We start from the raw sequence: 458,039 nt of genomic DNA, 5'->3' as shown, positions 1-458,039 counted from the left end.
GGTCCAGGGCATGGTGTCCCGGGTGCAGCCGGGGTCCTTTCACCAGGGCCACCGCAGCCCTGTGCTGATCATTCCCGGCGTGTACGAAAACTGGCAGTTCATGATGCCGCTCATCCGGGCCATCCATGACGAAGGCCATCCCGTCCATGTGGTCACGGTGCTGCAGCGGAACAAACTGGACGTTCCCGTGGCGGCGCGGATGGTGGCGCAGCACCTTGAAGAGGCGGGACTGCAGGACGCAGCGATAGTGGCGCACAGCAAGGGCGGGCTGATCGGCAAGTACACCATGCTGAACCTGGACCCCGAGCGCCGTATTTCCCGGATGGTCACGGTATGCACGCCGTTCTCCGGGTCGCGCTACGCAAAGTACATGCTGCTGCCCACCCTGCGGATATTTTCCCCCAGCAACGCCCTGACGCTTGAGCTGGCCCGCGAGGAAACCATCAACAGCCGCATTACTTCCATCTACGGACCGTTTGATCCCCATATCCCGGAAGGCAGCATTCTTCCCGGCGCCACCAACATCGAGCTGCCCACTGCAGGTCACTTCAGGATTTTGGGTGATTCTGAGACGGCGCGAATCATCGTTGAGCAGCTGAACCCTGGGCAGCCGTGACTCCTGGTTTGGGCGACTCGAACGTGGGGGACTACAGCGCGGGGGGCTCGCAGGCTGTTCCGGACGAGCCTGACCATTCCCGCTTGAGCAGTGTGCAGGAGCGCCGGCAAAGCAGGTGGGCCACCGTTCTGGCGGTGCTGCAGCGGCTGCTGTACCTGGTGGTCACCGTCGCCGTGGGGTGGGCGGTGTGGTTCTTCCTGCTGTCCCGGCTCACCCGCGGTCCGGAGCAGGCGTGGGTGTTCCTGCCGGTGTGGCTGATCCTGGCCTACGCCCTGCTGCCGCGCATCCACAAGATTTTGAGCGGCCTCTACATTCCCGACTACTTCATTGGCAGGGCAAGGACGGGCGACGGCGTACTCGGCGACCCAGTAAACCTGGCCGTGGTGGGAACGAAGGAGGAGCTGCGGCGGGCAATGCGCACCGCAGGCTGGGTGGAGGCCGACCCCATCACCCCCGCCACCGCCTGGCACACTCTGACCTCAACTGTCCTGGGCCGGAGCTATCCCGCGGCCCCGGTCAGCTGGCTTTACGTCTTCGGCAACCGGCAGGACCTGGCCTTCCAGCGCGAAATCGACGGCAACCCGCGCAAACGCCACCACGTCCGGTTCTGGAAATGTCCGGCCGGGTGGATGCTGCCCGGCGGTCTGTCCGTGGATTGGGTCGGCGCCGGAACGTACGACCGCAGTGTGGGCCTGTCACTTTTCACGTTCCAGATCACGCACAAGATCGCCGACCGGACCGACGAGGAGCGCGACTTCATCATCGCCACGCTGCAGGCGGCCGACGCCGTGGAATCGGTCCACGTCATCCTGAACTACTCCAGCGGCTACCATCACCGCAACGGGGGAGGGGACGCCATCCGCACCGACGGGCACCTGCCCATCATCGATTTGTACGAGCCGGGACGGCCCGGGGGATTCGGGTCTGCGGCGTCCCCATAGGGTCTCCAAGCCCAGGTGTTTGGGGCTGCGGCGGCAGGCGGGACGGCAGTTTTTTCAGCCGCTTTGGGATAGCGCTTACCAGCCTCTGACCTGCTGTTTTATTCTTGCGGGAACCTTGATCAAATCCCATATCCGCTCCTGAGATTGGCCTTGCAGAGTAGTCCCCAGTTAGAGAAACACACAAAAGTCTGAGGGGACACACCATGAAGAACAGCACCCTGATCAAAGGCACCGCCGCCATCGCCGTAGGCGCAGCACTCCTGCTCGGCGGAGGCGGGACACTGGCGGCATGGAACGATTCGGTGTCGGCAGCTCCGGGGACCATCACGGCCGGAAACCTCGATATGGCGAAGACCGCGGCAGGAGTCTGGAAGGACCGCGCCAACAACACCATCGATGACATCAGCGCTTATCGGGTGGTCCCGGGCGACAAGCTCACCTTCACCCAGGACGTCGACGTTACGCTGACGGGCGACAAGATGGCGGCCAGCATCACGGCCCTCGGTACCGGCGAGCAGAACGGCTTCATTTCAAGCAACGTCGTCGTCACCGGTCCGAGCCTCACAGCCGGCGGCGCCCCAATTGCCAACCACCTGACGCAGTCGGCAGATGTCCAGAAGGTTACCGCCACGATTACTTTCGAGTTCCTCGCGAGCACCTCGGGACAGGTGGACGTCAACAAAACCTACAACTTTGGCAATGTTGGCTTCACGCTCCAGCAGGTAGTAGCTGGAGCCGGTCTCGTCCCCAAGCAGTCCTAGCAGAACGGGCGGGCGGCCTGGCTGCCACCTGCCATAAGTAGCAACTAACCAGGTCCAGGAGGACTCCATGCGCATCAAGCGCACACTGCAGGCGGCGGGCCTCATTGCCGCAGCAGTGATTTTGGGCCTCCTGACAGTCCAGGGCACCTACGCCCTCTGGGGTGCCACTGCAGTAGCATCCCCGGGAGCTGTTTCCTCCGCTTCCTTTACCGTCAATCTCACGGCTGCTCCGTCCGGGCAGGTCACCACCATGACCCTCCCGGACGGCCGGCCGGCGAATGTGGCCCTCACGCCGGGTTCGGCGCTGCTGCCCGGAACCTCGGTCCATGGCGGCGTGGTTGTCACCAACAGCACCGACGCCGGCGGAACCTTCAACACTGTGGCCACCGTTGGGCAGCCCACGGTCGCGAACGCCTCGGGGGGATCCCTGGCCCAATACCTGAGCGTCAACGCTAAAACCGCAGCCTCAACTGGCGACTGCAGCACAAGCAGCGGGTACGCACCCTTGCAGGCCGCGGGGTTTTCATCACCACCTGTTCCCAAAGCGGGCTCCACCGTCCTGTGTTTCCAGGTAGCCCTCAGCCCGTCCGCGCCGTCCACCGTGAAAGGACAAGCAGTGAACATCACCCTTCCGCTCACCGTTCGTCAGTGCGGGGTGCCAGATGGCTGCTGACCTTACCGAACGCCCGCTGACTCAAGGCGCCGCTTCCGTTCCGGACGCACCGAAGGCTGCATCGCCGTCGTACTCGAAGGAGAAAAGCACCGGTGCGCACGCACTGGCACTCCTGGGACGCATGGCCAGCCTGGCCGCAATGCTCGTTGCGCTGTTCGCTGCATCGGTCCTGATTGTGGTGCCCGTGGTGACGGCGTCGCACACGTACACCGTGCTGACCAACTCCATGGCACCCAAATTTCCGCCCGGCACCTTCCTGGTGATGAAGCCGGCGCCGTTCAGCGAACTCAAGTACGGCGATGTGATCACGTTCCAGCTTTACTCGGGACGGCCAGAGGTTGAGACCCACCGCGTCGTAGGCTTCGGCGCCACCCAAACAGGTGAAAAGACACTGATCACCAAGGGTGACAACAACGGCGCCACCGATACTGAGCCCGTCCGTGAAATCCAGGTCAAAGGCAAGCTGTTCTATGCCGTTCCCTACGTTGGCTTCCTGGCCAATGCCCTGGGCAATGCCGACCGCGGGCTATGGACCACCGTCGCGGCCATTTGCCTCATGGGTTACGGTGCGCTTCTGGTCTTGAAGTCGGTGCGGACGTCGCGGCGGCAGGACCCCGTGGCAGGGGCCGGATGATGCGGCGGTTCCAGGGGCTTCCAGGTGCTTCCGCCGCAATAGGTGCTTTTGTCCTGACTGTGCTGCTCGGCTTTGGCGGAGCATCCGCGTCCGCGTTGTGGCAGCAAAGCGCGACGGCGACAATGACGGTCACCGCTGCAGCAAACTGGCCCGGCCCGGCGGTGTCCCCAGTGACCTGCCTCAACGACAGCCCGCAGAAGACCGCGACCCTTAGCGTCTCCGCTCCGAGAAGCATCGCTGCGCTCACGTATGGTGCAGTCCAAGCGAACGGCGGCATCGCAACCGCTTACTCAGGATCAGAAGTCAGTGTGGCGGGATCCACTGGGTCAATCACGCTCACGGGGGCGTCCCAGATCATAAGGGACAGCTTCTACCAAGGGCGGCTGACCGTCCGGGTCACGGCAACATACTCAGACCAGACGCAGGCATCGTCGGACATAGTGCTGTGGCATGACACCAGCAACGGCAAAATTTACTGCCCATAGCGGCATTTCCCCACCCATAGCCAATACACCCCCGGGGTTGTACCTTGCGAGGGTACGCAGGACTGGGCGACTGAGGAGGCATCATGGGTTACACGCACACTGTTACCGTGCCGCTTGCGTGGGACGACGCCATGCAGCAGGCGCGGGAGGCCCTGGCCAGTCAGGGCTTCGGGATCCTTTCGGAGATCGATGTCCGTGCAACCTTTGAAGCCAAGCTCGGTGCGGAAGCTGCGGCCTCCGTTGGCGACTACGTGATCTTGGGCGCCTGCAATCCCGCGCTCGCCAGCCGTGCCCTTGCCGCCGAACCGGCCCTGGGTGCCCTCTTGCCGTGCAACGTCGTGGTCCGCAGCGGGGCTGGCGCCTCCGAAACCACCGTCCAGGCCATCGATCCCCAGACCATGGTGCAGCTGAGCGACAATCCAGCCGTCCGCGAGGTGGCGGACGACGCCGACACCCGTCTTCGCGCGGCCCTCGCCAGCCTTGGTGGCAGCGTCAGCCAGGAAAACTGAGAAGGAAAGTATGACAGGCGGCGGCAGCACGGGCCCCAATCCCGCCCGGGAACGCGGGCCGGCGGAACTGCAGCATCCCCGCTTCGCCCGCGCCTATGCCCGGGCAGTCGACAGCGTGAACCGCCGCGGCGGAACCGAACACCGGCGGGAGCTTCTGGCCGGACTGCGCGGGTTCGTCGTCGAAATCGGCGCGGGCGACGGATCCGGGTTTTCCTTGTATCCGGGGTCCATGACGCAGGTGCTGGCCCTTGAGCCGGACGACTATCTCCGGGACATCGCCACCACCAAAGCCAAGTCTGCACCGGTGCCAGTGAGCGTTCGTGCTGGGGTGGCCCAGCACATTCCGGCAGAGGATGGCAGTGTGGACGTCGTAGTGGCCAGCCTCGTCCTGTGCAGTGTCAGCGAGCAGGCTCCGGTATTGGCCGAGATCCGCCGGGTCCTGCGTCCTGGCGGAATCCTTGCGTTCTACGAGCACGTCCGCTCTGGCAACAGTCTGATCGGCAGGGTGGAAGACGTCCTGACTCCCGCCTGGCAACGGCTAGCGGGGGGTTGCCATCCCAACCGCGACACTGTTGCGGCCATCGAGGAGGCGGGTTTCAGGCCGGTGTCCAGCCGGCGTTTCACCTTCGCCGTCAGCCCGCTCTCCCCGAAAGTCGCCCACGTGGTGGGGTCCGCCGTCAGCCCTGGTCCCGCGCAGGATAAGCCGTAGCGCGGAGGCGGAACCATCCGGCGCGGCCGGCGTACCAGGAGTCGGTGGAAGTCCCGGCGCCGCTATGGGGGGATAACGACGCCGGGACGCTTGGGGGGCGTGCGCCCTGGCCCGAGGGGACAAACGTCCTCGCCGTCTGGACCTGAGCCAGGAGGCGGGCAGGTGGTGGGTGATACCTGGCGGAGCCCACTTCAAAACTCCGCCAGGAGAATGATGGGCTGCAAACGATCCTGCGGGGATGCGTTCTGCTGCCTGCCTGCTGCCACTGCCCGTCTCCTGACACCCCTTACTATCCATCGGGATCATCAAATTACCCACCAGTAATGCCTCAAGGTTTTGTCAAGGTTTTGCGGGCTGAGGCGGCAGTTCCCAGCTCCGGAAGTGACCAACAAGATACCTGCTTTTGACCTGCACGAAACATTCCAGCCAGCCCCCTCTCATATCCTTAAACGAGGGAAATCAGCTGGAGGAACCACCTTGGAAACAACCGACGCCGCAGTAAAGCCCATCATCGGGCTCACCACCTATCTGGAGCAGGCGGGCACCGACGGATGCGGCACTGTCAGTGCTGCATTCCTGCCCGAAACCTACCTCGCCCCGATCATCGCTGCAGGCGGCGTACCCACCCTTCTTCCGCCCCAGCCGGCAGTCCCCGGAGTCATCGAAGTGCTGGTCAGCCGGCTGGACGGACTGGTCATTCCCGGCGGCTGGGACGTTGATCCGGCCCTCTACGGGCAGGAAGCCCACGCCCAGACTGACAAGCCCCGGCCCGAACGGGATGCGTGGGAGCAGGCCCTGATCCGTGAAGCAATCCGGCAGGACATTCCGCTCCTGTGCATCTGCCGGGGCGAACAGCTTTTGAACGTGACCCTCGGCGGCACCCTGCACCAGCACCTGCCGGACGTCATCGGTGCCGGCCACTACCAGCTGGGCGGATATGAGTTCAACAGGATCCAGGTGGAAATCCGCCAGGGTTCCCGGCTGGAGCAGCTGATTGGCGCCACCCCGGGCCCGGTGCCCGTGTCCCACCACCAGGCCGTGGACAAGCTGGGAGAAGGCCTGATTGCGGCTGCCTGGACGGAGGACCAGGTGGTGGAGGCCATCGAATACCCTGCTAACACCTTCGCCATGGGCATCCAGTGGCACCCCGAAGAACTCCCTGAAGACTTCGGACTGTTCCGCGGATTCGTCGAAGCAGCCCGCGGGAAGCTGCTGTCCCGCCTGTGGCAGGCCACGCCGCCGTCGCCCGCTGTTTCCCAGGTGAACGGGGCGCAGGGGAGCGGAGCACAGCTGTCCTCCGCCCACATCGCTGCTTCCGCCCTCGCTGCCTCAGCAGTGCCGACGGCGGATATTGAGGTTCCGCCCAGCGCCTTCTGATGGTGCCGCACCCCAGGACGGTGGCCTCCGTGCATGCCGTCCGCGGCATTTTGGCTTGCGACCAGGAAATAAGCATGCTTACTATGCTGTAGTAGCGGAGGTTAAGCATAAGCCCCCCGGTTTCTTACCGAGGAGCGATGTGGCTGGATTACATAACAGCAGTTTCCCGCATGCGTCAGGCTGGGTCCGATGCGCGGAATCGCCGGAACGTGCGAGCTTACGATGATGCGTCGGGTAGGTATAGAAGAAGAGTTCCTGATCGTCGATAACGTCGACGGACATGCAGTGCCGCTGGGTGAAGTGCTGGACAGCCTGAGCGACGACGATGGCCTCAGCAGCGAAATGAAGCAGGAACAGATCGAGACCTGCACACTTCCGCGGACAAACCTCGAGGAGTTGGCGCAGGACATCACCAGGCGCCGCCTGAGTGCCGATGCCACAGCCCGTTTCGTCGGAGCCCGTTCAGTGGCGCTGGCAACCTCGCCGCTGCCTGTGCGGTCCACGGCCACCCCGGGGCAGCGCTACGAGCGGATGATCGAACGGTTTGGCCTGACCGCCGTGGAACAGCTGACCTGCGGCTGCCACGTGCATGTGGAGGTTGAGTCGGACGAGGAAGGCGTTGCCATCCTGGACCGGATCCGGATCTGGCTCCCGGTTCTGATGGCACTGACCTCCAATTCCCCGTTCAGCAACGGCGTGGACACCGGCTATGCGAGCTACCGCTCCCAGGCCTGGAACAGGTGGCCAACAGCCGGTCCCTGCGAGATTTTCGGTTCCGCGCAGGCGTACCACGCGCAGGTGGAGGAGATCCTCGGTTCCGGAGTGCTGCTGGACAAGGGACAGATTTATTTTGATGCCCGGCTCAGCCACCGGCATCCGACCGTGGAAATCCGGGTAGGGGACGTATGCCTCCACGCGGATGACGCCGTCCTCCTTGCCGCCCTGGTACGGGGTCTGGCGGAGACGGCGTCCCGGGATTGGCGCCGGGGCAAAGAACCCGCGCCGGTCTCGGCCTTGCAGCTGAGGCTCGCTTCCTGGCAGGCGGGCAGGTTTGGGCTTGGCGCCGAGCTGATAGACCCGCAGACCAATCAGCCCCGGCCTGCTTTCGAGGTGGTCATGGCGTTGCTGGAGCACATCCAGCCGGTGCTCGGGGAGCAGGGCGAGCTCAGCGCTGTTGAATTCCTGCTGTTCCAGCTTCTTGCCCGCGGGACCGGGGCAGACCGCCAGCGCACAGCCTTCGCCAATACCGGAAGCCTTTGCGGGGTGATCGCCGACGCCGTCAAGGTCAGCAGCCTCCCGGCCACCCTGCTGCGGGACGTGGCCGACCCGTCACTGCTGACCAGCAAACAGAACTCGTAAACATCGGAATCAGGAGGCCGCATGGACCAGAATGAAGCGCCGGTGCTTGATGCCCTGGCTGAACACCAGAAACTGGAGCGCTACGGCTTCACGCCGCCCGCCCACCGCCAGGGCCGCGGCGTTGACCCCCGGGTGCTGGAGGTGCTGGGGGAGCAAGCCTTCAAGTCCGACGTCGTTGCCTCCTCAGGGCTGGACGACCGGCAGTCCTCCAACGGCTACCTTTCCAAAGCCGAGGAGCTGATGGCCGACGCCGTGGGTGCGGACATGGCCTTCTTCACCACCTGCGGCAGCTCCCTGTCCATCAAGGCCGCCATCCTGGCCGTGACCCGCGGCGAGGGCGAACTCCTGATCAGCAGGGACGCCCACAAGTCCGTGGTTTCCGGGCTGGTGCTTTCCGGCTTGCAGCCGCGATGGATCAAACCTAAGTGGGACAACGAACTGAAGCTTTCGCATCCGCCGTCACCGGAAGTTGTGGAGGAGATGTGGCAGCGGTACCCGGACGCCTCGGCTGCCCTCATCGTGAGCCCCACCCCCTACGGCACGTGCGCCGACATCGAGGCCATCGCCGAAATTTGCCATAAACGTGGCAAGCCGCTGATTGTGGATGAAGCCTGGGGCGCGCAGCTGCCCTTCCATCAGGACACCCCCACCTGGGCCATGTCTGCCGGGGCCGACATCTGCGTGGTCAGCGTGCACAAGATGGGGCTGGGCTTTGAGCAGGGCTCCGTCTTCCACCTTCAGGGCAACCTGGTGGACCCGGTCCGCCTGAACCAGTGCGCCGACGTCCTCTCCACCACCAGCGCCAACACGCTCCTGTATGCGGCAATGGACGGCTGGCGCCGGCAAATGGTGCAGGACGGCAAAGCCATGATCGAGTACGCGCTGGAGCTGACGCGAGGGCTCCGCCGGGACATCGACGCCCTCCCCGGCCTCCACGTCCTCGAGGAGGAGCTTGTGCACGCCGAGGCCTCCCACGACCTGGACATCCAGCACATCATGATTGACGTCTCGAACCTTGGCATCAGCGGGTTCCAGGCCACGGACTGGCTGCGGGAAAACTGCCGCATCGACATGGGCACCACAGACCACCGCCGCACGGAAGCCGTTATTTCGGTATCGGATGACCAGGAAACCGCGGACCGCCTCCTCGCGGGACTCCGCGCACTTACCGAAGCTGCACCTGACCTTCCCCGACCACCCGCCGTCGTCATTCCGGATGAGGAAGAGCTCTACCTGGAGACGGTCATGCTGCCCCGGGACGCCTTCTTCGGGCCGGTGGAAGTCATCCCGTGTGAAGAGGCCCCCGGCCGCATCGCCGCCGAGATGGCCACGCCTTACCCGCCGGGAATCCCGCTCCTGCTGCCCGGCGAGCGGATCAATAAAGCCGCCATCGATTACCTCCGGAGCGGGGTGGAAGCGGGCATGGTCCTGCCGGATCCCGCTGACCCAACGCTCAAAACCATCAGGGTGGTTCGGGAAGAACCGCACCGATCGCAGTAAATCGCAAGGAACGAGGACAGCACCATGTGCGGAATAGCCGGCGAGATCGCCTTCAACGGGAGAACGGCCTCCCAGGAGGCGGTTCTGGACATGATGGGGGCCATGACATCGCGGGGACCCGACGGAAGGGGAACCTGGCATGCCGGCTGGGTTGCGCTGGGGCATCAGCGGCTCAGCATCATCGACCTCTCATCCGGCGGGACCCAGCCCATGCTCGACGACGGCGGCCTGGCTGTCACCTTCAACGGGTGCATCTACAACTACAAGGAACTGCGCCGCGAGCTGGAACCCGAGTTCACGTTCCATTCCACCAGCGACACGGAAGTGATCCTCAAGGCCTACCGGAAATGGGGCGAAGACTTTGTCCACCACCTGGTGGGGATGTTCGCCATCGCGCTGTTCGATTCCCGCCGCTGCGAGGTCCTCCTGGTCCGTGACCGGCTGGGCATCAAACCGCTCTATGTGGCGGAGCTGCAAGGACGGCTGCGCTTCGCCTCAACCCTGCCGGCGCTCGTTGCCTCGGGCGGGATCGACACGTCCGTTGATGAGGTGGCCCTGCACCACTACCTGAGCTGGCACTCGATCGTCCCGGCACCGCGGACCATCCTCAGCGGGATCCGCAAGCTGCCGGCCGCCACCATCCGGACCGTCCGCGCGGACGGCACCTGGCACGACCGCGAATACTGGAAGCCCTCCTACACCCGCCGCGACGAGCACGCCGGCTGGTCAGCAGGCGACTGGCAGGACGCCGTCCGGGATGCCCTGCGGACGGCGGTACGACGGCGGATGGTTGCGGATGTGCCGGTGGGCGTCCTTTTGTCCGGAGGACTGGATTCGAGCCTGCTGGTGGCCCTGCTTGCGGAGGAGGGGCAGCACGGGCTGTCCACGTTCAGCATCGGCTTTGACGGCGCCGGTGGGGACTCGGGAAACGAGTTCGAGTACTCGGACCTGATTGCCCGCGAATTCGGCACCCGGCATGAGCGCCTGCACGTGAGCACCTCGGAGTTCGCACCGTCCATCGGTGACGCCGTGGAGGCCATGTCCGAGCCCATGTCCAGCCACGATGTCACGGCATTCCACCTGCTCTCAAAGACCGTCACCGAGCACCTGAAAGTGGTGCAGTGCGGCCAGGGCGCGGACGAAGTCTTTGGCGGCTACGGCTACCACCAGCCGCTGGCAGGCGTTGGCCGGTCCGAAGCCCAGTCAGCCTTCACTGCTTCGTTCGTTGACCACAGCCACGAGAAGCTCCTCCGGATCCTGGAGCCGGAATGGTTCACCGGGCCCGACGTGAGCAGCCAGGTCCTGGCGTCCCATCTGGCTGAGGCCGGCGCCGACACTGCCCTGGACGCCGTGCTCCGGCTGGACACCCACCTGCTCATGGTGGACGATCCGGTCAAGCGGCTGGACAACATGTCCATGGCGTGGGGGCTCGAGGCCCGCGTGCCGTTCCTGGACCATGAACTGGTGGAACTCGCCGCGGCCTGCCCGCCGGAGCTCAAGGCATCCCAGGGCGGCAAGGGCATCCTGAAGGACCTGGGCCGGCAGATGCTTCCCGCTGCCGTGGTGGACCGACGCAAGGGATACTTCCCCGTACCAGCCCTGCGGCACCTTGAGGAACCGTTCATTTCGATGGTCCGCGACGCCCTGCACGCACCCGAAGCCAAGCAGCGGGGCATCTTCCGGCCGGACTACATCGACTCGCTGCTGGCTGACCCCAACACCCAGCGCACAGCGGTGAACAGCAATGTCCTGTGGCAGTTCGCCCTCCTGGAAATGTGGCTCCAGCGCCACGGAGTGGGGTAGCAGGATGGCGGCGAAGGACCCGCGCCTTCTGTCCGAACTGCGCCGTTCCGTGCAGGCGGACTTCGCTTCCGCTGTCGGGGAACTCACCGGGCTGGTCCGGATTCCGGCGATGGCCTGGGAAGCCTTTGACCCCTCCCAGCTGGACAAAGCAGCCGGGCAGGTAGCCGGCCTGGTCCGTGAAGCGGGGATTGCCGACGTCGACATCCTCCAGGCTCCCCGCCCGGATGGTTCCCCGGGCGCGCCGGCCGTGGTGGGCCGTTGGCCGGCAAAGCCTGGCCGGCCGACCGTCCTGCTGTATGCGCACTACGACGTTCAGCCGGCCGGTGACCTCCAACTCTGGGACAGTCCGCCGTTTGAGGCTGTCGCCAGGGGCGGCAGGCTGTGGGGGAGGGGAGTGGCGGACAACAAAGCGGGCGTGCTGCTGCACCTGGCCGCATTCCGGAATGTGCTGCGGGTATTGGGGGATGAACTGGGCGTGGGCGTGACCCTGTTCATCGACGGCGAGGAAGAAGCCGGCTCACCGAGCCTTCCGTCGCTGCTGCAGCAGCACGCTGGCCTGCTCAGCGCCGATGTCCTGGTAGTCGCCGACTCGGGGAACTGGAAGGTAGGCGTCCCGGCACTGACCACCAGCCTCCGCGGGCTGGTCCTTGGGACCATCGAGGTCCGCGTCCTGGACCACGCCCTCCATTCGGGAACGTATGGCGGTCCGCTGGTGGACGCCGTCGCCGCGCTGTCCAGGCTGCTCGCCACGCTTCACCACGACGACGGCAGCGTTGCCGTGGAGGGCCTGGCCGCATCTGATGATCCGGGGCCGCCGCTGTCCGAGGCTGAGTTCCGGGCCGACTCGGGGGTCCGGCCGGGGGTAAGGCTGGCCGGCTCGGGAACTCTGACGTCGCGGCTGTGGACCAAGCCTGCGCTGGCCATCATCGGAGTGGACGCCCCAAGCGTGGCGTTGTCCTCCGATACGCTGCTGCCGGTGGCCCGGGCCAGGTTCAGCCTGAGCCTGGCACCGGACAGCGACACCGCCGCGGCCATGGAGGCGGTGCGCCGGCATGCGGAGGCTCACGCGCCCTTCGGTGCCGAAGTGACGTTTACCCCTGGTGGGCGGACAGAGGGGTTCGCCGGAGACGCTTCGGCACCTGCCGCGCAGGCCATGCTGGCGGCGATGGAAGAGTCGTGGGGCGTGCCTTCTGTCTGCATGGGGGTTGGCGGTTCGATCCCGGCCGTGAACATCCTGAACAAGCTGTATCCGGAGGCGGACATCCTCATTACCGGGGCCGAGGATCCGGACTCCCGTGCCCACGGGGCCAACGAGTCGATTCACCTGGGTGATTTCGAGAATGCCATCCTGGCCGAGGCCCTGCTCCTCACCCGCCTCAACGCCGGGTGACTGTCAGCGCCCTGGCGAGGCCCGCCGTCGTGCGGCATACGCGAACAGGGACGTCGTGGCGACCGTGGCCAGGTAGCCGGCGATCACAATGAGTGAGATCCCGGCCCAGAAGTAGTGCGTGGTGCTGGTCTCCTGCCACGGTCCCGGTGCAATGCGGGCCAGTGAATACAGCGCCACCGCCGCCGACGCCAGCCCAATCAGCACCGGCAGCGTCAGCCAGACGCTGGCCGAACCGACGTGCCCGCCGAAGCCGTCCCACGCATTCCACGTCCCCCGCCGGATAATGAGCCAGCCCGCGGGAATCATGAACGCGCCCACCAGCAGGAACGCCGCCACCACATCCGCGGGCCTGTGCCACTGGTTGATCAGCGTGGACACGCCGGATGCGATGGCGAAGGTGCCGCCCACGAACCCGGCCATGGGGCGCCAGCGCGGTGAGGCCATGAGGAACACCGCGGCCGCGGCCGACGCCGCCAACGTGGTGTGGCCTGACGGCAGCGAATTCAGTTCGAGGGTGATCACGCCCTTGTCCGGGCGGGCCGGCAGCAGGTCCTTCAGCACCTGGGTGGCAATGTTCGCCCCGATGCAGGCAGCCACGGCAATCCCGGCCTCCGCCCAGCGCTTCCGAATGACCGTGACAAACAGAACCACGACGGCGGCCATCACCAGTGACACGGTGGGCAGCAGGTCCAGGAACCGGGTGGTGGCCTTGCCCGCCGGCCCGTGCAGTTCCACCGCTTCCACCAGCGCGGATTCGTCGATGAACTGGCCCGTGGTGGTCTGGACGAAGTAGTAGTAGGTGGCCATCAGCCCGGCCACGCACGCCAGCGTGGCGAGGACGAACAGGAAGCCCGACCCAGGTGCGGGTCGGGCTGCGGTCCTGCTGGGTGCCTGCCGTTGAGAAGTCATCGGTTCAAGGGTGTCACAAAAAGCTGGGATCCCGCCGCATGTGGGCAGCCCGCCGGGGGGCATCCCGGCCGCCCCGGTGCTTAACCCGGGTTCTGTGCGAGTTCCTCGAGAAGTTCGAACTGCTCGCGCACGCCGCCTTCCATGCCGGACCGGGCAATCAGGTCCCGGACTTCCTTGCTGCCCGCGTCGGTACGGATGCTGACCAGGGTGGCGCCGCCGTCGGCATCGCTGAAGGTGACGGTGTTGACCACAGCCCCTTCGTCGCTGTCAGGCGCCGGACCCGGCGTCTCCATGATCTCGGTGTGGACAATCCGCTCGTTCGGCACGATCTCCCGGTATGTGCCATGGAAGGCCACCTCGAACCCGCCGTGCGCCACCATCACGTACCGCCACGCGCCGCCGACCCGGAAGTCCATTTCCGCAACGGTCATCTCACCGCGCCGGCCTGCCCACCACTGCCTGACGAGCCCGGGGGTGGTCCAGGCCCTGTAGACCAGCTGCCGGGGTGCGTTGACGGTCCGGGTGAGGAGGATTTCCCGGTCGCTGGGAAAAGTCATTCCCAAGATGCCTGTCCGCGTCATTGCCCTGCTCCTTTACTCCTGCGTGTCTTCCTGCTGGAGGCCGGCTAGAACCCCATCCAGCAGCTCGAAGCGTTCCTCCCAGAGGTGCTGGTAGCCCGATACCCAGTCGTGGATGGGCTTTAGCGCCTGCGGGTTGAGGCTGTAGAGCCGCTGCCGGCCCTCTTCCCGCACCTCCACGGCACCCACCTCGCGCAGTACACGCAGGTGCCGCGAAACCTGGGGCTGGACCAGGCCCAGGATCTCCACGAGTTCCCCCACCGGCCGTTCGCCCTGGGTCAGGACGTCAAGGATTTCCCGACGGCGCGGCTCGGCTACCGCGTTGAACGCGTCAGTGGTGGTTGCTGCCCGTGCCATGCGCTCATCATATATCCATATGGATATGCATTGGAAGGGGCTGCCGGTTCCCGCTTGTACAGTGGGTCCATGCCTACTGACCCGCGTCCCCTGCCCGTGCTGGAGGAGCTGCTGGCCGGCGCCCACGTGGTGAGCCTGCCCATGCGGGTGAAGTTCCGGGGCATCATGGAGCGCGAGTCCCTGCTGCTGCAGGGGCCGGCCGGCTGGGGCGAGTTCTGCCCGTTCCCGGAGTATGGCGACGCCGAGTCTTCCCGCTGGCTTGCCGCCGCAATCGAGGCCGCCTGGTCCGGCTTCCCCGCGCCGCTGCGTTCGCTGATTCCCGTGAACGCCACCGTTCCGGCCGTCCCGGCAGAACGGGTGCCGGAGGTTCTGGCACGCTTTGGCAGGGTGGACGCCGTTAAGGTCAAGGTGGCCGAGCGCGGCCAGACCCTCGACGACGACGCCGCCCGCCTCGCCGCCGTCCGTTCCGCCCTGCCGGAGGCCGCCATCAGGGTGGACGCCAATGGCGGCTGGGACGTGCCATCCGCCGTTGAGGCCCTGACGCGGCTGGCGGAGGTCCGGCTCGAGTATGCAGAGCAGCCGGTCCCCACCATCGAGGGCCTGGCCGAGGTCCGCCGGGCAATGCGGTCCGCCGCAACCCCGGTGCTGATCGCCGCGGACGAGAGCGTCCGCAAGGAATCCGACCCCCTGCGCGTGGCGCGGGCCGGCGCAGCAGACCTACTCGTGGTCAAAGTGGCGCCCCTTGGGGGAGTGCGGCGCGCCCTGGAGATCGTGGCGCAGGCCGGGCTTCCCGCCGTCGTCAGTTCTGCGCTGGACACCTCGGTGGGCATCCGCGCAGGCCTTGCCCTGGCGGCCGCGCTCCCTGAGTTGCCCTATGCCTGCGGGCTGGGCACGGTGTCCCTCTTCGAATCGGACATCAGCGTGGATCCCTTGGTGTCCGACGACGGCGCCATCCGCCTCCGCGACGTCTCCGCCGACGCCGGGCTGCTTGAGAAGTACGCGGCATCGCCGGAACGCCGGGACTGGTGGCTGGCCAGGCTCCGCCGCGTCCACGCACTGCTGGCTCCCTAGGACTTTTGCGCCTTCCCGGTGGACCCCCGCTCACGTGTGGCTTGTCCCTGCGCCGACGCTTGACACCGTTCCTGCAGGTCACGCGCGGTTAACCGGAACTTCACTTCCCGGATGACTCCGCGTAGAAACCGCTTGACAGGGTGTGTGAACCGCATCGATTTTCCCTGGAAGGCCCCCATGTCTGAAACGACTGCCCGCAAGTTCACCCTGCTGCCAATGCTCGGCCACACGAAGGGCAAGCGCAGCGCCGTCACCTGCGCACTGAAGTGCGACAACGCCTGCGCCGGCGACGTCTGCAACACCAGCTCCAACAGCTACTTCCGCGATATCGCCTCCGCCACCATGTCCCGCCGCGCCGCCCTGGGCTTCGGCGCCGCCGGCGCGCTCGCCGTCGTCCTTGGTTCAGCAGCGACGTCGCCGGAGTCCGCCAACGCTGCAGGCCTGTCCAAGGCGGCAAAGGAAGGCTTCGGCAAGTCCAAGCTGCAGTTCACTGCCATCCCGTCAATTGACGCCGCCGTGGACGCCGTCACTGTTCCTGAAGGGTTCACCTGGCAGCCGGTGATCCGCTGGGGCGATCCGATCTTCAACGACGCTCCGCAGTTCGACCTGAACAACCAGACAGCCGCGGCGCAGGAGAAGCAGTTCGGGTACAACAACGACTACACGGACATCCTGGAGATCCCCGGCAGCAAAGGCCGCCGAGCGGTGCTTTTTGCGAACCACGAGTACACCAACGAGAACATCATGTTCCCCGCCACCATGCCCGCGGACCAGATGCGTGCTGTGGGGGCAGCCGCACACGGTCTCACCGTGGTGGAGCTGGAGCGCAAGAACAAAAACAAGCCTTGGACCTACGTCAAGGGCGCACCGCTCAACCGCCGCTACCTGAACAACACGAAGTATGAACTGACCGGCCCGGCAGCCGGTTCGGCGCTGGTCAAGACCGTTGAAGACCCTTCCGGCCGCGTCATCAGGGGAACCCTGGGCAACTGCGCCGGCGGCACCACCCCGTGGGGCACCATCCTTTCCGGTGAAGAGAACTTCCAGAGTTACTTCGTGGCGCCGGGTACGTCAGCAGGCGACAAGCGCTACGGCATCACCAACAAGCCCACCGCCCGCCAATGGGAACTGGACGAGCCGCGCTGGGACACCCGCAACCCGGGCTACGAGAACGAGGCCAACCGCTTCGGCTGGATCGTCGAAGTAGACCCGTTCGACGCCACCTCCACCCCGAAGAAGCACTCCATGCTCGGCCGCTTCAAGCACGAGGGCGCCAACGTGATCATCGCCGAATCCGGACACGTCGTGGCCTACTCCGGCGACGACGAGCGCTTCGACTACCTCTACAAGTTTGTCTCCAAGGACAAGTACCGGGAGGGCGACCGCAAGCACAACATGACCCTGCTGTCCGCGGGCAGCCTCTACGTGGCCCGGTTCACCGGCAACTCCCCGGCCACGGAAATCACCGGCACCGGGGCCGTGCCCTCCGACGGTGCATTTGACGGCATTGGTGAATGGCTGCCGCTGGTGGTGGACGGGGCCTCAGCCGTTCCCGGCATGTCCGTCGAGGAAGTCCTGGTCTACACCCGTCTGGCCGCCGACAAGGTTGGCCCCACCAAGATGGACCGCTGCGAGGACGTGGAGCCCAGCCTGCACACCGGCAAGGTCTACGTGGCCTGTACCAACAACTCGAACCGCGGCGTCGGGTCCAACGAGGGTGCCACCGAGGTCAACCCGCGCACCCAGAACCGCGACGGCCACATCGTGGAAATCACCGAAACGGGCGGCCAGACCTCCACCACGTTCACCTGGAACCTGCTGATGGTCTGCGGCGATCCGGCGCAGGGTGACGTCACCTACTTCTCGGGCTTCCCGGTGGACAAGGTTTCTCCCATCTCCTGCCCGGACAACCTAGCGTTCGACTCCGTGGGCAACCTCTGGATCTCCACCGACGGCGCCCCCTCCGGCATCGGCCGGGCGGACGGCCTGTTCAAGGTCACCCTTGACGGCGCCGAGCGCGGCAAGGTGGAGCAGTTCCTTGCCGTCCCGCGCGACGGCGAAACCTGCGGCCCCATCATCCATGACGAGGAGCGCACCGTCTTCGTCGCCGTACAGCACCCGGGCGAGGACGGCACCTTCGATGCGCAGCTGTCCTTCTTCCCGGACTACGTTGCGGCAGGTGCGACGCCGGCCCCAGGCCAGGCGCGCGCACCCCGTCCGTCCGTGATCCAGGTGTTCCGCACCGACGCGTAGGCCCCACTGCGACGCTCTATCACTTAACAGGGGTTTTCTGGCGACGCTCTATCACCTGCCGTCCGGCCTTGGGCGGCAGGTGATAGAGCGTTCCGGTTAAACCCACATCAAGGAAGGGAGCGTCCGGGGTGGCAGACTGGTTTGGTGACTTCGCACAACGATTCTGCCCCCAACGCTTCGCCCCATGACTCGGCCTCCACAGGTTCTTCCCCCGCAGAGACGTACCCCGCAGGCGCTTCTGACGCCCCACCTTCGCTGAGTGCGTTGGCTGCCGCGCGGATCGCCGTCGGGGTATTGGTCGACGGCGGTGTGCAGCACGTGGTTGTCTCGCCGGGGTCCCGATCGGCCCCCATGGCCTACGCCCTGGCCGAGGCTTCGGCCGAGGGCATGGTGGAGCTGCTTGTCAGGATCGACGAGCGCTCCGCCGGTTTTACGGCGCTCGGCCTGGCCTTGGCCACCGGCTCACCCGCCGCCGTCCTCACGACGTCAGGGACCGCCGTCGGGAACCTGATGCCTGCTGTAATGGAAGCCAACCACGCGGCTGTCCCGCTGATTGTGCTCTCCGCTGACCGGCCTGACGAACTCCGCGGAACCGGTGCCAACCAGACCACCATCCAGCCTGACCTCTTCGGCGAGCAGGTTCGGTTCGCCGCGGATATAGCCGCCGGTGCCGACCCCCGCCGCGCCATCCAGACGGGGCTGTCTGCCGCGACCGGGGCGTTTCCCGACCTCCCGCCCGGTCCTGTGCAACTCAATCTCGCGTTCCGGGATCCGCTGGTCCCGTCGCCTGAGGAGAGGTTGCCGGCTGTGGCCGAAATGCAGCGCTACCGGATCGGTACGGAGCCGCTCATTATGAACCTGCCGCCGGCGCCGGCCGGACTGCCCGAACGACGCACCGTAGTACTTGCCGGCCACGACGCCGGCCCGGTCGCGGAGGCCTTCGCACGAGCCCACGGACTGCCGCTGCTGGCCGAACCCTCCTCCAACTCCCGGTTCGGGCCGAACGCCGTGGGACCTTACCGGCTGTTGCTGGAGCACTTCGGGCCGGGGTCGGCAACGCCGATCGAGCGGGTGGTCCTCTTCGGCCGGCCCACCCTGTCGCGTCCGGTTGCGGCGCTTCTGGCAAGGGCAGACGTGCAGTCCGCCCTCTACCAGCCGGTTCCCGTGGCCTGGTACGAGCCAGGCCGACGGACCGAGCTGCCCCTTGAAAGCCTTGCGGACCTGGCAGATTTTGCCGGCCGGGGCCCGTCCACATGGCTGGACACCTGGCTGCTCGCAGGCTCGGCCGCCCAGCACGCGCTGGACCGCATCCTGTCTGAAGAAGCGCCTGCCACCGGTCCGGCTGTCGGATCCCTGGTGTGGAAACATACCCGGGGCCAGCTGCTGCTCGGGTCCTCCAACGGGATCCGGGACGTGGACCTCGCCGGCCTCCCGTCCCCTGAACCTGCCGCCACCGTTTACGCCAATCGCGGGCTTGCCGGAATCGACGGCACTGTTTCCACAGCTACCGGCATCGCGATCGGCGGCCGGCAGGAAACCACCGTCCTGCTGGGCGACGTCACCTTCCTGCATGACGCCGGAGGCCTGCTGCTGGGTTCCGGCGAAGAGCAGCCACAACTGCGGATAGTAGTACTCAACGATGCCGGCGGTGCCATCTTCGACCTGCTGGAACATGGAACTGTACGGGAGGCCGGAACATACGGCGACGCCGTCGAGCGCCTCTTCGGCACCCCCCACACAGTTGACATCGCGGCACTCGCCGCGGCGTACGGCGTCGGCCATTGCTCGGTAAGTACGACGGCGGCACTCGCTGAGGCACTCCAGCAGCCGATCGAGGGCCGCAGCATCGTGGAAGTCCGCACTGACCGGCACGGGCTGAAGGCACTGCACGCCAGGATCAAAGAGGCCGCCGCCGCCGCAGTCCGGGGAGTGCTGGCACGCTAAGAGGGGGATTCCGGCTCAAGTTTCGCCATGACGCGGGAGGACAGCTCGACCAGCAAGCGCCGCTCCTCAGGAGTCATCACCTCAAGGAAGTTCTCCCTGACCCACTCGATGTGCCCCGGAGCTGCTGCACGCAGGGCGGCCCGGCCGGCCTGCGTTATGTGAACCAGAATGCCGCGGGCATCATCGTGCGCCGGTTCCCGGCGGACGAGCCCACGTTCTTCCATCCGCCGCAATTGATGCGCAAGCCGGCTGCGGTCCCAGCCGGCACTGTGGCCGAGGTCCCGGGCCCGCATTCCGCCGGCGCCCGCCGCGGCGAGGGGAGCGAGCATCTGGTAATCGGCGCCTGATACTCCGCTTCCGGCCAACTGCCTTTCCATTCCGGCTGCGAGTTGCCGGCTGAAGAGGATGTAGGCAAACCACACTTCCTCTTCGTCCCGGGTCAGGCGGCGATATTCAGGCAACGTGCATCCTTTCCCTGGAGGAACCACATAGTTGTTGACACGTCAGCATAACAAGAGCAGAGTTGTTGACACATCAGCAATTTCCCGGCGCGGGGGAAGCGGGCCAAGCCCTAAGGAACAAACCATGACCACGCAGCCAGCCGTACAAGTCATCACGCTGCCGGACGCCGGCACGTACCGGGTGGATCCCGAACGCTCCAGCGTCACCTACTCCTCCCGGCACATGTTCGGCCTGGGAAAAGTGCGTGCCGGCTTCACTATCTCCTCCGGGCTGCTGAATGTCTCGTCAACACTGGCCGGGAGCAGCGCCAGGGCCACCATCGACGCGGCCAGTTTCGACTCCGCCAATGAGCGGCGGGACCACGACGTCAAAGGCCGGGGCCTGCTCGATGCAGCCGCTTTTCCACGTATCACGTTCTCGTCAACCGGGATTCGCGAGGACCGAGGTGCCATACTTCTTGCCGGGACAGTGGCCATGCATGGAGTGGAAGCTGCCGTGGAAGTGAAGGTCCTGTCCTGGGAAGCCCCGGAACCCGGCCTGGTCAGCGTTACGGCGCAGGCCAGCCGTCTGGACCGCTATTCGTTCGGCATCACCGGTTCACGAGGTTTCGTGGGCCGCTCCTTCGACCTTGCCTTCCAGGTGGTTGCAGTCCGTACTGGACGATAAACCGGCCACCCAACCAGCCGGACTGCGGCGTCTGCGTCATTCATGGCTACGTGTGTGTGCCAGGCCTGTTCATGCTTTCCTTCATGGCGGCTTCAAATGCAGGCAGGCTGCGTTCGATCATGTCGTCGTTGGCCGTGAGAGAGATCCGGAAGAAGCCGGGGGTCTCAAACAGCACACCCGGAAAAACAAAGACATCCCGCCGGACGAGTGACTCGGTGAACGCCTCGTCGTCCGGAATGGGGGAGGTTGCAAACAGGTAGAACGTGCCCTCGGGCCGGTGGACACGATATCCCATGCCACCCAGCGCTTCCACCAGCCGCTCCCGGCGCCGCTGCAATTGGCCGACGTCGACGGTGAATTTCTCAAGGTCGGGAAGTGCATGCTGCAGCAGGGCATTCGGATACACCCACCCCATCGCCACTTGAAGGCCGGTGATGGCAGGACGCATCTCCTCCCGCTGCGGCATGGTGGGCGGAAGCGCCAGGTAGCCCACCCGCTGGCCAGGGGAGAGGTGCGTTTTGCCGTAGGAATAGGCCAGCAGCGTGTGCGCATAGAACTCCACGGGACTGTGGAAGCGGAGGCCGTCAAACACAATCCGGTTATAGGCCTCATCCGAGACCAAATAGATCCGCCTGCCGATCCTCACCGAGGCCGCCTCCAGCATTTCCGCCAGCCGGAGCAGCAGTTCGGGAGGGTAGATTCGCCCCGTGGGATTGTTCGGCGAATTGACGATCACAACCCGGGTGCGCTCCGTGATGGCGGCCCCAATCGCATCAAGATCCACGTCGAAGGTCGTGGTGTTGATCTTTACCTTCACCGGAACCAGTCCGGCTTCAAGAATCAGCGGCTCATACAGGAACCACGGGGGCAGGCTGTAAATGACCTCATCACCCGGATCGCTGACCGTCTTCAGGGCCAAGGCAATGGCGGCAAAACCGCCGGTAGTGAGGTAGATGTCCTCCTTACGGAACGGCACATCCAGCAGCCGCTGAAGGGAGTCCGCAGCGGCCTCGCGGGCAGCTTCGCCGTTGGTCTGGTAGGCGAACCACTGGTCGTGCTGCGGAGTAAGGGCATCGCGCAGCGTATTGACATACCGGTCCGGCGGCATCTGGTGCGGATTGCCGAAAGTGAAATCACAGACGTCCGACTGGCCCTTCCGGCGCAGGCTGGCCTCAGTAAGGTAGGCGTCAACCCGTTGGAACGAGGGAATCGATGCCAGCCGTGCAGCACGAGCCGACACAGCCGAGGCTGGCCGCGGGGTGGTTGTCGGGTCTGTCATGCCGGCGCTCCTCTATTGGCCTGCCGGGGTGGGACGGCAGCTGGATGGGCAGCACGCTGCTGAGCCAGTGGAGGCTGTAGAGGGACCATTGTGGGCTCCGGCACCGGGCGAAGTAAAGGGCCCCGCCGCAAACCGAAGCCCGCAGCGGACGGCGCGTCCCGCCGTCGTCCGCGTTCTGCGGTTCCCGACGCGCAAAAGCTCCTGTGACACGCACATGCCCTGGCGCTGCCGGTATTTCGGCAGCGCCAGGGCAAGTGTGCATCGCCGGCGCATCAGCGCGTCGAAAAGCGCCTACTCCTCGAGACCGATGTGTGTCGGGTCGAGGACGCGGCGCAGGAACTCCTTGGTGCGGGGCTGCGTGGGGGAGGAGATGACCTGCTCGGCCACACCTTCCTCAACAACTACGCCACCGTCCATGAACACCACGCGGTCCGCCACTTCACGGGCGAAGCCCATTTCGTGGGTCACCACCAGCATGGTCATGCCCTCTTTGGCGAGGTTCCGCATGACGGAGAGGACATCGCCCACTGTCTCGGGGTCCAGTGCCGAGGTGGGCTCGTCAAAGAGCATCAGCTCCGGATCCATGCTCAGCGCGCGGGCGATGGCCACACGCTGCTGCTGGCCGCCGGAGAGCTGGTCAGGGAACCGGTCGGCAAGGTGTCCCAGCCCCACACGCTCCAGGTTGTGCATGGACACCGCGTCAGCCTCCGCCTGCGAACGCTTAAGGACCTTGGTCTGGGCAATGCTGCAGTTACGCTTGGCGTCCAGGTGCGGGAACAGGTTGAACTGCTGGAACACCATGCCCACCTTGCGGCGCATCTTGTCGATGTCCACGTCGGGGTCCGTGGCCTCGAAACCGCCCACATGGATGCTGCCCTCGTTGGGCTGCTCCAGCAGGTTCACGCAGCGCAGCAGGGTGGACTTGCCGGATCCGGACGGCCCGATCAGGCACACCACTTCGCCCGGCGCCACATTCAGGCTGATGCCCTTGAGGACTTCATTGGAACCGTAGGACTTGCGCAGGTCCTTGATGGCCACGCCCGCGGCGTGAATGGTGCCGGTGCTTCCGGCGGAGGAATGTACGACGTCGTTCATGGTCTTCCCTGCCTATCGATTGTTCCGCGCGGTGCGGCTTTCGAACTTCCGGGCCAGGAAGCTCAGGGGGATGGTGATCACCAGATAGAAAGCACCGGCCACCAGGAGGGGCGTCAAGCCGGCGCCCAGGCTGGAGATGCCGTCGCGGCCAAACTTGGTGAGCTCATACTGCGAGGCTGTCAGGCCCAGGACGTAGATCAGCGAGGAGTCCTTGGTGAGCAGGATGACCTCGTTGGTCAGCGGCGGCAGCACGATCTTGAATGCCTGCGGGATCACGATGGTGATCATGGCCCGCCACTGCGGCATGCCCAGGGAGCGGGCGGCTTCCAGCTGGCCTTTCGGCACGGCCTGCAGGCCGGCGCGGAGGGTTTCAGCGATGTAGGCCGAAGCCACCATGCCCAGCGAGATCATGACGATCACGGTGATGTTCCACGAGACGCCGAAGGCCAGCGGTACGCCGTAGCCGAAGGCAATGAAGACCAGCAGCGCGGGGATGCCGCGGAAGAACTCGATGTAGCCGGTGGCGATCCAGCGGTACAGCGGGAAGCTGGAGAGCTTCATCAGGGCCAGCAGCAGACCGCCGGAAAGGCCCACGATAAAGCCGAGGAAGGTGTAGATCAGGGTGTTCGTCAGGCCTGTCATGAAGATGCCCGGGAACATCGGACCGATCTTGGCGAAGTTGAAGACGCTGTTCCCGATGGTCTCCCAGTCGGTGGCCAGGATCAGCGCGGCGATGGCCACAACAAAGATTCCGGCCTGGACATACAGGCTTACTCTGGCTCGCTGACGTGCGGTCATTGCCATGGATTGCTCACATTCGTTGTGCGTGGCAGAGGCCCCGGACGGACTGCGGCACAGCTCGTCCGGGGCCCCGGCGGCGTAGTTCCCAGGGCCGTGGATGCACCCAGGACGGGGCAGCCTTCAGGCCTCAGCGGCGACTACTGGCGGTCTTTGGCTACTTGGCGGTCTCGCCGAACCAGGTGGTCTTGAACTTCTCGAGGGACCCATCCTCGGTCAGGCGCTCGAGCGTTCCGTTGACCTTTTCCAGCATGGCGGTGTTGCCCTTCTTGACGGAGATGCCGAGCTGCTCGCCGGTGGCGAATTCCTCAACGCTCTTGAACTTGGGCTGGTCCTTGATGGCGTAGCCCAGCACCGACTGGTTGCCGAGGGCAGCGTCGATGGTGCCGGCCTCAAGGGCCTGCACCAGGAGCCCGGTGTCTTCGAACTGCTGCGCGTCGATGCCCTGCTCTTCGGCGTAGTCAGCACCGGTGGTTGCCTGCTGGACGCCCACCTTCTTTCCCTTGGCGTCGTCCAGTCCGTTGATCCCGGAGTCTTCGCTGGCAACCAGGGCCAGGTCGTCATCAAGGTACGGGGTGGAGAAGTCCATGACCGACTTGCGGGTGTCCGTGATGGAGATCGAGGAGATGCCCAGGTCGCACTGGGTCAGCGCGGTGCCGGTCTCGATGGCTTCGAAGGAGCTGTCCACGATGCTCAGCTCGGCACCGAAGTCCTTGGCGAGTTCCTTGGCGATGTCCACGTCAAAGCCGACCGTCTGGCCGTCCTTTTCGAACTCGAAGGGCTCGTAGGGGATGTCCGAGCAGACAGTGAGCTTGCCGGCGTTGATGAGCTGGACGCCGCCTTCAGATGCTGCCGGTGTAGAGCTTCCGCCGCCGCAGGCCGTGAGCGTGAGGGCACCGGCGGCGAAGACTGCGGCTGCCTTGGCGGTCATTTTGGCCGTGGCCAGGGACTTGAGCTGCATGTTTTCTTACCTTTTGTTGCGCGGAGTATGCGGTACTAAATCGGTTCATAGTGTAGCGCCGATTATGAGATGTGCATCACAGGAAACTTAGTTTCACTATTGGATAACTAAATCACAGAAGAAATCAAGCCCGTCCAGCCAGGGGCTGTCTGCCATCCCGGACCGTCAGCTGCTGATGCCCAGCGACTCGAGCATCGGCCGGAACTTTGCCCACGTTTCCGCCAGCTCAGCCTCAGGCAGGGAGCCGTCCACTATTCCGCAGCCGGCATACAACCGGACTGACGTGGGGGACTCAATCACGGCTCCCCGCAGTGCGATGCCCCATTCGCCGTTTCCTGCAGCATCCAGCCATCCCACCGGGCCTGCGTACGGGCCCCGGTCCAGGTGCTCCAGCTTCCGGATCAGGGCGCCTGCCACCTGGGTAGGGGTTCCGCAGACCGCGGCCGTGGGATGCAGTGCGTTGATGAGTGCAAGGCAGGTGGGCACGTGGCCCTCGATTTCCGCCAGCTCAGCCTTCACGTCCGAGGCAAGATGCCACACGTTGGGCAGCTCAAGGATGAACGGTTCATCGTGGGCATTCATCGCTTCCGAGAACGGGGCCAGCTGACTGGTCAGCGACTGGATGGCGATCTCGTGCTCGTGCCGCTGTTTTTCTGAGCCGGCCAGCACCCGGGTGGCGTAATCCATGGGGAGCCCGTCCTCACCGTGGGCGTCGCGTCGGTCCAGGGTTCCCGCCAGCACGCGCGCCTGGGCGGTGCGGCCCTCCACCTGGATCAGCATCTCGGGCGTGGCCCCCACCAGTCCGTCCACCCCGTACGTCCAGCATTCGCGGTACCGGGCGGCGAGCTCCCGGAGGACCGCAGAGGAGTGCACGCCGGCCGGAATCGTGGCCACGACGTCGCGGGCGAGCACCAGCTTCTCCAGCGCGCCGGTCCGGATCTCAGCCACGCCCGCTTCGACAGCCGCCATCCACGCTTCTTCGTTCAGCGAGCCGGTATGCAGGGTTGCCCCCGCGGCGAGGGGGAGGGGACGTACGACGGCGCCGCCCGCCTTGCCGGGGACGCCGCCCATGGTGCCGTCCCCGGCAGGGCCCGCCGCCGCCGTCGTGCTGCCCGAAGCCTGTGCTGCGGGGGCAGCCGCGGAGCCGCCCAGGAGGAAGCCGTCCAGTGCGGCGAGGGCGCTGTCCTCAGTCAGGTCGCCGCCGCCGAACGTCAGCTGGGTGACCCAGACGCGCCCGTCCCGCACACCTACGACGATCTCCGGCACGATCAGCCGTGACTCATGGGCCGAGGTCTTGGAGAAGGCAAAGGAGCCAAAAGCCACCGGGCCCGTCCCGGGAAGCTCCACGGAGTCCGTGACCTCGGCTTCGAGGACAAGGTGGCGCCACCAGATGTCAGCCTCGAGGAACCTGTCGGGGCCGGTGGCGATGAAGCGCGCGATCTCGCCGAAGCCGGCCAGCCCTGCCTCGCGCCGCGACCAGCACAGGACGTCGTCCCGGACCAAAAACGCAGGAAGCCCCCCGGGGAAATCTTTTCCATCCAGGGGGACTGTCAGGGTGCGGAACGTGCTCGTCATGATGAGACAACACTACTCCCGCACCTGCGTGGCCCCTGAGCGGGCGCCGCCAGGCCTTGGTCCGGACCCTCCGGAACATTTGAGACAATGTCATGGTGAACCGAGCATCCTTGGATAAGCGTCCGGACGAAGTAGCCACGATGTTTGACGACGTCGCACCGAAATACGACGTCGTCAACGATGTCCTCTCGATGGGGCAGACCCGCCGCTGGCGCAAGGTCGTGGTGGAAGCCATGGAAGTCTCCAAGGGCCAGCGCGTCCTCGATCTGGCGGCCGGCACCGGCACCTCCAGCGAGCCATATGCGGATGCGGGCATAGATGTCGTGGCCTGCGACTTCTCCCTCGGAATGCTGAAGGTAGGCAAGCGCCGCCGCCCGGACATCGACTTCATCGCCGGTGACGCCACCAACCTGCCGTTCGCGGACAACACCTTCGACGCCACCACCATTTCCTTCGGCCTCCGCAACGTCAACGAGCCCAAGAAGGCGCTCAAGGAAATGCTGCGCGTGACCAAGCCCGGCGGCCGCCTGGTGATCGCCGAGTTCTCGCAGCCGGTGGTCCCGCTGTGGCGCACCATGTACACCGAGTACCTCATGCGCGCCCTGCCGGCCATCGCCGTCAAGGTCGCCTCCAACCCGGACGCCTACGTCTACCTCGCCGAATCCATCCGCGCCTGGCCGGACCAGGACCACCTGGCGGCCTGGCTGCAGGACACCGGCTGGGAAAAGGTGACGTACCGCAACCTGACCGGCGGCATCGTGGCCGTCCACCGTGCATTCAAGGCCGCAGAATCCACGCCGGACAACGCTGCTGCCGCCATCGCCGCGCACAAGGGCCCGGTGGCCAAGCTGCGCCGCAACATCACCCGCTGACCTGTGAAGGTACTGATAGTCGGCGCGGGGCCCGCCGGTTCCACCGCCGCGTACTACCTCGCCAAGGCGGGCCTCGAGGTCACCGTCCTGGAGAAGACGAGCTTTCCCCGTGAGAAGGTCTGCGGGGACGGCCTGACTCCCCGTGCCGTCCGGGAAATCCAGAAGCTTGGCCTGCCGCACCCTGAAGGCGAGGGCTGGCGCCGCAACAAGGGCCTGCGCCTCATCGCGGGCGGCCGGACCATTGAGCTGCCTTGGCCCGAGGTCTCCGACTTTCCGCAGTACGGCCTCATCCGCACCCGGCTCGGCTTCGATGAGGAGCTGGCCCGCCATGCCCAGGCTGCCGGGGCTGAAATCCTCGAGCGGCACAGCGTCACCGAAGCCGTGCGGAACGACGACGGCCGCGTCACCGGTGTCCGCGCAGCGCTCCTTGACGCGGCCGGACGCAAGACGGGGGAGACGCGCGCCTTTAGTGCCGACGTCGTACTTGCCGCCGACGGCAACTCCACCCGCACCGCCGTCTCCCTCGGTATCCAGAAACGTGACGACCGGCCCCTCGGCGTGGCCGTCCGCACCTACTTCACGTCACCTCGCACGGACGACGACTGGATGGAAGGGTGGCTGGAACTTCCCGGCAACGACGGCAAGCTGCTGCCCGGTTACGGCTGGGTGTTCGGCGTGGGCGACGGAACCTCCAACGTGGGTTTGGGCATCCTGAACTCGTCGAAGGAATTCGGCAAGCTCGATTACAAGCAGGTCCTGCGCGAATGGACCGCCGGCATGCCTGCCGCGTGGGGCTTCACGCCGGAGAACCAGGTGGGCGAGATCCGCGGCGCCGCGCTGCCCATGGGCTTCAACCGCACCCCGCACTACTCGCCGGGCCTGCTCCTCCTGGGTGACGCCGGCGGAATGGTCTCCCCGTTCAACGGCGAAGGCATCTCCTACGCCATGGAGTCCGCCAGGTACGCTGCGGAGTTCATCATCGATGCCTCCTCCCGGACTGCTTCAAGCGGAACGTACGACGCCGATGCGCACCTTTCGCGGTACGCGGACTACGTGCGGAACCAGTGGGGGTCGCACTTTACGCTGGGGCGGGCCTTTGCCGTGCTCATCGGCAAACCCGCTGTCATGAAGCTCGCGCTGCGTACCGGGATGCCCATTCCAGTGCTGATGCGGTTCGTGGTGCGGCTCCTGGCCAACCTCACGGACCCCTCGGCCAAGGGCTTCGAGGACCGGGTGATCCGGGTCCTGGAATCGCTGGTTCCGGCCACATCCAATACCCCCTCTGCAACGAACCAGCGGTATCCGCAACAAAAAGTTAGGGTTAACCAGTGAACAACCCCGCAGACCACAGCTGGACGCACGCCGGGCACGGCCTGCCGGAGTCCGAACCCAGCCTCAACACCACCGCCATCGCAACGGGTTTGCAGCTGCCGGCGGGATTCGCCGCCATCGCCGGAGACGCCGAGCTGGGGCCGGCCATCACCACCAACCTGGCCCGGGTGGAAAAGAAGCTCCGCGAAGCCATTGCCAATTCGGATCCGCTGGCTGACGCAACGTCGCGCCACCTCGTGGAAGCCGGGGGCAAGCGCATCCGGCCGCTCCTGACCCTGCTGTGCGCCCACCTCGGTGACGCTTCCCTGCCCTCCGTGGTGCAGGCCGCCGTCGTGGTGGAACTGACGCACCTGGCCACGCTGTATCACGACGACGTAATGGATTCAGCCCCGTTCCGCCGTGGTGCGCCCACGGCACATGAGGTGTGGGGCAACTCGGTGGCGGTCCTCACCGGCGACCTGATCTTCGCCCGCGCCTCCATCCTGGTGTCCGAACTGGGTTCCCGGGCTTTGGGCATCCAGGCCCGGACTTTTGAGCGGCTGTGCCTGGGCCAGCTGCACGAAACCGTTGGTCCGCGCCCGGACGAGGATCCGGTGGAGCATTACCTCTCGGTGATCGCAGACAAGACCGGCTCCCTGGTGGCAGCGTCCGGCCAGCTGGGTGCCATTTTCGCGGGGGCGGATCCGGCCTATGAGTCTGTCCTGGTGGAGTACGGCGAGAAGGTGGGCGTGGCCTTCCAGCTTGCCGACGACGTCATCGACGTCACCGGCATCAAGGTCAAGTCCGGCAAGTCTCCCGGGACGGATCTGCGCGAAGGCGTGCCGACCCTGCCCGTGCTGCTCCTGCGCAGGGCCGCAGCGGACGGCGACCAGTCCGCCGTCGAACTCCTTCAGCTCATCGATGGTGACCTCACGTCCGATGATGCCCTCGCAGCCGCCGTGGCCGGGCTGCGGGAGCACCCCGTCACTGCCGAATCGTGGATCGTGGCACGCCGCTGGGCTGACGAGGCAATCGCCGCCTTGAGGCCGTTGCCCGAGGGCGTGGTGAAGGATTCGCTGTCCAACTTTGCCCTGGCAGTGGTGGACCGCGCCAGCTGACTTTTGCCCGCAGGGGCCCGTCGCCTTCACCGACCAGTTCGGAAAGGCGGCGGGCTTTTGCCCTGTGGGGACCATGCCTGGAGCCGCCACTTAAACGGGATAGCCCCGGTCTGCAGCAACGATACGAGTCATACGTTGCTGCGAACCGGGGCTATCTCTCCGTTCGCATCAGATCCGCCGGAGGCGTTTAGCGGATCCGTGAATAGCTTATGACAGCTTTGTCATGAAGTGCAAGCGGATTGTTACCTCCGCTGTCAAAATGTTTTCCGGTGCCGGAACGAGGCACATTCGGCCCCCAAAAGCACTTTCCCCGCAAAAGCATCGGCGGGTCCGTGTCGAAGTGCCCCGGGATGGCCCCCTTGTCCACATAACCAAGGAGCCATCTCCCGTCAGCGGCCAGGGCGGGGCACCGTGAGGCATGGACATTGAGGCATTCTTGGGCCGGCGTGCAGGCATAGCCCGGACCGCAAAGCTTCGCCAGGCCGGTTTCCCGAGAAGCAGTATTGAGAAAGCTGTGGCGTCAGGCAGAATTGTGCGCCTTCGCCCGGGCGTCTACAGCCTTCCCCGTGAAGCGGGTGTGATGAGGATGGCGCTGGAGCACAATGCCTTGGTGACGTGCTTGTCAGCTGCGCCCGTTTACGGACTCTGGACGGTGAGTAAGGCGCAGAAGCCGCACTTGAGCCTCGGGCACAAAAAGACGCCGCCGGACTCGCTTGCCCACGGAAAGTGCTCAGTTCCGCATCATCCCTGGCTGCCGCTGGCTGGCCTGGCGGATGTCCTGATCCATTCCTTGCGGTGCCTGCCCGAGGTGGAGGCGCTGGTGATGGTCCAGTGCGCTGCGCAGAGCGGGAACATCACCGTGGACTTCCTCCGCGGCAAGCTCCCGGGAAACCGGAACGCCCGCGCAAGGGCAGTCCTGGACTATGTAATCCCGAGGGCGGACTCCCTGTTGGAGGTACTGGCCAACTATCACTTCCGGCGGGTGGGCCTGCATGTCCGGCGTCACGTGGAGCTGCCCGGGGTGGGGGAAGTGGATTTCCTCGTCGAGGAGTGCCTAGTGGTGGAAACTGATGGCGCTACCCACTTGGAGCCCCGCCAGGTGAAGAAGGACCGGAACAGGAACAACGCCACGATGGCCGGCGGGTACCTTGTCCTTCGGTTCGGGTATGACGACGTCGTCCATCACCCGGGGCGGATGACGGAACGGGTGCTGGAGGTACTTGAGCTGAGCCGGCGGGGAGCCTTCGGTGCGCGGTGAGGGCCGCCGTCGTGGGCTACTTTGAGCCCTGTAAAACCTGAATCGGGGCCGGCGCCCGGCGAGCCCGTGTCAAAGTGCCCCGTTTTGGCGCGAGACTAGTCCTCGTCGTCCTCGAAGGCCCACTCGAACATGTCGAACACGAACTCCGAGAACGTGCCTTCCTCTGACTTCCACTGGCCGCGGGCGTTGTTGCGGCGGTACACAATGGGGTCCGGGACGCTGAGGTCGCCTACCCGGAAGCCCCAGGTGTATTCCTCTTCCTCGTCCTCAAGGAACATCAGGAAGCCTTCGTCATCGACCTCAAGCTCGTCGGGGTCCCAGAAGTAGTGGTAGGCCTCCATCAGGTCCTCGCAGCCGCCGATGGCCAGGTAGAACTCGCGAAGGACCAGGGGAATCTGGAACTGGTGGTCGGCCAGGGCCTTGTCCAACTCCTCAGGAATAAGCCCGTCCTCTGCCTGCCATTCGTCTTCGAGATACTTGGGAACAAGCGCGCGGAACTTCTCGAGGAACATGTCAGTCATGCTTCATATCCTAGCCAATCGCGCCCCTGCCCAATGACAGCGGAATGCCCCTGAAACCCGGCTCAAAGCCCCGGTTCGTCGCCCCGCCGATGCCAGCCATGGACCGCCAGCGGCGCCTGCCATGACCGCCGCCACGCAAGGACGCGAAAAGTGAACACCACCGCTGCGATAGCCGCCGCAGTCAGTACGTTGAAGACCCCAAGGACCCAGAGGGACGCAGTCATCGCTGCGCCCAGGAAGGCAGGCAGTGCGTAAATATCCTTGGGGTTGAAAAGCTCAGGAACCTCATTGGCGGTGATATCCCGCAGCAGGCCGCCGCCCACCGCCGTCGTCACTCCCAGCAGCACTGACGCCACCGGGTTCATGCCCGCAGCCAGCGCCTTGAGGGTGCCGGTCATGCAGAACAGGGCAAGGCCGCCGGCGTCGAACAGGGTCAGAAGCGACGTGTAGCGCTGCACGCTGGGGAACAGGAAGTACACCAGGAATGTAGCCAGCAGCGGCGGCACCAGGTAGGCCGGGTTGGTGAACGCCGCCGGCGGCCCGCTGTTCAGGATAATGTCGCGGATCACGCCGCCGCCGAGGCCCACCAGGGAAGCCAGCAGCAGGGATCCCACAATGTCGATGTGCTTCCGTGCAGCCAGCAGGGATCCCGACACCGCGAAGAAAAAGACGCCCAGCAGATCCAGCCACACCGGCGAGTTGTCAAAGGCGAAGGTCATGGAGCGTCCCGGCAATTCAAAGAGGGCGGACAGGGCGGCTCCAACGTTACGCTAGCCCCTATGAACAGCCCCATCATGATCGCCTGCGCCCATGGGACGTCCAGCACACAGGGAGCTGCGGAGGTCAACGCGCTGCGCGCCGGCATTGCCGAACTCCGCCCCGGCCTCGACGTCCGCGAAGCCTATGTCGACGTCCAGCAGCCCGACCTGGTGGACGTGGTGGCGGGCCTGCCGGAGGGGGAGTCCGCCGTCGTTGTGCCCTTGCTGCTGAGCGTTGGCTACCACGTGAAGGTGGACATCGCGCGGGCGGTGAAGAGCCGCCCGGGCAGTGCCGCAGCAGCTCCCTTGGGGCCTGATCCGCGGCTGGCCGCGCTGCTGGACCAGCGGTTGGGTGAAGCCGGCGTCACGGACAACGACGTGATCGTGCTGGCCGCAGCCGGCTCGTCCAACCCCAACGCCGCCGTAAGCGTGGAGGAACTGCTTAGCCAGCTCCGCGGCCTGCGGTCCAACCGGATGGTGGCCGCCTATGGTGCCTCCGCCAAGCCCTCCGTGCCCGACGCCGTCGCGATGCTTCGCGAGGAACTGGAAGGAGGTGCCGGGGCGGGGGAGTCCGCGGGGGCGGTCGACGTCGGCGGGCGCGTGGTGATTGCCTCCTACCTCCTGGCGCCGGGCTTCTTCCACGACCAGCTCGGCAAGGCGGGGGCGGACGTCGTGACGGAACCCCTGCTGCCGTCCCCGGTACTCGCCGAGATTGCGCTGGACCGGTATGACGCCGCCGTCGCAAAAGCCAATGAAGCCGCCGCGCATCCACCGGTTGAATCATCCGCGATGGCGCCCGCTGAAGCCCTCAAAGAAGCCCCCGCGGAACCGGCAGCCGATGCACAGGGGGGTGGCTTCTTCAAGGCTGTCCGGCGTTTCGTGACGAAATATTTCCCTAGGTGACTTAGCGTTTCCGGGCCTTTGTGACGCAATTCGGGCGGGACCTACAGTCGATGCATGACTGATACAGCTCTAGCCGGAGCGTCTGCTGCCTCCAAGCGCCCGGCCCGCCCGTCCCGCCCCGCCGCGAAGCCGCACGGGCAGTGGAAAGTCGACGGCAAAACGCCCCTGAACGCCAACGAAACCTGGAAACAGGAAGACGACGGCCTCAATGTGCGCGAGCGTATCGAGTCCATCTACTCCAAGGAGGGCTTCGACGCCATTCCCGGCCAGGACCTGCACGGCCGGTTCCGCTGGTGGGGCCTGTACACCCAGCGCAAGCCCGGGATCGACGGCGGCAAGACCGCAACCCTTGAGCCGCACGAGCTCGAGGACAAGTACTTCATGCTCCGCGTGCGGATCGACGGCGGCGCCCTCACCACTGAACAGCTGCGCGTCATCGGCCAGATCTCCGTTGATTTCGCCCGGGACTCTGCCGACCTCACCGACCGCCAGAACATCCAGCTGCACTGGATCCGCGTGGAGGACATTCCCGAGATCTGGACCCGACTGGAAGCTGTTGGCCTCTCCACCACCGAGGCCTGCGGCGACGTTCCCCGCGTCATCCTTGGTTCGCCCGTGGCCGGCATCGCCAAGGACGAGATCATCGACCCAACCCCGCTGATCGAGGAGCTGGGGGAGCGGTTCATCGGCAACCCGCTGCTGTCCAACCTGCCGCGCAAATACAAGACCGCCATCACCGGCCACCCCAGCCAGGACGTGGTCCATGAGATCAACGACTTCGCCCTGGTGGGTGTCCGCCACCCCGAACTCGGCATCGGCTACGACCTCTGGGCCGGCGGCGCGCTGTCCACCAATCCGATGCTCGGCAAACGCCTCGGCGCCTTCGTGACCCCCGAGCAGGCCGCCGACGTGTGGCTCGGCGTCACCAGCATCTTCCGTGACTACGGCTACCGCCGCATGCGCACCAAGGCCCGCCTGAAGTTCCTGATGGCCGACTGGGGTCCGGAGAAGTTCCGCCAGATCCTCGAGGACGAATACCTGGGCTACAAGCTGGCCGACGGCCCCGCCGCGCCCAAGCCCACGACCCCGGGCGACCACATCGGGGTGCACGAACAAAAGGACGGCAAGTTCTTCATCGGCGCCACCCCGCTGGCCGGCAGGCTCTCCGGCGCCGCGCTGGTCAAGCTCGCGGACACCCTGGAGGCGCGTGGCTCCTACCGGCTGCGCACCACCCCGCACCAGAAGCTCGTTGTCCTGGACGTCGAAAAGGACCAGGTGGAGCCCCTGGTGGCCGAGCTGGACGCGCTGGGCCTGTCCGCCCGCCCGTCGGTGTTCCGCCGCGGCACCATCGCCTGCACCGGCATCGAGTACTGCAAGCTGGCCATCGTGGAGACCAAGTACACGGCCGCCACCGCCGTTGCCGAACTTGAGCGCCGCCTGGCCGACCTCGCAGAGTCCGGTCAACTCCCGCACGCGCTGTCGCTGCACATCAACGGCTGCCCCAACTCCTGCGCCCGCATCCAGACCGCGGACATCGGCCTTAAGGGCATGATGCTTCCCACGCCCGACGGCGACCCCTCCCCGGGCTTCCAGGTCCACCTGGGCGGCGGGCTGGCTTCCAACGAGCGCGAGGAAGCGGGCCTGGGACGTACCGTCCGCGGCCTCAAGGTCTATGTTGACGACCTGCCCGACTACGTGGAGCGCGTGGTCCGCACCTTTGTGTCCCAGCGCGCCGAGGGCCAGACCTTCGCCGAATGGGCGCACGCAGCAGACGAGGAGGCACTCCAGTGAGTAAGCACGCACTCGGAGTAGACCAGGTGGTTGCACCGGCTGAGGCATCGGCGCAGGTTGAGCTGACCGTGGCCACCGCGGCTCCGAAGCTCCGCAGCAAGGAAGAACTGAAGGCCCTCGCCGAAGCCGGCGCTGCGGAGCTCGGCTGGGACGCCCCGGCCCGCGACGTGATTGCCTGGGTGGAGCGCAACTTCGACCTGCCTGCGGTCGCCGTCGCCTGCTCCATGGCCGACGCCGTCCTGCCCGCACTGGTCGCGGACCAGTTGCCCGGCGTCGACGTCCTGTTCCTGGAGACCGGCTACCACTTCCCGGAAACCTATGCCACGCGTGACGAGGTGGCCGCGAACCTCCGCGTCAACGTGGTGGACGTGCTCCCCGAGAACACGGTGGAGCAGCAGGACCGGCTCCTGGGCAAGGACCTCTTTGCCCGCGACGCCGCCCAGTGCTGCGCCCTGCGCAAGGTGGCCCCGCTGCGACGCACCCTGTCCGGCTACGAACTCTGGTTCACCGGCGTCCGCCGCGACGAGGCCCCCACCCGCACCAACACCCCGCTGGTCACCTGGGACGAGGCCAACGGCCTGGTCAAGGTCAACCCGGTGGCCGCCTGGACCTTCGACCAGCTGGTCCAGTACTCGGACGACAACCTCCTGCCCGTCAACCCGCTGCTTTCCCAGGGTTACCCCTCCATTGGCTGCCAGCCCTGCACCCGGAAGGTGGCGCCGGGCGACGACCCCCGCGCCGGCCGCTGGGCGGGCTCCGACAAGACAGAATGCGGACTACACGTATGAGCACCCAAACCACCAACGAGGATCTGGAGCTGTCTGTGCTGGAAACTGACGCTACTGAGACGCCGAATGCCGCCCAGGGAGTGGCATCGGGCCTGTCGGAGCCGCGCGCTGGACTGATCGAAGATCAGTCCAGCGGCGAAGGGGCGGGGGCGGCATTCGGCGGCTCATCCCGACTCTCCAGCCTGGACACCCTCGAATCCGAGGCCATCCACATCATCCGCGAGGTTGTTGCCGAGTTCGAGAAGCCCGCGCTGCTGTTCTCCGGCGGCAAGGACTCCGTGGTGATGCTGCACCTGGCCACCAAGGCATTCTGGCCCGGCAAGGTTCCGTTCCCCGTGCTGCACGTGGACACCGGCCACAACTTCCCCGAGGTCATCGACTTCCGCGACCGCACGGTTGAGCGGCTGGGGCTGAAGCTCGTGGTGGGTTCCGTCCAGGAGTTCATCGACCGCGGCGAACTGGCCGAACGCGCCGACGGTACCCGCAACCCCCTGCAGACCGTCCCGCTGCTGGACGCCATCCAGCAGAACAAGTTCGACGCCGTGTTCGGCGGCGGCCGCCGTGACGAGGACAAAGCCCGTGCCAAGGAGCGCATCCTGAGCCTGCGGGACGAATTCGGCCAGTGGGATCCGCGCAACCAGCGCCCCGAGCTGTGGAACCTCTACAACGGCCGCCACACCGTGGGCCAGCACGTCCGCGCGTTCCCCATCAGCAACTGGACCGAGCTTGACATCTGGCGCTACATCGAGCGCGAGAACATCGAGTTGCCCGGCCTGTACTACGCCCACGAGCGCGAGGTCTTTGCCCGTGACGGCATGTGGCGTGCCGTAGGTGAGGTGTCACAGCCGCTGCCGCACGAGGACGTCATCACCAAGACCGTCCGCTACCGCACCGTGGGGGACATGTCCTGCACCGGCGCGGTGGAGTCCGACGCGTACACCGTGGCCGACGTCGTGGTTGAAGTCGCCGCCTCCACCCTCACCGAACGTGGCGCCACCCGTGCAGATGACCGCATCTCCGAGGCAGCCATGGAAGACCGCAAGAAGGACGGCTATTTCTAATGAGCACCGACACTTTGGCTGCAGACCTGGAGACAGCACTGCCCACAACTTTGTTCCGGTTCGCCACCGCAGGATCGGTCGACGACGGCAAGTCCACGTTGGTGGGCCGCCTCCTTCACGATTCCAAGGCCATCCTGGCTGACACGCTCGACGCCGTTGCCCGCACCTCGGCGGACCGCGGCTTCGGCGGCGCTGCCGGCGGGATCGACCTCGCCCTGCTGACCGACGGACTGCGCGCCGAGCGCGAACAGGGCATCACCATTGACGTGGCCTACCGCTACTTCGCCACCGACCGCCGCAGCTTCATCCTGGCTGACTGCCCCGGACACGTCCAGTACACCAAGAACACGGTGACGGGCGCGTCCACTGCGGATGCCGTCGTCGTACTCATTGACGCCCGCAAGGGCGTCCTGGAGCAGACCCGCCGGCACCTGTCCGTGCTGCAGCTGCTGCGCGTGGCGCACGTGATCGTGGCCGTGAACAAGATCGACCTGGTGGACTTCAGTGAGTCCGTGTTCCGTGAGATCGAAGCGGACGTGCAGCAGGTGGGCCGCGAACTGGGCCTCGGTTCGGATGGAATCACCGACCTGCTGGTCATCCCCGTGTCGGCGCTCGACGGCGACAACGTGGTGGACCGCTCCGAGCGCACCCCCTGGTACACCGGGCCCGCACTGCTCGAGGTGCTCGAGACCCTTCCGGCTGCCGATGAGCTGGAAAGCCACCTGGAAAGCTTCCGCTTCCCGGTGCAGCTGGTCATCCGGCCGCAGGGCGCCCTGGCTCCCGACGCTGTCGCCGCCGGCCTCGATGTGGAGGCCTACCGTGACTACCGCGCATACGCCGGCCAGATCACCGAAGGATCGGTCAAGGTGGGGGACCAGGTCTCCGTGCTGACGCCAGGCCAGGACCCGCGCACCACCACCGTGGTGGGCATCGACTTCGCCGGCGCCTCGCTGGAGGAAGCCGCCGCCCCGCAGTCCGTGGCCATCCGCCTGGCTGAAGAATTCGACGTCGCCCGCGGTGACACCATCGCCGCAGCCGGGACCGTCCGTGAAGCCTCGGCGGACCTGTACGCCTCGCTCTGCTGGCTCTCCCCGAAGCCGCTCCGCGAGGGCCAGAAGGTGCTGGTCAAGCACGGCACCCGCACGGTCCAGGCACTGGTGCGCAATGTTGGCGGCAAGCTGGACCTGGCCTCCTTCAAGCTGGAGCCGGCGTCCACCCTGGAACTCAACGACATCGGCCACGCCCAGCTCCGGCTCGCCGCGCCGCTGCCGCTGGAGAACTACCTGCACCACCGCCGTACCGGCGCCTTCCTGGTGATTGATCCACTGGACGGCAACACCCTGGCCGCCGGCCTGGTCAAGGACCACCCGGGCGACCACGAGGACGAGCGCTACAGCATCTGATCCATTGCACCGCGGCTTGTTCGCACATCCTGGCCTCACGGTTCGGAACGGCGAACAAGCCGCGACTGTGTTTAAGGACCGCCCCCGCCTGGGGCCCCGGTTCTTGAGTACAGTGAACGGCCCTCAGTGCCGCCCCGTTCAAATCCAAGTACCCGCTACTCGTGCGGCCTGCTGCGGCACAAGGGGTTAATGGTCAGCGGGGGCACCAGCTCCTGTGGCACCCGGACGCAACAGCTGAGGAGGCACCATGCCGGCCATCCAAGAGTGGAGAACCCGGGCGGCAGGGCACCTGCGGCAGGATTCCGAGGACTGGAGAATTGCACCCCGCCACGCGAAGCTGCTCATACTCACTCCGTTTATCATCGCGGTCGCAGCCGCGGCTGCCCTTCCCTTCAAGGACTTCTACCTCTGGCTGGTCAACGAGGACTCCCTGATTGAATGGCTCCAGTTCCTCTGCCTGCTGGGTGCAAGCATTTTCCTGCCCCTCATTACGGTGTACCTGGTCCGCGCCAAACGCTGGGGCATGGCCCTGCTCTACGGCGTTGTCACGCTGGGGGTCTGGTTCCTGACCGGAGAGGAGATCTCCTGGGGCCAGCGGATCTTCGGCTGGGCCACCCCTGACGCGCTGAACGAGGTCAACCGCCAGGGTGAGACCACCGTGCACAACATCCGGGGCGTCCAGGAACTGGTCCCCGCGGCCATGCTCCTTGCGAGCCTCTACGGTGCCGCAGCCCCGCTGGTATGGGCTGCCGTTGGAAAACGCTGGGAGCACCTTAAATCCAGGCGCCTGCTGGTCCCGCCGCTTTGCCTGGTGCCCGCCTTCCTGCTGGCCGCCGCTTACCGGCTCTTCCGGCTGCTGATCTGGCCTGAGCCTACCTTCGTCATCTCGGAGTATGCCGAGGCGATGGAACTGTGCCTGTACCTGGGGCTCGCAATGTTCTGTTGGTTCAACCTGCGCCTGCTGCGGCAACCGCAGGCGGAACCAGGGCTCCGGACCGAACGCCGCCGGGTGCACCGCAGGACATAACGACCTTCAGGCGCACACGTTTTCACGATTCCAGGATCGACTTGAGTTTCTTCAGGTCCTTGCGGGTCTCCCGGCGGATCATCGGTGCCATCACCAGCCCGGCCAGCTTCGAAAAACCTGAGGGGCTCCCGCTGTTGCCAAGAGTCATGCGCGTCCCGCCGTCGTCGTCCGTCCAGGTGTAGGTGGTCTGCATGGGGAAGGGGCCCTGGGCAGTGCGCATCACGAGCCTTTCGCCGGGGACATAGTCCATGAACTCGTAGGTGTAGTTGAGCTCGCGGCCAAGGAACCTGGCAGTGAACGCTGCCTTGGTGCCGGTTCCCACAGGACCCGGGGTCAGGCGCTGCGACTTGTGGATGTTCACGTACCACTTCGGCGCGTTGTCCGGATCGGCGGCGTACCCGGCCACCTCCGCGCGGGGACGGTTGATCAGGATGTCGGTCTGGACGTTCACCATCATGCGTCTCCTTCGGGTGCCGTTGTAACGCGGGGTTAGCCTAGAACCACGTTAGTCGTGGCGCCGCTGGAGGGAAGCATGGAAACCATCAACCCGAAACTGCTGAACTGGGCCTCGATCCTTGACCCGCAGACCCGGGAGCAGGCGGTAAAGGCGTCAACGCTGCCCTTCATCTACCCGCACCTGGCCCTGATGCCCGATGCGCACCTGGGCAAGGGAGCCACTGTAGGTTCAGTCATCCCCACCCTGCACGCGATCATGCCGGCTGCCGTGGGTGTGGACATCGGCTGCGGAATGATCGCGGTCCGGACCCAGTACTCGCTGACGGACCTCCCCAAGGACCGCAAGAAGCTGCGCGAGGACATCGAAAGGGCCGTACCATTGTCCGCCGGCCACAACAACAGGAAAGTGCTGGCCACGGCGGAACCACGGATTGCTGAGCTGAAGCAGCTGGCTGCGGGGGCCGGCTTCAACCCTGCTCAGTACGTCGAAAAATGGGACCTGCAGCTGGGGTCGCTGGGCTCCGGCAACCACTTCATTGAGGTCTGCGCTGACGAATCCGACGCCGTCTGGCTGTTCCTGCACTCCGGTTCACGAGGCATCGGGAACAAGATCGCCCAGCACCACATCGGCGTTGCCCAGCGCGTGGTCACCAAAAGCAAGACCTACCTGCCGGACCCGGACCTCGCCTACCTTGAAGAGGGCACGCCCCAGTTCGACCGGTACATCGCCGAGCTGCGATGGGCACAGCACTTCGCCCTGCTGAACCGCGAGGAAATGATGGATCGGGTGAGCGCACAGTTCAGCCGCTGGGTGGGCGGACCGGTGCAGGAACTCGAGCGGATTAACTGCCACCACAACTTCACCCGGCAGGAGACGCACTACGGCAAGTTCGTCTGGGTGTCGCGGAAGGGTGCCATCAAAGCCGAGCACGGCGATCCCGGACTCATTCCCGGATCCATGGGAACGGCGTCGTACGTGGTGGAGGGGCTCGGCAACCCGGCTTCGCTGAACTCCTCCCCGCACGGGGCAGGCCGCGAGTACTCCCGCAACGCCGCCCGCAAAACGTTCTCGCTTGAAGAACTGAAGAAGGCCATGCGGGGGATCGAGTTCCGGGCTTCCGAGGCGTTTATTGACGAAATCCCGGCTGCCTACAAGCCCATCGACGTCGTTATGCAGGACGCCGCGGACCTAATCACCGTCAGGCACAAACTCCGGCAACTGGTCAACGTCAAGGGCAACTGAGCGGGCCACTCAACCCCGCGTGGTCACTCACCCCCGGCGTGGTCACTCACCCGCGCGATCGCTCACTCCCGCGCGGTCGCCGGAACCCTGCCCCGTCGCCGGAACGGAACGGCGAGCGGGTACCGTTCCGGCGACCCCGGTGCGCAGGGGCTGAATATGACGCCAGATGAACCTGCGTGACCCCCCGTTTCCGCTTCATTGAACGGGTTTGGGCCACTCCCTATGGTGAAACAATGACTAGTTCCAAGCCCGGGATGACCCGCATCGTGGCAGGCGAAAGCGCAGTTCCCAAGCGCAAGCGTGCCGTCGAAGCCGCCCTGGCCGTCGGGCTGGTCCTCCTGATCGTGGTGGGCGCCGTCGTAGCCTCCACTGTTTCCCGTAACACTGAGGCGCAGGCCGTTGAGCCCTCGCCCGCGGCCGGGCTGAAGCTGGGCTTCTTCGGCAACGTCACACATGCCCCTGCGCTGGTGGGCATCAAACAGGGCTTCCTCGCCGAAAGCCTGGGGAGCACCGCGCTCAGCACCGAAACGTTCAACGCCGGACCCGCTGCCATCGAGGCCCTGAACGCCGGCGCCATCGACGCTGCCTACATCGGCCCCAACCCGGCCATCAACTCCTTCGTCAAGAGCCAGGGACAGTCCGTGAGGATCATTGCCGGTGCCGCAGCGGGAGGAGCCCAGCTGGTGGTGAAACCGGAGATCGAGTCCGCCGCCGACCTCAAGGGCAAGACCCTTGCGTCGCCACAACTCGGCGGCACCCAGGACGTGGCCCTCCGCGCCTGGCTCGCCGCCGAGGGCTACGAGACCAACGTGGACGGCAGCGGAGACGTGGCCATCAACCCCACGGAAAACGCGCAGTCCCTGAAGCTCTTCCAGGACGGAAAGCTCGACGGCGCGTGGCTGCCTGAGCCATGGGCCTCACGGCTGGTGCTACAGGCCGGAGCGAAAGTCCTGGTGGACGAAAAGGACCTGTGGAATGGGACCGGTACCGGCAAGCCGGGCGAGTTCCCCACGACGGTACTCATTGTGAACCAGAAGTTCGCCGCGGCCCACCCGGATGCTGTCAAGGCACTGCTGGCCGGCCACGCCAAGTCTGTGGCCTGGCTGGACGGGGCCCCCGCTGCTGAAAAGGCAGCCGTCATTAACTCCGCGCTGCAGGAATCCGCCGGCGCACCCCTTGCCGACGACGTCCTGGCCCGGTCCCTGGCCAACATCGCCTTCACGCTGGACCCCCTCGCCGGAAGCTACCCGCGGCTCCTGGAGGACGGCGTCGAGGCCGGCACTACCAAGCAGGCGGACATCACCGGCCTTTTCGACCTCCGCCCGCTCAATGGAGCCGCAGCAACCAAGATTTCAGCAGCCGGCCTCGGCCAGGACTGATCCACCCCCCTACTTAAGGACGGCACCATGCCAGTCGTACTGGAACACCTGGGCAAGCGCTTCGGCGACGGCGCCCCGGTACTGGACGACGTCAACGCCACCATCGGGAAGGGCGAGTTCGTTGCCCTCCTCGGTGCCTCCGGCTGCGGCAAATCCACCCTGCTGAACATCATCGCGGGACTGGAGCCGCCGTCGTCGGGCGCTTTGGAAGTGCCCAGCGACGGTGCCGCCTTTATGTTCCAGGACGCTGCGCTGTTTCCCTGGCTGACCGCCCGCGAGAACATCGAGCTGGCCCTGAAACTCCGCGGCGTCGGGAAGGCCGGGCGCAAGGCCAAGGCGCAGGAGCTCCTGGAACTGGTGCACCTGGGCACGGCCGGGGACAAACGCCCCCATGAACTGTCCGGCGGCATGCGGCAGCGCGTGTCCCTGGCCCGCTCCCTCGCGCAGGACCGCCAGCTGCTGCTCATGGACGAGCCGTTCGCCGCCCTGGACGCCATCACCCGCGACCTGCTGCACGATGAGCTCGAGCGGATCTGGAAGGAAACCGGCCGCACCATCGTCTTCGTCACCCACAACGTCCGCGAGGCCGTACGGCTGGGCCAGCGCGTGCTGCTGCTGTCCTCCCGCCCCGGCCGCGTGGTCCAGGAATGGGCCGTCACCGAGGAACACCGAACCGACGCCGGGCTTGCCGGCCAGCTGACCGGGGTCATCACCGCCCGGCTCCGGGAGGAGATCCGCCGCCATGCCAAGTAACCAGACACCTCTGGCCGAAGCCCCTTCCGAGCCCACATCGCCTCAGCACATCCACGCCGCACTCACCCGGACGTCCACCGGCAGCGAGGACCTGCGGGAGCTTGAATCCGGGCTGGACTCCCTTCAGTCCGACGCCGCCCGCAAGAACCGCATCGACTGGAGCCGCGTCCTGCTGCCCATCGCCGCCCTGGTGGTGTTGGTGCTGATCTGGCAGTTCTACGTGTCGCTGGGCTTCAAGCGGCGTGACCAGGTCCCGGGCCCGATGGACGTGCTGGGCCAGATGGGTGTCCTCTGGAGCGAAGGCAAAGTCCAGGAATCGGTATGGACGTCACTGCAGCGCGGGCTGGTGGGCTTCGTTATTTCGGTGGCCATCGCCACACCCGTAGGCCTCCTGCTTGCCCAGGTGGCTCCGCTTCGCCGCGCGTTCGGCCCGCTGATTTCAGGCCTGCAGGTCCTGCCTTCGGTCGCGTGGGTTCCGGCGGCCATCATCTGGTTCGGCCTCACCGACGCCACCGTGTATTTCGTGGTGTTCATGGGCGCCATTCCGTCCATCATCAACGGGCTCATTTCGGGGGTGGACCAGATCCCGCCGCAGTACCGTCGCGTTGGCACTGTCCTGGGCGCCTCCCGCCTGGAGATGGCTCTGCAGATCATCCTTCCCGCAGCCCTGCCCGGCTATCTGGGCGGGCTCAAGCAGGGCTGGGCCTTTTCCTGGCGTTCGCTCATGGCCGCGGAGATCATCGCGGTGGGCGGTACCATCGGCTTCGGCCTGGGTTCCCTGCTGGACCAGGGCCGGCAGCTGTCCGACATGGCCGTAGTGATGTCGGCAATCCTGCTGATCCTCGCCGTCGGCATCCTGATCGAACTGCTGGTATTCGCGCCGATTGAGAAGCGCCTCCTGCGCAGCCGCGGCCTCCTCTCCGGCAGCACCCGCTAAGTCGGCCATTAGCCAATCCAGCCACCCACGTACCTTCAGCCAAGCCCGACGGCGACTCCCGCCGTCGGGCTCTGCTGTTCCTTGGCGATCCAAAGGCGTAACTTTTACCCGCCCTGCGCCGCATACGCCGCGTAATTCCGGTGGCAAGGTCCTGGGCCAGGCTCAAAAGTTACGCAGTTATGCCAGCACCCCCAGGCCCCGGAAGCTCCGGCTGAGTGGCAGACTGGCGCAATGACCATGAGCTTTGTGTGCCGCACTGAAAGCCGCCTTCCGCAGGAGCGGCTCTTCGACCTGGCCCGCAGCGTTGATGCCCACGTGGAGTCCCAGAAGGGGTCGGGGGAGCGGGCGGTAGCCGGGGTGACGTCGGGGCTCATCAGCGAGGGACAGGAGGTCACCTGGAGGGCGCGGCACTTCGGGCTTCCGCTCACTATGACCAGCCGCATCACCCATTTGGACTTCCCCCGCAGCTTCACGGACGAGCAGGTCCGCGGCCCCTTCAGGTGCTTCCGCCACATTCATGAATTCGAGGCCACAGCCGGAGGATGCATCATGACGGACCGGGTGGAGTTCACGGCTCCGTTCGGGTTCCTGGGCCGGATAGCCGGGAAGCTGGTCCTGCGCCCCTACCTGCAGCGGCTCATCACGGACCGCGGCCGCTTCCTCGGCAGCATCAGCGGCCCACCTGGGGCACTTTGACACGGACACGCCGGGTGCGAACGCAAACACCGCCGCCTTCCACGCCAATGTGCCCCACAAGCGAGTACGACGGCGGGCGGCAGGCTATGTGACGCAGCGTTACCTTGCGTGAACTGGTGTTGCTCGGCCTTTGTTGGCGATTGTGACGCGGCCCTACCGTTGATCCATGGCAATTCAGGATATCTACCCCACAGCGCTGCGGCTCCTCGGCCGCCCGGTGCTGGTGGTGGGCGGCGGCCCCGTTGCTGCCCGCCGCGCCAAGGGCCTGCTCGACGCCGGTGCACAAGTCACCGTCGTGGCTCCCGTTGCCTCCGCCGCGCTCCAGGACATGGCCGACGCCGGCCTCCTCACCTGGGCGCCGCGCCCCTACCGCTCCGAAGATGTCGACGGCGTCTGGTTCGTCCAGACCGCCACAGGCGATTCCGCCGTTGATGCCCAGGTCTCTGCCGACGCCGAGGCGCAGCGCATCTGGTGCGTCAACGCCTCCGACCATGAGGCCTCCGCCGCCTGGACCCCCGCCGTGGCCGAAGTTGATGACATCAAGATCGCCGTCAACGCCGGGGGAGACCCGCGGCGTGCCATGGCAGTGCGCAACGCCGTTGCCACCGCCCTGGAAACGGGCGATCTTCCGTTGCGCCGCCGCCGGGCCCACCGCGGATCCGTTGCGCTGGTGGGCGGCGGCCCCGGTGACACTGGACTCATCACCGTCCGCGGCCGCCGGCTCCTGGGCCAGGCCGACGTCGTGGTGGCAGACCGCCTCGGCCCCCGCGAACTCCTGAACGAACTCGCTCCCGACGTCCGCGTCATCGAAGTGGGCAAGACCCCCGGCCACCATCCCGTACCGCAGGCCGAAATCAACCGGATCCTCGTGGAGGAAGCACTCAACGGCCACCGCGTGGTCCGGCTCAAGGGCGGCGACCCCTACGTGCTGGGCCGCGGCGGCGAGGAAGCCGAGTACTGCCGGCAGCACGGCGTCGAGGTCGAAGTGGTCTCCGGTGTCACGTCCGCCATCTCCGTGCCGGCAGCGGCCGGTATCCCCGTCACGCACCGCGGCCTGGCCAAGGGCTTCAGCGTTGTCACCGGCCACGAGGAACTTTCCGAGGTCCCGGCACGCCCTGACCACACCATCGTCCTGCTTATGGGCGTGGGCCAGCTGCGCGAATCCGCGTCCGCCCTGGGCAAAGCCGGCCTGCCATCCGATACGCCAGTTGGTATTGTGGAAAACGGCTATTTGCCGGACCAGCGCGTGACGATTGGCACGCTCGGTTCCATCGCCGACCAGGCCCAGGCCGCCGGCGTCGCAAATCCCGCAGTGATTGTCATCGGTGACGTGGTGCGCGTGAGCCCCTTCGCGCCGTCGCACTTCAAAACCGCTGACTACAGCACCACCACACCGAACAAGCCCCGAGTCCTCACCACCTAGCCCTCCGGGCCGGATCGAAGAAAAAGGAACACAGCCGTGTCATCAAGCACCACCGTAGGTTCTGCCGAACGTCCGCTGCGCGTTGCCGTCGTGGGCTCCGGCCCGGCCGGCGTCTACGCCGCCGACATCCTCACCAAGAGCGAAGCCGTCAAGAGCGGCGAGCTGACCGTGAGCATCGACCTCTTTGACCGCTACCCGGCACCCTACGGCCTGATCCGCTACGGCGTGGCCCCGGACCACCCCCGCATCAAGGGCATCGTGAACGCGCTGCACAAAGTGCTCGACCGCGGCGACATCCGCTTCTTCGGCAACGTGGACTACGGCACGGACCTCACCATCGAGGACCTCCGCACCCACTACGACGCCGTCATCTTCGCCACCGGCGCCATCAAGGACGCGGACCTGAACATCCCCGGGATCGAGCTGGAAGGCTCCTTCGGCGGCGCGGACTTCGTCTCCTGGTACGACGGCCACCCCGATGTTCCCCGCCACTGGCCCCTCGACGCCAAGGAAATCGCCGTGATCGGCAACGGCAACGTGGCCCTGGATGTGGCCCGCGTCCTGTCCAAGCACGCCGACGACCTCCTGGTCTCCGAAATCCCGGACAACGTCTATGCCGGCCTGAAGGAATCGCCGGTCACGGACGTGCACGTCTTTGGCCGCCGCGGCCCCGCCCAGGTCAAGTTCACTCCGCTGGAGCTGCGCGAGCTGTCCCACTCCAAGGACGTGGACATCATCCTGTACCCGGAGGACTTCGAGTTCGACGAGGAATCCGACCGCCAGATCCAGACCAACAACCAGACCAAGACCATGGTGGGTACGCTCACCAACTGGATCGCCGAGCAGCCCGAGGACCTCTCCGAGCTGAAGGCCTCCCGCCGCCTGCACCTGCACTTCCTGCACAGCCCGGTGGAGATCTACGACGACGCCGAAACGCCGGGCAAGGTGGCCGGCATGCGGTTCGAGCGCACCGAGCTGGACGGCACGGGCAACGCCCGCGGCACCGGCGAGTTCGTGGACTACCCGGTCCAGGCCGTCTACCGCGCCATCGGCTACTTTGGCTCCGCCCTGCCGGAGATCGAGTTCGACCACACGAAGGGCGTCATTCCGAACGACGGCGGCCGCGTCCTGGATGCCGCCGGCACCCACGTACCGGGTATCTACGCCACCGGCTGGATCAAGCGTGGACCGGTCGGCCTGATCGGGCACACCAAGGGCGATGCCCTGGAGACCGTGACGTACCTGCTGGAAGACCGCGAAAACCTGCCGGTCGCCGCCGTTCCGGAGGCGGAGGCCGTCGTCGAACTCCTCGACGCCCGCGGCGTGAAGTTCACCAGCTGGGAAGGCTGGCTGGCGCTGGATGCCCACGAGCTCGCCCTCGGCGCTGCGGCCACGGAGGCCGGCGGCTCGCACGGTGTCGAGGTCAAGCGCGAGCGCATCAAGGTTGTGCCGCGCGGGGATATGGTGGACATTTCCCGTGACGGTGTGGCCGCGCAGGTCTAAGGACCGCAGCACCTCACTAACACGGCAATGCGGGGTCACCTCGCGCCCGTAACCTCCTGGTTTATGGGCGCGGCGTGACCCCGCATTGTTTTAACCGGGCAGGGCTACTTCCCGGCTCCGCCAGCGGCCATGAGTTCCAGCCGCTTAAGCGTTTCGCGGTTGCGGACGGTGATCATGGGGTCCCGCATGACCTTGGGCACCTTCCTGCCGGGCCCGCGGATGGCGTCTTCGGAGATGGTCACCAGGCATTGGTCGCCCCGGTCCTCGAGGCTGATGATGATTTTCGCTTCACCCATCGGCCAGCCGCGGGCCAACAGTTCCAGTGACTTTCCCGGTTCCACGGCGGTCACCCTGGTGCTGTCGTTGATCACGAGGGGCCACGCGCCCACGGAGTGGTGCAGGCGGGCGCCGGCTGACGGCCAGGTGTCGTCCACCGCCCGGATCCGGGAGGCGCCCACCACCCAGCCGGAGTACAGCCAGCCGTCGGCAACGACTTTCCAGACGTCGGCGGCGGGGGAGTTGAACAGCTGGGACACGGTGGACATGGTGTTCCTTCCTGTGGTGGATGGGGTGACCAGGATTTGTGCGGCTGGGGAAACTTCGGGGGAAGGCGCGACGGCGGCAGGAGCCTGCCGCTGGGCCGCCAGGTAGGAGCGCTCCCGGAGGCGGCGCGTCCAGGCGTAGGTCCGGGTGCCCGGCGGCTGGTTGTTGAGGGGGTCAAAGCGCAGGGGAGTATCCCGGGGCTTTAGGTCCGCCCTCAGGCGCAGCTCGCCGCACTGCCGCCAGGGCCCCGTTGGCGTGGCCCAGGACAGCTCAAGCACCCATTCCCCGGAAGACAGCGACCCCTCCGGCAGCTGCGTGCTCCGCAGCCCCAGCAGCACGGGTCCGTTGCGGCCGCGGTAGGGCATAAGCGTTGTCAGGGTGGAGCTTGCAACGTCAAGCCTGGGCTGGAGCAGGAACCTGCCGGGCAGGTGCCAGCCCGTGGAAGCAAACAGGACGTCGGCCGCGCCGCCACCTTCCCCGCCGTCGCCGCCGCCTTTCCCGGCAGCGGGAGTGGCCCGGAGCGCCAGCCCCAGGATGTCGGGGAACTGTTGGGGCAGCCCGATGGAACGGGAAAACCTCGCTGCCACGGTATCCAACCCCGGCGTGTCAAGCCAGTCCAGGCCGCTCGGTTCACCCTGGCTGCCGGTCCTGGCCAAGGTCCCGGTCAGCCCGATGCCCTGCGGGTGGATGGGCCTGTCAGGGCGGGCAAGCTTCAACACCCGGAACATGGCAGCGAAGGTCCTGCCTACAGTCTCCGTGATTGCCGGTGCGACGTCCCCCGGCGCGGCCTCGTCGTTGGCCGTTTGGTCCTGGTCCTTCAGTTCGGAGTGGCTCATGCTTCCTTCCTACCCTGAAATGGCTGTGCTACATGCGTCCAAACCGCGAGCGGACAAGCGCAAAGATCCCATAGGCAATAAACCCCGCACCGATGGCCACCAGGAGGTACGGTCCCCACGGGTGATCCTGGAGGGCTTTGAGGCTGCCATCCAGGCCGGTGGATTCACTGGGATTGTGCTTGGCTGCGGCGATGACGAAGAGGAGGCCGGTGAGGACCAGGGCCACGCCCTTGGCAATGTGGCCGGCAATGCCCAGGCCGTCAATCACCCTTCCGCGGCGGGTGCCGTCAAAGTGGAAGAGCTCCTCCTTGAACCCGCGCCGCACGCCTTTGACCACAAAGTAGACCCCGATACCCACAATCGTCAGGCCCAGTGCCACCAATGCCCATAGCCCTAACGGCGCAGCCATCAGGGACGCACTGAAATCGCGCGTGCTCTCACTGGAGTCGCCCCGCAGGCCCACCGCGAAACCGGCGAAGCTGACCCCTACGCTGCTGTAGGCAATCGCCAGAAAGCCCGACGAGATGAGTTTGGACACCCGTTCCTTGCGGGGCAGGCGGCGTGCCCGCAGGGTGGCCTCGCTCGCCTGCCACAAGCCCAGCCCGAAGCAGGCCAGCACGCACGCCCACATTACTGCAGGACCCCAGGGATTGGCGGCCAGTTGCTCGATCGCCCCTGTGGGTTCGGCCTCGCCGGGCTGACCGAAGGCGACGGCGATGGAAATGGCCCCAATAATGACGTGGAGCAGCGCCATGACGGCGAACCCTGTCCGCGCCAGGACATCCAGGGCCGGGTGGTTGGAAACCACCTCGACGGCATCCGCGGCCTGGCTGATGGTCGATTCCGCGTCGGACATGGGTCAGCCGTTCATGGGCCCTTCAGCGCGCAGCTTCCCGGCGCCCGGCCCCTCGACGTGCACGGTACAGCGGACCACCAGTTTTCCGGGGGCGTTATCCAGTTCCACCAGGGAATCGTCGGCGCTCAGGACAGTGAACACCTGCGAATCCGCCACCACGGCTACTCCCTTGGCCACTGCGGTCTCCCGCGCATTCTTCAGCGCCTCATCCTGGAGGCCGGCCACGTACGTGCTTTCTTTTTCCCGCGCCGGGTCCCCGAAGGCCCAGCCGAACAAAGTACCTGTGTTTCCCATGGCCACGATATTACGCGTTATGCCCCTCGGAAGACGGGCTTTCGTAACATTAGTAAGTGTGCTTACCATAGGCGGACCATGACCTTGAAGGGACACGGCAAGCGAAGACCGCAAGAGCGGCTCTCGGAACCAGTTCAACGTTAGGAATGCACATCATGGCAGGAAATCTTATTGCCCGGTCAGTTCACGATTTGACGGCAGCAGCGTGGTTCGGTGGATCGCTCATGGGCGCAATCGGCCTCAACGGTGCGGCGGCGGCGGCCAAGGACCCCTCGGAACGGACCAGGCTCTCGAGCGCAGGCTGGATGAAATGGGCGCCGTTCCAGACCGGCGCGTTCGCCTCGCACCTTGTGGCGGACCTGGCCATCGCGTGGGAGAACAAGGACCGGATCGCCAAGCAGGACGGCGTGGCGCGTGACACCGTCATCAAGACGGCAGTGACCGTGGTGGGCGCCGCAGTCACCCTGTACTCCGGCATCCTGGGCAAGAAGGTGGAGAAGATGGCCGCTGAGGGTGCGGAAGGTGCCACCGAGCCCGCCCCGAATGCCTCCGAAGAGCTGAAGGCGGCCCAGCAGCAGCTGAAAATGCTCCAGTGGGTCATCCCCGCGTTTGCCGGGCTGGTGGTGGTCCTCGGCGCCAAGCATGGTGAGATGCAGCGCCCCAAGAACGTCTTCGCCGGCCTCCAGAAGTAATACCGAAAGACGACGCACAAAAAGGCTGGCGCACCTGGGATACCAGGGGCGCCAGCCTTTTTGATGCGTGGAGGCAAATCTGCCAGCCTGCACTGGAGCTTGATGCCTAGATCGGCTTAGTACCGGCCGGCGGCAGGTCCGGGTTCATGTCCTCCAGGTTGGGGTCCTCGGCAGTCCACACCTGGATAATGGCCCAGGCGACGGCGGCCAGCGGCACGGACAGCACGGCGCCGACGATGCCGGCCAGGATGGTGCCTGCAGTCAGGGCCATCAGGATCACCAGGGCATGGAGCTGCAGGGACTTGCCCATGACGATGGGCTGCAGGAGATCGCCCTCCAGCTGGTTGACTGCGATGACCACGGCCACCACGATCAGGGCAACCACCGGCCCGTTTGCCACCAGTGCCACCAGGGCGGCCAGGATGCCGGCCACCGTAGCGCCCACCAGCGGGATGAAGGCGCCGATGAAAACGATGATGGCCAGCGGAATGGCGAGCGGAACCTGCAGGATCAGCAGCGCGGTTCCGATGGCGATGGTGTCCACCAGGGCCACGATGGCAGTGCCCCGCACGTAGCCGCCCAGCACCTCGAGGGTGCGGCTGCCCACCCGGCGCAGTTTAGCCTCACGTTCGCCCGTGAAGGGGCGGAGGAAGAAGTTCCAGATTTTGGCCCCGTCCTTGAGGAAGAAGAACAGGATGATCACCACGAGGCTTGCGCCGGCAAGAAATTCAGTCACCACGGACAGTCCGGTGAGGGCGCCGGACCGCACCTGGCTGCTGGTGGCGAACTGCACAATGCCTTCCCGCGCCTGGTCCAGCTGCGCCTGCTCAAGGGGGATGGGCCCGGTCAGCAGGAACTTCTCCAGCTCATCCAGCCCGGAAGCAGCCTGCTGCGCCAGTTCGCCCCATTGGTTTCGGACGGAGTAGTAGATCACGGTGGAAACGCCGCCCAGCACCAGCAGCAGCCCAATGAACGCGATGCCGGTTGCCAGGCCGCCCCGCAGCCCGCGGCGCCGGAGCATGTTCACGAACGGGCCGATGGCGGCTGCCAGAATCAGTGCGATCAGAATCGGAATGACCAGCAGCTTGATCTGCATCAGTGCGTAGACGGAGACAACCGCTACGGTGAGGATCAGCAGAATCTGGGCAGCACGGATCCCAACCCTGCCCAGGCCGTCACCCCACAGCTGGGTGGGCGACTTGGTGTCCCGGGCCTTCCGGACGGGCGGCGGTTGGTGGCCGGCAGCGCCGGTATGGCCAGCGGCAGCGGCCGGTGATTGTGCCGCTGCCTGCTGCGCAGGCTCTTGGCCCACGTTGTGGTCGGTCAGGCGTGATGATCTCGCCACGGGAACTCCTCGTCGTCGGCGGTGCCTGCCGTGCCGGGGCGCAGGGCGGGCTGAACTACCTTTCTTCAGATAGTAAGCCTACTGACCGATTAAGTTCCGGTGAAACCCTGTATAGGAAGCGTTATCCGGCAAGCCACTCGGCGCAGGAGTTCAGGTTCCGGTTGACGGTGCCTACTGCGGCGTCCTCGTCGCGGGCCTCAATGGCATCGGCCAGGAGGTCATGCCCTTCGTGCGGGCGGCCGTCGAAGCCCGCCCGGCGCTGCTGCTTAAGGAGGTCCTGGTGAAAGGCTGCGCCGAAGCTGACGTAGAGCTCGTGCAGCAGCGGATTGCCGGAAGCCTGTGCCACCCGTTCGTGGAATCCCCAGTCGGCCTGCGCCCAGGCCTCGTAGTCGCCGGCGCTCCAGGCCGCGTCCCGGGCGGTGAGCAGGGCACGCAGGGCGGAGACGTCGTCGTCCGTTGCATTCCGTGCGGCCAGCCGGGCTGCCTGGGTGTCCAGGCCCAGCCGGACTTCCAGGATGTGTTCCTCAGTATGGTCCTGGTACATGCGCCGGGCTGCTCCGGAGATCTCACTGGTGGCCCGGACATAGGTGCCGTCGCCGCGCCGCACCTCGAGCATTCCGCTGTGGGCAAGCGCCTTGATGCCCTCGCGCAGGGTGCCGCGGGACACCCCCAGGCCGGCCATCAGCTCGGTCTCGGACGGGATGCGCTGGTGAAGGGGCCACTCGCCTGAATGGACCATGGCGCGCAGCTTGGCAGTGACCTCGTCCGCGAGCGGGGTGCGGGAAGAAGGGACCAGGACCATGGCGGGCTACTTCCTTCCCACGGCTTTGGTCATGGCCTTGCCGGTGATCAGGTGCGCCACCACAATCTGGGCCAGCGCAAGGGCGAGGAGCAGCAGGAGGGGCAGCGTCCAGCCGCCCGTGGCGCTGTGCAGCAGGCCCATGCCGAACGGCCCCGCGGTGGCGAGCAGGTAGCCCGTGGACTGGGCGAGCGTGGACAGCGCCGTGGTTTCCGTGGTGCTCGCGCCGCTGCGGCTGATCATCACCATGACCAGCGGGAAAATTCCCAGGCCGAACCCCAGCAGGGTGGCGGAAACGGCGGCCAGCCCTACCGGCAGGAGCAGCAGCGACACCAGGCCCGCCACCATGGTGACGCTCACCAGGTAAAACGCGGGCCGCAGCATGCGGGGCCGGGAACCGATGGCGATCAGGACCATCCCGGCCGGAACCGAGACAAGCTGCATCAAGCCGAACATCAGTCCGCTGTCCGAGGCGCTCAGGCCCATGGTGGTCAGCATGTAGGGGAACCAGCTCAGCAGGGCATAGGCGAGCAAGGCCTGGAGCGCGAAGATCGCGGTGAGGAGCAGTCCCTTGCGGGCCCGCAGCAAAGGCCAGGGGGAGATCCGGGCCCCACTCCGCTGCGGAGTGTTCCGGTGCGCATGCAGCGCCACGGGAAGGAAGCCCAGGAGGGCCGCTACGGCAGTGATGCCGATGGCGCCAACGGCAGCTGAAGGGGAACCCAGCGCCTGGGCCAGCGGTACCACCGCTGCCGCGGTCACGGTGGCACCCGTGGCCATGGTTACCGTGTACACGGCGGTCATCAGCGAGGTCCTGTGCGCAAAGTGTTCCCGGATGAAGGAGGGCATTGCCACGTTGCAGACAGCCAGGCCGGACATGCCCAGGACGCTGCCCGCCACCAGCATGCCGGTGGCGGGAATGCCGCGCAGGAGCAGCCCGCCGGCCAGCATTGCCAGGGCTACCACGATGGCCTTCTCCACGCCCAGCCGGCCCGTCAGCCACGAGGTGCCCGCCCCGGCAAGGGCAAAGCACAGCGTGGGAATGGACGGGATGACGGCAGCCACAAAGGCGCCGTAGCCCAGGACCGACTGCAGGTCATGCAGCAGTGCCGACGCTCCGGTGATCCCGGCCCGCAGGTTCAGCCCGATCAGCACCAGCGCGATCACACCGAACACGACGGCGGAACGCGGTTTTGTCTCGTTCCCCGCCAACGCCGAGGCGGGGGCGGGGGGAGCGGGAACACTCCGGGGAGGGGCGGCAGGCGCTGCGGCGGCAGAAGGAGGCGAAGCTGGCATTGATCCAGTGTAAAGGTTAGACGTTTGATGTCTGCGATTGTGTGGCAGGAATCTCCCGGGTTCCCGGCCAAGGGCAATAGACTGCCAGCGGGCAGCCGGACGCCATTTTCCGGAAGCTCTGCCCGTGGAGTGGAAGGACGGCTTGTGAAGGCTTCGCAAGGACTTGAGATCGAAAAGAAGTACGACGTCGACAGCGACGCCGTGGTGCCTCCGCTGGACAGCCTGCCCGGAGTGGCTAAGGCCGGCGCTCCCCTTACCGCACTTCTTGAGGCTGTCTACTTTGACACCGCCCGGCATACCCTTGCCTCCCGCCGGATCACCCTGCGCCGCCGCACTGGCGGCACAGATGCCGGGTGGCACCTGAAACTGCCGCCGCTGGAAGCCGGAGGCGGAGGGCCGGAACCTCAGCAGCGGCGGGAACTGCACGCCCCGCTGGGGCAGCCAGGCGTGGTGCCGGACAGCCTGCTCGACCACGTCCAGGCGTACCTCCGCGGAGCGGAAGTAGCACCCGTAGTCCGGCTCGAGACCAGCCGCACCACCCACGCGCTGTACGGAGAAGACGGCGTACACCTGGCGGACCTCGCCGATGACCGGGTGACGGCGGAGCGCCTGCATAACGGTCCGGGTGGCGGAACCGAAAGCGGCGGCCGGAAGCAGCAGTGGCGCGAGTGGGAACTGGAGCTCGTCCATGGCGGACCGGGGATCTTCGGACCGGCTGAGGAACTCCTCGCCCGGGCCGGCGCACATCCTGCGGGCCACGCGTCCAAACTCTCCCGTGCCCTCGGCGATACCCCAGGAAGCTCAGCACCGGGCGCCGGCCCGTCCCTGGCCGCCCGCCCGGCGCAGGACCAAAGTACCCCTGCTCTCGCCGCCGGCAAGAAAGCCCCAGCCACCGCCGTCGTCACTGCCTACCTCGACGGGCAGATCCAGCAGATTCTGGCCCAGGACCCGCGGGTCCGGCTGGAGGAACCCGAGTCCGTGCACACCATGCGGTCAGCTGTCCGCCGGATCCGGTCCGCGCTCGCGGCCTACCGGAAGCTGTATTCCGCCGGCCCGGTCCGCCGGCTGCGGGACGAACTGAAGTGGCTGGGCGGGCTGCTGGGCGGACCGAGGGATGCCGAAGTCCTGCTGGACAGGCTCCGCGGGCACCTCGGCGAACTGCCGCCGGGGGAGGGCACCGGGGCGGCCAGGAACCTTGTTGAGCACAGAGTGGGTGCCACGTTCGACGACGGATACCGGCAGCTCCAGGAGGCGCTGCGCTCGGACCGCTACTTCCGGCTCCTCGACGAGCTCGAAGAGTTCCGCGACAACCCGCCTGTCCGCACGGAAACGGTGGCGCGCGGCCGGCGCGTGTCCGCAAAAGCCGTGGAAAAGTCCGCCAGGCGGCTGCGGCGCTCACATAAGGCAGCTGCGCACGCCCGGCGCGGGACAGACCACGACAACGCCCTCCACCAGGTGCGCAAGGATGCAAAGCGGCTGCGGCACGTGGCGGAAACAGCTGCTTTGGTGCACGGCAAACGCGCCAGGCAAGTGGCCAAAGCGGCACACCGCCAGCAAAAGGTCCTGGGCGATTTCCATGACGCCGTGATAGCCCGGGACCTGCTGGCCGCACTCAACCCTGGCCAGGAACAGCCGGCAGAAGCTGCGGTCTTCGCCGCGCTGGCCAGCCGGCAGGACGCGCTGATGAGCGCCGCCGAGGCCAGGTACCGTAAAGGCCGCAAGAAGTCGCGCGAGCTCCTGCAGCGCGGGGTTATCTGACGCCCGTCCAGCCCACCGGACGGGGCGCCTTGGTTTGCCCTACTTGCCCTGCCGGGCGCCCAGCCGGGCCACGGCCAGCGCAAGCCACAGCTGGACACGGTCCGTGGTGACCGCGGGATCGTAGCCCGTCAGTTCGGTGATCTGCGCCAGGCGGTAGCGGACCGTGTTCCGGTGCAGGGTCAGTTCCTCCGCGACGGCAGCCACAGAGCCGTTGTTGTTGAGATAGCTCTCCAGCGTCGTCATCAGTTCCGAGCCGTGGGCGGCATCGAATGCGCGGAGCGGGTTCAGGGACTCATTGGCCATGTCCGCCAGCGGCACATCCTCACTGGCCAGCAGCAGCGACGTCAGGCTCAGACGCTCCGGTTCATTCACGGGCAGCCCGTGGCTTGCCGCGTCCCGGGCTTCGAAGTAGCTCCACCGCAGCCCGTTCGGCTTGGTGTACGCACCCCCGATTCCGATGGTTGCGTGGATACCCGCCTCGGCGAGATGGTCGCTCAGCTTCCGGGCCAGGGCAGGTGCGCCGCCGCCGTCGTCATTGATTGCCAGCACCAGGTCCTTGCCCACGACGGCGGCCACCGCGTTCTCCAGTTCGCGCGGCACCGAGGTGCTCACCAAGGCTTTATGGTGCGCTGCGGAGACAGCCAGCAGCACCACGTTCTTCCGGGTGCTGTTGACACCTACCCCGGCCAGGCGGCGCTGGGCCTCGCTGGTCTCCAGGGCACCATGGATCACGTCCTCCAGCACCTGCCCGCACAGGGCACGCTGGGCCTGGCGCTGCTTGACCATGTTGTTCAGCTCGACGCTGATCAGGTTCTGGGCGTAGCCGATGATGCCCGAATCCTCGAAGGGCTGCCGGACCCACAGGGTGCAGGCATCCCGCCGGCCGGTGGGAACGGGGTAGGAGGACCAGGTGTCCGCCGAGGGTGATTCGCTGCTGCTGTTATACAACTGGGCGGTGAACTGGCTCAGGGCTACATCCGTGCGCAGCATCCCGCCCAGGTGCTTGAGCAGCTCAGCGAGCCCGCCACCGGTGAGCAGTGCACGTGCCAGCACCTGGTGGCCGGCGATCAGGCGTTCAAGTTTCGCATAATGGTCCGCGGACTGGGCGTCGGCCACCAGCTTGCCGATGGCGATGAACGGCGTCTCATAGGGAACCTCCACCACGGGCAGGCCCCACCGGTTGGCTTCGGCCAGCAGGGCCGGGGGAACTGTCTCGTGTGAAAGCCCTACGCCAAAACCGATGCCGACAGCGCCGGCCCGCTGCACCTGCCGGACAAAGCGCCGCTGCTCGGGCGCGGACCGCAGGCGGAGGCCTGTTGTCAGGATCAGTTCACCGCCGTTGATGAACCGGTGCGGGTCCTCCAGCTCGGTCACTGCCACCCAGTTGATGTCCTGGTGCCAGGTGGTTTCCGCGACCCCGGCCTTGGACAGCTTCAGCGAGTTCACACCCAGCAGGGCGGCAAGGGAAATGGCCATGGATCTAGGATAAAGGGGCGCTGGGCAACCGCACTAAATACCCTCAAAAAGGGTGTGCAGGTGGCTATTCACTGGGCAGGGGCGCTGGCATAGGCTCTAGGCAGTTCCAACCACCGTCCTGGACTCAGCCCAGGCGCGGCCGGCCCCTACGAAAGAGGTTGCACACCGTGGTCCAAACCTTGCAGAACTTCATCAACGGGAAGTTCGTCACTCCTGCCGGCACTGACCTGCTGGACATCGTGAACCCCGTCAACGGGGAAGTGGTGGCACAGTCGCCCGTCTCCGTGCAGGCCGATGTGGACGCCGCCATGAACGCCGCCAAGGACGCCTTCAGGACCTGGAAGCACGTCACCCCGGGGCAGCGCCAGCTCATGCTCCTCAAGCTTGCCGACGCCGTCGAGGCCAACAGCGACGAACTCGTGGAGGCCCAGCACCGCAACACCGGGCAGGTGCGTTCCCTCATCGCCTCGGAGGAAGTTGCTGCAGGCGTTGACCAGCTCCGCTTCTTTGCCGGCGCAGCCCGCATCCTGGAAGGCAAGTCCGCCGGCGAATACTTCGAGGGGCACACCTCCTACGTCCGCCGCGAGCCCATCGGCGTCGTGGCGCAGGTGGCGCCCTGGAACTACCCCTTCCTGATGGCCATCTGGAAGATCGGTCCCGCGCTCGCGGCCGGCAACACAGTGGTCCTGAAGCCCTCGGACACCACCCCGGAATCCACCCTGGTCCTGGCCCGCCTGGCCGGGGAAATCCTCCCCGCCGGCGTCCTGAACGTGGTGCTGGGAACGGGCGAGACCGGCGCCATGATGGTGGACCACAAGGTTCCCGGCCTGGTCTCAATCACCGGCTCGGTCCGCGCCGGCATCGCCGTCGCCTCAGGTGCAGCCAAGGGCCTCAAGCGCGCACACCTGGAGCTTGGCGGCAAGGCGCCTGCCATTGTGTTCAAGGACGCCGACATCAAGAAGAGCGCAGCGGCGATCGCCGAGTTCGCGTTCTTCAACGCGGGCCAGGACTGCACGGCCATCACCCGGGTACTGGTGGAGGATTCCGTGCACGACGACGTTGTGGCCGCCATGGTGGAACACACCAGGACCCTGCACACCGGCTCGCAGAATGACGAAGACAACTACTTCGGCCCGCTGAACAACATTAACCACTTCAACGCTGTCACCTCAGTAGTTGAAAACCTTCCTGCCAACTGCCGGATCGAAACCGGCGGCCACAGGGCGGGTGGGAAGGGGTACTTCTTCCAACCCACCATCATCACCGGCGCGAAGCAGAGCGACGACATCGTCCAGAAGGAGACCTTCGGACCCGTCATCACCGTGCAGAAGTTCAGCACCGAGGAAGAAGCCGTTGAGCTGGCGAACGACGTGGAATACGCCCTCGCCTCAAGCGTGTGGACGTCCAACCACGGGACGGCCATGCGCCTCAGCCGGGACCTTGACTTCGGTGCCGTCTGGATCAACACCCACATCCTCCTCACCGCCGAAATGCCCCACGGCGGCTTCAAGCAGTCCGGCTACGGCAAGGACCTCTCCATGTACGGCGTGGAGGACTACACGCGCATCAAGCACGTGATGTCCGCACTCGACTCTTAAGGAAGAAATCATCATGACCACCACCGCATCAGACATCACCTTCCGCCTGGAGCAGAAGCGCCGGGTCCAGGCCGACTTCCCCGGCCCCAAATCCGTAGCCCTGACAGAGCGCCGCAAGGCAGTAGTCGCCGCAGGCGTCGCCTCCACCGTGCCCGTCTACGTCGCAGACGCCGACGGCGGCATCATCCACGACGTCGACGGCAACTCCTTCATCGACCTCGGCTCAGGCATCGCCGTGACGAGCGTTGGCGCGTCCGATCCCGCCGTCGTCGGCGCCGTCAAGGAAGCAGTGGAGCACTTCACGCACACCTGCTTCATGGTCACGCCCTACGAGGGCTACGTGGCTGTGGCCGAGCAGCTCAACCGGCTCACCCCCGGCGACCACGAAAAGCGCACCGTTCTTTTCAACTCCGGCGCTGAAGCAGTGGAGAACGCCGTCAAGGTGGCCCGCCTCGCCACCGGGCGCGACGCCGTCGTGGCCTTCGACCATGCCTACCACGGCCGCACCAACCTGACCATGGCGCTGACGGCCAAGGCCATGCCGTACAAGACCAACTTCGGCCCGTTCGCGCCCGAGGTCTACCGCATGCCCATGAGCTACCCCTACCGGGAGGAAAACCCGGAGATCACCGGTGCCGAGGCTGCCAAGCGCGCCATCACCATGATCGAGAAGCAGATCGGCGGGGCCCAGGTTGCCGCGATCATCATCGAGCCCATCCAGGGCGAGGGCGGCTTCATCGTCCCGGCTGAGGGCTTCCTCCCGGCACTGGCAGCGTGGGCCAAGGAAAAGGGCATCGTCTTCATCGCCGATGAGGTCCAGTCCGGTTTCTGCCGCACGGGTGAATGGTTCGCCGTCAACCACGAGGGCATTGTTCCGGACATCATGACCCTGGCCAAGGGCATCGCCGGCGGCATGCCGCTGTCCGCCATCACCGGCCGGGCCGACCTGCTCGACGCCGTCCACCCGGGCGGCCTGGGCGGCACCTACGGCGGCAACCCCGTAGCCTGCGCTGCCGCGCTGGCGTCGATCGGCACCATGGAGGAATACGACCTCGCCGGCCGCGCCCGCCACATCGAATCCCTCGCCACCACACGCCTGCGCGAACTGCAGTCCGAACTCGGTGGTGCCGGGTCCTCCGTGATCGGTGACGTCCGCGGCCGCGGCGCCATGCTGGCCATCGAACTGGTCCAGGCCGGGTCCAAGGAACCCAACCCGGAACTGACCAAGGCAGTTGCTGCCGCCTGCCTCAAGGAAGGTGTCATCATCCTGACCTGCGGCACCTACGGCAACGTCATCCGGCTGCTGCCCCCGCTGGTCATCACCGATGAACTGCTGAACGACGGCCTGGACGTTTTGGCTGCTGCCATCAGGGCCCACGCGTAAACGCCAAAACAAGAGTTGGCGTCACCTCGCAACGGCGCAAACACAGCCAGGGGCCCCGGAACAACCGTTCCGGGGCCCCTGGCTTTGCTACTCCAGAACCGAGCTGAGCGGAATGTACTTCAGGTTCGACGTTGTTCCGTCGCTGTTCGATTCATCGTGGACAACCAGAACTCCCTGCTCGAACTGCGGGCCGGCATTCAGGGTGGTGACATCCAGGCCGTCGGTTCCCGTGACGGCGTCGATATTCCCGCTGCCGCCCACCTTGAGTTTCTTGATGAAGGCGTTGTCACCGGCCCGGTCGTAGATGGCTATGGTGGAGTCGCCCTGGCTGGAAACGAACAGGTGCCCGGAACCGTCCGGGCCGTAGCTGATGCCCAAGCCCTCCACGTCCGCAACAAGGCGGCCGGCGCCTGCTTCGTCCACGGAGACCCGTTCGGCCCCGCCATCAGGTTCAGCGTTGTACTTCCACACTCCAACGTCCTCCTGCGCGACGTAAAGGTGTCCCAGCTCGTCGTCGGCCACGCAGCTTTCCGTGATGCTGCTGATGGGAAGTTCCCGGACGAGGTCGGCCTCCACCTTTCCGGTGCCGTCGTCCACCAGCTCGAACTGTTGCACGGACCCTTCCTCGTTCGGGGTGACAAACGCGTAGAACTTGCCGGTGGCATTGCTGTGATACATGCAAAAGCCGTAGTTGGGCTCAACCGTGTCAATGGTGCCGGCCGTCACCGGAGTAAGGTTCCTGGTCTCCGGATCCAGGGTCCACAAGGCCAATGTGTCGTCCGTCCGGTTGTTTCCGCCCACCAGAATGGCCGGCTTTCCGGACAGCGGGAACCCCGTCCTCAGGTCGACATTGCCGATCTTCCCGTCCGGACGGAAGTGGACCAGTTTGCCGTCCATCCCGAAAACGGCAATACCGCCGCCTGTATCCGACTTGTTGTCCGCGATCACCACGCTGTTGCCCGGGTTGTCCGGATCAACCCAGATGGCAGCATCATCCGCCACGTCGCCCGAAGAACCTGAAAAGCTGGAGGTTTCCGCCGCGGGGCCGTCCGTTCCGGCCGCCGGTGCCGATGTGCCCGGCCGGGAAGGTTCAGCGGTGCCGGGCCGGGAAGGTTCAGCGGTGCCGGGCGGGGAAGATTCCGGGGTGCCGGGCAGCGGTGCAGGGCCCCTCGTCAGGAACAGCACTGCCGCCGCCAGGACGGCGACGGCGAGAAGTGCCGCGACCAGGATGCGGAGACGGGTTCGCCTGGTGTCTTCCCGGGAAGGAGATGTCATCTGCCCCGCTTTCCCCGTCTGGCCACCGAGTTCCTGCGCGCCGCCGCCAGCATGTCCACGGTGAGGACGGCCAGGGCCAGCCACACTACTCCGAAACCGATCCAGCGGTCCAGGGTCATCGCTTCCTTGAACACCACGAGGGCAAGGATGAACTGCAACAGGGGTGCAAAGTACTGGAGCAGTCCGATGGTGGTCATGGGAAGCCTGCGCGCGGAAGCCCCGAAGAACAGCAGTGGAACCGCGGTGATCACCCCGGATGCCAGCAGCAGCCAAAAATGCCCGGGGCCCTGCGTGGTGAGGGTGGCGGTTCCGGTGACGGCCAGGAAGATCATGGTGGCAGCGGCCAAGGGGGCGAGCACCATGGTTTCCACGCTGAGGCTCGTTACGGCGTCCACCCTGGGACCAACCCGCTTCTTGACAAAGCCATAGAAGCCGAAGCTGAAGGCCAGGGTCAGGGCGATCCACGGCAGCTTGCCGTAGGAATACGTCAGTACTCCCACCGCAACAAAGCCGATGCCCACGGCTGCCCACTGCAGCGGACGCAGCTTCTCCTTCAGGACAAACACGCCCAGCAGGACGGACACCAGCGGGTTGATGAAGTAGCCCAGGGAAGCCTCAACGGCCTGTCCGGTGGTCACTCCGTAGGTGTAGGTCAGCCAGTTGACGGCGATAAGGGCGGCAGCGAGGGCAAGGGAGCCAAACACCGCCCGGTTGCGCAGTGCCTGTGCCAAGGCGGACCAGGCGCGGGTAACGGTGATGAGGAGCGCGCAAAACAGCAGCGACCACACCACCCGGTTGGCCACGATTTCGACGGCGCCGGCAGGCATAAGCACGAAGAAGTACAGCGGGAGCAGCCCCCACAGCCCGTACGCACCAATGCCAAAGAGGATTCCCGCCGTCGTCTCTTTATCGACGGCCTTGGGGCCGGCTGTCCGGGAAGGACCGGGGGCAGCGGCAGGAGCCGGGGCACTCAGGGGGGAAGATCCGTCGGGTGTGGGCACGAACCCATAACACCACCCCGGAGGCAGGTATTCCAGCAGGCCGGGCATGCAATCCGGGAAATAGTCAGTAGGCTTGCTTTTATGATGTTCGCCATGAGGCCGGGTGCCGCTCCATGAGGCTCCGGCGGAGTAACGCGTCGGGCCGCGGTTACCGCCGCGTGGCCGCGGGCAAGGGCTTCAGTTACCGCGACCTCGACGGATCAACACTGCCGTCCGGCCCTGTCCGGGAGCGGCTGGAAGGCATCGGCATTCCGCCGGCCTGGACCGACGTCTGGATTGCCCCTTTTGAAAACGGGCACATCCAGGCCACAGGGGTGGATGCCGTGGGGCGGCGGCAGTACATTTATCACCCGGAATGGCGGGAGCGGAAGGACCGGCTGAAATTCGACCGTGCCCTCCAGCTGGCCGAATCGCTTCCGGCCGCCCGGCGGCGCGTGACCATGGACCTGCGCAGTGAAGGATTCACCCGCGAGCGCGTCCTCGCGGGGGCTTTCAGAATGCTGGACAGCGGCTCCCTTCGGGTGGGGTCCGAGCGGTACACCAACGAAAACGGCAGCCACGGGCTCGCCACCCTGCTGTGTGCCCATGTCCAGGTGCGCAAGGACCGGATCCATCTGCGGTTTCCGGCCAAGAGCGGCAAAGACTGGGAATCGGAAATCCGCGACGCCGACCTTGCCGCCCTGCTGCGGTTGCTGAAGCGCCGCGGCCCCAATGCCAGGCTCATGGCCTACAAGGAAGGGCGGCACTGGCGGCCTGTCACCAGCGCCGACATCAACGCTTACGTGAAGGAGCGCACCGGCTCGGACTTCACGGCCAAGGATTTCCGGACGCTGCACGGCACCGTGGCGGCCGCCGCAAGCCTGGCCCGCACCGGCGCGCAGCGAACCGCTGCCAAACGGAAGAGGGCCATCAGCCGGGCCATGATGGACGCTTCCGAGGTCCTCGGCAATACCCCGTCCATCGCGCGCAAGAGTTACGTCGACCCGCGCGTGCTTGACCACTACCACGAGGGCGAAACCATCGACCCCAAGCGGCCCGACTCGGCTGAAGCGGAGCTCCGCGCGCTGCTCTACCGTGAAGGCAACGTGGTGCCGCTGGCGAAAAGCGGCTGAGGCCTAGAATAGGGGACTGTGCGCTACCTCTTTCGGTGCCACCTCACGAATCATGGCGATGATCAGTTCAGAAGGGCTCCCGGTGTCCAACCCCAGCGAATCCAGCTCCTCCCGTCCTCTCCGCGTCGCCATTGTGGGCGCGGGCCCGGCGGGTGTCTACGCTGCGGACATCCTCACCAAGTCCAGCGGGGTCAAGGACGGCGACTTCGAGGTCAGCATCGATCTGTTCGAGGCCTACCCGGCGCCGTACGGCCTGATCCGCTATGGCGTGGCACCGGACCATCCCCGTATCAAAGGCATTGTCAACGCACTGCATAAAGTCCTGGACCGCGGCGACATCCGCTTCCTGGGCAACGTGACCTACGGCCGGGACCTCACGCTGCACGATTTCCGCTCCTTCTACGACGCGGTGATCTTCTCCACCGGAGCCGTCAAGGACGCGGACCTGGACATTCCCGGCATTGGACTGCAGGAATCCTTCGGCGGCGCGGACTTCGTGTCGTGGTACGACGGCCATCCGGATGTACCGCGCGAGTGGCCGCTGGATGCCAGGGAAATTGCGGTGATCGGCAACGGCAACGTAGCGCTGGATGTGGCCCGCATGCTGGTCAAGCACCCGGAGGAACTCCTGAGCACCGAGATCCCGGACAACGTGTACGCCGGACTCAAGGCGTCACCGGTCACGGACGTGCACGTGTTTGGCCGGCGCGGCCCTGCCCAAGTGAAGTTCACGCCGCTGGAACTGCGCGAACTGAGCCACATGAATGACGTGGACATTGTGCTCTACCCCGAGGACTTCGAATTCGATGAGGCCTCTGACGACGCCATCCGCAGCAACAACCAGATCAAGACCATGGTGAACACACTCACCAACTGGCTGGTGGAGGAGCACGCCGAGTCCGAGAATCCGTCATCGCGCCGGCTGCACCTGCATTTCCTGCACAACCCGGTTGAAGTGCTCGACGACGGGTCGGGCAAGGTGGGTGGCATGACGTTTGAGCGCATGCAGCTGGACGGCACAGGAAACGCGAAAGGCACGGGGGAGTACATCGAGTACCCCGTCCAGGCTGTTTACCGGGCCATCGGCTACCACGGCTCGGCGCTGGACGAACTCGAGTACGACGCCAAGCGGGGCGTCATTCCCAATGAAGGCGGCCGGGTCCTGGACGGCGAAGGCAACCCGGTTCCGGGCATCTACGCCACCGGCTGGATCAAGCGCGGACCGGTGGGCCTCATCGGCCATACCAAGGGCGACGCCCTGGAAACCATCGGGTTCCTGCTCGAGGACAGGCTGACCCTGCCGCCGGCAAAGAATCCCGACCCCCAGGCCATCATTGACCTGCTGGAAGAGCGCGGCATCGAGTACACCACGTGGGAGGGCTGGAACAGGCTAGACGCCCACGAAGCAAACCTCGGTGCCGCCTGGACGGGACCCGAGGGCCTGGACCATGTGGTCCGCGAACGTATCAAGGTGGTCCCCCGCGAGGACATGATCCGGATCTCCCGCGGCTGACATCTGCGCAAAAGCCGGAAAACGCCACAGCGTAGGTTGGGGGAGCGGGGCCGCGCTACAATGGCGTCCACCCCATGGCCGGCAGTGAGCGGCCACGCCACCTTGCAGACGGATTGCAGCAACCAGGAGTTCGATGACGAACCTGACCCCGCCCGGCGCCGGCGCGTCGCTGCAGCTCCGCGCGCTGGCTGCGCATGAGCAGCTCGACGGCGGCATGTTTGCCGGTGCGCCGGAGCTGCCCGGCCTGCGGGCGCTGATCCGCGAATCCTGGCAGCGGTCGGCGGGCTTTAAGGCGAACCCGGACAACCCGGCGGCGCCGCTCGTTATGGACCAGGACGAACTGGACGACTATCGCCGGCAGCACCCCTTGGCCGCCATCATGCCGGTGATCAACAAACTCCTGGTACAGCCCAGCCACGACAGCGGCCTGCTGGTGGCGGTGGGCGACGAAGTGGGCAGGCTGCTGTGGGTTGATGGGGACCCCGCGCTGCAGCGCCGGGCCGAGGGCATGATGTTCGTCCCCGGTGCCGACTGGTCCGAAGCGACAGTTGGCACCAGCGCTCCCGGCACTGCCCTTGCCCTGGGCCGCGGAATCCAAATTTCCGGTGCCGAGCACTATCAGCGGACGGTACACCCGTGGAGCTGCACCGCGGTGCCCTTCCATGATCCCGATTCCGGCGCCGTCCTTGGCGTTGTGGACATCACCGGTACGGCCACGGCGGTGGCGCCCCACACGTTGTCCCTCGTCGAGGCCACCGTGGCCGCCGCGCAGGCGCAGCTGCGCGTGGAGCGGCTCCAGTTGGCGGCCACGCTGGCCGGCGGGCCCGCACGACGACGGAGCCCGGGCAGTGCTTCCCGGTCGCCGGGGGCGGGGGCGAAGGAAGGCAGCCTGTACCGCAACAGCCTCCAGCTGCTGGGCCGCGACCAGGCAGTGCTCAGCATCGAAGGCAAAACCGCGGTGCTGTCCGCCCGGCACAGCGAAATCCTCGCTCTGCTCAGCGCGCACCCGGACGGACTGAGCGCCGAGGAACTCAGCGTCCTCCTGTACCCGGGCGACGGCTCCAGCATGACCCTCCGCGCCGAAATGGTCAGGCTGCGCAAGGTCCTGCAGCAGCTTAATCCGGCCGCCGTACCGGAGTCCCGGCCGTACAAGCTCACCATGGACCTTGTTCCGGACAGCGGCCAGGTCCTGAACTGCCTTCAGCGCGGCGCACACAGGATCGCGCTGGAAATTTACCGCGGTGCCCTGCTGCCCAAGTCCGAGGCGCCCGGCATCGTCGACCTTCGGGACAGGGTCTCGTCCCTGATGCGGGAGGCTCTCCTTACCGACGGCAGCGCCGAGACCCTGCTCAAGTATGCGGAATTGCCGGAGGCGAGGGACGACGTCGCGGTCCGGCGTGCCGCCCTGAAACTGCTGCCTGCCCGCTCGCCCAAGCGTGCCGCCGTCGTCGCCGACCTTGAGCGGTTGGAAGCCGAACTGCACGCCTGAGTTGTATTTGGGGTTGCGAGGGGGGCCCACGCCTGCAGGGTTCCCTGGCCGAGCTTGCGAGGTTAGGGGGCAGGTGGGGCGCAACCTGGTTGCAACCTTCCCGCTCCTACGCTGAGTGCAACGGCGGACGCCATGACCCGGCCCCCGCCTCATGCACAGCAAAGGAGCCTGCAATGACTGTTTACGCCCAGCCCGGTACCGAGGGTTCGAAGGTCACTTTCAAGGACCGTTACGAGAACTGGATCGGCGGCGAGTGGGTGGCCCCCGTCAAGGGCCAGTACTTCGAAAACGTGACCCCCGTCACGGGCAAGGCCTTCTGTGAGGTGGCCCGCGGGACGGCGGAGGACATTGAGCTGGCGCTCGACGCCGCACATAAGGTTGCGCCGTCCTGGGGCAAGACCTCCGTCGCCGAGCGTGCAGCGATCCTGAACAAGATCGCTGACCGGATCGACGAGAACCTGGAAATGCTGGCCGTCGCCGAGTCCTGGGACAACGGCAAGCCCATCCGGGAAACCCTCAACGCCGACATGCCCCTGGCGGCGGACCATTTCCGCTACTTCGCTTCCGCCGTCCGCGCCCAGGAAGGCCGGCTCTCCCAGCTCGACGACGACACCACCGCCTACCACTACCACGAGCCGCTCGGCGTCGTCGGCCAGATCATCCCTTGGAACTTCCCCATCCTGATGGCGGTCTGGAAGCTCGCTCCCGCACTCGCCGCCGGCAACGCCGTGGTGCTCAAGCCCGCCGAGCAGACGCCGTCGTCCATCCTGGTCCTGATGGAGCTCATCGGCGACCTGCTGCCCGCCGGCGTCCTGAACGTGGTCAACGGCTTCGGCGTCGAAGCCGGAAAGCCGCTCGCGTCCAGCCCCCGGATCCGCAAGATCGCATTCACGGGCGAGACCACCACCGGCCGGCTGATCAGCCAGTACGCCAGCCAGAACCTCATCCCCGTCACCCTTGAGCTCGGCGGCAAGAGCCCCAACATCTTCTTCAACGACGTTGCCCAGGAGGACGACGCCTTCTACGACAAGGCACAGGAAGGCTTCGCGCTGTTCGCCTTCAACCAGGGCGAGGTCTGCACCTGCCCGTCCCGCGCCCTGGTCCAGGAGGACATCTACGAGTCCTTCATGGCTGACGCCGTGGCCAGGGTTGAGAAGATGGTGCAGGGCAACCCGCTGGACACCGAGACCCAGGTGGGCGCGCAGGCGTCCAACGACCAGCTCGAGAAGATCCTCTCCTACATCGACATCGGAAAGCAGGAAGGCGCCAAGGTCCTGACCGGCGGCGCCCGCGCCGAACTGCCCGGCGACCTGGCCGGTGGTTTCTACGTCCAGCCCACGGTCTTTGAGGGCCACAACAAGATGCGGATCTTCCAGGAGGAAATCTTCGGCCCGGTGGTGGCCGTGACGAAGTTCAGCGACTACAACGATGCCATGGGCCTTGCCAACGACACCCTGTACGGCCTCGGTGCAGGCGTCTGGTCACGCAACGGCAACATCGCCTACCGGGCGGGCCGGGAAATCCAGGCCGGCCGGGTCTGGGTCAACAACTACCACGCCTACCCGGCAGGCGCCGCGTTCGGCGGCTACAAGTCCTCAGGCATCGGGCGTGAGAACCACGCCATGATGCTGGACCACTACCAGCAGACCAAGAACCTGCTGGTCAGCTACAACGAAAACAAGCTCGGCTTTTTCTAAGCCGTTCATCCACCCACTCACGCAAGGATTTCGCCAATGACGACGAGAATGCAAGCAGCAGTAGTTACCGAATTCGGCAAGGATCTCCAGGTCCAGGACCTTGAGATCCCCACGCCTGGCCCCGGCCAGGCCCTGGTCAAGGTCCTGACCACCGGAGTCTGCCACACCGACCTCCACGCAGCAGAAGGTGACTGGCCCGTCAAGCCCTCACCGCCCTTCATTCCCGGCCACGAGGGCGTGGGGGAAGTGGTGGCCCTCGGTGAGGGCGTCACCGACCTGGCCGTCGGTGACCTGGTGGGCAACGCCTGGCTCTGGTCTGCCTGCGGCGACTGCCAGTACTGCCGCACCGGCTGGGAGACACTGTGCGAAGTGCAGAAGAACGCCGGCTACAGCGTGGACGGCTCGTTCGGCGAGTACATGCTGGTGGACTCACGGTTCGCAGCCCGCATACCGGCAGGGTCCGACCCCGTCGAGGTGGCCCCGGTGCTCTGCGCCGGCGTCACCGTCTACAAGGGCCTGAAGATGACGGAGGCCAAGCCCGGCCAGTGGGTCACCATCTCCGGCATCGGCGGCCTGGGGCACATCGCCGTGCAGTATGCGGTAGCGATGGGCCTGCGTGTTGCAGCTGTTGATATCGCCGATGACAAGCTGGCCCTGGCCAGGGCGCACGGTGCCGAACTGACGGTCAATGCCCTGCACGAGGACCCGGTGGAGGTCATCCAGCGTGAAACCGGAGGCTGCCACGGCGTCCTGGTCACGGCTGTGCATCCTTCGGCCTTCGGTCAGGCGATTGGCATGGCGCGCCGGGGCGGGACGATCGTGTTCAACGGCCTGCCGCCGGGCGACTTCCCCGCGCCGATCTTTGAGATTGTGCTAAAGGGCCTGACAGTCCGCGGCTCCATCGTGGGCACCCGGCAGGACATGGAGGAAGCCCTCGACTTCTATGCCCAGGGCAAGATCCACCCCACCGTGTCGGTGCGCGAGCTCGGCGACATCAACGCGGTCCTGGACGAGATGAAGCACGCCAAGATCGACGGCCGCGTGGTCCTGAGGTTCTGATGCGACTGGACAGGCTGGACGCCGCAGTGACGCTGCCCGGGGAAGAATTCTCCCGGGTGGCGCTCACCCCGGCGGCCGTGCAACTGCTGCAGAAGCTGTGGCTCCAGCACGGGCCGCTGATGTTTCACCAGTCCGGCGGCTGCTGCGATGGATCCTCACCCATGTGCTATCCGGCGGGCGACTTCATCACCGCTGACGCCGACATCCTGCTTGGCCTGTTTGACCTCTCCGAGAATATCGAGCCCCAGGTGCTGGAGTTTTGGATGTCCCGGGAACAGTTCAATTACTGGAGCCATACCCACCTCACCGTGGACGTGGTGCCCGGCCGGGGGAGCGGCTTTTCGGTCGAAGCACCGGAGGGCAAGCGGTTCCTGATCCGGTCCACCCTGATGGATTGGCCGGTTTAGGGAATTCGGTACAGCAGCACGTGGGGTCCTCCATCTGGAGGGCCCCACGCGCGTTTTGCGGAATAAAGTTTGGCCTTCGGCCGTCTCACCATTCGGAACAATTCGGACCGTCCAGTGGATGGACCGTAGCGTTGACAGGTCTGTTTCCATCCGAAACCAGGATTGTGATTCCCCTATGAACCTTCTCCGGACCAAATCCATCGAGCAGTCGATCGCCGACGCCGATGAGCCCGGACGCAAGCTAAAGCGCTCGCTCAGCACCTGGGACCTGATGATCATGGGTGTCGCCGTGGCTGTCGGCGCCGGTATCTTCTCAGTTGGCGCCAAGGCAGCCGCCAACTTCTCAGGCCCGGCCGTGACCCTGTCCTTCGCCGTTGCCGCGGTCACCTGCGCGCTGGCCATCATGTGTTACGCCGAGTTTGCCACCGCCATCCCCGTGGCCGGCTCCGCCTACGTCTTCACCTACGCCACCATGGGCGAACTCCTCGCCTGGATCATCGGCTGGAACCTGATCCTGGAACTTTTCACGGCGGCAGCCGTGATCGCCAAGTACTGGGGCATCTACCTCAGCAAGGTGTTTGCCCTCATGGGTGCTGACATCCCGCCGGCGGTCTCCCTGGGCGGGGTCGACCTCTACTGGGGTGCCTTCCTGATCGTCGCCGTCTTCACGGTGCTGCTGGTCCTTGGCACGAAGCTGTCCGCCCGCGTGGGCAACATCTTCACCCTGATCAAGATCGGAGTCGTCCTTTTTGTCATCGTGGTGGGCTTCACTTATGTGAAGTTCGAAAACTACGCCCCGTTCATTCCCGCCGCTGAGCCCACCGGCGGCACCGGCGCCGCCGACGTCCTGAAGCAGTCGTTCTTCGGCTTCCTCACCGGAGCCGCGCCGGCGCAGTACGGCACCCTTGGCATCTTCGCCGGTGCTGCCCTCGTGTTCTTTGCGTTCATTGGCTTCGACGTGGTGGCCACCTCCGCAGAGGAAGTGAAGAACCCGCAGAAGACCCTGCCGCGCGGCATCTTCGGCGGCCTTGCCCTGGTGACCCTGCTCTACATCCTCGTCTCCCTGGCCCTGACCGGCATGGTGTCCTACACCCGGCTGGCTGAGGCTGAGAACCCCACCCTCACCACGGCCTTCGAAGCTGTGGGTGATACCTCGGCTGCAAAGATCATTGCCTTCGGCTCACTGGTAGGCCTCACCACCGTGATCATGGTGCTCCTCATGGGCCTGTCCCGCGTGGTGCTCGCCATGAGCCGTGACGGACTCCTGCCCCGAGCGCTGTCCAGGACCAGCGAGAAGCGTTCGACGCCGGTGCGCCTCCAGATCATCTGCGGCGCCGCCGTCGCACTGGTGGCAGGCCTGACCAACGTGGACCTGCTCGAGGAAATGATCAATATCGGAACGCTGTCCGCGTTCGTGGTGGTGAGCCTCGGCATCCTGGTGCTCCGCAGGAAGCGCCCCGACCTGAAACCCGCCTTCCGGGTCCCGTTCGGCAAGGTCCTGCCGATCGTTTCCGCGCTGCTGTGCCTCTATCTGATGACCAACCTGGCAGTGGAGACGTGGATCTTCTTTGCGATCTGGCTGGCTGTCGGACTGGCAATCTACTTTGCCTACGGACAGCGCCACTCCCGCCTTAACGAGCGGTTCGCGGATGCCAGTACGGCGGTCAACGGACCGGCCGGCCACACAGTGCGCGATGACGAGGACGAGTTCACCCGCGCCTGACGCCACCATAGAATGCCCGCCCGGGTCTTCCCGGGCGGGCATTCTTGTGTCCGTCTCCTGCAGCAGGCTGCCTCGTAGGATTGGATTCATGGCACGCCCTACACGACCCGAACGAAAAGCCGAGCTGCTGGGCGCCATCCTCGACTACCTGATGGACAAGACTCTGGCCGAACTCACTTTCCGCAGCCTGGCTGATGGCCTGGGAATGAGCGCCTACGTGCTGGTGTACCACTTCGGGAGCCGGGACCAGCTGATCAATGACATCGTCGTGTCGATTGAGTCGCGGCTGGACCAAATGCGCAACACCGACGTCCGGGACATCGACCGCGCCGCATGGCGGGAGTTCCTGTTGGACTCCTGGCAGTGGACCATGGCCCAAAGGAACCGGCACCTTACCCGGCTCGAATTTGAAGCGACGGCGCAGGACATTGTTGCCGCCGAGCCGAGGGGAACCTCGCAGGACCACTTCCGAATGCTCCACCACAAGACCCGCGACTGGCTGATGGTCCAGGGCATTTCGGAGGAATTCGCCGATACTGATGCACGGCTCTTCACCTCCACCTTCTACGGGCTCCAGTTCGACTTTGTGGTGATGAATGAGCCCGAGGCTGCCACGAAAGCGTTCGAGCTGATGCTGACGGTGTTCTTCAACAACCTCGAGACCCGGCTGGCGGCAAACGGCTAGCCGGCCTGAGCTGGTAACAGCACGGCACGTTCGGGCCCTTGCCCCGGAGGCGGTCCGCCCGTCCCTTACGCCGTCGTCTCAGAGCTGTAACAATGAGCCGTACATGGGTGTGCTTGACCGCCGTACCATGGTTGAATCAAATTGGTCGAACTTTTGTTCGAATGACGAACACTAAGGCTTGGGGACGCAGGCGTCCCCGGTCATGGGCACGAAGGAGTGAACATGAAACGTCATCTTATTTCCCTTCTCACGGCGGCCTCGGTCCTCGGGCTGGCGGCCTGCGGAAGCGGTTCGCCCAGTTCCACGGGTGGCGACACTGCCCCCGCCACCGGCGGCGGCGGAGAGGGGATGACCCGGGTCAGTGTGGGCGTCATCCCCATCGTGGACTGTGCGCCCATCTATCTGGGGGACAAACAGGGCTTCTTCAAGGATGAAGGCCTCGAACTCGACATCCAGACGGCCACCGGCGGCGCGGCAATCGTTCCCGGCGTGGTCAGTGGCAGTTTCGATTTCGCTTTCTCCAACCTGATCTCGGTCATGGTCGCCAAGGACAAGGGGCTTGACTTGAAGTTCGTGGCCAATGGCGCCTCCACCACCGGCGAAGAGGGCAAGGACATCGGCGGGGTGGTGGTCCCGGCCGGGTCTGAGATCCAGTCGGCGAAGGACCTTGCCGGGAAGACTGTCTCGGTTAACAACCTCTCCAATATCGGCGACACAACCATCAAGTCCGTTATCGAAAAGGACGGCGGCGATCCCAGCGGCGTGAAGTTCGTTGAAGTTGCCTTCCCGGACGCCCCGGCGGCTTTGGCCAATAAGCAGGTGGATGCCGCATGGATCCTGGAGCCATTCCTGTCCAAGGCCGTGGATGAGGGCGGAACGGTGATTTCCTCGAACTTCGTGGAGATGAGTCCGGAGCTGGATATCGCCGGCTACTTCACCAAGGGTGACACCATCAGCGGCAAAGCGGAGCTGACGGACAAGTTCACCCGCGCCATGAACAAGTCGCTCGAATACGCCCAGGAGCACCCGGACGAAGTCCGTGAAATCGTGGGCACGTACACCAAGATCGATGAGCCAACCCGCGCCAAAATGATCCTCCCGCGCTACCGGGTTGAATTCAATGAGGACGCGTTCAAGACCCTTGGTGACGCCGCAGCCAAGTACGGCACGCTGACCAAAGCTCCGAGTGCTGACGACCTCCTGCCGTGAGTTCAGCAACCCTGGCCACCGGCGGGGCCGCTCCTCGTGCCGAGCGGCCCCGCCGGAAGGCCGGCAAGGGGGCAGCCAATCAATTGCTCGGGGTGCTGGGGATCATTGGATTCCTGGCAACCTGGGAACTCATTCCCCGGCTGGGCCTAATCGATGAACGGTTCCTCCCGCCGGCGAGTGAAGTCATTGCCGCACTGGTTGTGGACTTCGGGCTGACTGCTTTCTGGATTGCGGTGGCGGAGACCATGAAGGCGTGGTTCCTCGGCCTTCTGATGGCTGTTGCGGCCGCCGTCCTGCTCGGCTTCATCATCGGTTCCAGCGACTTCCTGCGGAAGGCCACGAACTCCACGGTCGAGTTCCTGCGTCCGATTCCGTCGGTGGCACTCATTCCGCTGGCCGTGCTGCTCTTCGGCGTGAAGATCGAGTCATCCCTGCTGCTGATCGTGTACGCATCCTTCTGGCAGGTCCTCATCCAGGTCCTGTACGGGGTGGCCGACGTGGACATGCTCGCCAACAACACGGCGAAATCGTACGGACTCGGCACCATGGCCCGCATCCGGTACGTCGTATTTCCCACCGCCCTGCCCTACCTGATGACCGGGGTCAGGCTCGCCGCCGCTGTGGCCCTGGTGCTGGCCATCACCGCGGAACTCGTGATCGGATCCCCTGGCTTGGGCAGGGAAATCGCGCTTGCCCAGTCCGGGGGCGCCATCTCCGGCATGTACGCGCTGGTGCTGGCCACCGGCCTGATCGGTGTCCTGATCAACATGCTGATGCGCCGGATCGAAAAGCGGATTCTGGGCTGGCATTCATCCATCCGCTCGGAAGTGATTGTATGAAGCACTTACGGAATGCCGGCTACATACTGGGCCTGCCTGTGCTGCTGGTTCTGGTGTGGTGGTCCTCCACCCTGGGTGCCGTGAACTTCTTTGTCCCCAAGCCTGCCGACCTCGTGGAGACCTTCGGTGAGGTCTGGTTTGGCGACCGCTTCTTTTCGGATGTCCTGCCCAGCCTGGCACGGCTGGTGGTGGGCGTTTCAGTGGCCATCCTCATCGGCGTTGTGGGCGGAATCCTGATCGGATCCATCCGATGGCTGCGGGCGCTCCTGGAACCGACGCTGGAGTTTTTTCGGGCCATTCCGCCACCGGTGCTGGTGCCGGTGCTGATGCTGCTTATGGGCATCACCGACTCCATGAAGGTCATGGTCATCATCTCGGGCTGCGTATGGCCGGTGCTGCTGAACACCATCGAAGGTGTCCGGGCAGTGGATCCGGTCCTCTCGGACTCCGCCCACACCTACGGGATCAGCGGGCGGGCGCGCATCAGGTATCTGGTGCTGCCATCGGCAAGCCCGCAGATCATGGCCGGCGTCCGCCAGTCCCTGTCCCTCGGGCTAATCCTCATGGTGATCTCCGAAATGTTTGCCTCGTCCTCCGGGCTGGGCTTCACGATCGTCCAGTTCCAGCGGTCCTTCGCCATTCCTGAGATGTGGTCCGGCATCGTGGTCCTTGGCCTCCTGGGTGTGGCCATGTCCTTCATCTTCCAGTGGGCCGAACGGAACATCCTGCGCTGGTACCACGGCCAGAAAGAGGTAGAAAATGCAGCCTGATCCGATTCAGGGGAACACCGAGGCCACACTTTCCGTCCGCGGGCTGAAAAAGGTCTACCAGACCGACGGCGGCGACGTGGAGGCGGTCCGGAACCTCACCTTCGATTTGCGTTCGGGGGAGCTGGCCTGCCTGGTAGGCCCCTCCGGGTCCGGTAAGACCACGCTGCTCAAGTGCATCTCAGGGCTCATGGCGCCTACCGAAGGCGAGGTGCTGCTGGACGGCAAACCCGTCACCGGTCCGCCCAAGAAAATGGCGGTGGTATTCCAGGAGTACGGGCGCTCGCTGTTCCCCTGGATGCGGGTCCGCGACAACGTGGAGCTGCCGCTGAAGAACCAAGGTGTCCCCAAGGCTGAACGCGACCGGCTGGTGGACGGCGCCCTCGAAGCCGTTGGCCTCTCCAACGTGCCCCGGTCCTATCCATGGCAGCTCTCCGGCGGGATGCAGCAGCGCGTGGCGATAGCGCGGGCCATTGCGTACCAGCCCGAGGTCCTGCTGATGGACGAGCCTTTTGCCGCGGTGGATGCCCAGACGAGGGCTGACCTGGAGGACCTGATCCGGGTCGTCTGGAAAAAGCTCGGCGTGACAATACTCTTCGTAACCCACGACATTGACGAATCCGTGTACCTAGGCGAGCGGGTCATCATCCTGTCAAGCTCTCCGACGGTGATCCAGGAGGATATCCGGATCGACCTCCCGGAGGACCGCGACCAGCTGAACACGCGTTCCCTGCCGCGCTTCACCGAGCTGCGGCATCACGTCTATGAGCAGATCCAGCTGGCAAAGAAGGGGCACCGGCCGGCTGCGGCCTCATCGGGGGAGGAAACACAGCTCAAGGGGCAGCATGCCGGCTGACCCAGTCCACTAACGGACGCAGGTCCTCCCACAGCCCGGCGATGTCCTGGACAGCGGCGGGGGTGGACAGCCAGTCCGGCCGGCCCAGGGTGATGCTGGCGGAAAGGGACTTGTGCTTGAGGAGTTCGGCCCGTGGATGCTCGCGCGCGTACCCCCGAGGCACAGTCTTCAGCTTCTCTCCCTCCACGGCAAAGCCGGCCGCGGCAACAGCCTCCACGATCTGGCGGAGTGCCTCACCTGTGCCGGAGGCGTCCACCGAGTTGCGGTATCGGGCCAGCTGCGCAGGGGTGTGGGAGTGGTAGCCTCCGCCCACCAGCAGGCCATCGGCACTGATCTGCAGATAGTAGCCCACGCCCTCCTGGACGGCCGCTACCGCACCTTGGGCTGTCTTGTACGGAGACTTGTCCTCGGAGAACCTGATGTCCCTGTTGGGACGGAAGAGCTTGCCGGGCCCGAACCTTGGCTCCAGCTCTGCGAGCAGGGACGCGAGCGGTGCCTTGACCAGAGACTGGTACCTGTCCCGGTGCTCCTGCCACCACTCCCGGTTGTTGTTGTCCTGGAGCTCCTCATAGAACTCAAAAGCGCCCGCCGTGATGCCCTGGAAAGTAGTCATGCTGCGATCCTAGGGACGCCCTCCAGCGGAGGACAGGGCACGGACCCGCTATGTGCAAACCATCCCTATGTGGAAAAGCGACCACCCCGCCACGGAATCCGTGACGGGGTGGTCGCCAAGCCCTGAAGGCCAGCAGCGGGCTGGATCAGCCGATCTTGTTGGCAGCCTCTGCGTCGGAGGCCGGGGCCGACGCAACAGCTACGGCGCCGAGGTTCGCGCGGAGCTTCGCGCCGAGTTCGGCGTCAACGTTGGTCCAGTACTGGATGGCGCGCTCCTTGATGCCGGGGCTCTTGACGCCGCCCACGGCACCCGTGATGGTCTCGAGGAAGCGGGCCTTGGCGGCTTCGTCGTAAACCTCGCGGTAGAGCGTCCCGGCCTGGATGAAGTCGCTGTCCTCGGCATGGAGGGAATGCGCGGCAAGGGTCAGCCCGCCGTCGTTCTCCCAGCCGCCGGCCGGGTTCTGCGGCTCAACCGCAGCCGGGCCGCCCACCGAGTTGGGGGCGTACACCGGCACGGAGGGCGCGTTGAAGTGGTAACGCCCGGCGCCGTCCTGGCTGTAGTTGTTGACCTGGTTCTTGGGCTGGTTCACCGGGATCTGCGCGTGGTTGGTGCCTACACGGTAGCGGTGTGCGTCCGCGTAGGAGAAGATGCGGGCCTGCAGCATCTTGTCCGGGGAAGCGGCAATGCCCGGCACGAAGTTCGACGGCGCAAAGGTGGCCTGTTCGATCTGCGCGAAGTAGTTCTCCGGGTTCCGGTTCAGCTCCATGGTGCCCACCTTGATCAGCGGGTAGTCGCTGTGCGGCCACACCTTGGTCAGGTCGAACGGGTTGAAGCGGTAGGTCTTTGCGTCCTCGTACGGCATAACCTGCACGTGCAGGTCCCAGGACGGGAAGTTGCCCGCTTCGATGTTCTCTGACAGGTCGCGGATGTAGAAGTCCGCATCCGAGCCTGCAAGCTGCTCGGCCTGTTCGCCGCTCATGGAGTTGACGCCCTGGTTGGACTTGAAGTGGTACTTCACCCAGAAGCGCTCGCCCTCGGCATTGATCCACTGGTAGGTGTGCGAGCCGTAGCCCTGCATTTCACGCCAGGAGGCGGGCAGGCCGCGGTCGCCCATCAGCCAGGTGACCTGGTGCGCGGATTCGGGGGACAGGGTCCAGAAGTCCCACTGCATGTCGGCATCACGCAGGTGGGTGCCCGGGAGGCGCTTCTGCGAGTGAATGAAGTCCGGGAACTTGATGCCGTCCCGGATGAAGAAGACGGGGGTGTTGTTGCCGACGAGGTCGTAGTTGCCCTCGGAGGTGTAGAACTTCACGGCAAAGCCGCGGGGATCGCGCCAGGTGTCCGGAGAGCCGCTTTCGCCGGCCACAGAGGAGAAGCGGATCAGCATCTCGGTTTCGACGCCGGGCTGGAGGAAGGCTGCCTTGGTGTACCTGGACACGTCTTCGGTGGTCTTGAACGTACCGAACGCGCCGCCGCCCTTGGCGTGCACTACGCGCTCCGGCACCCGCTCGCGGTTGAACTGGGCGAGCTTTTCCACCAGGTAGTGGTCAGTCAGGATGATGGCACCGTCGGCACCGACGGACTGTGAGTGCGCGTCGGACGTAACGGGGGCACCTGACTGGGTTGTTGAAATGGCAGTCATTGTTCTCCTATTTCTCTATTTCTTGTGAGGGACGATTGGAAGGAAGTTGTTGGGACTGCTGGCAGTCCTGGCAGATGCCCTGGTACATGACGTCGGCGATCTGGATGGTCATCGGCTTGGCATTTTCGTCCCAGTGGGGCGTGAGGCAGGGGGCGTGGCCCACTGCGCAGTCAACGTCCTCGACGCGGCCGCAGCTGATGCAGATGGCGTGGTGGTGGTTGTCTCCCACCCTCGTCTCGTACAGGGCGGGGGAGTGCGGGGGCTCAAACCTGCGGAGCATGTGCAGGTCCGTCAGGTCGCCCAATACCACGTACACCGACTGGGCCGTCAGCTCGGGGAGTTCCGCACGTGCGGCACTGAGGATGCTTTCGGCAGGGGAATGCGGGTGGCGTTCGACGGCGGCCAGCACCGCCAGCCGCTGCTTGGTCACCCTGCGGCCGTGGGCGCGCAGGGCGGCAGCCCATGCTTCGTGGCCGTCGAAGTGTTCCGTCATGACACCATTGAAGCACTTATTATGAACATCTCACAATAAGGCGCGGCTAACCTCTGCAAAAACAACAGTCACACAGCTACCACTAGGGTTGCAGGGTGGGGAAACTGCTCGCTGACATCACGCCGCTCCGGGAAAGCCCGGCGTTCCGCAGGCTGTGGCTGGGCTCGGCCGTGTCCGCCGTCGGCAGCCAGCTGACCCTGGTGGCAGTAAGCCTGGAGATCTACCGCCTGACCCAGGACAGCTTCTACGTGGGGCTGTTGGCGGTCTTCGCCCTGGTACCGCTGGTGATCGGCGGGCTGCTGGGTGGTTCCATCGCTGATTCGCACGACAGGCGCCGGGTCGCGCTGCTCGCCACCACTGTCCTGTGGCTGACCACCGGCGTGATTGCCCTGCAGTCCTGGCTGCAGCTGGGCAACGTCTGGGTCCTGTATCTGCTGGTGGCGGCGCAGAGCGGGGCGCAGGCCATCAACCAGCCGGCACGCAGCGCGATCCTTCCCATGCTTGTCCGCAAGGAACTGCTGCCTGCCGCCAACGCACTCAGCATGATGTCCTTCGGACTTGCCATGACGGCAGGGCCACTGCTGGCCGGCGTGCTCGTCGCCTGGGTAGGTTTCGCCTGGACCTACACCCTCGATTTCATCAGCTTCGCCTTCGTGCTGTGGGCGGTTTACCGGCTGCCTCCACTGCCGCCGTCCGGAACTCCTCGCAGGCCCGGACTCCGGTCCGTCGTCGAAGGCTTCCGTTTCCTGGGCACCCGGCCCAACCTCAGGATGACCTTCATTATCGACCTGATTGCCATGATCCTGGCCCAGCCCCGGGCGCTGATGCCGGCCATTGGCGCCGTGATGATTGGCGGCGGAGAGGCCACTGTGGGCGTCCTGCTGGCGTCCACGGCCGTTGGCGCCTTCCTGGCCGGCCTGTTCTCCGGCCCGCTGGGCAGCGTCCGCTGGCAGGGGAGTGCCGTGGTCTTCTCGGTGATGGGGTGGGGTGCGTCGATTGCGGGCTTCGGGCTGGTGGTGCTGCTGGCCGGACGCGCCCCGGACGGTGCGGTGACAGCGTGGCTGCTCCCGGCGGCACTATGCTGCGCCTTGGCCGGCATCGCCGATTCCATCAGCAGCGTCTTCCGCAACACCATCCTCCAGGCCGCCACACCGGACCACCTCCGCGGGCGGCTGCAGGGCGTGTTCATTGTGGTGGTGGCGGGAGGTCCCAGGATTGGAGATCTATTGGCGGGCGGGGCAACAAGGCTCGTTGCGGAGGGCTGGGTCCTCCTGATCGGCGGCTTCCTCTGCATCGCCGGCGCGTGGGCCGCGGCCAAGCTGCAGCCGGGGTTCCGGAATTACGACGCGCGGAACCCTGTTCCGTAGACAGCCGTTCCCTTAGTGAGTAAGGAGGAATTGTGCACAAACATCACAACGGCCTCAAGACCGCGGCGCTCTTCGGCGTCCTGTGGGCCGTGCTGCTGGGTCTCGGAGCTGTGATTGGCGCCGGCTCCCGCAGTTCCGCACCCATCTGGATCATGGCCCTGGTCGGCGTGGGCACCACGGCGTACGGCTACTGGAACAGCGACAAAATTGCTATCAGGTCCATGCAGGCCATTCCCGTGACAGAGGCGCAGGCGCCGCAGCTGCACCAGATTGTCCGTGAACTTTCCGTCCGGGCCAACCAGCCCATGCCGCGCATCTACCTCTCGCCCACCATGAATCCGAACGCCTTCGCCACGGGCCGCAATCCCCGGAACGCCGCCGTCTGCGTGACCGAAGGAATCCTGCGCCTGCTGGACGCCCGCGAGCTCCGGGGAGTCCTGGGCCACGAACTGATGCACGTCTACAACCGGGACATCCTCACCTCGTCTGTAGCCGCCGCCGTCGCCGGCGTCATTACCTCGGTGGGGCAGATGCTCCTGTTCTTCGGCGGGGACCGCCGCAACTCCAATCCGTTGGCCATGCTGGCCATGGCGCTGCTCGCACCCTTCGCGGCGTCGCTGATCCAGCTCGCCATCTCGCGGACGCGGGAGTACGACGCCGACGAGGACGGTTCGCAGCTGACCGGCGATCCGCTGGCGCTCGCCTCAGCCCTGCGCAAGATTGAGCGTGGCGTCACCATCGCACCGCTTCCGCAGGACCAGCGGCTGGTGAACACCTCGCACCTGATGATCGCCAACCCGTTCCGCGGTGGCGCGATGAACAAGCTCTTCGCCACCCACCCGCCGATGCGCGACCGCATCTCGCGGCTGGAACGGATGGCCGGCCGGCCGTTGGCCTGACCGCCGGCACTTGTCCTCGGGAATTCCCGATGTCGCAGCTTTTCGACCCGCAGATTACTTATCGATGCGGAAAGAGTCTGCCGCTGCCCGTAATCGGGTAGCGGCAGCCTCTTTGCGTGGCGGCAGATATTGTGCGCGTCGAATACCGACGGCGGTTCGGCTAGCTGCGGAAGTTCACAAACTGCAGGTCGGCTTCGTCAAAGTCCTTCAGCAGTGCCATGGTGGCCTGTAGATCGTCGCGCGACTTGGACGTGACGCGCAGTTCGTCGCCCTGGATCTGGGACTTGACGGACTTGGGAGCCTCATCGCGGATGAGCTTGTTGATCTTCTTTGCCAGGTCCTGGGCAATGCCCTCCTTGATGGAGGCCTCCAGGCGAAACTCCTTGCCGGAGGCGTAGGGCTCGCCGGTGTCAAGGGACTTCAGCGAAATGCCGCGGCGGATCAGTTTGGATTGCAGCACGTCCAGTACTGCCAGGACGCGTTCCTCGGAGTTGGCCTTCATGAGGATTTTTTCGCCGCTGAAATCGACTTCGGCACCCACGCCCTTGAAGTCGTAGCGCTGCGCGAGCTCCTTCTGTGCCTGGTTCAGCGCGTTGGCCACTTCCTGCTTGTCCACTTTGCTTACGACGTCGAACGTTGACTCGCCTGCCATGACTCTCCTTGTGCTGGTGAAGCCCTGTGTTCTGACAGGGCGCAATCTCTGCATTCCAGCCTAATACGTATGCCCCCTCTGATGGGGGTGCCCGGCTCACAGTTCCCTCTCAGCGGACGCTCCGCCGGAACAAAGGAGGGCCGGGAACAGTTGGACGTGTTGGAGTCTGTTCGAAGGGAACACCATGCACCGCAAGGCCGTCAGTTACGTTACCCGTACGGGATCAGCAGCAGCCGGGGCGGTGGCAACAGCGGCAACGTCTGTCGCGGCAGCGGCGGTGGCAGCCTCCATCATCTTCACTCCGGTGGCGGATGCATCCTCCCGGATGGAGGGCGTCCACGAGGACCTGCTCCGGGCTGTCCAGCTGAACCAGATCACCGAGGAGCAGGCTGCGAAGTTCGAGGCCCGGCTTGCGGGCCAAATCCTGGGCGGCGCCTGACGTTTCCTGGCCGGCACTGGTTGAAGTTGTTGAGGGCCCGAATTCCGTGCCGTTCTGGGGCTCAAGAGCCCGATTCGATTCTTCGGCGGAAGTTCTGTAAAGTTGTCTTGCCCGCGGTTACTGGAAGCGGAACGGCCAGGAATGAACGTTCTGAAGACTGCATCGGCGGGTACTTCTTTTGAAGTTCGGCAGATTACCCGAGCGGCCAAAGGGGGCTGACTGTAAATCAGCTGGCAACGCCTACGGGGGTTCGAATCCCTCATCTGCCACCCAAGGAAAAGCCTCCGGAACCACCAGGTTCCGGAGGCTTTTTCGCGCCTTGGCAAGCCTTCCGCCGTCGACACCGGCATTGGCCGGGCGTAGGCTGGCAGCATCGGCGCACGTGCCCGATGCCCTGCGTCGATATCCCATCGATGAAGGAGAAACAATGAGTGCCGTACGTGAATTCATGACGACGGACGCGCAGTGTATTAAGGAAAGCCAGTCCCTCACGGACGCGGCCCGGATGATGATGGACCTGGACTGCGGCTCGTTGCCCATCTGCGGCGACGACGGCAAGTTGATGGGCATGATCACTGACCGTGACATCGTGCTCAAGTGCGTGGCCGCCGGACACGATCCCCGCGAGATGATGGCCCGCGACCTCGCCTCAGGCAGGCCCCACTGGATCGATGCCGACTCAAACGTCGACGCCGCGATCGAGATGATGGAGAGGTACCAGGTCCGCCGGCTTCCGGTCATCGCTGACCACAAGCTGGTGGGCATTATCAGCCAGGGCGACATTGCCCGGAACTACTCGGACCAGCGTGTTGGCGAGCTTGTGGAGCACATCTCCGAACGCAAACGGATGAATGCCTAGCCCGGGTTACCGGCTGGATCCCCGCAACCAACGCCACGGAGTCCCCTCCGTGGCGTTCTTTGTCCCGTCATGGCCTTGTCCGCGGCTCCCCGCAGTAAAGGCTGGAACCGCGGACAAGCCGGGAAGCTAGTTGAGCGCGATCAGGAGCATCTGGGTGGTGCCGGGGATGCAGGTCTGGAGGATGGCCCGGGGGAAGCCGCCGAAAACCGCAAGGACGTCGTTTGTGGTTCCCGGGTTGGGCACCTGTCCCCGTGCCGAGACGGTGTAGGTTCCGTAACCCGGAATGCTTACTGTTTCACCCACTCCGATGCCGGAGAACCGGGCCCAGCCACCGCAGAAATCGTGCTCGGTAATAAAGAGTGAGTAGCCGTCGTTGGGGGTGTAGTGGATGGGGCCGATGCAGGCGTCCACCATGCCCTGCCCGCCGGCACCGGCGACGTAAATGGTGCGGATGGCCGGTGCCGCCGGTGCCGGTGCCGGGGCGGGTGCGGGTGCCGGGGCTGCTGCCGGCGCAGCCGCAGGCGCAGGTGGCGGGGCTGCCGGAGCCGGAGCGGGGGCAGGTGCAGCAACGGGAGGGCCCGACAGGACAAGGGTCTGCCCCGGAACAATGATGCTGTACTGGCCCAGGCCGTTGGCGGCGAGCATGGCATTCATGTCCACGCCCTGGCTGGCGGCTATGGTGCCGACTGTGTCTCCGGGAATCACGGTGTACAGGTTCGGGTCACCCGCGAGTGCGGGCGCTGGGGCCGGTTCAGGTTCAGGTGCCGGCGCAGGTGCGGGTTCGGCCGGGGCTACGGCCGGGGTCACGGACGGCACTTCGGCCGTTGGAGCCGCTGGGGCGGGAGCCTCGGCCGCAGGCATTCCTGCTCCGGACGCAGCTTCCGCCGCGGGCTGGGCTTCGGCGGCTGCTGCGGCGTCCGGCACCTCCGGCAACGCTGCGGCGGCAACCTGCCCAACCGTCGTCGTGCCCTGCTCCACCGACGCTGGAGGCGCAGCCAGCGCACCGACGCCAACAGCCGCAACGACGGCGGCCGTAGCCATGCCGGCCCACAACTTGTTGCTGATGGCTGGCCGTCCAGCGGTAAGCTCCGTCCGCGGGTCATCGGTCGCGAAGCTCCTGCTGGTTCCTTCGGGGGGAGTGGAAAAGTATGGCTGGTTCATGGGTTGCCCGTCCAGGCTCGGTCCAGCCAGGCCGGTGCAGTGCGCTCCGGCGGGCAGGACGGATCGAGGGAACGTGCCGGCTGCTCCCGCTGACGCGGGATGACAACTGGCCCGTGGTGGAGGCTTCCGCATACCCAGCAGATACGGAGGCTCCGCGAGGAGGCGGGGATCCCGGGAAGCCAACCCGGGGGACCGCCGGCACGTTGTTCGGTCCTAGGAATCCCGAGTCTAGGAAGAGCAGATGGCACGACGCATCAGTAGGACATACCCGAATAATTTGGCGCGGTACTCGGCGGGAGGGAACGTGCTACTCAAACCTACGCAGGCCAACACTTGGCCCGGAGGCGGGGAACTACAGCGTGCGCTGCTGCTGAAGCGCGGCGATCTCACGCCGGAGCGAGGCAATTTCAGCAGTCAGTTCCGCCACTTCCGCGCGGACCGGTTCCTCGGCCTCGGACACGGCCTCGGCCGTGTCCTCCACCCGCTGGACAAGCCAGGAGGCGATGGACGCCGTGACCACGCCCAGGACGGCGATGCCGCTCATCATCAACGCGGCCGCAACCATCCGCCCGATCGGCGTCACCGGATACATGTCGCCGTAGCCAACGGTGGTGATGGTGGTCATGGCCCACCACAAGGCATCACCGAAAGTGATGATCTTCGCCTCGGGGGAGGACTGCTCCACGTCCAGGACCGCAAGGGCTCCGACGAACACCAGCATCGCGGCCGATCCTGCCACATACGTGACCACCCGGCCCCTCAGCGTGTCGCCGAGCGTCCGGTGCAGCACGGACAGCAGGGTCACGAGCCGCAGGAGGCGCAGCGGACGGAAGAACGGCAGGACCACGATCACCAGTTCATGCAGGTTCCGGACGAACCAGCTGGCACGGTTGTCGGCCAGCCACAGGTTAGCCAGGTAATCCACGGCAAAGATACCCCACGTGGCCCACATGACCGCTTCGAGAGGGAGGGCTGCACTTCCTTCAAACCGGCCAATGACCTGCCATGCATAGGCCGCCAGGAAGATGAGCGCAGTCACCGTCAGCGGCCAGTCCGCCAGGTCCCGGTAGCGTTGTTGCGTCATGCAGGAAATCCTACTGGCAGCCCCGCCAAGGCCGCAGACACGATGTTACCCGCGGGTAGCATGAGGGGATGCACCTGCTCCTGAGAACCCTGCTCATGCTGTTCCGTTCCTCGCGCCGTCCACCCCTGACCGTCTGGGATAGTTCCTCGCTCCCCCTGCGCGTCCTGCCAACGGACATCGATATCGCCTTGCACGTCAACAACGGCATGTATCTGTCCCTGATGGACTTGGGCAGGTTCGACCTGATGGTGCGCAGCGGAGTCTGGCAAAGGATGCGCCGGCGCGGGTGGGGCCCCGTGGTGGCAGCGGAGACCATCGCGTTCAGGAAGTCTCTTCAGCTGTGGCAGCACTACACCATCGAGACCCGCATCATCGGACTGGACACCAAAGCCATCTTCTTTGAACAGCGGATGGTGGCCGACGGCGAGGTGTACGCCCGCGCCTACATCGCCACCCGGCTGGTCAGCAAAGGGCGTCCCGTCAGTCAGGAAGACATCATCCGGGAGTTCGGCGAGCCGCCGGCGGACCTGGTGCTTCCTGACTGGATCCACGAATGGCGGGCGTCCAGCACCCTGCCCGGCAGCCGGACGCCGGCCCCGCACACCTGGATCGCGTAGCACCCCCGCTTGCCGCGTGTAGCCGGGCTGCCTCCTTATTCCCGATAACGCGGGGAGCGAACAAGCGGGTGCCAGGCAGGACAGGGCAGGGGAGCGGCGCGTACCGTGGAGTCATGGCTACCCTTGACATCACAGGTGAACAGTTTGCATCCACCATTGAAGGCAACGATATTGTGCTGGTGGATTTCTGGGCGGAATGGTGCGGCCCCTGCAAGCAGTTCGGCCCCACGTACTCCGCAGTTTCCGAAAAGCACCCGGATGTCCTCTTCACCAAGGTGGACACCGAGGCCGAGCAGCAGCTCGCCGCCGAGGCAGGCATTTCGTCCATTCCCACCCTGATGGCCTTCCGCGAAAAAGTGCTGGTGTTCTCCCAGCCCGGCGCCTTGAATGCACAGCAGCTCGAACAGGTGGTGGACGCCGTGAAGGCCCTGGACATGGAGGAAGTCCACGCCCACGTGGCACGCCAGCGGGAAGAAGCCGCGGCGCCGGCCAGCAAGCCGGCCGGCCCCCAGGACGGCACGCAGATCCCGGATCTCTAGAGCTTTACAACCAACGCGGGGTCACTCCGCGCCCATAAACCTCGGTTTCACGGGCGCGGAGTGACCCCGCGTTTTGCTATGGGTGCGCTTAGATCCGTTCCACCTTGACCGGCTCCGCCAGCAGCGCGCTGAGGGACTCGTTCAGGTCCTGCACGGCGATGCCCTTGGAATGCTTGGCCAGGTCCTCTTCTGAGGCCCACTGCTCGGTCAGGACCAGCTTGTCTTCCGTGGCTTCGGTCAACTCGTAACGGATGCAGCCAGGTTCGTTGACCACCTCGTCGATGGCGATTTCCAGGGCCAGCTTTACACGGTAAAACTCGCCGTCATTAGGGATGAACGTTGCCTGCAGGTCAATGGGTGAAGTCATGGATTTCACAATACCGGCACCGGTGCAGCACTCCGCTTCTGTTGCGGCGACAGCCCTGTACCGGGCTCCGCTCGTGCTTTCCTTGCCGGAGGCCAGTTGGTAGCGTGCCACCATGCGCGCATATACAGCCGGGGACACTGACGTCCCGCTGCTCGAGGAAACCATCGGCCGGAACTTCGAGCGGATGGTGGCCCGGTTTCCCTACCATGACGCGCTGATCGAGGCAGCACCGGTTCCGGGTGCCGACGCCCGCCGCTGGAGCTACACGAAGATGAACGACGACGTCGACCGGCTTGCGCGTGCACTCCTCGCCCTTGGTGTGGCCAAGGGCGACCGGGTGGGCATCTGGAGTCCGAACTGCGCCGAATGGACGCTGCTCCAATACGCCACAGCCAAGGCAGGCGCCGTCCTGGTCAACGTCAATCCCGCGTACCGCAGGCACGAACTCGAGTTCGTGGTGAAGCAGAACGGCATGCGGATGCTGGTCACCGCCCCCTCGGACCGGAACAGCGACTATGTGGGGATGGCCCGCGAGGCGCTTGCCCACTGCCCGGACCTGCGCGAACTGGTGTTCCTTCCCGCTCCGGGCGGGGAAGGGTTCGACGCCGGTTTCCCCCTCGGTGACGCGGAGCTGACATACGCCGAGCTGCTTCGGCGGGCGGACGACGTCGGACATTCCGGGCTGAAAGCCCGCATGGCCGAACTCAGCCCGCAGGATCCCATCAACCTGCAGTACACCTCCGGGACCACGGGCTTCCCCAAAGGGGCGACGCTGACGCATAACAACATCTTGAACAACGGGTTTTCGATCGGCGAGCTGCTCGGGTACACCGAGCACGACAGGGTGGTCATCCCGGTGCCGTTCTACCACTGCTTCGGCATGGTGATCGGCAACCTGAACGCCCTCAGCCACGGTGCTGCCACCATCATCCCGGGCAGGGGATTCTCGCCCGCAGCTGCCCTTGAAGCAGTCCAGGACTTTGGCGGCACCTCTTTGTATGGCGTGCCCACCATGTTTATCTCCGAGCTGGCACTGCCGGATTTCGCCTCCTACGACCTGTCCACGCTCCGCACCGGCGTCATGGCCGGCTCACTCTGCCCCATCGAGGTGATGAACCGGGTCATTTCCGAGATGAACATGAAGGACGTGGCCATCTGCTACGGGATGACCGAGACGTCCCCGGTGTCCACGATGACCCGGCACGGGGACAGCCTGCAGCACCGTACGCAGACCGTGGGGCGGACCATGCCGCACCTGGAGAGCAAAATTGTTGATCCCGGATCAGGGGACGTGCTGGAGCGCGGGCAGATCGGGGAGTTGTGCACCCGGGGCTACGCCGTGATGGAGGGGTACTGGAACCAGCCGGACAAGACGGCTGAAGCGATTGACGCCGACGGCTGGATGCACACCGGCGACCTTGCCCGGATGGATGACGACGGCTACGTGATCATCGAAGGCCGGATCAAGGACATGGTGATACGCGGCGGCGAAAATATCTATCCGCGGGAGATCGAGGAGTTCCTCTACACGCACCCGTCCATCCAGGACGTGCAGGTCATTGGAGTGCCGGACGCCCAGTACGGGGAGGAACTGATGGCCTGCATCATCCTGAAGCCCGATGCCGCGCCACTGGACGCCGCCTCACTTGCCGATTATTGCCGGGGGCGGCTGGCCCACTACAAGATCCCGCGCTACGTCGAGGTCCGGGAGAGGTTCCCCATGACGGTGTCGGGGAAGGTCCGCAAGGTGGAAATGCGCCAGGAAGCGGTGGCCCGGTTAGGGCTCTGACTCCTGCCACGCCACGGTAGGAGGGCCCGTCAGTGCCGGCGGTGGTCCTGGATAGTCATCCGCGGACCAAAGGTCGGCTTGCGGAAGCCGCTGCTTTGGATCATGCGGACCACGCGCTGCCGGTGTCCCCTCCAGGGTTCCAGCAGCCGGAGCATGCCGGCATCGTCCGTCCGGCGTCCCGTCAGCGCGGCCCCCACATAAGCCGCCAGGTGGTAGTCGCCCACGGAAATCGAGTCAGGGCAGCCGTGCGTGCGCTGCACCACCTCGGCCGCTGTCCAGACACCGATTCCCGGGATGGCCTGCATCTTTGCTGCCGCCTCCAGGGCGGGCAGCGCGGCCAGCCGTTCAAGCGCGACGGCGGAGCGCAGCGCGCGCATCACGGTGGCCGAGCGCTGTGGCCCAACACCCGCCTTGTGCCACTCCCAGCTGGGAACCTGCAGCCATTGCCCGGCAGTGGGTGCCAGCATCAGGCCGACGGGAGCCAGGGATCCTGCCAGCGGCGCCGGGGATCCGTAACGGTGCAGGAGGTACCGGTATGCCCGCCGGGCCTCGATGACTGTGACTTTCTGCTCCAGGATGATCGGCACCAGTTGGTCCACCATGCGTCCGCTTGAAGGGAGCCGGATGGCCTGGCTCCGCCTCCGTGCCTCCCGGACCATCCGGGGGAGAGTGGCCTGGAAGGCCGGCTCGTCAAAGGCCGACCAGTCGTCGTCTGCACCCAGAAGCCGCGGCACTGCCGCCACTGCTGCCGCCGCGCCAGGACCCCAGGCCTGGACGTCCACCCGGTGCTCCACCTCTGCGCTGCCGGCCTGGCTGAACCTCACCGTGGCCGGTCCCGCCGTTGTTGTGAAGGCATTCCAGACGACGCTTCCCTGGACACTGAACGACGGGTCGCTCGTGCCGCGCAGCAGAGGGCCCAGCGTCCGGGCAAGGTCATAGGGGCCGCCTGGATACCACCGGAGAGACGCGTCCGCGGCGGCGGCCAGCCGGGCGGGAACTTCTGCGATGGTCATTCACCAATCGTCCCACGGGCCGCTGACACCGTGCCCGGTAAGAGCCGGTTCCGGGCGTATAACCGGCTCTTACCGGGCACCGGACAGAGGACTAGACTCCCAACTGTGGTGCGGAACCACCGCGCTGGAGCTCGAAAAACCAGGAGGCAACAATGGGTGGAGTAGTGCATTTCGAAATCCCCGCTGACGATCAGGAACGGGCCAGGAAGTTTTATCAGGAAGCCCTCGGCTGGCGGGTGGAACCCGTACCGGGAATGGACTACAACATGGTGATCACCACGCCCATGGACGAGGCCACGGGCCAGCCGACAACTGCCGGTGCCATTAACGGCGGCATGATGGCCAGGGAAGACCAGATCAGCCACCCCGTCATCACAGTGGACGTACCGGACATCGATGCCACCCTGAAAACCGTTGAAGAACTGGGCGGCTCTGTAGTGATGCCTAAGAACGAGATTCCGGGAATGGGCTACTTTGCCTACTTCAAGGACCCCGAGAACAACGTCATGGGCCTGTGGGAGAACCTCCCCGCAGAGCAGCCGGCACAGGACCGCGAATAGGTTCCCGCGCCGAAGCGGTAGCTTTATATCCATGAAGTACGCCCAGTCCATCCTGGACCTCATCGGCAATACCCCGCTCATCAAACTCAACCACGTGACTGAGGGCATCAAAGCCACCGTCCTGGTTAAGCTGGAGTACCTGAACCCGGGCGGATCCATCAAGGACCGCATTGCGGTGCAGATGATCGAGGACGCTGAACGGGCCGGTAAACTGCAGCCCGGCGGCACCATTGTGGAGCCCACTTCAGGAAATACAGGGGTTGGCCTGGCACTGGTGGCACAGCAAAAAGGCTACAAGTGCATCTTTGTGGTGCCGGACAAGGTGGGCGAGGACAAGCGCGCCGTCCTGCAGGCCTACGGGGCCGAGGTTGTAGTGACTCCTACGGCCGTCCCGCCGGACAGCCCGCAAAGCTACTACGGCGTCTCGGACCGGCTCGTCAGGGAGACCCCCGGGGCGTACAAGCCGGACCAGTTTTCCAATCCTGCCGCACCCGGCAGCCACTACCAGACCACCGGGCCGGAGATCTGGCGCGATACGGACGGGAAGGTCACGCACTGCGTGATCGGCGCCGGCACCGGCGGCACCATCACCGGCACGGGCCGCTACCTCAAGGAGGTATCGGCTGACCGGCCGGAGTCCGACGGCGGGCTGGTCCGGATTATCGGCGCGGACCCCGAAGGTTCGGTCTACTCCGGCGGGACCGGACGCCCATACTTCGTGGAGGGCGTGGGGGAGGACATGTGGCCGGGGAACTACGACAAGGCCGTCCCGGACCAGGTGATCGCCGTCAGCGACGCCGATTCCTTCACCATGACCCGCAGGCTTGCCAGGGAGGAAGGACTGCTGGTGGGCGGCTCCTCGGGCATGGCCGTAGTAGCCGCGCTCCAGGCGGCGCGGGACCTGCCGGACAGTGCCGTCGTCGTCGTGATCCTTCCCGACTCCGGCCGCGGCTACCTGGCCAAAATCTTCAACGACCAGTGGATGCGCTCGTACGGCTTCCTGTCAGGCGGCGAGGAGACGTCCGTGGGTGAGGTCATCAAATCCAAGAACGGCGAACTGCCGGACCTGGTCCACATCCACCCCAACGAATCCGTCCGCGATGTCATCAACATCATGAACGAGTTCGGCGTCAGCCACATCCCGGTGCTGTCCCAGGAACCTCCGGTGGTCATGGGCGAGGTGCTGGGCGCTGTGGATGAACGGACCCTCACCGGCAAACTGTTCCGCGGCGAAGCGAAACTCACGGACAAGATCTCCGAACACATGGGCCCCAAGCTGCCCGTCATCGGCTCCCTGGAAACCATCTCGGCTGCCAGGGAACTGCTCTCGGACGTGGACACCGTGATGGTGACGTTCGTGGGCGCACCCGTGGGCATCCTCACCCGGCACGACCTCCTGGCCTACCTCAGCAACTGACCTGCTTCACCCGACAAAGGAGCACCCATGTCCTTCTCCGAAAACCAGGGTTTCAATACCCGCGCCGTGCACGCCGGCCAGGCTTTCGAGCCGCGCACCGGAGCCGTGGTGCCGCCGCTCCATTTCAGCTCCACCTATGCCCAGGACGGCATCGGCGGGCTGCGGGACGGTTATGAATACGGCCGCGGCGGCAACCCCACCAGGGACGCCCTGCAGGAACAGCTCGCCGCGCTGGAACTCGGCACCCACGCCTACAGCTTCAGCTCCGGACTGGCGGCCGAAGATTCACTCATCCGCGCCCTGACCCGGCCCGGGGACCACATCGTGCTGGGCAACGACGCCTACGGCGGAACCTACCGGCTGATCAGCCGGGTGCTCGGTCCATGGGGGATCGGCAACAGCCCGGTGGATATGGCGGACCTGGACAGCGTCCGTACAGCCGTTGCCGCCAACAAGACCCGCTTCGTCTGGGTGGAAACGCCGTCCAACCCGCTGATGAAGATCACCGACATTGCAGCGCTCGCAGAAATAGCGCACGACGCCGGCGCCCTCCTCGTCGTGGACAACACCTTCGCGTCCCCCTCCCTGCAGACCCCGCTCGCCCTCGGTGCCGACGTCGTGGTCCACTCGACCACCAAATACATTGGCGGGCACTCGGACGTTGTGGGCGGCGCCGTCGTGGTCAAGGACGCTGAGCTCGCGGAAAAGATCGGCTTCGTGCAGTTCGCCGTGGGCGCCGTCTCCGGCCCCATGGACGCCTTCCTGACGACCCGCGGCCTGAAGACGCTGGGTGTGCGGATGGACCGGCACAGCTTCAACGGCCAGGCCGTGGCCGAATGGCTGCTGGAGCGCCCCGAGGTGGAGGCCGTCCTGTATCCGGGCCTGCCGTCCCACCCGGGCCACGAGCTGGCGAAAAAGCAGATGCGCAGCTTCGGCGGCATGGTCTCGGTGCAGTTCAAGGGCGGGGAGTCCGCTGCCCGGAAGGTGGCCGAAGCAACCTCCGTGTTCACCCTGGCAGAGTCGCTGGGCGGCATTGAATCGCTGATGAACTACCCCTCGGAAATGACGCACGCGTCGGTCAAGGGCACCGAACTGGCGGTGCCGGTGAACCTCCTGCGCCTGTCCTGCGGGATCGAGGACGTGGAGGACCTGGTAGCGGACCTGGACCAGGCGTTCAGCACGCTGCCCTGAGCTCGGCTGCGGAGTGCCCCTGTTCCCGCTACTAGGCTGATCCTATGGAATCTCCCCAAGCAGCCGTCCGCAAAAATGCGCTGGTCACGGGTGCCGGCAGGCTTGCCTCCATCGGCGCAGGCATTGCCCGGCAACTTGCCGCCGAGGGCTGGGACCTGGTCCTGGCCTACTGGCCCGACTACGACGCCCGGATGCCGTGGGGGACTGAACCGGACGACGTCGTGCGCTTGACGGCCGAGCTTGAAGCCATTGGCGCGCAGGTCCATTCCCTGGCCGCAGACCTGCAGGACCCGGCCGTGCCCGCGCGGCTCGTGGCTGAGGCCGTAGAGCTCGCCGGCCCGCTGCAGGGCATGGTCCTGAGCCATGCAGAGTCCGTGGACTCAGGAATCCTGGATACCAGCGTGGAATCGTTCGAGCGGCACTTCGCCGTGAACACACGGGCCAGTTGGCAGCTGATCGCTGAGTTCGCGCGGCAGGCAACGGACGACGGCGGCGCGATCGTTGCGCTGACCAGTGACCACACGGCGTTCAACCTGCCCTACGGCGCCTCGAAGGGCGCGCTGGACCGGATCGTCATTGCGGCTGCACGGGAGCTGGGGCCGCAGGGCATCTCGGCGAACGTGCTGAATCCCGGTCCGGTTGACACCGGGTGGATGGACGACGAGGTCCGGGAGTCACTGACGGCCCAACAGCCCGGCGGGCGGCTGGGAACACCGGCCGACGTGGCCGGGACGGTGGCGTTCCTGCTCTCGCCCGCGGGCCGCTGGATCTCGGGCCAGCTGATCAAGTCCGACGGCGGCTTTTCCGCCTGACCGGACACGGTCAGCGGAACGCGTTGATGCCCGTGATGTGCTGGCCCAGGACAAGGGTATGGACCTCGTCCGTGCCCTCATAGGTCCGGACCGACTCGAGATTGGCCGCATGGCGCAAGGGGGAGTAATCCAGGGTGATGCCGTTTCCGCCGAGGATGGAGCGCGCTTCCCGGGCCACGCCAATGGCCTCCCGGACATTGTTCAGCTTGCCCAAGGAAATCTGCTCGGGCCGCAGGGTGCCCGCGTCCTTCAGACGCCCAAGGTGAAGAGCCAGCATGGTGCCTTTTTGGATCTCCAGGAGCATGGTGACCAGCTTCTCCTGGGTCAGCTGGTAGCCGGCCAGCGGCCGGCCGAACTGCATCCTGTCCTGCGAATACTTCAGGGCCGCCTCATACGAATCGCGGGCGGCCCCCATTGCTCCCCAGGCGATGCCATACCGGGCCTCGTTCAAGCAGGTGAAGGGGCCCCGGAGGCCGCGCGCAGCGGGCAACAGCGCCTCGGGTCCCAGCCGTACGTCGTTGAACGTGACATCACACTGGATGGACGCGCGCATCGACAGTTTGTGGGTGATCGGGACGGCGGTAACCCCGGGTGTCCCGGCCGGGATCAGGAAGCCGTGCACGCCATCGTCGGTCATGGCCCACACCACCATTACCCCGGCAACCGATGCCAGGCCGATCCAGCGCTTGGCGCCGTTGATCACCCAGCCCGCGTCATCTCCAGACCCGTCCCGGCGGGCAAAGGTGGTCATGGCTGAGGGATCAGACCCCGCGGTGGGCTCGGTCAGCGCAAAGCAGCCAATGATTTCACCGGCGGCCATCCGGGGGAGCCACTCCTGCTTCTGGTCCTCCGAGCCCCACGTGTGGATGGCTGTCATGGCCAGCGAACCCTGCACCGAGACAAACGTGCGGATCCCGGAGTCCCCGGCTTCCAGTTCCATCGCCGCCAGGCCGTATTCGACGGCGGTCCGTCCCGGGCAGCCGTAACCCTCCAGGTGCATGCCGAGCACTCCCAGCTCGCCCAGCTCCTGGGCGAGCTCCAAGGGGAAGACGGCGTCCTCATACCAGCGCGCGATGCCGGGCTTGATCCGCTGGTTGGTGAAGTCGCGGACCCGCTGCCGCGTGTCCAGTTCCCCAGGGCCCAGCAGGCTGTCCAGCGCCAGGACGTCGGAACGGCCGGCCGCGAGGTCAGCCCCCGCTTCAGGGTCATTGCTCATGCGGGAACCCTAACCGGAGGTTGTGGCCGCGGCGGGGGACGGCTGCCGGCCGGTGAAGTAGCCACGGGTTGCGGGCAGGAAGCGGCAGACCACAGCCAGCACCACTCCGAGGGCCAGCAGCAGTACGCCGCTGACGAATGCCCCGCCAATCCCAAAGATCTGTGTGTCGCCGTAGGCCGGGTCCCACATCTGGACAGCCGAGACACAGAAGGCCGCTGTCAGCAGGAGCGCGCCCGTGAGCGGGAAGATGCCCCGGAACCACAGGTTTCGGGCGGATTGGCGCAGCGTGGCCCGGAAGTACCAGAAGCACGCGAAGCCGGTGAGCGCATAGTAGAACGCAATGAACAGGCTGATGGCGGTGATGGAGTCGGAGAGCAGGTTCTCGCTCAGGAAACTCATGGCGACGTAATAGGCAATGGCTGATGCCCCCATCACCTGGGTGGAGAACCCCGGTGTCCGGTTCTTAGGGTGCACCCGGCCAAACCTGGCGGGAAGGGCTCCGTGGACGCCCATGGACAGGGTGCCCCGGGCCGTGGGCAGGATGGTGGTCTGGGTGGAGGACAGCACCGACGCCAGGACTGCGACGACGATCAGCCAGCCCCAGGGGCCCAGCACCACGTCCCGCATGGCCAGGAAGACGTCGTCCTGGTTGGCCTCGTTGCCCAGGCCGATGCCTTCGCTGCCCACGGTGGCGTACATCATTACCAGGAGCGCCACGGAGACGTAGATGGTCACCAGGATGAAGGCTGAGATCACCGCTCCGCGGCCGGGAGTGACGGAGGGGTTCTCCGTTTCCTCGTTCACCGCAAGGCAGGTGTCCCAGCCCCAGTAGATGAAGAGGGCCAGGAGAGCGCCGTGCACCACTGCACCGGGATCAGCAAAGGCACCCACGGGGTTGAACCACTCAAAAGTGAACGCCTGGCCCTCCGGCGCGCCGGCAACGATCCGCACCACGATGGCGAGCGCAAAGACCCCCAGTGCGGTGTACTGCACGTAGGTCAGCACCCGCTGGACGTGCTCACCCAGCCTGATGCCGCGGTAGTTGACCAGTGTCATCACGGCGATGAACAGTACGCCCGTTGCCGTGACAACCACTGTGTTTTCCGCCAGGGAGCCGTCGCCTATCAGCAGCCACAGGTACTGGCCGGCCACCTGGGCCAGGTTGGCCAGCACTACGATGCCGGCCAGCGCCACGCCCCAGCCGCCCAGCCAGCCGGCCCAGGGGCCGAAGGCGCGGCGGGACCAGGTGAACGTGGTGCCGCAGTCCGGGATGGCACTGTTCAGCTCGCGGAACGCGTACGCGATGAACAGCACGGGGATAAAGCCGAGCAGCAGGATCAGGGGAGTGTAGTTCCCGTTTACTGCCACGATGAGGCCCAGGGTTGCAGCCAGGGAGTACACCGGGGCGGTGGAGGCCAGCCCCAGCATTACGGAATCGCCGAGGTCCAGGATTCCGCCGCGCAGCCCCTTGGCCGGGACAGTGGTGCCGGGAGCGCCGCCCGGGCCTCCCGCCGTCGTGGTTTCTGTGCTCATGCTGTCACCGGGTTCATAGTGCGATACCTGCTTTGCTGGAGGAGGCCGCGGCCGAAAGCGGCGCCGGCGCGTCAATGGTGTTGGGCACGAAACGGCAGAAGTAGTCCGTGACGGGGCCGTCGGATTCGCGGATGCCGCAGCCTACGGATTCACCGTCCACCACCCACAGGCCCAGGACCGGATGGTTGCCGTCGAAGCTGGGGAGTTCCTGGTACTGCTGGTAGCACCAGCCCTCCCGGCCGTAGCCGCCGGGTTGCTCAAGGCTGATGCCCTGGGCGTGGATCCTGATGTTGTCGCCTTCGCGGCCATGAAGCGGCTTGGCCACCCATTCCTTCAGGGGCCCCGGCTCGTTGAGGTAGGCGGGCAGCAGGTTGGGGTGGTGCGGGTAAAGGTGCCACAGGGCCGCCAGGAGCGCCTTGTTGGAGAGCAGCATCTTCCACGCCGGCTCAACCCAGCGCGGGTTATGGGCACGCTCCAGCAGCCGGGGTCCGAACGGTTCCTTCATCATCAGCTCCCAGGGGTAGAGCTTGAAGATGGTGCTGATCATGAAGTTGTCCAGGTCAACGAACCTGTTCAGGTTCGGATCCCAGCCGATATCCGACATGTTGATGCCGATGGTGGTCCAGCCTGCCTGGCTGGCGACGTCCCGCATATAAGCAGCCGTCATCCAGTCCTCGCCGGACTCCTCCACTTCCGAATGGGCAACGTGGAGGGTGCTCATGCCGGTGCGGTACTGCATCTTCTTCCACTGCCGGATCAGGGCCTCGTGGATGCCGTTCCACTGGTCCTTCTCCGGAAACACGTCCTGCAGCCAGAACCACTGCGCCACCGCCGCCTCGATAAGGCCGGTGGGAGTATCAGCGTTGTATTCGAGCATCTTGGCAGGACCGCCCTGCCCGTCATAAATGAAGTCGAAGCGGCCGTAGACGTCCACGTCCCCGGCCTGCAGTGACTCCCCGGCCAGTTCCAGGGCCTGCGGCCCGATGCCGATATCACCCATGGCGCCGGTGGCCAGGAACTTCGCCGCTTCCATGCACATCCTGTGCATGTCCTCGGCGGCCAGCTCCAGGACCTCCACCTCGTCGGTAGTGAATTCGTAGTAGGCGGACTCGTTCCAGTATTCGATCCGCCGCCCGTCCTCCATCGTGGTGGTGGAAAAGACCAGGCCCTGTTCCTGGATCTTCTGCTTCCAGTCAGGCCTGGGTTCAGACAACAGCCGCTTCATGCTCAGCCGCCCACTTTGCTGCCGCCGCCGCTGGTGCCGCTCTTGGCGCTGGTGCCAAAGCCGCCCCGGCTTACAGTTCCGCCCTTGGTGCTGTACCCGGTGGAGGCTTTCGCTCCGCTGGGAACAGTCCTGGTGTAGTTGGGCGCCGTTGAACGGTTCTGCCCGATGGCGGGGACGAACGCTCCCCGGGAGAAGAAGTACCAGGCGTAGATGCCGCCGCCCCTGCCGGCAGAGCTGTTGCAGTTGGTGTCCTCCACGCGCTCGCCGGTTTCGTCATTGAAACAGACCTGTGCGAACTCGGGATCGTCCTGGTTGCTGCTGACGACGGCGGTGATGGTTCCTGCCAGCAGGGCAGTTACTCCCAGGCCCACGACGACGGTGCGCCGCTGGGAGCGCTTCTTCCGGGCTGCGGCCTCATTGAGCTGCCGTTCCCGGTCCCGCGCAAACGGGTCCACCGGGGCGACGGGTTCGTTCAGGAGCTCAGGCCGCAGTTCCGGTTTGGGTACCTGCCAGGGCGGGGGCTTGACGCCGCCGCCATCCCCGGGAGGGCGGCCGCCGTCACCGGCCGGCCGCTTGCCGCCGGTCCGCTCGCGTTCCGGGTCTTGGTTCGGGTCCATGGCGTCCCCCTCAGTAGTCCACATGAATTGGGCACAGCGCTGCACCCCCAATTGCAATCCTCAAAATCAGCGTAGTCCCTGCCGGGGCCCGCTGCGAGCAGCGCAGGCGGTGGGAACAGGGGAGAAGTCCCCATCCCGGCCGTTGCGCCCCGCCAGGGGTGGCGGACCCTACACTGGTGCCATGGAAACCGCCTCTGTTCTTGCAGTCTGCCGCGTCCACCAGCTGCTGCCGGACACTTCCAACATTGGCGTGACCGCTATCGACAAGCGTCCCGCGGACGGCCCCGTCAAAGTTCACCGCCTGGGCCTTCAGGGGGACATCCAGGCGAACCGGGTACACCACGGCGGACGCGACCAGGCCCTGTATGCATACTCCCAGGCGGACGCGGACTACTGGGCAGCGCAACTGCAGCGTGACCTGCCGCCCGGTATCTTCGGCGAGAACCTCCGGGTGGCCGGCATCGATGCCACCGGGGCAGTGATCGGTGAACGCTGGAAGATCGGACTCAGCCTGGAAGTCGAAGTCACCTCCCCGCGTACCCCGTGCGCCACTTTCCAGCGCCGCATGCGGGAGCCGCGCTTCGTTAAGAGGTTCACCGAGGAAGGCCGGGTGGGCACCTACCTCCGTGTCATCCGGACCGGCACCATCCAGGCCGGGGACCATATCCACCGCCTGTATGTCCCGAAGCACGGGGTCACTGTGGGCAAATGGTTCAGCGAACCGGACCTGGAGTCTATGGAGGCCTTGCGTGACGCCGATGCCGACGGCGAGATTCGGCTGCAGCAGCCGGAGTTCACGCAGAAGTTCGAGGCGCTGGAGCGGCAGCTGGACTGGTAGCCCCGGCCTCCAAGGTTGGCAAGGAAGCGGTGTGCGCAAGCTCACCGCCGCCGTCGTGCCCTTAATTTCCGCTGCAGCAGGCGCGTGCCCTACACTTGAAATATCCCCCACTCCGGAAATCCCTTATTCCTGCCCAATTTTTGAGGCAGGACTGGCAAGTGTTGGGGCCCGCACAAGCGATGCGGGCATTTTCATAGGGAGAGCCGGCTAAAGAAAACGCTGTACAGACTGCTGGGATAGCAGCCAAGAGATGCAGCGGGAAGTCCTGCCACGGGATTGCGAAAGCGCCGGACTTCTGTGACCGGCCGGTCAACGTTTGCCCGGCATCCACGGCACACGTACTGCGGCTCCACTCACCTCGGGTAGTGCCGCCTGGCCCCCTATGGATGAGGAATATCTCCCTATGCCCGAAAATCACAACGACGCCACCAACGACTCGGCTGCCGCCAGCATCGAATTCACCGAGCCCGCTGCCCCCGCAGCCGAGGCCGTCACGGCGCCCGCCGAAGCCCGTGAAGAAGCTCCTGCCGCTCCCGCAGTGAAGACGGAAGAAGCTCCCGAAGCTCCCGCCGCTCCCGCAGTGAAGACGGAAGAAGCTCCCGAAGCTCCCGCCGCCAGGATTGAAGAAGAGGAAGACGGCGTACGCTTCGCCGATCTCGGCATCGACGGCCGTGTCCTCGCGGCACTGCAGGACGTCGGCTACGAAAAGCCTTCCCCCATCCAGGCAGCAACCATCCCGCTGCTGCTTGAAGGCCGCGACGTCGTGGGCCTCGCCCAGACCGGCACCGGTAAGACTGCAGCATTCGCAGTACCGGCACTGTCCCGCCTGGCCGAGCTCCACGACCTCAACGGCCCTTCCCGCAAGACCCAGGCCCTGGTCCTGGCTCCCACCCGCGAGCTGGCCCTCCAGGTTGCCGAGGCCTTCACCTCCTACGCCAAGCACATTGACGACTTCACCGTCCTCCCCGTTTACGGCGGCTCCGCCTACGGCCCCCAGCTCGCCGGCCTCCGCCGCGGTGCCCAGGTTGTTGTAGGTACCCCGGGCCGCGTGATCGACCACATCTCCAAGGGTTCCCTGGACCTGTCCGAACTCCAGTACCTGGTGCTGGACGAGGCTGACGAGATGCTGCGGATGGGCTTCGCCGAGGACGTTGAGCAGATCTTCCAGCAGACCCCGTCGGACCGCCAGGTGGCGCTTTTCTCCGCCACCATGCCGAGCCAGATCCGCCGCATGTCCAAGCAGTACCTGAACAACCCGGCCGAGATCTCCGTCAAGTCCAAGACCACCACCGGCGCCAACACCCGCCAGCGGTACCTGCAGGTCATGGGCCCGCACAAGCTCGATGCCCTGACCCGCATCCTTGAGGTTGAAGAGTTCGACGGCGTCATCGCGTTCGTGCGCACCAAGATGGCTACCGAGGACCTGGCTGACAAGCTGAAGTCCCGCGGTTTCCAGGCTGCCGCCATCAACGGCGACATCCCGCAGCAGCAGCGTGAGCGCACTGTCGACGCGCTGAAGGAAGGCCGCATCGATATCCTCGTGGCCACCGACGTCGCGGCCCGTGGCCTTGACGTGGAGCGCATCAGCCACGTCATCAACTACGACATCCCGCACGACACCGAGTCCTACGTGCACCGCATCGGCCGCACCGGCCGTGCAGGCCGTTCCGGTGACGCGATCCTCTTCATGACGCCGCGGGAGAAGTACCTGCTGCGTTCCATCGAGAAGGCCACCCGCCAGCCGGTGGAGCAGATGCACCTGCCCACGGCGGAGACCGTCAACACGCTGCGCCTGGGCAAGTTTGCCGAGCGCATCACGGAAACCCTCGCTTCCGAGGACGTGGCACCGTTCCGCGACCTCATTGCCTCCTACGAGGAAGAGCACAACGTTCCCGCTGCGGAGATTGCTGCTGCCCTTGCCGTCATGGCGCAGGGCGGCCAGCCGCTGCTGGTGAAGGAACTGCCCGCAGCTCCCGAGTTCCAGAAGCGCGAACGCTCCAAGGACGGCTTCGGCTCACGCGGCCCGACCCGTACGCTGACCGAGGGCAACGCCACCTACCGGATCGCCGTGGGACGCCGCCAGCGTGTCATGCCCGGCTCCATCGTCGGCGCCATCGCCAACGAAGGCGGCATCTCCTCGGCCCAGATCGGCGGCATCGATATCCGCTCGGACCACTCCCTCGTGGAGCTCCCGGCGGACCTGAGCCCCGAGCAGCTGCGTGCGCTGTCACGCACCCGCATCGGCGGCGAGCTGATCCACCTTGAGCTGGACAACGGCCGCAAGCCCTCCGGCGACCGCGGTTCCTACCAGGGCAACCGCGGCGGCGAGCGCGGCGGTGACCGTGGCGGCAACTTCAAGGGCAGCGGCGGGTTCAAGAAGGAGTTCCGCAAGTCCGACGGCGAGCGGTCCTCCGCAGACCGTGGCGGCCGTTCATACAGCGAGCGTTCCTCCTTTGGTGCTGACAGCGGCTCCAGCCGCGGCCAGGCCAGCGACTCCCGCTTCGGCGGCCACGGCGACGGCTCACGCAAGCCCCGCCACGGCAACGAGGGCGGCCAGCGCGACTTCAACCGCAAGGGCAAGTGGTAAATCCGTCAGTTAGCTGACATTCACCCTGATGGGCCGGCTTTCGAGCCGGCCCATCGGCGTTTAGCCGCGTGAAAGGCCCGACGGCGGATGTGGGCCTCGCCACACATCATGCGTACCAGTGCTGCGGCGCCTGTCGTCAGAGCTGGTGGGCGGGCCGCACCCATGGCCGTACTTCCCAGCAGTGGCGCGGAAAACCGCGTTGACGAGGGGTGTGAAGGTGGCCGTTTGCTGCTCCTGAGCCAGCGAGGGCGCCGATTTGTTGGTGGGAAAATCTTCCGGTAGAGTATTTACTCGTTGCCCCCCTAGCTCAGTGGTAGAGCGCGTTCTTGGTAAGAACGAGGTCACCGGATCGATTCCGGTGGGGGGCTCTGAATGAGGGCCTGTGTCAAGGCGGTTTTGACCGGCTTGGCGCAGGTTTTTCTCATTCGTGGCGGTGTAGCTCAGTTGGTTAGAGCGCACGACTCATAATCGTGAGGTCGGGAGATCGAGCCTCCCCACCGCTACAGGCTAAGCCCCCGGAATCCCCGAGATTCCGGGGGTTTTCCTGTTAACCTCCCTGACCCGGCCAGTGTTCTTTAGCAGGGCCGCACTCCTGCGCGTGACAAGTCCGGCATTCCGCCGTAGCTTTGCGGCATTGACGTTGGGGGGATGGCATGGATGTTCTGGAGGCCGCCATGGCTCCGTTCCAGTGGCTGGTGTCAGTCATCATGGTGGGCTTTCATGAAGCCCTCACCGCTGTCGGGATGCCGGCCGCGAGCGGTTGGACGTGGACCCTCGCCCTCATTGGACTGGTAGTGCTCATCCGGGCGGCGCTGATCCCCGTGTTCCTGAAACAGCTTGATGCGCAGGACCGGATGCGACTCCTTCATCCTGAGCTGCAGGAGCTGCAGGAGAAGTACAAGGGCAAACCGGACCAGTCTTCCCGGCAGGCGATGGCGCAGGAACAGATGGCCCTGTACCGGAAGCACGGGACCAACCCCTTCTCGGCATGCCTGCCCCTGCTGATCCAGGTGCCGTTTTTCCTGGCCGTCTTCCAGGTCCTCTCAGGAATCAGCACGCACGCCCGCCAGGGGCAGGGGATCGGCGCCATGAGCCATGACCAGGTGGTGCAGTTTGACCAGGCCGCCATCTTTGAGGCCCCGCTGACGTCGTCCGTGCTGCATGGCGGCGCCGGAAGCCAGGTGTCCGTCGTCGTGCTGAGCGTAATGATGATCCTGGCGATGACCGCCGCCCAACTGGTGACGCAGAAGCGGATTATGGCCCGGACTGCCAACCCCGGTGCCCCGGATACGCCATTCCTGCGGCAGCAAAAGACGCTGCTGTATGCCCTGCCGCTTCTGTTTGGCGCAGGAGGCATCTATTTCCCCATCGGCGTCCTGGTCTATTGGACAGTCACGAACCTGTGGACCCTGGTCCAGCAGTTCATCGCAGGTAGCCGGCGAGGAACCCGGCCTTCATGAAGCCTTCCACGGAATCACAAAACAGCGCCAAACGGCCGGCGCCACAGGCAGAATGGGCCCATGGCTGAGCTCATCTACACCGGCATCACGTCCCTTGACGGTTACGTTGCGGACCGGAACGGCAACTTCGACTGGAGCGCTCCGGACGAAGAAGTCCATGCCTTCGTCAATGACACGGAACGCGACGTCGGAACTTACCTGCTGGGGCGGCGTATGTACGAGGTCATGCAGGCGTGGGAAACGCTGGGCAGTGCGGCCGATCCGCCGGTCATCCAGGACTACGGCCGGATCTGGCGGGCAGCCGACAAGATTGTCTATTCCGGAAGCTTGGAGGCACCGCCAGCGGCCCGGACAACACTTCAGCGCTCCTTCGATCCCGTCGCCGTCAGGCAATTGAAGGAGAACGCCACCGCCAGCATCGGCATCGGTGGAGCGACCCTCGCCGGTGCGGCCCTGAGGGCAGGGCTGGTCGATGAATGCCGGATCTTCCTCAACCCCGTGGCGGTGGGAGGCGGACTGCGCTTCCTTCCCGATGGGCTGGGCTTGCGACTGGATCTCCTCGACGAGCGCAGGTTCCGCAACGGCGTGATGTACCTCCGATACCGCATCCTCGACTGATCCCGTCAGTGGACGGCGCGCCCGTGGTGTGGCTTTGTCGGGCCGGGGGAGCAGAATAGGGCCATGACCCGAATCGCAATCATTGGCGGCCACGGCAAAGTGGCCCTTCACCTGTCCAGCCTCCTCGCCGACGAGGGCCACAGCGTCACCTCGTTCATCCGCAACCCTGACCATGCTGACGACGTCGCAGGAACCGGCGCAACGCCGTCGGTCCTCGACGTGGAAAATGCGACGACGGCGGAAATCGCCGGTGTGTTGAAGGACCACGACGCTGTGGTCTGGTCCGCCGGGGCAGGCGGCGGAAACCCGGAACGCACGTACGCAGTGGACCGGGACGCCGCCATCCGCTCGATGGATGCCGCCGTTCAGGCAGGGGTACAGCGCTACGTTATGGTGTCCTACCTTGGTGCGGGCAAGGACCATGGCGTGCCGGAGGACAACGGCTTCTTTGCCTACGCCGAGGCAAAGGCCGCAGCCGACGACTATCTTCGCGGCAGTAACCTGGCCTGGACCATCCTGGGTCCAGGGGCGTTGACGGACAAACCGGGCAGCGGGTTGATCGACGTCGACCCCTCACCGGAGGGAAGCCGGGAAACTTCCCGGAGCAACACCGCCATTGTTGCCGCGGCAGTGCTGGACCTGCCGGAAACCGCCGGCAAGACCATCGAGTTCTGCGACGGCACCCTGCCTATCGCCGCAGCGCTGCAGCCGTAGCGGCCAGGCCGGGCCGGCTCAGCCTTCCCGCTGTGGCGCCTGCACACCCGCGACCACCACTGTCCCTTTCGCGTAGCCGACATCCAGTCCCAGGCGTTCCAGGCGGACATTCAGGCGTGCTGTTGACCTTTCTGCTCGCCGCACCAGATAATGTTGGGGCAACTAAATTTAGGTTCAAAATAAATGTAGTCGACAAGAAGAAAAGGAACATCCCTTGTCCACCACCGCCACCTTGGCAACCCTGTCCGATTCCGACCGTCTGGCCGATCCGAACTGGTGGCGCCAGGCCGCTGTCTACCAGATCTATCCGCGCAGCTTCGCGGACTCCAACGGTGACGGCATCGGTGACCTGAAAGGCATCACCGCCAAGGTCCCGTACTTGAAGTCGCTGGGGATCGACGCCGTCTGGCTGAGCCCGTTCTATCCTTCGGCGCTCGCAGACGGCGGCTATGACGTGGACGATTACCGGGACGTCGACCCGAAACTGGGCACCCTGGAGGACTTTGACGAGATGGCCGCAGCCCTGCATGAGGCCGGCATCAAGCTGATTGCGGATATCGTGCCCAACCACTCCTCGGACCGGCACGAGTGGTTCAAGGAAGCCCTCGCCTCGCCCAAGGATTCCCCGGCCCGCGACCGCTACATCTTCCGTGACGGCAAGGGCCCCAATGGCGAGTTCCCGCCGTCGGACTGGGACTCCGTCTTCGGCGGCCCCGCCTGGGAGCGCATTACCGAACCGGACGGCACCCCTGGCCAGTGGTACATGCACATCTTCGCCAAGGAGCAGCCGGACCTGAACTGGTCCAACCGCGAAATCCGCGAGGACTTCCTGAAGACCCTGCGCTTCTGGTCGGACCGGGGCGTTGACGGGTTCCGCGTGGACGTGGCCCACGCCCTCACCAAGGACCTTACCGAGCCGCTGCTGTCCAAGCTGGAACTCAGCGCAGCGAACACGGGCACGGACGGGTTCGACGACGGCACCCACCCCTTCTGGGACCGCGACGAAGTCCACGAGATCTATGCCGAGTGGCGCGAGGTGTTCAACGAATACAACCCGCCGCGCACCGCCGTTGCGGAAGCCTGGGTCCACGCCACCCGCCGCGCCCGCTACGCCAGCCCGCAGGGGCTGGGCCAGGCCTTCAACTTCGACCTGCTGCAGGCCGACTTTGATGCCGCCGAGTACAGGGAGATCATCACCCGCAACCTTGCTGAGGCTGCTGCAACGGGAGCTTCCTCCACGTGGGTTTTCTCGAACCATGACGTGGTGCGCCATGCCACCCGCTACGGCCTGCCCCAGGTTTCCAAGGGCAAAGCAGGCACAAAGGGCCAGGACGGCAAGGAGTGGCTGCTGGCCGGCGGCCCCAAGGAGGAACTGGACGTGGAGCTCGGTGAACGCCGTGCCCGTGCCGCCACACTGCTGATGCTCGCCGTGCCGGGCTCCGCCTACCTGTACCAGGGCGAGGAGCTGGGCCTCCAGGAAGTGGCGGACATCCCGGAGTCCGAGCGGCAGGACCCCTCCTTCTTCCGCAACAAGGGCGTGGAGATCGGCCGGGACGGCTGCCGCGTCCCGCTGCCTTGGAAGGTGGAGGGAACCTCCTTCGGCTTCGGCGACGGCGGCGCGCACCTGCCGCAGCCGGACTGGTTCAGCAAGTACGCCGTCGAGGCGCAGAACGGGACGGACGGCTCCACCTTGGAGCTGTACCGGAAGGCCCTGAAGCTCCGCCGCGAACTGATGACCGACGAGGAACTGGAATGGGTCGAAACAGGTGCACAGGACGTCCTGCACTTCCGCCGCCCCAACGGATGGCAGTCAGTCACCAACTTCGGGGACACCGCCGTCGACCTTCCCGCCGGGAAGGTGCTGGTCAGCAGCGCCCCCCTCAAGGACGGCAAGCTGTCCGCCAACACCACCGCGTGGCTGCGCTGATGCGGGAAGCCGGCGGAAGCCGGGTCCACTGATGCAGGAACTCATCTACGGGTGCATGGGCCTGGGCGGCAGTTGGTCCGACGAACCGCATGCAGGTGAGCATGTGGACCAGGCCGCTGGCGCCGTCGAGGCAGCCCTGGCGGCAGGCATCACCCTGTTTGACCACGCTGACATCTACCGCAACGGCAAGTCGGAGGCTGTCTTCGGCGAGGTGCTGGCAGCCACGCCGGGGCTTCGGGACCGGATCCGGCTGCAGACCAAGTGCGGCATCCGGCTCAATGAACGGGGCCTGCAGACTCACTACGACCTCAGCCGCGAAGCCATCCTCGAGCGCGTCAACGAAAGCCTGAAACGGCTCCGCACCGACTATGTGGACATCCTCCTGCTGCACCGCCCCGACCCCCTCGCCGACCCTGCGGAGGTGGCCGCCGCCGTCGGGCAGCTGATGGCAGAAGGCAAGGTCCGGCAGCTCGGCGTGTCCAACATGTCCGGTGCGCAGATCGAGGCGCTGCAGGACCGGCTGGAAACCCCGGTGGTGGCGAACCAGCTGGAAATGAGCCTGCTCAAGCGGGCGTGGCTGGAAAGCCAGGTGCTGGTCAACCACGCCGGGCACCTGGACTACAGCTTCCCGCACGGCACGCTCGAGTACTGCGTCCGCAACTCCATCACACTGCAGGCGTACGGCTCACTCGCCAAAGGCCTGTACACGGGCGCGGAAGCGGACAGCCCCACGTCCGCCGAGGCTGCCACAGCGGAACTCGTGGCGGAACTGGCCGCGGCCTACGGCAGCACAGGGGAGTCGGTCCTGCTGGGGTGGCTGATGAAGCACCCGGCGGGCATCGCCCCGGTGATCGGGACCGTCAACCCCGGCCGGATCCGTGCCTGTGCAGACGCCGGCCGCGTGGCCCAAACCATGTCACGCGCGGACTGGTACAGGCTCTGGGTGACGGCCCGAGGCAGCAACATCCCCTGACCCATCCCCATCAAGTGGTGGCGGGTGCCGTTTCGCAGGCTGGAACGGCGCCCGCTGCCACCTGCATCGCGGGCCGGCTGCAGTCATATCGCGTTTAGTTCGTATTGAACCTCACAAGCTGGACGTTTTCTGCGCCAAGCCCCTTGCCGGGCGGATACGGTAGATACATGACGTCTACCATCGCCACCGAGACCGTAAGGCCGGAACGCAATATCCCAGCAGAGATCGCCCGCTCATGGCTCCTCGTTAACGCCATGAAGACGGAGCTTTTCGACCAGTCGGCAGTGTCCCGGGCCGACTCGATCATCCTGGATATTGAAGATGCCGTGGATCCCTCGCAGAAGGACCAGGCACGGGGCAACGTGGTGGATTGGCTGACTGCCGGCGGCAAAGCCTGGGTCCGGATCAACGACGCCACCAGCGCGTTCTGGGCTGATGACCTGGCCGGTCTTCGCGGCACCCCGGGCCTGCTGGGCGTCATGCTCGCCAAGACCGAATCCGCGGACCAGGTAACCGAGAGTTTCCACCGCATGGACGGCAAGACCCCTGTCATCCCGCTGGTGGAATCAGCCCTCGGGATCGAGGAAGCCAACCAGATCGCCAAGGCCCAGGGCGCCTTCCGCCTGGCCTTCGGCTCCGGCGACTTCCGCCGCGACACCGGCATGGCCGCCACCCCGGAAGCCATGGCCTACCCGCGCGCCAAGCTCGTGGTCGCCAGCCGCGTGGGCAACCTCCCGGGCCCCATCGACGGTCCCACTGTTGGCACGAACCATCCCATCCTTCGCGAACAGACCGGCATCACGGTGATGATGGGCATGACCGGCAAGCTCTGCCTGGCCATTGACCAGACCCCCGTCATCAACGAGGTCATCAGCCCCACCCCGTCAGACGTCGCCTGGGCCACGGATTTCATGGCTGACTTCGAAGCCAACGGCCGCGTTATCCGCGACGGCTCCGACCTTCCCCGCCTGGGCCGCGCGGAAAAGATCATGAAGCTCGCGGTAGCCTTTGGGGTGCAGCCCGCGCTGTAGTGCCCGCACTTTTCGCTTCAGGAGACCCCGTGACCGATACGCACTATCTGGTCCACGGGGTCTTTTGGCCTGCGCCGCCGGCCACAGCGCCGGTGCTGCGGCTGCAGGCTCCGGACGGCACCTTCCTGGAAACAACGCTCGACGACGGCACCCGCCTGGGTTTCCGGCTCGCCGCCGAGGGCAAGTCCTGCCTGGGCCACCACCGGGTGCACGGCCCCGCCCATCGGGACCATGTGCTGTGTGTCGGTCACGCTCCGGCAGTGCGGGGACACCAATGCGAGCGGTGCTTCGTGGCGGACGACTTCCGGCTGATGCACGACTTCCACCGGGGCGGCGGTGTTCCGCCCGGCCTGCGCAGCTACCTGATGCAGCAGCACTGGCTTTACGTGGCCACCTTCGCCAGCGGGGTGAGCAAGGTGGGAACAGCGTCGGACCTTCGAAAGTGGCAGCGGCTCGCCGAGCAGGGCGCCGTGGCTGCCAGCTACGTGGCGCGTGCCGGGGACGGGCGGGTCGTGCGGGTCCTCGAAGACCTGGTGACGCGCGACGGCGGGCTTCCGCAGCAGGTGCGTGCCGCCGCCAAGGCGGCGGCACTGGCAGCCCCGGCACCGGCCGGCCGGATCACGGCACGTAACGCGGAACTGGCCGCCGATGCCCGGCGCATCCTGTCCACCGCGGCCGAGGACGGTTTCGAGATAGTGCACGAAGGCTGGAACCGGCCCCGGCTGGCAGCCCGGCTGTGCACCGCCACGGCCCGGCACGCCTACCCCCACGGGCTGGCCTCCGGCTCCCACGGCTTCACCATCCGGTCCGCCTGCGGAAGCTTCGTGCTTGTCAGGCTTGACCACTCCGACCTGGAGTTCGTGGTGGACCTCGGCCAGCTCAAAGGCCGGACCGTCGAACTGGGTGAGCATTCCAGTGAGGTTCCGGCTGTGCAGGAGTCGCTGTTCTAAGGTTGCCCGGTAGACTTTCAGGGTGCTGAACGAATTCTGGGCCACCGCGCCAACACGCTACAAAGTCCTGGTCTTCAGCGCGATGGGACTCATCGCCGTCGGCATCATCTTGAACCTGGTGGGCAACACCACGGGCAACGCCGGCCTTGCCACCGCCTCGCTCCCGCTGATCGGCCTGGGCCTTGTCCTGCACATCGCGGGCATCGTGGTCCGTGGCCAGGCAATCCGGAAAAGCTACAAGCGGTAGGCGGCATTCCGCCGGACGTGGCTGCGGGCATGCTCCACGGCATCGGCCAGGTCCTCGAAAAGGTGCTTGTGGTGCCGCAGTGAACGGATCACCCCAACATTTGTGACCAGGCCAAGGTGGTCCGGCCGGACTCCCTTGAGCAAAACGGTGATGCCCCGCAGCTCCAGGGCTGAGACCACCTCCACCAGTGCATGCGCTCCGGTGGCGTCGAGCATCCGCAGCTGGGACAGCCTGATAATGGCCACCTGGACGTCCTTGACCTGGCTGATCTCCTGGAGGATCCGTTCGGCGGCACCAAAGAACATGGCGCCGTCCAGCCGGAGGACCGCGATGTGCTCATCACCCTCGGTGTGCGGCCCGGGAATCTCCTCGCGCTGCACGCTGCTGAGCGAAGCAAACGTACGCAGGGCGAAGAGTGCGGCCGCGGCAAGCCCTATCTGGATGGCGACGATCAGGTCGAAGGCCACTGTGATGATTGCCGTCAGGACAAAGACAGTGGCGTCGGACCTGGTGGAGCGGAGAATGGCCATGGCGGTTCGAACGGACACCATCCGCGCCGCAGTGACCATCAGGACACCGCCCAGGGCAGCCAAGGGAATGCGGCTGACCATCCCCGCGGCAAGGTAGACAATCGCCAGCAGCACCAGGGCATGGACCACGGCCGCAAGGCGCGTTTTCGCCCCTGAGCGGACGTTGACGGCGGTACGTGCGATGGCGCCGGTGGCCGGCATCCCGCCGAACAGCCCGGCAGCGATCGACGCCAGGCCCTGGCCGGTTAGTTCCCGGTCCGGGCTGTACGGCCCAGTAGGGGTGCCGTCCGGCCCGGTCATTCCCGCGGCAACCCGGGCTGAGAGCAAGGACTCAATGGCAGCGAGGCAGGCGATGGCCACCGCAGGCATTGCCAGGCTGCCCAGTGAAGCCACATCAAAGGCGGGCACTGCCGGTGCCGGAAGGGAGTGCGGCAGCGGCCCGATCCTCGGGATCTCCAACTCAAACAGTTCGGCTGCAGCTGTGGCGAGGAGAACCGCGAGCAGGCTGGCCGGCAGGGCCCGGAACAGCTTCTGCACCAGGACCATTACGACGGCGACGCCCACCACGAGCGCGAGCGTCAGCACTACCGTGGGAACCTGCGCGCCCGAAGCGGCCTCGACAGCGGCAACAAGCGTGTTGTGCCCCGGGACGCCGGAGGTGCCGGTGGCCAGCGGGACCTGCTGGAGGAAGATGATGGCGGCAATTCCAAGGGTGAAGCCTTCCACCACCGGCCAGGGGATGAAGGCGACCGCCCGCCCCAGTCCGCTGAACCCCAGGACGCAGACCAGCAGGCCGGCCATTAGTGAGAGTGGAGCTACACTGGCCGGGCCGTGGACTGCCACCACCGGCGCGAGGACAACCACCATGGCGCCGGTGGGGCCGGAGACCTGTACGGGGGAGCCGCCCATGACGGCTGCCACCAGGCCGGCGACGATCGCCGTGATGAGTCCGGCTTCGGCCCCCACTCCCGAACTCACGCCGAAGGCGAGGGCAAGCGGCAACGCCACGATGCCCACGGTGATTCCGGCCAGCAGGTCGGTCCGCCAGGTTTTGCGGAGGCCGGCATAGTCCTGCCGGGCAGGCAGGAACCGGCCGGACTTTCCGGTGGCTTTACGGGTGCCCGTACCGTGGCCTGTGCTCACGGGATGTCCCCGCCGGCCAGGTGCCTGGCCGGCAGCTGCTGCGCCAGCCGGAGCTGTTCGTTCGAGCCGGCAAGGCTGTCCAGGAGGAAGGTCCGCGCGATGGCAAGGAGCTCGGAAATCCCGGGATGTGCCAGCTGGTATGTCACAGCATTGGCAGTGCGTACTGAGGTCACCACTTTGTGCTTCCGCAAAGTGGCCAGGTGCTGGGAGAGGTGCGAGGCCTCAAGTCCGGTTTCGGCCAGCAGGTAGCTCACCGCGGCAGTCTCCTGCGGAGCTGCAGCCAGGAGCTCCAGGATCCGGATTCTTGCCGGGTGCGCGAGTCCTTTGAAGAGGTTGGCCTTGATCTCGTACAGCGGAGCCTGGGCGGAAGACAGCATGGGGATGCTCCTGCTCGGGTTGATGAAATGATGAATCCATCATATCAAGCGTGTACAAGACCTCCCGGGAAGCAGGGCAAGGATAGGCTGGATGCCATGACTATCAATCCGGACCTGCAAGGCCGAAGCTACCCTGCCGCAGAGGTGTACGACGTTGGCCGTGAGAAAATCCGCGAGTTCGCACGGGCCGTGAAAGCTGCCCATCCTGCCCACTTTGACGTCGAGGCGGCCTCGGCCCTGGGCCATGCCGACCTTGTGGCTCCGCCGACGTTCGCGATCATCATCGCCCAGCGGGCCGACGCCCAGCTCATCGAGGATCCGGAAGCCGGCATCGACTTCTCCCGGGTGGTCCACGCCGACCAGCGTTTCACCCACCACCGGCCCATCCTTGCCGGCGACCGCCTCGTCGCTGAACTCCACGTGGACGGCGTGCGCGCCATGGGCGGCGGGGCGATGATCACCACCCGCTCAGAAATCTTTGCTCTCGGCGCAGACGATTCGCGCGAGCCGGTCACCACCACTACGTCATCCATCCTGGTTCGCGGAGAGGGACAGTAATCATGAGCCTCAACATCCACGACCTCAGCGCCGGCCAGGAGATCGGCAGCCGCACTATCGAGGTCACCCGCACCGACCTGGTCAAGTATGCCGGTGCCTCCGGTGACTTCAATCCTATTCACTGGAATGAGGCGTTTGCCACCAGTGTGGAACTGCCGGGTGTTATCGCCCACGGTATGTTCACCATGGGCTCCGCCGTTCAGCTGGTGACGGATTGGGCAGGCGATCCGGCCGCCGTCGTCGACTTCCAGACCCGCTTCACCAAACCCGTCCTGGTCGCCGACACCACCGGAACGCCGGAAGCCGGGGCCACGATCGAGGTCAGCGGCATCATTGGAAAGCTCGATGCCGAGGCGAACACCGCGCGTGTTGATCTCACTGTGATGGCTGCCGGCCAGAAGGTCCTGATGAAAGCGCAGGCCGTCGTCCGGCTTTCGTGAGTCCCGCCGGGGAGCCGGCTCCCATGGACATGGGCTGGGGAAGGCCGCCCCGGGCGGCCTTCCCCAGCCCTTCCTTAGTCCTGTGGTACGGGTCAGTATGCCGAGGCCGCGGCGTTGTAGGTTGACTGGATCACGGAGCCCCAATACGGGCCGTACATCCTGGTGGAATTGGCCCCGTAGCCATAGCTGTTGACGGAGTTTTGGTAGCCGCCGGACGAGGTGCCGATGAACCAGGGGCCGCCTGAGGAGCCGCCGGTCATGTTGCACGGGATTCCCTGGGAGTTGAACTGGGGGTTGTAGGGGTCATTGGTTGCTGTGCCCGTGCAGCTCTTGAGGGATTCTCCATTGAAGGGTGACGCGGCCGGGTAGCCGAACGCTTTGTAACTAAGGCCGCGGGCAGCGTTGAAGCGGACGCCGGAGGCTCCGACGACGTCTGCAAGATTGCGGCCGTTCAGCTGCGAAACGACGGCGAATCCGGTGTCATACTGCATGCTGCCCAACGAGCTCCACTGCGTAGGCGCATACAGCGCTTTGGCCGTCCACTTGCCGTAAGGTGCTGCGCCATTGAGGTACGCAGGAACAAACGTGAACCTGGTGGCGAATGCGCCCGGGCCCTCGTTGAGGCAATGGCCCGCTGTGGACACCGTGTTCCTGTTGGTGGAGGCCACGGAGTTCGCCGAACACACGTAATCCGATCCACCCAGGGTGAAGAACACCTTCCCGATATGCGGGACCGGGTTCTCACTGGCATTCGCCAGGGGCTGGACCGATGGATCCGAACCCTTGATTTTGCTGTCAGCACCCTTGTTGGCGGTTTCCCCGGCGGGGGCAGGATTGGCCTTTTGCCGTTGCAGTGCCTTCTTCGCCAGCACCTCGCCGGGCACGGCTGCCCGCATCCGGTCCGGGGTCCAGTAGTCAGCGTCGACGGTGGCGCTAATCCTGGTACTGCTGACGCCGTGAACTTCCTTGTTGTCCGGAGCAGGAGGTGCCGCCGTGGCTCCCCCTGCCGAGGCGAGGGTGAACAACGCGGCTGTGGAGAGGCTCATGAGGCTTGTGGCCAGAGTCCTGGAGATGGTCATAGCTGTCCTATGCGTTTGTGGGGAAGCGGACCCAGGTGTGTGATCCGCTGGGGTAGAACGTACGCAAATATGACAGGTTTGTAAATATCAAAGACCACTTCTGTTAGTTAATTGTCGCGCTTGTTAACTGTCGGTCGGATGACCGGTAGCCCACCGCGCCACGACGGGGCCTCTGGATTCGCTAGTAAGGTGGTCTGGTGACTCCCACGATGCTTTCCGAACTGACCACGGCCGCCGTCGGAGGCCCAGCCGGCACGTACATCGAGGCCCGTACCGAGGCTGCGATCATCGACGCCGTCCGGACGGCAGATGCGGCCGGGGAGCCGTTGCTGATCATCAGCGGCGGTTCCAACCTGCTCATTTCCGACGACGGGTTCCCCGGAACCGTGGTCAGGATCGCCTCCGAGGGGTTCACCGTCAACGCGGAGGACTCTTGCGGCGGCGTTGCCGTGGTGGTCCAGGCGGGGCACAACTGGGACAGGCTTGTGGAACACGCAGTCCTTCATGCCTGGTCCGGGATCGAGGCCCTGTCCGGCATTCCCGGTTCGACCGGTGCCACCCCTGTCCAGAACGTAGGGGCTTACGGAGCTGACGTTTCCCAGACCATAGCGGCAGTGCGCACGTGGGACCGGGAGCGGAATGCGGTCAAGACCTTCACGAACTCCGAGCTGAAATTCGGGTACCGGGATTCCATCCTCAAGCAGACCACCGTGAACGGCTCTCCCCGCTATGTGGTGCTGACCGTGGAGTTCCAGCTGCCCCTGGGCCGGATGAGCGCACCCATCCGGTACGCGGAACTGGCCCGCGCCCTCGGAGTTGAGGCGGGCAAGCGCGCGTACTCCAACGACGTGCGGCGTGAGGTGCTGCGGCTGCGTTCCTCCAAGGGGATGGTGTGGGATGCGACGGACAGGGACACGTACTCCACCGGCTCGTTCTTCACCAACCCCATTGTTCCGGCCGAGGTGGCGGCAGCCTTACCCGAAGGGGCTCCCCGCTATCCGGGGGGCCAGGACGGGCTGGTGAAGCTTTCCGCCGCCTGGCTGATCGATCAGGCGGGCTTTGCCAAGGGCTTCGGACTTGAACCCGGGAGCGTGAGCGGTGGACGGGCCGCGTTGTCCACCAAGCACACGCTCGCCATCACCAACCGCGGCTCAGCCACTGCCCAGGACGTGGTGGCGGTGGCACGCGAGGTGCGTGCCGGCGTCGAACACCGTTTTGGCATCCAGTTGCACCCCGAACCCCTGCTTATCGGCTTGGAACTGTAGCCCTGGCCGGCTCGCTCCTCCTGTCGGGGGAACTGCTGCGGAGCACGGCGGCCTGGCCCAGCAGGGCGGACGACCAGCCGGCGATCGCCAGGTAGATGCCCATGAAAAGCCACACCAGCTGCCCGGGTATGAGCGGGTTTTCGAAACCTGCCGCGACGCACGCTGCGAGTCCGGAGAGGGCGACGGCCAGTGACAGGATCCAGAGGACTTTTCCGGCGCGGGGGTGGTGCTGCCAGTCGCGGTAAAGGCGCACTCCAGGGCTGCTGACGCTGATGCCGGGAAAAAGCACGGCATAGCCACCACCGAGGCTCAGGACGAGGGAGGGGAGGAGCAGCAGGGGCTCTGAGCGGTCATCCTCGAGAAACCGGGACAACTGCAGCAGGCCCAGCGCCGAACCTGCCAGCACGGACACTGTGCCGCCGGTCATCCACCGCTTGGTTTTAAGCGCGAGCAACTGCCACAAACTCCCCAAAGTCATGGTTCCACCCTAGCGTGCCGTGCCCGGGACCGGCCGCCAGCCCTAAGATAAGGCCATGGCTGGTGGCTCGGACCGTCCCAACGGCAAAATTGTGGGCAGGCTAAGGCTGGCTTCGCAGGGACTCACAGGCAGGACAAGAAGCTCCGGGTCTGTTGCAGAAACGGTGCGCCGGATGACTGCCCTGCAGGCCCAGGACCTGCAGGCCGCCATGTGGGCTGTGGGTGCGCGGGTGCCGGGATGCGGCCTCAGCGGTGTCCGGTCTGCCCTTGATGCCGGTGAGGTGGTCCGATCCTGGCCTATGCGCGGGACGTTGCACCTCGTGGCGCCCGAGGACCTGCGCTGGATGCTGGAGCTCACCGCGGAAAGGCTGACCAGGAGCATCGCGGCCAGGCACCGCGAACTGGCGATCACCTGGGCGGACATCGAAAAATGCCGTGACATTGCACTGGAGCACATTGCCGCCGGAGGTCCCGTTAGCCGTGCCGGGCTGTTCCAGGTTTTCGACGCGGCCGGGCAGCCGACGCAGGGCCAGCGGGGCATCCACATCATCGGAACCCTGTGCCGGCACGCATGGCTGGTACAGGGGCCGCTTGCCGGGAACCAGCAGCTGCTGGCGGCCTTCGATGGCTGGATCCCGGTGTCGCGGAAACTGGAGCGGCAGGAGGCAATCGCGGAGTTCATGCTGAGGTACTTCCGCAGCCACGGACCTGCAACTCTTCGGGACTTTGCGTGGTGGACCCAGCTCCCGCTGACCGAGGTCCGGACGGTCTTCGAGGACATCAAGGACCAGCTGGTGGAGCTTGCGTTCGACGGGGCAAGCTACTGGCTGTCCCCGGAGACCGCAGGGCTGCTCGACGACGGCCTGCCGGGGCAGCGGGCCGTGCTGCTCCTGCCCGGCTTTGACGAGTTCCTCCTGGGTTACCAGGACCGTAGCCTGGTGCTGGCACCGGAGCATGCCAACAGGATCGTCCCCGGCGGCAACGGCGTCTTTAAAAAGACTGTGGTGGCCGGGGGAGAGGTGGTGGGCACCTGGGCGCGGGAAGGCTCAGGCCCGCGCGCCGCCGTCGTGCCTGAACTCTTCGATCCGGCCAAGCCGCTGGGACCTGCCGCCCGGGCTGCCTTTACACGGGCTGCCCAACGCTACCTGGCCTTCCTCGAGAGCTGAGCTCCGTTGATGCGGGGCAGGACCGCTCGTCAGGGAGCCTGGAAGCTAGAGGTTCCCGGTGGCGATGTTCAGCATGCGGCGCAGCGGCTCGGCTGCTCCCCAGAGGAGTTGATCGCCCACGGTGAAGGCGCTGATGTACTGCGGGCCCATCTCCATCTTGCGGATGCGGCCCACCGGGATGTCCAGGGTTCCGGAAGCGGCCACGGGGGTCAGCTCGGCCATGGAGGCTTCCTTGGTGTTCGGAACCACCTTGGCCCACTGGTTGTCCTCGGCCAGGAGCTTCTCGATTTCGGCGACTGACAGGTCCTCGCGGAGCTTGAGGGTGAGTGCCTGCGAGTGGGAGCGCATGGCCCCGATGCGGATGCAGAGCCCGTCCATGATCACGTGGTTGTCCTCTGAGGTGCCCAGGATCTTGTTGGTCTCAACCCCGGCCTTCCACTCTTCCTTGGACTGCCCGTTGCCCAGGTCGGCGTCGATCCAGGGGATCAGGGAGCCGGCCAGGGGGACGCCGAACTGGGTGGCGTCGATGTCGGTGCGCTGGTGGGCGAGGACCTTGCGGTCGATGTCCAGGATGGCCGATGCGGGGTCGTCCAGTTCCGTGCTGACCTCGGCGTTGAGTGTGCCGAACTGGCTGAGCAGCTCACGCATGTGGCGTGCGCCGCCGCCGGAGGCAGCCTGGTAGGTCATGGACGTGCCCCACTCCACGAGGTTGTTCTTGAACAGGCCGCCAAGGCCCATCAGCATGCAGGACACGGTGCAGTTGCCGCCGATGAAGTCCTTGGTGCCGTTGACCAGGCCCTTGTCGATGACGTCGCGGTTGATGGGGTCCAGGACGATGATGGAGTCATCGTTCATGCGCAGGGTGGAGGCGGCGTCGATCCACAGGCCGTCCCAGCCGCGGCTGCGGAGCTCGCCGTGGACCTGCTTGGTGTAGTCGCCGCCCTGCGCGGTGACGATAATGGGCAGCTTTGCCAGGGTGTCGACGTCGAACGCGTTTTCAAGCTTGCCGGCGCCGTCAGCAAATGAGGGCGCGGGACCTCCCGCGTTGGAGGTGGAGAAGAACACCGGGTTGATGTTGGCGAAGTCGCCCTCGTCCTGCATGCGCTGCATGAGGACGGAGCCGACCATGCCGCGCCATCCGACCAGGCCGACGGAAGGGGTAGCTGCTGTAGTCATTCGACTATTTTAGACGGCACGGCCGGAAGGGCGCAGTCGGTTACGTCACGCTGGACGGGTTACGGAAGGTACGACGACGGCACGCACCTGGGGCGTTAGTCGACAGGATCCGGGAGGTTCTTGGTCCTGCGGAGCTTTTCGGCTTTGCGTTCCTTGAAGTAGCCGGCCGGATCCAACTTCTAAGCCAGCAGAAAGGAAACGAATGACCTCCGCCTGCGTAGGAGCCGGGCTACGTCCCCTACCAGCCGCCGGAACATCCTGCCTGCCGCTCGGGCAGCCCAAACTGGTTAGGTTCAAGAGTTCCGTCCGCTTTCCGGGCGCGCACGGCTTTTTAATGACCGGACCGTTTCCGGTCATGATGGTCGCTTGGGAACGGACGGCTGCTGTTCGGGAAGTTTTGCCGGGTGATCTCCAGCGTTCCCGGGCGTTCTTCAAACCATGTACGCGCCTGGTCGTCCGTGACCGCGTACCAGGGTTTGGGCAGTCCACGCGCGCGCCTCAGCTTTCGTGCCCGAAGTTCCTGCCGAATGGATTTCAGGACGAAGAACCATCCGCCTGTAAAGAGTAGGGTGCAAACGAGGCATAACAGGACAACGCCGATATTCAACCGGATAGCCCCAATGACCAACCAGATAGGGGCAAGAAGTGCCGGGACGGTGATGACGGCCCCAACAAGGATAAGAATCGCGAGGCTGTGGGTCGAGTTGCTGGCACTTGACGCCGATGAGCCTCCCAGGCCCCACTCTTCCGGGGTATAGGCATGAATGGCGTCTCCCTGCCCAAATCCGTAAAAGTAGGGACGCGACGGCGTGAAGGTCTTCTCAGTGGCTCTCATGGGCCAGGCCAGTCCTGTCGATGCGAAGTAAGAATTACTTCTTTGGGTCGAAACGGTGTCTGCTTCCGGAAACCTGTGTGGCGAACGAGGCTTCCGTGTCACTGGGAGACATGGCCAGCGCCAGGCTCAGGGGCGCCCCGCTCTTTGCGCAATTGAGTGGCGCGGTGCTCGTCACGGGCCAGGCCAAAGGTGTACCAGGCGCCGAAACCACCCAGCACGATGGCGAACAGTGCGCCCCACTCCGGGTCTGCGCCCTGCCCGAACGAGGCAAGAAACATCACCGAAGAACCAAGGAACAGGAGCCCCAAAAAGGCAGACACAATTCCCATGCCCCACCAGGACCGGACCTGTACCTGGCCTCGGCCGGGAGAAAAACCGATTTCGTCACCGGGGTAGCTGTGTAGTTCGCCGGTGTCGGTTCGCCGTAGGACGCGCTTCTCTCCCCGGGCGAGCGCCGCCTTGTGCTCGGCATATACATCATCGTTGCGGCGTTCACGATCGCGATCGAATGTCATAGTCAGTCCTGACGGATGGTGCGGATCTGGTCAAGCAGGGCAGCGTCGTTAAGGCCTGTGGTTTCAACAATGTCCTTCTGCTGCGCGTTGGCGGTGCCGATGGTCCATGATCCGCCTCTGCCATTTTTCACGTAAAGGGTCTGCCCCGTGAGCTCCTCGCGGCGACGAATTGTTGCGCCCCCCTGCGGGTTATTGTGCAGGTGCTGCCTGATGACCGCGAAATTGGCCTCGGCAGCTGTGACGTCCGGTCTCTGCGCCATGGCCCACCAGGTGAAGTAGGAGCGCGGCTGGAACAGCAAGTGGATGTCCTCATTTTCCATGGCGATCACGCTGTCGCCCCCTTCTGCGGTGAGCAGTGAGATCTCCATGCGGCGACTGGCTGAAGAGAGGACGGCGGCAACTGCCGCGGTGGGGCCTGCAACCGCGAGAAGCCCGTCGCTTTCGGCGGTTGCCAGGCCGCGGGCAACCAGGGAGGATGCCCCCGCGCTCACCACGTCCGTATCGCCAAGGTAGTTGCCCACCCGCAAGGCCTCCGCGCTGGGTACTGCTGCGTCACCGCCCCGCAAGCTCGCCAGGGCGGCCATCTCGGCAAATCCATAACCGATGGCGTCGGGGATGGCTTGTGATGTTGGTTCAGTCATCGTGAGTACCTCTCGTTGTGTGCTCAGAATCCGAAGAAATCGCCGACGTTTTCGGCCGCGTCCCCGGCACTTTCCCAAGCCGCCTCGGCACCATCAGCGATGGATTCGCCGATAGCATTGACAGTCTCCTTGACGATGGGGACGTTGTCGTAGATGGCCAGCGCGCCCGATGCGACCATTGCAGCAGTTCCAACGGGCGGCGGCACGAAGCCTGCTACGCCCAGTCCCGCCTTGACCGCCGAATACCAAGCGCCGCCGTTGTCATCCGGGTTGCCGTTGCTGAAGTTGTTAAACGCGTCGAGGGTATCGAGTCCAACCCCCACCACTCCGAGGGCCTTGCCGCCGAACTCGAAGAACGTGGCGGCTTTCCCGCCGTCGACGAGGTTCAGGGCTGTATCCCACCTGCCGTCGAACAACTCCGAGGACGTGTTGAAATACTGGCTCAGCAGGTTGGTGTCCTGAAATGCCTTTGCCACGTCTCGGAAGTCCTTGGAGAAGAACTCGGCGAAGCTGTCTGCCCTCTTGATGAAGTGTGGCAGATCGAAGAGACCAGCCCGGAGGTTGGGCAACGCCTTGGTCAGGTTGTAGATGTCCCAGCCGTCGCGGAACGGGGAATTGGGGTCCGCCAGCCAATCTGGTCCCCATGGATTATCGGATGGCGGGCGGCCCGTGCCCTGACCGCCGACGCTGCCTGGCACGCCCGTACCGGGTCCGCCCCTGCCAGGCCCGGCGCTCCCGCCAGCACCGCCGGTGCTGCTCGCCCTGTCCTGTTCATCGGCGTTGGCGAGCAGGAGCTTGGATTCCTGCTTCAGGCGGTTGGCCGTCTGCTGCAGGAGGGTTCGATGGTTGCCGTTCCAGTCGGACCGGAAATGTTCGGCGTCGCGGCCTTTCCACGCCGGGCTGTTGTTGATCTGACCGCTCAAATGCGTGGACTGCTGCTGCAGCAGGTCCGCCGTCTTGCTGAACTGCTGCGCAAGAGTACGCAACTGTGCGACGTCGGCGCCCCATACGCTTCCTGACACCAAACTTCCCCCCAATATTCGAACAGCACCTGGCTGCTGCAGCCCTAGCCTAAGTCAGGATCGGGCCGGTCCACGATGGGGTGTCCTCCCCATGCCCGGACAGTTACGCAGGCTAACCCCGTTCCGATTCCTCGAGCACGGCAGCCTTCCGCGCCCGCAGCGCAAAGAAGGCCCCGAAGGCGAACGCCTGGGTCACCACCACCAGCACGATTGCTCCGGCGATCTTGTTGCCGCCCAGGATCATGGTGAACCCAACGATCGCAGACAGGAGTGCCAGGAGGGGGAGCAGCATGTAGCCCAAAACAAACAGGGTTTCCGGTTTCTTCAACATGTCTAGCCTTCAGTCCTTGACCATTTGGTGAATCTGTAGCGTGTTCCGTTGGCAGCCGTCAGCCAGCCGTCCGGAGGGACGGAGGCGGACGCCTCCCAGCTGGTGCCAAGCTCGGGGGCGAACGTGTCGCCGTCGGCCTTCACATCAATGGTGGTGACTACGGCAACGTCGGCCAGGTCGGTGGACTGGCGGAAGATCTCCCCGCCGCCCAGGATCCAGACCGTGTCCCCGCCCTCGACAAACTGCGACTCCAGCAGCGCGTCGTCCAGGGAAGGAACTACGACGGCGCCCTCCGCCTCGGGTGTCCCGGCCCAGCTTTTCTGCCGGGTGATGACGATGTTGGTGCGCCCGGGCAGGGGGCGGTACTTCTCCGGGAAGGACAGCCAGGTCTTCCGGCCCATGATGACGGGATGGCCGGTGGTCAGCCGGGTGAAGTGCTTGAGGTCCTCCGGAAGGTGCCAGGGCATGTCCCCGTCCTTGCCGATCACGCCGTCGGGGGTCTGTGCCCAAACGAGCCCCACCCCGGTGACAGAGCCTGCGAGCTCTTCCGTAAAGGACTGCGGATCCGTGAATTTTCCGGTGCTCATACTGCGATCGGCGCCTTGATTGTAGGGTGGTGGCGGTAACCCACCACGTCGAAGTCCTCCAGCGTGTAGTCGAAGATCGAGTCCGGTTTACGGGTGATCTTCAGCTGAGGGTACTCGTACGGTTCCCGTTCGAGCTGCTTGAGGACCTGGTCCATGTGGTTCTCATAGATGTGGACGTCGCCGCCGGTCCAGATGAACTCGCCGGGCTCCAGCCCCACCTGCTGGGCCACCATGCAGGTCAACAGTGCATAGGACGCGATGTTGAACGGAACGCCCAGGAACATGTCCGCGGAGCGCTGGTACAGCTGGCAGGACAGTTTGCCGTCGGCAACATAGAACTGGAAGAAGGCGTGGCACGGCGGAAGTGCCATGTCGTTCAGTTCCGAGACATTCCAGGCCGACACGATGTGCCTTCGGGAGTCCGGGTTGGACTTGAGGTTCTCCACCAGCTCCGCGATCTGGTCGATATGGCCGCCGTCCGGAGTGGGCCAGCTGCGCCACTGCACGCCGTACACGGGACCCAGGTCGCCGTCGGCGTCGGCCCACTCATTCCAGATGGTGACGCCCTGGTCCTGCATCCACTTCACGTTCGTCTCACCGCGCAGGAACCACAGGAGCTCAACTGCCACGGACTTGAAGTGGACCCGCTTGGTGGTGATCAGCGGGAAGCTTTTCGTCAAGTCAAAGCGGATTTGGCGCCCGAAAACACTGGTGGTTCCGGTCCCCGTGCGGTCCGACTTGTGCGTGCCGGAGGCCAGGACATCGCGCAGGAGGTCTTCATAAGGCGTTGGGATGCTCACGCCCCAAGTCTACTTGGGGATCAACGGCGCCCGGCGACCCCGGACACGGCGGAGACAGCCCGGAAAACCAGCACAAGGACGAAAAGCATCAGCGCCAGCACTGGAATCCAGATGGTCAGGGGACCCTCCAGGTCCAGCCATGCCCTGATGCTGAGCCACGAAAAGAGGAGCGCCAGGGCTGGCGTGAGGTCTGCGAGGAGGTTCTTCCCGGCCGTTGTCTCCGCGGCCGGTGCCCCTGCCTTCGCCGGCAAATACCGGTGCAGGAGCCACAGGCAGAGCACAGTAGCGAAGGCCACCATCAGGGGAGCGAAAACGCTGACGACGGACTTTGGTGCGTAGTCGTCGGCCACCCCGCTTCCGTTCCAGTGAACTGGCACCGGATCGGCCATGGTGGGGTAGAGGACTCCACCATAGGCGGCGGTCGCCAGCACCAGCAGGAGGGACAGGGTGAACCAGGCCCGCCGCAGCCGTTGGGAGTGTTCCGGCCGGTTCTGGTCCTTCACGCTTTTCCCTTCCCCAGCCGGCCTCGCAGCAGGTCGAGCATGAGTTCGTCGGTCAGGTGCGCTGCGCGGCCTGCTTCAACGTAACGGTCGACGGCGGCGGCCACCACGTCCGGAACGGGACGGGCGGCTGCATCCCCGGCAGTGGCCGGGCCGGTGACGAGGGTCCCGCCACGCCGCCGGGAATGCACCAGGCCGGCTGCCTCAAGCTCCTTGTAGGCCCTGGCGACAGTGCCGGCTGCGATGCCCAGATCGGCAGCGAGGCTGCGCACTGTGGGCAGGCGGCTTCCTGGGGCGAGCGTCCCCGATGCAATCAGGGAACTGATTTGTGACCGGATCTGTTCATAGGGAGGTGTCGGTGCGCGCAGGTCAACGGTGATCCCCGCCCTCATGTGGCAGTTTCCTTCTCGTGGATATGTCCGGGAGTGGCGACGCGGGCAAAGCCGCGCACGGGAATCACGGCGATGACGATCCCCGCGGCGGCCAACAAGGCACCGGCGGAGGGGGCCACGTCCCAGGCCCAGGCCCAGGGGGCGGGTTCCAGGTCCAGCGCGCGCTGGATGGCCGGGGCGGCTGACAGCAGGAGCACCCCCGCCTGGACGGTGAAGTAGGCGGCGAGAGTCCGGACCACCCTGTGCACGGTGATGGCGCGGAGTGCTGAGTCCAGGCCGGGAACGGTCGTCGAGATGCCCTGCCGTCTTTTCGCGGCAACCAGGGGAAGGATCGCCAGCAGCGCCACCGAGGTGCACGCCCAGGGAGTGGGGGGCCATGACGGAAGGATGCCGAGGTCCGCTTGGACCACGGCGGTTACAACGACGGCTGCCGCCAGCACGGCAAGGGCTGCGATGCCGGTGGTGAGGAGGGCCGGACTGACAGGCTGGCGGGGCCACGCCCGGGGCGCGTCGCGGTTTCCGTAGTTGCGCTGGATCAGCAGTTCGCCAGCAGCTGTGACCACCAGAACGGGCGCCGCGGCCATCGCCACAACCAGCGCCGCGTGCCCCGTGACGGCACCCGGAATAAGTACCGCCACCAGGGCCGGAACCAAGGTGGCAAGCCCCAAAGCCGCCCCCAGAGACATGCACAGCCGGGAAGCAGGGTGTGAAGCTGCTGGCCGTTCACGGGGTGCAGGCAACGTACCCTCTGCCCGGACTGCCCGGAGTTTCGGCGGCGCCCACCACCACATCGCGAGCAGGACCGCGAGGTTCACAGCGCCGGCAACGTTCATCCATCCAGTGGAAACAACGGAAGGATCGGGGCGCGCTGCATGGTTGCCGGCTATCGCCGCCAGGCCCGACGCTACCGTGGCCACGGTGCGGAGCAGCCGGTTCATGGCGATGGTCCTGAGGAGGTTGTTCTCCCCGCTGTCGAGTGCCTCAAGCCGGCGCCGCCGGGTGATGAGCACCAGCACCAGCCAGGTTCCGCCTGCCAGGACAAGGAGGGCAGAGCCGAGGTACGAAGCCAACTCGGTGCCGGGGACCCGGCCGTCACCGCCATGCGGCACAAAGCCATGGGCGGGGTCCGTACGGGAGCCGTAGGGGATGGGAGCATAGCCCGGAAGCGTCGCCGTCCAGCCGATCTGAATGGCTGCCCCCGCAAACACAGCCACAACGGTCCAGGCGAGCGGCCGCGGCAGGAAGTCGCGGACCCGCCGCACCTCCAGGTCGGCCTGCCGCCGGGGGAGCCGGGGCACGGGATAACTCAATTGGCCAATCGCATGTACGGCCAGGCAACCGAGTACAGGCCAGGCAAGGGCAGGCATGATGGCTGCCGAGCTGACGAGCGCCGGGGAGCCAGTACCGGCGTGATGAATGCCGGCGTTTCCGGCTGCCTGCAGGGAACTGGCCAGCCATCCGAGAATTCCCACCCACAAGGCATGCTGGGAGGCCGTATACGCCGAGCCGCCGCCTGGGCCCCAGATGACCCAGCGAAGCAGGAGGTAGCTCCCTGCCGCCAGCAGAAATGGCCACAGCAGAGCCATCGGCGGAACATTGCTGAAGACAGCTGCGTCGATAGAAGGCACTTATCCCCCGAAATTGTGCATCAAATGTACTAAGTCTTTGATACAAAGTGCCAGGGGTCAAGCGCCGCAGCCCTGCCGCTCCTAGTCGTCGAAAGGCTTGAACTGCTCCACAGCGACGATGTGCCTCTTTCCACCGGGAGCTATATGGCACACCACCAGCTCACCGGGCGACAGGTATGGTTCCTTGCCCGGCAGGAGTGCACGGAGGTGCGGCGGCATGTGCTGGGCGAGCAGCCCGAACACCGTTGGGAGTGCCGGGCGGTGCGTGCACACAACCACCGCACGCTGTTTGTCGAAAAGACCCTCAACGACTGCTGCCGTCTTCTTCGGGCTGCGCTCATGCCGGTGCTCGGTCAGGGCCTCGGCGAGTTTGACCTTGGCGCCGGTTGCCTTGGCGTAGGGGGCAACCGTTGCGACGCACCGCAGCCACGGGCTGGTCACCACCCGCTGCGGCTTCCAGGCCTGCAGCAGGCGGCTCACCGCCTGTGCCTGCCGCGTGCCCGTAGCCGCCAGGGGCCGTTCACCTTCAGCCTTGCTCCAGGATGAGCGCGGCTTTGCCTTCGCATGGCGGAGGACCAGAAGCGGCCAGGTGTCCAGCTGCCCGCGCGCGTGGGCTTCCTGAAGGTACTGCAGCGGTACGACGTCGGAGGGATTGGACAGCAGCGCAGCCGCCTTTTCGGGGGCGCACCACATGATACTGTCCACCTCCTTGCCGTCGGGAAGCAGCTTTACGCCGTTTGCCTTGACGGCCCAGTAGTAGACCACCTTGAGGCCCGATGCCACGTGGTAGTGGATGGGCGGCAACGGGATGCCCAGTTGGGCGGTGAGCCCGATTTCCTCCTGGACCTCCCGGACCGCGCACTCCGGAATGGTTTCGCCGTCGTCGATCTTGCCCTTGGGCCAGGACCAGTCGTCATAGCGGGGCCGGTGGATCAGCAGGACTTCAAGCTTGTCCTTGACCAGGCGCCAGGGCAGGGCGCCGGCAGCCGTTACGGCTACTGGTTCCCCGGGGTGGTCTGTCTGGTCTGCTACGAGTGCATCGCTCGACAAGACATTCGCTTTAACGTCGCTCGACAAAGCAGTGGCCCTTACCGCCGGCTCAGGCTGCGCTGCCGGGGGCGCGATGCCAGCAGCCAGGACTGGACGTCCTCCAGGGGCCTGCCGTCGTCGGACAAATGGTGCCGGGTCCACGTTCCCTCATTGTCCAGGTGCCAGCTGGACGTTTCCGGAGCCATGTAGCGCCGGAGGAGGTCAAGCACGTAGTTGATGTCATCCGCGCTGGAAAGTTGGACCAGGGCCTCCACCCTGCGGTCGAGGTTTCGGTGCATCATGTCCGCGGAGCCGATGTAGACAACGGGCTCCCCGCCATTCGCGAAGGCAAACACGCGGGAATGCTCCAGGAACCTGCCCAGGATGGAGCGGACCGTGATGTTCTCGCTGAGCCCCGGCACTCCGGGGCGGAGGGAGCAGATGCCGCGCACGACGACGTCGACCTTCACCCCGGCCTGCGAGGCCCTGTAGAGGGAGTCGATGATGGCTTCGTCCACCATGGAATTAACCTTGATCTGCACGTGGCCGGGGATCCCGGCGCGGGCGTTGCGGATCTCGGTCTCAATGCGGTCAATCAACCCGGAACGGACGGATCGCGGCGCCACCAGCAGCCGCTTGAACGTGGACTTGGGCGCGTAGCCGGAGAGCTGGTTGAAGAGCTTGGACAGATCCTCGCCCACCTGTTCGTTGGCAGTGAGCAGGCCCAGGTCCTCGTAGTACCGTGCGGTCCGGGGATGGTAGTTGCCGGTGCCGATGTGGCAGTAGCGGCGCAGCCCGTCAACCTCCTGGCGCACCACCAGCGAGAGCTTGCAGTGTGTCTTGAGGCCAACGATGCCGTACACCACGTGCACTCCGGCCTGTTCCAGCTTGCGGGCCCAGGAGATGTTCGCCTGCTCGTCAAACCGGGCCTTGATCTCCACCAGGGCCAGGACCTGCTTGCCGGCCTCGGCCGCATCGATCAGGGCGTCCACGATGGGGGAGTCGCCCGACGTGCGGTAGAGGGTCTGCTTAATGGCCTGGACCTTGGGATCGGCTGCGGCCTGTTCCAGGAAGGCCTGGACGGAGGTGGAAAAAGAGTCATAGGGGTGATGCAGCAGAATGTCCCTGCGGCGCATGGCGGCGAACACGTTGGCTGCCTTGGACGTCTCCGACTCGTTGAGGTACCGGGACGTGTGCGGGACGTGCTTGGGGTAGTGCAGGTCCGCACGATCGATGCCGGCAATCACGGACAATCCCCGGAGGTCCAGGGGAGCCGGGACGGAGTAGACCTCGGATTCCTCGACGCCAAGCTCGCGGATCAGCAGTGCTCGGATGTTCGGGTTGATGTCATTGGTGACCTCAAGCCGGACCGGCGGGCCAAAGCGCCGCCGCAGGAGCTCCTTTTCGAGTGCCTGCAGGAGGTTTTCGGCGTCGTCCTCTTCCACCTCCACATCCTCGTTCCTGGTGACGCGGAAGCTGTGGTGCTCCAGGACCTCCATCCCGGGGAAAAGCTTGTCCAGGTGGACGGCGATGACTTCCTCAAGTGCAATGAAGCGCGCCACGCGTCCGGCTACGGCGCCGGCGCGGGGACCGTCGATGGAAATCAGGCGCGGGAGCTGGTCCGGCACCTTGACACGCGCGAACAGTTCCTTGTCGCTGATCGGGTTGCGCACGACCACGGCCAGGTTCAGCGAAAGCCCCGAGATGTAGGGGAAGGGGTGGGCCGGATCCACCGCCAGGGGCGTGAGGATGGGGAATACCTTTTCGGCGAATATGACGCTGAGCTGCTGCTTCGCTGTGTCATCCAGTTCGTCCCAGTGCATGAGGTGGATGTGCTCGTAGGCCAGGGCCGGGCGGATCTGTTCGGCGTAAACCTGGGCATGCCGCTGCTGGAGCCGGTGGGCTTCCTCGCTGATCCGCTCAAGCACCTCCACGGGGCTCAGGCCCGCGGGAGAGGGAACGGCCAGTCCGGTGGCGATGCGCCGCTTGAGGCCCGCCACCCGGACCATGAAGAACTCGTCCAGGTTGGAAGCGAAGATCGAGAGGAAGCTGACGCGCTCCAGCAGGTGGAGCGTGGGGTCCTCGGCCAGTTCCAGGACGCGGGAGTTGAAGCTGAGCCAGCTCAGTTCACGGTCCAGGAAGCGGTCCGGGCGGATATCGCCCTCGGGCTGCAGGTTGGGCGCAAACTCAGGAATGTCTATCCGGTCCTGGGTGGCCCGTGACGCGGGAACCTCCGAGGAACCGAAGCGGGCGCGTACCGGCACTGCGACATCCTGGGACGTGGCTGCTCCGGAAGGTTCCGGGTTCATGGCATCTCCTTTACCTGGCGGTTGATGCTGGCGCTTCCGGCCTGCGCGGATTCTGCTTCAACCTTACAAGCATTCATGCTGCCAAAGCCCGGGCATTCCGGCTCGGGGGCCACATGTCATCCCGTTGGACTACCCGGTTGCGACCGGTCCGTACATGACGTCCATGTCCCAGCGGGTGAAACCCAGGCTCCGGTACAGCGAGACGGCCGGTGCGTTCTCCGCGTCCGTGTACAGCATGACGGCGTGCAGCCCAAGGTCCCGGAGGTAGCGGATACCGGCCACGGTGAGGGCCTTGCCGAGTCCCATGCCCTGCGCTTCGGGGGCCACACCCACGGCGTAAACCTCGCCAATGGCGGTGTGCGGGCCGTGCTGGGGGTGGACCTTGGTCCAGTGGAAGCCGAGCAGCCGGCCCTCCCGGTCCTCGGCCAGGAGGAAGCCCGCAGGGCTGAACCAGTCCTCGCCCATCCGCGCCTCAAGGTCGGCCCGGGTGAGGCTGCCCTGTTCAGGGTGGTGCGCAAAGGCGGCGCGGTTCGCTGCAAGCCAGGCGTCCTCATCCTGGCCGGGCACGAAGGAGCGGATGGAAACGCCCTCCGGAAGAACGGGCTCAGGAAGGTCCACTCCCGCCGTCGTCATCCTCATTTTCCACAGTTCACGGATGGGACCGAAGCCATAGCGGGCCGCCAGGTCCGCGGCGGCCTCGTGGTTGCCGTGGGACCACGCCTTCAACCCGTTGAGTCCACGGCTGTCTTGAAGCGCGCCCACCAGGCGGTCTGCCACGCCCTGGTTCCGGTAGCTGGGGTGGACCGCAATTTCCAGCACGCCCGTGCCATCGGGTGCTTCCACCACCACCGCAAATCCGGCCAGGTCCTGGCCGCTGGCGGGGTCGGAGTCCTCATCCGGGGCGTACAGGGCAAGGGTCAGCGGTGAGTGCCCGGCCGTATCGCCGGCGCGCATGGTCACCAGGGTCTGCTCGGAAATGGAGGGGTTGCCGTCAGATTCTTCCGCCGCCGCCAAAAGGTCACGGCAATCCGTCAGGAGTTGCTGGTCAACCGCGCCTCGTTCGGCATGGACGGGCCACTTCTCAGGGTGCGCTGGAGTCATGAGGCAAGGCTATACGGGAAGCGGCGGGGGCGCTCAGGCCTCGGTGAGCTCATCTTCCTGCTGCCGCACCAAGGTCAGGCGGTACCCCACGTTGCGAACGGTGCTGATGAGGTTCTCATGGTCGGCGCCCAGCTTCGCCCGAAGGCGCCGTACGTGGACATCCACGGTGCGGGTGCCGCCGTAGTAGTCGTAGCCCCACACTTCGGTGAGCAGCTGCTGCCGGGTGAAAACACGGCCAGGGTGCTGGGCCAGGTACTTCAGCAGTTCGAATTCCTTGAAGGTCAGGTTCAGCGGGGCGCCGTTGACCCTGGCGGTGTAGCTCGCTTCGTCGATCACGACGCCGGCAGCGCGGATCTCCGTCGGCGCGTCCTCCTGGTCCGGGACGGCACGGGCAACGGACAGCCTGATCCGCGCTTCCACCTCGGCCGGGCCGGCGGAATCCAGCACGATGTCGTCCACGGCCCAGGCTGAGGAAACAGCGGCCATGCCGCCTTCGGTCAGGATCAGCACCAGGGGAGCGCTCAGGCCGGTGGCTTTGAGGAGCTGGGTGAGCGAACGGGCGCCCACCAGATCCTTCCGGGCGTCCAGCAGCACAACGTCGCAGGGATCAGTCTCAAGCAGGGCGGTGGGCTCGGCGGGGAGGATATGGACGCGGTGGTTCAGCAATTCCAAGGCAGGCAGGATATCCACCGAAGAGCCGGTGCTGTTCGTCAAGAGCAGGATGTGCGACATTGTTCCTCCAAGGGCCGTCCGCGCATCATTGGGCGACTGAACCGGGTTTTCACCGGCCGGTACTGGCTTCCTGCCGCGGTTCCGGGGGCCATGAAAGAGCGCCGGCCGGCCACCTCATCAGGGAGCTTAGCTGAGCTCCGAGTATACCCGGCAGTGCGTTCTGAGCCATGGAGCGGGCCCCTCAATCGGTACGTTTTGCGACATATCCCGTTCATATAAGGCAGGATTGAGCCAGGGGCCCGACGCCCTCCCCGAAGGGCGGCCCCGCCTTTCCAGGTCGACGCCAGGATGGGATTGCAGCGCAGTGAGTGCAGAAACTAAGTCCAGGCCGGGTTCCGCATGACAGCGGAACTGCAGGCGCCGGCGAGGTCTTTGGGCTCATGGGCCGTAGGTGTTGTGGGCATGGCCGGCCTGGCGGCAATCATTGCCGGCGTGTACACCTCCCGGGAGGTTCTGGTGGGTGTTGCCGTGGCCATGGCTGCAGCCATTGGCATCGGGTGGCCCCACTTCCTCCGGATTCCCGCCAAGAAGACACTGGCCGCCGTGATTGCCCTGCCCGGCGCCGGCGCTGCAGTGGCTGCCGGCCTTGCCCCGGCTCCCGGCTACCTCGATTGGACGCCCGCGTTCATCGCGCTGGGCATGATGGCCGTCTTTGTAGTGCAACTGATCCGGGGGACCGGACAGGCCCAGCGGCTGGAGTCCACCCTGGGCTGCTGCGCCGGCGTGCTGCTGGCGTGCCTGGGGTCTGGATGGATCGCCGGCGCCCGGTTCAACGGCGTCCGCGAGATGCTCCTGGTCGCTGCCATCAGTGCCGCAGTTGCCCTGCTCGCCGGATTAATCCGCTGGCCTGACAGCATCGTGGCGCCCCTGGGCATTGTGATGGCCGGCCTTGCCGGACCGCTTGCCGCACTGGTGCTGTCAGACATCGCTGTCCTGCCGGCTGCCATCTTCGGTGTGGTGGTCGGTGCAGTGCTGGCGAGCTTCCGCAGGCTGGCCACCCTCAGGGGTGCACCGCTGAACGTCCCCGCAGCCCTTAGCATGGGCCTTGCCCCTGTCTCGGCAGTGGGTTCCCTTGCCTACTTCATAGACAAACTCCTCATCTACTAACGCGTTAGGATGGCATCATGTCCGTACTTGCTTTTGAAATCTTCTTCCTTGTCCTGCTCGGCATCGCCAGCCTCGCCATGGCCTGGTTTGCCGGCTTCGTGGTTTACCGCCTGTTCAAGGGCCAGAAGTAGACCTCTTTCCAGAGCCAGCCGTTTCTCGAGGTAATTGTTGTGCCAATTGAGATTCCTACAGATCTGACCCCAGAACTCGTACCGCTTTCCTGGCTCATTGGTGAGTGGGAAGGCCGCGGCCGCCTCGGCAGCGGAGACGAGGACTCGGAGCATTTCGTCCAGCACGTGTCGTTCACGCACAACGGGCTGCCCTACCTTCAGTACCGTGCGGAAAGCTGGCTGACGGACGACGACGGTACGCGCCTGCGGCCGCTCACCGTCGAGACCGGTTTTTGGGCGCTGGAGCGCAAGCAGCTTGATGCCGACGGCGGCCCGGGCCTGATCCCCGCGGACATCGTTCCCGCGCTGAAGAGTGCCGACGAGGTGGAAGCCCTGCGCAACAGCGAGGGCGGGTTCGACATCTCGGTGTCCATCTCCCACCCCGGCGGCATCTCGGAGCTCTACTACGGGCAGATCAAAGGTCCGCAGATCCAGCTCTCCACAGACATGGTGATGCGCGGCAGCCACTCCAAGGACTACAGCGCCGCCACCCGCATCTTCGGGTTGGTGGACGGAAACCTTCTGTGGCGCTGGGACGTTGCCGTGGGCGGCAAGGAAGGCAAAGGCCTGGAGGCACATGCCTCGGCCTTCCTGAAAAAGGTTTCCTGACTCCCGGTCCTTCGGCGCGGCAGCCGCAGGCGGCCCGCCTCCACTTTCAGTTGTGAAAATCCGGAATACAGCCGAGCCCCAAGGACTTCTACTAGACATGACTACTCCCAGCCCTCTGTTGTCGCGCCCTGGCGCCGTCGAGGCAGCCGGCTCCGACGCCGGCGTCGCCGCCCACTACGGGGAGCCCCTGCGCGAGCAGCGCGCCCTCGCTGCCGGAACCGCCGTCGTCGACCTCTCCCACCGCGGCGTCGTGACGGTGGCTGGACCGGACCGCCTCAGCTGGCTCAACACCCTGTCCTCGCAGCAGGTGGCCGGGCTTCAGCCGGGGGAGTCCAGCGAACTTCTCCTCCTGAGCGTGCAGGGCAGGATTGATTTTGACGCGCGCGTCATTGACGACGGCGCGACCACCTGGCTCATCGTCGAAGCCGCGGAAGCTCCTCCGCTGGCGGAGTTCCTGAACCGGATGAAGTTCATGCTGCGGGTCGAGATCACCGATGTTTCCGCGGAGTGGTCCGTCATTGGCAGCACCAGGGCTGTTCCGGAGTGGTCCGGGTTGCTGGTCTGGCAGGACCCGTGGCCGCACGTGGCAACGGGCGGCTACTCCTATGCAACAGTGAGTGAGGAAAACCACCCCGGGCTGGAGCGCCCGTGGTTTGAATACCTGGTTCCAGCCGTCGATCTGGAGCGCACAGTGGAGGGCCGGCCGCTTGCCGGCGTGCTCGCCGCCGAAGCGCTGCGTGTGGCCGCCTGGCGTCCGCGGATCGGGGCCGAGACGGACGACAAGACCATCCCGCACGAACTTGACCTGCTCCGGACAGCGGTACACCTGGCCAAGGGCTGCTACAAGGGCCAGGAAACCATTGCGCGTGTGCATAACCTGGGGCACCCTCCACGCCGCCTCGTCTTCCTCCAACTGGACGGATCCCAGCACACCCTGCCTCAGGCCGGAAGCCCGGTCCTCGCGGGGGAGCGCAAAGTGGGGACGGTGACCTCGGTGGCCCAGCACTACGAAATGGGCCCCGTTGCCCTGGCAGTCATAAAACGTTCAGTTGCGCCGGATGAAATACTGACGGTCCTGGACGGCGACGAGCCTTACCCTGCCGGCCAGGAACTCATTGTTGCCCCGGACGCCGGCCAGGTGGTGGGGCGCCAGTCCGGATTCCTCAGGGGGCCTCGCTAAATGACTCACAACGCCGACGTACATGCAGGGCACGACGACGACGCGCTGGCTCTGGCGCACACGCTCTTCCAGGCCGCCAGGGAAGGGAACACCGCACTGCTGGGTGCCTATCTCGACGCCGGCGCTCCTGCCACGCTGACCAACTCAGCCGGGGATTCCCTTCTGATGCTGGCCGCCTACCACGGCCACGCGGAGGCAGTTCAGCTCATCCTGAAACACGGCGCCGAAGCGGACACCGCCAACGACCGCGGCCAGACCCCGCTCGCGGGGGCGGCGTTCAAGGGGTACACAGACGTTGCCCGTGTCCTGCTGGATGCCGGAGCGGACCCGGAGGCAGGGTCCCCATCAGCCCGGGCTGCAGCCCAGATGTTCGCGCGCCAGGAGATCCTGGATCTTCTGGCATAGTTGTCCGCCTGGTCCTGCGGGTCCCGTGCCGGAAGCAACACCTGACGAAGGATGACCCCTGGAAAACGTAGCAAAGCCCTGGCCGGCCCTGTGGTCCCTGGTGATCGGGTTCTTCATGATCCTGATCGATACCACCATTGTGTCCGTGGCGAACCCGCGGATCATGGAGGGCCTGGGTGCGGACATCAACTCGGTTATCTGGGTCACCAGCGCCTACCTCCTGGCCTACGCGGTCCCGCTGCTCATCACAGGACGGCTCGGAGACCGCTTCGGGCCCAAAAAGCTCTACCTGTCCGGCCTGGTGGTCTTCACCCTGGCCTCACTGTGGTGCGGGCTCGCGGGTGATGTGGAGACGCTGATCGCGGCACGGGTGGTGCAGGGGCTCGGCGCGGCCATCATGACGCCGCAGACCATGGCCGTCATCACCCGGATCTTCCCGCCGGACCGCCGCGGTGCGGCCATGGCGATCTGGGGCGCGACGGCCGGCATGGCCACCCTTGTGGGCCCCATCCTTGGCGGCGTCCTGGTGGACGGACTCGGCTGGGAATGGATTTTCTTCATCAACGTCCCCATCGGCGTGGCCGGCTTCATCCTTGCGCTGCGGAACGTTCCGGCGCTCAGCACCCACCCGCACCGGTTCGATATCCCCGGCGTGGTGCTCAGCGCCGTCGGACTGTTCCTCCTGGTGTTCGGCATCCAGGAGGGCGAAACCTACAACTGGGGCACCATCACCGGCCCCATTACCGTTTGGGGACTCATTATTGCCGGCATCGCCGTGCTGGTCCTCTTCGTCGTCTGGCAGCGGATCAACAAGGGTGAGCCGCTGCTGCCGCTGGCGCTTTTCCGGGACCGGAACTTCTCCCTGGCCAACATCGGCATCACCACCGTCGGCTTCACGGTGACGGCCTTCAGCCTGCCCCTGATCTTCTACTACCAGCTGGTCCGCGGCCTCACGCCCACCCAGTCGGCGCTGATGATGGTGCCCATGGCGCTGATCTCCGGCGGCCTGGCCCCGGTGGTGGGGAAGATCATCGACAGGGTCAACCCGAAATTCATCACCGCTGCAGGCCTGGTGCTGATGGCCATCGCGCTGGCCTGGAACTCGGCCCTGATGCAGCCGGACACCCCCATCCTGATGTTCCTGCTGCCCAGCGCCGTCCTGGGATTCGCCAATGCGGGCATCTGGGCGCCGCTGAGCACCACCGCCACCCGCAACCTTCCGCCGCGGCAGGCCGGTGCCGGTTCCGGGGTCTACAACACCACCCGCCAGATCGGCGCGGTACTGGGCAGCGCCGCCATTGCCGTGCTGATCCAGGCACGCCTCGCAGCCGAGCTCCCGGCCGGCGGGCCCGGCGGTCCAGCGGGGGAGGGCATGGCCCTGTCCGGGAACCTGTCGGAGGCCCTTCACAGTGGATTCTCGACGGCGATGGGCCAGTCCATCCTGCTGCCGGCCGGAGTAGTCCTGGTCGGCGCGGCCGTGGCACTGTTCTTTGCCAGGCCTCAGCCGGTCCAAGGCTGGGGGAGCGGCAACGTTCCTGGGTCAGCCAAGGTGGACGCTGGTCTGGATTCCGCCGGCTGACAGGCCGAGCTTCCGGGCCAGCGCCAGCGAACCGGTGTTGCTGACATCTGTGCGCCACTGAAGCGTCAAGCCTGCAGCGAGTGCCTCATGGGCGGCGATGGAGGCAGCGAGGGAACCGAGGCCGTGCCGGCGCCACTCAGGGTCCACCAGGACGCCCAGATGCGCCAGCAGCCCTTCCCATTCTGCGTATGCACCGCAGGCCAGGGGCACCCGGCGCCCCTCCACCTCGTGGACGAGGGTGTAGCGGTTCTCCAGCTCGGAGAGGCCAACTTCATTGACGTCGTCAGGCGGGCACCGGCCCTCCAGCTCGATCGCTTCGGCATTGCCGTGTGACACCGTCAGGTCCTCTGAGGGCTGCTTCACCGGGAGGTCGTCAGCAAAAAAGAGCGCGGCAGCTCCCATGCCATGGCCGCCGTGCGACCTGGTGAGCGTCAGGAGGGTGACGTGCTGCGCCATTTCTTCGTCCGGCAGGTCGGCAGCGGCGTCGATGACCCACTGCGGACCCACCAGCGCCGAACTGCCGAACAGCCGGACGAACTCGACGGTCCGCACCGATTCATCCGCACGGACAATGCGTTCTCCGGAGGCGAGGGCGGAACTGAAAGCGTCGTCGTCCAGGCCCAGGCGGCGGGCCCACGCAAGCTGGATGATGGCGGCCGAACCGGGGTCGAGTGTCATGCTCCCAGCCTAGGACGGGCAACCGGCCCAGCCGGGCAGGACACCGTGCCGGAACAGCGAACCGGGGACGAACAGCACATCGTGGAAGTCAGGCGCACCTCAGCCGAACAGGACGGCGGCTTCGTCGTAGCGTTTCTGCGGGACGGTCTTCAGCTGGCCCAAGGCTTCCTGGAAGCCAACATGCTCGATGTCCGTTCCCTTGAGCGCCACCATGGTCCCCCAGTAGCCTTCCACCACCGAGTCGATGGCTGCCATGCCCAGCCGGGTGGCCAGGACCCGGTCGAAGGCAGACGGCACGCCGCCGCGCTGGATGTGGCCCAGGATAGTGGCTCGGGTTTCGATGCCGGTCCTGGCCTCCAGCTCAGGGGCCAGCTGGTCGGCGATTCCGCCGAGCCGGGGCCGGCCGAAAGTGTCCAGCCCGCGCTCGGAGTGCGGGGTTTCCATGTGCTCCGGTACGAACCCTTCGGCCACCACCACCAGCGGGGCACGGCCACGGGCATGGGCGTCGTTGACCCATTCGGTGATCTGCTCGATGCTGACCTTCTGCTCCGGGATGAGGATGGCGTGGGCGCCGGCGGCCATGCCTGCGTGCAGGGCGATCCAGCCAACGTGCCGGCCCATGACTTCGGCAATCATGCAGCGGTGGTGCGATTCGCCGGTGGTCCGGAGCCGGTCGATCGCCTCGGTGGCAATTTGGACGGCGGTATCAAAACCGAAGGTGTAGTCGGTGGCGTCGAGGTCGTTGTCCACAGTCTTGGGAACCCCGACGATTTTCAGCCCGGCGTCCGTAAGGCGCTTGGCGGCGGCCAACGTGCCTTCGCCGCCGATCGCAATGATGGCGTCGATGCCCAGCCGCTCCATGTGGGCTTTGATGACTTCCGGGCCGCCGCCGTTTTCGAAGGGGTTGGTGCGGGAGGTGCCCAGGATGGTGCCGCCCTGCTTGGCGATGCCGCGGACCATGGTGCGGGGGATGTCGATGATGTCGCCCTCGACGACGCCGCGCCAGCCGTCAAGGAATCCCACGAATTCGTGACCGTGGATGGCAATGCCCTTGAGGACGGCTCCGCGGATGACGGCGTTCAGTCCTGGGCAGTCGCCACCGCTGGTGAGAATTCCAATTTTCATGTCTCGGCTCAAATCCTGGAGAGAAGGTGTACAGGCAGAGCGCCACGCTGAGCTCACGTAGAGTCTAGTGCGGCGTGTGCGGTACGACACAAACCGGTTACACACAGGGCCCCGCTCCAAGAGAAGGAGCGGGGCCCTGTGTGTGGGTTCTCAGGGGCGGTTCAGTGAGCGCCTGTCGAGGAACGACTGCAACGGGATAACGTTCCGCTGGTCGGGCAAAATCACCCAGGCCAGGAGATAGAAGACGAAAGCCGGGCCGGGGAGGAGCGCAAAGATGAGGAACGCGATCCGGACGTAGGCCACGTCTACGTTAACCCTGGCTGCGATCCCTCCCAGCACGCCTCCCAGCCAGCGCTGTGGTCCGCGTTTCAGGCCCAGGCCCCTGACGATGCTGAAGAATTTGTCCATGGTTCAAGACTTCCCTGTTGTGGTGCCGTTGTCACGTTTCCTGGCGGAGAGTAGTCCTCCCACCACCAGCGCCGCGCCTGCCCCGATCATCAGGCCAATCAGGACGTAGGTCCCGTTGAGGGTAACGATGCCCAGCTGCGCGATGATGATCAGTGCGGCGAGGGCCAGGACGATGAGGCCCCAGACGATGGTTCCCACCCGTGCCCCGGTGGGAGGGGCAGGCGAGGTGCCTGCCGCCGTCGTGCTTCCCGGAACGTGCGGGTCCGGAGCCGGTGATTGGCTGCTCATGTCAGTTGCCTTCCTGGATTGAGACGTTGCTGACGGTGCCATTGATTTCGATGACCAGGTGGCTGCCGGGCTTGTCCGTGTTGTAGCTGCTCTGGCGGGTGGTGATGCCTCCGCGTTGGTTCCCGCGTTCGTTCAGGTTTCCGAGTGTCATGTCCGCGCGGATGTCGACGGGCACATCGTCCGGGATAACCACTGTGACGTTACTGGCGGTCAGGTCAAGCGGGACGAGCACCTCCGACTCGAGCGGAGCCTGCAGTGACATCTCGGTCAGGTCAACGGTGCCGCTCCCGGCGGTGATATCGAACCCGTCACTCGCCTGCTGGACGCTCGTGGGGGTCCAGTCCACCTCCTGGAAACGGACACGCTCGCCGTTGTTGCCCACCACGTTGAAGATCCCCCCGGTGATGAGGGCTGCAACTGCGAAGAACGAGAGGATGCCGGAGGTGCGTCCGCGGAGCCCGAGGATGAGGATGCCGATGCCCAGCACAGCTGCTGCGCTGGCCCAGGCGACGGCGTTGGCAGAATCACCGAGGTCAATGACCTTGGTGATGTCCAGTGCCTTCAGTCCGGCGCCTGCCAGCAGGGCGCAACCGGCAGCGATGGCGACGGCGGGGGCTCCCGGACCGGGTGACTGGACTTTGGGCGCAGGCGGTGGAACCGGGGACGGCCGGTAGCCGCCGTAACCGTCACTGCCCCATCCGCCACTGCCTGGGGGCCGGCCGGTGCCGCTACCTCCGTAGGGGTTGCCGGAAAACGGGCCGCTCCCTGCAACGTCTGAGTAGGGCGGAGTGGTTGGGGCAGAGGTCCCGGCCGAATATGCGGTGGTGCCTGCCGCAGGTGCTCCGTCGGGCGTCCCCGCGGCTGCCTTGTTGCGCTGCACCAGGTAGTACACAAGGTAGATGGCACCGCCGATCCACAGCAGGCTCCACACGAAGGGGCCGAAGCCCTGGTCGCCCCAGACCCAGAAGCCGTTGCCCAGCCCGCTGAATCCGGCCACGACCGCGACGAGGGCACCTGTCATGCCGCTGGTCCAGCGGCCGGCCCCGGCCTCCTGGACATGGATCCTGCCGTCGGGTTCGGGCAGGAAGGCCCAGGCCAGGCCGTAGAGCAGCACCCCGATTCCGGCGAAGATGGCAAGGATAATGAAGACGCCGCGGACTATCAGCGGGTCGATGCCCATCCTCTGTGCGATTCCGCTGGAGACACCGCCCACCCAACGGTCCTGCCCTCGGCTGATTCCCTGGCTCCGGACCCAGGCGAAGAAGTCGGTCTGCCGACCGGGCGCTCCAGGATAGGGATAGGCGCCGGCGGTTGGGCCGTCGTAGGGCGGGCTGCCCTGCGGCCCCTGATTCCGGGGGGCATCCCACGCCGATTCCTGCCGTGGTTCAGACGTTGGTCCGGACCCTTCGGCTGTTCCCTGCGTGGGTACCTGGCTGGATCCCTGGCTTGACCCTCCTGGGGACCCGGAAGCAGGGGAAGTCCGCAGTGGCTCCGTCGGGTTGTGGCGCCGGGGCAGGGGCTCTGTCGGGTGCTCGTTGGGCCTGTCGGTTGGGGGTTCTGCTGACTGGCCGTCATTGGGGGTAGGGGTTTGCGAGTTCATACCTCGATCCTCCCGCCCACAGCGGCGGCGCTCTACTGGGGGACACCCTGAACTGTCCCTGAGAGACCCCCGGTTCCGGTCCGAACGCCGTCCGGGAAACCCTGATCCGTGTTTGGATTGATCCATGACCACCGCCCCCGTCCGCCCCCCGCTTGTCCGGCGCAGCGACCGCTTCATTGCGGGAGTATGTTCCGGCCTTGCGGCCCACTTGGGGCTGCCGGTCAATACCGTACGCGTGGGAATGGTCCTGGCCTCTTTCGCCGGCGGGGCGGGCGTCGTCTTCTACGCCTGGCTGTGGATCATGGTTCCTACCGCCTACGAAAGCGCCCGGCGGCAGGCCGGCCGGCCGGCCTCGCCCATTGCCCCTGCCGTGAGCCGCGAGCCCGTGCACGCCGGAAACCCCGGGCTTCCCGCCGGGAGCCCTCCTGCCGCCGGCTCGGGTGCAGTGGTGCCGGGCGTGTCCGGTGCCGGCATGGGTGCCGCGGACGCTGCCGCCGGTTCCAGCGTGGGGGCACCTGACGGTCCCGCTGCTGCCGTCCCACCGCCCTTGTTCCGGTTCCGGGACATGCGCTACGGCAAGGAGATCCTGTTGGGGGTCGGGCTGCTGCTGGTGGCGGGTATCCTCTGCGCCCAGCTGCTGGGCGTGGACGTTCCGCTGGGGACCCTCATTCCGGCGGCTGCCGTCCTGGGTGGAGCCTCCATCGCCTGGATGCAGCTTGACGAGACCAGGCGTGCCGGCCTCGTGGATATGACCAAGGCGAACCAGACCGGTGGTTGGGCACGGCTGGCAGCAGGGCTGGCGCTGGTGGTGGCCGGAGTCCTGGTCATGGTGTCCGGTTCCGGTTCCTGGGAACAGACCTGGCTGGCGCTGCTGGCCTCGGTGGCCGTCCTGGGCGGCGTGGTGCTGGTCCTGCTTCCATGGGGCCTCAGGTTCTGGCGCGACCTTGAAGCGGAGCGTGCCGGCCGGATCCGGGAAACCGAACGGGCAGAAATTGCCGCCCACCTTCACGACTCGGTGCTGCAGACGCTGGCCCTGATCCAGCGGAGGGCCGCCAACGAGCACGACGTCGTCCGGCTGGCCCGCGCGCAGGAGCGGGAGTTGCGGGGCTGGCTGTTCGAGGATCCCGGCAAGGACTCGGGCCAATTGTCGGACCGGATCAAGGCAGTCGCGGCGGAGGTGGAGGACCTGCTGGGAAATGTGGTTGAGGTTGTCAGCGTCGGAGACACCGCAGTGATGGAGGGGCATGAGGCCCTGATCCAGGCCAGCCGCGAGGCCATGCTCAACGCGTCGCGGCACGGCGCGGGCCCTGTCTCGGTCTATCTGGAGGTATCCGGCGAACGTGCCGAGGTGTTCATCAAGGACCGTGGCCCGGGTTTTGACCTCCAGGACGTTCCCGAGGACCGGATGGGTGTGCGGGAATCAATCATTGGCCGGATGAAGCGGCATGGCGGTACCGCCAAAATCATCAGCTCCAACGAAGGCACCGAGGTGCGGCTGGGATTCCCGGCCGCACAGGCGGACAGCACGGAAGGCAGACCATGAACTTAGCGCAGTCAGGCGGCATCGGCACCGGAGGGGCCACCAGGCAGGTTCGGGTGGTCCTCGTGGACGACCACGCCATTTTCCGCTCCGGCCTCAGAGCGGACCTGGATCCAAGCGTGCAGGTGGTGGGTGAGGCGGCGACCGTGGAGCAGGCCATTGCCGTCATTGCCCGGGAGCGGCCGGACGTGGTGTTGCTGGACGTTCACCTGCCGGGAGGACTGGGCGGCGGGGGCCGGGAAGTCATCGCCGGTTCCGCTTCCCTGCTGTCCAGCACCCGGTTCCTCGCCCTGAGCGTATCGGACGCGGCGGAGGACGTTGTGGCGGTTATTCGCGCTGGAGCAAGGGGGTACGTCACGAAGACCATCTCCGGAGCAGAAATTACCGATGCCGTGTACCGGGTGGCCGGGGGAGACGCTGTCTTCTCGCCACGGCTCGCCGGCTTTGTCCTGGACGCCTTTGGCACCGCACCAGCAGACATCGCCGACGATGAGCTGGACAGGCTTTCCGCCCGCGAACTGGAAGTCATGCGCCTCATTGCCCGCGGCTACAGCTACAAGGAAGTTGCCAAGGAGCTGTTTATCAGCATTAAGACCGTGGAGACCCACGTATCAGCAGTGCTTCGGAAGCTGCAGCTCTCCAGCCGCCACGAGCTCACCAAGTGGGCAGCGGAGCGCCGCCTCCTCTAGGCCAAACGCTCTCTCAGTTGATGCGGCTTAACCCGGAACGCTCCATCAGTTGATGCGGCTTAACCCGGAACGCTCCATCACTCTCCCGATGAGGAGTGACAGAGCGTTCAGGGTTTTGTTGCGATACGTGAGGGAGCGTCGCCGGGTTTCCTGCAGGAGGTGAGGGAGCGTCCTACTGGGCTTTGCCCAGGAAGTCCTGCAGGCGCTGCACGCCGGTGGCAAGATCCTCGTCGCCAAGGGCGTAGGAAAGGCGCAGGTAGCCGGACGGGCCGAAAGCCTCGCCTGGAACCACTGCCACTTCCACCTCGTCCAGGATCAGGGCGGCCAGTTCAGCGGAGGTTTGCGGCGTGGCCGTGCCCGACGCCGTCGGGAACTCCTTGCCCAGCAGGCCACGAACGTCCGCGTAGACGTAGAAGGCGCCCTTCGGCGTCGGGCATTCCACGCCCTCAATGGCATTGAGGCCGGCGACGATGGCCTTGCGGCGGCGGTCGAACGCGACCTTCATCTCGTCAACGGCGGTCAGCGGGCCAGAAACAGCAGCCAGGGCAGCGATCTGCATGATGTTGGAGACGTTGGACGTGGCGTGGGACTGGAGGTTGGTGGCGGCCTTGATGACGTCAGCCGGACCGATCATCCAGCCGACCCGCCAGCCGGTCATGGCGTAGGTCTTGGCGACGCCGTTGAGGATGACCACCTTGTCGCCCAGTTCCGGGGCGGCGGTGGCAATGGACGTGAACGGAACACCGTCATAGGTCAGGTGTTCGTAGATCTCGTCAGTGACCACCCACAGGCCCTTGGCCGCGGCCCACTTGCCGATCTCAGCCACCTGCTCAGGCGAGTAAACCGAGCCGGTGGGGTTCGACGGCGAAACGAACAGCAGGATCTTCGTCCGGTCAGTCACGGCTGCTTCGAGCTGTTCCACTGTCACCAGGTAGTCCTGCTCGGGCCCGGCAAACACCTCAACGGGAACGCCGCCGGCCAGTCGGATGGCCTCGGGGTAGGTGGTCCAGAATGGGGTGGGGACAATGACCTCGTCGCCGGGATCAACCAGGGTGGCGAAGGTGTTGTAGACGGCCTGCTTGCCGCCGTTGGTCACCAGTACCTGGGAAGGTTCAACTGTGTAACCGGAGTCCCGCAATGTCTTCTCCGCGATGGCCTTCTTCAGCTCCGGCAGCCCACCGGCAGGGGAGTAGCGGTGGTACTTCGGCTGGCCCGCAGCATCGATGGCGGCCTGGACGATGTAGTCGGGCGTGGGGAAGTCGGGCTCGCCGGCGCCGAACCCAATAACCGGCCGGCCTGCTGCCTTCAGCGCCTTCGCCTTGGCATCAACGGCAAGGGTTGCGGATTCGGCTATTGCGGAAATGCGCTTGGAAACGCGGGCGGCAGACATGGCAGGTCCGTTCTTCGCTTGCAGCCCGGGGGCTGGAATGTGGGATTCGACGAGTTCTACTCTATGCTGTTCACCGGACCCTCCGGGTTGCCGGTTTTGATTTGTGACTGCGTTCGGTCAAGCTCAGGCAAAGGCAGTACGGGAGGGCCGGAAACGGGCCGGTTCGACGAACACGAAGTTGTTGCGTAGACTGGTTCACCGGTGTTGAAACACGGATGATGACGTGCGCCCCAGTGCAAGCTGGTGATTCGTTGTCGGAGAGTGGAATTCACTCCATAGGGTAGTGGCGCAATTGGTAGCGCAGCGGTCTCCAAAACCGCAGGTTGCAGGTTCGAGTCCTGTCTGCCCTGCGCAAGCTGCCCCGGGCGAAAATCCGGGGCAAGCGCAGCAACCATGGTTCTGATCAGGGCCGGGTAATCCAACATTGCAAAGATGAGCGAGGACCAGGTGACCGAAACAGCTGCCAGCAGCTCCAAGGGCCGCCCAGCTAAGAAGGACGCCAAGGCAAACTTCTTCGCCCGCATTGCACTCTTCATCCGCCAGATCATCGGCGAGCTGAAGAAAGTTGTAGCACCAACCCGCAAGGAACTGATTAATTACACGCTCGTGGTGCTGGTGTTCGTAGGAATCATGATGGTCATCGTCAGCCTGCTGGACATTGGTTTCGGAACCGCCGTCGGCTGGGTCTTCGGCGGTACCGGCACCGGGGACAGCTAAGGCTGAACCGTCCGCAGGCCGTGTATTCCATCCGGGAAACCGGAGGGATACAGCGGTGTGCGGAATTGAGCCATTTAAATAGGCATGTTAGGCAATGAGGAAGCAGGAGACCAAGTGTCTGAGCAGGAGCTCGAGGTAACCGAGACTGAGCTGGAAGAGTCCGCGGACATCACGGCAGAAGCCGGTGACGAGTCTGAGGTTGAGTCCTCCGCGCCCGAATCCGATGACGCCGATTCCGACTTTGACGCAGAGGCAGATGCCGCTTCCGGGGAGGAGTCCACTGACGCCCTCGCCGCCGCAGCAGCCAAGGCCGACGTTGACCCCGCCGAGGAGTTCAAGGCCAAGCTGCGCCGCCAGGAAGGTGACTGGTATGTCATCCACTCCTACGCCGGCTACGAGAACCGCGTGAAGGCCAACCTGGAAACCCGCATCCAGACCCTGGACATGGAAGATTACATCTTCGAGATCCAGGTCCCGATGGAAGAAGTCGTTGAGATCAAGAACGCTCAGCGCAAGGTCATCAACCGCGTCCGTATCCCCGGCTACGTGCTGGTCCGTATGGACCTGACGGACGCCTCCTGGGGCGCAGTCCGCCACACCCCCGGCGTCACCGGCTTCGTGGGCAACGCCCATAACCCCGTGCCGCTGCGCCTCGATGAGGTCTTCTCCATGCTCGCCCCGGTCTTCGAGGAAGAGCAGGCCGAGAAGGGCAAGCCGGTCAACAAGCAGAACCAGGCGCCCGTGGACGTGGACTTCGAAGTCGGCGAGTCCGTCATCGTCAAGGAAGGTCCCTTCGAGACCCTTCCTGCCACCATCTCCGAGATCAAGGTCGAATCCCAGACGCTCGTGGTACTGGTTTCCATCTTCGAGCGCGAAACGCCCGTCACCCTGGCGTTCAACCAGGTCACCAAGATCTGATCACCCAAGAATTCGTCCCTGTGCTGCCCGCTTAGCAGCATCGGTACGGCCGGCCGCCTTGCCATGGCGGCCACAAACCTGAGGCACGCTCCTGTGCCCCAGGACGTTATTGAGAGAAGGACCCTACATTGGCTCCCAAGAAGAAGGTCACCGGCCTCATCAAGCTGCAGATCCAGGCAGGTGCCGCTAACCCGGCTCCGCCGATCGGTCCTGCGCTTGGCCAGCACGGTGTCAACATCATGGAATTCTGCAAGGCGTACAACGCTGCGACGGAAGCCCAGCGCGGAAACGTCATCCCCGTGGAAATCACGGTCTACGAGGACCGTTCCTTCACGTTCATCACCAAGACCCCGCCGGCTGCAGAGCTCATCAAAAAGGCTGCAGGCGTCGCCAAGGGTTCAGCTACCCCGCACACCGTCAAGGTTGCCAAGCTGACCCAGGCCCAGGTCAACGAGATCGCCTCCACCAAGATGGAAGACCTCAACGCCACCAGCCTCGAAGGCGCAGCGAAAATCATCGCCGGCACCGCCCGCTCCATGGGCATCACCGTCGAGGGTTAATCCCCCCGCTGCCAGGGTTGGGATTGGGAAACCGATCACGACGACGGGCGGCACCGCCGGTAAACCGGCACCACCAAAACTGAAATGTTGGACATCCGGCACGGATAACGGGTCGGAGCACCAACTGTGGCAGGGCCCAGCGCGGTCCGCAGACCACAACTGCACAAGGAGAAATAAGCAGCATGGCAAAGCGCAGCAAAGCATATGAGGCAGCAGCCGCCAAGATCGACGCGGAGAAGTTCTACGCGCCGTTCGAGGCAGTAACGCTGGCCAAGGACACTAACCCGTCCAAGTTCGACGCCACTGTTGAGGTTGCATTCCGCCTCGGCGTGGACCCCCGCAAGGCTGACCAGATGGTCCGCGGAACGGTCAACCTGCCCCACGGCACCGGTAAGACTGCCCGCGTCCTGGTTTTCGCAACGGGCGACAAGGCTGAGGCAGCAATCGCTGCCGGCGCCGACTTCGTTGGTTCCGATGACCTGATCGAAAAGATCGCAGCCGGCTGGACCGACTTCGACGCCGCCGTCGCCACCCCTGACCTCATGGGCAAGGTTGGCCGCCTCGGTAAGGTCCTGGGCCCGCGTAACCTGATGCCGAACCCGAAGACGGGCACCGTGACCCCCGATGTCACCAAGGCCGTCAACGACATCAAGGGTGGAAAGATCGACTTCCGCGTCGACAAGCACTCCAACCTGCACTTCATCATCGGCAAGGTTTCCTTTGACGCCCTGAAGCTGGCGGAGAACTACGCAGCAGCACTGGAAGAGGTGCTTCGCCTGAAGCCGTCCGCTTCCAAGGGCCGCTACATCCAGAAGGCCACGGTTGCCACCACTTTTGGTCCCGGCATCTCCGTTGACCCGAACGTCACCAAGGTCCTGACCGAGGCGTAAATCCCTCAGCAGCATCCTGTACCTGTTGGGTACATCTGAAGGGACCGCATGGCTACCAGCCGTGCGGTCCCTTCAGTCGTTAAGATCCGATGTCATCCGCAGCGCTCGACAGCGGGCCACCGGTGGCTAGGCTGGGGGAATGCCGCAGCCGCACGCCCTGGCGATCTCCGCCGTCGTTATTCCGCCATCGGGTGACGGCGGAAAGGACTTCCGGGACTTCACTGACTGCCAGTTGATGCGGACAGGGCATGAACTGGAGACGTGGGGCGACCTTGACCGCGGGTACACCTTTGCAGAGGAGGTGGAACACTGGCGCGGCAACGAATATGAGGCCCGGCTCCTCTTTGTCGCCAGGCTCGGCTCGGAGACAGTGGGCATGTGCTCGGTGACGCTGCCCCTGCACGAGAATACCGCGACGGCCGGGATCAATGTCCTGGTGGCGCCCGCCTTTCGGCGGCGTGGGCTGGGGCGGCAACTCCTGGAATACGCAGAGGCCGTGGCCCGGGGGAGGAACCGGACGTCGCTGGACGGCTACTTCGAACTCCCTGCCCGCCTGGTGGATGGCGCCGAACCGCTGGTGCCGGCCAAATCGGGGGCGGGCGGCCTGCCGGCGGCGGAACCTTCCACCGCCTTCGCCGTGGCCGGCGGCTACGAGCTGGAGCAGGTGGAGACGTCCAGCCGCCTTGCCCTCCCCGTCCACCCGGACCGGTTGGCGGAACTTGAAGCAGCTGCCGCCGTCCACGCCCGCGGTTACACCGTGCTGGGGTGGGACGACGCCTGCCCGGAGGAACTGGTGGACAGCTACGCCGACCTCAATGCACGGATGAGCACTGATGTGCCAACCGCCGGGCTGAACTGGGAAACCGAGGTCTGGGATGCTGCCCGGGTCCGGCGGAACGAGCAAACCCTTGAGCGCAGCGGTGTGCAGGCAGCGGTGTCGGCCGCCGTGCACCAGGACACCGGCCAGCTGGTGGGATATTCGGTCCTGAACTGGCGTCCGGAGGTTCCTGCTGCGGTTCTGCAGCAGGACACCCTGGTGTCGGGGGACCACCGGGGCCGGCGGCTGGGCATGCTCATCAAAGTGGCCAACCTTCGGCGCGCCCAGGCGCGCTGGCCGGAAGCACGTTCCGTTTTGACATGGAACGCCAGCGAAAACCAACATATGCTGGCCATAAATATTGCCCTTGGATTCAGGCTGGCCGGCTATGAAGGTGAGTGGCAGAAACGGCTGGGATGATGCGCCTATGGCACAAGACGTAAAGATCGAGCAGCTCTGGATCCCTGACTCGCTGGAGGCGGCGGACGCTGCTGACTTCCTTGCCGCCGTCGAAGTGGGACGCAAAGTTCGAATGCAGACCTGGGGCAGCGATGATCTTGCCTATGGCCCTCTGGAAAAGCTGCTGGAATTTGAAGATCCCTATGAGCGCCAGCTGATCCTCGTGGCCAAGATTGACGGGGAGATCGTTGGCACAGTAGACATCGCGCTTCCCCTGACGGACAACCTGGACCTCGCGGAATTCACCTTGGACATCCTGCCCGAGTTCCAGCGGCAGGGTGTCGGCCGGAGGCTGCTCCAGGCGGCCGAACAGCTGGCCCGCGGTGAAGGCCGCACCATGATCCTGGTGGACACCAACCACCCGGGCGCGTCACTCCACGAATTCGAAGAGGCCCAACTGGTGCCGGGTACGGGCCAGGGGTTTGTCCCGCTGGAGAGCCGCGAAGTCGAGTTCGCGCAGAAGACCGGGTACACCCTGCAGCATATTGAGCAGTTCAGCTCCTGCACGTTGCCGCTTGATTCAAAGCTTGTGGCCGACCTGCAGGCGGAAGCAGATGAAGCCAACAATGGCCGCTACCGGCTGCACCACTGGACTGACCGTTGCCCGGAGCAGTGGCTCGAAGCTGTCGCCGCGCTGGAGAACCAGGCGGGAGCCGACGTCGATCCCGCCCTGGAAGCACCGGTTGAGCAGGTCATGGTGTTCGACGGCGGAATCCTTCGGGAGGCAGAAGACGTCGCCATAGCCCAGGGCCGGCGGACAGTTGTTACTGCCGTCGAGCACCTGGCCACCGGGGCGCTGGTGGGCCTGACAACCATTACCGTCCTTGCGCACCGGGCTGACGTTGTTTTCCAAGACGACACGCTGGTCCTGCAGGAGCACCGCGGGAACAAACTGGGACTGCTGATCAAGGTGGCGAACATGGAGCGGCTCACGGAGCAGTTTCCGGATGCCCGGGTTATCTACACCTGGAATGCACCGGAGAACCGGTACCTGCTGACCGTCAACCAGCAGCTGGGTTTCCGGACCGCCGGTGTGACGGGAATCTGGCAGAAGGAGCTTCCCCGGCTGCGCACCAGCAGCAGCTGATGCCCGATTTGGCGGAGCGAAGGCCCCTCCCGTAGACTTGAAGGACCAAAGACCGTCGGTTGTTGGAAATCCACTCTCCTGGGCATTGCTCAATTCTGTAGTTGTGCGCGGGGGATTGAAGTGGGTTTTCGGACGAAGGACCCTCAACGTAGGGCGGCCGGCGCAGGTGAACGAAGCAAAGCTCCACGGAATACCTGTGTTGAGCCAAGCCCCGTGCATCTGCGCGGGGCGTTTTTAGTTTTAGCTCACCTGAGCGGGGACCGTCGAATACCGGCACTATCCCCGGAAGGAGGGTTATGGCAACGCCTACCAAGGTTTCAGCAGTAGCTGAGATCACTAACGATTTCAAGGAATCGAACGCCGCTGTCCTGACCGAATACCGCGGGCTCACCGTTGCACAGCTCAAGCAGCTGCGTGTTTCTCTCGGCCAGGACACCAAGTTCGCGGTCGTCAAGAACACCCTGACCGCCATTGCAGCCAAGGAAGCCGGTGTTGAAGCATTCAACGACCAGCTCTCCGGCCCCACTGCAATCGCGTTCATCAAGGGTGACGCAGTTGCCGCTGCCAAGAGCCTGACGGATTTTGCCAAGGCCAACAAGCAGCTGGTTATCAAGACCGGTTACTTCGAGGGCAAGGCACTGAACGCCACCGAGGTTGCCGCCCTGGCAGCACTCGAGTCCCGCGAGCTGCAGCTCGCCAAGGTTGCAGGCGTCCTTAAGGCCCCTGCGGCCGCCGCTGCACGCATCATTGACGCACTGCGCCTCAAGCTTGAAGAAGAGAACGGTGCACCGGCAGCTGCCGAGGCGCCCGCCGCTGAAGAAGCTCCCGCCGCCGAAGCTGAAGCTGCCGCTGAAGCTCCCGCAGCTGAAGAGAACTGACTCTCTTTACCTCACAAGACTCCGGTGTGAAGCATGGCCCAGTGCCGCTGAACACCACAACAGGAAGGACGCCTACCATGGCGAAGCTCACCAACGAAGAGCTCATTGAAGCTTTCAAGGAACTGACCATCATCGAGCTCTCCGAGTTCGTCAAGCTCTTCGAAGAGACCTTCGAAGTTACTGCTGCTGCTGTTGCTGTTGCCGGCCCCGCCGGTGCTGCTGCTGAAGAGGTTGAAGAGAAGACTGACTTCGACGTCGTCCTCGAAGCTGCCGGCGACAAGAAGATCGCAGTGATCAAGGAAGTACGCGCCATCACTTCCCTGGGCCTCAAGGAAGCCAAGGACCTGGTTGACAGCGCTCCCAAGGCTGTCCTCGAAGGTGCAACCAAGGAAGCTGCCGAGAAGGCCAAGGAGCAGCTCGAGGCTGCAGGCGCCACCGTTACCCTCAAGTAACACCCGCGCTTTTCCTCAAAAAGCCCCGTCCACGTTTGTGGGCGGGGCTTTTTGGTTGCCGGGGTGACGCTACCCGGGCTCGGAAATGTCAGCGACGACGGCGCGCAAAGCTGCGGTCAGCGCATCGGCGTCCACAAAGGCGCTGTAGCCGTGGGCACCGGCACCCATCGAGATCCTGCGCCCAGTTATGGTGGCGTCCGCGTAGACAGGCCAGTTGTTGGTGCTGCCCAGCGGCGTGATGGTTCCCCGCTCGTAACCCGTCGCGTCCAGCGCAACCTCGGCAGGCGGCAGCGACAGCTTATTGACGCCGACCAGGGTCCTCAGCTTGGGCCATGAAATCTGGCGGTCGCCGGGAATCAGTGCAAACAGGAAAGAACCGTCCTTATGCTTGACCACCAGCGACTTGACGATGTCCGCAGGGCGGATGCCAAGAATTCCTGCCGACTCTTCCAGGCTTTTGGCGGCCGGTCTCGCCACAACCTCCACCATCAGGCCACGGGCGGCGGCGTCAGCCCGGAACCGTTCCCGGCCAGCCACCCCGGCTGCCCCGCTACTTTGGCCCGCCGATCCCTCGTTCGCCATCAGTCGCGGTAGAGCAGGAGCGCTTCGCCCTGCCCGCCGCCGCCGCAGAGCGATACGGCAGCTTTACCTGTTCCGCGCCGCTTCAGTTCGTGCGCGGCGTGGACAGCCAGCCGGGCACCTGTGGCGCCGATGGGGTGGCCCAGGGCAATGGCGCCGCCGTGGATGTTGCACTTTTCAAGAGGGTAGTCGAGGTCTTTGAGTGACTGCACGGCTACGGATCCAAATGCTTCATTGATCTCGATGAAATCGAGATCTGCGGTGGTCCAGCCGGCGCGCGCCAACGCGTTCCTGATGGCGTTGGACGGCTGCGAATGCAGTGAGTTGTCAGGTCCCGCCACTTGCCCGGACTTTCCAACAACGGCCAGGTACTCGAGGCCGTGTTCCTCCGCATAGCTCCGGGATGACAGCACCAGGGCTGCAGCCCCGTCTGACAGGGGAGAGGAATTACCAGCGGTGATGGTGCCGTCGGTGACAAAGGCTGCCCGCAGCCCGGCGAGAGTGTCAACGGAAGTGTTGGGACGCACCCCTTCATCAGTGGACACCACAATCGGGTCGCCCTTGCGCTGCTTCACGCTGACCGGGACGATTTCGTCGTCGAACGTTCCGTTCTTGGCGGCAAGGGCAGCGCGCTGGTGGGACTGGGCGGCAACGTTGTCCTGGGATGTCCGGTCGATGCCCAGGGACAGGTTCCGGGTTTCGGTGGACAGCCCCATGGACTGGCCGTCGAAGGCGTCAGTGAGGCCATCGTGCGCGGCCGCATCCAACGCCTGGATTGAACCGTACGTCCAGCCCTGCCTGGATCCGGGCAACAGATGCGGCGCCCGCGTCATCGATTCCTGGCCGCCTGCCACCACTACTGCCGCTTCTCCACCGCGGATCATCCGGGCGGCGTCAATCACGGCGGTGAGCCCGGAAAGGCACACCTTGTTGACCGTCACGGCAGGGACGTCCCATCCGATGCCTGCGCCCACCGAGCTTTGTCGGGCGGGGTTCTGGCCGGCACCCGCCTGCAGGACCTGGCCCATGATCACGGCCTCAACATCGCTCACATCCACGCCGCTGGAGTCCAGGGCCGCCTTAATGGCGCGGGAACCCAGCTCCACGGCGGTGAAGGCAGCCAACTGCCCGTTGATCCGGCCCTGCGGGGTCCGCGCTGCTGCAAGTATGACAACGTCAGTGTTGTCCGGGGAGTTGCCCATGGTTGTCTCTTCCAATCCATCCGATGTAAACCACCAAGGTTATCGTGACCCTGGTCACCTAACTATTCAAACGCCTGGCGGGCTATGTGCATTCCGCGGGCGGGGTGATCTGTTGGCTTATGGCAGGGGAGAAGTCCCCACACAGTGAACGTGCACGACGGCGGCGGGCTGCGTAGGGTGGACCGCGGACACTTTTGCGGGGGGACAGCGGGTCCGTGCCCGGGAATGGTAGGAGCAGCAGCATGAAAAGAATCCTGGCCATGGCCGCGGCGGCAGCCCTCACAGCGCTCACCGGCTGTTCCGTATCCACTCCCGCGCCGGAAGGCTCGCCGACAGCGCCGTCCCAGCCGACGCCACGCCCTGCCCGCACCGAGGGATCCTTCGGCAGCAGCGCAGGGTCGCCGTCGTCGTCCTCTTCCAACGGCGCGAAGGCGGCCTGCGAGGAATTCAACGCGCTGTTCGCGGGCTACGCCGCCGTTCCCTCGAGTGATTCCGAGGGCTACGAGGACATCTACGTGCGCGCAGAGGAGGCCAAGGACACGGTCTCCGGTGACCTGCGCGGCCTGTTCGCTGCCCTGAGCCTGCTGGCAATTGACCACTCAGCTGCCGCTGGGTCCGGCGGCGGGCCCGCGCAGGAATCAAAGGATGCCTTACGGGATGCTGTCTTTGCCAACGCCGGGACCTGCACTGCCGAAGGGGTGACGCTGCTGCTCTAGCGGGCCCAGGTCATCAGCAGCATCCCCGGAAACAGCCGGAAACAGCGTTGAAACCGGTGCTTGCATTCCGGCCGGACATGGGGTAGACACGTAGGTTGTTTTGCCGTATCGTAGATATTTGCGTCTTCCCTGTTTACCTTCAGCCTTCATATAGCGGTGGGCTTTGCCTGGCAGCTGACTATCAACGTGCCGTCAACAACGTCACAGCATGGTCAGTACGGGCCCCGGGTCATATAGCGGAACCGGATGGTAGCACTGCGGAGCATTCCGCAGGGTGCACAGCGGGGGAGATCTGAAAACGCCTGAAGGTCTGTGGAAGGATCCCTCTTGGTCGCCTCGAGCACCTCTAATAACGAAACCGCTAACACCGCCGACAGCACTGATGGTGCCACTCGCCGGCTCTCATTCGCAAAGATTCACGAACCTCTTGACGTTCCGAATCTGCTTGCCCTCCAGACGGACAGCTTCGACTGGCTGGTCGGAAACGAACGCTGGCAGGCACGCGTAGCGAAGGCTGTCGAAGAAAACGATCTCAGCGTCGCCACCACGTCCGGGCTCTCGGACATCTTCGAAGAGATCTCCCCGATCGAGGACTTCCAGGGCACCATGTCCCTGAGCTTCTCCGATCCGGAGTTCGCTGACCCCAAGTACACCATGGCCGAATGCAAGGACCGGGACGCGACGTACTCGGCTCCGCTGTACGTCAAGGCCGAGTTCATGAACAACAACACGGGCGAAATCAAGCAGCAGACCGTGTTCATGGGTGACTTCCCGCTGATGACCGAGAAGGGCACCTTCGTGGTCAACGGCACCGAGCGTGTCGTCGTCTCCCAGCTGGTCCGTTCCCCGGGTGCCTACTTCGAGCGCGCCGCTGACAAGACCAGCGACAAGGACATCTTCACCGCGAAGATCATCCCGTCCCGCGGCGCCTGGTTCGAACTCGAAATCGACAAGCGCGACCAGGTCGGCGTTCGCCTCGACCGCAAGCGCAAGCAGTCCGTCACCGTTCTGCTGAAGGCCCTCGGCTGGACCGAAGGCCAGATCCTCGAAGAGTTCGGCCAGTACGACTCCATGCGCGCAACGCTGGAGAAGGACGCAACCGAAACCCGCGAAGACGCATTGCTGGACATCTACCGGAAGCTGCGTCCGGGCGAGCCGCCCACCGTCGAGGCTGCCCAGTCCCTGCTGGACAACCTGTACTTCAACTCCAAGCGCTACGATCTGGCCAAGGTTGGCCGCTACAAGATCAACCGCAAGCTTGGCATCGACCGCTCCCTTGGCGACAAGGAAGCTTCGGTCCTGCATGTTGAAGACATCGTGGCCATGATCAAGTTCCTCGTCGCGCTGCACGCCGGCGAGAAGACCATCAAGGGCACCCGCGATGGCCAGGAAGTGGACCTGCGCGTCGAAATCGACGACATCGACCACTTCGGCAACCGCCGCATCCGCGCCGTCGGCGAGCTCATCGAGAACCAGGTCCGCACCGGCCTGTCCCGCATGGAGCGCGTTGTCCGCGAGCGTATGACCACCCAGGACGTCGAGGCCATCACGCCGCAGACCCTGATCAACATCCGCCCCGTGGTTGCAGCGATCAAGGAGTTCTTCGGAACCTCCCAGCTGTCGCAGTTCATGGACCAGAACAACCCGCTCTCGGGCCTGACCCACAAGCGCCGCCTGTCTGCGCTTGGCCCGGGTGGTCTGTCCCGTGACCGTGCCGGCATGGAAGTCCGTGACGTGCACCCGTCCCACTACGGACGTATGTGCCCCATCGAAACCCCTGAAGGCCCGAACATTGGCCTGATCGGTTCGCTGGCTTCCTACGGACGCATCAACCCGTTCGGCTTCATCGAGACCCCGTACCGCCTGGTCAAGAACGGCGTCGTTTCCGACGACGTGCAGTACCTGACGGCCGACGACGAGGCTGAGGTGCTGATCGCCCAGGCCAACGCGCCGCTGGACGAGAACAAGAAGTTCGCCGAAGACACCGTCCTGGTCCGTGCCCGCGGTGGTGGAGGCGAGCCCGTGCTCGTTCCCGCCGAGGACGTCGAGTTCATGGACGTTTCCCCGCGCCAGATGGTGTCCGTGGCTACCGCCCTGATCCCGTTCCTTGAGCATGACGATGCAAACCGTGCACTCATGGGTGCCAACATGCAGCGCCAGGCCGTGCCGTTGGTCCGCTCCGAGGCCCCTTTCGTGGGCACCGGCATGGAGCGCGCCGCAGCCGTCGACGCCGGTGACGTTGTCATCGCGAAGAAGGCCGGTGTGGTCACCGAGGTTTCCGCCGAGCTCGTCATCATGCTTAATGACGACGGCACGGAGACCAACTACCGCATCAACAAGTTCGCCCGCTCCAACCAGGGCAACTGCTACAACCACCGTGTCCTGGTGAACGAAGGCCAGCGCCTGGAAGTTGGCGGCATCATCGCCGACGGACCGGCAACGGACCAGGGCGAGCTCGCCCTTGGTAAGAACCTGCTCGTGGCATTCATGTCATGGGAAGGCCACAACTTCGAGGACGCCATCATCCTCTCGCAGCGCATCGTTGCCGAGGACGTTCTTTCCTCCATCCACATCGAGGAGCACGAGATCGATGCCCGCGACACCAAGCTCGGTGCCGAGGAAATCACCCGTGACATCCCCAACGTGTCCGAGGAAGTTCTGGGCGGCCTGGACGAGCGCGGCATCATCCACATCGGTGCCGAGGTTGAAGCCGGGGACATCCTGGTCGGAAAGGTCACCCCGAAGGGTGAAACCGAACTGACCCCGGAGGAGCGCCTGCTGCGCGCCATCTTCGGTGAGAAGTCCCGCGAAGTGCGCGACACCTCGCTGAAGGTGCCCCACGGCGAGTCCGGCACCGTCATCGGCGTGCGCGTCTTCGACCGCGACAACGACGACGAGCTGCCCCCGGGCGTGAACCAGCTGGTCCGCGTCTACGTGGCCGCCAAGCGCAAGATCACCGACGGCGACAAGCTCGCCGGCCGCCACGGCAACAAGGGTGTTATCTCCAAGATCCTCCCCATTGAGGACATGCCCTTCCTTGCCGACGGCACCCCCGTTGATATCGTCCTGAACCCGCTGGGTGTCCCGGGCCGTATGAACGTGGGCCAGGTGCTTGAAACGCACCTCGGCTGGGTTGCCAAGACCGGTTGGAAGATCGAAGGCGAGCCCGAGTGGGTCAAGCAGCTGCCGAACCTGCCGCGCGAAAGTGGCCAGACCACTGTTGCAACGCCGGTGTTCGACGGCGCCCGCGAAGAGGAAATCACGGGCCTGCTGGACTCCACCAACGTGACCCGCGACGGTGACCGCCTGATCAACTCCTCAGGCAAGACCCGTCTGTTCGACGGCCGCTCCGGCGAGCCGTTCCCGGATCCGATCTCGGTCGGCTACATGTACATCCTGAAGCTCCACCACCTGGTGGACGACAAGATCCACGCACGCTCCACCGGCCCGTACTCCATGATCACGCAGCAGCCGCTGGGTGGTAAGGCACAGTTCGGTGGCCAGCGCTTCGGTGAAATGGAAGTGTGGGCGCTCGAAGCTTACGGCGCCGCCTACACGCTCCAGGAACTCCTCACGATCAAGTCTGATGACATCCATGGTCGTGTGAAGGTCTACGAAGCCATCGTCAAGGGCGAGAACATCCCCGAGCCGGGCGTTCCTGAGTCCTTCAAGGTCTTGATCAAGGAAATGCAGTCGCTGTGCCTGAACGTGGAAGTCCTCTCCACGGACGGAACCACAATTGAAATGCGTGACTCTGATGACGCAGTCTTCACGGCTGCGGAAGAACTGGGCATCGATCTGTCTCGTGCAGAGCCCAGTTCCGTAGAAGAGGTCTAAGGAGTCCGACGACGGCGGGCTGAGCGTCCGCCGTCGTCCTCCTTCCCTCATTCCGCACCCAAGACTTCAGAATTTAGAGAACAAGAGAGAACAGGGACCATATGTCCAGCGAATCCTCCTTCGGCCTCATGCAGATCGGCCTCGCCACCGCGGAAGACATCCGCGGCTGGTCTTACGGCGAGGTTAAGAAGCCGGAAACCATCAACTACCGCACGCTCAAGCCCGAGAAGGACGGCCTCTTCTGCGAGAAGATCTTCGGCCCGTCCCGGGACTGGGAATGCTACTGCGGCAAGTACAAGCGCGTGCGCTTCAAGGGCATCATCTGTGAGCGTTGTGGCGTTGAAGTCACCCGCGCAAAGGTCCGCCGCGAACGCATGGGCCACATCGAGCTTGCCGCTCCCGTAACGCACATCTGGTACTTCAAGGGTGTTCCCTCCCGTTTGGGCTACCTCCTTGACCTGGCACCGAAGGACCTCGAAAAGGTCATCTACTTCGCTGCCTACATGATCACCAGCGTGGACGAAGCCGCCCGCCACGAGGAACTGCCCAACCTGCAGGTTGAGCACGACATCGAGAAGAAGCAGCTGATCGACAACCGCGACTCCGACATCGCGGCGATCGCCCGCGACCTCGAAGGCGAAATTGCCCGCCTTGAGGGCGAAGGCGCAAAGGCTGCCGACAAGAAGAAGGCACGCGACTCCGCCGACCGCCAGATGGCCAACGTGCGCAAGCGCGCCGACGCCGACATTGAGCGCCTCGAGCAGGTCTGGGACCGCTTCAAGAACCTCAAGGTCGCCGACCTCGAAGGTGACGAAGGCCTGTACCGCGAGCTGCGCGACCGCTACGGCATGTACTTCGAAGGCTCCATGGGTGCCGAAGCCATCAAGAAGCGCCTTGAAAGCTTCGACATGCAGGCTGAGTCTGACCTGCTGCGCGACATCATTGCCAACGGCAAGGGCCAGCGCAAGACCCGTGCCCTCAAGCGCCTGAAGGTGGTCAACGCGTTCCTGACCACCAACAACAGCCCGCTTGGCATGGTCCTCGACGCCGTCCCGGTGATCCCGCCGGAACTGCGCCCCATGGTCCAGCTGGACGGTGGCCGTTTCGCGACCTCCGACCTCAACGACCTGTACCGCCGCGTGATCAACCGCAACAACCGCCTCAAGCGCCTGCTTGACCTCGGTGCCCCGGAGATCATCGTCAACAACGAGAAGCGCATGCTTCAGGAAGCCGTTGACAGCCTCTTCGACAACGGCCGCCGCGGCCGTCCGGTCACCGGACCGGGCAACCGTCCGCTGAAGTCCCTGAGCGACATGCTCAAGGGCAAGCAGGGCCGTTTCCGCCAGAACCTCCTCGGCAAGCGCGTCGACTACTCCGGCCGTTCGGTCATCGTCGTCGGCCCGCAGCTGAAGCTGCACCAGTGCGGCCTGCCCAAGCAGATGGCCCTGGAGCTCTTCAAGCCGTTCGTGATGAAGCGCCTGGTTGACCTCAACCACGCCCAGAACATCAAGTCGGCAAAGCGCATGGTTGAGCGTTACCGTCCGCAGGTCTGGGACGTGCTGGAAGAGATCATCACCGAACACCCGGTGCTGCTCAACCGTGCACCCACCCTGCACCGCCTCGGCATCCAGGCATTCGAGCCGCAGCTTGTTGAAGGCAAGGCAATCCAGCTCCACCCGCTGGTTTGTGGCGCCTTCAACGCTGACTTCGACGGCGACCAGATGGCAGTCCACCTGCCGCTGAGCCCCGAAGCGCAGGCTGAAGCCCGCATCCTGATGCTGTCCTCGAACAACATCCTGAAGCCCTCTGACGGACGTCCGGTCACCCTGCCTTCGCAGGATATGATCATCGGCCTCTACCACCTGACCACCAAGCGCAAGGGCTCAGCCGGCGAAGGACGCATCTTCGGTTCGGTGTCGGAAGCCATCATGGCGTTCGACGCCCGCGACCTGCACCTGAACTCGCAGGTCAAGATCCGCCTCGAAGGCTTCGTGCCGTACGCGGGCTGGGAAGCTCCGGAAGGCTGGGAGCCGGGTCAGCCCGCACTCGTCCAGACTTCACTGGGCCAGGTCCTCTTCAACGAGACCCTGCCCGAGGACTACCCCTGGGTTGAGGCTGTTGCCGACAAGGGCGAACTGTCCCGCATCGTCAACGACCTCGCCGAGCGCTACCCGAAGGTGGTCACCGCGGCAACGCTGGACAACCTGAAGGATGCCGGTTTCTACTGGGCCACCCGTTCAGGCGTCACCGTTGCCATCTCCGACATCGAGGTTCCCGCCGCCAAGCCGGCAATCCTCGCGGGTTACGAGGAGCGGGCTGCCAAGATCCAGGGACAGTACGACAAGGGCCTGATCGACGACGACGAGCGTCGCCAGGAACTGATCGAGATCTGGAACAAGGCAACCAACGAAATCGCCCAGGCGATGCGTGACAGCCTGTCCCCGATGAACACCATTAACCGCATGGTGTCCTCCGGTGCACGTGGTAACTGGATGCAGGTCCGCCAGATCGCGGGTATCCGTGGTCTTGTGGCCAACCCGAAGGGTGAAATTATTCCCCGTCCGATCAAGTCCTCCTACCGTGAGGGCCTGTCGGTTCTGGAATACTTCATCGCCACCCACGGTGCCCGTAAGGGCCTGGCTGACACCGCTCTGCGTACGGCCAACTCGGGTTACCTGACCCGTCGCCTGGTGGACGTCTCCCAGGACGTCATCGTCCGCGAAGAGGACTGCGGCACCGAGCGTGGCCTGGTCACGCCCATCGCCGTCGCCGATTCCAACGGTGAGCTGGTCCTGGACGAGAACGTCGAGAACAGCGCCTACGCACGTACGCTTGCTGTCGACGTCGTGGACTCCGAGGGCAAGGTCCTCGCGGCCGCAGGCACCGACTGCGGCGACGTGGTGATTGCTGAACTGTTCGCAGCCGGCATCACCGAGGTCAAGGTCCGCTCCGTACTCACCTGTGAGTCCAGCGTCGGAACCTGCGCACTGTGCTACGGCCGTTCGCTGGCCACCGGCAAGACCGTGGACATCGGCGAGGCTGTGGGCATTATCGCCGCGCAGTCCATCGGTGAGCCCGGTACCCAGCTGACCATGCGTACGTTCCACACCGGTGGTGCTGTCTCGGCCAGCGGTGGCGACGACATCACCCAGGGTCTGCCCCGTATCCAGGAGCTCTTCGAAGCCCGTACTCCGAAGGGTGTTGCACCGATTGCTGAAGCAGCCGGCCGCATCACCATCGAAGAGTCCGAGCGCCAGATGCGCCTGGTCATCACCCCGGATGATGGAACCGAAGAGATCGCCTACCCGGTCCTGCGCCGTTCACGCCTGCTGATCGAGGATGGCGACCACGTCACCGTCGGCCAGAAGCTGATCAACGGACCGGTGGATCCCAAGCAGGTCCTGCGCATCATGGGTCCGCGTGCGGCACAGAAGTTCCTGGTGGACGAAGTCCAGGGCGTGTACCGCAGCCAGGGCATCGGTATCCACGACAAGCACGTCGAGGTTATCGTCCGCCAGATGCTGCGCCGCGTCACGGTCATCGAGTCCGGCGAATCGGACCTGCTGCCCGGCGAGCTCGCCGAGCGCAGCCGCTTCGAGGATGCCAACCGCCGTGTTGTGTCCGAGGGCAAGACTCCGGCTTCCGGACGTCCTGAGCTCATGGGTATCACCAAGGCGTCACTGGCCACCGAGTCCTGGCTGTCCGCAGCTTCCTTCCAGGAGACCACCCGCGTCCTGACGCAGGCGGCCATGGAAGGCAAGAGCGATCCGCTGCTTGGCCTCAAGGAGAACGTCATCATCGGTAAGCTGATCCCGGCCGGCACGGGTCTCCCGCGCTACACCGAGGTCACTGTGGAGCCCACTGAAGAAGCAAAGGCCAACCTGTTCACCGGCCCCAGCGCATTCAGTGACTTCTCGTACGACACCCTGGGTGGGGACGGAGCTCCCGAGTTCCACGCCATCCCGCTGGATGACTACGACCTGGGCAACGACTTCCGGTAACCACCGGCTGTCTTAGCCGGAAGGCCCCGTCTCCGTCCGCCGTCACAGGCAGGGCAGGGCGGGGCCTTCCCGTTTCCCCGCGCACCGCCCAAAGGGTAGGGGAGCGCGGCCCGGATTAAGGGCTGGGCACCGTCCGTGCTAGACTTGTTACCAATTGTTATTGTGGCAGTGGATGAGTGCGCCGGTTCAGCTGAAAAGCGGAACCAGAGCGACGTTTCCGGTTTGCAGGGTTCTTGTGCAACGTATGCCACATTTTTGCATGCCTAGGGACCATTGAAGACGCGAGTCGGGTCATTCCCTGCGTATGCGATCCGACTATTAAGGCTTCGCCTTCGCCGTCTTGGAGATCTTCTTCAAGGCCCAGGCGGCGGGGCAACGCAAAGGAGAGTGGCTGGAAGCGGCCACTCCGGATAAAACGGAGAACACGAGAGTGCCTACGATTAACCAGCTGGTCCGCAAGGGCCGCACGCCTAAGGTCTCAAAGACCAAGGCCCCCGCGCTTAAGGGCAGCCCGATGCGCCGCGGTGTTTGCACCCGCGTTTACACCACCACCCCGAAGAAGCCGAACTCGGCTCTGCGTAAGGTGGCACGTGTGCGCCTCAACGGCGGCGTTGAAGTAACCGCCTACATCCCCGGTGTGGGACACAACCTGCAGGAGCACTCCATTGTGCTCGTCCGCGGTGGTCGTGTGAAGGACCTCCCGGGTGTCCGCTACAAGATCGTCCGTGGCGCCCTCGATACCCAGGGTGTCAAGAACCGTAAGCAGGCCCGCAGCCGCTACGGCGCAAAGATGGAGAAGAAGTAATATGCCTCGCAAGGGTCCGGCCCCCAAGCGGCCGCTCGTACTAGATCCCGTTTACGGCTCCCCGCTGGTTACCCAGCTCATCAACAAGGTGCTGGTTGACGGCAAGAAGTCCACGGCAGAGCGCATCGTCTACGGTGCCCTCGAAGGCGCACGCGCCAAGTCCGGCGGCGACCCCGTAGCAGCCCTCAAGAAGGCCATGGACAACGTCAAGCCTTCCCTCGAGGTCCGCTCACGCCGCGTCGGCGGCGCCACCTACCAGGTTCCGGTTGAGGTCAAGCCGGGCCGCTCCACCGCACTCGCCCTGCGCTGGCTGGTTGGCTACTCCAAGGCCCGCCGCGAAAAGACGATGACCGAGCGCCTCCAGAACGAAATCCTGGATGCCTCCAACGGTCTCGGTGCCGCTGTGAAGCGTCGCGAAGACACCCACAAGATGGCCGAGTCCAACAAGGCCTTCGCACACTACCGCTGGTAATACTCCCCGGACGCCGCCGGCTCAACCGAGCCGGCGGCGAACGCGTAGTCCATCCCAAAAGGAGACCCCGTGGCACAGGACGTGCTTACCGACCTTAGTAAGGTCCGCAACATCGGCATCATGGCCCACATTGATGCCGGCAAGACCACCACCACCGAGCGCATCCTGTTCTACACGGGTGTGAACCACAAGATCGGCGAAACGCACGACGGCGCTTCGACCACCGACTGGATGGAACAGGAAAAGGAACGCGGCATTACCATCACGTCTGCCGCCGTGACCTGCTTCTGGGAAAACAACCAGATCAACATCATCGACACCCCCGGCCACGTTGACTTCACCGTTGAGGTTGAGCGCTCCCTGCGCGTCCTCGACGGCGCCGTTGCCGTCTTCGATGGCAAGGAAGGCGTTGAGCCGCAGTCTGAGACCGTTTGGCGCCAGGCTGACAAGTACAACGTTCCCCGCATCTGCTTCGTCAACAAGATGGACAAGCTCGGTGCTGACTTCTACTTCACCGTAGACACGATCATCAGCCGCCTCGGCGCCAAGCCGCTGGTCATGCAGCTGCCGATCGGTGCCGAGAACGACTTCATCGGCGTTGTCGACCTGCTTTACATGCGTGCACTGGTATGGCCGGGCGACGCCAAGGGCGATGTGACCATGGGTGCGAAGTACGAGATCCGCGAGATCCCCGCTGACCTCCAGGAAAAGGCCGAGGAGTACCGCGCGAACCTCGTTGAGACCGTCGCTGAGTCCTCCGAGGAACTCATGGAGAAGTACCTCGAGGGTGAAGAGATCTCCATCGACGAGCTCAAGGCCGGCATCCGCAAGATGACCATCAACTCTGAGCTCTACCCGATCTTCTGCGGTTCCGCCTTCAAGAACCGTGGCGTTCAGCCCATGCTCGATGCAGTCGTGGACTACCTGCCGAACCCGCTCGACGTCCCCCCGATGGTCGGCCACGACCCTCGCGACGAAGAGAAGGAACTCACCCGCAAGCCGTCCTCTGAAGAGCCCTTCTCAGCACTGGCCTTCAAGATTGCTGCACACCCCTTCTTCGGCCAGCTGACCTTCATCCGCGTGTACTCCGGCCACGTTGAAGCAGGCGCCCAGGTGGTCAACTCCACCAAGGGCAAGAAGGAGCGCATCGGCAAGCTCTTCCAGATGCACGCCAACAAGGAAATGCCCGTCGAGGGCGCTACCGCCGGCCACATCTACGCAGCCATCGGTCTGAAGGACACCACCACGGGCGACACCCTGTGCGACTCCGCCAACCAGATCGTCCTCGAGTCCATGAGCTTCCCGGAGCCCGTGATCTCGGTTGCCATCGAGCCCAACACCAAGGGTGACCAGGAGAAGCTCTCCACGGCCATCCAGAAGCTCTCCGCTGAGGACCCCACCTTCCAGGTGTCCCTCAACGAAGACACCGGTCAGACCATCATCGCCGGCATGGGCGAGCTCCACCTGGACATCCTGGTGGACCGCATGCGCCGCGAGTTCAAGGTCGAGGCCAACGTGGGCAAGCCCCAGGTCGCCTACCGCGAAACCATCAAGCGCGCCGTCGAACGCCACGACTACACGCACAAGAAGCAGACCGGTGGTTCGGGCCAGTTCGCAAAGATCCAGATTGCGATCGAGCCGCTGGACACTGCCGAGGGCGAGCTGTACGAGTTCGAGAACAAGGTCACCGGTGGCCGCGTTCCCCGCGAGTACATCCCGTCGGTTGACGCTGGTATCCAGGATGCGCTGAACGACGGCGTCCTGGCCGGTTACCCGGTTGTCGGCATCAAGGCGACGCTGGTTGACGGCGCTTACCACGATGTTGACTCCTCGGAAATGGCGTTCAAGATCGCCGGCCGTATGGCTTTCAAGGAAGCTGCACGCAAGGCGAACCCTGTCCTGCTTGAACCGCTGATGGATGTCGAGGTCCGCACCCCTGAGGAATACATGGGTGAAGTTATCGGTGACCTCAACTCCCGCCGTGGCCAGATGCAGTCCATGGAAGATGCACAGGGCGTCAAGGTTATCCGTGCGCACGTTCCGCTGTCCGGCATGTTCGGCTACATCGGTGACCTGCGCTCGAAGACCCAGGGCCGTGCTGTGTACTCCATGACCTTCAACAGCTACGCCGAGGTCCCGAAGGCAGTTGCCGACGAGATCATCCAGAAGACCCGCGGCGAATAGTCCCCGGACTCTCGCAGCGAATAACCTCGGTTGCGCTTCCCGGTTCCGGGACGCACAGCCGGTGCAGGTGGCCGGGCCGGCCGGATCCATCCGGTCAAGCCGGTTTCGGCCATCTGCACGAACAGGCTCGAGGGACTAGTATTAGTTCCTGAATCTGCAATTTCACCAATCCAAAGCCCCCCAAGTAGACTTGCCTGAGTTTCTGCCGCGACAAGCGCGGTTGAAGGGTAAGTCATTTGAAAACGTTCTAGGAGGAACCTGTGGCAAAGGCAAAGTTCGAGCGGACTAAGCCGCACGTTAACATCGGCACCATTGGTCACGTTGACCACGGTAAGACGACGTTGACGGCCGCCATTTCCAAGGTGCTGTACGACAAGTACCCGACTCTCAACGAGAAGCGTGACTTCGCCTCGATTGACTCTGCTCCCGAAGAGCGTCAGCGCGGCATTACCATCAACATCTCGCACGTTGAGTACCAGACCGAGAAGCGCCACTACGCACACGTAGACGCCCCCGGTCACGCCGACTACATCAAGAACATGATCACCGGTGCTGCCCAGATGGACGGCGCTATCCTCGTGGTCGCCGCTACTGACGGCCCCATGGCTCAGACCCGCGAGCACGTTCTGCTCGCCCGCCAGGTTGGCGTTCCCTACCTGCTGGTTGCGCTGAACAAGGCCGACATGGTTGACGATGAGGAACTGCTGGACCTCGTTGAAATGGAAGTTCGTGAGCTCCTGAGCTCGCAGGGCTTCGATGGCGACGAAGCACCCGTTGTTCGCGTTTCCGGCCTCAAGGCCCTGGAAGGCGATCCCGAGTGGGTCAAGTCCGTCGAGGACCTGATGGCCGCAGTCGACGAGTCCGTTCCGGACCCCGTACGTGACCGCGACAAGCCGTTCCTCATGCCGATCGAGGACGTCTTCACCATCACCGGTCGTGGCACCGTTGTTACGGGCCGCGCCGAGCGTGGAACCCTCGCCATCAACTCCGAGGTCGAGATCGTTGGCATCCGCCCGGTCCAAAAGACCACGGTTACCGGTATCGAGATGTTCCACAAGCAGCTCGACGAAGCATGGGCCGGCGAGAACTGTGGCCTCCTGCTCCGCGGTCTCAAGCGCGACGATGTCGAGCGTGGCCAGGTTGTCGTCAAGCCGGGTTCCATCACCCCGCACACCGACTTCGAGGCCAACGTCTACATCCTCTCCAAGGACGAAGGCGGACGTCACAACCCGTTCTACTCCAACTACCGCCCGCAGTTCTACTTCCGTACCACGGACGTAACCGGCGTCATCACCCTGCCTGAGGGCACGGAAATGGTTATGCCCGGCGACAACACTGAGATGACCGTTGCGCTCATCCAGCCGATCGCAATGGAAGAAGGCCTCGGCTTCGCAATCCGCGAAGGCGGCCGCACCGTTGGTTCAGGACGCGTTACCAAGATCATCAAGTAATTCTTGTTGAACTGAAGAACAGCCCCGCTGCTACTGCAGCGGGGCTGTTCTTTTTGGTTAACGCACCCCTGATACTGTTGCTGGACCGAAAGGAGTTCATCATGGGCTGGCTTATTTTCCTGATCGTCGCTGTTGCCGTCGTGGCCGGGGTGTTCTGGGCAAAGAGACACTTCCGCCACGAGATCGATCGTGCCAAGCGGATCAACAGGGCAAATAAAAACCCGTAGTCAACGGCCACGTCGCGGCTGGCTCAGGAAGAACGCGCCTGGCTTTCTCCCTGGTTCCGTGCACGGCTCAGCGCCTGGTACCAGTAAAAGGACTGCTTCGGGGTGCGCGCCAGCGTCTTGAAGTCCACATGCACCAGGCCGAAGCGCTGTGAATACCCTGCTGCCCATTCGAAGTTGTCCATCAAGGTCCAGACGTAGTACCCGCGCAGGTCCACCCCCTCAGCGATCCCGCCGGGAGTGGTGGCATCAAGGGCCGCCCCCAAATGGCTGGCCAGGTACTTCACCCGCTCCTCGTCCTGCAAGGTTCCGGAAACAGTATCCGGCTCCGGGAAACTCGCGCCTCCCTCTGTGATGTACACCGGCGGGAGGACTTCGCCGTAGCGGTCGTGAAGTTCCTTCAGCAGCACGCCCAAGTGCTCGGGAGCAACCGGCCAGCCGAACCCGGTGCTGCTGTACTCCGGATAGCCGACTTCGTGGAAGGGCAGCCGTGCCACGGCTTTATGTACGTCCGCCGGAATCGAGGCCGCCCCGCGGCCCAGCGCAACCTTCACGGGGAAGTAGTAGTTGAGCCCGTAGAAGTCCAGCGGCTGATGGATGGTGCGCAGGTCGGCGTCGGAAATCCTCCCGATGGAGCGGAGCCACGGCCCGGCATACAGGGGAAGTGCAGGGTAGCGGCCCAGCAGGACCGGATCAGCATAAATCCGGTTCATGAGAAGGTCATAGAGATGGGCCACCATCCGGTCGCCAATTTTGCGGCTTGCCGGCCGGATGGGGGCATGCAGGTTGGTGACCCCGATGCTCCCGGTCACGCCGGCCGCACGCAGGGCTTGCGCGCCCAGGCCGTGCGCGAGCAGTTGGTGGTGGATGGACGGGAGGGCGTCGAACATCAGCGCATGGCCGGGGGCATGGACGCCCAGGGCGTAGCCGTTGAGGGTTACCGAGACCGGTTCGTTGAGCGTGACCCACTGTGCCACCCGGTCGCCAAACCGCTCGCCCGCGGCGCTGGCGTATTCGCCAAAGCGCTCGGCTGTCTCGCGGTTCAGCCAGCCGCCCCGGTGCTCCAGGGGCAGCGGCGTATCCCAGTGGTAGAGCGTGGCCATGGGGGAGACACCGGCAGCAAGCAGTTGATCGAGGAGCCGGTCGTAGAATTCGAGGCCCTCTCTATTGAACGCGCCCCGGCCGTCAGGTTGGATACGCGGCCACGACAGCGAAAACCTGTAGGAGTCAACCCCGAGTTCCTGGAGCAGCGCGACATCCTCCGGCAGCCTGTTGTAGTGGTCGCAGGCCACGGCGGGGGAGTGCCCGTCGATGATGGTGCCGGGCTTCTCGGCAAAAGCGTCCCAGCCGGAGGGCCCGCGGCCGCCGTCGGATAAAGCGCCTTCGATTTGGAAAGCCGCGGCGGCGACGCCCAAGGTGAACGACGGCGGCATGCGGCCGGCCAGCTCAGTGGCCGATTCTGTGCTTTCCAGGGTCATGTCCCTATCATCCTTGCGGAACGGACCGGGGGCAATGGCCCTGCCGGGGACGCCGGGACGGACAGCGGGATGGGGGTCGATTCGCTTCTGGCGCCAAATTCCGGCATACTAGATGAGTTGTTCAAGCGCTTCTTCGTGTCCCGATCCGGATAATGCCGGGTGTCAGGGTCCAAGTGGAAGACCAAACATAACCCACTCCCTATGGATAACGGATTTGTCTGCGTGCAAAGCGCGACACGCCCGACCGCGGGGGTCGGTTGCGTCGGCAAGGTGAGGAACCCGGATCATCCGGATTCAGTTTGTGCGGCGGGTGGTAGTTACGACTTCAAATGCTTCGGCAGCCATACAACACGTAAGTAAACAGAGCAGCATTTACTGAAAGAGAGTCAGGCGACATGGCGGGACAAAAAATCCGCATCCGGCTGAAGTCATACGACCACGAGGTCATTGACGTTTCAGCACGGAAGATCGTTGAGACGGTCACGCGCGCAGGCGCAACGGTAGTGGGCCCCGTGCCGCTGCCTACGGAGAAGAACGTGTACTGCGTTATCCGCTCTCCGCACAAGTACAAGGACAGCCGCGAGCACTTCGAAATGCGCACGCACAAGCGTCTTATCGACATCATCGATCCCACGCCGAAGGCTGTTGACTCGCTTATGCGTCTCGACCTGCCGGCTGACGTGAACATCGAAATCAAGCTGTAGGGAGGTGCTGAGAGACTATGACCGCAACCCGTAACGTAAAGGGCCTGCTGGGCACGAAGCTCGGCATGACCCAGGTCTGGGACGAGAACAACAAGCTCATCCCTGTCACTGTGGTCCAGGCAGATTCGAACGTCATCACCCAGCTGCGCAACGCGGAAGCTGATGGCTACGTCGCCGTTCAGATCGGCTACGGCCAGATCGATCCCCGCAAGGTCACCAAGCCGCTGGCTGGTCACTTTGACAAGGCAGGCGTCACGCCTCGCCGCCACGTCGTCGAACTCCGTACCGCAGATGCTGCTGAGTACGAGCTGGGCCAGGAGCTCTCGGTAGAGGTCTTCGAAGCCGGCCAGAAGATCGACGTTATCGGCACCACCAAGGGTAAGGGCTTCGCCGGTGTTATGAAGCGTCACGGCTTCCACGGCGTTGGAGCTTCCCACGGTGCCCACAAGAACCACCGTAAGCCCGGTTCAATCGGTGGCGCATCCACCCCGAGCCGCGTCTTCAAGGGCATGAAAATGGCCGGCCGCATGGGCGCCGTTCGTCACACCACGCTGAACCTCACGGTCCACGCGGTTGACGTCGAGAAGTCGCTGCTCCTTATCAAGGGTGCCGTTCCCGGCGCCCGCGGCCAGGTCGTACTCGTACGCACCGCCGTGAAGGGAGCCTAGTTCAATGGCTAACACTGTCCAGGTTGACCTGCCTGCAGAGATCTTCGACGTACAGACCAACGTGCCGCTGCTGCACCAGGTTGTCGTTGCCCAGCTCGCTGCTGCTCGCCAGGGTACCCACAAGACCAAGACCCGCGCTGAAGTTTCCGGTGCAGGACGCAAGCCGTTCAAGCAGAAGGGTACCGGCCGCGCCCGTCAGGGTTCCATCCGTGCTCCTCACATGACCGGCGGTGGCGTTGTCCACGGTCCCACCCCGCGTGACTACAGCCAGCGCACCCCCAAGAAGATGATTGCTGCTGCACTGCGCGGCGCACTGTCTGACCGGGCCCGCAACGGACGCATCCACGTTGTCGCCGAGCTGGTTGAAGGCTCCAAGCCTTCCGCCAAGGCCGCACTGGCAACGCTGCGTGGTGTTTCCGAGCGCAAGAACCTGCTGGTCGTCATCGAGCGCGCCAACGATGTTGCTGCACTGTCCGTGCGCAACCTCGAGGGTGTTCACGTTCTGTACGCAGACCAGCTGAACACCTACGACGTTCTCGTGTCTGATGACGTTGTCTTCACCAAGGCTGCCTACGAAGCATTCGTTGCCGCTAAGGCAGCTAAGAACGAGGAGGATGCCAAGTGAGTGCAGCCACCATCAAGGATCCCCGCGACGTCGTGCTTGCACCCGTCGTGTCGGAAAAGAGCTACGGCCTGATCGACGAGGGCAAGTACACCTTCCTGGTGGACCCCCGTTCGAACAAGACCGAGATCAAGCTGGCCGTGGAGAAAATCTTCTCCGTCAAGGTCGACTCGATCAACACCATCAACCGTGCCGGTAAGCGCAAGCGCACCAAATTCGGATGGGGTACCCGCAAGAACACCAAGCGTGCGATTGTCACCCTCAAAGAAGGCACCATCGACATCTTCGGCGGTCCGCTCTCGTAGCGGAGACCACTTTAACGAGGAAATAAATTATGGGAATCCGTAAATACAAGCCGACTACCCCGGGCCGTCGTGGCTCGAGCGTAGCGGACTTCACCGAAATCACGCGGTCGACGCCGGAAAAGTCGTTGGTACGTCCGCTGCCCAAAAAGGGCGGCCGTAACAACACCGGTAAGATCACCACCCGTCACAAGGGTGGCGGACACAAGCGCCAGTACCGTCTGATCGACTTCCGTCGCCACGACAAGGACGGCGTCAACGCCCGCGTTGCCGAAATTGAGTACGATCCGAACCGTACGGCTCGCATCGCCCTCCTGCACTACGTTGATGGCACCAAGCGTTACATCATCGCCCCGAACAAGCTGTCCCAGGGTGACTTCGTAGAGGCCGGCGCCAACGCTGACATCAAGCCTGGCAACAACCTGCCCCTGCGCAACATCCCGGTGGGTACCGTTATCCACGCAGTTGAACTGCGTCCGGGTGGCGGCGCCAAGATGGGCCGCTCCGCCGGCGCATCCATCCAGCTGGTTGCAAAGGAAGGCCGCTTCGCCCAGCTGCGTCTGCCTTCCGGCGAAATCCGCAACGTTGACGTGCGCTGCCGCGCAACCGTCGGCGAGGTCGGCAACGCCGAGCAGTCGAACATCAACTGGGGCAAGGCCGGCCGCATGCGCTGGAAGGGCGTCCGCCCGACCGTCCGTGGTGTCGCCATGAACCCGGTTGACCACCCGCACGGTGGTGGTGAGGGTAAGACGTCCGGTGGACGTAACCCCGTCAACCCCAACGGTCAGCGGGAAGGCCGCACCCGCCGCCCCAACAAAGAGAGCGACAAGCTTATTGTTCGTCGCCGTCGTACTGGCAAGAACAAGCGATAGGAGCCTGGACACATGCCACGCAGCCTGAAAAAAGGTCCTTTCGTTGACCAGCACCTCTTTGTGAAGGTAGCCAGGGAAAACGAAAAGGGCACCAAGAACGTCATCAAGACCTGGTCCCGCCGTTCGATGATCATCCCCGACATGCTCGGACACACGATCGCCGTACACGACGGACGCAAGCACATTCCGGTGTTTGTCACTGAGTCGATGGTCGGGCACAAGCTCGGCGAATTCGCTCCCACGCGGACATTCCGCGGCCATGTCAAGGACGACCGTAAGGGCAAGCGCCGCTAGGCGCCTGCACTTACGTCAAAGACGAGAGAAGGAAAGCAATGGAAGCCAAGGCAATTGCGCGCCACATCCGCGTAACGCCTATGAAGGCCCGGCGCGTCGTCAACCTTGTTCGTGGATTGCAAGCGAATGAGGCTCTGGCAATTCTGAAGTTTGCCCCCCAGGCAGCTTCGGAGCCGGTATTCAAGGTAGTACAGTCGGCAATCTCCAACGCCCGGGTCCTCGCGGACCGCGACGGCGTGGCGTTTGACGAAGGCGACCTCATCATCAGCGAAGCGTTTGTTGATGAAGGCCCGACCATGAAGCGGTTCCAGCCGCGTGCCCAGGGTCGCGCATTTCAGATCAAGAAGCGCACCAGCCACATCACCGTGGTAGTCGCTACCCCGGAGAAAGAGGAGGCTCGCTAAGTGGGACAGAAAGTAAACCCGCACGGGTTCCGACTCGGCATCACCACCGATCACGTATCGCACTGGTTCGCTGACAGCACCAAGGCCGGCCAGCGGTACAAGGACTTCGTTCGCGAAGACATCCGCATCCGCCAGCTCATGTCCACGGGCATGGAGCGCGCCGGTATCGCCAAGGTTGAGATCGAGCGCACCCGTGACCGCGTCCGCGTGGACATCCACACGGCCCGTCCCGGCATCGTCATCGGCCGCCGTGGAGCAGAAGCAGACCGCATCCGCGGCGAGCTCGAAAAGCTCACCGGCAAGCAGGTCCAGCTGAACATCCTCGAGGTCAAGAACCCCGAGATGGAAGCACAGCTTGTAGCCCAGGGCGTTGCTGAGCAGCTGACTTCACGTGTGGCCTTCCGCCGCGCGATGAAGAAGGCCATGCAGTCCGCGCAGCGTGCAGGTGCCAAGGGCATCCGTATCGCCTGCTCGGGTCGACTGGGTGGCGCTGAAATGTCCCGCTCGGAGTTCTACCGCGAAGGCCGTGTGCCCCTGCACACCCTCCGCGCGAACATCGACTACGGCTTCTACGAAGCCAAGACCACCTTCGGCCGCATCGGCGTGAAGGTCTGGATCTACAAGGGTGACGTCACCGCCAAGGAACTGGCCCAGCAGGCCGCTTCCGCCCCGTCCCGTGGCCGCGGTCCCAGCGACCGTCCGGGCCGCCCGGGTGGCGCTGACCGTGGTGACCGCCGCCGTCGCAACGACCGCCCGGCCGCTGATGCAGCTCCTGCTGCTGAAGCACCGGCAGCTGAGGCAGCACCTGCTGCTGCAGAAGGAGGACAGGCTTAAATGCTTATCCCACGTCGAGTCAAGCACCGTAAGCAGCACCACCCGGGTCGTTCCGGCGCTGCTACGGGCGGTACCAAGGTCTCCTTCGGTGAGTACGGCATCCAGGCCCTGAGCCCGGCATACGTTACCAACCGTCAGATCGAGTCTGCCCGTATCGCGATGACCCGCCACATCAAGCGTGGCGGCAAGGTCTGGATCAACATCTACCCGGACCGTCCCCTGACCAAGAAGCCTGCCGAAACCCGCATGGGTTCCGGTAAGGGTTCGCCGGAATGGTGGGTCGCAAACGTCAAGCCGGGCCGGGTTCTCTTCGAGATCTCCGGTGTCGAGGAATCGGTAGCCCGCGAGGCCCTGCGCCTGGCAATCCACAAGCTCCCGTTGAAGGCACGCATTCTGCGTCGCGAAGGTGGTGAATAGAAATGGCAGTAGGATCCAAGGATCTGGCTCCCGCACAGCTGGACGGTTTCGACAACGAGCGTCTCGTTGAAGAACTCCGCAAGGCCAAGGAAGAGCTGTTCAACCTGCGTTTCCAGTCCGCCACCGGACAGCTGGAGAACCACGGTCGTCTGCGCGCGGTAAAGAAGGACATCGCCCGCATCTACACCGTTCTCCGTGAGCGCGAGCTGGGCATTCGTGCCGAGGTTGCCGCACCGGTTGTGGAAGCCAAGGAAGAAAAGAAGTCCAAGAAGGCAGCAACCAAGAAGGCCCCCAAGGCTGAAACGGTTGAGACCGAGGAGGATGCCAAGTGAGTGAAAAGGACGAGAACGTGACGGAAACTGCTACCGCAGCCACGGCTGAGCAGCGCGGTTACCGCAAGACGCGTCGCGGCTACGTGGTCTCTGACAAGATGGAAAAGACCATCGTTGTCCAGGTTGAGGACCGCGTGAAGCACGCCCTGTACGGCAAGGTCATCCGCCGTACCTCCAAGGTCAAGGCACACGATGAGAACAACACCGCCGGCATCGGCGACCTGGTTGTCATCGCCGAGACCCGTCCGCTGTCCGCCACCAAGAACTGGCGGCTCGTGGAAATCCTCGAGAAGGCCAAGTAGCACCTGCTGCTTCGGTATCCGGAAACCCCTGCTCCTTTCGGGAGCGGGGGTTTCCGCTGTTTAACAGTCACGCCACCGAAACGCTCCATCACTTAGCGCACCCAATCGGCGGACCCTCTCTCACCTAACGCACACCATCGACGGACGCTCTCTCACTTAGCGCAGGAAATTTCCGGATGCTCTCTCACTTAACGCGGGAAATTTCCGGACGCCGGACTCCTGCCGACAGGAAACCTGTCACACAAGAGCCTGACACACAGGGCGAAACGGCGCATCAAGGGAGAGAGCGTCGGTGGAAAAAGCGCATCGAGTGAGAGAGCGTCCGACGGCGGGGTGGCACTTTGCGGGGGAGCGGCACCAAGGGTGGGCCGTCAGGCTGCCGCGCGTGACGCCGTCGTCCGCCTGGCAGGGGAGTGGGCAGGGACTGCTGCTCTGTGATATGGGGACTGGCCGGAACTGTGCTAAGATTTTGAGTTTGTATGGCGCCTTTCGTGCGCCGTCATCAAACCTCGTAAACAAGCGTGCCACGGCATAGTGCCCCCTTGCGCCCAGGACCAGTCCTGGACCGGATGGGAGCAACTGCTTCTGGCACGGGAGTTTAGGCCTGGTCTGGCAAAATCCAGGCAGGTCAAGAGACACCCCGATCAACCGTTCCGCAAGGCTCATTCCGTAGGAAGATTTTCGGTCTGAGAACCGGCGCGACGCAAGGAGTAAATAGTGATTCAGCAGGAGTCGCGACTCAAGGTCGCCGACAACACGGGTGCTAAGGAAATCCTTACCATTCGCGTTCTCGGTGGATCTGGCCGTCGCTACGCAGGCATCGGTGACGTCATTGTCGCCACCGTCAAGGATGCAATCCCGGGCGGCAACGTAAAGAAGGGCGATGTTGTCAAGGCAGTCATCGTCCGTACCAAGAAGGAACGCCGCCGTGCGGATGGTTCCTATATCAAGTTTGACGAGAACGCAGCCGTCATCCTGAAGGGCGACGGTGACCCCCGCGGTACCCGTATCTTCGGACCGGTTGGTCGTGAACTCCGTGACAAGAAGTTCATGAAGATCGTTTCTCTGGCTCCGGAGGTGCTCTAGTCCATGGCTTCTAAAATCAAGAAGGGTGACCTGGTTCAGGTCATCACTGGCGCCAAGGCTGAGCGTGGCGGCGACCGCGGCAAGCAGGGCAAGGTCCTGCGCGTGTTCACCGACACCAACCGCGTTCTGGTTGAAGGCGTCAACCGCGTAACCAAGCACACCAAGGTCGGTCAGTCGCAGCGCGGCACCAAGACCGGTGGCATCGAGGTTGTTGAAGCCCCGATCCACATCTCCAACGTGGCTCTGGTTGACCCGTCCACCAAGAAGCCCACCCGCGTTGGCTTCCGCACTGAGACCGTTGAGCGCAACGGCAAGCAGCGCGAAGTCCGCATCCGCGTGGCCAAGAGCTCAGGGAAGGACATCTAATGACTGAGACTCTCGAGACTCCGGCAACGAAGATCGTTCCTCGTCTGAAGACCAAGTACGCCGAATCCATCAAGAGCACGCTCATTGAGGAATTCAAGTACCAGAACGTCAACCAGGTTCCCCGCCTCGTGAAGGTCGTTGTGAACATGGGTGTTGGAGATGCCGCCAAGGACTCCAAGCTGATCGACGGCGCTGTCCGCGATCTGACCCAGATCACCGGCCAGAAGCCGCAGGTAACCAAGGCCCGCAAGTCGATCGCACAGTTCAAGCTGCGCGAAGGCATGCCCATCGGTGCACACGCTACCCTGCGTGGCGACCGCATGTGGGAATTCCTGGATCGTCTTGTCACCCTGGCACTGCCCCGAATCAGGGACTTCCGCGGTCTCTCCGGCAAGCAGTTCGATGGCAACGGCAACTACACCTTCGGTCTGACCGAGCAGGTTATGTTCCACGAAATCGACCAGGACAAGATCGACCGCGTCCGCGGTATGGACATCACGGTTGTTACCACTGCCAAGACCGATGACGAAGGCCGCGCGCTGCTGAAGGCGCTTGGCTTCCCGTTCAAGGCCGAAGACTAATCTAACTACGTAAAAGGTCCGGCGGTACGGCTCCTGAATCCGTTCAGGCAGGCAGCACCGCGGAAACCGTTACGAGGAAGGGCAAGAGCCCACCATGACAATGACAGATCCTGTCGCAGACATGCTTACGCGTCTGCGCAATGCAAACTCGGCATACCACGACACCGTGACCATGCCGTACAGCAAGCTCAAGGCACGCGTTGCCGACATCCTGAAGGCAGAAGGCTTCATTGCCGGCTGGAAGGAAGAGGACGCTGAGGTTGGCAAGAAGCTGACCATCGAGCTCAAGTTCGGACCGAACCGCGAGCGTTCAATCGCTGGCGTTCGCCGTATTTCCAAGCCGGGCCTGCGTGTTTACGCAAAGTCCACCAACCTGCCGCACGTGCTCGGTGGCCTGGGTGTCGCAATCCTGTCCACCTCTTCCGGCCTCCTGACTGACAAGCAGGCCGGCAAGAAGGGCGTGGGCGGCGAAGTCCTCGCGTACGTCTGGTAACGGGAAAGGAAGAGAATAATGTCACGTATTGGACGTCTCCCCATCACCGTTCCTGCCGGCGTTGAGGTCAAGGTTGACGGCTCTGTCGTCAGCGTCAAGGGCACCAAAGGCGAGCTGAACCACACTGTGGCCAGCCCGATCGAGGTCACCCTGGATGCAGACACCCTGACTGTCGCCCGCCCGAACGACGAGCGCGCCTCCCGTTCACTCCACGGCCTGACCCGCACCCTGATCTCCAACATGATCGAGGGCGTCACCAAGGGCTACGAGAAGAAGCTTGAAATCGTTGGTACTGGTTACCGCGTTCAGGCCAAGGGATCAGACCTTGAGTTCGCTCTTGGTTACAGCCACCCGGTCAACGTCACCGCACCGGACGGCATCACCTTTGCAGTTGAGACCCCGACCAAGCTCTCTGTTTCAGGTATCAACAAGCAGCAGGTCGGCGAGGTTGCTGCCAACATTCGCAAGCTGCGGAAGCCGGACCCCTACAAGGGCAAGGGCATCCGTTACGCCGGCGAAGTCATCCGCCGCAAGGTCGGAAAGGCTGGTAAGTAACCATGGCCATCTCAATTAACAAGAAGCGTACGAACAAGAGCAAGTCTGCTTCGCGCAGCCGCCGCCAGCTTCGTATCCGTAAGCGCATCTCCGGTACGGCTGTACGTCCTCGTCTGGTCGTCAACCGTTCCGCACGCCACGTATTCGTCCAGGTTGTCGATGACACCAAGGGCCTGACCGTAGCGAGCGCCTCCACTCTGGAAGCCGACCTTCGTGCATTCGACGGCGACAAGACTGCCAAGGCCAAGCGCGTTGGCGAACTGGTTGCCGAGCGTGCCAAGGCTGCCGGTATCGAAGCTGTTGTCTTCGACCGCGGTGGTAACAAGTACCACGGCCGGATCGCCGCCGTCGCTGACGGTGCACGTGAAGGTGGGCTGTCACTGTGACGGAAGCAAACAAGGAAAAGGACACTGTGTCTGCAGATCAGAAGGCTACTGAAGCCGTAGCTGCCACTGAGACCACTGCCCCCGCAGCTGCCGACGACCGCCGTGGCGGCGCTCGTCGCGGCGAGCGTGGCGACCGTGGCCAGGGCCGCGGCGATCGTGGTGGCCGTGGTGGCCGCGACGGCGGCCGCGAAGCCGAGAAGAGCCAGTTCGTAGAGCGCGTCGTCACCATCAACCGCGTTTCCAAGGTGGTCAAGGGTGGCCGTCGCTTCAGCTTCACCGCCCTGGTTGTCGTCGGTGACGGCAATGGCATGGTCGGCGTTGGCTACGGCAAGGCTAAGGAAGTTCCTGCCGCAATCGCGAAGGGCGTTGAAGAGGCTAAGAAGTCCTTCTTCCGCGTTCCCCGCGTTGGCAGCACCATCCCGCACCGCGTCCAGGGTGAGGCTGCTGCCGGCGTCGTAATGCTGCGTCCGGCATCCGCCGGTACCGGTGTTATCGCCGGTGGCCCGGTCCGTGCAGTACTGGAGTGCGTGGGTATCCACGACATCCTCTCCAAGTCGCTCGGTTCCTCCAACGCCATCAACATCGTCCACGCGACCGTTGATGCCCTGAAGCGCCTCGAAGAGCCGGCAGCAGTGGCAGCACGCCGCGGCCTGCCCCTCGACGAGATCGCTCCGGCTGCGCTGGTGAAGGCTCTTCTGGCTCCGAAGGCAGGTGCCTAGTTATGGCTAAGAACCTGATTCCCTCCGACGCCCAGTTGGAGATCACTCAGATCAAGTCCGCCATTGGCGGCAAGCAGAACCAGCGTGACACCCTGCGGTCCCTCGGCCTGAAGCGTATCGGACAGACCGTTGTCCGCACCGCTGACGCCGTGACCGTGGGAATGCTCAACACGGTTCCGCACCTGGTAAAGGTAGAGGAGGCGAAGTAAATGGCAGAGAACACTGCTGATAAGGCACAGGCTGCTGAGAAGCAGAACGCCCTGAAGGTTCACCACCTGCGTCCCGCCCCGGGTGCCAAGACCGCCAAGACCCGCGTTGGTCGTGGTGAAGGTTCCAAGGGTAAGACCGCTGGCCGTGGTACGAAGGGTACTGCAGCCCGCTACCAGGTCAAGGCTGGCTTTGCCGGCGGCCAGTTGCCGCTGCACATGCGCCTGCCGAAGCTCCGCGGCTTCAAGAACCCGTTCCGGGTCGAGTTCCAGGTTGTAAACCTGGACAAGCTCAACGAGCTGTTCCCCGAAGGTGGCGCAGTCACCGTGGAGAACCTGGTTGAAAAGGGTGCCGTTCGCAAGAACCAGCCCGTCAAGGTGCTGGGCACCGGCGACATCACCGTCAAGGTTGACGTCACCGCCCACGCATTCTCGGCCAGCGCCGCAGAAAAGATTGCTGCAGCAGGCGGAAGCACCACCGCTCTCTAGAGCCGGTGGGCGCCAAGCCCGTTGTTGAACTCCCGGTCCTGGGGCTACTGCCCCGGGGCCGGGAGTTTTTTCATCCGTCCGCCGTTTTTTCGACGCCATCCGGCGCAGCGGCGGCACCGCGGATTGTTCGCAGGGCGCGTACACCCGTTAGACTCGGTTGTTGGGATTTATAGATCCTCATCACACACTCTTATTCACACCACAGGAGGACGCTTGCTTAGCGCATTTGGCCGGGCCTTTCGCACGCCTGATCTGCGACGCAAGTTGTTGTTCACGCTGGGAATCATCACCATTTTCCGCTTGGGTGCTTTCATTCCCTCGCCTGGTGTGAACTACCAGAATGTCCAGCAATGCTTGCAGAACGGTCAGACGGCAGAGGGGCTGTACCAGCTCGTTAACCTGTTCAGCGGCGGCGCGTTGCTCCAGGTGTCCATCTTCGCGCTGGGCATCATGCCGTACATCACGGCCAGCATCATCGTCCAGCTGCTCCGGGTGGTCATTCCCCGGTTCCAGCAGCTCTACGAAGAGGGTGCCTCAGGCCAGTCCAAGCTGACCCAGTACACCCGCTACCTCACTATCGCCCTGGGCCTGCTGAACGCCACCACCCTGGTATCCCTCGCGCGGTCCGGTCAGCTGCTCCCCGGCTGCAACCTGGCGATCATCCCGGACACCAGCGTTATCACCACCATCCTGCTCATCATCACCCTGACGGCCGGCACCGGCCTGATCATGTGGATGGGTGAGCTCGTGACGGAGAAGGGCGTCGGCAACGGCATGTCCCTGCTCATCTTCACGTCCATCGCCGCGACGTTCCCCACTTCCCTGGGCGCCATCTGGACCTCGCAGGGCCCGGGCACCTTCTTCATTGTCATTGCCGTCGGCTTGCTGACGGTGGCGCTGGTGGTCTTCGTTGAGCAGTCGCAGCGCCGGGTTCCGGTGCAGTACGCCAAGCGGATGATCGGACGCCGCACCGTGGGCGGCACCAGCACCTACATTCCCATCAAGGTGAACATGGCCGGTGTTATCCCGGTGATCTTCGCTTCCTCCATGCTCTACCTGCCGGGCCTGATTTCACAGTTCAACCAGCCCAAGCAGGGCGAGCAGCTCCAGCCGTGGGTCGAATGGATCAACAACAACCTGGTCCGCGGCGACCAACCGATCTACATGGTGCTGTACTTTGCCATGATCGTGTTCTTTACCTACTTCTATGTCGCGATCACCTTCAACCCTGAAGAGGTCTCGGACAACATGAAGAAGTACGGCGGCTTCATCCCGGGTATCCGCGCGGGCAAGCCGACCGCTGACTATCTGCAGTACGTGCTCTCCAGGATCACCCTGCCGGGTGCTCTGTACCTGGGCTTCGTGGCACTGATCCCGTTGGTGGCACTGGTGCTGATCAACGCAAACCAGAACTTCCCGTTCGGCGGCACCTCGATCCTGATCATGGTGGGCGTGGGCCTGGAGACCGTCAAGCAGATTGATGCGCAGCTACAACAACGTCACTACGAAGGGCTTTTGCGATGACGAGAATGTTGATTATTGGACCTCCCGGTTCAGGAAAAGGAACGCAGGCTGAGCGCATTTCAGAGCGCCTTGGCGTCGTGGCCATCTCCACCGGCGACATCTTCCGTGCGAACGTAAAGGGCGAAACGCCGCTTGGCATCGAGGCCAAGAAGTACATGGATAACGGTGACTTTGTTCCGGACAGCGTGACTAACAAGATGGTGCGTGACCGGCTCAGCGAAGCGGACGTCGAAAACGGCTTCCTGCTGGACGGCTACCCCCGCACCACCGCCCAGGTTGACTACCTGGACGAGATCCTTGCCAAGGATGAGGAAAAGCTCGACGTCGTCCTGCAGCTGACTGCCGACGATGAGGAACTGGTTCACCGGCTGCTGGGCCGGGCCAAGGAAACGGGCCGGAGCGACGACAACGAGGCCGTCATCCGCCACCGCCTTGACCTCTACCACGAGCAGACTGAAGCAGTGGTGGCGAAGTACGCAGAGCGCGGCATCCTCACCCAGGTGGACGGCATCGGCCCCATCGATGAAGTCACCGACCGTGTCATGCAGGCCATCAAGGCGGCACAGGCAGCCTGATCCAGGCGCCAGTTTTCCGAGGCTCCTCCCGTCATCCGGGAGGAGCCTCAGCCATTTGAAAGAAGGAACACCATGGCCTTTGGCCAGCCCCGCATCGAATACAAGACCAACGAACAGATGCGTACCATGCACGAAGCAGGCCTGGTCCTGACCCGTGCCCTGGACGCTGCCGTCGCCGCCGCTGTTCCCGGTGCCACCACCAAGCAGCTCGACGACGTCTTCGCCGCCATCCTTAACGAAGCGGGCGCAAAGTCCAACTTCCTCGGCTACCACGGCTTTCCAGCCACCATCTGCACCTCGGTCAACGAAGAGGTAGTCCACGGAATCCCCGGCAGCCGGGTCCTCCAGGACGGCGACATCATTTCAATCGATGGCGGCGCGATCGTTGACGGCTGGCACTCGGACTCGGCCAGGACCGTCATCGTCGGCACTGCCGATCCCGAGGACCAGCGGCTTTCCGACGTGACACAGGCCGCCATGTGGCGCGGTATAGCGGCCCTGGCTACGGGCAAGCACGTCGGCGACATCGGTGCTGCCATCGACGATTACGTCTCGTCCGTTCCCGGCAAGCCGCTGGGCATCCTGGAGGACTACGTGGGCCACGGCATCGGCTCGGAAATGCACATGGCACCGGACGTGCTGAACTACCGCACCACCCACCGCGGACCCAAGATCAGGCCGGGACTCTGCCTGGCTATCGAGCCCATGCTGGTCCGCGGCAGCATCGAAACCGCAGTGCTCGAGGACGACTGGACCGTCGTCACGACGGACGGCAAGCGCTCCTGCCAGTGGGAGCATTCCGTGGCAGTTCATGACAAGGGTATCTGGGTGCTGTCAGCGCCCGACGGCGGTGCGGAGCACCTGGTGCCCCTCGGCGTCACCCCCGTCCCCATTCCCTGACGTCACAGACGTGAGCGCCAGGCCGCATCACGGGAATCCGTGACGCGATCTGGCGCTCTCTATTTAAAACGGTGGCGTTTAGCCCAGCTTCGGCTTGACGTCCTTCTCGTAGATGCCTTCCAGCGTCTTCTTGAGATTGGTCATGGTGGACTTCACGTCAGCCTGCTGCGTCAGGATGGCAGCGGCTGCCTTGGCCAGTTCCTGGTCAGCGCCCGGCAGGAACACCCGCGCATTGTCCTGGACGCGCGTGACCGCCAGCTGGTCCATCGCTGTCTGGATCTGCGGTGTCTGGGCCAGGACCGCCGTCATGTCCGCCGACTCGCGTGTGGGCATGTAGCCGGTTGCCGCCGAGAAGGCTGCGCTGTTTTCCGGCTCGGTCATGAACTTCAGGAAAGTGCCCGCAGCGAGCTGTTCCTCCTTGCTGATACCACTCGGAATGCCCAGTCCCGCACCGCCGGTGGGGCAGACGTTGGTTTCCGCCTTCGGGCCACCTGGCAGGAAGCCCACGCCCACGTTGAACGGGGCCGACTTGAGCACGCCCAGGAGGGACCCGGTGGAAGAGATCGTGGAGGATGTCAGCCCGGCGGAGAAATCGTCGGCCGCTTCCTTCGAGGAGACCCCGGCCCAACCGTTCTTGTAGATGGAGTCCTGGGCCCACTGCAGCGCTTCAATGGATTCGGGCGAGTCGCAGGTGATCTCCCACTCCTTGGACCAGGAACCGCCCCAACCCCACAGGTTGTTTTGCAGGGTCCAGCCGGCGTAGCCGGCCAAAGCCGGGTAGATGTAGGCGTACTGGGCGCCGGAGCTCGCCTTCAGCTTGGGAGCCCACTCACCGAACTCCTGCCAGGTTTTGGGTGCCCGGTCCGGCAGGCCTGCAGCCTGGAAGTGGTCCTTGTTGTAATAGAACAAGGGAGTCGACCGCCCGTACGGAAGCGCCCATTGCTTGTCGCTGTACTTGTAGTCGTCCACGAGGGACTTCCGGAAGTCGTCCAGCTTGATGTCCAGCTGCTTGACCAGTGCGTCCACCGGGATGATGCTCCCGTTGGTGAAGTAGCGGAACCACCAGACATCGGACAGGACTACCAGTCCGGGAAGCCCCGTCTTTGCGGCCTGCGACGTCTGGAACTTCTGCGCGATTTCCTCGTAGTTCGCGCCGGCAGTGACCAGGTTGACCTTGATGTCCGGGAACTTGGCATGGAACTTTTCAATGATCGCCTTCTCCACGTCCTGCGACTTGCCGGGGTGGTTGGACCAGAAGTCGATCTTCGCAGCCGGCTTTACGCCGTTGAAGTCGATTTCCGCAGCTTCCGTAGCCGCAGGGGTGCCGCTCGTCGACGGGCCGCCGCATGCTGCCAGCGCAGCGGCTGAGGCGGTCATCCCGGCGAGGCCCAGGAAGTGCCTCCGATCGAGGTGCTGTGTCATTGCAGGTCCTTTCGTTGGTTGCCACAGTGAGGAGTTGGTGTTTCTTCAGTGCTGTACGACGGCGGCACGGGCTTATCCCGTCACGCTGCCCTGGGTGAGCCCTGCCACGATGTAACGCTGCAGGGCTGCGAAGATCACGAGGATGGGGACAATAACGAGGACGGCGCCGGCCATGAGGATGCCCCACCCCGAGGCGTTGCTCTCCGAGTTCTGAAGCAGCGTCAGGCCCACCGGAAGGGTCATGGTTTCGGGTCGGTCCGTGATGATCAACGGCCAGATGTATTCGTTCCACTCGCTGACGATGGTCACGAGTCCCACGGTGGCGATGGAGGGAACGGAGATGGGAACAACGATCCGCCACAGGCGCCGCCAGTGGCCGGCCCCATCGATCTCCGCTGATTCAAGGATTGAGTTGGGCAGGGTGAGGAAATGCTGGCGCAGGAGGAAAGTTCCGAATGCGGTCCCCAGGCCCGGCAGGATGATGCCCCAGAGAGTGTTCTTCCCGCCCATTCCTGAGATCAGGATGTAGTTGGGGAGGATGGACACCTGCGGTGGCACCATCAGGGCCACCAGGATCAGCATGAAAATCGCGTTCTTGAACGGGAAGCGGACGAACACCAGTGCGTAAGCCGTCAGGATGGCCAGAATGACCTTCACGCTGGCGCCCGCCACAGTGACGATGGTGCTGTTGAGGAAGAACTGGCCGAACGGCACTGTGGTCATGGCGATCCGGTAGTTCTCCGGGTTGAGCGTTTCCGGCAGGACTTTCAGGTCCATCGTGATGATCTCGCCGGGTTGCTTGAACGAGCTGAGCACCATCCACAGCAGCGGCAGGAAAACCACCAGGGTTGCCAGGAGCAGCGGGACGTAGCCACCCAGGATGGCCTGCACCAGGTTCCGCCTCGAAAACGGCCGGTCCCGGGGAATGAGTGGTTCGGCTTCCTGCGTCGCCGGCGCCGTGGGGTCAGGGTTGACGGGTGACAGCGAGCTCACGAGTAATGCACCTTCCGTTCCACGAACCGCAGTTGGACCACAGTGATGACCAGCAGGATCGCGAACAGGATGACCGAGATGGCCGCCGAGTAGCCGGCGCGGTTAAACGCACCGAATGCCTGGAGGTAGGCCTCGTAGATCAGGGTGCTGGTGCCGGTTCCCAGGGGTGTCATGATCCTGATCAGGTCAAAGGCCTGCAGCGAACTCAGCAGGCTGGTGATCAGGAGGAAGAACGTGGTGGGGGACAGGAGCGGCAGCGACATGCTGATAAAGCGCCGGAACCCGTTGGCTCCGTCCAGGGATGCCGCCTCCATGACGTCCTGCGGCAGGGACTGCAAACCCGCCAGGTACACCACTGCGCAGTAGCCCAGGTTCTTCCAGACGTAAACGAGGATCACCATGACCAGGGAAAGCTGGGGGTCATTGATCCATTGCGGGCTCTGCTGGCCGATGCCCCGGAGCAACCAGGCGAGGACGCCGTAGCCCGGATCGAAAATGAACAGCCACACCAGGCCCACGCCCACGCCGGACAGGACGTAGGGAGCAAACACTGCCGAGCGGGCGAACGTGGTTCCCCTGACTTTCGCGTTCAGTGCCAGGGCGATGAGCAGTCCCAGGATCATGGACCCGCCCACAGTCACCACCGTGAAAACGGCTGTGGTGCCCAGCACCTTGGAGGCGTCGTCGCTGCTGAAAAACGTGATGTAGTTGTTGATGCCCACCACCGTGGCCGACGGTGACCCCAGAGTCCAGTCCAGCGTTGAGTAGTAGATGTTGCTGATGAGGGGCCGGTAGGTGAAGACAGCGATCAGCACCAGGTTCGGCAGGGCAAGGGCCAGGAAGACGAAGAAGTCACGCCGGGTTCTTTGTGTCCAGCGCCGGCGTCGGAGGCCGGCGGCAGGTCCGGGCTTTGCGGGCTTGGTGGACGGAAGGGGTGCGAGTTGACGGGTCATGCGGTCTCTCACGGGATTCGTGCCTGCTCGTGGCGGGCCGTGGTCGGGGGATTCTAGCCATAACTTCACCACAAGGTCAGTAGGCAGAAAGCCGCATTTGCCCTCGTCAGAGGACTGTTAGACGAGGCTTCGTTGCCCGTTAACGCTGTGTTGGATGCAGTCTTGCACAAAGTTTGGTTGAAAGGCAGGGACCCGCCCGTATTCCTCCGTTTGATGGTCGAAAGGGGAGAATGGACGCCATGGGAGCGATCAGCGATGTTCCGGGAATCAGGGTGGGGCACCGGGAAAAGTCCGACGACGGCTGGCTGAGCGGCGTCACGGTGGTCCTGCCGCCGCCCGGCACGGTGGGGTCGGTTGACGTGCAGGGCGGCGGTCCCGCCACCCATGAGACGGATGCCCTGGCCCCCACCACGCTCGTCAGCACCGTGGATGCGGTGGTCCTGACCGGTGGGAGCGCCTTTGGCCTGGCGTCCGCCTCCGGTGTCCAGCGCTGGTGCGAGGAAAACGGCCGCGGGTTCGCAGTGCCTGGGGGAGTAGTCCCCATCGTTCCGGCGGCCGCCATCTTCGACCTCGGCAGGGGAGGGGACTTCTCCGCACGTCCGACGCCGGACATGGGTTACGCGGCAACCGTCGCCGCTGCTGCCCAAGAGGACGGACACGACGTCGGGCGCGGCAACGTGGGTGCCGGCACCGGAGCACTCCTCGGCCGTACCTACAAAGGGGGCACAGGGACAGCATCCGTCACCCTCGACAATGGCGTCGTGGTCGGCGCGCTGGCCGTTGTCAATGCCCTTGGAATCCCCTTCGAAACTACTCCGGCCCCTTCGATGCTGGCTCCTCTGCCGGACGCCCCGCCGATGAACACCACCCTTGTCGTCGTTGCAACGAATGCCGTATTGGATGTAGCCGAGTGCAAGCGGACTGCAGCTGCATCACATGCTGGCATTGCGAGAGCCCTGAACCCTTCGCACACTCTCGCCGACGGGGATACTGTTTTCTGCTTGTCTACCCAGGCCGTGGCACTGGGCCGCTCGGACGAAGCTGCCCGGCAGGTCAGCCTCATCACCCTCCAAAGCGCGGCAGCCGACGTCGTACGTTTGGCAATCCTCGACGGTGTGGCCAGCGCCGAAGCCGTGAGCACTCCGGCCGGTGATTATGGTGTGTACGGCATGCAGTAGGTTACTATTGCCGATTTAACTTTCGCAGCGATACAGAGTAGTGTTGTTTGTTGGTTGTCTGGACTGCCACGCCCTTTTGGGTCTGGACCCGGCAATCGATCCAACCAAAACGTTCGTGGCCATGCCCGGTGCAATCCGGCAGGGCTGCGGCAACAACAGTTAGCGGAGGGTATGGCCAAGAAGGACGGGGTCATTGAGATCGAAGGCGTTGTGACCGAGGCGCTGCCTAACGCGATGTTTCGCGTTGAGCTCACCAACAAGCACATCGTTTTGGCACACATCTCTGGAAAGATGCGTCAGCACTACATCCGAATCCTCCCAGAGGACCGCGTAGTGGTGGAGCTGAGCCCGTACGACCTCACCCGTGGTCGTATCGTCTACCGCTACAAGTAAATTGCTGGGCGGCTTCAGCGCGAGCTGACCGCTGCTCCAGTTGACCAACTGTTACACGCAAAGGAATGCCATGAAGGTCAAGCCGAGCGTCAAGCAGATCTGCGAAAAGTGCAAAGTGATCCGCCGTAATGGCCGGGTCATGGTGATCTGCGAGAACCCGCGCCACAAGCAGCGCCAGGGCTAATTTCCCCTTACCGGGAAATCCTGGGTTGCTAACCCACGCAAGTAAATAAAGGCAGCACAAGCTGATCTGGAACATTGAGCTCGAAAGAGTCCGGACAGCTAACCCCCGGTCGGAGGCTGGGGCCGCACAGAACGTGCGGGTGTACTGCCTACGACCTCCGGTTTATTCAAGGAGTACTGCCACTATGGCTCGTCTCGCTGGCGTAGACATTCCCCGCGAAAAGCGGCTGGAAATTGCGCTTACTTACATCTACGGCGTGGGCAAGACCCGTGCACACGAAACCCTGGCTGCCACTGGCATCAGCGCCGACGTTCGCGTCAAGGACCTGACTGATGCACAGCTGGTTGAGCTGCGTGACTACATTGAAGGCAACTACAAGGTTGAGGGTGACCTTCGCCGCGAAGTAGCAGCAGATATCCGCCGCAAGGTTGAAATCGGCAGCTACGAAGGCCTGCGCCACCGCAAGGGCCTGCCCGTACGCGGACAGCGTACGAAGACCAACGCCCGTACCCGCAAGGGCCCGAAGCGCACCGTCGCCGGCAAGAAGAAGGCCCGTTAAAATCCCCGCCGGGATTAACGGACTTTTCCCCAATAACTTTCTGTAGGAGAAATAATGCCCCCGAAGACTCGTGGCGCGGTTCGCAAGCCGCGTAAGAAGGACAAAAAGAATATCGCGCTGGGCCAGGCGCACATCAAGAGCACGTTTAACAACACCATCGTTTCCATCACGGATCCGAACGGCGCTGTTATCTCCTGGGCTTCCTCAGGTGAGGTTGGCTTCAAGGGCTCGCGTAAATCCACCCCGTTCGCAGCCCAGATGGCTGCCGAAGCTGCCGCCAAGCGCGCCCAGGAACACGGCATGCGCAAGGTTGACGTTTTCGTCAAGGGACCGGGTTCAGGCCGCGAGACCGCGATCCGTTCGCTGCAGGCCGCAGGCCTCGAGGTTGGCTCCATCCAGGACGTCACCCCCGCTGCACACAACGGCTGCCGCCCGCCGAAGCGCCGCCGCGTCTAAGGCTTTCCACGCCGCATGAGCTTGCCCGGACCATCGATGGTCCGGGCAAGCCCAGCGCGTTAAGTCTTCAGACCGAATTTCCACCACCTGTGTTGCGTCATATAGCGGATGCTCGCCGAAAGGAAACCTAAGTGCTCATTGCACAGCGCCCCACCCTCTCCGAAGAGGTAGTCTCCGAAAACCGTTCGCGTTTCATCATTGAACCGCTGGAACCGGGCTTCGGCTACACCCTCGGAAACTCCCTCCGCCGTACCCTGCTCTCCTCCATCCCCGGTGCTGCCGTAACCAGCATCCGGATCGATGGCGTGCTGCACGAGTTCACCACGGTTCCGGGTGTCAAGGAAGATGTCACTGAGATCATCCTGAACATCAAGAGCCTCTCGGTGTCCTCCGAGCACGATGAGCCGGTTGTTGCCTACCTGCGCAAGCAGGGCCCCGGAGTCGTCACCGCCGCGGACATCGCTCCGCCGGCCGGCGTCGAATTCCACAACCCGGATCTGCACATCGCCACGCTGAACTCGAAGGGCAAGTTCGAGCTCGAACTGACCATCGAGCGCGGCCGCGGCTACGTTTCGGCAGCTCAGAACAAGTCCGGCGATGCAGAGATCGGCCGTATCCCGGTTGACTCCATCTACTCGCCGGTGCTGAAGGTTACTTTCCGCGTGGAAGCAACCCGTGTTGAGCAGCGCACTGACTTCGACAAGCTGATTGTCGACGTCGAGACCAAGCAGGCCATCGCCCCCCGCGATGCCGTCGCTTCCGCAGGCACCACCCTGGTGGAGCTGTTCGGTCTGGCCCGTGAGCTGAACACCGCAGCTGAAGGTATCGAGATCGGCCCGTCGCCCACCGACGCTGCCCTGGCAGCCGACATGGCACTGCCGATCGAGGATCTGGACCTCACCGTCCGGTCCTACAACTGCCTCAAGCGTGAGGGCATCCACACCGTGGGTGAACTCGTTGCCCGCTCCGAGGCTGACCTGATGGACATCCGCAACTTTGGTGCGAAGTCCATTGACGAGGTCAAGGCAAAGCTGGTTGAACTGGGCCTGTCCCTCAAGGACTCGCCTCCCGGTTTTGACCTCGCAGCACGCGCCGCAGCAATCGAAGAGGACGACGCCGCCTTCGGCGACGACGAACTCTAAACCAGACCTTGGCCGCGGGCAGGCACCATGGTGTGCAGCCCACGGCTTCCATTTGAGGAGAAACAATTATGCCTACCCCCACTAAGGGTCCGCGCCTCGGAGGCGGCCCGGCTCACGAGCGCCTCATGCTCGCGAACCTGGCAGCATCCCTGTTCGAGCACAAGCGGATCACCACCACGGTCACCAAGGCTAAGCGCCTGAAGCCGTACGCAGAGCGCCTGGTGACCTTCGCCAAGCGTGGCGACCTCGCTTCCCGCCGCCGCGTTCTCGGCCTGATCAGCAACAAGGGCGTCGTCCACGAGCTGTTCACCGACATCGCGCAGGCTGTGGAGAACCGCGATGGCGGTTACACCCGCATCACCAAGATCGGCAACCGCAAGGGCGACAACGCTCCCATGGCTGTCATCGAGCTGGTTCTTGAGCCGGTTTCCGCTAAGCAGGCCGTTGTAGCCGAGGCTACCTCCGCCGCGAAGCGCGACGCTGACAAGAAGGAAGCCGCTGCTGCTGCTCCGGCCGCCGAGGAAGCTCCCGAGGCTGAGGTTGCCGAAACCGAAGCTGCCGAGGCTCCCGCTGCTGAAGAGGCTGCAACCGAAGAGGCTCCGGCCGCTGAGGAAGCCCCCGAAGCTGCTGCTGAGGAGAAGGACGCGAAGTAATTCGCTGACTGGCTTCGCATAGACTTGGGTCTATGAACGACCAAAAACCCGCGGCCCCCGTTTCAGGGGGCGGCGGGTTTTTGCGTGTCCGGCTTGATCTTTCGTACGACGGCGGCCCCTTCAGCGGGTGGGCCCTGCAGCCGGGACGCCGCACAGTCCAGGGCGTTCTGGAGGAAGCCCTGCAGTTGCTTATCCGGCGGCCCGTGCGCGTGACAGTGGCGGGTCGGACGGACGCCGGCGTCCACGCCCGCGGCCAGGTGGTCCACCTGGACCTGACGGAAGCCGAGTGGCAGGGACTGCCGCGCGGCCACGAACTTGATCCCGCCGTCGCCATGCTGCGCCGTCTCCGGGGCGCGCTCAGCCGGATCCTCGGTGACCTGACCGGGGCGGTGGAGGTGCACCTGGTCTCTCTGGCACCTGAGGGCTTTGATGCCCGCTTCTCAGCACTGTGGCGGCGCTACAGCTACCGGATCGCGGACGGGCCGGCCCTGTGGGATCCGCTGGGCCGGTACTCCACGCTCTGGCACAAGAACCCGCTGGACGTAGATCTGTTGAACGAAGGTGCGTCCAAGCTCCTGGGGCTGCAGAACTTCCTGTCCTTTTGCAAGCCACGGGAGGGGGCCACCACCATCCGCGAACTCCAGCGCTTCGAGTTCGCCCGCGGCGAGGACGGGGTCATCGTGACCACGGTCCAGGCCGACGCGTTCTGCCACAACATGGTGCGTGCCCTGATCGGCTCCGCCCTGTACGTGGGGGAGGGCGTTGAGGAACCCGGCTGGCTTCACGAGCGCCTGCTGGCCAGGAAGCGCGATGCGAAGTCCGTGCTGGCCGCCCCACACCCGCTGGTGCTGGAGGAAGTGGCCTACCCGTCGGACGACGAGCTGCTGGCCCGCGCGGAGCTGACGAGGGCGCTGCGGGACTCCCCACCCGCGCCCTAACCTCGCAAGCTCTGGCCGGGGCCCTCGCCGGCTTGGCTCCACAGCCGGGAACCCTGCGGGCATGGGCCCACTAGAAGGCTTGCGGCGGCCCTTCTGCCGGAAGGGTCAGCGTGAAGGTGCTGCCCTTGCCCTGGCCGCTCTCGCAGGTGATGGTGCCGCCATGGCCCTCCACGATCATCTTGGTGATGGAGAGGCCTAGCCCGGCCCCCGAGATGGACGCCTTCTCGGCGGCGTCCGATCGGAAGAAGCGCGTGAATGCCTTGGCGGTATCCTCCCGGGACATGCCCATTCCGGTATCGCTGACTCTGACCTGCACCCAATCCTTGCTGGACCGGGCGCTGATCCTGACTGCCCCGCCGTCGGGCGAGTACTTGATGGCGTTGTTGACCAAATTGTCCAGCGCCTGGCCGATGCGGAGCGGATCAGCGTATGCCCACAGAGGCGAGGGAACGTCTGCGCTGAGCTGGATGTGCGCCCGCTCAGCCTGTGCCTGCGCTGATCCCAAGCTCGTCTCCACCAGGCTGGCCAGGTCTGTCCGTTTTGGGTGCACGTTCAGTGCGCTCGAGGCCGTGGCTGTCAGATCCGAGACGAGGGCCACCAGCCGCTCCGCGTTCCGCTGGACCACCAGCAGCCGCTGGACTACCTGCGGCGGCAAGGCGCCGACGTCGTCCAGAACGAGGTCTACGTTGCCGATGATCGAATTCAGGGGCGTCTTGAACTCGTGTGAAACATTTGAAACCAGCTCCTGGTTGGCGGCCAGCGCCTCAACCCAGCCGGTGACGTCGCTGTACACCACCACCGCGCCGTTGAAGCTGCCGTCCTCGGCGAGCAGCGGGCGCGCAGCCGTGGACATTGCCCGCTGTTCCGCGCCCTCGCCCGCCCACACCAGGTAGTCGGCAAAAGACTCCCCGGCGATGGCCCGGCTGATGGGGCGCTTCTCCGGCGGCAGCAGGGTCCGCCGGTCCTGCCCAAAGATGAGCTGGTGCCCCCGCCCGGGCACCGCATCCTCCGCGCCGGTGCTCCGGCGGAAGTCACGCTGGCGGTTGTTGGACACCAGCAGGCGCCCGGACGGGTCGACGGCGGCGATTCCGACGTCGGTGGCGTCAAGGACCGTCTGGAGCAGCTTTTCCCGTTCCCGGCTTTCGCACAGGAGCTTCCGAAGCTCCCTGTCCTTGTCCGCCAGTTCCTGCTGCTGGAGCCGGACGTGCACGGTTGCGAAGCGGATGGCGAGGGAAACGGTGAACATCATGAGGGGAAAGAGGAGCGTGGTGGTGATATCCGTGGCGGTCAGGTTGGGGAAACGGCCGGCCAGGGACGGGACCATGATCAGCATGGGTCCGAAGAAGCTCAGGACCAGGCTGCTGCGGGCGAGCATCCCGGAGGCGGAGAGCCAAATGACCGGGAAGACCGCCAGGACGGCCAGGCCCGGCAGAAGTGGAGCGGCACCGTTCCGGAGCAGCCCGATTGCGAGGAAGTCCAGGACCGGGATCAGGAGATACGGGCGGTGCGCCAGGCGTTCCCAGGGCACCAGGAAACAGCCGAGGAACAGGGCGCCGTGAAGGAGGATTCCGGAAATGTAGAGGGGACTGTGCAGCAGCGTTGGCCAGGCAAACGGAGTGGCTGCGGCCAGCGCGGCCACGATCAGTGTCAGCGGCAGCTGGCACAGGGCCACCTGGGTGCGCGGGCCCAGGCTGCGGAAGAAGCGGGCCGGTCCGCGCTGGAAGAAATGCTCAGCCATGGGCGCTTACACCCCACGAGAATGTGGTGAATGGCCGGGCCGCGCGTGCGTTCGAACTCCTGCAGGCCACCTCCGGCACATCCTTTCAACTGGTAATCCACATGTCTTGTCATGATAATTGACTTTCCGCAATGAATACGGAAAGGGATGTCATCAGGACCGCTTACGAGTAGCGTATAAATGGTTGGAGCGGATTTGGCATTGGCGCTGGGCTGATGGGGGGCCATGTCCGCCTGGCACAGGGATATCAATGGACGAACTTGGTGTGGCTGTAGTAATTGAAGACGATGCCGATGTACGCAACCTTCTCGAGGGAGTGCTGAGCCAGGCTGGCTTCGAAGTCCACACAGCGGCAGACGGACGGGCCGGCGTGGAAGTGGTGCGCAGCAAGCAGGCACATGTTGTAACGCTGGACATCGGACTGCCGGACATCGACGGGTTTGAAGTTTTGCGGCGGATCCGCCATTTCAGCAATGCCTATGTAGTGATGCTGACAGGCAGGACAGAGGAACCGGATCTTCTGTCTGCCCTCAATGCAGGAGCGGATGACTACATTGCCAAACCCTTCCGGCCCAGGGAACTCCGGGCCCGGGTGGCAGCGATGATGCGCAGGCCGCGGCATGAGGTCAACGGCCAGAAGCCGGCGGCGGCATGGGGATCACCTCCCACGCCCGCTGTCGCACCGCAGGCCCATGACGCCTCGGTCCTGCACCACAACGGCCTCACCTTGAACCACCGCACCCGGACAGTGGAGATCAACGGCCAGCCGCTCGGGCTCACGCGCAGCGAATTCGATCTGCTCCACGTTCTGCTCCGGGGCGGCGGTGCGGTGTGCACCCGGTCTGATCTTGTCCGCGCCGTGCGCGGCGAGTTCTACGACGAGGATACGTACATCAGCGAAGCGGACGAACGCGCCGTCGAAGTCCACGTGGGCAACCTGCGCCGCAAGCTCAAGGAGGACCAGCTGTCGCCGCGCTGGCTGCAGACCGTCCGCGGCGTCGGCTACCGGCTGGCTCCCGCCAGGGGGCCGGAGAGCTAGGACCGGATCAGTCGTGTTCCAGGATGTACTTGGCCTGGAGCTCGGAGACAGTCTGTCCGCCGTCCAGGGCAACCCGTTCCATCAGCACCCGGCCCCGGCTGAAATCGCCCAGGCGGATCACGGTTTCCAGGAGTTCGGCGAGCTTGGCCAGCCGGAGACCGCCGACCATGGCGGAGGTGATCTTCAGGCTGATCACGGCATCAAGGGCGGAGTCGGTGTCCTGGGTGTCCACGGCTGCTGCCAGCCTGGCGTAGCGCTGGTCCCACATGGCAGCGTAGTCATGGGCGAAGCGCTGGGCGAGGCCGGAACCGGCGAGCTCGTCTTCGAGTTCTTCGAGGACACCTGCGTCAATGAGCGGCAAGAGTCCGTCCGCTTCCTGTGACAGAGCGGTTCCGGCTGACGCGATCCCTGGCTGCAGCGCGCCCGCGGCGGCGGCCTCGCTGCTGGTGCCGGGATCTTGACTGTGCATTGTTCAAGGCTACTTCCTGAAATTCTTCCGTTGTCCTGTTTCGGGTGATCCTGTGGAAACCTTGAGGGATATTTCAGCTGGCACTGCGCCGGTTTACTGCGCGCTGAAAGTCACCACGGTATTAATGACGGCCGGTCCAAGAATGGCGATAAAAAAAACCGGGAAAATGAAGAACAACAGGGGAAACAGGATCATGACGGGGAGTTTCATCGCCTTTTCCTCGGCACGCTGGCGCCGCTTGACCCGCATGACTTTCGCTTGGACCCGCAACACGCGGCTGATGGCGATGCCGTAGGTGTCCGCCTGGACCACCGCCTGGACAAAGCTGCGCAGCTCGGGGATGTTGGTCCGTTCCGCCAGCGCAATGTAGGACTCCCGGCGGCTGCGGCCTACCTGCATGTCCTGCAGGGTCCGGACCAGTTCTTCAGCCAGCGGGCCTTTGCCGTTTTCCCCTGCGCGAGCCATGGCACCTTCAAAGCCCAGGCCGGCTTCCACGGAGATCAGCATCTGGTCCAGTGTGTTGGCCAGTTCCAGCTGCATCACCTTCTGGCGTTCCTGCCCTTTGCTGTAGAGCAGGAGGTCAGGGATGAAGTAGCCCAGGAACAGCAGGAACAGTCCCGCAAGCTTCATCAGGGGCGTGCTGCCGATGGCGGTCAGGTAGATGCCGGCGGTGGCACCCGCCAGGCCTATGGCCAGCTTGGAGCCAAGGACTTTGCCCAGCGGCATGGAGGCAGGACGTCCGGCGAGGGCCAAGAGGCGGTCCAGGAACGCCACATATGCCGGGGGAGTGAGACGCCGGCCGATGCCTTCGAGCATGCCGGGTTTGGTTTCCGGGGCAGCTGCGGTCGCCACGGCACCGCGGGAGAGCAGGTCGCTGACCGCCAGGCGGCCCTGCTTGTCCACGGTCAGGACGGACCAGGCCACTGCGGCCAGGGGGACGCAGACCAGGACGATGGCGAGGAGGATTGTCAGGCTCATGGTGTCTCAGAACTTCAGGTCGATGATCTTGCGCATCCACAGCGCGCCGATGGTCATGAGGACAAACGATGCTCCGATCATGGCCCAGCCCAGGGGATGGGTGAACATGGAGTTCATGTAGCTGGGGCTTACGGCCAGCAGCATGGCTACGATGCCGAACGGCATGGCGATGAGGATGTAGGCGGAGAACTTACCCTCGGCTGCGAGGGCCTTGATGTGGCCCTTGATTTCGGCGCGCTCGCGGATGGTTTCGTTGACCTGGTCCAGGACGTCGGCCAGGTTGCCGCCCACCTCGCGGTTGATCTGGATTGCCTGGGAAATCCAGACGAAATCCTCGTTCTTCATCCGCTCGGCAGTGTCGTTCAGGGCGGCCAGCAGGTCGCGCCCCAGGCTGGTCTCCGTGATCACCCGCCGCATCTCCTCCGACGTCGGCTTCTGTGATTCCGACGCCGCGGCGTCGATGGCGCGCAGGATACTGTGCCCGGCGCGGAGTCCGCCGGAGAGAAGCTGCAGGGTGTCGCCCAGCTGGTTGTCGAACGTGGCGCGGCGTCTGCCGGCCAGGAATCCCAGGACAAGCTTCCCGATCATTGGCGCCAGCAGCGCCAGGAGCAGACCCACCAACGGACCAACCGTCACTGTGCCCACCAGCATCCCTACGGCGGCGCCAATCCCTACCAGCAGGAAGAACTCGGCCTGGCTGAGCCGGAGTCCGGCGTTTTCCAGCTCGGGCCGGGCAAACAGCGTGATGCTCCGGCCGGCGAGAAGCCGTTCGAAGGACCGGACGGCGGAGAGCGCCACGCGCGCCAGGGATGACGGTGGTTCAGGATCAAAAGGACGACGGCGGTCCAGCGGCACGTCCGGGGCGCTGGGCAGGAGCACAGCGGCACCGAACAGGGTTACGGCTATCAGCAGGATGGCTGTTCCGGCAGCAAGAATCATGGTTGCTGTTACCGTCCGCCGTGGTTCTGGCCGGCCGGAGGCTGGCCCACCGCCGTCGGGGGTCCGGCGAAGACGCCGGGGGAGACGTGGATGCCCAGGTCTTCGAACCGGTCGATGAACCGCGGCCTGATGCCGGTGGCCACGGGCTTGCCGAGGAAGCGGCCCTGGGCGTCCACGCCGGCGGAGTAGTCGAAGACGAAGGCGTCCTGGAGGGTCACGATGTCTCCTTCCATGCCCTGGACTTCGGTGACGTGGGTGATGCGGCGTGAGCCGTCGCGGAGCCGGGAGATCTGGACGATGAGGTTGACGGCGGAGGCGATTTGTTCCCTGATGGCCCGCAGCGGCAGGTCCATCCCGGCCATCAGCACCAGGGTTTCGAGGCGGGCCACTGCGTCGCGGGGGGAGTTGGAGTGGACTGTTGAGAGGGAGCCGTCGTGGCCGGTGTTCATGGCCTGGAGCATGTCCAGCGATTCGCCGCCGCGGACCTCACCAACCACGATCCGGTCGGGCCGCATGCGCAGCGAGTTCCGGAGCAGCTCGCGGATGGTCACCTCGCCTTTGCCTTCAGTGTTAGGCGGGCGGCTTTCAAGCCGGACCACGTGCTGCTGCTGGATCTGCAGTTCCACGGCGTCCTCGATGGTGACGATCCGTTCGTCCGCGGGGAGGAAGGAGGACAGCACATTGAGGAGGGTGGTTTTGCCGGTGCCTGTGCCGCCGGAGACGATGATGTTGAGTTTGGCCTTGACGCAGGCGTTGAGCAGCTCGGCCATCTCCGGGGTGAGCGTGCCGAAATCGATCAGGTTGCGGACGGTCAGCGGGACCTTGCTGAATTTACGGATGGTCAGCGAGGAACCGCCCACGGCCAGTGGCGGGATGACGGCGTTGACGCGCGAACCGTCCTCGAGGCGGGCGTCCACCAGCGGGGAGGACTCGTCAATGCGGCGGCCCACCTTGGACACGATCCGCTCAATGACCTTGCGCAGGTGGTCCTCGGAGCTGAACCGGGACTCCGTCAGGGTCAGTTTGCCCTTGCGTTCCACATAGATCTGGTCCATCCGGTTGACCATGATTTCCGTGACGGCGGGGTCGTCCAGCAGTCGCTGGAGGGGGCCGAAACCCAGCACATCGTCGGCGACATCCTGGACCAGCCGGGTACGTTCCTCGGGAGTGAGCGGAACCTGTTCGGCGTCGATGATCCGTGTCAGTTCCTCCTTGGCTGTACTCCGCAGCTCCTGCTCGGTGGCCGTCGCGTCGTTGAAGCGTGCGCCCATCCGTTCGAACAGGGCAGTGGCCGCCCGGTGCTTCATGGCAGCGAAGACATCAACAGCCTGTGCCTTAGGCATCGACGGAGCTGAAGGCACCAAGGAGGCGCCGGCGTCGGACGTTGGAAGAACGACGGCGGGAGCGGCGGGAAGGTGCCGCGGCCCGCTCTCCCTTGAAGTGGCCGGGGCAGCCGCGGGACGAAGGGGTTCTAGCACGGCAACGCTGCTGCCCGAGGGCTGGTTGCGCTCCTGGACCGCGCTGATCCGTTCGGAGAGTTTCATCAGATGACCACCCTTCGGTGCAGCTTCCGCTGGGTCTGGGTACGCCACGCCGGGTTGAACCTCTCCACCAGCTGACGGAGGCTTTTGACGGCGGGGTCCTTCTTCGATTCCTGGAGGACGGGGATGCCGCGGTTAGTGGACAGTGCGACGGCCCGGGACCGGGGAACGCTGACATCCACGGGGGCGCCGATGGTGGACTCCACATCCTGGACGTTGAGGCCGGCTTTGGCGTCGGCCATGTTCAGGACCACGTGCCGGGATTCGGGCATGATCTCCAGCTGCCGGAGCACCTCCAGGCCGGAGCGCAAGCCGCGGAGGCTGGGAATGTCCATGGCGCTGACACAGACAACGTCCGTGCACTGTTCCATGGCGGCGAGGCCGATTTCGGGCATGCCGGGAGCTGTGTCCAGGACCACGTACTGGAATTCCTGGGACAGCTGTTCCAGCAGTCGGGTAATTTGGTCCGGCGTGATGTGGTCCGCGTCCACGGGGTTGGGCGGAGCGCAGAGGGCGTAGATCCCGGCCGGGTGCACCGTGAGGAATGCCTTGAGGACCAGCGAGTCCTGGGCGGCCGCGGGCGTGACGGCGTCCGTGACCGTGTGCTCGGGGTTGAGGTACAGGCCGGAGGCGACATCGCCGAACTGCAGGTCAAGGTCCACGATGACCACGCTCATGGGCGCGATCTGGCCGAGGCCGACCGCAATGTTGGTGGCAAGAGTTGTTTTGCCGACGCCGCCCTTGGGGGAGAAGACGCCGATCACCAGGCCCTTGCCGCTCTGTTCCGGATGTGTTTCCGGGCTGCGGTGGCGGGTGGCGAAGGACTGGCAGGCGCGCTCGAGCAGCACCCGGATTTCCGCGGCGTCCGCCTGCGGGCTGAGGATGTCCCGGATGCCGGCGCGCATGGCGTGGACCAGGAAGGACGGGTCCACATCGCTGACCAGCACCAGGCTGAGGCCGGGGAGCTGGACGTCGAAGACTTTGGCGAACCTGAGCGCCTCCTCGTAGGGGACATCCGGTCCGATGATCAGGACTTCTGGCTGCTCCTGGTTGAGGAGGGCAAACAGTTCTGCGGGGCCGGCGGGGAGAATGTCCGAGGCGATGGTCTGGACGGAGCCGCGCAGTCCGTGGGCGACGGCGGCGCGCAGCTTCTGGTCGAACTCGCCGCTGGGGGAGAGGAGGACGAACCGGCTCACTTGTAGACCACTTCCTTGCGTTCGATCCGGGGTCCGTTGTCCTGGGCGTCCAGGGGTTCCTTGGTGAGCCACAGCCGGCCGAACTCAGAGGCGAAAACGATCTTGCCGGCGTCGACGTCGTTGACCGCGACGGTGAGCATAAGCGAGCCCTCGGGCAGGGTGGTGTCCTGGGGGTTGGTGCCGTCGGCCGGCTTCTCGGCGCTCGCCGCTTGAGGGGCCCGCTGGACAGCGGTGACTAGGACTTTGCGGACCGTCAGCTGGGTGGTGGCGTCGTCGGCCTTGGCCTTGTAGCCTCCGCTGTCAAAGGTGAGGAAGATGCCCACATGCTCCCCGACGTCAATCCTCCCTCCCACCACGCGCTTGGGTTCCACCTCAAATGAGACTTCCTGAAGCCCGGGGGGAACATCCACGGTGCCCTTCGCCTTGACATCCGCCGGGGCAACAAGCCGCTCGGTCAGCAGCTGTTCCCCGGGGACGAGGTCAACGGCGCTGACGGTGCCGGCTTTGGTGTCCAGTGAGCTCAGTGCGCTCGCGGATTTTCCAGCGGCGGGGACCTGTTCGATGACCAGCGAAGCCGTCATGTCATTAACCGGGGTACCCGCCGGGATGGCGGTCTTGACCACCAGGACATCCACGGGTTCGGTTGAAGCGAGTGCGCGCTGGTCGGCGCCGTTCGCGTAAAAGATGATGAGAAGGGCTCCCACGAGCGCCAGGGCAACCGCGGCCGTTCCGGCGAGCAGGCGAGACTTCACGTTAAAACTCCTGAATTGTCTGGTGTGATGGCTAGAGAACTGGGCGGGCAATGGTGGCGCCGTAGGGGTCGACCGGGCCCAGCGTGTAGCCGTCGGCGAGTGAGACGTACTTGACGAAGCTGCCGATGACGCCTCGGCACTCACCCTTGCATTCCGTGGCGGCGGTGACACCCGTCGTCGTGGATCTTTCGCTTTGGAATTCGTAGGGCAGGCCCGCGTTGCCGCTGAACTTCCAGCCGGTGACTTTGAACGCGGCAAAGGAGACCAGTCCGTAGACGGCGCCCGATCCTGTTCCGGTGACCTTGGTGAACACCGGCAGGAGCACAATGACGTCCCGGCCGGCTGCTAATTCGCTTGCCCATCGGTTCAGTTCGGTTGAGCAGTTTCCCGGTGCGTTGTTCCCGGGGTCGCTGCCACCTTCGCTGACGGAAAGATCGATGGTGCCCCCGCACTGTCCCGCGTCCTGGACCAGCCAGCCGAAGCCGCCCTGCACCGCAGCCCCGGAAGGGCCGTAGTTGCAGTCGGCATTGGCGTTCTTGCCGTGCTCCTGAAGAAGCTGGAGACCGCTGCCGATCTTGTCCTTGACCTGGCAGACGGAGAAGGCCAGCGGAAACGCGGTACGGCCGGCCTTGGGACTTCCCCAAATTGCGGAAGCGCGGGCGCCAACTTCTTTGGTGGGGACGCCGAGGACGTCCGCAAAGAAGAGGGAGACGGAGTTGTCAGTGCCGCCCACTTCCTTCGCGGAGGTGGTGACGCTGACCTTTCGTGTTGTTTTGTCGAGGTGGATGGTGTGCACCTTGCTTATGCCGTCCAGCGCGTTCTGGTTGGCAAGGCTGCCGGCGAGGGGCGACGCGGTTGAGCAGTCAATGTCAGCCTCATCACGTGCGCACTTCTGCGCCATTGCGATGGCGGAGGCGTCAGCGCCGTTCTGCAACTGCGCGCGTTCCGAGTAGATGACCCCGACATCGACGGCGATTGCGACGAAGCCGAGGAGGGTGACCAAAAGGATGGCGACGATGACGCTGACGGCGCCGCGCTCGTTGTCAGTCTCTGCCGTCAGCCGCCGCACAGCATGACCCCCTTGCCCGACATGGGGAAGGGTCCTGCAATTCCGGTGATGGTGGCCAGGTTGTATTTGATGGTGAGGGTCACCTGGCTGCCCGTGGCGCACACGTTCGTGCTGAACAATATGTCCGAGTTGGGGATGGTGGTGCTGACGGAGGCTGCCGCGTTCTTGGCGGCGATCCTGGCACCGGTTGGATCGTTGCCGATGGCCATCACGCGCACGCCGTCCCGGGCTGCGTTAGTGAGGGTGATCTGGGCGTTGTAGGCCCTGCCAAATTCGATGGTTCCCAGGACAAGCATCAAGAGGAGGGGCAGCAGGATCGCGAATTCGACGGCGGCCGCACCGCGTTCCGAATCGTGTGACACCTGCTGCACCTCTTCCTGAAAGACTCGTTTTGCCCCAGCTGCTTGAGGCGGTGCGGTTCCGATATGGGGGGCCGGAACCGGACATGTGGGTGCTAAGGAGCGGAGGTAGCAGCGGCAGTAGGCGCCGGCGGGTTTTTGATGTCGTAGTTGACGTCCGTGAACAGGTTGCCGAGCTGGCCGCCTAAGGTGCTGACTGCCACGATTACGACCACAGCGATGAGGGCGACCATGATGCCGTACTCGACGGCGGTGGCACCCTTCTCTTCGTTGCGAAGGCGGATCATGAGGCTAGTGTAGAGAGAGAGCATTTGAGACTCCTGTGCGAGACGGATGGCTGGCCCTGCACCAGCACTGAAACGAAGCTAGCAACCAGTTTTGGCGCTAATCCCGGATCTTGGAACATCCTGCGCAAAGGCTGTACGTGGTGTTTTTTTCTTGCGTTTTTGTGTTGCTCTTGCTGCGGGAACACTGGGATTTCTAGCACCAGGAGCGCACAAAAGGACCCCCTCGGTTCTGGGTGCCGAGGGGGTCCGGTATTTGGGCACAGCATTGCGCGGGCGACCTAGCTATGGGATACCCAAGGCAGTCTTTACGCCAGTCGTGAGGAAACCGAAAACGGAATTGAGCGAGGTCCCGAACAGACCTACGCCGGCGACAATCACCATGGCTATGAAGCCGGTGAGAATGCTGTATTCCGTGGAGGTGGCGCCGCGTTCTTGGTCCTGCAGGCGGGAGAACTCGGCGAATGCGCGGACCATGATCTGATTCAGCTGGTTCACGATTCCTCCTAGGAAAAGGCGGCGATGATGTTCATTACGGCTGGCCCGAGCAGGATGATAAAGAGGGTCGGGAAAATAAAGAAGATGAGCGGAAACAGGATCTTCACAGGGATCTTCATAGCGTGCTCTTCAGCACGCTGGCGACGCTTAAGCCGCATTTCGTTGGCTTGAACTTTCAGGACCTTGGCAATAGCAATGCCGTAGGCGTCTGCCTGGACAATGGCCCGAATGAACGAGCGCAGGTCGGGCACGTCAACGCGATCGGACATGTCCAGATAGGCCTCTTTTCGTGAGCGTCCTACTTGCATGTCCTGGAGCGTTCGTGTCATCTCATCCGCCAACGGTCCGCTACCATTCTGGGCTGTTCGGGCCATCGCAGCCTCAAACCCCAAGCCAGCCTGGACGGAGATAAGCATTTGGTCCAAAGTATTTGGCAGTTCCTGTCGAATCTTCGCTCTGCGCTTTTCAGCGTTGCTGCGCACCAGGAGGTCAGGTGCGAAATAGCCGAAGGCTATTGCGGCCAGCAGAATTGCAAAGCGCGCTGGTGCCGGTGAAGAAAGAAAATGCAGCAAACCGAGAATGCCTGCTGCCAGTGCAAGAAGCGGCTTTATAACCAAGAGACGCTCCAAAGGCCAATCCTTTGGTCTGCCTACAGCTGCAAGCTGCTTATCCAGCCAGGCAATGTAGTTCAAAGGCGTTATCTTGCGTGCGATCTCACTGAACTCTGCGGACAGGTTTTGCGGCGCAGCGTTGCGGGCTCGTTGTCCCAAGTTTGCCTGAATATTTCGCAGGGCAACCCTGTCTGTGGCCGCAACGGACCAAACCAGGTAGGTAATGGGTAGCACGATAGCCAGAATGGCTCCGAGCGCTATCGGGGACATGGCGACCCTCTCAGTATTTCGGCTTGATTAGTCGGCTGAGCCAGAAGCCGCCCGCGGTGAGCATAAGAGCGGCGGTACCCAGCATCAGGAAGCCAGGAGCTGTGCTGGTAAAGGTCGTAGCGTACTGATCATTGATGAGGATCAGTGCGAAGAAGAGCACGACCGGGAGACCCATGAGCACACCGGCAGACATTTTGCCTTCAGCACTTAGGGCCTTAACTTGGCGGCGGATCTGGTTTCGGTCACGGATTGTTTCACCAACGTGGTCGAGCACTTCCGCTAGATCACCACCCACTTCACGATGGATTTCGATAGCCTGCGAGACCCAGGCGAAGTCCTCGCTGCCGGTGCGTGCGGAGACATCGATCATGGACTCCCCAAGGTCCCGCCCGATCCTCGTCTCGTTGACAATCCGGCTCAACTCCTCCGACATTGGAGCATCCGTCTCACGAGCCGAAGCATCAATTGCCCGCATGAGGCTGTGCCCTGCCCGCATGCTTCCTGTCAGCATTTGCAGGGTGTCCGGGAGTTGCTCGTCGAACTTGCTCTTGCGGCGCGAGGTCAACACGGAAAGGTAGGCCATCATGCCGGCGGGTATTACCGCAATCATCAACACCGCGAAGAACAGTCCGCCCAAGAGGAAGCCAAAGACGGCGCCTGCAAGAGCGCCGGCGCCCATCATGAGCAGGAAGTCCGCGGGTTGGGTTTTGAGGCCCGCCCGCTCGAGTTTCTCCTGGCTGATCAGGAAATCGTTCTTTCCTTTTAGCCGCTTGTTGATTACCCCTACGGCTGAATCGGTCAGAACAGTAAGCCTTGAGCTTGCTGCCGCGACATCCGGACGACGCCGCGAGAGGGGGATCGCGCTTCCGGGCTTGAGGATGACAACCAACAGAACGATGATCGCGGTGAAGATCATCAGCACACCCGCCACCATCATCAGCATCGCAGCTTCGGGAGTCTCCATCACCGTCCCCTAAGCGCTTGGGCGCCAAATACAGCGGGAGAGATCTTGATCCCCAGTTCCTCGAACCGGTCCGTGAAGCGCGGCCGTACCCCCGTGGGAATCGGCTTTCCAAGGAAGCGCCCGTTGGCATCTATGCCGGCCGAGTAGTCGAAGACAAAAGCGTCCTGGAGCGTGACAATGTCTCCTTCCATTCCCTGGACCTCAGTAATGTGCGTTACCCGTCGGGAGCCGTCACGAAGCCGTGAGATGTGCACGATGAGGTTTACGGCTGAAGCGATCTGCTCCCGGATGGCACGAAGCGGAAGGTCCATACCCGCCATGAGGACCAAGGTCTCCAAGCGGGCTACTGCATCCCTCGGGGAGTTCGCGTGAACGGTTGAGATCGAGCCATCATGCCCCGTATTCATCGCCTGGAGCATGTCCAAGGATTCACCACCGCGGACTTCACCGACAACGATCCGGTCTGGCCTCATGCGAAGTGAGTTGCGGACAAGGTCGCGTATGGAGACCTCGCCCTTGCCTTCTATGTTTGCCGGCCGGCTCTCCAGCCTGACCACGTGGTCCTGTTGGAGTTGCAGCTCCACTGCATCCTCGATCGTGACAATACGGTCTGTGGCCGGAATGAAAGATGACAGCACGTTCAGCATCGTGGTCTTGCCTGTTCCCGTACCGCCCGAGACGATGATGTTCATTTTGGCGTGTACACAGGCCTGCAGCAGTTCGGCCATTTCCGGGGAGAGGCTTCCGAACTCGATGAGCTTACGAACGGTGAGGGCCTCTCGCCCGAACTTGCGGATAGTAAGAGACGCGCCATTGACAGCCAGTGGCGGGATGATGGCGTTCACACGGGAACCGTCCGCCAGGCGTGCGTCGACGAGTGGCGAAGACTCATCGATTCTCCGGCCGATGCGCGTCACGATGCGTTCAATCACGCGGCGCAGTGCATCTTCAGAGCTGAACTTAGTATCCGTCAGGAAGAGGTGTCCATTACGTTCCACGTAGATTTGGTCAGCTCGGTTGACCATAATTTCGGTGACCGTAGGATCGTCGAGATAGCGCTGCATTGGCCCATGGCCAAGAACATCGTCGATGATTTCCCGGGTTAGCCGTTGTCGTTCCCCTTGTGACAGCGGGACTTGCTCTTCGTCGACTACGGCTTTCAGCTCATCCTTGACGAATTGGTGAAGCTCTGATTCCTCCAAAGAAGAATCTGTGATCCGGGAACCGAGCCGCTCATAAAGAGCCTGACTGGCACGCTCTTTCAAACCCGACAGGGCTTCGCTGGCGTTTCCGGTAGTCACCTCCATCACAGCTGGGGCCTGAGCTTGTTGCGTCGCCTGTGCCTGCTGGATGGCACCGAGGGTGCCTAGCGGTTGTTGTGATGCGGAAGACGCCGACGGGTCGAGACCGCTGACTTCGTCGCCGCGCAACTTCGCGAATCGGTGTGAGAGAGTCACTGGACTACCGCCCTTCTGTGCAGCTTCTTGCGTGGAGCCTCCCAGTTCGGTTTGAAGCGCTCCACCAGCTGCCTGAGCCCCTTGGCTGCCGGGTCCCTGCTCCCGTCCTGAAGTAGGGGAACGCCTTTGTTAGTCGAGAAGGGAACATTCCTGGAACGGGGAAGAACTATATCTACCGGAGCACCGATCGTCGCTTCTACGTCCTGAACGGTGAGGCCGGTCTTGCGGTCCGCCATGTTAAGGACAACGTGTCGATGATCAGGGAGCAGGTCAAGCTCGGAAAGAATCTGGAACCCCGTTCGCAAACCCCGAATGCTCGGGATGTCCATACCGCATACCCAGACAGCGTCCGTAGCCTGTTCCAGGGTGGCGAGCACGTGCTCCCCAAGCCCCGGAGCCGTATCCACCACTACGTATTGGAATTCAGCCCGCAATTGCCGCAGCAGGTGACTGACGTGTTCGCCGCTGATCCTGTCCATGTCAATAGGGTTGCGAGGTGCGCAGAGGACGTAGATGTTGCCGGCGTGGAGCGTCAGGTACGTCTTGAGGACCATCGCATCCTGGCTGGCCGCGCCAACCACTGCGTCGGTAATGGTGAAGTCAGGCTCCATCATCAATCCGCTTGCAATATCACCGAACTGGAGATCTAGATCCACTACAACGACGCTCATAGGAGCGATTTGTCCCAGGCCAATGGCGAGGTTGCTGGCAATTGTTGTTTTGCCCACTCCGCCTTTGGGCGACATTACGGCGATTACCCGCCCTCCCTCGGTAGTGGGACGTTCCGCGGTGTTGGGCCCCAAACCACGACGACGGCCTGCCGCTGCCAGGCTTGCCCGTTCCACCAATGCCCGCACTTGCTCCATGTCGGCTGATGGCGGTACAAGGTCCCTGATTCCGGAACGCATGGCACTCAAGGCGAGCTCGCCGTCGTCGTCCGCGGCCAGGACAATGCTGATTTCGGGATATTGAAGGTCCATGACGGCTGCAAACTTCAATGCCTCATCCAAGGGCAAACCCGGGCCGAGAATCAGGACCTCGGGCGGTTCGCCGGCTTGCTGCCGGAGGATGTCTTCCGGGGACTCGGGAAGGTACGAGGCCTGGAAGTACTGGAGGGAACCGCTCAGCGGGGCTACCGACGCCCTGACCTTGCATTCGTAGTCAACGGAAGGGGAGATCAAAATGAACCGGCTCATCGAAATACCTTTGTCTGGTTGACGACTCCGCTGGTGCCTTCAGTGGCGCTCGCAGGCTCTTTCGAGAGATAGATCTTCCCGAATTCTGCGGCGTACACCAGCTTTTCAGCATCAACGGCGTTCCTGGCGAATGTGATCAGGTAGGAGTCGCTTGTAGTCTGCTTGTCCTGGCTGTCTGCGTTGAGGGCGCCCTTCGAACTGGCCTGAGTTGCCTCGCCCTGCGTCTGTGCTGCCTGGCCCGAGCTGAACTGGACCGCGGTCACCAGGACTTTGTGGAAAGTCAACTGTGTCCCGCTGCCACCCTCGCCCTCGGCCGAAGAAGCGCCATCCCCCAGCGAAATAAACACTCCAACGGTGTCTCCGGCCTGTACTTTGCCACCGACAACCCGGTCGATGCTGAGACGTACGGTGATTTCCTGGAGACCTTCCGGCACCTCAACCCTTGCAGGACCCAGAAAGGTATTGGCGTCAACCAGGCGGCTGCTTAGCAATTGCTCGCCGGGCTTCAGCCCGACGGCGGTTACCTTCGAACCGAGCGATCCAAGGTCTTCAACTACCCCTTCGGCCACTGCTGTTCGAGGAACTGTCTTCGTGGTGACGTATTGACTCAGTTGGCTGGCCGGCGTCCCCGCGGCAACCTCCTGCTTGACCACAAGGACGTCTTCCGTTTCCGTATTTGCGAGGGCCCTGCGATCCGCGCCCTGCACGTAGTTGAAGAGAAGGACGGTGCCTATGATTGCAACAACCAATGCCGCAATGCCTCCCAGTAGGCGTGCTTTCATTACTTTCCCCTTTGGTGGAACTACTTGATAAGTCGAATTTCCGACGTGCCCAGGTACGTTCCGCCGGGGCCGCTACCGGATCCGATGATGTTGTACCTGATGAATTGGCCGATGATGCAGCGGTCTTGCCCCGCACTACACGCGAGTGAACTGGTCATTCCAGGATCGCTGGCTGTGTTGCGGAACTCGTATTCGTGATTGTTGCCGAACTTCCAGCCCCAGATCTTGAACGTGGCGTAGCCGATAATGTTGAAGCTTCCTGTATTGCCGGAACCCGACGACGTATCGAATACAGGGAACTGAACCTCGATCTCCCCGCCGGCCAGAATCGTGTCTTTCCAGCCCGTCAGGATTGCGGAACAGCCACTAGGCGGATTGTTGCCCGGGTCCGAGGCCATGCCACTGGTTCCAACTGCTGTGATGGCATTGCACGGGGAAGACTCGTCCACCCAGCCCCAGCCGCCCGGAATTTCCGTCCCAGACGGCCCGGTGCAGGTGGCACCAGGCTTGTAAGAAAGCTTTTGGACGACAGCCGTCGGACTGGCGGAAGTCAGGTTGTAGCAGTCGTCGGAAATAGCCAGAGGAAACCCGGATCCGCTTCCAGGGGGCAGGCTACCGGCGGTGGCTTGCGCCCCGACGGTCACCGGGCCTGAGTTCAGGGCATTAGCAAAAAGGTTCGTTAGAAAACTGGACGAACCGTTAATGGTTGACGTTGTTACCGTGACCTGTCCAGGAACAGTGATGTCAACGACGGCTTTGCTGGCGGCATCGTTGGAGTTTGTGTTGGCCAGTCCGTCTGCCAATGCGGTATTGCATGGGCCGTCTTTGCAGCTAAGTGCTACGGCAAGGGCTCCGGCGTCGGCGCCATTTTGAAGCTGGGCGCGTTCGGAGTAGATCTGTCCCACGTCCACTGCCATTGCGCCGGCACCAATGAGTACGAGCATCATGACAGCAACGGTTACACCGGCTGCGCCGCGTTCGTTTGAATCCGCAGCTCGTGCTCGTCTGACTAGCCGCCACATTGCATGGCCCCTTTGCCTGTGAGTGAAAGACTGGACCCGAAGAAGCCTGTGAGAGACGAACCGTTGTATGTCACTGTGACGAGGGCGGTCGATGCAGGTGTGGTTGCGGGACATGTTGCTGCTGAATAGTCGAAAGTAAGTAATCCAGAATTGATCGATGGGGCCCCCGCTTTGCCGGCGGCGGTTGCCTTCGTCGCGTCCTTTGTGATGGCCATAGTCCTGGCGGCTTCTCGCGAGGCTTGAGTGACGGAAACCTGCACGTTATAGGCGTTCGAAAATTCAACAATCGCAATGATGATTGCCACCAAGATCGGGGCAATAAGGGCGAACTCGACAGCAACGGCACCTCGTTCGTCCTGTTGCCGGGATTTATGGCTGCGTTTCAAAGGGTCCCCCTGGACAATAAGCAGCTTGAAATAGGTTCGGTGTGCCGCGCTGATTGCGCGGCACACCTCTAGATTCGACCTACCAGCCGCTGACGGTGGTTCCGAGCGTGCTGAACCAAGTGTTTAGGGTGGTTCCGAAGAACCCGACGCCCACCACGAGGACGAGAGCAATCAGGCCGACAAGGAGTGAGTACTCAGTTGCCGTCGCACCCTTCTGAGACCTGAATTCCGTTTGCAGCCATGCCTGCAGGCTACGACTGAGGAGAAGAAGGCTTTTCATCGTGGAGCTCCTGTTCCGGCGCCGAGTTACCAGCCGCTAACGGTGGTTCCAAGAGTGCTGAACCATGTGTTGAGGGTCCGGCCGAAGAAACCGACACCTACCACCAGGACCAAAGCAATGAGACCGACCAACAGCGAGTATTCCGTTGCGGTGGCGCCCTTTTCGGATTCAAACCGATCCTTGACGCCGGCGACGAAAGCCATCATCGAGACCATGAGAGAAGTCATTGTAATTTCCTTTAATTCGGTGAAATGGATTTTTTGATTTCAACGAATTTCCAGCTGCCCCCATAAATCCTTAGCGGCTGGACTTCGCTAAGAAGAGATTGTCATTCGGGGGATAGGGGCAACAATGCGTAGTGGTACTCGACTTTTTCGGGGGTCGCCAAAAGTACGTACTCGAAAGATGGGGGCAGTACTCAGGTAGGCAAACGAGTACGGTGGCCCACTACTTGGAACGAAGATATGGCAGTGCCGGTGAAGGTCCTGAAGGGCGCCGGCTCAACTACACGAGGAAGAGGGCGATGGCCGCAGTGGCGCCAAGCATCGAGGGGCCATGGGCCACTTCTGACGCTCTTTTTCGGTTTTTTCTGCTCACGATCAGCACTGTAACTACACCGTTCAGGATGAAGCCCAGGAGCCCGCCGTAGAACAGCTGGCTCCACCCTAGGTACCCGAGGTACAGGCCGACGGGCGCTGCGAGCTTCACGTCGCCCATTCCGATACCCCCGGGGGAGATCAATCCCAATATGAGGTAACCGGCAAACAATATGACGGCTCCGAGCACCGCCCGCAGGAGATCGTCAGCCTGATGATTGGATAGTCCGGGCACTAAGAAAAGCACAAACCCTCCCGCGAGCAGCATTAATACGAGCGGGTTGGGCAGCAAATGCTGGGCGACATCGATCCGGGCGAGTTGAACGCCTAGCACGGCCAGGAATATGAACGCCGGCAGTACAAGGCTCATTCCGAACCGCAAAGAAAAGGCGACCAGAACAAGGCCAGTAAGTGCCGCCGTCGTCATTCTGATCCGAAAGGTGGGGAGGCTGCCCAGCCTGGGAAGGTACTTGGCGATGAGGACCTCGGCGACAGGGGAGAGGGCCAGCCCCAAGACGGCGGCGCCAAGAACGAACAACCATGGTGCCAAACCCGCATCACCCGATGTAAACACTGAGACCCCCTGCGTTCGTCAGACCGGCGGGCACTGAGGCAGCGTCCGGCTACCCCATTTTGACCCTGAACCCCTTAACGCGCTAATCTTGGTAGTCGTTGTGCGTGTCCTATTCCGATGGTGCGTGCCCGCTTGAGAATCCGGTTGCAGGATGACTACTCAACGTGCACATTCGGAACCACAGGATGACTGGTTACATAGAGCCCTCACCTCTGTTCCGGTAGCGCGCAGATAGTAGGTGCACGAGCTAGTGACACCTAAACAAGAACGCCAGAACAAGAACGAGGCAAACACCGTGCGTACGTACACCCCGAAGCCCGGCGATATCAACCGCCAGTGGCACGTCATTGACGCCACAGACGTTGTCCTTGGTCGTCTCGCGAGCCAGACCGCAATCCTGCTGCGCGGCAAGCACAAGGCCACCTTTGCGTCCCACATGGACATGGGCGATTTCGTCATCATCATCAACGCTGAAAAGGTTGCCCTCACCGGCGCCAAGCTGGAGCAGAAGCGCGCATACCGCCACTCCGGCTACCCGGGCGGCCTGACCTCCGTCAACTACGCGGAACTGCTGGAATCCAACCCGGTCCGCGCCGTTGAGAAGGCTATCAAGGGCATGCTCCCCAAGAACTCCCTCGCTGCACAGCAGCTGGGCAAGCTGAAGGTGTACCGCGGTGCTGAGCACCCGCACGCCGCTCAGCAGCCCAAGACTTTCGAAATTACCCAGGTCGCCCAGTAGTCCTGGCCACCATACAACTTATCTATACAAGGAGAACCGTGGCTCAGAACGAAGAGACCACCGAAGCCGTTGAGGCTGAGGAAACCCTGACCAGCTACACCTCTGAAAGCTCAGCTGCTGACGCCGCTGCGCCGAAGAAGGAGCGCCCGGCCCTGACCGTTGCCGGCGCAGCTGTTGGCCGTCGCAAGGAAGCCGTTGCACGCGTTCGCGTTGTGCCCGGCTCCGGCAAGTGGACCATCAACGGCCGCGCGCTGGACAACTACTTCCCGAACAAGCTGCACCAGCAGGACGTCAACGAGCCCTTCAAGATCCTTGATCTTGAAGGCGCCTACGATGTCATCGCCCGCATCCACGGCGGCGGCATCTCCGGCCAGGCCGGCGCCCTGCGCCTCGGCATCGCCCGTTCACTGAACGAGATCGACGTCGAGAACAACCGCGCCACCCTTAAGAAGGCCGGCTACCTGTCTCGCGACGCCCGCGTCATCGAGCGTAAGAAGGCCGGTCTCAAGAAGGCTCGTAAGGCTCAGCAGTACTCCAAGCGCTAAACCCGCTTACGCAGAAGCCCGTCCCGCCATTTGGCGGGGCGGGCTTTACTGCATTTAGGCGCCTACCTGTCTGTAAGGCGGTACACGGTGGTATCACCCAACTTTTCGGACTGGAAGTTGCTCTCAACCCATGCGGAGATCGCAGTTGAGGCTGACTCTGTTGCCTGAACTCCAAGGAACGCCTCCTGCTGCACCATGTAGCAAATGTTCCCTGCTTCGACCTCATTAATGAATTCTTCAAGAGTCGGCGACGGGTCGCTTCCAGCAAAACCGCCCAGGGGCATTACTGGGCGGCCGGACTCGAGTTGTAGGCGGGCGGCGGTCTGGCTGGCGTAAGTTGCAGCAGACCAAGTGCAGCCTCTCGTCCGCGCTAGCACGTCAATAACTTCTAGGTCGGGCACGCGTCCATAAGCTATGTCGTGACCCCATGCGATCTCATTCTTTCGGAGCGACTCCAAAAGATGACTTATGCTGGCGGGGTTTTTGGACATCACGCCAGATAGTGGATTAGATCCATTGAATTCAAGGGTTACATTGTGAACGGAAGTCATGGCCGGTCCGGACAAGACTGCTCCAACTAGGGTCACAGCAGCGAATATCTCAATTCGCCGACTGGGTGGGCGAATGATAAGTGCAGAGATCGCGATTATGCCGGTTGTGAGAACAGTGTTGGGGAGCCAAGTGGGCCATTCAGAAGTCCCGGCAAGAACTAACCAGGTTGTTAGCAATGCGGCTAAAGCGCAAATTGCTCCACCTAACCGAACAACTACCGAGGACCGGGCAATGAGGACTGAGTGAAGAGCAACTCCAAGGACTAGTGCTAGGGGTGGCGCGATCGCAGCGGTGTAGTACGTATGGATTTGATTCCCCATGAAGCTGAGCAGGAGGAACGCAGTGAGGAACCATACGCCGGATATGAGCACTAGGGCGCGGAAGGGCGGACTTTTCGGCGAAGCCTTCCATCGAACGACGAGAAGAATTAATGCAAGAAGTCCGCCGAGCAAAAGCCAGGAGGCCTCTTGGTTGTAGTTTGCGTTGAATAAGCGGAAGATGCCAGCGTCGCTATCGACCGGGCGGAATTGCCCTGGGACTTGCATGACGGCGGGAACCAGCCTGCCGCCAACTATTCGTTCCACTCCGTTATAGGCAAGTGTCAATTCCAAAACGCTGTTGGAAGCTGAGCCACCTACATAGGGCCGTGCATTTTCGGGTATGAGATCGACAATTGTCATCCAAAGGCCACCAGTAATTATCAGTACTAAAGCAGACGAAGCTGCCGTCCGAAGTCTTCTTGGCCAGCTGATTGGGCTGTAGACCAGATACGACAACCCGAGAGCAGGAACACTCAGCATTCCCTGCATTTGCTTCGTCATGAATGCAAGCCCCAGAAGGGCGCCGGCCACGACGAAGGGGCCGCCGTGCCCCGTTTCGATGCTGCGGAGGACAAACCATGCTGCTGCCACCATTAGCAAAAGCATTAGCGGGTCCGGATTGTTATAGCGAGACATCAAGGTGACAATCGGTGTGGTGAAGAACACGACTGCGCCGAACAGGGCTGCAGCAGCAGAGGTATATCGACGCAGGAGCATGTAGATCAAGAGCGTGGTTCCGACGCCCATCAGTACTTGGGGTGCCAGCATTGCTACGGGATTGAAGCCGAATAGCTTAACAGAGATACCCATCACCCACAGGCTGAGGGGAGGCTTATCCACGGTTATTGAATTGCCCCAGTCCGAGGATCCAAAGAAGAATGCTTTTGCGTCCATCGTCCCCGATTGAACCGCAGCGCTGTAAAAGAAATTGGCCCAACCGTTGATACCCAAGTTCCAGACGTAGAGAACCGCATTCGTTGCTAAAAGAGCCAACAAGGCGGGGCGCTCCCACGCAGGATCCTTTAGAGGGCCGCGCCACAAATGGGAAACGACAGTTGATAATTTCGGCCGGAGCCCTGACTTGGTCGCTCGAGACTGAGAATCCTTAAATTTAGTCCCGAAGATCGTAGAGAGTGACACCGTCTACCACCTGCTTCACAAAGTGCTGGTCCACCCAGTCGGAAATAGCCACAGTATGCAAGCTAAGGCCTCCACGGTCCAGTAGATCCTGTTGGCGGATTAAGTATCCAATACGACGTTCCGATACTAGGGCCTTGAACTGCTCCAGCGTCGGTGCAGGATCGCTTCCAAGCCAGCCTCCCAGAGGAATGACGGCGCGGCCAGAGTCAAGTTGGTACAGAGCAGCATTCTGAGCCGAATACGTCGCTGCGGCCCAGTCCTGGTCAGAGGTACCAGAGCGCAGCAGCTCTGTAACGGTTGGTGAGGGTGGAGCTCCTAGCGCTGTCTGTCGGGCCCACGGAATGTCTCCCTCTCTAATTGCCAACATCAACCTAGATAGGGAGTGTGGGTCATTAGCGACTGGACCTGACATTGGGTTCGTCCCTGTTTGGGCAGTCCCAACTGTAAACAGGTTCGCAGCTGTGGGGGCGCTGAGGACGCTGATTAGGAGAACTGCTGAGGTCACTCTTGGCATCCTGACCGAGAGGGCCGGCACCAGCCATAACACGGCCCCCGCTATGCCGGTAAGGACAAGGGAAACCCTGGCCCAAAACGGCCACTCATCGCTGTATTCCATGATTCGAATAACCATGTATGTGGAAGCAACGAGGAGTGCAGCACCGAAGACACGCATTGCCACGCGATACCTGAGCTGCCACAAACAGGACAATCCGACTGCCACAACCAATGCTAGAGGTGCGGCGAGGGAATACGTGTAGTACGTGTGAATCATGGTGCCCATGAAGCAAAGCACCGACAAAACGCTTCCGAACCACAAAACTGACACCGCAGCTACAGCGCGCTGCTTTGAAGCTAAATCCAGAGAGTGGAATAGGACTGCTATAACAAATGCGCACACCATTGCTGAGAAGAGCAGCCAGACGATCTCTTGGGCGAAGTTGGCATTGAAGAGTCTTGGGAGTCCGCCAGCATATGGGACTGCGTCAGTTTGTCCATTCGATGCGCGACCGCCTTCTGCAGTCATCGGAATTTCCACAAACCGCGCAAGACCGTTGTAGTCCATCGTGAGTTCGATGGCGCTATTGGTGGCGGAGCCGCCGATGTATGGTCTCTGAGAGGCCGGAATCAGATCTACGGTGACCAACCAGGCCAAGGATGTAGCTATTAGAGTTCCCGCCGCGACAATCAACTGGACTAGCCGCCGTGAGAACTGACCATGGCTGAAAGCCAGGACAGCCACGCCCAGAGCGGGAACCACAAGCAGTGCCTGAACCTGCTTCGCCATGAATGCCAACCCCAGGAGGAACCCTGCCAAAGCGAAGGTCCGCAGCCGGCCGGACTCCATGGCTTTGAGTGTTATAAGGACGCAGGCCACGGTTAGCAGGCCCATCAGCGGTTCTGGGTTGTTGAAGCGGGACATTAGGACCACTACGGGGGTCGTGGCGTAAACGGCGGCGCCGAAAAGAGCCGTTCGGGGACCAAAACCGCGTCGAATTATCTTGTAGATCAGGTAGCTGGTAGCGACCCCCATCAGTGCCTGGGGAACGAGTATGCTCCAGCTGCTTAGGCCAAAGAACCGTACGGATAGAGACATCACCCAAATGCTGAGAGGCGTCTTGTCCACCGTGATGAGATTGCCCCACTCAAAGGACCCGAAAAAGAAGGCTTTCCAATCCTGTGAGCCGGCTTGTGCTGCAGCTGAGTAGTAAGGGTTTGCCCATCCGTTGGCGTCCAGTCCCCACAGGAACAGTAACGCCGTTCCGGCCAGAAAGGCCAAGAGTGCGGGCCGCTCCCATCGTTCATCTTGTACTGGACCGCGCCAAAACCTCCGCACCATTGATGAGCGGTGATGAGTTGGCGTGATGTCTTCCTTACGTCTTGACCCACCCAGGCGCTCGGTGTCCTTTGCGGGGCCGTCGAGAACCGCGCTCACAGGACTCGTCCAGTTGGCGCGAGGGTGGCCGAAACCGAGAGTCCTGATCGACCGTTGCTATGCCGTATCCGGAACACCCAAAGCCTCAGAAGGACAAACCTCATGAGAGTGGCAAGAACGTTGGCTGCGGTCAGTGTCAGGAGTTCCAGGTTTGGCGCCGCATCGGGATTCGCAGCATGGAGGATTACCAATGAAGAGGACGTAATTCCCCAAGCCAGCAGAAATACGATCAGGCCTTGGAACTGTTGCGTGAACAGCTTCGTAGGGCCACTTATCCCAAACGTGAACCTGCGGTTGGCAGCTGTATTACCCACGGCCGTCAAAAGCAGAGACAGGAAATTGGCCTCCTGTGCCCCGAAAGGCCCTTGCAAAACGAGGTAAAGCAACGCGAAAGCCAGAGTTGAGGCAGCTCCTACCACTCCAAAGCGAAGAACTTGGCCAAAGAAGCTGGGCCGGCCCAACGGCACGATTGGACGGCGGCCGAGCTCGGCATAAATCGCCTGAACAGGAATCACTCCCTTTACGAGAGACCCGGCCACCCGGACCATACCCCGCAGGTCATCGAGAGCGGTCTGCTTGATGTCCACCCGGCTGTCCGGATCATCCACCCAGTCGACGGGGATCTCATGAATCCGCAGCCCGGACCGCTCGGCAATGATCAGGAGCTCCGTGTCGAAGAACCACCCGTTATCCTCCACGTGGGGGAGGATACGTTTGGCAACGTCCGCGCGGATTGCCTTGAAACCGCACTGTGCATCGGAAAAGCGGACCTGCATTGTCCGGCGAAGCAGAAGATTGTAGGACCGGGAAATAAACTCCCTTTTCGGCCCCCGGCTCACCCTTGAATTTTGCCCAAGCCGAGTGCCGATGGAAATGTCCGAATGTCCGGATAGCAAGGGTGCCACCAAAGGCGGGAGTGCGGCGAGGTCGGTGGACAAGTCCACATCCAGATAAGCAAGGACCTTGGCCTCCGATGCACCCCAAGCATCCCTCAGGGCGTATCCCCGCCCTTTGACCTCAAGACGACGGTATTCAACGTTCGGCATGTGCTCGCTGAGTCGAGCGGCAATCACCGGAGTCCGGTCGGTGCTTGCATTATCGGCGATGGTAATTTTCCACGTCGACGGCATTTCGTGCGTCAAGTATTCGGAGAGCCTTCTGATGCTGCTTTCGAGTACCGCTTCCTCGTTAAAGACCGGTACAACAATTTCGAGCGCCAAGCCCCCATAGCTAGGTGTCATGCATGGATCGTAGGGGCGCCGAAATAGCCATGGCGAGGCTTTTGGGGAAAGACAGGTAACAACAAAAAGAACCAAGTAGTCCCAGTAATTGCCCGTGCTGGAACGCAGGTACTCACCAAGTAGAAGCAGCCACGACAGGCCGGCTACGCAGGTGCCGCGCCGCCCATCCTCTAGACTTGACCGGTGTCTAGATTATTTGGAACTGATGGTGTCCGGGGCCTGGCGAACGGTCTGTTGACTGCAGAGCTGGCGATGCAGCTGGCCCAGGCGGCCGCCGTCGTACTTGGCCATGACCGTAACTCCAACGGATCACGGCCACGCGCCGTAGTGGCCCGTGACCCGCGCGCCAGCGGTGAATTTATTGCCGCCGCGGTGGAGGCAGGGCTCTCCAGCTCAGGCATCGACGTCTACGACGCCGGCGTCCTCCCGACCCCGGCGGCTGCCTACCTGGTGGCTGATCTGGATGCAGACTTCGGCGTGATGATCTCCGCCTCCCACAACCCGGCGCCGGACAACGGCATCAAGTTCTTCGCCCGCGGCGGCCAGAAGCTTCCCGACGACGTCGAGGACGCCATCGAGGCCCAGATGTCCAAGGAAGCGGTGCGCCCGATCGGTAGCGACGTGGGCCGCATTCAGCGCTTCTCGGACGCCGAGGACCGCTACATCGTCCATCTCCTGGGCACGCTGCCGCACAACCTTGAAGGCATCAGGGTGGTCCTGGACTGTGCCCACGGGGCCGCCAGTGGCTGCTCACCGCAGGTGTTCAAGGACGCCGGCGCGGATGTCATCCTCATTGGTGCAGACCCGGATGGCCACAACATCAACGACGGCGTCGGCTCCACCCACCTTGGCCCGCTCAAGGAAGCGGTGCTTAAGTACAGCGCCGACCTCGGTATCGCCCACGACGGCGACGCCGACCGCTGCCTCGCCGTGGACAATGAGGGCAACGAGGTGGACGGCGACCAGATCATGGCCATCCTCGCCGTGGCGTTGAAGGCTTCCGGAAAGCTCAAGGACGACGTCCTGGTAGCAACCGTCATGAGCAACCTTGGCCTGAAGATTGCGCTCCGCCAGGCTGGCATCAACATCCGCGAAACGGCAGTGGGGGACCGTTACGTCCTCGAAGAGATGCGCGACGGCGGCTTCAACCTGGGCGGCGAACAGTCCGGCCACGTGATTTTCGCGGATTACGCCACCACAGGTGACGGCGTACTGACCGGATTGCAGCTTGCTGCCCAGATCGCCTTGACCGGGAAGTCGCTCAAGGAGCTGGCCACCGTGATGACCAAGCTTCCCCAGGTCCTCATCAACGTCAAGGGAGTGGACCGCACCCGCGTTACCACCAGCGAGGTCCTCGCCCAGGCCGTGGCAGCAGCGGAAGCGGCACTGGGCGATACCGGCCGCGTCCTGCTGCGCCCCTCCGGCACTGAGCCTGTAGTGCGCGTGATGGTGGAAGCAGCTGACGAAGCCACCGCGCAGTCCATCGCTGAACACCTCGCCCAGGTGGTCCGAACCGAGCTCGCGCTGGAACTGGTCAACGACTAAGAGCCTCCAACGAAAACGAACAGTGGCCCGCTTCCCTTAGGAAGCGGGCCTCTGTCGTCCAGAGAGTGGGTCAGGAAGAGCGGCTCGTCAGGGCGTCGCGGATTTCGGTGAGCAGGGCGATCTGGGGGTCCTCGGCAGACTCCTCTTTTACGTCCTGGCCGATTCCGAGCCTGCGGTTGCGGCGCTCAATCATGAGGTTCATGGGCATCACCACAACGAAGTAAATGGCCGCGGCAATCAGGAGGAAATTGACGACTGCGGTCAGCAGGACCCCGAACTCGATGGCGTTGCCGTTGAAGTCCACCTTGGCAAAGCTGTCAAAGTTGGGTGACCCCACGAGTCCCGCAATGAACGGCATGAGCACCTTGTTCACCAGCGCAGTAACCACCGCACCGAAGGCCGTACCGATTACGACGGCGACGGCAAGGTCAACGACGTTGCCCTTCATAATGAAATTCTTGAATCCAGTCAGCATAGGAACCAACGTAGCCCATCGCCCTATGGATACCCCGGCGCGGGCTCCACGCCGAAGTATTCCTCCAGAGTGTTGATGCCACGGTTCACCATGTCTGTGGCCGCCTCGATTCCGATGTACCGCAGGTGCCACGGCTCGTAGTAGTAGCCCGTGATCGGATGGAACATCCAGGGGTACCGCACCACGAAGCCGAACCGGTGCCCGTTCGCCTTGGCCCACACGGCTGCGGGCTGGTCCGCGAAGCACGGCTGGAAACCGCACACGCCGTTGCCGTCCGCGATGTCGAAGGCCCAGCCAGTCTGGTGCTCCGAGTAGCCGGGACGCGCGCTGGCAGTATCGGCGTCGGCCTGGCCGCGGGAGGCGACGTAGCCGTTGTAGGTGGCCGCCTGGGTGTTGTAGGAGCGGTACCCGCTGGCGAGGACTATCGCCACGCCGTCCCGCGCTGCTGCTGCGAACATTGCTTCCGCAGCAGCCGCCGTCGTGCTGTTCAGCAGCGCCGCCTCATCGGAGGCGGCAATTGCGACGGCGGGAGTCACCAGGTCAGCCGGCATGTAGGCCGCCGGAACCAGCGGCCGGTGCTTGTTGACGATGAGCCAGGGGCTTGCCGGGTCGGTCAGCGAGAACTGCCGCGGCAGCGCGGATGAGGGCGACGGCGTTGGCGACGGCTCCGCAGGTGCCGGAGCCTCTGTGGTGGGCGCCGCCGTCGTGCCTTCCGGAGTGGGCGTGGGGGTAACAGGTGGGGGAGACGCGGCGGAGGCAGGGGCGGACGACGGCGGAACCGGCGCGGGTGCCTCCGGCGTGCAGGCCGCCAGGACAGCAAGTCCGGCGCCTGCCGCGAGGAAGTGCGTGAAGCTGCGGCGGGTGGTCGCCTGGGACTTAAGTGAGGCGGCCGTGCAGTCGTGGCACACCTGGGTTAAACCTTCCGCAGGAGCATGCGGCGGATCGAATGGTCCGCCTCTTTGGTCAGCACCAGCTGCGCCCGTCCCCGCGTGGGAAGGACGTTCTCCTCGAGGTTGGGTTCGTTGATGCGTTTCCAGATGTCCCGCGCCGTGGTCTCCGCCTCATCGTCAGACAAGGTGGCGTAGCGGTGGAAGTAGGACTCAGGCTGGGCGAACGCAGTGCTCCGCAGCTTGCGGAACCGGTCCACATACCACTCCTCGATATAGGACGTCTTGGCATCCACGTAAATGGAGAAATCGAAGAAATCACTCAGCGCCAGGCCCTGCCGGCCGTCATGCCGTGGACGGGCCGGAGCCAGCACGTTCAGCCCCTCCACGATCAGGACGTCGGGGCGGCGGACCACCACTTCCTTGCCGGGGACGATGTCGTAGGTGACATGCGAGTACCAGGGGGCGCGCACCTCTTCGGCGCCGCTCTTGATTTCGCTCACAAAGCGGAGCAGTGCCCGGCGGTCGTAGGACTCCGGAAAACCCTTGCGCTCCAGCAGCTGGCGCCGCTTGAGCTCGGCCAGCGGATACAGGAATCCGTCCGTCGTGATGAGTTCGACGTTGGGGGTGCCTGGCCAGCGCCGCAGCATCTCGCGGAGCACACGGGCAATGGTGGACTTTCCCACGGCCACGGATCCCGCCACGCCGATCACGAACGGCGTGCGCTGAGTGTGTTCCCCCAGGAACGTGGTGGTGGCAGCGTGCAACTGCCCCGCAGCCTCTACATACAGGTGCAGGAGCCGGGAGAGCGGCAGGTAGACCTCGCGGATCTCCTTCATGTCCAGGGGATCGCCGAGGCCGCGGAGACGGATGATGTCCTCTTGGTTAAGGGGCTGTTCCATCTCGTCGGCGAGCCGGGACCAGGTCTGCCGGTCCAGCTCGACGAACGGGGAGACACCCTCCCCGTTCGCCTCGTTGCGTTGCAAAGTCACGTTAGAGATTCTGCCCCTCGCCCGGCGCATAGCGAAATGGAGCGGAGTTTTGTGCGCGGCGGCCGCCGCAATATCCTGCACCGCAGGAACGGCTGCCGGTTTAGAGCTAAGGCACCACTGCCGATAGTCTTGACCCTATGTGTGGAATCGTGGGATATGTTGGCCGGTCTGATAACGGCGGAAGTCACAGTGCTTTGGATGTTGTCCTTGAGGGACTGCGCCGCCTGGAGTACCGGGGGTATGACTCCGCGGGTGTTGCTGTGGTGTACCAGGGCGCCATCGAGTCGCGGAAGAAGTCCGGGAAGCTGAGCAACCTGATCGCTGAGCTGGAGGCCAGGCCGTTGCCGGAGACGGTAACGGGGATCGGCCACACGCGCTGGGCAACGCATGGCGGGCCGACGGACCGCAATGCGCACCCGCATCTGGCCGATGGCGGCAAGCTCGCCGTGATCCACAACGGCATCATTGAAAACTTCGCCGAGCTCAAGCTCGAGCTGCTGGACAAGGGCGTGGAGTTCCTGTCCGAAACGGACACTGAGGTGGCCGCGGCGCTGCTGGCGGACATCTTCCGGAACAAGCTCGCCGGAGACACCTCCGAGGGCCGCCTGACCCGTGCCATGGAACTGGCCTGCCAGCGCCTGGAGGGGGCCTTCACGCTGCTGGCCGTGCACGCGGACCAGCCCGACGTCGTCGTGGCCGCCCGCCGCAACTCACCCCTGGTGGTAGGCCTGGGCGAGGGCGAGAACTTCCTGGGTTCGGACGTGTCCGGGTTCATCGACTACACCCGCCGGGCCGTGGAGCTGGGCCAGGACCAGATCGTCACCATCACCGCGGACACCGTGGAGATCACCGATTTCTTCGGCAACCCTGCCGCGGGCAAGGAATACCACGTGGACTGGGACCCCGCCTCGGCCGAAAAGGGCGGCTTCAGCTCGTTCATGGAAAAGGAAATCCATGACCAGCCCGACGCCGTGGCGCAGACCCTGATGGGCCGGTCCGACGTCAACGGCAAGCTGACCCTGGACGAGCTCCGGATCGACCCGGAGCTCCTGAAGCAGGTCAACAAGATCATCGTGCTGGCCTGCGGCACCGCCGCGTACGCCGGGATGGTGGCGAAGTACGCGATCGAGAACTGGTGCCGAATCCCCACCGAAGTGGAGCTCGCGCACGAGTTCCGCTACCGGGACCCGATCCTGGACGAGAACACCCTGGTGGTGTCCATCAGCCAGTCCGGGGAGACCATGGACACGCTGATGGCCGTCCGCTACGCCCGGGAACAGGGTGCGAAGACCATCTCCATCTGCAACACCAACGGGTCCACCATCCCGCGCGAGTCCGACGCCGTGCTCTACACGCACGCCGGCCCGGAGATCGCTGTCGCGTCCACCAAGGCGTTCCTGGCCCAGATCACCGCGGCGTACCTGCTGGGCCTGTACCTGGCACAGTTGCGCGGCAACATCTTCACCGGCCAGATCAAGGACGTCCTCGCGGACCTGAACAAGATCCCCTCGAAGATCCAGAAAATCCTGGACAACGCCGGCCCGCTCCGCGAACTCGCCCGGTCCATGGCCGAGGAGAAGTCGGTGCTGTTCCTGGGCCGCCACGTCGGCTACCCGGTAGCCCTTGAAGGTGCGCTGAAGCTCAAGGAAATCGCCTACATCCACGCTGAGGGCTTCGCCGCCGGTGAGCTCAAGCACGGCCCGATCGCGTTGATCGATGAAGGCCAGCCGGTGTTCGTGGTGGTCCCGTCCCCGCGCGGCCGCGATTCACTGCATTCCAAGGTGGTCTCCAACATCCAGGAAGTCCGCGCCCGCGGCGCCCGCACCCTGGTCATTGCCGAGGAAGGTGACGAAGCCGTGAAGGCCTACGCCGAGCACGTCTTCTACGTCCCCGAAACCCCGACGCTGCTCATGCCGCTGCTGACCACCGTCCCGCTGCAGATCTTCGCCGCGGAACTGGCCCAGGCCAAGGGTTATGACGTGGACCAGCCCCGCAACCTCGCCAAGAGCGTCACGGTCGAGTAACTGCGGACAGCCACATCCAGCATCGATGACGGAAGCCCCGGGTACAGCGCCCGGGGCTTCTGCCGTATCCGGGGTGCCGGGCGCGCTGCGGCACGGAACGCCAAGGACGCCACCGTAGAATAGGCCGCATGATTCTTGGCATTGGCGTAGACGTTGTTGACATCGAGCGGTTCGGCCGCCAGCTTGAACGCACCCCCGGCCTTAGGGACCGGCTGTTCGTCCCTGCCGAGCGCGAGCTGAACACCCGGTCACTGGCTGCGCGGTTTGCCGTCAAGGAAGCTGTTGCCAAGGTCCTCGGCGCTCCTGCCGGCATGAACTGGCAGGACTGCTGGATCGGCCTGGACCAGAACGGACCCACCGTGCAGGTCAAAGGCACTGTGCTGGCCGTCGCCGAAGCCAAGGGCGTCAAACGCTGGCACCTGTCCATCAGCCACGACGGCGGGATCGCCACGGCCACTGTCCTGGCCGAAGGCTGAACAGCCTCCACCGCACTGGAACTGACACCGTGATCAGCGCCTATACCGGAACCCAAATCCGGCAGGCCGAGCAACCCCTGCTGGACGAGGGCCTGGGTGATGTCCTCATGCAGCGCGCCGCCCACGGCATGGCCAATGCCGTTATCGCAGAGCTGAAGTCCCGCGGCCTGGGCGTGTACGGCAGCAGCGTTTCCGTTCTCACCGGCAAGGGCAACAACGGCGGGGACGGCCTGTACGCCGCCGCTTTCCTTGCTGCCCGGGGAATGCGTACGACGGCGGTGCTCACCGACGACTCGGCCCACGCGAAGGCGCTGGCTGCCTTTGAGCGCGCCGGCGGCCGGGTGCACCGTCTTGCCGGGGCGGCACCCGCAGGGCTGGCCGTGGAAGCCGCGCGCGCCGACGTCGTCATTGATGCCGTGCTGGGAACGGGCGCGAAAGGCGGGCTGCGGGGGAGTGCTGCCGACCTGGTTGCCGCCGTGGCCGAGCTCCTGACGGACCGCACGGGACCTGCCTTCGTGGTGGCCTGTGACCTTCCCAGCGGTGTGGACGCCGATACCGGCGAGGTGTCCCAGCCGGTGCTGCCCGCGGACCTGACCGTTACCTTCGGCGCTGCCAAAAGCGGACTGCTGGCCGATCCAGGCGCCGACTACGCCGGAAGCGTGCACGTGGTACCCATCGGGATCGAGGAGTACCTGCCCCCTCCTTCGCTCCGCCGGTTCGAAGATGCGGACCTGGCCCGGCTGCTGCCGCGCCCTGGCCGGCGCGCCCACAAGTACTCACGCGGAGTGCTGGGAGTGGTTGCCGGCTCCGTCGACTATCCCGGTGCAGCCGTCCTGGCCTGCCGCGGCGCCCTGGCCGCGGGCGTGGGGATGGTCCGGTACCTTGGCCCGCCCGAGGTGGCGGACCTGGTGCGGCAGTCCTGCCCCGAGGTGGTCTGCAGCACCGGTGCGGTGGCTGGGAACCGGGTCCAGGCGTGGCTCGTGGGTTCGGGAATGGGTCCCGGAGACCACGAACAGCTGCAGCGTGCCCGCGACGCGGTCGAATCGGGTCTGCCCGTTGTGGCCGACGCGGGGGCCCTGCCTGCGCTGCCCGCGGCCCTTGCCCCGCACGTCGTCCTCACCCCCCATGCCGGCGAGCTGGCCGCATTGATGCAGCGGCTCGGCGGGACGGAGGACCGCGGAAATGTGGAGGCCGGAACCCTTGCCGCGGTCCGCCGGGCTTCGGAAATGACCGGTGCAACGGTGCTGCTCAAGGGCGCCACCACCCTCGTCGCTGCACCGTCCGGGGACGTGTACAGCCAGGCTGACGGCACACCCTGGCTCGCCACCGCCGGCTCCGGCGACGTCCTCGCGGGAGTCATTGGCGCGCTGCTCGCCCAGGCGGGTGACGACGTCGGCCGCTTCAGTTCGGAGGAGGGCGCTGGCGAGGTGCCCTGGGCTGATATTGCCGCGCTGGGAGCCGCCCTGCACGGCCGGGCCGGGAAGGCGGCCTCTGCCCTCGCCGCCGGCGGGCCGATCGCCGCTGGCGGAATAGCGGACGCCCTACCTGAAACGTGGGGTAAAGTCAGCATGCTTAGTAACCATGGAGCACGGAAACGTAATAGTCACAGCCAACCATTACGGTAGGCATTAGTTCGCACTGGCAGCAGGGGCGTTCCGATGCCCTTGCTGCTGACAAATATTTGAGGAGCATGATGGAAGTCTGGCCTGGAACTGCCTACCCGCTGGGAGCTACCTTTGACGGCACCGGCACCAATTTCGCCCTGTTCAGCGAACTCGCCGAGCGGGTGGAACTCTGCCTCCTGGCTGATGACCTGACCGAAACGCGGATCGAACTGACCGAAGTGGACGGCTACGTCTGGCACTGCTACCTCCCGCACATCCAGCCCGGACAGAAGTACGGTTACCGGGTCCACGGGCCGTACGATCCCGCGAGCGGGAACCGGTTCAACGCCAACAAGCTGCTGATGGACCCGTATGCGAAGGCCATCCAGGGCCAGATTGACTGGGATCCCGCGCTGTTCTCCTATGAATTCGGCGACCCCGATTCGCGCAACGACGCTGACTCGGCGCCGCACACCATGCACGGCGTGGTCATCAACCCGTTCTTCGAGTGGGACGGCGACCGCCAGCTGCGGATCCCCTACCACCAGTCGGTCATCTATGAAGCCCACGTCAAGGGCCTCACCGAGCTGCACCCGGAGATCCCCGAAGAACAGCGCGGCACCTATGCCGGCGTGGCCCACCCCGCGGTCATCGACCACATGAAAAAGCTTGGCGTCACCGCCATCGAGCTCATGCCGGTCCACCAGTTCGTCAACGACGGCACCCTGGTGGAGAAGGGGCTCAACAACTACTGGGGCTACAACACCATCGGCTTCTTCGCCCCGCAGAACACCTACAGCTCCACCGGCGACGTGGGGCACCAGGTCCAGGAATTCAAGGCCATGGTCCGCGACCTGCACCGCGCCGGCATCGAAGTCATCCTCGACGTCGTCTACAACCACACCGCCGAGGGCAACCACCTCGGCCCCACGCTGTCCTTCAAGGGGATCGACAACCAGGCCTACTACCGCCTGGTGGACAACGACCTCAAGCACTACATGGACTACACCGGCACCGGCAACTCGCTGAACGTCCGCCACCCGCACTCCCTGCAGCTGCTCATGGACTCCCTGCGCTACTGGGTCACCGAGATGCACGTTGACGGCTTCCGCTTCGACCTCGCCTCCACCCTGGCCCGCGAGTTCTACGACGTTGACAAGCTCTCCACCTTCTTCGAACTCATCCAGCAGGACCCCGTAGTCTCCCAGGTCAAGCTCATCGCCGAGCCGTGGGACGTTGGCCCCGGTGGGTATCAGGTGGGCAACTTCCCGCCGCAGTGGACGGAATGGAACGGCAAATACCGCGACACCGTCCGCGACTTCTGGCGCGGCGAGCCCGCCACGCTGGGCGAATTCGCGTCCCGCCTGACCGGTTCCGCCGACCTGTACGAAAGCTCGGCCCGCCGCCCGGTGGCCTCGATCAACTTTGTCACCGCCCACGACGGTTTCACCATGCGGGACCTGGTCTCCTACAACGAGAAGCACAACGAGGCCAACGGCGAGGGCAACAACGACGGCGAGTCGCACAACCGCTCCTGGAACTGCGGCGTTGAAGGCGACACCGATGACGACAAGGTCCTGACCCTCCGGGCCCGCCAGCAGCGCAACTTCATCGCCACCCTGCTGCTCTCCCAGGGCGTGCCGATGCTGCTCCACGGCGACGAACTCGGCCGTACCCAGCAGGGCAACAACAACACCTACTGCCAGGACTCCGAGCTCAGCTGGATCCACTGGGAAGCCATGGACCAGCCGCTGGTGGAGTTCACCGCCTTCGTCAACAAGCTCCGCCACGACCACCCCACGTTCCGCCGCAGCCGCTTCTTTGACGGCAGACCGGTACGCCGAGGCGAAGGCGAGAAGCTGCCGGACATTGTCTGGCTGAAGACCGACGGCACCGAAATGCTGCCGGAGGACTGGGGCAGCGGTTTCGGCCGCACCATCGGCGTCTTCTACAACGGCCACGGAATCCAGGAACAGGATTCCCGCGGCCGGCGCATCACCGACGACAGCTTCATCATGGCCTTCAACGCGCACGACGACGTTGTGGACTTCTGCCTGCCCTCCGACGAGTACTCCCAGTACTGGGAGGTGCTGATTGATACGGCCAAGCAGGCCGATGCCTACGAGCCCCTCAAGGCGAAGGCGACGCTGACGCTGGAAGCGAAGTCGATGGTGGTGCTGCGCGCCTACTCCGGCCCTGAAGAAGAAGTGGACCTTTCCGCCGCGGCTTCCCTGGCTTCAATGGCCGAACATGAGGAAGCCCAGGAAGAAATGGTGGAAGCCCAGACGAAGGCAGCGGAAGCGAGCGAGGCAAAGGCAACCAAAGCATGAGGACACCGGCCTCCACATACCGCCTGCAGATCCGCAAGGGCTTCACCCTGTTTGATGCTGCCGAACAGGTCCCGTACCTGAAGGACCTCGGTGTGGACTGGGTGTACCTTTCACCCATCCTGACCGCGGAGCAGGGCTCGGACCACGGCTATGACGTGACCGACCCCTCCGCCGTGGACCCGGACCGGGGTGGCCCCGAAGGCCTGCTGGCCCTGTCCAACGCAGCCCGCGAGCACGGCATGGGCGTCTTGGTGGACATTGTGCCCAACCACGTCGGCGTCGCGACGCCCGTCCAGAACCCGTGGTGGTGGTCCCTGCTGAAGGAAGGGCAGGGCTCACCGTACGCCGAAGCCTTCGACGTTGAATGGGAACTGGCGGGCGGAAAGATCCGGCTGCCCATGCTTGGCTCCGGTGAAGACCTGGACAAGCTGGAGGTCAAGGACGGCGAACTCCGCTACTACGACCACCGGTTCCCGATCGCCGAAGGGACGTATTCCGACGGCGACTCGCCGCAGGACGTGCACAGCCGCCAGCACTACGAGCTGATCGACTGGCGCCGGGCCGACGCCGAGCTGAACTACCGCCGCTTCTTCGCCGTCACCACGCTGGCCGGGATCCGGGTGGAAACACCCCGGGTCTTCGAGGAAGCGCATGCCGAGGTGGGCCGCTGGTTCACGGAAGGCCTGGTGGACGGACTGCGGGTGGACCACCCGGATGGACTGGCCGATCCTGCCGGCTACCTCCGCTGGCTCAAGGACCTCAGCGGCGGAGCCTACGTGCTGGTGGAAAAAATCCTGGAACCGGGCGAAACCCTGCCCCAGGACTTCGCCACCGAGGGCACCACCGGCTACGACGCACTGGCGGACGTGGACAGGATCTTCGTTGATCCCGCAGGACAGCAGCAGCTCGATGAGCTGGACGCCAAGCTTCGGGACTCTGACACCCCGGCGGACTACGCCGAAATGATCCGGGGCACCAAGCGGATGATCGCGGACGGCATCCTCCGGTCCGAGGTGCTGCGCCTGGCACGACTGGTTCCGGAATCCCACGGGCTTTCGGTGGAACAGGCAGCGGATGCGCTGGCGGAAATCATCGCTGCGTTCCCGGTCTACCGCACGTACCTGCCCGCCGGCGCCGAGATCCTCAAGGAAGCCTGCGAGTCTGCGGCGGCCCACCGGCCCGACCTTGAAGTTGCCGTGGGCACGCTGCTGCCGCTGCTGCTTGACCCCGCCAACGCGATTTCGGTGCGGTTCCAGCAGACGTCGGGCATGGTGATGGCCAAGGGTGTGGAGGACACCGCGTTCTACCGCTACACCCGGCTGGGCACCCTGACGGAAGTGGGAGCCGAACCGACGGAGTTCGCTGTTTCTCCTGAGGAGTTCCACCATCGGATGCTTCGGCGGCAGCAGGAACTGCCCCTGTCCATGACCACGCTGTCCACGCACGACACCAAGCGCAGCGAGGACGCCCGGGCGCGGATCTCGGTGATCGCCGAACTGCCGCAGGAGTGGACGGCCACGCTGAACAACCTCCGCGAACTGGCTCCGATCCCGGACGGCCCCTACGAGAACCTGCTGTGGCAGGCGATCATCGGCGCGTGGCCCGCGAGCCGGGAGCGGCTTCAGGGCTACGCGGAAAAGGCCGCCCGGGAAGCCGGCAACTCCACCACCTGGACCAGCCCGGACGAGGACTTCGAATCCCACGTCAAAGCGGCAGTGGATGCAGCGTTCGACGACGCCCGGGTCACCAAGGTGCTGGAGGACTTCGTGGCACGGATCGACTCCTACGCCGCGTCGAACTCCCTGTCCGCCAAGCTGGTCCAGCTGACCATGCCAGGCGTCCCGGACGTCTACCAGGGCAGCGAATTCTGGGAACGGTCGCTGACCGATCCCGACAACCGCCGGCCGGTGGACTTCGCGGTCCGCCAGCAGGAGCTGGCAAAGCTCGACGCCGGCAGCTTGCCTGAAGCGGGGACGGAAATCAGTAAGCTCCTGGTCACCTCCCGGGCGCTCCGGCTCCGCCGTGACCGGGCTGAACTGTTCCAGGGCTACAATCCGTTTGCCGCCTCCGGCGCTGCGGCAGATCACCTGCTCGCGTTCCACCGCGGTGGAGACACCTCCCCGGGAGCCATGACCCTCGCCACCCGGCTGCCCGCAGGACTGGCAGCCGGCGGCGGATGGCGGGACACCGCCGTCGAACTCCCCGCCGCAATGCGCGACGAGCTGACGGGCAACGGATACGGACCGGGCACCGTTTCGGTAGCCGATGTCCTGGGTACCTACCCCGTGGCTTTGCTCGTACCGGTGGATGGAGAACAAGCATGACCCTCGTAAATGTTGGGCCTGAGCGTTTCGACGTCTGGGCTCCCGACGCCAGTTCTGTGATCCTGGTAGCTGACGGCCGGCAGTACCCCATGCTGCAGAAGGAGACCGTGCCGGGCTCGGAGGGCTGGTGGACCGCGCCGGACGCGCCGGCTGACGGTGAGGTGGACTACGGCTATCTGCTGGACGGGGACGGCCACCCCGTTCCTGACCCGCGGTCACGCCGGCTTCCGGCCGGCGTCCATGAGCTCTCCAGGACCTTCGACCCCGCGGCCTACTCCTGGCAGGATGGCGCCTGGAAGGGCAAGGAGCTGCAGGGGGCGGTGATCTACGAACTCCATGTGGGTACGTTCACGCCCGATGGAACCCTGGACGCTGCTGCTGAAAAGCTCGGCTACCTCGTGGACCTGGGAGTCGACTTCATCGAGCTGCTTCCGGTCAACGGCTTCAACGGAACCCACAACTGGGGCTACGACGGCGTCCAGTGGTACGCGGTCCACGAAGGCTACGGCGGGCCGGCGGCCTACCAGCGCTTTGTGGATGCTGCCCACGCTGCCGGCCTGGGCGTTATCCAGGACGTGGTGTACAACCACCTCGGCCCCAGCGGGAACTACCTGCCCAAGTTCGGCCCGTACCTCAAACAGGGGGATGCCAACACCTGGGGCGACTCGGTCAACCTGGACGGCCTCGGCTCGGACGTGGTGCGGGAATACATCCTGGACAATCTGGCGCTGTGGCTCCGGGATTACCACGTGGACGGTCTCCGCCTGGATGCCGTGCACGCGCTGCGGGATGAGCGTGCCGTGCACATCCTGGAGGAGTTTGGTGCACTGGGAGACGCCGTCTCGGCCGAGACCGGGCTGCCCAAGACCCTGATCGCCGAGTCGGACCTGAACAACCCGCGCCTGATCTACCCCCGGGACGTCAACGGGTACGGACTGGCCGGGCAGTGGAGCGACGACTTCCACCACGCGGTGCACGTCAGCGTCAGCAGCGAGACCACCGGGTACTACGAGGACTTCCAGTCCCTCGCGGTCCTGGCCAAGGTCCTGAAGGACGGCTTCCTGCACGACGGCAGCTACTCCAGCTTCCGCGGACGCCACCACGGCCGTTCCATCAACGCCTCGCTGGTCCATCCTGCGGCCCTGGTGGTCTGCAACCAGAACCACGACCAGATCGGCAACCGCGCCACGGGGGACCGGCTTTCGCAGTCGCTGTCCCACGGGCAACTGGCTCTGGCCGCCGTGCTCACCCTGACGTCTCCGTTTACGCCGATGCTGTTCATGGGCGAGGAGTTCGCGGCGAGCACGCCGTGGCAGTTCTTCACTTCCCATCCGGAACCCGAGCTGGGCAAGGCCACTGCGGAAGGCCGGATCAAGGAGTTCGAGCGCATGGGGTGGGATCCCGCCGTTGTGCCTGATCCCCAGGATCCGGAAACCTTCACCCGGTCCAAGCTCAACTGGGATGAAGTCACCGGCGGCGACCACGCCCGGCTCCTGGAGCTCTACCGCTCGCTGACCGCACTGCGCCGGGAGCACCCAGAGCTTGCCGGGCTCGGCTTCACCGAGACGGACGTGACGTACGACGACGACGCCGGCTGGCTGCGCTTCCGCCGCGGCAGCGTCGAGGTGCTGCTGAACCTCTCGGACGCCAAGGTCCGGCTGGAGGACGTTTCCGGGACAGTCCTGCTGGCAACGGATGAGGGAACGGCCCTTGACGGGGAAGCCCTCGCCCTGGCACCGTGGAGTGCAGCAATCGTCAAGTCCTGACTGGCGTTGTAAAGGTTACGCCGCGGGTTGACCCTGTCAGCCCGCGGCGTAACTTTTGTCCCTTCGCCTGTTGTCGGGGTCACAGCTGGCAGGATGGAACGTATGACTTATTCCGCGGCGGAAGACCGCTATGAATCCATGCCCTACCGCCGCGTCGGCCGCAGCGGACTGAAACTCCCGGCCATTTCCCTTGGCCTGTGGCACAACTTCGGCGACGACAAGCGCCTTGACGAACAGCGGGACATTCTTCGCCGCGCGTTCGACCTCGGCGTCAACCACTTCGACCTCGCCAACAACTACGGGCCGCCGGACGGTTCCGCCGAAACCAATTTCGGCCGGCACCTCAAGGACGACTTCAAGCCCTACCGGGACGAACTCGTCATCTCCACCAAAGCCGGCTACTACATGTGGCCCGGCCCGTACGGCGAATGGGGCTCCCGCAAGTACCTGATCTCCAGCCTGGACCAGTCGCTGCAGCGCATGGGCCTGGACTACGTTGACATCTTCTACAGCCACAGGCCGGACCCGGAAACCCCGATGGAAGAGACCATGGGCGCTCTGGATTACGCGGTGCGTTCGGGTAAGGCGCTGTATGCCGGTATCTCCTCCTACACCCCGGAGCAGACCATCGAGGCTGCCCGGATCCTGAAGGACCTCGGGACACCGCTGCTCATCCACCAGCCCAGCTACTCCATGCTCAACAGGTGGACCGAGAACGGCTCGCCGAATCTGTACGAGGCACTCGACCAGGTCGGGGCAGGTTCCATCGCATTCTCGCCGCTGGCCCAGGGCATGCTCACCGACCGCTACCTCAACGGTGTTCCCGCCGATTCGCGTGCAGCCAAAGCACGGTTCCTGTCCGAGGATTCCATCACGGACGAGAAGTTGGACCGGATCCGCGGACTCCACGCGATCGCCGAAGGCCGCGGACAATCCCTGGCGCAAATGGCTGTCGCGTGGATCCTTCGGGACCAGCCCAAGGGCTCGCCTGTGACGTCCGCCCTGGTGGGCGCGTCCAGTGTCCGCCAGCTGGAGGACACCCTGTCCGCCATCAACAACCTCGACTTCACGCAGGATGAGCTGAACGCCATCGACGAGTTCGCCGTGGAATCGGACATCAACCTCTGGAAGCAGCCCGTCTAGTCTCATTCCCGTCATCCCACGGAGCGGGACGGGGGAACAAGCCCTCGTCCTGCTCGGTTGGGTACTATGAAAAGGCGCCGCGTGGCGCCGTACCTGCCGGCCGCCGTCGTACTTCCCTCGAAGCTGAACCGGCCGGCTGACGTTTGTCCTCAAAGGAGTTCCGTGTCTTCACATCCGATTCGTGTTGCAATTGTCGGCGTAGGAAACTGCGCCGCTTCGCTGGTCCAGGGCGTCCACTACTACAAGGACGCAGACCCTAAGGCCACGATCCCGGGCCTGATGCACGTTGAGTTCGGCCAGTACCACGTGGGTGACGTAGAGTTCGTCGCCGCGTTTGACGTTGATGGGAAAAAGGTCGGCGTTGACCTTGCCCACGCGATCCTGGCAAGCGAAAACAACACCATCAAGATCGCTGACGTGCCGCCCACCGGTGTCACCGTCCAGCGCGGCCACACCCTCGACGGGCTCGGCAAGTACTACCTTGAGACCATCGAGCAGTCCACCGAAGAGCCGGTGGACGTTGTCCAGGCGCTCAAGGACGCCAAGGTTGACGTCATGGTGTGCTACCTGCCGGTTGGCTCGCAGGAAGCTGCCGAGTTCTACGCCCAGTGCGCCATCGACGCCGGCGTCGCCTTCGTGAACGCCCTGCCCGTGTTCATCGCCGGAACCAAGGCCTGGGCCGACAAGTTCACCGCCGCCGGCGTCCCCATTGTTGGCGACGACATCAAGAGCCAGATCGGTGCCACCATCACGCACCGCGTAATGGCCAAGTTGTTCGAGGACCGCGGAGTGACGCTGGACCGCACGTACCAGCTGAACGTCGGCGGCAACATGGACTTCAAGAACATGCTGGAGCGCGACCGCCTGGAGTCCAAGAAGATCTCCAAGACCCAGGCCGTCACCTCCAACGTGGAAGCCGAACTGGCCGCCAAGGACGTCCACATCGGCCCGTCCGACTACGTCCAGTGGCTCGACGACCGCAAGTGGGCCTTCGTCCGCCTCGAGGGCCGCAACTTCGGTGACGCCCCCGTTTCGCTCGAATACAAGCTGGAGGTCTGGGACTCACCCAACTCGGCCGGCGTGATCATTGATGCCATCCGTGCCGCCAAGATCGGCCTGGACCGCGGCATCGGCGGCCCCCTGCTTTCCGCATCGAGCTACTTCATGAAGTCCCCGCCGGAGCAGTTCAACGACGACCTCGCCCGCGAAAAGGTCGAAGCCTTCATCCGCGGCGACCTCGACCGCTAACCCGTATCACTGCCGTTGCTCTGTCACTTCCTGCAGGTTGTGGCCGGACGCTCCCTCACCCTCAAGGGTGGGGGAGCGCCTCCGGTTAACACGCTTGCTCACATCCTGCACCCTTCCCTGTGACCCTTGCCCACTTTCGGGGGCTTCCGGCGGATCGCTCCTTCAGCCCTTATTGGGGCCAGCGGGCGTTGATGGTCCGCCCCCGCCGGCCAGGCTTTGAATGGCGTGACTGGCCTGCGCGAGTGCCAGGAGCTTGAGCATCAGCTGTGAGTGCATGTGCATTCCCACTGCCGCGGTCAGAATCAGATCGTCCACGTCCTCCTCGGCGGTGGTCGCAGCAAGATCCAGTCCTGCAATGGCGTTCACTGCTTTGCTGTATTCGTCGAGGAGGCTGAGCGGCAGGTCGATCCCGAGCGCTCGCATCTGCAGGATGTGCCGGTTGAGGGCGCCGCGGGCATCGCTGTCCACGTCCGGCCAATTGCGCATGCGTACGACGGCGTCTGCCGCGGCCGTGTGCTCGGCTCTACTGCCGTCGTCGCCGAGGTGCAATACGACTCGTTGGACGTGGGCGAGCAGTGTCAGGTGGGGGACTCCGCCGTCGGCCAGCAGCAGGATGCCCCTGATCTCCTCGATCGTCAGGTGGGCAACGTGCCGGAGTGCATGAATCAGCTGCAACCGCTTCACGTGCCTGTCCGAGTAGCGTGCGCGGGTTGCGTGTACCGACTCGCCGGGCGGCAGAAGCCCTTCACGCAGGTAGTACTTGATGCTGGCCGGTGTGCTGCCAGTGAGCTCACTGAGCTCTTTGAGCTGCATCGAGGCCTCCATCATTGGATAGCTGCCGGGCGGCCAACTATCTTGATGTACATGGTTGGATAGTGCCTCTATCTTAGAGGTATGGAGCAGTGGAATGTCTTGGTTGTGAGCCACGTAATCGCGGCCCTCTATTCTGTGGCCATCGGCCCCCTGCAGATTTTGAGGCGGCGGCGCGACAGGGTCCATCGCACCCTGGGGCTCCTGTGGGTGGCGGCGATGTACTACGTGTGTTTCAGCAGCTTCTGGATCGTCACTGACGGTCACTTTAACTGGCTGCATGGCTTGTCCACGTTCACCCTCATTACAGTGACGCTAGGCCTCATCAGCGCGATCCGCGGGAACATACCGGCCCACCTGGGCAACATGGTCGGCAGCTATATCGGGATCGTCATCGCCTTTGGATTTGCCGTCGGTGTCCCTTCCAGAAGTATTCCGCAGTTCCTCATGACCGATCCCGGAACGGCCATCTTTGTTGCAATACTGGTCCTGCTGAGTGTGGGGGCGGTCTACCTGTCACTGGCAAGGGGTGAACGGCGATCCACACCGCTTGGGACTGGGGGCGCCAGAACCCCAGCGGTCCCACTGCACGTCCGGCATTCCGTTCAGCCAGTGCTAAAAGGCCCGAGCAAAACCTGAGGCGCCGGGAGGATCCAGGGGTGATGAGCGCAGTGCCCTTTTTACTTTCTTGACTGCTGTAGTGAAGCCGTCGTCCAAGTTTTTGTGATCGAAAATCAGCACGACCCATCCGGCCGCTTCGAATGCCTTGTCCCTCCTCCGGTCGCTGAGCTGCTGGTCCTCGTGAAGGTGATGTCCGCCGTCGTACTGAATGGCAACGCGTCGGCGTCGAAAGCCGAGGTCTGCCGACGGCGAGCGGGCGTCACCTGCCCTGAGCACGATCTGCAGTTCAGGTTCGGGCAGACCGGCATTCACCATCGCCAGGCGAAGATACGTTTCCGGCGCAGAATCTGCTCCCACCCTCATCATGTCCAGTGCCTCGCGGGCTCGAACAACACCCTGCAAATTGGGATGCCCCGCAACCAACGCGTGCAGTTCCCCCAAACAGGAGAACGCCCCAGTCCTGCCCTCAAGGCCCGGACGGGGGAGCCGAATGAGCTGGTCACCCAGGGCCACGAGGTCGTAGGTGGGCAGCATTGGCGCCATATCCAGCCACGTCCGCGCCGCGGTGCTCATCCAGATGCCGTCAACACACTCGATCTCATCCGGACCAGAGAGGACACTGTGTCCGCAGATACCCTTCCGACGCACCCCGGGCAGGGCACGCGGCTTGCTGAGGTGGAGTTCGCAGGAATCGGACAACCAAGGCGGAAGCCATAGATTGCGGAGCCGCGCTGCGGTGACATGCGAAATCCACGCTCCCGGTGTTGCCCTCGACAGCGCACGTGCGGCTTCCTCCAGGCGGAAGTCCCACGATGAAGGTCGGAAAAGTCCCCGGCTTACATGCTCAACGCCCGCACCCCGCAGACGCTGCCGTGTCACCCCGGCCGCCGTGGCTTCCGCCAGCGTAAATGGGCTGTGTGCAAGAGCCGCCGGCAGCGGTTGTTTGCTTCGCATACTGAATTCTCGTACAGGCAGGCGACAACGGGCAGAAGTTATCCACAGGCTTGGGTTCTCAGCCTGCCCCACGCCCTCTCGAGGAGGTGGGGCAGGTGAGGAAACGTGCGCGGGAGAGCGCGCAGGAGGTGAGGAAGCGAGTTCCGAAAGCGCGCAGGATGTGAGTGAGCGTGCGGGAGGGGGGTGCAGGAAGTGCGGGAGGGTTGCGGGGGTCAGGCGAGGCCGATGGGGTTTCCGGCGTCGTCCACGTCCATTCGCATCGCTGCCGGGGCGGCGGGCAGTCCCGGCATGGTCATGACGGCCCCGGTGAGCGCCACGATGAACCCTGCGCCGGTCTTGGGCAGGAGGTCGCGCACGTGGATGGTAAACCCTTTCGGGGCGCCGAGGCGGGAGGCGTCGTCCGTGAACGAATACTGCGTCTTCGCCATACACACCGGCAGCCCGCCCCAGCCGTTCCGCTCAATGTCGGCCAGCCGTTTCAGGGCCGGGACTGAGAAATCCACCCCGTCAGCCCCGTAGATTTCCTGGGCGATGGTGCGGATCTTGTCCTCCACCGGAAGCCCCAGCGCGTACAGGTGCCGGAAGTTGTTCGGCCCGGCCACCGCCTTCGCCACGAGGGCCGCCAGGTCATCCCCGCCGTCGCCACCGCCGCCCCGGCCCCAGACGTCGGCGACGGCGGCCGGGACTCCCTCCGCCGCGCACCACGCCAGCAGCCAGTCGAGTTCCCCGGGTGAGTCGGAGGGAAACTTGTTGATGGCCACCACGGGCTGCACGCCAAACTTTTCCACGTTCCGGACATGCCGATGCAGGTTGGCCACCCCCGCCTCGAGGGCGGCGATGTTCGGCTCGGTGAGCTGATTCTTCGCTACTCCACCCTGCATCTTCAGGGCCCGCACGGTTGCCACCACCACAACAGCTGACGGCGCCAGACCCCCGGTCCTTGCCTTGATGTCCATATACTTTTCCGCACCCAGGTCGGCGCCGAAGCCTGCCTCCGTGACCACGATGTCCGCCAGCCGCCGGGCCGTCTGGGTGGCAATCAGCGAATTGCAGCCGTGGGCGATGTTGGCGAAGGGGCCGCCGTGGACCAGGGCAGGTGTCCCGGCGATGGTCTGCACCAGGTTGGGTTTGATGGCCTCCTTCAGCAGCAGCGCCAGCGCCCCCTGGACGCCGAGGTCGGCCACGGTCACGGGGGAGCGGTCAAAGGTGTAGCCGAAGGTGATGCGGCCGAGCCGGGACCGCAGGTCGGCCAGATCCGTCGCCAGGCAGAAGACGGCCATGATCTCGGACGCCACGGTGATGTCGAAACCGTCCTGGCGCGGGACGCCCTGCGCAGGCCCGCCCAGGCCGATAACCACCTCCCGCAGCGCGCGGTCGTTCATGTCCAGGACCCGCTTGAACGTCATCCGGCGGGGGTCGATATTGAGCTTGTTGCCCTGGTAAATATGGTTGTCCACGAGTGCCATGAGTGCATTGTTGGCGGCCGTGATGGCGTGAAAGTCACCGGTGAAATGGAGATTGATTTCGTCCATGGGCAACACCTGGGAGTAGCCGCCGCCGGTCGCGCCGCCCTTCATTCCCAGGACCGGGCCCAGGGAGGGCTCACGCAGGGCGATTATCACCTTGTGGCCGGCGCGTGCCAGCGAATCAGCGAGCCCCACGGTGGTGGTGGACTTTCCCTCACCGGCAGGTGTGGGGGACATGGCTGAGACCAGCACCACCTTCCCGGCAGGAGCGGGAGCCTGCAGCCGGGCGGGGTCGATCTTCGCCTTGTACCGCCCGTACTGCTCCAACGCTTCCCGGTTGATGCCGGCGGCCGCCGCGATTTCCTCAATCGGCCTGATCCGTGCCGCTCTGGCGATCTCGAGGTCACTTGGCGTGGAAGACATCGTTGTCCTTTGTTCGGCGGTTTACTGGCGGAGTCCGGTTGCCGTCTCCGGCGTTCCCGTCGGCACTGGGCCGTCAGGAGGCGGGAAAGGCCTGCACCAGCCGGCCTCCCACGTGGTTGTCGACGGCGGCATGGTAGCTTTCGAGCGTGATGGCGGCGGTGCGCGCCCACCCGGAGTTCTGGGCCCTGATGGCGGCGGCCCGGCCCATGTCCTGGCGGGTGGCGGGATCGTCGTAGAGGGCTTCGAGGGCATCGGCCCAGTCGGCGGCGTGGTGCCCGTCCACCAGCAGCCCGGTCCTGCCGTGGAAGATCGCCCGGGACAGGCCGCCAACGCGGGTGGCCACCACCGGCGTGCCGCAGGCCTGGGCTTCGAGCGCCACCAGTCCGAAGGACTCGCTGAAGGAGGGCATCACCACCACGTCGGCCGCCCTGAACCAGGCCGCCAGCTCCGGTGCCTTGACCGGGGGAAGCTGCGTGACGACGTCGTCCATCTCCGACTCGGAGACCAGGCGCCGGAGGTTGAATTCCTTGTTGCCGCTCAATGAACCGAGGATGGTGAGCCGGAGGTCGATGTCCGGGCGGCGTTTCCGCAGCAGCGCCGCGGCCTTGACCAGGACCTGGGGCCCTTTCAGCCGCTGGATACGGCCGGCGAAAACGAGGTGGAACGTCCCGGGGCTGATGCCCCGCTCGGACCTGGACTTGGCCCGGAAAGCGGGAGTGAAGGTGCTCAGGTCCACGCCTGGCGGGGCAATGTCGATCCGGTCGTACGTGGCGCCGTAATGCGACACCAGCTCGGCCGCTTCCGCGCTGGTGTTGGCGATGAGCCGGGCCGCGCCGTCAACGATCCGGTGCTCGCCCAGCTCACGCCGCCGCGGCTCGGGCTGTTCACCGGACTCCAGCAGCAGGTTCTTGACCTTGGCCATGGTGTGCATGGTGTGGACCAGCGGCACGCCCCAGAGCGAGGAGAGCTCCAGGCCGGCAATCCCGGAGACCCAATAGTGCGAATGGATCACGTCGTAGCGCCCGTGTGGCTGCCGCCGGCGGATCTGCTCGATCTCCGCCACCATGCTGTGCAGCAGGCCAGGGAGCTCTTCCTTGGGGATCTTCTTCAGGGGGCCGGCCAGGACATTGTGCACGCAGACGCCCGGATCGGGATGTTCAACGGCGGGCTGGTTGGCTGAGGTGGACCGGGTGAAGATTTCCACCTCAACGCCGGCTTCGGCCAGCGCGGATGCAAGTTCGCGGATGTACACGTTCATCCCGCCGGCGTCACCTGAGCCGGGCTGTTCCATGGGGGACGTGTGGAGGGAGAGCAAAGCGACCCTGCGGATCAGTGCCAAGGGACCTCCTTCCGGCCACCGGCGGCTAGGGGCAGCGCCGGCGGAGTGCGCATCCCATAAAACACTACTCCTCCCTTAACGCCCGCCATGGCGCCACAGCTCCCGAAGTGCAGTGAACTCGCGCTCATAGCCTTCCAGCAGCGCCTGGGCCAGGTCCTGCGAATCCACGAGCGGATGCCCGGCGAAGGCAGCGAGGGCAGCATCACGGTCACCATCGACGGCCGCCCGCACCGTCAGCCGCTCCACCTCCTTGACCTGCCGGAGCAAGGCCAGTTGCGGTTCCGTGGGAACCTCCTGGGGCAACGGCAGCGCGCCCGTGGCCGTCACCGTGCAGGGAACTTCGACGACGGCGTCCGCCGGCAGTCCGGGAATGGCCGGCCGAGGGGCGGCCGGCTCAGCAGTGGTTGAGCCTGCTGCAGGCCCGGCAGTGCCTGGCAGGCCTGCGCCGGAGTCCGGTGCGGGCACGAGTGAGTTCCGGGTATTGAGGATCAGCTGGGTGCTGCCGGCACCCGACAGTGCGTGCATGGCGGCGAGGGCCACGCGCTCGTAGCCGCCGCCCGCCAGATCGTCCTCGTCCCGTTGTTCTCCTGTGGCCCGGGCCTCAGCAAGGTAGCCCTCCTCGCGGGAGCGGCGCGCTTCTTCCCAGAGCCGGAAAGCGTCCCTGCCGGCGGCGGCCAGCCGCGGATAAAGCTCCTGCTGCTGTGCATGGATGGTTTCTCCACGGGTCCGGGCAGCGGCAAGCATCGCCAGCCGGGCAGCGTCCTGCTGGTAGTAGTAGTACAGATACTCGTTAGGGAGCGCCCCCAGTCCGGCCAGGAACGGCTGGGGGAACAGGCGCCCCTCTTCGAACGAGCCCAGAGCACGCTGGTCCGCGAGCAACTCCGGCAGCACGTCGTGCCCTTCGGACTCCAGCCGGTACAGCCAGCCCAGGTGGTTGAGCCCGTAGTAGCCCACGCCGTCGAGCGTTCCCTCCGGCAGCGGCACGCCGGCCGCCCGCGCGGCCCGCTGCACCAGGCCGCCTGCTGAGTCGCAGATTCCGATCACTTTCCTGCCGAGGACAGGGAGCAGCGCCTCGGTGACCATTCCGGCGGGATTGGTGAAGTTGATCAGCCAGGCATCCGGGCAGTGCTCCTTCATGAGGCGCGCCAGCTCCAGCATGCGCGGGATAGTCCGCAGGGCATAGGAGATACCGCCGGCCCCTGTTGTTTCCTGTCCCAGCAGGCCGAGGGCCTGCGCAACTTTTTCGTCCGCCACACGTCCGGCCGTCCCGCCGGGCCGGATTGCTGCGAACACCATCCCGGCGCCTTCCAGCGCCTGCGGGAGGTTGGTCGTTGCGTGGACCGGAAGCTGCGCGCCTGCACGCTCCGGCATACTGCGCAAGACGGCGGCGACAGCCTCGAGCCGGGCAGGGTCGACGTCGTAGAGCACCAGGGCGCTGACCATCCCGGCAAAGCGGCCGGAGGCCAGTGCCCGGTAGATCAGCGGCACCCGGAAACCTCCGCCGCCGGCAATGAGTAGCCGCATAACCAGCAGTCTAGGCCCGCGCCCGGAGGGGCCCTACCGGATGTCTGCGGCAGGGCGTAGTGTGCGGACATGGACGCGATTCCCGCCCGGCCGTTCGATCCCCTAGCGGACGTCCGCCCGCACTCCGCCCCCGGGTTCGATGTCCTGCTGGCCGGAACCGTCTTCCAGGACATCATCTTTACCGGACTGCCGCATGCACCCGAGCCCGGCACTGAAATCTGGAGCGACGGGATGGGCAGCTGTCCCGGCGGGGTGGCCAACCAGGCCATTGCCGCGGCACGCCTGGGACTGCGGACAGGCCTGGCCGCAGCTTTCGGCGATGACGGGTACGGGGACTTCAACTGGAAAATCCTGTCCGGCCAGGAGCACGTGGACCTTACGCTCTCGCGTCGCGTCCCCGGCTGGCATTCACCCGTCACCGTTTCCCTCTGCGTGGAGAAGGACCGTTCCATGGTGACGCACGGGCATGCCGCCCCGGTCTCATCCTCCGAACTGATCGGGGAACCACCGCCGGCGCTTGCCGGCATCGCCGAGGTAGGCACGGAGATAGAGCCGTGGGCCAAGTCAGCCCACCAGGCCGGGGTCAAGCTGTTCGGGGACGTCGGCTGGGATCCCAGCGGAGAATGGGCCCCCGTCCGGCTGGCCAACCTGGAGTACTTCCATGCGTTCCTGCCCAACCAGCGCGAAGCCATGGCCTTTACCGGCAAGGATGATGCGTGGTCTGCCCTGTACGCGCTGGCGGACCGCGTCCCGGTGGCAGTGGTGACGCTCGGTGCGCAGGGTGCCATGGCCGTGGATTCCGAAACGGGGGAGGAGGAGTGGGTTCCCTCGCTTCCGGTCAAGGCGTACGATCCCACTGGCGCCGGGGACTGTTTCGACGCCGCCTTCATTGTTGGCAGCCTGGCCGGCTGGCCGCTGGGGAACAGGCTGCGCTTCGCGAACCTCTGTGCCTCGCTGGCAGTGCAGGAGGTGGGCGGGTCACTTGCTGCCCCCGGGTGGGGGGACATAGCCGACTGGTGGAAGCGCGCCAACGCCCGGCCGGAACGGCAGATGAGCCAATGGCTGCGGCGCTTCGGATTCCTGGCCGACATCATCCAGGACGTCCCGCTCGCCGCGCAGCGCAGGGCTGCCGCCACCATCGCCCACCTCTCTGATGCCTGATCGATTATTCGGCCCGAAGCGCCAGCACTAGAATCACTAGGGTGACTTACCCCGCAACAACCGGTGAATCCAGTGCTGCCCCGGGACACGGCCCCCGCTATGAACGGTCCGCCGTGATCGACCTCGACGCCATCCGGCACAACGTCCGCCGCCTGGCCGACGCCGCGTCCCCGGCGAAAGTCATGGCCGTGGTCAAAGCCGACGCCTACGGGCACGGTGCGGTTCCGGTGGCGCGCGCGGCTCTCGAAGCAGGCGCGTCCTGGCTGGGCGTGGCACACATTTCCGAGGCGCTGGCGCTGCGGGCCGCCGGCATCGACGCGCCGCTGCTCGCCTGGCTGCACACGACCGAAAGCAACTTTGGCGCCGCCGTCGCCGCCGGCATCGACATTGGCTGTTCGGGCTGGGAGCTGGACCGGATCGTGGGGGCAGCCCGGGAACAGGAGCGTCCGGCCCGCATCCACCTGAAAGTGGACACCGGCCTCGGCCGCAATGGAGCGGCCCTGGACACCTGGGACCAGCTGGTGGGCGAGGCGATGGAGTACCAGGACCAGGGGGTGCTGCGGGTGGTGGGTATCTTCTCCCACCTTGCCGTCGCCGATGAGCCGGAACGCCCCGAAACGGACCAGCAGCTGGCCACATTCCGCGAGGTCCTCGCTGTTGCTGAGGACGCCGGAGTGGATCCCGAGGTCCGGCACCTTGCCAACACTCCCGCCACGCTGTCCAGGCCCGACACCCACTTTGACCTGGTCCGGGTTGGCCTGGGCATTTACGGGCTGTCCCCGTTCGCCGGCCAGAGCTCCGCTGAACTGGGACTCCGCCCTGCCATGGCGCTGCGGACCCTGGTCTCGCAGTGCAAGGACGTGCCGGAGGGGCAGGGCGTGTCCTATGGCCTCCGCTACCGCACCACGTCCGCCAGCACGCTGGGCCTGATTCCTATGGGTTACGCGGACGGGGTGCCGCGGAGCGCCACCGGCGGGCCGGTGCGGGTGGCCGGCAGGACGTACCCCGTGGTGGGCCGGATCGCAATGGACCAGATGGTCATTGACCTGGGCGCAACCGGCGTGGAAGGCAAGGACCTCCTGGGTGCGGAGGCGGAGCTGTTCGGGGACGGAGCCGACGGCGGCCCTACCGCCGATGACTGGGCGCGCGCCGCCGCAACCATCAACTACGAGATTGTCACCAGGATCAGCCCCAGGGTGCCGCGGCGCTTCATCAACGAAGAGGACCGCAGCGCCGCGTCCCGTCAGGAGGAGCTTTCGTGAGCAGCGATGGGCAGGCGGCCCGGCCTAAGTGGGAAAAGACATTTACCGCGACGACGGCGGAGCAGACCCACGCGCTCGCCGTCGCTCTTGCGGCGGTGCTGACGGCCGGGGACCTGCTGGTGCTCAGCGGTGAGCTGGGTGCCGGGAAGACCACGTTCACCCAGGGCCTGGGGGAGGGGCTGGGTGTCCGGGAGGGCATCATTTCCCCCACGTTTGTCCTGGTCCGCATCCATCCCAACCTCCCGCAGGGTACCAGGCCGGGCGGCCCGGACCTGGTGCACGTGGATGCCTACCGGCTGGAGTCAGCCGCTGAGATTGACGATATCGACCTTGAGAACACCATGGACTCCTCGGTGACGGTGGTGGAGTGGGGCCGGGACCGGGTGGAACACCTGAGCGAGAGCAGGCTGGAAATTGACCTGCACCGCGCCATCGGACTCGGCAGCGGCAGCCCGTCCGCCAGCCTGGACTTCGACACTGAAGACGTGGACGAGCCCCGCACCATCGTGATGCGCGGGTACGGGCCGCGCTGGCCCGGGGCCCCGGAACTGGGCGCCGCCATGGAAGGGGCCGTGTGATGCTGATCCTAGCCATTGATACCTCCGCCGTTGCCAGCGCCGCCCTGGTCTCGGATGACGTGCCGGAAAGCGTGCTGGCCAGTTTCTCCACGGAGGACACCCGCAGCCATGCCGAGGTGCTTGCCCCGGGAATAGAGGAACTGCTTGCCGGCGCCGGCGTTGCCGGAAGCGACATCGACGCACTGGTGGTGGGCGTCGGGCCCGGGCCCTTCACGGGACTGCGGTCAGGAATTGCGACGGCGCGCACCCTGGCTTTCGTCTGGGGCAAGCCGCTGTATGGGATGGTCAGCCTCGACGCCGTCGCCCTGGAAGTGGCGGAATCCGCCGCGGCCGTCCCCGAGTTCCTGGTGGTAACGGACGCGCGACGAAAAGAGGTTTACTGGGCCCGATACAGCCTTGCGGAAGGACAGCTCCCCCTCCTGGAGGACGGTCCGCACGTCAGCTTCGCCGCCAATTTGCCGGACCTGCCCGCCTTCGGTGCCGGTGCCGGCCTCTACGCGGATGCACTGAACGCCCACACCGACTTTGCGCAGGAACAGCCGGATGCCCTGTACCTGGGCCAGTTCGCGCTGGCCCGGCTTTCGGCAGGCAACGGGCTGCTCGATTCAACACCGCTGTACCTCCGGGAGTCGGACGCGCAGGTTCCCGGACCGAGGAAGAGGGCCCTGTGACCACCACGCCTGACCACCGCGGCGCCGGCGTCAGCGTCCGCGATATGACCCTGGACGACGTCCCGGCGGTAAATGCCCTGGAACAGAAGCTCTTTCCGGTGGACGCCTGGCCCCTGCAGATGTTCTTTGACGAGCTGTCCCAGCCGGAAACCCGCCGCTACCTGGTGGCGGAAAGCAGCGACGGCATCGTGGGCTACGCCGGCCTGATGTGTATCGAACCCATCGCCGATGTCCAGACCATCGCCGTCGTCCCCGAATATGAGGGCCAGGGCATCGGCAGCACGCTGTTGACCGGCCTTATCGAGGAAGCCAGGCGCAGGCGGGCAGCGGACGTCCTGCTGGAGGTCCGGGCCGACAACCCGCGGGCACAGCAGCTGTATGTGCGCTTCGGCTTCGAACAGATCCACATCCGGCCCCGGTACTACCGCGACGGCGTGGACGCCCTCATCATGCGCCTCCAGCTCGCCGCCAATCCCGAGGAGGGACCCCAGCCATGAACACTTCGCAGCCACTGGTGCTGGGCATCGAGTCCTCCTGCGACGAGACCGGAGTGGGCATCGTCCGTGGAAGCACACTGCTGACCAACACCGTGTCCTCCTCCATGGACGAGCACGTCCGCTTCGGGGGCGTCATTCCGGAGATCGCCTCCCGCGCCCATCTGGACGCGTTTGTGCCAACCCTTGAACAGGCGCTGGCCGAGGCCAACGTGACCCTGGACGACGTAGATGCCATCGCCGTCACCTCCGGGCCGGGCCTGGCGGGGGCCCTGATGGTGGGGGTCTGCGCGGCGAAGGCCCTTGCCGTAGCTACCGGCAAGCCGCTGTACGCCATCAACCACCTCGTGGCACACGTCGGCGTAGGACTGCTGGACGGGAAAGACAACGACCGGCACAACGGCCCGGCTCCGCGGCTCCCGGAGAACCTCGGCGCCCTGCTGGTGTCCGGCGGCCACACGGAGATCCTGAAGATCAACAGCATCACCGATGACGTGGTGCTGCTGGGCTCCACTATCGACGATGCCGCCGGGGAAGCCTACGACAAGGTGGCCCGCATCCTGGGCCTCGGCTACCCGGGCGGACCGGCCATCGACAAGATGGCCCGCACCGGCAACCCGAAGGCCATCCGCTTTCCGCGCGGCCTCAGCCAGCCCAAGTACATGGGCACCGCCGAGGAACCGGGCCCGCACCGCTACGACTGGTCCTTCAGCGGGCTGAAAACCGCGGTGGCCCGCTGCGTGGAGCAGTTCGAGGCACGCGGGGAGGACATCCCGGTAGCCGATATTGCAGCGGCGTTCCAGGAGGCCGTGGTGGACATCATCTCGTCAAAGGCCGTGCTCGCCTGCCGGGAGCACGGGATCAAGGACGTGCTCCTGGGCGGCGGAGTGGCGGCAAACTCCCGGCTCCGTGAGCTGACCGGAAAGCGCTGCGCCTCCGCCGGGATCCGGCTGCACGTGCCGCCGCTCGACTTGTGCACGGACAACGGTGCCATGGTGGCAGCCCTGGGTGCCCGGCTGGTAATGGCGGGAGTGGGACCGAGCGGCATCCGCTTCGCCCCGGATTCGTCCATGCCGGTCACTTCGGTGTCCCTGCCGCTCTGAGGAAGCCCCGACTCTCAAACGCCAGGCTAACCGTCGCGGGGCACTTTGGCTGCGTCGCCGTCGTAGATCACGACGGCGGCCGGCGTGTCCGTGTCAAAGCGCCCCGTTTCAGGCGGACCGCGTCAGGCGGTGGGGCCGTCGCGCATCTGCTTGACCAGGTCCAGCACCACGGCCTGGAGGTCGCCGCCGTGTTCAGCGGCCACCTTGCGCTGGCGCTGGTAGCCGGCACCGCGGCGGATGATCGTTTCGACGTCGGCAAGCTCGTCAGGGCAGCCCAGCTTCGCCGCTACGGGCTCTAGCCGGTTAAGGGTCTCCAGCAGGTGCTCGGTGACCAGCTGCTCCTTGCCGGCGGCGTCAAGGATGATGATGGCGTCCATGCCGTAACGGGCGGCCCGCCACTTGTTTTCCTGGATGTGCCACGGCGGCATGGTGGGAATCGTGCCGCCGTTGTCCAGGGTGGTGGAAAACTCGTCCACCAGGCACTGGGTGAGGGCAGCGATGGCGCCCACTTCCTCCAGCGTGGCCAGGCCGTCGCAGATCCGCATTTCGATGGTGCCCAGGTTCGGCACGGGCCGGATGTCCCAGCGGATCTCCGAAAGGGTGTCGATCACCCCGGTGGTGAACATGTCCTGGACGTAGGACTCGTATTCCTCCCAGGAGCGGAACTGGAAGGGCAGGCCGGCGGTTGGCAGCTGCTGGAACATCAGGGCGCGGTGGGAGGCGTAGCCGGTGTCCTCGCCGCCCCAGAACGGACTGGACGCGGAGAGGGCCTGGAAGTGCGGGAAGTAGTTGACCAGGCCGTCCAGCACGGGCAGCGCTTTGTCCCGGCGGTCCAGTCCCACATGGACGTGGACTCCGTAGATGACCATTTGCCGGCCCCACCACTGCGTGCGGTCGATCAGCTTGGCGTAGCGGGCTTTGTCCGTCACCGGCTGGAGCTGAGGCGGGCTGAACGGATGGCTTCCGGCGCAGAACAGTTCGACGCCCATGGGATCGGTGATTTCGCGCACAGCGGTCAGGGAACGGCTGAGGTCTTCCTTGGCTTCGGCGGCGGTCTCGCAGATGCCGGTGACCAGTTCAACAGTGTTCAGCAGCAGTTCCTGCTTGATGTGCGGGTGCTCGTCGTCTTCGTTCAGTTCCGGGTGGCGGGAGGCCACGCCGCGGAGCACCTCATTGGCTACGGATGCGAGTTCGCCCGTCCTGCCGTCCACCAGCGCGAGTTCCCATTCAACACCAAGGGTTGACTGCCTTGATGAAGCGAAATCGATCTTCACGCATTTCCTAACTGTCCTGTTTGCCGCTGGCTCACGCCGTCACTGACAGGCTGCTGCCGGCAGGCGAACGGGTGGTTCAAGTCTAGTGCAGGGGTAGCATCGTATTGATGGCCTTGTTCCAACACCTGCGTGACAGTCTTCACAAAACCTTCCCCCTCCTCGCCGCCGCCTCGGCCGCAGCCGCCCTGGCATCCTGTACGGCCGCGCCCGGGCCCGCGCCGTCGTCGTCGGTTCCCTCTGCACCGGCCTCGCCCACCGCAACGCCCAGTACGACGACGGCGCCCGCCACGGCGTCCCCGTCACCTGACCCCGGTACCCGGCCGCTGGGCTGGGGGCCGGAGCAGCGCGACCAGGATGCGGCGGCTGCCGCGGTGGCGGAGATGAGTACCGAGGAGAAGGCCGGGCAGGTCCTGCTTCCGTTCTTTAAGGGCAAGGAGGTGGAGGCCCACGCAGCCCTCATCGAGAGGCTGCACCTTTCCGGGACCATCATCATGGGCGACAACGTGCCGCTGGCTCCCGGGGGCGGGATGGACGTGCATGGCATGGCGGCCATCAATCAGCGGCTGGCGCAGGCTGCCGGCACCGCGGGACGGCCCTGGCCGGCGATCATCGCAGTGGACCAGGAAGGCGGCCAGGTGGCCCGGTTGGGACCACCCCTGACCGAGTGGCCCACGCCCATGAGCTACGGAGCTGCCGGCAGCGTCCCCCTGGCCAAGGAAGCGGGGCGGGGCCTGGCCTCAGAACTGGTGCCGCTGGGTTTCAACCTGGATTTCGCTCCCGACACTGACGTCACCATCGGGCCAAGTGATCCGACCATTGGTGCCCGGTCCATGTCCTCTGACCCCGGCGCTGCCGCCTCCCTTGGTGTCGCGTTCTCGCAGGGGATGCTCGCCGCAGGAGTACTGCCGACAGTCAAGCACTTCCCGGGGCACGGTTCCGTGACCGTGGATTCCCACCACAACCTGCCCACGCAGCCTGCCAGCGTTGCCGAGCTCAGCGGCCGCGACTGGGAGCCTTTCAAAGCCGCCATCGCCGCCGGTTCGCCGATGATGATGACCGGGCATATTGAGGTTCCGGCGCTGGAACCAGGCGTCCCTGCATCGCTTTCCGGCCCCACCTACACGGCACTGCGCGGACTCGGCTTCAAAGGGGTGGCGGTGACAGACGCCCTGAACATGGGTGCCGTGACCAAGCAGTACCCTGGCGGAACGGCCGCTGTCATGGCCCTCGCCGCCGGCGCCGACCTCCTGCTGATGCCGGCAGACGCGGGGCAGGCACATGCAGCCATCGTCCAGGCCGTGGCCACCGGCGGCCTGGCCCCTGAACGGCTGGACGAGGCAGCCCGGCGCGTCGCCACCATGATGGTCTGGCACGGCCGGACAGCCGCGGGAACCGCAGCCCCCGCCGGCAGCGCCGGCGGACTTTCCGCCCGGGTGTCCGCCTCAGCCGTCACTATGGTCTCGGGTCCCTGCGGCGGGGCGCTGGTTCCCGGCGCGGTCCGGGTAGCCGGTGGCGAGCCCGGAGACCGGGTACGTTTTGAGGCTGCCGCAACCAGGGCAGGACTGTCCCTGGGCTCAGGGCCGCTGGTCAGCCTGATTGGCTACGGCGGGCGCGGCGCGGGCGGGGACATCGCCGTCGCGCTCGACGCGCCCTGGCCGTTGCAGGACTCAACAGCGCCGGTGAAGGTGGCACTCTATGGCCGGAGCGACGGGGCTTTCGATGCCCTCGCGGCCGTCCTCGCAGGAAAGGCGCCGGCACCAGGCAAGCTGCCTGCCGCCGTCGGGCCTTTCCCCGCAGGCACCGGCTGCCCCTGACCTGTCACCCGCACAGGGGCGGGAACGCGTTTAATGGTGAAGTGCCCATTCTGAATAAAGACATGACCCTCTGCATCTCGCTTTCGGCCCGGCCCAGCAATAACGGGACCCGGTTCCACAACCACCTGTACGGGCAGCTGGACCTGAACTGGATCTACAAGGCGTTTGCCCCCACGAACCTTGAACAGGCCATCGCGGGTGTGCGCGGCCTGGGCATCCGCGGCTGCGCCATCTCCATGCCGTACAAGGAGGACGTGATTGCCCTTGTGGACGAGATGGACCCGTCAGCCAAAGCCATCGACTCGGTGAACACCATCGTGAACACGGATGGACACCTTAAGGCTTACAACACCGACTACACGGCTATCGAACAACTCCTGGCCAGCAATGAGGTGCCATCCAGCTATTCCGTCCTGGTACAAGGGGCGGGCGGCATGGCCAAGGCAACAGTTGCCGCCCTCCGTGACGCCGGTTTCACCGATGTCACAGTCATTGCCAGGAACGAAGGCGCCGGGCGGGCGCTCGCGGAACAGTACGGGTTCCAGTGGCGTCCGGCGCTCGACGGCGGGACGGCGGACCTGATCATCAATGTCACCCCCATCGGCATGGCAGGGGGCGTGGAAGCGGACAGCCTTGCCTTCCCGCAGGAAGCCATCGATGCAGCGCAGGTGGTTTTCGACGTGGTCGCCCTCCCTGCGGAAACGCCGCTGATCAAGGCGGCCCGGACTGCGGGCAGGCCGGTGATCACCGGGGCGGAGGTGGCCACCATCCAGGCCCTGGAGCAGTTCGTGCTCTACACGGGTGTTCGGCCTACTGCGGCCCAGGTGCGTGCGGCGGAGGAATTTATGCGGGCCCAGTAGCGTCCTGGGCCACCGGTTCCACCACGATGGCCACCCTGTCCTCCCCGATGCGGGTCAGGACCAGGGTGGCTGTTGTGTTTCCGCCCTTTTTATTGCCGGCATTCCTGCCGCCCAGCAGTTGCTTGCGGAGATCCTCGGGCGTGACGGCCGTGCCGCGTTTTTTGATGTCCAGCACGCCGATGCCATTGTTCTTCACCCAGGCTTTGAGTGCTTTGACGTTGTACGGCATCACGTCCAGGACCTTGTAAGCCCGCGCGAAGGGTGTATCCACCAGTTCCGGCGCACAAATATAGGCAATGTGTTCGTCCACCAGGTGTCCGCCCAGCTGCAGCGCGATGTCGGCCACCAGCCCGGCGCGGATCACCGCTCCGTCAGGTTCATAGAGGTAGCCTTCCACGGGACCAACCGGAGCGGAGGGGCCGGCCCCAAAGTCCTCCCCGCTGGTCAGTTCAGCCGCGCCCTGGACGCCGAGTACCAGTGCGGCCCGGCGGACATTCGGCCGGCGCACTGCGTTGAACCACAGCCCCACCTCGGTCACATCCCCGGCCACGGACACCCACTGCGCTTCGCAGCCGGCCGGGACGGAATCGTGCGGCATGCCCGGACCCATTTTGACGCCCACCGCCAGGCCGGAGGCAGCCAGCTTTTCAACAAAGGACAAGGGCGGGGAAAAAGCCTCCGGGTCCCAGATCCGCTTGGTGCCCGATGTGGAGGTGACGCGCCGTGCGGGGTCCAGCCAGACGCCGTCGATCCCGTCCAGGGGCACGGCCGTAGCGTCAGCATGGACAACGGTGGCGTTGGGGAACGGGATCAGGTTCACGGTGGCGCACGCGGCTGTGGTTTCGTCCATTTCGACGGCCGTGACGTTGATGTCCATTGAGGCCAGCGCCAGGGAGTCCGCGGCCAGCCCGCAGCCCAGGTCCGCCACGTGCTTGATTCCCGCCTCCGCAAACCGCTGGGCGTGGCGGGCAGCGACGCTGAGCCGGGTTGCCTGCTCCAGGCCGGCCTGGGTGAACAGCATGCTCCGGGCAAACTCACCGAACTTGGCGGCAGCCTTGGTCCTGAGCCGGGACTGGGTCAGGACGGCGGAGACCAGTTCGGGGGAGTGGCCCGCCTTGCGGAGGGCCGAGTTCAGCTCGAAGGACTTTTCCTCCTGGTAGGGGCCCAGGGACGCCAGGAGGTCCCAGCCTTCAGCGGTGAGCAATGGTGCAATCTGGTCCTGGGGAGCGTGAGCCATGGGTTCCAGCCTAGTGGAGGAGCGGCAGGCCGCCTGGCCGATAGTGTTGAATCCATGACAGACAGTGCACGTCCCCCGCAGTCCCGCCGGCACCGTCCAGGGGATGGGGGCCTGGCAAGATACGCCCGGCCCGCACTGATTGCCAGTGCCGTGGTGGCCGTGGTGTGCATCGCGCTCCTGGTGATTATCTTCTTCCTGGATACCTTCAACGCCACTGTCTATTCCGTGGGCGGCAACGACATCCGGGACGACACCCAGGAGGCGCAGGACATCAGGGGACTTTACGCCGGAGCCCGGGCCGGAAGCATCGTTTTCCTCGTCGTATCACTGATGGCGGCCCTGGCCGCCGGCGTCCTGCTCTACCGCGGCCGGAACTCTGCAGGGGAGGGCGACGGCGGCGAGGACGTTGACTTCGAGGACCTGGGCCGCTGAGGTGCTTTGCCGCCCGCGCTGGTCAGCAGGACCCCTGAGATGACCAGGACGCCTCCCACCACCTGTGGGACGCTGATCGGCTGGCCCAGGGTAACCGTGATGATGGCGGTGAACACGGCGATGAGGTTGAGGTAGTTGCCGGCGTTGGCAGCGGTGGTGCGTTTGAGGGCCAGGTTCCAAAGGAGGTAGGAGCCCAGCGAAGGAAACACGGCAATGAACGCCAGCGACCAGCCCTCAGAGCGGGTGGCCGGCAGGCCGGCCCCTGTGGCCACGGCAAAAGGCAGGAGCACAGCAGCCGCCATTGCCACCTGTACGGCCGTGGACGTGATCGCGGGGATGCCCAGCCTTCGCGCGATGATGGTGTAGAGGCCCCAGACGGTGATGGCCCCGACGATCAGCAGCTCACCGGCATTGATCGAAAAAGTCAGCAGCCGCTGGAGGTCTCCGCCGGTGAGGACCAGCAGGACTCCGCAGAGGCCCAAGCCAATCCCTGCCCAGCTCAGCGGCCGCGGCCTGTCCCTCAGCAGCAGCACGGCCAGGACCATGATCAGGGCGGGATTTGCGGCTGTCACCAGGGACGCGTTGAGCGCCGAGGTGTGCTGCAGCGCGCTGTAGAGCAACAGGGTGTAGGCGCTCATGCCCAAGGTGCTCAGGAGCAGCAGCACCGGCCAGTGGCGAAGGACTGCCCGCCAGTCCGGCTTTTCCACCAGCTGCGCCAGGACCAGCAGCGGCACCGCGGCCAGGAGCCAGCGCCAGAACGTCAGCTGGAGCGGCTCCATGGTCTTCATGGCAGCCTGTCCCACCACGAAGTTACCGGCCCAAAAAAGGTTGGCAAGGATGAGGTAAACGGCAGCTCGCACGTGGCCAAATTTACACGCAACCACGTCCGCCCATGACGAAACTCTGGCACTCGCCTTGACCGAGTGCTAACCCTTACATAGAGTCTTCATTAGCACTCTCCCTAGGAGGGTGCTAATACATGTAGAGCTGCCAGCCAGGCTGCTGCCGGCACCGCGACGACGGTTTGCCAGCCACGGCGGAAAGCTCTCCAGTCCACGAATTTGCTGACGAAGAAGGAGAGGTCCGAGTGTCGGTCTCTATTAAGCCTCTTGAGGATCGTATTGTTGTCCGCCCGCTCGAAGCAGAGCAGACCACGGCTTCCGGCCTGGTTATCCCGGACTCCGCACAGGAGAAGCCCCAGGAAGGCGAAGTTGTTGCAGTAGGCCCCGGCCGCTTCGAGGACGGCAACCGCGTTCCCGTCGATGTAGCCGTCGGCGACGTCGTCATCTACTCCAAGTACGGCGGAACCGAAGTAAAGACCGGCGGCACCGAGTACCTCGTGCTGTCCGCCCGCGACGTTCTGGCGATCGTCGTAAAGTAACTCTCCGGATCCCCGCGCCGCTGGTCATGCATTCTGCTGCCCAGCTGCGCGGGGTTCTGTCTTGAAAGGACAAAACCATGGCAAAGCAGCTTGCGTTTAACGACGCTGCCCGCCGGTCTCTTGAAGCCGGCATCGATAAGCTCGCCAACACCGTCAAGGTGACGCTCGGCCCCCGCGGCCGCAACGTCGTCCTGGACAAGAAGTGGGGCGCTCCCACCATCACGAACGACGGCGTCACCATCGCCCGCGAAGTTGAGCTGGATGACCCTTACGAGAACCTTGGTGCGCAGCTGGCCAAGGAAGTGGCCACCAAGACCAACGATGTTGCCGGTGACGGCACCACTACCGCAACCGTCCTGGCCCAGGCCCTGGTCAAGGAAGGCCTGCGCAACGTAGCGGCAGGAGCCGCTCCCGGCCAGATCAAGCGCGGCATCGAGGTTTCCGTCGAAGCCGTCGCCGCCCGCCTGCTGGAGAACGCCCGCCCCGTTGAAGGCACCCAGGTGGCCAACGTTGCAGCAATCTCCGCCCAGAGCGACGAAGTTGGCGAGCTGCTCGCCGAGGCATTCGGCAAGGTCGGCAAGGATGGTGTGATCACCATCGAGGAGTCCTCCACCACGCAGACCGAACTGGTCCTGACCGAGGGCATGCAGTTCGACAAGGGCTACCTGTCCCCGTACTTCGTCACCGACGCGGAACGCCAGGAAGCAGTCCTTGAGGACGCCCTCATCCTGATCAACCAGGGCAAGATCTCCAACATCCAGGAATTCCTGCCGCTGCTGGAAAAGGCGCTGCAGAGCTCCAAGCCCCTGTTCATCATCGCAGAAGACGTTGACGGCGAGGCCCTGTCCACGCTGATCGTCAACCGCATCCGCGGCACCCTGAACGTTGTTGCCGTCAAGGCTCCGGGCTTCGGCGACCGCCGCAAGGCCATGCTGCAGGACATCGCCACCCTCACCGGTGCACAGGTTGTTTCCCCGGAACTGGGCCTGAGCCTGGACACCGTTGGCCTCGAGGTGCTGGGTACCGCCCGGCGCATCACGGTCACCAAGGACAACACCACCATCGTCGACGGCGCAGGCTCGGCCGAAGACGTGGCAGCCCGCGTGGCCCAGCTCCGCGCTGAGCTTACCCGCACCGACTCCGACTGGGACAAGGAAAAGCTCCAGGAGCGACTGGCCAAGCTGGCCGGCGGCATCGGCGTCATCAAGGTTGGCGCCGCCACCGAAGTCGAGCTCAAGGAAAAGAAGCACCGCATCGAGGACGCTGTGTCCTCAACCCGCGCTGCCCTTGAAGAAGGCATCGTTGCCGGCGGCGGTTCCGCCCTGATCCACGCACTGAAGGCACTGGATGAGGACCCGGCCGTCAAGGCGCTCGAGGGCGACGCTGCCGCTGCTGTGGGCATCGTCCGCCGCGCACTGGTCCAGCCGCTGCGCTGGATCGCCCAGAACGCCGGCTTCGACGGTTACGTCATCACCGCCAAGGTTGCCGAGCTCGAAACCAACAACGGCTTCAACGCCAAGTCGGGCGAGTACGAGGACCTGATTGCCGCAGGCGTGATCGACCCCGTCAAGGTCACCCGTGCAGCCCTCCGCAACGCAGCCTCCATCGCTGCACTGGTTCTCACCACCGAGACCCTCGTTGTGGAGAAGCCTGCCGAGGAAGACGAGCACGCAGGCCACAGCCACTAGTCCCCACCGGCTCCCAAGTCTCGCTTCGCTCGACTTGGGTCCCTCGCCGGCGTGGGCCCACCCACCGTCTCCCTAACCTCGCTTCGCTCGGTCAGGGAACCCTGACGGCGAGGGCCCAGCCCGTCCCCAACAAAGAACCGGTCCAGCTTCCGCTGGGCCGGTTTTTGCGTTCGGGGAAACTCCGGCACTAGGTACCCGGCATGTCCTGCGTCTCCACGCCGCCCGCGCGCTCGTACACCAGGGACACCGCACCCTTGGGGAAACTGCGCGCCGGTTCGGCGAGGCGGAAGGTGGCGGGGACAGTCCCGGCGTCGAAGAGGCGCTTGCCCTGCCCGAGGGTGACCGGATAGAGCCACAGGTGCAGGCGATCGATCACGTCAGCCGCGAGCAGGGAACGGATGAGGACGCCGCTGCCGAACATGTGGACCTGGTTGTACTCCTCGCGGAGCCGTCCGGCAGCCGTGGCGTCCGGCAGGACCGTCGTGCCCGCCCAGGCCGGAGCGGCCAGGGTGCTGGACACAACGAACTTCGGCACCCGGTTTAGGATCCCGCCGATGTCGCCAGACTGGTGCGGCCAATATGCCGAGAAGATGTCGTACGTCTTCCGGCCGAGAAGCAGGGCGTCCATGAGGCCGATTCCGGCCTCGATGGCCTGCTCAGCTTCGTCGTCGGACACGGGCAGCTGCCAGCCGCCGTAGCGGAACCCGCCCTGCGTGTCCTCTTCCCTGCCGCCCGGGCCCTGGTAGACGCCGTCGAGCGTGATGAACAGGTTCGCGACGATGATTCCCATGCCTTCAGTCTGGAACCGTGCTCCGGCACTGTCCAGCATCGCCGCCGGCCTGACGGGTGCCGGCCGGCGTGGCACACTGGTCCCATGCTGCTCGACGAGCTCGTCAAAACTACGGATACCGTCGCATCCACCCGCTCCCGGCTCGCCAAAGTCGATGCCCTCGCAGACCTGCTGCGCAGGCTTGGACCCACGGAGATCCCGACGGCGGTGGGCCTGCTGACCGCCAGGCCGCGCCAGGGCAGGGTAGGGGTGGGGTGGCGTGGCATGACGGCGGCCATGGGGGAGCCGGCCGCCGAACCGCGGCTTACTGTCGCCGACCTCGACGCGGCCCTGGACCGGCTGCTCGTCACCGCAGGCGCCGGGTCAGCCGCTGGGCGTGCTGCGACGCTCCGGACCCTCACGGCGGCGGCCACGGAACGCGAGCAGGCGTTCATCGCCGGAGTGCTGCTCGGCGAACTGCGGACGGGTGCCCTTGAGGGGGTACTGACGGACGCTATTGCCCGCGCCGCGGACCGTCCCGTCAACGCCGTACGCCGCGCGGCAATGCTCTCCGGCGATCTCGGCGAAACTGCCCTGCTGGCGATGACCGGTACGGCGCCGCAGCTGGACGAGGTGGGCCTCGTCGTCGGCCGTCCCGTGCAGCCCATGCTCGCCGCTACGGCCGCCAGTGCTGCAGCGGCGCTGGAGGTCACCGGGGAGGCGTCCGTGGAATACAAGCTCGACGGCGCCCGCATCCAGGTGCACCGCTCCGGTGATCAGGTGCGCATCTACACCCGAACGCTGGCCGATGTGACCCACCGGCTGCCCGAGGTGGTGGAGGTGGTGCGCGGGCTGCCGGCGCACGATCTGATCCTTGACGGCGAGACCCTGACCCTCGACGAGGACGGCGTTCCGCGGCCGTTCCAGGAGACGATGTCCCGGTTCGGTGCGGACGCCGCGCGGACCACTGTGCTGCACCCCTGGTTCTTCGACGTCCTGCACCTTGACGGCCGCGACCTGCTCGACGAGCCGTTGTCCACGCGGATAGACCTCCTCGGGCGCATCGCCCCCGGGCACAGGATCCCGGGGGAGATCACGGCGGATGCAGCCGTCGCCGAGCGGGTGTCCCGCGATGCGCTCGCTGCCGGCCATGAGGGCGTGGTGGTGAAGGCCATCGGTTCGGCCTATGCAGCCGGACGGCGGGGTTCTAACTGGATCAAGGTGAAGCCGGTGCTCACCTACGACCTGGTGGTGCTCGCGTGCGAGTGGGGATCCGGGCGGCGGACGGGGTTGCTGTCCAACCTGCACCTTGGAGCCCTGGACCCTGCCGGCGAGTTCGGCGAACCCGGCGGCTACGTCATGGTGGGCAAGACCTTCAAGGGCCTTACCGACGCGCTGCTGAAGTGGCAGACGGAAAGGTTCCAGGAGCTTGAGGTGCGGCGCACGGCAGGTACCGTCTGGGTGGAACCGGTCACCGTGGTGGAGATCGCCATCGACGGCGTGCAGCAATCCTCCCGCCATCCCGGCGGAATCGCCCTGCGGTTCGCCCGCGTCAAGCGCTACCGCGACGACAAGACGGCAGCCGGGGCCGACACCATCCAGACACTCCGCGCCTTGCTGCGATCCTAGGCAAAGACCTTTCCCACCGGCCAGGATTTCCCTGGCCGGCAGCGTACGCCGTGTGCCTGGTTGCGGTCCGTGACGGCCGTTACCTTTCCGGAGATTTCTCCGCGGCTCGGTAGAATTGATGTTTTGCCCGCCGCTGGAAGGTCTTTTGTGCAGTCACCGAGAACCGCAGCTGTGCCCGGCCCGGCACCTGAAGCAGGCGCCAGGAGCCGCAATCCCACCTTCCGGCCGGAAGTCCAGGGGCTCCGTGCCCTCGCGGTGCTCATGGTGGTCGCCTACCACGTATGGCTGGGCCGGGTCTCCGGAGGCGTGGACATCTTCCTGCTGATCTCCGCCTTCCTGCTCACCCTGTCGTTCGTCAGGAAAGCCGAGGCAGGGCGCCCCTTTGGACTTCTGGGCCACTGGCTGCACCTGTTCAAGCGGCTGCTGCCGGCCGCCGTCGTGGTGATCCTGGGCGTCCTGGCCGGCACCTGGCTGATCCTGCCGCAGACCCGCTGGCCACAGGTCCTGGACCAGGCATGGGCTTCTCTGCTCTACAGCCAGAACTGGCTGCTCGCAGACACCGCAGTGGACTACTACGCGCAGGACCACGCCGGTGCCAGCCCCCTGCAGCACTTCTGGTCGCTGTCCATCCAGGGGCAGGTGTTCATCCTGTGGCCGCTGGTCTTCGCCGGTACCGCGGCGCTGCTGGTGGTGCTGCGCCAGGTCCCGGCATTCCTCGCGGTCAGCTACCGCGGACTGCTTGCGCTGGTCTTCGGCGCGGTCTTCGCAGTGTCCTTGGCTTACTCGGTGGAACAGACTGCCGGCAACCAGGCGTACGCCTACTTCGACACCAGGACCCGGCTCTGGGAGTTCGCGCTCGGCTCGCTCCTGGCACTAGCCCTGCCCTACCTCAAACCGGCCCCGGCGCTCCGCGTGCTGCTTGGCTGGGCAGGCCTCGCGGCCATGCTCTCCTGTGGCCTGCTGCTGACGATGGACCGCTCGTTCCCCGGCTTCGTGGCACTGTGGCCCACCCTGGCAGCCGCCGCCATCATCGTCGCAGGACAATCCGGCAGCCGCTACGGCGTGGACAGGCTTCTCAGCAGCAAATCCCTGGTGGCGGTGGGAGACAACTCCTATGCCCTGTACCTCTGGCACTGGCCGGTCCTGGTCCTTGCGCTTGCCGCCACCGGCGTGGAGTCGCCCACCCTCGCCCAAGGCCTGGCGATCGTCGGCGCCTCGATCGTCCTCGCCGTCCTCACCACCCGCTTTGTTGAAAAGCCGCTCCGCGACTGGCACTGGCCCCAGCTTCGGGCCTGGCGTACCGCCGTCGTTATTGCTGCCTGCGGTGCTCTCCTTGCAGGGCCTGTGGCCCTCTGGCAGACCACGCTCACCGCAGAGGAAAGCGCGACGGCGGCACAGCCGCGCGAGCTGACGCCAGGGGCGGCTGCGCTTAACCCGGACAACGCGCCGGTGCCGGCTGCTGGTGCAAAAATCATTCCCGGGCCCTCCGCACTGGATAACGATTGGGCAGGAATCCACGCCCCCTGCACCGGCCCCAACGCCACCAGCGATCCGATCCTTGACGGATGCCGCCAGGAGGTGCCGGAAGGGGAAGCCACAAAACGCATCGTGGTTCTGGGCGACTCCCATTCGCAGCAGTACCTGGGCGCACTGGCGCCGATAGCCGCCGCGCGAGGCTGGGAGCTGGTGACCCTGCTGATGCCGGCGTGCCGTTTCGGGGCAGTTTCGGACGAACGGAATGCCGAATGCAACGCCTACAACCAGGCCAGCGCCGCCTATGTCCTGGAACATCAGCCGGACGCGGTGTTCACAGTGGCGTCGCTGACGCATGAGGAAGCGCCGTTCGAGACCGAGGTCCCGGGCTATCTGGAAGGTGTCCGGCCGTTCGCCGACGCCGGGATCGAGGTCATTGGCATCCGGGACAACCCCCGGTTTACCTTCAACATGCCCGAATGCATCCAGCGCAACAGTCCGGACGCTGCCGAGTGCAATGTGTCCCTGGAAGAATCCCTCGTGGAACCGTCCCCGCTGGAAAACTACCGCGGCAAGCTGCCGGGACTCCACTTGATGGACCTGAGCGACTTTATCTGCGCCCGCGGCATCTGCCCCGGCGTAGTGGGGAACGTCTATGTCTACAAGGACGACAACCACCTCACCCGGACCTATGTGGAAAGCATGATCCCCATGTTCGAGCAGCGCCTTCTGGCCGCCACGGGCTGGAGCTGAGCGGCGGGTGCGTCATGGGCCGTGGGCTTGCTCACATTGGCTGCACGGAATAGGGGGATCGGCGCGAAGGTTCTAATATTTACTCAACACTTTCTGCCCCGGATTGCCGCTTCGCGTGGCCGTCCAGCACGATCTCCTGCACAGGCCAGTCCCGTAATGACGGGCTGGTCATCGGCTGCAACCCCTACCCGTCCAGCAACCAAGGTAAGAGGCGCACTCATGACCGAGCCCGAACACAACCCCTTTGGCTTCATCGGCCTGACCTACGACGACGTGCTGCTCCTACCCGGCCACACCGAGGTCATCCCGTCCGACGCCGACACGTCCTCGCGGATTTCCAAGCGTATTTCGGTTCACACGCCTCTGCTGTCCGCGGCCATGGACACTGTCACTGAATCACGGATGGCCATCGCCATGGCACGCCAGGGCGGCCTGGGCGTCATCCACCGCAACCTGTCCATCCAGGACCAGGCGGACCAGGTGGACCGGGTCAAGCGCAGCGAGTCAGGGATGATCACCAATCCGCTGACCATCGGCCCGCAGGCCACGCTTGCTGAGCTGGATGAGATCTGCTCGCAGTACCGGGTATCGGGCCTGCCCGTGGTGGACGAGGACATGCGCCTGCTCGGCATCGTCACAAACCGCGACACCCGTTTTGTCCCCGAATCCGACTTCCCGCTGCGGCTGGTCAGCGACGTCATGACCAAGATGCCGCTGGTCACCGGGCACGTGGGAATCAGCCGTGAGGAAGCCTCGCACAAGCTGGCCACCAACAAGATCGAGAAGCTTCCCCTCGTGGATGAGCAGGGCCGGCTCAAGGGCCTTATCACCACCAAGGACTTCACCAAGGCGGAGCAGTACCCGCTGGCCACCAAGGACGAGGAAGGCCGCCTGCGGGTGGGCGCAGCCATCGGCTTTTTCGGGGACGGCTGGGAGCGTGCCATGGCACTCGTGGATGCCGGCGTCGACGCACTGTTCGTGGACACCGCCAACGGCCATTCGCAGGGCGTGCTGGACATGATCCGCCGCCTCAAGTCCGATCCGGTAGCAGCGCACGTGGACATCATCGGCGGCCAGGCTGCCACCCGTGAAGGCGCGCAGGCACTGATCGACGCCGGCGCGGACGGCATCAAGGTGGGAGTGGGACCGGGCTCCATCTGTACCACCCGTGTGGTGGCCGGCGTGGGCGTCCCGCAGATTACGGCTATCTACGAGTCCGCCAAGGCCGCCATCCCCGCCGGCGTTCCGCTGATTGCCGACGGCGGCCTGCAGTACTCGGGCGACATCGGCAAGGCGCTGGTTGCCGGCGCCGACACAGTCATGCTCGGCTCCCTGCTGGCAGGCTGTGATGAGTCGCCGGGTGAGCTGATCTTCGTCAACGGCAAGCAGTTCAAGTCGTACCGGGGCATGGGTTCGCTGGGCGCCATGCAGTCCCGCGGCAAGAACACGTCCTACTCCAAGGACCGCTACTTCCAGGCCGATGTCTCCGGCGATGACAAGCTCATCCCCGAGGGCATCGAAGGCCGCGTTGCGTACCGCGGTCCGCTGTCTTCTGTGGCGTACCAGTTGGTGGGCGGCCTGCGGCAGACCATGTTCTACACCGGTGCCCCCACCGTTGCCGAGCTGAAGGCGCGGGGCAAGTTCGTCCGCATCACCCCTGCCGGCCTGAAGGAATCGCACCCGCACGACATTCAGATGACTGTAGAGGCGCCGAACTACGGTTCCCGCTGACGCCTTGGTTAGCCGGGGTGGGGAGTACTCCCCACCCCGGTTTCCTTTAAGGTCTTGTATATTCGGTGGAGTAAATACGCCGGCGGCCTTGGGGGAACGGTATGTCGAATGGATTCATCGGTGCAGACGTAGTCCAGCTCCGGGACCTCGCCAAAGCTATGCGGACGGCGAGCCGCAACCTGCAGGCGCAGCTGAACTCCTTCAACGCCGGTGTTGCCGGTGCGCAGTGGCCAGGTCCGGATGCTGTTCAATTCAGCGCGGACTGGAAATCCAGCCTCAGCCCCGCCCTCCGCCATGCAGTAACCTTCCTGCACCAGGCAGCCACGGACCTTGCCCGGAATGCTGACGAACAGGAATCGGCGAGTTCAGCCGGCACCGGCTTCGCGTCCAGTGCAGCCGGCAAAGGCGTGGGTGCGTCCGCCGGGACCCAGCCCCGCCCTGCGGACCTGACCGGGAAAAGCCCTTCGCAAATACAACAGTGGTGGGCAGGCCTGACCCCGGCCCAGCAGCAGGGGTTTATCCGCGACTATCCCGTGGAGGCCGGCAACACCAACGGCATTCCCTTTGCAGCCCGGGTAGAAGCGAACCGCGCCAACGCCCGGGACCGGCTGGATTCCTTCCCGGCCCACGATCCCGAGCCGGTACTGAATCCGCTGCTGATGGACATCTCTGCCGGCCAGCGGTTCAGTGAGGAACATGCGGCGTGGGCAGAGCGGCGGGCGGCGCGGGCCTACCTCCATGGGGTGGTGGAGGGCAGGATTCAACTGGCCGCGTACGATCCCGCCCGAAACTCGATTGTGGAGATGATCGGAACCTACAGCCAGGACACCTCCACCGTGATCACCTACGTCCCCGGCACCACCACCAATGAGGCGTCGTTCTACGGCGGAGGACCGCAGGGCATTTCCAACCACCTGGTCCAGTCGGACCGCAGCGGTGGATCGGTGGCGTTTGTCTACAAAGGCTCGGAGTTTCCGGATGGCGGGCTCATCGAGGCTTTTGCGGTGGAGGCCAAGAGCGACGACTTCGTGGCCGGCAGTTCACCTGTTCTGGCCGAATTCCAGGCCGCTGTAGAGCTTGAAAGGCCTCGTGGTGCCCAAACTGTGGGAATCGGCCACAGCTGGGGCTTGCGGAACCTGACAGGCTCGGAGAACAACGGCGCGCACTATGACAGGGTGATCGCCTTATCCGGCGCGGCGCTGCCCCCTGGCTGGTCACCTGACCCGGGCACCGCCTATTCAAGCTATACCTATCCTGACCTGCTGCTCTCGCTTGAACGGGCAGGGGTGGTTGGTGCGAACTATCCAATGAATGAGCCTGCGTTTGACAGGCATCTTTACGAACCGCCCGGCGGCATGGAACCCGGAGACGCGTACAGCATCGATAACCACGTCCTCATCGCCACTGCAGGCCCAGAAAATGAAACGGCACTCAGGGACGTGCGTAAGGAGATTTACGGGTGACTGATCGAAGAAGGGGAGGCGGCGGGAGCTGGTTGCGGACGGCTGCGGTGCTCTGCGCTGCCCTGAGCCTTGCAGCCTGCTCAGCAACGGATACAGCGGATACAACTGATCGGACAACGGACGTGACCCTGGAAGAGGCCAAAGCGAAACTGCTGGCACTGCAGCACGAGATCATTGGGATGGTTCCGCAGGACCTGGTCGTCTCGCTCTTCGTGAGCGATACGTCCAGCCTCCTGTCCTGCGACGGGGAGAACCAAAAGAAATGGGCGGGCACTGGCCAGGTGGAGCTTCAGCCTGGCCTGGACCGGGACAAGTTCCTCGACGACGTCCGTGACAGGGTGTCCGGCCAGTCCGGCTGGACGGCCAAAGACGGGCAGGACGGCGACGGCGCACGCACCGTGGAGATTCTTCACGACGACGGGACCCACCTCATCGTAGGAATCTGGGACGGGCCGGAAAGCCTGCAGATTGACGGCTTCAGCGCCTGCTTCGACTTCCCGGAGTACCAGTACGGAGAGAAGTACTAGCAACCCTCCTGCTGTCCGGCACGGTACTAGGCTGAATCCATGCCCGCACCAAGCCACCCGGCTGAACTGAGCCCTAAAAGGGAACCCCAGCGCCGTCTGGCCCTCCGGCCGTATACCCGCGCTGTCGCCCAGGTCCTGCGGGTCAGCTTCCGCGCGTCCCCGGGTGCGGTGATCATGAAGGTCCTCGGCTCGCTGATCTCAGCCGTGCTTCCACTGGTCACCACGTACTTTGCCGCCCTCACCACCACGGCGCTGGCGGCTGCCTACGCAGGCGATACTGCGGCCGGGCAGCAGGCCATCATTTACGTCATCATCACTGCCGCCCTGGGCCTTTTCTGGGGTGCCTTCACCAGTGTTGACCGGTACATCCAGCAGCTCATGAGCTTCAAGGTGGGTGCCATTGTGGGCGACCAGATGTACGAGCGGTTCCTGGCCCTTGAGTTCTGGCGCTACGACGATAAAGAAACCGTGGACCTGTACGACCGCGCCAAGAGGTTCTCCGACTCCTACGCCCGCGTCCTGGACCGGATTGCGGCGATCTTCACCCAGCTCGTCTCGGTGATCCTTGCCGTGGGTGCCCTCCTGCTGGTCAGCTGGTGGATTGCCGTGATTGTCCTGGTGGCCATCGTGCCCAGCGTCTACCTGCAGTTCAAGCTGTCCAGGGAGCAGATAGCGCACTGGAACACGCAGGTGGATTCCCGCCGCCAGCGGCGGATGATCGAAACCAACCTCCTGAGGCCGCAGCATATCGCCGAGATGCGCCTGTACGGCATAGTCGGTTTCCTGATGGACCTCCGCTCACGCCTCCGTGACGCGGACGAGCGCCGCCGTCTTGATTTCCAGCGCCGGTACATCCCCAAGCAGCTTGCCGCGGATGCCCTGCAGTACGGCGCGGAGGTGGTGTCCCTGATCTGGGTGGTGGGGCAGATCATCGCCCGCGCCCAGCCCGTGGGCCAGTTCCTCTATGTGCAGCAGATTGTCAGCCGGGCACTGTCCACGGCGAACAACCTGGTGTCGTCCCTCAGTTCCATCGACGAGGACCTGGCGAACCTTAAGGACTACGAGCTGTTCATGGCCCTGCCGGTCCATTCGGTGCACGCCCCGCCCCTGCTGCAGTCACCGAAGACCGTGGAACTGAAAAACATCCGCTTCACCTACACGGGCAGCGACTTGGAAGTCATCCGCGGGATCAGCCTGACCATCCGCGAAGGCCAGCACATCGCCATTGTGGGGGAGAACGGCGCGGGCAAGTCCACGCTGATCAGGATCCTCGCCGGCCTGTACCGCCCGGACTCCGGACAGGTCATGCTCGACGGCGTGGACCTCGCCGCCGTCGACGTCACCTCCTGGCACCGCCACCTGGCGGTGCTGAGCCAGGAGTTCCTCAAGTACGAATTCGCCACGGCCGCAGAGAACATCTACTTTGGCGACGTTGACTCGCCCCGTAACGATGCGCGGATCCGAAGGGCCGCCGCAGATGCCGAGGCATTGGACTTCATCAACAAACTCCCCAACGGCCTGGACAACCACGTCAGCAACTGGATGGAGGACCCCCGGGGCCGCAAAGGCAGCGGGCTCTCGGGCGGCCAGTGGCAGCGGCTGGCCATGGCGCGCAACTTTTACCGCGACGCCTCCTTTATGGTGATGGACGAGCCCACGTCGGCCATCGATGCGCTCGCCGAACACCGGATTTTCACCCGCCTCTTCGCGGACCGCAGCAGCACTATCATCGCCATCAGCCACCGGCTCGCCACCATCGAGAAGGCTGACATCGTGTACATGCTGGAGGACGGCAGGATCGTGGAGCAGGGGACCCACAAAGAACTGGTGGCCCTTCGCGGCCGCTACTTCAGGATGTTCGAGTCCCAGCTCAGTGTGGACGAGGCCGGGCCGGTATGAGCAGCTGCTACCTTTGCCCGCCCTGCTTGCGGTGGAGCCAGCGGGCGTACAGGTCAGCACTGTTCGCCATCAGCCTCCGCACATAGGCCAGGCCCGCCGAGATGCCGGCCGCGAAAGTGACGAGCAGGCCCAGCACCGGAAGTGTTTCAGGCGACGCTCCCTTCGGTGTGAAGAGCACCAAAGCCAGCACGATCAGTGCGGTCCCGCCAAGGAGGGTCCAAATGATGCCGGGAGTTATCCGGATGCCCTGGTCAACACGGGGAATGTCTGAAGCGGGCCTGGGGTGCTTACGGGTGAAGCGCGGCTTGGCCGTCACCGCCCAGCCAGCGGCGGAAAGGGCAGCTCCCAGGATCATCAGGACCGTACCCAGTTCCGCATCCCCGCCGACGGCCAGCGCCAGCCCTGCGTGGACTGCTCCGGCCAGCCCCAGGACGGCCGGGTACCACCAGGAGTAGAAAACCCAGCTCCTGCGCTGGGCGAAGCCGAGGGCAGCAGCGCGTGCATCCATGGACTGCGAAACGCCGCTCATGAAGTCACCGACAGGAGCGCGCGCACCACGGAGCCAGGCAACTCGTCGCCCGCGAGTTCGCGGATTGTCAGCTGGCCGCTGGCGTCCAATGGTGCCGAGGCCAGCTGGAGTACCCCGTCCGCGGCAACCTTGATGTTGGCCACCTTTGGTTCCTTGAAAGCCTCGTACCGGCGGGAGGTGACGATTCCACCAGAAGGTGCTTTCGCTGTTTCCACGGCGTCCTGCACGGTGGCTTCCACCATGTCGAGGGCGGAGGCATCCTCGCTCAACGGCAGGCAGACGTATTCGCTCAGCGGCCGGAGGAAGAGCGCAACCCTTCCGGCCGGCGATTCAGCGATATAGGCGGGCGCAACCGCCGCGGGCCCGATCTGCGTGACATCAAACCACGTGGTGGATGTGCTGAAGACGGCCGCCAGGTAGTCCGCCGGACCCTGGAGGGTCACCTGGTCACCATCAACAGAGGCAGTATCCCTGATATTCAGCGTGCCAACGCCCGCGCGAACCAAATCGTGGTCGTCGGGCAGCTTCTCCAGGCCCAGCACACGGCGGGTAAGGTCTGTGCCCGGACCCGGCATGAAGGCGAGCAGGGCAAGGATCTCGTGGCTGGTAATTCGATAGGCTGAATCCGGCAGAAGCTGCTCAGTCATGGGGTCCTTCGGTCTCGGTCTATGTTTGGTCCGTGTTGGTGATGGGGCGTCTGTGCCTAGCCGAATCCGAGCTTACCGCCGACCCAGCCGGCGGCATCCTTGACCCCGCCGGCGAGGTCTTTGACGCCTCCAACTACTCCTGCGCCGAAGTCCCACATCCGTTTGGTGACCGGCACATTGCCGGAGGCCATGGAGGCAAGGCCCCATACCAGGCCGGCACCGCCGATGGCCGCCGCCACGGGCAGTCCCACTCCGGTGGCGGCCGCCACGCCTGCGGCGACAGCGAGGCCGCCACCAACCACTCCGTCCGCCACCCGGAACGGGTCCCGGTTCTCGATCCCGGAAGCAACATCCAGCACGCCAAGGAAACCGCCCAGCACGGCGAGTCCCTTTCCGGCGATCTTCATGCCGTCGAAGAACCTGCTGGTGCCTGCCTGTACGTCTGCCAGATCCAGGTTCCAGCTGAACTTGTCCGCCACGAACTTGATGGCATTCGCAATGCTGGACGCGCCGTTTCCGTCATCCGTACCGAATTTCTCCAGCAGCCATTCCACGCCGGAAGGAGCGTGCACGTAGTTGGAGTCAGTGAAGGCCTCAGTCCAGTCCCGGCCACGGCCGGATTCAGCGGCCGTGCCATTGGCGGAGGTACCGCCGGAAGACGGCGACGAGCCGGCCGGGGTACCGGCACTGCCACCGGCTGTACTGGCCTGTTCCTGTTCGTCCGCGTGCTTGAGAAGCGTTGAGGACTGGCCTTGCAGGGTCGCCGAGGTGTTGTTGAGCATCGGACGCAGCGTGGAGGACCATTCGCGGCGGAACCTGTCACCGTCAGTGCCCTTCCAGGCAGCGGACCGAACCAGCGAATCCACCGTCAATCCCACACTCTTCAGGCTCGTCCCGGATTCCGCGAATGAGCGGGACAGCTTCCGCAGTTCGTTGATATCAGCTCCGTAGATTCCCGGCGCCATGACGTCCCCCCAAATATCGTTCCAACAGTCCAAACAGTCCCGGCAAAACTATGTCACTTTCCTGGCTGCCGCGATGGGTACTTGTCCCCGGTACCGCCACTTTCCACCACGGTGATGCGGACCCGGGCCAGGCTTGGCCGCGGCGGGACACTGCTGAAGCCAAAGGTCACCGCCGGCCGGATGGGCGCCAAGGCCCCGGCGTCAATGTTGTCCCAGCTGACGACGGCGGAGGTGATGTGGTGCAGGTCGCTCACCCCGTAGTATTCCCGCCGGCCGCTGCCCGCGGTGCCGGAGGTCCTGGCACCGTTGCTCAGGATCCCGGCGACCGGGCTGATGGCGTGCAGCCAGCCGGGGTGGACGGCGAGGCTCCGGGGGAGCGTCCGCAGCATCCTGCCCAGGAGGGCCCGCCCGCCGAGGCGGGCGCTGATAGCCAGGGGATCGGCGTCGACCTCCAGAGTCCCGTGGCCCAGCCGCGCCGACAGGTCGGTCACCGTAACGTCGTCGAAGGCGTAGGTGGTGGAGATGAAGCCTGCAACGTCTTCCGTGGGTGCCAACAGCAGCCTGTGCCCGGAGGCCTGCTGGACCATGACGTCGGCAAAGGGACCGAAGGGCGACTCCTGCCAGATACCCACGACGGCACGAAGGCCTGACGCGGTCCCGATCCCGGCAATGTGGCCGTCAAATACCCACCGTGAACCCATATGGCAACTGTAGCTACTGGTGTCCGGCGCATGCCTGCAGGCCAGGCTGGCGGGATTCCGGCCCGCATCCACAGAGTCAGAGCGGGCCGTAGCCTGCGTTGCCGTAGGGATCGCGCCAGACGGCCAGGTCCTGTTCTACAGCTCTGCGCAGTTCCGGGTTGGACCGGATCCGCAGCCGGAACGACTCCCGGGCGCGGCCCAGCACGGCCGACGGGACCACAATGCAGGCCACAAGAACAGCCACAATGAGGAGGTAGGCACCAATAAGCGAAACGGTTGTGCCGCGTTCGGCGGCCGCCGGAAGTGCCGTGACCATGGCCGCACCAATGAGGCCGGCCAGTCCGGCCACCATGGCGATGCCGCCGCGGGCATTACCGGGGCCCCGGGTGATGACCAGCTTGTTCGTGTTGGGAAGCCTGCCGCGAACCCGCTTCCACGAGGTCAGGCCCAGCACCATGAGGGCGGCACCCAGTGGACAGAGCACCAACATCGCGGCAGGGTTTCCTGACACGACTGAGAAGAACACACCCGCCAGGGCCAGGACGGGTCCGCCGGCGATCGCGCTGCTCCAGCCTGCCGCCAATGTGCCCTGGGCATCGGCCAGTTGCCGTAAACGGGACGGAGCGTTCGGGGGGCTGACCCGGGCCAGCTCCGGGGAAAGCCAATGATCGAGGGAATGTGCGGCCACGCGTTCCCCGGTCACTGAAGACACGAGCCTTCCATGGATGGGGACAAGGACCGCAACTGCTCAATGTCGGCACCGTAAAGCCCAGGGGCCATTGTTCTTCTCCTTGGAATCGGGCACGGGAGCGTTGTCCGCGCCCCCGGGCCTAGGTTACGGGCTTCTCCGGGCCGCTGCCATGGGAAACACTGCCCATCCTGCTGCCGGGCCTGCCGCGCAGTCCGGGCCGGGCGGCAACCCATGGCAGGTCCCCTGGGCGGTGCCCCGGCTGGGATAACCTAGAGCAGTGACTTACGAGATCGAGATCGGCCGTGGCAAGCGTGGGCGTCGTGCCTACTCCCTGGATGACATTGCAATCGTCCCTAACCGTCGGACCCGCGACCCCAAGGACGTCTCCGTGTCGTGGCAGATCGACGCCTACAAGTTCGACATGCCCGTGATCGCTGCGCCCATGGACTCCGCCATGTCCCCGCAGACCGCCATCGCGCTGGGCCGGCTCGGCGGCCTCGGCGTCCTGGACCTTGAGGGCCTGTGGACCCGGTATGAGGACCCGCAGCCCATCCTGGACGAAATCGGCGCCCTGCAGGATGAAACCAACAGCCCTGCTGTGACCGGACGGATGCAGGAGCTGTACAAAGCGCCCATCCAGCCTGAACTGATCACCTCCCGCCTTGCCGAGATCCGCGGGGCCGGCGTAACCGTGGCCGGTTCGCTGACGCCGCAGCGCACGCAGGAGCACTACAAGACAGTGGTGGCCGCCGGCGTCGACATCTTTGTCATCCGTGGCACCACCGTGTCCGCCGAGCACGTCTCCAAGGACCACGAGCCACTGAACCTCAAGCAGTTCATCTACGAACTGGACGTTCCGGTCATCGTCGGCGGTGCCGCCGGGTACACGCCCGCGCTGCACCTCATGCGCACCGGCGCTGCCGGCGTGCTGGTCGGCTTCGGGGGCGGCGCCACCACCACCACCCGCCGCGCACTGGGCATCCATTCGCCCATGGCTTCCGCCATTTCCGACGTCGCGGCCGCACGCCGGGACTACATGGACGAGTCCGGTGGCCGGTACGTGCATGTCATTGCCGACGGCGGCATGGGCGCCTCGGGCGACATCGTCAAGGCAATTGCCATGGGCGCCGACGCCGTGATGCTGGGCAGCGCGCTCGCCAGGGCCGAAGAGGCACCCGGCAAGGGATGGCACTGGGGCCAGGAAGCCCACCACCTCGAACTTCCGCGCGGCGACCGCGCCAACGTCGGTACCGTGGGTCCGCTCGAAGAAGTCCTTTTCGGACCGGGCCACCACACCAACGGAACCTCAAACCTCATCGGTGCGCTCCGCCGCTCCATGGCGACCACCGGCTATTCGGACCTGAAGGAATTCCAGCGGGTCGACGTCGTGGTTTCCCCGTACTCCGGCAACTGACGCCCTGGCGCCTGGGCAGCGGCGGTATCCGCCGCTGCCCTCCTGCCCAAGCGTGCCGCAAGCAAGTATGGTGGTTTTACTACCGGCACTAGCGGCACTGGAGGCGTTCAATGAAGAGTGTTCCTGTTAACGGCGGGGCTCTCGGCCCCGAAGCCAGGGAAGCTTCCATCCAGCGCTTGCGCGCTACTGCGGAACCCGGCCAGGAGCTGGACATCCTCATCGTGGGCGGTGGCATCGTGGGCTCAGGGGCAGCGCTGGACGCCGTGACGCGCGGCCTCAGCGTCGGCATCGTTGAGGCGAACGACTGGGCGGCGGGCACGTCGTCGAGGTCTTCGAAACTTATCCACGGCGGCCTCCGCTACCTGGAGATGCTCGATTTCGGCCTCGTGAAGGAGGCGCTGCAGGAACGCGGGCTGCTGCTCTCCGAACTCGCGCCGCACCTTGCCCGGCCCGTGCCTTTCCTGTATCCACTGACCAAGCCGTTTATCGAGCGCCCCTACGTCGGGGCAGGAATCGCGCTCTACGACGCGCTGTCGGTGTCCGGCGGACACAGCAGGGGAGTACCGTTCCACAAACACCTCAGCAGGCGGGGCACTTTGCGTGCTGCCCCCAGCCTCAAGAATGACGCCTTCGTCGGCTCCATCCGGTACTACGACGGCCAGGTGGATGACGCGAAGTACTGCGCCAACCTGGTCCGGACCGCCGCTTACTACGGTGCCCACGCCGTCAACCAGATGAAGGTGGTGGACTTCCTTCGCGAAGGCGAACGGGTGGTGGGAGCAAAGGTCGTCAACCATGAGGACGGGACCGAGTTCAACGTCCGGGCCAAGCAGGTCATCAACGCCACGGGTGTCTGGACGGATGAAACCCAGGCCATGGTGACGGACCGCGGGCAGTTGAAGGTCCGTGCCTCCAAGGGCATCCACCTGGTGGTCCCACGGGACCGTTTCCAGTCAACGGTCGGGTTGATCCTGCGCACGGAAAAATCAGTGCTGTTCGTCATTCCCTGGGGGCGGCACTGGATCATCGGCACCACAGACACGGACTGGAACCTGGACAAGGCCCACCCGGCTGCCTCCAGCAAAGACATTGACTACATCCTGGAACATGTCAACAGGGTCCTCAAACGGCCGCTGACCCGGGAGGACGTGGAGGGCGTTTACGCTGGCCTGCGCCCGCTGCTCGCCGGGGAAAACGACTCCACCGCCAAGCTTTCCCGGGAACACGTGGTGGCGCACCCTGTTCCGGGCCTGGTGGTGGTGGCCGGCGGAAAGTGGACCACCTACCGGGTCATGGCAAAAGATGCCGTGGATGAGGCTACCCGCACAATGGATGAGCGGGTTCCGCCCAGCTGCACGGAGACGATCCCGCTACTGGGCGCACAGGGTTACAGGGCAGCGTGGAACCGCCGCAATCGGACAGCCGAGGAATCCGGCGTGCATGTCGCGCGGATTGAGCACCTGCTGAACCGCTACGGGTCCATGACCTCGGAGGTGCTCTCCATCATTGAAGCCAATCCCGCCCTGGCAGAGCCCATCCCGGGTGCCGACGACTACCTCCAGGCCGAAGCCGTTTATGCCGCCACGCACGAGGGCGCCCGGCACGTCCATGACGTCCTGACGCGAAGGACTCGTATTTCCATTGAAGCCTGGGACCGCGGCGTGTCTGCCGTCCCCGTTGTCGCTAAACTAATGGGTGACGTCCTTGGCTGGAGCGAAGCCCAGCGCGAAAACGAGGTCCGGCACTACATTGCGCGGGTGGAGGCAGAGCGCCTCAGCCAGGAGCAGCCGGACGACGAATCCGCAGACGCCGCCCGCTTGGGCGTGGAAGACATCGTGCCCTTGCGCTGAGGGTTTCACGGCACCAGCACTGCTGACTGAAGGGACACTCCTTGGCGGAACCACTTGACCGGTACGACGCCGAGCTCACCACGCCCGAGATGGTGATCTTGGAGCTGGAGGCAACGGACAAGGTTGACGCCGCCACCCAGCTCGCCAAGCGGCTGCACGCCGCAGGGCGGATTTCGGACCTTGACGGGTTCCTCAAGCATGTGAATGCCCGGGAGCACCAGCTGGCTACCGGGCTTCCGGGCGGGATTGGCCTGCCGCATGCCCGGAGCGAGTTTGTTTCCCGCACCTCAATCGCCGTCGGCATCGCAAAGTACGGACACGCCCTGGATTTTGGTGCCGCAGACGGCCCTGCCACCGTCATCCTGCTGATTGCCACCCCTGCCAGCTCCTTCTCTGACCACCTCGAGGTCCTGGCAACCCTGGCCCGGTCCCTGTCCAAGGAGTCCTTCCGGGAGTCGCTGCGCCGGGCCTACGACCCGGACATCATCGCCGAGCTCATCAACTCCAGCCTGGTGTTTTTCGATCACTGATCCCCTTGCTGCCCGATCGGGCGGGGTGCAGCTAGTGCACCCGTCCCTGCGTTTAGTTGTTCTACAGCGGTACGAAGTACGGTTAAGACGTGTGGAAAACAGCCCTTAAGCCGCGATGGGTCGCCGGATTTGTCTTTGCGATCGCTGTCTCCGGGGTCTTCGTGCTATTGAGCCAGTGGCAGTTCGGGCGGTCCACCCAGCCCGAGGTGCCCACGAATCCTGCCACCGAGCAGGTCCAGCCGCTGACAGCAACCCTTGAGCCGGGCGAGTTCTTCCATGGAACGGATGCGGACCAAATGGTCTCGGCGCAGGGTTCTTATGACCCCGCCAAGCAGATCCTGGTCCCGGGCCGGCTGCATGACGGGAAATCCGGCTACTGGGTGGTCTCCGCCTTCGCCGTCAGCGGGGCACCCACCCTGGCCGGAGCCGCGGCTTCACCGCAGACCTGGATTCCCGTAGCCCGCGGCTGGGTGGCTGAACCTGGCGACGCGCCCGCACCGCCGTCGGGCAGCGTTGATCTGACCGGACGGCTGCTGCCCTCCGAGGCACCCGTTCCCGGAACGGCAGCCAAGCCGGGAGAGGCCACCGCAGTGTCCGTGGCCGAGCTGATCAACTACTGGGAGGTCAGCAGCTACCCCGGCTTTGTGGCCGCCACCGCTGAGCTGGCCGGCGGGGTCGACGTAAGCCCTGCCACCGTGCCCGGCAAACTCCTCCCCCTGGACATCGGCCCCCAGCCGCCCGCGCAGCAGATCAACTGGCTCAACCTCTTCTATTCCCTGGAATGGGTGGTTTTCGCCGGCTTCGCACTCTTCATCTGGTGGCGGCTCGTCAAGGACGACTACCACCGCGACCTTGAGGACAGCCTCGAGGACGACGATGAAGACAACCAGCACCCAGAACACGACCAGCAAAAGGTACAGCCATGATCGACCCTAAACCGGCCAACCCCGCCGCTGCCGAAAGCGGCAGCACAATCGGCGCCGCCGGCGGAAAATCCCAGGGCAGGAAGCGCCGCTTCGGCGGCACTGAAGCCCAGATCCGCTCAGCCTTAAAGTTCTACAAGGTGCTGGCCTACCTGACCGGTGCCATGCTGCTGCTGTTGTGCGCCGAACTGGTTGCCCGGTACGGCTTTGGGCAGTACCTCTTTGCCGGCGGCACCAACGCCGTGACGGGTGAACCCTTCGGCTTTGGCTTCGCAGACGCCGAACCGCCGGGAGTGCTGGGCGGCGTTAACCTGTCGGTGACCGTCCTGATCGTTCACGGCTGGATGTATGTGGTGTACCTCATCTCCAACTTCAGGCTTTGGGCCCTGATGCGCTGGCCTTTCCTGAAGCTCATCCTGCTGGCGCTGGGCGGAGTGGTTCCCTTCCTGTCCTTCATCGTGGAGAAGAAGTTCCACGGCGAGGTGGAAGCCGAGCTCGCAGCCAACCCACAGGCACCCCGGCGCTACTGACCGGGCTGCCGGCGCTTCCGGCCGGCGCGGAGTCTGCTCCGTCACAGCGCTGCTTCTCAAGGTGCGCCGGTGCAACGGCGCCAAGTAGGCTATTACGGTGACTACTCCCACTGCATCCCAAACTTCCCAGAAGCCGGTGCTGGTTGTTGACTACGGTGCCCAGTACGCGCAGCTGATTGCCCGCCGCGTCCGGGAAGCGAATGTGTATTCGGAAGTGGTTCCGCATACCTACAGCACCGAGCAGCTCCTGGCCAGGAATCCTGCCGCCATCATCCTCTCCGGCGGGCCCTCGAGCGTCTATGCCGACGGCGCCCCGAGCGTTGGTGCCGACCTCTTCGAAGCCGGTGTTCCCGTCTTTGGCATCTGCTACGGCTTCCAGGCCATGGCGAACGCCCTGGGCGGCAAAGTGGACAGGACCGGGCTGCGGGAGTACGGCTCCACTGAGACCACCATCCTTGGCGAAGGGCGGTCAGTGCTGGACGGCATGCCCCAGCACCAGAAAACCTGGATGAGCCACGGCGACTCCGTGCATGAGGCGCCGGAAGGCTTTGAAGTGCTGGCGACGACGGCGGGTGCCGAAGTAGCTGCCTTCGCCAACGAGGAGAAGGGCCTGTTCGGTGTCCAGTGGCACCCCGAGGTCAAGCACTCCGCCTACGGCCAGCAGGTCCTGGAGAACTTCCTCTTCAAGGGCGCCAAGCTGGAACCAAACTGGACCACGGGCAACATCCTCGAGGAGCAGGTGGAGCGCATCCGCAAGCAGATCGGTGATGCCAGGGTCATTTGCGGCCTGTCCGGCGGCGTGGACTCCGCGGTCGCCGCTGCCCTTGTCCAGCGTGCCGTGGGAGATCAGCTTACCTGTGTCTTCGTGGACCACGGACTGCTGCGCGAAGGCGAAGCGGAACAGGTGGAGCGCGACTTCGTCGCCGCCACCGGCGTGAAGCTCTACGTTGCCAATGAACAGGAACGCTTCCTGTCCGCCCTTGCCGGTGTCAGTGATCCCGAAACGAAGCGCAAAATCATCGGCCGTGAATTCATCCGGGCCTTCGAGGAAGCGGAACTGGCCATCATCGCCGAGGCCGCCGCGCACGGCGAGAAGATCAAGTTCCTGGTCCAGGGCACGCTGTACCCGGACGTCGTCGAATCCGGCGGCGGTGAAGGTGCCGCGAACATCAAGAGCCACCACAACGTGGGCGGCCTTCCCGAGGACCTGCAGTTCGAACTCGTGGAGCCGCTGCGCGCCCTGTTCAAGGACGAGGTCCGCGCGGTCGGCGCCCAGCTCGGCCTGCCGCAGGAGATCGTCGGACGCCAGCCGTTCCCCGGACCGGGACTCGGCATCCGCATCGTCGGCGAGGTCACCAAGGACCGCCTGGACCTGCTGCGCAAAGCCGACGCCATTGCACGCGCAGAGCTCACCGCCGCCGGCCTGGACAACGAGGTCTGGCAGATGCCGGTGGTCCTGCTCGCGGATGTCCGCAGCGTGGGCGTGATGGGCGACGGCCGCACCTACGGCCACCCCATTGTGCTCCGTCCGGTCTCGTCCGAGGACGCCATGACGGCCGACTGGTCGCGGCTCCCGTACGAGCTGCTCGCCAGGATCTCCAACCGCATCACCAACGAGGTGGAGGGCGTCAACCGCGTGGTGCTGGACGTCACCAGCAAGCCGCCGGGAACCATCGAGTGGGAATAGCATCCTGACTGGCCGGCTTCCATGAGGAGGCCGGCCATCGGTGTTCCCGGGGTAAAAACCTCCGCAAATTAGGCCGCTGCAGTGTTGCGGTCTCTCAGTCCCGCGGTCTGAGCGGCTACGCTCGAACCTATGCCGGTATGGTCCAGGACGTCACGTGCGAACGCAGAAAAGAAGGCAGTAGTGTCAGTTGGTCAAGGCCACCCGGAGGGCTCCGAGGAGCTCCGCAAATGGCTGTCCGGGCTCAAACCCGTTACCGGGGCAGACACCATGCTGCGTTTCACCAAGACCCCCGAGGGTTCCATTGACCTGACGCACGCCCACCCCTCCGGCCTTGCGCAGCTCATGGCCGGCCGCAAGACCCGCCTCTCCACCCTGATCCGGGACCGCCAGCAGTACGTGGTTGCTGCCCGGGCCTCCCGGAACATCAGGTCAAAGATCTTCGAGCTCGCCAATGACCGCGGAATCGACGCGGGTTATCTCTCCGCAGGCACGGTGGTATGGACGTCCGCCGTGGGCGGCAAACCCCAGCGCATCTCGGCGCCGGTCATGCTGACGGCCATTTCCCTGACGGTCCGGCCGGGGGAGGATGACTACGAACTCCAGCTGACCGAGCAGGCGCATATCAACCCGGCGCTGGTTCGCCACCTTAAGAACATCCACGGCATTGTTTTTGACGTCAACGCCGTCACCAGGCTTGCCTACAGTACGGCCCGATTCGATCCACAGCCCGTCCTTGACCGGCTGGGCACGCTCATCAGGCCCATCCACGGCGCCGAAGCGCAGCACAACCTGCTGGTGTCCACGTTTGCGGATCTCTCGGGCAACCTTGACGATCCGTGGATCAACGACTCCAACCCGATCATCTCCGCCCTGGCCACTGCCGGAGGCGGTGAAGTGGTGGACGTCGAGGAACCGGACCGCAGCCGGTTCCCGTCGCTGGACAACCGGGATCCCAAGGACGAGATGCTCCTGCTGGATGCGGACGTTGACCAGCAATATGTCATTGACGCCGCCCGTGCCGGTGACTCCCTGGTGGTCAGCAGCCCGCCCGGGACTGGCCAGACCCAGACCGCCATCAACACCATCGGTGCCCTCGTCGATGCCGGGAAGACAGTCCTGGTGGTGGGGGACCGGCGTGCCAGCCTCAATGAAGTATCCGGCCAGCTGGAAAGCCTGGGCCTGGACTCCATCCTGTTCCAGCTGTCCGGAAATGTGACAGCCCAGCAGCTGAAGGCCCAGCTGGTCCGCGCCATCGTCCGGAACGAAAAGTCGCTGGAACCCCAGCTGGGGAATCTCCACAGCACCTTGACGGAGCACCGCCACGCCTTGATGGATCACGTGGCCTCCCTCCACAACGTCCGCCAGCGGTGGGGCTGCTCGCCGTACCAGGCCATGCAGTCACTCGCGGAGCTGACCGCCATCCACCCCGCACCAGCCACCACCGTGCGGCTGAAACGAAGCGTCCTGGACAGTATCAGGGACCGCGACGAGCTCGCAGGCAGGCTCCGGCGCGCGGCGGAACTCGGCAGTTTCAGCAAGGCGTCCACCACCAGCCCCTGGCATGGCGCCCGGCTGCTGACCCGCAAAGAGACCGAGGAAGCGCAGGAGCTTGTCCGCTCCGTGGAAAAGAGCCTGCCTGCCCTGCGTGACCGTATGAAGGCCGTTGCCGAGCACGCGGAAATCAGGTTGGGTGCGTCATTCGCGGAATGGGGCGAGCAGCTCGAGCTCCTGGTCGCAGTCCGGGGAAGCCTGGACAAATTCACTCCGGATATCTTCGACCGTCCGGTCACGGACCTCATCTCCGCCACAGCGCCATCTTCCTGGCGCAAGGAGCGCGGGATCGAGATGACATCCATGCAGCGTTCACGGCTGCGCAGGGTGGCAAAGGAATACGTCCGGCCGGGCGTCCACATCGCCGATCTCCACACGTCCCTGCTGCTGGTCCAGGAGCAGCGGGCACTGTGGTCGGACTACGCCACAACGCAGCGGCACCCCGCCGTTCCGTCCGGGCTCGCGGAAATGAACGCCATGTTCAAGTCCCTGGAGCGCGACCTTGAACGGCTGGGAGACGCCCTCCGCCATACGGAAGCCGGCGGTTCCCTGGCAACAGTCCGCTACGAGGAGTTGATGGAGCGCCTCGAACGCCTGGTAGCGGACACCGACACCCTGAAGACCCTGCCTGAGCGCACTCTGCTGGTGGAGAACATGCGGGAACACGGGCTGGGGGAGCTCCTGGCAGACCTGGCGGAGCGGGAAGTTCCTGCGGGCTCAGTCGCGGCGGAGCTTGAACTCGCCTGGTGGCAGTCCGCCCTCGAAGCCATGATCAGCGGCGACGACTACCTTGCCATGTCTGACGGTGACGCCCTGCGGAAGCTGGAAGCCGAATACCGCCTCGCGGACAACGCCCACATCGCCAGCGGTGCTGCCCGGCTTCGCTGGGACCTCGCAGAGCGATGGCGAAGCGCCATCGCTGAATATCCCCGCCAGGCCGATCTCCTCCGGAGCCTGCTCAAGGACGGCAGGGTTTCCCTGCCCTCGCTCACTGCACAGGCGCCGGAACTGATCGGCACGCTGGTCCCGGTCTGGTCCGTAAGCCCCTACCTGATGACCGGGCTGCTGCCGGCGGAACAGCACTTTGACGCCGTGGTCATCCTCGATGCCGAGGCGACGTCCCTGCAGGCTGTGCTGCCGTCCATCGCCCGCGGCAGGCAGGTTATAGCCTTCGGCGACTCCCGGATTGCCAGCCCCCGTACCTTTACCGTGGGCGTGGAGCGGCTGGCTCCCGGTGAAACAGCACACCACCGGGTGGAAAGTGCGTTCACTGCGCTGTCGGAGGTGCTGCCCGTGTGGCGGCTCAACTTTGTCTACCGCGCGGTGGACGAGGACCTTGTGCTGCAGCTCAGCAAGAACTTTTACGACGGCGGGCTCCGGCGGCTGCCGGAAGGCCAGTCCGCCACAGGGCTGGACAGGTCCCTGCTGGTGGAGTACCTGCCGGATGGCACCGGACTGCCAAGCGCTGACCACGAAGGTGTTGAGTCCGTGGTCGCCGAGGTCAACCGGGTGGTCCAGCTGGTCTTCGAACACGCGCGCCTCCGCCCGCGTACGTCCCTGGCTGTGGTCACGGCCAGCCTCCGCCACGCCGCCCGGATCGGGGAGTCGATCCGGTTGCAGCTGCCGAATTATCCGGGCCTGGCGAGTTTCTTCGGGGCGGGGCCGGAGTCCTTCCGGGTAGTTGACCTGGAACGGGCGCAAGGCCTGGTGCGCGATCACGTCATCTTCTCGCCAGGTTTCGGCCGCACCCCGCACGGGCGCGCCCTGCACAATTTCGGCCCGCTTTCTGCCGACGGCGGCCGGGAAAAGTTTGCCTTGGCCATGACACGGGCGCGCAGGTCGATGCACGTGCTCACGTGCTTCCGCCCCGAAGACCTGGACCAGACGAGGCTGAGTCATGGGGCCGTTGACCTGTACGCGCTCCTGGACCGGGAAATTGCGGGTAATACCGATCTCGGCACGCCGGCTTCGCGGGCTGCGGCCAGCGAGCAGGCGCTGGGCGCTGATCCTTTGGTGGCTGACCTCGGCGACCGGCTGCGTGCCCGCGGCGCACGCGTGTGGCACCAGTATGACGGCGCCATCGACGTGGTTGCCGCCGCTGATCCCCTCAGCACCATGGGGCAGGAGGATGCCGACCTTCCCTGGCCGGTGGCGATCGAGTCGGACGGCACGGAACAGTACCGCACTATGAGTGTCCGTGAGCGGAGCCGGTTGCGCCCGCAGCTGCTGGAGCGCCTGGGCTGGCGCTATATGCCGTTGTGGACCATCGAAGTGTTCACGGACCCGTCTGCCTGCGCCGACAGGATCGCAGCATATCTGGGGCTTGAAAAGATTGCCCTTTCGGGCCGAACCGCTCCCTCCGTGGCTTTCCTGGACGACGACGTGGACCAGGCCCTGAACGGCATTGACGCTCGGAACCATGGGGAGAGCGGGCAGCTGTCCATGGCTGGGGACGGTTCCTTCGAGGAACGCGGCGATGCCCTCCATGAGGACCCACCACAGGCAGAAGGCCAGGACAGCAAGGAGGCGGGAGCTATGGACCCGGACCACGACAAAGACACCGCGTCGGATGGCGAAACGCCCGCTTCACCTGAAGCGCCCGCTTCACCTGAAGCCGGGCAGGACCAGGGCGGGAGGCCTGATGCCCTTCCAGGCAGCTCTGCCATCCCAAACAAGGCCTCCGAGGACGAGCCCCGGGGCTGGGGTGACCGCGAAGACGACGACCATGACGCGTGGTTGAAGGAACAAAAGCCACCACACTGGGGCTGAGGCAAGCCGTCGCGGGTGGTGGCCGGGATGCCGGACGGCTTTCTCCGGACTACGGCCCCACCAGGACGAAGAACAGCTTTCCCTGGGTGGAGGCGCCTGCCAGCCGGGCTGCCTCTTCCGCCGTGGCTGCCACGACGATCAGGCTCTCTGTTTCAGCTGCGCCCAGCCATTGTCCGCCCTGCCCGCCTTGGCTTGAGGTCCACAGCACGGGCACGCCCGATGCCAGCACCTCCGGCGGCTTTTGCTGGTCGAATCCGTTGGCTGCCGTGAGCACGACGTTCACCAGCTGGCCAGGGGAGACCAACTGGATGGAGGACGGGTCAGCCATGCGAAGGGGAACGGCTGCTGATCCCGGGGGAGTGCCGGCCAGGAGTCCAGGACCGAGAAGCTGGGCGTCGGTGAGCAGCTGCCCCTTGCGCAGCGGTGCCGCGAGCTGCTTGCCCGCCGCCTCGCCCGGTTCCTCCAGTGTTCCGCTGGCCATCATTCCCGGCGGTACCTGAACAGCGGCGAGATCGGCCGGGGACAGAGACGCGCCGGCGGGGATGTCCCGGGCGGCCGCCAGGGCAGTCTCCGTGAAGATCGGCGCAGGGGTCAGCTGCTGCACCGTAATGGCCGCGGCGGCGCAGAGAAGCAACGCGACTGCAAGGCGCCTGTTGCGGCTCAGCCAGCCCGTGAAGCGCGCCGGGGGACGTTGCCGGGCATTCCGGCCCGAACGGCTGCTGCCGCGGCGCCCCCCGCTCTGGAGGAATCCGGCTTTGTGCGACAGGCTTGGGGTTTCCCGGCGGAGCTGGCGGTTTGCAGGCATGAACCCACGCTAAGTGAGCCGGAAGGGGCTGCGGCAGGCATCCTGGCGTCTATGTGGACAACGCAGCTTAACCGGCAGGGGTCAGCTCGTCGGGAAACGCCTGGGTCAGCTGGCGGCAGCAGCGGCAGCCGGCGCGGCCGCAGGGGCAGGCGTTGCAGCAGGTGCCGCAGGAGCAGCGGAAACCGTGCTGCCCTTGGAATCCCGGGAATCCGTCCGGTAGAACCCGGAACCTTTGAAGACGACGCCTACGCTGTTGAATTTCTTGCGCAGGATACCCTCGCATTCAGGGCAGGACGTCAGAGAGCTGTCCGAGAACGACTGGACGATGTCAAAGGCATGGCCGCAATCCTTGCAGGCGTATGCATACGTTGGCACTGGTGCTCCTCCTCTTGGGCAAACGGGAGGTCCCGGACTGACGACGGTGATCCGGCGTGGATCTCCATTAGCAGTCGCGGGGCCTGAGTGCCAATTCTATCATTGTCCTGCGGCCGGGCTGCCCGCCGCGGCGGCGTTCGCAAGGCGCCGGAACCCTGAGGGAAGCACAACTCCCGGCACGGGGCGGTCGAACTCTTCCACCGGAATCCTGCCTGCTGGCAGCAGCTCCTCGTCGTACAGAACCGCGGCGAGCGGGATATGCTTCCCGGCGGACGCGAGATGGCCGAGGAATTTATCGTAGTAGCCCCCGCCCTGGCCCACCCTGCTGCCGTCGAGGTCGACGGCGGTGGCCGGGATAAAGAGTGCCGCAGCTTCCCCGGCAACCTCAATCTCATGACGCGTCCCCACCGGTTCCAGGATGGGGGCAAACCGGCTGCGGGCAAGTTCGATACCCGGTGCCCAGAAAACCCACTTCAGCTCACGGCCTGGTTCACACACGGGAAGCAACACCCTGTGGCCGCCGTCGTAAAGGGCAGCGATCAGTGGCAGCGTGGGCGGCTCCGCGCCAACGCCCAGGTAGACGCAGACTGTGGAGGCGCTTTCCTGCGTCACGCCAGACGCCCACGCCGCCCCATGGTGTGCCAGGGCGCTCCCGGCAGCGCCGCGCTCCTCCGCGGTCATCAAGGCCCGACGGCTGCGGTGGGCAGCACGTATCCTGTCCTTGGCTGCGCGTGTTTCTTCAAGCGTCATGTGGTTCCTCCGTACGTGCCGCGGACGGCTGGTTCTCAATGATGTTCGGTTCGTCCGGTTTTTGCCGCATTTTCGGCCCTGCTGCTTACTGAATGCTTGACGCTGACGTTAGATTAGTCCGGTGACTACCAGTAACCCGAGAGTTCGCAAAGCCGTCATTCCTGCCGCCGGACTCGGTACCAGGTTCCTGCCGGCAACCAAGGCGATGCCCAAGGAAATGCTTCCCGTCGTGGACAAGCCTGCCATCCAGTATGTGGTTGAGGAAGCCGTGAACGTGGGCCTCAATGATGTCCTGATGATTACGGGCCGCAACAAGCGGGCACTGGAAGACCACTTTGACCGGGTGCCCTCGCTCGAGTCCACCCTTGAAGGCAAGGGCGATACGGAGAAACTGGCCGCTGTCCAGGCTGCCAGCAAGCTGGGCGACATCCATTATGTCCGGCAGGGTGACCCGCATGGCCTTGGCCACGCTGTCCTCCGGGCGAAGCAGCATGTTGGCAACGAAGCCTTTGCTGTACTGCTGGGCGACGACCTGATCGACGCCCGGGATGAACTGCTGAGCACCATGATCGATGTGCAGGCGAAGACGGGAGGTTCAGTCATCGCACTGATCGAGGTGGAACCTTCCGAAATCAGCGCCTACGGCTGCGCTGACATCCAGCAGATCGACGGCGAATCCTACGTCCGCGTTGATCGCCTGGTGGAAAAGCCCAGCCCCGAAGAGGCGCCGTCCAATCTGGCGCTCATCGGGCGCTACGTCCTGCACCCGGCCGTTTTCGGAGTCCTTGAAGACACCGGCCCGGGCCGGGGCGGTGAAATCCAGCTGACGGATGCCCTGCAGGAACTGGCGACGGGCGACGGTGAGGGGCACGGCGTGTACGGCGTTGTGTTCCGCGGGCGCCGCTACGATACCGGGGACAAGCTGAGCTACCTGAAGGCTTGTGTCCAGCTGGCCATTGACAGCGAGGATCTTGGCCCCGGTTTGCGGGAGTGGCTGCCGGGCTTCACTGCCGGCCTGTCGAAGTAGCGCCGTGCGCCCTGGTCCCATTTGGCCCGTAACCCTGGAGTGCGGGGATTTGGTCCTGCGGCCCATCCGGTATCGGGATAAGAAGGAATGGACCGAGGTCAGGTCCCGCAACAGCCACTGGCTCGCGCCCTGGGAAGCTTCAAACCCGGACCCTGCCGGCGGCCTGCCGGACTACCGGCAGATGGTCCGGTCATTGAAGTTACAGGCAGCACAGGCAAGTGCGCTGCCCTTCGTTATCACCGAGCGGACGGCCGTCAGCGGGAACCCCGCCATCGTCGGCCAGTTGACCGTCTCGTCGATCGTGTGGGGTTCGGCCATGATGGCCACCCTTGGCTACTGGGTGGACCAGGCAAGGGCAGGCCGCGGAATCGCACCCACAGCTGTTGCCATGGTGACGGACCATTGTTTCCGCACCCTTGGCCTTCACCGGATGGAAATCAACATCAGGCCCGAAAACGCACCGAGCCTTAGGGTGGTCGAAAAGCTGGGCTTCCGGGACGAGGGATACCGGCCCCGCTACCTCCACATCAACGGTGAGTGGGCGGACCACCGGTCTTTCGCGCTGACCTCGGAAGAAGTACCGGAAGGACTCCTCAGGCGGTGGCTCGCGTCCAGGCCGTCATAAATCCATTGATTTGCCGGCTCCGCCACGACACACCGCAGCTAATGCTGCCGCAGCGGTCAGGATGCTCATACGGTTTTGTGTGTGGACTTCCCCCTTAGCAGCTCAGTGATCCTTGTGGTTGCCGTCGTGCTCTGGATTGTATGGGTTGGCCCCTACGTCCTCCGGAACCGCAGGCACCAGTTCCAGCCCGCCGGCGATTTTCCGGCAGACACCGCAGCAGATGAAAAACCGGAGCCGCCCGCAGCTTCGGTACTGAACGTCGCCGCCCAGCAGGAGAAAGCCATGGACACCAGGAAGAGCGCCGGTCCCGTGACCGCCACTGCAGTCACCCCTGCTGCAGGCGCCCCGTCAGCGGCAAAGTTCCGGATCCGCTACGGCCGGACCGCCATCGCCCTCGTGGGGCTGCTGTCACTGGTGACGGCATTCATTTCCGGCGTGCTCCTCCTCTTCGGGCTGGGAACTCCTGTCCTGGCGCTGACGGCACTGGCGCTCACCATCGGGTCTGTCGTGCTCCTGCGCTGGCTTGCTGTCCGGGACAGGAAGGCCAAAGTCGATTCCGCATTCCGATCCGCCATGAGCGCACCTTCCCGGCGGCCCGAGGCTGCCGCGAACATCCCGCCGAAACCGGAAGCAGCGCCCGCCAGGCCGGACAGTCCCCTTTTTGACGCCGAAGAGCATGAACCGAAAATCAAGCCGCTGACAGCGATGGAACTGCGGGAAGCCGCCCTTGCCGTCGCGGTGGCCGCAGGCGATTCAAGTGCAACGGCGGCCAGTGCAGCTGCTTCGGCCACCTGGGAACCGGTTGAGGTCCCCAAGCCCGTGTATGTGGAGGCCGCCAAGGCCGAGCGGCCGGCACCCAAGCCACTGGAACTCCCGGAAGCGCCGAAAGCTGTTGGCAAGCCGTCCCTGAAGCAGGGCGCTGCCGCCGCACCGCCGGCACCCACAGCCGGGGAAGGCCAGGAGCTGTCCAAGGCTCAGAGTGCCCTCAGCAACCTCGACGACGTCCTCCAGCGACGCCGCGCCTGACGCTGTGCTGGCCGGCCCCGCTGCCTGCCCCGGGCTGTACGACGTTTCTTAAGGTCCAAGGGGTAACGATGGTCGGTTTGGCATTCGGCATGGAAAATTTGTAGCCTAGGGACATCGGTGCCGCGCCTGCAGGGGCGGATCGATCCGGGGCTATAGCTCAGTTGGTAGAGCGCTTCGTTCGCATCGAAGAGGTCAGGAGTTCGAATCTCCTTAGCTCCACAAATTTCAGGACTCTGCCAACGCGACCCTGATGCCGGTGGGAACCAGTCATGGAGTGCCCTTTGAGCCCAGCCGGCAAGTTGCCTACCTAATGTCCCGGAGGGGGCGCGCTTGCCTGTGTCCGGGCTAAAGCCGGTGCCACACTTGGAGGACACTCAGGCAGCACTCAAGAAGGCCTGCGATGACGGTGCAAAGACATCGGCCGCGCAGTTGGGCGGCCCGGCATGACATTGTGCTGTACCTTGTGCTGGCCTACCTCATTTCCTGGTCCATCTGGCCGCTGGTCCTCCTGAACCCACAAAGCAGCCCCCTGGTTCCCTTCGGCCCCGGCCTCGCGGCCGTCGTGGTTGTTCTCCTGGCAGGAGGCCGTAGAGCCCTGTCCGGTCTGCTGCGCCAGCTCGGACGCTGGCGTGTCAACCCTGCCTGGTACGTCGTTGCAGTAGGTGTGCCGCTGCTTATCCCCGGTCTCGCCCTGTGCGCGGCGGTGGCCACCGGAGCTCCGGTCCCACGCTGGGATCCGTCCGACCTGTTTCAGATTGCCGGTTCCATCGCGGTCACGATCGTCGTCGTCGGCCTCTTCGAAGAGCTGGGCTGGCGGGGCTTCCTGCTCCCGCGTCTGCAGGCCGATCGCAGCGCCCTGGGGGCGGCATTGACCGTCGGACTGGCCTGGCTGCCCTGGCACCTTCCTGAAGTGATATCAGACCCCGGACAGCGTCCCCTGACGCCATTCGCCGTCTACATCTTCGCCCAGTCGGTCCTGCTGGCCTGGCTTTACAACAGTACGCAGGCCAGCCTGCCGATAGTCATCCTGTTCCATGCTGCTTTCAACAGCTTCACGCACTTCTTCCTCGCCGACCTGCAGGGCCAACCACTCCCATACCTTGTGGCCTGGTGGGTCCTGGCCGGATTGGCAGCCTTGTTTGCCCTTGGAGTCGTCCTGCGCGCTGGCAGCCGCAACCTGGTGAGAGGCGCAGCCGGGCCTGCCGGTTAACTCCCCGACACGCCCTCCACAGCCGCTGCTTCATCCGACTCAACGCGCTTCAGCCGCGCAAGGAGCCTGCCGATGTCCCCGAAGACGGACTGCAGCCGGACGTCGTCCGCCTGCACGGAAGCAGAAGCCCAGTCCATGGGCCTGGTGCCAATCACGAACAATGTCACCTTCCTGCCTGCAAGGACTGTGAGTACGGCGGCGAAGTGTTCCCAGGGCGTCGCCCGTCCGGACCCGGAGGGGTCCGGGGACGGCACACCGTCAATGACCCACAGCTCCGGCCCTGCCGGCAAAAGGCCATAATTCTGGCTGGCGGCGCCTGGTCCGCACAGTTCGTCAAAGCTGATCCACAGCAGTTCCGGCCCGCAGGCCTTCGCCGCAAACTCGCGGGTACCGGCCGGTACCATGCAGTGCTGTGCCGGTGCCGGCGGGAACAGCCCGTAGACAGCCAACTGGCGGCTGCTGCCGGGGACAATGATGCGGCCCTCCCGCAGCGCCGGTGCTTCCGGCTGTGCTGCCACGCCCTACAGCCAGCCTTTCTTCTTGAAGATCCCGTACATGAGGGCCGCCATCGCGATCATGAGTCCGATCGACAGGGGGTAGCCCAGCTCCCAATGCAGCTCGGGCATATGATCAAAATTCATTCCATAGACCCCGGCCACAAAGGACGGCGCAAAGAAGATCGCGGCCCATGAGGAAATCTTCTTGACCTGTTCATTCTGTTCCGCGCTGGCCTCGTTCTGCCGGTTGGCAGTGAGGGTGCCATCCAGTGTCAGGGCGTTCTGCAGCAGGTCGCGGAATGAGTCTGCCCGGGAGATCACACGCTCCACATGGTCTTCCACGTCGCGGAGGCTGTGCCGCAGGTCCGTTTCCACGCCGTACTTTTCAAAACCCTTTTTCAGCTGGTGCATCATGTCCGGCAGGGGATGGATCGCCCGCTGGAACTGGATGACCTCCCGGGCAAGTTCGTAGATCCTGCGGGACACGGTGGTATCGCCGCTGAACAGCTGGTCCTCGATCTCGTCGATGTCGTTCTCGAGCCCGGCCACGACGGGCGCGTAATCATCAACCACCCGGTCCAGCAGGGCGTACAGGACAGCTTCGGGCCCATGCCGCAGGAGGTCCGGCCGTGCCTCCATCCGGCGCCGCACCCTCGCCACACCTGCCATCTCGGCATGGCGCACCGTCACCACATAGTTCTTGCCGGTGAAGACGTGGAGTTCGCCAAACTCAACGCTCTCCGAGGCGTCTATGTACCGGGCCGGCCGGAGGACAGTGAACAGGCTGTCTTCATAGCGTTCCAGCTTGGGCCGCTGGTGCGCCGAGATGGCGTCCTCCACTGCAAGGTCGTGCAGTCCGAACTCGCTGGCCACGGCCGCCATCTCTTCAGGCGTAGGCCGGTACAGCCCGATCCAGGCCATCCCGCCGTGATGCGCGAGCATCTCAAACGTCTGCTCGAGGCTCTCCGGTTCCACGTGGCGCACGCCGTCCACGTATACGGCGTTGTCAATGATCGTCATGGGCGGGCGTCCCCGGTGCGGTGATCTGCGGTCATCAGGACATCCCTCGCCGGTTGCCCAGGACGGCGGGCATGTACCAGACAAAGCCGATCACTAGGCCGGCAATAAAGGCCGGCAGCACGGCGGGCCAGGTGAGCTGTGAAACGTATGAGAGCCAATCCATTCTGGAAAGCCTAGTCGGCTGCTGCCTGCGTCACGTGCCGGATGCTTTGGCGAGCCCGCTGATCAGGGGCTCGGTGCGGTAGGGGATGTGGGTATGCAGGGCCAGGACGGTTTCGGTCCGGATCACCCCTTTGATCCTCAGGACCTGGCGGAGGGAAGACTGGAGATTGTGGGTGTCAGTAGCCACCACGCGGCACCAGACATCCCCCCGTCCGGAGATTTCGTGAACCTCCAGAACCTGCGGGATCAACCGTAGTGCACCCACCACGCCGTCCAGTTCACGGTGCGACACCTCAATGGTCACGAAGGCCACCACGTCATATCCCACGGCTTCCAGGTCCACTTCACGGCCGCCGGGCCGGACCACTCCTGCCCGGATAAGGCGCCGAACCCGCGTCTGCGCCGTGTTCCGGGCAATGCCAACCGACTCGCTCAGTTCACCGATCTGGATCCTGGGGTCCCGGATCAATGCCAGCAGGATCTTCAGGTCGGTGGGGTCCAACTGGTTCATATGGTCACTTTCGGTAGTCCTGGGACTGTCATTTTGATGTTTGTGCGCAAGTCTTTCATGAATATCGGTTCAAAGAAGCAGGGATAGCGCAGTCTTGTGCCATCGAATAACCATGCCGTGCCGGGCTCCCACAAGGACCACCCGACACGGTAGAAGCAAAGGCGGCACCATCATGACGGTCTTCAGTGAGCTCCGGATGCGCCCGTCCCCGGCCGCTGCTTCTGCGGGGTGGGATGCGTCCACCACCGCCCGGCTTGTCATGGCCGGCGCCGTTATCTTCACTTTGCTGGTGGGCGCCAACCTGGCAACTCCGCTGTACCCGCTCCTGCAGGCGAAACTGGGGCTGTCCACACTGGGCGTCACCGCCGCATTCGCCAGCTATGTCCTTTCGCTGGTAGCCACGCTGATGCTGGCCGGGCACTGGTCGGACCACATCGGGCGCAGGGCCGCGCTCATCCTTGCCGTCGTTGTTGGACTGGCAGGCGGCTGGCTCTTCGCCGAGGCCCAGACCCTCGCTGCCTTGTGCGCCGGTCGCGCTTTGCAGGGGGCGGCCGTGGCACTGGCGACCGGCGCCAGCGCGGCCGCGTTGCGCGAGCTCCTCCCGTCCCGGCCCGAGTGGGCCTCCCGCTTCACCTTGCTGGCATCGTCCGGGGGCGTGGCAGCCGGACCGGTCATCGGCGGCTTGCTCTCCCTTCTTCCGGGCGCCACCACTGCCCCTTACTACGTCCATTCACTGCTGCTGGCCGGCCTGCTGGTGCCGCTGTACCTGCTGCGGGCACGGCCGGCAATCAACCCTCCGACGCCGTCGCGGCCGCTGATGGCCTTGGCACCGCGGCGTCCTTCCGTTTCGCGGGAGGCGAGGGGGGCGTTCTGGCTCGCTGCCGGCGTCGGTTTCCTCAGCTTCGCCGTCTTCGGCTTCTGCCTTTCCCTGGCTCCCGGGTACTTTGCCCAGGTCCTGCACACTGACTCCCGGCCCCTGGTTGGGGTCCTGGCCGGGCTGACCCTGGGGGCATCGGCCTTGAGCCAGTTGCTGACGGTCCGCGGCCGCTTCGTGGTTCCCGCCGGACTGGCGATCCTGGGGGTGTCGGTCCTCCTCCTGGGGGCAGCGGGGGCATGGAGCAGTCCGGCCTTACTGGTCGCAGCCGGCATCGCCGCAGGTGTGGGGCAGGGCATCGCGTTCCGCACCGTCTTCAACGAGCTGGCGGCCCGGGTGGAGGCCGCCCGCCATGCTCAGATTGTCAGCACCGTCTATGTCATCACCTATCTGGGCAGTGCGGTACCGGTGCTGGGCCTGGGCTGGGCTGCAGGCGTTTTTGGCCTGCCTGCTGCCGTGGGCGGGTTTGTGATGGTGTGCGGCGGCGCGGCGCTGGTCCTCTCAGCCGTAACCCTCCGCCTCGCGCTGGTCCGGAACAGGAAAGCGGCCAGGCGCCCCCTGTAGTGCTGCTACTCGGGCAGGGGGCCGTGGTTTCCCTGGATGTGCTCGAACACCAGGGTGGTTTCGGTGTGGCCAACCACGGGGTCGGTGGCCAGGTTGTCCAGCACCCAGTCGCGCAGGTCCTCGGTGGTTGCGACGGCAATATGCAGCAGGTAGTCCACCGAACCGGATGTGTGGAAGGTGGACAGGACCGCCGGCAGGTGCGGCACCCGGGCCGTGAAACGGTCAATCTGGTCGCGGTCGTGGGCCCGGAGCCGGACGGCAACGAGCGCCTGGACCGAGCGGCCGATCGCCGAGAGGCTGAGCTTTGCCTCGTAGCCCTGGACGATCCCCCGCTCAGAGAGGGCACGGGTACGCATCAGCGCGGTGGACGGGGCAATCCCCACCATTTCGGCCAGCTGCTTGTTGGAGATCCGTGCATCAGCCACGAGGGCCGCCAGGAGCTTCTCGTCAATCGCATCCAGCGGTTCAAGATGCGCTCCCGGCCTGACATTCCTGGCATTCGTGCTCACTGCAGCTCCTCAAAACGGTCCTTGATTCATCCTAGACCTGCGATTATGCGCGCTCACGTCCAGCGTGGACGTTTCCGCCGAACTTTTCGCGCAGCGCCCTCCCATTGCTGCGCGGATTATTCGCCAGGAATAAGGAGCGGGAGCAGCCTAAGGCGCCGGTTCCGTCCTGGGGTGGACGACGGCGACAGCCGCCGCGGTGAGGCAGGCGAGGACCATGACTGCCGCAGCCAGGGCATTCCAGCCGAGGGACTGGAACACCAGGCCTCCCGCCCAGCCGATGATGCTCGACCCGAGGTAATAGGCCAGGTTGTACAGCGATGCGGCCTGTGCCCGGCCGGTGCTCGCCAAGGCCCCGGTCCAGCCGGCCCCAATGCTGTGCACGGCAAAGAAGCCGCCGGTGAACACCACGAGGCCGGCGAGTATCACGGCAAGGGACTGTGTCAGCGTTAAGGCCAGGCCCGCCGTCGAAAGAGCCAGGCCGGCGAGCAGGACAGTGCGCCGGCCGAAGCGCAGCGTCAGTCCGGCCGACCAGCGCGATGTCAGCGTCCCGGACAGGTAGGCCAGGAAGATGAGGCTGATCAGTGTCGCCGGGAGGCCGAAAGGTTCGCCGGAAAGCCGGAACCCCAGGTAGTTGTACACCGCCACGAACCCTCCCATCATCAGGAAGGCCTGGACGTACAGGACCAGCAGCCGGACGTTCCGGAGGTGGCCGCCGAGGGTTCTCAGGGCCCCGAGCAGTCCGGCCGCGGGCGCGGAGACGAAGCCCCGGGCGCGCGGCACCAGGACCAGGAAAGCGACAGCGGCCAGGGTGGCAAGGATGGACACCGCCAGCGCGGCAGCACGCCAGCCCCACAGTTCACCTGCCGGCCCGGCCACCAGCCGGCCCGCAAGCCCGCCCAGGGTGGTGCCGGCAACATAACTACCCGCCGCCAGCGCCGTGTGTGCCCGGGTGACCTCCTCGTTGAGGTAGGCAATGGCGATGGCCGGAATTCCGCCCAGTGCCATTCCTTCCAGGAGACGCAGGGCAAGCAGCATTTCAAAGCTGGTGGACAGCGGAACCAGCAGGCCAAGGACGGTGGCTACCGAAATGCCCCAGGTCATCGCCCTGACCCGGCCGATCCGGTCAGCGAGGAAGGACCAGGGAATTACCGTCACCGCCAGGCCCACTGTGGCGAGGGAGATGGTCAGCGCGGCCTCGGCGGCACTGACCTGCAGGTCCGACGCCAGGATTGGCAGGACCGCCTGGGTGGAGTAAAGCTGGGCAAAAGTGGCCACGCCTGCGAAGGACAGGCCGGCAAGGATCCTGGTGTACGCGGTGGAACCCTTGGCATGTCCGTCCCAGCGCGGAGACGGAGTGCTGCCCGGCCGGACGGTGTGTGCCATCCGGCAAGCGTAGCTGCGCGCCTTTAGATGTCTCCAATGCATGCTTCGTGCATAATTCATAGCACCAGGGGATCAATGCATGTATAAACCATTAGGAGGGCAGGCCTGTGCAGCCGGACCACAAACAGTTGGTGCAATTACTGCCGCTTCTGCCCGTGCTGGCGGAGCTGGGGCGGACCGAGCACGTTACCGAAACCGCTGAACTGCTCGGAGTACCCCAGTCCACCGTGAGCCGTGCGCTCGCCAGGGCCAGCGCCGTCGTCGGGACCGAACTCCTGGTCCGGGACGGCAGGGGAGTCCGGCTGACACCCGCTGCCCGCACCCTGCTGCCGTACATCGAACAGGCCCTTACGGCGTTCCAGGCAGGGCTCGACGTTGTCCGCGACGAGTCCGACGTGGTGCGGGGCAAGGTCTCCCTTTCGTTCCAGCACACCTTCGGCGAAGCTGCCCTGCCGCTCCTGATCAGCTCCTTCCGGGCCCGTCATCCCGGTGCCGCGTTCACACTGAGCCAGGGTGCCCGCAACGCCTGCCTCGACGAGGTTGCCTCCGGTGAGTCAGACCTGGCACTCACGGCCCCGGTGGCGCCGCCAGGCCGGAACCTGTCCTCGGCCGCGTTGTACCGCGAGCCGCTCCGCCTGGTGGTGCACCACAGCCATCCCCTGGCCAACAGTCCGTTGGCCCGGCTTGCCGACATCAGGACAGAACCCTTCGTGGCGCTCGGACCCGGGTACGGGATGCGCTCGCTCACCGATGCCCTGTTCCGGGAGGCCGGCTACCGGCCCCGGATCGCTTTTGAAAGCCAGGACTCGCACACTGTCCGCGGTTTGGTCTCTGCCGGCCTTGGGGTGAGTATCCTGCCTCCCGGCGGTGACGCCCCCGGCCGCACTGTCAGCCCGGAGACCGGGAACCTTGGCTGGGTTGAAGTGCCCCTCGAATCCGCGCTGGCATTCCGCGAGGTGGGGCTGTCCTGGCGGCGAAGGAAGCCGGGAGCGGAGCCCGTCCCCGTCCGGCTCTTCAGGGACATGGTGGTGACGGAAGGACCCCTGCTCCTGGCCGGCCTGGTGCGGCACCGGTCCCGGTGAGGCCACAAGTCCGGAAAGCAGGGCCAGGGGGTTCCCATGCTCCCGCAGCATTACCCTTGTGACGTGACCAACACCGAAAATTCCTCCGCACGCCCTGCCGCCCCGCAGGCTCCCGTTTCCAGTTTCCTCCGCGGCGTCATCATTGGCCTGGACATTGGCGGGACCAAGACCCATGGGATCCGCTTCGAGGACGGGTTGCCTGTTGCGGACGAGTCCGCCGGCAGCTCCAACGCGCAGAACGTAAGCCGTGACGAAGCAGCCGCCAACCTCGCCGACCTTTTCTCCCGGATTGGCGGGGGACAGGTGACCCAGGTCTACGCGGGCTCCGGCGGGATCGACACCGACGAGGATGCGGCAGCCCTTGCGTCCCTGATCCAGCCGCATGTGCCTGGCGCACGGGTCACGGTGGTGCATGATTCACGCCTGCTGCTGGCGGCGGGTTATGCCAGTACGGGCGTCGCGGTCATTGCGGGCACCGGCTCGGCCGCCTGGGGAAGGAATGCCGGCGGCGGCGAGGCCCGGGCCGGCGGCTGGGGTTACCTTCTGGGCGATGAGGGCAGCGGATACTGGCTGGGCCGCGAAGCGGTCCGGCACAGCCTGCGGCAGATGAACCGGGGACTGCCGGTTGATCAGCTCACCGCCGCGCTGCTGCAGTCCTGTGGGGTGAGCGACCCCAACCGCCTCATTGCACTGTTCCACTCGCCGAAGACCGGCCGGCGCTTCTGGGCGCAGCAGGCCCGGCACGTTGTGGACGCAGCGGCCGGCGGGCACCCGGAGAGCCAGGCGCTGCTGGACCAGGCCGGAAAGGACCTTGCGGACCTTGCGCTTCAGGTGCTCGCCCAGCTGGGCATCTCCGGGCCCGTGATCCTGGGCGGCGGACTGGGCATGAACGTTGCACCGCTGCAGCACTCGTTCCGCCGCCACCTGGCAGGTTCAGGTGTGACGGACATCCGGGTGCTGGAACAGGAACCCGTGTTCGGTGTGCTGCAGCTGGTGGCGGAGCAGGCCTGACCCGATGGCTCCCTAGAGCCGCTTCCTGGGCGTGAGCCGAACCCCCGGGAGCGGGGGAGCCGGGATGCGCCCGGCCTCGGATCTCGCGCCAGGACCGTGGCCGGGGACCAGGCCGTAGCGCGCTGCTGCCGTCTCAGTTTCCGGCAGGCCGTCCTGCGCTTCCCAGTCACTTCGTGCCTGCTCCACTTCGTCGTGGGTCCGGCCAACAAAGTTCCACCACATCAGCAGTTCCTCGTCGAAGGGCTCGCCGCCGATCAGGAGGAAACGCGTCTCGGGGAGCGCCTGCACCTTCAGCTCCGTGCGCCCGGTGCCGAGGTAGCCCAGCGGGCCGGGCGGAAGCTCCCGGCCGTCCACCGCCAGGCCGCCGTCGAGCACGAGGATGCCGTGCTCGAAGTCGGCGTTCAGCGGCAGTATGGCGTCACCCCCGCATGACACGTCCGCTCCCACGATGGGCGAGTACATGGTTGCCGGGGAAGTGACGCCGGCAAGTTCACCCACCATGACGGTGGCGGTGAAGCCGCTCCCGCTGACCTGGGGAAGCTCGCGGTGCTGTTCGAATGCCGGCGGCCTGTGCCGTTCGGTGTCGGGCAGGGCCACCCAAAGCTGCAGTCCACGCTGCACCGGGAGGGTTTGTCCCGCCGGGGGAAGCAGCGCAAATTCTGAGTGGGAGACGCCGTGGCCGGCTGTCATGATGTTCAGTTCGCCAGGCCGGACCACCACGTTGCTGCCCACACTGTCCCTGTGCCGGATGTGGCCGGCCAGCGGCCAGGTCACCGTCTGCAGGCCGATATGGGGGTGGGGGAGGACGGACATTGCCGTGCGGTCCGGGCCGAAGCTGTCCAGGAAGCACCACGCCCCGATGGTGGGAAGACCCCGCTGCGGCAGCGTCCGCCGGACATTCATGGCCCGTACTCCGCCCAGTGGTACTTCGCGTTCGGGCCACAGCTGCAGGCAGGGCCCCGAACTGCCCTCCGCACCTGCGGGCGGACAAACTTCCTGCTGCGGCGCTATTTCCAAGTTGGTCACGAGTCCACTGTAGGCCTGTGCGTCCGGGGCAGGACAGCGCCACGGGAACCTGGTAAGTACGCGAACTATGCGGGTTCCCATCCGGCACTGCCCTGGCTCCGAATGGTTACAGTAGGGATTCCTTTGCCCGAATTCGGGGCGCTGCAGGTGATGCGCGCCCGGGTTTGCGTTAACGTAACTATCAGCGTGCTGATGACAATGTCGCGGTGCTTTTCCAAAGCCCGTCCCAGAGAACAGGTAAGTCCGCACCATGGACCAGGCGATGATCGAGTTCCAGAGCGTTACCAAGCAGTACCAGGGCGGGCAGCCTGCGGTGGACAACCTTTCCATGTCCATCAGCAATGGCTCCATCACAGTTTTTGTGGGCCCTTCAGGCTGCGGCAAGACCACCTCGCTCCGCATGATCAACAGGATGGTTGAACCCACCTCCGGGGTCATCACGGTGAACGGCAAGGACGTCACTTCCGTCCCGGCCGCTGAGCTGCGCCGCTCCATGGGGTATGTGATGCAGTCGGCCGGGCTGCTGCCCCACCGCACCGTGCTGGACAATATCGCCACCGTGCCCCGGCTGAACGGCGTCTCCAAGGCCGACGCCCGCCGGCGCGCCGAGGAACTCCTGGATGTGGTGGGCTTGGCCGGGTCACTGGCAAAGCGCTATCCGTCCCAGCTTTCCGGCGGCCAGCAGCAGCGCGTGGGGGTAGCCCGCGCGCTCGCCGCCGATCCTCCCGTCCTTCTGATGGATGAACCATTCAGTGCCGTTGATCCCGTGGTGCGCGACGAACTGCAGCAGGAGCTGTTGCGGCTCCAGAAGGACCTGGCCAAGACCATCGTCTTCGTCACCCATGACATTGATGAAGCCACCGTCCTGGGCGACAAGGTGGCTGTCTTTGCGGTGGGCGGAAAGCTGGCCCAGTACGCCACACCCGAGGAAATCCTCCGCGCGCCGGCAAACGACTTCGTCGCCTCCTTCGTGGGACGGGACCGGGGATTCCGGCACCTGGGCTTCACCGCGTCCGACGGCGTCACCCTCCACCCGGTGCCCACGATCATCCGCGGCGGCACAGGCTCCGATCCGGACGCAACCAGCGGCTGGCAGCTGGTGGTGGATGAGGGGATGCGCCCGCTCGGATGGTCCACGCCCGGCACCGACGGCGGCCTCATCCCCGGCGGTTCGCTGTTCCGACCAGGGGAAAGCCTGCGCCGCGCCCTGGATGCTGCGCTGTCCTCGCCATCGGGCCTGGGCGTGGCCGTCGACGCCGAGGGCAGGGTCCAAGGCGTTATCCGGGGCGGTGAAGTGCTGGCCCTCATCGAAGAGGCGCGCCAGCTCCGGCAGGCTGCACTCTGATGGAGTGGTTCCTTGCCAACACCGGCATGGTCCTGGAACGTGCCGGCCAGCACCTGGTCCTGGCACTCGTTCCCATGATCCTGGGACTGGTCATCGCCATTCCCCTGGCACAGCTGGCGCGGCAGAACCGCCCGCTCCGCTCCGTGGTGCTGACGGCTTCCTCGCTCCTGTACACCATTCCTTCGCTGGCCCTGTTTATCATCCTGCCCACGGTCCTTGGCACCCGCATCCTTGATCCCTTGAACGTGGTGGTGGCCCTGACCATCTATGCCGTTGCCCTGCTTGTCCGGGCCGCCCTGGACGCCTTCGACTCAGTGGATGAGGATGTCAGCCAGGCCGCCGTCGCCATGGGATTCAAACCGCTGGCGCGGTTCCTGCGGGTAGACCTGCCGCTGTCCCTGCCGGTCCTGTTCGCCGGACTCCGGGTGGTCTCGGTCAGCAATATCTCCCTGGTCAGCGTGGCGGCGCTGCTGGGCATCGGAAACCTCGGAATGCTCTTCACCTCCGGCCTGCAGCGGGACTTCGTGACGGAAATCGTGGTGGGGATCATCGCCATCCTGGTCCTCGCCCTGTTGATGGACGCATTCCTGGTCCTGCTGGAGCGGCTCGTCACACCATGGGAGCGGGCCGGGAAACGCAGCAGCCGGCGGGGTGGCGCAGTCACTGCAGGTGATGCTGCCGGGGCAGCGCGGCAGCTGTCGGCGCCGAAGACAGGGGGCGGTAACGCATGAGCAACGTGTTCTCCGATACGTTTGCCTGGCTCGCAGACCCATTGCACTGGACCGGCAGCGCCGGGATCCCCGCGCGGCTGGGCGAGCACCTGCAGTACACCGGCCTGGTGATGCTGATAGCCGCCGCCATAGCCGTGCCCGTAGGCCTGTACGTGGGGCACACCGGCCGGGGAAGGGTGGCAGTGGTGGCACTGGCCGGCGCACTGCGCGCACTGCCCACGCTGGGCCTGCTGACGCTCTTTGTCCTGCTAGCAGGGATCGGCCTGATGCCGCCCATCTGGGCGCTCGTCATCCTCACGGTCCCGCCGCTGCTGGCGGGCACCTATGCCGGGATCTCCAGCGTGGACCGCAATGTGGTGGATGCTGCGCGGGCCATGGGCATGACCGAACTGCAGGTACTGTTCCGGGCCGAGCTGCCCAACGCGCTCACCGTGATGTTCGGCGGATTCCGAACGGGCGTCCTGCAGGTCATCGCCACCGTCTCCGTGGTGGCCTACATCAACCTGGGCGGTCTTGGCCGGTACCTTTTCGACGGCCTGGTCCTCAGCGACTTTCCGCAGATGCTCGGTGGTTCCCTGCTCATTGCAGCGCTGGCCATCGCCGTCGACCTCGTCCTGTCCCTGTTCCAGAGGCTGTTCCTGGCAACAGGCGCCTCGAGCCAGTCCCGCCGCAGCCAGCAGGCTACGGCTGATCTCACAGACCCCGTCCTGACGGAGGCTGTGGTACAAGGAGGTAAATCATGAAAGAAAGCCGTTCATACCATCTCGGCAGGCGGTCATTCAGCGGACTCGCCGCCGGGCTCGGCCTGGCAATGGCGCTGTCCGCCTGCGGAGGTTCCTCCGATCCGTTGAGCGAGGCGCCGGCAAGCAGCGGAACAGCCGCCGGGGAAGCGACGTCCCTGGTGGTCGGTTCGGCTGACTTCCCGGAAAGCCAGATTGTGGCAGAGCTCTACGCCGGTGCGTTGAATGCTGCCGGCCTGACTGCCACCACGAAACCGAATATTGGCTCCCGCGAGGTGTACTTCAAGGCCGTGCAGGACGGATCGGTGGATGTGGTTCCGGACTACACCGGCAACCTGCTGCTGCACGTGGACAAGGAAGCCACTGAGGAGTCCGCGGAAGACATCGCCGCTGCGCTGCCGGAGAAGCTGCCGGATGGCCTGGCGGTGCTGGAAGCGTCCAAGGCCGAGAACAAGGACGCCATGGTGGTCACCAAGGCGACGGCTGAGAAGTACCAGCTGAAGTCCCTCGAGGACCTGGCCAAGGTGTGCAGCGAGATTGTGGTGGGCGCTCCCGCGACCTTCGCCGAGCGCGCGTACGGGCTGCCCGGCCTGAAGGAGAACTACAACTGCGAGCCGAAGAAGCTGGAGCCGTTCAGTGACGGCGGCGGTCCCGTGACGCTTAAGGCGCTTTTGGAGGACCAGGTGCAGGTAGCGGACATATACACCACCACCCCGTCCATCGCGGACAACGATCTTGTGGTGCTTGAGGACCCCAAGAACAATTTCATCGCCCAGCAGGTCATTCCGCTGTACAACGAGGCGAAGGTGACGGACAAGGCGAAGGAAGCCCTTAACTCGGTATCCCGCATGCTGACCACCGAGGACCTGATCAACCTGAACCGGGCCGTCAGCGGCAGCCAGAAGCAGGGTGCCAAGGAAGCGGCGGAAGCGTGGCTCAAGGAAAAGGGCATCGTCAAGTAGGAGTTTTCCTGGGGGAGCAGTAGAAGTACGACGGCGGCTGCCGGACTTTTGAAAGTCCGGCAGCCGCCGTCGTCCTTCTGTGCAAACGGAAACCGCGCCGTGTGGCTGACGTCTCAACAGCCGTCCATCCTTCCTGTGGCATATTTGAGGAATGGCAGAATTCAGGCAGTCCACAAAGCTCAACAACGTCCTTTACGACATTCGTGGACCCATCCTTCAGGCCGCCCAGCAGATGGAGGCGGAGGGGCACCGGATTCTCAAACTCAACATCGGAAACCCTGCACCGTTCGGGTTCGAAGCGCCGGACGCCATCCTGGTGGACATGATCCGCCACCTGCCGCACGCCCAGGGCTACAGCGACTCCCGCGGCATCTTCTCGGCACGGACGGCTGTGTCGCAGTACTACCAGACCCGGGACATCCAGAACATCCACGTGGACGACATCTACCTCGGCAATGGTGTCAGCGAGCTCATCACCATGTCCCTGATGGCCCTGCTTGATGACGGTGACGAAGTCCTGATCCCCACTCCTGACTACCCGCTGTGGACGGCGTCGGTGGCCCTCGCAGGCGGCAAGCCCGTCCACTACCTCTGCAATGAAGAGACCGGCTGGCAGCCGGACCTGGAGGACATGGAAGCAAAGATCACGCCCCGCACCAAGGGAATCGTGGTCATCAACCCGAACAACCCCACCGGCGCCGTCTACCCGGAAGAGACGCTGAGGAAGATTGTGGCACTCGCCGAGAAGCACGGTCTGGTGCTGTTCGCCGACGAGATCTACGAGAAGATCCTCTACGAGGACGCCGTGCACGTAAACATGGCCAAGCTCACCGGCGACCACGTCCTGTGCCTCACCTTCAGCGGCCTGTCCAAGGCGTACCGGGTGTGCGGCTACCGCGCGGGCTGGATGGCAATCTCCGGGCCCAAGAAGGACGCGGCCGACTACCTGGAAGGCATCAGCCTCCTCGCCAACATGCGGCTCTGCGCGAACGTTCCCGCTCAGCACGCCATCCAGACGGCGCTGGGCGGGTACCAGAGCATCAACGACCTGATCCTGCCCGGCGGCCGACTGCTGGAGCAGCGCAACAAGGCTTATGACATGCTCAACGCCATCCCGGGTGTGAGCACGCAGCAGGCACGCGGCGCGCTGTACCTGTTCCCGCGGCTGGATCCGGAAGTCTTCCACATCCGGGACGACGAAAAGTTTGTCCTGGACCTGCTGCGGGAGGAGAAAATCCTCGTGTCCCACGGACGGGCCTTTAACTGGGTGCGCCCGGACCACTTCCGCATGGTCACGCTGCCAAACGTCAAAGACATCGAGGAAGCAATCGGACGGATGGGGGACTTCCTCAGCAGGTACAGGGGGAACTAGCCTGAGCTCACGGGCTGACTGCGTCCGTGCACTTTGCCGAAAGGAACCCCCATGGCCGCCGACGTTGGCTTCCACCAGCACCCATCCGAGACCCTCCGGGCAGGGAAGGGTTTCTCGTTAAGCGATGTGGACCCTGACTCAACCCCTGGCTTCAACGGGAGCAAGGACGACGGCCAGGCACTGCTGGCAGAGCTCGACGACGGGCTGGCGGAGCTGCAGGAAAAGCTGTTCGCCGAGTCGAGGTTCGGCGGGCGTAAACGCCTCCTGCTGATCCTGCAGGCCATGGACACCGCCGGAAAAGGCGGCATCGTCAACCATGTGATGGCGGCCATGAACCCGCAGGGCGTCCAGTTCAAGGCCTTCAAAGCCCCCACCGATGAGGAAAAGTCCTACGACTTCCTCTGGCGGATCGAAAAGGAAGTTCCGGCCGCCGGCATGGTGGGGGTCTTCGACCGTTCGCACTACGAGGACGTCCTGATCCACCGCGTCCACCGCTGGGTCAGCCCGGAGGAGATCAAACGGAGGTATGTGGCCATCAACGAGTTTGAGGCCAGGCTCAGCGGCTCCGGGACCACAATCGTCAAGGTGATGCTCCACATCAGCGGAGATGAGCAAAAAGAGCGGCTGCTGGCCCGGCTGGACAACCCGGCCAAGCACTGGAAGTACAGCCGCGGCGACCTGGACGAGCGGGCCTTCTGGGCGGACTACATGAGCGCCTACCAGGCGGCGATCGATGAAACCAACACGCCGGTGGCGCCGTGGCACGTGATCCCGGCCAACAAGAAATGGTTTGCCAGGATCGCCGTCCAGCAGCTGCTGCTGGGAGCTCTGAAGGGGATGAACCTTGAGTGGCCCAAGGCGGAATTCGACGTAGCCCTGGAACGCGAGCTGGTGGCGCGCTCCTGAAGTTCCCCTCCTAGAGCGGCTGGTCGCGCGCTGCGGCCAGCCGCTTCCTTGCACCCTCCAGCCATTCCTCGCACCGTGCGGCCAGGGCTTCGCCCCGCTCCCACAGGGCCAGGGATTCCTCAAGGCTCGCCCCGCCGGCCTCAAGCTTGCCCACCACAGCGATGAGCTGTTCACGGGCTTCTTCGTAACTCAGTGCCGAAATTTCGGCCCCTGGATTCTGCTCAGTCATTAAGTACTCCGGTTTCCGTGGGGGGGTGTTCAAGTGTTCCGGTGGAGGTTGCGCCGAAACGGCCCTCGGCCACGCGGATGGACAGGGGTGCGCCGGACGGAGCCTCGGCGGGCCTGCGCACCACTGCATGGCCGGCGGTTCCGGCTCGTTCTGCCTGGCTTCCCGCGAGTTCGACGACGGCGTACCCCCGGTCCAGGGTCTTCTGCGGCGACAGCGCCCGCACCTGGGCTTTCAGGTGCTCCAACTGGTCAGCTGCCCGGACCACGGAGGAGCTGACGGCCGCGGATGACCGTCGCAGCAGCCGCTCGATCTCTTCAGCCCGGATGCTGACCAGGCCTTCCGGCGCGGCAAGCACCGGGCGCGAATGAAGGGACGCCAGGCGGTCCGATTCCCGGTCCACAAGCCGTTCCATGCAGCGGCGGAGCTGCACCCGGGCCTGGCGGACGCCCGCCAGTTCCTCGGAGACTTCCGGGACGATCCGTTTGGCGGCGTCAGTGGGCGTTGAAGCGCGCAGGTCGGCGACGTCATCCAGCAGCGGCCGGTCCGCCTCGTGCCCGATGGCGCTGACCACCGGGGTGGCGGCTGCCGCCACGGCACGGATCAATTCCTCGCTGTTGAAGGGCAGGAGGTCTTCCAGGGCGCCTCCACCGCGGGCTATGACGATCACGTCCACCTCGGGCCGGGCATCCAGGTCGCGGAGGGCGCGGACCACCTGGGCGACGGCGGTGTTTCCCTGGACGGCCACCTCGCGTATTTCGAATTCAACCGCCGGCCAGCGGAGGGCTGCATTGCGGAGGATGTCCTTTTTGGCGTCCGAATCACGGCCGGTGATGAGGCCGATGCGGTGCGGCAGCAGGGGCAGGGGTTTCTTGCGGGAGTCCGCGAAAAGGCCTTCGGCGGAAAGCGCCTGGCGGAGCCGTTCAATCCGGGCGAGGAGATCGCCGAGGCCCACGGGCCGGATGTCCCTGACCAGCATGTTCAACCGGCCGGTTTTGATCCAGAACTCCGGCTTCAGCAGGGCAACCACCCGGGACCCCCGCTCGAGCGGCAGATTTTGGCGCTCCAGGACTTTGGTCCAGACAGAAGCCGGCAACGACACTTCGGCGTCAACATCCCGCAAAGTGAGGTAGGCGTTGGTGCCGCGCCGGTTCAGTTCAATAACCTGCCCTTCCACCCAGGCCGATGGCGTCCGGTCAATGTGGGCTTTGAGCTTCTGCGACAGCAGCTGGAGGGGCCACGGGTTGTCCGGGCTTGTCTCGGCGGCAGTGGCAGGCAGCGTGGTGGGCGCCGCGGCCTGCTGGCCGGGGACCGGAAGTGACGCCTGTTCAGACATGCGGGGGCCCTTGAGGGGCTGGGGCTGCGGGCATGGGGTCCTTCGTCCGTTCTTCGGCTGTCCGTAAGGCGTCCGGGCGGTGTGCGGTTGGGTGGTGTGCGGCGGTCATTCAACCTTATCCATAAGCTGTATCACTCGGGACTGACAGGATCAGGTCAGGACGCCCGCCTAGGATGGGTTTGACCCCCCACTTGAAGGACCTTTTGTGAGACGTTTTGTTTCCGCTGCCGCCACCGTGCTGTCAGTCCTGCTGGCCGCCGTTGCCGTGCCCGCCATCTGGGTGGACCGCACCATTGTCCAGGAGCAGGGCTTCGTGGAACTGGCGGCTCCGCTCGCCGGGAACACGGAGTTTCAGCAGCAGCTTGCCGTGGCTGCCGTGGGAACAATGGATACCAGTGCGGTTCCCGGTTTCTTTTCCGACCTCGTCCAGCCGGTGCTGGAGGACGCTGCGTCCACGCTGACCGCAGTGCCGGGGTATCCGGCTGCCTGGGAGGAAACGCTGCGCAAAAGTCACCGGCTCAGCTTTGCCGCCCCGGCGACGGGCGACGGCGGAGCAGCGTCCGCGTCATCGCTCACCCTTGACGTCGCTCCCTTGGTGGCGTTGGGCTCCGGGGAGATCTCGCGGATGACCGGGCTGCCCCTGGACCCGCCGGACGAAACCCTTATCAACGTTGGCCAGCCAGAGCATAAGGAGTGGACCGAGAGGCTCACCACGTATGCGCCCGTGGGTTACCTGCTGGCCGGAGGCTCGGCCATCGCACTGCTCCTTGCCTTGGTGGCAGCGCAGCGCCGCTGGACAATGCTTGCGGGTGCCGGAGTTGGCGCACTGCTGCTCGCGGCGGCATGGGCTCTGGGTGCCCGGTTGGCGTCTGCTGCCGCAGTGTCCGCGGACAGCGGAAATGAGGTAGCTAACATGTTCCGGGACGAGTTCGTTGCTGCCGCTTCAGCGGATTTCCAGGGCTGGAACGTGGCAGCGGCCGTGACCGGTGGTGTGTTGCTGCTGTTGGGGCTCGTGGCAGGATCGTTTGCGCAGAAGAGGGTGCGGGCAAGCCGGTAGCATGGAGTAATGACCCCCTCAGCTGTTCCCCTTTCGATGCCCACTATCCCGCGTAGGCGCCGCTCACCTGAGGAAGTAGCTGCCGCAGCCCCTGTATCCGGAACCAAAAAGGTGCTGCTCGCTGCTCCCCGCGGTTACTGTGCCGGCGTTGACCGCGCCGTCATCGCCGTCGAGAAGGCACTGGAACACTACGGTCCTCCGGTGTACGTGCGGAAGCAGATTGTCCACAACGTCCATGTGGTCAGCTCGCTGGAGGAACAGGGCGCCATCTTCGTCGACGAAACGGACGAAGTGCCCGAGGGTGCACTGGTCATCTTTTCGGCCCATGGCGTATCGCCGGCCGTGGTCCAGTCGGCCGAGGATCGGGGCCTGCGGACCATAGACGCCACCTGCCCCCTGGTGACGAAGGTGCACAAGGAAGCCGTCCGGTTTGCCAAGGATGATTTCGACATCCTGCTGATCGGCCATGACGGCCATGAGGAAGTCGAGGGCACTGCAGGCGAAGCCCCGGAGCACATCCAGATCATTAACGGCCCGCACGAGGTGGACAAGGTGACCGTCCGGGACCCGGAAAAGGTCATCTGGCTCTCCCAGACCACCCTCAGTGTGGACGAAACCATGGAGACCGTCCGCCTGCTTAAGCAGCGGTTCCCCACCCTGCAGGATCCGCCCAGCGATGACATCTGCTACGCCACCACCAACCGCCAGGTGGCCATCAAGAAGATCTCCCCGCAGGCAGACCTGGTGATCGTGGTGGGCTCAGCCAACTCCTCGAACTCCGTCCGACTGGTGGAGGTGGCCCTCGAGTACGGCGCGAAGGCGTCCTACCGCGTTGATTTCGCGAACGAGGTTGATGAGGCCTGGTTTGAAGGGGTGGCCACTGTGGGCGTGACGTCCGGGGCCTCGGTCCCGGAAGTTCTGGTCCAGGACGTCCTGCGACTGCTGGCCGACTACGGTTACGGCGCTGTGGAGGAAGTTGTCACGGCGGAGGAAGACCTTCTCTTCTCCCTGCCCAAGGAACTCCGGGCAACCCTCAAGCAGGCCGGCGACGTCAGCCGCGCACTGGGCGGACGCCGCTCGCGCAGCTGACCGTATACCCACACGTGGGGAAGTGGGCCTGGCAACTGCCAGGTCCACTTTTTTACTTCCCCGTTTTTCCTCCCCCGTTGCTCAGGCGGCTTCTTCGTCGCTTTGGAGCTCAGGTGCCGCCAGGGCCCGCGGAGTAACTTCGACAACCGGCGGCGCAACCAGACCGGATTCCTCCAGCGAGTTCAGTTTCCGGGCCGTGGGAAGGACCCGGGCCTCCAGAGTCCCCACCATGGCGTTGTAGCGGTCCACCGACGACTTCAGCGACGAGCCCAACTTGGTGACGTTCTCGCCCAGCGTGCCCATCCGGTCATAGAGCTGCCGCGCCAGCTCGAACAGCTCCCGGGCGTTGTCCGTCAGAACGTCCTGCCGCCACGTAAAGGCCACTGACTTCAGCACGGCCAGCAGGGTGCTGGGCGACGCCAGGACAACGTTCCTGGAGAGTGCGTGATCGAGCAGCCCGGCGTCAGCCATGAGCGCTGCGGCCAAAATGGATTCCGCGGGGAGGAAGCAGATCACCAGCTCGGGGGAGTTGCCGGGGATATCCCAGTACTTCTTGCTGCTCAAGGAGTCCACATGTGCCCGCAGCGCTTTAGCATGTGCGGCCAGCAGCGCCTGCTGGTTGCGGCGGTCGCTCCCGGACAACGGTCCGGCCTGCCGGGCGCTGGAACCGTCGGCGGCGCGGAGGTCCTGCGCCGCGCCAAGTTCCTGGGCTTCCAGGTAGGAGGACAGCGGAACTTTTGCGTCCACCACCAGCTGCTTTTCCCCGGGCAGCTGCACCACCAGGTCCGGCCGCACGCTCAATTCGCCCCCGGCACTATGCACCTGCTCGACGAAGTCGACATGCCGCAGCATTCCCGACGCCTCCACAACGCGCCTCAGCTGGACTTCTCCCCACTGCCCCCGCGCGCTGTTCGACCGGAGGGCGGACTCCAGGGCATGGGTGGAACGGATCAGCTGTTCATCCGAGAGCCGGGCCTCCTGAAGCTGCTGGGCGAGCTGGCCGTACTGCTCCACCCGGTCGCGCTCCAGCAGTGCCACCTGCTGCTGGACGGCCGTGAGCTTTTCCGCCACCGGGGCAAGTGCGCGCAGGACGCTGCCGTCCTGTGTCCGCGCCTCGCCCAGCTCGCGGTTCTGTGCCGCCAGAAGCCGGCGCTCGGCGTCGGCAGCGGCGAACTGCGCGCTGACCTCCGAAAGGCGTGACGACACAGCGTCGAAGTCCTCTTCGAGGCCGCGGGTGTTCTTCCGCAGCACAAAGAATGTGGCGGCAGCACCCGCAAAGGCACCCAGCAGCAGCATGAACAAAGCAAGAATCAAGGCGAAACCATCCATGCCCTCACTGTCGCACGGGGCTCTGACATTTTGCCGAAGCGACATTTCCCGCGGCCGCCTCCGGACCCCTTGGCCGCCCGCTGCGGGTAGAATCAATCCTCGTGGCTCTTACTATTGGCATCGTCGGACTGCCCAACGTCGGCAAATCAACTCTCTTCAACGCACTCACCCGCAACCAGGTCCTGGCCGCGAACTACCCGTTCGCCACCATCGAACCCAATGTCGGCGTCGTGAACCTGCCCGACCCTCGTCTTCAGAAGCTGGCTGAAATCTTCGGTTCGCAGCGCCTCCTGCCCGCGCCGGTGTCGTTCGTGGACATCGCCGGAATCGTTAAGGGCGCGTCCGAGGGTGAAGGCCTGGGCAACAAGTTCCTGGCCAACATCCGCGAGGCGGAAGCTATTGCCCAGGTGGTGCGCGTGTTCGATGACCCCGATGTCATCCACGTGGACGGCAAAGTGGACCCCCGTTCCGACATGGAAACCATCAACACCGAACTCATCCTCGCCGACCTGCAGACCATTGAGAACGCCATCCCGCGGATCGAGAAGGAAGTCAAGATCAAGAAGCGGGAAGCTGCGGAGCTTGCTGCCATCAAGGCAGCCCAGGCGGTCCTGGAACGCGGCGACACCATCTTCTCCTCCATCAAGAGCGACAAGCTGGAAATGGAACACCTCAAGGAGCTCGGCCTCCTGACGGCCAAGCCGTTCATCTACGTCTTCAACGCCGACGAAGCCATCCTGGGCAGTCCCGAAAAGCAGGAGGAACTGCGGGCCCTGGTTGCCCCGGCGGACGCCGTTTTCCTTGACGCCAAGCTCGAAGCCGACCTCGTGGAACTGGACGAGGAAGAAGCCCGCGAAATGCTGGAAATGAATGGCCAGGACGAGTCCGGCCTGGACCAGCTGGCGCGCGTTGGCTTCCACACCCTTGGACTGCAGACCTACCTGACCGCCGGCCCCAAGGAAACCCGTGCCTGGACCATCCGCCAGGGCGATACCGCACCGCAGGCAGCAGGAGTAATCCACTCTGACTTCCAGCGCGGCTTCATCAAGGCCGAGGTGGTGTCCTTCAACGACCTGGTTGAGGCAGGGTCCATGGCTGAGGCCAAGTCCCGCGGCAAGGTCCGCATCGAAGGCAAGGAATACGTCATGGCCGACGGCGACGTGGTGGAGTTCCGCTTCAACGTCTAGCCCGTCCAGCCAAGGGAACCGACCCACGCTGGGCTGCCTGCAGCAGGTGACCTAGGATCTACCCATGACGACTCTTCAGGGTGCGGTTGTTCTGGTAGTCGGTGCCACCGGCGGACTCGGTTCGCGCATCGCCGCCCAGCTGGAGAGTAAAGGCGCCACCGTCGCCCGGTCCTCAAAGTCTGCTGGGCACGATCTGCGCATACCCTCCGTGATCCAGGAGGTACTGCATGACACGAATGCGCAGTACGGACGTCTCGACGGGCTGGTGGTGGCGTCCGGGGTCGTCGCCTTCGGCGCCGCAGCAGACCTTGAACCCGCCACGGTGGACGAACTTTTTGCTGTGAACACGACCAGTCCGATCCAGCTCATTACCCGGAGCCAGCCCTACCTCGCGGCCTCGGCACGGGAGGGCCGGGAGCCCTTCGTTGTCACACTGAGCGGCGTTGTCGCCGAGGCGCCCGTCGCTGGTCTGGCGGCATACTCGGCGTCGAAGGCCGGGCTCGCGGCCTTCGTTGTTGCAGCGGCGCGCGAGTACCGCCGCGCGGGCATCCGAATCGTGGACGCCCGCCCCGGCCACACTGGCACCGCGCTGTCCCAGCATCCGATCGCCGGGTCAGCGCCGCAATTCGGCGCCGGGCTGGATCCAGACCTGGTTGCAGCGCGGATTATCACTGCGATCGCCGATGGCGAGAAGGATCTGCCCAGCACCGCCTTCTAGGCTCAGCCGCGCCGCAGGACAGGGGGGTTAACACGGCTGCTGCGGACGGCACCGGCAAACAAGGGCCGCACGCCTTATCCTGAGTACAGGGCGTCACCCTGGCAGGTCCAGGAGCCCCTCCCGCAGAAGGAAAACAAGGAGGCGGCATGCCGGTCAGGCGTCTGATGCATTACATCACCGCGGCGGTGGCCGCCACGATGGTCCTGGCGGGCTGCTCAGGCAACGGAGGCACCACACCAGTAGTGGTGGGGGAGGCCAAGCGCGGCGGGAGCGTGACCGTAGCAGAGGTCAACGCCTTCTCATCCTTCAATCCCTACAGCGCTGACGGCAACACGGACATCAATTCCAAGATTGGCCACATCACCCACTCGGGGTTCTACTACCTTGATGATGCTGCCAGGGTGGTGCGGAATGACAAGTTCGGGCGCTACGAGAAGGTCTCGGACGAGCCCCTCAAGGTCAGATACACGGTCAATGAGGGCGTCAAGTGGTCTGACGGTGAGGCGGTGGACGCCGGCGACCTCCTGCTGAGCTGGGCTGCAGGCTCAGGATATTTTGACGACGCCGACCCCGCTGCGGGAACAGGGACAAAGTATTTCTCAGTAGCCTCGGACACCAGCGGGCTTGCCGGAACTGTTCTCCCGGAAATCGGCTCAGACGGCCGTTCCATCACCCTGGAATACGCCAAGCCCTACGCCGACTGGGAGGTGGCTTTCGACGTCGGACTGCCTGCGCACGTCGTCGCAGCCAAGGGCGGGCTGAATGACGAAGAAGACCTGATCGAGCTGATTACGGATTCTCCCCGTGGGGACGTTGAAGAACCAGCAGCCAACACCCCGCTCAAGCGGGTGAGCGATTTTTGGAACTCGGGATTCGACGCCAAGACCCTGCCGGATGATCCGTCCGTGTACCTCTCCAGCGGCCCCTACATTGTCCGCGACATCGTCCCTGAAGTCTCCATGACGCTCGTCCGGAACCGGGACTATGTGTGGGGCCAGGAGCCATGGCTTGATGAGATCAACGTACGCTTCACCGGTGCCCTGCCCACAGCTGTCGACGCGCTCCGGAACGGCCAGGCGGACATCATCTCCCCGCAGCCTTCTGCGGGCACCGACGAACTTTTTGCCGGCCTGGCTGACCAGGGGGCCACCATTGAGCGCTACAACCAGTCCGGCTACGACCACCTGGACCTCAAGTTCTCCGGGCCTTTCGCTGACGAGGACGTGCGCGAAGCCTTCCTGAAGACGGTTCCGCGGCAAGCAATAGTTGATGCCGTCGTGGGGGACCTGCTGCCGGAAGCAAAACCCCTGGATTCGCACGTCTTCCTGCCCGCCCAGCCGAAGTACAACGACAGCGTCAAGAACAACGGCTCGTCCGACTACGCGGAGGTGGACATCGAGGAGGCAAAAGCCCTCCTGGCCGGCGACACCCCCACCATCCGTATCCTCTATAACCGGGACAACCCTAATCGCGCCGCAGCGTTTTCGCTGATCAGGGACTCGGCTGCGCTCGCTGGTTTTCAGGTGGTGGATGCAGGGCAGGGGAGCGCTGACTGGGTCCGCGCACTGGGTTCCGACGATTACGACGCCGCGCTGCTGGGATGGATTGGGACCTCAGCAGGAGTCAGCCGGGTTCCGCAAATTTTCCGCACTGGCGCCGGCAGCAACTTTAATGGCTTTTCCGACGGCGACGCGGACAAAGCGATGGAACAGCTGACCGGCACCTCCGACCTGGGCAAGCAGGACGCCCTCCTGGTGGAGATCGACAAGCGTATTTGGGAAAGCGCGTACGGCCTCCCGCTTTACCAGACTGTTGGCTCGACAGCCTTCAGCGCCCGCGTGGCCGGCGTCAAGACAAGCTCTGGTCCTCTGGGCGTCTGGTGGAACGTGTGGGACTGGCGCCTGGCGCAGCCGGCATCGCCCCGATAATCCTGAACGCCCCCTCCCGACGGTGTCGATTCGCCGTCACGCCTACCGGCGAGTAGCATGTGACTTGCACAACTTCCGTTGACCGACTAGGCGTTCAGTTCGAACCGGTCACGGTTTGGCAACGGAGTACCAGTATCTGGACTTCGTGCGGTTAGGCTACTCGTATATGTAGGTTGCGTCACAGCGGATTGCTGCGTCTCTCCTGCGGGGAAGCACCAGATTCCCCCTCGTTATCTCCCACAACTCATAGGAGGCGGAATGCGTTTTACGCGCACTTCCAAAGCACTGGGCATCGTGGCAATCGCCGCCCTCGCCCTGACCGGCTGCGGCGCTGGAGGCGGCAGCACTGAAGGGGCCAGCGGTGGCGCGGGCGATCCCGCCAAGGTCATCACTGCCTACAGCAACGAACCCCAGAACCCGTTGATGCCGGCAAACACCAACGAAGTGTACGGCGGCCGCGTCGTCGAACTGCTCTTCGAAGGCCTGACCAGCTACAGCCCCAGCGGCGAGTCGGTCAACGCCCTGGCCGAGTCCATCGAATCCCCGGACGGCCAGAACTACACCATCAAGGTCAAGAGCGGCACGAAGTTCACCAACGGTGAGGAAGTCACCGCCAAGAGCTTTGTTGACGCCTGGAACTTCGCTGCCCTGAGCACCAACGCGCAGGCAAACAGCAGCTTCTTTGAGTCCATCGAGGGCTACGACGCCGTCAGCGCCACCAAGAAGGAAGGCGAGACGGAGGTCCCCGCTCCCACCGCAGAGACCCTCTCCGGCCTGGTCCTCAAGGACGACACGACCATCGAGGTCAAGCTGACGCAGCCCGAGGCCGACTGGCCGCTGCGCCTTGGCTACACGGCCTTCATGCCGCTTCCGTCCCAGGCCATCGCTGATCCCAAGGCCTACGGCGAGAACCCGGTTGGCAACGGTCCGTACAAGATGGCCAAGGAAGGCGCGTGGCAGCACGACAGCCAGATTGAACTCGTCAAGAACGAGGACTACAGCGGCACCCGTGAAGCGAAGAACGGCGGCGTGACCTTCAAGTTCTACACCGACCCGGCACCTGCTTACACGGACATCCAGGCCAACAACCTGGACGTCACCGACGTCCTTCCCACCAACGCCTTGAAGACCTACACCACGGACTTCCCGGAGAACCACCTGAACAAGCCGTACGCCGGCAACTCCACCCTGAACATCCCGGGCTACCTGCCCGAGTTCCAGGGCGAGGCAGGCAAGCTGCGCCGCCAGGCCATCTCCATGGCAATCAACCGTGACGAAATCACGAAGGTCATCTTCAGCGGCACCCGCATCCCGGCCAAGGACTTCACCTCCCCGGCAGTGGACGGCTACAACGAGAACGTTGAAGGTTCCGATGTCCTGAAGTTCGATGCCGCGAAGGCGAAGGAAGCCTGGGAGAAGGCTGAAGCCATCAGCCCGTGGCCGGCAGACAAGACCCTCCAGCTCGGCTACAACACCGATGGTGGCAACAAGGAATGGATTGACGCTGTTGCCAACAACCTGAAGAACAACCTCGGCATCCAGGTTGAGGGCCAGCCCTTCGCCAAGTTTGCTGAACTTCTGGACCTGCGCAAGTCGCAGACCCTCCCGGGCTTCGCCCGTGCAGGCTGGCAGGCCGACTACCCGTCGCTCTACAACTTCCTCGGCCCGCTCCTGCGGACTGGCGCCAGTGCCAACTACGAGGGCTACTCGAACCCTGAGTTCGACAAGCTCCTCGACGAGGGCCTGGGCTCCAAGTCCACGGACGACGCCAACGCGAAGTTCACCGAGGCACAGGAAATCCTGTTCCAGGACCTGCCCAACCTCCCGCTGTGGTACTCCGCCCGCCAGGTCGTGTGGAGCCAGAACGTCACCAACGTGGACAGCGGCTGGAACGGTGTCATTCAGTACTACAACATCACCGCAAAGTAGTTCTGAGACCGTCCAACTCAACTAGCTAGTGGGGGTCCGGCATCAGCCGGGCCCCCATAGCCTTGATACCGGCAGGAAGCTGTCCCACATGAAATTCCCCCTTTCTTCACAAACTCTGGAGGGTGTGCTGTGATCCGGTTCATTCTCCGGCGGCTGCTCCAAGTCATCCCCGTGTTCCTGGGCACCACCCTGCTGGTGTACTTCATGGTGTTTGCACTTCCCGGAGACCCCATTCGGGCGCTCTTCGGAGACCGCCCGCCCAGCGAGGCCGTGATCGCGGCCCTCCGCCAGCAGTACAACCTTGACCAGCCGTTCTGGGTCCAGTACGGCCTGTTCCTCAAGAACCTCTTTACGTTCAACCTGGGCGTCGACTTCACCGGCCAGCCCATCGCCGCGACCCTGGGCCGCGTGTTCCCTGTCACCGTGATGCTTGCGATTGAAGCGCTGGTCATCCAGGCAGTGTTCGGCATCGGCTTCGGACTCATCGCCGGTCTTCGCAAGGGCAAGATCTTTGACTCGTCGGTGCTGCTTGCCTCGCTTGTTGTGATCGCCATTCCCATCTTTGTCCTGGGCTTCGTCCTGCAGCTGATCTTCGGCGTCTACCTTGGCTGGGCCAAGCCCACCGTGGGCACGGACGTCAGCTGGGGAACCCTGCTGCTTCCGGCCTTCGCCCTTGCGCTGGTGTCTTTCGCCTACGTGCTTCGGCTGACCCGGGCCTCAGTCATCGAGAACTCGACGGCGGATTACGTCCGGACCGCGACTGCCAAGGGTCTGTCCCGGAGGCGGGTGGTCATGGCGCACATCCTCCGTAACTCGATGATTCCCGTTGTCACCTACCTGGGCGCGAGCCTGGGCGGCCTGATGGGCGGCGCCATTGTTACCGAAGGCATCTTCAACGTTCCCGGCGTGGGGCAGAAGCTCTACCAGGCGATTCTCCGCAGCGAAGGACCCACCGTCGTCGCCATTGTGAGCGTGTTGGTGCTGGTCTTCGTTATCGCCAACCTGCTGGTTGATTTGCTCTACGCCTGGCTTGATCCGAGGATTCGCTATGAAAAGTAACCAAGACACCACGCATTATGTTGCCCCCATCGAGGAGACCCCTCTGCTGGCAACGGATGCAGTTAAGACAGACCAGGCTCCGCTGAGCCTGTGGGCAGATGCCTGGCGGAAGCTCCGCCGTCGTCCGCTGTTCATCGTTTCGGCAGTGATGATCCTGGTCATCCTGGTGGTGGCGTTCTTCCCGGGCCTGTTCACCCAGGTGGCGCCGAACGACAACTGCCAGTTGGCGAACTCGGACGGTGCACCGTCGCCCGGCCATCCGTTCGGGTTTACCTTCCAGGGCTGTGACGTGTATGCCCGCGTTATCTACGGCACGCAGGCTTCTGTCATGGTTGGCGTTTTCGCTGTGATTGGCGTGCTGATTATCGGTGTGACCATGGGTGCCCTTGCAGGTTTCTATGGCGGGTGGGTCGATTCCGTCATTGCCCGCCTGGGCGACATCTTCTTTGCACTCCCGCTGGTGCTCGGCGCACTGGTGGTCACCCAGTTGCCGTTCTTCCGGGAAAACAAGAGCGTGTGGACAGTCATCATGATCATCGTGCTGCTTGCCTGGCCGCAGATGGCCAGGTTGACGCGCGGCGCGGTGATCGAGGTCAGGAATGCGGACTTCATTACTGCAGCGCGTTCGCTGGGCGTGTCCAGGATCCAAAGCCTGATCAAGCATGTCCTGCCCAACGCCCTCGCTCCCATTATTGTGCTGGCCACCATGGAGCTCGGTGTCTTCATTGTGCTCGAAGCCACGCTGTCCTTCCTCGGCATCGGGCTCCCCGGCAGCATCATGTCCTGGGGCAATGACATCTCAGCGGCACAGTCATCCATCCGCACCAACCCTGCGGTGCTGTTGTACCCCGCTGCCGCCCTGTCCATCACCGTCCTGAGCTTCATCATGCTGGGCGACGCCCTGCGCGACGCTCTTGACCCGAAGAGCCGCCAGCGATGAAGGAGGCACACGTGACTGCATCAGATGTCACTATTACCGAGGCCGGAACACCCGCAGACCGGCCACTGCTGGAAATCCGGGACCTGGCCATCACGTTCAACACCAGCAACGGCGAGGTCAATGCCGTCCGGAACGCACACCTGACTATCATGCCGGGAGAAACCGTTGCCATTGTGGGTGAGTCGGGTTCCGGAAAGTCGACCACGGCACTGGCTGCTATCGGCCTGCTGCCCGGCAACGGCAGGGTCTCCGGCGGCCAGATCCTGCTGGACGGCGAAGACATCTCGCACGCATCCGAAAAGCGGATGATCGAACTGCGCGGCAACACCATCGGCATGGTGCCCCAGGACCCGATGTCCAACCTCAACCCGGTGTGGAAGATCGGCTACCAGGTCAAGGAAACCCTGCAGGCCAACGGCCGTCCCAGCGGCCCCGAGGACATCGCCAAGGTCCTGGCTGAGGCTGGACTGCCGGACGCCCAGCGGCGCGCCAAGCAGTATCCGCACGAGTTCTCCGGCGGCATGCGGCAGCGGGCCCTGATCGCCATTGGCCTGTCCTGCCAGCCGCGGCTGCTGATCGCGGATGAGCCCACCTCGGCGCTGGACGTTACGGTGCAGCGGCAGATCCTGGACCACCTCGAGGGCATGACATCCGAGCTGGGCACAGCCGTCCTGCTGATCACCCACGACCTCGGCCTCGCCGCCGAGCGCGCGGACAAAGTAGTGGTGATGTACCGCGGGCAGGTTGTCGAATCGGGGCCGTCGCTGGAACTGCTGCAGAACCCGCAGCACCCGTACACCCGCCGGCTCGTCGAGTCCGCACCATCCCTTGCCAGCCGAAGGATCCAGGTTGCCAAGGAACAGGGCGTGGAAGCGGCGGATCTCCTCGCTCCGGCCGCTGAAGCTGTTGCTGCCGACAACGTCCTGCAGATCCAGGACCTGCGGAAGGTCTACAAACTCCGGCAGGGCCTCGGGAAATCGTCGGACTTCGCGGCCGTCGACGGCGTGAGCTTCAACGTCCTCCGGGGAACCACGACGGCGATCGTGGGGGAGTCGGGCTCCGGCAAGTCCACGGTGGCCAAGATGGTGCTCCAGCTGGAGAAGCCCACCGACGGCAAGATCCTGTTCGACGGCGTGGACACCTCGCTGCTGAAGCCCTCGGAACTATTCAAGTTCCGGCGCCGGGTGCAGCCCATTTTCCAGGATCCCTATGGGTCCCTGGACCCGATGTACAACATCTACCGGACCATCGAGGAGCCGCTGCGGGTCCATAAGATCGGGAACAAAGCCAGCCGGGAGAAGAAGGTCCGTGAGCTCCTGGACCAGGTGGCGCTGCCACAGTCCACCATGCAGCGGTACCCGAACGAGCTTTCGGGCGGGCAGCGGCAGCGCGTGGCAATCGCACGTGCGCTGGCGCTGGACCCTGAAGTCATCATTTGTGACGAGGCGGTTTCCGCCCTGGACGTCCTGGTTCAGGCGCAGGTTCTGAACCTGCTGGCTGACCTGCAGTCCAACCTGGGCCTGACGTACCTCTTCATCACCCATGACCTGGCGGTGGTCCGGCAGATCGCGGACCACGTCTGCGTAATGGAGAAGGGGCGGCTGGTGGAGACCGGCTCCACGGATGGCGTCTTCGACGCTCCGCAGCAGGAGTACACGAAGGCCCTGCTGAACGCCATCCCGGGCGCCAAGCTGATGCTGCCGCCGGAAGTGGCGTAGGCACGGAACATCACGACTAAACGGCTGGAGCCGGAGCCTTGGGCTCCGGCTCCAGCCGTTTCTGTTCCTAGTCCCGGCCCAGGCCGGCGTCCGCGGTGCCGGCAGCGAGAAGCGGCGCCTGGTCCGCCGTCGGCTTTCTGTCCAGCCCCAACTCCCGGAGGCGGCCCTCCAGAAGCTTTCCCAACTTCTGATGACCGCTGGGGTTCATGTGCACTGTGTCGGCGAGGTCCTTGACCAGGTTGTACCTGGTCAGCCAGTCACCGACAGATACGAAGGGCAGCCCGTGGGCGGCCGCCACGTATCCCAGCAGGGCATCCACTTCACTTCGCCGGCCGCCGCCATGGTCTTCGCCTCGCGCGAGTGTTCCGATCATCGCCATGGGCGTTCCCGGGTACCGCTGTTGAAGCTCTGCGATCAGGCGTTCGGCATTGGCGTTAATCCGGCTGTCACCTGCGCCGCTGGCCGCATCGTTGCCGCCGCCCTGCACCACGATCAGCGCAGGGGTGCCGGACGGGAGCAGCCAGTCGCCGTGCAGCAGGGCGTCGATGTAGTTGCCCGTTGGGCCGTTTGAAGAGACGAAGCCCGTTCCGCCCCGGCCGCAGAAGTACACCTTGTATCCGGCAGCGGCCAGGCCGAGGCGCGGCCAGCCATCCGCAGGTTCAGACTGCGAATCGCCGATCAGCAGGACTGTCCTGCTGATATCAGGGACAACGGCCTCGAGCCGGCCGTTGCCCGGGTTCAGGACAGTGGAACCGCCAGCCGCCGCAGGTGCTGCCTGTGGTCCGGCGGCTGCCGCGGCCAGGGGAGGGCCGGCAGGGGCTTGCGCCGGCAGCCCGCAAGCAGAAAGGGCAACAACACTAGACACGGCAATCACCATGGCGACGCCGGACGCGGCAGATCGGGTCCGCGCCAAGGCGGGCAAGGCTTTTCGCATCTGTTGTCTTTCGGGGCTTGCACGGTCTGTCAGAGCAATCATGTTGCACTCAGGCCCGCTTGGCCAGTGATCTTGACCACAATTTTCGGGCGTGGCGCAACGCGGGGGCGGCGGCAGCCCCCGCCCGCTGCAGGAAAATTTAGGCCAATAAAAGGCACAGCGGCTAGAATGAAGGAAGGTGCCCTGTGCTAAGGGCCTGATCCGTCGTGCGTTCCGGTTGGAAATGTCGCGATACAACAGCTGACTTTCACCACTGAATCGAGCCATTACGCATGTCTGAAACCACCACCAACACCGCGGTAGCCACTGCCTCACGCAGTGACCTCCGCAACGTCGCGATTGTGGCCCACGTTGACCACGGCAAGACCACTCTGGTCGACGCCATGCTCAAGCAGACCAACTCCTTTGCCGAGCACAACCACCTTGAAGACCGCGTGATGGACTCCGGTGACCTGGAACGTGAAAAGGGCATCACCATCCTGGCCAAGAACACCACGGTGGCCTACAACGGTCCGTCCTCCAAGGGCGAGACCATCACCATCAACGTCATCGACACCCCCGGCCACGCCGACTTCGGCGGCGAGGTGGAGCGCGGCCTGTCCATGGTCGACGGCGTCGTCCTCCTCGTTGACGCTTCCGAAGGTCCGCTGCCGCAGACCCGCTTCGTGCTGCGCAAGGCCCTCGCTGCGCACCTCCCCGTCATCCTGCTGGTCAACAAGACCGACCGTCCCGACGCCCGCATCGAGGAAGTCGTCCACGAGTCGATGGACCTCCTCCTGGGCCTTGCCTCGGACCTGGCGGACGAAGTGCCGGACCTGGACCTGGACAAGATCCTCGAAGTGCCCGTTGTCTACGCAGCCGCCAAGGTTGGGCGCGCTTCCCTCGAGCAGCCCGCTGACGGCGCCGCTCCGGAAAACGAGGACCTGGAGCCGCTGTTCAAGACCATCATCGAGCACATCCCGGCCCCCACCTACAACCCGGAGGGTGTCCTGCAGGCGCACGTCACCAACCTGGATGCGTCCCCGTTCCTTGGCCGCCTGGCACTGCTCCGCATCTACAACGGCACGCTGCGCAAGGGCCAGACCGTTGCCTGGGCACGCGCCAACGGTGAGCTCAAGAACGTCAAGATCACCGAACTGCTGGCCACGAAGGCCCTGGACCGCGTCCCGGCAGAGTCTGCAGGCCCCGGTGAGATCGTGGCCGTCGCCGGCATCGAGGACATCACCATCGGTGAGACCCTCACCGACGCCGAGAACCCGCAGCCGCTGCCGCTGATCACCGTGGATGACCCCGCGATCTCCATGACCATCGGTATCAACACCTCGCCGCTGGCCGGCAAGGTCAAGGGCGCCAAGGTCACGGCCCGCCAGGTGAAGGACCGCCTGGACAAGGAACTGATCGGTAACGTCTCCATCAAGGTTCTCCCCACCGAGCGTCCCGACGCCTGGGAAGTCCAGGGCCGTGGTGAACTGGCCCTGGCCATCCTCGTTGAGCAGATGCGCCGCGAAGGCTTCGAACTGACCGTGGGCAAGCCCCAGGTTGTCACCAAGACCATAGACGGCAAGATCCACGAGCCGATGGAGCACATGACCATCGACGTGCCCGAAGAGTACCTTGGCGCCGTGACGCAGCTAATGGCAGCCCGCAAGGGCCGCATGACCAACATGGCCAACCACGGCACCGGCTGGTGCCGCATGGAGTTCATCGTTCCGGCCCGTGGCCTGATCGGTTTCCGCACCAAGTTCCTCACGGACACCCGCGGTGCAGGCATCGCAGCGTCCATCTCGGAGGGCTACGAGCCGTGGGCCGGCCCCATCGAGTACCGCACCAACGGCTCGATGATCGCCGACCGTGCCGGTGTTGTGACCCCGTTCGCCATGATCAACCTGCAGGAGCGCGGTTCCTTCTTCGTGAAGCCCACGTCCGAGGTCTACGAGGGCATGATCGTCGGCGAGAACTCCCGCGCCGACGACATGGACGTCAACATCACCAAGGAAAAGAAGCTCACCAACATGCGTGCAGCCTCCTCAGACACCTTCGAGAACCTGACGCCGCCGCGCGACCTCACCCTCGAAGAGTCCCTCGAATTCGCCCGCGAAGACGAGTGCGTTGAGGTGACCCCGGAAGCCATCCGCATCCGCAAGGTCATCCTGGACACCAACGAGCGTGCCAAGGCCAACCGCGCCCGCGCCAAGGTCTAACCGAACAAAGGAAAGCCGGAACGGCAGCGGGACACCCGCCGTCGTTCCGGCTTTTTCTGTATCCCTGAACGGCAGCCCCTGCCGTGCCTGAGCCGTACGTTCGTTGAGGTCTGCCCCTACTGCGCAGGGCGGCGCCGCTGGGGTGCCGGCGGGACTTCCTTGGCGGCCACCACATCGGCAAGCCGGATAACGACGTCGGCCTGCCGCGTCCGGACGGTGCACGCACCGCCGTCGCACATCACCAGGTGCCCCAAAGCGTCAGTGAAGCCGTGTTCGAGCCTGTACCGGACCACCACCCGGGTTCCGGGTTCGGCGGCGGAAAGGAATCCGGCAGGCGTAGGAGGCTGACTCACCAGTTCATACTAGGGTGACCGGCTAGGTTCGCGGGAACGGGCTGGGAGATAATAGGCTCAGATGTCGAGAGTCCGGCCGCAGCTGCCGGATGCAAGTACCGGCGGGTTGCCGGAACCAACGTGGAGAGGCCAGGGACGTGACGTACGTAATCGCGCAGCCGTGTGTAGATGTCAAGGACAAGGCGTGTATCGAGGAATGCCCCGTCGACTGCATCTACGAGGGTGAGCGTTCGCTGTACATCCATCCGGACGAATGCGTGGACTGCGGAGCCTGTGAACCCGTATGCCCTGTTGAAGCCATTTACTACGAGGATGACACCCCGGAGGAGTGGGCTGACTATTACAAGGCCAATGTGGAGTTCTTCGACGACCTGGGTTCCCCCGGGGGTGCCGCGAAGGTCGGCAACACGGGCAAGGACCACCCGATGATCGCCGCGCTGCCGCCGCAGAACCAAGACCACTGACGCGGGAAGACGCCGTGACCGCAGCAGCGAAGACGTTCGGCCTGGACCTGCCCGACTACCCGTGGGAGGCCATGGCACCGTACGTTGCAAAGGCCTCGCAGCATCCCGATGGTGTTGTCAATCTTTCCATCGGTACCCCCGTGGACCCCACGCCCGCCCTGATCCAGGATGCGCTGAAGGCCGCCGCTGATGCCCCGGGATACCCGACCGTCCATGGCACGCCCGCCCTGCGGGAAGCTATTGCCGGGTGGTTCGAGCGACGGCGCGGGGTGGCGGGACTTGATCCCCGCAACATCATGCCCACCGTTGGCTCGAAGGAACTGGTGGCGTGGCTGCCGCTCCTTTTGGGGCTGAAGCCCGGCGACGTCGTTGTGCGCCCCAAGGTCGCCTACCCCACCTATGACATCGGCGCCACCTTTGCAGGGGTCACCTCCGTCGCAACTGACAACCTGGATGAGCTCGACGACGCCACCAGGGCACGTGTCCGCCTCATCTGGGTTAACTCGCCGGGAAACCCCACGGGCAGCGTCCGCAGTGTTGACTCGCTGAGAGCGTTGGTTGAGCAGGCGAGGGAACTGGACGCTGTCGTGGCTTCTGATGAATGTTACGCGGAGCTGGGCTGGGGTTCCTGGGATGTCCAGCGCGGCGGCCAGGCAGTCCCGAGCATCCTGGATCCCCGGGTTGCCGGCGGGTCCCACCAGGGGCTCCTGGCCGTCTACTCGCTGAGCAAACAGTCCAACGTGGCAGGCTACCGGGCAGCATTCGTTGCCGGTGATCCTGACCTGATGCCCAATCTGGTGAACAGCCGCAAGCACGCGGGCATGATCGTGCCCTATCCGGTGCAGGAGGCAATGCGGGTGGCGCTGGGCGACGACACTCACGTAAGGGCCCAAAAGGACTTGTACCGGGGACGCCGCGAGCGGCTGGTTCCGGCCCTCCTGGACTTCGGCCTCGACATCAAGGATTCCGACGCCGGCCTGTACCTGTGGTCCACAGCAGGCGAGAGCACCTGGGACACCGTTGCCCGGATGGCGGATCGCGGCATCGTCGTGGGTCCCGGCGTTTTTTACGGCGACGCCGGCAACGGGTACATACGCGTGGCCCTGACCGGTTCGGACGAGCGCATCGACGCAGCAGCAGCCCGCCTGGCTACAGCGCCGTAACAATCCTGTGACTCGCGCCACAACCGCGGGGTTTTGGGGCCCTGCAAGCCGTCCCGGATTAGTGGCACCCGCCAAGGAGCGGTACTTTTTAAGTGACTATCAATGGTGGCTTTCTACAAGAAGGCAGCCCGGGTGTTGGAACCTGTCTTCTCAGGCTTCGTGCGCGGCTCACCTGATGTTGGATCAAGCTTTCGACAGAGGCCCAGACGCCTCATGAAGGGGACTCCATGACTGAGACCAACAATGCTGCGACCCTGCACCACTCAGGAGGCGAGCTCAAGCTGCCGCGCATCCAGGTTGTTGAAGGAAACGAGGGCTACGACGTTTCCAAACTGCTGAAGCAGACGGGCGCAGTCACCTTCGACCCCGGCTTCATGAACACAGCAGCCACAACTTCGGCTATCACCTACATCGACGGCGATGCCGGCATCCTGCGTTACCGCGGATACCCCATCGAGCAGCTGGCACAGCACTCCAGCTTCCTTGAGGTGTCCTACCTGCTGATCTACGGCAACCTGCCCACGCCCACCGAACTGGACGAATTCGACCAGAAGATCCGCCGGCACACGCTGCTGCACGAAGAGCTCAAGGGCTTCTTCGGCGGCTTCCCGCGTGACGCGCACCCGATGCCCGTCCTGTCCTCGGCCGTTTCCGCGCTGTCCACGTTCTACCAGGACTCGCTGGATCCCTTCAACGCCGAGCAGGTGGAAGTTTCCACTATCCGCCTGATGGCCAAGCTTCCGGTCATCGCGGCCTACGCGCACAAGAAGTCCATCGGCCAGCCCATGCTGTACCCGGACAACTCGCACAACCTGGTGGAGAACTTCCTCCGCCTCAGCTTCGGCCTTCCGGCGGAGCAGTACGAGGTGGACCCGGTTGTCGCCAAGGCCCTGGACCTGCTGCTCATCCTGCACGCGGACCACGAGCAGAACTGCTCCACCTCCACCGTGCGCCTGGTGGGCTCGTCCAACGCCAACCTGTTCGCGTCCGTCTCGGCAGGCATCAACGCACTCTTCGGCCCTGCCCACGGCGGCGCCAACGAGGCCGTACTCAAGATGCTCCGCCAGATCCAGGCCGACGGCACCAAGCCCGAGGACTACATGGAAAAGGTCAAGAACAAGGAAGACGGCGTCCGCCTCATGGGCTTCGGGCACCGCGTCTACAAGAACTACGATCCTCGCGCCAAGATCGTCAAGGCCACCGCCCACGAGATCCTCAGCAAGCTCGGCGGCCACGACGAGTTGCTGGACATCGCCCTGCGCCTGGAAGAGAAGGCGCTGAACGATGACTACTTCATCCAGCGCAAGCTTTACCCGAACGTGGACTTCTACACCGGCCTGATCTACAAGGCCATGGGCTTCCCGGAGAAGATGTTCACCGTGCTCTTCGCGATCGGGCGCCTCCCCGGCTGGATCGCCCAGTGGCGCGAAATGATCAGCGACCCGAACACCAAAATCGGCCGCCCGCGCCAGCTCTACATCGGCGAGCCCGAGCGGGACTACCCGGTCCGCTAGTCCCCACCGGCTCCCGAACCTCGCAAGCTCGGTCCGGGTCCCTCGCCGGCGTGGGCCCACCCACCGGCTCCCGAACCTCGCAAGCTCGGTCCGGGTCCCTCGCCGCTGTGGCCACAGGTTCAGCCGGGCATTTACGACGTCGGCCGCCCACCTTTCAAAGGTGGGCGGCTGACGTCGTTAATCACCAGGTTCAGGAGGCGTACCCTGGGGGTTGTTTGTCTGCCAGCGCCAGTGGTCCTCGCACATCTGGTCGACGGTCTTGGTGTGGACCAGCTGAGGTCCGCCAAGGCAGAGGTGGTGTCGGCCCGGAAGGCGGGGAGGTCACCGGCACGGCGGCCCGGCATGCCGTACGGCCGCTGCAACACATCCGTGCTAAATAGAAGGGGTGCCCAAAATCGTTGATGCCGAAGCCCGGCGCCAGGACGTTGTTGAAGCCGTACTCCGCATCATCGCAGCAGACGGGCTGGAGCGTGCCTCCCTTCGGGAGACGGCGGACGAGGCAGGGCTGGCCGTTGGATCTGTACGGCACTACTTTGCGGGCAGCGAGGAACTGCTGGCATTCTCCTTTGCTTCCGTCGTGGACCGCATCGTAGGCCGCCTTGAAGCGTCGCTGCCGGACGTGCAGGCTGCTGCTCCCGGAACCGCGGATCACCGGGCCGCCGTTTTAGCCCTGTTGTGCGGTCTCCTGCCCCTTGACGCACCGCGGGCGGTGGAGCTCTGTGCGTGGATGGCGTTCAAGAGCGCTGCACGGGTCCGGCCGTTCCTTGTTGCTGAAGCAGACCGGAGCCACCGGGAGGTTGCCGTTATCGTAGGGCGGGTTGTCACCGCGCTGAGGCCCGAGGGGGAGCCCCGGGAAAGCCTCGTGGTGGAAGCGGAGCGGCTCCTGGCTACGCTGGACGGGTTGTGCATGCATGCGCTGCTGCAGCCTGGCTGGATGACCCGGGAGATGTGCGTGGACGTCCTTGAACGGCACCTCGACGGGATGTGATCTGTGCCGCTAACGTGGGCAGCGAGGGGCATAGACTGATAACCGGGGGCGCTACGCGATCACCCGTCCCTGCAAGGGCACGCCACGGAAGGACGTCGGATGTATCAAACAAGCGGTACCAGGTGGCAAATCACGGCGGACACATCAGGGCCCCTGATGATAGCCCTGTTCGTCCGGGATACTGCAGGGCTCGACGGTGCAGGCCACCCCGCGCTGTCCCATGCAGCGCCTAAGGTCCGCAGGGTTGACCATTCACACCTGACCGCCGACGTAGGCGGCTTGAGTGCGCTGAAGACTGAGTGGGAGGCGTGGTGGGAACAGCTCCTCAAAGCCCATCCCCAGACCTCCCCGGAGCTGGCTCCGCCAGACTTCGAGGCGTTTGGCAACTCGCCGGCCCTTCAGCGTGTGCTCCAGGCCCACTTCGGGGCTGCGCTCACATACGCCCGGGAGCGCAGGAGCGAATATGCCGAACTTGAGGCGGAACGTGCCGCGAGCGGAACGGACCAGCTGCTTGAGGACATGGTGGATGACAGGCTGATGGAAGTGGGACGGGACTCCCGCGACTTTAAGCTGACCATCATCGAGCTGCCCCTGAACGAGCAGCGGGCCTGGTACCTGGAACCGGACAAGATCATCATGAGCAACCAGCTGATGGCTGAACCTGAGCTTTTCCGCAGCTATGTGCAGCCGGTGGTGGAGATCCTCGTTTAGGGAAACCCGGTGGCCGGACCTCAGCTGCCGTCGCCGTCCGCGGCTACGGTAATCCGCACCTGTCCGTCCGGGCCCGCCGTTTCCTGCCACCCGTCCCGGGCAGCCCGGGTCCAGCTCTGTCCGGCTACCTCCACCCGCGTAACCTCGAACCCTTTGGCGTTGGCAACTGCCCACTGTGCCACTGACCATGCCTGGCTGCCGGCGGCGTCCACCACCAGTGTTGCACCGTCAACCGCTGTTCCCAGCGGACCGTAAGCCTGGCCAAGTTCGGCCGACAGCGCGGCGATGTCCCCGCCGGCTTCCGTTGAACGCAGCGTGCACTGGACTGCTCCAGGCGTCTGGCCTGTCAGGCCGGAGGCAAAGGTCCGGCCCATCTGCTCGTGCTGAGCATAGGCGGTGGGATAGGCAGAGCGCTGGACACGCTGGGCTGCGTCCGTGATTTCGAGGGATTCGTAGTTCGGAACCTTGACCAGGGCGTCGTAAAAGGCGTTTGCGGCGTAGTAAGGATCCATGACCTGTGCCTGGGTTCCCCATCCCTGTGAAGGACGCTGTTGGAACAAGCCGCGGGAATCCGGTCCGGCCTGGTCCCCGTGGTCAATATTCCGCAGCTTGGACTCCTGCATTGCGGTGGCAAGAGCGATGCTCGCAGCCCGCGGCGGCAGCCCGCGCTGCACGGCCACGGCCGTGATCAGGGAGGCATAGACAGCCTGGTCCGGGGCCAATTCGGAAGTACGTTCGCCAATATCGGCCCTGCAGCGTTCCGAAACGAGGGTTTCAGAACGCTGCAGGAAAAACACGGCCGAGTAAATGCCGCCAGCCACCAGTGCCAGGGTAAGCAGCAGAACTGCGAGGCGGCGCAGTCCGCGTCTTCGTCCCATCTGGAGGATCAGTTGGCGTGCAGCGCGTCGTTCAATTCGACGGTCTGCCCGGCGCGGGGGAGTACCTCCACGGCGCCCGTGGTGGAGTTGCGGCGGAACAGCAGGTTGGGCACGCCGGAGAGTTCAGCGGCCTTGACGATCTTGGTAGTGTCCTCGCCCACTTCGTCCTTGGGCCCCGGCACGCGCACCCGGGTCCCGGCCGTCACGTACAGGCCCGCTTCCACCACGGAGTCATCACCGATGCTGATACCCACACCCGAGTTTGCGCCCAGCAGCACCCGTTCGCCGATGGTGATCTTTTCCTTGCCGCCGCCCGAAAGCGTGCCCATGATGGACGCGCCGCCGCCCACGTCACTGCCGTTGCCCGTCACCACGCCGGCGGAGATGCGGCCTTCCACCATGGAGGTGCCCAGCGTTCCGGCGTTGAAGTTGACGAACCCCTCATGCATCACAGTGGTTCCTTCGGCGAGGTGCGCGCCCAGGCGAACGCGGTCGGCGTCGGCAATCCTTACTCCGGAGGGCACGACATAGTCCACCATGCGCGGGAACTTGTCGATGCCATAGACGGTGACGGCGCCGCGGCGCCTCAGCCGCGCGCGGGTGAGCTCAAAGCCCTCCACTGCCGCGGGGCCGAAGTTGGTCCAGACAACATTGGGCAGCTTGGCGAAGATGCCGTCCAGATTGATGGTGTTGGGCTGGACCAGGCGGTGCGAGAGGAGGTGCAGCCGCAGGTAGGCGTCGACGGTATCGGCCGGGGCTTCATCGAGGTTGATCTGGACAAAAACAACTTTTTGCTCGGTGCCGCGGTCCTCGTCGGCACCGTTCTCGGCGATGCTCGTCAGGGTGTCGTCCGCGTTGTCAACGGAACGCAGGTCCTCGGCGGCAACACCGAGGGCCGGCGCAGGAAACCAGGCATCCAGGACGGTGGCGTCACCGGTGGCAATGGTGGCGACACCAAAGCCGTAGGCAGAGCGCCGGTCAGTGGTTGCATTAGAGGTTTCGGGCACGGCGGAAGAAGCAGTCTCAGTCATGGCCCCAGTCTATCGACGGGCGGGGACAGGCTCCGAACTAGACTGGCTTCGTGACTGCCGAAACCACCCCTGAACAATCAACCCTGATGCTGGACCTCCGCCAGGACGTCGCGCTCCTGACAGCTGCCATCATGGACATCAACAGCGTGTCCGGACACGAAACGGAACTTGCGGACGCCGTCGAAGCGGCGCTGCTGGCCCTACCGGACCTGCACGTCGTCCGCGACGGCGACTCGATCATTGCCCGCACTGAGTTGGGCAACGCGGAACGCGTCATCCTGGCAGGCCACCTCGACACCGTTCCGCTGCCCCTGACCGAGGGGTCCAGTGGTACGGTCCCATCCAGCTGGGAGTCCGGGGTGCCCGGGGAGGGCGTGCTGTACGGCCGCGGTGCCACCGATATGAAGGGCGGCGTCGCGGTGCAGCTGGCGCTGGCTGCCACACTGTTCGACGGCGGGGCGGCGCCCAAGCGGGACGTCACCTTTGTTTTCTACGATCACGAGGAAGTCGAGGCCGTGAAGAGCGGCCTGGGCCGCCTGGTGCGCAACCACGGCAACCTGCTTGACGGCGACTTCGCCATCCTGCTGGAACCGACCGACGGCACGGTAGAGGGCGGCTGCAACGGCACCAGCCGGTTCGAGGTCACCACGGTGGGCGAGGCAGCCCACTCCGCCCGCGCCTGGATGGGAAGCAACGCCATCCATGCGGCGGCTCCCATCCTGGCCAGGCTGGCAGCCTACGAACCCCTTACCGTCAACGTGGACGGGCTCGAATACCGGGAAAGCCTTAACGCCGTGAAGATCAATGGAGGGACCGCCGGCAACGTCATTCCGGACCGGTGCGTGGTGGAAATCAACTACCGCTTTGCGCCGGACAAAACGCCAGACCACGCAGAAGCGGTGGTTCGTGAACTCCTGGAAGGGTTCGACGTCGTCCGCACCGATGCTGCCGCCGGTGCACGCCCGGGGCTCCAGCACCCCGCGGCTGCCTCCTTTGTTGCTGCCGTGGGCGCTGAACCCAAACCGAAATACGGCTGGACCGACGTCGCCCGTTTCAGTGAATTGGGTATCCCGGCCGTGAACTTCGGGCCCGGTGACCCTCTGTTGGCCCACAAGGACAACGAGCACGTCGACGCCGACGCCATCCGGAAGTGCCTGGCTTCGCTGCAGGACTGGCTAGCTGGCTGACGCCAGGACCCGCCTGGACTTAACGGACGATGGCCCGGACCGTAAGGTCCGGGCCATCGCTCTTAGACAGAAGGGCTTTTGCGAAACGGTCAGGGGACCGGGGCGTTGGCCTTTTCCGGTTCGGCCTTGGCCACGCCACCGGCGGCCTTCTTGGATCCGCGGCGCTCGATCCAGACGGCAATCCTTGAAACGAGGATATTGATGGCGATGTAGATGGCAGCGGCAACAAAGAAGATGGGGAACAGGAACTGCGTACCCAGGAAGTCGGCCATCACCTGGACGGCGCGCAGGAGCTCACCGTACGCCACGATGTAGCCCAGCGAGGTGTCCTTGAGGAGGACCACCATCTGCGCCACGAGCGACGGCATCATGCGCCGGATAGCCTGCGGCAGTTCAATCAGCATGCGGGACTTGAAGCTGGTCAGGCCGATGGCCAGCCCGGCTTCACGCTGCCCCCTGGGCAATGACTGGATGCCCGCACGAATAATTTCCGCAAACACTGCTGAGTTGTACAGCACCAGGCCGGTGACAACGGCAATGAACGGCGAGGTGCCGAAGCCGAGGAGGACAAACAGCATCATCAGGACCACAGGCATGCCGCGCAGGAACTCCAGCACCACCCGGACAGGAATCCGGATGAAGGCGACATCCGAAATGCGCAGCAGGCAAAGCAGCAGTCCCAGCGGGAAGGCGATGACCGCCGCCAGGGCGGCAGCACTGAGGGTGGCGCCCAGGCCGTTGCCCAAGAGCGTCCACACATCAGCCCTGGTGAAGATCTGCCAGCGGCGTCCTTCAAAGATGCCCTGCTGCGCGAAGGTCATGATGATCCAGGCCAGCAGGCCCAGAATCAGCAGGGAACCGACGATGGAACCGATCAGGGAGATGCGGCGGGCTTTGGGGCCTGGAACGTCGTAAAGAACTGAGCTCATCGGGCAATCGCCACCTTTCGTTCCACCGTGCTGGCGAGGATGCCCAGCGGAACGGTGAGGAGCAGATAAAAGAACGCAACACCCAGCAGGACGGGGATGACGGCGTCACCGTTGGCGTTGGCGAGCTGCCGGCCGTAGCCGAACAGTTCCAGGACAAAGAAGGCACCGGCCACAGACGAGTTCTTCACCAGCGCGATCAGGATGTTGATCAGTGGAGGGACCACCGTCCGCAGGGCCTGGGGCAGGATGATGAGGTTCAGGACCTGCCCGAAGTTCATGCCGATGCTGCGCGCGGCTTCAGCCTGGCCCACCGGGACGCTGTTGACACCTGAGCGGACAGCTTCGGCGATGAAGGCTGCGGTGTAGGTGCTGAGGGCAATGATGGCTGCAATTTCGAACTGCTCGAACTTCACTCCAAGCCGGGGAAGGACGATGGCCGCGAAAAAGAACGCAATGGTCAGGGGAGTATTTCGGAGAACTTCGACATAGACCGTGCTGAACCCGCGGAGCGCGGCCACCGGGGAAACCCTGGCAGCCGCCAGGAGGGTGCCGAGGACGAGTGCGATGACTCCGGAAACGGCGGAGAGGAAAAGTGTGCGGAGAAAACCGTTCCAGTACAGGGGAAGGTTTTCAAGAATGACGTCCATTGGATCCTTTGGCTGTGGGCGTGGACGGGAGCGAAGACGGCGGTTGCCGGGGCCGCAGAGCAGCCCCGGCAACTACTGGGGCTGCTTAGTAACGGTCAAGCTCGGGCAGCTCAGGGGCGGTCTTGATGACCGAGCCGGCAGTTGCTTCCCACGCCTCCTTGTAGGACCCGTCCTCTTCGAAGGACTCCAGCTGGTCGTTGATCCAGTTGCGGAACTCGGTGTCATCCTTCTTCAGGCCGATGCCGTAGGGCTCTTTGGTGAACGTCTCGTCAGAGGCGAGCTTGAAGGCGTCGGGTTCCTTGTCCACGAATCCGGCGAGGATCACGTTGTCCGTGGTGACCGCTTCAACCTGCTTGTTGCGCAACGGCTCGAGGCAGGCGGAGTAGGTGGCCGCGGGGACGAGCTCTGCGCCATACTTGTCCACAATCGTTGCGGCGGGGGTTGAACCGGTGACGGAACAGACCTTCTTGCCCTTGACGTCCTCGGGGGTCTTGATGGTGTCGTTGTCCTTGTTGACCATCAGGGCCTGGCCGGCCTCGTAGTACGGCCCGGCGAAGCTGACTACCTGCTTGCGCTTGTCGTTGATGGTGTACGTCGCGATGACAAGGTCAACTTTGCCCTGTTCAATGAACGGCTCGCGGTTGGCCGAAACGGTCTCGGACCATTCGATCTTGTCAGCCGCGATGCCCAGCTTGGCTGCAATCAGCTTGCCGATTTCCACATCGAATCCGACGGGCTTGCCGTCAAGGCCCACCTGGCCGAAGAGCGGCTGGTCGTACTTGGTGCCGATTTTGATGGTTCCGGCTGAAGCAAGCTTTTCCATGGTGGTGCCAGCAGCAAAGGTAGGCTCCGCGGCGACCGAGGGGTCGCCTCCCGCATCGGTTCCGCCTCCGCCGCAGGCGCTCAGGGACAGGGCGAGGGCAGCGGTGGCCGCCACGACAAACGACTTCCGCCGGGTCATAAATGCCTTCATGACATTCCTTTCATTGTGGCCGTGGGTCACGGCCGGGATGCGAACTGGGTGTGATCGTTCCGGGGGTGGATCGGGTGGGGGTAAATCAGTGGGTGAGGAGCTTGGAGAGGAAGTCCTTGGCCCGGTCGCTCTTCGGATTGGTGAAGAACTCCTCCGGGGTGGCGTCTTCAACGATCTGGCCGCCATCCATGAAGACGACACGGTCCGCTGCCTTGCGGGCGAAGCCCATCTCGTGCGTGACCACGATCATGGTCATGCCCTCCTTGGCCAGCTGGATCATGACGTCCAGGACCTCATTGATCATTTCGGGGTCCAGCGCGGACGTGGGTTCATCGAACAACATGACCTTCGGCTTCATTGCCAGGGCCCGTGCAATGGCCACGCGCTGCTGCTGTCCGCCCGACAGCTGCGCCGGCAGCTTTGGAGCCTGGTGGCCCACGCCAACCCGCTCAAGCAGGGCCATGGCGTCTTTGTCCGCGGTGGCCTTGGAAACACCCTTGACCTTGATGGGGCCAAGAGTCACATTTTCCAGGATGGTCTTGTGCGCGAAGAGGTTGAAGGACTGGAAGACCATTCCGACGTCGGCGCGGAGCTGTGCGAGTTCCTTGCCTTCTTCGGGGAGCACCTTCCCGTCGATGCTGATGGTCCCCTCCTCGATGGTCTCCAGGCGGTTGATGGCACGGCAGAGGGTGGACTTACCGGACCCGGAAGGACCGATGACCACAACAACCTCGCCTTTGCGGACATGCAGGTTGATGTCCTTCAATACATGCAGCTGGCCGTAGTGCTTATTGACGCCGTTCAGGGAGACCAGGGAATCTCCGGGCACATGAGTAGTCATAAGTAAGAATCTAGCGAACAACAGCTCTTTATGATGCGAATCACCCCAACTTCCTGCCGATCGTGATTCAAGAGATACCTCCTGCGGGAGGTTAGCCTAGGTGAATGAGCATCAACGCAGATCCGGCCAGAAACTCCCAGCCGCGCCGTAAGGGGCCCCTCGAGCTGCGCCGCAAACAGGCGGCCGTGGAGATGTCCGACCAGCATCTGCTCGACACCAAGGGTCCGGGGCAGTTCGTCCACACCGATCCGTGGCGGGTGTTGCGCATCCAGAGCGAGTTCGTGGAAGGGTTCGGTGCCCTGGCGGACATCGGTAAGGCCGTGAGTGTCTTTGGTTCAGCGCGTACCAAACCCGGCAGCCCCTACTACGAGATGGGGGTTGAAGTGGGGCGGAAACTGGCGGAGGCCGGCGTTGCCGTGATCACCGGCGGCGGTCCCGGTTCCATGGAAGCCGCCAACCGCGGCACCGTTGAAGGCAATGGGGTGTCGGTGGGCCTGGGCATCGAACTGCCGTTCGAGCAGGGCCTGAACCAGTGGGTGGACCTGGGCATCAACTTCCGCTACTTTTTCGCCCGCAAGACCATGTTCGTCAAATACGCCCAGGGGTTCATTGTCCTGCCCGGCGGCCTTGGCACACTCGATGAGCTGTTCGAGGCAATGGTGCTCGTGCAGACGCGGAAGGTGACGTCGTTTCCCATCGTCCTCCTTGGAGTCGATTTTTGGGGCCCCATGATCGAATGGATCAGGGGGACCCTGGTGGCCGAAGGCATGGTCTCGGAGAAGGACCTGGACCTGATCCAGGTGGTCGATGATCCCGCCGAAGCTGTTGACCGGGTGCTCCACGCGGCCGTAACGCCATCCTTCAAGGGAGAACAGCGGCCGGAGTAGCCGATACCGTGCGGGCGTCGGTACTGGTGCGGCCCACCCTGTCTGGCACGATGGAGCGGTGAGCTTTTTTCTGGTGTTCCTGGCCATCTGCCTGGTGGGGATGGTCTTCTGGGTCGGCCTTGGGCGGCGTTCCGGCAAGAAGGGCGACGCCCCGTTGCCTGCCCTGCTCGACGGCGGTTTCGAGCAGCCGCCCGCCAATCTTCCGCCCGTCCTGCTGCCGGCCCAGGCCGCCCCGGAGGACGTGGACCGTGTGCGCTTCTCCCTTGGCCTGCGCGGCTACAGGATGGACCAGGTGGACCAGGTCCTGGATGAGTTGCGGGACCAGCTGGTCTCCAAACAGGAGGAAATCGACCGGCTGGAGGCTGCGCTGCGGGCTGCAGAGGAAGCCGGCGGCCCGGAATCGGGCGGGAACACGGCGCCAGGAAAGAACGCGTCGTGAGCACTGTGGCGCGGGGGCAGACCGGATTCCTCCCGTCCGTCCAGGCGCTGGCGGGGAGAGCGGGAGCCGTTGTCCGGGCATGGCCCTGGTGGTTCCAGGTAACAGTTCTCTACTTCGCGGCCAGGCTGGCCAGTGCCTGCACATTCATGGCCGCTGCACTCCACCAAGGTCCCAATCCATGGTTCCCGGCAAAGCCCGATTACTGGAGTTTCATCAACATTTGGGATGCGCGCTGGTACGGCAGGATCGTCACCGACGGCTACCCCTCCATCCTGCCCACCGATGCTGCCGGAAACGTGCAGGAAAACGCCTGGGCCTTCTATCCCTTGTTTCCAGTATTGGCCAGAGGGCTCAGCGGACTGACCGGCCTGGCACCCGCGGCGTCTTTGACCATCGTCGCCATGCTCTCAGGGTGGGCAGCGGCCCTGGTTGTTTATGTCCTCTTCCGCCATAAGGCCTCCCACACCCCGGCGTTGTGGGGCGTGGCGTTCTTTGCCGCCTTTCCCGTAGCTGCCGTCCTGCAGGTGCCGTACGCCGAACCGCTGTCCCTGCTGCTCCTTGCGGCAGCGCTGCTGCTGGTGGTACGCAGGCAGTACCTGTGGGCCATTCCGGTGGTTGTGCTCCTGTGCCTGTCCCGTCCCGTAGGAGTTCCCTTTGCCGCCATGCTGGGGCTGCTCCTCCTGCGCCACCTCTGGGCATGGGCCGGCAGCGCAAAATCCGGCGGCAGGGAACAGGAAGGCACCCATTCCAAGGGCGACCTGGCAGCGCTCACGGCGCTCACCGTCGTTGGGGGAGCGATGGCCCTCGCCTGGCCCGCCGCGGCCTGGGCAGCAACAGGTGACATGCGGGCCTACACAAAAACAGAAACCGTGTGGCGTGGGGAGGACCTGGTTCCGTTCAAGCCGTGGTTCGACACCGGCGTGGACCTCTTCGGGCCGGTACTGGGCATACTGGCACCGTTTGTCTTCGTGGCACTTTTTGGCGCACTGCTCTTCCTGGCGCCTGTCCGGCAGCTCGGCGTCGAACTACGGCTGTGGTGCGCCTGCTATATGGGTTACCTGGTGGTGTTCCTGCATCCCCAGACCAGCACTTTCAGGATGCTGCTGCCACTTTTTCCCCTCGCACTCGGGGCGGTATTGGTATCACGCTCCCGGGCCTACCGGTGGACAGTGCTGGTCATGTTCCTGCTGCTGCAAATCGTTTGGATCGTGTGGTTGTGGGCGTGGGCGCAACTGCCCGGCGGCGGCGATTATCCGCCCTAGGTTTTTCGGACTTCAGCGCAGGTCAACCCTGAAATGGCACCACACCGTAAATGTCCATCGATTAGCTACGTACGGGTAATTCCCTGATAATAGTAAGTAAGCAAGGACAAAAAGCATTCAGAATACGCTCAGCCTTGGCGGTGTCCAACCCACCCCGCCATAGCGGCTTGATCGATGCGGACACAGCCCGCCCGGGCTGATCAGTCCTGGGACAAAATGGAGGGGAATTCCTCATGGCGGCTATGAAACCACGCACCGGAGACGGCCCAATGGAAGTCACCAAGGAGGGCCGCAGCCTGATCATGCGCGTCCCGCTCGAAGGCGGCGGGCGCCTGGTGGTCGAGCTGAACGCTGCTGAGGCAGCCAATCTCAAGGAATGCCTCGTCGGCGTTACCGAATAATCGCAAAGGGCAGGGTCCGCAGCCGGCTGGCTGCGGACCCTGCCCTTTTCACGTCGCTACTTCTTGACTGCTACCAGGAGGCCATCGCCGGTGGGAAGCATAGCGGACGAAAGCCTCTCGTCGTCGCGGATTGCCCTGCCCACCTGGCGCAGGACGATGGTGTTCGCCTCACGCCCCGCCGGGTTGGCGACCTTGTCCTTGTCCAGGGCATCGTTGATGATCAGCAGCCCGGCGGGCTTCAGGAGCCGGATGGCCTGTTCCACATACCCGGGCAGGCCCGGCTTGTCGGCATCGATGAACACCAGGTCGTAGGCCCGGTCCGTCAACCGCGGGAGGACATCGCCTGCCCTGCCGGAGATGGTCCTGGTGCGGTTGGCGGGGCTCCCGGCCTCGGAAAAGGCCTCGCGGGCAGCCCTGAGGTGTTCAACGTCGATGTCAATGGTGGTCAGGACGGACTGGGAACCCAGGCCGCGAAGCAGGCACACTCCGGAAACCCCGGCGCCGGTTCCGATCTCTACTGCGGTCTGCGCTTTGGAGGAGGCAGCCAGCACGGTGAGGACTGCTCCCACTCCCGGTCCGACCGGCGTGACGCCCAGTTCGAAGGAACGCTCCCGGGCCCGAAGCATGACCTCATCCTCAGCAGGCAGATCTTCTGCATAGGACCAGCTGGTGGACTTGTCGGCGCTCATGGGTATTCGCTTTCTGGGCGGCAGGGGAATGTCCTCTACAGCCTACTGTGTCCGGTGGCAGCGGCAGCGGAGGCGGGCTGTTGCGCCCATGGCTGAACTTTCCCGCAATCAGGAAATTCCCAGACAAGTTTGAAATGATTAATATCCGCTCATCCAAAAGGTGACCGGCGCCGAATCAGAGATGTCAACAGTATCCGGGCGTTAGCATTTCACGAGGGGAGTGGACGATGTCATCTTCAGTTGTGGCACCTGTCCCTGCAGCACATCATCCTGAGGCTGAGTGGGTCCGGCCCACCTGGGAAGAAGTGGTTACCAACCACTCGGCAAAAGTGTACCGGCTGGCGTACCGCCTGACGGGCAACAAGTACGACGCCGAAGACCTCACGCAGGAGGTGTTTGTCCGCGTCTTCCGCTCACTGGAAAACTTCAAGCCGGGCACGCTCGATGGCTGGCTGCACCGCATCACCACCAACCTTTTCCTGGACCAGGCACGCCGGAAAACCCGCATTCGGTTCGATGCCCTTGCCGAGGACGCAGAATCGCGGCTTCCGGGGCGCGAGCCCGGGCCGGAGCAGAGCTTCGAGTTCAACAACCTCGATCTCGATGTCCAGGCCGCGTTGGAGGAACTCCCGCCGGACTTCCGCGCCGCCGTCGTCCTGTGTGACCTTGAAGGCCTGTCCTACGACGAAGTGGCGGAGGCGCTGGGCGTCAAGCTTGGCACTGTGCGCTCCCGGATCCACCGTGGCCGGACGATGCTTCGGGAGAAGCTTGCCCACAGAGACCCCCGGCCCCAGCATGCGCGCCGCAAGCTGTCCATGCCGCGCATCGCCGGCATCCTCTGAACGGCGCATGAGGTCCCGGTCTCCATTCGGAAGCAGGCATCAGCGTACCCGCAGCCACCTTCAGTCCTGCCACGAATGCTCATCAGCCATGCGGCGGGAACGCCAGTACCTGGAGCGCCTTCGCGATGCCCCCATCCCTCCCGCCAGTGATGACCTGACAGCCCGGCTGCTGGCCCGGACTCAGGAACTCGCTGAGGTCCAAGCGGGTGGAGCAGCCCGGCCGGCCGCGCCCCGAAATCCTGTCCGGGTCCTGGCCTTGGCGGCGGGAGGCAGCACGGCCGCTGCGGCCGTGCTGGCAGTCGGTGCTTTTGCTGCAGCCGGGGAGCCTCCGGCCGGGGAGGTGGCGGGAAGCCCCGCGGCATTCTCCCAGGTTTCCTCCAAAACGCCGGCGGACGGCAGGTCCCTGGATGCCGGGCAGCTTGCCCGGCTGCGCTCCGAAGGCTGGGCCTGTCCGGAACTCGAAGCGATGGGATTCCGCCTCGAGTCGGCAAAGGCCGTGATGCAGGACGGCCGGCCGGCCGTTGAGCTGCGGCTGACTGATGGCACCCACTACGCCACCGTGACCGAACAACGCCTTGCGTTCCCCGGCGGCGGCGGGAACTCCGACGCCGGGCAGGCAGCCCCGGGAGCGGGGGAGTCCGGCCCGGCCGGCGGCACTTTGCGCGTGCTGCAGTCATCCCCGTGGTCCGCGACGTACAGGACACCGGGCCACAGTTTCGCCTACGAGTCCGATCTGCCGGCCGAGCGGGCCGATGACGCCGTGCCCATCCTGCAGCACCTCGGGACCAGGGCTGACGAAGGTATCGCTGCCGGACTGGCTCCCTCCCCGCCGGCAGAAGGGGAGGCCCTCATGAGCCGGCTGCAGCGCGGGGCCCACCGGATCGTCGCCTTTTTCACCCCGCAGGATGAACAGTTGTCCCGGCCCCCGGGTTGAAATCGTCAGTGGCAGCCCGGAGAGGGTAATCTTCCTAAAGTGTTTGGAATCAACGGCCCGGAGTTCTTTCTTCTGCTGATCATTGGCGTTCTGGTGATCGGCCCCCAGAGGCTGCCCGAATACACCCAGAAGCTGGCCAACCTGGTCAAGGAAGTCCGCCGCATGGCCTCCGGGGCCCGCGAGCAGATCAAGGAAGAAGTCGGCATCGACATTGATGATGTCGACTGGAAGAAATACGATCCCCGCCAGTACGATCCGAGGCGCATCATCAAGGAAGCGCTTCTCGACGACGATTCCAAGCCGGTCAGCGCAGGTGCCCCGGCCGCCGTCGCAGCCGTCTCGGGAGCCGCTGCTGTGGCAGCTGATGCAGCACCGAAGCGGCCGGAGCGAGTGCTCCAGTCATTGCCGCCCGGCGAGGCTGCACCCTTCGACACCGAAGCTACCTAGGCGCTTCCGCGCACAGCAGCTCTTCTCAGCGCGGCTGAAGACCGAGTTTCAGGCCCACGAGGCCCCGCGGCTTTGCTGCCAGCTGTCCCGCGATCCCGGACAGTGCCGCCGCCGCAGGGGTTCCGGACTGGCCGAGGACTATGGGCACGCCCGTATCCCCGCCTTCCCGCAGCTGGATATCCAGCGGAATCTGGCCCAGCAGCGGTACTTCTGCCCCAACCGTCGCAGTCAGCCGTTCGGCGAGGACCGAGCCGCCGCCGCTTCCAAACAATTCCATCCTGCCGCCGTCGGGCATTTCCAGGTAGGACATGTTCTCAATGACGCCCGCCACTTTCTGGCCGGTCTGGGTGGCGATGGCGCCGGCGCGCTCGGCGACGTCGGCAGCAGCAGCCTGCGGTGTGGTGACCACCAGGATTTCCGCTTTGGGCAGCAGCTGGGCCACGGAGATGGCGATGTCCCCGGTGCCGGGCGGCAGGTCCAGGAACAGGGCATCGAGGTCGCCGAAGTAAACATCAGTCAGGAACTGTTCTAGGGCACGGTGCAGCATGGGCCCGCGCCACGCCACCGGCTGGTTCCCGCTGACAAACATCCCGATGGAAATCACCTTCACGCCGTAAGCCACCGGCGGAAGGATCATGTCATCCACCCGGGTAGGGGCCTGCGTGATGCCCATCAGGCCGGGCACTGAGAAGCCGTAAACGTCAGCATCCACGATGCCCACACGGAGGCCCTGGGCGGCCAGGGCGCAGGCAAGGTTGACGGTGACGGAGGACTTTCCCACGCCGCCCTTGCCGCTGGCCACGGCGTAGACCTTGGTGAGGGAGTTGGGCTCGTTGAACGGAATGCCGCGCTGGCCGCCGGCACCGCGGAGCAGCTCCTTGAGGGCATCACGCTGCTCCTGCGTCATCACCTTCAGGTCGACGTCGACGGCGGCCACCCCCGGAACGGCCAGCAGCGCCTTCGTGGCATCAGAGGTAATGGTATCCCTGAGGGGACAGCCGGAAATGGTGAGCAGGACAACCAGCCTGACGCTGCCGTCGTCGGAGATGTCAACGGAATCCACCATGCCCAGTTCAGTGATAGGGCGGCGGAGTTCGGGGTCCATGACGGTGGCCAGGGCAGCGTTCACTGCCTCAGCCAACGCGGCGTTGGCAACGGGTTCGCTCATTAACGGTCCTGGGTGGAGTGGCCGGGCTTAAGCCGGGGAATCTGTTGGGTGCGGGGATTCCGCTGCCGGTCACGCTGTTCCTTGAGCTTTTCCCGCACCTTGTCGCGGGGGGACTCGTGTTGCCCCTGCCCGGAAGGATCATGGGTGCGGAGCTCCTCCTGGGCTTCCAGCATGTCCTCGAGCAGCGAACGCAGCTCGGCACGGACGTAATCGCGGGTGGCAACTTCGCGCAGCGCAATCCGGAGGGACGCGAGCTCGCGGGTCAGGTACTCAGTGTCCGACAGGTTACGCTCGGCGCGCTGGCGGTCCTGCTGGAGGGAAACGCGGTCGCGGTCGTCCTGGCGGTTCTGCGCCAGCAGCAGCAGGGGAGCGGCATAGGAAGCCTGCAGGGACAGCATCAGGGTCAGCAGGGTAAAACCGAGGGCGCGCGAATCGAACTGCCATTCCAAGGGCGCCCACGTGTTCCACGCCAGCCAGACGACGACGAAAACCGTCATGTAGACGAGGAACTGCGGCGTGCCCATGAAGCGGGCAAACCCCTCGGTGGCATGGCCGAAGGCATCGGGGTCCGGGGAGAACTTGGGCAGGATCCGCTGGCGGCCGCTGAGCGGTGTGTCCAGGCTGCCCTTTCCTGCCGTCTTGGCGGGCATCCGCTGGTTGGGGTTCTTCGGGGCGCTGCTGTCAGCCAATACGGCCACCAAGCCTTCTTATCGGGGCTTCGCCATCATGGGCGCGCCAGTCATCCGGCAACAGATGATCCAAAACGTCATCAACAGTCACCGCCCCCACAAGCCGGCCGGCGTCATTGACCACGGGGAGGGAATTCAGGTTGTAGGTTGCCAGGGTCCGCGCCACTTCGCTGATGTGGGCCTGGTCTGACAACGGCTCAAGGTTCTTGTCCACCAGGTTGCCGAGCGGCTCAAACGGCGGGAACCGGAGCAGCTGCTGGATGTGGACCACGCCCAGGAAGCGGCCGGTCGGGGTCTCGAGCGGAGGCCTGGCGATGAAGATGGAGGAGGCGAGGGCCGGGGAAAGCTCCTCACGGCGCACGTGCGCCAGGGCTTCGGCCACCGTGGCTTCAGGAGGGAGGATGACCGGTACCGGGGTCATGAGCCCGCCCGCGGTGTCCTCGTCGTATTCCAGCAGGCGCCGGACGTCCTCTGCGCCCTCCGGCTCCATCAGCTGCAGAAGCTCTTCCGCCTGGGCAGAGGGCAGCTCGCCGAGGAGGTCGGCTGCGTCGTCGGGGTCCATTTCCTCCAGCACGTCGGCGGCGCGCTGCACGTCCAGTGCGGAGAGGATCTCCACCTGGTCGTCCTCCGGGAGCTCCTGGAGGACGTCGGCCAGGCGCTCGTCCTGGAGCTCGCTCGCCACCTCGAAACGGCGCTTATCGCTCATTTCCTGCAGGGCCTCGGCGAAGTCCGCAGGCTTGAGGTCCTCATGGTTGGCCACGAACTGGGTGGCGGCCTGCGGCTCGGTACGGGGGCCCTGCAGGGCGTCGGCCCAGTCGATAATCAGGGTTTCATTGCGGCGCAGGCGGCTGAGCGGGGAGAGGGAGTGGCCCCGCCGGACGAAGAGCTTGCTGACGAACCAGTCGCGGGAGCGGTGCTGGTCCATGGCAATGTCTTCGATGGTGGCATCGCCGCTGCCATCCCGGAGGGTGACGCGACGATCGAACATTTCCGCCACCACCAGGGTTTCAGCGCCGCGCTGTTCAAAACGGCGCAGGTTGACCAGCCCGGTGCAGATGATCTGGGTCTGGTCGATGGAGGTGATCCGGGTCATGGGCACGAAGACCCGTTTTTTCCCGGGAACTTCGACGACGATGCCCACCACGTGCGGCGCGCCCTGGGTTCCGCGGGACAACACAACAACATCGCGCAGCCGGCCCAGCCGGTCACCCAGCGGGTCGAAGACGTCGAGGCCCAAAAGGCGCGCCACGAAGACGCGGGTAGGAGTTGTGCTCACTCCTACAGGCTACCGAGTCTGCTCTCTTTTAGCTGAATTTACAGGCAGCACACATGCGCATGGGCAAGAATGGGACTATGGCAAACATATTTGGTGCTCCCAAGGCCGGCGGGCCCGGCGGAATGGATGAAGCCCGGGCCGTTCCCACCGGCGATACCGTGGGTTCCTACACCTCCTACCTGGATGCCCAGAAGGCCGTGGACTACCTTGCGGACCAGCAGTTCCCCGTCCACATGGTGTCCATCGTGGGCAACGAGCTGAAGATGGTGGAACGGGTAACGGGGCGCCTGAGCTACCCCCGGGTGGCACTCTCCGGGGCGTTGAGCGGCATGTGGTTCGGCCTTTTCGTGGGCGTCATGCTGTCCTTCTTTGCGCCGTCGCCAGGGTATTTTTCGATTCTTACGTCGGTGCTGATGGGTGCGGCGTTCTTCATGTTGTTCGGGATCGTCACCTATGCAATGCAGCGGGGCAAGCGGGACTTCACGTCCACGAGCCAGGTGGTGGCCACAAGTTACGACGTCGTGGTGTCGCCGGAAGCGGCCCATGAGGCGCGGCGGCTCCTCCAGCAGCTGCCCATGACGCGCTCTGATGCGGCTGCCGGCGGTGGTCCCTACACCCAGCGCGACTACACCAGCCAGCCTTACCAGCAGAACCAGCCGCAGCAGCCGCACCAGCAGCCGGGCCAGGGTCCTGCCCGTCCATCAGGCTGGAATGATCCCTACGGCCAGCAGTCATCCGGCTCATCCGTCCAGGAAAACCCGGGCCATGACACGTCGGGCGGGCAGGCAGCTGCCGTCCAGGAGCCCCCGGCTCCCGTCCGCACCGTCCGATACCCGGACCTGCCGGACGGCCGGCCGCAGTACGGTGTCCGCCTTCCGCAGGGTCCTGCCGCTGACGCCGGCCAGCCCCAGGACGGGGAGCAGGGCCAGCACGGGCCGCGGCCGGACGGGCCGCAGGACACCAATGAACAGCAGCACCCTGGCGACTCACGGCAGTAGCCGTCGACGCAAAACCATGAAAAAGCGGGGCTGCCGGAAATTTTTCCGGCAGCCCCGCTTTTTTATCCTGCAACCGGTTGTCCCGGGTTCTTGACGCGTAGCGGAGCTTCCCCGGGTACCGGCCTACGCTTCGGTGGCCGCCTCGGCTTCGCGGTAGATGCCTGCCATCCAGTCCTCGACGTCCGCAGCTTTGCGGGGCAGGGCGGCGCTCAGGTTGACCGGGCCGCCGGCCGTCATCAGGATGTCGTCTTCAATCCTCACGCCGATCCCGCGGTATTCCTCCGGAATCGCCAGATCCTCGTTCTTGAAGTACAGGCCCGGCTCGATGGTGAACACCATGCCTTCAGTGAGGATGCCGTCCAGGTACAGCTCGCGCTTGGCCTGGGCGCAGTCGTGGACATCCAGTCCGAGGTGGTGGCTTGTGCCGTGTGGCATCCAGCGCCGGTGCTGCTGGCCTTCGGGGCTGATGGCTTCCTCCACCGTGACGGGGAGCAGACCCCACTCGGCAAGGCGTTCGGCCAGGACGGTGGTGGCTGCCGTGTGGATATCACGGAATTTGGCGCCGGGCTGTGCAGCGGCGAAACCGGCATCGGCAGCGTCCAGCACTGCTTCGTAAACCTTCCGCTGGACATCGCTGAACACGCCGCTGGCCGGAAGCGTGCGGGTGATGTCCGCTGTGTACAGGGAATCCGCTTCCACGCCGGCGTCCAGCAGGAGGAGCTCACCGGCATGGATCCTGCCGGTGTTGCGGGTCCAGTGGAGCACGGTGGCGTTGTTGCCGGACGCGGCGATGGTGTCGTAGCCCAGCTCGTTGCCCACCTCGCGTGCACGGGCAAAAAACGCGCCTTCCACCACGCGTTCGCCGCGGGCATGCGTCAGTGCCCGGGGGAGGGCCTTTACAACCTCTTCGAAACCTTCCACGGTGGCGGCGACTGCGAGCTTCATCTGCTCGATTTCCCACTCATCCTTGAGCAGGCGCAGCTCGGAGAGGGCTTCGCTGATTTTTTCGTCGAGGGCATCCAGCACGTCGAGGTCCAGGTTCTCGGGATCCTTGGCGGTGTTGTAGCGGGCGGTGTCCACCAGGGCGTCGATGTTCTCATCCACCTTGCGGACCAGGCGGATGGAGATGCCGCCGATTTCCGGAGCACCCACGTCCTTGGTGATGGCTGTCTCCAGCTGGTCGATATGGGCTGTCGCCAAACCCAGGCGGGCCTCGAACTCAGCCAGGGTGGGACGGGCGCCGATCCAGAACTCACCCGCCCGGGAGTCGGCGTAGAACTGCTCCGTGTCCCTTCCGGCGAGGGGCCGGAAGTAGAGCGTGGCGTGGTGGTGCCCGCCGTCGTCGCCCTTTCCTTCCGCTGCAGGTTCCAGAATCAGGACGGCGTCCGGCTCGTGGTCAAGTCCGAGCCCGGTGAGGTGCGCGAAGCCGGAGTGCGGGCGGAAGCGGTAGTCGCAGTCGTTGGAGCGGACCTTCAGCGGACCGGCAGGGATCACAAGGCGTTCGCCTTTGAACTGTTCGGAGATGGCCTTGCGCCGGGTCGCGGCGTGGCCGGCCACGGCGTCGCGTGCCGGGAGTTCCTGGTGGGAGGGCGCCCAGTTGCTGGCCATGAAGGCCTTGAATGCGTCTGAACTGGGGCGCTGGGAGCGGTTGTTGACGCGCTGGTCCAGGGGCTGGGAAGCAGATTCTTGGGAGTTTTCGGCATCGTTCACGGCACCATCGTCTCACCAGCTCCGCGGCTATGCGAACAGGGCGGGCACCGGCCCCACTGCGTCCGCTGCGCACGCCGGCCGATGAGAGTTGCGGCCGGGCATACGCGGGGTGAATGCATGGTCAACTAGGCTGGACAGGTGAGGATTGACCTGCATGCCCACTCCAATGTCTCCGACGGCACCGAGAACCCGGCCGGCGTCATGGCGTCCGCTGCCCGCGCCGGACTGGACGTCGTAGCGCTGACGGACCACGACTCGACGGCCGGCTGGGACGAGGCGTCCACGGCAGCGGTTGAGCACGGAGTCGCCCTGGTTCCGGGGATGGAGGTTTCCTGCCGAACGGAGGAGGGCATCAGCGTCCACCTCCTGAGCTACCTGCACGACCCAGGCCACCCCGGCCTTCTTGAGGAAATCACGAAGGCCAAGGATGCGCGCCATACCCGTGCCGAACGGATGGTGACCCTCCTCGCCGAGGACTACCCGCTCACCTGGGACGACGTCATCCACCATGTAGCCCCCGGCGCTACGCTCGGCCGGCCCCACATCGCGGACGCCCTTGTGGCCGCCGGCGTCGTGGAGGACCGCTCAGAGGCTTTTGCCTCCATCCTCACGTCCCGGTCGCGCTACTTTATCCAGCACTACGCACCAGCCCCGGCCCTCGCCGTCGAACTGGTCCGTGCCGCCGGCGGGGTCCCTGTCTTTGCCCACCCCGTGGCGTCCTCCCGGGGCAGGATTGTGGGCGAGCGGGTGTACCAGGAGATGATCGACGCCGGCCTTGCGGGCCTGGAGATCAACCATCGTGACAATCCGGAGGAGGGGCGCGATTTCCTGCGGCGGCTCGCGGGCCGGCACGACCTGCTGATCACCGGATCATCGGACTATCACGGCACCGGCAAACCCAACCTGCTGGGGGAGAACCTCACCGCCCCGGACGTCCTTGCCCGGATCGAGGAACTGGGGACCGGGACCGCCGTCGTCCGTCCCTAGCGGACCGCCCTCCTGCCTAGCCTGTCGGGAAGGAAGTGAACTCAGCGTGGGCGCCCAGGCGTTTGGCCATGACGTCGATAGCGGGCTGGTTCTGGTCCACGCACACGAACTTCCGGTCCATCTTGGCGGCCACCGCGCCGAGGGTTCCTGAACCGGCAAAGAAGTCCAGGCACCAGTCGCCGGGCCGGCTTGAGGCTGCTACCACCCGTCGCACCAGGCCCTCGGGCTTCTGCGTTGGGTAGCCTGTTTTTTCCTTGCCCGTAGGCGAGACGATGGTGTGCCACCAGACGTCCGTCGGCAGCTTGCCCAGCTCACGCTTGGCGGGCGTAACCAGGCCCGGTGCCATGTACGGCTCACGGTCCACCTCGGCGCTGTCAAAGTGGTACGTTGCCGGGTTCTTCACGTACACCAGGATGTTGTCGTGCTTCGTGGGCCAGCGGTTTTTGGCCCGGGCGCCGTAGTCGTAGGCCCAGATGATCTCGTTCAGGAAGCATTCCCGGCCAAAGATCGCATCCAGCATCACCTTGGCGTAGTGCACCTCGCGGTAGTCCAGGTGCAGGTACAGGGTGCCATTGTCCGCCAGCAGCCGCCACGCTTCCACCAGTCGCGGCTCCAGGAAGGACCAGTAATCGCTGAACGCATCATCGTAGCGGTGGAGCGCCCCCTTGATCGTGTCGTAGGACCGCCCCTTGAAGCCGACGCGGTCACCCGTGCCGTCAGCGTTGGCTACCATGGTGGTCTGCTGGCGCCGCTGGGCCCGCCCGGTGTTGAACGGCGGGTCCACATAGATCAGTGTGAAGGCGCCGTCCGGCAGCGAGGGCAGGAAGTCCGCGTTGTCCGCGTGGACCACCAGGCTGCTGCCGTCCGGCGCCCAGACAGTGTCAGTCATGAAGGGTTTTAGGCCTCGGCGCTGCCCGGCTGTGCAGCCGTCTCGCCGCCGACCACTTCACCGTTCCGGCGCCGGGTGCGCGTGCGGGGGCGCCGCGTGCGCGACGGCTGCTCGGCCTCGGTTGCTGCGGGGGCGTCACCGGCACCGGCCGGGGCTGCGGCTGAATCGGGCGTACGACGGCGGCGCTCACCGGAGCGGCCAGCGGAGTCGCCGGTGCGCCCGCCGTCGCGCTTGGCGCCGCGGTCCCGGCTGTCCCGGTCCCGGCCGTCACGGTCGCGGGAACGTCCCGCGTCCCGGCCGGCGTCGCGGCCGCCGCGGGTGTTCTTCTTGCCGGTTTCGCCCAGGTCCTCGAGCACTTCTGCATCAACGCCTGCGAGGGTGCGCTTGTCGCGCGGCAGGCGGCCCTTGGTTCCCTCGGGAATGTCCAGGTCCTCATAGAGGTGCGGAGACGAGGAATAGGTCTCGATGGGCTCGGGGACGCTCAGGCCCAGGGCCTTATTGATCAGTCCCCACCGTGGCATGTCATCCCAGTCCACGAATGTGACGGCGGTGCCCTTGTTGCCGGCACGGCCGGTGCGGCCCACCCGGTGCAGGTAGATCTTCTCGTCTTCCACGCACTGGTAGTTGATGACGTGCGTGACGTCGTCAACGTCGATGCCGCGGGCGGCGACGTCGGTGGCCACGAGGACATCCACCTTGTTGTTGCGGAAGGCCCGGAGGGCCTGCTCGCGTGCGCCCTGTCCGAGGTCTCCGTGGATAGCGGCGGCTGCGAAACCGCGGTCCACGAGCTCCTCGGCAACCTTGGCGGCGGTCCGCTTGGTCTTGGTGAAGATGATGGTCCGGCCGCGGCCCCTGGCCTGGAGGATACGGGCCACAACCTCGATCTTGTCCATGCTGTGCGCCCGGTAGATCAGCTGCCGGATGTCACGCTTGGTGAGGCCCTCATCGTCGGGATCAGCAGCGCGGATGTGCGTGGGCTGGGTCATGTAGCGGCGTGCCATGGCAATGACCGGGCCGGGCATGGTCGCGGAGAACAGCAGGGTCTGGCGGACCGCCGGGGTTGCTGCGATCAGGGTTTCGACGTCGGGCAGGAAGCCGAGGTCAAGCATCTCGTCAGCCTCGTCCAGGATGACGATTTTGACGTTTTTCAGGCTCAGGTGCTTCTGCTTGTAGAGGTCGATGAGGCGCCCGGGGGTTCCCACTACAACCTCAACACCGTTTTTGAGGGCTTCCACCTGGGGCTCATACGCCCGGCCGCCGTAGATGGTGGCGATGCAGGCATTCCGCTTGCGCGATGCTGTCTGAAGGTCGTTGGCCACCTGCACCGCAAGTTCGCGGGTGGGGACGATGACCAGTGCCTGCGGCGCACCGGGGACTGCAAGCTTTTCGTAGCCGGGATCGTCCCGGCCCACGACGCGCTGGAGGGCCGGGATGCCGAAGCCCAGGGTCTTGCCGGTGCCGGTCTTGGCCTGGCCGATGATGTCGTGGCCGGACAGGGCAACCGGAAGGGTCATGGCCTGGATGGGGAAGGGATGGGTGATGCCGGCGTCAGCCAGGGACTCGACGATGTCGGCCCGCACGTTGAAGTCCGCGAAGGACTTTTCCTCAATCTCGTGCGGCTTCTCGTCGGAGATGATGGTTTCTTCAGGCTCAAGCGTTTCGGTGCCGGAGTCGTCCGTCAAAAGCTGGTGGGTATGCAATTCACTCACAGGGGAGTTTCCTTATTCATTTGGGCAATGGCGCTGCCTGCTCAACGGGGGCCGGCCGAAGGCCGTTCCGGAGCACGCTCGGGCGCGCAAGCAATTCCAGTGGAAGCCGATCGCGGGCTATCTAAAATGCTGGCACTGGTGACCAGCGGGTGTTTCTCAAGATCGCGTAGGGGCGGGCTTGTTGGTTTCAAATCAAGGAAATCAACGACCGGGCATCCATTTCTACCTCTTCAGTCTAGCCGCAAGGGAAAGGAAACCCGCTTTTGCCCGTGTTCCCGCCGGCGGGGCAGTGCAACGTTCCGGGTCAGGACCCCTGCGGGACCAGTTCGAAATGCACCTCGCGTGTGGCGATGTCCGAGGCCAGGAGACGCACCCGGACCTTGGTGCCGGCCTCCAGTTCACCGGCACAGCGGGCCGTGACTGCAGGTTCCGAAATCTGGATGATGCCGGAACCGCCGTTGCCGTTGCGGCCGTTGCCATTCCTGCTGTTGCTGCCGCCGTTCCCGTTGTCCTTTTGCGGCTTTGATCCGGAGATCACGATCGCGTCGAACTCCTGGCCGATGTGGTTGACCAGCAGCGCCGCTTCCACGGTGTCCAGGGCCATCCGCTCCATCCGGGACGCCAGCTGGTCCGAACCCGCCATGATGTCCGGAAGCGACGGCAGCGCATCACGCGCCCAGGCCGGTACCTCCCCGCCGTTGCACAATGCCTCGCAGATCACCAGCACAAAACGGTCCACCAGGCGGCGCAACGGGGCGGTGGTGTGGGCGTAGGCGGCACCGATGGCCGACTGCACGGCGTCCTCCGGCACGCTGCCGTCAAAAGCTGTATACGCGGCACCACGGAACAGCATTCCCGCCGAATGCATGATGGCCAGCTGGCGGGGATCGGTGGGGTCCAGGCTGCGGAGGTATTCCCCATAGCTCGTTTCGCCGTCCCAGGGCTTGCCGAGGGCCTCTGTCTGGAGCCGGAAGTGGTGCAGCGAACGCTCATCCGGGGAAGGCATGGTGCGCAGGATGCCGACCTTGCCGGCCAGCATAAGCTGCGCGGCGGCCATGCCGGTCATGAGCGATATCTGGGCGTTCCAGTCCTCCACCGGCAGCTGCGGTGCTGCGGCAATGCGGTAGCCGCCGTCGGGAAGCTGGACTATTTCCTGGTCCGGCATGTTGAGGCTCGCACCTTCCCGGGCGCGTTCCAGGTCCACGCGCTTGAGCCCAACCTCTTTGAGGAGGAGCAGCACAGCGGAAGGGCTGCCGTTGTCCAGTTCCGCCTGAACACCCTTGTAGCTGAGCTTGGCCCGGCTGCGCATCCGGGCCCGCCGGACCGATACGGCGGCGACTTCGGCACCGTCATCGAGGCGGAAGTCCCAGACGAAGGCGGAACAGTCCTGGTCCGGCAACAGGCTGCCTGCCCGCTCACTGATGACTTCCGGATGCAGCGGAATGCGGCCGTCGGGGGTGTAGAACGTTTGCCCGCGCCGCCGTGTTTCGGCGTCCAGCGGACCGCCGGGAGCAACAAAGGCCGGTACGTCGGCAATGGCGTACAGCACCCGGTAGCCGTTGCCGTCCCGCTCGATATGCAACGCCTGGTCCAGGTCGGTCGATGAGGCCGGGTCGATGGTGATGAATTCGACGTCCGTCAGGTCATGGGCCGGCAGCTCCAGCGCCGATACGGCGGCTTCGGCGTCCTGAATTGCCTCTTCCGGGTACTCACCCGGCAGCTCAAGTTCCGTCCGCAGGGCGCTCAGTGCCGCCTCGAGGGCATTGGTGTGCTCGTGGACATTGGGGGTCAGCCGATGATGTGACACGAAATTCAGCGTAGCCGGAAATGTGGGAATAGTGCACGGGACAGCCCGGGAGAGGACCGGGCTTCAGGCGCCGCTTTACGTCCGGGCTGCATCCAGGGCTGCGAGCAGGGTAGCCGCTGCAGCCGCCGGATCGTCGGCTTCCGTGATCGCCCGGACAACAACGATCCTGCCGGCCCCGGCCTCCACCACCTGTTCCACATTGCTGTGGTCAATGCCGCCGATCGCAAACCAGGGCACACCGCCGTCGGGTCCTTGCGTTCCCGTCCCCGGAGCAGCGGCAGCCGCATACTTCACCAGATCAAGCCCGACGGCGGCACGGCCGGGCTTGGTGGGCGTTGCCCACAGCGGTCCCACGCAGAAGTAATCGAGGGCTGCAGGCCCGGCGGCGGCTGCCAGGGCAGCGTCAACCTGCTCCGGGCTGTGGCTGGACAGGCCGATGGCAGCATTCCCGTTCAGCAGCGTCCGGGCTGCCTTAAGGGGAAGGTCTTTCTGCCCGATATGGAACACCGGAGCTCCGGACAGTACAGCAATATCGGCACGGTCGTTTACGGCCCACAGCTTGCCGTGGCGCACCGCGGCCTCCTTCAGCACTGCCAGGAGCTCCAGCTCCTCGGCAGCTTCAATGGACTTGTCCCGAAGCTGGATGATGTCCACGCCGCCTGCGAACGCAGCATCAACGAACTGCTCGAAGTCGCCCCGCCCGCGTCGCGCATCCGTGCAGAGGTAAAGGCGTGCGGCATGCAGCCCCGCGGTGTGTTCGGCACTGATAAAGGCATCGGCGCCCGAGGGGCGGGAAGCATCGGCAGGGGAGTGGGACACATTCATGGGAGCCAGCCTAGTTCCTCTACACTGGGCTCGTACTGCGGGAGCCGCGGCAGCTGTCACAAAAGCGCCGGGCTGAGAGGGCGTCAGAGCCGACCGCTTGACCTGATCCGGTTAATACCGGCGTAGGGAAGGAGACATTGATGCTCAACGCGCACGGCGATACCCGCCGGCCCGCGCCCGGCTCCACGCTCACGGCCGACGTTGCCGTCATCGGTGGGGGAATTATCGGCCACAGCATCGCGTGGGAAGCGAAGCGTTCCGGCCGTTCGGTGGCTGTGATTGATGATGCCCCCGGCTCCGGGGCCAGCTGGGCTGCGGCAGGCATGCTTGCCCCGGTGAGCGAGCTGCATTACCAGGAGGAGGAACTCCTGGAACTCATGCTCGAAGCCTCAGGCCGCTGGCCTGGTTTCGCTGCGGACCTGGCAGCCGCCGCGGCCCTGGATCCCGGATATATTACGACGCCGACCCTCGCCGTGGGTGCCGACGCTGCTGACAGGCGCGCGCTCCTGGACCTGCGTGCGGTGCAGCAAGCCAACGGGCTCACGGTTGAACCCCTCACGATCCGCGACGCCAGGCGGCGCGAGCCCCTGCTGAGCCCTGGCATTGCCTGTGCGCTGGATACTCCGGCGGACCACCAGGTGGACCCGCGGCTGCTGCTGGCCTGCCTGCGCCAGGCACTGGCCGGACCCGGCGCCGCCGGAACCGGGAGCCGCGGCAGCGCCGTGCCCGGTGCTGTCGGGGGATACGCTGTGCCGGACAGGGCAACCGGCCTGCTGTGGCAGGACGGCGCCGTTGCCGGCGTACATCTGGCCGGCGGAGGGACTGTCCTGGCCCGGGAAACGGTAGTGGCCAACGGGCTGCACGTCGCGGAACTTACCGGGATGCCGTTGCACCTCCACCTTCCGCTGCGGCCGGTCCACGGGGATATCCTGCGCCTCGCCGTTCCTTCGCACCTCCAGCCCCTGGTGACCTCCACCGTCCGGGGGCTGGTCCGCGGGGTGCCGGTGTATATCGTGCCGCGGCAGGACGGCACGGTGGTGATCGGGGCTACGCAGCGCGAGGACGCGCTTGGCAGGAACAACGGATCCGGCTCCGGGGCGGTGTCAGCCGGTGGCGTGTATCAGCTTCTTCGCGATGCACAGGTCCTGGTGCCCGCCGTCGCTGAACTTGAGCTGCTGGAGTGCACCTCCCGGGCAAGGCCGGGCACCCCCGACAACGCGCCGCTGCTCGGACGGGTCCGGCCGGCTGGGGGTCCTGCGGGCGCCCAACCGCACCCTGGCCGGCGGAGCGCCGCAGCATCCAGTCCTGTGGAAGGACTTATTGTTGCCACGGGCTTCTTCCGCCACGGCGTCCTGCTGGCCCCCGCCGCGGCCGCGATATGCAGGGAACTCCTGGATGGCGTGGAGGACTCCCGTTGGGCACCCTTCAACCCTTGCCGCTTTTCCGCCGCCCCTGCCCGCCCGGCTGAAGCGGCCGCCACCCGAATGAACACCAAGGAGACAGCATGAACATCATCCTGAATGGAGCCGGGCATACCGTGGCCGCCGGTGCCTCCATCACCACCCTCGTCAGCGAGGTGACCGGCCGGGTCCTGGCTGCTGACGGCCACGCCACAGACGGCCGGAAACTTGGCGTGGCTGTTGCCCGGAACGCCCACGTGGTGCCCAGGAGCCAGTGGTTCGCTACCGCGCTCGCCGAGGGTGACGACGTCGAACTTGTTACAGCAGTACAGGGAGGCTGACCACCATGACCGAAACCACCACCATCACCCAGCAGGCTGCCTGCCAGGACTCCCTGGTCATTGACGGAGTGCCCTTGGCATCCCGGCTCATCATGGGCACCGGCGGTGCCCCCAGCCTGGACGGCCTGGGCGCGGCGCTCCTGGCGTCGGGCACCTCACTGACCACGGTTGCCATGCGGCGCTATTCGACGGCGGAGACCGGCTCGCTGTTCCAGTTGCTCGTGGACAACGGCATCCGTGTGCTGCCCAACACTGCCGGCTGCTTTACGGCCCGGGATGCGGTCCTGACCGCGGAACTGGCCCGCGAGGCCCTCGAAACCGACTGGGTAAAGCTTGAAGTTATTGCCGACGAGCACACCCTGCTGCCGGACGCCGTTGAACTCGTGGACGCCACCGAGCAGCTGGTCAACAGGGGGTTCAAGGTCTTCGCATACACCAATGACGATCCCGTCCTGGCGCTGCGGCTGGAAAACCTGGGAGCAACAGCTGTTATGCCGCTGGGGTCACCAATCGGGACCGGGCTGGGGATCCTCAACCCCCACAACATTGAGCTCATCGTGTCCCGCGCCTCGGTTCCGGTAGTGCTGGATGCGGGCATTGGTACCGCCTCGGACGCGGCGCTGGCGATGGAGCTGGGCTGCGACGCCGTGCTGCTGGCCACGGCGGTGACCCGGGCGCAGAATCCGGCAATGATGGGCGAAGCCTTCAAGCATGCCGTCATCGCCGGTAGGCTGGCGAAAGCGGCGGGCCGCATTCCCCGCCGCGAACACGCACTGGCGTCGTCGGCCATGGAGGGCCGGGCCGAGTTCCTGTAGGCCCCGCTTCCTGCCCGGCGGCCCTTCGACATAGGAGCAGCAGTGGACGGCAAAGACGCCCTTCCCCCTGAACGCATCCAGGAGGCCATGGCCGGACTGCCGGACTGGCGGTTCAGTGGTGGCGCGCTGGTTACTGTTTTCAGGACGCCGACGGCGGCTGCGGCACTCGAGCTGATTGCCGCCGTCGGACGCCTTGCCGAGGAACAAAACCACCACCCCGACCTCGACTGGCGCTACAACCGCGTCTTTCTCCGCTACACCTCCCATGACGCCGGGGGACAGATGACCGGGCGGGACCTCGCGGCAGCCGCCGGAGCGAGTGAAGCCGCTGTTGCTGCCGGCGCCGTGGCGGAGCCGGCGAAGTATGTGCCGGGCCGTTGACCGGGCAAGGTATCGCAGAAGCGCCGCCCTGGACGTTGCACTGCTGACGCGGGTCCCTTAAGCAAAGTGGCCGCCACCCCACGGGGGTTGGCGGCCACTGCTGATTGCTTGTCACTGAAGGCGGCTCAGGCTCGAAGGATCGCCGTCAGCCGTTCCGTATCCTTGCGGGCACGGGTGCGGCCAAGATAGAGCGCGGCCACGACGGCCGCGGCGGCTCCCAACACGATAGGCAGGACCCACGGGAGCCAGGTCAGTCCCGGCAGGTAGCCGAATCCGGCAGCCATCAGGATGATCCACGTCAGGGCCGCACAGCCCACGGCAGTCCCGGCGGGTACGCCGGCTCCGTACTTGGCGTGCCGCTTGTCGTTGGCCCAGACAATAAAGCCCGCGGCGGCAGCAGCCAAGACGACGATCGTCAGCGAAAGCATGGTTCTCCTTGACTACTGGCGGTTCTTCGGCAGGATCCTAGAACTGGCCGAACCCGACGCGCCGTGCCTCTTCAGCGCCGATCTCGACGTAGCCCAGGGCGTTCCCGGGAACAATGATCACGCGTCCTTTGTCATCCTTCAGGCGAAGTTCGCTGCCCTTGGTGATGGCCTCCTCAACAATCTTGGCCACGGAATCCGCGTCCTCGTTGGACTCGAGCACGATTTCGCGGCCGATATTCTGAACGCCGATCTTAATTTCCACAGGGGCCTCCCAGCCATTAACAGTCAATGCTTATGTCTTATTTGTAGTCTAGGACTCTTTAGGGAAGCGAGAGATTCCGCGCCAAGCTAAACGGTAGATGAGGTCGCTGGCCACATCGAGGTCCAGGTTGCCGTCCGTTTCAAGCCAGTACCTGGCGCTGACCTGGGCCATTCCGGCAAGTCCCCGACCAAGGAGTTGTGCCTCGAGATGGGGGAGCTTGGTGTCCTCGGCAATGACGCGTGCGATGGCGTCGGCGAACGTCCTGTTGAAGGTCTCCAGCCGTGAGCTGACGTCCGGATCATTGATCAGGTCCGACTCAAACACCAGCCGGTGGGCCTGGTCATCGTTCGCAATGAACCGGAAGTATGCCCGCATAACGGCCTGCACGCGCTCGTCGTTGTCAGTGGTGGAATTCAGGGCGCCCAGCATGAGGTCGGTCAGTGAAGCAAGATGGCTCTCCAGCAGTGCCAGATAGAGCTCCCGCTTCGAGGGAAAATGTTGGTAGAGGACAGGTTTGCTGACGTGCGCCGTTTCGGCGATCTCATCCATTGCTGCACCGTGGTAACCGTTGGCCACGAAAACTTCCTGGGCCGCCATGAGGAGCTGGGCCCGCCGCTCGTCGCGCGGAAGCCGGGCGGACCGTTGGCCTGCAGGACGCGACGGCGTTTGCGGTTCGACTCCGGGCGGGCGGTCAGCCCGTGCTTCAGGGACCACGGTTGTCCTTCTTTCGTTGCAGTTACCTCCACTTTACTGCGGGGTAATATGACCGGGCGGTACCCCGGGGCATACATTGAAGTATGGCTTCGACATTCAGTGCAAATGTTTCACCTGTGTCCTTGGATCCGCTGGTGGACCCGGCAGCTGACCTCACCGCTGACGAGGTGGAGCGCTACTCGCGGCACCTCATCATTCCTGAAATCGGGGCGCTGGGGCAGCGGCGCCTTAAGAACGCCAAGGTGCTGGTCATCGGCGCCGGCGGGCTCGGGTCCCCGGCGCTCCTGTACCTTGCCGCTGCCGGCGTGGGCACCCTGGGAATCATCGACGACGACGACGTTGACCTGAGCAATCTCCAGCGCCAGGTGATCCACGGAGTGGCGGACGTCGGCCGGCCCAAAATTGAATCTGCCCGCGATGCGATTGCCGCACTGAACCCCCTCGTGGACGTCCGGCTGCACAACGTCCGCCTGGATTCCTCCAACGCGCTGGAACTCTTCGCTGGTTATGACCTCATCCTTGACGGGGCGGACAACTTCGCTACCCGCTACCTGGTTAATGATGCTGCTGGCATCCTGGGCAAGCCCTACGTCTGGGGCTCGATTTTCCGGTTTGACGGCCAGGTCAGCGTGTTCTGGGAAAAGCATGGTCCCACCTACCGGGACCTCTATCCTGAGGCTCCCCCCGCCGGCTCTGTGCCCTCCTGCGGGGAGGGCGGCGTGTTTGGCATGCTGTGCGCCGCCGTCGGCTCACTGATGGTGACGGAAGCGGTCAAGCTGATTACCGGCGTCGGGCGTTCCCTGCTGGGCCGGGTGGCACTCTTCGATGCCCTGGGCGGAAGCTGGCGCGAGATCCGGGTGTCCAAGGACCCTGCGGCGGAGCCGATTACGGAACTGGCGGATTATGAGGCTTTCTGTGGGATAGCACCGGCAGAGCAGGCGGATACTGAACATTCGGTAACCGCGGCGCAGCTGGCCACGATGCTGGCCTCGAGGAAGGCAGGCTTGAAGGACTTCGAACTGGTGGATGTCCGCGAGGCGGGGGAGTACGACATCGTCAGGATAGACGGGGCCCGGCTGATTCCGCAGGGCAGGATCCTTGCCGGGGAAGCATGGGACGAGCTTCCGCAGGACCGGGACATCGTGTTCCACTGCAAGGCCGGGACCAGGTCCGCCAGCGTGCTGGCGGCGGCGCGGCAGGCCGGCTACCAGCGGGTGAGCCATCTCGACGGCGGCATCCTCGCGTGGGTGCGCGAGGTGGAACCGCACAAGCCCGTCTACTAAGCCGTTGCTCTATCACTTAGGGCTCTCAAACCGGCGGATTGGGAGCCCTAAGTGATAGAGCATCGAGTGTTGTGGGGCAGGCGGTCAGGCCGTTTCCAGGCCGCGGTGGTCCACCGGGCATTCAACCTGCGGGGCCGGGGCCGCCTGCTGCTCCACGGTAATGCCGTAGAGGGCCTCCAGGGCAGCCACATAGTCGTCCTGCTGGCCGTTTGCTGCAAGCTCGCGGGCCCGCACAGTCGGAACGTGGAGCAGCTGCTTCACCATGCGGCGGAGCGCGAACTCCACTTCCTCGGCTGCGGCCGTGCAGCCGTGGCGGGCACGGACCTTTTCCATCTCCGCGTCCAGGACGCTCATGGTGTGCCGGCGCAGGGCAACAATGGCGGAATCCACGGAGCGGACCTCCCGTTCGTGCTCGAACGCCTTGGCGGCGCCGCTGACGATGCCGCTCGCCTGGGCAAGCGACTCTGCCTGTTCCTGCGGGGCGGCGAGGCGTACGGACTCCAGTGTGAGGAGCTCCACCCCGTCCAGCTCGCCAACGCCTGGATCGAAATCGTGGGTCAGCGCAAGGTCAATAGCGATCAGCGGCTGCGGGGAGTTCGCCCGGACGTCGGCCAGTTCATCGGCCTCGACCCTGGTATCGGAACCGCTGCAGCCGATCATGACATCTGCCGCAGCCACTGCCGGCCGCAGCGAATCGGCGTCAAGTGCGGTGCCGCCGCGGGTGGCCACAAATCCTTCGGCGCGGCCGGACGAGGAAAAGACTGAGATGTCGGTGCAGCCACGTTCGCGCAGGAGCGCCATGGTTGCTCCGGCGTAGGCTCCTGTTCCGAAGACAACGACTTTCTTGCTGGACCAGTCCGGATTTTCGGACAGATCAGTTGCCAGGTCGAGGGCGACGGAAACAATGGACAGGCCCCGTGAACCGAGGGCGGTCTGGGCGCCAACATCCTTGGCGGTCTTGGAAGCAGCCTGGAACAGCCGGACCAGGCCGGAACTCGCCGTACCTTCATGCTGGGCGGTAATCAGTGCGCGGCGGACCTGCCCGGCAATTTCGCGTTCTCCGACTACTGCCGAGTCCAGGCCTGCGCTGACAGCAAAAAGGTGCTGGCTGACTTCCGGTCCGGTGCGGGTACTGAAAGAGCGCGAAACGAGCGGCTCGCTCAATCCGCTGATTTCGCTGATCTGGGCTACAAGTGCGGCGCGGGCCGCTTCCACGTCGTCGGGGTGGGGCGCCTCGCCATAGATTTCGTAGCGGTTGCACGTGGCCAGGACCACGGCACCCGTCACGGCCGGCGATCCGGAGAGGGCGGATGTAGCGATCCCCGAAGAACCGCTGCTCAACTGAGCAACGGTCTCAAGATCGATGTCGGCGTGTGTAGCCACCAATGAAAAAAGAACCACAGCAGGACAATCATAGCTTTTTCGTTACTCGGTAGAACAACTCCCGGCCTCCGGGTGACCACTCAACAGCTGTGATTCCCGCCACGGCGCGGCGTTGGGGCTTGCGCCTGACACTTCGTCGTTATCTTTTAGTCCTGATTTTCGGCACAATCAAAGGCATGACTTCCAGCCCTGCCATGTCCCCTGCCGGCGCGCTCGCTGCGGACCACCCGCTGGTGGATGGCCGTACCGCAGATTCCCCGCTGATTACGGCCTACCGGGGAGGCAAGCCGTCCCGCCGTCCGGTCTGGTTCATGCGTCAGGCCGGTCGCTCGCTGCCGGAGTACCTCAAGGTCCGCGAAGGCGTGGCCATGCTGGACTCCTGCCTGCGGCCGGAGCTGGCTTCCGAGATCACGCTTCAGCCGGTGCGCCGACACGACGTGGATGCAGGCATATTCTTTTCCGACATCGTCATTCCGCTCAAGCTCGCCGGTGTGGGTGTGGACATTGTGCCCGGCGTAGGGCCGGTCCTGGATACCCCGGTCCGCACGGCCGCAGACGTGGCAGCGCTGCCACGTCTCACGTGGGAATCACTGGAACCGATCCGTGAAGCTGTGCGCCTTACCGTGGCGGAACTTGGCAGGACGCCGTTGATCGGCTTCGCCGGCGCACCCTTCACCCTTGCTGCCTACATGGTGGAAGGCAAGCCGTCGCGTGACCACCTGGGTCCGCGGACCATGATGCACGCCGACCCTGAAACCTGGAACGCCCTGGCCACTTGGGCCGCTGACGCCTCCGGCATGTTCCTGCAGGCACAGCTCGAGGCCGGCGCTTCAGCCGCCCAGCTCTTTGACTCCTGGGCCGGTTCCCTTGGTCTTGCCGACTACACCAGGTATGTGGCACCCGCCTCCACCCGTGCCCTCGACCACGTCCGGCACCTCGGGGCGCCGCTCATCCATTTCGGTACCGGCACATCAGAGCTGCTGGTGGCCATGCGCGACGTGGGCGTGGACGTTGTGGGTGTTGACTACCGGCTGCCGCTGGATGAAGCGAACCGACGGCTGGGCGGCACCGTGCCCCTACAGGGAAACATTGATCCTGCCCTGCTGCCGGCCCCCTGGGAAATCCTCGAAGCGCACGTCCGTGACGTCGTAGCCGCGGGAGCGGCAGCACCCGGCCACGTTGTTAACCTGGGGCACGGTGTTCCGCCGGAGACGGACCCGTCCGTCCTCACGCGGGTCGTTGAACTCATCCACTCCATCTCCCCGGAGTAGTCCCATGGGCAGTACGCCGGCAGGAGCCGGGACCGCGCTGGTGCTCGGCGGCGGCATCTCAGGATTGCTGTCCGCCCGGGAGCTTGCGTCCGCGGGGCATCAGGTCACGCTTCTTGAGGCCGGCACCGAATGGGGCGGCTGCGTGGGAAGCCACACGGTTGCCGGGCTGACCATGGACAGTGGCGCCGAATCATTTGCCACCCGCACCAATGCGGTGGCAGGACTCGCTGCAGAGCTGGGGCTTGCCGGAAGTATCGTGCCGCCAAGGCCCGGCGGCGCCTGGGCCCAACTGCCCGACGGTCCGCGCGAACTGCCAAAGACAGGGGTACTGGGGATTCCGGCCAACCCGTGGGACCCGGAGGTCCGCCGCTCGCTGGGCCTCTTTGGCACCCTCCGGGCCTCCCTGGACAGGCTCCTGCCCGCTTCAGTGGGTACATCGGACGACGTCATCAGCGTCGCCGCCCTTGTTAAGGCGCGCATGGGGACCAGGGTCCTGGAACGGCTGGTGGCACCGGTCGTGGGAGGCGTCCATTCCGCAGATCCCGGACTGCTCGACGTCGACATGGTGGCGCCGGGACTTCGCAATGGACTCCGCCGCCACGGCTCCCTCGCCGCTGCTGTCTCCGCCCAGCGGCGTGCACGCGTCGCTTCATCCGCTCACAAGGGGCTCCGGCAGGAATCTGCCGGAGCGGCCAAGGCCGGCTCTGCCGTTGCCGGCCTGGAACGCGGCATGCACACCTTGGTCACCGCGCTGGTCAACGACCTCCGCACGGCAGGGGTTGTGCTCCTGTCCAGCACTCCGGCCAGCTCAGTGCGCCGCACACCCGAAGGTTGGCGCGTCACGTCAGCAGGAGCATCATTCGACGCCGCCCTGCTGGTGGTCGCAGTGGACGGCCCGTCCGCCGTCGAACTCCTGGAAGACGCCGTGCCCGCCCTGGCGGGGAGGAAGCCTCCGGCCGGACCGGACGTCAAGCTCGTCACGCTCGTCCTGGACAAGCCCGAACTGGACAGCCGGCCCCGCGGCACTGGGGTGCTCGTTGCGCCCCAGACCCCGGGGATTGAAGCGAAGGCCCTGACGCATGCCACCGGAAAATGGGATTGGCTGGCTGCTGCGGCTGGCCCTGGCCGGCATGTTGTCCGCCTCTCGTACGGCCGGGTGGACGGGGCAGGGGAACAGCCCGGCGGCCCGGAAACAGACGCGGAGCTCCTGGCGGCGTCCCTGCATGATGCCCAGGCCCTGCTGGGCGTGGTCATAGGCCAGGAGGACGTCCTGGACTGGGATGTGGTCCGCTGGCAGGGATCCCTGCCCTTTGCGGCAGTAGGGCACCGCGCCCGGGTGGCTGAAATCCGGCAGGCCTGCAGGGCCGCGGGGGACCTGGCTGTGGTGGGTGGCTGGGTTGCGGGCAACGGGCTGGCTGCCGTGGTCTCGGACACGATCGAGGAGATCGGGACTTTGGGCCGCTGAATGTTGCCGTTAACCGTAAGCCGTGGCCGCGGGACGCGATTGCCTGCCCCGGCTGCAGGACTGCGGCCCTCGCGCGGCAGGGAGTCACCCAGCTCCGGAATGTGACTTTGCGCACTTCTACGTCCTGTAGAAGTTGTCCGTTTCGACTTGGCGGGTACTAAGGGGCAAACTTGTAACCATGAGCCACACTTCTGCCGAATCTGTCACTAAAACCGAAGAATCAGCCGAGCAGTTTTTCACCCTCTGGACGGTATTCAAGCGCTCCGAAACCCTGATCCGCAGCGCCGACGCCGCCGCTGACTTCGAGGCCCTGCTGGAACGGCTGCACCATGCCGGAGTGACGCACCGCGGCAGTTACGACGTCTCTGCCATGCGGGCCGACGCGGACGTCATGGTGTGGCTGCACGGTTCCAAGCCGGAAGCACTGCAGCAGGCAATCCGCGACATCCGCCGGAGCACGCTCTTCGCCGGTACCGAAATTGTCTGGTCCGCCATGGGAGTGCACCGCGAAGCTGAGTTCGCCAAGAACCACACGCCGGCGTACTCACGTGGCGTTGCGCCGGCAGAGTGGCTGTGCGTGTACCCGTTCGTGCGCTCCTACGAGTGGTACATCCTGCCCGAGGAGGAGCGGGGCGCCATGCTTCGCGAACATGGCCTCCTGGGCCGGGAGTTCCCGCAGGTCATCTCCAACACCGTCTCCTCGTTTGCCCTGGGCGACTGGGAATGGATCCTTGGCCTTGAGGCCCCCGACCTCGTGGACCTGGTGGACCTGATGCGCCACCTGCGCAACACGGAAGCACGCAACCATGTCCGGGAGGAAGTCCCGTTCTACACCGGACGCCGGATTTCCCCGGCAGAAGTAGCGGAGGTGCTCGCATGAGCCAGCCTGATTCCAGCAACGCCACCACCGCCGTCAACCCGGTTACGGAAGCCGGGCGGATGGCGCCCAAGAACTACGACGCCGTCCTCCTCGCCTCCTTCGGCGGGCCGGAGGGCCAGGAGGACGTCATTCCGTTCCTCCGCAACGTCACCCGCGGCCGCGGCATCCCTGATGAGCGGCTGGAAGAGGTCTCGCACCACTACCGGGCCAATGGCGGCATCAGCCCCATCAACCAGCAGAACCGCGAACTGAAGGCCGCCCTGGAGGCGGAGCTTGCTGCCCGCGGCATCGAGCTGCCGGTTCTCTGGGGCAACCGCAACTGGGACCCCTACATCCCGCAGACCCTGCAGGACGCGTACGACGCCGGCCACCGCCGCCTGCTCATGATCACCACGAGTGCCTACTCCTGTTACTCCAGCTGCCGCCAGTACCGTGAGGACATCGGCATGGCATTGACCGAAACCGGCCTGGACGGCCGGCTGGAAGTGGACAAGGTACGCCAGTACTTCGACCACCCCGGTTTCGTGGAGCCGTTCGTTGAGGGCACGGCCGCGGGCCTTAGGGAAGTTCGGGAACAGCTCGCAGCCGCAGGCACCCCCGACGCGCCCGTGCAGATCCTGTTCGCCACCCACTCCATCCCCACCCGGGATGCCGAGGCCGCGGGCCGGTCCGAGGGCGAACCCCGCGAATTCGAGGAAGGCTCAGCCTATGTGGCCCAGCACCTCGCCACCGCTGCCGCCGTCATCCAGCGCGTGGAAGAGGAATCCGGCCTCACTGCCCCGTGGTCGCTGGTCTACCAGTCCCGTTCCGGTGCCCCGCACGTGCCGTGGCTCGAACCCGACATCAACGACGCCATTGAGGAACTGGCGGGCCAGGGCGTCAAGGGCATTGTCATTGTCCCGCTGGGGTTCGTCAGCGACCACATGGAAGTCGTCTGGGACCTGGACACCGAGGCCCTTGAAACGTGCGCCAACCTGGGCCTCGCAGCAACCCGGGTTCCCACACCCGGCACGCACCGCAAGTTCGTCAACGGGATGGTGGACCTGATTTCAGAACGGACCGTGGCCAACAACATCAGTGACCGCCCGGCAGTGACTGCCCTTGGCCCCTGGTACGACGTCTGCCGGCCCGGCTGCTGCGCAAACTTCCGCGGTGAAAAGCCCACCATCGCCGGCGCGGACACCACCGTGGGTACCGGGCACGATTCCTATCCGGACGGCATCGGGGCCGGCCAGCCGGGGGCTTCCAGGGGAGCGCCGCAGCAGTGACGGTCCGCATTGGCACCCGCGCCAGCAAGCTCGCGCTCACCCAGACGCAGCAGACCGCGGACCAGCTCGCCGCCGTCGGTGGCTTCCCGGTGGAACTCGTCCACATCAGGACCGACGGCGACGTCCTCACCGGTTCGCTCTCGCAGATGGGCGGTACCGGCGTTTTTGTTGCGGCTTTGCGTGATGCGCTGCTCAGGAACGAATGCGACGTTGCGGTCCACTCGCTCAAGGACCTCCCTACCGGACCGGCGGTGGGCCTCAGCCTCGCCGCAACCCCACGGCGCGTGGACGTCCGCGATGTCCTCTGTGCGCGGGACGGACTGAAGCTGGCCGACCTCCCGGCAGGTGCCAAGGTGGGAACGGGGTCACCCCGGCGGGCGGCCCAGCTCCGCACCGCCCGGCCGGACCTGGAGATCATCGACATCCGCGGCAATGTGGACACCCGTCTGGGCCGCGTGCCAGGGCTGCCGGGGAACACCGTCAGTGATGTGGTTCCGGGCAAGTCCTGCGACCTTGACGCCGTGGTTCTGGCGGCAGCAGGACTGGAGCGCATCGGCCGGCTGGATGCGGTCAGTGAGTTCCTCGAAACCGAGGTTATGCTTCCGGCTGCCGGGCAGGGGTCGCTGGCCATCGAGTGCCGCACAGCCGATGCCCCGCCCAGGGCAGGATCAGCCGAAGGCTCCCGGGACGTCCTGGCGCAGGCCCTCACTGCACTTGACGACCCCGACACCCGGCTCGCCGTCACCGCCGAACGGGCCCTGCTCGCCAGGCTCGAAGCCGGCTGCGCGGCGCCCGTCGGAGCCTACGCCTACCGCAAGGGCAGCATGCTGCACCTTGAGGCCGTGGTTTGCGCCGTGGACGGCACTGCATCCGTCCGGGACAAGCGCGCCACCGACGGCCTGACGGAGGTGGGCGCCACCTTGCTGGGGATCGAACTCGCCGAAGTGCTCCTGGCTGCGGGCGCTGCGGACATCGCGGACCTGCAGGCTTCCTGATCCCGCCATGCCACTGCCTACCCTGCACGCGCGGCGGTCCCGGCGCGGGCGCGTCTAAGAATGCCTGACGCTGCCCTGCCTCAGGGGCAACCATTGGCCGGGGTGCGCGTGCTGGTTACGCGCAGTCCGGAGCGGTCCGTGGCCCTCGTGGGCGCCCTGCAGAAGGCCGGTGCCAGTGCGCTGGTGCTGCCCCTGATCGACTTTGAACGTGCTCCCGACCAGCATGCCCTCGACCTTGCCTGCGATGCGCTGGGGGCCGGAGCGTATGACTGGCTGGTGGTCAGCAGCGCCACCACGGTCCACGTGTTGGCAGCCAAAGCCGCTGAACGCGGCGTGCCGCTGGACCGCTGGATCCCGCCGACTACCCGTATTGCGGCCGTGGGCGCTGCGACGTGCAGGCTCCTGGAAGCCCGGGGGCTGGTGGTGGCGCTGACGCCTGCGGACGAGCAGTCAGCCGCAGGGCTCCTCGCGGTATGGCAGGGACCAGGCAGGAGGGTTCTGCTGCCGCAGGCTGACATCGCGTCGCCGCGGCTTGCGGAGGGGCTCGCGGCAGCCGGAAGCAGCGTGACGGCCGTAACTGCCTATTGCACGGTCGACTACCCCGCGGCAGCGGAACGCCGGCTCGCCGTCCCAGCGGAAGACGGGGCAGGGGAGGGGCGGCCGCCGTCGTACTCTTTGCTGACACCGGCAACTGCCGCCGCCGAACTCGCCGCGGGACGCATCGACGCCGTGATCGCGGCTTCGCCCAGCGCCGCGCGGCGCCTCCACAAACTCACGCCCCTGCACGGCTGCCGCCTTGTAGCGATCGGTCGTTCGACGGCGGACCAGGCAGATGCGCTTGGCATGGCAGTGGCTGCCGTCGCGGCTGAGCCGTCGCCCGCGGGGCTTGTTGCCGCAGTCGCAGCGGCACTAAGGACATCAGGGAATGCAGCCGGCGAACCACCCTGAAGAGCCGGGACCACGCGCCATGCACCAACAGCCCAACCACAGCGAAGGACAGGACCATGACTTTCCCCACCCACCGCCCCCGCCGCCTGCGCACCACTCCTGCCATTCGCCGTCTGACGGCTGAAACCCGGCTGGCGCCGGCAGAACTTATCCTTCCGGCCTTCATCCGGGAAGGACTGACGGAACCCAACCCGATCACGTCCATGCCGGGGGTTGTCCAGCACACTGCGGATACCTTGAAGCGGGCCGCGGCAGAAGCCGTTGACCTGGGCCTCGGCGGCATCATGCTGTTCGGCATTCCCGAGACCCGCGACGCAGAGGGCACGGCATCCCTTGACCCGGACGGAGTCCTGAACAAGGCAATCAGGGATGTCCGCGCCGAGGTGGGCGACGACCTGGTGGTCATGAGCGACGTGTGCCTGGACGAGTTCACTGACCACGGGCACTGTGGCGTGCTGGACGCCGACGGCTATGTGGATAATGACCGCACAGTGGAAATCTATGCGCAGATGGCCGTAGCCCAGGCGGACGCAGGCGCCCACATGCTGGGGCCCTCCGGAATGATGGACGGCCAGATTGCCGCCATCCGCGCAGCCCTGGACCAGGCGGGCCACACCAATACCTCCCTCATCGCCTACGCAGCAAAGTATGCGTCCGCTTTCTACGGACCGTTCCGGGAAGCCGTGGATTCCCAGCTCAAGGGGGACCGGCGGACTTACCAGATGGACGCCGGCAACCGTACAGAGGCGCTTCGCGAGGTGGAACTGGACCTCGCCGAGGGGGCCGATATCGTAATGGTCAAACCGGCCATGAGCTACCTGGACATCGTGGCCGACGTCGCCGCCATGTGCCCGGTGCCCGTGGCCGCCTACCAGATCTCCGGCGAGTACGCGATGATCGAAGCCGCGGCCGCCAACGGCTGGATCGACAGGCGCGCCGCGATCACCGAATCGGTGCTGGGCATCCGGCGCGCGGGCGCCCACATGGTCCTGACATACTGGGCCGCCGAACTGGCCGGCTGGCTGAAGGAGTCCTGATGAGCGGAGCAACCCCCCTCCCTCCGGAAGGCCCCACGGCGCCCGTGGCGGCAGACCGGATCCTGCTCGGCCTCAACACCTTCGGCGACGTCGGCGCAGATCCGGACGGAAGCCCGCAGCCCCATGCCCAGGTGCTGCGCCAGCTGCTCGAACAAGCGGAGCTGGCGGACGCCGTCGGACTTCACGCCTTCGGGGTGGGGGAGCACCACCGCAAGGACTATGCCGTATCCGCGCCGGAGGTCTTCCTTGCCGCCGCAGCGGCGCGGACTTCCAGGATCCGCCTCGGATCGGCAGTTACAGTCCTGAGCTCCGATGATCCCATCCGTGTGTTCCAGAGGTTCGCCACCGTGGACGCCGTCTCCAATGGCAGGGCTGAAGTGATGCTGGGCCGCGGCTCCTTCATTGAATCCTTTCCGCTGTTTGGGCTTGACCTGGCGGACTACGAAGTCCTGTTCGAGGAGAAACTGGAGCTGTTCGACAAGGTGCGTTCGCAAGCTGGGCGCCGAACGGGGCTGGGGGCCGGCCGGCAGGGGCGAGTTTGATGCGCTGTGCTCGCCGGAGGGTGCCCTGTACGTGGGTTCGCCGGAAACGGTGGCGCGCAAGATCGTGATGCTCAAGCAGAACCTGGGCGTTGACCGCTTCGACCTTAAATACAGCAACGGGCCCCTGCCGCATTCCGCCATGATGCGCTCCATCGAGCTGCTGGGTACGGCCGTGGCTCCGCGTGTTGCTGAACTGCTCGGCAGCTGAAGCACCCGGCGGAACACAACGCCGGTCACCTGAGAGAATAGGAACCATGACTTCCAGCAACCCTCGCAACGAGGAACTTTTCGACCGCGCGCGCCAGCTCATGCCGGGCGGGGTCAACTCGCCGGTGCGCGCCTTCGGGTCCGTGGGCGGAACGCCGCGCTTCATGGTCTCCGCCAAGGGGCCGTACCTCACGGACGCCGACGGCAACGAATACGTGGACCTGGTCTGCTCCTGGGGCCCTGCGCTGCTGGGCCACGCACACCCCGCCGTGCTGGAGGCGGTCCACGCAGCCGTGGACCGTGGCCTGTCCTTTGGAGCCTCTACCCCGGACGAGGCCAACCTGGCTGAAATTGTCAAGGAACGCGTACCCGCCGTCGAACGACTCCGGATGGTGTCTACCGGCACCGAGGCCACCATGACAGCCGTGCGCCTGGCGCGTGGCTTCACTGGCCGGAACCTGATCGTCAAGTTCGCAGGCTGCTACCACGGGCACCTGGACAGCCTCCTTGCCGCCGCCGGTTCCGGTGTGGCAACGCTCGCGCTGCCAGGCTCAGCCGGTGTCACCGAGGCCACGACGGCCGAAACGCTGGTGCTGCCGTACAACGACCTCACCGCCGTCAAGGAAGCCTTCGCCACCCATGGCCCCAACATCGCCGCCGTCATCACCGAGGCAGCCCCGGCGAACATGGGCGTAGTGACCCCCGAAGAGGGCTTCAACCTCGGCCTGTCCCGCATCACCCGTGAACACGGGGCGCTGCTCATCGTGGACGAGGTGCTCACCGGTTTCCGCACCGGCTACTCCGGCTACTGGGGCCTCACCGGCGGCGCGCCGGATGCAACCGAGCCCTGGACCCCGGACCTGCTCACCTTCGGCAAGGTCATCGGCGGTGGAATGCCGACGGCGGCGCTCGGCGGGCGTGCCGACGTCATGGATTACCTCGCCCCCACCGGTCCCGTGTACCAGGCCGGAACGCTCTCCGGAAACCCGGTAGCCATGGCGGCCGGCGTGGCCACACTCACACACGCCACCCGGGACGTCTACTCCTTCATCGATGTCCGCTCGCTGGAACTTTCCTCGGCACTGTCCAGCGCCCTGGATGCCGCCGGAGTGGATCACTCAATCCAGTTCGCGGGCAACCTGTTCTCGGTGGCCTTCGGGACGTCTGCGCGGGGCGTGCACAACTACGCCGACGCCCAGGCGCAGGAGAGCTTCCGCTACGCCCCGTTCTTCCACTCGATGCTGGATTCCGGGGTGTACCTGCCGCCGTCGGTCTTTGAAGCATGGTTCCTCTCGGCCGCCCACGACGACGCCGCCATGAACCGGATCTTTGACGCACTGCCGGCCGCAGCGAAAGCCGCGGCCGCGGCGCAAGGCTAGTTCCGGCGTCGGTCCCGACCCGCACCCTGGCCCCGCAAGCGCGGCCAGGGAACCCTGCGGGCGTGGGACCATCCCGGCGGTGGCACAAAAGAAATCCCCGCCCTTCGGACAAATCCCCGCTGCACGCGAGGGGGAAGAGTCTGAAAGGCGGGGATTTCCCGTCTGTGTACTAGAGGACGTCCGAGAGGAATCCCTTGAGCCGGTCCGTGCGCGGTGCAGTAAAGACCTGCTCGGGCGGCCCGGATTCGACAACGACGCCCGCGTCCATGAACGTCACCGTGTCCGAGACATTGCGGGAGAAGCCCATTTCGTGCGTGACGACGACCATCGTCATGCCGCCCTTGGCGAGATCCGTCATCAGCGCCAGGACGCCCTTGACGAGCTCCGGGTCCAGGGCTGACGTGGCCTCATCGAAGAACATGACTTCCGGCTTCATGGCCAGGGCCCGGGCAATAGCCACACGCTGCTGCTGCCCGCCGGAAAGGTTCGCCGGGCGGGCGTCAGCTTTGTGCTTCAGGCCTACCAGGTCCAGCTGCTCCAGCGCCTCGGCACGTGCCTGCTCCTTGGACAGCTTCCGGAGCTTCCGCAGCGCCAGGGACACGTTGTCCACCACCGTCTTGTGCGGGAACAGGTTGAACTGCTGGAACACCATGCCGATGCGCTGGCGGAGCTCGTCAGGGTTGTCCTTCAGAACGGACCGGCCGTCCAAAAGGATGTCGCCCTGGTCGGGTTCGATCAGCCGGTTCATGACCCGCAGCAGCGTGGACTTGCCTGATCCCGAAGGCCCGATCACGGAGGCCGTGGTGCCCTTCTCCACGTGCAGGTCAATACCGCGGAGAACGTGGTTGTGGCCAAACGAAAGATGCAGGTTCTTTCCGGTCAGGGTTCCGGAAGCGAATTCGGTCATGCCTGAGCCCCCTTGCCGATAGGTGCTGCCAGCTCATCCGGTTCCTTCTTTTCCGGCTTGCCGGTCCGCAGCCGGTTGTCGATGAAGTTCACGAAGTGCGTCAGCGGCACTGTCAGGATCAGGTACAGGACACCAGCCGCAACCAGCGGTGAGAGGTTTCCCGTGTTGGCCATGGCGTCATTTCCGATCCGGAAGATCTCCCGGTCAGAGGCAGCCAGCCCGAGCATGAACACCAGCGAGGAGTCCTTCAACAGCGAGATGAACTGGTTCACCAGGGCGGGCAGGACCCGCCGGATGCCCTGCGGCACCACCACCAGGCGCATGGAACTGCCGTAGCTGAACCCGAGCGCCCTGGACGCCTCGAGTTGGCCCTTCTCCACGCTCTGGATGCCGGAACGGAAGATTTCTCCGATGTACGCGGCTGCAATCAAGGTCAGGGCCAGGATGCCCAGGGGGTACGGGTTCCTGGACCCGGTGATTTCCCGGGCGATGGGGCTGAGTCCGATGCCGATGACCAGGATCACCAGGATGGCGGGGAGGCCACGGAAGATGTCGGTGTAGATGCGTGCCACCCACCGGGCTCCCGCATTCCGGGAGATGCCCATCATGGCCAGCGCGAGCCCCAGCACGGAACCCAGGATGCCGGAAGCTACGGCCAGAATCAGCGTGTTGGGCAAGCCCACCATGAGCAGGGCAGGAATGACTTTCGCCATTTCCTCCCAGTTGAAGAAAGTGTCAGCCAGCTGGTCAAGGAGATCCATAAACGTCCTGGCTCAATCAGCTCTGCGGAACCGTGGCGGCCTTGCTGCCCGGCTTCCAGTCGGCAGGCATCTCGCGGTCCGGGTACCACTCCTTGGTCAGCTTGGACCAGGTGCCGTCAGCGATAACGGCGTCCAGGCCGGAGTTCAGCGCGTCGATCAGCGGCTGGTTGTCCTTGGCCACGGCGTAGGCAGTGAAGTTCTGCGTGTTGACCACGGACTCGGCGATGACGGTGCCGTCGCCTTCCTTGACCTGGCCGGTGGCCTGCTGGGACGGTGCCACCCAGGCGTCCACCTGGCCGTTGCGCACGTTGGCGTAGACGGTGGCGTAGTCCGGGAAGCGGATCGGCTCGAGCTTGAGGGTGTTGGTGACGTAGTCGTCCTGGACGGTGCCCTGGACGACGCCGATCCGGAGGTCGCCGGTGAGGTCGGCGAAGCCCTTGACGTCGCTGTCGGTCTTGGCTACTACTGCCATGAAGCCGAAGTCGTAGCCGTTGGTGAAGCCGACGTTCTGGCGGCGGGCGTCCGTAGTGGAGATGGACGAGGATCCGACGTCGAACTGCTTGGTCTGCACCTGGGAGAGGAGTGCAGAAAAGTCAGTGGCGACGAATTCGACCTCGAGGCCGAGCTTGCCGGCGACCGCACGCAGCAGCTCGTTGTCGTAGCCGGTGAATTTGCCGGAGGGATCAATGAAGATGTTCGGCGGGGCGTCGGACAGGGTTCCCACCTCAAGCTTGCCCTCGGTGTTGAGGTCAAGCTTGGTCTTGTCAATCTGGTCGATCGGGGTGACGTCTGCGGTGGTGTACTTGTCCAGCGTCTGCTGGTCACTGCCGGCGAGGGCGTCCGTGGGGGTTCCCGCAGGCTCTGCAGACCCTGAGCCGCACGCCGCGAGGGAGGCAGCCAGGGCGAGTGCCACGGGAGCCGTGGTCAGCCACTTCATCGCTTTGATTTTCATCAAGTTGTCACTTTCATCTAAGTCATGAGTCAACCGGGCCGCAAGGCTGCGCTGGGTGGCGCCTGCACCTGCCCGGCGCTGTTCGAGCACGGCAAAGGCAGGGGTGACTGCAAAACTTTATTCTCTCACTTCCGCTTTGACTGCCCATATCCGAACAAGTAAGCGGCGCGCGCCGGCAGGGCCAAAGAATCTTTCGCCGTGGCGGCTAAGCCTGCTGCTCCCGACTGGGCTGGGCGGGGCTTGGCCGAACGCAGGGGCCAATTTCCTCGGCCACTCTATGAAGTCCTGTTACTGTGACTTGCCTCGCAGGGCAGGGGCAGGAGCAGCGGCCAGGTCAGAAGCCGCCCACGCTGGCGTCCTGCGGGGGGAGCACCGGCCAGTCACCCTCTATGACGGCAGCAGGCTTGGTTTTGCGGAGGTAGCCCTGGAAGTCAGCGGCCTGGCTGACGGCCCACTCCACCTGGAGCTGGTGAAGCTGGCTGGCGGGCATCATGAGCTTGGGGAATTTCCCGGCCATTGCGTCCAGGACCCGCAAGGTGGCAAGGGCATCGGCAGCCGAGGTGTGGGCATTGTCCAGGACCACGCCGTACTCTTCACACAGTGCGGTCAGGGTGCGCTTGCCTTTCCGGTAGCGGTCCACCTGCTTGTTCATGATGTAGGGATCCAGGACCGGAAACCGGCTGAGTTGCGGTACCCCGTAACGTGCTGACTCGGCGGCCAGGACAGTGAAGTCGTAGCTGGCGTTAAACGCAATGACAGGGATATGGGTATCGAACAGGTCCTGCAGGACTGCGGCAAGCTCCCGGGTGACTTCGTGCGCAGGCCTTCCCTCCCGCCGGGCCTTTTCGGTGGTGACGCCATGCACATCGCTGGCTTCAGTGGGAATTTCAACACCGGGATCGGCCAGCCATTCATGTTCCTTAATGACGTCGCCGTTGTGGTCCACCACGGTGACGGAGGCTGTGACTATGCGTGCAGCCCGCGAGTTGCGGCCCGTGGTTTCCAGGTCGAACGCTGCGCGGGGAAGGGTGTTCCAGGTGCTCATACGTCAACGCTAAACGGCACCACCGACAATTCCGCGGAGCGCCACTGCGGCTACATTGGATCAATGCGGATTGAGTACGTGGAAGCGGTACTGGCCATTGTGGAGCTGGTACCGGCCGCATCGGCCGTGGCGTACGGCGACGTCGCCGAGCTGCTTGGCTCCGGCGGCCCCAGGCAGGTGGGCGCTGTCATGAGCCGCTACGGAACCGGCGTGCCCTGGTGGCGGGTCCTAAAGGCCAACGGCCAGGCTCCGGAAGGGCATGAGGCTGAAGCCCTCCGCAACTACCTGGCCGAGGGCACGCCCCTGCTGGGCGGCTACCTGGAATACCAACGCACCGGAGAAGGCCGCTGGCGCGTGGACCTTACAGCCGCACGCTGGGCGCCGGCCGAGGAGGAATTCGACAGGATCGATGCCGTTGCGGACAAGCTGGAGCGGCGGCTGCATAGATTGTCGGTGGCTGATGATGGAATGTCTGTGTGACAGTAACAGTCCCTTTCACCGGCCCACGTGACGAATACCGGCATGATTCCGAGCAGGACCAGGCCCTTGGCGCAGAAGGCACCTGGGCCCCGGGCAGCACCGGCCTGCACCCGAAAAGCCCGGCAGCTGCCGGGCTTCGGCTGCTGCCGCCCCGCCACGTCCACGCGGAGCAACCACTCCTGTCACCCGACCAGCAGGCGGCTGTTGACGTCGCTCAAGGTGCAGGGCCGGTACTGGTGCCGGGCGCTCCGGGAACGGGCAAAACAACCGTACTGGTCGAAGCCGCAGTCACCAGGGCTCTGAGGGACGGCGTGGATCCTGAGCGGATGCTGATTCTGGCCCCCAGCCGCCTGGCTGCAGACGCCCTCCGGGACCGCTTCACTGCCCGCCTGGACAGGAGCCTCAGCACCACCCCCGCCCGAACGTGGGCCTCCTACGCCTTCGACGTGATCCGGCGGGCGAAGGCTGAAGGAATCCTTCCCCTGGCCAGGCCGCCCAGGCTCCTTTCCGGCCCGGAGCAGGACCTCATCATCAAGGAACTCCTTGAAGGACACCGGCTTCCGGGGCTGGAACTGCCGTGGCCCGCCGATCTGGAAGGTGCATTGGAAACGAGGGGCTTCCGGCAGGAAGTCCGACAGCTGTTTGACCGCATCATCGAGTCGGGCCGGACACCCGAAGACCTGGTTCGGCTTGGCCATGAATGCGGGAGGCCTGACTGGATCGCCGCTGCTGCGCTGTATGCGGAGTACCGGGACGTCCTGGACCTGCGGATGCCCGAGGCCTTTGACCCTGCTGGAATCATCACCGCCGCACGGCAAATCTTCCAGGACTCGCCTGCGTTCCTGGCGGCGGAACGGGAGCGGCTGCAGGTGATCCTTGTGGACGACATCCAGGAAGCCAACCCCGCAGTCTTCGAGCTGCTGGCAGATATTGCTGCCGGGAAGGACTGCTATGTGACCTTTTCGCCGGACACCGTGGTCCAGGGCTTCCGCGGGGCACGGCCCGACCTGGTAGCCGAACTGCCGCACCTGCTTTCGCCGGACTCCCTGGTTCTGGAGCGTCCCTTGCGGTATGCCCACCGGCATGCGGCTGCAGTCGCCGAAGCGTGGCTGGGGGTCGCCGGACGGATCTCCCAGCGGGCAGGCGGACAGCTCGCCCGGCGTCTTGAACAGCCTGGCGGAAAGAGGCCGCAGGGTGCAGTGGAAGCACACCTCGTTCCGTCCGCCGTGCATGAGCTGCGGTATGTGGCCCAACGAATCCTGGACCAGCACATCAACCACGGCCGGGAGCTTGCCCAGCTCGCTGTCATTGTTCGCAACGGCGCGCAGGTCAGTGAGTTCCAGCGGTATCTTTCCGGCCAGGGCATCGCCGTGCGCGTTCCCGTGGCCGAATCCGCCGTCCGGGACGAGGTGGCCGTCCGTCCGCTCCTAGATGCGTTTGCCATCGCGCTGGACCCCGCGCTGCTGACCCCGGAAGCTGCCGTGTCGCTCCTGACATCCAGGATCGGTGGTGCAACGTCCATCGAGCTCCGACGGCTGCGGCAATCGCTGAGGAAGGAAGAGATACTGGCCGGCGGGGGCCGGACCAGTGATGCATTGCTGGTTGAGGCGCTGCTGCAGCCTGGAGCCCTGTCGACCCTCGGCATTGAGGGCCGCGCCGCCCGCCGGGCAGCTCGAATGATCCAGGCCGGCAGCCGGGCCGCCGAAGAGCCAGGTGCCAACGCGGAATCCGTCCTCTGGGCGCTCTGGCATTCCGCAGGACTGGGTGGTACGTGGACAGAAACTGCGCTCGCCGGCGGTCCGCACGGAGCGCGGGCGGACCGCGACCTGGACGCCATGATGGCCCTCTTCCACACCGCCGAGCGATACGTTGACCAGATGCCCGGCGCAGGCCCTGAGCAGTTTCTCGAATATCTCCTGAACCAGGAGCTTCCCATGGACACCCTTGCAGCCCGTGCGCAGGTGGATGATGCTGTGGAACTCATGACGCCCGCCAGCGCAGCCGGACGGGAATGGCCCGTGGTGATAGTTGCCGGCCTGCTGGAAGGCGTGTGGCCCAACACCCGGTTACGCGGCGAGCTCCTGGGAAGCACCTTGTACAGCGACGCAGTGGAGCATGGGGCAGGGTATGCACTGCAGCGGGATCCGTTGAGCCTGCTCCGGGACATCCGGTATGACGAGCTGCGAAGTTTTTCCACGGCTGTCTCCCGTGCCCGCGAACTGCTGGTCTGCACGGCGGTTTCCTCTGAGGACGACCAGCCGTCCTCTTTCCTGGACTACGTTGCACCCCTGGCACCTGGACAGGACAGCCGCGGCTTTACAGCGGTGGAGCGCCCTATGACACTGCGGGCCCTTGTGGCTGAGCTTCGGCAGTACGCCCAGATGGACGGACGGGACGCTGCCCAGGCGGAGGAGGCCGGCAGGGTGCTGGCCCGCCTGGCGAAAGCAGAACCGCCGGTTCCGGGCGCGCATCCCGCGAGCTGGTGGGGGCTCCCGGACCTGACATCCGCCGAGGCAGTGGTTCCACCCGGCGGTACGGTATTTGTATCGCCGTCAAAAGTTGAAACAGTGCAGAAGTCTCCGCTCGACTGGTTTGTACAGGCCGCCGGAGGTGAAGCTGCTACCGACTTTGCCCGAAGCCTTGGCACCCTGGTCCACGCCATAGCCCAGGAACTGCCGGACGCGTCCGGATCCGAGTATGTCGCGGAGCTGGTCCGGCGCTGGCCCGCCTTGGGGATGAAGGACAACTGGGAGGGACGTCTTGATTTTCAGCGTGCCGAGTCCATGGTGCGCAAGCTGGCCCAGTACGTCCTCCTTATGCGGGGCGAGGGACGCAGCCTGCTTGGGGTGGAACAGGATTTCGAGGTGGCACTTGGGCGGATCCCAATCGATGATGCGGAAGACCGGGAAGCGGTCCTGCGCGGCCAGGTGGACCGGCTTGAGATAGATGGCGATGGCAGGCTGGTCATTGTCGATGTGAAAACAGGGAAACGGCAGCCCGGCAAAGGGGAATTGTCACGGCATCCCCAGCTTGGCGCGTACCAGGCTGCGGTACTCGCCGGTGGCTTCCAGGACGGTCCGGACAGCCCGGGCGCCCCGCTGCCCGGCGGAGCTGTGCTTGCCCAGCTTGGAACGGGAGCAAAAAATCCAGCCATCCAGCAGCAGGATCCGATCGATCCCCAGGAGAACTGGGCTCTGGACATGGTGAAGGAGGCAGCTGCTGTGATGGGAGGCAGTACCTTCGAGGCGCGGCACGATCCGGCAAAGGGAAGCCATGGCGGCCACGGCTGCCGGCTCCCGGAGGTGTGTCCGTTGTGCGTGCGTGGAAGGCAAGTGACCGAATAATGCAGGATGTCCGAGAGCAAGAGGCTGGCCTCCCCGCCGGACCGTCAGGGGAGGGGGCACCCGCCGCCCGGCCGGGCGCCGGAACCCCGCCACCGCGTTTCAGCCCAGAGGAGCTTTCTGAACTGCTGGGTGAGAAGAACGTACCCACCCCTGAGCAGTCGGCCATCATTTCGTCGCCGCTGGCTCCGAGGCTGGTCATTGCCGGAGCAGGGTCTGGAAAGACGGCCACGATGGCGGACCGGGTTGTATGGCTGGTAGCTAACGGGTGGGTCAGGCCCGAGGAAGTACTGGGTGTGACGTTCACCCGGAAGGCAGCCGGTGAGCTGGCGTCCCGCATCCGGGCGAAGCTGGCTGCCCTTCAGCGGCTGGTTGCCCAGGACAGGCCTGCGCAGGACAAAGCCCAGCCCAGCGGGCCCGGCGTGTTCCCGGAAGGACTGCTCAGCAGCGACGCCCTTGAACCGAAGGTTTCCACCTACCACTCGTTCGCAAGCGGCATTGTGTCCGACTATGGACTCCGCCTTGGTGTGGAGCGTGATGTGGTCCTGTTGGGCGGCGCGCAGGCGTGGCAGCTGGCCAGCGAGGTTGTTGAGGCGTACGACGGCGAGTACGGGCATTTTCGTGCCGCCAAGTCCACGCTGGTAAAGGCAGTCATTCAGCTGGCGGGTGAGTGCGCAGAGCACCTTCAGGAACCCGAGGACGTCGAGGCCTGGCTGATGGCGCGGCTCTCGGACTTCGAGTCACTGCCTTATCTTGCCGCCAAGAAGAAAAACCCCCCGCAGGCGGCAGCCGACCTCGCCGGGATGCTGAGGACCAGGGCAAGCGTGGCCGACATGGTTGGCCGTTACGCGATGGCCAAGCGTGCCCGGGGTGCGCTGGACTTCGGGGACCTGGTCGCCCTTGCGGCCCGTGTGGCGCAGGAAGTCCCGCTCGCGGCACAAATGGAGCGGCAGCGGTACAAGGTGGTCCTGCTGGACGAATTCCAGGACACCTCACATGCCCAGCTCGTCCTGTTCTCGAGGCTCTTCGGGGGCGGGCACGCAGTGACTGCTGTCGGTGATCCCAATCAGTCCATCTACGGTTTCCGGGGCGCATCCGCGGGGCAACTGTTCCATTTTGTGCGCGAGTTTCCCGTGAGGACGGGGCCTGCAGGAACGGGAACAGCAGACACCGCCGTAAGCTGGGCGCCTGCTCCCACGTCATACCTGACCACGGCATGGCGCAACGGGCGATCCATCCTTTCCGCTGCCAACGTCATGTCTGAATCCCTTGGCCGGGCAGCCGCGCAGCGTGGTCCTGCCGGCGGGAACGGATCTGCTGCGCCTGAAGTGCCGCCGCTGCAGCCTAGTCCACATGCGGTGGCAGGATCGGTGGTGTTGGGCCGGTTCGTCAGCGACGTTGAAGAAGCTTCTGCACTCGCTGATGACCTACTGAGATACCGGGTGACGGACTTTGAGCTTAAGCCCGACGGTTCACCGCTTCCGCCCGCAATCGCCGTCCTCTGCCGGCGGCGCGCGCAGATGGAACCCATCCGGCGGCAGTTGGAGGCCCGCGGAATCGCCTATGAAATCGTCGGCCTTGGCGGGCTGCTCGACACTCCTGAAATCGTGGACCTAGTGGCTACTTTGCGTGTCCTTGCCGATCCTGGGCGCGCTGACGCGCTGATGCGGCTGCTTGCCGGGGCACGGTGGCGGATTGGTCCGTCAGACCTGATGGCTCTCAGGGACTGGTCCAGCCACCTCGCGCGCCGCCGGGGCCAGGCTGGAATAGAGGACCAGCACCTTTCGGAGGCCGGACCGGCGGTCCTTGAAGGTGATTTGACCGATGGTGCCAGCCTGGTTGAGGCGCTGGACTGGCTCCCCCGGGAGGGATGGACCTCCTCGAACGGCAGGACCCTGACACCGGCCGCGCGTGAACGCATGCTCCGGCTGTCCGCTGAGCTTCGCCAACTCCGCAGCTACCTTGGAGACGATCTCACTACTCTGTTGGGGGAAGTGGAAAGGGCAATGCTCCTGGATATCGAGGTTGCCGCGCGGCCGGGTGTCAGCATCCATCAGGCCCGCCGGAACCTTGATGCCTTCCAGGATGCGGCCGCTGGATTCCTGCGGACATCCCAGCGCGTGGACATCCTCGCTTTCCTGTCCTGGCTGGAGGCCGCCTCGGCGGAAGAAAACGGCCTCGAAGCACCGCCGAGCGACGTCAACCGTGAGGCCGTGCAACTGCTGACCGTCCATGCTTCCAAGGGTTTGGAATGGGACGTTGTGTTCGTGCCGGGCCTGAATGCAAAGGACTTTCCCAGCGACCGCGACTCGCGCTGGAGCAGCGGCTCTGCGGCGTTGCCATGGCCGCTGCGGGGCGACAGGGCGGACCTGCCCCAGTGGGACCTGGACCAGCCTGACCAAAAGGGCTGGCTTGACGCGGAAAAGGACTTCAAGGCGGCCGTCCAGGCGCATGGGGAGTCAGAGGAGCGCCGCCTGGCGTACGTGGCTTACACCCGGGCCAAGCACGTACTGTGGGCATCCAGCGCCGCCTGGGTTGGATCCAGGACAGGACGGGCAGAGATGTCACCGTTCCTGGCAGAGCTCGAGAGGCTGGCCACACCGGCAGGCGACGGCCTTGCGGCAAAAGCGGTCATCCATCATCGTTCCGTGGAGGAGGCTTCCCTGCCTGAGACCAGCCCCCTGACACTTGATGTGGAGGTGGCCGGGTGGCCCTATGACCCGTTGGAAGGGCCGCTGGATCCCCGGACGGGGGAGCGCCTGCGGCTTGCCAATGGCCGCAGGGATGCCATGGAAAGCGCCTCTGCCCGCGTGCTGGCCGCCTTGGAGACCACGGATTATGTCCGGGGCACCTCAAGGCAGGATGACGGTACCGACGGTGCACAGTTCATTGCGGATCCCAGGCTGGACCGGGACCCGGAACTGCCTGGCCCGGCTGCCGGCTGGGCAAGGGAAGCCGAACTGCTGCTGGAACGGCGCGCAAGGAGGTCCTCAGCGCAGGACGTCCACCTCCCCACCCACATCTCCGCATCCACTCTGGTGGACCTGGGGGAAGACCCCTCTGCGGTATTGTGGCGGCTTCGCAGGCCGGTTCCCCGGGAACCCGGCATGTCGGCACGGAAGGGAACAGCTTTTCACGCATGGGTGGAAGAGTACTTCGGTAACGCCGGCATGCTGGACCTTGGCGAAGCCCCGGGCTCGGACGAACATATTGATGCGGCCTATGACCTCGACGCCATGGTGGCCACCTTCCGGTCATCCCCCTGGGCACACCGCTCGCCGGCCTTTGTTGAGGTGCCGGTGGAAACACGCGTAGGGGACGTGGTGGTCCGTGGACGGATCGACGCGGTTTTCCAGGATGCTGACGGCCGCTGGGACCTTGTGGACTGGAAAACCGGACGAAAGCCGTCAGGTGCCCACTTGCGGACCAGGGCAGTACAGCTTGCCGTGTACCGCCTGGCATGGTCCCGCCTGAAAGGTGTACCACTGGAGGACGTCCGGGCGGCGTTCTTCTACGTCGCAGACAACGAGGTGGTCCGGCCGCACGACCTCGGAACAGCCGCGCAGCTCGAGGAGATCGTGGCGGGCGCCCTGACGTCCCCCTAAGAGGGTGCCTCTACTGAAGGCCCTGAGCCGGGTTCTTCTTGGCGTCCACAATGGTAATGGCCGCGGTGGAGGTGTCATCCGGACCGCCTGACGGGACAGAGCCCTCGGTCTTTATGCCGCGGGCCTTGGCACCGGCGCCTTCAGCCCCGTCCGGTGCGGGCGCGTCCAGAGGCTCCGCTGGAATCGGGGTCACGTGCACTGCCGGCTGGGCTGCCGGGACGGGAAGGACGGTAACCGGCGGCACTGTGCCCGGCACGCCGTCGTCGGCAGCCCGCATGGCGGGGACAGCCTGCGCGGCCGCAGCTGCCTGTTCCCCGGAGGCGGCCGCACCAGAAGGCAGCGTTCCAGGTCCCGCGGCGGGAAGCGGTTCAACGCTGATGGGCTGTCCGCCGTGCTCCGCAATGTCACTTGCCAGGGTGGCCAGCATCTCTTCGGCTTCTGACACCATCGAGGAATCGCCCGCGGCGATGCCCTTGACCAGGTACTGGGCGAGGGCGAATTCAGCCGAGAGCGCTGCGCGCCGCAGCAGGTGCTTGTCCGGAGTGTCACGCCGGCCCGACGTGTAGGCCCGCAGGACGGAGTCCACGAACTCCTGCTCATTGGAGGCGACAAGCCACGCGAAGTCGTCTGCGGGATCGCCGATGCGCAGGTCGGTCCAGCCGGTCACAGCAGTAACACGCTGCCCCTCCACCAGCAGGTTGTCCTCATGCAGGTCGCCGTGCACTACGCAGGGGTTGAACCGCCACAGCGAAACGTCCTCCAGCGCGTGTTCCCACCGAAGCAGCAGGGCAGGCGGGATCTTTCCGGTGGTGGCCGCCTGGTCCAGCTCGTTCAGCCTCCGCTGCCGGAATTCATTTGGCGTGTAGCTGGGCAGGTCGGCGTTGCTGACGATGGCCCGCGGCAGGTCATGAATTGCGGCCAGCGCAACGCCGATTTCCCGTGCGAGTGCGTCCGGACCCGCCGTCAGCTCTTCGACGCTGCGGGTGGTCCCGCCCAGATGCGAGTAGACGAAGGTGCTCAGGCTGCCCAGCCGCACACTGCCGGCCACCGTGGGCATCAGGAAGGGCAGCTCGGCGCGGATCGCGGGGGCAAAGGCACGGAGCACCAGGAACTCGGTTTCGAGCCGGGCGCTCGCTTCGGCATGGCGCGGCGACCGGACCCGCCAGCGCTTCCCCTCCGAGTCAAGGAGCAGGGCTGAGTCGAAGTCCGCGGGGTCGTCCGGGGCAGAGCTGACAGCCGTCGGGGTCAGTCCGGGGACTGCCGCGGTTGCAATGGCTGCCAGTTCAATCGGTTTTCTTCTCACCATTCCACGGTAGATTGCCAGCAGTCCGAGAGGCCGGTCCGGCGGCGGCGAGTCTCCAGATACCTGCAAATGAGGGGAGTGGCGCAGCCCGGACGGGCCTCGAAATATCAATTGTCAGCCCCAGTCAGTACGGTGGACCTATGAGCCATGCGGAGTCAGTTACACCGGTCTACCAGGGGCAGCCGGCGGCGCTGCCTGCAAACCACCTCATGGACACGTTGCTTCCTGTCAGGCCGGCGCTCGTGGACCGCGGATCGGTCGTGAGGGCAGCGCCCGGATTCCTGGCGGACCAGCTCGCCAATCCGGAGACACTGGCTGTTTTGCTCTCCGGTCGGCAAGGTCTGGTGCAGGGCGGAGGCCTCTGCATAACGGCCGCCCAGCCGCTGCTCCGGAACCTTACCGAGGCCGGTTTCGCGCCGGAACTGACCATTTACCTGGGCTCCGCCCTCCCGGATTCAGACCTCCCAACGGGAACTGCGCTGCTGCTGTTCGTCCTGCCGGAGCAGGCGGCGCCCGGAACGGCCGGTATCCCCTCCGATGCCCGCTGGGCCGGTTTACGCGATGTTGCTGCCGTGCTCACTGCAACCCACACCGCCCTTTTCATCGAGGCCAGCGCCATCACCAACTGGCACGCGGGCCACACCCACTGTCCGCGGTGCGGCACGCCCACGGACGTGGAATCCGCTGGCTGGGTCAGGAGATGCCCCGCGGATTCCTCGGAACACTATCCCCGGACAGATCCCGCCATCATTGTTACCGTGGTTGGCCCGGACGGGCGGCTGCTGCTGGGGGGCGGCGGTCCGGCGGACGCCAGGAACTATTCCACGTTGGCGGGTTTCGTGGAGCCGGGAGAATCGCTGGAACAGGCGGTAGTCCGGGAGATCTATGAGGAGGTGGGGGTCAGGGTGGCCGCCTGCCAGTACCTCGGATCGCAGTCCTGGCCGTTCCCCGCCTCGCTTATGCTTGGATTTACCGCCGTCACCGAGGACGCCGAGGCAAGGCCCGACGGCGTTGAGGTCACCAGGGCGCGCTGGTTCAGCCGTGAGGAACTCAGGGAAGCTGTGCGGACCGGGGAGATCACCATCTCCAGCCGGCTCTCCATTGCCCGCTCGCTGATAGAGCATTGGTACGGCGGGCGCATTGAGGACCGGGCCAAGGCCTGACCCCTTCACGTATCCATCAGACTCCAGCACGCGGTAGTCGAGACATAGAGCAGCAGAAGTGACTACAGAACAATTTGATGGGGCAGCATCCCTTGAAGACCGCATCCTTGGCGGCCTGGACGCCGAGCAGCGGGAGGTCGCCAGCACCCTGAACGGACCGCTGTGTGTCCTGGCCGGCGCGGGAACGGGCAAAACACGGGCCATCACCCACCGCATTGCCTACGGCGTCCATTCCGGCGTCTACTCCCCGCAGCGGCTCCTGGCCGTGACCTTTACCTCCCGCGCCGCTGCCGAGATGCGCAGCCGGCTGCGTGACCTCGGGGCAGGCAACGTGCAGGCACGCACCTTTCATGCCGCTGCGCTTCGGCAGCTCCAGTTTTTCTGGCCGCAGGCGGTTGGCGGAACGCTGCCCAACCTCCTGGACCACAAAGCCCAGATGCTGGCCGAGGCCGCCCGACGGCTGCGGCTCAGCACCGACAGGGCTTCCATCCGCGACCTTGCCTCGGAGATCGAGTGGGCCAAAGTCTCCATGCTGACACCCGCGAACTACCTGGAAAATGCCCAGGACAGGGGTGCCCCCGGCGGCTTTGACCTCACTGCCGTGGCACGGGTTTTCCAGTCCTATGAGGATGTCAAGACTGACCGCAACGTCATTGACTTCGAGGACGTCCTGCTGATCACGGTGGGCATCCTCCAGGAGGATGAGAAGGTCGCGGCCACCGTCCGTGAGCAGTACCGCCACTTTGTGGTGGATGAATACCAGGACGTTTCCCCACTGCAGCAGCGGCTACTCGAGCTCTGGCTGGGCGGGCGCGACGAACTCTGCGTCGTGGGCGATGCAAGCCAGACCATCTATTCGTTCACGGGGGCTTCTCCCAGGCACCTGCTGGACTTCAAAGCACGCTATCCCCAGGCCAACGTGGTCAAACTCATCCGCGACTACCGTTCCACACCACAGGTGGTGAAGCTGGCCAACAACCTGCTGGCCAACAGGCGCAGCGGCGGTCCTGTGGCCGACGCCGCCTGGGCCACGCCCCTGCAGCTCGTTGCCCAGCGGCCGGCCGGACCCCATCCGCAGTTCACGGAGTGTGCGGATGACGAAGCGGAGGCTGCCACTGTGGCCCAGAAGATCAAGGTACTGCTCGACGCCGGCACTCCAGCCAGCGAAGTCGCTGTCCTGTTCCGCACCAACGGACAGTCCGAAGCATACGAACAGGCCCTCGCCGCAGCAGGCATTGGGTACCAGCTGCGCGGCGGTGAACGGTTCTTCGCCCGGAAGGAGGTCCGGGACGCCATCCTGCAGCTGCGGGCAGCAACCCGGGCGGTCGCAGAAACTGACTCCCCGCAACCACTGGGCCAGCTGGTCCGGGACATTGTCTCCTCCCTGGGGTACACGGATTCTGCCCCGCACAGCGGCGGTGCTCTCCGGGAACGGTGGGAGTCCCTGGCCGCGCTGGTGGCGCTGGCCGACGAACTGGCCCAGGTAAGAGGCCCGCAGTTTGGCCTGGCAGACTTCGTCACCGAGCTCCAGGAGCGTTCCCTGGCCCAGCATGCCCCCACGGTCCAGGGAGTGACCCTCGCGTCCCTGCACGCAGCAAAGGGCCTGGAATGGGACGCGGTGTTCCTGGTGGGCCTCAGTGAGGGGCTGATGCCGATTTCCTTTGCCGACGCCCCGGAATCCGTGGATGAGGAACGCAGGCTCCTGTACGTGGGAATCACTCGTGCCCGTGAGCACCTCTCATTGTCGTGGTCCACAGCCCGGACGCCGGGGGGCCGGGCGAACCGCAAACCCTCACGGTTCCTGGACGGGCTGCGCCCTGACTCGGTGGTGAGTTCAAGTACCCGGGGGAAGGTCACCGTGACCCGTCGAAAGGCTGCTGCCCCCGCCATGTGCAGGGTTTGCGGAAGCATGCTCGCCACCGGGGCGGAACGGAAGGTGGGCCGCTGCAATTCGTGCCCGCCGAGTTATGAGGAACAGACGTTCGACGCTTTGCGGAGCTGGCGGAGGGAAGTTGCACTCTCCGCGGAGGTGCCCGCGTTCGTGGTGTTCACCGATGCCACGCTGACGGCCATTGCCGAAGCCAAGCCGGCATCGCTGGAAGAACTCGCCGCGCTTGCCGGAGTAGGTCCCTCAAAGCTGGAAAAGTACGGCGAAGACGTCCTGCGTGTCCTCACCGAGAGCACTGCCCTTTGATGGCCGGCCGCACCGCGAAGGCCGCAGCGCAAGGCGCAGCTCACCACCTGACCACTGACGACGGTGCCCCCGTTGTCGTTCGCCGCTCCGCGCGCCGCACCCGCACCGTGGCGGCGTTCTGGGAAAACGGTACGGCGGTGATCGCGATTCCCGCCCGGTTTACGGCGGCGCAGGAAGCCGAATGGGTGCACAAGATGGTGGCCAAGCTCCATCGCCAGGGGGAGCGGCGGGCCGCGGCCGGCAGGAGGCGCCCCGCCACAGACGCCGCCCTCGCGGCGCATGCGGCCCAGCTGTCCGCACAGTACCTCGGCGGGCGGGCGCAACCGACGTCGGTGCGTTGGGTGAGCAACCAGAACTCGCGCTGGGGCTCAGCCACTCCCGCGGAAGGAACTATCAGGCTCTCGGACAAACTGCGTCCGATGCCGCAGTGGGTGATCGACTATGTCCTGCTCCATGAGCTCGCCCACCTGCTGGTCGCAGCCCACAATGCCGCCTTTTGGAAGCTGCTCGAAGCGTACCCGGATACAGGCCGCGCGAAAGCCTTCCTCGAAGGTGTCTCCTTCGCCACGGGACGCGGTATGGCCGGCCCGGACACCGACTGACCCCGCGCAGGCAGATGAGCCGGGCGGGGGAGGGGGTCCTAGCCCTTCGGCTGGCCGCCTTCATGCCCCTCGTCCGGAAGACCGCCGTCGTCCTGTGCCGTGCCGTCCCCGCTCTGCCCGTCCGCGCCGTTGCCCTCTTCGGCGTCCGGGGCGGCGTCAAAGCCTCCGCTGAGGAGTTTCTGCAGCGCGTCGTCCACTTCGCTGTCACTTGCTTCAGCCAGCTTGCGGCGGCTGCTGAAGCCCTTGGGATCGTCCAGGTCCTCGGCAGTGGGCAACAGGTCCGGATGATGCCAGATGGCGTCGCGGCCTTCGATGCCGCGCTCTTCCTTGAGGATCGACCAGAGAGTTGCAGCATCGCGCAGCCTGCGCGGCCTGAGCTCCAGACCCACCAGGGAGGCAAAAGCGTGTTCGGCCGGGCCGCCGGTTGCCCGGCGGCGCCGCACGGTTTCCCGCAGTGCGCCCGCGGACGGCAACAGTTTCTCGGTTGCTGCGGCAGTAAGCTCGTCCACCCAGCCTTCCACCAGGGCCAGCGCCGTCTCAAGCTTTTCCAGGGCCTGGTCCTGCGCGGGCGTCCGTTGCGGCATGAAGACGCCCTGTGAGAGGGCTTCCTGGATACCTTCCGGGTTGCTCGGGTCAAGGTCCCGTGCGAGTTCCTCAATGCGTGAGGTGTCGATGTGGATGCCGCGGGCATAGGCCTCGATGGCACCCAGCAGGTGCCCGCGGAGCCAGGGGACCTGGACAAATAGCCGGGCGTGGGCGGCTTCGCGCACCGCGAGGAAAAGCCGGATGTCGTTCTCGGGCAGCGACAGCCCTTCTCCGAACCTGGCAACGTTGGCCGGCAGCAGTGCCATTTCAAGGTCGGCCAGGGGAACACCGATGTCGGTGGAGCTGACGACGTCGGCGGACAGGGCGCCAATGGCCTGGCCCAGCTGCATGCCAAAGATGGCACCACCCATGTTCTGGAGCATGGAGGATGCGCCGCCCATCATGGACTTCATTTCCTCCGGCATCTGTTCCGTCATTGCGGAGGACAGTGCATTGGCGATGCTGTTGGCAACGGGCTCGGTCAGCCGCTTCCAGGTGCCCAGGGTGGCTTCCACCCATTCAGCCCGGGACCAGGCCTTGCCAATCAGGCCGGTGGCCGGGAGATCAGTGACGGGGTCCAGCCAGAGTTCTGCCAGCCGCAACGCCTCGTCGACGTCGCGGGACTGCTGGGACGTCACCGAAGGGTCGCTGCTGCTGGCCGCAACGCGCCGCGCGTTGTCGTGGGCCAGCTGCCAGTTCACCGGACCCTCAGAAGGTGCGCTCATCATTGCCTGCACCTGGGAGAACATCTGCGCCAGCAGGTTGGGGTCGTTCGGGAGCCCCGCAGCCTTGGCGAGCTCAGCGGGGTCGAAATTTTCCATCCCCTTGCCGCCCATCAGGTTCTGCAGCATCTCGGTCAACGGATCCTTGGGGGTGTCGTCCCCGTTGGACGGATTGAGTGGATTGGAGGTCATGATCCCGCCGATCGTCGGTGTGACTGTCAACCTTCACGGTACCCCGGCCATGGTCGGCTGTCTGCCGGACGGCCTTGCCGTTCGCTCTAGGCAAAGAGCCCGCCGGCACCGGCACCGCGTAGTCTTGGTTGGGTGACTACAACCCGTGGCGGCCACCCTTCAGAGGACCACGCTCCTTCGCTCTCCACCCATGGTTTACCTGCGCAAACAGGCGCAGCGAGGACAGAAGAGGTACGAACAGGAGAGGCAAGGGCCGACGACGGTGCGGACGGCGGCGCGGCTGCCCGGGGCGAGGATCCCCGGGACAGGAAAGTGTCGGCGATGCTCCTCGCGGGAATGTCGGCGCTTGGACTGGGGATAGCAGTCGGCACCCTTCCCGTGCCGTATGTCGTGGAGTCTCCAGGCCCTACCTACAACACCCTCGGCGAAAGCCAGGGCACCCCGGTGATCAGCATTACTGGCCGGGACACGTATCCGGCAAAGGGAAACCTCGATCTCACCACCGTCTACGTGGACGGCGGACCCAACGGACCGGTCAGCATTCCGGAGGCCTTCTCCGCCTGGCTGGACCCCTCACGGGCGGTCCACCCCGTGGAACTGCTCTATCCCACGGGAACCACCAAGCAGGAGGCCGAGGAACAGAGTTCTGTTGCCATGACCACCTCCCAGGAAAACGCGGTGGCTTCAGCCCTCAAGGAATTGGAAATTCCCTTTGGGCAGCAGCTTCAGGCCGCGGACCTCCCGGAGGGCTCAGCGTCTGCAGGAAAAATACAGCCGGGCGACATCCTGAAGACCATCAACGGCAAGGACATCACCGCACTTTCAGTGGTCCAGGAGGAACTGGCGGCTGGAAACGGGGCCCCGGTCACTGTGGTGGTGGAACGTGACGGACAGTCCATCACCGAGGTCATCACCCCCAAGGACAACGGCGAGGGCCGCTTCATCCTCGGAGTGATGCTCAAATACCTGTTCACGTTCCCTTTCGACGTCGAAATCTCGCTCGAGCGAGTGGGCGGCCCCAGCGCCGGGCTGATGTTCTCGCTCGGCATCATCGACACGGTCACCCCCGGCGACCTGACCGGCGGCAAGCACGTTGCGGGAACCGGCACCATTTCCCCGGACGGCCTGGTGGGACCCATCGGCGGCATCGAACAGAAGCTGCAGGGGGCAAGGGCCGGGGGAGCCACGCTCTTCCTCGCGCCTGCCGCAAACTGCCCGGAAGTCGCGGGAAACATCCCCGACGGGCTGCAAGTTGTCCGGGTGGAAAACCTGGCGGAGGCGCGGGACGCCGTCGAACGCGCGGGTAACGGTCAGGACACGTCCGGCCTGCCGGCCTGCTCAGGCAACTAGACTGGGCAGGAACTAAGCTTTACCGCCACTCGTGGCAAATATGACGGACGAAACCAGCCGTTTGACCGGTGCCGGACGTCGCTCGCACTTACGCTTCGAATAATCTGACGACCAGCTATGAGGTACCCAGTTTGTCCCGTCCCGCCAGCACCATGTCCACAGGCAGACCCCCTTCAAGACGAGGGGCGTTAACTCCCACGCTGATCGTTGTTGCCCTGGTGGTAGTGGGCTTCATCTTCTTTGCCAACGTCTGGACTGATGTCCTCTGGTACCGGCAGTTGGGGTTCATCGAGGTATTCATCACTGAAAACCTCGTCCGGATAGGCATCTTCGCTGCAGGATTCGCCATCATGTTCGCTGCGGTGTTCTTCGCGATCCGGATCGCGTACAACGCCCGGCCGGTGTACGCTCCGGACTCGGAAATCCGCGACAACCTCAACCGGTACCAGGCGCAGCTGGAACCCGTCCGCCGTGTCGTGATGATCGGCCTGCCTGTCCTGTTCGGGCTCTTCGCAGGCAGCGCCGCCGCGAGCCAGTGGCAGAAGGTCCTCCTGTTCTTCAACCAGGAACCGTTTGGAACAGAGGACCCGGAATTTGGGATGGACATCAGCTTCTACCTGATGACGCTGCCGTTCCTCGGCTTCGTGACCGGATTCCTGATCAGCGTGGTGGTCATTGCGGGTATAGCCGGCATCCTCACGCACTACCTGTACGGCAGCATCCGTTTGATGGAGCGCGGCGTCTTCACCAGCCGTGCAGCTCAGATCCACATCGCAGTCACGGGTGCCGCGTTCCTTGTGCTGCTGGCCATCAACTTCTGGCTGGACCGTTTTACAGCAGTGCAGAGCAACAACGGCCGCTGGGCCGGCGCCCTCTACACGGACGTCAACGCCGTCATCCCCACGAAAGCGATCCTCGCAGTGGCAGCCGTGCTCGTTGCCGTCCTGTTCGTTGTGGCCGCGGTGATTGGCAAATGGCGGCTCCCTGTCATCGGCACCGCAATGCTGGTCATCACGTCGATCCTCGCCGGCGGCGTGTACCCCTGGGTGATCCAACAGTTCCAGGTGCGCCCCTCAGAGGAGACCCTGGAAAAGCCGTACATCCAGCGCAACATCGATAACACGCGTGCGGCGTACGGCCTGGACAAGATCCAGGTGGACCGCTACGACGCCACCAACACCGCCAGCACCGGTGCCCTGGCTCCGGATGCCCAGACCACGGCAAACATCAGGCTGCTGGACCCCAACCTGATTTCGGATGCGTTCTCGCAGCTGGAGCAGTACCGCCCGTACTACCAGTTCCCGGAAGCTTTGAACGTGGACCGGTACGAGGTGGACGGCAAGATCCAGGACACCGTGATCGCGGTCCGTGAACTGAACCCCGGCAACGTACAAACCAACCAGCAGGGCTGGCTCAACCAGCACGTTGTCTACACCCACGGCTATGGTGTGGTGGCTGCCAAGGGCAACAAATTCACCGTGGACGGCAAGCCTGAGTTCCTGCAGTCGGGTATTCCGTCGACGGGTGTCCTTGGTGACGACTCAACCTACGAGCCGAGGATCTACTTCGGCGAATCCTCACCGGACTACTCGATCGTTGGCGCGCCTGACGGTGCCCCTGCGCGTGAGCAGGACAGGCCCTCCGGCCGGGAAGGCGAGGGGGACAACCAGTACACCTTCGAAGGCAACGGCGGACCTAACGTGGGCACCTTCTTCAACCGGGTGCTGTACTCCATCAAGTTCCAGTCCTCGGACCTGCTGCTCTCGGACGGCGTCAACCCGGAATCGCAGATCCTGTACGACCGCAGTCCCAGGGAACGTGTGGAAAAAGTTGCTCCCTACCTGACGGTGGACGGCAACGCCTACCCGGCCGTGGTTGACGGACGCGTCAAGTGGATCGTGGACGGCTACACCACCAGCCAGTACTACCCGTACTCACAGCAGGAGCAGCTCTCAGACGCCACTGCTGACACCCAGACCACGTCCGGCCGTGCCGTCGCACTGCCCAACAGCACCGTGAACTACATCCGGAACTCCGTGAAGGCTACCGTTGACGCCTACGACGGCTCGGTCACCCTGTACGCGTGGGACGACCAGGACCCGCTGCTAAAGTCCTGGCAGAAGGTGTTCCCCACCTCGCTCAAGCCCTTCTCGGAGATGTCCGGCGACGTCATGAGCCACGTCCGGTACCCGGAGGACCTCTTCAAGGTGCAGCGCCAGCTCCTCGGTGAATACCACGTGACCGATCCGTCCACGTTCTACCAGACCAAGGACGTCTGGAGCGTACCGGCCGATCCGACTGTTGAATCGAACAGCGGAGTCAAGCAGCCGCCGTTCTACATGTCGCTGCAGATGCCGGACCAGGATGAGCCTGCTTTCCAGCTGACGTCGTCGTTCATTCCGCAGATCGTCAACGGAAATGCGCGCAACGTGCTCTACGGCTTCCTGGCCGCTGACTCGGATGCCGGCAACCAGGCCGGAGTGAAGGCCGAGAGTTATGGCAAATTGCGGCTGCTTCAAATCCCGCCGGAGATCCAGGTCCCCGGTCCGGGCCAGGCGCAGAACAAGTTCAACTCTGATCCAACTGTTTCGCAGGCCCTTAACCTGCTCCGCCAAGGCGCGTCCGAGGTGCTCAACGGCAACCTCCTCACGCTTCCGGTGGGCGGCGGCATCCTGTACGTCCAGCCTGTCTACCTCAAGTCGACCGGCGAAACGTCTTACCCCACGCTGCAGCGCGTCCTGGTGGCCTTCGGTGACAAGGTGGGCTTCGCTCCAACGCTGGATGAGGCACTGAAGCAGCTCTTCGGCGGAGACTCCGGAGCAGCTGCCGGCGACTCGGACAACAACGGCCAGGCCCCAGCGGATCCTGCCGCCCCGGCCACACCGGCCGGAGCGGACGCGAAGGCCGACCTGAAGGCGGCGCTTGACGAGGCTAACGCCGCCATCCAGGCCGGGCAGGCCGCCCTGGCCGCCGGCGACTTTGCCGGATACGGTGAGGCGCAAAACCGCCTCTCGGCAGCCCTTAAGCGGGCTACTGACGCAGAGGCCAAGATCCCTGTCGCCGCTCCGGAGGCCACTCCGGCTCCGGCAGCCACGGAAACGCCTGAAGCCAGCCCCTCACCGTCACCCTCAGCGGCCAGCTGACCATCACGACGGCGGGAAACGGCACCTGTTCCTTGTGGAGCAGGTGCCGTTTCGGTATCCGAGACGGAGATCACGCGCACCGGATTTGGCCTGGTGTTCATGTGCCGGTAAAGTAGTTCTTGCGACGCGGGGTGGAGCAGTTCGGTAGCTCGCTGGGCTCATAACCCAGAGGTCACAGGTTCAAATCCTGTCCCCGCAACTGATGGAAAGACCCGGACACTGGAAACAGTGTCCGGGTCTTTTTTGTCCAGGGAACCGGTCCCGGCCGGATCCGCATCGGCCCCCACCGCCAATTCCCAGTGGACAAAGCGCCGGCAAAAATAGGGTAGTGTTGATTCAGCGACGCGGGGTGGAGCAGTTCGGTAGCTCGCTGGGCTCATAACCCAGAGGTCACAGGTTCAAATCCTGTCCCCGCAACCATATGAAGGCCCCGACCGGCAGACCAGCCGGAAGGGGCCTTCTTTTTCATTGGATACGGTCAGTTCCAGTAGTCTCTTTCGCAGAGCCTCACACGTTTGAGCACTTGGCCAGTCATTCTCGAGAGGAATGTTGTTCGATGTCCACACCCACGAAGAAGCCCCGTGCCGCGGCGGGTAAGCGGTCGCGACTCTACTGGGCGGTACCGGCCGCCCTCGCAGGCCTGGTCCTGGTGGTGTTGCTTGCAAAGTGGCTGATGGGGCTGCCGGGCGTAGCTTCCTTCGTGGCTGACTATCCCGGACACTCGGAGCTCCCGGACAATGCTCCCGTGGGCTTCCCTGCCTGGCTTGCCTGGCAGCACTTCCTGAACGCGTTCTTCCTGCTGCTCATCATCCGCACAGGCTGGCAAGTGCGCACCACAACGCGCCCCAGCGGACACTGGACCCGCAACAACAAGGGCTTTATCAAGACGAAGAACCCGCCCACCAAAATCAGCCTGGAACTGTGGTTCCACCTCACGCTCGATGTCCTTTGGATCCTTAACGGCCTGCTGTTCGCGGTCCTCCTGTTCGCCACAGGCCAGTGGATGCGGATTGTCCCCACCAGCTGGGACGTGTTCCCCAACGCGCTCTCTGCCGCCCTCCAGTACGCGTCCCTGAACTGGCCGACGGAGAACGGCTGGGTCAACTACAACGCGCTGCAGTTGCTCTCGTACTTCGTCACTGTCTTTATCGCCGCTCCGCTGGCGTTCATAACGGGCCTGCGCATGTCCGGCGCCTGGCCCAAGAAGGCAACGGGCCTGAACAGGGCCTTCCCCATCGAATGGGCGCGTGCCGTGCACTTCCCTGTGATGGTCTACTTCGTGGCCTTTATTGCGGTGCACGTCTTCCTGGTGCTTGCCACCGGAGCCTTGCGCAACCTCAACCATATGTATGGCGTACGGGACGACGACGGATGGTTCGGCTTCTGGGTTTTCCTCGCCTCGGTGGTGGTCATGGCTGCGGCCTGGTTCCTGGCCCGGCCGCTCTTCCTGCGGCCCATCGCTTCACTGATGGGCAAGGTCAGCCGCTGAGGCGCACCGCCTGACGGCGTTTCGCACCAATCAGTTGTCTTTGAGCCTTTGGTACGCCGCCAGGGCCCGTTCCCTGGACTCAGGCAGGTCCACCAGAGGCTCCGGGTAACCTGTCAGTTCCACTCCCGCCTTCCATGGCTCGTGGATGGCTTTTGCGTCGAGTCCCGCCAGCTCCGGCAGGTAGCGGCGCAGGTACTGTCCGCCGGCGTCGAACTTTTTGCTTTGGGTGACGGGATTGAAGATCCGGTAATAGGGCGAGGCGTCCGCTCCAGAACCGGCCACCCACTGCCAGTTGGCAGGGTTGCTTGCGGCGTCCGCGTCTACGAGGGTGTCCCAGAACCACTGTTCGCCAATGCGCCAGTCCGCCAGCAGGTTCTTGACCAGGAAAGACGCCGCAGCCATTCTCACCCGGTTGTGCATCCAGCCTGTCTGCCAGAGTTGCCGCATTCCTGCGTCTACGAAGGGGTACCCCGTCCGGCCCTGTTGCCAGGCCGCCAGCTCATCTATGGCGGGCGTTTCCCAGCCGAACCGGTCGAAATCCGGGCGGTAATTGCGGGTGGCAAGGTCGGGGTTGGTGTACAGGAGGTGCCAGCAGAATTCCCGCCAGCCCAGCTCGGAACGGAAGATTGCGACGTCGGCAGGAATCTCGTGCGGAAAACGTCGGCGTATCTGCCGCCACACGCGAAAGGGACTGACCTCGCCGAACCGCAGGTGCGGTGAGAGCCTGCTGGTGCCTTCGACGCCGGGGATGTTGCGCCCGGTCCCGTATTCCTCCGACGGACCGTCGAGGAATTCCCCAAGCCTGTGCCGGGCGCCTTCCTCTCCCGGTTCCCAGGCCTCAGCCAGCCCGCCGCTCCAGTCGGGGGAGGAGGGCAGGAGTTGCCAGTCCTTGAGGTCGTCCCGGGGCGGCATGGCGGCGTGCTCCACCGGCGCCGGGAGCGCGTGAGGAGCCTGAAGCGGATCGCGGACATCACCATTGGCGAGGCAGGCCCGCCAGAACGGCGTAAAGACCTTGTACGGTCCGCCGGCCCCGGTGCGGACAGTCCAGGGCTCAAAGAGGAGGTTTGCCTGGTAGCTCGAGGCCTTGATGCCGTTATCGCCGGCCCACGCTTTGACGTTGGCGTCCACCGTGCGTTCCGGGAGCCCGTAGCGTCGGTTCCAGAACAAATGACGGGCGTTGGTTTCGGTGGCCAGCTGCTGAATAACGTCTTCTGCAGGGCCGCGGCGGAGGATCAGGCGCTGCCCTTTGGCTTCGAGCCCAGCCGCCAATGCGGCGAGGGAATGGTGCAGCCACCACCTGGTGGCTCCTCCCAGCGGACGGATCCCCTCGGACTCCTCGTCCAGGACATAGACGACAGTCAGGGGCAGGCCAAGCGTGGCCGCCCCGATGAGCGCCGGGTTGTCGTCGAGCCGAAGGTCGTCGCGAAGCCAGACGATTGAAGTCTCATCGGAGGAAGCCATGTGACCACGCTACACACAGCCAGGCGCAGGCAGGGCCGGGACCGTCATGGCCCCGGCCCTGCCTGCGACTCCGTAAGCGCCCTACGCTCCGCCGGTCAGAGTTTGTCGAAGTCGGCTTCGTCTACGGTTGACGCGGACGCCGCCGAACCCGCGGCCCCGATGGCCGGCTTGGACGAACCGCCGGACTTCAGCGCTGCCAGGCGCGCTTCGATCTCCACCTGCTCGCCGAGATCCTCCAGCTGGTTGAACTGGGCGTCCAGGCTCGAGGCGGCAAGTTCCTGCTGGCCGCGGACCTTGGCCTCTTCGCGGCGGATCTTTTCCTCGAAGCGGCCTACTTCGCTTGTGGGATCCATGAAATCGATGCTCTTGATGGCGTCGTGGACCTGGGACTGTGCTGCGGCGGTCTTGGACCGTGCCACCAGCTCGTTCCGCTTGCTGGTCAGCTCATTGAGCTTGCCCTTCATCTGGTCCAGGCCGTTCTTGAGCTTGTCCACTACTTCACGCTGGGAGGAAATGCTGGGCTCTGCTCCCTTGGCTTCATTTTCCGCCGCCATCTGGCGCTGCAGCGCTACCTTGGCCAGGTTGTCGAACTTCTCAGCGTCAACGCTGTCCCCGCTTGCCCGGTATTCATCAGCTTTGCGCGAGGCGGCGAGGGCCTTGTTGCCCCAGTCCTGTGCGTTCTTGACGTCCTCGCGGTAGTCGTCCTCGAGCATCCGCAGGTTGCCGATGGTCTGCGCAACGGCGGACTCGGCCTCTGCGATGTTGTTGGTGTAGTCCCGGACCATCTGGTCCAGCATCTTCTGGGGATCCTCAGCGTTGTCCAGCAAAGTGTTGATGTTTGCCTTTGCCAGCTGCGCGATACGGCCAAAGATGGACTGCTTAACCATGTTGCTACCTTTCGTCCTGCTCTGTGGTGACCACTGAAATCAGTGAACAGTTGGTGGTGTTGCCTTGCGTAACCGCGGATGCTGCGGCAAGCCCGGGATAAATCCGAACTAGAAGTCTCCGCCGCCGCCGGAGTCTCCGCCCCAGCCGCCCATGTCGCCGAAGCCGCCGGAGTCACCGCCGCCCCAGCCACCGCCGTCGCTGTGGCCGCCGCCCCAGCCTGCCCCGCCGCCCCCGTTGAGGATGGAGTTGATCAGGATGCCGCCGAGGATTGCTCCGCCGAGGCCACCGCCTCCGCCGCCACCGAACATGCCACCACGGCCATAGCCCTGATTGGCGTAACCACCAAAGTGGTCCACGTCCGTCTGCGCCAGCTGGGCTGCCTGTGCCGCCAGGGCGTGAGCCTGCTGGGCGTAGGTAAGGGCTGTCACAGGATCGGTGCGCGAGATGGACAGGGCGTAGTCGAGGTTCCGCTGCGACTCGGCCAGCCGTGTGCGCGCCTCCGTTCCGACGCCGCCGCGGCGGGCCGTGATGTAGTCAGAGGTGGCGCTGATCTGTGCCTGCGCTGACATGATGGTTTGCTGAAGAGATGCCTGCGCGCGGCGGGCCTGCTCCTGCTGGTCCCGAATGCCGCTCAGGGACTGGTCAAGTGACTGATGCGCGGTCTCTACCCGCTGCAGGGTGGCAATGGGATCGATCTTTCCACCCTGGATCTCAGCCTTGACCTGTGCCAAGGCACTTTCGACGCCTGCTACCGGACCGGCGAGCTCGGGGTGGGCGCCCGACTGGATCATGGCCCTCGCCTGAGCGAGATCCTGCGACGTGTCAACCACGGCACGCTCCAGGCTGCTCCGGGCTTCGTCCAGGTTGGTGGAAACCTTCGCGATCGCATCAAGGAGGATGTTTGTCTGGTGCAGGCTCTCTTCGGCGGCACGTACGGCCACTGCAGCCAGACTGCCTTCACCCTCACCGAGTTTCTGCTGGGCGGTGGCCGTTGCATTCTGCACGAACGCCAAGCGCTCCTTGGCCTGCAGGATGTTGTCCGAAACCTGGGTCAGGGCACTTTCCGCGTACTTCGAACGGAGGGCAGTGAGGGACTGCTCAGCACTGCTGATCTTCGCGTCGGCTTCCCGTACCCCGGCGTTCACTGATGCCAGGGCCTGGGGTGCGTTCTTCTCCAGCTCACGCAGGGAATCGAAGTCAGCCTTCTGTTCCTGAAGGGAGGCAAGGGCGGCTTCCGAGCGGCGGATGATCTCGCCCAGCCAGGAGCGCTGCTGCTCTTCGGTGTCCGGTATATGGTCGTCCAGCTGCTGCTGCAGTTTGAACGATTCGGTCATGTGCGCCTTTGCCTCGGCGAGGGCCTTGGTGAAGTTTCCGACGGCGGAATCGCCGTATTGTGCCTGGGCGAACATGAGTTCCTGCTCGCTCGACTTGATGGCGTCATCCGCTTCGATCAGCAGGGAGCCGCTCTTGCGGCGCAGCTCCTCGACGCTCAGCGATGCCAGCGGATCAAGCTCTACGCCTTGGGCGCCGTACGCGGCGTTGGCGCCCTGGCCGGCAGCACTCTTCTTGCGCTTATTGCGGAAGTACAGGTATGCGCCTGCGCCACCAGCAGCTACGACACCAGTGCCAACGAGGACCGCAGCTCCGGCACCATCACCGGGGACATTACCGCTTCCGCCGCTGGCAGCATCACCAATAGCGGCTGCTGCGTTAATCGCAGCCTGTGCGTAATTCTCGGTGGCGAGCTGAGGTCCGATGGCCTTGCTCTTGATGTTCTCAATCTGGGCTGCGGTGATCTTGCTTCCGCCCTTGTTCAGGACGTACTGCCTGGTATCGGTAGCAACAGCAAAAATCAAGGCGTTCGATCCGAGATTGGCTTTTTCGGCTACAGCGTCGGACCAAGCTTCACGGTTCGTGGGATTCTCGAATTTCTTGACCGTAACTACGTGCAGAACAGTGGCATGTTCTGTGCCGAGCTTCTTGATGGCTTCCTGTACCTCAGCCCTCTGTGAACCCAGGACCCCAGCAGAGTCAACAACTTTCGTTGCAGGGTCCAAAGTAACTGGATCCTCAGCCCACGCCGCCCCGGCGGGCATCGCCAGGAAGGAGGTAAGGCCGATTACGGCGAGTATACGTTTGAACTTTGACCGCATGTGCAACCCTTCAGCACGCCTGACACCGATTCGGGACGAATCAGTCGTCTCAGAATTCAACAGCGCCCCCACGCTTGGTGTGAAGCCGCAGGTCGCTGTGGCAATTCATCTTGATTCTATGGTGCACCCCACAGCCCGTCCATTGCGGTGAATATGCCACCAGCGAAACGGGGGTCGGCAGCCAGCAGCGGGCTACTGAAAGTCTTCAGGAAGCTCTCAGCAAACATCCGAGCTTGTTCCAGCCGGGGAGTCCATAGTTAATGCAGGAAGACATTGAAAGGAAGTCCCATGACTGAGAACCAGACGCCCGGTCCGGCTCCACGGAACGGCGGCCCCGATGGACAGGATCCCCGGGAGCGCCATGCGGGGCAGGCGGGGGACCCCGCTGCGGGCGTGCAGCAGGCAGGCGACTCCGGGGCGGATGGACCGGGGCCTCGCGAGTATCCCACTGAGCGGCTGGACGACCATGGGAACAACCCCACCCAGGAGCTTCCCGGAGCTCCGCGCCCCGTGTATCCCCAGCGGCAGCCTTTCTACGGCCAGCCCTCAACGGAGAACCACATGCCCGGGGTACAGGATCCCGGCCGGCACCAGGCGGCGCAGCCCGGGTACAACTACGCCAGCCAGGGCAATCAGGACGGCCACTACGGGGGGCATAACAACAGCTCCGGCATACATGGGGTCAATAGTGCGCAGGGGCCACACGCCGGCACAGGCTATGTCCCCGGTCCCAAGGACGCGCCTCGGCGGAAAGCGACGTTCGGCGTCGGAACCCTCGTGGCCAGTATCCTCGCGGCCGGCCTGGTGGGCGGCGGAGTGGCGACCGTTGCCGCCGGCGAAATCTTCGACGGTCCCGGCTCCGCCGCGGTCACGAGCACCAACAGCCAGCCCGGAACGGTTATTGTCAACGACCAGGACGAGGTCAATGCCATCACGGCGGCGGCAGTAAAGGCTTCGCCCAGCGTTGTGACCATCAGTGCAGCCGCCGGCGGCTCCGGCGGCACGGGTTCGGGCATCATCCTCGACGACCAGGGCCACATCCTCACCAACACGCACGTCGTCACACTGGATGGCCAGACGGCCGACGCGGCCCTGGAAGTCCGTACCAGCGACGGCAAGGTCCTCAGCGCCAAGCTTGTCGGCACGGACCCGTTGTCCGATCTTGCGGTGATCAAGGTGGATAATGCCTCCGGCCTTACCCCCGCAACCCTGGGCGACTCCGGAAAACTCAACGTGGGGGACACCGCTATTGCCATCGGATCCCCGCTGGGGCTGACCGGCACGGTGACGGACGGCATCGTCTCCACGCTTAACAGGACCATCAGTGTTGCCTCGGCCGCAGCCCCTGAAGAGGGAGACAACGCCGAGGGCGACGACGAAGGTGGATTCCAGTTCGCACCTCCCGGGGGCGGCCAGAGCCAGCAGACCGGGCAGGGCGAAATTTCCATCAACGTCATCCAGACAGACGCCGCCATCAATCCCGGCAACTCCGGCGGCGCCCTGGTGAACAGCAGCGGCGAGGTTATCGGCGTCAACGTGGCCATCGCCTCGGCGGGATCAAACGCATCCTCAACCAGCGGTAACATCGGCGTCGGCTTCAGTATCCCCATCAACCACGCCAAGCGGGTGGCGCAGGAGATCATCGAAACAGGCAAGGCCTCGCACGGCCAGCTGGGTGTCAGTGTGAAGCCGAAGGCGGCGTCCAGTACCTCCACAGAATTCTCCGTAGGGGCGGACGTCGCCACGGTGGAGCCGGATTCAGCTGCCGGCAAGGCCGGGATCAAGGTGGGCGACGTCATCACCAAATTCAATGATCTCGCCATTGGTGAACCGGAGCAGCTGACGGCGGCAGTCCGGGAACAGCGTGCCGGTTCCAACGTCAGGATCACCATCCTGCGCAACGGCAAGGAGCAGACGCTGGACGTGACCCTGGGCGCGGCAGCGAACTAGCTCACGCACCCGTTCAACCAGTACAAAAAGAACGACGACGGCGTCCCCGCTTGAGCAGGTTAACCGGGCGGACGCCGTCGTCGTTCTTTCATCCCGCAAGGCAACCCCGCCCGGGCTGACACAGGCGTTAACGGAAGAGGGCACCGGAGCACGCCTATGTGGTTAGCTAGGAGCTACCCGTATGCCGGGGCATTCCGCGGCCATGACCTCACCCGGCTGGCTGTCCACAAGCATGGAAGGCTGCTGTAAATACAGTGGAAGATACATTGAAGATCATCGTCCTGGTCAAGCATGTACCGGACGCCCAGTTTGACCGCCACCTCAACGGTGAGGGCTACACGACTGACCGCGACGAGAGCATCCTGTCCGAGCTTGACGAATACGCCCTCGAGGCAGCGCTGCAGCTTGCCGAAGCGCGCGGCGGAGCTAAAGCAGGAAACCAGGTCATCGCCCTGAGCATGGGCCCCTCGGGCGCAGTCAATGCCATCAAGAAGGCGTTGCAGATCGGCGCAACCGAGGGTGTGCACCTCACCGATGACGCCCTGGCCGGTTCGGACGCCGCAGCCACATCGCTGGCGCTCGCAGCGGCCATCCGGACCCTCGGTAGCGACGGCCCGGTTGACCTGGTCATTACCGGCATGGCGTCCACGGACGGGGAAACCTCCCTGGTGCCCGCCCAGCTCGCGGAGCGGCTTAACCTGCCGCAGGTCACCTTCGCTTCATCTTTGGAGGTCGACGGCGGCCGGCTCACCGCCCGCCGTGACGCCGATACGTCCTCCGAGACAGTGGAAGCCCCCCTCCCTGCTGTCGTTTCCGTGACGGACCAGATCAATGAGCCGCGCTACCCCAACTTCAAGGGCATCATCGCCGCCAAGCGCAAGAGCATCACCACCCTGTCGCTTGCCGACATCGGTGTGGACCCGACCCAGGCGGGACACACAGGTTCCTGGACCAGGGTGCTCAGCGCCGAGGAACGCCCGCCCCGGACCGCAGGCACTATCATCACCGACGAAGGCGACGCGGGCATCAAACTCGTTGACTTCCTGGCCGCCCAGAAGCTGCTCTGAGAGAGACCACAGACATGGCAAAAGTACTTGTGTTCATTGACAACCCCGGTGATTCGCTGAAGAAGAGCAGCCTCGAGCTGCTCACCCTGGGCCGCTCGCTCGGGGAAACCGCAGTTGCCCTCAACGGGAAGCTGCACGACGACGTCGCGGCCACCTTCGGGGAGTACGGCGTCGGAGCCGTGCTGCTCCCTTCGGCCGAGGACCTCGATGATTTCCTCGTTGCCCCCAAAGCGGCCTACGTGGCAGCAGCTGCGGAGCAGCTTGGGGCCACGATTGTCCTGCTCGACAACTCGCCGGAGGGCAAAGAGATTGCAGCCCGTGCGGGCATCCGCCTGAACGCCGGGGTCATCACGGACGTTGTTGCCGTGGATGCGGACGGGACCGCGCATAAATCGGTCCTGGCCGGCTCCTACAACACTGCCTGCAAGGCCAGCACAGCGGTCAGCGTACTGACGGTGAAGGCGAACAACGTGGTCCCTGAACCTGCTGCCGCTCCCACCCCGCTGGAGACAGTGACGGTTGAGGTTCCTGCCGCCAGCACTGCCGCCGCAGCCAGGATCACCGCCCGGGAGCAGAAGGTTGCCAGCGGACGCCCGGACCTGACTGACGCCCGCATCGTGGTGGCCGGCGGCCGTGGACTTGATGGTGATTTTGGGCCGGTGGAAGAACTTGCCGACGCCCTGGGAGCCGCAGTGGGCGCCTCCCGCGCCGCCACCGATGCCGGCTGGATCAGCCACGACGCGCAGGTTGGACAGACCGGCAAGACCGTATCCCCTCAGCTCTACATTTCCGCAGGCATATCCGGCGCCATCCAGCAAAAGGCCGGCATGCAGACGGCCAAAGTCATTGTGGCCGTCAACAAGGACGCGGAATCTCCGGTCTTCGAGATCGCGGACTTCGGCATTGTGGGCGACCTGTTCAACGTCCTCCCGCAGGCCACGGCAGAGATCAAGAAGCGAAAAGGCTGATTCTTTGACCGACTCTCCGGAGCAGTCACAGAGCCCGTTCAACCCGGACGCACACCGGGTTGAGCGGGTGCTCTGTTTTGCGGCCCATCCTGACGACATCGACTTCGGTGCTGCCGGAACCATCGCAGCCTGGACCGCCGCCGGCGTCCAGGTCAGCTACTGCATCATGACCGACGGTGACGCCGGCGGCTTCGATCCCGCCCACCGGCCGGACATCATCGCCCTTCGCGACGCTGAACAGCGCCGCGCCGCCAAACTGGTGGGGGTTACCGACATCCACTACCTCCACCAGCGGGACGGCTACCTCGAACCCTCGCACGAGGTGATGAAGGGCGTGGTACGGCTGATTCGGGAACTCCGTCCCGACGTCGTGCTTTCCATGCATCCCGAACGGAACTGGAAGCGGATCCAGAAGAGCCACCCGGACCACCTTGCGGTGGGGGAGGCGGTAACCCGCGCCGTCTACCCTGCTGTGGAGAACCCGTTCGCTTATCCCGAACTCGCCGACGCCGGGCTGGAAGCCTACAAGCTGCCGTGGCTTTGGCTCTACGCCGGGCCCGACGAGCGGGAAAACCATTTCGTGGATGTCACGGGGCACGTGGATGCGAAGCTCCAGGCAATCCACGTCCACGTCAGCCAGCACCCCGATGTCGAAGCCATGGAATCCACCGTCCGGCAGGGCATGCGGCTGAATGCTGCCCGGGCGGGCCTGGCAGACGGGAGGAGTGCTGAGGCATTCCACGTTGTGGCTGTCAACGGGCCCGGAACCATCGCCGGTTTCTAGCCGGCAGAGCCGGAAGGAAAAGCGCCCCGTTCCATATCCTTCCGGACTATGGAACGGGGCGCTTTCGCTGTCCAGCAGAACCAGGACCTCTATGCGCCAAGCGGGGCGGCGGCAACGGTGGGCGTGGTGGGGGACGGAGATCCGCCCGCCGGTTCCACTGTTATCCCCAGCGCCGCAGCAGAGGAAATCCCCTCGACCACGGCGGGCTTCGACAAGGCTTCCTCGTCCATCAGGCCCTGGGACACCGGTGCCGAACCGTCCTTGGGGATCAGCCACATCTGGTATACCTTCCCGGCCGGCGGGGCGGGAACACCGTTCATTTTCACGACGACGGCATCCTCGGAGGAGGAGATGAGGACGGTGGCGGTACCGCCACCTGTGACGTCCACGGAGGCTTCCCTCACGTCACCGGCCCGGACCACCTGGTTCAGCGGATCGTTCTGGTCCGCCAGGTACGACCCGACGCCTACGCCGCCGAGGGCGATGGCGGCAGCAGCTGCGACTCCAGCGAGCCAACGGCGTGCACCGGCCGGCCGGCGTCGTTCCTCACGGCGCTGCCGTGCCTGGGCGAGCTCGTCTCCCATGGGAGGCCGTCCGCTTGCTATCTCCCCTGGGGCAGGGACTGCAGGGGCACCAGGGGTACCCTCGCCCGGCCCGCTGTCTTGCGCGGGCAGTTGCGCAATGATGCGGTCGAAAAGGTCAGCCGGCGGCTCTTCCTCCACTCGGAAGGTCCGGGCCAGGGTCTCCCTTGCCTGGCGCACCCTTTCAAAAAAGGCTGTCTGTTCCGCAGCCGGAGCGGCCGAAATGTACTGCTCGATTGCCTGGCGCTCCTCGGTGGTGACCGCATCCAGCGCGTAAAGCTCGGCCAGGTCCACAGACCGGCCGGAAGCCAGGTCCAAGGCAACGGTGTCGCCAAAGGAGCCGGAACGGCCATTGTTCATTTCAGTCATCTCAACTCACCCCCAGGCAGGTCTTCAGCCGGATCAGTCCATCGCGGATACGGGATTTTATGGTGGGTACTGCTGCGTTCAGGCGTTCGGCAACCTCCCGGTACGTCAGGCCGCCGTAGTAAGCAAGGCGCACAGACTCCTGTTGGGTTTCCGTCAGCGTCGCCAGACACCTGACAACGGCCTCCGCTTCCAGCCTGCTTCCCACCTGGTCAGCCACTGTGTCGTGGTCGATGTCCTGGGTGCTGGCGCCGTACTTGGCCTCACGGTCGGTGGAGGACTGCGAGGACCGGACCCTGTCCACCGCCCGGCGGTGCGAAATGGTCATCAGCCAGGACAGCGGACTCCCTGCCTTGGGATCAAACTTTGCTGCGTTCTGCCACACCTGGAGGAAGACTTCCTGCGTGGTGTCTTCACTGAGTTCGGGATCGATCAGCACCCGCCGGGCCATGCCAAAAACCCGCCTGGATGTGAGCTGGTAGAACTCGGCAAAGGCTGCCTGGTCACCCCGGCTGATATTTTCCAGCAAAACTGAAAGCCGGTGGCTGAGGTCGGCCGGCGGGTCTGTCACCGCGGCCGTGGCCTCGGAATGTGGCGCGTTGGGGGTTTCCATCACTACCAAGCATAAGTCTCCGGACAGCGAATCATCAGCAGTTGCGCCGCGGCTGCTGCGGGAGGTCCTGAAACCTGACTCCAGCATTGTCACCTGCAGCTCCTCATATGCATAGGAATGTTGTCAGGAGTGATTCGTGGCAGCCGTCGGGAGGGATGGGTCGGGTGCGCAAGCAAATTGCGGACGCCTTCCGTCATTACCTGGTGGCCCTACCGTGCAGCTGCCGTTCAGGAATGGTTGAGTCAGGTCCTGGCCCCGGCGAAACCCTGCTGGCGCCAGGCCTCGTACACGGCAATGGAAGCTGCGTTGGCAAGGTTCAGGGAGCGCAGTGCCGGCAGCATGGGCAACCGCACTGTAGCGGTCACATGGGGGTCGGCTTTCAGCTCCGCCGGCAGCCCCACGGACTCCCGGCCGAACATCAGGACATCACCCGGCTGATAGGAAATGTCCGTGTAGCTGGCCGCCCCGTCCGAGGTGAAGGCGTACACGCGTTCCGGCTGGAGGTGCTGCCACGCGTCCTCGATGCTCTTGTGCACAGTGACGACGGCCAGGTCGTGGTAGTCCAGGCCGGCGCGGCGGAGCTTTGCATCGGAGAAGTCAAAGCCCAGTGGTTCCACGAGGTGCAGTTCAGCCCCCGTGATGGCTGCCAGGCGGATGGCGTTGCCGGTATTGCCGGGGATTTCGGGGGCATGGAAAAGGATGCGGAACACGATCCCATCCTAGCCACCGTTGTCAGTGCATACCGCGCAGGAGCCTGGCCAGCACCGGAACGTTCACCGTATTGGGAGCAGGGCCGGCGGCGAGGAATTCCTTGAGTCCGCGCACCATCCCGGCCGCGTTGACAATCTGTATGGCTTCAAGTGCGCCCGGTGACCGGCGGTGGTTGTCAATGACCGGTTCATGCAGGTTGCCTCCGGGATTGAGAACGACAGTCCAGCCCGTGACATTCAGTTCAGGAAAGATGTCCTGCATGGCCCGGACCACGTGGGCCAGTTGGGGAGGCGCAATGGCACGGCCGCCGTGGTTCAGCGTCCGGCCGTCCCAGGCATAGGCGCCTTTCGGGAGCAGCATGGACCCGATCAGCGCCAGGCGGTAACCGGAAAGGACCGCGTGGTCAATGTGGCTGTTGTCTGCGGGCGACTGCAGGCCATTGACCAGCCGGGCCGCGGGGATGGCCGGCAGGACCTGGCGGGTGAGCAGCTGGACCGTGCGCATCTCCCGCTGGATACGTGCCTCTGCCCCGAAAATTCCACGCTTCCGCGGCATGCCGTGAACCTGCTGGCTGGCGAGCGACAGGGGGATCAGCGGGACTTCTCCGGAGGGGGCGCTTTCATACGGCGGGACATAGACCGCCGGATCCCCGGCAGTGTTGCGGCCGTTGCCTGGCCTGTGCACAGTGGCCGAAGCGCGGCTGCCCGCCGCAGGCGCGTCGAAATGCGGTTCCGGGTCCCCGTCCTCACTGCGAAAGGTTCCGGCCGCGTAGGAACGGTCGTACGCTTTCCTGCGGGTGGGGTCGATCAGCGTCTCGTAGGCCCTGGTTACCTGGCGGAATGCTGCCGCGTCGCCGCCGTGATCCGGATGGGCTGTCCGGGCGGCCCGGCGGTAGGCCACCTTGATCTCCTTTTCCGTGGCCGTAACGGCCACGCGAAGCACCTGGTAATAGGAGCTGCTGCTCTCGGTCAAGCAATCATCCTTCTGTTGGTATGGCCAGTCTTCGCAGGTAGCCCGGTCTGCACAGTTTAACGGCCTGCCTTGAACAACGACGTTCAAGCCCCTCCCGGTTCCCTCCACGGCTTGTTGACGGGAACATCTTCGCGGAGTGAGCGGCACCTGCACGGCTCCCGTGCATTTAGACTCGTGGAGGCGCGGCCGGCCCGGCCGCGGGACATAGCGGGGCAGGAATGGATATGCCGACGACGGCGGGACCGGCCGGTGGGGCCAGGCAGAGGATGGCAGCGGTGCTGGCAGCTGCACTGGGAGCTGCACTGGTTGGCGGCTGCAGCGTGGATGTACGGGACCCGGCAGCGCCCCAGCCTGCTGTGAGTACGCCGGCACTGGCGACACCCACCATAACTCCCGGCTACGACGCGGACGCCGTGGCCGCGCAGGATCTTCCCTTCGCTGCCGGTGGCAGCCTGGCGCCCGGCGTGCCGGTGGGCATCTCCGATGGACTGGCGGAAGCTCCGGGCTGGAAGGCTGTCAGCCGTGATGTGGCGGGGGAAACCCGGTATCTGAAGGCCGATGGGTGCGTGGTGGCGGCCAAAGTGCGGATCAACCAAAGCCCACTCATCCGGGGTGACGACCGCGATTCGACCCTTGCCCTCTTTGAATACCTTGATCCGTCCATCCTGCCCGGATACCTGAAGACGGAGACGCTGCAGTGGGGCGGAAGCACCGAAGCGCCCGGCAAGGCTGTCGAGGTGCTTGCCCTGGAGCAGGCAGCAGCACCGGCAGGGAGGGCGACTGTGGTGCTGGCCAGGCTTTTCGGCACCGCCGGCTCGTCCGCCTATATCTCCGTCTCCTGCCCGGACGCTCCCGCGCTCGCCGCTGCGAGGGCCGACGTCGTCCGTTTCCTCCCGCTGCTCCCGCCGTCCAGCTAGCAGCAGGACCCGGCAGGTTTCGCTGCCTGTGAGCCCGGCAGGACGGGCCGCTAGAATTGCAGGGTGCCCGTCTACCTCGATCATGCAGCGACCACGCCTCTGTCTCCTGAGGCGCTCGCAGCCATGACGCGTGAGCTGGCACGCACGGGCAATCCTTCGTCGCTGCACGGCTCCGGCCGCCGGGCCCGCCGTGCCGTGGAGGATGCGCGGGAGGCTGTGGCGGCTGCGGCAGGAGCCCACCCGTCTGAGGTTATTTTCACGTCGGGGGGTACCGAGTCGGACAATCTGGCGGTGAAGGGCCTCTTTTGGTCCCGAGTGGCCGGTATGCCTGCGCGGCGGCGCGTCCTGTGTTCCGCGGTCGAACACCACGCCGTCCTGGACACGGTGGAGTGGCTGGAGCGGCACGAGGGCGCAGAGGTGGTGTGGCTGCCGGTGGACAGCGCTGGCCTGGTTGACCTTGCTGCCCTCGAAGCGGAGCTTTCCCGTGACCCTGAGACCATTGCCCTGGTCACTGTGATGTGGGCCAACAACGAGGTTGGCACCATTCAGCCCATCCGCAGGATCGTAGAGCTGTCCCACGCCGTCGGCGTCCCCGTGCATTCGGACGCCGTGCAGGCGTTCGGTTCCATCCCGGTGGACTTCAAGGCGTCGGGGCTGGACGCCATGTCCATCTCCGGACACAAAATCGGCGGGCCTGTCGGCGTGGGGGCACTCCTGCTGGGGCGGGCCGTGAAACTGACCCCCGTCCAGCACGGCGGAGGGCAGGAACGCGATGTCCGTTCAGGCACCCTGGACACCGCTTCCATCGCGGCCTTTGCCGCCGCCGCGGAAAAGGCTGTTGCTACCCTCGACGCCGAATCCGCCCGGATCGCCGGCCTCCGTGACCGGCTGATCCAGGGTGTCCGTGAACGCATACCGGAAGCCGTCCTGCGCGGTGCTCCCGGAGATCGCAGGCTGCCCGGCAATGCGCACTTCACCTTCCCCGGTTGTGAAGGCGACTCCCTGCTGTTCCTTTTGGACCTGGCGGGGGTGGAGTCATCCACTGGCTCGGCCTGCACTGCCGGGGTACCCCGGCCTTCGCACGTCCTGCTGGCCATGGGCCTTGACGAGGAGACCGCGCGCGGGGCGCAGCGGTTTACCCTGGGGCATGCTTCGGTGGAGGCCGACGTCGACGCGCTGCTGGCCGCGCTGCCCAATGCTTATGCACGTGCACGGCAGGCGGGGATGGCCGGACATGAGTCCAGCATCCAGACCGCCGGAACCGTGGCGCGCAGCTCCATGGGCAGCCAGACCCCGGGCAGCAACTGACCTTTTTCCACAGGCATTAGAATAGACAGGCAAGGATCGTTTCCGGGAGCACCCGGCCGGTCCACACCGCGCCGCAGTAACCCTGCACAGCACCCCAAACCCCCTGAGAGAAAGCCAGCATGCGAGTTCTAGCAGCCATGAGCGGCGGAGTTGACTCCGCCGTCGCCGCCGCCCGCGCCGTCGAGGCGGGGCACGACGTCGTCGGCGTCCACCTCGCGCTGTCGCGCATGCCCGGTACGCTGCGCACCGGGAGCCGCGGCTGCTGCACCATCGAAGACTCCCGCGATGCCTGGCGGGCCTGCGACGTCCTGGGTATTCCCTACTACGTGTGGGACTTCTCCGAGCGGTTCAAGGAAGACGTCGTCCAGGACTTCATCGACGAATACGCCGCCGGGCGGACCCCCAACCCCTGCATGCGCTGCAATGAGCGGATCAAGTTCGCCGCGCTCCTGGAAAAGGCGATCGCCCTGGGCTTTGACGCCGTCTGCACCGGTCATTACGCAAAGGTCATCGAGGACGCCGACGGCAACCGCGAACTGCATCGGGCCGCTGACTGGGCCAAGGACCAGAGCTACGTCCTGGGCGTGCTGACCCACGAGCAGCTCAAGCACTCCATGTTCCCGCTGGCGGACACGCCGTCCAAGGCTGAAGTGCGGGCGGAAGCTGACCGCCGCGGGCTCTCCGTGGCCAACAAGCCCGACAGCCATGACATCTGCTTCATTCCCGACGGCGACACCGCCGGCTGGCTTGCCGAAAAGATCGACATGTCCACCGGCGACATTGTGGACGAAACAGGCACCAAGGTGGGGGAGCACCCTGGCGCCAACGCGTTCACGGTGGGCCAGCGCCGCGGCCTGAAACTTGGCACACCCGCCCCGGACGGCAAGCCGCGGTTCGTCCTTGAGATCCGGCCCAAGGAAAACAAGGTGGTAGTGGGTCCCGAGGCTCTGCTGGCCATCGACGAAATCAGGGGCATCAAGGTGTCCTGGGCAGGCCTGCCCATCGGCGAAGTGGAAACGGGCGAAGACTTCGACTGCTATGCCCAGGTCCGGGCACACGGCGACCCCGTGCCTGCGACGGCACGTATGGAACCGCACGAAGAAGGCGCCGGCGCTGCCGGCGGGCAGCTGGTCGTGCGGCTCACCACGCCACTGCGCGGCGTTGCCCCCGGCCAGACCATTGTCCTGTACCAGGGCAGCCGCGTCCTGGGCCAGGCCACCATTGACGCCGCCCGCTCGCTTCAGCGCGCCGAGCTCTAAAAACCGACACTGTCCAACGCCGCCCCGGTTCCGCCGGCGCGGCGTTGTCCGTCGTGCTGCAGTTGACGCCAGCCGCAAACATTCAGGTAAATTTCGTGTCTCAACTCACAAAATGGCCGGGGCTGAGTGTTGACTCTCTGATTGAATCTACGCATCAGCACCGTGCGCTTCCCGCCTGAGCACATGCAACCCATCAGCGGTTGGCGGGCGCGCACTCATCGAACAGAAAGTTCACAGATGACGAAGAGCACTAAAGCACTGCAGGGCGCAATCGCGCTGGCAGGCATCTCCGCCCTCGCACTGACTGCCTGCACGGGCCCCTCAAGCGGCGGCGGGACATCAACCGGCGAGGCAGGGGGAGGTGCCATCACCTACGGCACCACGGACAAAGTGGTCACCCTGGATCCGGCCGGGTCCTACGACGGCGGTTCCTTCATGGTGATGAACCAGATCTATCCATTCCTGCTCAACTACAAGCCCGGCACCGCCGACGCCACCCCGGACATCGCCGAGTCTGCGTCGTTTACCAGCCCCACCGAGTACACGGTGAAGCTCAAACCGGGCCTGAAGTTCGCCAACGGCAACACGCTGGACTCCTCCGACGTCGTGTTCTCCTTCAACCGCGTCAAGTCGATCGATGACCCCAACGGCCCGGCGTCGCTGCTCGCCAACATGGAAAAAATCGAGGCGACAGACCCCAACACCGTGGTGTTCACCCTTGCCGCCGGCAATGACCAGGTGTTCCCGGGCGTCCTTGCCTCCAACCCGGGGCCGATCGTGGATGAGGAAGTCTTCCCTGCGGACAAGATCATGGACGATGACGCGATCATCGCGGCCAAGCCCTTCGCCGGCCAGTACACGATTGAAAGCTACAAGAAGAACGAACTGGTCAGCTTCAAACCCAACCCCGACTACCAGGGGATGCTGGGTGCGGCAGCCAACGACGGCGCCACCCTCAAGCACTACGCGGACCCGAACAACCTGAAACTTGACGTCCAGCAGGGCAACATCGACGTCGCGGGCCGCATCCTCACAGCAACCGACGTTGCAGACCTTGAGAACGACGACAAGGTAAAGGTCCACAAGGGTCCCGGCGGGGAACTGCGCTACATGGTCTTCAACTTCGACACCATGCCGTTCGGCGCGAAGACGCCGGAAGCCGATCCTGCCAAGGCCCTTGCCGTGCGCCAGGCCATCGCCCACCTCGTTGACCGCGACGTTATCGCTTCGCAGGTCTTCAAGGACACCTACACTCCCGTCTACTCCTACGTGCCCAAGGAATTTGAAGGCGCAACGGAGCCGCTGAAGAGCCTGTACGGCGACGGCAGCGGCAAGCCCAGCCTGGACAAGGCCAAAAAGGTCCTGGCCGACGCCGGTATCTCCTCGGTGGTTGACGTGAAGCTGCAGTACACGGACCGCTACGGCACCTCCGCGGCGGACGAATACGCCCTGGTAAAGGAACAGCTTGAGAAGTCGGGCCTCTTCACCGTGGATCTCAAGTCCACCGAGTGGACCACCTACACCAAAGAGCGCCGCGTGGACGCCTACCCCGTCTACCAGCTCGGCTGGTTCCCCGACTACTCGGATGCGGACAACTACCTGACCCCCTTCTTCATCCCGGGCAACTTCCTCGGCAACCACTATGAGAACCCCGCAGTGACCGACATCGTCAAGAAGCAGCTGGTCACCACGGACAAGGCGGAGCGCAGCGAGCTGCTGGGCCAGGCCCAGGAAGCCATCGCCGAGGATCTCTCCACCCTGCCGCTGCTGCAGGGTGCACAGGTCATGGTGGCCGGAACGGATGTCCAGGGAGTCGAGAAAACACTGGACGCGTCCTTCAAGACCCGTCTTGGCGTGATGTCCAAGTAGGTATCACCGAACCATCCGGCTTTGACCGCACACGGGGCGGGACATGATGCGCCTGAAGCCAGGCGCACTTGTCCCGCCCTGCGTGCTGGTCGGGATGCGGTGCAGGCCTGCCGCAGGCACCGCAAAGACAACCTGAGGTACCCATGACTACATTGATCGACGCGCCACCTACTGACGCGGACGGGCTGCTTCCGGCAGCCAAGAAATCCTCCGGCGGCGGATTGGGACAGTACATCCTGATCCGCTTCCTCCTGATCTTCCCCACCATCTTTATCCTGGTGACCATGGTGTTCTTCCTTATGAGGATCACCGGAGACCCCATCACTGCGGCCATGGGCGGCCGCCTGCCTGAGGACCAGCTCCAGGAGCGGATCCAGGCCGCAGGTTACGACCGGCCCATCCTGGTCCAGTACTTCGAGTACCTCGGGCAGCTGGCCACCGGCAATTTCGGCCGCACCCTCACGGATAACCGTGCCGTCGTCGAAATGCTGTCAACCTATGGCTCGGCCACCCTGGAGCTGAGCATCAACGCGCTGCTCGTCGCCCTGCTCGTAGGTATTCCCCTGGGCATGGTGGCGGCCCACCGCCGGGACAAGGCGCCGGACGCCGTCCTGCGGGTCTTCGCCATCCTCTGCTACGCCACGCCGGTGTTCTTCGCCGGCATGCTGCTGAAGCTGACCTTCTCCGTCTGGCTCGGCTGGCTGCCGGTGGCGGGGCGGGCCAGGACGTCCAGCGAACTGGCACTGACCTCCCTGGCGGCCCCCACCGGAATCTACTGGCTCGATGCGCTCCGAAGCGGCAACATGGCCGCGCTCGGAGACGTCATGGCCCACGCGGTCCTGCCTGCAGTGGCACTTGGCCTGCTGACGGCCGGAATCTTCCTCCGCCTTGTCCGGACCAACGTCATCGGCACCCTCGGCAGGGATTACATCGAGGCCGGCCGGTCCCGGGGCGTAAGCGAATACCGGCTCGTCACTAAGCACGCCTACAAACCGGCGCTGATCCCCATCATCACAGTGATGGGTTTGCAGATAGCCGTCATGCTCGGCGGAGCTGTGCTGACTGAAAAGACGTTCGAGTGGAAAGGCCTGGGATTCCAGCTGGCCAACTACCTCACGGCACGTGACTTCGTCGCCGTCCAGGGCATCGTGGTGCTGCTCGCCATCATCGTCGCCCTGACCAACTTCATCGTGGATATTATCGCCGCGCTGATCGATCCCCGCGTGAGGTACTGACCATGAGCATCCCAGCCGTTCCCGTCCCCATGGAGAGTCCCCGGGCCCCCTGGTACCGGCGCCTGCCGGTCATTTCACACTTCAACAAGAGCGTCGGCCTCCAGCGCGGCATGCTCGTGGCAGGCCTGGTCCTCACCGGGCTGTTCGTCCTGACGGCCCTTTTCGCCCCGCTGCTGGCGCCGTACGGTTTCGCCCAGCTTTCCGACGCCGACGGAAACTTCCCCACCCAGCAGGCCCCGGGCGGCAAACACCTCCTGGGCACAACGGTGGGCGGCTACGACGTCCTCTCGCGGGTTATCTGGGGCGCCCAGACCGCAATCCTGGTCATCGTCGTTGCCGTGGCCATGTCCATCGTCGTCGGAGTGGTTCTTGGCTTGCTCAGCGGCTACCTTGGCGGCTGGCTGGACCGGATCCTGGTGGTCATCGCCGACGCCGTGTACGCGTTTCCGTCGTTGCTGGTGGCCATTGTGATGGCCATCGTCATCAGCGGCGGCCAGTCCAGCCTCATCGGCGGCATTTTCGCCGCCGGTACAGCCATCACGCTGGTGTTCATCCCACAGTATTTCCGGGTGATCCGGGCCGAGACAGTCAGGCTGAAGGCTGAGCCGTTCGTCGAATCCGCCAAGGTGGTGGGCGCGTCCAATATCCGCATCATGAGCCGTCACATCTACCGCAACGCCACCCGCACACTGCCGCTGATCTTCACCCTGAACGCCTCCGAAGCCATCCTGACTTTGGCCGGACTGGGTTTCCTCGGCTTCGGTATTGAGCCCAGCTCGGCCGCTGAATGGGGCTTTGACCTTAACAAGGCGCTCGCCGACACCACGTCCGGGATCTGGTGGACCGGGCTCTTTCCCGGCCTGGCTATCGTGCTGACCGTGGTTGGACTGACCCTGGTGGGCGAGAGCATCAACGACCTGAACGATCCGCGCCTCCGGGGCCGCAAGAGCACGGGGAGCAGCTCCCCGGCGCCGGTGGACAGCGCCGCCATTGCAACTGAAGTGAGGGCATCATGACCGTCAACATCGATACGACGTCCGGGGCCGGGTCAGGACACGAGTCCGACGGCGGCCATCCGGTCCTCGACATCGACCACCTCCAGGTCACGTTCGCCACTGACGGCGGTCCGGTCCATGCCGTCAGGGACGTCAGCCTGGAGGTCAGGAAGGGGGAAGTGCTGGCGATCGTGGGGGAGTCCGGGTCCGGCAAGACGGTCACCGCCAAGACGATCCTGGGCCTGCTTCCGGAAACGGCCAGCAGTTCCGGGGCAGTGGTGATCAACGGGGCGGACGTGATCAGCGTCAGCGCTGCCACACTGCGCCAGATCCGCGGGCGGGACGTGGCCATGGTTTTCCAGGAACCGTCAACGGCCCTGAACCCGGTGTTCACGGTGGGCTGGCAAATCGCCGAAGGCATCCGCGCGCACGCCGGCACTGACGGGAACCGGGTTTCAGCCAAGGAAGCGAAGTCCCGGGCCATTGACGCCCTGCGCAAGGTGGGCATCCCTGATCCCGAGCACCGCGTCAACTACTACCCCCACCAGTTCTCCGGAGGACAGAAGCAGCGGGTGGTCATCGCCGCGGCGCTGGCCCTGAATCCCGGCCTGATCGTTGCCGACGAACCCACCACGGCGCTGGACGTGACTGTCCAGGCCGAGATCCTGGAGCTGTTGCGGGACCTGCGCGACAAGTACGGCACGTCCATTGTGCTCATCACGCACAATATGGGCGTGGTGGCGGACCTCGCCGACCGCGTGGTGGTCATGTACCAGGGCGACGTGGTGGAAGAGGCACCGGCCCGTACCCTGTTTGCGGAACCCAAACAGGACTACACCCGGAAGCTGCTCGCCGCAGTGCCGCACCTCGGACACAACTCCGCCTCGGAGGGGCTGACCAGCCGGGCCCACAAGGATGAGGAAATCCTGGTGGAGGCCAAGGACCTCACCATCGAGTACCCGGGCAGGCTGGGAACACCCGCATTCAAGGCCGTGGACCAGGTCAGCTTCACACTTTCGCGGGGCGAGGTGTTCGGGCTGGTGGGGGAGTCCGGTTCCGGAAAGACCACCATCGGGCGTGCCATTGCAGGCCTCAACAGGACCACCGGCGGCAGCCTCCGCGTGCTGGGCTACGAGATGCTGAACCTCAAGGAACGCACCTTCAAACCGCTCCGGAAGGACATCGGCTTTGTGTTCCAGGACCCGGCGGCCTCCTTCAACCCGCAACTGACCATCGGCGACTGCATCGCCGAACCCATGGTCATCCACACGAAGCCAAGCCCGGCTCAGGCGCGCAAGCGCGTAGGTGAACTGCTCGAAGCAGTCCAGCTGCCGGCGTCGTACGCGGGACGGTACCCGCACGAACTGTCCGGCGGCCAGCGCCAGCGGGCGTCCCTGGCGCGCGCCCTCAGCCTGAACCCCCGGCTGCTGATAGCGGATGAGCCGACGTCGGCCCTCGACGTTTCAGTGCAGGCCAAAGTCCTCGAGCTGTTCAGGGACATCCAGGAGGAGTTCGGCTTCGCCTGCCTGTTCATCAGCCACGACCTCGCGGTGGTGGACACGCTGTCATCCTGGGTGGGGGTCCTGTACAAGGGCCGGCTGGTGGAGCAGGGTATCGGCAACCAGGTAATGGGCAGCCCGGAACATGATTACACCCGGCGGCTCATCGCGTCCCTGCCCGTACCGGATCCGCAGGAACAGGCGCGGCGGCGGGAAGAACACCGGGCGCTGCTCGGCATCTAAGCGGTTATCCCCGGGAGTGCCATGCAGTCGTGAGCGCCGGTGCCGGTTGGCGGCACCGGCGCTTAACACCCGGGTGATTCCGGTGCCTGCCCATAGACTTGAAGCATGACGCAGCACAACCTTCACAGTCCTGATTCCGAAGACTACGACCCCTCCGCCAGTTCGCTGGCCGGCCAGGTGGACACGTCCGTGATGGCTGAACTGCTCTCCATCCGCTCCAGCATCGACAACATTGATGCCACCCTGGTTTACCTTCTGGCCGAGCGCTTCAAAGCCACCCAGAAGGTTGGGTTCCTCAAAGCTGCCCACCGGCTGCCCGCGGGGGATCCCGGGCGGGAGGCCGCACAGATTGCCAGGCTTCGCCGCCTCGCCGAGGACGCCCACCTTGACCCGGCCTTTGCGGAGAAATTCCTCAACTTCATCATCGGCGAGGTCATCCGGCACCATGAGGCAATTGCCGAAGACCATGAGGCCGCCTCCGGCCAGCACCCGCAGGCATCTGCCCTCGCGTGAGCACGGACCAGGAACGCCAGGACATCCACCGCGGCGCCTCAACGCCGGCCACAGCACCGCAACGGGAAGTCACCGCGACGGCGCTGGGGCCCTGGCCGGGTGAAGACCCGGTTGAGGCGGCCAGGATCATCCGGGGTGAACTTGGCAGCCCCCACCTGCCGTTCCTCGCCGAGCTGCCGGACCGGGGCGTTGGTTCTGACGCGCTGGGACGAACCGCATGCCTCCTCGAGGAGCTGGCCGTTGACGTCCAGCCCTATGGCTGGCGGCTGGTTGACCGTCCCGGCAAGGACTTCCGCCGCGCCGCATCCGCCCTTGCCACGGACATCAACGTCCTGGCAGATGTGGCAGGTGCAGAGGAAAAGTCCGCCGCCGAAATCAAGATCCAGCTGGTGGGGCCGCTGAGCCTCGCGGCCGGTCTCCACCTGCACAACGGCGAGCGCGCCCTCATCGACTACGGGGCGCGCCGGGATCTTGCTGCCTCGCTGGCCGCCGGGGTGGGGGACTACCTTGCGAGGGTATCGGCAGCTGTACCCGGGGCGCGGGTGGTAGTCCAAGTGGACGAGCCGGACATCGCCGCGGTTCTCGCCGGCACCATCCCCACATCGAGCGGGTACCGCACCCTGCGGGCCGTACCCTCTTCCGAAGTACGCGAATCATGGCGGGTGGTCCTGGACGCCCTGCGGGCCGCGGGCGCTGCAGAAACAGTGATTTCCGTTCCGGAGGTTGAGGCGCCTTTCGAGCAGATCCTGGCTGCCGGGGCGGACGGCATTGCTGTTCCGCTGAAGGCACTCACATCCCGGCAGTGGGAGCACTTGGCCGGGGCGGTGGAATCAGGCAAGAACCTCTGGATTGGAGCCCTGGACGCAGCCGGCGGAACACTGCCAAAGACTGCTGAATCCGTGGAAACGGTATGGCGTCCCTGGCGGCAGCTGGGGCTTCCGGCACTGTCCCTCGCCGCCATCAGGGTCACGCCTTCGGCCGGGCTCGCGGGCCGCACCCCTGCCCAGGCCACAGCGGTCCTCGGCAGGCTGACCCAGCTGGCAGACGGACTGAACCAGCTGGCACAGGGCTAGCAGGAGCGGCTTTCGCGAAATGGCTCAGACCCGGTTCTCCCAGCGGTCCGGCTGCGCGTAGCGGGGCAGGAAGCTCCGGGCTGAGCTGCCGCCGGTGTAGGGGCGCAGCCGGTAGTCGAAGCTGCCGGCGTACACCAGGACCAGGCCGATCTGGGGCTGGATGACCTTTACCTGGATCCGGTGCCTGCCGTTCTGGCCTTCCGCCGGGTCCCACCACTGCTCCGCGTATGCCTTTGCGTCCAGCAGGGCTGGAAGGGGAATGCGGAGGGGCCCGAGAAGGAGCCGTGAGGCTTCCGAGACGCCGCGAAGGCGCCCCTCCGCCGTCACGCCCAGGTTCAGGTCCGTGACCAGCCGCCGGTACCGGCCCACGTAATCCACCAGTTGAGGGGTGCCCTTCCTGGTGGTCATGCTTGTGGTGTCCTGGAAAATGCGGGTGCGCCCGGGGAACCGGATTTCCCGCCGGGCAGTGAGGCTGGAGCGGCCAAAGGGGTCCTGGTGGGCGTGGTTTTCGATGCGGAAGGGAACATTCTCGCCGTACTCGGGGAAAAATGCTTCCTCCCCGCTGGTGAGCCGCAACAAAGGCCGAAGCCATTCCTGCCGGCAGCCCACGACGTCGAACGTTCCTTCCCCCACGCCATAGCGGCCTGAGCCGGGAACCAGGGAGAAGTAGTCCTGCAGCTCGGGCTGCAGCCGGGAAAAGTCGGCGCCGAGTGACTGCTGGTAGATGGGAAGGTTCATGGGGGACCTCCTGCTGGTGAAAGGACGGAAACAATTGGCTGTGATCTCACAATGTACCGGCAGCCTTGAGCCTGATGTACAGGTCGGCCAGCCGCGGCGGAAGCTGGTGGGGTTCGGCGTCCACCACTTCCACGCCATGCCGGCGAAGCTCGGCGCTGATGGCCGCGCGCTGCAGCAGGGCCCGTTCTGCTGCAGCGGCACGGAAAACACCGGCGGCGCTGTCGCGTTCTTGACGCATGGTGCCCAGCTGAGGGTCCCGGACTGCTGCCACCACCACCACGTGATGCGTGGCCAGCCGGGCTGCGACGGGAAGCAGCCCCTCCTCCGGTGCGCCGCCGTCCAGCGATGTCAACAGCACCACAAGGGACCGGTGCACGGAAACGGCGCGGACCTGCGCCGGGACCGCCGGCCAATCCATTTCGATGAGTTCGGCTTCGAGCGGTGCCATGGCCTGGACGAGCTGCCCAAGGAGGTTTCCCTGCCCGGCTGATCCAGCCCTGGCACGCGCCCGGCGGTCAAAGGCCAGGAAGTCCACCCGGTCCCCGCCGCGCTCGGCGAGGACACCCAGCAGGAGCGCAGCTTCCATTCCGGTATCCAGCCGGGTTTCATCGTTGATCCTTGCTGCGGATGTCCTGGACGTATCAAGAACCATGACCACGCGCCGGTCACGTTCTGGCCGCCAGGTGCGCACCACTACTGCCTGCCGGCGTGCCGTGGCCCGCCAGTCGATGGACCGGACGTCGTCGCCGCGGACGTAGTCCCGCAGGGAATCGAACTCGGTGCCGGCACCGCGGATCTGGACGGCGGCCTTGCCGTCGAGCTCCCGCAGTTTCCGCAGCTTGGACGGCAGGTGCCGGCGGGAGCGGAACGGCGGCAGGACCCGCAGCGAACCGGGGCACTGCACGGTCCTTTGGCGCGCGGCGAGCAGCAGAGGGCCGAAGGCGCGAATCGTGGCATGCGGTGCCCGGAGGTCCCCGCGCCGGGAAGGCTGCAGCCGGACAGTAAACCGCCTGCTTTCGCCTGCAGGGACATCGATGTCCTGGACCGGGTTCCGGGCCCCTGCCGAGGGCTGCCACGCGTCGCGGAGTATCCCGTGAAGCCGGCGGCCGCCGTCGTTCTGCACCGTCAGTACTGCGTCCACAGCGGCGTGCAGCGTGACGTTTCCAGGGTCTGAACGCAGGACGTGGACTGCTTTGAGTGATGCTGCCAGCAGCAGGTCGACGGCGGCAAGGGCTGCGAGCGCCAACATCACCATCAGTACGGTACCCCAGCCGGGGAACAGCAGGACCGGCACCAGGCCAAGCAGTACCAGCAGGACAAAGCGCCCGGAAATGGCCATCAGCGGGGAACAGGAACGGACGCCAGGATGCTGCCCAGCACGTCATCCACCCGGACTCCGTCCATCTGGGCTTCGGGTTGCAGTGCCACGCGGTGCCGCAGGCAGGGGAGGGCCAGGGCCTTGACGTCATCGGGTGTGACAAAACCCCTGCCCGAGAGCCAGGCCCATGACCTGGAGGTGTTCAGCAGGGCCGTGGCGCCGCGGGGCGAGACGCCGAGCAGGAAGGATGGGGCAGCGCGGGTGGCGCGCACCAGGTCCACGATATAGGCGATGATTTCAGGGTCCACTGCCACAGAGGCCACGGCTTGTCGGGCGCGCGCCAGCTCGTCAGGACCTGCCACGGCGCGGACGCCGGCAGCTGTCAGGTCCCGCGGGTCAAAGCCGGCGGCGTGGCGGCGGATGACTTCCATTTCGTCCTGGCGCCCAGGCAGCGGCATGGTCAGCTTGAGCAGGAACCTGTCCAGCTGTGCCTCGGGCAGCGGATAGGTGCCTTCGTACTCCACCGGGTTTTGGGTGGCTGCGACGAGGAACGGGGCGGGCAGCGGCCGGGACACACCGTCCACGGATACCTGCCGTTCCTCCATGGCCTCGAGCAGGGACGCCTGTGTCTTGGGCGGAGTCCGGTTGATTTCGTCAGCCAGCAGGATGTTGGTGAAAACCGGGCCCTCGCGGAAGGTAAATTCGGAGGTGTGCGAGTCGTAGACCAGTGAGCCGGTGACGTCACCGGGCATCAGGTCAGGGGTGAACTGCACGCGCTTCGTGTCCAGGTTCAGTGCTGCCGACAACGCGCGCACCAGAAGGGTCTTGGCAACGCCCGGGACACCTTCCAGCAGCACGTGCCCCTGGGACAGCAGTGCAATCAAAAGCCCCGTGACAGTAGCGTCCTGCCCCACGACGGCCTTGGCCACCTCATGCCGCACATCCAGGAGGGACTGGCGGGCAGAATCGTGGTCCATGTGGTCCAGGACGCGGGGGCTGCTGCCTTGCTCGCTCATCGGTTCTTGACTTCTTTCTCTAGATTGTCCAGCTCCCGCGACCAGGCCACCAGCCGGGCCTCGCTGCCGGGATGTTCATTGACGAGTTCGCGGATATCCCGGACCGGTGTCCCAAGGAATTGGGCCACGGCTTCGGTAACCTGGTCCGCCGTAACCCCGGCTCCGAGCCGCAGGTGCCCCGAAAGCCGCACCAGGGTCCCGGCTCGCAGGTTGTCGCGGGCCTGGTCCACAGCCCGGGAGTCGTGATATAGCCTTGCCCGGCCCTCGGCCGTCTCCACCGCCTTAACAACCACCGGCAGGGGCTCAAACACCAGGGGGCCGAGGCGCCTGCCGCGCCAGGCTATTGCAGCAACAACTACTGCAGCCAGCCACGGACCAAGGAAACGCACCCAGTCAGGGGCAAGCTCGTCGAGGCTTTCGGGGCTGCTGCCGGCCGGCACGTCTGCAACAGTGGGGAGGTACCATACGAGGTCCGGGGACGCGCCGAGGGTACGGATTGCCAGCGCAGCATGCCCGAGCATATCCAGTTGGCCGTTACTTAGGATGGCCGTGCTGCCCAGGACAGTTAGCCGTCCGTCGTCGCTGGCAGCAAGGAGGCCGGCAGTGGAACCCCCGGGCCGGTAGCAGGTCCTGCCGCCGTCGTACAGAAAGCCGGACTCTCCGGAAACTGCTCCCGCCGCTTCGGCATCAAGAAGGGTGCACCCGGGTTCCAGCTCAGGCATTGCGTCCGGCACCACCCCTGCCTGGCGGATCCCGCCATCAAGCGCTGAAAGGGTCTGGAGCCTCGGCGACACCACCACCACTTTCTCCGCCGATGCCATCAGGTCCAGGAGCCGGGGTTCATCCAGGAAACCGTTCCTGTCGTACAACAGCAGGGTGGAGTCCGACCTGCCCCGCAGCTTGGCCATGGCGGTCTCGTAGTTGCCTGCCTCGTGGACCTCCACACCGTGCCGGCCAAGGATCTGGGTGACCGCCCGGGCGCCGTTGGGGCCGGCGTTGTTGACGGACAGCGGAACGTTGTCACCTTTCGGAGCGAGCTGCGACCAGACAGCCAGGCCCAGGGCGAGGGCCACCACGGTTGCAAGGGCCGCAAGGCCGCGGTGCTGGTGGAGCCATCCTGTCCTGCGGACCGGTTCCTGGTCCGCGACCGAGTTTTCCGAGGTTGCGGAAAACGGCGCTGTTCCGGTCATGGGAGGGCCGCCGGGCCGGGTGCAACGTGGTCCTGCCCGCGCTGCTCCTGCGGGCGCCGGACGGGCTTGAGGGCTTCCAGGGTGCTGTCCAGGCTGGCTACTGCCCCGTAGTCAGCGCTTCCTGCAGCCTTGTTGCCGTACCGGATTCCGTCAAAAATTCCTGCTGCTTCATCCAGGCGTTGCGCTTCGGTGCTGAAAGGGAGCGCGAGGTCGCGTGCCACCTCGTCAGCGGTGCGGCCTGGCTGCGGGTCCAGGATTGCGCGGTCCTCCGCGGAACGGACCAGTGCCCGGAACCGGTCGACGACGGCGTCCCCCCACTTTCCTGCCGCGGCGGAAGCTTCTGCACGCTGCCGGTAGGCGGCGGCCGTCACAACACTCCCGGCTTCAAACACCTCGCGGGCACGCCGCGCTTTCGGGTTCAGCCGTGGCCTGGCGATGATCACAGCGGCTGCAATGATTGCGGCGATCACAAGTCCGATGGCAGTAGCCGGCAGCGTGTTGCCAGCCTCGGCAGGACCGTCCAGGGAGGACAGCCATTCCATCAGGTCCTCCCACAGCGTCGCGAGCCAGCCCGGCGCCGCATCCCGGTACTCGCCGCGGGCAAGTTCCTCCGCTGCCCACCTCCGGGCTTCATCCGCTCCCGGCAGTACCGGTGGTTCAGCGGCCATCCGGCCAGGCCCCAGTTCCAGTTGCAGTTCCGGGGTTGCGGCTGCCCGGGTTCCAGCCCGGCCTGCCGGTTGCCTCGCGGCGGCCAGGGATGCCATCGGGATCGGCGCCGGACTCGAGCATCCGGAGCAGGGAGATATCCAGCCCGTCCTTACGCATCCGGAGGTCCAGGTAGATGAGTGCCATGACAGACGTTTGGAAGGCGTAGGCCACGGCTCCTGCCAGGGCACCCAGGACGGCCGTGGCCATTCCGATGGCTACGGCGACAGCTATCTCCTGTTCGCTGCCGCCATGGGGGGAAACGAAATTCGCCACCAGCGGGGGCAACAGGCTCACCGGGATCATGACCACCTGGCTGATGATCCCCACCATAACGCCTACTGCCAGGGTGATCCCCAGGATCCGCCACCAGTTGGCCCGGGTCAGGTCCCATGACCGGCGCAGGCCGTCCAGGGCGCCCAGCTCCTCCACCACGACGGCGGCAGGGGCCACCATCAGTTTGATATAGAGCCAGATGTAGAGCGCAAGAAAACCGAGGAAGAGTGGAATGAGCAACAGGATGCCCATTCCTTCCATGCCGGCGATCAGCGCGACAGCTGCCGCTGCCGGCAGAAGCATGGCGAGCAGGGCAGCAGCCATCAGCAGGGCAGCCAAGCGGATCAAGGCTCCCACCTGCGGCTTGACCAGGCCCCACATCTGCCGGAATCCGGTGGGGCGGTTGAGGACGGACCGCGCGACCGGCACCACCATCGCGCCCTGGAGGACGGAGGCGATGAAGAGCGTTAGGACGGAAACCAGCACAATGGCGACCGCGAATCCCAAACCGAGCGAGGTCAGATCAGCGGCGCTGGCGCTCTCCGCCCAGGCCTCGATGGAACGTGCCGATGTTGCTGTCACAGCGGCCAGGACAGCCGCAAGGATGGCGGCCAGAGATTGGGCCAGCAGGGAAGCGCCAAGCATGGCCTTGGCGTTTCGCCTGATCGTCTGGAAGGACCCATCCAGGATTTCACCGAACATAAGGGGGCGCAGCGGCACAATGCCGGGCTTCGGGGGAGCGACGTAGCGTGGCTGGAGGTAGGGGGAGCCCTGCTGGGGATTACCGGCGCCGGGATAGCCCGGATGCGGGGACGGCGGGTAGGAGGGACCGGGCTGGCCCCAGCCCTGCTGCTGCCAGGCCGGCGGGCCCCATGGCTGCTGCTGTGCAGGAGGTTGTTGTGAATGTGGAGGCTGCTGCCAGTTTGGCTGTTGCCAGGCCGGCGGGCCCCATGCCTGGTGCGCCGGGGGTTGCTGCTGCGCCGGAGGGTTTTGCCGTGGAGGGAACCGCTGCTCCTGAGGCTGCGCCCAGGCACTCTGGTCGCGGCCGTGGGGCTCCTCCGCGTCTGAATCCTTTGGTGACACCTTTTTCCTTCCCCCCATCCAGCCGGCGTCGGCCTCGCGTCCGCTCCGCTGACTCCGGCCTGGCGCCGGAGATGTCCGGCGTGGCACCAGCCTATAGTTCCGGCGTCGGGCATCCTAGCGTCCCGCCATGCCGGAGGGCGCTGAACAGGACAAAGCCATCCTGATAAGGGAATATATAACTATGAAGGCACGCATTCTGGTGGTAGACGATGATGAAGCGCTGGCCGAAATGATTGGAATTGTCCTCCGCAATGACGGCTTCGAGCCGGTTTTCTGCGCTGACGGCGCCCAGGCGCTCGACGTTTTCCGGTCATCGCGGCCGGACCTTGTTTTGCTGGACCTCATGCTCCCGGGCGTGGACGGCATCGAGGTCTGCCGGCAGGTTCGGGCGGAGTCGGATGTGCCCATCGTTATGCTCACCGCCAAATCGGACACGTCCGACGTCGTCCGCGGACTTGAATCCGGCGCTGACGACTATGTGCCCAAGCCTTTCAAACCGGCGGAACTGGTAGCCCGCGTCCGTGCGCGGCTCCGTCCCGGCGACCAGAAGGCTCCAGAGACGTTGCGCATTGCCGACATCACCATTGATGTGGCCGGCCACACGGTCAGCCGGGGCAACGAACGGATTTCCTTGACGCCTTTGGAGTTTGACCTCCTGGTGGCCCTGGCCCGGAAGCCATGGCAGGTGTTCACCCGCGAGCTGTTGCTCGAGCAGGTCTGGGGCTACCGCCATGCTGCTGACACACGCCTGGTGAACGTCCATGTCCAGCGCCTCCGGTCCAAGATCGAGCAGGATCCGGAAGCTCCGGAAGTCGTATTGACGGTGCGTGGTGTCGGCTATAAAGCAGGGGCCTGAACCCGCTGCGCAAGATGGCGCACCCGTTGCGGGTGCGCCCGCTCCCGCGGGCGGTTCCGCCGGGGACGGAAACGCAAACGGTCCGTCCCCTGCTCCCGAGGACGCCGGCGCTGCCAGCCTCCGGCGTCTGACGTTCCGCGCCCACCTTTGGCGGCGGCGTGCCCTGATCGTCAGCCTGCGCGTCGCACGCCTGGTCAGGACCGGGTTCCGGCGTTTCCTGCCGGCACTGCGCTTCATCGCGCGGACGCTGCACCGGCGGTGGCGGCGGTCACTGCAGTTCCGCACCGTCCTCACCACCCTCCTCCTGGCCGTCACCTCGTTCGCCGTGGTCGGCGCCTACCTGTCCAACCAGATCGCCAACAACCTGTTCCAGGAGCGGCTGACGCAGGCGGAGTCGGAGACCAGCTACCACGTCAAGCAGGTGCAGGACACGTTCGACGGCGCGCAGGTCACCGACCAGTCCAGCGTGATCACCCTGGTGTACGACACCCTCAACGCGGTGGAGGGCCGCGGTTCGGTGATCCAGCGCAGGTACGTTTTTGAGGCCATGCCGGAACAAACCAAGCCGCGGAACCGCTGGGTGGAATCGCGGGCCTCGGACCAGCTGACAGTGAGCGTCATCCCGCCCGAACTCCGCAAGGCAGTTCAGGAGTCCGGCAGGGACCAGTACTGGGCCTCAACTGTCATTCCGGTAGGCACCGAGGACCGGCCCGGCATCGCCGTGGGCAACAAGGTGGACTTCAACGGAACCGTTTACGAGCTCTACCTGATCTACGACCTGAACACCGCGCAGCAGACCCTGGATGAGATCCAGAGCGTCCTGTGGGCGGGCGGTGCCGTGCTGGTCCTGCTGATCGGGGCGGTTGCCTGGTACGTCACCCGCAACGTGGTCAGCCCCGTCAGCCACGCCGCCATGGTTTCGGAGAAACTCGCTGCGGGCCAGTTGCAGGAGCGGATGGTGGTCCGGGGCGAAGACGAGGTGGCCCGCCTGGGCGCCTCCTTCAACCACATGGCTGCCAGCCTCCAGGAGCAGATCACCCAGCTGGCAACCCTCTCGCAAATGCAGCAGCGCTTTGTCTCCGATGTCTCCCACGAACTGCGGACACCGTTGACCACAGTCCGGATGGCAGCCGAAGTCCTGTACGACGCCCGCCACGAGTTCGATCCCATTAACCGGCGTTCCGCTGAACTGCTGTACAACCAGGTTGAGCGCTTCCAGTCACTGTTGTCGGACCTGCTCGAAATTTCCCGCTTCGATGCCGGCGTAGCCGTGCTCGACGCCGAAGCGGAAGACATTTTGCAGGTGGTAGCGCATGCCATTGAGGGCGCCGCTCCGGTAGCTGCGGAATACGGTTCCGGGATAATCCTGCGGGCACCCGAGGGGGCCATCATCGTGGAGATGGACGCCCGCCGGATAGACAGGATCCTGCGCAACCTGATCCTGAACGCCGTGGAACACGGTGAAGGAAAACCGGTCACTGTTACGGTCGCAGCCAGCCAGACAGCAGTGGGGGTGGCTGTCCGGGACCATGGTATTGGGATGGCTCCGTCCGAAGCGGCGCGCGTCTTTGACCGTTTCTGGCGGGCCGACCCGGCACGTGCCCGCACTACCGGCGGCAGCGGCCTGGGGCTCTCCATTGCCATGGAAGACACCAAACTGCACAACGGGTGGCTTCAGGCCTGGGGCAAAAAGGGCAGCGGCGCCAACTTCCGGCTGACACTGCCCCTGCGCCAGGGAGAAGAAATCGACAAATCCCCGGTTCAGCTGGAGCCGGAGGACATAACGATGCCGGGCGAGCCGGGCAACAGCAACATGCTGGTCCTGGGAACAGGCGGCGCCTTCCCGGGTCCGGAGTCTGCCGCGAAGGAGAAAACATGACGGGCTCCGCCGGCCGCCAGGCCAAAGTGGCTGCTTCCCTGCTGGTCCTCCTGCTCGTACTGCTGGCCGGCTGCGCCCGGATACCTACCTCCGGACCGGTGGGCAAAAGCGGCGAGGGCAGCGCGGGAAACCTCAGCGCACCGGTGTTCCTCCCGGCCGCGCCCCAGCCGGGCGCTTCACCGGAAACCATCATCGACTACTTCTACCGGGCAGGCAGCGGTTACGAAGACGATTACGCCGTTGCACGCCAATATTTGACGCAGGCCTCCTCGGTCTCGTGGAAACCGGACCAGCGTGCCCTGGTCTACCGGGAAGCGCGGGTGGTGGCAACTGGAGTCGAGAACGTCTATAACTACGAGCTCGACGTCGCATACACGGTGGATGCTGACGGCATTGCCACCCAATCACCGAAGGGAACCATTGAAAACATCCCGGTCACGGTCACCGAGGTGGAAGGGGAATGGCGCATTTCGGCCATTCCCGACGGCACTGCTATCGCCGAGGAAACCTTCAAGGTCATCTACGGCGCTTACCCGATCTATTTTTACGACCCCAGTTTCACCTTTGCCGTTCCCGACGTCCGCTGGTTCATCAAGAACAAGACTGTCAAAGCGATGACCAGTGCTTTGCTGGCCGGGCCGGCACCCTACCTCCGCGGTGCGGTCGCGAGCGCGTTCCCCTCCGGCATCAAGCTCGCGAGGGAATCCGTTCCCGTCGTCTCAGGGGCTGCGCAGGTGGACCTGACAGCCAAGGAGCTTATGGAGTCGTCCCCGGAGGACCGCCTGAGGATGCAGATGCAGTTGACGTTGACGTTCCGCAGCCAGCCCGACGTCGTCAATGTTGAGCTGCGCGCCAACCAGGACCTGGTCCGGGTCGAGGACAACGGATCAGTACTCCCGCCGCTTCAGGATAAGAGCGTGCCATCCCGCCAAATCGCCATCAGCGGCAACGACCTGGTGCGCTACGAAAACAACAGGGTCTCACCTCTGCCTGATATGCAGCCTGTATCCGCCCTCAATCCCAGGCTTCCGGCAGAATCGCCGGTGTCGCAGACCGCTGCTTTCCTCAATGACAGCCGCACCACGCTGTACAGCATCAGCCCCGGGCAGCCAGCCAGGGCCCTCACCACCAGAAGTACCCTCAGCCGGCCGTCCTTCGGCCTCAATGAATGGGTATGGTCCGCCGGACCCGGAGCTGCGGGGGGCACCGAAGTGGTGGCTTACCGCCCTGCCGGCATCGCGGAGGGCGCCACTGTGCCGGCTGTTACCCTCACTCCGGCATGGCTGGCCGGGCGGACCGTCAAGGAGTTCCGGATTTCCCGCGAAGGCGTGCGGGCTCTGGTGATCTCTGAGCAAAACGGCAAAACCCGGGTTCAGGTGACAGGGATCATCCGGGGCAGCGACGGGACACCACGCGAGCTGACGCCGCCCATCAGCCTGGCGACCGACAGCGGGCCCGACCAGGGCGCATGGGTCACGGATACAACCATTGTGGTCATGAAGGGATCAGCAGCATCCAACGTCACCCCCGAGTTGCTGTCACTCACATCCGGGGAGCCGCAACAACTCGCTCCATGGCCTGGGCTTGTGGCGCTGAGCGCAGGCAACGGGGCTGAGGACATCTACGCCCAGTCCGGCGAGGGCGTCTTCCAACGGCTTGGGAATGGCTGGTCCCCACAGATCCAGGGGCCAATCGATCCTTCGTTCCCCGGCTGAAAACCCGCTCCGGGCCTTGTGCAGGGAAAATGGGTTCACAGGCCGGTCCGGCCGTGCCCGGACAATATCCACATAGGGCACGTGGCCGCTGTCCCGCAACCGCAACCTGGGGAAAGGTCAGGGTGTGGGCAGCAGACGCATGTTTCGGAACAGGGCCGCAGCACCTGGTCGGTGGGATCCCGACCTCCGGGTGCCTGCCGGACCTCCCGGCAGGCACCGTTCGGACCACCGCAGCGCGCTCCTTCGGTTCATCGACCTCATCACAGAGGCGGCGGCTGACCTGCTGTCCCTCGCCGTGCCTGTGGATTGCGTGTGTTGCGGGGCCGAAGACAAGGCGTTGTGCATCCCATGCGGCCGGGACATCCGACGGCTGACCTGCGCCCCGTTCCGGGCGGAAAGCGGCGCCCCGGCACTGATGGATGTGGAGGGGCGGGTACTGCTTCCGGTGGTGGCTGCCGGAGTCTACCGGGAAGAGCTGGCCCAGGCGCTGCTGTCCTTCAAGAGGCATGGCCAGTATCAGCTCAAACAAAGCCTCGGCCGTGGGCTCGGAGGGGCGGTTCGGGCGGCTACGGAAGGCTCGGGCGACTTTTTCCTTGTTCCTGTCCCCACCAGCACCAAGGCGTACCTCAACCGTGGTTTCAGCCCGGTGCACTTGCTCCTTCGAGGTGCGGTAGGCCAATGGCCCGGGCTGGTGGTCGCCGATGTGCTCGCCAAGGCAGGACGGTCCGGCCTGCAGCTTCCGGGCGGTCAAAAAGGCCTTGGCCGTGGTGCCCGTGCACAGCGGGTGCGTGGTTCCATGCGGCTTCGCCGGCAGGGGCAGAGCAGGGTCGCCGGGCACCGCTGCATCATTGTCGACGACGTCCTGACCACCGGTGCGACGCTGGCCGAAGCGGCGCGCGCACTGCATAGTGGCGGAGCGCTGGTAGCGGGAGCGGTTGTCCTCGCCGCAACACGCCCGCCGGATGCAGAAGGCAGCGGGGCCTATCCCCGGGAACGCCGGGGAAGTCACCATGACTTGGAAAAAAATAAACCGGGAAAGGATGAATAACAGGTGCCTATGAACTAACGTCGGTTGTGGGTACCAAGAACAGAATGTACCTTTCGATGGCGGCTCGGAGAGGGGCTCGACTGTCAGGCAGATCGGCCCAGGGAAGCGCCGCCGTCGTGTCACCGAAGTCATTTGGAGGGCACCATGGAGTTTATGATCAGCGGACGCAATCTGACAGTTTCAGACCGGTTCCGCGAATATGCTGGGGAAAAGATTTCGAAAATCGAATCGCTGGGGGACAAGGTCCAGCGGGTCGACGCGAAAGTCTCCAAGGAGACCAATGCCCGGCAGACCGGCGATCAGCTGACCGTTGAGGTGACAGTACTGGGCCGGGGACCCGTGATCCGAGCCGAAGCCAGCGCTGCCGATAAGTTCGCAGCCTTTGATCTTGCCTACAACAAGCTGCTTGAGCGTCTGCGGCGCGCGAAGGACCGCAAGAAGGTCCACCACGGACGCCACACACCCAAGGCAGTCCGCGAAGCCACCGCCTCGCTCGAACCCGCCAGCTCCCATGAGCCGCTGTACATGGAGGCCAACCACAAGAATGAAGCGGTGGCCGTCCCCGAAGACAGGTCTCCTTACGATGTCGAGAACGACATCCCGGCGGGGGATTCCCCCGTCCTGATCCGGCGCAAGGTTTTTCCTGCTGCTTCCCTCTCCCTCGATGACGCAGTGGACAACATGGAACTCGTTGGCCACGATTTCTACCTTTTCGTCGACAAGGCCACCAACACGCCATCTGTCGTGTACCGTCGCCGCGGTTGGACCTACGGGGTCATCACCCTGGACCACGAGTGCGAACCCGGTGACACCGTGGTGGAGGAGAAAGTTATCGCGTACCGTTCGGATGACGCGGCCGCAAACGCTTAGGGTGGTGAACACCTTCCACAGAGAGGACTGATGTGTCAGCGACGCTGAGCCTGGACCAGGCACGGCGGATCGCTTTGGCAGCACAGGGACTCGACAAAGGACGGCCCACCGGCCCCGTGACATCACGGGCGGTGGGCCGAACCTTTGCCCGGATCCAGCTTGTCCAGATTGATTCCGTCAACGTTGTTTCCCGCAGCCACCTCCTTCCTTTCTTTTCCCGCCTGGGCAATTACGACCGCTCGATCCTCCAGCGGATGTCTGCTGTTCATCCCCGGCGCATGGTGGAGTACTGGGCTCACGAGGCGAGTTACATCAGGCCCGAACACTATGCAGACCTCCTTTTGTGGCAGAAGCGCGCCTGGGTTGGCGCCTCCCGGATGGATCCGGAGCTTCGCGCGATGATCTCGCGGCGAATCATTGACATTCTGGAACGCTCAAGGCCCATGACCGCAGCGGAGCTGACCGCCCGGATCGGCCACGTCGAGGAAAAACAAACGGTGAACTGGGGCTGGAACTGGAATGCGGTGAAGAGAGTCCTTGAAGACCTGTTCCAGGAAGGCCTCGTCTCCGCAGCAGCGCGGACTGAGCAGTTTGAGCGCAGGTACACCTTGACCGCAAAGGTGCTGCCGCATCTTTCCGGTCCGGCAGTGCCGGATGCTGATCCCGCAGAGGCGATGGAACGGTTGGTTGACGCGGCCGCACAGGCGCACGGCATCGGAACCGTGCGGTGTTTCGCTGACTACTTCCGCATTCCTGCCAAGGCAGCAGGGGCCGCCGTCGACAGGCTGGTCCAGCAGGGCACGCTGGAACCGGTGACTGTGCTTGGCTGGAAACGTGACGTCTTCCGCCATGTTGGCGCGAGGTTGCCGCGGCGTGCCACCGGGCGTGCCCTGCTGAGCCCGTTCGACTCCCTGGTCTTCGAACGCCGGCGGCTCGAGGAGCTGTTCGGCTTCCACTACAGGATCGAGATTTACACGCCGGAACCCAAGAGGCGCTACGGGTACTACGTCCTGCCATTCCTCCTCCGCGACAGAATTGTTGCGCGCGTGGACCTGAAGGCGGACCGCCAGGGCGGGAAGCTGCTGGCAAGGTCCGCGTTTGCGGAGCCGGATGCGCCACCGGATACCGCCGCTGAACTTGCCGCGGAGCTGCGGCTGATGGCCGACTGGCTGGGACTGCCCGACGTGGAGGTCTTTCCGGTCGGCAACCTGGCCGGCAGCCTCGCCGGGGCCGTAGGCGCCGGAAGGGACTATCCGCTCTGAGGGAACACGCGGACCCCTCGGCGGTGTCTCTCCCGTAGACTAAAAACGCCAGAATTCGGCGGCATGAGACTGGGAGCATCTTCACGTGGCATCACTTATCGAAAAACTTCTCCGCACGGGTGACAAAAAAACTCTCCGGCAACTGCGGAACTATGCCGATTCCATCAATGCCCTGGAAGACTCGTTCAAGACGTTCACGGACGCCGAGCTCCGGGAGGAAACCGACCGGCTGCGCGAACGCCACCAGGACGGGGAAAAGCTTGATGACCTGCTTCCGGAGGCTTTCGCCGCCGTCAGGGAAGCGTCCTCACGGACGCTGGGAATGCGCCATTTCGATGTCCAGCTGATGGGCGGAGCCGCCCTGCACCTGGGAAACATCGCAGAGATGAAGACCGGTGAAGGCAAGACCCTGGTGGCGACCGCTCCCGCCTACCTCAATGCGCTTGCCGGCAAGGGCGTCCATGTCATCACCGTGAACGACTACCTCGCTGAATACCAGTCAGATCTCATGGGCCGCGTCTACAGGTTCCTGGGCCTGAGCAGCGGATGCATCCTCTCGAACCAGGACCCCACGGTCCGGCGCCAGCAGTACGCTTCAGACATCACCTACGGTACGAACAACGAATTCGGCTTCGACTACCTCAGGGACAACATGGCCTGGGACAAAAACGAGCTGGTTCAGCGCGGACACCACTTCGCCATCGTTGACGAAGTGGACTCCATCCTTATCGACGAGGCCCGGACACCGCTCATCATCTCCGGCCCGGCGCAGGGGGATACCAACCGCTGGTACAGCGAATTCGCCAAGGTCGTCCTCCGGCTCCAGCCTGAAAAGGACTACGAGGTCGACGAGAAGAAGCGCACGGTGGGCGTACTGGAAAGCGGCATCGAGAAGGTGGAGGACTACCTCGGTATCCAGAACCTGTATGAGTCCGCGAACACGCCCCTCATCGGCTTCCTTAACAACGCCATCAAGGCCAAGGAACTCTTCAAGCGGGACAAGGACTACGTGATCCTGGACGGAGAGGTCCTGATCGTGGATGAGCACACAGGCCGTATCCTTGCCGGCCGACGGTACAACGAGGGCATGCACCAGGCGATCGAGGCCAAGGAAGGCGTCGAGATCAAGGCGGAAAACCAGACCCTGGCCACCGTGACCCTCCAGAACTACTTCCGCATGTACCAAAAGCTTTCAGGCATGACCGGAACTGCCGAAACCGAGGCAGCGGAATTCATGAGCACCTACAAGCTGGGTGTGGTGGCGATTCCCACCAACCGCGACATGCAGCGCATCGACCAGGCGGACCTCGTCTTCAAGAACGAAACGGTGAAGTTTGACGCCGTCGTGAAAGACATCGCGGAACGGCACGAAAAGGGCCAGCCGGTCCTGGTGGGCACCACCAGCGTTGAAAAGAGCGAGTATCTCTCCCGCCTTCTCGCCAAGGAAGGGATCCGGCACGAGGTTCTCAATGCGAAGAACCACGCCCGCGAAGCTGCCATCGTCGCCCAGGCAGGCCGAAAGGCCGCCGTCACGGTGGCAACCAACATGGCCGGCCGCGGAACCGACATCATGCTCGGCGGCAACGCTGAGTTCACTGCCGTGGCCGAACTGGCGAAGCGCGGACTCGATCCTGAAGAGAACTCGGAGGAGTACGAGTCCGAGTGGCCGGCCGCTCTCGAAGCTGCCAAGCAGGCTGTTAAGGACGAGCATGAGGAAGTCCTGAACCTCGGCGGGCTCTACGTCCTTGGTACTGAACGCCATGAGTCACGCCGCATCGACAACCAGCTCCGCGGTCGGTCCGGCCGCCAGGGTGACCCTGGTGAGTCCCGCTTCTACCTGTCGCTGACCGATGACCTCATGCGGCTCTTCAACTCCGGCGCAGCCGAACGGCTCATGAACAGCTCCGTGCCCGACGACGTTGCCCTGGAATCGAAGCTCGTGTCCCGGGCGATCGCATCAGCCCAGGGCCAGGTGGAGGGCCGCAACGCTGAACAGCGCAAGAACGTCCTGAAATACGACGACGTTCTCAACCGCCAGCGTGAGGCTATCTACAGTGACCGGCGCCGGATCCTGGAAGGAGACGACCTGCACGAGAAAGTGCAGTTCTTCGTTGAGGACACTGTCACTGCCCTTATTGACGCTGCAACTGCAGAAGGCAATGGCGACGACTGGGACTTTAACCAGCTCTGGACCAACCTCAAGACTCTTTACCCGGTCAGTGTCACACCGGACGAAATCATCGAGGAAGCCGGTGGCAAATCCAGGCTCACCGTGGAGTTCCTGAAGGAAGAGCTGCTGTCCGACGCACGCCTGGTATACCAGGCGCGGGAGGAAGCGCTTGGCTCGGAAAGCATGCGGGAACTTGAGCGCCGCGTGGTCCTCTCCGTCATCGGCCGGAAGTGGCAGGAACACCTGTACGAAATGGACTACCTCAAGGAAGGAATCGGCCTGCGCGCCATGGCGCAGCGTGATCCTCTGGTCGAGTACCAGCGGGAAGGATTCGTTCTTTTCCAGAGCATGATGGAAGCCATCCGCGAGGAGAGCGTTGGGTTCCTGTTCAACCTTGAAGTGGAAGTCACTCCTGCCCAGGACGTGGTAGTCGCAGACGACGCAGGCGGTCACACCGAGCACGTGGAACCACAGGTCCGCGCTGCCGGCCTCGAAGCGCCGGAGAAGCCGGCGCAGTTGCAGTACACCGCCCCCAGCGAGAGTGGCGGAACGCAAACCAGGGTGGAGACGCGTTCTTCGGGCCGGTCGGGGAATCCCGCGAAAGCGGCGGCACAGGAGGCAGCAAAGCGCCCTGCAAAGAAGAAGCGCCGCTGACCGTGCCGTTAAGTGCTGGCCCGAGTAAGGGACACGTTGAGTGAAGACAGGGCCGGGAACAGTGTTTCCGGCCCTGTCCGCGTTTCATCCTCACTTCAGCCGATGACAAGTTCAGTTACCCGCCACACTTGTTTGCTCCGCTCAAGCCGGATCGCGACCGCGCGGGCCCGCACGTCGTCCACCACCACTGCACTTGCTTCATATACTCCATCGGAGACTTCACAGACACGGACTGATCTGACAGCAGAGTTGCGATGAAGGCGGGCAAGTACCGGGTTGCCGCTGCGGGCGAATTCCCGCCTGATCAGGGCAGCCCGATGCTGCAGCGCAGCGAGGCAGCGCGGGTCAAGACGTCTCGCCAGCTGGTGGATCGGCCTGATGCCGGCAAGTACCTCCATGGACGCCTGAACCGTACTGCGGGTGACCGCCCGGACTTCAACCAAATCGTCGACGGGGCGCAATGCCGCGGGAGTTATTTCGCGGGCAGAGACTGACGGCGCAGAGACGGGCTGATGCCGGGGTGACAGGCCCGGCTGCGCTGCTCCCGGGGCAGTACTTTTATCCTGGACGGCTGGTATGGGTGTTGCTGCACTCATGGGTGTCCCCTTACTAGGTATGGCACTGCGGATCTGGCCAGGAGTGTTTCTGGTCAGACAAAAGGCGGGTGAAGGATCTGGCCCGGAAGGAGTACGTTGGGATTCTGCCCGATGAGCTCCCGGTTGGCCTCATGCCAGCGGGGCCACTGAAGAGCGATATCGAGATCCGAGGCGCCAGGACCCAGATGGCGGGCTGCTATGTCCCACAGCGTGTCACCAGCTTGGACAGCCACACCTCCTTCAACCCGTGGCCGTGATTCCCCTGTCAGGGCCCGGGTACCTGGGGCCGCAAGCATTCCAGGGTCTGTAACCGGGGCGGCCGGCTGCCACCCGGGGTTGAGAGAAGACGGGGGAGCTGCTCGAGTTATGGCAGGCTGTTGCGGCAGGACAACCTGGCCCCGTTCGCTGTCTTGTCTGTCTGCGCCCCCGTCCGGGACATGCACAGGAGGGTGGTGTGGCTCAGGGCCGGTCACGGGCGCCAGCAAGGATACGTCCGCTCCTCCCGCACCGGCGTCTTCCGCGCTCGTTTTTGCGCTGGTTCCATTCGTACCAGTGCCTGGAATGGCGGGAGCGGAAGAAGACCCTCCTTGAGTAGGAGTCCATTCAGGCCCAGGCACCGTCACAGCGGCTTGCGCAACCGGACCCGACAGAAGCTGGAAGGACAGTGCACCGAGCACGAGTCGCTGCATAAAGGCAGGTGAGAGCTTTCTGGTGGCTGCTGCCGCCCTGGTTCGGCCCGTCCGCTCCAGCAGGGCTGACGCGGCCGCGCAGGCCATCGATGCGATCCACCACAGCACAATACCGGCGCCGGCAGCGGCGGCGGTCACGGCGAGGAGTTCCTCCATGCCGGGCTCCTGCCGGCGGGCGGCACCATCCCTGAAGTGTTCCATCAGGCCTGCCCCGATGAGGCAGAGCAGGACACCCAGCAGCAGGATTCCTGCTGCCGTGAGCCCATCCATGGACGTCCTCGGAGCTTCTGCCCGAAGCGCGCCCCTCCATTTTGATGCGGTTTGATGCTGTTTGGTGTGCATAAACACAGTTTGCTGGGCCCACGCGCGGTTTGTCCAGACGTTGGAAGGAATTACTTCCAGCGTTGACGAGGCTCGCATAGCGGCCATACTCTGGCGCAATGCGCTGGGATGCTCTTTTTACTGACATGGAAAGCCAATTTGCCGAGTCAGAACGCCTTTCATTCGACACTGAGATTAATGACCGCGCCAGGGCGGAAATGGTCTCCATTGAACTCGCGGACAGGCTGCGTGGAACGTTGGGCTATCGGCTCGCTGTGCACCTCGCCTGTGGCGACGCCGTGCACGGCACGCTCAGCCACGCGGGCGCGGACGCTTTGGTGCTGGACGACGAGCAGCATCAGGTTCTCATCCCCTACGCTGCCGTCATGTGCTATTCAGGGCTTGGACGGCTGACCGTGGCCGAGCCATCACAGGTGCGCCGCGGGTTGGGGCTTTCCCACGCTTTGCGGGGTCTGGCAAGGGACCGGGCGGAACTGTCGGTGACGGTTGGACACAGCGGCAGGGCAATCCGGCTGGTGGGGGTTATCGACAGGGTAGGGAAAGACCACCTTGATTTGGCAACGCACACTCCCGGAGAGGCGCGCCGAAAATCACAGGTGGGCCAGGTGTCGGTCATTCCCTTTGCGGGCCTGGCCGCAGTCAGGTCGAGGCTGCCCGGGGAGTTCTAGCGGCCGGAGACCGGCAGGGCGGATTCCCGGTGCCCGGCTCACACTGACTTTGACTTATTCTCCTGGATAATCCGGCTGGCCTCGGCGTAGCGTTCCTCGATGTACTGCTCCAACATCTTTTCTTCAACCCGCCACTGGCCCCGGCCGCCAACCTGGATAGCCTTCAGTTCTCCGCTGCGGACAAGTGCGTAGGCGGCAGGTGAATTAATCTGAAGCTGCTCGGCGACATCTGCGAGCGTAAGGAACCTGGGCATGCATCCATTTTGCCATTGATCGGCAGGGGTGCTGCTGTTATCCACAGATTGGCGAAGTTTACGTTTTTGACTTTTGTTCAGACGCCCGGGCGGTAACAATGAGGGGGTCCGCGCATGGCGAACAGGGCCGGCGCGCATAGGGGGAGAAAATTCTATGGTTCCTGATTCATCGGCCGCGGCGGCACGGCTAAAGCGGCCCTCGTGGAAAGACCCCCGTCTTCTGGTGGGTATTCTCCTGGTCCTTGTTTCCGTCGCCGGCGTCGTTCTCCTCGTCAGCAGTGCGGACCGCACAACAGAAGTATTCGCTGCACGGGACGGGATTGCCGTGGGGGAAAAGCTGAGCCAGGACAACGTGGTGCGGGCGAAGGTTCGTTTGGGCGCTACCGAGAACCAGTACATCACGGCGGAATCGGGGCTGCCGGAAGATGCGGTGGCTGTTCAGCGCATAGGCAAGGACCAGCTGGTTCCTCGTGCCAGCCTTGGCTCCGCAGATGAACTCGACCGAAAGCCGGTAGCCCTCTCGATTGAAGAGACGCTCCCGGAGCAGGCGACAGAAGGCGCCAGAGTGGATGTCTGGGTCGCGCAGCCGGACGCGCGCAACGGCTTCAGCGAACCGAAACTCCTTTTGTCCGGAGCCGAAATTGCGGAGATATCAGCCGGCTCCGCAACATTGGGATCTTCAAAGAAGACTGTCCTGATGGTGCTGGTGGAGGACGGCCAGATGCCGGCATTGCTCGGGGCCCAGGCCAACCAGGCGAAGATTTCGGTGGTCTGGAACCCGGGCGGCGGCAGATGAGCATCCCGGTCATTACTGTTGGCCAGAGCCGCGAGGATCTGGTCGGCGGACTTGAACGGCTCCATGGGCCGGTCACCGTGGTCCGGAGGTGCGCCGAGCTTCCCGAACTCCTGGCAGCATGCCAAAGCGGACTTGCCCGGGCTGCCGTGGTAGCGGAAGGAACCGAAGGGCTGACGTCATCCCTGGTGGACCGGCTCTCGGCAGTGGGCGTGGCGATTATTGCCTTGACCGACAATGCCGAGGAAGCAGCCAGGCTGCGGACAATAGGAGTGGCCTCGGCCCTGACCGGAGTCGACTCCGCAGACCTGTCAGACAGGATTGCGGAGGCGGTGGCCCAGTACACGGGAACGGGACCTGGTGCTGCCCTCAGAAGCAGTATCGCTGATCCCGGTGCTGCCCTAAAGCCGGTGCTGGCCGAGCCGCCGGCCGGACCCGAAAAGCCCGGGCGCGGCAGAGTCATCGCTGTTTGGGGACCGGCGGGAGCACCAGGGCGGACCACGCTGGCTGCCAATATGGCCGGTGAGCTGGCTGCAGATGGAAAGGAGGTAATCCTCGTCGACGCCGACAGCTACGGCGCAAGCATTGCCGCCGTCCTCGGACTCCTCGATGAGTCTGCTGGCCTGGCCCAGGCCTGCAGACTGGCGGACCAGGGTCTGCTGGATGCAGCAGCCCTTGAAAAAATTGCTGCGCCGGTGGTGACGAAGTGTGGAACCTTCAGGGTGCTCACCGGCATTACCCGCGCAGACCGCTGGACGGAGCTGCGGGCGCCTGCCCTCGGCCTGGTGCTTGAACGCGCCCGCCAGATCGCCGACATCATTGTGGTGGACGCCGGATTCTGCCTGGAAGCAGACGAGGAACTCAGCTTCGACACCATGGCCCCACGCCGGAATGCCGCCACCCTGCGGTCCCTGGAAGTCGCAGACACTGTCTTTGCGGTCGGCGCGGCAGATCCGGTTGGAGTGCCGAGGCTGGTGCGGGGTCTGGCCGAGCTCACAGAAGCAGTTCCGCAGGCATCGCCGATTGTGGTGATGAACAGGGTGCGTTCTTCCTCCGTGGGAAGAGGCCCCGAGCGGCAGTTGAGGGACGCGTGGGAACGGTTTGGTCCGGCAACCGAACTGAAGGGGTTCCTGCCCTATGATGCCGGCGCGGCGGACGCTGCACTGCTGGGAGGCGCGCTGCTGCTTGAAGCCGCTCCCGATTCTCCGCTGCGCCATGCCATCCGCGAACTCGTTTGTGCATCCGCCCAGCAAAAACGGAAATCCTCTGTCTTTTCTTCCACAGCAAGGCGCCGGATGAAGGACTAGGCTCGCCATAAGAGCTGCAATGGTGCAGCAAATATCTTGTGATGGAGGCGTTTGTCGATGTCGTCTGGATCCAGCGTGGAGGATCAGCCCCTTTCTGTTGAAACCGATGAAGGTTTCATCGGGGACTACTACCAGCACCTAGCCGAAGAGGACGCCCGAACCTACCCGCGGGACGTGCTGGTGGCACGGGCGGCGTATCACCGGGACGTTGCCTCTGTCCGGCACCCGGGCCAGGCGAAGGTTGCCATTATGGACGAAGAAGACAGCAGCGTCGTCTTCGTTGTCACGGATGACATGCCTTTCCTGGTTGATTCAGTAAACGCCGAGCTTGTGCGGCAGCACGCAGCCATCAAGCTGGTCATCCACCCTCTGTTCGTCGCCACCCGGCACCAGGACAACGGCGGGCTTGCCAGGGTAAACAGGGTTCCCGCTCACCTCGGAATATCCAGCGGTGACACGGCCGCCATGCCCAACCTCTCCCATCTGATTGCGCAGGGTGAAAACGCCTCGCACATGGAGTCATGGATCGCGGTCGAAATTAACCGCGTCTCCGAAGAAGCAAAAGCAGCCCTCCTGGGGGGTCTTGAGCGGGTCCTGAAAGATGTTCGCGCCGCCGTCGAGGACTGGCCGAAAATGCGGCACCGGGCTGTGCAGATTGCCGAAAGCCTGGACCAGATTGCGAATGCCGCGCAGATTGCGGAACTGCGGCAGGCGCAGGACCTCCTGCGCTGGCTGGATAACGGAAACTTCACCTTCCTGGGCTACAGGGAGTATGACCTGGTCAACGTCGACGGAGAAGACGTCCTGGAGCTGCGGGAGGACAGTGGGCTCGGGCTGCTGCGGGCTTCCGAGGAGTCCCCCCACATCCAGCACCTCACGGACACCGGACGGCAAAAAGCGCGGGAGAAACGAGCGCTGGTCATCACGAAGGCGAACTCCCGGTCTACAGTCCACCGTTCGGCGTACCTGGACTACATCGGGATCAAGAGCTTTGATGCGGCAGGCAACGTCAACGGTGAACGCCGCTTCATAGGCCTCTTTGCGACCAGCGCCTATACCGGCTCAGTCCGGGACATTCCTATTGTGCGGGAAAAAGTCGATGCGGTGCTTCAAAGCGCCGGCTTCCCGCCTGACTCCCACTCAGGCAAGGACCTGCTGGGCATCCTCGAAACCTATCCCCGGGATGAACTGTTCCAAATCGAGGTTCCGGATTTGGCAGCCACTGCTCTTGGGATCCAGAAGCTGCAGGAGCGGCGCCGCACCAGGCTTTTCCTCCGGCCTGACATTTACGGCCGGTTCATGTCGGCGGTGGTGTACCTCCCCAGGGACAGGTACACCACCAACGTCCGGCTTCGCATTGAGCAGGAACTCCGCGAAACGTTCCAGGCCGTTTCCATCGACTACGAAGCCCGCATGACCGAGTCGGCGCTCGCGCGGTTGTTCTTCCGCATCCGGCTGCCTAAGAACGCAGAGGTCAGCGACGTCAATGTGGAAGAACTGGAAAAACGCCTTGTCCGGGCTGCCCGTTCCTGGAGCGAAGGCATCGCGGAAGTCCTGCGCGAGGGGCGGGACGTCGCCGAGGCGAAGGAGCTTGCCGCCATTTGGTCAGAGGCCTTCCCTGCCAGCTACCGGGTCGACTACGAGGTCGAGGACGCCCTCGAAGACATTGCGCGTTTCGAGAAGTACGGCGCGGCTGCGGAACGGGCCGAAGGCACCGTCCAGGAGCAGCCCGGCGTCCACGTCTACCTCCCGGAAGGAGCCGGCGCAACGCTGGAGGAAGACGCACGCGTCAAGCTCTACATGCTGGAGCCCAAGAGTCTCAGCCAGATCCTTCCCTACTTCCACAACCTCGGCCTGGAGGTCCTGGACGAGCGGCCCTTCGAGATCGAAACAGCTGACAGCCGCGATTTCTTCTTGTACGACCTGGGACTGAAGTACCCCGCCAAGGTGGATCCGCTGGCAACCGGGCCGTTGCTTGCCGATTCCTTCGGAGCTGCGGTCACCGGCGCGGCCGAGTCGGACAGCTTTGACCGGCTCGTCTTGAGGGAGGGACTGCAATGGCGGCAGGTCACCGTGTTGCGGGCCTATGCCCGGTACATGCGCCAGATGGGCAACACCAACTCATTCGGATTCATGGCCGACACCCTGCTGGCGAACCCTCGTGTGACCAAAGGGCTCAATGCGCTGTTTGCCGCCCGGTTTGATCCGTCCCTGGCCGTCGAACAGCGCACGGAGGCCAAGGATGCGGCCCGCCGGGACCTGGAAGCGTCCATTGAAAAGGTGGCAACACTCGACGCCGACAGGGTCCTGCGGACGTTCATGAACCTGATCGAGGCGACCCTCCGGACCAACTACTACCAGGACAAGCCGCACCTGAGCTTTAAGCTGGACCCTGCGCAGATCGACGGCCTGCCGTTCCCGCGTCCCATGTTCGAGATCTGGGTCTACTCACCGCGGGTTGAGGGCGCCCATCTCCGCTTTGGCAAGGTGGCGCGCGGCGGGCTGCGCTGGTCCGACCGGCGCGAGGATTTCCGCACCGAGGTCCTGGGGCTGGTGAAAGCGCAAACAGTGAAGAACGCTGTCATCGTGCCCACGGGGGCCAAGGGCGGATTCTTTGCCAAGAAGCTTCCGGACCCCACCGTCGACCGCGCCGCCTGGATGGCGGAGGGAATCGAAAGCTACAAGACTTTCATCCGAGGCCTGCTCGACATCACCGACAACCTTGTAACTGAAGGCGACAACGAAAGGCTCGTGCCGCCGTCGGACGTTATCAGGCACGACGACGACGATTCGTACCTCGTGGTGGCTGCCGACAAGGGCACCGCGACGTTCTCGGACATCGCCAACGGGCTGGCCGCGGAGTACGGATTCTGGCTGGGGGACGCGTTCGCGTCCGGCGGCTCCGTGGGCTACGACCACAAGGCCATGGGCATCACAGCCCGCGGCGCCTGGGAGTCGGTGAAACGCCACTTCAGCGAGCTGGACCTTGACACCCAGACCCAGCCGTTCACCGTCGTCGGGGTAGGCGACATGTCAGGTGATGTGTTCGGCAACGGCATGCTGCTGTCCCGCCATATCCGCCTCCTCGCTGCCTTCGACCACCGGCACATCTTCCTCGATCCCACCCCGGATGAGGAAGCCTCGTTCGTGGAACGGCAGCGGTTGTTCGAGCTGCCGAGGTCCTCCTGGGATGACTACAACAAGGCGCTGATCAGTGAAGGCGGCGGCGTCTTCCCCCGCCAGGCCAAGTCCATCCCGGTGTCCCCCCCGGTACAGGCAGCGCTGGGCCTGCCGGCCGGAACGAGCGAACTCAGCCCGCCGGAACTGCTCCGTGCGATTCTGCTGGCCCCCGCGGACCTGCTCTACAACGGCGGCATCGGTACCTACGTCAAGGCGAGCACCGAGACCAACGCCATGGTGGGGGACAAAGCCAACGACGCCATCCGCGTCGACGGGCGCGACCTGCGCGTCAAGGTGGTGGGCGAAGGCGGAAACCTCGGCATGACGCAGCGCGGACGCATCGAAGCGGCACTGCAGGGGGTCATCCTCAATACGGACGCGATCGACAACTCCGCGGGCGTCGACTGCTCCGACCATGAAGTGAATATCAAGATCTTTGTGGACCGGATGGTTGCCGCCGGAAAACTGTCGGCGGAAGAACGCGCCGGTTTCCTGGCGTCGATGACCGACGAAGTGGGCCGGCTGGTGCTCGAGGACAACATTGACCAGAACATCCTGCTGCTCAATGACCGGACCAGGGTTGCCGAGTGGAGCCCGAGCTACGAACGGCTGATGGACTGGCTGGAGAAGAAGGCGGACCTGAAGCGGGAGCTCGAAGCGCTTCCCACAACGGAGACACTCCGCGAGAGGCTGCAGCAGGGGCAGGGGCTCACATCCCCGGAGCTGTCAGTGCTGGCCGCCTATGCGAAGATCGAGCTGGCAACCGCGCTGCGGGAAAGCGACCTCGCCGATGACCCCTGGTTCAGGCAGACTTTGCGCGCCTACTTCCCCAGGCAGTTGCGCGAGCGCTTTGACGCCGAGTTGGATACCCATCCGCTGCGGCGCGAGATCATCGCCACCGTGGTTGCCAATGACATGATCAATCTCGGCGGCATCACGTTCGCGTTCCGGGTCATGGAAGAGACGTCCGCCAGCGAAGTGGCAGTCGCCAAGGCGTTTGTTGCACTGCGGGAGGTCTACGACCTGGACGTCATGGTGGCGGAGCTGAACAACCTCCCGGCCTCCTTCCCGACGGAGCACTGGAGTACGGTACACCTGGACATCCGGCGGCTGCTGGACCGGGCTGTCCGCTGGCTCCTGGGCCAGGGCACGCTGTCGCGGCCGATCGCCGAGGTGGTGTCCGAGTTCAAACCGGTCATGGAGCCGATGCGTGCCCGCCTCCTCGAGTTCCTGCGTGGCGATGATCGGGAAAGGGTTGCCGCGTGGCTGGAGAACGCACGCGAGTGGGAACTGCCGGAAGGACTTGCCCTGCGGTGGGCGGAGCTTTTCGAAAGCTTCGTGCTGCTGGACATTGCTAAAATCGCCCACGTGCGCAAGGACCCGGTGGAGGAAATCGCGGCCGTCTACTACACCGTCTTCAACCGCTTCCACGCAGACTCATTGCTCGAGCGCATCAGCAGCCTGCCCCGGCAGGACAGGTGGCAGGCCCTGGCCAGGGCCGCCCTTCGGGATGACCTGTACTCCACTATTTCGGATATGACGACGGCGGTGCTGGACGCCACCGCGCCCGCTGAGTCGCCGGAGGCGCGGCTGAAGGACTGGGAGGGCCAGAATGCGGAACAGCTCAGCAGGGCGAAGAGCATGTTTGACGAGGTCAATTCGCTTGAGGCCGACGATATGGCGTCACTGTCGGTAGCATTGAGGCTCTTGAGGTCAATCGTCCGGCGCTAGCAGGTACGGCGTCGCAAATGGAGGTGCAGTGGCAATCTTTACGGACCCCATCAGGGAACACGCTGATTTTGGGCCGGGGGATGCCGAATGGCTGCACCTCCTGGTGGGGGACTGGCAAATGGTTGCGGACCTTGCGTTCGCTGACCTTGCGCTGTGGTTCCCCCACCCCGAGCTGGGCTACATAGCTCTTGCCCACGTACGGCCCTCCACGACGCACACCGTGTTCCATGGTGACTTTGTGGGGGAGGGCATCCGGTCCGACCTGCAGCCCCTCGTGGATAAGGCCTGGAACAGCCGCTCCATTGAGCGCTCCAGCGAAACCAACTGGAGCAGCGACATGGCACTCCGGGTGGAAGCGGTCCCTATGGTCCGCAACGGGCGTACCCTGGCCGTTGTTACCACCCACATGGACCTTTCCAGCTCCCGGATGCCCTCGCGCCTTGAGCTCACCTATCGCCAGTGCGCCTACGATCTTCTGCGGATGGGCACGCTGGGGTTGTGGCCGGACTTTGCCTCACCCACCGGGTCCCGCCGCGGTGCCCCACGGGTAGGTGACGGTCTGATCAGGCTGGATGCCGAGGGCGTCGTGCAGTACGCCAGTCCCAACGGTGTTTCTGCGTTCAGGCGGCTGGGTGACGGGGAGTCCCTTGAGGGCCGTTCCCTCGCTGAGGTAACCGCAGGCCTGCTCAAGGACCGCCGCCTGGTGGACGAAACGCTGCCTCTGGTGGTCACCGGCCGGATGCCCTGGCGCAGTGAAATTGAATCACGGGGCGTGAGCCTGTCGTTGCGCGCGATTCCGCTGCGTGACGAACAGGAGCGTTTTGGCGCGCTGGTCCTCTGCCGCGATGTGTCCGAGCTGCGCCGCCGCGAGATGGAACTGGTGACCAAGGATGCCACCATCCGCGAGATCCACCACCGCGTCAAAAACAATCTTCAGACTGTCGCTGCGCTGCTCCGCATGCAGTCCCGCCGGATGGTCAGCGACGAAGCAAAACAGGGGCTCGAGCAGGCCATGCGCCGTGTAGCCACCATCGCACTGGTCCATGAGACCCTGTCCCAGGGACTGACCCAGAGCGTGGACTTTGATGAGCTGATCGGGCGGCAGTTCCGGCTTTCAGCCGAAGTTGCCTCTCCGTCCCAACAGGTCAGGACTGAACGGTCGGGGACTTTTGGGGAGCTGCCGAGCGACCTTGCCACACCGCTTGCCCTGGTTATCAACGAACTGGTGACCAACGCCGTGGAGCACGGGCTCGAAGGCAGGGCCGGGACAGTGTGGCTTATCGCTGACCGGTCCGAGGGGGATGACGGCGAGGAGCTCACCGTAACCATTGCCGACGACGGTGTGGGGCTCCCTGAAACACCTCACGTTGAGGGGCTTGGTCTTCAGATCGTGCGCACTCTGGTGACGAGCGAACTGGGCGGGACTATCCAGTGGCAGCCGCGCGAAGGCGGCGGCACTGCAGTCAAGATCCGGCTCAGCCTGGCCGGCAAGTAGGTCCAAGCCTGGAAAGCGGATGGGGTGGAAGCCCCCGCTCAGCCTGAGCTGTTAAAGGCGATGGCCCCGGCCGCAACCTCTGAGGTTGCGGCCGGGGCCATCGCTCTAATCTTTCCGGACTGCTCAGGAAGCGCGGCGGGCGCGGGCGGCGCGGCGCTTGAGCGCCCGCCGCTCGTCCTCGCTCATGCCGCCCCAAACGCCTGCATCCTGGCCGGATTCAAGGGCCCACTGCAGGCAGGTATCCACTACGGGGCACCGGCGGCAAACGCTTTTTGCTTCCTCGATCTGCAGAAGGGCCGGCCCGGTGTTCCCGACGGGGAAGAAGAGTTCAGGGTCCTTTTCGAGGCACGCTGCGCGGTTACGCCAATCCATGCTGATCAGTTGCTCCAATTCTGGGAAAAGCCTTTGTGAAATTATTCACTAGTGGCTACAAAGGAAAAGGGCCCGGCAGGGCCCCCTTGGTCATCTGGATCAAGCCTGTCATGTTAACGCCATGTAAACAAGAGGTAATAAGACTTGATATGCGCGGAAAGCTGAGCGATACATCACACCAGCGCCGCTTGCCCCAGCCACTGTCCGACTATGTCCGGTAGGGTGCCAGTGTGTCAAGACCCCCAGTAAACCCGGCCAGCTCCCCGTCCCCCTCCGAAGAACCAGGGCAGGGCCGGGACCAGCCTGATGGGAATGCCCGGAGCGCCAGGCCGCCGGCGGTGGTTGTCGTCGCCCTGGTGGTGGCGTTGGAAGCCACCGTGCTTCTGGCTGCAGCCGGCTTGTACGGGTACCAACTGGCGGTGGGGAGCCCGGTCCTGTCCTTCTGGGGAGCAGTTTTTACCCTTGTGCTGCTGCTGGCTTTTTCAGTTTGGCTCTACTCGGTTGCCGTCTTCCTCTACCGTGGCTACCGCTGGACCCGGGCTGCTGCACTTGTGGCGCAGCTCTTCGCCCTGACCATCGGATTCCCCACGCTCAGCAATGGCCTGCTAATTCCCGGCCTCGCGATGCTGCTCCCGGCAATCACCGCGATCGTGCTCCTGTTCCAGAACAAGGTGCTCCGTTACGCCTCGCGCACAGGAGGGTCGACCCCGGCGCTTTAGTTGACTTTCCCTCCTGCATCCCTGCTATTGGGTGCCTGCCCAAGCTACCTGGACTGGAGTTGAGTTTCCCCGGGAAACCAGCACACCCCTGCCGGCAGGAGGATTCGGTTCAATGTCGAAGCGGACCCCGAAAAGGTCGCCCTCTGCTGTTGTTCGCGGGGACAGCAGGAGCCCGCTCCCGGCGGCACGCGAGTCCATGACCAGCGGAACGCGTTGGAGCAACAAGGGACTGTAGCTAGCGGTAAGGACCACTGCGTGGCCCAACCCGTGCAGTTCGGAAAGGTCCAGCAGGGCGCCCGCAGGTAACAGGTCGATGTCGTCCACCAGCAGCGCCGCTGCCCCTGGCACTTCCCCCGCTTTGGCCCTAAGGAGCGCACTTTTCCAGAATTCGCCAGGGTCAGTTGAGCTGCCGGGCCAAAGCCAGCGGTCCGTTCCAGGGTTGAGGGCCTGCAGGGCCTGCAGGACGTTAGTTTTACCGGACGAGGCTCCTCCCAGCACCGCGAAAACCCCTCCTTGCGGAATCCGGAAGGAGACCGGGTGCAGTTCGTCGCCACCCACACCTAGAAACACCTCCGTTGAGACGGGGCCGCGGTCTTCCTTGTGCATTGCGGGGATGCGCTCAACAGTAGGAGCCGTGGTTTTTTCCGTTGCTGCCACCCTTGCTTCCTTCGTCAGGGCTTCTGAATCTCCTGCCGGAGGAGGTCCAGGTTCAGTTTCCGATGTGATCTCCCGGGCTCTCTCCATGGTGGCCTTAACCTCGCAGACTGGAAGTGAGGAGGGGAGCGGCTCCACCCGGAAAGGCCGCTTCCCGGGCCGGATTCTCCTGGTACTGCCGGTGCCCCAAGGGGGAGGGCTGCCGATGGTGTGTTCGTAGAGCTGGCAAACAACTGCGCTACCGGAGGCGATGGAACCAAACGCGACCCCTCGGCCCTTGACGTGTGCGGTCGAGGGCATCCTTGGCCAGGCGATCCTGCTGTCCTCGTTGGAGCCGGTGGGGAAGTAGATACGGTTGGGCAGGGACCCGCAGAACCTGGCGGTGACCAGCTCACGGTCACCGGAAAGAGCGATTGTGATTCCAGCCCGGCTGCCGTCGCGGACAAGATCCTGCACCAGGTCCTCAGCCCAGGCCAGCAGACCCGATCGAAAAGCCGACAGCCACGAGCCCCAGCCGGACATGACGAGAACAAGTGGAACGCCGCCGTGATTGGGGTTGCTGAGTCTGGCAGCCATTTCCTGGTTCAGTCGCTCAAGGATGCGGACGGCCCGCCGCAGCTCATGGGGCCCTGCATGGGCTCCCGTTCGCGGGTGTGCGGCCAGGCCAAGGAACGCGCCCGCCGAGTCCAGGAAGTAGCAGTGGGAGTCCGTGCCGTACGCCACTCCGTGGGCCGCCAGCTCAAGAGCCTCTGCTGCGCCGGATCCCGGACCTCCTATCAACGCAAGGTGGCTGTCCCTCGCCGGGCTCCAGACCAAGGGTTTGATGAGCTGCTGATCCGGCACGTCCAGGAGACCCAAAGCGACGGTCAGCCCGCCGGATTCAACTGCTGGCTTCCGGGCACCATCAGCCTCTGCGCAGGTGATCTTCTGTGGGAGAGGAGGGGCTACCGGCAGGCGTGGTGCTGCTCCTCCCTGTGATGTCCAAAGATCTCGAACCATCGCGACGAGAGGGGCTGCTGCCTGTGCCGGTGTTGGGTCAGGTGCGGCTTCGGGTGTGGCCGGAAGAATGTCCCGCGCAACCAGGTAGTCGCTCGTGAGCTGTACCTTGACCACTTCCGGCCCGGCATCAGGGACGGCTCGAACGGTCGATGCAGCCTGGAATTCCTGGGGTGTCTCCATACCGCGGGCGATGAAGGCGCGCCCGGGTGTGTTAAGGCCTATTCCTGCGGCCGCCTTCGTGTTAATGATGTCGTGGGACTCCATCTCGGATTGGACGCGGAGAGCGATGCTGGAGGTGACGTTCGCACGGATATCAGCGGTCAACGCGCCTTGAGGCCGTTGGGTCGCCATGACCAGGTGAAGTCCAAGCGAGCGGCCGATGGAGGCGATGCGCATGAGCTCACGGAGTACATCCGGCGCATCATCGACGAGCATACGGAACTCATCAATGACTATGACCAGATGAGGGAGTGGTAGTTTTCGCGAAGCAGGCGTGGGCATGTACCCGGCGAGGTCCGGGACCTGGGCAGCAGCGAGGACTTCCTCCCGTAACCTGATTTCGGCCCTCAGCGACGCCAGAGTTCGTTCGAGCTCGTGGGCTGACAGGTCGGTCAGTACGCCCACGCAGTGAACCAGTCCGGCCAGGGGACCAAGACCAGCGCCGCCCTTGAAATCGATAAAGAGGAAATTGACCCGGTCCGGCGGATGACTTAGCGTCAGGGCCAGCGCCAGGCTGCGGAGCAGTTCAGATTTGCCCGAGCCGGTGGTTCCCGCAACCAGCAGGTGCGGACCGTCGGTTTGAAGGTCCAGGATCATGGGCCCTGTAGCCCCAAGCCCCAGGGGAAAGGCCAGCCCGGCGTTGATGCCACTTGAGGTCCACCGGCTCGCTGTATCCACGAGGGAGAGTGGCAGTACCTCCTCCAGCCTGCAGACACAGGGGACTGAGTCCCCGGTGCGGTCCAGTCGGGTCGGAGAGGCCGCCAAGCTTCTGCAAAAGTTGTTGAACACGTCATCAGGTGCCAGGTCAGGGACAAAGCCAAGCTCGCGGCCTGGTTCCCGCAGGCGCGACTGCCTTTCGATGAGTTCCACGTCATAGACGCCGCGAGGACTGTCAGCCGGGTGGAACTCGAGTACCTGCCAGCCCAACTGTCGTGCTGTCTCGCTGGGCCCGGCGTCGTCCTCGCCCCAACTCGTCATGAGCAGGAGGACCCCGCGCTCATGGTCACCGGTGAACCCGTCGGTGAGCGCTCGCAGGCATGACTCACGAGAGCCTGCGAGAATCACACTTGGGAGAAAGCGGGCAGCGAGGGGAATGCGCTTTGGGTGGCCGGAAACGACAATTCTTGTTCGGCTGCCACAGGGATACCCGCTTAGTTGCATTATGAGGGCCTGGACCATTGCCTGCGTCACAGTGCAGGGTCCGCGGAAGATCGTGTGGGCGTTACCGGGGTCCAGCATCACGGGCACTTCGCCGGCAGAGGGAATGCCGGATGAGATGTTCCCGGACCCTACTTTCAGGTTGGCGGCCTGCGGCGCCTGCCCCAGCCGCAACCACACCCCGCCTTCCCCAGGTGCTGCGGCGGCGGGCTGCCCTTGCCGTGCGGCCAGTACGAGCAGCGCCAATGAGGGGCCTGCCCGCTGCCGCCGCTTGTGGTCCTGGGCCGTTGCTGCCTTGATTTTTTCGTTGTACTGGCGCCGGTGGCGGAGCCCCGAAATAAGCGGGATCAGCACCGAGACTGCTGAGACCAGCGCAAAAGCAAGGAACATCCACATGCCGGTGAACAACGCGAGTCCTACGCCGATGACCAGGGGGAGCGCTGCGGTCAGCAGGAGGACACCGCGGTTCCCGGACTCCGGCTGACCCGAAACGGTAATTGGATCCTGAACTGAGGTGCCGGCGTCGGCAAGCGATTTGTCCGGGGCATCCAAAAAGACCAGTGACATCGTTGAACTCCCGCAACGGAAGGAAGAAGCCGTGGTGATGATGGCGTGCCGAACCCTTTCGCCGTCGACGTAGGTGCCGTTGGCGCTGCCTAGATCGATGATCAGAATGTCCTTCTCGGTCACCACCAGGCGGGCATGTTCCCGGGAGAGCTCAGGGTCAGGAAGCACAATCCGGGTGTTGCTTCTGCCCACTGTGTACGTGCCACGCTGCAGGGGGACCAGAGTGCCTGCTCCGGCGCCGGTGTGAACAGCCAAGGCAATGGGAGCAGGGGGATCGGGAGGGGGACGCCGACGTGCTTTCCGGGTTACTGGTTGACTTCCGAGATCGACCAGGAGGGCTCCCGTCACGAGCGGCGCCGTTCCGATGTTTAGGGAACACAGGTCCTCCCCACCAACGGAGACTGCCCCCGTGCCAAACCTTCGGACGAGTTCGGCATGGATGCTCGCACCGGATGTTCCGGGAGGGGCTGTGACGGAAAGCTCTAGGGCCTTCCCGGCCATCCGCGACTGCGGGCTTCCGACCAAGGTGCAGTGGAGTGTCATGGCTAAGTCCTTTTGATGCCTTTGAACCCACGCTAGCCAGAGGAGTGCGCTGGACAGCGGCCCGAACAGCCCTATGTGGACAACTGTCCGGGACTGGAGCTCCGCGGGCGACCGGCACCCCGATTCGACGGGCGCCACAGTCCCTCGGGTAGGCTAGAGCAGCAGACAATGCGCACGATTGCGCTGCCCGCATTCAAACCAGGAGATTTTGTGACCGCTGACCTCGTCATTGTAGGGTCCGGCTTTTTTGGCCTGACAATCGCAGAACAGGCCGCTACCGAGCTCGGCTTAAAGGTCGTCGTCATCGACCGCCGCCACCACATCGGCGGCAATGCCTACAGCGAAAAAGAAGAGCAAACCGGTATCGAGGTCCACCGCTACGGTGCCCACCTCTTCCACACGTCCAACGAGCGGGTGTGGGAGTACGTAAACAGGTTCACCACCTTCACGGACTACGTTCACAAGGTGTACGGCGTGCACAAGGGCGAGGTCTACTCCCTGCCGATCAACCTGGCAACCATCAACCAGTTCTTCCGTGCGAACCTCACGCCCGGACAGGCAAGGGACCTCATTCAGGAACAGGCCGGTGAACTTGCGGGAACGGATCCCCAGAACCTCAACGACAAGGGGATCCAGCTGATCGGCCGACCCCTTTACGAGGCGTTTATCAAGCACTACACGGGTAAACAGTGGCAGACCGATCCCAAGGACCTGCCGGCGGGCATCATCTCCCGGCTCCCGGTGCGTTACAACTACGACAACCGGTACTTCAATGACAAGTACGAGGGCCTGCCGACGAACGGCTACACAGCCTGGATCGAAAAAATGGCCGACCACCCGAATATTGAGGTGCGGCTGAACACGGACTTCTTCGACGAGTCGCATGAATACAGCAGGAGCAAAGTGGTCGGCAACATCCCTGTGGTCTATACGGGGCCCGTTGACCGCTACTTTGACTACGCCGAGGGCGACCTCTCCTGGCGCACCATTGATTTCGAGGAAGAAGTGCTCGATATCGAGGACTTCCAGGGAACCTCCGTTGTGAATTACAACGACGACGACGTGCCCTACACCCGCGTCATTGAGCCACGCCACTTCCATCCCGAGCGTGACTACCAGACGGAAAAAACCGTTATCATGCGTGAGTTCTCCCGCTTCGCTGAGAAGGGCGATGAGCCCTACTACCCCATCAATACTTCGGCGGACCGGGAGCGCTTGCTCAAGTACCGCGACCTTGCTGCCGCTGAAAAGGACGTCCTGTTTGGCGGCCGGCTTGGCACGTATAAGTACCTGGATATGCACATGGCGATCGGATCGGCCCTCAGCATGTTCGACAACAAGATTCGGCCGCACTACGAAAGCGGCGTAAAGCTGGAAAGCGGAGGCGTGGACGCATGAGCGTGTCGACAACAAGCCAGAAAAAGGTCAACGCCGAAGTGGCAGGAACGTCGTCCGGCGAGTGGGACGCCCTTCAGCGGGTGATTCTTCCCAGCGTCAGCCAGATGGATACGGTACCCCTGTACATGGATATGGGGACGGCCACTGGTATCCAGCTGCCCACAGTCGGTGACAGGGACGGAATGCCATCGGGTGGGAGAGCCGTCAGCAGCCCCACCAAGGAAGCGCATGTCGAAGACTTCCTTTCCCGCCACTCCACGTCCGTCCGTTCCGGTGAACGGGTATCGTTTGGAAGCTACTTCAACGCTTTTCCCGCCAGCTATTGGCGGCGTTGGACGACGGTGGACAAGATCCGTCTCCACGTTCGGACGCAGGGCACAGGGTCGGTTATCGTGTACAAGTCCAACGCCAGGGGCTCGCTGCAGCGCGTCGATACCCGCAGGGTTGAGGGAATTGCAGATAACTATTTCGAACTTTCGCTCGCACCCTTCGGCGACGGAGGCTGGTACTGGTTTGACCTACTCGCAGGAACTGAACCGCTTGTGATGCTTGAGGCCGAATGGCAGGGGCCGGCGGCACAGAGCAAGCCGGGATCTGTCACCCTCCAAATCACCACTTTGAACAAGACTGACTTCTGCCTCAATAACCTCCGGCTTTTGGCTGACAGCAAGGAGGCTCTTGAGCACGTTCAGGAGATCCTCATTGTCGACCAGGGCACCCAGAAGCTCGCAGAAGCAGAAGGCTTTGACGACGTCAAGAAGTCGTTGAATGGAAAATTGCGCATCATAAACCAATCGAATCTGGGCGGGTCTGGAGGGTTCGCGCGGGGTATGTTCGAAGCTGTTGAAAATGGCAGCGACTACGTGCTCCTGATGGACGATGACGTTGTCGTGGAGCCTGAAAGTATCATCCGGTTGCTCACATTCGCCGACAGATGCAAGACCCCGACTCTTGTCGGCGGACACATGTTCGACCTTTATAACCGGACGGTTCTGCACACCTTCGGTGAAGTTGTGAACCCCTATAGGTTCCAGCCTTCCCTCCCCAGTGACGACATGACCCTTGGGCATGACTTCCAGTCGTCCAACCTGCGTCAGACGTCGTGGCTGCATCGCAGGTGCGATGTTGATTACAACGGATGGTGGATGTGCTTGATTCCGACAAAGGTCATCCGGGAGATTGGGCTCTCCTTGCCGTTGTTCATCAAGTGGGACGACTCCGAATATGGGCTGAGGGCGAAAGCGCAGGGATTTCCCACAGTGTCTCTGCCGGGCTCCGCTGTCTGGCACGTGTCCTGGATTGACAAAGACGACTTGGTTGGGTGGCAGGCTTATTTCCATGCCCGGAACCGTGTCGTGGCGGCGCTGCTGCACAGCCCTTATGAATTTGGTGGCCGAGTGATTAAGGAGTCTCAGTATGCCGATGTCAAGCATCTCGTCTCCATGCAGTATGCCACTGCTCAGGGTCGTCAGTGGGCGCTGGCAGATGTCCTGAAGGGCCCTGCAGCGCTGCCTGATTTGCTGCCCTCGAAGTTGCCGAAGATCCGGGAAATGATGTCCGGTCACTCGGATTCAGTAGTCCGACCTGACCCTGAGGACTTCCCGTCCCCAAAAATGGATAAGCCACCCCGCCGAGGGCATGGCCCCTCGCAGCCGTCCAAGGTGACCCTGCTGCCGTGGGCGGCAAAAACCGTTTTGCGCCAACTTGCCAGCCCCGTCAAGGGAACGAGCGTGGATCGGCCTCAGACGACGGTGGCGCACCAAGATAACCGTTGGTGGCGCATGGCGCAGTACGACAGCGCAGTGGTTTCGAACGCTGAGGGCACGGGTGCCTCCTGGTACCGGCGGGATCCGAAACAGTTGCGGACGATGTTGGCGGAAAGCGCCCGGCTTCACGCTGCTCTCCTGAAGGAATGGCCCGCGCTCAGTAAGAAGTACAAGTCTGCCTTGGAAAGCCTCACCTCCATCGAGTCCTGGAGGAAAACGTTCGAACAACACACTCAGAATGAGATCAAGTGAGCGGAGTTTCACCGGGCGAACTGCGCGCCCCCGGCTTAGGCAGCGGGCTGCGGGACGTTCGACAATCGAGCTTTCTGCTCAAATTGTTGGTTCGGAAAGAGCTAAAGGTTCGTTACCGCGGTTCTGTGCTGGGTTTGCTCTGGTCTTATGTAAAGCCCGGAGTGCAGTTCGTTGTCTTTTACGTGGCCTTGGGCGTTTTCCTCGGGTTGGAGCGTAGCCCGAGGAACCCCGAGGGTCTGTCGAATTATGCGGTGTACCTCTTCTCAGGCATCGTCCTGATCAACTTCTTTTCGGAGGCGTTGGGCAACGCGGCTCGGTCCATTGTCAACAATGGGAACTTGATCAAGAAGATCTACCTTCCACGGGAGTTGTTCCCTGTGGCGTCCGTGTGGGTATCTGCGGTGCACTTCTTTCCGCAGCTGGTTGTTCTCGTCGCGGGATGTCTCGTCGCTGGCTGGCATCCCAACATCTTTCAGCTACTCGCTGCCGTGGCAGGGTTTCTCATTGTCGGATTGCTCGCCACTGGATTAGGCCTTCTTTTTGGTGCTGCCAACGTTTACTTCCGCGATTCTGAGAACCTGGTGGATATGCTGCTCATGGTTGCCACTTGGGCTTCGCCTGTTATGTATGCCTGGACCATGGTCCAGGAGAAACTCGGCAGCGGATGGTATGGCGTTTACCAGGCAAATCCAATCACCATCGGAGTAGAGCTGTTCCATTTCGCCTTCTGGTTTCCTACCACCGATGGATCCGCCGCCATGCCGCCTAACTTGTTAAGCCTTTGGCTTCCCATAGGACTTGGGGTCGCCTTGGCAATCGTTGCGTTGGGTCAATTCACCTTTCGGCGGCTTGAGGGCCGTTTTGCGCAGGAGCTGTAAGTGGTTAACGCAATTGAAGTGTCAAACATCAGCAAGCAGTTCGTACTGCGGCATACCAGGTCTATCAAGGAAGCGATAGTGTGGCTGGCGAAAGGACGCAAGGGGGATCTCTCTGAGAAGTTCCACGCCCTCAAAGAGGTGACGCTAGAGGTCAAAACTGGCGAAACAGTGGCACTGCTGGGCCTTAACGGCTCCGGCAAGTCCACCCTTCTTAAGCACATTTCAGGTGTAATGCTTCCCGACTCCGGAACAGTGCTGACGCGGGGAAGGGTCGCCGGCCTTATCGAGGTTGGAGCAGGTTTCCATCCAGATCTGTCCGGCCGCGATAACGTCTTCCTAAACGGCGCCATCCTGGGGATGACCGAGCAACAAATCAGGGAACGCTTTGATGACATCGTCGATTTTTCTGAAATAGGACAGTTCATTGATACCGAAGTAAAGTTCTATTCGTCCGGGATGTATTTGCGTCTGGCGTTCTCGGTGGCTGTGCATACGGATCCCGAGGTCTTCCTGGTCGATGAAATCCTCGCCGTCGGCGACGAGCCTTTCCAGCGAAAATGCCTGGACAAGATCAAAGAACTATCGGCTGCGGGAAAGACGCTCGTCGTCGTGAGCCACGACTTGGACCTCGTATCGCGGATCTGTGACCGCGGCGTCGTCTTGCGGCAGGGAAACGTTGTTTTTGACGGGCCTATCCACGCCGCCGTCGAACGGCTTCGCACCGAAAGCTCGCGCTGATCCCGTTGACGCCTACAGACACAACTTCAGCACAAAGCATCAACCGGGCCGGGCCTACCGCCTCCTCCAGGTACCGTAATACCAATCGGACGGATACCCCCTTGGCGTCAGCGTCCAAACGCGTCGTCCGGACCGACATCCAGGCACTGCGCGCGCTGGCCGTTTGCCTCGTGGTGCTTAACCACCTATGGCCTGCCCGGTTGCCGGGCGGCTACGTTGGAGTAGATGTCTTTTTTGTCATCTCCGGATTCCTGATTACTTCCCACTTGAGCAAGGAGTTGTTCGCCAGCGGGAGGGTGCGGCTGGCACAGTTCTATGCCCGGCGGGCCCGCCGCCTGCTCCCGGCTGCCTTCGCCGTCCTGGCGGTGTCGCTGGTCGGGGCATGGCTCTGGCTGCCGTACACACGCTGGACCGCCAACGCCCAGGAAATTGTGGGCAGCGCGTTCTACGTTGAAAACTGGGTTCTCGCGGCCAAGGCGGTGGATTATTCGGCGATGAACTCCTCAGCCTCAATGGTGCAACACTACTGGTCGCTTTCCGTGGAGGAGCAGTTTTACCTGGTCTGGCCGCTGGCGCTCATGGGGCTCTACTCACTGGCTGTTGGCCGGAACTGGGCTAAGGACCGGGTCCTGTGGGGGGGACTTGTGGTGGTCACGGTCCTGTCATTCTGCTTCAGCGTCTATTTGACGGCTGCATCTTCCAGCGAGGCCTATTTCAACACACCGGTGCGGGTTTGGGAGTTTGGTGCCGGCGCGTTGCTGGCGCTTTCGGTTTCGCCGCCCGTGCTTACCCTCGTGCTCCGCAACGTCCTATCGGTGCTGGGTTTTTCAATGGTGCTGATCTCCGCAGTGTTCTATGACCACGCGACGCCGTTTCCGGGCTGGACAGCCTTGGCGCCTGTGGCGGGGACTGCCCTGGTAATTCTCGCCGGCAATGATGGCGGCCGCCTATGGCATGACGGACTTACAGCGCTGAGGCCGGTACAGTTTCTGGGCAACATCTCGTATTCGCTATATCTTTGGCATTGGCCCCTCATTGTCGTAGCCCCTTTCGTACTAGGCGAGACCGTTGGCACCCCAGTCAAGGTCTGTCTTGCGTTATCCTCGGTGGTGCTGGCGTGGCTTACGAAGCGCTGGATCGAGGACCGCTGGATAGTGCGTTCCAGGCGGCACTCACGCCCCAGTCGCGTGTTGGTGAGCGTCGCAGCAGGCATGCTGGTCGTATTGCTCGGGGGGCTGACCCTCCACCTCCAGGTCGCCCCCAAGGCCTCCGCGGCCGCGGAACTGGCTCGAACTGACTCCGATGGGCCGTGCTTTGGTCCCCGCGCCGTCGGCAAACCCGAGTGCGGTGATCCTTTTGCCCGGCCTGTTATCGACCCCCACATGGGCCCCGCCAACGAGTATTGGACAATGCCCCCGGAATGTTCAGGCACAAAAGACACTCTCGGTGAAACTAATCCTGCAGGGCCCGCAATTTGTGACTTTTCTGGCGGACGCGAAGATGTAGAGACTGTTTGGTTAGTAGGTGATTCGCACGCACAGCAATGGCAGCCTGCGTTGGTGAAGATCGCCAGTCACATGAACTGGCGGCTCAAGGTCAGCTATAGCGGCGGTTGCCCCTTAGCCGACGTGAGGTATGTAGGGTATCGGGGAAAGCCCGCTGATCCGGCTGCTGTCGAGAAATGTAGGCGCTGGAGCAGCAATGTAGCTGAAGCTGTGGAACGTGACCGACCTGCGAGAGTGTTCACATCCAGTTTCGCGGCCGGAGAGACTATTGACGACGGTTCCGGACAGTCTCAACTGGATCAGTACAAAGCCGGGTTCGTTAGCTACTGGTCCAGATGGACAGCCGCGGGTGCGCGTGTCTATCCGATAGCTGATCCACCCCTAAACGACCGGGTTCGGGACGTTGCCTGCATACCACTCAGTGCGGGAGAACCCACTGCCTGTCGTGCGCCACGGAGCGAGGCGTTGCCTGCAGACCCCATCGTTGCTGCTTCTAAAATGGTCAGCGATGGAAGCGTCAAGCTGATCGATATGTCGCAATACTTCTGCGATAACGCCTACTGCTATGGGGCAGTCGGCGGAGTTTCCGTTTATTTCGATCTGGATCATCTCAACGCTCAGCTCTCATCCGTTTTTGGGCCTGAAATTATGAAAGAGGCTGATATTGGTCGATAGACCCGTGATGGAGGGGAAACGGCCGCGAAGGGTGCTGTGCCGATGAGATCAGCTGCTTCTTCAGGAGGCAGGTCTTCAGATCACAGTGAAAAACGTTTGACTCTTTAGTAGAAGGTTTTTATGAGGATTCTTTATGTTCTGACGGATGCCAAAATTGGAGGCGCTGAAACCCTGGTCGAAACGCTGGCCCTATGCAGAACGGCAGGCGACGATGTTGGACTCGCGGTCCTTCTTGGCCGTGACGAGCTTAGCCCTCGACTTGAGGCAGCCTTTGACTTCGTGGAGTACCTGGACGTTTCAGAAGATTCCCGGAATTTATGGCGGATGTTAAGGGCGATCGAAGAGGTAGTCAAGCGTTACCGTCCGGACGTAATCCACTCAAATCTCTTCCACGCGGACCTTGTGACGCTTTTGGCACGCTGCTCCGGCATACCGAAGATCACCACCATACACACACAAGGATTCGGACCGACTGATCACCCGCTCACGAAGCTTATTGCGAGGGCTGTGGGACTCTTGTCGTTTCGTTTTGCCCTGGCCGTCCCCACTCCAGGAAGCGCTGAGTTCGCGCGGAAGTTAGGATTCCGGCACGTCACTGACCCAATTCCGAACTCTTCGAACTTGTCTCATCAGTCCCTCTTCAACAGCCAATCTCGGACCTTCAGTTCCATCGGTAGATTCCACCCCGTCAAGGGCCATCGCGTTCTGTTCGCTGCTTTCGCCGAAGTCCTTGCGGGCAATCCAGAGTGGAAACTTCTGTGCACCGGGCCGGGCATGGAGGCAAGCAATGATGAACTTATGTCTATTGTTCGAGGCGCCGGACTTGAAGACGCTTTAAATCATGGTTCGCTCATTCTCAATGGCAGCACCAACAATGTTCAAGGGGTTCTGGCGCAGTCGTCCGTCTTGGTGATCTCGAGCCTATATGGCGAGACGTTCCCTATGGTCGGCGTTGAGGCGAACGGGGCAGGCATACCTGCGATTGCTACTGATGTGGGAATGTCCGGCGCCTTTACATTCGACGGTACATACGTTGTACCGCCGGGTGATGTGGCGGCCCTCGCCTTAGCCATGACCACATACGCGGCTTTGAATGACAGTGATCGTGAAATGATGTCGGAAGCCGTTCGTGCCCGTGCAGTTCGGGACTTTGATCCGCGCAAACTGGTTGAGCGGTACCGGGCTATCTACAAGACGGTCTTGACGGGGAAGTAGGGACCTTCCTCTTCCCGTACGCCTACCACGCACTCCAAGCTGGTATCCACGTTTGTCCTAAAGTGCCAATACCGGCTGAACTATTTCGGAGAGTAAATGTTTTTTTGGCAACTCGCACCAAGCCTCATCTCTGCGGCTTTCATCCTTATCGCACCCGGTCTCCTGCTAGCAAGATCTCTAGGCGCGAGAGGTTGGTTCCTCGCCGGTACCGCGATGCCCATTAGTGTTTCCCTCATCGCTGTTACAGCGATTGTATGCGGGCTGTTTCGCCTTCATTGGAGCGTCCTTCCGGTCTTCGCCGCCTCGATTCTGCTGTCCCTGGCGGTCGGTGGCATGAGATGGTTACTGCACGGGCGGTTTGAACGCATGAGGGGTGCGGACCCGCTCACCCATAGGGTGGCAGGCCGCCCCGAAATCATTTCCGTGGTGGCGATTTTGCTCCCGTTCGTCGTCATTATGTGGAGATTTAGGGAGATCATTGGTCACCCCGAAAACATCTCACAGACATTCGACAACATTTTTCATCTCAACGCCGTCCGCTACATCGAGGAGACAAACCAGGCGTCTTCTCTGCTGGTCGCGGGATTTACTTCTTCTAACGGTATGGCAGGTTTCTATCCTGCGGCGTGGCACGACATTGTCTCCTTGGTAATGCAGCTAAGCGGCTCCGGGATACCGCAGGCTGTCAATGCGACCAACATGATCATCGCGGCGCTTTTGTGGCCTCTGTCCTCGCTTTTCCTCGTGGTGGTCTTGTTTGGCCAGCGGCGGGCGGGCCTGCTCTCTGCCGCCGTGTTGTCTACAGGCTTTGCCTCATTTCCCTACCTCATGGTCAACTTCGGGGTTTTGTATCCGAATTTCCTTTCCATCGCGGTGCTTCCGGCAGGTCTCGCTTTGCTTATTGCAGCCCTCAGACTAGGCACGCCACGAAGTTCCGGTTTTTGGTGCTGCGTTGTGGCATTCGCGGCGGTGATTCCCGGCCTCGCACTGGCTCATCCCAGTACGCTGTTGGCCCTCCTGCCGTGGACTTTGCCGGCAATTTTGGCCTATACGTACCGGCGTGTGTGGAGGACAACGGGAAATAGAAAACGGGTCCTCCACTGGTGGCCGGCGTTTGCCGCTCTTTGCTATATAGCGCTGATCGCTGTTTTGTGGAAAGCCCTGCGGCCTGAGGAAGCGATGTCCACTTGGGAGCCTATTCAAACCCTTAGTCAGGCCATAGGACAGGCCCTAACATCAGCACCAATCAGCGGACCGGTTCCGTGGGCGATTTTCTTCCTCACGACACTCGGTATCTATGGACTGTTTCGAACCTCCGAATTGCGGTGGTTCCTCGGTGTATACGCCGTGTCCTGCCTCGCCTTTGTTGTTGTGTCCGGATATCCCTTCGGCGATCTGCGGACTTTTGTGGGTGGCGTTTGGTACAACGACCCCTACCGGCCGGCAGCCTTGTTGCCGGTAGCCGCACTTCCAGTGGCAACCTTTGGCGCACTATGGCTGTGGGATCTAACGGCAGCGTGGGCAAGATCAATAAAACTGCTAAAGATCACAGCACGCATCAGACCTGTGCCTAAAGGCATACTGGTAGCTGTTTCAGGGGTGTGTCTGGTGGTACTTTTCGTCGGGCTGGTTCAGCGCGGGGCAGTCACTACGGCTGTAGCTCAGGCGTCCCAAAATTATCAGTACCACGAAGAATCCGCACTCTTGTCCTCCGACGAGCTGGAACTCATAAATAGGATTCCCGCTCAAGTGGATTCCGAATATTCGTTAATCGCAAATCCTTGGACAGGCGCATCCCTGGTCTACGCTTTGGCGGACCGCAGATCGCTTACCGCCCACGTTTTCGGGAAGTACGACGAATCGACTCTGACAGTCCTCGAACACTTGGACGGCCTTTCCACGGATCCTGAGGTCTGTAAAGCTATCCGAGAGCTGGACAGCTACTACTTGCTTGATTTCGGGACCAAGGGCGTGCACGGTCGCATCAAAGTCGCTCCAGGCATGACTGAATTAGAAGGTAACCCCAATTTCAGGCTCATAGACTCCGAGGGGTCAGCCAAGCTTTATCAGATCACAGCCTGTGGAAGATGATGGTTTTTCGAGGACCGGAATCGCGAGTTCAGGGTGGCCTAGTGTGCACTGGCCTCACATCTCGCCCGCGGTTCCGGGCCATTGTAATATGCCCCGACAGGCCGCTCGATAACGTCGGACCCGGACCACCCAAGCCGGTGGGGGACTTGCCGGCGAAAGCTGCTGTGACGTGTGACGTGTTAGGTTGCGACCACCCGGTTACCGGTTTCTTGGACGCAACTTCGGCAAAAGGGGGCCGCCAAATAGCGGCCTCTCCTTTGCTCCATAACGTAAGGTGAACCTAGTGTTCGCTACTTTGTAGTGAAGCCTTGTTACCAGGGGTCAGGCACTGGTCGAGAATGGCCCGGTATTCTCGGCCGCGAACAGACCAGTCGAACTCTTGAAGTGTTTCGGCGCCCATAGGTGGTGTTTCGCCGCGGAGGTAGTCCCGGGTCTTCTGCACCCAGCCGCGAAGATCCGCGTATCCAACAATTGCTATGGGTGCACCTAATTTCTGAAGGTACCGTGCAGCGGCAACGGGTGTCGAAACGACTGCTGCACGGCTGGCTATAGCCTCAAGGAGCGTCGTTTGAAAGCCTTCGGCGAGGACGGTGGGGTTGAGAAGAATGGAGCCGTGCAGATGTACGGCAATCTCATCCAGATTCAGTCGGCCGTGTATCTTGACGCGGTCGCCCAGCCTTGCTTCTTCGCACGCTTTCACGAGCGTACCGTGATCGGGACCATCACCAATGAAGTGAAGGTCGAAATCCAACCCTTCGAGGTACAGTTCCTTGGCCACTTCCAGGGCGAGTTCCCACCCCTTGCCGGGAACAAGCCGCCCCAGAAAGACAACCTTGGGGCGATCGACCATGGGTGGAGAAAATTCTGAGAACGTGCTGACGTTTATAGCATTCCGGAAAACCTCGGCACGGACATGGGCAAGCTTCCAGACAAATGATTCTGCGGCTTCGGAGATTGCCAAAACTCGTGCGGAACTCTTGAGCACGTATTTGCCCAGGGTGAAATCAACGACTTTGCTTGCCGCCCCTACTGCCCAGTTGACGCCACGGACATGATCAGAACCGTGCTCGGTTAAAATCGCCGGAATCCCTAGATTCTTGGCGGCGCGCACACCAAGGTAGGTCATTGGGAAAAAACGGGTATGGACTGATACGGCGTCCACCTCAAGATCACGGAGCCTTTGCCTGAGCCGTTTTCCTGCGCCAGGAAAAGGGAACGCCAGAACGTTTCCTATCAGGCGCGTGCAGGACAGCCGGATCACACGGACGCCGCCCTCCAAGGTTTCTCCGCCAGCGTTATCCAGCGCGATGACTGTCACCCGCAGACCCTCTTGGGCCAGGGTATTGGCCAGCGATGATACGTGGAGCTCCACGCCACCCGTCTTGGGCGGGTAGTTGTTGACGACGAACGCTATATGGCGAGGCTTGGGTGCTTTCGTCTGATGCTGCTTCACTGCTTCTCTGAGTTCTGCCGGTCGCCGCTCCGGGCAATGGGGCGTGCAGGTCGATCATCGGCCGCTGTCACCCGCCGAAAGGCAGATGGCGTCGGCGCTTCATCAATGGCGATACGGCGGGAGAGCTTTGTCAGAGAAGTTTCAGCATGCCGGAAGCGCTGATAAGTCGTAGCCATGAAAACAAAGAAGCTGACGATGGTCGCATAGAGAACCAAGTCCGTTCCACGCCCGACCCCAAGCGCGTTGGCCAGGCGGGATAGCAGTTCCGGAAAGAAAATGGAGAGAATTGCGGCAAATGCAAAAATCAACAGCATGATTCTTCTGATGGCCAAGTGGCGTGCATTGCTGCCACCACGCATCAAGGCAACTGATACAAGGATCACCGCGAGGATCAGAACGGCTTGGACAATGATGAGCATGGGCTACCTAAAAAATAGTTCTGCCACAATGTTAATGGCATTGAGAAGTGACTGGCCTTTGGCTTTTGAATAGTCGGTATAGATAATCTCTACGGGGTGTTCCACCAGCCGCACGTTCATTCCTGCAATTTGGTTCACGAGCTCGGATGCATGAGCCATGCGATTTTGCGTGAGGTGGATCTTAGCAGCGGCGTCCGCGCTGATGGCTCGCAGGCCGTTGTGAGCATCGGTGAGATTAAGACCGGTCGACATCCTGAGTTGGAGAGCTGCGGTTCTGAGGACGATTCGTTTTGCCTTCGTGAGATGTGTCCGGTTATCCAGGAACCTCGATCCCAGTACTATGTCTGCCTCGTCGGAAAGAATGCGGTCCGACATCTCCTTGGCATCGATAACTCGGTGCTGGCCGTCCGCATCGAAGGTAACCACGCATGAAAGGTCCGGGTCCTGAAGTGCATACTCGATGCCGGTTTGAAGGGCAGCTCCCTGACCCAGATTGATCGGATGCTGTACAACGACTGCACCCGCATGTCGTGCGGCTTCCTGAGACCCGTCTGTGCTGCCATCGTCAACGCACACAATATTAGGAAAGGTTGGCAAGAGATCTTCGATGACCTGGCCTACTACCGTCGCTTCGTTGTACATCGGTATTACTATCCACGTCTGAGTCACCGCTACATTATTCCACATCCGCTGGCTGGCGTTTTCCGCGTGATCGGCCTGGCGGCACGCGATCAGTAATTTGGTGACTCACTGTAGCCGGTTCTAAGGCTGCCAGGAGAGCCGAGGCCTGGTTGGGGAAATGCCAATGGTCGCAGAGCTCTGTGGCCGGGTTCGAGGCGGAGCTGTCGATACCGGGACCTAAAACTGTTCTGTGGCCGGCAGCCGCAGTCCGTGCCGGTCGCCAGGTAGCCAGCAGATTGTGCGATCAGCAGCCGAGAAGTGAGCTTGGCGAGTGTGCCAAACCTGGCAGGAAGCAGTTCGCACCTCGCTTGCATTGTGAATTCTGGAGCTGCTGAGTATCAACTGCACATCCCGCGGTGACCGGGCGTCCGAGCTCTAGCTATTTTTGTGCGAGGAACGCCGCAAAGCGGTCCAAGTGATGAAGAGCGCTGATCCCACGGAACCCGCCGCAAAGCCGGCAATCGCACCGTTGAGTCCGACAAGCGGGATGCCGATCGCCATCATAACGGTGCCAGTGGCGGTCGCCACGAAGCAAATTCCGGCGTAGGTTTTTTGCTGGCCCGTGGCCAGCAGGACTGCAGTAGGAACAGCCGCGCACGATTGGGCGCCCACAGTGGCCAAAAGCCATGCAAGCGTCATCGATCCTTCGCCGAACTTTCCGGGGAAGACAATGTCAAGCATCCAAGGCCCCATCACGATCAGGGTTGAGAAGATAATGGCAAACGCCAGGACTGAAACCAGGTACAGCTGAAGTATCGAATTCCTACGGTTCTCGTCGCCGGTGCCGTAGCCAGCGGCGAAATGAGGGATCAGTACTTGAGTAATCGACTGGGCCAACAGGTTCGCTGGTGTTGCAAGCGTAAGGGCAGCAGCAAAGAGGTCTGCTGATTCTCTGGCTTGAACCTGCACCAGGATCATCGTTGCAGGAAGAAGTCCACCGGCAGCAATCATGCCGAAGATGTTGTGGCGAGTGAAAGATAAGACGTCCCTACGGTCTTCCGGGACAAGTGGCCCCTTGCTCCTGGGCCACGCAAGGACGGAGTAGATGCCAAATCCCAGTGCAAGTGGCAGAAGGAGCAGGCTGCTCAGTCCTGCCTGCAGGACCGCAAGCAGTACCGTCAGCGTTAAAAGGGAAGTGGCGACATCCAAAACGGTGGACTTGGCTATTTCACCTTTCCCAAGGAGAACGCCGCGGGTAAACAGGTAGGCGCCAAAGGACGCGACGAACAAAGCGCTGAAGATCGCCGTTATCGGGTCGTGGCTGAAGAAATAGGCAACAGGGATTGAGATTAGCATCGAAGCTGCGGTGAAAAGCAGGACGCTCTTGGTCAGTAGACCGAGAATGCCTGGTCTCCTGGCATCGTTTACTGGATACTGCCCAAGGAACTTGGTGGCAGCAATACCGGCGGGGGCTGGCCAAAAGAGGGTCAGGTACTGGGAGAGTGAAAGTATGGAGGATGTTTCCCCAAGACGGTCAGGGAAGTACCGGCCTATCAGCATCGTGACGACGAAACGCGCGGCGCCCTGTGCGAGAACGCCGGTAGTCGCAATGATGGTGTTCCTGATGAGGCGGCTTTTCACCTCGGTAGCCTACCTCTTTGACGGAAGTAAGCCTCGCAGGGCGGTCACTGGGGCCAGCTGCAGTGCCCCAGTGACTGCCTTACGGGAGACTCAGCTGACGGTAACGCCGGCCGTAGGCGTCCAGGTTGCCCGGCGGTACTGGAAATTCTGATAACAGAACACGGCCGAACTGCAGGTTTCGTTGGAAGTGGGCATTCCCCACGTGCTTGAGGTGCCTCCTTGGGCACGCCAGACTGAACCTATGGCACCCGGAGTATAAATGGTCTTTACCCACTGTTCTGCCGTCCAATAAGCTGTCCGACGTTGAAACTCCTGCAGGCAGTAATTGCCGATGCACCGTTCATTGGAAGTAGGTAATCCCC

The 458,039-nt window shown here is 64.5% G+C and carries 426 protein-coding genes, 7 tRNA genes, 3 pseudogenes and 1 riboswitch (2 of these 437 only partly in view); of the genes and pseudogenes, 266 read left to right on the top strand and 170 right to left on the bottom strand.

From position 1 onward, the window contains the following. From CXX84_RS03275 to CXX84_RS03215, 12 genes are all read left to right on the top strand, one after another. Positions 1–616: the 3' portion of an esterase/lipase family protein gene (locus CXX84_RS03275; RefSeq protein ID WP_102975251.1), read on the top strand. Its footprint begins 89 nt before the window's first position; 616 of the gene's 705 nt are visible here — the last part of the coding sequence; its start codon lies off the left edge, out of view; the stop codon is at positions 614–616. Positions 617–708: 92 nt separating this feature from the next. After that, positions 709–1,557, top strand: coding sequence for an LssY C-terminal domain-containing protein (locus CXX84_RS03270; RefSeq protein ID WP_223252952.1), 849 nt, complete (start codon positions 709–711; stop codon positions 1,555–1,557). 203 nt (positions 1,558–1,760) lie between these two features. Further along, on the top strand, positions 1,761–2,318 hold the full coding sequence (locus CXX84_RS03265) for an alternate-type signal peptide domain-containing protein (protein WP_102975249.1): 558 nt from the start codon (positions 1,761–1,763) through the stop codon (positions 2,316–2,318). 67 nt (positions 2,319–2,385) lie between these two features. After that, the gene (locus CXX84_RS03260; RefSeq protein ID WP_102975248.1) at positions 2,386–2,991 is read left to right on the top strand and encodes a hypothetical protein; all 606 of its coding nucleotides are present in this window, start codon (positions 2,386–2,388) and stop codon (positions 2,989–2,991) included. Further along, entirely contained in the window at positions 2,981–3,625 is a 645-nt protein-coding gene (locus CXX84_RS03255) for a signal peptidase I (RefSeq protein WP_102975247.1), read from the top strand. Before CXX84_RS03260 ends, CXX84_RS03255 begins: the two co-directional genes overlap by 11 nt. 568 nt (positions 3,626–4,193) lie before the next feature. Beyond that, complete coding sequence (locus tag CXX84_RS03245) at positions 4,194–4,619, top strand: DUF302 domain-containing protein (RefSeq protein ID WP_102975246.1); 426 nt, start codon at positions 4,194–4,196, stop codon at positions 4,617–4,619. 10 nt (positions 4,620–4,629) lie between these two features. Then, complete coding sequence (locus CXX84_RS03240) at positions 4,630–5,328, top strand: class I SAM-dependent methyltransferase (protein ID WP_102975245.1); 699 nt, start codon at positions 4,630–4,632, stop codon at positions 5,326–5,328. Between the two features lie 477 nt (positions 5,329–5,805). Further along, positions 5,806–6,705, top strand: coding sequence for a gamma-glutamyl-gamma-aminobutyrate hydrolase family protein (locus CXX84_RS03235; protein WP_102975244.1), 900 nt, complete (start codon positions 5,806–5,808; stop codon positions 6,703–6,705). 189 nt (positions 6,706–6,894) lie between these two features. Continuing rightward, positions 6,895–8,064: a glutamate--cysteine ligase gene (locus tag CXX84_RS03230; protein WP_223252932.1), complete on the top strand. Its 1,170-nt coding sequence runs from the start codon at positions 6,895–6,897 to the stop codon at positions 8,062–8,064. Positions 8,065–8,085: 21 nt separating this feature from the next. After that, positions 8,086–9,564: an aminotransferase class I/II-fold pyridoxal phosphate-dependent enzyme gene (locus CXX84_RS19455; protein WP_102975242.1), complete on the top strand. Its 1,479-nt coding sequence runs from the start codon at positions 8,086–8,088 to the stop codon at positions 9,562–9,564. A 24-nt stretch (positions 9,565–9,588) separates the two neighbouring features. Continuing rightward, positions 9,589–11,367 (top strand): N-acetylglutaminylglutamine amidotransferase, encoded by a 1,779-nt coding sequence (locus CXX84_RS03220; protein WP_102975241.1) that lies wholly within the window; start codon positions 9,589–9,591, stop codon positions 11,365–11,367. A gap of 4 nt (positions 11,368–11,371) precedes the next feature. Beyond that, a complete protein-coding gene (locus tag CXX84_RS03215) occupies positions 11,372–12,757 on the top strand; it encodes a M20/M25/M40 family metallo-hydrolase (RefSeq protein WP_102975240.1) in 1,386 nt (461 codons plus the stop codon). A 3-nt stretch (positions 12,758–12,760) separates the two neighbouring features. Here CXX84_RS03215 and CXX84_RS03210 read toward each other — a convergent pair whose 3' ends face one another. The 3 genes from CXX84_RS03210 to CXX84_RS03200 form a co-directional block, all read right to left on the bottom strand. Beyond that, the gene (locus CXX84_RS03210; protein WP_102975239.1) at positions 12,761–13,666 is read right to left on the bottom strand and encodes a phosphatase PAP2 family protein; all 906 of its coding nucleotides are present in this window, start codon (positions 13,664–13,666) and stop codon (positions 12,761–12,763) included. An 80-nt stretch (positions 13,667–13,746) separates the two neighbouring features. Next, positions 13,747–14,223, bottom strand: coding sequence for an SRPBCC family protein (locus CXX84_RS03205; RefSeq protein WP_223252931.1), 477 nt, complete (start codon positions 14,221–14,223; stop codon positions 13,747–13,749). Between the two features lie 36 nt (positions 14,224–14,259). Further along, the gene (locus tag CXX84_RS03200) at positions 14,260–14,601 is read right to left on the bottom strand and encodes an ArsR/SmtB family transcription factor (RefSeq protein WP_102975237.1); all 342 of its coding nucleotides are present in this window, start codon (positions 14,599–14,601) and stop codon (positions 14,260–14,262) included. Positions 14,602–14,670: 69 nt separating this feature from the next. Between CXX84_RS03200 and CXX84_RS03195 the strand changes: the two genes are divergently transcribed. The 3 genes from CXX84_RS03195 (at position 14,671) to menD (ending at position 19,869) form a co-directional block, all read left to right on the top strand. Further along, the gene (locus tag CXX84_RS03195; RefSeq protein WP_102975236.1) at positions 14,671–15,672 is read left to right on the top strand and encodes an o-succinylbenzoate synthase; all 1,002 of its coding nucleotides are present in this window, start codon (positions 14,671–14,673) and stop codon (positions 15,670–15,672) included. A gap of 177 nt (positions 15,673–15,849) precedes the next feature. Next, on the top strand, positions 15,850–17,925 hold the full coding sequence (locus CXX84_RS03190) for a PhoX family protein (protein ID WP_102975235.1): 2,076 nt from the start codon (positions 15,850–15,852) through the stop codon (positions 17,923–17,925). 144 nt (positions 17,926–18,069) lie between these two features. Beyond that, complete coding sequence (gene menD, locus CXX84_RS03185; RefSeq protein WP_102975234.1) at positions 18,070–19,869, top strand: 2-succinyl-5-enolpyruvyl-6-hydroxy-3-cyclohexene-1-carboxylic-acid synthase; 1,800 nt, start codon at positions 18,070–18,072, stop codon at positions 19,867–19,869. On the opposite strand, the gene CXX84_RS03180 is transcribed toward menD, so the two are convergent. Next, complete coding sequence (locus CXX84_RS03180) at positions 19,866–20,330, bottom strand: MarR family winged helix-turn-helix transcriptional regulator (RefSeq protein WP_223252930.1); 465 nt, start codon at positions 20,328–20,330, stop codon at positions 19,866–19,868. The two genes, menD and CXX84_RS03180, sit on opposite strands and share 4 nt — an antisense overlap. Before the next feature lie 124 nt (positions 20,331–20,454). On the opposite strand from CXX84_RS03180, the gene CXX84_RS03175 reads away from it, so the two are divergent. Next, on the top strand, positions 20,455–20,997 hold the full coding sequence (locus tag CXX84_RS03175; RefSeq protein WP_102975233.1) for a YceI family protein: 543 nt from the start codon (positions 20,455–20,457) through the stop codon (positions 20,995–20,997). Between the two features lie 46 nt (positions 20,998–21,043). Here CXX84_RS03175 and CXX84_RS03170 read toward each other — a convergent pair whose 3' ends face one another. From CXX84_RS03170 to CXX84_RS03150, 5 genes are all read right to left on the bottom strand, one after another. Next, complete coding sequence (locus CXX84_RS03170; RefSeq protein ID WP_102975232.1) at positions 21,044–22,276, bottom strand: aminotransferase class I/II-fold pyridoxal phosphate-dependent enzyme; 1,233 nt, start codon at positions 22,274–22,276, stop codon at positions 21,044–21,046. A 291-nt stretch (positions 22,277–22,567) separates the two neighbouring features. Continuing rightward, on the bottom strand, positions 22,568–23,371 hold the full coding sequence (locus tag CXX84_RS03165; protein ID WP_102975231.1) for an amino acid ABC transporter ATP-binding protein: 804 nt from the start codon (positions 23,369–23,371) through the stop codon (positions 22,568–22,570). Between the two features lie 12 nt (positions 23,372–23,383). Next, positions 23,384–24,175 (bottom strand): amino acid ABC transporter permease, encoded by a 792-nt coding sequence (locus tag CXX84_RS03160; RefSeq protein WP_102975230.1) that lies wholly within the window; start codon positions 24,173–24,175, stop codon positions 23,384–23,386. Between the two features lie 151 nt (positions 24,176–24,326). Continuing rightward, on the bottom strand, positions 24,327–25,130 hold the full coding sequence (locus CXX84_RS03155) for an ABC transporter substrate-binding protein (RefSeq protein ID WP_102975229.1): 804 nt from the start codon (positions 25,128–25,130) through the stop codon (positions 24,327–24,329). 165 nt (positions 25,131–25,295) lie between these two features. Beyond that, positions 25,296–26,705, bottom strand: a complete 1,410-nt coding sequence (locus CXX84_RS03150; protein ID WP_102975228.1) for an isochorismate synthase MenF — start codon at positions 26,703–26,705, stop codon at positions 25,296–25,298. A gap of 95 nt (positions 26,706–26,800) precedes the next feature. Between CXX84_RS03150 and CXX84_RS03145 the strand changes: the two genes are divergently transcribed. The 4 genes from CXX84_RS03145 (at position 26,801) to CXX84_RS03130 (ending at position 31,264) form a co-directional block, all read left to right on the top strand. Then, positions 26,801–27,577, top strand: a complete 777-nt coding sequence (locus tag CXX84_RS03145; protein WP_223252951.1) for a demethylmenaquinone methyltransferase — start codon at positions 26,801–26,803, stop codon at positions 27,575–27,577. A gap of 3 nt (positions 27,578–27,580) precedes the next feature. Beyond that, on the top strand, positions 27,581–28,909 hold the full coding sequence (locus CXX84_RS03140) for a geranylgeranyl reductase family protein (RefSeq protein WP_102975226.1): 1,329 nt from the start codon (positions 27,581–27,583) through the stop codon (positions 28,907–28,909). Then, positions 28,906–30,006 carry a polyprenyl synthetase family protein gene (locus CXX84_RS03135; protein WP_102975225.1) on the top strand — a complete coding sequence of 367 codons (1,101 nt, stop codon included), beginning with the start codon at positions 28,906–28,908 and terminating at the stop codon, positions 30,004–30,006. The genes CXX84_RS03140 and CXX84_RS03135 overlap by 4 nt, the downstream gene beginning before the upstream one ends. Before the next feature lie 418 nt (positions 30,007–30,424). Further along, the gene (locus tag CXX84_RS03130) at positions 30,425–31,264 is read left to right on the top strand and encodes a type IV toxin-antitoxin system AbiEi family antitoxin domain-containing protein (protein ID WP_102975224.1); all 840 of its coding nucleotides are present in this window, start codon (positions 30,425–30,427) and stop codon (positions 31,262–31,264) included. Between the two features lie 95 nt (positions 31,265–31,359). Here the strand turns inward: CXX84_RS03130 and CXX84_RS03125 are convergent, their stop codons facing one another. Both CXX84_RS03125 and CXX84_RS03120 read right to left on the bottom strand, forming a co-directional pair. Continuing rightward, positions 31,360–31,785 carry a hypothetical protein gene (locus tag CXX84_RS03125; protein WP_102975223.1) on the bottom strand — a complete coding sequence of 142 codons (426 nt, stop codon included), beginning with the start codon at positions 31,783–31,785 and terminating at the stop codon, positions 31,360–31,362. A 62-nt stretch (positions 31,786–31,847) separates the two neighbouring features. After that, positions 31,848–32,504 carry a trimeric intracellular cation channel family protein gene (locus CXX84_RS03120; protein WP_102975222.1) on the bottom strand — a complete coding sequence of 219 codons (657 nt, stop codon included), beginning with the start codon at positions 32,502–32,504 and terminating at the stop codon, positions 31,848–31,850. A gap of 60 nt (positions 32,505–32,564) precedes the next feature. On the opposite strand from CXX84_RS03120, the gene CXX84_RS03115 reads away from it, so the two are divergent. From CXX84_RS03115 to CXX84_RS03090, 6 genes are all read left to right on the top strand, one after another. Further along, the gene (locus CXX84_RS03115; protein WP_102975221.1) at positions 32,565–33,446 is read left to right on the top strand and encodes a sirohydrochlorin chelatase; all 882 of its coding nucleotides are present in this window, start codon (positions 32,565–32,567) and stop codon (positions 33,444–33,446) included. Positions 33,447–33,500: 54 nt separating this feature from the next. Then, positions 33,501–35,237, top strand: a complete 1,737-nt coding sequence (locus tag CXX84_RS03110; RefSeq protein WP_102975220.1) for a nitrite/sulfite reductase — start codon at positions 33,501–33,503, stop codon at positions 35,235–35,237. After that, a complete protein-coding gene (locus tag CXX84_RS03105; RefSeq protein WP_411266185.1) occupies positions 35,234–36,025 on the top strand; it encodes a phosphoadenylyl-sulfate reductase in 792 nt (263 codons plus the stop codon). Before CXX84_RS03110 ends, CXX84_RS03105 begins: the two co-directional genes overlap by 4 nt. Then, a complete protein-coding gene (cysD, locus tag CXX84_RS03100) occupies positions 36,022–37,086 on the top strand; it encodes a sulfate adenylyltransferase subunit CysD (RefSeq protein ID WP_223252929.1) in 1,065 nt (354 codons plus the stop codon). Before CXX84_RS03105 ends, cysD begins: the two co-directional genes overlap by 4 nt. Beyond that, positions 37,086–38,489, top strand: a complete 1,404-nt coding sequence (locus CXX84_RS03095) for a sulfate adenylyltransferase subunit 1 (protein WP_102975219.1) — start codon at positions 37,086–37,088, stop codon at positions 38,487–38,489. The genes cysD and CXX84_RS03095 overlap by 1 nt, the downstream gene beginning before the upstream one ends. 247 nt (positions 38,490–38,736) lie before the next feature. Beyond that, positions 38,737–39,516 carry a hypothetical protein gene (locus CXX84_RS03090; protein WP_102975218.1) on the top strand — a complete coding sequence of 260 codons (780 nt, stop codon included), beginning with the start codon at positions 38,737–38,739 and terminating at the stop codon, positions 39,514–39,516. A gap of 22 nt (positions 39,517–39,538) precedes the next feature. Here the strand turns inward: CXX84_RS03090 and CXX84_RS03085 are convergent, their stop codons facing one another. Then, positions 39,539–39,973: an SRPBCC family protein gene (locus tag CXX84_RS03085; protein ID WP_223252928.1), complete on the bottom strand. Its 435-nt coding sequence runs from the start codon at positions 39,971–39,973 to the stop codon at positions 39,539–39,541. Positions 39,974–40,048: 75 nt separating this feature from the next. Between CXX84_RS03085 and CXX84_RS03080 the strand changes: the two genes are divergently transcribed. The 7 genes from CXX84_RS03080 to CXX84_RS03050 all read left to right on the top strand — a co-directional run bounded on the left by CXX84_RS03080 (position 40,049) and on the right by CXX84_RS03050 (position 47,906). Further along, on the top strand, positions 40,049–41,215 hold the full coding sequence (locus tag CXX84_RS03080) for an RtcB family protein (protein WP_102975217.1): 1,167 nt from the start codon (positions 40,049–40,051) through the stop codon (positions 41,213–41,215). A gap of 254 nt (positions 41,216–41,469) precedes the next feature. Further along, positions 41,470–42,594, top strand: a complete 1,125-nt coding sequence (locus CXX84_RS03075) for an ABC transporter substrate-binding protein (RefSeq protein ID WP_102975216.1) — start codon at positions 41,470–41,472, stop codon at positions 42,592–42,594. Positions 42,595–42,621: 27 nt separating this feature from the next. Beyond that, complete coding sequence (locus CXX84_RS03070; RefSeq protein WP_102975215.1) at positions 42,622–43,347, top strand: ABC transporter ATP-binding protein; 726 nt, start codon at positions 42,622–42,624, stop codon at positions 43,345–43,347. Continuing rightward, on the top strand, positions 43,337–44,284 hold the full coding sequence (locus CXX84_RS03065; protein ID WP_102975214.1) for an ABC transporter permease: 948 nt from the start codon (positions 43,337–43,339) through the stop codon (positions 44,282–44,284). Before CXX84_RS03070 ends, CXX84_RS03065 begins: the two co-directional genes overlap by 11 nt. 231 nt (positions 44,285–44,515) lie before the next feature. Then, positions 44,516–44,980: an SRPBCC family protein gene (locus CXX84_RS03060; RefSeq protein ID WP_102975213.1), complete on the top strand. Its 465-nt coding sequence runs from the start codon at positions 44,516–44,518 to the stop codon at positions 44,978–44,980. A gap of 166 nt (positions 44,981–45,146) precedes the next feature. Next, a complete protein-coding gene (cobA, locus tag CXX84_RS03055) occupies positions 45,147–46,403 on the top strand; it encodes a uroporphyrinogen-III C-methyltransferase (protein ID WP_102975212.1) in 1,257 nt (418 codons plus the stop codon). Positions 46,404–46,439: 36 nt separating this feature from the next. Further along, positions 46,440–47,906, top strand: coding sequence for an FAD-dependent oxidoreductase (locus CXX84_RS03050; RefSeq protein ID WP_102975211.1), 1,467 nt, complete (start codon positions 46,440–46,442; stop codon positions 47,904–47,906). A gap of 104 nt (positions 47,907–48,010) precedes the next feature. On the opposite strand, the gene CXX84_RS19220 is transcribed toward CXX84_RS03050, so the two are convergent. Genes CXX84_RS19220 through CXX84_RS03030 form a run of 3 tightly spaced genes read right to left on the bottom strand, consistent with a single transcriptional unit; the run spans position 48,011 to position 50,435 of the window. Next, on the bottom strand, positions 48,011–49,285 hold the full coding sequence (locus CXX84_RS19220) for an SRPBCC family protein (RefSeq protein WP_223252927.1): 1,275 nt from the start codon (positions 49,283–49,285) through the stop codon (positions 48,011–48,013). Between the two features lie 28 nt (positions 49,286–49,313). Further along, positions 49,314–50,141 (bottom strand): DUF1206 domain-containing protein, encoded by an 828-nt coding sequence (locus tag CXX84_RS03035; protein WP_102975210.1) that lies wholly within the window; start codon positions 50,139–50,141, stop codon positions 49,314–49,316. A 3-nt stretch (positions 50,142–50,144) separates the two neighbouring features. Then, complete coding sequence (locus CXX84_RS03030; RefSeq protein ID WP_102975358.1) at positions 50,145–50,435, bottom strand: hypothetical protein; 291 nt, start codon at positions 50,433–50,435, stop codon at positions 50,145–50,147. 155 nt (positions 50,436–50,590) lie between these two features. Between CXX84_RS03030 and CXX84_RS03025 the strand changes: the two genes are divergently transcribed. Continuing rightward, on the top strand, positions 50,591–51,127 hold the full coding sequence (locus tag CXX84_RS03025) for a hypothetical protein (protein ID WP_102975209.1): 537 nt from the start codon (positions 50,591–50,593) through the stop codon (positions 51,125–51,127). 106 nt (positions 51,128–51,233) lie between these two features. Here CXX84_RS03025 and CXX84_RS03020 read toward each other — a convergent pair whose 3' ends face one another. From CXX84_RS03020 to CXX84_RS03010, 3 genes are all read right to left on the bottom strand, one after another. Beyond that, the gene (locus tag CXX84_RS03020) at positions 51,234–52,472 is read right to left on the bottom strand and encodes an AI-2E family transporter (RefSeq protein ID WP_102975208.1); all 1,239 of its coding nucleotides are present in this window, start codon (positions 52,470–52,472) and stop codon (positions 51,234–51,236) included. A 121-nt stretch (positions 52,473–52,593) separates the two neighbouring features. Beyond that, complete coding sequence (locus tag CXX84_RS03015) at positions 52,594–53,274, bottom strand: FadR/GntR family transcriptional regulator (RefSeq protein WP_102975207.1); 681 nt, start codon at positions 53,272–53,274, stop codon at positions 52,594–52,596. A gap of 6 nt (positions 53,275–53,280) precedes the next feature. Beyond that, a complete protein-coding gene (locus tag CXX84_RS03010) occupies positions 53,281–54,564 on the bottom strand; it encodes a CynX/NimT family MFS transporter (protein ID WP_102975206.1) in 1,284 nt (427 codons plus the stop codon). 144 nt (positions 54,565–54,708) lie between these two features. Here CXX84_RS03010 and CXX84_RS03005 point away from each other — a divergent pair, with 144 nt between their 5' ends. Continuing rightward, positions 54,709–56,322 carry a CYTH and CHAD domain-containing protein gene (locus CXX84_RS03005; RefSeq protein ID WP_102975357.1) on the top strand — a complete coding sequence of 538 codons (1,614 nt, stop codon included), beginning with the start codon at positions 54,709–54,711 and terminating at the stop codon, positions 56,320–56,322. Between the two features lie 39 nt (positions 56,323–56,361). On the opposite strand, the gene CXX84_RS03000 is transcribed toward CXX84_RS03005, so the two are convergent. Beyond that, positions 56,362–57,798, bottom strand: a complete 1,437-nt coding sequence (locus CXX84_RS03000) for a PucR family transcriptional regulator (protein ID WP_102975205.1) — start codon at positions 57,796–57,798, stop codon at positions 56,362–56,364. A 167-nt stretch (positions 57,799–57,965) separates the two neighbouring features. Here CXX84_RS03000 and CXX84_RS02995 point away from each other — a divergent pair, with 167 nt between their 5' ends. Together CXX84_RS02995 and gabT are read left to right on the top strand one after the other, a co-directional pair. Then, on the top strand, positions 57,966–59,396 hold the full coding sequence (locus tag CXX84_RS02995; RefSeq protein WP_102975356.1) for a gamma-aminobutyraldehyde dehydrogenase: 1,431 nt from the start codon (positions 57,966–57,968) through the stop codon (positions 59,394–59,396). 13 nt (positions 59,397–59,409) lie between these two features. Beyond that, positions 59,410–60,780 carry a 4-aminobutyrate--2-oxoglutarate transaminase gene (gabT, locus tag CXX84_RS02990; protein ID WP_102975204.1) on the top strand — a complete coding sequence of 457 codons (1,371 nt, stop codon included), beginning with the start codon at positions 59,410–59,412 and terminating at the stop codon, positions 60,778–60,780. Between the two features lie 87 nt (positions 60,781–60,867). On the opposite strand, the gene CXX84_RS02985 is transcribed toward gabT, so the two are convergent. Beyond that, on the bottom strand, positions 60,868–62,055 hold the full coding sequence (locus CXX84_RS02985; protein WP_102975203.1) for a phytase: 1,188 nt from the start codon (positions 62,053–62,055) through the stop codon (positions 60,868–60,870). Next, positions 62,052–63,056, bottom strand: coding sequence for an EamA family transporter RarD (rarD, locus tag CXX84_RS02980; protein ID WP_223252926.1), 1,005 nt, complete (start codon positions 63,054–63,056; stop codon positions 62,052–62,054). The genes CXX84_RS02985 and rarD overlap by 4 nt, the downstream gene beginning before the upstream one ends. Before the next feature lie 113 nt (positions 63,057–63,169). Here rarD and CXX84_RS02975 point away from each other — a divergent pair, with 113 nt between their 5' ends. The 12 genes from CXX84_RS02975 (at position 63,170) to CXX84_RS02920 (ending at position 76,412) form a co-directional block, all read left to right on the top strand. After that, positions 63,170–64,168 (top strand): DNA topoisomerase IB, encoded by a 999-nt coding sequence (locus CXX84_RS02975; protein ID WP_102975201.1) that lies wholly within the window; start codon positions 63,170–63,172, stop codon positions 64,166–64,168. Positions 64,169–64,220: 52 nt separating this feature from the next. Continuing rightward, complete coding sequence (locus tag CXX84_RS02970; protein ID WP_411266184.1) at positions 64,221–65,681, top strand: FAD-dependent oxidoreductase; 1,461 nt, start codon at positions 64,221–64,223, stop codon at positions 65,679–65,681. Positions 65,682–65,814: 133 nt separating this feature from the next. Continuing rightward, positions 65,815–67,170, top strand: coding sequence for a helix-turn-helix domain-containing protein (locus tag CXX84_RS02965; protein WP_102975200.1), 1,356 nt, complete (start codon positions 65,815–65,817; stop codon positions 67,168–67,170). Between the two features lie 173 nt (positions 67,171–67,343). Then, positions 67,344–68,867: an aldehyde dehydrogenase family protein gene (locus tag CXX84_RS02960; RefSeq protein WP_102975199.1), complete on the top strand. Its 1,524-nt coding sequence runs from the start codon at positions 67,344–67,346 to the stop codon at positions 68,865–68,867. 36 nt (positions 68,868–68,903) lie between these two features. Next, complete coding sequence (gene adhP, locus CXX84_RS02955; RefSeq protein ID WP_189337462.1) at positions 68,904–69,926, top strand: alcohol dehydrogenase AdhP; 1,023 nt, start codon at positions 68,904–68,906, stop codon at positions 69,924–69,926. Further along, on the top strand, positions 69,926–70,333 hold the full coding sequence (locus CXX84_RS02950; RefSeq protein WP_102975197.1) for a DUF779 domain-containing protein: 408 nt from the start codon (positions 69,926–69,928) through the stop codon (positions 70,331–70,333). The genes adhP and CXX84_RS02950 overlap by 1 nt, the downstream gene beginning before the upstream one ends. 175 nt (positions 70,334–70,508) lie before the next feature. Beyond that, complete coding sequence (locus CXX84_RS02945) at positions 70,509–72,056, top strand: amino acid permease (RefSeq protein ID WP_102975196.1); 1,548 nt, start codon at positions 70,509–70,511, stop codon at positions 72,054–72,056. Positions 72,057–72,144: 88 nt separating this feature from the next. Continuing rightward, on the top strand, positions 72,145–72,741 hold the full coding sequence (locus CXX84_RS02940; protein ID WP_102975195.1) for a TetR/AcrR family transcriptional regulator: 597 nt from the start codon (positions 72,145–72,147) through the stop codon (positions 72,739–72,741). Between the two features lie 222 nt (positions 72,742–72,963). Next, the gene (locus CXX84_RS02935; RefSeq protein WP_102975194.1) at positions 72,964–73,950 is read left to right on the top strand and encodes an ABC transporter substrate-binding protein; all 987 of its coding nucleotides are present in this window, start codon (positions 72,964–72,966) and stop codon (positions 73,948–73,950) included. Continuing rightward, positions 73,947–74,789, top strand: a complete 843-nt coding sequence (locus tag CXX84_RS02930) for an ABC transporter permease (protein ID WP_102975193.1) — start codon at positions 73,947–73,949, stop codon at positions 74,787–74,789. Before CXX84_RS02935 ends, CXX84_RS02930 begins: the two co-directional genes overlap by 4 nt. Continuing rightward, entirely contained in the window at positions 74,786–75,559 is a 774-nt protein-coding gene (locus tag CXX84_RS02925; protein WP_102975192.1) for an ABC transporter permease, read from the top strand. The genes CXX84_RS02930 and CXX84_RS02925 overlap by 4 nt, the downstream gene beginning before the upstream one ends. Next, on the top strand, positions 75,549–76,412 hold the full coding sequence (locus CXX84_RS02920; RefSeq protein ID WP_102975191.1) for an ABC transporter ATP-binding protein: 864 nt from the start codon (positions 75,549–75,551) through the stop codon (positions 76,410–76,412). The genes CXX84_RS02925 and CXX84_RS02920 overlap by 11 nt, the downstream gene beginning before the upstream one ends. Here the strand turns inward: CXX84_RS02920 and CXX84_RS02915 are convergent. The 3 genes from CXX84_RS02915 to CXX84_RS02905 all read right to left on the bottom strand — a co-directional run bounded on the left by CXX84_RS02915 (position 76,390) and on the right by CXX84_RS02905 (position 79,160). Next, positions 76,390–77,025: a DUF2461 domain-containing protein gene (locus CXX84_RS02915; RefSeq protein WP_102975190.1), complete on the bottom strand. Its 636-nt coding sequence runs from the start codon at positions 77,023–77,025 to the stop codon at positions 76,390–76,392. The genes CXX84_RS02920 and CXX84_RS02915 overlap by 23 nt on opposite strands. 145 nt (positions 77,026–77,170) lie before the next feature. After that, entirely contained in the window at positions 77,171–78,667 is a 1,497-nt protein-coding gene (locus CXX84_RS02910; RefSeq protein WP_102975189.1) for a catalase, read from the bottom strand. Between the two features lie 7 nt (positions 78,668–78,674). Further along, positions 78,675–79,160 (bottom strand): Fur family transcriptional regulator, encoded by a 486-nt coding sequence (locus CXX84_RS02905; RefSeq protein WP_102975188.1) that lies wholly within the window; start codon positions 79,158–79,160, stop codon positions 78,675–78,677. A gap of 95 nt (positions 79,161–79,255) precedes the next feature. Here CXX84_RS02905 and CXX84_RS02900 point away from each other — a divergent pair, with 95 nt between their 5' ends. After that, complete coding sequence (locus CXX84_RS02900; RefSeq protein ID WP_102975187.1) at positions 79,256–80,527, top strand: MFS transporter; 1,272 nt, start codon at positions 79,256–79,258, stop codon at positions 80,525–80,527. Between the two features lie 32 nt (positions 80,528–80,559). Continuing rightward, complete coding sequence (gene htpX, locus CXX84_RS02895; protein ID WP_102975186.1) at positions 80,560–81,426, top strand: zinc metalloprotease HtpX; 867 nt, start codon at positions 80,560–80,562, stop codon at positions 81,424–81,426. Between the two features lie 160 nt (positions 81,427–81,586). On the opposite strand, the gene CXX84_RS02890 is transcribed toward htpX, so the two are convergent. Then, positions 81,587–82,078, bottom strand: coding sequence for a YajQ family cyclic di-GMP-binding protein (locus tag CXX84_RS02890; RefSeq protein WP_050054209.1), 492 nt, complete (start codon positions 82,076–82,078; stop codon positions 81,587–81,589). Between the two features lie 184 nt (positions 82,079–82,262). On the opposite strand from CXX84_RS02890, the gene CXX84_RS02885 reads away from it, so the two are divergent. From CXX84_RS02885 to CXX84_RS02875, 3 genes are all read left to right on the top strand, one after another. Then, positions 82,263–82,517, top strand: coding sequence for a hypothetical protein (locus tag CXX84_RS02885; RefSeq protein ID WP_102975185.1), 255 nt, complete (start codon positions 82,263–82,265; stop codon positions 82,515–82,517). A gap of 187 nt (positions 82,518–82,704) precedes the next feature. Then, positions 82,705–82,786, top strand: a tRNA-Tyr gene (locus tag CXX84_RS02880). Between the two features lie 158 nt (positions 82,787–82,944). Further along, positions 82,945–83,376: a CBS domain-containing protein gene (locus CXX84_RS02875; protein ID WP_102975184.1), complete on the top strand. Its 432-nt coding sequence runs from the start codon at positions 82,945–82,947 to the stop codon at positions 83,374–83,376. A 126-nt stretch (positions 83,377–83,502) separates the two neighbouring features. Here the strand turns inward: CXX84_RS02875 and CXX84_RS02870 are convergent, their stop codons facing one another. Both CXX84_RS02870 and CXX84_RS02865 read right to left on the bottom strand, forming a co-directional pair. Further along, a complete protein-coding gene (locus CXX84_RS02870; RefSeq protein WP_102975183.1) occupies positions 83,503–84,537 on the bottom strand; it encodes a LysM peptidoglycan-binding domain-containing protein in 1,035 nt (344 codons plus the stop codon). 352 nt (positions 84,538–84,889) lie between these two features. Continuing rightward, positions 84,890–85,621, bottom strand: a complete 732-nt coding sequence (locus CXX84_RS02865; RefSeq protein ID WP_102975182.1) for a potassium channel family protein — start codon at positions 85,619–85,621, stop codon at positions 84,890–84,892. Between the two features lie 68 nt (positions 85,622–85,689). Here CXX84_RS02865 and CXX84_RS02860 point away from each other — a divergent pair, with 68 nt between their 5' ends. Together CXX84_RS02860 and CXX84_RS02855 are read left to right on the top strand one after the other, a co-directional pair. Then, complete coding sequence (locus CXX84_RS02860; protein WP_102975181.1) at positions 85,690–86,238, top strand: acyl-CoA thioesterase; 549 nt, start codon at positions 85,690–85,692, stop codon at positions 86,236–86,238. Between the two features lie 113 nt (positions 86,239–86,351). After that, a complete protein-coding gene (locus CXX84_RS02855) occupies positions 86,352–86,777 on the top strand; it encodes a thioredoxin family protein (protein WP_102975180.1) in 426 nt (141 codons plus the stop codon). Positions 86,778–86,865: 88 nt separating this feature from the next. Here the strand turns inward: CXX84_RS02855 and CXX84_RS02850 are convergent, their stop codons facing one another. Next, positions 86,866–87,144: a putative quinol monooxygenase gene (locus CXX84_RS02850; protein ID WP_102975354.1), complete on the bottom strand. Its 279-nt coding sequence runs from the start codon at positions 87,142–87,144 to the stop codon at positions 86,866–86,868. 112 nt (positions 87,145–87,256) lie between these two features. Between CXX84_RS02850 and CXX84_RS02845 the strand changes: the two genes are divergently transcribed. Continuing rightward, positions 87,257–88,933, top strand: coding sequence for an AMP-binding protein (locus CXX84_RS02845; RefSeq protein WP_102975179.1), 1,677 nt, complete (start codon positions 87,257–87,259; stop codon positions 88,931–88,933). A 29-nt stretch (positions 88,934–88,962) separates the two neighbouring features. On the opposite strand, the gene CXX84_RS02840 is transcribed toward CXX84_RS02845, so the two are convergent. Next, complete coding sequence (locus CXX84_RS02840) at positions 88,963–89,946, bottom strand: DNA-3-methyladenine glycosylase family protein (protein ID WP_102975178.1); 984 nt, start codon at positions 89,944–89,946, stop codon at positions 88,963–88,965. Positions 89,947–90,098: 152 nt separating this feature from the next. On the opposite strand from CXX84_RS02840, the gene CXX84_RS02835 reads away from it, so the two are divergent. Genes CXX84_RS02835 through CXX84_RS02820 form a run of 4 tightly spaced genes read left to right on the top strand, consistent with a single transcriptional unit; the run spans position 90,099 to position 93,926 of the window. Beyond that, the gene (locus CXX84_RS02835) at positions 90,099–90,506 is read left to right on the top strand and encodes a VOC family protein (protein WP_102975177.1); all 408 of its coding nucleotides are present in this window, start codon (positions 90,099–90,101) and stop codon (positions 90,504–90,506) included. Positions 90,507–90,537: 31 nt separating this feature from the next. Next, a complete protein-coding gene (locus CXX84_RS02830) occupies positions 90,538–91,923 on the top strand; it encodes a cystathionine beta-synthase (protein WP_102975176.1) in 1,386 nt (461 codons plus the stop codon). 27 nt (positions 91,924–91,950) lie between these two features. Then, positions 91,951–93,114, top strand: coding sequence for a cystathionine gamma-synthase (locus tag CXX84_RS02825; protein ID WP_102975175.1), 1,164 nt, complete (start codon positions 91,951–91,953; stop codon positions 93,112–93,114). A gap of 44 nt (positions 93,115–93,158) precedes the next feature. Next, positions 93,159–93,926 (top strand): SDR family oxidoreductase, encoded by a 768-nt coding sequence (locus CXX84_RS02820; protein ID WP_102975174.1) that lies wholly within the window; start codon positions 93,159–93,161, stop codon positions 93,924–93,926. A gap of 10 nt (positions 93,927–93,936) precedes the next feature. Here CXX84_RS02820 and CXX84_RS02815 read toward each other — a convergent pair whose 3' ends face one another. Genes CXX84_RS02815 through CXX84_RS02800 form a run of 4 tightly spaced genes read right to left on the bottom strand, consistent with a single transcriptional unit; the run spans position 93,937 to position 98,517 of the window. Continuing rightward, positions 93,937–95,142, bottom strand: coding sequence for an acyl-CoA dehydrogenase family protein (locus tag CXX84_RS02815; RefSeq protein WP_102975173.1), 1,206 nt, complete (start codon positions 95,140–95,142; stop codon positions 93,937–93,939). A gap of 9 nt (positions 95,143–95,151) precedes the next feature. Next, positions 95,152–96,675 carry an APC family permease gene (locus CXX84_RS02810; RefSeq protein WP_102975172.1) on the bottom strand — a complete coding sequence of 508 codons (1,524 nt, stop codon included), beginning with the start codon at positions 96,673–96,675 and terminating at the stop codon, positions 95,152–95,154. Between the two features lie 13 nt (positions 96,676–96,688). Continuing rightward, positions 96,689–97,900, bottom strand: coding sequence for a glutathionylspermidine synthase family protein (locus CXX84_RS02805; protein WP_102975171.1), 1,212 nt, complete (start codon positions 97,898–97,900; stop codon positions 96,689–96,691). Between the two features lie 2 nt (positions 97,901–97,902). Further along, positions 97,903–98,517 (bottom strand): Tat pathway signal protein, encoded by a 615-nt coding sequence (locus CXX84_RS02800; RefSeq protein ID WP_102975170.1) that lies wholly within the window; start codon positions 98,515–98,517, stop codon positions 97,903–97,905. A 181-nt stretch (positions 98,518–98,698) separates the two neighbouring features. Here CXX84_RS02800 and CXX84_RS02795 point away from each other — a divergent pair, with 181 nt between their 5' ends. The 7 genes and pseudogenes from CXX84_RS02795 (at position 98,699) to CXX84_RS02765 (ending at position 104,734) form a co-directional block, all read left to right on the top strand. Further along, positions 98,699–99,355: an MOSC domain-containing protein gene (locus CXX84_RS02795; RefSeq protein WP_102975169.1), complete on the top strand. Its 657-nt coding sequence runs from the start codon at positions 98,699–98,701 to the stop codon at positions 99,353–99,355. A 403-nt stretch (positions 99,356–99,758) separates the two neighbouring features. Then, positions 99,759–101,942, top strand: coding sequence for a DEAD/DEAH box helicase (locus CXX84_RS02790; protein WP_102975168.1), 2,184 nt, complete (start codon positions 99,759–99,761; stop codon positions 101,940–101,942). 296 nt (positions 101,943–102,238) lie between these two features. After that, a tRNA-Thr gene (locus CXX84_RS02785) sits at positions 102,239–102,310 on the top strand. Between the two features lie 61 nt (positions 102,311–102,371). Beyond that, positions 102,372–102,445 (top strand) — tRNA-Met (locus tag CXX84_RS02780). A 150-nt stretch (positions 102,446–102,595) separates the two neighbouring features. Beyond that, positions 102,596–103,390: pseudogene (yidC, locus tag CXX84_RS02775) on the top strand (membrane protein insertase YidC); the annotation flags it as partial. A 72-nt stretch (positions 103,391–103,462) separates the two neighbouring features. After that, complete coding sequence (locus CXX84_RS02770) at positions 103,463–104,020, top strand: dihydrofolate reductase family protein (RefSeq protein ID WP_102975166.1); 558 nt, start codon at positions 103,463–103,465, stop codon at positions 104,018–104,020. Between the two features lie 63 nt (positions 104,021–104,083). Further along, positions 104,084–104,734 carry an SDR family oxidoreductase gene (locus CXX84_RS02765; protein ID WP_102975165.1) on the top strand — a complete coding sequence of 217 codons (651 nt, stop codon included), beginning with the start codon at positions 104,084–104,086 and terminating at the stop codon, positions 104,732–104,734. A gap of 18 nt (positions 104,735–104,752) precedes the next feature. Here CXX84_RS02765 and CXX84_RS19405 read toward each other — a convergent pair whose 3' ends face one another. Continuing rightward, on the bottom strand, positions 104,753–104,878 hold the full coding sequence (locus tag CXX84_RS19405) for a hypothetical protein (protein WP_262982117.1): 126 nt from the start codon (positions 104,876–104,878) through the stop codon (positions 104,753–104,755). Between the two features lie 70 nt (positions 104,879–104,948). Between CXX84_RS19405 and CXX84_RS02760 the strand changes: the two genes are divergently transcribed. From CXX84_RS02760 to CXX84_RS02740, 5 genes are all read left to right on the top strand, one after another. Continuing rightward, positions 104,949–106,661, top strand: a complete 1,713-nt coding sequence (locus tag CXX84_RS02760) for a glycoside hydrolase family 13 protein (protein ID WP_102975164.1) — start codon at positions 104,949–104,951, stop codon at positions 106,659–106,661. A gap of 31 nt (positions 106,662–106,692) precedes the next feature. Next, positions 106,693–107,634: an aldo/keto reductase family oxidoreductase gene (locus tag CXX84_RS02755; RefSeq protein ID WP_102975163.1), complete on the top strand. Its 942-nt coding sequence runs from the start codon at positions 106,693–106,695 to the stop codon at positions 107,632–107,634. Positions 107,635–107,801: 167 nt separating this feature from the next. Next, the gene (locus CXX84_RS02750; RefSeq protein ID WP_102975162.1) at positions 107,802–108,665 is read left to right on the top strand and encodes an HpcH/HpaI aldolase/citrate lyase family protein; all 864 of its coding nucleotides are present in this window, start codon (positions 107,802–107,804) and stop codon (positions 108,663–108,665) included. Positions 108,666–108,694: 29 nt separating this feature from the next. Continuing rightward, the gene (locus CXX84_RS02745; RefSeq protein ID WP_102975161.1) at positions 108,695–109,615 is read left to right on the top strand and encodes a DUF2797 domain-containing protein; all 921 of its coding nucleotides are present in this window, start codon (positions 108,695–108,697) and stop codon (positions 109,613–109,615) included. Between the two features lie 22 nt (positions 109,616–109,637). Then, on the top strand, positions 109,638–109,862 hold the full coding sequence (locus CXX84_RS02740) for a DUF3188 domain-containing protein (protein ID WP_102975160.1): 225 nt from the start codon (positions 109,638–109,640) through the stop codon (positions 109,860–109,862). Here the strand turns inward: CXX84_RS02740 and CXX84_RS02735 are convergent. Both CXX84_RS02735 and CXX84_RS02730 read right to left on the bottom strand, forming a co-directional pair. Continuing rightward, positions 109,850–111,535, bottom strand: a complete 1,686-nt coding sequence (locus CXX84_RS02735; RefSeq protein WP_102975159.1) for a SulP family inorganic anion transporter — start codon at positions 111,533–111,535, stop codon at positions 109,850–109,852. The two genes, CXX84_RS02740 and CXX84_RS02735, sit on opposite strands and share 13 nt — an antisense overlap. After that, positions 111,532–111,912 carry an ArsR/SmtB family transcription factor gene (locus CXX84_RS02730; protein ID WP_102975158.1) on the bottom strand — a complete coding sequence of 127 codons (381 nt, stop codon included), beginning with the start codon at positions 111,910–111,912 and terminating at the stop codon, positions 111,532–111,534. Before CXX84_RS02730 ends, CXX84_RS02735 begins: the two co-directional genes overlap by 4 nt. Before the next feature lie 96 nt (positions 111,913–112,008). Between CXX84_RS02730 and CXX84_RS02725 the strand changes: the two genes are divergently transcribed. Together CXX84_RS02725 and CXX84_RS02720 are read left to right on the top strand one after the other, a co-directional pair. Further along, positions 112,009–112,470: a MaoC family dehydratase N-terminal domain-containing protein gene (locus tag CXX84_RS02725; protein WP_102975157.1), complete on the top strand. Its 462-nt coding sequence runs from the start codon at positions 112,009–112,011 to the stop codon at positions 112,468–112,470. Positions 112,471–112,472: 2 nt separating this feature from the next. Next, positions 112,473–112,910: a MaoC family dehydratase gene (locus tag CXX84_RS02720; protein WP_102975156.1), complete on the top strand. Its 438-nt coding sequence runs from the start codon at positions 112,473–112,475 to the stop codon at positions 112,908–112,910. 92 nt (positions 112,911–113,002) lie between these two features. On the opposite strand, the gene CXX84_RS02715 is transcribed toward CXX84_RS02720, so the two are convergent. Beyond that, positions 113,003–113,989, bottom strand: a complete 987-nt coding sequence (locus tag CXX84_RS02715) for a trypsin-like serine peptidase (RefSeq protein ID WP_102975155.1) — start codon at positions 113,987–113,989, stop codon at positions 113,003–113,005. Between the two features lie 197 nt (positions 113,990–114,186). On the opposite strand from CXX84_RS02715, the gene CXX84_RS02710 reads away from it, so the two are divergent. Then, positions 114,187–115,254 carry a UDP-N-acetylmuramate dehydrogenase gene (locus tag CXX84_RS02710; RefSeq protein ID WP_102975154.1) on the top strand — a complete coding sequence of 356 codons (1,068 nt, stop codon included), beginning with the start codon at positions 114,187–114,189 and terminating at the stop codon, positions 115,252–115,254. On the opposite strand, the gene CXX84_RS02705 is transcribed toward CXX84_RS02710, so the two are convergent. Further along, positions 115,235–115,732 (bottom strand): hypothetical protein, encoded by a 498-nt coding sequence (locus CXX84_RS02705; RefSeq protein WP_146031808.1) that lies wholly within the window; start codon positions 115,730–115,732, stop codon positions 115,235–115,237. The genes CXX84_RS02710 and CXX84_RS02705 overlap by 20 nt on opposite strands. A gap of 55 nt (positions 115,733–115,787) precedes the next feature. Here CXX84_RS02705 and CXX84_RS02700 point away from each other — a divergent pair, with 55 nt between their 5' ends. After that, positions 115,788–116,897: a winged helix DNA-binding domain-containing protein gene (locus CXX84_RS02700; RefSeq protein WP_102975152.1), complete on the top strand. Its 1,110-nt coding sequence runs from the start codon at positions 115,788–115,790 to the stop codon at positions 116,895–116,897. Between the two features lie 45 nt (positions 116,898–116,942). Here CXX84_RS02700 and asd read toward each other — a convergent pair whose 3' ends face one another. The 15 genes from asd to CXX84_RS02620 form a co-directional block, all read right to left on the bottom strand. After that, positions 116,943–118,073: an aspartate-semialdehyde dehydrogenase gene (gene asd, locus CXX84_RS02695; RefSeq protein WP_102975151.1), complete on the bottom strand. Its 1,131-nt coding sequence runs from the start codon at positions 118,071–118,073 to the stop codon at positions 116,943–116,945. A 331-nt stretch (positions 118,074–118,404) separates the two neighbouring features. Next, entirely contained in the window at positions 118,405–118,908 is a 504-nt protein-coding gene (locus CXX84_RS02690) for a hypothetical protein (RefSeq protein WP_102975150.1), read from the bottom strand. Positions 118,909–119,006: 98 nt separating this feature from the next. Next, positions 119,007–119,423, bottom strand: coding sequence for a hypothetical protein (locus tag CXX84_RS02685; protein ID WP_102975149.1), 417 nt, complete (start codon positions 119,421–119,423; stop codon positions 119,007–119,009). A gap of 2 nt (positions 119,424–119,425) precedes the next feature. Beyond that, on the bottom strand, positions 119,426–120,064 hold the full coding sequence (locus CXX84_RS02680; RefSeq protein ID WP_102975148.1) for a hypothetical protein: 639 nt from the start codon (positions 120,062–120,064) through the stop codon (positions 119,426–119,428). Positions 120,065–120,087: 23 nt separating this feature from the next. Then, positions 120,088–121,086 carry a hypothetical protein gene (locus tag CXX84_RS19045; protein ID WP_189337461.1) on the bottom strand — a complete coding sequence of 333 codons (999 nt, stop codon included), beginning with the start codon at positions 121,084–121,086 and terminating at the stop codon, positions 120,088–120,090. A gap of 112 nt (positions 121,087–121,198) precedes the next feature. Next, positions 121,199–121,417 carry an NF038396 family protein gene (locus tag CXX84_RS02665; RefSeq protein WP_102975146.1) on the bottom strand — a complete coding sequence of 73 codons (219 nt, stop codon included), beginning with the start codon at positions 121,415–121,417 and terminating at the stop codon, positions 121,199–121,201. Positions 121,418–121,419: 2 nt separating this feature from the next. After that, positions 121,420–122,004, bottom strand: coding sequence for a dihydrofolate reductase (locus CXX84_RS02660; RefSeq protein ID WP_102975145.1), 585 nt, complete (start codon positions 122,002–122,004; stop codon positions 121,420–121,422). Beyond that, positions 122,001–122,804 (bottom strand): thymidylate synthase, encoded by an 804-nt coding sequence (locus CXX84_RS02655; protein WP_102975144.1) that lies wholly within the window; start codon positions 122,802–122,804, stop codon positions 122,001–122,003. Before CXX84_RS02655 ends, CXX84_RS02660 begins: the two co-directional genes overlap by 4 nt. A 20-nt stretch (positions 122,805–122,824) precedes the next feature. Further along, positions 122,825–123,307, bottom strand: coding sequence for a DUF1648 domain-containing protein (locus CXX84_RS02650; RefSeq protein ID WP_102975143.1), 483 nt, complete (start codon positions 123,305–123,307; stop codon positions 122,825–122,827). After that, positions 123,304–123,696, bottom strand: coding sequence for a GntR family transcriptional regulator (locus CXX84_RS02645; protein ID WP_102975142.1), 393 nt, complete (start codon positions 123,694–123,696; stop codon positions 123,304–123,306). Before CXX84_RS02645 ends, CXX84_RS02650 begins: the two co-directional genes overlap by 4 nt. Continuing rightward, a complete protein-coding gene (locus CXX84_RS02640; RefSeq protein ID WP_223252925.1) occupies positions 123,693–125,324 on the bottom strand; it encodes a hypothetical protein in 1,632 nt (543 codons plus the stop codon). The genes CXX84_RS02645 and CXX84_RS02640 overlap by 4 nt, the downstream gene beginning before the upstream one ends. A gap of 81 nt (positions 125,325–125,405) precedes the next feature. Continuing rightward, positions 125,406–126,374, bottom strand: a complete 969-nt coding sequence (locus CXX84_RS02635; RefSeq protein ID WP_102975141.1) for an NUDIX hydrolase — start codon at positions 126,372–126,374, stop codon at positions 125,406–125,408. 38 nt (positions 126,375–126,412) lie between these two features. Then, positions 126,413–128,662: an RNA degradosome polyphosphate kinase gene (locus CXX84_RS02630; protein WP_102975140.1), complete on the bottom strand. Its 2,250-nt coding sequence runs from the start codon at positions 128,660–128,662 to the stop codon at positions 126,413–126,415. Positions 128,663–128,791: 129 nt separating this feature from the next. Continuing rightward, the gene (gene mshD / locus CXX84_RS02625; RefSeq protein WP_102975139.1) at positions 128,792–129,763 is read right to left on the bottom strand and encodes a mycothiol synthase; all 972 of its coding nucleotides are present in this window, start codon (positions 129,761–129,763) and stop codon (positions 128,792–128,794) included. A gap of 33 nt (positions 129,764–129,796) precedes the next feature. Next, on the bottom strand, positions 129,797–130,495 hold the full coding sequence (locus CXX84_RS02620) for a winged-helix domain-containing protein (protein WP_102975138.1): 699 nt from the start codon (positions 130,493–130,495) through the stop codon (positions 129,797–129,799). A 339-nt stretch (positions 130,496–130,834) separates the two neighbouring features. On the opposite strand from CXX84_RS02620, the gene CXX84_RS02615 reads away from it, so the two are divergent. The 5 genes from CXX84_RS02615 (at position 130,835) to CXX84_RS02595 (ending at position 135,545) form a co-directional block, all read left to right on the top strand. Continuing rightward, positions 130,835–131,602 carry a permease gene (locus tag CXX84_RS02615; RefSeq protein ID WP_102975137.1) on the top strand — a complete coding sequence of 256 codons (768 nt, stop codon included), beginning with the start codon at positions 130,835–130,837 and terminating at the stop codon, positions 131,600–131,602. A 170-nt stretch (positions 131,603–131,772) separates the two neighbouring features. Then, positions 131,773–132,381: an FABP family protein gene (locus CXX84_RS02610; protein WP_102975136.1), complete on the top strand. Its 609-nt coding sequence runs from the start codon at positions 131,773–131,775 to the stop codon at positions 132,379–132,381. 97 nt (positions 132,382–132,478) lie between these two features. Continuing rightward, entirely contained in the window at positions 132,479–133,561 is a 1,083-nt protein-coding gene (locus CXX84_RS02605) for a YgfZ/GcvT domain-containing protein (protein WP_189337460.1), read from the top strand. Then, complete coding sequence (locus tag CXX84_RS02600; protein ID WP_102975134.1) at positions 133,562–133,966, top strand: ankyrin repeat domain-containing protein; 405 nt, start codon at positions 133,562–133,564, stop codon at positions 133,964–133,966. Positions 133,967–134,024: 58 nt separating this feature from the next. Continuing rightward, positions 134,025–135,545, top strand: a complete 1,521-nt coding sequence (locus tag CXX84_RS02595; RefSeq protein WP_102975133.1) for a DHA2 family efflux MFS transporter permease subunit — start codon at positions 134,025–134,027, stop codon at positions 135,543–135,545. On the opposite strand, the gene CXX84_RS02590 is transcribed toward CXX84_RS02595, so the two are convergent. From CXX84_RS02590 to CXX84_RS02570, 5 genes are all read right to left on the bottom strand, one after another. Then, positions 135,507–136,223 carry a GNAT family N-acetyltransferase gene (locus CXX84_RS02590; RefSeq protein ID WP_102975132.1) on the bottom strand — a complete coding sequence of 239 codons (717 nt, stop codon included), beginning with the start codon at positions 136,221–136,223 and terminating at the stop codon, positions 135,507–135,509. The genes CXX84_RS02595 and CXX84_RS02590 overlap by 39 nt on opposite strands. Before the next feature lie 99 nt (positions 136,224–136,322). Then, entirely contained in the window at positions 136,323–137,348 is a 1,026-nt protein-coding gene (locus CXX84_RS02585; RefSeq protein ID WP_102975131.1) for an ATP-dependent 6-phosphofructokinase, read from the bottom strand. A 150-nt stretch (positions 137,349–137,498) separates the two neighbouring features. Further along, positions 137,499–137,756, bottom strand: a complete 258-nt coding sequence (locus CXX84_RS02580; protein ID WP_102975130.1) for a PspC domain-containing protein — start codon at positions 137,754–137,756, stop codon at positions 137,499–137,501. 3 nt (positions 137,757–137,759) lie between these two features. Beyond that, the gene (locus CXX84_RS02575) at positions 137,760–138,044 is read right to left on the bottom strand and encodes a hypothetical protein (RefSeq protein WP_189337459.1); all 285 of its coding nucleotides are present in this window, start codon (positions 138,042–138,044) and stop codon (positions 137,760–137,762) included. A 1-nt stretch (position 138,045) separates the two neighbouring features. After that, positions 138,046–139,257 carry a PspC domain-containing protein gene (locus tag CXX84_RS02570; RefSeq protein ID WP_317614927.1) on the bottom strand — a complete coding sequence of 404 codons (1,212 nt, stop codon included), beginning with the start codon at positions 139,255–139,257 and terminating at the stop codon, positions 138,046–138,048. A 511-nt stretch (positions 139,258–139,768) separates the two neighbouring features. Between CXX84_RS02570 and CXX84_RS02565 the strand changes: the two genes are divergently transcribed. Together CXX84_RS02565 and CXX84_RS02560 are read left to right on the top strand one after the other, a co-directional pair. Then, on the top strand, positions 139,769–141,187 hold the full coding sequence (locus tag CXX84_RS02565) for an ATP-binding protein (RefSeq protein WP_102975128.1): 1,419 nt from the start codon (positions 139,769–139,771) through the stop codon (positions 141,185–141,187). Further along, positions 141,184–141,873 (top strand): LuxR C-terminal-related transcriptional regulator, encoded by a 690-nt coding sequence (locus CXX84_RS02560; protein ID WP_102975127.1) that lies wholly within the window; start codon positions 141,184–141,186, stop codon positions 141,871–141,873. Before CXX84_RS02565 ends, CXX84_RS02560 begins: the two co-directional genes overlap by 4 nt. 172 nt (positions 141,874–142,045) lie before the next feature. On the opposite strand, the gene CXX84_RS02555 is transcribed toward CXX84_RS02560, so the two are convergent. After that, positions 142,046–143,263, bottom strand: a complete 1,218-nt coding sequence (locus tag CXX84_RS02555) for a pyridoxal phosphate-dependent aminotransferase (RefSeq protein ID WP_102975126.1) — start codon at positions 143,261–143,263, stop codon at positions 142,046–142,048. A 277-nt stretch (positions 143,264–143,540) separates the two neighbouring features. On the opposite strand from CXX84_RS02555, the gene CXX84_RS02550 reads away from it, so the two are divergent. The 9 genes from CXX84_RS02550 to rplL all read left to right on the top strand — a co-directional run bounded on the left by CXX84_RS02550 (position 143,541) and on the right by rplL (position 150,041). Continuing rightward, a tRNA-Trp gene (locus tag CXX84_RS02550) sits at positions 143,541–143,613 on the top strand. A gap of 82 nt (positions 143,614–143,695) precedes the next feature. Then, positions 143,696–143,980, top strand: coding sequence for a preprotein translocase subunit SecE (secE, locus tag CXX84_RS02545; RefSeq protein ID WP_102975125.1), 285 nt, complete (start codon positions 143,696–143,698; stop codon positions 143,978–143,980). Between the two features lie 114 nt (positions 143,981–144,094). After that, entirely contained in the window at positions 144,095–144,898 is an 804-nt protein-coding gene (nusG, locus tag CXX84_RS02540) for a transcription termination/antitermination protein NusG (RefSeq protein ID WP_102975124.1), read from the top strand. A gap of 128 nt (positions 144,899–145,026) precedes the next feature. Beyond that, positions 145,027–145,458, top strand: a complete 432-nt coding sequence (rplK, locus tag CXX84_RS02535; protein WP_003803853.1) for a 50S ribosomal protein L11 — start codon at positions 145,027–145,029, stop codon at positions 145,456–145,458. Between the two features lie 182 nt (positions 145,459–145,640). Beyond that, positions 145,641–146,348 carry a 50S ribosomal protein L1 gene (gene rplA / locus CXX84_RS02530; protein WP_102975123.1) on the top strand — a complete coding sequence of 236 codons (708 nt, stop codon included), beginning with the start codon at positions 145,641–145,643 and terminating at the stop codon, positions 146,346–146,348. A 139-nt stretch (positions 146,349–146,487) separates the two neighbouring features. Next, positions 146,488–147,585 carry a GNAT family N-acetyltransferase gene (locus CXX84_RS02525; protein WP_102975122.1) on the top strand — a complete coding sequence of 366 codons (1,098 nt, stop codon included), beginning with the start codon at positions 146,488–146,490 and terminating at the stop codon, positions 147,583–147,585. Positions 147,586–147,592: 7 nt separating this feature from the next. Continuing rightward, entirely contained in the window at positions 147,593–148,711 is a 1,119-nt protein-coding gene (locus CXX84_RS02520) for a GNAT family N-acetyltransferase (protein WP_102975121.1), read from the top strand. Between the two features lie 296 nt (positions 148,712–149,007). Next, positions 149,008–149,589 carry a 50S ribosomal protein L10 gene (rplJ, locus tag CXX84_RS02515; RefSeq protein ID WP_102975120.1) on the top strand — a complete coding sequence of 194 codons (582 nt, stop codon included), beginning with the start codon at positions 149,008–149,010 and terminating at the stop codon, positions 149,587–149,589. Between the two features lie 77 nt (positions 149,590–149,666). Next, complete coding sequence (gene rplL, locus CXX84_RS02510; RefSeq protein ID WP_066277893.1) at positions 149,667–150,041, top strand: 50S ribosomal protein L7/L12; 375 nt, start codon at positions 149,667–149,669, stop codon at positions 150,039–150,041. A 69-nt stretch (positions 150,042–150,110) separates the two neighbouring features. Here the strand turns inward: rplL and CXX84_RS02505 are convergent, their stop codons facing one another. Next, positions 150,111–150,623 carry an aminoacyl-tRNA deacylase gene (locus CXX84_RS02505; protein ID WP_102975119.1) on the bottom strand — a complete coding sequence of 171 codons (513 nt, stop codon included), beginning with the start codon at positions 150,621–150,623 and terminating at the stop codon, positions 150,111–150,113. Next, positions 150,623–151,822 carry an acetyl-CoA C-acetyltransferase gene (locus tag CXX84_RS02500; RefSeq protein ID WP_102975118.1) on the bottom strand — a complete coding sequence of 400 codons (1,200 nt, stop codon included), beginning with the start codon at positions 151,820–151,822 and terminating at the stop codon, positions 150,623–150,625. Before CXX84_RS02500 ends, CXX84_RS02505 begins: the two co-directional genes overlap by 1 nt. A 242-nt stretch (positions 151,823–152,064) precedes the next feature. Between CXX84_RS02500 and CXX84_RS02495 the strand changes: the two genes are divergently transcribed. The 8 genes from CXX84_RS02495 (at position 152,065) to CXX84_RS19400 (ending at position 165,515) form a co-directional block, all read left to right on the top strand. Next, positions 152,065–152,538, top strand: coding sequence for a hypothetical protein (locus CXX84_RS02495; RefSeq protein ID WP_102975117.1), 474 nt, complete (start codon positions 152,065–152,067; stop codon positions 152,536–152,538). Positions 152,539–152,865: 327 nt separating this feature from the next. Next, complete coding sequence (gene rpoB / locus CXX84_RS02490) at positions 152,866–156,375, top strand: DNA-directed RNA polymerase subunit beta (RefSeq protein WP_102975116.1); 3,510 nt, start codon at positions 152,866–152,868, stop codon at positions 156,373–156,375. A gap of 101 nt (positions 156,376–156,476) precedes the next feature. Further along, complete coding sequence (locus CXX84_RS02485) at positions 156,477–160,376, top strand: DNA-directed RNA polymerase subunit beta' (RefSeq protein WP_102975115.1); 3,900 nt, start codon at positions 156,477–156,479, stop codon at positions 160,374–160,376. 430 nt (positions 160,377–160,806) lie between these two features. Continuing rightward, a complete protein-coding gene (gene rpsL / locus CXX84_RS02480; protein WP_009358312.1) occupies positions 160,807–161,181 on the top strand; it encodes a 30S ribosomal protein S12 in 375 nt (124 codons plus the stop codon). Between the two features lies 1 nt (position 161,182). Further along, a complete protein-coding gene (rpsG, locus tag CXX84_RS02475) occupies positions 161,183–161,653 on the top strand; it encodes a 30S ribosomal protein S7 (protein WP_026531948.1) in 471 nt (156 codons plus the stop codon). A gap of 69 nt (positions 161,654–161,722) precedes the next feature. Next, entirely contained in the window at positions 161,723–163,837 is a 2,115-nt protein-coding gene (fusA, locus tag CXX84_RS02470) for an elongation factor G (protein ID WP_102975114.1), read from the top strand. A 260-nt stretch (positions 163,838–164,097) separates the two neighbouring features. Next, on the top strand, positions 164,098–165,288 hold the full coding sequence (tuf, locus tag CXX84_RS02465) for an elongation factor Tu (RefSeq protein WP_003803827.1): 1,191 nt from the start codon (positions 164,098–164,100) through the stop codon (positions 165,286–165,288). Between the two features lie 101 nt (positions 165,289–165,389). Beyond that, complete coding sequence (locus CXX84_RS19400; RefSeq protein WP_262982116.1) at positions 165,390–165,515, top strand: hypothetical protein; 126 nt, start codon at positions 165,390–165,392, stop codon at positions 165,513–165,515. A gap of 23 nt (positions 165,516–165,538) precedes the next feature. Here the strand turns inward: CXX84_RS19400 and CXX84_RS02460 are convergent, their stop codons facing one another. Beyond that, on the bottom strand, positions 165,539–166,990 hold the full coding sequence (locus CXX84_RS02460) for a GH1 family beta-glucosidase (RefSeq protein ID WP_102975113.1): 1,452 nt from the start codon (positions 166,988–166,990) through the stop codon (positions 165,539–165,541). Between the two features lie 395 nt (positions 166,991–167,385). Between CXX84_RS02460 and rpsJ the strand changes: the two genes are divergently transcribed. The 23 genes from rpsJ (at position 167,386) to map (ending at position 180,621) form a co-directional block, all read left to right on the top strand. After that, positions 167,386–167,694: a 30S ribosomal protein S10 gene (rpsJ, locus tag CXX84_RS02455; protein ID WP_003803825.1), complete on the top strand. Its 309-nt coding sequence runs from the start codon at positions 167,386–167,388 to the stop codon at positions 167,692–167,694. Positions 167,695–167,711: 17 nt separating this feature from the next. Continuing rightward, a complete protein-coding gene (gene rplC / locus CXX84_RS02450; protein ID WP_102975112.1) occupies positions 167,712–168,362 on the top strand; it encodes a 50S ribosomal protein L3 in 651 nt (216 codons plus the stop codon). Positions 168,363–168,366: 4 nt separating this feature from the next. Beyond that, on the top strand, positions 168,367–168,987 hold the full coding sequence (gene rplD, locus CXX84_RS02445) for a 50S ribosomal protein L4 (protein ID WP_102975111.1): 621 nt from the start codon (positions 168,367–168,369) through the stop codon (positions 168,985–168,987). Next, positions 168,984–169,289 carry a 50S ribosomal protein L23 gene (rplW, locus tag CXX84_RS02440; RefSeq protein WP_102975110.1) on the top strand — a complete coding sequence of 102 codons (306 nt, stop codon included), beginning with the start codon at positions 168,984–168,986 and terminating at the stop codon, positions 169,287–169,289. Before rplD ends, rplW begins: the two co-directional genes overlap by 4 nt. A gap of 29 nt (positions 169,290–169,318) precedes the next feature. Further along, positions 169,319–170,158: a 50S ribosomal protein L2 gene (rplB, locus tag CXX84_RS02435; RefSeq protein ID WP_102975109.1), complete on the top strand. Its 840-nt coding sequence runs from the start codon at positions 169,319–169,321 to the stop codon at positions 170,156–170,158. A 12-nt stretch (positions 170,159–170,170) separates the two neighbouring features. Then, positions 170,171–170,452: a 30S ribosomal protein S19 gene (gene rpsS, locus CXX84_RS02430; protein ID WP_003803803.1), complete on the top strand. Its 282-nt coding sequence runs from the start codon at positions 170,171–170,173 to the stop codon at positions 170,450–170,452. Between the two features lie 38 nt (positions 170,453–170,490). Continuing rightward, complete coding sequence (gene rplV, locus CXX84_RS02425) at positions 170,491–170,856, top strand: 50S ribosomal protein L22 (protein WP_009358304.1); 366 nt, start codon at positions 170,491–170,493, stop codon at positions 170,854–170,856. Then, positions 170,857–171,690 (top strand): 30S ribosomal protein S3, encoded by an 834-nt coding sequence (gene rpsC, locus CXX84_RS02420; protein ID WP_102975108.1) that lies wholly within the window; start codon positions 170,857–170,859, stop codon positions 171,688–171,690. After that, a complete protein-coding gene (rplP, locus tag CXX84_RS02415; protein ID WP_013601829.1) occupies positions 171,691–172,107 on the top strand; it encodes a 50S ribosomal protein L16 in 417 nt (138 codons plus the stop codon). A gap of 2 nt (positions 172,108–172,109) precedes the next feature. Then, positions 172,110–172,439 carry a 50S ribosomal protein L29 gene (rpmC, locus tag CXX84_RS19450; RefSeq protein ID WP_102975107.1) on the top strand — a complete coding sequence of 110 codons (330 nt, stop codon included), beginning with the start codon at positions 172,110–172,112 and terminating at the stop codon, positions 172,437–172,439. Continuing rightward, entirely contained in the window at positions 172,436–172,741 is a 306-nt protein-coding gene (rpsQ, locus tag CXX84_RS02405; protein ID WP_013601827.1) for a 30S ribosomal protein S17, read from the top strand. The genes rpmC and rpsQ overlap by 4 nt, the downstream gene beginning before the upstream one ends. A gap of 717 nt (positions 172,742–173,458) precedes the next feature. Beyond that, the gene (gene rplN, locus CXX84_RS02400; protein WP_009358299.1) at positions 173,459–173,827 is read left to right on the top strand and encodes a 50S ribosomal protein L14; all 369 of its coding nucleotides are present in this window, start codon (positions 173,459–173,461) and stop codon (positions 173,825–173,827) included. Between the two features lie 3 nt (positions 173,828–173,830). Continuing rightward, a complete protein-coding gene (gene rplX, locus CXX84_RS02395) occupies positions 173,831–174,193 on the top strand; it encodes a 50S ribosomal protein L24 (protein ID WP_102975106.1) in 363 nt (120 codons plus the stop codon). Continuing rightward, positions 174,193–174,774 (top strand): 50S ribosomal protein L5, encoded by a 582-nt coding sequence (rplE, locus tag CXX84_RS02390; RefSeq protein WP_102975105.1) that lies wholly within the window; start codon positions 174,193–174,195, stop codon positions 174,772–174,774. Before rplX ends, rplE begins: the two co-directional genes overlap by 1 nt. 94 nt (positions 174,775–174,868) lie before the next feature. Next, a complete protein-coding gene (gene rpsH, locus CXX84_RS02385; protein WP_041652213.1) occupies positions 174,869–175,267 on the top strand; it encodes a 30S ribosomal protein S8 in 399 nt (132 codons plus the stop codon). An 18-nt stretch (positions 175,268–175,285) separates the two neighbouring features. Then, positions 175,286–175,822 (top strand): 50S ribosomal protein L6, encoded by a 537-nt coding sequence (gene rplF / locus CXX84_RS02380; protein ID WP_102975104.1) that lies wholly within the window; start codon positions 175,286–175,288, stop codon positions 175,820–175,822. Positions 175,823–175,824: 2 nt separating this feature from the next. Beyond that, entirely contained in the window at positions 175,825–176,208 is a 384-nt protein-coding gene (gene rplR / locus CXX84_RS02375; RefSeq protein ID WP_079596676.1) for a 50S ribosomal protein L18, read from the top strand. Continuing rightward, positions 176,205–176,927, top strand: a complete 723-nt coding sequence (gene rpsE / locus CXX84_RS02370) for a 30S ribosomal protein S5 (protein WP_102975103.1) — start codon at positions 176,205–176,207, stop codon at positions 176,925–176,927. Before rplR ends, rpsE begins: the two co-directional genes overlap by 4 nt. 2 nt (positions 176,928–176,929) lie before the next feature. Then, positions 176,930–177,136: a 50S ribosomal protein L30 gene (gene rpmD, locus CXX84_RS02365; RefSeq protein WP_078027228.1), complete on the top strand. Its 207-nt coding sequence runs from the start codon at positions 176,930–176,932 to the stop codon at positions 177,134–177,136. Continuing rightward, entirely contained in the window at positions 177,137–177,622 is a 486-nt protein-coding gene (gene rplO / locus CXX84_RS02360; RefSeq protein WP_102975102.1) for a 50S ribosomal protein L15, read from the top strand. Positions 177,623–177,835: 213 nt separating this feature from the next. Then, complete coding sequence (gene secY / locus CXX84_RS02355; protein WP_102975101.1) at positions 177,836–179,146, top strand: preprotein translocase subunit SecY; 1,311 nt, start codon at positions 177,836–177,838, stop codon at positions 179,144–179,146. Between the two features lie 5 nt (positions 179,147–179,151). Next, positions 179,152–179,721: an adenylate kinase gene (locus CXX84_RS02350; RefSeq protein ID WP_189337487.1), complete on the top strand. Its 570-nt coding sequence runs from the start codon at positions 179,152–179,154 to the stop codon at positions 179,719–179,721. A gap of 72 nt (positions 179,722–179,793) precedes the next feature. Continuing rightward, on the top strand, positions 179,794–180,621 hold the full coding sequence (gene map, locus CXX84_RS02345) for a type I methionyl aminopeptidase (protein ID WP_102975099.1): 828 nt from the start codon (positions 179,794–179,796) through the stop codon (positions 180,619–180,621). A 78-nt stretch (positions 180,622–180,699) separates the two neighbouring features. Here map and CXX84_RS02340 read toward each other — a convergent pair whose 3' ends face one another. The 3 genes from CXX84_RS02340 to CXX84_RS02330 all read right to left on the bottom strand — a co-directional run bounded on the left by CXX84_RS02340 (position 180,700) and on the right by CXX84_RS02330 (position 183,989). After that, on the bottom strand, positions 180,700–182,043 hold the full coding sequence (locus CXX84_RS02340; RefSeq protein ID WP_102975098.1) for an ABC transporter substrate-binding protein: 1,344 nt from the start codon (positions 182,041–182,043) through the stop codon (positions 180,700–180,702). Positions 182,044–182,115: 72 nt separating this feature from the next. Beyond that, the gene (locus CXX84_RS02335) at positions 182,116–183,036 is read right to left on the bottom strand and encodes a carbohydrate ABC transporter permease (protein ID WP_102975097.1); all 921 of its coding nucleotides are present in this window, start codon (positions 183,034–183,036) and stop codon (positions 182,116–182,118) included. Beyond that, positions 183,033–183,989: a carbohydrate ABC transporter permease gene (locus tag CXX84_RS02330; protein WP_189337458.1), complete on the bottom strand. Its 957-nt coding sequence runs from the start codon at positions 183,987–183,989 to the stop codon at positions 183,033–183,035. Before CXX84_RS02330 ends, CXX84_RS02335 begins: the two co-directional genes overlap by 4 nt. A gap of 239 nt (positions 183,990–184,228) precedes the next feature. Here CXX84_RS02330 and CXX84_RS02325 point away from each other — a divergent pair, with 239 nt between their 5' ends. From CXX84_RS02325 to CXX84_RS02290, 8 genes are all read left to right on the top strand, one after another. Next, complete coding sequence (locus CXX84_RS02325; RefSeq protein WP_102975350.1) at positions 184,229–185,167, top strand: P1 family peptidase; 939 nt, start codon at positions 184,229–184,231, stop codon at positions 185,165–185,167. A 171-nt stretch (positions 185,168–185,338) separates the two neighbouring features. After that, positions 185,339–185,560 carry a translation initiation factor IF-1 gene (infA, locus tag CXX84_RS02320; RefSeq protein ID WP_009358723.1) on the top strand — a complete coding sequence of 74 codons (222 nt, stop codon included), beginning with the start codon at positions 185,339–185,341 and terminating at the stop codon, positions 185,558–185,560. A gap of 70 nt (positions 185,561–185,630) precedes the next feature. Then, positions 185,631–185,744 carry a 50S ribosomal protein L36 gene (rpmJ, locus tag CXX84_RS02315; RefSeq protein WP_009358722.1) on the top strand — a complete coding sequence of 38 codons (114 nt, stop codon included), beginning with the start codon at positions 185,631–185,633 and terminating at the stop codon, positions 185,742–185,744. Between the two features lie 184 nt (positions 185,745–185,928). Beyond that, positions 185,929–186,303 carry a 30S ribosomal protein S13 gene (rpsM, locus tag CXX84_RS02310; RefSeq protein ID WP_003803743.1) on the top strand — a complete coding sequence of 125 codons (375 nt, stop codon included), beginning with the start codon at positions 185,929–185,931 and terminating at the stop codon, positions 186,301–186,303. Positions 186,304–186,357: 54 nt separating this feature from the next. Then, entirely contained in the window at positions 186,358–186,759 is a 402-nt protein-coding gene (rpsK, locus tag CXX84_RS02305) for a 30S ribosomal protein S11 (protein ID WP_018769149.1), read from the top strand. A 131-nt stretch (positions 186,760–186,890) separates the two neighbouring features. Beyond that, positions 186,891–187,901 carry a DNA-directed RNA polymerase subunit alpha gene (locus tag CXX84_RS02300; RefSeq protein ID WP_013601812.1) on the top strand — a complete coding sequence of 337 codons (1,011 nt, stop codon included), beginning with the start codon at positions 186,891–186,893 and terminating at the stop codon, positions 187,899–187,901. 68 nt (positions 187,902–187,969) lie between these two features. Further along, complete coding sequence (rplQ, locus tag CXX84_RS02295) at positions 187,970–188,554, top strand: 50S ribosomal protein L17 (protein ID WP_102975096.1); 585 nt, start codon at positions 187,970–187,972, stop codon at positions 188,552–188,554. 32 nt (positions 188,555–188,586) lie between these two features. Continuing rightward, positions 188,587–189,492 carry a tRNA pseudouridine synthase A gene (locus CXX84_RS02290; protein ID WP_102975095.1) on the top strand — a complete coding sequence of 302 codons (906 nt, stop codon included), beginning with the start codon at positions 188,587–188,589 and terminating at the stop codon, positions 189,490–189,492. Positions 189,493–189,562: 70 nt separating this feature from the next. On the opposite strand, the gene CXX84_RS02285 is transcribed toward CXX84_RS02290, so the two are convergent. After that, complete coding sequence (locus CXX84_RS02285; RefSeq protein WP_102975094.1) at positions 189,563–191,230, bottom strand: sensor histidine kinase; 1,668 nt, start codon at positions 191,228–191,230, stop codon at positions 189,563–189,565. A gap of 250 nt (positions 191,231–191,480) precedes the next feature. Here CXX84_RS02285 and CXX84_RS02280 point away from each other — a divergent pair, with 250 nt between their 5' ends. Next, positions 191,481–192,269, top strand: coding sequence for a response regulator transcription factor (locus tag CXX84_RS02280; protein WP_102975093.1), 789 nt, complete (start codon positions 191,481–191,483; stop codon positions 192,267–192,269). Between the two features lie 7 nt (positions 192,270–192,276). Here the strand turns inward: CXX84_RS02280 and CXX84_RS02275 are convergent, their stop codons facing one another. From CXX84_RS02275 to CXX84_RS02180, 20 genes are all read right to left on the bottom strand, one after another. Beyond that, positions 192,277–192,738, bottom strand: a complete 462-nt coding sequence (locus tag CXX84_RS02275) for an Hpt domain-containing protein (protein WP_102975092.1) — start codon at positions 192,736–192,738, stop codon at positions 192,277–192,279. Positions 192,739–192,831: 93 nt separating this feature from the next. Then, a complete protein-coding gene (locus CXX84_RS02270; protein ID WP_102975091.1) occupies positions 192,832–193,716 on the bottom strand; it encodes a type II secretion system F family protein in 885 nt (294 codons plus the stop codon). Positions 193,717–193,722: 6 nt separating this feature from the next. Next, complete coding sequence (locus CXX84_RS02265) at positions 193,723–194,655, bottom strand: type II secretion system F family protein (RefSeq protein WP_102975090.1); 933 nt, start codon at positions 194,653–194,655, stop codon at positions 193,723–193,725. 8 nt (positions 194,656–194,663) lie between these two features. Then, positions 194,664–196,199 (bottom strand): CpaF family protein, encoded by a 1,536-nt coding sequence (locus CXX84_RS02260; RefSeq protein ID WP_102975089.1) that lies wholly within the window; start codon positions 196,197–196,199, stop codon positions 194,664–194,666. After that, complete coding sequence (locus tag CXX84_RS02255) at positions 196,199–197,392, bottom strand: CpaE family protein (RefSeq protein ID WP_102975088.1); 1,194 nt, start codon at positions 197,390–197,392, stop codon at positions 196,199–196,201. The genes CXX84_RS02260 and CXX84_RS02255 overlap by 1 nt, the downstream gene beginning before the upstream one ends. Continuing rightward, the gene (locus tag CXX84_RS02250; RefSeq protein ID WP_102975087.1) at positions 197,389–198,144 is read right to left on the bottom strand and encodes a Flp pilus assembly protein CpaB; all 756 of its coding nucleotides are present in this window, start codon (positions 198,142–198,144) and stop codon (positions 197,389–197,391) included. The genes CXX84_RS02255 and CXX84_RS02250 overlap by 4 nt, the downstream gene beginning before the upstream one ends. A 31-nt stretch (positions 198,145–198,175) precedes the next feature. Next, positions 198,176–199,213: a TadE/TadG family type IV pilus assembly protein gene (locus tag CXX84_RS02245; protein ID WP_102975086.1), complete on the bottom strand. Its 1,038-nt coding sequence runs from the start codon at positions 199,211–199,213 to the stop codon at positions 198,176–198,178. Beyond that, positions 199,201–199,575 (bottom strand): TadE/TadG family type IV pilus assembly protein, encoded by a 375-nt coding sequence (locus tag CXX84_RS02240; RefSeq protein ID WP_102975349.1) that lies wholly within the window; start codon positions 199,573–199,575, stop codon positions 199,201–199,203. Before CXX84_RS02240 ends, CXX84_RS02245 begins: the two co-directional genes overlap by 13 nt. Positions 199,576–199,667: 92 nt before the next feature. Beyond that, entirely contained in the window at positions 199,668–199,883 is a 216-nt protein-coding gene (locus CXX84_RS02235) for a Flp family type IVb pilin (RefSeq protein WP_102975085.1), read from the bottom strand. A gap of 258 nt (positions 199,884–200,141) precedes the next feature. Further along, the gene (locus CXX84_RS02230) at positions 200,142–200,354 is read right to left on the bottom strand and encodes a Flp family type IVb pilin (protein WP_223252924.1); all 213 of its coding nucleotides are present in this window, start codon (positions 200,352–200,354) and stop codon (positions 200,142–200,144) included. 8 nt (positions 200,355–200,362) lie between these two features. Next, positions 200,363–201,235, bottom strand: coding sequence for a type II secretion system F family protein (locus CXX84_RS02225; RefSeq protein WP_102975084.1), 873 nt, complete (start codon positions 201,233–201,235; stop codon positions 200,363–200,365). A 10-nt stretch (positions 201,236–201,245) separates the two neighbouring features. Next, a complete protein-coding gene (locus tag CXX84_RS02220; protein ID WP_102975083.1) occupies positions 201,246–202,199 on the bottom strand; it encodes a type II secretion system F family protein in 954 nt (317 codons plus the stop codon). Then, positions 202,199–203,506 (bottom strand): CpaF family protein, encoded by a 1,308-nt coding sequence (locus CXX84_RS02215; protein ID WP_102975347.1) that lies wholly within the window; start codon positions 203,504–203,506, stop codon positions 202,199–202,201. The genes CXX84_RS02220 and CXX84_RS02215 overlap by 1 nt, the downstream gene beginning before the upstream one ends. Positions 203,507–203,652: 146 nt before the next feature. Next, positions 203,653–204,852 carry a CpaE family protein gene (locus CXX84_RS02210; RefSeq protein WP_102975082.1) on the bottom strand — a complete coding sequence of 400 codons (1,200 nt, stop codon included), beginning with the start codon at positions 204,850–204,852 and terminating at the stop codon, positions 203,653–203,655. Then, complete coding sequence (locus tag CXX84_RS02205) at positions 204,849–205,634, bottom strand: Flp pilus assembly protein CpaB (protein WP_102975081.1); 786 nt, start codon at positions 205,632–205,634, stop codon at positions 204,849–204,851. The genes CXX84_RS02210 and CXX84_RS02205 overlap by 4 nt, the downstream gene beginning before the upstream one ends. A 20-nt stretch (positions 205,635–205,654) precedes the next feature. Continuing rightward, entirely contained in the window at positions 205,655–206,656 is a 1,002-nt protein-coding gene (locus CXX84_RS02200) for a TadE/TadG family type IV pilus assembly protein (protein ID WP_102975080.1), read from the bottom strand. Beyond that, positions 206,644–207,042 carry a TadE/TadG family type IV pilus assembly protein gene (locus CXX84_RS02195; RefSeq protein ID WP_102975346.1) on the bottom strand — a complete coding sequence of 133 codons (399 nt, stop codon included), beginning with the start codon at positions 207,040–207,042 and terminating at the stop codon, positions 206,644–206,646. Before CXX84_RS02195 ends, CXX84_RS02200 begins: the two co-directional genes overlap by 13 nt. A gap of 79 nt (positions 207,043–207,121) precedes the next feature. Further along, complete coding sequence (locus CXX84_RS02190; RefSeq protein ID WP_102975079.1) at positions 207,122–207,322, bottom strand: Flp family type IVb pilin; 201 nt, start codon at positions 207,320–207,322, stop codon at positions 207,122–207,124. 26 nt (positions 207,323–207,348) lie between these two features. Next, complete coding sequence (locus tag CXX84_RS02185) at positions 207,349–207,549, bottom strand: Flp family type IVb pilin (RefSeq protein ID WP_102975078.1); 201 nt, start codon at positions 207,547–207,549, stop codon at positions 207,349–207,351. A gap of 277 nt (positions 207,550–207,826) precedes the next feature. Then, positions 207,827–208,456: a prepilin peptidase gene (locus tag CXX84_RS02180; protein ID WP_223252923.1), complete on the bottom strand. Its 630-nt coding sequence runs from the start codon at positions 208,454–208,456 to the stop codon at positions 207,827–207,829. 331 nt (positions 208,457–208,787) lie between these two features. On the opposite strand from CXX84_RS02180, the gene rplM reads away from it, so the two are divergent. Together rplM and rpsI are read left to right on the top strand one after the other, a co-directional pair. Beyond that, complete coding sequence (rplM, locus tag CXX84_RS02175; protein ID WP_015937805.1) at positions 208,788–209,231, top strand: 50S ribosomal protein L13; 444 nt, start codon at positions 208,788–208,790, stop codon at positions 209,229–209,231. Positions 209,232–209,269: 38 nt separating this feature from the next. Next, on the top strand, positions 209,270–209,776 hold the full coding sequence (gene rpsI, locus CXX84_RS02170) for a 30S ribosomal protein S9 (protein ID WP_050684362.1): 507 nt from the start codon (positions 209,270–209,272) through the stop codon (positions 209,774–209,776). 62 nt (positions 209,777–209,838) lie between these two features. Here rpsI and CXX84_RS02165 read toward each other — a convergent pair whose 3' ends face one another. The 3 genes from CXX84_RS02165 to CXX84_RS02155 all read right to left on the bottom strand — a co-directional run bounded on the left by CXX84_RS02165 (position 209,839) and on the right by CXX84_RS02155 (position 214,962). Continuing rightward, complete coding sequence (locus CXX84_RS02165) at positions 209,839–211,641, bottom strand: ArnT family glycosyltransferase (RefSeq protein WP_146031806.1); 1,803 nt, start codon at positions 211,639–211,641, stop codon at positions 209,839–209,841. Positions 211,642–211,759: 118 nt separating this feature from the next. Further along, entirely contained in the window at positions 211,760–213,565 is a 1,806-nt protein-coding gene (locus CXX84_RS02160) for a glycosyltransferase family 39 protein (protein ID WP_223252922.1), read from the bottom strand. A 152-nt stretch (positions 213,566–213,717) separates the two neighbouring features. After that, positions 213,718–214,962, bottom strand: a complete 1,245-nt coding sequence (locus tag CXX84_RS02155; RefSeq protein WP_102975075.1) for a bifunctional glycosyltransferase family 2/GtrA family protein — start codon at positions 214,960–214,962, stop codon at positions 213,718–213,720. Between the two features lie 183 nt (positions 214,963–215,145). On the opposite strand from CXX84_RS02155, the gene glmM reads away from it, so the two are divergent. Then, the gene (gene glmM / locus CXX84_RS02150) at positions 215,146–216,507 is read left to right on the top strand and encodes a phosphoglucosamine mutase (protein ID WP_102975074.1); all 1,362 of its coding nucleotides are present in this window, start codon (positions 215,146–215,148) and stop codon (positions 216,505–216,507) included. Positions 216,508–216,577: 70 nt separating this feature from the next. Here the strand turns inward: glmM and mscL are convergent, their stop codons facing one another. Genes mscL through coaA form a run of 3 tightly spaced genes read right to left on the bottom strand, consistent with a single transcriptional unit; the run spans position 216,578 to position 218,891 of the window. After that, positions 216,578–216,982: a large conductance mechanosensitive channel protein MscL gene (mscL, locus tag CXX84_RS02145; RefSeq protein ID WP_102975073.1), complete on the bottom strand. Its 405-nt coding sequence runs from the start codon at positions 216,980–216,982 to the stop codon at positions 216,578–216,580. A 23-nt stretch (positions 216,983–217,005) separates the two neighbouring features. After that, a complete protein-coding gene (locus CXX84_RS02140) occupies positions 217,006–217,890 on the bottom strand; it encodes a D-alanyl-D-alanine carboxypeptidase family protein (RefSeq protein ID WP_102975072.1) in 885 nt (294 codons plus the stop codon). 5 nt (positions 217,891–217,895) lie between these two features. Next, positions 217,896–218,891, bottom strand: coding sequence for a type I pantothenate kinase (gene coaA, locus CXX84_RS02135; RefSeq protein WP_189337457.1), 996 nt, complete (start codon positions 218,889–218,891; stop codon positions 217,896–217,898). A gap of 107 nt (positions 218,892–218,998) precedes the next feature. Here coaA and glmS point away from each other — a divergent pair, with 107 nt between their 5' ends. The 8 genes from glmS (at position 218,999) to CXX84_RS02095 (ending at position 231,776) form a co-directional block, all read left to right on the top strand. Beyond that, positions 218,999–220,885: a glutamine--fructose-6-phosphate transaminase (isomerizing) gene (gene glmS, locus CXX84_RS02130; RefSeq protein WP_102975070.1), complete on the top strand. Its 1,887-nt coding sequence runs from the start codon at positions 218,999–219,001 to the stop codon at positions 220,883–220,885. Between the two features lie 128 nt (positions 220,886–221,013). Next, complete coding sequence (locus CXX84_RS02125) at positions 221,014–221,361, top strand: holo-ACP synthase (RefSeq protein ID WP_102975069.1); 348 nt, start codon at positions 221,014–221,016, stop codon at positions 221,359–221,361. A 29-nt stretch (positions 221,362–221,390) separates the two neighbouring features. Continuing rightward, on the top strand, positions 221,391–222,986 hold the full coding sequence (locus CXX84_RS02120; protein WP_102975068.1) for an NAD(P)H-hydrate epimerase: 1,596 nt from the start codon (positions 221,391–221,393) through the stop codon (positions 222,984–222,986). A gap of 68 nt (positions 222,987–223,054) precedes the next feature. Continuing rightward, the gene (gene glgX, locus CXX84_RS02115; RefSeq protein ID WP_102975067.1) at positions 223,055–225,295 is read left to right on the top strand and encodes a glycogen debranching protein GlgX; all 2,241 of its coding nucleotides are present in this window, start codon (positions 223,055–223,057) and stop codon (positions 225,293–225,295) included. Beyond that, positions 225,292–227,619, top strand: coding sequence for a malto-oligosyltrehalose synthase (treY, locus tag CXX84_RS02110; protein ID WP_102975066.1), 2,328 nt, complete (start codon positions 225,292–225,294; stop codon positions 227,617–227,619). Before glgX ends, treY begins: the two co-directional genes overlap by 4 nt. Next, the gene (treZ, locus tag CXX84_RS02105) at positions 227,616–229,385 is read left to right on the top strand and encodes a malto-oligosyltrehalose trehalohydrolase (RefSeq protein ID WP_102975065.1); all 1,770 of its coding nucleotides are present in this window, start codon (positions 227,616–227,618) and stop codon (positions 229,383–229,385) included. Before treY ends, treZ begins: the two co-directional genes overlap by 4 nt. A gap of 102 nt (positions 229,386–229,487) precedes the next feature. After that, positions 229,488–230,528, top strand: coding sequence for an L-glyceraldehyde 3-phosphate reductase (gene mgrA, locus CXX84_RS02100; protein ID WP_102975064.1), 1,041 nt, complete (start codon positions 229,488–229,490; stop codon positions 230,526–230,528). Between the two features lie 162 nt (positions 230,529–230,690). Further along, the gene (locus tag CXX84_RS02095; RefSeq protein ID WP_102975063.1) at positions 230,691–231,776 is read left to right on the top strand and encodes an inositol-3-phosphate synthase; all 1,086 of its coding nucleotides are present in this window, start codon (positions 230,691–230,693) and stop codon (positions 231,774–231,776) included. Positions 231,777–231,938: 162 nt separating this feature from the next. Here CXX84_RS02095 and CXX84_RS02090 read toward each other — a convergent pair whose 3' ends face one another. Then, positions 231,939–232,589: a MerR family transcriptional regulator gene (locus CXX84_RS02090; protein WP_102975062.1), complete on the bottom strand. Its 651-nt coding sequence runs from the start codon at positions 232,587–232,589 to the stop codon at positions 231,939–231,941. Between the two features lie 81 nt (positions 232,590–232,670). Between CXX84_RS02090 and CXX84_RS02085 the strand changes: the two genes are divergently transcribed. Beyond that, positions 232,671–233,225 carry a DUF2306 domain-containing protein gene (locus CXX84_RS02085; protein WP_102975061.1) on the top strand — a complete coding sequence of 185 codons (555 nt, stop codon included), beginning with the start codon at positions 232,671–232,673 and terminating at the stop codon, positions 233,223–233,225. Here CXX84_RS02085 and CXX84_RS19445 read toward each other — a convergent pair. The 4 genes from CXX84_RS19445 to CXX84_RS02065 all read right to left on the bottom strand — a co-directional run bounded on the left by CXX84_RS19445 (position 233,202) and on the right by CXX84_RS02065 (position 238,913). Further along, complete coding sequence (locus CXX84_RS19445; RefSeq protein ID WP_317614924.1) at positions 233,202–233,780, bottom strand: endonuclease domain-containing protein; 579 nt, start codon at positions 233,778–233,780, stop codon at positions 233,202–233,204. The genes CXX84_RS02085 and CXX84_RS19445 overlap by 24 nt on opposite strands. A gap of 593 nt (positions 233,781–234,373) precedes the next feature. Further along, complete coding sequence (locus CXX84_RS02075) at positions 234,374–236,050, bottom strand: formate--tetrahydrofolate ligase (RefSeq protein WP_102975059.1); 1,677 nt, start codon at positions 236,048–236,050, stop codon at positions 234,374–234,376. A gap of 73 nt (positions 236,051–236,123) precedes the next feature. Beyond that, positions 236,124–237,389 (bottom strand): D-inositol-3-phosphate glycosyltransferase, encoded by a 1,266-nt coding sequence (mshA, locus tag CXX84_RS02070; protein ID WP_102975058.1) that lies wholly within the window; start codon positions 237,387–237,389, stop codon positions 236,124–236,126. A gap of 75 nt (positions 237,390–237,464) precedes the next feature. Continuing rightward, entirely contained in the window at positions 237,465–238,913 is a 1,449-nt protein-coding gene (locus CXX84_RS02065) for a 6-phospho-beta-glucosidase (RefSeq protein ID WP_102975057.1), read from the bottom strand. Positions 238,914–238,982: 69 nt separating this feature from the next. Between CXX84_RS02065 and CXX84_RS02060 the strand changes: the two genes are divergently transcribed. Genes CXX84_RS02060 through tsaD form a run of 6 tightly spaced genes read left to right on the top strand, consistent with a single transcriptional unit; the run spans position 238,983 to position 244,182 of the window. Continuing rightward, a complete protein-coding gene (locus CXX84_RS02060; RefSeq protein WP_102975056.1) occupies positions 238,983–240,074 on the top strand; it encodes a carbohydrate kinase family protein in 1,092 nt (363 codons plus the stop codon). Between the two features lie 41 nt (positions 240,075–240,115). Further along, positions 240,116–241,336, top strand: coding sequence for an alanine racemase (gene alr, locus CXX84_RS02055; RefSeq protein WP_102975055.1), 1,221 nt, complete (start codon positions 240,116–240,118; stop codon positions 241,334–241,336). After that, entirely contained in the window at positions 241,333–241,914 is a 582-nt protein-coding gene (gene tsaE, locus CXX84_RS02050; RefSeq protein ID WP_102975054.1) for a tRNA (adenosine(37)-N6)-threonylcarbamoyltransferase complex ATPase subunit type 1 TsaE, read from the top strand. Before alr ends, tsaE begins: the two co-directional genes overlap by 4 nt. Next, positions 241,914–242,585, top strand: a complete 672-nt coding sequence (gene tsaB, locus CXX84_RS02045; RefSeq protein ID WP_102975053.1) for a tRNA (adenosine(37)-N6)-threonylcarbamoyltransferase complex dimerization subunit type 1 TsaB — start codon at positions 241,914–241,916, stop codon at positions 242,583–242,585. The genes tsaE and tsaB overlap by 1 nt, the downstream gene beginning before the upstream one ends. A 44-nt stretch (positions 242,586–242,629) precedes the next feature. Then, positions 242,630–243,082, top strand: a complete 453-nt coding sequence (gene rimI / locus CXX84_RS02040) for a ribosomal protein S18-alanine N-acetyltransferase (protein WP_102975344.1) — start codon at positions 242,630–242,632, stop codon at positions 243,080–243,082. Further along, positions 243,079–244,182 carry a tRNA (adenosine(37)-N6)-threonylcarbamoyltransferase complex transferase subunit TsaD gene (gene tsaD / locus CXX84_RS02035; RefSeq protein ID WP_102975052.1) on the top strand — a complete coding sequence of 368 codons (1,104 nt, stop codon included), beginning with the start codon at positions 243,079–243,081 and terminating at the stop codon, positions 244,180–244,182. The genes rimI and tsaD overlap by 4 nt, the downstream gene beginning before the upstream one ends. Before the next feature lie 122 nt (positions 244,183–244,304). Here the strand turns inward: tsaD and CXX84_RS02030 are convergent, their stop codons facing one another. Further along, positions 244,305–245,456, bottom strand: coding sequence for a glutamate--cysteine ligase (locus CXX84_RS02030; RefSeq protein WP_102975051.1), 1,152 nt, complete (start codon positions 245,454–245,456; stop codon positions 244,305–244,307). Positions 245,457–245,836: 380 nt separating this feature from the next. On the opposite strand from CXX84_RS02030, the gene CXX84_RS02020 reads away from it, so the two are divergent. Together CXX84_RS02020 and CXX84_RS02015 are read left to right on the top strand one after the other, a co-directional pair. Then, a complete protein-coding gene (locus tag CXX84_RS02020; RefSeq protein WP_102975050.1) occupies positions 245,837–247,270 on the top strand; it encodes a glycoside hydrolase family 3 N-terminal domain-containing protein in 1,434 nt (477 codons plus the stop codon). A gap of 62 nt (positions 247,271–247,332) precedes the next feature. Further along, positions 247,333–248,130: a shikimate 5-dehydrogenase gene (locus CXX84_RS02015; RefSeq protein WP_102975049.1), complete on the top strand. Its 798-nt coding sequence runs from the start codon at positions 247,333–247,335 to the stop codon at positions 248,128–248,130. Here CXX84_RS02015 and CXX84_RS02010 read toward each other — a convergent pair. Next, positions 248,114–249,367 carry a class I SAM-dependent methyltransferase gene (locus tag CXX84_RS02010; RefSeq protein ID WP_102975048.1) on the bottom strand — a complete coding sequence of 418 codons (1,254 nt, stop codon included), beginning with the start codon at positions 249,365–249,367 and terminating at the stop codon, positions 248,114–248,116. The genes CXX84_RS02015 and CXX84_RS02010 overlap by 17 nt on opposite strands. 54 nt (positions 249,368–249,421) lie before the next feature. Here CXX84_RS02010 and CXX84_RS02005 point away from each other — a divergent pair, with 54 nt between their 5' ends. Then, positions 249,422–249,799 (top strand): hypothetical protein, encoded by a 378-nt coding sequence (locus CXX84_RS02005; RefSeq protein WP_102975047.1) that lies wholly within the window; start codon positions 249,422–249,424, stop codon positions 249,797–249,799. Here CXX84_RS02005 and CXX84_RS02000 read toward each other — a convergent pair. After that, positions 249,727–250,659, bottom strand: a complete 933-nt coding sequence (locus CXX84_RS02000) for a DMT family transporter (RefSeq protein WP_102975046.1) — start codon at positions 250,657–250,659, stop codon at positions 249,727–249,729. The two genes, CXX84_RS02005 and CXX84_RS02000, sit on opposite strands and share 73 nt — an antisense overlap. Before the next feature lie 227 nt (positions 250,660–250,886). On the opposite strand from CXX84_RS02000, the gene groES reads away from it, so the two are divergent. Further along, on the top strand, positions 250,887–251,180 hold the full coding sequence (gene groES / locus CXX84_RS01995; RefSeq protein ID WP_003805290.1) for a co-chaperone GroES: 294 nt from the start codon (positions 250,887–250,889) through the stop codon (positions 251,178–251,180). A gap of 77 nt (positions 251,181–251,257) precedes the next feature. Beyond that, positions 251,258–252,868 (top strand): chaperonin GroEL, encoded by a 1,611-nt coding sequence (gene groL / locus CXX84_RS01990; RefSeq protein WP_102975045.1) that lies wholly within the window; start codon positions 251,258–251,260, stop codon positions 252,866–252,868. A 187-nt stretch (positions 252,869–253,055) separates the two neighbouring features. On the opposite strand, the gene CXX84_RS01985 is transcribed toward groL, so the two are convergent. Further along, entirely contained in the window at positions 253,056–253,658 is a 603-nt protein-coding gene (locus CXX84_RS01985; protein ID WP_102975342.1) for a dihydrofolate reductase family protein, read from the bottom strand. Positions 253,659–253,742: 84 nt separating this feature from the next. Between CXX84_RS01985 and CXX84_RS01980 the strand changes: the two genes are divergently transcribed. From CXX84_RS01980 to CXX84_RS01955, 6 genes are all read left to right on the top strand, one after another. Continuing rightward, a complete protein-coding gene (locus CXX84_RS01980) occupies positions 253,743–255,266 on the top strand; it encodes an ATP-dependent DNA ligase (protein ID WP_102975044.1) in 1,524 nt (507 codons plus the stop codon). A 147-nt stretch (positions 255,267–255,413) separates the two neighbouring features. Then, positions 255,414–257,492, top strand: coding sequence for an acyltransferase family protein (locus CXX84_RS01975; RefSeq protein WP_102975043.1), 2,079 nt, complete (start codon positions 255,414–255,416; stop codon positions 257,490–257,492). A 219-nt stretch (positions 257,493–257,711) separates the two neighbouring features. Continuing rightward, a complete protein-coding gene (guaB, locus tag CXX84_RS01970) occupies positions 257,712–259,223 on the top strand; it encodes an IMP dehydrogenase (protein WP_102975042.1) in 1,512 nt (503 codons plus the stop codon). 101 nt (positions 259,224–259,324) lie between these two features. Further along, positions 259,325–260,686, top strand: coding sequence for a WXG100 family type VII secretion target (locus tag CXX84_RS01965; RefSeq protein ID WP_102975041.1), 1,362 nt, complete (start codon positions 259,325–259,327; stop codon positions 260,684–260,686). Then, a complete protein-coding gene (locus CXX84_RS01960) occupies positions 260,683–261,213 on the top strand; it encodes a hypothetical protein (RefSeq protein WP_223252921.1) in 531 nt (176 codons plus the stop codon). The genes CXX84_RS01965 and CXX84_RS01960 overlap by 4 nt, the downstream gene beginning before the upstream one ends. Positions 261,214–261,252: 39 nt before the next feature. Further along, entirely contained in the window at positions 261,253–263,112 is a 1,860-nt protein-coding gene (locus CXX84_RS01955) for an ABC transporter ATP-binding protein (protein WP_102975040.1), read from the top strand. A gap of 7 nt (positions 263,113–263,119) precedes the next feature. Here CXX84_RS01955 and CXX84_RS01950 read toward each other — a convergent pair whose 3' ends face one another. From CXX84_RS01950 to CXX84_RS01930, 5 genes are all read right to left on the bottom strand, one after another. Next, positions 263,120–263,641 carry a hypothetical protein gene (locus CXX84_RS01950; RefSeq protein ID WP_102975039.1) on the bottom strand — a complete coding sequence of 174 codons (522 nt, stop codon included), beginning with the start codon at positions 263,639–263,641 and terminating at the stop codon, positions 263,120–263,122. Continuing rightward, positions 263,638–264,288 carry a hypothetical protein gene (locus CXX84_RS01945; RefSeq protein WP_102975038.1) on the bottom strand — a complete coding sequence of 217 codons (651 nt, stop codon included), beginning with the start codon at positions 264,286–264,288 and terminating at the stop codon, positions 263,638–263,640. Before CXX84_RS01945 ends, CXX84_RS01950 begins: the two co-directional genes overlap by 4 nt. Before the next feature lie 56 nt (positions 264,289–264,344). After that, a complete protein-coding gene (locus tag CXX84_RS01940; RefSeq protein ID WP_102975037.1) occupies positions 264,345–265,253 on the bottom strand; it encodes a hypothetical protein in 909 nt (302 codons plus the stop codon). A 53-nt stretch (positions 265,254–265,306) separates the two neighbouring features. Next, positions 265,307–265,954, bottom strand: a complete 648-nt coding sequence (locus CXX84_RS01935) for a hypothetical protein (protein WP_102975036.1) — start codon at positions 265,952–265,954, stop codon at positions 265,307–265,309. Between the two features lie 76 nt (positions 265,955–266,030). Next, positions 266,031–266,666 (bottom strand): hypothetical protein, encoded by a 636-nt coding sequence (locus CXX84_RS01930; RefSeq protein WP_102975035.1) that lies wholly within the window; start codon positions 266,664–266,666, stop codon positions 266,031–266,033. Positions 266,667–266,922: 256 nt separating this feature from the next. Between CXX84_RS01930 and CXX84_RS01925 the strand changes: the two genes are divergently transcribed. The 7 genes from CXX84_RS01925 to CXX84_RS01895 all read left to right on the top strand — a co-directional run bounded on the left by CXX84_RS01925 (position 266,923) and on the right by CXX84_RS01895 (position 277,899). Continuing rightward, positions 266,923–268,059 (top strand): GuaB3 family IMP dehydrogenase-related protein, encoded by a 1,137-nt coding sequence (locus CXX84_RS01925; protein ID WP_102975034.1) that lies wholly within the window; start codon positions 266,923–266,925, stop codon positions 268,057–268,059. Positions 268,060–268,169: 110 nt separating this feature from the next. Continuing rightward, the gene (locus CXX84_RS01920) at positions 268,170–269,909 is read left to right on the top strand and encodes a glycerol-3-phosphate dehydrogenase/oxidase (protein ID WP_102975033.1); all 1,740 of its coding nucleotides are present in this window, start codon (positions 268,170–268,172) and stop codon (positions 269,907–269,909) included. Positions 269,910–269,950: 41 nt separating this feature from the next. Continuing rightward, positions 269,951–270,439: a PTS sugar transporter subunit IIA gene (locus CXX84_RS01915; RefSeq protein WP_102975032.1), complete on the top strand. Its 489-nt coding sequence runs from the start codon at positions 269,951–269,953 to the stop codon at positions 270,437–270,439. Positions 270,440–270,528: 89 nt separating this feature from the next. After that, complete coding sequence (locus CXX84_RS01910) at positions 270,529–271,365, top strand: SURF1 family protein (RefSeq protein ID WP_102975031.1); 837 nt, start codon at positions 270,529–270,531, stop codon at positions 271,363–271,365. Beyond that, on the top strand, positions 271,362–271,892 hold the full coding sequence (locus tag CXX84_RS01905; RefSeq protein WP_189337456.1) for a DUF3817 domain-containing protein: 531 nt from the start codon (positions 271,362–271,364) through the stop codon (positions 271,890–271,892). The genes CXX84_RS01910 and CXX84_RS01905 overlap by 4 nt, the downstream gene beginning before the upstream one ends. 97 nt (positions 271,893–271,989) lie before the next feature. Next, the gene (gene guaA, locus CXX84_RS01900; protein ID WP_102975030.1) at positions 271,990–273,579 is read left to right on the top strand and encodes a glutamine-hydrolyzing GMP synthase; all 1,590 of its coding nucleotides are present in this window, start codon (positions 271,990–271,992) and stop codon (positions 273,577–273,579) included. A gap of 129 nt (positions 273,580–273,708) precedes the next feature. Further along, on the top strand, positions 273,709–277,899 hold the full coding sequence (locus CXX84_RS01895; protein ID WP_102975029.1) for a DUF4011 domain-containing protein: 4,191 nt from the start codon (positions 273,709–273,711) through the stop codon (positions 277,897–277,899). A 49-nt stretch (positions 277,900–277,948) separates the two neighbouring features. Here CXX84_RS01895 and CXX84_RS01890 read toward each other — a convergent pair whose 3' ends face one another. The 3 genes from CXX84_RS01890 to CXX84_RS01880 form a co-directional block, all read right to left on the bottom strand. Then, entirely contained in the window at positions 277,949–278,704 is a 756-nt protein-coding gene (locus CXX84_RS01890; RefSeq protein ID WP_102975028.1) for an RcpC/CpaB family pilus assembly protein, read from the bottom strand. A 105-nt stretch (positions 278,705–278,809) separates the two neighbouring features. Beyond that, the gene (locus CXX84_RS01885) at positions 278,810–279,079 is read right to left on the bottom strand and encodes an FmdB family zinc ribbon protein (protein ID WP_102975027.1); all 270 of its coding nucleotides are present in this window, start codon (positions 279,077–279,079) and stop codon (positions 278,810–278,812) included. 99 nt (positions 279,080–279,178) lie between these two features. After that, positions 279,179–279,829 (bottom strand): 5-formyltetrahydrofolate cyclo-ligase, encoded by a 651-nt coding sequence (locus CXX84_RS01880; protein WP_102975026.1) that lies wholly within the window; start codon positions 279,827–279,829, stop codon positions 279,179–279,181. A 121-nt stretch (positions 279,830–279,950) separates the two neighbouring features. On the opposite strand from CXX84_RS01880, the gene galU reads away from it, so the two are divergent. The 5 genes from galU to CXX84_RS01855 all read left to right on the top strand — a co-directional run bounded on the left by galU (position 279,951) and on the right by CXX84_RS01855 (position 283,717). Continuing rightward, complete coding sequence (gene galU / locus CXX84_RS01875; protein ID WP_102975025.1) at positions 279,951–280,856, top strand: UTP--glucose-1-phosphate uridylyltransferase GalU; 906 nt, start codon at positions 279,951–279,953, stop codon at positions 280,854–280,856. A gap of 4 nt (positions 280,857–280,860) precedes the next feature. Continuing rightward, on the top strand, positions 280,861–281,481 hold the full coding sequence (locus CXX84_RS01870) for a GNAT family N-acetyltransferase (protein WP_102975024.1): 621 nt from the start codon (positions 280,861–280,863) through the stop codon (positions 281,479–281,481). A gap of 81 nt (positions 281,482–281,562) precedes the next feature. Further along, the gene (locus CXX84_RS01865) at positions 281,563–282,507 is read left to right on the top strand and encodes a hypothetical protein (protein WP_411266183.1); all 945 of its coding nucleotides are present in this window, start codon (positions 281,563–281,565) and stop codon (positions 282,505–282,507) included. Positions 282,508–282,653: 146 nt separating this feature from the next. Beyond that, positions 282,654–282,726, top strand: a tRNA-Ala gene (locus CXX84_RS01860). Between the two features lie 181 nt (positions 282,727–282,907). After that, positions 282,908–283,717 (top strand): CPBP family intramembrane glutamic endopeptidase, encoded by an 810-nt coding sequence (locus CXX84_RS01855; RefSeq protein ID WP_102975023.1) that lies wholly within the window; start codon positions 282,908–282,910, stop codon positions 283,715–283,717. On the opposite strand, the gene CXX84_RS01850 is transcribed toward CXX84_RS01855, so the two are convergent. Genes CXX84_RS01850 through CXX84_RS01835 form a run of 4 tightly spaced genes read right to left on the bottom strand, consistent with a single transcriptional unit; the run spans position 283,714 to position 285,907 of the window. Continuing rightward, complete coding sequence (locus CXX84_RS01850; protein WP_102975022.1) at positions 283,714–284,235, bottom strand: hypothetical protein; 522 nt, start codon at positions 284,233–284,235, stop codon at positions 283,714–283,716. The genes CXX84_RS01855 and CXX84_RS01850 overlap by 4 nt on opposite strands. A gap of 3 nt (positions 284,236–284,238) precedes the next feature. Beyond that, the gene (gene corA, locus CXX84_RS01845; RefSeq protein WP_102975021.1) at positions 284,239–285,234 is read right to left on the bottom strand and encodes a magnesium/cobalt transporter CorA; all 996 of its coding nucleotides are present in this window, start codon (positions 285,232–285,234) and stop codon (positions 284,239–284,241) included. 34 nt (positions 285,235–285,268) lie between these two features. Further along, entirely contained in the window at positions 285,269–285,397 is a 129-nt protein-coding gene (locus tag CXX84_RS19395) for a hypothetical protein (protein WP_262982115.1), read from the bottom strand. Between the two features lie 30 nt (positions 285,398–285,427). Next, complete coding sequence (locus CXX84_RS01835) at positions 285,428–285,907, bottom strand: Lrp/AsnC family transcriptional regulator (protein ID WP_102975020.1); 480 nt, start codon at positions 285,905–285,907, stop codon at positions 285,428–285,430. Between the two features lie 172 nt (positions 285,908–286,079). Here CXX84_RS01835 and CXX84_RS01830 point away from each other — a divergent pair, with 172 nt between their 5' ends. Then, positions 286,080–287,345: an MFS transporter gene (locus CXX84_RS01830; protein ID WP_102975019.1), complete on the top strand. Its 1,266-nt coding sequence runs from the start codon at positions 286,080–286,082 to the stop codon at positions 287,343–287,345. Between the two features lie 5 nt (positions 287,346–287,350). Here the strand turns inward: CXX84_RS01830 and CXX84_RS01825 are convergent, their stop codons facing one another. Continuing rightward, positions 287,351–287,854, bottom strand: coding sequence for an Lrp/AsnC family transcriptional regulator (locus CXX84_RS01825; RefSeq protein WP_102975018.1), 504 nt, complete (start codon positions 287,852–287,854; stop codon positions 287,351–287,353). 147 nt (positions 287,855–288,001) lie between these two features. Next, positions 288,002–289,237, bottom strand: coding sequence for an MFS transporter (locus tag CXX84_RS01820; RefSeq protein WP_102975017.1), 1,236 nt, complete (start codon positions 289,235–289,237; stop codon positions 288,002–288,004). A 107-nt stretch (positions 289,238–289,344) separates the two neighbouring features. On the opposite strand from CXX84_RS01820, the gene CXX84_RS01815 reads away from it, so the two are divergent. After that, positions 289,345–290,319: a LysR family transcriptional regulator gene (locus CXX84_RS01815; RefSeq protein ID WP_102975016.1), complete on the top strand. Its 975-nt coding sequence runs from the start codon at positions 289,345–289,347 to the stop codon at positions 290,317–290,319. A gap of 63 nt (positions 290,320–290,382) precedes the next feature. Then, on the top strand, positions 290,383–291,330 hold the full coding sequence (locus CXX84_RS01810; RefSeq protein WP_223252920.1) for an N-acetylglucosamine kinase: 948 nt from the start codon (positions 290,383–290,385) through the stop codon (positions 291,328–291,330). A 12-nt stretch (positions 291,331–291,342) separates the two neighbouring features. Here CXX84_RS01810 and CXX84_RS01805 read toward each other — a convergent pair whose 3' ends face one another. Further along, on the bottom strand, positions 291,343–292,356 hold the full coding sequence (locus CXX84_RS01805; RefSeq protein WP_102975014.1) for a pirin family protein: 1,014 nt from the start codon (positions 292,354–292,356) through the stop codon (positions 291,343–291,345). A gap of 250 nt (positions 292,357–292,606) precedes the next feature. Here CXX84_RS01805 and CXX84_RS01800 point away from each other — a divergent pair, with 250 nt between their 5' ends. From CXX84_RS01800 to CXX84_RS01775, 6 genes are all read left to right on the top strand, one after another. After that, positions 292,607–293,701 (top strand): ABC transporter ATP-binding protein, encoded by a 1,095-nt coding sequence (locus CXX84_RS01800; protein WP_102975013.1) that lies wholly within the window; start codon positions 292,607–292,609, stop codon positions 293,699–293,701. Continuing rightward, on the top strand, positions 293,701–294,432 hold the full coding sequence (locus CXX84_RS01795) for an ABC transporter permease (protein ID WP_102975012.1): 732 nt from the start codon (positions 293,701–293,703) through the stop codon (positions 294,430–294,432). The genes CXX84_RS01800 and CXX84_RS01795 overlap by 1 nt, the downstream gene beginning before the upstream one ends. Continuing rightward, the gene (locus CXX84_RS01790) at positions 294,429–295,175 is read left to right on the top strand and encodes an ABC transporter permease (protein WP_102975011.1); all 747 of its coding nucleotides are present in this window, start codon (positions 294,429–294,431) and stop codon (positions 295,173–295,175) included. Before CXX84_RS01795 ends, CXX84_RS01790 begins: the two co-directional genes overlap by 4 nt. Then, entirely contained in the window at positions 295,172–296,134 is a 963-nt protein-coding gene (locus CXX84_RS01785; protein WP_102975010.1) for an ABC transporter substrate-binding protein, read from the top strand. Before CXX84_RS01790 ends, CXX84_RS01785 begins: the two co-directional genes overlap by 4 nt. 151 nt (positions 296,135–296,285) lie before the next feature. Then, entirely contained in the window at positions 296,286–297,506 is a 1,221-nt protein-coding gene (locus CXX84_RS01780; RefSeq protein ID WP_102975009.1) for a pyridoxal phosphate-dependent aminotransferase, read from the top strand. A 51-nt stretch (positions 297,507–297,557) separates the two neighbouring features. Next, positions 297,558–298,412 (top strand): polyphosphate kinase 2 family protein, encoded by an 855-nt coding sequence (locus CXX84_RS01775; RefSeq protein WP_102975008.1) that lies wholly within the window; start codon positions 297,558–297,560, stop codon positions 298,410–298,412. Positions 298,413–298,422: 10 nt separating this feature from the next. On the opposite strand, the gene CXX84_RS01770 is transcribed toward CXX84_RS01775, so the two are convergent. Further along, positions 298,423–298,641, bottom strand: coding sequence for an exodeoxyribonuclease VII small subunit (locus CXX84_RS01770; protein ID WP_102975007.1), 219 nt, complete (start codon positions 298,639–298,641; stop codon positions 298,423–298,425). Beyond that, entirely contained in the window at positions 298,634–299,974 is a 1,341-nt protein-coding gene (gene xseA / locus CXX84_RS01765) for an exodeoxyribonuclease VII large subunit (protein WP_102975006.1), read from the bottom strand. The genes CXX84_RS01770 and xseA overlap by 8 nt, the downstream gene beginning before the upstream one ends. A 205-nt stretch (positions 299,975–300,179) precedes the next feature. Between xseA and CXX84_RS01760 the strand changes: the two genes are divergently transcribed. Both CXX84_RS01760 and CXX84_RS01755 read left to right on the top strand, forming a co-directional pair. Then, on the top strand, positions 300,180–301,031 hold the full coding sequence (locus CXX84_RS01760; RefSeq protein ID WP_102975005.1) for a hypothetical protein: 852 nt from the start codon (positions 300,180–300,182) through the stop codon (positions 301,029–301,031). A gap of 9 nt (positions 301,032–301,040) precedes the next feature. Next, positions 301,041–302,120: a 4-hydroxy-3-methylbut-2-enyl diphosphate reductase gene (locus CXX84_RS01755; RefSeq protein WP_102975004.1), complete on the top strand. Its 1,080-nt coding sequence runs from the start codon at positions 301,041–301,043 to the stop codon at positions 302,118–302,120. 81 nt (positions 302,121–302,201) lie between these two features. Here the strand turns inward: CXX84_RS01755 and CXX84_RS01750 are convergent, their stop codons facing one another. Continuing rightward, on the bottom strand, positions 302,202–303,449 hold the full coding sequence (locus CXX84_RS01750; protein WP_102975003.1) for a DNA recombination protein RmuC: 1,248 nt from the start codon (positions 303,447–303,449) through the stop codon (positions 302,202–302,204). A gap of 101 nt (positions 303,450–303,550) precedes the next feature. On the opposite strand from CXX84_RS01750, the gene ychF reads away from it, so the two are divergent. The 7 genes from ychF (at position 303,551) to CXX84_RS01715 (ending at position 312,928) form a co-directional block, all read left to right on the top strand. Then, a complete protein-coding gene (ychF, locus tag CXX84_RS01745; RefSeq protein ID WP_102975002.1) occupies positions 303,551–304,636 on the top strand; it encodes a redox-regulated ATPase YchF in 1,086 nt (361 codons plus the stop codon). A 64-nt stretch (positions 304,637–304,700) separates the two neighbouring features. After that, positions 304,701–305,354, top strand: a complete 654-nt coding sequence (locus CXX84_RS01740; RefSeq protein WP_102975001.1) for an SDR family NAD(P)-dependent oxidoreductase — start codon at positions 304,701–304,703, stop codon at positions 305,352–305,354. A gap of 146 nt (positions 305,355–305,500) precedes the next feature. Next, positions 305,501–307,282 carry an ABC transporter family substrate-binding protein gene (locus CXX84_RS01735; RefSeq protein ID WP_102975000.1) on the top strand — a complete coding sequence of 594 codons (1,782 nt, stop codon included), beginning with the start codon at positions 305,501–305,503 and terminating at the stop codon, positions 307,280–307,282. A 258-nt stretch (positions 307,283–307,540) separates the two neighbouring features. Next, positions 307,541–309,211, top strand: a complete 1,671-nt coding sequence (locus tag CXX84_RS01730) for an ABC transporter substrate-binding protein (RefSeq protein ID WP_102974999.1) — start codon at positions 307,541–307,543, stop codon at positions 309,209–309,211. Positions 309,212–309,340: 129 nt separating this feature from the next. Continuing rightward, on the top strand, positions 309,341–310,270 hold the full coding sequence (locus CXX84_RS01725) for an ABC transporter permease (RefSeq protein ID WP_102974998.1): 930 nt from the start codon (positions 309,341–309,343) through the stop codon (positions 310,268–310,270). Next, positions 310,260–311,210, top strand: coding sequence for an ABC transporter permease (locus CXX84_RS01720; RefSeq protein WP_102974997.1), 951 nt, complete (start codon positions 310,260–310,262; stop codon positions 311,208–311,210). Before CXX84_RS01725 ends, CXX84_RS01720 begins: the two co-directional genes overlap by 11 nt. Positions 311,211–311,221: 11 nt before the next feature. Beyond that, positions 311,222–312,928: an ABC transporter ATP-binding protein gene (locus CXX84_RS01715; protein WP_102974996.1), complete on the top strand. Its 1,707-nt coding sequence runs from the start codon at positions 311,222–311,224 to the stop codon at positions 312,926–312,928. Positions 312,929–312,995: 67 nt separating this feature from the next. On the opposite strand, the gene CXX84_RS01710 is transcribed toward CXX84_RS01715, so the two are convergent. After that, positions 312,996–313,862: an SGNH/GDSL hydrolase family protein gene (locus CXX84_RS01710; RefSeq protein ID WP_102974995.1), complete on the bottom strand. Its 867-nt coding sequence runs from the start codon at positions 313,860–313,862 to the stop codon at positions 312,996–312,998. Positions 313,863–314,134: 272 nt separating this feature from the next. On the opposite strand from CXX84_RS01710, the gene typA reads away from it, so the two are divergent. Continuing rightward, positions 314,135–316,063, top strand: coding sequence for a translational GTPase TypA (gene typA, locus CXX84_RS01705; RefSeq protein WP_102974994.1), 1,929 nt, complete (start codon positions 314,135–314,137; stop codon positions 316,061–316,063). A gap of 116 nt (positions 316,064–316,179) precedes the next feature. On the opposite strand, the gene CXX84_RS01700 is transcribed toward typA, so the two are convergent. Next, positions 316,180–316,416, bottom strand: coding sequence for a hypothetical protein (locus CXX84_RS01700; RefSeq protein WP_223252918.1), 237 nt, complete (start codon positions 316,414–316,416; stop codon positions 316,180–316,182). Positions 316,417–316,553: 137 nt separating this feature from the next. Between CXX84_RS01700 and fdxA the strand changes: the two genes are divergently transcribed. The 3 genes from fdxA to CXX84_RS01685 all read left to right on the top strand — a co-directional run bounded on the left by fdxA (position 316,554) and on the right by CXX84_RS01685 (position 319,557). Continuing rightward, the gene (gene fdxA / locus CXX84_RS01695; RefSeq protein WP_026265673.1) at positions 316,554–316,880 is read left to right on the top strand and encodes a ferredoxin; all 327 of its coding nucleotides are present in this window, start codon (positions 316,554–316,556) and stop codon (positions 316,878–316,880) included. A 14-nt stretch (positions 316,881–316,894) separates the two neighbouring features. Next, positions 316,895–318,043, top strand: coding sequence for a succinyldiaminopimelate transaminase (gene dapC / locus CXX84_RS01690; protein ID WP_102974992.1), 1,149 nt, complete (start codon positions 316,895–316,897; stop codon positions 318,041–318,043). A 227-nt stretch (positions 318,044–318,270) separates the two neighbouring features. Beyond that, entirely contained in the window at positions 318,271–319,557 is a 1,287-nt protein-coding gene (locus CXX84_RS01685) for a citrate synthase (protein ID WP_102974991.1), read from the top strand. 177 nt (positions 319,558–319,734) lie between these two features. Here the strand turns inward: CXX84_RS01685 and CXX84_RS19210 are convergent. Then, positions 319,735–319,910: pseudogene (locus CXX84_RS19210) on the bottom strand (UDP-glucose 4-epimerase); the annotation flags it as partial. A 32-nt stretch (positions 319,911–319,942) separates the two neighbouring features. On the opposite strand from CXX84_RS19210, the gene CXX84_RS01680 reads away from it, so the two are divergent. Both CXX84_RS01680 and CXX84_RS01675 read left to right on the top strand, forming a co-directional pair. Further along, the gene (locus CXX84_RS01680) at positions 319,943–320,545 is read left to right on the top strand and encodes a TetR/AcrR family transcriptional regulator (RefSeq protein ID WP_102974990.1); all 603 of its coding nucleotides are present in this window, start codon (positions 319,943–319,945) and stop codon (positions 320,543–320,545) included. A gap of 99 nt (positions 320,546–320,644) precedes the next feature. Further along, positions 320,645–321,256: a hypothetical protein gene (locus CXX84_RS01675; protein WP_102974989.1), complete on the top strand. Its 612-nt coding sequence runs from the start codon at positions 320,645–320,647 to the stop codon at positions 321,254–321,256. Positions 321,257–321,276: 20 nt separating this feature from the next. Here CXX84_RS01675 and CXX84_RS01670 read toward each other — a convergent pair whose 3' ends face one another. After that, positions 321,277–322,134, bottom strand: a complete 858-nt coding sequence (locus CXX84_RS01670) for a hypothetical protein (RefSeq protein ID WP_102974988.1) — start codon at positions 322,132–322,134, stop codon at positions 321,277–321,279. 8 nt (positions 322,135–322,142) lie between these two features. Then, positions 322,143–323,165 carry a 2,3,4,5-tetrahydropyridine-2,6-dicarboxylate N-succinyltransferase gene (gene dapD / locus CXX84_RS01665; RefSeq protein ID WP_102974987.1) on the bottom strand — a complete coding sequence of 341 codons (1,023 nt, stop codon included), beginning with the start codon at positions 323,163–323,165 and terminating at the stop codon, positions 322,143–322,145. 50 nt (positions 323,166–323,215) lie between these two features. On the opposite strand from dapD, the gene dapE reads away from it, so the two are divergent. Then, positions 323,216–324,352: a succinyl-diaminopimelate desuccinylase gene (gene dapE, locus CXX84_RS01660; RefSeq protein ID WP_102974986.1), complete on the top strand. Its 1,137-nt coding sequence runs from the start codon at positions 323,216–323,218 to the stop codon at positions 324,350–324,352. 89 nt (positions 324,353–324,441) lie between these two features. Here dapE and CXX84_RS01655 read toward each other — a convergent pair whose 3' ends face one another. The 4 genes from CXX84_RS01655 to CXX84_RS01640 all read right to left on the bottom strand — a co-directional run bounded on the left by CXX84_RS01655 (position 324,442) and on the right by CXX84_RS01640 (position 327,742). Beyond that, entirely contained in the window at positions 324,442–325,281 is an 840-nt protein-coding gene (locus tag CXX84_RS01655) for an amino acid ABC transporter permease (RefSeq protein ID WP_102974985.1), read from the bottom strand. Further along, positions 325,278–325,928, bottom strand: coding sequence for an amino acid ABC transporter permease (locus CXX84_RS01650; RefSeq protein WP_102974984.1), 651 nt, complete (start codon positions 325,926–325,928; stop codon positions 325,278–325,280). Before CXX84_RS01650 ends, CXX84_RS01655 begins: the two co-directional genes overlap by 4 nt. 85 nt (positions 325,929–326,013) lie before the next feature. Then, on the bottom strand, positions 326,014–326,901 hold the full coding sequence (locus tag CXX84_RS01645; protein ID WP_102974983.1) for a glutamate ABC transporter substrate-binding protein: 888 nt from the start codon (positions 326,899–326,901) through the stop codon (positions 326,014–326,016). An 85-nt stretch (positions 326,902–326,986) separates the two neighbouring features. Then, complete coding sequence (locus CXX84_RS01640) at positions 326,987–327,742, bottom strand: amino acid ABC transporter ATP-binding protein (RefSeq protein WP_102974982.1); 756 nt, start codon at positions 327,740–327,742, stop codon at positions 326,987–326,989. Positions 327,743–327,846: 104 nt separating this feature from the next. On the opposite strand from CXX84_RS01640, the gene CXX84_RS01635 reads away from it, so the two are divergent. The 4 genes from CXX84_RS01635 to CXX84_RS01620 all read left to right on the top strand — a co-directional run bounded on the left by CXX84_RS01635 (position 327,847) and on the right by CXX84_RS01620 (position 330,731). Further along, positions 327,847–328,629 carry a TIGR00730 family Rossman fold protein gene (locus tag CXX84_RS01635; protein WP_102974981.1) on the top strand — a complete coding sequence of 261 codons (783 nt, stop codon included), beginning with the start codon at positions 327,847–327,849 and terminating at the stop codon, positions 328,627–328,629. Between the two features lie 58 nt (positions 328,630–328,687). Further along, entirely contained in the window at positions 328,688–329,068 is a 381-nt protein-coding gene (locus tag CXX84_RS01630) for a DivIVA domain-containing protein (RefSeq protein ID WP_189337455.1), read from the top strand. Then, positions 329,065–330,330, top strand: coding sequence for a hypothetical protein (locus tag CXX84_RS01625; RefSeq protein ID WP_189337454.1), 1,266 nt, complete (start codon positions 329,065–329,067; stop codon positions 330,328–330,330). Before CXX84_RS01630 ends, CXX84_RS01625 begins: the two co-directional genes overlap by 4 nt. Before the next feature lie 233 nt (positions 330,331–330,563). Then, positions 330,564–330,731 carry a DUF3117 domain-containing protein gene (locus tag CXX84_RS01620; RefSeq protein WP_009357720.1) on the top strand — a complete coding sequence of 56 codons (168 nt, stop codon included), beginning with the start codon at positions 330,564–330,566 and terminating at the stop codon, positions 330,729–330,731. A gap of 56 nt (positions 330,732–330,787) precedes the next feature. On the opposite strand, the gene CXX84_RS01615 is transcribed toward CXX84_RS01620, so the two are convergent. After that, entirely contained in the window at positions 330,788–331,420 is a 633-nt protein-coding gene (locus tag CXX84_RS01615; protein WP_102974980.1) for an O-methyltransferase, read from the bottom strand. 227 nt (positions 331,421–331,647) lie between these two features. Here CXX84_RS01615 and sigE point away from each other — a divergent pair, with 227 nt between their 5' ends. The 3 genes from sigE (at position 331,648) to CXX84_RS01600 (ending at position 333,643) form a co-directional block, all read left to right on the top strand. After that, positions 331,648–332,262, top strand: coding sequence for an RNA polymerase sigma factor SigE (sigE, locus tag CXX84_RS01610; protein ID WP_102974979.1), 615 nt, complete (start codon positions 331,648–331,650; stop codon positions 332,260–332,262). A gap of 88 nt (positions 332,263–332,350) precedes the next feature. Beyond that, entirely contained in the window at positions 332,351–333,196 is an 846-nt protein-coding gene (locus CXX84_RS01605; RefSeq protein ID WP_102974978.1) for an anti-sigma factor, read from the top strand. A gap of 39 nt (positions 333,197–333,235) precedes the next feature. Continuing rightward, on the top strand, positions 333,236–333,643 hold the full coding sequence (locus CXX84_RS01600) for a Sec-independent protein translocase TatB (protein ID WP_102974977.1): 408 nt from the start codon (positions 333,236–333,238) through the stop codon (positions 333,641–333,643). 25 nt (positions 333,644–333,668) lie between these two features. Here the strand turns inward: CXX84_RS01600 and CXX84_RS01595 are convergent, their stop codons facing one another. The 3 genes from CXX84_RS01595 to CXX84_RS01585 are packed head-to-tail and all read right to left on the bottom strand — an operon-like array spanning position 333,669 to position 336,776. Continuing rightward, positions 333,669–334,811, bottom strand: coding sequence for an Mrp/NBP35 family ATP-binding protein (locus CXX84_RS01595; protein ID WP_102974976.1), 1,143 nt, complete (start codon positions 334,809–334,811; stop codon positions 333,669–333,671). Beyond that, entirely contained in the window at positions 334,811–335,461 is a 651-nt protein-coding gene (locus CXX84_RS01590) for a DUF1003 domain-containing protein (protein WP_102975336.1), read from the bottom strand. The genes CXX84_RS01595 and CXX84_RS01590 overlap by 1 nt, the downstream gene beginning before the upstream one ends. Positions 335,462–335,492: 31 nt before the next feature. Further along, positions 335,493–336,776 (bottom strand): magnesium transporter MgtE N-terminal domain-containing protein, encoded by a 1,284-nt coding sequence (locus CXX84_RS01585; protein ID WP_066277496.1) that lies wholly within the window; start codon positions 336,774–336,776, stop codon positions 335,493–335,495. Positions 336,777–336,853: 77 nt separating this feature from the next. On the opposite strand from CXX84_RS01585, the gene CXX84_RS01580 reads away from it, so the two are divergent. Beyond that, positions 336,854–337,774, top strand: a complete 921-nt coding sequence (locus tag CXX84_RS01580) for a general stress protein (protein WP_102974975.1) — start codon at positions 336,854–336,856, stop codon at positions 337,772–337,774. Positions 337,775–337,897: 123 nt separating this feature from the next. Here CXX84_RS01580 and CXX84_RS01575 read toward each other — a convergent pair whose 3' ends face one another. Beyond that, a complete protein-coding gene (locus CXX84_RS01575) occupies positions 337,898–339,484 on the bottom strand; it encodes an aminopeptidase P family protein (protein WP_102974974.1) in 1,587 nt (528 codons plus the stop codon). 138 nt (positions 339,485–339,622) lie between these two features. On the opposite strand from CXX84_RS01575, the gene CXX84_RS01570 reads away from it, so the two are divergent. After that, a complete protein-coding gene (locus CXX84_RS01570) occupies positions 339,623–340,471 on the top strand; it encodes a PHP domain-containing protein (RefSeq protein WP_102974973.1) in 849 nt (282 codons plus the stop codon). A gap of 16 nt (positions 340,472–340,487) precedes the next feature. On the opposite strand, the gene CXX84_RS01565 is transcribed toward CXX84_RS01570, so the two are convergent. The 4 genes from CXX84_RS01565 to thiE all read right to left on the bottom strand — a co-directional run bounded on the left by CXX84_RS01565 (position 340,488) and on the right by thiE (position 345,701). Then, the gene (locus CXX84_RS01565) at positions 340,488–341,360 is read right to left on the bottom strand and encodes a DNA-methyltransferase (protein WP_102974972.1); all 873 of its coding nucleotides are present in this window, start codon (positions 341,358–341,360) and stop codon (positions 340,488–340,490) included. A gap of 8 nt (positions 341,361–341,368) precedes the next feature. After that, positions 341,369–343,069 (bottom strand): DEAD/DEAH box helicase, encoded by a 1,701-nt coding sequence (locus CXX84_RS01560; RefSeq protein ID WP_102974971.1) that lies wholly within the window; start codon positions 343,067–343,069, stop codon positions 341,369–341,371. Positions 343,070–343,373: 304 nt separating this feature from the next. Then, the gene (locus CXX84_RS01555) at positions 343,374–344,876 is read right to left on the bottom strand and encodes an RNB domain-containing ribonuclease (RefSeq protein WP_102974970.1); all 1,503 of its coding nucleotides are present in this window, start codon (positions 344,874–344,876) and stop codon (positions 343,374–343,376) included. A gap of 75 nt (positions 344,877–344,951) precedes the next feature. Beyond that, complete coding sequence (gene thiE / locus CXX84_RS01550) at positions 344,952–345,701, bottom strand: thiamine phosphate synthase (RefSeq protein WP_189337453.1); 750 nt, start codon at positions 345,699–345,701, stop codon at positions 344,952–344,954. 27 nt (positions 345,702–345,728) lie between these two features. Further along, a riboswitch (TPP riboswitch) is annotated at positions 345,729–345,847 on the top strand. Here thiE and CXX84_RS01545 point away from each other — a divergent pair. The 4 genes from CXX84_RS01545 to CXX84_RS01530 all read left to right on the top strand — a co-directional run bounded on the left by CXX84_RS01545 (position 345,842) and on the right by CXX84_RS01530 (position 348,638). Continuing rightward, positions 345,842–347,209: an FAD-dependent oxidoreductase gene (locus CXX84_RS01545; RefSeq protein WP_102974969.1), complete on the top strand. Its 1,368-nt coding sequence runs from the start codon at positions 345,842–345,844 to the stop codon at positions 347,207–347,209. Its footprint overlaps the riboswitch before it by 6 nt. After that, positions 347,206–347,442, top strand: coding sequence for a sulfur carrier protein ThiS (gene thiS / locus CXX84_RS01540; protein ID WP_102974968.1), 237 nt, complete (start codon positions 347,206–347,208; stop codon positions 347,440–347,442). Before CXX84_RS01545 ends, thiS begins: the two co-directional genes overlap by 4 nt. Before the next feature lie 5 nt (positions 347,443–347,447). Beyond that, positions 347,448–348,257: a thiazole synthase gene (locus tag CXX84_RS01535; RefSeq protein WP_102974967.1), complete on the top strand. Its 810-nt coding sequence runs from the start codon at positions 347,448–347,450 to the stop codon at positions 348,255–348,257. A gap of 42 nt (positions 348,258–348,299) precedes the next feature. Next, positions 348,300–348,638: a 4a-hydroxytetrahydrobiopterin dehydratase gene (locus tag CXX84_RS01530; protein WP_102974966.1), complete on the top strand. Its 339-nt coding sequence runs from the start codon at positions 348,300–348,302 to the stop codon at positions 348,636–348,638. Between the two features lie 125 nt (positions 348,639–348,763). Here CXX84_RS01530 and CXX84_RS01525 read toward each other — a convergent pair whose 3' ends face one another. From CXX84_RS01525 to CXX84_RS01515, 3 genes are read right to left on the bottom strand one after another with little or no spacing between them, the layout of a single operon-like run. Beyond that, on the bottom strand, positions 348,764–349,066 hold the full coding sequence (locus CXX84_RS01525; protein ID WP_102974965.1) for a hypothetical protein: 303 nt from the start codon (positions 349,064–349,066) through the stop codon (positions 348,764–348,766). Between the two features lie 37 nt (positions 349,067–349,103). After that, positions 349,104–349,328 (bottom strand): DUF3107 domain-containing protein, encoded by a 225-nt coding sequence (locus CXX84_RS01520; protein ID WP_102974964.1) that lies wholly within the window; start codon positions 349,326–349,328, stop codon positions 349,104–349,106. A 48-nt stretch (positions 349,329–349,376) separates the two neighbouring features. Continuing rightward, positions 349,377–350,042, bottom strand: a complete 666-nt coding sequence (locus CXX84_RS01515) for a TetR/AcrR family transcriptional regulator (RefSeq protein WP_102974963.1) — start codon at positions 350,040–350,042, stop codon at positions 349,377–349,379. Between the two features lie 83 nt (positions 350,043–350,125). Between CXX84_RS01515 and moeB the strand changes: the two genes are divergently transcribed. After that, on the top strand, positions 350,126–351,325 hold the full coding sequence (gene moeB / locus CXX84_RS01510; protein ID WP_102974962.1) for a molybdopterin-synthase adenylyltransferase MoeB: 1,200 nt from the start codon (positions 350,126–350,128) through the stop codon (positions 351,323–351,325). An 84-nt stretch (positions 351,326–351,409) separates the two neighbouring features. Here the strand turns inward: moeB and CXX84_RS01505 are convergent, their stop codons facing one another. Next, the gene (locus CXX84_RS01505; RefSeq protein WP_102974961.1) at positions 351,410–352,726 is read right to left on the bottom strand and encodes a glutamyl-tRNA reductase; all 1,317 of its coding nucleotides are present in this window, start codon (positions 352,724–352,726) and stop codon (positions 351,410–351,412) included. A 158-nt stretch (positions 352,727–352,884) separates the two neighbouring features. Here CXX84_RS01505 and hemE point away from each other — a divergent pair, with 158 nt between their 5' ends. From hemE to hemL, 9 genes and pseudogenes are all read left to right on the top strand, one after another. Further along, positions 352,885–353,979 carry a uroporphyrinogen decarboxylase gene (gene hemE / locus CXX84_RS01500; RefSeq protein WP_102974960.1) on the top strand — a complete coding sequence of 365 codons (1,095 nt, stop codon included), beginning with the start codon at positions 352,885–352,887 and terminating at the stop codon, positions 353,977–353,979. A gap of 4 nt (positions 353,980–353,983) precedes the next feature. Beyond that, positions 353,984–355,444 carry a protoporphyrinogen oxidase gene (gene hemG, locus CXX84_RS01495; protein WP_102974959.1) on the top strand — a complete coding sequence of 487 codons (1,461 nt, stop codon included), beginning with the start codon at positions 353,984–353,986 and terminating at the stop codon, positions 355,442–355,444. Positions 355,445–355,622: 178 nt separating this feature from the next. Then, positions 355,623–356,324: a hydrogen peroxide-dependent heme synthase gene (hemQ, locus tag CXX84_RS01490; RefSeq protein ID WP_102974958.1), complete on the top strand. Its 702-nt coding sequence runs from the start codon at positions 355,623–355,625 to the stop codon at positions 356,322–356,324. Further along, positions 356,321–357,592, top strand: a complete 1,272-nt coding sequence (locus CXX84_RS01485; protein WP_102974957.1) for a ferrochelatase — start codon at positions 356,321–356,323, stop codon at positions 357,590–357,592. The genes hemQ and CXX84_RS01485 overlap by 4 nt, the downstream gene beginning before the upstream one ends. Then, positions 357,589–358,587, top strand: a complete 999-nt coding sequence (gene hemC, locus CXX84_RS01480) for a hydroxymethylbilane synthase (RefSeq protein ID WP_102974956.1) — start codon at positions 357,589–357,591, stop codon at positions 358,585–358,587. The genes CXX84_RS01485 and hemC overlap by 4 nt, the downstream gene beginning before the upstream one ends. A gap of 60 nt (positions 358,588–358,647) precedes the next feature. Next, a complete protein-coding gene (locus CXX84_RS01475; protein WP_102974955.1) occupies positions 358,648–359,535 on the top strand; it encodes a uroporphyrinogen-III synthase in 888 nt (295 codons plus the stop codon). A 56-nt stretch (positions 359,536–359,591) separates the two neighbouring features. Then, on the top strand, positions 359,592–360,572 hold the full coding sequence (gene hemB / locus CXX84_RS01470; protein WP_102974954.1) for a porphobilinogen synthase: 981 nt from the start codon (positions 359,592–359,594) through the stop codon (positions 360,570–360,572). After that, positions 360,572–361,322 (top strand): annotated as a pseudogene (locus CXX84_RS01465) (LLM class flavin-dependent oxidoreductase). The gene hemB and the pseudogene CXX84_RS01465 overlap by 1 nt, the downstream one beginning before the upstream one ends. A 46-nt stretch (positions 361,323–361,368) precedes the next feature. Continuing rightward, positions 361,369–362,700, top strand: a complete 1,332-nt coding sequence (gene hemL, locus CXX84_RS01460) for a glutamate-1-semialdehyde 2,1-aminomutase (protein ID WP_102974953.1) — start codon at positions 361,369–361,371, stop codon at positions 362,698–362,700. A 169-nt stretch (positions 362,701–362,869) separates the two neighbouring features. Here hemL and CXX84_RS01455 read toward each other — a convergent pair whose 3' ends face one another. From CXX84_RS01455 to CXX84_RS01440, 4 genes are all read right to left on the bottom strand, one after another. Further along, a complete protein-coding gene (locus tag CXX84_RS01455) occupies positions 362,870–363,607 on the bottom strand; it encodes an amino acid ABC transporter ATP-binding protein (protein ID WP_102974952.1) in 738 nt (245 codons plus the stop codon). Next, complete coding sequence (locus tag CXX84_RS01450) at positions 363,604–364,368, bottom strand: amino acid ABC transporter permease (RefSeq protein ID WP_102974951.1); 765 nt, start codon at positions 364,366–364,368, stop codon at positions 363,604–363,606. Before CXX84_RS01450 ends, CXX84_RS01455 begins: the two co-directional genes overlap by 4 nt. Before the next feature lie 16 nt (positions 364,369–364,384). Further along, positions 364,385–365,320 (bottom strand): ABC transporter substrate-binding protein, encoded by a 936-nt coding sequence (locus tag CXX84_RS01445; protein WP_102974950.1) that lies wholly within the window; start codon positions 365,318–365,320, stop codon positions 364,385–364,387. A gap of 334 nt (positions 365,321–365,654) precedes the next feature. After that, positions 365,655–366,365 carry a 3'-5' exonuclease gene (locus CXX84_RS01440; protein WP_102974949.1) on the bottom strand — a complete coding sequence of 237 codons (711 nt, stop codon included), beginning with the start codon at positions 366,363–366,365 and terminating at the stop codon, positions 365,655–365,657. 63 nt (positions 366,366–366,428) lie between these two features. Between CXX84_RS01440 and CXX84_RS01435 the strand changes: the two genes are divergently transcribed. The 3 genes from CXX84_RS01435 to CXX84_RS01425 all read left to right on the top strand — a co-directional run bounded on the left by CXX84_RS01435 (position 366,429) and on the right by CXX84_RS01425 (position 373,791). Further along, positions 366,429–366,845: an MGMT family protein gene (locus CXX84_RS01435; RefSeq protein ID WP_102974948.1), complete on the top strand. Its 417-nt coding sequence runs from the start codon at positions 366,429–366,431 to the stop codon at positions 366,843–366,845. A 104-nt stretch (positions 366,846–366,949) separates the two neighbouring features. Next, the gene (locus CXX84_RS01430; RefSeq protein WP_223252947.1) at positions 366,950–370,189 is read left to right on the top strand and encodes an ATP-dependent helicase; all 3,240 of its coding nucleotides are present in this window, start codon (positions 366,950–366,952) and stop codon (positions 370,187–370,189) included. Next, on the top strand, positions 370,189–373,791 hold the full coding sequence (locus CXX84_RS01425) for an ATP-dependent helicase (protein ID WP_102974946.1): 3,603 nt from the start codon (positions 370,189–370,191) through the stop codon (positions 373,789–373,791). Before CXX84_RS01430 ends, CXX84_RS01425 begins: the two co-directional genes overlap by 1 nt. A gap of 10 nt (positions 373,792–373,801) precedes the next feature. On the opposite strand, the gene CXX84_RS01420 is transcribed toward CXX84_RS01425, so the two are convergent. Then, positions 373,802–375,094: a macrolide 2'-phosphotransferase gene (locus CXX84_RS01420; RefSeq protein ID WP_102975334.1), complete on the bottom strand. Its 1,293-nt coding sequence runs from the start codon at positions 375,092–375,094 to the stop codon at positions 373,802–373,804. A gap of 140 nt (positions 375,095–375,234) precedes the next feature. On the opposite strand from CXX84_RS01420, the gene nudC reads away from it, so the two are divergent. From nudC to CXX84_RS01405, 3 genes are read left to right on the top strand one after another with little or no spacing between them, the layout of a single operon-like run. Then, on the top strand, positions 375,235–376,257 hold the full coding sequence (gene nudC, locus CXX84_RS01415; protein WP_102974945.1) for an NAD(+) diphosphatase: 1,023 nt from the start codon (positions 375,235–375,237) through the stop codon (positions 376,255–376,257). 58 nt (positions 376,258–376,315) lie between these two features. Further along, positions 376,316–378,451, top strand: a complete 2,136-nt coding sequence (locus CXX84_RS01410) for an ATP-dependent DNA helicase UvrD2 (RefSeq protein WP_102974944.1) — start codon at positions 376,316–376,318, stop codon at positions 378,449–378,451. Further along, the gene (locus CXX84_RS01405) at positions 378,451–379,053 is read left to right on the top strand and encodes a M48 family metallopeptidase (protein WP_102974943.1); all 603 of its coding nucleotides are present in this window, start codon (positions 378,451–378,453) and stop codon (positions 379,051–379,053) included. Before CXX84_RS01410 ends, CXX84_RS01405 begins: the two co-directional genes overlap by 1 nt. Before the next feature lie 38 nt (positions 379,054–379,091). On the opposite strand, the gene CXX84_RS01400 is transcribed toward CXX84_RS01405, so the two are convergent. Next, positions 379,092–380,552, bottom strand: a complete 1,461-nt coding sequence (locus CXX84_RS01400) for a zinc-dependent metalloprotease (RefSeq protein ID WP_102974942.1) — start codon at positions 380,550–380,552, stop codon at positions 379,092–379,094. 132 nt (positions 380,553–380,684) lie between these two features. Between CXX84_RS01400 and CXX84_RS01395 the strand changes: the two genes are divergently transcribed. From CXX84_RS01395 to CXX84_RS01375, 5 genes are all read left to right on the top strand, one after another. Beyond that, positions 380,685–381,902 (top strand): S16 family serine protease, encoded by a 1,218-nt coding sequence (locus CXX84_RS01395; RefSeq protein WP_189337452.1) that lies wholly within the window; start codon positions 380,685–380,687, stop codon positions 381,900–381,902. Positions 381,903–382,054: 152 nt separating this feature from the next. Further along, positions 382,055–385,045, top strand: coding sequence for a UPF0182 family protein (locus CXX84_RS01390; RefSeq protein WP_189337484.1), 2,991 nt, complete (start codon positions 382,055–382,057; stop codon positions 385,043–385,045). 125 nt (positions 385,046–385,170) lie between these two features. Further along, positions 385,171–385,244: transfer RNA gene (locus tag CXX84_RS01385), tRNA-Met, on the top strand. A 144-nt stretch (positions 385,245–385,388) separates the two neighbouring features. After that, positions 385,389–385,465: transfer RNA gene (locus CXX84_RS01380), tRNA-Met, on the top strand. Between the two features lie 136 nt (positions 385,466–385,601). Then, entirely contained in the window at positions 385,602–386,534 is a 933-nt protein-coding gene (locus CXX84_RS01375) for a cytochrome b/b6 domain-containing protein (protein WP_102974939.1), read from the top strand. 30 nt (positions 386,535–386,564) lie between these two features. Here CXX84_RS01375 and CXX84_RS01370 read toward each other — a convergent pair whose 3' ends face one another. The 3 genes from CXX84_RS01370 to CXX84_RS01360 form a co-directional block, all read right to left on the bottom strand. Continuing rightward, the gene (locus CXX84_RS01370) at positions 386,565–387,995 is read right to left on the bottom strand and encodes a cryptochrome/photolyase family protein (RefSeq protein WP_102974938.1); all 1,431 of its coding nucleotides are present in this window, start codon (positions 387,993–387,995) and stop codon (positions 386,565–386,567) included. 95 nt (positions 387,996–388,090) lie between these two features. Next, positions 388,091–388,882: a PspA/IM30 family protein gene (locus CXX84_RS01365; protein ID WP_102974937.1), complete on the bottom strand. Its 792-nt coding sequence runs from the start codon at positions 388,880–388,882 to the stop codon at positions 388,091–388,093. A 108-nt stretch (positions 388,883–388,990) separates the two neighbouring features. Continuing rightward, positions 388,991–391,036 (bottom strand): TPM domain-containing protein, encoded by a 2,046-nt coding sequence (locus CXX84_RS01360; RefSeq protein WP_102974936.1) that lies wholly within the window; start codon positions 391,034–391,036, stop codon positions 388,991–388,993. Between the two features lie 288 nt (positions 391,037–391,324). Here CXX84_RS01360 and CXX84_RS01355 point away from each other — a divergent pair, with 288 nt between their 5' ends. The 4 genes from CXX84_RS01355 to CXX84_RS01340 all read left to right on the top strand — a co-directional run bounded on the left by CXX84_RS01355 (position 391,325) and on the right by CXX84_RS01340 (position 395,805). Beyond that, positions 391,325–392,986, top strand: a complete 1,662-nt coding sequence (locus tag CXX84_RS01355; protein WP_102974935.1) for a S1C family serine protease — start codon at positions 391,325–391,327, stop codon at positions 392,984–392,986. A 266-nt stretch (positions 392,987–393,252) separates the two neighbouring features. Then, the gene (locus CXX84_RS01350) at positions 393,253–394,053 is read left to right on the top strand and encodes an electron transfer flavoprotein subunit beta/FixA family protein (protein ID WP_102974934.1); all 801 of its coding nucleotides are present in this window, start codon (positions 393,253–393,255) and stop codon (positions 394,051–394,053) included. A 14-nt stretch (positions 394,054–394,067) separates the two neighbouring features. Next, positions 394,068–395,021, top strand: a complete 954-nt coding sequence (locus tag CXX84_RS01345; protein WP_102974933.1) for an electron transfer flavoprotein subunit alpha/FixB family protein — start codon at positions 394,068–394,070, stop codon at positions 395,019–395,021. Between the two features lie 4 nt (positions 395,022–395,025). Continuing rightward, positions 395,026–395,805, top strand: coding sequence for a PIG-L deacetylase family protein (locus CXX84_RS01340; RefSeq protein WP_102974932.1), 780 nt, complete (start codon positions 395,026–395,028; stop codon positions 395,803–395,805). Positions 395,806–395,894: 89 nt separating this feature from the next. On the opposite strand, the gene CXX84_RS01335 is transcribed toward CXX84_RS01340, so the two are convergent. From CXX84_RS01335 to CXX84_RS01320, 4 genes are all read right to left on the bottom strand, one after another. After that, positions 395,895–396,755 carry an anti-sigma factor domain-containing protein gene (locus CXX84_RS01335; RefSeq protein WP_102974931.1) on the bottom strand — a complete coding sequence of 287 codons (861 nt, stop codon included), beginning with the start codon at positions 396,753–396,755 and terminating at the stop codon, positions 395,895–395,897. 1 nt (position 396,756) lies between these two features. Next, a complete protein-coding gene (locus CXX84_RS01330) occupies positions 396,757–397,365 on the bottom strand; it encodes a sigma-70 family RNA polymerase sigma factor (protein WP_102975333.1) in 609 nt (202 codons plus the stop codon). Positions 397,366–397,607: 242 nt separating this feature from the next. After that, positions 397,608–398,075, bottom strand: a complete 468-nt coding sequence (locus CXX84_RS01325; protein WP_102974930.1) for a tRNA (cytidine(34)-2'-O)-methyltransferase — start codon at positions 398,073–398,075, stop codon at positions 397,608–397,610. Between the two features lie 22 nt (positions 398,076–398,097). Then, a complete protein-coding gene (locus tag CXX84_RS01320) occupies positions 398,098–399,048 on the bottom strand; it encodes a J domain-containing protein (RefSeq protein WP_102974929.1) in 951 nt (316 codons plus the stop codon). A 266-nt stretch (positions 399,049–399,314) separates the two neighbouring features. Here CXX84_RS01320 and CXX84_RS01315 point away from each other — a divergent pair, with 266 nt between their 5' ends. The 9 genes from CXX84_RS01315 (at position 399,315) to CXX84_RS01275 (ending at position 409,959) form a co-directional block, all read left to right on the top strand. Further along, entirely contained in the window at positions 399,315–399,965 is a 651-nt protein-coding gene (locus CXX84_RS01315) for a hypothetical protein (RefSeq protein WP_223252945.1), read from the top strand. Positions 399,966–400,028: 63 nt separating this feature from the next. Further along, complete coding sequence (locus tag CXX84_RS01310; protein WP_102974927.1) at positions 400,029–401,273, top strand: cysteine desulfurase family protein; 1,245 nt, start codon at positions 400,029–400,031, stop codon at positions 401,271–401,273. Positions 401,274–401,392: 119 nt separating this feature from the next. Continuing rightward, on the top strand, positions 401,393–402,532 hold the full coding sequence (gene mnmA / locus CXX84_RS01305; protein WP_102974926.1) for a tRNA 2-thiouridine(34) synthase MnmA: 1,140 nt from the start codon (positions 401,393–401,395) through the stop codon (positions 402,530–402,532). A 237-nt stretch (positions 402,533–402,769) separates the two neighbouring features. Further along, complete coding sequence (locus tag CXX84_RS01300; RefSeq protein ID WP_102974925.1) at positions 402,770–404,401, top strand: ABC transporter substrate-binding protein; 1,632 nt, start codon at positions 402,770–402,772, stop codon at positions 404,399–404,401. Positions 404,402–404,544: 143 nt separating this feature from the next. Then, positions 404,545–405,636: an ABC transporter permease gene (locus CXX84_RS01295; protein WP_102974924.1), complete on the top strand. Its 1,092-nt coding sequence runs from the start codon at positions 404,545–404,547 to the stop codon at positions 405,634–405,636. Between the two features lie 2 nt (positions 405,637–405,638). After that, the gene (locus tag CXX84_RS01290; protein WP_102974923.1) at positions 405,639–406,652 is read left to right on the top strand and encodes an ABC transporter permease; all 1,014 of its coding nucleotides are present in this window, start codon (positions 405,639–405,641) and stop codon (positions 406,650–406,652) included. Continuing rightward, positions 406,649–408,373, top strand: a complete 1,725-nt coding sequence (locus CXX84_RS01285) for an ABC transporter ATP-binding protein (protein ID WP_189337451.1) — start codon at positions 406,649–406,651, stop codon at positions 408,371–408,373. The genes CXX84_RS01290 and CXX84_RS01285 overlap by 4 nt, the downstream gene beginning before the upstream one ends. A 105-nt stretch (positions 408,374–408,478) precedes the next feature. Continuing rightward, complete coding sequence (locus CXX84_RS01280) at positions 408,479–408,886, top strand: chorismate mutase (protein ID WP_102974922.1); 408 nt, start codon at positions 408,479–408,481, stop codon at positions 408,884–408,886. Positions 408,887–408,909: 23 nt separating this feature from the next. Further along, the gene (locus CXX84_RS01275; RefSeq protein ID WP_102975331.1) at positions 408,910–409,959 is read left to right on the top strand and encodes a hypothetical protein; all 1,050 of its coding nucleotides are present in this window, start codon (positions 408,910–408,912) and stop codon (positions 409,957–409,959) included. A 24-nt stretch (positions 409,960–409,983) separates the two neighbouring features. On the opposite strand, the gene CXX84_RS01270 is transcribed toward CXX84_RS01275, so the two are convergent. Genes CXX84_RS01270 through CXX84_RS01245 form a run of 6 tightly spaced genes read right to left on the bottom strand, consistent with a single transcriptional unit; the run spans position 409,984 to position 415,922 of the window. Beyond that, a complete protein-coding gene (locus CXX84_RS01270) occupies positions 409,984–410,697 on the bottom strand; it encodes a DUF4166 domain-containing protein (protein ID WP_102974921.1) in 714 nt (237 codons plus the stop codon). 46 nt (positions 410,698–410,743) lie between these two features. Continuing rightward, positions 410,744–412,036, bottom strand: coding sequence for a DUF58 domain-containing protein (locus CXX84_RS01265; RefSeq protein ID WP_102974920.1), 1,293 nt, complete (start codon positions 412,034–412,036; stop codon positions 410,744–410,746). Next, a complete protein-coding gene (locus CXX84_RS01260; RefSeq protein ID WP_102974919.1) occupies positions 412,036–413,031 on the bottom strand; it encodes an AAA family ATPase in 996 nt (331 codons plus the stop codon). The genes CXX84_RS01265 and CXX84_RS01260 overlap by 1 nt, the downstream gene beginning before the upstream one ends. Beyond that, entirely contained in the window at positions 413,028–414,221 is a 1,194-nt protein-coding gene (locus CXX84_RS01255; RefSeq protein ID WP_102974918.1) for a DUF4350 domain-containing protein, read from the bottom strand. Before CXX84_RS01255 ends, CXX84_RS01260 begins: the two co-directional genes overlap by 4 nt. Next, positions 414,218–414,889 (bottom strand): DUF4129 domain-containing protein, encoded by a 672-nt coding sequence (locus CXX84_RS01250; protein WP_102974917.1) that lies wholly within the window; start codon positions 414,887–414,889, stop codon positions 414,218–414,220. Before CXX84_RS01250 ends, CXX84_RS01255 begins: the two co-directional genes overlap by 4 nt. Beyond that, a complete protein-coding gene (locus CXX84_RS01245) occupies positions 414,879–415,922 on the bottom strand; it encodes a hypothetical protein (protein WP_223252917.1) in 1,044 nt (347 codons plus the stop codon). Before CXX84_RS01245 ends, CXX84_RS01250 begins: the two co-directional genes overlap by 11 nt. Positions 415,923–416,466: 544 nt before the next feature. Between CXX84_RS01245 and mtrA the strand changes: the two genes are divergently transcribed. From mtrA to secA, 7 genes are all read left to right on the top strand, one after another. Further along, positions 416,467–417,141, top strand: a complete 675-nt coding sequence (gene mtrA, locus CXX84_RS01240; protein WP_102974915.1) for an MtrAB system response regulator MtrA — start codon at positions 416,467–416,469, stop codon at positions 417,139–417,141. Beyond that, positions 417,113–419,020 (top strand): MtrAB system histidine kinase MtrB, encoded by a 1,908-nt coding sequence (gene mtrB, locus CXX84_RS01235; protein ID WP_223252916.1) that lies wholly within the window; start codon positions 417,113–417,115, stop codon positions 419,018–419,020. Before mtrA ends, mtrB begins: the two co-directional genes overlap by 29 nt. Continuing rightward, entirely contained in the window at positions 419,017–420,735 is a 1,719-nt protein-coding gene (locus tag CXX84_RS01230) for an LpqB family beta-propeller domain-containing protein (RefSeq protein WP_102974914.1), read from the top strand. The genes mtrB and CXX84_RS01230 overlap by 4 nt, the downstream gene beginning before the upstream one ends. A gap of 139 nt (positions 420,736–420,874) precedes the next feature. Next, complete coding sequence (locus CXX84_RS01225; RefSeq protein ID WP_102974913.1) at positions 420,875–421,783, top strand: ComF family protein; 909 nt, start codon at positions 420,875–420,877, stop codon at positions 421,781–421,783. 144 nt (positions 421,784–421,927) lie between these two features. Further along, entirely contained in the window at positions 421,928–422,653 is a 726-nt protein-coding gene (gene hpf, locus CXX84_RS01220) for a ribosome hibernation-promoting factor, HPF/YfiA family (protein WP_102974912.1), read from the top strand. A 32-nt stretch (positions 422,654–422,685) separates the two neighbouring features. Next, a complete protein-coding gene (locus CXX84_RS01215) occupies positions 422,686–423,915 on the top strand; it encodes a winged helix-turn-helix domain-containing protein (RefSeq protein ID WP_102974911.1) in 1,230 nt (409 codons plus the stop codon). An 85-nt stretch (positions 423,916–424,000) separates the two neighbouring features. After that, positions 424,001–426,739: a preprotein translocase subunit SecA gene (gene secA, locus CXX84_RS01210; RefSeq protein ID WP_102974910.1), complete on the top strand. Its 2,739-nt coding sequence runs from the start codon at positions 424,001–424,003 to the stop codon at positions 426,737–426,739. A gap of 95 nt (positions 426,740–426,834) precedes the next feature. On the opposite strand, the gene CXX84_RS19040 is transcribed toward secA, so the two are convergent. Both CXX84_RS19040 and CXX84_RS01200 read right to left on the bottom strand, forming a co-directional pair. Continuing rightward, positions 426,835–427,335, bottom strand: a complete 501-nt coding sequence (locus CXX84_RS19040; protein ID WP_189337450.1) for an Rv3235 family protein — start codon at positions 427,333–427,335, stop codon at positions 426,835–426,837. Positions 427,336–427,388: 53 nt separating this feature from the next. Further along, positions 427,389–428,294, bottom strand: coding sequence for a LysM peptidoglycan-binding domain-containing protein (locus CXX84_RS01200; protein WP_223252914.1), 906 nt, complete (start codon positions 428,292–428,294; stop codon positions 427,389–427,391). 197 nt (positions 428,295–428,491) lie between these two features. Here CXX84_RS01200 and CXX84_RS01195 point away from each other — a divergent pair, with 197 nt between their 5' ends. After that, positions 428,492–429,034: a hypothetical protein gene (locus CXX84_RS01195; protein WP_317614923.1), complete on the top strand. Its 543-nt coding sequence runs from the start codon at positions 428,492–428,494 to the stop codon at positions 429,032–429,034. 38 nt (positions 429,035–429,072) lie between these two features. Here the strand turns inward: CXX84_RS01195 and CXX84_RS01190 are convergent, their stop codons facing one another. Then, on the bottom strand, positions 429,073–429,288 hold the full coding sequence (locus CXX84_RS01190) for a helix-turn-helix domain-containing protein (RefSeq protein ID WP_102974906.1): 216 nt from the start codon (positions 429,286–429,288) through the stop codon (positions 429,073–429,075). Positions 429,289–429,442: 154 nt separating this feature from the next. Here CXX84_RS01190 and CXX84_RS01185 point away from each other — a divergent pair, with 154 nt between their 5' ends. Genes CXX84_RS01185 through CXX84_RS01170 form a run of 4 tightly spaced genes read left to right on the top strand, consistent with a single transcriptional unit; the run spans position 429,443 to position 437,794 of the window. After that, a complete protein-coding gene (locus CXX84_RS01185) occupies positions 429,443–430,084 on the top strand; it encodes a hypothetical protein (protein WP_102974905.1) in 642 nt (213 codons plus the stop codon). Continuing rightward, positions 430,081–431,388, top strand: coding sequence for a CpaE family protein (locus CXX84_RS01180; RefSeq protein ID WP_102974904.1), 1,308 nt, complete (start codon positions 430,081–430,083; stop codon positions 431,386–431,388). The genes CXX84_RS01185 and CXX84_RS01180 overlap by 4 nt, the downstream gene beginning before the upstream one ends. Before the next feature lie 57 nt (positions 431,389–431,445). Then, positions 431,446–436,299: an NAD-glutamate dehydrogenase gene (locus tag CXX84_RS01175; protein WP_102974903.1), complete on the top strand. Its 4,854-nt coding sequence runs from the start codon at positions 431,446–431,448 to the stop codon at positions 436,297–436,299. 28 nt (positions 436,300–436,327) lie between these two features. After that, entirely contained in the window at positions 436,328–437,794 is a 1,467-nt protein-coding gene (locus tag CXX84_RS01170) for a sensor histidine kinase (protein ID WP_102974902.1), read from the top strand. 123 nt (positions 437,795–437,917) lie between these two features. Here CXX84_RS01170 and CXX84_RS01165 read toward each other — a convergent pair whose 3' ends face one another. Then, a complete protein-coding gene (locus tag CXX84_RS01165; protein WP_015937605.1) occupies positions 437,918–438,166 on the bottom strand; it encodes a WhiB family transcriptional regulator in 249 nt (82 codons plus the stop codon). Between the two features lie 230 nt (positions 438,167–438,396). Between CXX84_RS01165 and CXX84_RS01160 the strand changes: the two genes are divergently transcribed. Then, positions 438,397–438,885, top strand: a complete 489-nt coding sequence (locus CXX84_RS01160; RefSeq protein WP_411266182.1) for a hypothetical protein — start codon at positions 438,397–438,399, stop codon at positions 438,883–438,885. A 24-nt stretch (positions 438,886–438,909) separates the two neighbouring features. Here the strand turns inward: CXX84_RS01160 and CXX84_RS01155 are convergent, their stop codons facing one another. Beyond that, positions 438,910–442,983, bottom strand: coding sequence for an FtsK/SpoIIIE domain-containing protein (locus tag CXX84_RS01155; RefSeq protein WP_223252944.1), 4,074 nt, complete (start codon positions 442,981–442,983; stop codon positions 438,910–438,912). 252 nt (positions 442,984–443,235) lie between these two features. On the opposite strand from CXX84_RS01155, the gene glf reads away from it, so the two are divergent. The 7 genes from glf to CXX84_RS01120 all read left to right on the top strand — a co-directional run bounded on the left by glf (position 443,236) and on the right by CXX84_RS01120 (position 453,543). Beyond that, positions 443,236–444,423 carry a UDP-galactopyranose mutase gene (glf, locus tag CXX84_RS01150; protein WP_102974899.1) on the top strand — a complete coding sequence of 396 codons (1,188 nt, stop codon included), beginning with the start codon at positions 443,236–443,238 and terminating at the stop codon, positions 444,421–444,423. Continuing rightward, positions 444,420–446,441 (top strand): glycosyltransferase, encoded by a 2,022-nt coding sequence (locus CXX84_RS01145; protein ID WP_102974898.1) that lies wholly within the window; start codon positions 444,420–444,422, stop codon positions 446,439–446,441. Before glf ends, CXX84_RS01145 begins: the two co-directional genes overlap by 4 nt. Beyond that, positions 446,438–447,319, top strand: coding sequence for an ABC transporter permease (locus CXX84_RS01140; protein ID WP_102974897.1), 882 nt, complete (start codon positions 446,438–446,440; stop codon positions 447,317–447,319). Before CXX84_RS01145 ends, CXX84_RS01140 begins: the two co-directional genes overlap by 4 nt. After that, on the top strand, positions 447,320–448,057 hold the full coding sequence (locus CXX84_RS01135) for an ABC transporter ATP-binding protein (RefSeq protein ID WP_102974896.1): 738 nt from the start codon (positions 447,320–447,322) through the stop codon (positions 448,055–448,057). 101 nt (positions 448,058–448,158) lie between these two features. Further along, entirely contained in the window at positions 448,159–450,237 is a 2,079-nt protein-coding gene (locus CXX84_RS01130) for an acyltransferase family protein (RefSeq protein ID WP_189337449.1), read from the top strand. Positions 450,238–450,357: 120 nt separating this feature from the next. Further along, complete coding sequence (locus CXX84_RS01125; RefSeq protein WP_102974894.1) at positions 450,358–451,452, top strand: glycosyltransferase; 1,095 nt, start codon at positions 450,358–450,360, stop codon at positions 451,450–451,452. 96 nt (positions 451,453–451,548) lie between these two features. After that, the gene (locus tag CXX84_RS01120) at positions 451,549–453,543 is read left to right on the top strand and encodes a DUF6541 family protein (protein WP_102974893.1); all 1,995 of its coding nucleotides are present in this window, start codon (positions 451,549–451,551) and stop codon (positions 453,541–453,543) included. Positions 453,544–453,823: 280 nt separating this feature from the next. On the opposite strand, the gene CXX84_RS01115 is transcribed toward CXX84_RS01120, so the two are convergent. From CXX84_RS01115 to CXX84_RS01095, 5 genes are all read right to left on the bottom strand, one after another. After that, the gene (locus tag CXX84_RS01115) at positions 453,824–454,996 is read right to left on the bottom strand and encodes a glycosyltransferase family 4 protein (RefSeq protein ID WP_102974892.1); all 1,173 of its coding nucleotides are present in this window, start codon (positions 454,994–454,996) and stop codon (positions 453,824–453,826) included. Beyond that, on the bottom strand, positions 454,993–455,415 hold the full coding sequence (locus CXX84_RS01110; RefSeq protein WP_102974891.1) for a DUF2304 domain-containing protein: 423 nt from the start codon (positions 455,413–455,415) through the stop codon (positions 454,993–454,995). The genes CXX84_RS01115 and CXX84_RS01110 overlap by 4 nt, the downstream gene beginning before the upstream one ends. Before the next feature lie 3 nt (positions 455,416–455,418). Continuing rightward, positions 455,419–456,057 (bottom strand): glycosyltransferase family 2 protein, encoded by a 639-nt coding sequence (locus tag CXX84_RS01105; protein WP_102974890.1) that lies wholly within the window; start codon positions 456,055–456,057, stop codon positions 455,419–455,421. A 414-nt stretch (positions 456,058–456,471) separates the two neighbouring features. After that, entirely contained in the window at positions 456,472–457,677 is a 1,206-nt protein-coding gene (locus CXX84_RS01100) for a lipopolysaccharide biosynthesis protein (RefSeq protein ID WP_102974889.1), read from the bottom strand. A 90-nt stretch (positions 457,678–457,767) separates the two neighbouring features. Beyond that, positions 457,768–458,039, bottom strand: partial view of a GH25 family lysozyme gene (locus CXX84_RS01095; protein WP_102974888.1) — the final stretch only. 1,159 nt of this gene lie beyond the right edge of the window; the window shows 272 of its 1,431 coding nt (coding positions 1,160–1,431); its start codon lies beyond the right edge, outside the window — the gene reads right to left on this strand; it ends in the stop codon at positions 457,768–457,770.

Origin of the sequence: Arthrobacter sp. AFG7.2, from assembly GCF_002892835.1 — a bacterium.
GTDB lineage: Bacteria > Actinomycetota > Actinomycetes > Actinomycetales > Micrococcaceae > Arthrobacter.
The sequence above is the reverse complement of the archived record's forward strand: the minus strand, read 5'-3'. Positions and strand labels throughout refer to the sequence as shown.

What these genes read in the sequence shown, in the direction of transcription:
- rplO (WP_102975102.1), top strand. Translation starts at nt 177,137, where the DNA reads ATGGCAGAGAACACTGCTGATAAGGCACAGGCTGCTGAGAAGCAGAAC.
- CXX84_RS01175 (WP_102974903.1), top strand. Translation starts at nt 431,446, where the DNA reads ATGTCGTCTGGATCCAGCGTGGAGGATCAGCCCCTTTCTGTTGAAACC.
- CXX84_RS02565 (WP_102975128.1), top strand. Translation starts at nt 139,769, where the DNA reads ATGACCACCGCCCCCGTCCGCCCCCCGCTTGTCCGGCGCAGCGACCGC.
- CXX84_RS02940 (WP_102975195.1), top strand. Translation starts at nt 72,145, where the DNA reads ATGGCACGCCCTACACGACCCGAACGAAAAGCCGAGCTGCTGGGCGCC.
- CXX84_RS01675 (WP_102974989.1), top strand. Translation starts at nt 320,645, where the DNA reads ATGTATCAAACAAGCGGTACCAGGTGGCAAATCACGGCGGACACATCA.
- CXX84_RS01720 (WP_102974997.1), top strand. Translation starts at nt 310,260, where the DNA reads ATGAAAAGTAACCAAGACACCACGCATTATGTTGCCCCCATCGAGGAG.
- CXX84_RS01440 (WP_102974949.1), bottom strand. Translation starts at nt 366,365, where the DNA reads ATGAGCACCTGGAACACCCTTCCCCGCGCAGCGTTCGACCTGGAAACC.
- coaA (WP_189337457.1), bottom strand. Translation starts at nt 218,891, where the DNA reads ATGCGCCGGGCGAGGGGCAGAATCTCTAACGTGACTTTGCAACGCAAC.
- CXX84_RS01165 (WP_015937605.1), bottom strand. Translation starts at nt 438,166, where the DNA reads ATGGATTGGCGTAACCGCGCAGCGTGCCTCGAAAAGGACCCTGAACTC.
- CXX84_RS01450 (WP_102974951.1), bottom strand. Translation starts at nt 364,368, where the DNA reads ATGGATCTCCTTGACCAGCTGGCTGACACTTTCTTCAACTGGGAGGAA.
- CXX84_RS02520 (WP_102975121.1), top strand. Translation starts at nt 147,593, where the DNA reads ATGGCACAAGACGTAAAGATCGAGCAGCTCTGGATCCCTGACTCGCTG.
- CXX84_RS02950 (WP_102975197.1), top strand. Translation starts at nt 69,926, where the DNA reads ATGCGACTGGACAGGCTGGACGCCGCAGTGACGCTGCCCGGGGAAGAA.
- CXX84_RS02985 (WP_102975203.1), bottom strand. Translation starts at nt 62,055, where the DNA reads ATGACATCTCCTTCCCGGGAAGACACCAGGCGAACCCGTCTCCGCATC.
- CXX84_RS01580 (WP_102974975.1), top strand. Translation starts at nt 336,854, where the DNA reads ATGGCAAACATATTTGGTGCTCCCAAGGCCGGCGGGCCCGGCGGAATG.
- CXX84_RS01360 (WP_102974936.1), bottom strand. Translation starts at nt 391,036, where the DNA reads ATGCGGTCAAAGTTCAAACGTATACTCGCCGTAATCGGCCTTACCTCC.
- CXX84_RS02615 (WP_102975137.1), top strand. Translation starts at nt 130,835, where the DNA reads ATGACAGCGGAACTGCAGGCGCCGGCGAGGTCTTTGGGCTCATGGGCC.
- CXX84_RS03215 (WP_102975240.1), top strand. Translation starts at nt 11,372, where the DNA reads ATGGCGGCGAAGGACCCGCGCCTTCTGTCCGAACTGCGCCGTTCCGTG.
- CXX84_RS01455 (WP_102974952.1), bottom strand. Translation starts at nt 363,607, where the DNA reads ATGACCGAATTCGCTTCCGGAACCCTGACCGGAAAGAACCTGCATCTT.
- CXX84_RS01250 (WP_102974917.1), bottom strand. Translation starts at nt 414,889, where the DNA reads ATGGCCGCTGAACCACCGGTACTGCCGGGAGCGGATGAAGCCCGGAGG.
- CXX84_RS19220 (WP_223252927.1), bottom strand. Translation starts at nt 49,285, where the DNA reads ATGAGCCACTCCGAACTGAAGGACCAGGACCAAACGGCCAACGACGAG.
- CXX84_RS03025 (WP_102975209.1), top strand. Translation starts at nt 50,591, where the DNA reads ATGGCAGGAAATCTTATTGCCCGGTCAGTTCACGATTTGACGGCAGCA.
- CXX84_RS03060 (WP_102975213.1), top strand. Translation starts at nt 44,516, where the DNA reads ATGACCATGAGCTTTGTGTGCCGCACTGAAAGCCGCCTTCCGCAGGAG.
- CXX84_RS01890 (WP_102975028.1), bottom strand. Translation starts at nt 278,704, where the DNA reads ATGCCTGCAAACCGCCAGCTCCGCCGGGAAACCCCAAGCCTGTCGCAC.
- CXX84_RS03035 (WP_102975210.1), bottom strand. Translation starts at nt 50,141, where the DNA reads ATGTCCGACGCGGAATCGACCATCAGCCAGGCCGCGGATGCCGTCGAG.
- rplQ (WP_102975096.1), top strand. Translation starts at nt 187,970, where the DNA reads ATGCCTACCCCCACTAAGGGTCCGCGCCTCGGAGGCGGCCCGGCTCAC.
- CXX84_RS01835 (WP_102975020.1), bottom strand. Translation starts at nt 285,907, where the DNA reads ATGAACCAGTTGGACCCCACCGACCTGAAGATCCTGCTGGCATTGATC.
- CXX84_RS02065 (WP_102975057.1), bottom strand. Translation starts at nt 238,913, where the DNA reads ATGCGGCTACTCATTGCCGGCGGCGGAGGTTTCCGGGTGCCGCTGATC.
- CXX84_RS02125 (WP_102975069.1), top strand. Translation starts at nt 221,014, where the DNA reads ATGATTCTTGGCATTGGCGTAGACGTTGTTGACATCGAGCGGTTCGGC.
- rplR (WP_079596676.1), top strand. Translation starts at nt 175,825, where the DNA reads ATGGCCATCTCAATTAACAAGAAGCGTACGAACAAGAGCAAGTCTGCT.
- CXX84_RS01390 (WP_189337484.1), top strand. Translation starts at nt 382,055, where the DNA reads ATGTCCACAGGCAGACCCCCTTCAAGACGAGGGGCGTTAACTCCCACG.
- CXX84_RS02825 (WP_102975175.1), top strand. Translation starts at nt 91,951, where the DNA reads ATGTCCTTCTCCGAAAACCAGGGTTTCAATACCCGCGCCGTGCACGCC.
- CXX84_RS02705 (WP_146031808.1), bottom strand. Translation starts at nt 115,732, where the DNA reads ATGACTTTGGGGAGTTTGTGGCAGTTGCTCGCGCTTAAAACCAAGCGG.
- CXX84_RS02755 (WP_102975163.1), top strand. Translation starts at nt 106,693, where the DNA reads ATGCAGGAACTCATCTACGGGTGCATGGGCCTGGGCGGCAGTTGGTCC.
- CXX84_RS02460 (WP_102975113.1), bottom strand. Translation starts at nt 166,990, where the DNA reads ATGACCCTGGAAAGCACAGAATCGGCCACTGAGCTGGCCGGCCGCATG.
- CXX84_RS02875 (WP_102975184.1), top strand. Translation starts at nt 82,945, where the DNA reads ATGAGTGCCGTACGTGAATTCATGACGACGGACGCGCAGTGTATTAAG.
- CXX84_RS02260 (WP_102975089.1), bottom strand. Translation starts at nt 196,199, where the DNA reads ATGAAACTCTCCGAACGGATCAGCGCGGTCCAGGAGCGCAACCAGCCC.
- CXX84_RS02060 (WP_102975056.1), top strand. Translation starts at nt 238,983, where the DNA reads ATGGACGCGATTCCCGCCCGGCCGTTCGATCCCCTAGCGGACGTCCGC.
- CXX84_RS02800 (WP_102975170.1), bottom strand. Translation starts at nt 98,517, where the DNA reads ATGGACCCGAACCAAGACCCGGAACGCGAGCGGACCGGCGGCAAGCGG.
- CXX84_RS01475 (WP_102974955.1), top strand. Translation starts at nt 358,648, where the DNA reads ATGCCTGACGCTGCCCTGCCTCAGGGGCAACCATTGGCCGGGGTGCGC.
- CXX84_RS02795 (WP_102975169.1), top strand. Translation starts at nt 98,699, where the DNA reads ATGGAAACCGCCTCTGTTCTTGCAGTCTGCCGCGTCCACCAGCTGCTG.
- CXX84_RS03240 (WP_102975245.1), top strand. Translation starts at nt 4,630, where the DNA reads ATGACAGGCGGCGGCAGCACGGGCCCCAATCCCGCCCGGGAACGCGGG.
- CXX84_RS02075 (WP_102975059.1), bottom strand. Translation starts at nt 236,050, where the DNA reads ATGTCTTCCACGCCAAGTGACCTCGAGATCGCCAGAGCGGCACGGATC.
- CXX84_RS03265 (WP_102975249.1), top strand. Translation starts at nt 1,761, where the DNA reads ATGAAGAACAGCACCCTGATCAAAGGCACCGCCGCCATCGCCGTAGGC.
- CXX84_RS02720 (WP_102975156.1), top strand. Translation starts at nt 112,473, where the DNA reads ATGAGCCTCAACATCCACGACCTCAGCGCCGGCCAGGAGATCGGCAGC.
- gabT (WP_102975204.1), top strand. Translation starts at nt 59,410, where the DNA reads ATGACCACCACCGCATCAGACATCACCTTCCGCCTGGAGCAGAAGCGC.
- CXX84_RS02015 (WP_102975049.1), top strand. Translation starts at nt 247,333, where the DNA reads ATGACCCTCTGCATCTCGCTTTCGGCCCGGCCCAGCAATAACGGGACC.
- CXX84_RS01775 (WP_102975008.1), top strand. Translation starts at nt 297,558, where the DNA reads ATGGCCGCCGACGTTGGCTTCCACCAGCACCCATCCGAGACCCTCCGG.
- CXX84_RS02660 (WP_102975145.1), bottom strand. Translation starts at nt 122,004, where the DNA reads ATGAGCACCGGAAAATTCACGGATCCGCAGTCCTTTACGGAAGAGCTC.
- CXX84_RS02215 (WP_102975347.1), bottom strand. Translation starts at nt 203,506, where the DNA reads ATGGAGGTGACTACCGGAAACGCCAGCGAAGCCCTGTCGGGTTTGAAA.
- CXX84_RS02225 (WP_102975084.1), bottom strand. Translation starts at nt 201,235, where the DNA reads ATGTCCCCGATAGCGCTCGGAGCCATTCTGGCTATCGTGCTACCCATT.
- CXX84_RS02960 (WP_102975199.1), top strand. Translation starts at nt 67,344, where the DNA reads ATGACTGTTTACGCCCAGCCCGGTACCGAGGGTTCGAAGGTCACTTTC.
- mshD (WP_102975139.1), bottom strand. Translation starts at nt 129,763, where the DNA reads ATGACTCCAGCGCACCCTGAGAAGTGGCCCGTCCATGCCGAACGAGGC.
- CXX84_RS01640 (WP_102974982.1), bottom strand. Translation starts at nt 327,742, where the DNA reads ATGACTACTCATGTGCCCGGAGATTCCCTGGTCTCCCTGAACGGCGTC.
- CXX84_RS02910 (WP_102975189.1), bottom strand. Translation starts at nt 78,667, where the DNA reads ATGACTGCCATTTCAACAACCCAGTCAGGTGCCCCCGTTACGTCCGAC.
- map (WP_102975099.1), top strand. Translation starts at nt 179,794, where the DNA reads ATGGCCTTTGGCCAGCCCCGCATCGAATACAAGACCAACGAACAGATG.
- CXX84_RS02325 (WP_102975350.1), top strand. Translation starts at nt 184,229, where the DNA reads ATGGGAGCGATCAGCGATGTTCCGGGAATCAGGGTGGGGCACCGGGAA.
- CXX84_RS01740 (WP_102975001.1), top strand. Translation starts at nt 304,701, where the DNA reads ATGACGACTCTTCAGGGTGCGGTTGTTCTGGTAGTCGGTGCCACCGGC.
- CXX84_RS01335 (WP_102974931.1), bottom strand. Translation starts at nt 396,755, where the DNA reads ATGACTGAAATGAACAATGGCCGTTCCGGCTCCTTTGGCGACACCGTT.
- CXX84_RS01655 (WP_102974985.1), bottom strand. Translation starts at nt 325,281, where the DNA reads ATGAGCTCAGTTCTTTACGACGTTCCAGGCCCCAAAGCCCGCCGCATC.
- CXX84_RS02580 (WP_102975130.1), bottom strand. Translation starts at nt 137,756, where the DNA reads ATGGACAAATTCTTCAGCATCGTCAGGGGCCTGGGCCTGAAACGCGGA.
- CXX84_RS01935 (WP_102975036.1), bottom strand. Translation starts at nt 265,954, where the DNA reads ATGGGTTCACGGTGGGTATTTGACGGCCACATTGCCGGGATCGGGACC.
- CXX84_RS01295 (WP_102974924.1), top strand. Translation starts at nt 404,545, where the DNA reads ATGACTACATTGATCGACGCGCCACCTACTGACGCGGACGGGCTGCTT.
- CXX84_RS02285 (WP_102975094.1), bottom strand. Translation starts at nt 191,230, where the DNA reads ATGGCTGAGCATTTCTTCCAGCGCGGACCGGCCCGCTTCTTCCGCAGC.
- corA (WP_102975021.1), bottom strand. Translation starts at nt 285,234, where the DNA reads ATGACGATCATTGACAACGCCGTATACGTGGACGGCGTGCGCCACGTG.
- tsaB (WP_102975053.1), top strand. Translation starts at nt 241,914, where the DNA reads ATGCTGATCCTAGCCATTGATACCTCCGCCGTTGCCAGCGCCGCCCTG.
- CXX84_RS01605 (WP_102974978.1), top strand. Translation starts at nt 332,351, where the DNA reads ATGCGGCGGGAACGCCAGTACCTGGAGCGCCTTCGCGATGCCCCCATC.
- CXX84_RS01370 (WP_102974938.1), bottom strand. Translation starts at nt 387,995, where the DNA reads ATGGCTTCCTCCGATGAGACTTCAATCGTCTGGCTTCGCGACGACCTT.
- rpsG (WP_026531948.1), top strand. Translation starts at nt 161,183, where the DNA reads ATGCCTCGCAAGGGTCCGGCCCCCAAGCGGCCGCTCGTACTAGATCCC.
- CXX84_RS02935 (WP_102975194.1), top strand. Translation starts at nt 72,964, where the DNA reads ATGAAACGTCATCTTATTTCCCTTCTCACGGCGGCCTCGGTCCTCGGG.
- CXX84_RS01940 (WP_102975037.1), bottom strand. Translation starts at nt 265,253, where the DNA reads ATGGCGCCGGGAATCTACGGAGCTGATATCAACGAACTGCGGAAGCTG.
- CXX84_RS01255 (WP_102974918.1), bottom strand. Translation starts at nt 414,221, where the DNA reads ATGACCGGAACAGCGCCGTTTTCCGCAACCTCGGAAAACTCGGTCGCG.
- CXX84_RS02845 (WP_102975179.1), top strand. Translation starts at nt 87,257, where the DNA reads ATGCGCGCATATACAGCCGGGGACACTGACGTCCCGCTGCTCGAGGAA.
- CXX84_RS01155 (WP_223252944.1), bottom strand. Translation starts at nt 442,983, where the DNA reads ATGGCCGGGAAGGCCCTAGAGCTTTCCGTCACAGCCCCTCCCGGAACA.
- CXX84_RS01435 (WP_102974948.1), top strand. Translation starts at nt 366,429, where the DNA reads ATGCGGATTGAGTACGTGGAAGCGGTACTGGCCATTGTGGAGCTGGTA.
- CXX84_RS02505 (WP_102975119.1), bottom strand. Translation starts at nt 150,623, where the DNA reads ATGGCGAACGAGGGATCGGCGGGCCAAAGTAGCGGGGCAGCCGGGGTG.
- CXX84_RS03155 (WP_102975229.1), bottom strand. Translation starts at nt 25,130, where the DNA reads ATGCAGCTCAAGTCCCTGGCCACGGCCAAAATGACCGCCAAGGCAGCC.
- CXX84_RS02155 (WP_102975075.1), bottom strand. Translation starts at nt 214,962, where the DNA reads ATGACACCTAGCTATGGGGGCTTGGCGCTCGAAATTGTTGTACCGGTC.
- CXX84_RS02575 (WP_189337459.1), bottom strand. Translation starts at nt 138,044, where the DNA reads ATGAGCAGCCAATCACCGGCTCCGGACCCGCACGTTCCGGGAAGCACG.
- CXX84_RS02330 (WP_189337458.1), bottom strand. Translation starts at nt 183,989, where the DNA reads ATGACCCGTCAACTCGCACCCCTTCCGTCCACCAAGCCCGCAAAGCCC.
- CXX84_RS03120 (WP_102975222.1), bottom strand. Translation starts at nt 32,504, where the DNA reads ATGACCTTCGCCTTTGACAACTCGCCGGTGTGGCTGGATCTGCTGGGC.
- CXX84_RS02270 (WP_102975091.1), bottom strand. Translation starts at nt 193,716, where the DNA reads ATGAGCCTGACAATCCTCCTCGCCATCGTCCTGGTCTGCGTCCCCCTG.
- CXX84_RS02185 (WP_102975078.1), bottom strand. Translation starts at nt 207,549, where the DNA reads ATGACTTCTCTCATGGTCTCGATGATGGCTTTCGTCGCCGGCGTCAAG.
- CXX84_RS01800 (WP_102975013.1), top strand. Translation starts at nt 292,607, where the DNA reads ATGGACCAGGCGATGATCGAGTTCCAGAGCGTTACCAAGCAGTACCAG.
- CXX84_RS01330 (WP_102975333.1), bottom strand. Translation starts at nt 397,365, where the DNA reads ATGGAAACCCCCAACGCGCCACATTCCGAGGCCACGGCCGCGGTGACA.
- CXX84_RS02945 (WP_102975196.1), top strand. Translation starts at nt 70,509, where the DNA reads ATGAACCTTCTCCGGACCAAATCCATCGAGCAGTCGATCGCCGACGCC.
- rplJ (WP_102975120.1), top strand. Translation starts at nt 149,008, where the DNA reads ATGGCAACGCCTACCAAGGTTTCAGCAGTAGCTGAGATCACTAACGAT.
- rplV (WP_009358304.1), top strand. Translation starts at nt 170,491, where the DNA reads ATGGAAGCCAAGGCAATTGCGCGCCACATCCGCGTAACGCCTATGAAG.
- CXX84_RS03115 (WP_102975221.1), top strand. Translation starts at nt 32,565, where the DNA reads ATGAACAGCCCCATCATGATCGCCTGCGCCCATGGGACGTCCAGCACA.
- CXX84_RS02885 (WP_102975185.1), top strand. Translation starts at nt 82,263, where the DNA reads ATGCACCGCAAGGCCGTCAGTTACGTTACCCGTACGGGATCAGCAGCA.
- thiE (WP_189337453.1), bottom strand. Translation starts at nt 345,701, where the DNA reads ATGAATGTGTCCCACTCCCCTGCCGATGCTTCCCGCCCCTCGGGCGCC.
- CXX84_RS02210 (WP_102975082.1), bottom strand. Translation starts at nt 204,852, where the DNA reads ATGAGCCGGTTCATTTTGATCTCCCCTTCCGTTGACTACGAATGCAAG.
- mgrA (WP_102975064.1), top strand. Translation starts at nt 229,488, where the DNA reads ATGACTTATTCCGCGGCGGAAGACCGCTATGAATCCATGCCCTACCGC.
- CXX84_RS02855 (WP_102975180.1), top strand. Translation starts at nt 86,352, where the DNA reads ATGGCTACCCTTGACATCACAGGTGAACAGTTTGCATCCACCATTGAA.
- CXX84_RS01120 (WP_102974893.1), top strand. Translation starts at nt 451,549, where the DNA reads ATGTTTTTTTGGCAACTCGCACCAAGCCTCATCTCTGCGGCTTTCATC.
- CXX84_RS02765 (WP_102975165.1), top strand. Translation starts at nt 104,084, where the DNA reads ATGACCCGAATCGCAATCATTGGCGGCCACGGCAAAGTGGCCCTTCAC.
- CXX84_RS02205 (WP_102975081.1), bottom strand. Translation starts at nt 205,634, where the DNA reads ATGAAAGCACGCCTACTGGGAGGCATTGCGGCATTGGTTGTTGCAATC.
- CXX84_RS01710 (WP_102974995.1), bottom strand. Translation starts at nt 313,862, where the DNA reads ATGCGAAAAGCCTTGCCCGCCTTGGCGCGGACCCGATCTGCCGCGTCC.
- CXX84_RS02525 (WP_102975122.1), top strand. Translation starts at nt 146,488, where the DNA reads ATGCCGCAGCCGCACGCCCTGGCGATCTCCGCCGTCGTTATTCCGCCA.
- treY (WP_102975066.1), top strand. Translation starts at nt 225,292, where the DNA reads ATGAGGACACCGGCCTCCACATACCGCCTGCAGATCCGCAAGGGCTTC.
- hemG (WP_102974959.1), top strand. Translation starts at nt 353,984, where the DNA reads ATGGGCAGTACGCCGGCAGGAGCCGGGACCGCGCTGGTGCTCGGCGGC.
- rplD (WP_102975111.1), top strand. Translation starts at nt 168,367, where the DNA reads ATGGCTAACACTGTCCAGGTTGACCTGCCTGCAGAGATCTTCGACGTA.
- rplF (WP_102975104.1), top strand. Translation starts at nt 175,286, where the DNA reads ATGTCACGTATTGGACGTCTCCCCATCACCGTTCCTGCCGGCGTTGAG.
- hemL (WP_102974953.1), top strand. Translation starts at nt 361,369, where the DNA reads ATGACTTCCAGCAACCCTCGCAACGAGGAACTTTTCGACCGCGCGCGC.
- CXX84_RS19455 (WP_102975242.1), top strand. Translation starts at nt 8,086, where the DNA reads ATGGACCAGAATGAAGCGCCGGTGCTTGATGCCCTGGCTGAACACCAG.
- hpf (WP_102974912.1), top strand. Translation starts at nt 421,928, where the DNA reads ATGGAGTTTATGATCAGCGGACGCAATCTGACAGTTTCAGACCGGTTC.
- CXX84_RS02090 (WP_102975062.1), bottom strand. Translation starts at nt 232,589, where the DNA reads ATGCAGCTCAAAGAGCTCAGTGAGCTCACTGGCAGCACACCGGCCAGC.
- CXX84_RS01650 (WP_102974984.1), bottom strand. Translation starts at nt 325,928, where the DNA reads ATGGACGTCATTCTTGAAAACCTTCCCCTGTACTGGAACGGTTTTCTC.
- CXX84_RS02665 (WP_102975146.1), bottom strand. Translation starts at nt 121,417, where the DNA reads ATGTTGAAGAAACCGGAAACCCTGTTTGTTTTGGGCTACATGCTGCTC.
- CXX84_RS01180 (WP_102974904.1), top strand. Translation starts at nt 430,081, where the DNA reads ATGAGCATCCCGGTCATTACTGTTGGCCAGAGCCGCGAGGATCTGGTC.
- rplE (WP_102975105.1), top strand. Translation starts at nt 174,193, where the DNA reads ATGACTGAGACTCTCGAGACTCCGGCAACGAAGATCGTTCCTCGTCTG.
- treZ (WP_102975065.1), top strand. Translation starts at nt 227,616, where the DNA reads ATGACCCTCGTAAATGTTGGGCCTGAGCGTTTCGACGTCTGGGCTCCC.
- CXX84_RS01405 (WP_102974943.1), top strand. Translation starts at nt 378,451, where the DNA reads ATGGCCGGCCGCACCGCGAAGGCCGCAGCGCAAGGCGCAGCTCACCAC.
- CXX84_RS02235 (WP_102975085.1), bottom strand. Translation starts at nt 199,883, where the DNA reads ATGCTCTCTCTCTACACTAGCCTCATGATCCGCCTTCGCAACGAAGAG.
- CXX84_RS19040 (WP_189337450.1), bottom strand. Translation starts at nt 427,335, where the DNA reads ATGAGTGCAGCAACACCCATACCAGCCGTCCAGGATAAAAGTACTGCC.
- CXX84_RS02805 (WP_102975171.1), bottom strand. Translation starts at nt 97,900, where the DNA reads ATGAAGCGGCTGTTGTCTGAACCCAGGCCTGACTGGAAGCAGAAGATC.
- rplP (WP_013601829.1), top strand. Translation starts at nt 171,691, where the DNA reads ATGCTTATCCCACGTCGAGTCAAGCACCGTAAGCAGCACCACCCGGGT.
- CXX84_RS03070 (WP_102975215.1), top strand. Translation starts at nt 42,622, where the DNA reads ATGCCAGTCGTACTGGAACACCTGGGCAAGCGCTTCGGCGACGGCGCC.
- CXX84_RS03030 (WP_102975358.1), bottom strand. Translation starts at nt 50,435, where the DNA reads ATGGGAAACACAGGTACTTTGTTCGGCTGGGCCTTCGGGGACCCGGCG.
- CXX84_RS02485 (WP_102975115.1), top strand. Translation starts at nt 156,477, where the DNA reads ATGTCCAGCGAATCCTCCTTCGGCCTCATGCAGATCGGCCTCGCCACC.
- CXX84_RS02265 (WP_102975090.1), bottom strand. Translation starts at nt 194,655, where the DNA reads ATGATTCTTGCTGCCGGAACAGCCATCCTGCTGATAGCCGTAACCCTG.
- CXX84_RS03075 (WP_102975216.1), top strand. Translation starts at nt 41,470, where the DNA reads ATGACCCGCATCGTGGCAGGCGAAAGCGCAGTTCCCAAGCGCAAGCGT.
- rpsH (WP_041652213.1), top strand. Translation starts at nt 174,869, where the DNA reads ATGACAATGACAGATCCTGTCGCAGACATGCTTACGCGTCTGCGCAAT.
- rplB (WP_102975109.1), top strand. Translation starts at nt 169,319, where the DNA reads ATGGGAATCCGTAAATACAAGCCGACTACCCCGGGCCGTCGTGGCTCG.
- CXX84_RS01365 (WP_102974937.1), bottom strand. Translation starts at nt 388,882, where the DNA reads ATGGTTAAGCAGTCCATCTTTGGCCGTATCGCGCAGCTGGCAAAGGCA.
- CXX84_RS02700 (WP_102975152.1), top strand. Translation starts at nt 115,788, where the DNA reads ATGGCTGGTGGCTCGGACCGTCCCAACGGCAAAATTGTGGGCAGGCTA.
- glgX (WP_102975067.1), top strand. Translation starts at nt 223,055, where the DNA reads ATGGAAGTCTGGCCTGGAACTGCCTACCCGCTGGGAGCTACCTTTGAC.
- CXX84_RS01345 (WP_102974933.1), top strand. Translation starts at nt 394,068, where the DNA reads ATGGCAAAAGTACTTGTGTTCATTGACAACCCCGGTGATTCGCTGAAG.
- CXX84_RS02820 (WP_102975174.1), top strand. Translation starts at nt 93,159, where the DNA reads ATGGAATCTCCCCAAGCAGCCGTCCGCAAAAATGCGCTGGTCACGGGT.
- CXX84_RS01270 (WP_102974921.1), bottom strand. Translation starts at nt 410,697, where the DNA reads ATGAACCTTCCCATCTACCAGCAGTCACTCGGCGCCGACTTTTCCCGG.
- CXX84_RS01565 (WP_102974972.1), bottom strand. Translation starts at nt 341,360, where the DNA reads ATGACTGACACTGTCTGGGCGCCGGACGGCAGCAGCCTGGTGGTCCAC.
- CXX84_RS03170 (WP_102975232.1), bottom strand. Translation starts at nt 22,276, where the DNA reads ATGACAGACCCGACAACCACCCCGCGGCCAGCCTCGGCTGTGTCGGCT.
- CXX84_RS01290 (WP_102974923.1), top strand. Translation starts at nt 405,639, where the DNA reads ATGAGCATCCCAGCCGTTCCCGTCCCCATGGAGAGTCCCCGGGCCCCC.
- CXX84_RS01355 (WP_102974935.1), top strand. Translation starts at nt 391,325, where the DNA reads ATGACTGAGAACCAGACGCCCGGTCCGGCTCCACGGAACGGCGGCCCC.
- CXX84_RS01735 (WP_102975000.1), top strand. Translation starts at nt 305,501, where the DNA reads ATGCCGGTCAGGCGTCTGATGCATTACATCACCGCGGCGGTGGCCGCC.
- CXX84_RS01770 (WP_102975007.1), bottom strand. Translation starts at nt 298,641, where the DNA reads ATGACTGAGCAGAATCCAGGGGCCGAAATTTCGGCACTGAGTTACGAA.
- CXX84_RS01905 (WP_189337456.1), top strand. Translation starts at nt 271,362, where the DNA reads ATGATCGACCCTAAACCGGCCAACCCCGCCGCTGCCGAAAGCGGCAGC.
- CXX84_RS02975 (WP_102975201.1), top strand. Translation starts at nt 63,170, where the DNA reads ATGAGGCTCCGGCGGAGTAACGCGTCGGGCCGCGGTTACCGCCGCGTG.
- CXX84_RS02750 (WP_102975162.1), top strand. Translation starts at nt 107,802, where the DNA reads ATGACGTCTACCATCGCCACCGAGACCGTAAGGCCGGAACGCAATATC.
- CXX84_RS02500 (WP_102975118.1), bottom strand. Translation starts at nt 151,822, where the DNA reads ATGGGCAACTCCCCGGACAACACTGACGTTGTCATACTTGCAGCAGCG.
- CXX84_RS01620 (WP_009357720.1), top strand. Translation starts at nt 330,564, where the DNA reads ATGGCGGCTATGAAACCACGCACCGGAGACGGCCCAATGGAAGTCACC.
- rimI (WP_102975344.1), top strand. Translation starts at nt 242,630, where the DNA reads ATGACCCTGGACGACGTCCCGGCGGTAAATGCCCTGGAACAGAAGCTC.
- CXX84_RS03190 (WP_102975235.1), top strand. Translation starts at nt 15,850, where the DNA reads ATGTCTGAAACGACTGCCCGCAAGTTCACCCTGCTGCCAATGCTCGGC.
- rplC (WP_102975112.1), top strand. Translation starts at nt 167,712, where the DNA reads ATGACCGCAACCCGTAACGTAAAGGGCCTGCTGGGCACGAAGCTCGGC.
- CXX84_RS02560 (WP_102975127.1), top strand. Translation starts at nt 141,184, where the DNA reads ATGAACTTAGCGCAGTCAGGCGGCATCGGCACCGGAGGGGCCACCAGG.
- cysD (WP_223252929.1), top strand. Translation starts at nt 36,022, where the DNA reads ATGAGCACCCAAACCACCAACGAGGATCTGGAGCTGTCTGTGCTGGAA.
- CXX84_RS02220 (WP_102975083.1), bottom strand. Translation starts at nt 202,199, where the DNA reads ATGGAGACTCCCGAAGCTGCGATGCTGATGATGGTGGCGGGTGTGCTG.
- CXX84_RS02920 (WP_102975191.1), top strand. Translation starts at nt 75,549, where the DNA reads ATGCAGCCTGATCCGATTCAGGGGAACACCGAGGCCACACTTTCCGTC.
- CXX84_RS01280 (WP_102974922.1), top strand. Translation starts at nt 408,479, where the DNA reads ATGACGCAGCACAACCTTCACAGTCCTGATTCCGAAGACTACGACCCC.
- asd (WP_102975151.1), bottom strand. Translation starts at nt 118,073, where the DNA reads ATGACTACAGCAGCTACCCCTTCCGTCGGCCTGGTCGGATGGCGCGGC.
- CXX84_RS01545 (WP_102974969.1), top strand. Translation starts at nt 345,842, where the DNA reads ATGCTCAACGCGCACGGCGATACCCGCCGGCCCGCGCCCGGCTCCACG.
- rpsJ (WP_003803825.1), top strand. Translation starts at nt 167,386, where the DNA reads ATGGCGGGACAAAAAATCCGCATCCGGCTGAAGTCATACGACCACGAG.
- CXX84_RS01265 (WP_102974920.1), bottom strand. Translation starts at nt 412,036, where the DNA reads ATGGCCATTTCCGGGCGCTTTGTCCTGCTGGTACTGCTTGGCCTGGTG.
- rpmC (WP_102975107.1), top strand. Translation starts at nt 172,110, where the DNA reads ATGGCAGTAGGATCCAAGGATCTGGCTCCCGCACAGCTGGACGGTTTC.
- CXX84_RS01525 (WP_102974965.1), bottom strand. Translation starts at nt 349,066, where the DNA reads ATGCTTTCGCTGACGATCGTCGTCTTGGCTGCTGCCGCCGCGGGCTTT.
- CXX84_RS02860 (WP_102975181.1), top strand. Translation starts at nt 85,690, where the DNA reads ATGCACCTGCTCCTGAGAACCCTGCTCATGCTGTTCCGTTCCTCGCGC.
- glmS (WP_102975070.1), top strand. Translation starts at nt 218,999, where the DNA reads ATGTGTGGAATCGTGGGATATGTTGGCCGGTCTGATAACGGCGGAAGT.
- CXX84_RS02725 (WP_102975157.1), top strand. Translation starts at nt 112,009, where the DNA reads ATGACTATCAATCCGGACCTGCAAGGCCGAAGCTACCCTGCCGCAGAG.
- CXX84_RS01445 (WP_102974950.1), bottom strand. Translation starts at nt 365,320, where the DNA reads ATGAAAATCAAAGCGATGAAGTGGCTGACCACGGCTCCCGTGGCACTC.
- CXX84_RS01670 (WP_102974988.1), bottom strand. Translation starts at nt 322,134, where the DNA reads ATGGGACGAAGACGCGGACTGCGCCGCCTCGCAGTTCTGCTGCTTACC.
- CXX84_RS01820 (WP_102975017.1), bottom strand. Translation starts at nt 289,237, where the DNA reads ATGGCACACACCGTCCGGCCGGGCAGCACTCCGTCTCCGCGCTGGGAC.
- typA (WP_102974994.1), top strand. Translation starts at nt 314,135, where the DNA reads ATGTCTGAAACCACCACCAACACCGCGGTAGCCACTGCCTCACGCAGT.
- CXX84_RS01780 (WP_102975009.1), top strand. Translation starts at nt 296,286, where the DNA reads ATGGCAGAATTCAGGCAGTCCACAAAGCTCAACAACGTCCTTTACGAC.
- CXX84_RS02730 (WP_102975158.1), bottom strand. Translation starts at nt 111,912, where the DNA reads ATGCTGTCTTCCGCCCAGGCTCCGCTGTACGAGATCAAGGCCAACCTC.
- CXX84_RS02915 (WP_102975190.1), bottom strand. Translation starts at nt 77,025, where the DNA reads ATGACTACTTTCCAGGGCATCACGGCGGGCGCTTTTGAGTTCTATGAG.
- CXX84_RS03255 (WP_102975247.1), top strand. Translation starts at nt 2,981, where the DNA reads ATGGCTGCTGACCTTACCGAACGCCCGCTGACTCAAGGCGCCGCTTCC.
- CXX84_RS03200 (WP_102975237.1), bottom strand. Translation starts at nt 14,601, where the DNA reads ATGGCACGGGCAGCAACCACCACTGACGCGTTCAACGCGGTAGCCGAG.
- CXX84_RS01285 (WP_189337451.1), top strand. Translation starts at nt 406,649, where the DNA reads ATGACCGTCAACATCGATACGACGTCCGGGGCCGGGTCAGGACACGAG.
- CXX84_RS01980 (WP_102975044.1), top strand. Translation starts at nt 253,743, where the DNA reads ATGCTGCTCGACGAGCTCGTCAAAACTACGGATACCGTCGCATCCACC.
- CXX84_RS03000 (WP_102975205.1), bottom strand. Translation starts at nt 57,798, where the DNA reads ATGGCCATTTCCCTTGCCGCCCTGCTGGGTGTGAACTCGCTGAAGCTG.
- CXX84_RS01425 (WP_102974946.1), top strand. Translation starts at nt 370,189, where the DNA reads ATGCAGGATGTCCGAGAGCAAGAGGCTGGCCTCCCCGCCGGACCGTCA.
- rplL (WP_066277893.1), top strand. Translation starts at nt 149,667, where the DNA reads ATGGCGAAGCTCACCAACGAAGAGCTCATTGAAGCTTTCAAGGAACTG.
- CXX84_RS02770 (WP_102975166.1), top strand. Translation starts at nt 103,463, where the DNA reads ATGGCTGAGCTCATCTACACCGGCATCACGTCCCTTGACGGTTACGTT.
- CXX84_RS03015 (WP_102975207.1), bottom strand. Translation starts at nt 53,274, where the DNA reads ATGGTCCTGGTCCCTTCTTCCCGCACCCCGCTCGCGGACGAGGTCACT.
- guaB (WP_102975042.1), top strand. Translation starts at nt 257,712, where the DNA reads ATGACCGAGCCCGAACACAACCCCTTTGGCTTCATCGGCCTGACCTAC.
- CXX84_RS01145 (WP_102974898.1), top strand. Translation starts at nt 444,420, where the DNA reads ATGAGCGTGTCGACAACAAGCCAGAAAAAGGTCAACGCCGAAGTGGCA.
- mscL (WP_102975073.1), bottom strand. Translation starts at nt 216,982, where the DNA reads ATGCTGACTGGATTCAAGAATTTCATTATGAAGGGCAACGTCGTTGAC.
- CXX84_RS01645 (WP_102974983.1), bottom strand. Translation starts at nt 326,901, where the DNA reads ATGAAGGCATTTATGACCCGGCGGAAGTCGTTTGTCGTGGCGGCCACC.
- CXX84_RS01750 (WP_102975003.1), bottom strand. Translation starts at nt 303,449, where the DNA reads ATGGATGGTTTCGCCTTGATTCTTGCTTTGTTCATGCTGCTGCTGGGT.
- CXX84_RS02010 (WP_102975048.1), bottom strand. Translation starts at nt 249,367, where the DNA reads ATGGCTCACGCTCCCCAGGACCAGATTGCACCATTGCTCACCGCTGAA.
- CXX84_RS01895 (WP_102975029.1), top strand. Translation starts at nt 273,709, where the DNA reads ATGCCGGTATGGTCCAGGACGTCACGTGCGAACGCAGAAAAGAAGGCA.
- CXX84_RS01485 (WP_102974957.1), top strand. Translation starts at nt 356,321, where the DNA reads ATGAGCCAGCCTGATTCCAGCAACGCCACCACCGCCGTCAACCCGGTT.
- CXX84_RS03245 (WP_102975246.1), top strand. Translation starts at nt 4,194, where the DNA reads ATGGGTTACACGCACACTGTTACCGTGCCGCTTGCGTGGGACGACGCC.
- CXX84_RS01830 (WP_102975019.1), top strand. Translation starts at nt 286,080, where the DNA reads ATGACGGTCTTCAGTGAGCTCCGGATGCGCCCGTCCCCGGCCGCTGCT.
- CXX84_RS02790 (WP_102975168.1), top strand. Translation starts at nt 99,759, where the DNA reads ATGCCCGAAAATCACAACGACGCCACCAACGACTCGGCTGCCGCCAGC.
- CXX84_RS01260 (WP_102974919.1), bottom strand. Translation starts at nt 413,031, where the DNA reads ATGAGCGAGCAAGGCAGCAGCCCCCGCGTCCTGGACCACATGGACCAC.
- CXX84_RS02970 (WP_411266184.1), top strand. Translation starts at nt 64,221, where the DNA reads ATGGCGATGATCAGTTCAGAAGGGCTCCCGGTGTCCAACCCCAGCGAA.
- thiS (WP_102974968.1), top strand. Translation starts at nt 347,206, where the DNA reads ATGAACATCATCCTGAATGGAGCCGGGCATACCGTGGCCGCCGGTGCC.
- tsaD (WP_102975052.1), top strand. Translation starts at nt 243,079, where the DNA reads ATGAACACTTCGCAGCCACTGGTGCTGGGCATCGAGTCCTCCTGCGAC.
- CXX84_RS02005 (WP_102975047.1), top strand. Translation starts at nt 249,422, where the DNA reads ATGACAGACAGTGCACGTCCCCCGCAGTCCCGCCGGCACCGTCCAGGG.
- CXX84_RS01880 (WP_102975026.1), bottom strand. Translation starts at nt 279,829, where the DNA reads ATGACGCTTGAAGAAACACGCGCAGCCAAGGACAGGATACGTGCTGCC.
- rpsK (WP_018769149.1), top strand. Translation starts at nt 186,358, where the DNA reads ATGCCCCCGAAGACTCGTGGCGCGGTTCGCAAGCCGCGTAAGAAGGAC.
- secE (WP_102975125.1), top strand. Translation starts at nt 143,696, where the DNA reads ATGAGCGAGGACCAGGTGACCGAAACAGCTGCCAGCAGCTCCAAGGGC.
- rplA (WP_102975123.1), top strand. Translation starts at nt 145,641, where the DNA reads ATGGCAAAGCGCAGCAAAGCATATGAGGCAGCAGCCGCCAAGATCGAC.
- CXX84_RS03010 (WP_102975206.1), bottom strand. Translation starts at nt 54,564, where the DNA reads ATGCCAGCTTCGCCTCCTTCTGCCGCCGCAGCGCCTGCCGCCCCTCCC.
- CXX84_RS02905 (WP_102975188.1), bottom strand. Translation starts at nt 79,160, where the DNA reads ATGACGGAACACTTCGACGGCCACGAAGCATGGGCTGCCGCCCTGCGC.
- CXX84_RS02815 (WP_102975173.1), bottom strand. Translation starts at nt 95,142, where the DNA reads ATGAGCAATGACCCTGAAGCGGGGGCTGACCTCGCGGCCGGCCGTTCC.
- CXX84_RS02810 (WP_102975172.1), bottom strand. Translation starts at nt 96,675, where the DNA reads ATGAGCACAGAAACCACGACGGCGGGAGGCCCGGGCGGCGCTCCCGGC.
- CXX84_RS03090 (WP_102975218.1), top strand. Translation starts at nt 38,737, where the DNA reads ATGCCGGCCATCCAAGAGTGGAGAACCCGGGCGGCAGGGCACCTGCGG.
- CXX84_RS02620 (WP_102975138.1), bottom strand. Translation starts at nt 130,495, where the DNA reads ATGTCGCACATCCTGCTCTTGACGAACAGCACCGGCTCTTCGGTGGAT.
- CXX84_RS02870 (WP_102975183.1), bottom strand. Translation starts at nt 84,537, where the DNA reads ATGAACCAGCCATACTTTTCCACTCCCCCCGAAGGAACCAGCAGGAGC.
- CXX84_RS03230 (WP_223252932.1), top strand. Translation starts at nt 6,895, where the DNA reads ATGCGCGGAATCGCCGGAACGTGCGAGCTTACGATGATGCGTCGGGTA.
- CXX84_RS02600 (WP_102975134.1), top strand. Translation starts at nt 133,562, where the DNA reads ATGACTCACAACGCCGACGTACATGCAGGGCACGACGACGACGCGCTG.
- CXX84_RS01225 (WP_102974913.1), top strand. Translation starts at nt 420,875, where the DNA reads ATGTTTCGGAACAGGGCCGCAGCACCTGGTCGGTGGGATCCCGACCTC.
- xseA (WP_102975006.1), bottom strand. Translation starts at nt 299,974, where the DNA reads ATGTCTGAACAGGCGTCACTTCCGGTCCCCGGCCAGCAGGCCGCGGCG.
- CXX84_RS03220 (WP_102975241.1), top strand. Translation starts at nt 9,589, where the DNA reads ATGTGCGGAATAGCCGGCGAGATCGCCTTCAACGGGAGAACGGCCTCC.
- CXX84_RS03130 (WP_102975224.1), top strand. Translation starts at nt 30,425, where the DNA reads ATGGACATTGAGGCATTCTTGGGCCGGCGTGCAGGCATAGCCCGGACC.
- rpsM (WP_003803743.1), top strand. Translation starts at nt 185,929, where the DNA reads ATGGCTCGTCTCGCTGGCGTAGACATTCCCCGCGAAAAGCGGCTGGAA.
- CXX84_RS01190 (WP_102974906.1), bottom strand. Translation starts at nt 429,288, where the DNA reads ATGCCCAGGTTCCTTACGCTCGCAGATGTCGCCGAGCAGCTTCAGATT.
- CXX84_RS03165 (WP_102975231.1), bottom strand. Translation starts at nt 23,371, where the DNA reads ATGAACGACGTCGTACATTCCTCCGCCGGAAGCACCGGCACCATTCAC.
- CXX84_RS03065 (WP_102975214.1), top strand. Translation starts at nt 43,337, where the DNA reads ATGCCAAGTAACCAGACACCTCTGGCCGAAGCCCCTTCCGAGCCCACA.
- CXX84_RS01375 (WP_102974939.1), top strand. Translation starts at nt 385,602, where the DNA reads ATGTCCACACCCACGAAGAAGCCCCGTGCCGCGGCGGGTAAGCGGTCG.
- moeB (WP_102974962.1), top strand. Translation starts at nt 350,126, where the DNA reads ATGGCTTCGACATTCAGTGCAAATGTTTCACCTGTGTCCTTGGATCCG.
- CXX84_RS02190 (WP_102975079.1), bottom strand. Translation starts at nt 207,322, where the DNA reads ATGAAAAGCCTTCTTCTCCTCAGTCGTAGCCTGCAGGCATGGCTGCAA.
- CXX84_RS02830 (WP_102975176.1), top strand. Translation starts at nt 90,538, where the DNA reads ATGAAGTACGCCCAGTCCATCCTGGACCTCATCGGCAATACCCCGCTC.
- dapD (WP_102974987.1), bottom strand. Translation starts at nt 323,165, where the DNA reads ATGACTGAGACTGCTTCTTCCGCCGTGCCCGAAACCTCTAATGCAACC.
- CXX84_RS02200 (WP_102975080.1), bottom strand. Translation starts at nt 206,656, where the DNA reads ATGTGGCGGCTAGTCAGACGAGCACGAGCTGCGGATTCAAACGAACGC.
- CXX84_RS02495 (WP_102975117.1), top strand. Translation starts at nt 152,065, where the DNA reads ATGAAAAGAATCCTGGCCATGGCCGCGGCGGCAGCCCTCACAGCGCTC.
- CXX84_RS03150 (WP_102975228.1), bottom strand. Translation starts at nt 26,705, where the DNA reads ATGACGAGCACGTTCCGCACCCTGACAGTCCCCCTGGATGGAAAAGAT.
- CXX84_RS02555 (WP_102975126.1), bottom strand. Translation starts at nt 143,263, where the DNA reads ATGTCTGCCGCCCGCGTTTCCAAGCGCATTTCCGCAATAGCCGAATCC.
- CXX84_RS01300 (WP_102974925.1), top strand. Translation starts at nt 402,770, where the DNA reads ATGACGAAGAGCACTAAAGCACTGCAGGGCGCAATCGCGCTGGCAGGC.
- CXX84_RS02630 (WP_102975140.1), bottom strand. Translation starts at nt 128,662, where the DNA reads ATGAACCCGGAACCTTCCGGAGCAGCCACGTCCCAGGATGTCGCAGTG.
- CXX84_RS01985 (WP_102975342.1), bottom strand. Translation starts at nt 253,658, where the DNA reads ATGGGAATCATCGTCGCGAACCTGTTCATCACGCTCGACGGCGTCTAC.
- CXX84_RS02585 (WP_102975131.1), bottom strand. Translation starts at nt 137,348, where the DNA reads ATGAAAATTGGAATTCTCACCAGCGGTGGCGACTGCCCAGGACTGAAC.
- CXX84_RS03205 (WP_223252931.1), bottom strand. Translation starts at nt 14,223, where the DNA reads ATGACTTTTCCCAGCGACCGGGAAATCCTCCTCACCCGGACCGTCAAC.
- CXX84_RS01795 (WP_102975012.1), top strand. Translation starts at nt 293,701, where the DNA reads ATGGAGTGGTTCCTTGCCAACACCGGCATGGTCCTGGAACGTGCCGGC.
- infA (WP_009358723.1), top strand. Translation starts at nt 185,339, where the DNA reads ATGGCCAAGAAGGACGGGGTCATTGAGATCGAAGGCGTTGTGACCGAG.
- CXX84_RS01535 (WP_102974967.1), top strand. Translation starts at nt 347,448, where the DNA reads ATGACCGAAACCACCACCATCACCCAGCAGGCTGCCTGCCAGGACTCC.
- CXX84_RS01730 (WP_102974999.1), top strand. Translation starts at nt 307,541, where the DNA reads ATGCGTTTTACGCGCACTTCCAAAGCACTGGGCATCGTGGCAATCGCC.
- CXX84_RS02925 (WP_102975192.1), top strand. Translation starts at nt 74,786, where the DNA reads ATGAAGCACTTACGGAATGCCGGCTACATACTGGGCCTGCCTGTGCTG.
- CXX84_RS01755 (WP_102975004.1), top strand. Translation starts at nt 301,041, where the DNA reads ATGACCCCCTCAGCTGTTCCCCTTTCGATGCCCACTATCCCGCGTAGG.
- CXX84_RS02890 (WP_050054209.1), bottom strand. Translation starts at nt 82,078, where the DNA reads ATGGCAGGCGAGTCAACGTTCGACGTCGTAAGCAAAGTGGACAAGCAG.
- adhP (WP_189337462.1), top strand. Translation starts at nt 68,904, where the DNA reads ATGACGACGAGAATGCAAGCAGCAGTAGTTACCGAATTCGGCAAGGAT.
- CXX84_RS02340 (WP_102975098.1), bottom strand. Translation starts at nt 182,043, where the DNA reads ATGACACAGCACCTCGATCGGAGGCACTTCCTGGGCCTCGCCGGGATG.
- CXX84_RS02590 (WP_102975132.1), bottom strand. Translation starts at nt 136,223, where the DNA reads ATGACACTCGACCCCGGTTCGGCCGCCATCATCCAGCTTGCGTGGGCC.
- CXX84_RS02275 (WP_102975092.1), bottom strand. Translation starts at nt 192,738, where the DNA reads ATGCACAGTCAAGATCCCGGCACCAGCAGCGAGGCCGCCGCCGCGGGC.
- CXX84_RS01785 (WP_102975010.1), top strand. Translation starts at nt 295,172, where the DNA reads ATGAAAGAAAGCCGTTCATACCATCTCGGCAGGCGGTCATTCAGCGGA.
- CXX84_RS02850 (WP_102975354.1), bottom strand. Translation starts at nt 87,144, where the DNA reads ATGACTTCACCCATTGACCTGCAGGCAACGTTCATCCCTAATGACGGC.
- CXX84_RS02835 (WP_102975177.1), top strand. Translation starts at nt 90,099, where the DNA reads ATGGGTGGAGTAGTGCATTTCGAAATCCCCGCTGACGATCAGGAACGG.
- cobA (WP_102975212.1), top strand. Translation starts at nt 45,147, where the DNA reads ATGGCAATTCAGGATATCTACCCCACAGCGCTGCGGCTCCTCGGCCGC.
- CXX84_RS19395 (WP_262982115.1), bottom strand. Translation starts at nt 285,397, where the DNA reads ATGGATTGGCTCTCATACGTTTCACAGCTCACCTGGCCCGCCGTGCTG.
- CXX84_RS03210 (WP_102975239.1), bottom strand. Translation starts at nt 13,666, where the DNA reads ATGACTTCTCAACGGCAGGCACCCAGCAGGACCGCAGCCCGACCCGCA.
- CXX84_RS01590 (WP_102975336.1), bottom strand. Translation starts at nt 335,461, where the DNA reads ATGCCCGCCAAGACGGCAGGAAAGGGCAGCCTGGACACACCGCTCAGC.
- CXX84_RS01635 (WP_102974981.1), top strand. Translation starts at nt 327,847, where the DNA reads ATGAGCATCAACGCAGATCCGGCCAGAAACTCCCAGCCGCGCCGTAAG.
- CXX84_RS01790 (WP_102975011.1), top strand. Translation starts at nt 294,429, where the DNA reads ATGAGCAACGTGTTCTCCGATACGTTTGCCTGGCTCGCAGACCCATTG.
- CXX84_RS03175 (WP_102975233.1), top strand. Translation starts at nt 20,455, where the DNA reads ATGACCACGCAGCCAGCCGTACAAGTCATCACGCTGCCGGACGCCGGC.
- rpmJ (WP_009358722.1), top strand. Translation starts at nt 185,631, where the DNA reads ATGAAGGTCAAGCCGAGCGTCAAGCAGATCTGCGAAAAGTGCAAAGTG.
- rpmD (WP_078027228.1), top strand. Translation starts at nt 176,930, where the DNA reads ATGGCTAAGAACCTGATTCCCTCCGACGCCCAGTTGGAGATCACTCAG.
- hemB (WP_102974954.1), top strand. Translation starts at nt 359,592, where the DNA reads ATGACTTTCCCCACCCACCGCCCCCGCCGCCTGCGCACCACTCCTGCC.
- CXX84_RS01105 (WP_102974890.1), bottom strand. Translation starts at nt 456,057, where the DNA reads ATGTACAACGAAGCGACGGTAGTAGGCCAGGTCATCGAAGATCTCTTG.
- CXX84_RS01955 (WP_102975040.1), top strand. Translation starts at nt 261,253, where the DNA reads ATGCCCGCACCAAGCCACCCGGCTGAACTGAGCCCTAAAAGGGAACCC.
- CXX84_RS03125 (WP_102975223.1), bottom strand. Translation starts at nt 31,785, where the DNA reads ATGACTGACATGTTCCTCGAGAAGTTCCGCGCGCTTGTTCCCAAGTAT.
- CXX84_RS01965 (WP_102975041.1), top strand. Translation starts at nt 259,325, where the DNA reads ATGTCGAATGGATTCATCGGTGCAGACGTAGTCCAGCTCCGGGACCTC.
- CXX84_RS01685 (WP_102974991.1), top strand. Translation starts at nt 318,271, where the DNA reads ATGACTGAGACCAACAATGCTGCGACCCTGCACCACTCAGGAGGCGAG.
- CXX84_RS02085 (WP_102975061.1), top strand. Translation starts at nt 232,671, where the DNA reads ATGGAGCAGTGGAATGTCTTGGTTGTGAGCCACGTAATCGCGGCCCTC.
- CXX84_RS02690 (WP_102975150.1), bottom strand. Translation starts at nt 118,908, where the DNA reads ATGAGAGCCACTGAGAAGACCTTCACGCCGTCGCGTCCCTACTTTTAC.
- CXX84_RS03085 (WP_223252928.1), bottom strand. Translation starts at nt 39,973, where the DNA reads ATGATGGTGAACGTCCAGACCGACATCCTGATCAACCGTCCCCGCGCG.
- rplX (WP_102975106.1), top strand. Translation starts at nt 173,831, where the DNA reads ATGGCTTCTAAAATCAAGAAGGGTGACCTGGTTCAGGTCATCACTGGC.
- CXX84_RS02965 (WP_102975200.1), top strand. Translation starts at nt 65,815, where the DNA reads ATGACGAACCTGACCCCGCCCGGCGCCGGCGCGTCGCTGCAGCTCCGC.
- CXX84_RS03080 (WP_102975217.1), top strand. Translation starts at nt 40,049, where the DNA reads ATGGAAACCATCAACCCGAAACTGCTGAACTGGGCCTCGATCCTTGAC.
- CXX84_RS01110 (WP_102974891.1), bottom strand. Translation starts at nt 455,415, where the DNA reads ATGCTCATCATTGTCCAAGCCGTTCTGATCCTCGCGGTGATCCTTGTA.
- CXX84_RS01950 (WP_102975039.1), bottom strand. Translation starts at nt 263,641, where the DNA reads ATGAGCGGCGTTTCGCAGTCCATGGATGCACGCGCTGCTGCCCTCGGC.
- nudC (WP_102974945.1), top strand. Translation starts at nt 375,235, where the DNA reads ATGAGCCATGCGGAGTCAGTTACACCGGTCTACCAGGGGCAGCCGGCG.
- CXX84_RS02680 (WP_102975148.1), bottom strand. Translation starts at nt 120,064, where the DNA reads ATGACTGAACCAACATCACAAGCCATCCCCGACGCCATCGGTTATGGA.
- CXX84_RS01615 (WP_102974980.1), bottom strand. Translation starts at nt 331,420, where the DNA reads ATGAGCGCCGACAAGTCCACCAGCTGGTCCTATGCAGAAGATCTGCCT.
- groL (WP_102975045.1), top strand. Translation starts at nt 251,258, where the DNA reads ATGGCAAAGCAGCTTGCGTTTAACGACGCTGCCCGCCGGTCTCTTGAA.
- sigE (WP_102974979.1), top strand. Translation starts at nt 331,648, where the DNA reads ATGTCATCTTCAGTTGTGGCACCTGTCCCTGCAGCACATCATCCTGAG.
- CXX84_RS01945 (WP_102975038.1), bottom strand. Translation starts at nt 264,288, where the DNA reads ATGACTGAGCAGCTTCTGCCGGATTCAGCCTATCGAATTACCAGCCAC.
- CXX84_RS02290 (WP_102975095.1), top strand. Translation starts at nt 188,587, where the DNA reads ATGAACGACCAAAAACCCGCGGCCCCCGTTTCAGGGGGCGGCGGGTTT.
- CXX84_RS02350 (WP_189337487.1), top strand. Translation starts at nt 179,152, where the DNA reads ATGTTGATTATTGGACCTCCCGGTTCAGGAAAAGGAACGCAGGCTGAG.
- mnmA (WP_102974926.1), top strand. Translation starts at nt 401,393, where the DNA reads ATGCGAGTTCTAGCAGCCATGAGCGGCGGAGTTGACTCCGCCGTCGCC.
- CXX84_RS03195 (WP_102975236.1), top strand. Translation starts at nt 14,671, where the DNA reads ATGCCTACTGACCCGCGTCCCCTGCCCGTGCTGGAGGAGCTGCTGGCC.
- CXX84_RS03095 (WP_102975219.1), top strand. Translation starts at nt 37,086, where the DNA reads ATGAGCACCGACACTTTGGCTGCAGACCTGGAGACAGCACTGCCCACA.
- CXX84_RS03160 (WP_102975230.1), bottom strand. Translation starts at nt 24,175, where the DNA reads ATGGCAATGACCGCACGTCAGCGAGCCAGAGTAAGCCTGTATGTCCAG.
- CXX84_RS01125 (WP_102974894.1), top strand. Translation starts at nt 450,358, where the DNA reads ATGAGGATTCTTTATGTTCTGACGGATGCCAAAATTGGAGGCGCTGAA.
- CXX84_RS02020 (WP_102975050.1), top strand. Translation starts at nt 245,837, where the DNA reads ATGAGTACCGAGGAGAAGGCCGGGCAGGTCCTGCTTCCGTTCTTTAAG.
- rpsS (WP_003803803.1), top strand. Translation starts at nt 170,171, where the DNA reads ATGCCACGCAGCCTGAAAAAAGGTCCTTTCGTTGACCAGCACCTCTTT.
- CXX84_RS02685 (WP_102975149.1), bottom strand. Translation starts at nt 119,423, where the DNA reads ATGACATTCGATCGCGATCGTGAACGCCGCAACGATGATGTATATGCC.
- CXX84_RS01185 (WP_102974905.1), top strand. Translation starts at nt 429,443, where the DNA reads ATGGTTCCTGATTCATCGGCCGCGGCGGCACGGCTAAAGCGGCCCTCG.
- CXX84_RS19400 (WP_262982116.1), top strand. Translation starts at nt 165,390, where the DNA reads ATGGGCTGGCTTATTTTCCTGATCGTCGCTGTTGCCGTCGTGGCCGGG.
- CXX84_RS01315 (WP_223252945.1), top strand. Translation starts at nt 399,315, where the DNA reads ATGGCAGCGGTGCTGGCAGCTGCACTGGGAGCTGCACTGGTTGGCGGC.
- CXX84_RS03260 (WP_102975248.1), top strand. Translation starts at nt 2,386, where the DNA reads ATGCGCATCAAGCGCACACTGCAGGCGGCGGGCCTCATTGCCGCAGCA.
- CXX84_RS02840 (WP_102975178.1), bottom strand. Translation starts at nt 89,946, where the DNA reads ATGACCATCGCAGAAGTTCCCGCCCGGCTGGCCGCCGCCGCGGACGCG.
- CXX84_RS02605 (WP_189337460.1), top strand. Translation starts at nt 132,479, where the DNA reads ATGACTACTCCCAGCCCTCTGTTGTCGCGCCCTGGCGCCGTCGAGGCA.
- CXX84_RS01195 (WP_317614923.1), top strand. Translation starts at nt 428,492, where the DNA reads ATGGAAAGCCAATTTGCCGAGTCAGAACGCCTTTCATTCGACACTGAG.
- CXX84_RS01855 (WP_102975023.1), top strand. Translation starts at nt 282,908, where the DNA reads ATGACGGTGCAAAGACATCGGCCGCGCAGTTGGGCGGCCCGGCATGAC.
- CXX84_RS02280 (WP_102975093.1), top strand. Translation starts at nt 191,481, where the DNA reads ATGGACGAACTTGGTGTGGCTGTAGTAATTGAAGACGATGCCGATGTA.
- hemQ (WP_102974958.1), top strand. Translation starts at nt 355,623, where the DNA reads ATGAGCCACACTTCTGCCGAATCTGTCACTAAAACCGAAGAATCAGCC.
- CXX84_RS19445 (WP_317614924.1), bottom strand. Translation starts at nt 233,780, where the DNA reads ATGAGCACCGCGGCGCGGACGTGGCTGGATATGGCGCCAATGCTGCCC.
- CXX84_RS01200 (WP_223252914.1), bottom strand. Translation starts at nt 428,294, where the DNA reads ATGGATGGGCTCACGGCAGCAGGAATCCTGCTGCTGGGTGTCCTGCTC.
- CXX84_RS03110 (WP_102975220.1), top strand. Translation starts at nt 33,501, where the DNA reads ATGACTGATACAGCTCTAGCCGGAGCGTCTGCTGCCTCCAAGCGCCCG.
- CXX84_RS01920 (WP_102975033.1), top strand. Translation starts at nt 268,170, where the DNA reads ATGAAGAGTGTTCCTGTTAACGGCGGGGCTCTCGGCCCCGAAGCCAGG.
- CXX84_RS01595 (WP_102974976.1), bottom strand. Translation starts at nt 334,811, where the DNA reads ATGAGCGAACCCGTTGCCAACGCCGCGTTGGCTGAGGCAGTGAACGCT.
- CXX84_RS02645 (WP_102975142.1), bottom strand. Translation starts at nt 123,696, where the DNA reads ATGAGGGCGGGGATCACCGTTGACCTGCGCGCACCGACACCTCCCTAT.
- CXX84_RS01230 (WP_102974914.1), top strand. Translation starts at nt 419,017, where the DNA reads ATGACGGGCTCCGCCGGCCGCCAGGCCAAAGTGGCTGCTTCCCTGCTG.
- CXX84_RS02865 (WP_102975182.1), bottom strand. Translation starts at nt 85,621, where the DNA reads ATGACGCAACAACGCTACCGGGACCTGGCGGACTGGCCGCTGACGGTG.
- mtrA (WP_102974915.1), top strand. Translation starts at nt 416,467, where the DNA reads ATGAAGGCACGCATTCTGGTGGTAGACGATGATGAAGCGCTGGCCGAA.
- CXX84_RS01400 (WP_102974942.1), bottom strand. Translation starts at nt 380,552, where the DNA reads ATGACCTCCAATCCACTCAATCCGTCCAACGGGGACGACACCCCCAAG.
- CXX84_RS02715 (WP_102975155.1), bottom strand. Translation starts at nt 113,989, where the DNA reads ATGACCATCTCCAGGACTCTGGCCACAAGCCTCATGAGCCTCTCCACA.
- hemE (WP_102974960.1), top strand. Translation starts at nt 352,885, where the DNA reads ATGACTTCCAGCCCTGCCATGTCCCCTGCCGGCGCGCTCGCTGCGGAC.